Here is a 458,833-nt window from a genome sequence, read left to right on the forward strand (position 1 = left end):
AGATATTCCGCAGCTTCACCTATATGGGCAGCCGTGGCGCCGCGGTCGAATGCGTGAGCGCGATCGATATAGCTCTCTGGGATCTCAGGGGCAAAGTCCTCGGCAAGCCGATCTACGAACTGTTGGGCGGGCCGGTCCGCGATGAAATCGCGCTCTATACCCATCCCAACCAGGCCAAATTCACCAGCAAGGATGCTGTGGTCCGCGAGATCCTGGACATTGTCGAGTCCGGGCACACAGCTCTCAAGTTCGATCCTTTCCCCCACCAGGGTCGCGGTGCCGACGGCGTGTCGCGTGAACAGCGGGACGGCTACCTCGATGGCGGCATGACCCGCAAGGACGAGCGCGAGGCGGCCGAACTCACGGCTCTGATCCGCGAAACGGCAGGCCCCGATGTCGACATCCTTATCGATGCGCATGGCCGCTTCGACGTCCCCACCGCCATTCGCCTCTGTCGCAGCCTCGAGGAAGCCGGCCAGATCGACTGGTTCGAGGAACCTTGCCCGCCCGAGAGCCTTAACGCCCTCAAGCAGGTGCGCGACAAGGTCAGCGCCGCTATCTCGTGGGGCGAGCGCGGCCACACGAAGTGGGATTTCATCCCGGTACTCGAGAACAAGCTCGCCGACTACATCATGCCCGACGTCACCTGGACCGGCGGCATAACCGAACTCAAAAAGATTTCCGCTCTGTGCGAAGCCTACTACATCCCGGTCTCACCCCATGACGCCGCGGGACCGATCAACGTGGTTGCGGGAGCGCAGGTGATGATGACCGTTCCCAATTTCTACAAGCTCGAAACGTCGGAGTGGAATTTGGGCAAGTACGATCATCTTATCGACAGGCCGCTCGACGTTTCGAACGGCAGCCTCAAGCTTTCGTTGAGGCCGGGTCTCGGCATCGAGATGAACCGCGATTACCTGCAAGCCCATGAGATCCAACTGGGCTAGCAACGTCATCGGCAGCATGCGGGGCGACAGGCCCCGCCGACCACAACGAGGATAAGTCATGCCAAAGACGGATGGAGCCGACGAGGCCCTCAACCGGGTCAACACCAACTCGAAGCCGTCCGAGCTTCGCATCACCGACATGCGGGTGGCCGAAATCGTCGGCGCGCCGTTCACCTCGGCGCTGCTCAAGATCTACACCAACCAGGGCATCGTCGGGCTTGGCGAGGTGCGCGATGGCGCAAGCGCCACCTACGCGCTGATGCTGAAGAGCCGGTTGCTTGGCGAGAACCCCTGCGACATCGACCGCTTGTTTCGCCGGATCCAGCAGTTCGGTGGGCATGGCCGGCAGGGTGGCGGCGTCTCGGCGGTCGAAATCGCCCTCTGGGATCTCGCCGGCAAGGCCTATGGCGTCCCCATCTACCAGATGCTTGGGGGACGATTCCGCGACAAGGTGCGTGTCTATTGCGATACCGACGCCGAGAAACCGAGCGGCACCGAAACCGGAAAGCGCCTCAAGCAGCGCATGGACCGGGGCTTCACCTTCCTCAAGATGGACCTGGGCTTGATGCAGATCGCCCATGTCCCGGGCGCCGTGGCCGCGCCTGCCGGCGCGCTCGAAGGGTTTCATGCCAATCCGCGCGGCCGTGGCGGCACGCTCGAGGAGCGCAAGGCCCGCAATCTCGCTTATGACGCGCAGAACGTGCAGCACCCGTTCACGGGCCTGCATTTCACCGAAAAGGGGATCGATCTGCTAGAGCAGTACATCCACGAGGTTCGCGCGGTGATCGGATACGAGATCCCGCTCGCCATCGACCATGTCGGCCACATTTCGCTGCAGGATGGCATACGCCTGTCGCGCCGTATCGAGAAATACGTTCCGGCCTGGCTGGAGGACGTGATCCCCTGGCAATACACCGAGCAGTACCGGCAATTGCAGCAGGCTACCACGGTGCCGATCTGCACGGGCGAGGACATCTACCTCAAGGAAGGCTTCGAGCCGCTGCTCAAGAGCGGCGGCCTCTCGGTCATCCACCCGGATCTGCTCACCAGCGGGGGCATTCTCGAGACCAAGAAGATCGGCGATATGGCGCAGGATCACGGTGTCGCCATGGCGATCCATATGGCCGAAAGTCCGATCGCCGCGATGGCCGCCGCGCATGTCGCCACCGCGACCGAGAACTTCATGGCGCTCGAATACCACTCCGCCGATGTCGACTGGTGGGACGATATCGTCACCGGCCTGCCCAAGCCGCTCGTCAAGGACGGCTTCATCACCGTGCCCGACAAGCCGGGGCTGGGCATAGACGATGTGGTCGACGAGGTGATCAGCCAGCATCTGCAGCCCGGTGTCACGGGGATATGGCAATCCACCGAGCATTGGGACAATGAATATAGCTGGGACCGGACCTGGAGTTAGCCCAGACCCCTTATCCTCATTCCCCCTAGGCTCACAGGGCCAACGACCGACCATTGGTGTCGACCTCTCCCAAGGGAGAGGCGAAGAAAGAAACGGACGAAACCATGATCTACGAACTGCGTATCTATGACTGCCTGCCGGGCAGGCTGCCGGCTTTGCTCAAGCGCTTTTCCGACCAAACGCTGGCCATCTGGGAGAGGCATGGCATCCGCCAAGCCGGGTTTTTCACCACGGCGATCGGCGAAAACAGCAATCGCCTCACCTATTTCCTCGCCTGGGAATCGCTGGCCGAGCGTGAGGCGAAATGGGCGGCTTTCGTCACCGATCCGGCATGGCACAGGGCCCGGGACGAGTCTGAGCGCGACGGGCAGATCGTTGCCAATATCAGCAGCCAGATGCTCACGCCGACAGCTTTCTCGTCTGTGAAATAGGACTGCGCCATGAAGATCACCGACCTTCGCTGTGCCGTTATCGGCAAGCATCCCATCGTTCGCGTCGTAACCGACGAGGGCCTCTATGGACTGGGAGAAGTCGAGTTCACCAAGACCTATCTCAAGCCTTGGGTGCTGCATTTCCGCGAAGCGCTGATCGGTGAGGATCCGACCGACGTCGAGCGGGTCATGTTGAAGATCCGCCAGCGCGGCTCGTTCAAGCCTTATGGCGCGGCGGTCAGTGCTATCGAGCATGCGCTTTGGGACATTGCCGGCAAGGCCGCGGGCGTGCCGGCATACAAACTGCTCGGCGGCAAGGTGCGCGACAAGGTGCGCGTCTATAACGGCTCGATCCGCCAGAAACGCACGGGCGACCGGCCGGAGGACTACGCCGCCGACGTAAAATGGATGATGGAGCAGCCGCAGAACTTCTTCATGGTCAAGCAGGGAATCTCGTTCCATTCCAACATGAAGGACACCGTCGAGGACTTCCATTACGGTGTGACGCAAAAGAAGGCCGGCTATCACGGTGCCATGGATCAGGGCATGATCAGTGAGCGCGGTTTCAACCACATGCTCGACTGCGTGATCGCGATGAAGGAAGTGCTGGGGGACAAGGTCAGCCTGGCACTCGACTGCGGCCCGGGCTGGATGCTGCCCGACGCGATCAAGTTCGCCCGCGCGGTCGAGAAGTACAATTTGATGTGGCTCGAGGACATGCTGACCGGCGATTACGTGCCGTGGGTCAATCCGCAGGCCTATCGGGAACTGACCACCTCGACCTCGACGCCGATTCATACCGGCGAGCAGATTTACCTCAGGCACAATTTCAAGGAACTGATCGAGACCCAGGCCGTGCGCGTCATCGGCCCGGATCCTGCCGACATCGGCGGCATTGCCGAGCTCAAATGGGTCGCCGAGCACGCCTATATGCACTCGATCCTGATGGCGCCGCACGGCACCGCGAACGGCCTGCTGGGCCTCGGCGCGCTGATCAATGTCTGCGCCACCTTGCCCGCCAACTACGTGGCGTTCGAATATCCCAGCGCCTCGGACCCCTGGTGGAACGACATCGTCATCGGACTGCCCAAGCAGATCGTGAAGGACAGCATGGTCGATCTGCTGGAGGCACCGGGGCTCGGCCTCGATATCGATGCCGAAGGGGCCAGGAAGTATTTGCTGGCGGAGGATGCCGGCTTCTTCGATTGATTGGTAGGGCGGCCCTCGATCTCATCGACCGAGGGCTTGCTTCAAAGAAGCATGGATGCACATCTTGCCGCAACGCAAATCGGCGCATTGTTGAAATGCGCCGATCGAGTCTAGGGATGGCGGATCTCGGTCCCGAGAACCTTCAGACACTCGCGAATGAAGGCGGCCAAGGCTGTCCAACCCTTGGCCGACACCATGGTTCCGTCGACATAGGCCTCCGTCGGCGAGAGGTCGATGTAAGTGCCGCCGGCCAACGTCACTTCCGGTTCGCAGGCGGCGAGCGCGCCAACCTTCTTGCCGCGCACGACGCCGTCCACGGCAATCAGGATCTGAACCCCATGGCAGATCGTGAAAATCGGCTTCTGGGTATCGTGGAAGTGGCGCACCATGGCTTGCACCCGTTTGTCGGTGCGGATGTATTCCGGGCCGCGGCCGCCAGCGCAATATACGGCGTGGTATTGATCGAGCTGCTTTTCCGCCTCGGCGAACGTCTTGTTGATCACCTGAAAATGGCCGAGCTTTTCTGTGTAGGTCTGGTCGCCTTCGAAGTCGTGCAGGGAGGTCTTGATGAGGTCTCCGGCCTTCTTGTCCGGGCAGACCACGTGGACGGTGTGGCCGACGGCTTCCATCGCCTGCTGGTATACGAAGATCTCGTACTCCTCGGTGAACTCGCCGGTGAGCATCAATATTTTCTTGCCTGACATGATCATGTCCTCTGTCGCGTTAAAGGAGTGGGCGAGCATGGCTGCGCCCCGCATTGACTGCGTTCGTCTCAGAACGGGGAGTCGGGGAAATAATATTCCTTGGCGTTGTCCTTGGTGATCAGCGGCGCGTCCAGCTTGACGGCGCCGCGAACCGGGGCCTGGCCAACCAGGTTGGCCATGGTCATGTAGATGGCCGTCTTGATCATGGACGGCGGGTAGGGCGTCTCGACGGGGGTCATGGTGTCGCCGTCGATGACCTTCTTGACGATATCCTTCATGCCGTTACCGCCCAGCGCCAGCTTGATGTCCGTACGGCCCGACTGCTTGACCGCCTCGAGCACGCCCAGCAGCATGTCGTCGTCGTTCGCCCACACCGCGTCGATATGGGGATATTTGGCGAGATAGTCCTGCATCAGCTTGAAGGCTTCGTCGCTGTTCCAGTGGGCGTACTGGATGTCGAGAACCTTGAGGCCGGTGCCGGCGATGGCGTCCTGGAAGCCTTTGATGCGCTCGTCGTCGATCACGGTCGGAATGCCGCGCAGGACCACCAGGTCACCCTTGCCGCCAAGCTTGTCGATCATGTATTTCGCCGTGTTGCGGCCGACGGCGATGTTGTCGCCGGCCACATAAAGGCTCTGGACGGTCGGGTCGGTCAGGCCTCGGTCGACGACCGTGATGAAGGTGCCCTTCTCCTTGATGGCCTTGACCGGTTCGGTCAATTCTTCCGACGAGTAGGGCAGGATCACCAGCGCATCGATCTTGCGGGAGGCCGAGAGATCCTCGATCGCCGACACCTGCTCGGCCGCAGAGGGCGATGTCTTCACGATGACCTCGACACCGGGGAAGGCCGCGTTGATTTCCTTGGCCGCCGTCTGCGCGTGATAGACGACGCCGGCGGTCCAGCCATGGTCGGCGGCCGGTATCGAAATGGCGATGACTTTCTTGTCCTCGGCCATGGCATGGCCCGTGAGGAGCAGCGAGCCGAGCGCGGCCGCAGCCATCCATTTTCTACTGAACATTTTCTTCTCCCAGATTGGACCCACAACTACGCACCCGTGTGGTCCGGACACGGGGCTATTTCGAATTCGAAAACCTCTGAATGAGCATCGCGATGATGATGATGACGCCCTGGACCGCTGCGACCAGATACTCGGAGACGAAATCCGACAGCACCATGAGGTTGGCGATCAGCTCCAGAATGACAGCGCCGGCGACGGTTCCCCAGACATGACCCTTGCCGCCGCGCAGCGCCGTGCCGCCGATCACCACGGCGGTGATCACCTGCAGTTCCCAGAGCTGTCCGGTGGTCGGCGTTGCGGCGCCCAGACGCGGCACGTAACAGATCGCGGCGATGGCCACGCAGACGCCCTGGACGATGTAAGCGATGGTGCGCGTCTTGATGATGGAGATTCCGGAATAGCGCGCGACGTCCTCGTTTGCGCCCACCGCGGCGCATTTGCGCCCATACTTCATCTTGTAGAGGACGAACGATGCAATCGCGGCCACGGCGACCGATATCAGGATCGGAATCGGTATACCGCCGACGGTGCCGAAATAGACCGGCCGATAGGCTTCGCGCAGCGACCGGTCGATCGGTATCGTGCCGCCATCGGTCAGATAGGTGATCAACGCGCGGAAAATGCCCATTGTGCCGAGCGTCGCAATGAACGGTTCGATCCGGCCTATGGTGACGATCAGCCCGTTGGCGAGGCCACACAGCAGGCCGACCAGGATCGCCACGAGCATTCCAGCCGGTATCGCCCACAGGCCAGCGTGTGGCGCCACGGCGTTCATGAACATGATGGTGATGCCGGTGACGAAGGCGGCCATCGAGCCGACGGAGAGATCGAGCCCTCCCGACGAGATTACGAACGTCGCACCGACCGCGATGATGGCGATGAAGGCGCTGCGGGTGATGACGTTGGCGAGATTGGTCGCGGAGAGGAAGTCCGGATTGATGAGGAAGCCGGCCACCAGCAGGGCGCCCAATGCCAGGAAGGGCCCCACGTCGGTCCAGGTGATGTTCAAATCGCCGGCGCGATGCGTGGATGGGGATCCGGCTATGACAGCCATTCTGTTCCTCCCTTGGCCATTGGCCTCGGTTTCGGGCCGCTTGTCGCCAGCAGCGCCACATTGCTTTCGGTCATCTCGGCGCCCTGGAGTTCGCCGGTCAGACGGCCCTCACGCATGACGAGGATGCGATTGCAGATGCCGATCAGCTCCTGCATTTCCGACGAGATGACGATGCAGGCTTTGCCGCTGCCAACGATGGCGTGAATGAAGGCGTAGATTTGAGCCTTGTTGGCGATATCGATGCCACGGGTCGGCTCATCGATGATGACCACCGAGGGATTGGTAAGCAGCACCTTGGCGAGCAGCAGTTTCTGCTGGTTGCCGCCGGAAAGTTGCCCCGCCTTGACACCAAGGGTCTTGAGCCGGATGTCGTAGCTCCGGACGGCCTCCGCCAGTGCGGCCGCTTCGCGGCTTCTGCCGAGAAGCAGTGTGGGATGAAACCGCTCCAATGCCGAAAGCGTCAGGTTGGGCGCCAGGCGCTCATCGAGGAGCAGGCCTTTGCTTTTTCGATCCTCGGTCAGATAGCCGATGCCTGCGTCGATCGCTTCGCGTTGCGAGTGGATCCGGACGGGTCGTCCCCGAAGTTCGATCTCCGCATGGGCCGGCCGCAGGCCTACCAGCCCTTCGAACAGTTCCGTGCGGCCCGCGCCGATCATGCCGGCAAAGCCAAGAATTTCGCCCTTGTGGAGGGTGAAAGAGACATCCTCGGCGTAGCCCGGGACGGTGGCGTTTTTTACGCTCAGCATAGGCTCGCTGGACGGTGTGCTCTTCTGCGGATAGAGGGCTGCAAGCTCGCGGCCGACCATCAGCCGCGCCATGTCCATCTGCGTCAGGGCGGTGCCCGGATAGGTACCGACCATCCTGCCGTCGCGCAGCACGGTTACCTTGTCGGCAAGCTGCCGCACTTCGTCCAGGCGATGGCTGATGTAGAGGACGGCTGTGCCGTGGGCTCTCAATTGCAGGACGATTTCGAGGAGCCGATCCACTTCCGCGCCGGTCAGCACGGCGGTCGGCTCGTCGAAGATCACGACCTTGTAATCGTCGAGCAGGGCACGGGCAATTTGGACCAGTTGGCGGTCAGCCAGAGAGATGTCGCGCACCAGCGCGGTCGGCGAGACCGGGCAGCCGATCTGCGCCAGCTTTTCGGCTGCCAGCCCCCGCATGGCGCGGTCGTCCATGACATGGCGGCGCGAAAGCTCGCGGCCGAGAAACAGGTTGTCCGTCACCGTAAGTGCTTCGGCGAGCAGGATCTCTTGGTGGACGAGGGCAATGCCGGCTTCCTGGGCCTGGTCGGGCTTGGCGAACGTCACCGGCCGACCGGCCATGGACAAGGTGCCACGGGTTGGCTCGGCATAGCCGGACAGCAGCCGCATCAGTGTGGATTTTCCGGCGCCGTTCTCGCCGATAATGGCATGGATCTCGCCCGGCAGGATGTCGAGCGTCACGTCGGAGAGCACGGTGACCGGCCCATATTGTTTCGAGAGACCCTGAGCGCGTAGCACCGGCTCCGCGGCCGCGGGCGCGTTGCCGCCAGGCAGCGCACGTCCTCGCTCTGCGGCAATATTGGCGGTAATGGACATTCGTTCAGGCCTCAATCGAAGGCCGGCAGCAGGCGATCGCGCGAGTGCTCGATGTGGGCGCGCATTGCTTTCGCGGCGGCATCGGGATCGGCTGAGCCGAACGCGGCGAGGATCGCCTCATGCTCGTCCAGCGCCTCCTCGGTGACGCGGGAGTGGTACATCAGGCGGAATATGTGGAAGTGGGTGTGTTGATGACCCAGCGTCTCGCGAATGAGCTCGTTTTCGGCATATTCCATGATCTTGTCGTGGAAAATCGCGTCTTGCCGGGCGAAGTTTGAATAACGCAGGCGCTCGTCCTTGCCTTCGCGGCGCGACATCACGCCTGCCGCCTCAAGCAGTGTGCCGAGTTTGGCCTCGTCCATCGCGGCGGCGGCCTTCGCCGCGCCGTGCGGTTCGAGCAGGAGACGCATTTCGTACAATTCGTCGAAACGGCGCCGGGTGATCTGCTGTGCGGCGCGGTATCCGATCAGATGCGTTTTCAGAACCAGGCCTTCGCCTTCCAGACGCCCGAGCGCCTCGCGGATCGGCGTATGGGAAACGTCGAATTCCTTGACCAGATTGTCGACGGTGATGCGTGAACCGGGCGCGATCTTCAGCGACATCAGCTGCGCGAAGATGGCCTCGTAAACGTCCTCGGCCAGGCTGCTCGCGCGCTGGATGCGGCCCGCTCCCGTGGGCGTCTCACCATTATTGCTCAAACTGACAGGTTGCATCTTTCGCCTCTCGACAGGGGAGACTGCTAACACGAGGGTTTGACCGATGCAATACTATATCCTATACGATTTTATCGGCGCCGTTCAGTTCAGGACCCCTTCGGTGCGGATTTTGCAATGCGAGTTTCTCCGACACCCTCAAGGATGCAGCCTGTCATGAGCCTTCTCACAGCCCTCCGGCTCCCACGCGAAATTCTATTCGGAAAGGGGCAACGTCATGCACTGCCAGCCGTGGCCTGTCGCCATGGCCGACGCGCCCTGGTCTGCACCGACGAGCGTTTCGCCGGCACGGCGGTGTTTGCCGAAATCATGGAATCCTTGCAGTCAGCGTCGGTCGACGTGCTGGTTCACGACGGTGTCCTCCCTGACGTGCCGCGCGACTCGGTGGCGGTCTGCGTCGAGGAAGCGAGGGGCGTCCGGCCCGACATGGTGATCGGCATCGGCGGCGGCAGCTGTCTCGATTTCGCCAAATGCGCCGCCTTGCTGATCAGCCACGGTGGCGAGCTGCAGGACTACTATGGCGAGTTCAAAGTCCCGGGACCAACGCTGCCGCTCATCGCCATACCGACCACGGCCGGCACAGGATCGGAGGTGACGCCCGTCGCGGTGATATCCGATCCGGACCGGACGCTCAAAGTAGGCATATCGAGCCCCCATCTCATTGCCGCGGTTGCCATCTGCGACCCCGAACTGACAATGACCTGTCCGCGGGGCCTGACCGCGATCGCCGGTGCCGACGCGCTCACCCATGCGATCGAGGCCTTCACGGCCATGCGTCGGGACGGTGACTTCAGCCTGCCGCAGCGCCACGTTTTCATCGGCAAGACGCCGTTGACCGATCATTTCGCGCTGCTGGCCGTCAAACTGCTCGGCCGCAGTCTGGAGAAGGCGTGCGCCGACGGCGATGACGCCGAGGCGCGCGCCGACGTGATGATGGGAGCGCTGGCTGCGGGTTGCGCCTTCGGCACTGCTGGCACGGCGGCGGCGCACGCGGTGCAATACCCGGCCGGCGCGCTCACGCACACGCCGCATGGGCTGGGGGTGGCGACGATGATGCCTTATGTCATGAGCTACAACAGCCGTGTGGCCGCGGCGGAAATCGCCGAGATAGGGATTGCTCTCGGCCTTGAGGCGAACGGTCGTGGCGCCGACGAAATGGCGGAAGCGACCATCGAGGAGATCAGACGCTTGTTCGCCGCGATCGGTATCACTCCGACGCTGGCCGGTCTGGGGCTTCCGGCCGACAGGCTCGACTGGACCGCCGAGCAGGCGCTTGGCATCGATCGTCTGATCAAGAACAACCCGCGCCCATTCGACCTCGCCGCCATGCGCCGCCTTGTCCAGGCGGCCTATGACGGCGATCTCACCGCCTGCGCCATGTGAACGTCAGGAACAAGACGATGAACCTTCCTTACAATGCCTTCCAGCTCGATCAGGATCCCTACGATGTGCGGGGTTTCCCGCACCGGCTCTATATTGGCGGACAATGGCTGCCGTCTGCCGACGGCAGGCTCATCGAGGTCACCGATCCATCCTCCGGCGCCGTGATCGCGGCGGTTCCCGATGCGACCCTGGAGGACGCCACCGCTGCGGTCGAGGCAGCGGCCAAAGCCGCCAAGGGGTGGCGTGAGACCGCGCCACGCAAACGCTCCGAGATTCTCAGGCGCTGTTTCGAACTGATGGTCGAGCGGTCGGAGACGCTTGCCATGCTGATTTCGCTGGAGAACGGCAAGGCCCTGCGCGACGCGCGCGGCGAGGTGGCTTACGCGGCCGAATTCTTCCGCTGGAACGCCGAAGAAGCTGTTCGCATCACCGGTGAGTTTGGCACCGCTCCGTCCGGGACCAACCGGATCGTGGTCGACTACCAGCCGATCGGCATCTGCGTCCTCATCACACCTTGGAATTTCCCTGCCGCGATGGCGACACGCAAGATCGCACCGGCCCTCGCGGCGGGCTGCACGGTCATTTTGAAGCCGGCCAGCGAGACGCCGCTGACGGCCTATGCGCTGGCCGCGCTCTACAGCGAAGCCGGCGTTCCGGACGGTGTCGTGAACGTGCTGACGACGTCGACCCCAGGCCCCCTGACGTCGGCCATGCTGGCCGATCCGCGCGTCAGGAAGCTCTCCTTCACCGGTTCGACCGGGGTCGGCCGGGCCTTGCTCGCCGAGGCCGCCAAACATGTGATTTCTTGTTCCATGGAACTCGGCGGCAATGCACCCTTCATTGTCTTCGACGATGCTGATCTCGGTGCGGCCCTCGATGGCGCCATGATCGCCAAAATGCGCAATGCCGGCGAAGCCTGTACGGCCGCCAATCGCATCTACGTCCAGTCGGGCATCCACGATGCGTTCGCCGACGGCCTGTCCCGGCGCATGGCCGCGCTCAAGATCGGCGCCGGCACCAAGGCGGACACCGAATGTGGACCCATGATCACCAAGAAAGCGGTCGACAAGATCGACCGGTTGGTCAAGGACGCGGTCAATCGGGGTGCCAAGGTGCTGTGCGGCGGCTCGGTGCTTGAGGGAGATGGTTTTTTCTATCCTCCGACCGTCTTGTCCGAAGTCTCGCCGGACGCTGACATGGCGCATGAAGAAATCTTCGGACCGGTGGCGCCCATCACCCGCTTCGAGAGCGAGGCACAGGCCATCCTCCACGCCAACGACACCGAATACGGCCTTGCCGCTTACCTCTACACCCGCGATGTGGCGCGCGGCATGCGGGTTGCTTCGGAGATCGAGGCCGGCATGATCGGCCTCAACCGCGGCTTGATGTCGGATCCCGCCGCGCCCTTTGGCGGAGTCAAGCAGAGCGGCCTAGGACGGGAAGGGGGCCAGCACCACGGTACCTCCGAGTTCATGGAGGCCAAATACATCGCTGTAACCTTTTGAGCGGACGCCATGTCGAAGGATCCTTTTCGCACCCGCGACCACGTTGCCGATTTCGATGACATCGTGGCCGATATCGTCGCCCGCAGCGCTGCGACGCGGGCTTCGCTGCCTATGCTGGCGGATGTCGCCTATGGTTCGCACGAGGCCGAGCGACTCGACCTGTTCTTTCCGGAGGGACCGCGCAAGGACCTCCCGGTGCACATCTTCATCCATGGCGGCTATTGGCGCATGTTCACCAAAAGCGATTATTCCTACGTTGCCGAAACGGTCACGAGCGCAGGGGCAATCGCGGTCGTGATCGACTATGCGCTGATGCCTGCCGTCAGGATGGCGGCAATCGTCGACCAGGTCCGGCGCGCGAGGCAATGGGTGCAGGATAATATCGCCAGCCATGGCGGCGATCCCGGTCGGCTAAGCGTCAGTGGCCATTCCGCCGGCGCGCATCTGGCGACCTTTTTGTTCAACGAGGATTCGACACATCCCCCCTCGGCGGCACTTCTGCTCGGCGGCCTGTATGATTTGAAGCCTCTTCAGCATTCCTTCCTCGAGCCTTTGATAGGCTTGACCGACGCGGAAGTTGCGGCATTTTCGCCGATAAGCAAATCCCACTCTTCGCGGACAAAAGTCAGGATGTTGGTCGGCGAGCGGGAAACACAGCCGTTTCACCTGCAAGCCAGATTGTTTGCTGATCGTCTGATAGGGCAGGACCTGAGTGTATCGATGGGCGTGCTCACGGCGCGCAACCACATGGACAGCGTACGTGATTTAGGGCTGCGCGGGACAATCGCGGGCGACTGGCTTCACCACGTCGTCGTGGCCGCATAAATTCGACACGCGGCCCGCGAGAACATCACGGGCCTGCCGTCGCGGCAGCCGTTATGTCGTCTGACTTTCACGGATCGGCGAAACGGTTCGTCCGCAAGCCAGGTATGTGCCCGAAATCAGGAAGATCATTAGCGTTGAATCGAGAATGTCGTGGCCGACAAGGATGCCTGTTAGGCCACCAACAAGGTATACGATGACGGCGACCACTATCATGGTCGCCCCGAACCTCTCTAACGGATCGGCACTGAAGCGAAGAACCCTCGTTGCGTTCCAGATCGCGACGATGAAGATCGCCGCCAATGATAACGCGCCAACAAGTCCGGCCTGCACCAAGGCTGTCAGAAAGCCGTTGTGAAAATGGTTGAAGCCCTGGCTCACCCCAAATTGCTTTTTGAAACCCTGCTGTGAAATCGCCCGGCTGGCGGATATGCCGTGGCCGAAAAATGGCGCTTCGCGAAATGCATCCATCCCAATGTCCCAGAGCCCAACGCGTAGCCCGAGCGGAGTGGAATGATCATCCTTGGTGGCGAGGGCGTTCCAGTCATCGAACAGAAAATGAGTGCGACCTACGATGATTGGAGAGGTGATTGCCGCGGTGAGCAGGCAGCAGGCGCCCGCAATCACCAGCAACCGCCTCATATTCGATCGCGTGAATCTCTGGCGATTGATCACAAGGACGGCGACAATGGCGATCAGCAAGGCTACCCAGATCATGCGCGAGCCGGAATAGACGGTCGCTACGGCGCCGGCGAGTACGGCGACGGTGAGTGTCTTCCAGGCTTTCTCTATTCCCGACACAGCGCCCGCAAGGCACATCATCACGGCGAGGCAGGTGACCGTCGCGAACACGATCGGATTTCCAGCCCCTCCTTCGGCTCTCAGCATCCCGATCCAGTAATATTGGACAATGGTCAGCACCAGCGCTCCGGCACATGCTGCCGCGCTGGCCCGCACAGCAATGCGTGCAAGCGTCGCCTTGTCGGTGATGCTCCAGGTCGAATAGGAGATCGGGAACACCAACAAGGTGATCAGCGGCAGGAAGTGCGTGACATCAGCCCGCAGGGTGCCGTTGACGATCGATGCCAGGACCATCGCCGCGCAATAGGCATAGATCGCAAGGGTCATGGCGAGCATCGGCCGGTCGATGTTCAAGCGGCGTCGCCTGGCGACCAGCAACACCACCGACCAGAGCGCTCCACCATGAAATACGAAGCTCACCACCGACCCGAGCACTGGCGGCGAAAAGAAGCAGATGATCGAGAAGCCACGGTTGACCTGTTCTGCCGTCAGGTGGCGCCGCAGCGATGTAAACGAGTTCAATGCCTTGCTTCGCAATGTTCCGGGTCGCGTGCGAATCGTTCGAACGATCCTTGCTCACCCGTGCTTCGCCCCTGTCCTCGAACCCGTATAGCTGCTTGCTCAGGTATCTGATAGTGCGGGACCGTCTCGCTCCCGATCCGGCTGCGCGAGTGAAAAAACCTGGCCCTGATGCCTGTTCAGGCCGCGACCGCCGATGAAGCTCCCTGGGTTCCTTCCTGCCAGGATTGGAACATCAAGACGTCCCAAAGCAGATACTGATTGTTACGGTGTCCGGAGAGGTGTTCAGACCACGCGCGCCGGATTGCATCGGCTCGAAAGAACCCGTCTTCCCGCAATCGGCGCTCGTCGAGCAGCGCCTCCGCCCATTCGCGAAGCGCGCCGCGCAGCCAGGTGTCGATGGGCACGCCGAAGCCCATTTTCGGACGTTCGACGAGCGCTTTCGGAACATGTCGATAAAGCAGTTGCCTGAGCGGCCACTTTGTCTGGTCGCCGGCTCGCAGGATGGAAAGCGGCAGCGAAAGTGCAAAGCCTATCAGCCGGTGGTCAAGCAGCGGCACGCGGGTCTCGAGGCTGACTGCCATTGCCGCGCGATCAACCTTTACCAGGATGTCGTCCGGCAAATAGCTCATCATATCGATGTACATCATCCGCTCGACGTTGCCCGGCAGCGCTGGAAGCGCCTCCAATCCGGTCAGCATGGTGGGCGGCTCGTCCGCATCCGGGATGATTTCGGTCGCTTCCCAGTGCGAGCAGAGGCGGCGGTAGACATCGTCCATTGTTCGCAATGAAAGAACCGATGCCGCCTTGTGGATCTTGTCGCCGACGCGCTCGCGGCGCAGGCGCTGCGGCAGAAGCGGCATGATCCCACCCGCGACATTGTTGTAGAGACCGGGCGAGGGCAGTGTCGCCAGGCTGGCCGACGCGCGGCGCAGCCCCATCGGGATGCGGGAAAGCTTGTTCCATAACGCATCGGCGAGTGCGTAGCGCGTGTAGCCGGAGAACAGCTCGTCGCCGCCATCGCCCGACAACGCCACGGTAACGCTGCCACGCGCCAGTTTGGAGACGAGGAATGTCGGGATTTGCGAGGAGTCGGAGAAGGGCTCACAATAAATGCCGGGCAGATGGGGCACAACCTCTAGCGCGTCCCGCTCGCTGAGATAAAGTTCCGTATGGTCGGTGCCAAGGTGGCGCGCGACTTCCTTGGCATGGCCCGCCTCGTTGTAGCCGACTTCGTCAAATCCGATCGTGAAGGTCCGTACCGGTCGCGAACTGATCGACTGCATGACCGCCACGATGGCGGAAGAATCGATGCCGCCCGAGAGGAAGGCGCCGAGCGGCACGTCAGCGATCATCTGCCCTTCGAGGGCGCGGCGAAGATGACGTTCGAGTTCGTCGACCGCCTCTTCGGGGCTCCCTTGAAAAGGGTCGCGCTGGCCTTGTTCAGCGGCTTCCCTGGCGCTCCAATAGCTCTCGACATGTGGCTCACGCATCGGGTCGGAAAGGACGAGGAGATGGCCGGGTCTTAATTTCCGAATGCCTTGGTAAATGCTGTAAGGCGCGGGGATGTAATTGTGGCGCATCAGCAAAGCCAGCGCATTCCGGTCAATGTCCGGGCGCCAATCCGGCAGCGGTTGAAAGGCCTTGAGTTCCGAGGCAAACGCGAAGGCCTTGCCGATCCGGCCATAATATAACGGCTTTTCCCCCAGGCGATCACGTCCGAGAACGAGCGTTCTCTCCTTGCGGTCCCACAAGCCGAAAGCAAACATGCCGACAGCCAGTCCAAGCGCTTTGTTGGTTCCAAGCTCCTCGATTGCAGCCAGAAAGGTCTCGGTGTCGGAATGACCGCGCCATGCATGAGCGCCGAAGTCCCGATCGAGATGCGTCCGCATCTCGCCGTGATTGTAGATTTCTCCATTGAAGACGATGACATAGCGACCGCTGTGCGAAATCATCGGCTGCGCGCCGGCCGATGACAGGTCGATGATTGCCAGTCGGCGCTGACTGAGCGCGACCCCGGCCTCGGCGTCAGTCCAGATGCCGTCGCCGTCCGGTCCGCGATGCCGGATCATGTCCGCCATGCGGCGCACGCTTGAGGGGCCGCTGCTTGTCGCGGCCACTCCACCCACAATGCCGACGATACCGCACATCCGGCGTTACTCTCCACAATGACCAGGCTCGGTTCTTTCTCTCTCTGCCGCGAAATCAGAGGAGGAAACCAGCGGCTATAAATCCATTCGCTCGAAACACCATTCACCACAGCCGGTGCCGAAGAGGCCAATTCCAGGCACTGCATTGAAGCGCCGCTTCGTGCGAAACCCAAGTTTTTCGACTGACGTCTCCAACTCTTCGGCCGAGGTGGATTGATAGGGATAGCCGCCTAGCCAGTCGTCGACATCCGCCAGGAATTCCATGCCTCGGCGCGCGCGATAGTTCTTTACAAACGAGATCGTGTCCCGATGGCGCAGCGTTCTCGCCGACATGTAGGCCGAGACAAACAGCGCTTTGACCGGAGGCCGCAGCCAGCGATGAGAGGAGTAGAGCCTTTTTTCGACCGTCCACAGTCCGCAAAGTGGCGTTTTCAGGTAGATCGCAATGCCAAATCTTCCGCCGTGACCAACGAGGCCGGCTGCGTTGCTGATCGCCGCCCACATGTCGCCCGTGTGATGCAGGACGCCCCACGAGTAGACGACATCGAACGTCCCGGTCGGAAGCGACGCCCTGTCGAGGATATCGGCACGCTCCACGCTCCATTCGGCTTCCGGCGCGAAGCGAGAAAGCACGGCCTTGGTCGTTTCGACACAACCCGGATCATAGTCAACGGCGTGAACCTTCGCTGCCCCCAGCCGAAGAGCGGCCGCTGAATGCAGGCCCGATCCGCAGCCCATGTCGAGAAATGTCTTCCCCTCCAGATCGCCCACCAGGCGGCGAAGATCCTCGCAAGCCCGATCCAGATGCTCGTCCTCGAAGCGCGCGGCAAGCTCGGACCAGTTGCGGCCGAAATCATAACGCGCGTTCATAAGCTTCCCACCGTCGCCCTTTCCGAATGACCGAAGCCTTAGCTGATGCCAGATAGAAGTCCCGAAACGAATGCGTTCAGCCTGTCGAGCCACGCCCGCCTCTTGTGGAGATGGAATCCTCTAAGACCGGCTGCGTCGGTGGTCAGAATCGGCCTGCTTAACCTCACGGTAGATCCCAGTGTTGAATTCAGGCCGAGCCTTACAGACTCCAATACTTTAAATTGTCAGGGATTTCATTCGGCTTGATGGCAGACTTGATGTCGAACAGCGTCCCGCCCTGCTTGATCATTTGAAAAAGACGCGCTCTCTCACTGGTGAGATAGACGTTGTGCGGTACCGCCAAGACAAGCGCCTGCAAATCGCTTATCTCATCGAGCGGCAGGATCGTTTCGCCGTGATCGCGTCGAGCGGATTCGGCGTCGGCAAGGGGATCGTGAAGCTTGGGCACGATGCCGAACTGTCTCAGTTCCTTGACCATGTCGAACACACGGCTGTTGCGCAAATCCGGAACGTCCTCCTTGAAGGTCAGTCCGAGAATGCCGACGGAAGCTCCTTTGACTGATATGTCCGAGCGGATCAACTGTTTGACGACTTGCTGGGCAACGAAGGCTCCCATGCCGTCGTTGATGCGGCGTCCGGCGAGGATAATCTGCGGATGGTAGCCTTCGGCCTCCGCCTTGGCAGTCAGATAATACGGATCGACGCTGATGCAGTGACCGCCGACGAAGCCCGGCTTGAAGGGGAGGAAGTTCCATTTTGTCGATGCGGCATCAATGACATCCTGCGTGCGGATCTCAAGCCGTTCAAAGATCATTGCCAGTTCATTCATCAGCGCGATGTTGAGGTCGCGCTGTGTGTTCTCGATGACCTTCGCCGCTTCGGCCACCTTGATCGACGGCGCGCGGTAGACGCCGGCATCGATGATGCTCCCATAGACGCTGGCTACGCGCTCCAGCGTCTCTGCGTTCTCACCGGAGACGACTTTGATGATCCGCCGCAGCGAGTGTTCCCGATCGCCTGGGTTCGCCCTTTCAGGCGAATAGCCGAGCGCGAAGTCATGAGGATGCCGCAGGCCGGATATATGCTCGATGATCGGCCCGCAAAATTCCTCGGTCACGCCTGGATAGACCGTCGATTCGAAAACGACGACGGCGCCTTTGCTCACCGCTTCACCGACAAGCTCCGATGCCAGTTTCAAAGGCGAAAGATCGGGAGCACGGTTGATGTCGATAGGCGTTGGCACGGCAACGATGAAGAAAGTCGCGCCTTTCAACATCTCTCGGTCGGTCGTAAGCGCGATCGAGGATTCCTTGATCGCCGCCGTGTCGACCTCTCCGGTGCGATCGACGCCGCGACGCAATTCCTCAATCCGGCTTTCGCTTATATCGAAAGCAATGGTGCCCGGGAAAACCTTCCCAAACGCGACGGCTACCGGCAGGCCGACATATCCCAGACCGATAACGGCGATGCGTTCGGACATCGGCGGAGTTCCTAAGTCACTTATGTCCAGCGCTTGTATGGCAGGCTGCACGCCAATTCAACGATGTGTAGTTGCGAAGTGGGAACTCTCCACTCAAAATAGCGCCTGATCGATGCGCGTGCCGCCATCGTCTCGTGGCGCTCGATGTTGTGGATAAGATGCGGCAGGATTGGGTTTCGAGCCTCAAGACCCTACAAGAGCCGAATGGTCTGGACCAGTCAGCCAAGAACCTGAATGCATGGATCGCATCGTTGTTGTCGTAAGCGAACCAAGATCCCTTGCAACCACGCGGGGACATCTTCTGCTTGCGCTGCGCGCCGCCGGATACGAAGTACATGCCCTGGCGCCAGTCGATGCCATGACCGTTCGTTGGCTGACCGAGAACGGCATCCGTTTTCATCCATTGCCCATGGAGCGTGCGGCTATTGCGCCATTCGGCGATACGCTTTTGGCTTTTCGTCTTTGCAGGAAGCTACGAGAGCTCAAACCCCAGGCCGTGCTGACCTGTGCGATCAAGCCGATCGTCTATGGCATACCCGCGGCGCTGATTGCGGGGGTACCGCGCCGGCACGCGCTTGTCACGGGCCTCGGCTATGCGTTCACGGACCGTCACAAATCTCTACGGTGGAGGATGGTCAATGCGGTGGCCCGGCTTCTTTATGCCGCGAGCCTGCGTGTTGCCACCACGGCCACCTTCCAGAACGACGATGACCGCAATGACTTCGGTCGTCTGGGACTGCTCGGACGTACACCAGCCAATGTAGCCAACGGTTCAGGGGTAGATCTCGATCGATTCAAGGTTGCGCCATTACCAGAGAAGCCGCGATTTCTTATGATCGCACGCCTGCTTCGCGACAAAGGCCTCGGCGAATATCTGGGTGCGGCAAGGCTGGTTAAGGCAATTCGACCTGAAGCCCGTTTCGACCTGGTCGGCGATACGGATCCAAATCCCGCGGGATTTCCGGTATCGGAAGTTGAGGCAGCGGTCGCGGACGGAACCATCCGCTATCACGGGCCTGTGGAAGACGTCCGCGGGGTGATCGCCGATTCGCGTATCTTCGTGCTTCCATCCTACCGCGAGGGTACGTCGCGATCTGTCCTGGAGGCGATGGCAATGGGGCGCCCGGTGATCACGACAGATGCGCCGGGTTGTCGCGCGCCGATCGTTCCCGGCGTGAGCGGCCTGCTGGTGCCGGTCGGCGCCGCGCCCCGCTTGGCGGAAGCCATGATCCGCTTGATCGACAACCCAGGTGAAGCCGAATGCATGGGCAAAAACAGTCGATCGATCGCGGAAGAGCGCTATGATATTCGGAAAGTTACCGCTCATATGATGGAAATCATCGAAGCCCGGCACCGAGCCACAGAATGACGTTCGCGGGAAATCCATCGTCGAACCGATACGAGTTCGGAGCCAATTGGGCGTCGTTCATCGACAAGCACTACTCGGCGGAACGCCGCCGCATGGCGGCGGAGAAGCTCTTGTCCTTCCTCGGCAAGCAGACCCTCGAAGGCTTCGACTTCCTCGATATCGGCAGCGGCAGCGGGCTGCACTCGCTTGCCGCCTTCGATGCAAAAGCGGATAGGATACAGTCCTTCGACTTTGACCCGCTCTCGGTAAGCACAACCGGCAAGTTGCGGCAATTGGCGGGTGAGCCGACGAACTGGATCGTCGAACGCGGCGACGTGCTCGACGCCGACTATATGGAGAAGCTAGGCACCTGGAACCTCGTCTATTCCTGGGGCGTGCTCCACCACACCGGCGCGATGTGGCAGGCGATCGAAAATGCGGCGCGCACGGTTGCCCCCGGCGGTCTATTCTTCATCGCTCTCTATTCGTCGAATGTCGTGAAGCCGTCCGCGCAATTCTGGCTCGACGTGAAACGGCGATACAACGGCGCCAACCCTCGCCAAAGGCGGTGGATGGAGTACTGGTACATCTGGCGCTTCGGGCTCGGTCGCAATCCACTTCAACTGCCCTTGCTCGTGAAGCAGATCTATCAAAAGAAAAAAGGTCGCGGCATGAGCTACATGACCGACATCCGCGACTGGCTGGGCGGCTGGCCTATGGAGTTTGCCGACGACCAGGCGGTGATCGATTTCCTGAAGAAACGGTTCGATTTCGAGCTCGTCAGGATATCTACGGGTGAGGCATGCACGGAGTTCCTTTTCCGGAGCCCGAACAGTCGGCCGCCCAAACGGAGCAAGTCGCTTTAAGCGGTCTGTCCGCCGGCTCTCGTCCAGATATGTGGCCGGCCGTTTTCGAGGGTGACGATCTCGTCGCAATTTTCGACTGTTGTGAGCCGGTGCGCGATGATCAGCACCGTCAGGCCGGCGGGCAGCTCGCGGATCGCCTCCATGACCGCGGCCTCGGTCTCCGTGTCGAGCGCGCTCGTGGCTTCGTCGAAGACGAGCACGGAAGCCTGTCTGTACAACGCCCGGGCGATGCCGATGCGCTGGCGCTGACCACCCGATAGACGGACTCCACGCTCGCCGACCCGCGTCTCATAGCCTTGCGGCAAACTTTCGATGAAATCCGCCAGTGCGGCCTGCTGCGCTGCATTGCGCACGCGGTCGCGGTCGATGTTGGCGGGATCGATGCCGAAGGCGATATTGTCGGCGATCGAGGCGTCCGCCAGGAAGATGCTTTGCGGCACATGGGCAATCTGTCTTTGCCAGGCACGCCGTGTGGTTCCGTCCAGCCGCTGCCCGTCGATCTCGATCACTCCGCCAGTCGGCTCGAGCAGACCCATTATCAGATCGACCGTCGTGCTCTTGCCGCTGCCCGTCTTGCCGATGAACCCGACCTTGCTTCCTTTCGAGATCGTGAGATTGAATCGCTCGAGTATCGGCGCTTGGTCAGAAGCGTAACGGAACGACACATCCTTGAGCATGATCGCTCGATCGAATGGGAGACGCTTAGGTGGCGGCTGGTTCCACTCTGGGCCGAGTGGTGCCTCGAGCGCCTGGAGCACGACTTCGGCGCCGGCAAGATTGCTCAGTATCAGGGCCCAATTGCCGTATACAAGCTGCATGGATGGGAGCAGACGCTGCGCTCCAAGGACAAATGTTCCAAGTATCGGCAGAACCTGGCCGGCATCGTTCGAGCGGGTGATGAGGAAATAAGCAAGCGCCGCGATGATCACCATACCCGCAGCTTCGATCGCGAAACGCGGAGCGCCCGCGGCAAGTGCGTTCATTGCATTCGCGCGCTGCAGGCGTAAATCGAGTTCGGTGTACCGCAACAGAAAATACGGTTGGGTGTCGTTGATGATAACATCGCGGATGCCACCCAGTCCCTCTTGGACAGATCGGATGCCTTCCGCCTGCGCGCTGGCGATAATTTGCGCATTCTTCTTGAGGTGCTTGCGGATGACGAGCGACATGGCGAGGTAGACCGCCCCAAAGCCCGCGAAGATAACGAAGGTGATGAAAGAACTCAGAGCAAAAAGGGCAGCGACGATGAAGACGCCGATGACTATGCCGCTGATCGATTGCAACAGGGGCAGCATTACACCCGCGGTAATGGCTTGAACCTGGCGAAGCGCGGCCAACACCGAACTGGAATTGCGCGAAACGTGGTAGCTGTAGGGTTGGCGGAGTACTTGGTCATAGACCTTCACGCCCACCTCATGTCCCAGCGAGAAGACATAAGAGTTCGTGGCCCAGGCAAGGAATATGCGCACGGCGCCGGCTATGATCGCCACCACCGAAAACAGAATCGTCAAATCGAGAAGGCTGTCTGAAGAGCTGGTCAGCCGAAAGCCGGCAAGCTGGCGAGCGAGGAACGACTGGCCGCCAACCGCCTCGGGATTGGCGATGCGCGCAAGAAACGGCAGCAAGGCACCAAGCGTAGCGGCTTCCGCAAGTGCTCCGAACATCATCAAGACAAGGAGGCCGAAAAACTGCCTTTGTCTAGGCTTCGATACCTGCCGCCACAAGCGTCGCAGTGTGTCGAGAGTGCTGCCCGAGTTTCGGTTTCCGCTCAATGCCAAATCGATGTCCGCATTCAGAGCGCTCAATGCACACGTTCGGCGCTCCACGACAAGTCACAACAGATGCCCGCTGGCAACTTTATCACAGAAGCGCGAAGGTGACCTGTCCACAACTGCGCGTATGGGCCAGAGACCGTGATTGCGGTGAGGTGATATGCTTCAATCATGGGTGACGCTATAAAGATTCGGGATCGAAGGCAGCGGCTGGCCTTAATTGCGGCATTGCTTCGTGCACTCGGCGTGTTCTCGGCAGGGGTGGGGACGGCATTTCTGTTCTTTGTGTCGGCATACCCGCTCGGATTGGTCAGCGCCTACCCGGCACCACCTGCTTCGGCAATTGAGGGGCCACTGGGGTTTGCACAGAGAGTTGCGGACGTTGATGATCTCTATCGCCGCACGGGTGAGCCGATGCAGCCATATCTTGAGCGTCTGACAACGGCGGTCGCGCGTGGAATGGTACACTATTGGACAGAAGGTGACCGCTGGTCGGAGGCCGATGCGTCCTACACCCGGATCGGGGTTTTCGACAATTACTTGCTCTGGATGCTCAGCTTTCTTTCGGAATATCGGGAAAACCTGGGGAACTATGAATTTGTAACTCCCCGAAAGGCACTGGATCGGGGCTATGGGTTCTGTTCCCAGGTTTCGAAGATCGTCTACTCTGTCCTTGCCGATCAGGGCATCGAAGCGACGATCTACAGTGCCCCCGAGCACACTGTAGTTGAGTCAAATGGCAACATTCTCGATTCCGACTATGGTGTCTTCGTTCCTCACTCGCTTGAGGATGTACAACAAGACCCGTCGATCATCGACACGTACTACGCGCAATTCGGGCCGATGCTGCCTTTGCTAAGAAGGGCGTATGGTCAGGACTGGCAACCGCTCGGAACTGCCGAAGACTTCAACGGCGTGCGTGCGTACGAGGCAAAGTTCGAACGCCTGAAATGGGCTCCGCCGCTTGCGTTCCTTGCCATTGGTATTTTACTCGTCACCATCGGCATTCTGCTCCAGTATCTTCTTTTAGGACGCGGCCGGCTTGTGCTGCAGCGGGTTCGCGGAATTGCTCGGTCCTCTTGATTTCGTTTGCTCGTGACCATTTCTATAAGCCATCGCCTCGCAGAGGCTTCCGCTTGCAAGCGGCTGCGCCTAGCGGCAACCGGCGACCAATGAGGAAAGGCGGCGGAGCGGATGACGCTGCGAGAGAAATTTCCGATGACTGATGCTGAAGGCCAACAGTCGGCTGCCGGGCCTTCTGCCGCACTGGCTAGAAAGCCTCGTCGCAAAGTACTCTTTGTCATCGGAACGCTTGACCTGGGCGGCACCGAGAGCCAGCTCGTGCTGCTTGCCAAGGAATTGAAGCAGCGCGGCTGGAAGGTAGAAGTCTTTGCGCTTTCACAAGGAGGTGTTCTCTCGGAGACGCTGAATCGCGCCGGGATCCGGGTATTGTACGGACTTCATCGGCCGAATCCCCTACCTGCGTCGCCGACAGTGGCCAAAGTGGGTGCCAAGTCGGGCGCGGCGCCGACGAGGCGCCCGAGTGTGAAGGCGATGCTGGTTCTCGGCGCAGCCGTCACTTCGCTTGTCCTGCGCATCGTCTTGACCCGGCCGCGCGTGGTCCACGCCTTCCTGCCGCTGACCAATTTCCTGGGCGCCTTGGCGGGGCGGGTTGCGCTGGCGCCATTTGTCATCACGTCGCGACGCGGTCTCGGCAACCATCAGGAACGGTGGCCCAGGCTCAAGCGAATGGACCGGATCGCCAATCGGCTTTCCCATGTGGTGGTCGCGAATTCGCATGCGGTCGCGGCCGATATGGCGGCTCGCGACGCCTATGATATCGACAGAATAAGGGTGATCCCGAACGGTCTCGATCTCAGCCGCTTCGATGACATCGTCCATCGCCGGGACGAAACCCGGCGGCGGCTCGGCCTCAGCCAGGACGAAGTCGGCATCATCATAGTCGCGAATTTAATCCCATACAAAGGGCACAGGGATCTCATTCAAGCATTCGCTCTTGCGAGCGAAAGCCGGCCGAATCTGAAGCTGTTCATGGCGGGACAGGACCGAGGCATCGGGCCGGGCCTGGCGGAAGAGGCACGGCGGCTCGGCGTCGGATCGAAAGTCCATGCATTGGGATCACAGAGCGAGGTGCCGGAATTGCTCGCCGGCATGGATGTTGGCGTGATCGCCTCCCATGAGGAAGGTTTTTGCAATGCCCTGATGGAAAAGCTCGCGGCGGGTCTTCCTGTTGTCGCCACCAATGTCGGCGGAAATCCGGAGGCTATCTCCGGTATGCCGGGTTGTGTATTGGTGAAACCTCGTGACCCTGCCGATCTGGCTCGCGGGCTTCTAGCCGTTCTCGACCGATTGCCGGAGCCGACAGCCGACCGGGAATTTAGGCAACGGATGATGCGCGAGCGGTATTCGACAGGAGCTATGGTCGACGCATATGAACGCCTCTATCTCGTGGGCTGACGAATGAGCGGGATTGCCCACTCGGAACGCTCGGCGAGCTCAACGCATCCGCTGCGGGCGGTCCTGACGAACATTTCGGCCGGACTCTGTGCGTTCCTCATCGTCATCTGCCAGTCCTGGTTCTTGCCATACTTTATGCCGTTCTTCACCGGACGGGACGAGTTCGCCAGGCTGGTGTTCCATGCGCTCTATGGCGGAGTGCTGATTGTTTCGGTGGCCGTTCTTGTGACGCGTCGAGACGTGCGTAGCGCGATCCTTCTGCTTGCTATCACCGCCGCCATGGCAGTCGTCCCGGTTGCGCTTCATCCGATCGGGATCGTCGCCAAGTGTTACCTGATCACACTTTTCCTCGGCGGCGCGGCGATTGTGCTCATGCTTGCCTCAGCTCCCGCAATCGTGTTGCGCCTCTCGGCGTCAGTCACAGCGCTCAATGCGGTGGTTTGCTTGCTCGACCTCCTCTTTGCCAGCGGCTTCACCAACACGCCTGGCCGGGCCGCCGGTTTGGCGGTCAATCCCAATGTCGCAGCGGCCGGACTTCTGCTTGGGGCTGCGGCGAGCTACCGCGCCGTCGCACAAAAGTGGCGTGCAAGCTTCCTCGTGCTCGTAGCCATAACGCTTCTCGCGACGCTTTCTCGCTCGACCCTTCTTGCCGCCCTTGCAACGGTGGCGGTTCCGATTGTCGTCCGCATTTGGCAACAATTTCGCAGCGGCCGTCGTTTTCAGATCGATCTTGGGGGCTTGGGCCGTGCGGTCGTCGTCGCTTTTGCACTGCTGGGGGCGATCGGCATCGCGTTGACCACAAATGCTTCCTTCCGTATTGCCACGGACGAATCCTATGCCGGAATTTTGTCTGTAAGCACGGCGCTCAACGAAGCATCGAAGGCTGTCGATCGATCTCCGCCAGCCGCTACGGTGTCAATTGCGCCACCGCCTGAAGGGGCGTCGGCAAATCAACCGGCTCCGCCTCGGGCAAGTTCTGCTGACACTACCGCGCCCCTCGCCGTCGAACCCCCGAGCGGTTCGGCCGCCGCTAAGGGCGGTGCATCCGCGGACGCCGTAAATTCGTCTCCTCTGCTATCCGGCCCCGCGCCCGCGGCTAACCAATCCACGAACGTCGCCAAGATGCAGGCGCTCGGCGAACGCCTGACCGATGAAGGCAAGAGGAACTCGATTTCGGCAAGGGCTCTCTTTCTCGAGCGCGGCCTGCTCGCCTATCGAGAAGGCGGTTTTTTCGGTCGCGGACTTGAACAGGCGCAAGCCCTTGCGCCTCACAACACCTTCGTCCTGTTTGCAATCGCTTTCGGTCACCTCGGCTGGCTGATTCCGATTGGCTTGGTCTGCTTCGCCTTTTGCTTTGCCCGGAACGCTGGTGATCTTGCCCTTGGTGTCGCGGTCATGGGGGTGGCGCTGACCTCGCATGACCTCTTGCTGACACCAAGCCTCTTTCTTCCAATCGCGCTCGGAATTGGCGGCATGCTCGCCGCACGAAAAGTCGCTGCCATAAAGCCGTCGCCGACAGAGAAAGGCGAGCCTTGGAGCTTTGCTTGCGGAACATTGGCAGGCGTCGCGGCCTTCGGGGCCGGCTGCATCGCGATACTGCTCGTCACACCACCGCTTATTACCGGGCGGCTGCAGAACGAAACCATGTTTGCCGCCCGAGGCGGATACGAAACGCTGCTTCCGCGGCCACCATTTCCCGGCCTTTTCCAGTTAGGCAACCTGTCTGACATTCCGCCTTTGCAAGCATCCAATTTGCGCGAAAACGGAACATCGCTACATCGCGTCGGCTGGTCTTCTCACGCATGGCCTGCCGTCAGGCAGGGCGAGTATACTTTTCGCCGGCCGGATGCTGTGCTGTTCGCGCCCACGGATTCGAGCGACCCTCGCAGCAATGACCGAACCTACGAGGTCGCCGTTCCGCTGTCGGTCAGTGCACTATGCTTCATTCTTCTGGGCACGATCATTGCATGGTCGATTGCAACTGTGGCTGCCGTGACGCCACTAACAAGTCGGTCTAAAGCCTCCGGATGATTTTCGGAACAATAAGTCTCGCGCCGAAGATCGACAGGTGATGATCGTCGACGTAGAGGCTATGTCCGGCGCTGTCGTCGCATGGCACAGAACTGCGGGCTCAATTGCTCATGCTGGTTGTCGAAGGCTGCATGGCGTTCGATACACGAGTTCGCCCGTCGGCTGCGGCTAGGGCCTGGTGGAGACCGATCGTTCGCGCAAGGCCGACGTCGGTCTCCGGTGTCAAGTTTCGGCGCAGGTGAGCTTTGTCGCGGTAAATGAACTCGCCATTGATGTAGGTGGCGCAATGCCTGTCCGGACACATGCCTTTGAGTGGATCGACGAAGAACACCCCATTTTCATCCGCAAGCGACTCTAACGCGGTCACCACCGGCGACCAACGCCGTAGGATTTGCTCGCTATCCATGTCTGTCGAACAACGTCTCAGCATCCCGCTTTCGCGCATTGCCGCGCAGGACGTCAGATCCACGCCTGGCACCGGCACCTGTCCAATGATTCCGATGCGTCGTTGCCGAGCGGTGATTTCTTTTACGAGGCTGAGCAAGCCATCGCGCAACAGCAGGACCCTGTCCGCCTGCCGGCCGTCATCGGCGACGACATTGGTGTCAGCAAGGTTTGTCCAGGCGGAAGACAGGACCACGAGGTCGATATCTTTTCGCTGTCTCAGCATATGGACGACCGCCTTTCGGGAAGACGCGCAGCTTTCCTGGTAGTCGGGGTGCTCTGGAAAATCGCGATGGACACCTTCTCCGAATGCGGCCGGGCACGCGCGATAAAGAAAGAAGGCGGTATTCTCGTGCTGGCCGGCAGCATCGAACAGCGGGGCGAGGTGTTCGGCGTGGCTATCGCCCCACAGGACGGCGTGATGTCTCGCTTTGCCCCAGGGCGCCCCAAACGCGCAAAAGGTGCTGCCCAGTTCAGGAATGACGACCGTCTGTGGACACGGCCAGTCCCACATCACCTCGAGGCTGCGCATTGCCTCGGCTTCTTTCGGAATCCTGCTGGTGAAACCGCCGGCTTCGAAGATCGCATTGCCGCTCAGGCAAACTGTCGCCGCGGCGGCAACACCGGCGGCAAATGCCCTGGATGGAGGCGCCCGCAGACGGCGAACGGGTTCCTCGACGAACCGCCAAGAGAAATACGCCGCCAGCCCTGCCACGGCGACAAGGACAGACGCTTCGGCCGCCGTCGGCATTTCGGTGCCTGCATAGTGGCGGAAGAAGACCAGGATCGGCCAATGCCAGAGATAAAGGCTATAAGAAATCTTGCCCGTCGATCGCAAAGGTGCGCTCGCAAGCAGCGCCGAGATCATTGACTGCGAACGCGGCCAGATGAGCAGGCCAGCGCCGATCACCGGGAAGAGAGCGCTCAGCCCCGGAAACGGTTGGTTCGGCGACAGCCAGATGGTGCTGGCGGCGACCAGGCAAAGGCCGACCAGTCCGAAAGCTTCGGAAGTGCCTCGGTGGCGAACGGGCGCCGCAAAGACCAGCAGGCTGCCGAGAGCCAGTTCCCAGGCTCGGCCGAAGGGAACATAGAACGCTCGCTTTGGATCGATCGCCACCAGATGGAGGGCAATCGAGAAGCTGATCAGTGCAACCATACAGATCAGCGCGATGATCGGCGGACGGCGGCGCCGTGCCAACCGGTTCGCCATCAGAAGCAAAACCGGCCATACCAGGTAAAACTGCTCTTCGACGCCGAGCGACCAGAGATGGAGCAGGGGCAGAAGCGTCGACTCGCGGTCGAAATAGCCCGTGTTCCAGAGAAAGTAGTAGTTCCCCAGCCCGACGGTAGAATATGCCGCGCTGCGCCCTAAGTTGGCATAGTCCCCGGGGGGCAACAGAAACCATCCCGCAATGAGCGAGAAGCAGATCGTTACCAGCATCGCCGGCAGAATGCGGCGCATGCGCCTGGCGTAGAACTCGATCAGGGACAGTTCGCCGCCTTCAGCCACCAAAAGGCGGGTGATCAAGTAGCCAGAAATGACAAAGAAGATATCGACGCCGACGAAGCCCCCCGCAAAACCGGGCACTTCAAAATGGAAAAGAATGACGGCGACCACTGCGATTGCGCGCAATCCGTCGATATCTGGCCGATAGTCGGACTTCACGGCTCCCTCCGGGTTATTTCCCGGCCTCACAGCCCAATTGCGTATCATGAGTCGATGGCCGGACATATGCAACGGCGGCACCCGCGATTCGACTTACAAGTCGCATTTCGAGAAACGTGGGGATACCCTCACAATTTGTTTCGCGCTGGAGCGACGAAAACCTAAACATTGGTGCGCGTGTGCCAGAATCAGTCCTGCTCCTGGATCGGGGCATCGGACCAGTGGCGGCTTTTCGGAGGGAGTATTCATTCGTTAATGATATCGGGGCGATGAAAACTTGCTCGCTTGATAGAAAAACGGGTTGTTCGTCCCGTCCCTGACTGTATAGAAGATTGTCCCGTGCGTTGCGAGGCCCACGGGTCGTTCTGGAGGCTGTCAACGTTGGACAACCATAGCGCGGACATGGTTGAATTCGGCCAGCACGCACATGTGTTGGTTACTGGTGGCGCAGGCTTCGTAGGGTCGGCACTGGTCGATATGTTGCTTGCGCGCAATTGCACCGTGACCGTTGTCGATGATCTTTCGAACGGCCTGCTTCGCAATCTGCCGACTGGTGACCCTCGCCTGACGATCCGTACCTTCAGGGTCGGCGATCCGGCATATAATGGGGCGGTCCAGGATGAGGTTGGCCTTGCCGATGCCGTCTTCCATCTGGCGAGTCCGATCGGCGTTGAGCGTGCTCACAAGGAACGCTTCGCCGTCACCAGCGGCATTCTCGAATCAGGCTGTTCAATCGTCGAAGCATGCCGGCTGCACAGGCGCCCGCTTCTTTATACGTCGAGTTCAGAAGTTTACGGCTCCGGTCGGGACCGGCCAATCACAGAGTCCGATCCAGTTATGACGGATCTCCGACCGCGATGGGGTTATGCCGCTGCCAAGGCAGCCGTTGAGCATCTGGTTGCTGGACTGTTTTTCGATTTGGGCATCCCTAGCTGGATCGTTCGACCATTCAACATGGCCGGACCGCGCCAGCGCTCGGCGACCGGCCTCGTATTGCCAGTGTTTGTCAACGCGGCGTTGCGGGGCGAACCGCTTGTGGTTCACGACGATGGCGAGCAGAGGCGCGCGTTTCTCCACGTAGCCGATGCCGCCGAGGGGTTGCTTCTGGTGATGCAGTGCCGGTCGTTGCGAGGCCGGCCAGTCAACCTGGGCGGCAGCGAGGCGGTTCAGATTGGAAATCTCGCCAAGATGGTCGTAGACGCCACCAGGACGAGTGCGCCCATCGTTATGAAACCTTCCAGTGCGGTCTTTGGTGAGCGGTTTGCCGTGACGCATGACCGCGTGCCTGACACAAGTCTGTTGACCTCCATGACCGGATGGCGACCACTGCGAAGCACCAAACAGACAGTGGTCGACTGCATCGAGCACATGCGTGCCGAACGAGCAATGGCTTGACACCTGGTCCATTGGTCCCGTTCATCGGGGCTCTGCTCATATCGGCCGTTTGTGTGTGGCTGTTTGCGCGTCTGGCGATACGCATCGGAGCGGTCTCAAAGGTTAAGAGCGACCGATGGCACACATCGGGCGAGGTTCCCCGGCTGGCAGGGCCGGCCATGCTGATCGCGATGTCTCCGTGGCTTCCGGTTGAGTATATTCTTCTGCTGGCTGTTTTCTGCCTGATCGGCGCGCTGGATGACGTCCGATCCCTTTCCGCCGGTGTCAAGGCAGCGGCATTGGCCGCTGCCGCGATTTTAGCTGGCATCATTACAGGTCTGTGGTGGGTCCCGATCGTCATTTGGATAGCTTGCAACGCGGTCAACATGCTCGACCATGCGGATGGTCTTGCCGCGAGTGCAATCACGGCCGCCTTCCTGGGGCTCGGCGGCGATATCGGGATGGCCGGCGCGGGTGCGTGTGTCGGGTTCCTCTGCTTCAACTATCCGCCCGCCCGCGTTTTCATGGGCGACAGCGGCAGCCTTCTCCTCGGAGCGGCAATCGTGCTTCTTGCCTCGAAAAGAGGTTTTGACGCCTCGTTGGCGTGGATTGCCGTCCCTCTGATTGATGCAATATTCGTAACGACTCGCCGCTTGCTACAGGGGCGGAGGCCCTGGATGGGCGGCACGGATCACCTTGGTCATAGCTTGCTTCGGATTGGTGTGAACCGTCAGGTTTTGCCGGCTATCTACGCAGTGACGGCACTGGCGATAGGGCTGACATTTTCTGCTTTGGCTAATCCTTAGGCCGCTCTTCGCGATACCGATGGATCAGACTCGGCGGCTCCGCTCATTGTCTGCTACGAACGCCTGCCGGACCCACATCAGCGGCTCGCTGGCTGCCGAGCTCACGCAGATTTGCAGAATCGGCTTGAGGGCGGAGACGCGAGGCCGTCGTGGCACGGGTGGGCCCCGACACTGATCGCAACGGGCAGACGCTGTTGATTTGGCAAGCAAAACGCGCCGTTAAGCTTCATGCAATCTATGCAGCATAGACTGCCCGCCAGATTGCGAGGCACCATGAAGCGCAAACCATTATTGTTTTTCGCCTTCCCGGCCTTTGTCCTGCTGATCCTGGCGGCGGAGCGAATGGCCACGATCCTGCTCGGAACCTATCCCGCAAGCCCCGGTATGTGGAAGGTCTGGCTCACCTTGCACCCATCGTCCGGAATGGTCTGGCAGCAGGTCGATGTCTATCTGGGAGGGTCGATGGCCCTGGATTTCGCCCTGCTGGGCGCGGCGCTGGGGATCTGCTGGATGGCAAGTCAGGCCAGAAGGTCGGCAGCTTTCTTTCTTGCCAACCATGGCAGCTTGATCCTCGCGGCGTCGATGATTTTAATCGGCGGCCGCTCGCAGACCGCCAGCACCATTGCCGGGTTCACGGCGCCGAGCGGCTTTCAGTTCTCACTGACGATGGACTTCACCTGGCTGAACTGCCTGCTGGCGGTCATCGGGGTGACGGCGTGCGCCTATTGCCATTTCGCCTATATCCGCGAACTCGGCATGCGCGTTGAACCGCTGCGTGTCCGGCTCATGGCGTTGCAGAGAGATTTCTAGCGCAGCGCGGCCGAGGCCGAAGCTAGTTTATCTTGTGATAGGTGACCTTGCCTTCCGGGGATACGATCCGCTGGTAGTTGGAGCTTGGCGCGGGAGGCGCTGCCGGAGCCGGCCTCCTTCGCGTTGTGCGCGGCATATCCTCGGTGGCCGGTTCCGCCTCGGTGGCGCTGGCAACCGCCGCCGTATCTTCGGCGGGCGGGGGGAGCTCCACGACGCGCGGCTCGTCGCCACCGTGATTTCCCGACATTTCCGGTGCCTGCTTGGCGATGCTGGCGTTGACCTCGCCGAAGCTCGCCCGCAACCGGTCGTCCAGCGCCTCGAACCGGCTTTGAAATCCGTTGTTGACCGTGTCCAGCCGCGCGCTCATTCGCTGCTCGAACTGGCCGAGGTCTTCCAGCCGCGCCTCGATCGCGCGCAGGTCGTTGATGCCACGGTAGAGATAGACGGCAGCGGTGGCGTTCAGAAGGGCAAACAGCGCCAGGCCGACGCAGACGGCAACGGCCACTCTGAACCGGCTCTTCTCCTTGTCGAGCAACGGCGGCTCGACCGCCGCCACCAGTTCGTCGGGATCGCTGATCGTTGTCATTGGACCACCACCTTGGTGCCGACAGGCACGCGCCTGAAAAGATCGATGACATCGGTATTGGTCAAGCGAAAACAGCCCGACGTGCCGTCGAAACCCACGCCCGAAGGGTCGTTGGTGCCATGGATGCGATAGAGCGTATCGCGACCGTCCCGAAGCAGATAGAGCGCTCTTGCGCCGAGCGGATTGTACGGCCCCGAGGGAACCATCTCAGGCAACTCCGGCCGGCGGGCGCGCATTTCCTTGGGCGGGCGCCAAGCCGGCCATTCCGTCTTTGACCCCACCTGGACCGTACCCGTCCAGCCAAACCCATCGCGTCCGACGCTGATCCGGTAGCGCAGGGCCTCGCCCTTGCCGGTCACCAGGTAGAGCGCTTTTTCCTGCTTGCGGATGATTATGGTTCCAATCTTCTCGGCCGTGGGAAACGCCACCGTCTTGCGCAGGCTGGGACCCATGGCCGGCAAAGGCGGGCGGCTGTCCGCCCACGCGCTCTGTCCGGCTGGAAGCGCCAGCGCCAGGCCGAGGAGGCAGGCGGCCGTCAGTCGAAAGCGATGGCCGCTAGCGGGCCGCATCGTCGAGCCGCTCGCGGAACATCTTCTTCAGATCCTTGTTGAAGCGGGCCCGGCCATCCACTTCGGACGGCAGCATCGCGCGGTTCAGGGCGTCGGCCAGCAGGGCGTTGTCGAGGCTGACCGACTTGATGTTCGGCGCCTTGAAGATCTTCTCCAGCTCGCCGCGCGAGAAGTGGTTGCCGAACCATTTGCGCTTGTGCTTGTTGGCCACCAACGTGATGCTGACGTTATTGCCGCGCAGCTCGCGGATCTTCTTGTAGAGCCGTTTGCCTTGCCGCAGCGAAGCGACATTGAGCTCGAAGACGATGAAGATCTCGTCGCTCGTCGACAGCACGGAATTTTGCCAGGGCGTTTCGATGTTCGGCAGGTCGATGACGATGTCGTCGAAACGGTAGGCGACAAGGTCGAGCAGCCGGAAGACGAAATCGGCGCCCTGCCGCTCGAACGGCAGCTGCGGCCGCTCGAAGGCATAGAGCGTCAGGCCGGAAGGCCGCGACAGCTTGATGACATCCATCAGTTCGACATCGAGCCGTTCCGGCTGGCCGATGATGCCGGCAAGGTCGAACTGGTTGAACAGGTTGAGATAGGCGCCGCAATTGGCACTCTGGAAGTCGAGGTCGACCAGGCAGGTCGAGGCCGCGCGCTCGGTCGATTTCGAGGCCAGGAATTCAGCTGCCGACAACGCCAGCGTCGTGGCGCCGGCGCCGCCGCTGGCGCCGACGAAGGTGATGATGCGGCTTTTGGTGCCCTGGTTGCCGCTGTCGTGGAAGGTGACGGCGTTGAGCAGCTCCTTGCCGTCGAGCGGCTTGTGCAGCCAGTCGGAGGCGTTCATGCGCACCAGCACGCGCGTCTGTTCGGACGTCAGCTCGTCCGAAACCGCGATCAGCGGCACGGTTGCCCACAGTCCACGCGCCTCGACGATGCCTGGATTGCCAAGCAATTCGCCATTGCCGAGATCGAGGATGACGATGCCCGGGCGCGTCTCGGCCGGTGGGCCTTTGAGGAAGTCGCCCGTCTCGGCAACCCGCACGTCATAGATCGCCAGCGCATCGAGCCGGGTCGCCACATCGCGCTTGAAATTCGGATCGGAGGAAAATAGCGCGACCTGCTTTCGCTTGGTGGGCAGGACCTTGGTGTTGATGGCGTTCATGGATAGGTGCTTTTCATGTCTTCGCCCGTGACCGTGCTCAGCATGGAGGGCATGGTGATGGTTCCGAATCCGAGAAACCCGGCCAGAAAGAAGAACTGGAAGGGATGATTGACAATACTGACGGTGATCGTTGGCACCGGCCCGTTGGGGCGCGTCCAGTAGCCGAGGCCTGAAGCCTGATATTGGACCTGGACCTCGGACTTCAGAAGGGTTGGCAGGAATGTCAGCATGCCCGGCCGGGAGCTGCTGCCGCTAAAGATAAAGTCGAAAGCGGCTTGGCTCACATTGAGGTTCTGGCACGTGGCGCCTGTTCCGCAGCTGCAAGATACTGCTCCGGCGGCACTGGCGGTACAGATGTAGCTGTAAGTGTTGGCTGGAACCGCCTTTCCCACGTCCAGTGGGTCGCTGGGGGTTTTTGCCTCGAGCAGAAGTCCGCTGGCGATCGGAGCGGAAATCTGCGCCAGCCTGGCGCCAGCCTGCACCGCCTTGTTGCCGGCATTCCATTGGTAGAAAGCGTAGCCGAAGTCGACGAAACCAAGCAGCAGAGTGAGCAGCACGGGCATTGCGATGGCCGCCTCCACCATTGTCGCGCCGGATTGGTTTCTCCAGAACGTGCCGCCCGACATCACCATCCCAAGACACGCTCCTGATGGAAAACATTGAGCGTAAGGGCACCAAAGCCAAGATAAGACCAGAGGCCCAGGGTGGGATATGGATATGCGGTGCTGACCTGCACGACAACGACAGTGCCGGTGCTGCTGAGATAGAGCTCGGTACCGGTCGTGGGATCGATCGCCTGGAGCGATTGTACTGGCGTGACGGTGACTTGACCCACGGTCCACCCGGTAACCCTCTGGCTGCCGTTCGTGACGGCCCCGTTTACCGCGAGGTTTTTTGCCAACGTTGAACAAGTATTCCAGTCACTGCTGCAGCGCGCCATATAGCGAGCGGCATCCTCGACGCCAGCTGCGAGAAGCAGGCGCGTGTTGAAGATGTTCGAGAATTCGAAGACGCCGGCCGACAGCAGCAACACGAGTGGCATGACGATCGCTATCTCGACCAAGGCAGAGCCTTGTTCGTCATGGTGGAACCGCTGGAGGAACTGCCTTAGTTTGATGAACATGGCGCTACCGGTACAATTGCGCTTCGTTGCGAAACGCCTTGTCGACAAGGGTATTATTGGCAAAGGCGCCATCCACGTCGACGATCTCCAGACTGATGGGTTTCTCGCCTGCGGAAGGATCGTCTGGATCCTTCGTGTTGTCCTGCTTCTGAACCGGCGTGTTAATGAACACGCTGACATAGCCGTCCGGCTTGATCGAGACGTGACCGTTTAGCTTGTCCTCGTTGGCGAGGCAGTTGACGATCGCCATGTTGAGCAGCCGGCGATCTGGATCGAGTGTCGGGTTAGGACCCTTGTAGCAGGATGGATCGCCGCTTTCCTTGGTCGGATTCAGCGACTTGTCACCGACAAGGCTTTTGGCGATCTCGTACTTGTAGACGTCATATCTTGATGCGGGAGCGCTCGTGGAGCCGGTCGGGTTGGTGGTGCTGGGGACGTTCGGATACGCCGTCCCGTGGTTGACCTGCCAGTAGCTTGTCCAGAAGCTCTGCGATCCGATCGCGTCGGACATTCCCTTCGCATCGACGTAGTTGGTGCCCGGAGGCAAAGGCAACGCGGTGTTGTCCGTCACGGGATCGTACTTGCTGCAGCCGGTCTTCTGGCCCTTGCGAACGTTGGTCGCCGGCCTGTAATTGAAGTCCTTGCTGTCGTTGTTCAACGAGCCGCTGTAGAGATCGAATCGGGTGTTGAGGCCAGTGTTGACCTGGCCAAGGGTGACGCCGGTCTTCGTGGTCAGTGCGTTGCGATTGTAACAGGTTCCCGAGGTGCCGATCGCAATGGCATCTCGCAGCGAGCTGAGATTGTTGTCGATCAGGCCGAAATTGCCGGGGCCAGGATTGGAATCGACTTTCAAAATACGGAACTCTCTCCCGTAAGTATCGCCCGAGGCAAAGGCTTGCTGGATCGTCTTGCTGGTCGAAGAATCCGCTGTCTCGAACGGGTTGCACATGAACAGGGGAACGGTTTCGCAGATTGACTGAACGAACCCGGCCACCGCCTGCGGCTGGATATCCATGGTGTCCTTGCTGCCGACCAGACTTGCCGGAAAGATCGTCGCGAAGGCACCTGCGCCAGCCGCAACGCCGGAAGCGTTGATCGTGACTTCAGCGAATGAAACAGCCTTGGGATCGGTGCTTGCCCAGTTTGTGCCATCGGCATCGACGCCGGCAGCACTCAATGCGGTTTCGTCGCTGGCGGGGATGCCGGTCAGATAGGTGACGGTCATATCGGCTAAAACCAGCGGATGATCCCCGGATGTCGAAAACAGGGTGTTGTTGGTGACGAGGGTTGTCACGGCCAAGTTGGCCCGGGTGATGGAATCCGATCTGCCGTCCAGTTCCGCGGCGGCGGCAAGCGCCATCGCGTCGATGCCCTTCTGCAGATCGTTGTGGAGGCTGTTGACGCGGCTCATGTCGATGGCAAGCACCGAGAAGCCGATGAGCACGGGTATCATAATCGCTACGAGGATCATCGCTATGCCGCGTTGATCGTTCCAGAAGGCTCGAATGGTCCCCAACATGACCTTACTCTCTGCTCTCTCGCGCAAGGGCCCCTCGCATGCCCAGCGCCCTCCGCATCCTTCCGTTCAGTTCACGGCGTCGTCACACCCGATCCACCGACATTGACCGTGATGGCCGGCGGTGGCGGGGGTGGCGGCGGAAATTTGTAGTTGTGCGCGATAGCGGCGGCGCGCGTGCCGTCGCCTTCGATATGCGTGTTCCTGGAGGCCGGATTGAGCGGGTCGACCGTCTGAAGCATCGAGTTGAACTTCTGCGTGTCGCCGGCGGCCAAGGTCACCGTGTCGTAGTGGTTCAGATAGTCCGCGGCGCAGCCCGAAAGCGACCCGGCGCACAGAATGAGGATCAAGGCGCTATTTCTTGACATAGAGCATCTTGTCCTTCGATTTGAAATCCAGCATGTGGCCATAGGGGCCGGTGACGCCGTCGCCTGTTTCATATTTGCGGATCATGTCCTTGTTCACTTCGAGCTGCCCGAGCACGAAGAACTCCGGATCGTTCGCGGGCCGCGTCTTGTCGAAAGGCGTCGCCAGCTGTTCGCCGGGCTTCACCGGCCGCACGATGTGCGGCGTGACGACGACGACCAGTTCGGTCTCTTCCTTCTGGCTGTTCGAATTGCGAAACAGCGTGCCGATGACCGGCACCTGGCCGAGCCATGGCACCTGCTCCTGAAGCTTCGCCGTCTTGCTCGACAGGAGCCCGCCGACCGCGAAGCTCTGACCGTCGCGCAGCTCGACGACGGTTTCCAGCTTGCGGTTGGTGAAGATCGGATCGCCGGCTGTGGTGAAGCCGGTCAGGTCGCTGACCTCGGGCGCCAGCTGGATGTGGATCTTGTCGTCGGCGAGCACCACCGGCGTGAACAGGAGATTGACGCCGAATTGCTTGTACTCGATCTGGACCTCGCCATCTTTGTTGACACTGCGGATGGGAACCTGGCCGCCGGCGTTGAAACTGGCGGGTTCGCCGGAGAGCGTGGTCAGGTTTGGCTCGGCCAGTGTGCGCACCACGCCCTTGGCCTCCAGCGCCTCGATGATCAGATCGACCTTGATGTTGCTGTCGATGACGCGCGTGATCAGCGCTGCGAACGGATTGCTGTTCGACAACAGACCACTGACGAGGTCGCCCGCTCCGAGCTCCGCCCCGTCCTTGTCCACGGTGGCAATACCAGTTGCGACCCGAGTCGTGCCGCTGCTGTTCCTGCTCCTGATCGACACGCCAAGGTCGCGGCCGGCATTGCGTTTTGCTTCCAGCACACGCACTTCGAGGTTGACCTGCTGGCTGTCGTCGACCGTGACGGCATTGATGATGGCATCGGGCCCGTATTGCTGGGCAACCTCCATGATGGCCGCCAGCGTGGCGCCGTCCTTGACATGGCCGCCAAGCCGCACCCTGCCATTCACCGAGCCGATTTCGATGCGCGATCTCGGCGAAACCTGGCGGATCGCCGCCGCCATGTCGCTGACATCGACGCCGACCTCGATCTGGATGACGCCAAGCGAGCGCTTGTCCGGCGAGAACAGGTTGACCGTGGTGGTGCCGGCGCCCTTGCCGATGACATAGAGCGTGCGGTCGGTCATTGGCTGCGCATCGGCGATCTTCTCGTCGCCGACGACGATGTCGCCGAGATTGGCATTTACCTGGATTGTCACCGATTGCGACATCGGCAGGAAAACACGATGGACGCTGGGGTTGGACACGTCGATGAAGCGGTCAGCCGCCTCGGCCACGAGGCTCGACAGCAAAAACGCCACCAGACAGGCCAACGCGCCCGCCGCCATCCTCAACCAAGTCCCCTGCATCCCCGTCTCCCAAATGCTGCTTAAGGCAGCCACCGTGTCGCGCGGTATTATGCCGCAATACTATCATGGTTGTCGCGGCACGTCATATGTCTCGAGCTTCACGCCCCGGAACACGCCTACCGACACATTCTTCGGCGGCTCAGGCTGTACATACTTGACCACTTCCTTGACGACTTCCCGCACTTCAGCTGCCGCCGCTGGAGCGGGCTTAGCCTTGCCCAGTTCGTCAAGCCGGCTTCCAACGCGCTCCACGGCCTGGGTGAGCCCGGCAATCTTTTCCTCGGCACGCTTGCGCTCAGCTTCCGCCAATGCGTCCGCGGCAGCTTTCTTCTCGAGTTCGGCCTGTCGCTTGGCGACGTCTTCTGGCATTTCGCCGGTCAGGTCGGAAAGCGTCACCCGCTCGGTGGCCTCGCCCTTGCTGGCCGCCGCCTGGCGCAGCGCCAGAGACAATTGGCCGGCGCCGGCTGCCAGGGTCAGCTTCTGTGCGTCCTTGGTGCTGACCTCGAGCGTCACCGACTTGACGACGGTCGGGCTGTCCTTGCTCACATCTGCAACCTGGTCGATGGCGAGAACCTTCATGCTCTGCAGCAGCACGTCGACAAAACTCTTGTCCGCACCGTCGTCCCCACGCACCGTGCGCGTCAGCAGAATATCGACGCGGTCGCCGGGGAAAACGAATCCAGCCACCCCAAGCACGTCGTTGACCCTGATGGAAACGGCTTTCATGCCTTCGCCAAGCACCGCCGAGAGCGTGGCGCGCTGGCCGGGGCCGGTGATCTTGGTGGCGAGAACGGGCTCGTTGGTGCCGATCGCCTGCAGCGCCTGCTTTACGCCTTCGCCAGCCAGCATTTCTTTCGTTGTCTTGAAAGCGCCGGCCGGAACCGCGCCGGCCGGCCACGCGATTTCGCGCAACTTGTCCTCGGTCAGCGTGTCACCGAATTTCAAAGGTATGGCCGCCACCACCACCGTATCGTGCGGGACGTCATCCGTCCGCGCCATGGCATTGCGCTGGCTGGCAAGCCAGATATTGGCGAGCACCACCGCCAGTACGCCGAACACGCCGGCGAGGACAATCATGATAAGCGTATTAGCGCGCATCTTCCCACCCCACCATCGCCCGCCGGGCGAATGTCAACCCCTTCGAAGCACTATGCTCTGGGCCGAAATCGAACGATTCCGGCCCAGGGCGTTTCTGATCAACTGGACGTGGCGCAAGCGCCAGTGCCAGTGCCTGCGGCGTCGACACCCTTGCCGCTCAGGTTCGCGCAAAGGCCGGTGAATTGACTGCCGACCCAGCTACCGATGGCAATAATCGCAACGATCGATGCCGCTGCAACGATGCCGATCAGGATCGAGTATTCCACCATGGCAGCGCCGTTCTCATCGTCGTGGAACTGCCTAGCTACGTCGATAAGCCACTTCATGATGCCATCTCTCCCTCCCTGGCCGATTCCGACCGAGGGCGTTTCTGATCAACTAGAAGTGGCGCAAGTGCCAGTGCCAGTGCCAGCGGCGTCGAGACCCTTGCCGCTCAGCTTCGCGCAAAGGCCGGTGAACTGGCTGCCGACCCAGCTACCGATAGCGATGACCGCAACAATCGATGCCGCGGCGATGATGCCGATCAGGATAGAATATTCGACCATGGCAGCGCCGTTTTCGTCGTCGCGGAACTGCCGGGTCATCGTCATGAGCTTCTTCATGTCAATTTCTCCCTTTGGAGGTTTGAACCCGACGAGACAGAGCCAAGGATGAACTCCATACCCAAGCATCCCCCGTCATCTCGATCCTAGGTCCCGAGAAATTGCGGAGTCAAACGGGATTAACGGTTCCTTAACTTCCCAATACATGAACTTGCGAGTTGAACGCGGCTTTGGATTTGAGCAAGAGCTTGATTCGTCTAATTTTTCAAGCGTCCTTAACCATTCGTTCACAATTATGCGCTGAGCCTAATTAAGCGACGACTACTTTAGAGATATGGCATACTCCTTTATATCTAAGGGGTTATAGCCAGATATGGATCGGATTCCGATGTCGGGGCACGCAAGGGCACAGGAGGCTCTAAAGCTTAGTCGGTCACTCATGTTTGGCGGCGCGAGGACCATAAATAAAAACGATATTTTTCAGGTGCGCTTCTTAACTATGTTGAAAGTATTGCCCGCGTGTGAGGCGCCCCGGCGCTTGTGCGTCGCTTGGTTAACGTTTAGTTTCCGCTAATATGCGCTGGAGGGGTATAAGGGATTATGCTGGGGCGGTTTATCAAGGGACCAAGCGAGCAGCAGGCCGCGACAAAGGCCGAGCCGCTGACTGTACTGCCCATCGTTCCGGCTGTTTCTCCAGTTGTTGATATAGAACCCCATGGCGACGACTTCCTGACGCTGAAAGTCGAACTGCATCGCCATTTGATTGACAGGTTCAATCTATCCGCGCTCGAAACTGCGTCCAAGGACGAGATTCTGAACGAGATCCGCCCGATCGTGCGCGAGTTCGTGCGCACCCACAGTGTGCCGCTGAACGCTCGCGAGCTTGATCAAATTACCAGCGAGACTGCCGACGAGATGCTGGGACTCGGCCCGATCGAACCGTTGCTCAAGGATGACACGATCACCGATATCCTGATCAACACCCACAAACGCGTCTTCATCGAGCGGCGTGGCCTGGTTGAAGAGACGGCCATCCGGTTTCGTGACGAGGCGCATCTGCTGCGGGTCATCAACAAGATCGTTTCAGCCATCGGCCGGCGCGTCGATGAATCCTCGCCGATGGTGGATGCCCGGTTGGAAGATGGCTCCCGTGTCAACATCGCGGTGCGGCCAATCTCGGTCGACGGCCCGTTGGTGTCGATCCGGAAGTTCTCCAAGAATCCCTATTCGCTCGAACGCCTGGTGGCGCTCAACTCGATCCGTCCGCCAATGGTCGATCTGCTGCGGATCGCCGTGCAGGCGCGCAAGTCGATCCTCGTTTCGGGAGGGACGGGCAGCGGCAAGACGACTTTGCTCAACGCGCTGTCGAGCTACATCCCGTCCAGGGAGCGCCTGATCACCATCGAGGACGCGGCGGAACTGCAGCTGCAGCAGCCTCATGTCGGCCGGCTGGAGACACGCCCGCCCAGTGTGGAAGGAAAGGGAGAGGTTCGCCAGCGCGAGCTGGTCAAGAACGCGCTCCGCATGCGTCCCGACCGTATCATCGTCGGCGAGGTTCGCGGCGAAGAGGCCTTCGACATGCTGCAGGCCATGAACACCGGCCACGAGGGCTCGATGACCACCATCCATGCCAACACGCCGCGCGATGCGATCTCGCGGCTTGAGCAGATGGTCGGCATGGCGGGAATGCCGATGACGCATGAGTCCATCAGGGCGCAGATTGCGTCCGCCATCGACGTCATCGTGCAGACACAGCGCCTGTCCGACGGCGGCCGGCGCGTGACATCGATATCGGAGATTACCGGTATGGAAGGAAATGTCGTCCAGATGCAGGAGATCTACACCTTCGTGCGTCGCGAGGTGACGGTTGACGGTCAGATCGTCGGGGAATTTCGCGCTACCGGCGTTCGCCCACGTTTTGCCCCGGAAGCGGCGACTCTCGGGCACCATTTCGCCAAGGACGCCTTCAATCCCCAGGTTGCGCTCTAATGCCCACCGGCCAGACCTTGCTCTACTTTATTTACACGCTCGCGGCCGCGGCCGTCATTCTCGCCGGCGAGGCGCTTTATCTGTCCCTCGCCGATCGCCGATCCCGTGCCGGCATGATCAACCGGCGGCTGAAGCGATTGTCCGATGAGGTCCCGGCCGAAAGGACCTTGCAGGGATTGCTGCGCGAACGCGGCCTGACGGATACCGGTGATTTTCTTTTCGGAATGGTCGGCTTGAACAGGCTCTACACCCAATCCGGCATTACCGGAAACCCGCTGACTTTCGCCGCGATGTTCCTGGTCTCAGCCCTTGCAATCGCGCTGCTGTTCTCATTCCTTCTGCGTTTTTCCGTATTGCCTTGCGTCCTGATTTTTCTGGTGACGGGGTTTGTCCTGCCACTTCTGCTTCTGCGTCGTGCGCGCAGGAAACGGATCCAGAAATTCGCGAAACAGCTCCCCAATGCACTCGACATGATCGTGCGTTCGCTGCGGGCGGGGCACCCGGCAACGGTGGCCATAGGTCTGGTCGCGCGCGAAATGCCCGATCCGATCGGCACCGAATTCGGCATCGTCTCCGACGAAATCACCTTCGGACTGAGTATCGAACAGGCGGTGCGGAAGCTTTCCCAGCGCGTAGGCTTCGAAGGCCTCCATCTGCTGTCGGTGTCGCTGTCGATCCAATCGAAAACGGGCGGTAACCTGACCGAGATCCTGGCCAATCTTTCGTCGGTTCTGCGCGAACGTCAGAAACTCAGAATGAAGATCAGGGCGCTTTCGTCCGAGGGCCGGGTGTCCGCGTGGATCATCTCGCTCTTTCCCCTCGTAATGTTTCTGATTCTCCAGCTCGCAGCGCCGGCATATTACGGCGAGATATGGCACGACTCTCTGATCACGCCGGTGTTCTTGATCTTCGGAACATGGGCGCTGCTGGGTGACTTCATCATGTATCGCATGGTCAATTTCGATTTCTGACAGGAGCGAGCCATAAACCTGCTATCGAATATTCAGGGACTGAGTTTCCTGGTTTCCACCGCGGTGTTCGTGGCGGCTGCGTCGCTGTTTCTGTTCGGCGCGCTTGTCTTCTTGCCGGCGTTGCAGACACGCAAGCTGGTTGCCCAGAGCCTGACGTCGGAAGGCATCGTCGACCGCCGCTCGCTCGCGGGGCAGGAACAGTTGCTCAAAATCTCGGCACAGCGTCCGGTTGATGCCTACTTTCGATCGATGGAGAAGGAACGCAATGAGCCGAATGCGCTTGAGGCTAAGCTTTTTCGCGCCGGGTTTTATCAACCCATTGCTCCGCTCATCTACACCTTGTCGCGACTGGCCGCGGTCTGTATCGGTTTTTTGGCTGCCTATGCGCTCCTTGTCCGGGTACTCCCGCCCCAACTCCCCGCTTTCATGGCCTTTGCCGGTTCCGCGTTGTTCGGACTGGCCTGCATCGTGATTCCCGCTATCCTGCTCGACCGCTTCGAGAATGCCCAAAAACAGATCTATCGTCGCGGATTCCCCGATTTCATGGACATGATGATCACCTGTGCCGACGCCGGCATGAGCCTGGAGGCGGCGGTCGAGCGTGTCGGCGCCGAGCTGGCCGGCACCCACAAATGGCTGGGTATCCAGCTTGCAATCATGAACCTGCAGTTGCGGGCCGGCAAACCGTTGCGGGAGGCGCTGCGTGAACTAGCGGACCGCATCGGGCTGGAAGAGGCGCGCTCCCTGGCCGTGCTGTTCCGGCAGTCGGAAGAACTCGGCACCAGTCTGACGGATGCGCTGCGCGTCTATAGCGACGAGATGCGCGGACAAAGAATTCTGAGCGCTGAGGAGAAGGCCAACGCCCTGCCTGTCAAAATGATGATCCCGTTGGGATTATGCATCTTCCCGGTGGTCATGATGGTGATCATGTTGCCGGTGATCATCCGCATGAAGGGCATTTTCTTCTAAACGGTTCTATGCTTTGATTCTAAAATAGAGTCGCCGGACTCTGGGGGATAAAATGACAGGGCCAATGCGCCTCGCAACCGTCGTCGCTGCCAGTCTCTTGATGGCAGCCCTTGCCGGCTGCCAGACAAACGGCGCCGACACCACTGGCGGTGTCGTGCGCACCAATGAACCCTCGAAAGGCGATGTGACGTCCTTTGGCGATGCGTTCGACGGATTGAAGACGGTCAGCGACGTCGAATATTACGCATCGGACCAGGCCGTGGCCGAAGCCAAGAACCAGTTCCGCGCGGAAAACTATGGCAACGCCGGCGCGCTGTTCTTCAAGGCGACGCAACTCGCCCCCAATGACGGCGGCGCCTGGATGGGACTGGCCGCTTCGTGCGACCGGATCCACCGCTTCGACCTCGCCGACCGTGCCTATGGCCGCGCCTTCAAGCTGATGGGGCCGTCGCCCGAATACTACAACAATGTCGGCTATTCCGATCTGCTGCGCGGCAAGCTGCAGGACGCGCGCGGCAATTTCCTCAAGGCTTATGAGCTGGCACCAAACGATCCGACCGTAGCCAACAATCTGAAGCTGCTGTCGTCGAGCGTGCAGAACATCGAGCGCTAGCATGCTGCTCGTCGAAGCGCTGCTGTTGAAGGCCCTCGCCATCCCGCTGCTCGCCAGGATTGCGTGGCTCGACTTCACGACGCAGAGGATTGCCAATCGCGATGTGCTGCTGCTGCTCTGCCTGGGAGTGGGGTCCCTGTTGCTGCTTGTGCTCCGATCCGGATCCTGGTTGGACATGGGCTTGAGCGCGGCTGCCGGCCTCGTGCTGTTTGTAGCCTTGTTCCCGTTCTGGGTCTTGCGCAAGATCGGCGCCGGCGACGTCAAGCTGATGGCGGTCGTCCCTTTTCTGACTGGCGGCGAAGACCTCGTCGTTTTTTCCGTGCTGCTCCTGGTTTTCGCCCTCGTCACCGCAGGAGCAATGAAAAATCCATTCCTGCTGCCCGCGGGCGCCTTCCGCATCTACGTCCAGCATCTCGATCGCAAAGGCGTTGTGCCGTTTGGCGTGCCGATCTCGGTCGCGGCGATCTGCACGACAGCCCTCGTGATCTATGAAAGTGTGGTATTGGCGAGCAGTTCCGGAATCCTGAATCAGCTTAACTGAACGGCGACAGTCTGCTCTGCTGTACGAAGCGCGGGCCATCCAGCCGCATTCACGAGCATCAAAAGTTGAGACGGCATAGCCGTTAACTCTTTGGAAACCATCTTCTTGTCGGAGCGCGGAAGTGATGTTTCAATGACTGCTTAGGGAGGGATGAAAATGTTGAACGAGGATTTTCTTGGCCGAATTGCCATCATCTTTGCCATGACGGTTTTGGCGACGTCCAGCGCGACACCTCTGTTCCTCTATTTTCGTCAGGATGTCTCAGTAATTTCGCTCGCAACCGTTACTCAACTGGCTTCAACGGCTTTTCTGTTGTTGCAGCTTGTGATGACAATCGCCCGCCTTCCGCCAAAGGGAACTGCGCAGGGCATTGAACCGAGAGTAACCTCGGTAGCTGGAACATTTATGATCCTGCTCGCATTGAGCCTGACGCCGGCATTGCAAAATGAGGCCGCTCAAGTGACGGCTCTTTGCTTGGTCCTCGTCGGTACGGCCAGTTCGATTTTCTGTCTTTATTGGCTGGGTCGTTCCTTCTCTGTCATGGCGACAGCTCGTCGCCTGGTTACCACTGGCCCGTATTCGATTGTCCGGCATCCGCTTTACATCTGTGAGGGGGTATTCGTTCTCGGGATGATCCTTTCGCATTTTTCGATGCTGATGGTGGCACTTGGTGCGTTTCAGTTCCTTTTGCAGTATAGACGCGCGAGAAACGAAGAGTCTATCCTTCAGAAAACCTTCCCAGAGTACGACGATTACATCAGGCGCGTCCCAATGATCTTGCCGAGGTTCCTTGGTGGGGCGATACCAGACTCTGGCGGCCGATAGTCAGGACTCGCCCTTGATCTGGTCCTTGCAAGTACTTCGCTTCGTCGCCGCGCTGATGGTCGTATATGTCCACGCGGCCCAGACCGCCGTTACTGCCACCGGATCCAATGGCCTGTTACCTCACGATTTGCAGGTGGTCGGCTTCGCGGGCGTAGACATTTTCTTTGTCATATCCGGGGTGATTATTGCCAGGACGGCACCTGGCCTGACCTGGCGATCCTTCGCCTGGAGACGGTTCCGGCGCATCGTTCCGCTCTACCTGCTGATCAGCATCCCCTATGCGATCGTCGCCTACAAAACCGGCTTCGGCTGGCGGGACGCGGTGGCGACACTCCTGCTGTGGCCCGCTACGGATCAAATGACCGCGCCAGCATTGCCCGCGGCCTGGACGCTGTGCTTCGAAATGCTGTTCTACGCCGCCGCAACCATGGTTCTCGTCGACCGGCGGCTGCTTTGGGGTCTCCTCGGTATCTTCGGCCTCGCAATGATGTTTCGCTCGGCGGGTCCGGTGCTGCAGTTTCTTGGCAACCCGCTGATCATCGAGTTCGGCTTTGGCATCGCTCTCGCCTATGCACCCAAGTGGAGACCGGCGGTGTGGTGCCTGCCGATCGGCGCCGCGGCGATGATCGCTGTGGGATTCATCGGGATGGCGCCGCAAGGGGGGACGATGGAGTTTCTTGCCGGCGATAACGGGTTCCAGCGCGTGCTGGTCTACGGTCTCCCGGCGGCGATGATCGTCTTCGGCACGATGCAGATCGACGCACAGCCGAGCGCATGGACGGTTCTCGGTGATGCCTCCTATATGCTTTATCTGATCCACACTCTGCCGATAACGCTGCTTTTGATGGTGTGGACCGTTTTTCCGATTCCTGCCGACCTCATCATCGTGATCGGCACCGCAACATCAGTTCTTTTCGCTTGGCGGATGTACATCCTGTTCGAGTTGCCGCTGCGCAAATTCCTGCGCCGGTATGATCCCCAGCTGAAGACTGGCCGCCATCCAACTGGCCTGGCACTACGGGATTGACGCATGCGCTTCGACAGAAGCTGCCAGCTTCGAGACGGAAATCTTGTTCCCGACGACTCTCCATGATCGGCGGCGGCAGTCACGAAATATTACGTGAGGGAACGCCCGGGCCGCCAGTAGCTTTGACAATCGAGGCGGTTGTCGCCTCGTTCAAAACTCCAAAGGAGATCAAGAATGCCCAATCAAGGTGGAAGCCATGAGCAGCATGTGAAAGCAGGCCAGCAGAGCCATAAGAACATGGACGACAAGAACCGTCAGCAGCAGGCGGCGGGCGGCAGCCAACGCCAGCAAGGTGACGGGTCGGGCACGCGCGGCGGGACCCATGAACAGCATGTGAAGGCTGGCCAGCAAAGTCACAAGAATCGCTAGCCAGAGCTTGATGGCACCGAGCCCGTCCCGAGCAATCGGGATGGGTTCTGCATGTCACACCACTCATCGAAAGCCGCCCGGTTCACTGCCGGCCAGCAAACCGAGAGAAAAGGATTTTGATGTCCCATCCGAGAGAACCCGATCCCAACCGCGATGTGCCCATGCCGGCTCCCAATTGGAAGCCCGAGCCGATCGGCGAACCGGAGCCGGACCGATTGCCCGACGAGGCGCCGCTACCCAATCCCGACGAGAATGAAGAGCCCCCGATGCATGCCGCCGGCTGACCGGATTGCGCACGTCGTTGGGGTCACTCTTCGTCGAAGCGGCCGCCTTCCCTCGAAGGATCGCGTGAAATGACCGCCTCCTCGACATCGTCGGGCAATGCCTCGTCGCTTTCCTGGTAGGGGTTGTCGTCGTCTTCCTCGGGCAAGTCGCCTTCCTCCTCGGCCCCGTCTTCCACCGCCGCATTGTCGGGAAGGATTTTCGCCCCTGCGAGCGCGTCCCAGTCCTGCTGCCCCATGGCGGGACCTTCGGTTTCGCCGGGGTCTTCGGCCTGCACCGCCGGTTGCTCTATTTTGCGGGGGTCCATCGTCGTTCTCCGAAATCCTGAGGAGTTGCCCCGGTCGCCTGGCGCCCGGGGCACAAACTTGCCACCTAGGCGGCCTGTTCCAGGGCACGCTCGTTGACGCCGCCCTCGCCAAGGCTGGAAAGGGCCTCGTCGGTCGCCATCTCCTCCTCGAGGGTCGCGTTGAGGAGGTTGACCACGTCGCCCTTGCCGAGCTGTTCGGCCCAGGCGATCAGCGTGCCGTAGCGCGCGATCTCGTAGTGTTCGACGGCCTGCGCCGCCCCAACCAGCCCGGCGTCCAGCGCGGGGGCGCCCTTATATTCCTCGAGGATTTCCGAACCCTCCTCGAGGATGCCGTCGATGGCGGGGCAGGTCTTGCCCCGGGCCGGCTTGTCGAGAAGCTCGAAGACCTGTTCGAGGCGATCGACCTGGCCCTCGGTCTCCGCCAGATGTTTCTCGAACGCCGCCGCAAGGTCCTCGGATTCGGCGCCCTTTGCCATTTTCGGCAGCGCCTTCAGGATTTTCTTCTCGGCATAGTAAATGTCCTTCAGCCCGTCGAGGAACAAGGCTTCAAGGCCCTTCGTTGCCGCTTTCTTCGCAGTCGCCATAATTGTCATCTCCAATTGTCGTGAAGCCCACCATCGGTGTAGCTGGGACTCAACTTGCTATCGGGACGGTTGTTCCAGCCGTCTCGCAAAGAGGCTGCCTCCGGCTCGGCCCACGCGCCGCCGCGGGGCGAACTCCCTCACTGGATCTGCCGCATGGTGCACTGGCGCGGCGCCTTGTCCGGCCGCCAGCGCAACAATTTGGTGCCATGCCGGAACCTGTCGCCGGTGACGTGATCGAAGCGAACCTCGACCACCAGTTCCGGCCGCAGTGGCTCCCATTCGCCGCTGCGCTGCGTGCTCCAGCGGCTCGGTCCGCCTGGCGCCTTGCCGGTGAAGCCAGGTCCGCCACGCAGCTTTTCCAGCTTTCGGGTGACGCCGGCCCGGTCGTCCCTGCCGATGGTCGAGGTAAAGCCGACATGGTCGAGTTTGCCGCTCTCCTCGTAGAGGCCGAGCAGGAGCGAGCCGACCTCCTTGCTGCCGGCCAGATAGCGAAATCCGCCAACCACGCAGTCGGCCGTACGCAACCGTTTGACCTTGACCATCGCGCGTTCGCCAGGCCGGTAGGGGTCGGCCAGCAATTTGGCGACGACGCCATCGGTGGGGCCGTGGCCGGCCCCTTCCAGCCAGCGCCTGGCGGCCGCCGGATCGGTCGCGCTGGGCGAGAGCCGCAAGCCGGGTTTGGCGCTATCCCGAACGAAGCCTTCGACCGCCCGGCGGCGGCTCGACAACGGTTCGTCAAGCAGGATCGTCCCGTCCGGCGCAACCGGCATGTCGAACAGGATCAGCCGCGCCGGCGTTTGCACGCTCAGCTTGCGGATACGGCTTTCGGCCGGGTGAAGCCGCATCTGCAGTGCGTCGAAAGAAAGCTGGCCTTCGAGTTCGATGACGATTTCGCCATCGACAACGAAGTTGCGGGCCTCGACCTGCTGCAGCATGGCGACGAGCTCCGGGAAGTAACGGCCGAGAGGTTTGCCGGATTTCGCGCGCAGGTCGACATCCCTGTCGCCTTTGAAGGCGAGGCAGCGAAACCCGTCCCATTTGGGCTCGTATTGCCAAAGGCCTTCGCCTTCCGGGAGGGCATCGGCGGCCTTGGCCTCCATGGGAGGCGTGTCCAGGGGGAGGGCAAACCTGTCCTTCATTGAGCCGTTCAGTGGGCGTGGTGTTCGGCATTCCTCTTGCGCGTCGCCGCCGCCTTCTTTGCCGATTCGGACCGGCTCGCGGCCGATCGGGAAGCCGACGCCTTTCCGCCGCTCTTGCCGCCCTTGTGCGCTGCCGGATGGCCCGTGTGCTTGCCACGCCCGGAGCCGCCTTCCTTCTTGCCGCCACCATCGTCCTTGTTGACCGTTGCCCATGCGCGGCGCTCGGCTTCCTTGTCGGAGACGCCACGCTTCTCATAGCCTTCGGCGATATGGTCGGCCTTGCGTTCCTGCTTGTCGGTGTATTTGGATTTCTCGCCTCGTGGCATGATCGCTACTCCTTCTCGCTGGAGGTTGAACGTTAGGCCGGCGCCCGGGTTCCAACGCGGTCGGCGAACCGCCGTTCCCGGCATCGCCCATGACCGCGGCCTGGCTGCTACTCCTCGGGCGCCGTCGCTGGTGCGGTGTAGCGCCGCCGTACGGCATCGAGCACCCGTTTGCGGCTCTCTTCCGCCGAAAGCTTCCTGTCCTTTTCCGCCTCGGCGGTTTCGCGGGCGAGGTCCTTGTCCCTGATCTGGTGGCGGAACCATTTCGAATAGTCGCCCGCGCGCAGATGGAACTCCCAGGTCTTGTCGTCTATGCCTTCGGCCATCTGGGCAAAGATCATCAGATTATGGGCCCTCAGGTTCATTGCATCGTCGGGACCGCGGAAATAGAAGCTGCCGGTCTCATCGAGTTGGCCCTCGGCATATTTGCGGCTGTGGCGCTTGAGAGACTGGCGAGGTTCGATCACCTTGACCGTCGTGAGTTTTTTGCGCACCTGCGGCCGCCAGAAAAGAACCCGGTCGCCCTTGGGCGTGGGAATGTCCTTCGGTGGCTCGATGCCGGTCTCGCGGCAGAAGGCCTTCACCACGTCCTTCGCCGTCGGTCCAAGGGCGATAACGGCCGTAACCAGGCGCAGGGCGTCGGTCGAAATCGCTTCGGGATGGACGGTGATCAGGATTGTTCCCGGCAGTTCCAGGGAGAGCACGGAGCGCGTATCGTCGCGCCGCTTCGGAAGAAGATGGTGCGCTTCGTCGATGACCAGCCAATGCGGTCTCGCGGTGCGGCGGCGGAAGCTGCCAAGGCCAGGCAGCAGGTCGGCAAAGAAATCAGGCCGTTCGTTGACACGCAGCGAAAGCCCGTTGACGACGACATTGCTGTCGGCCTTGGCGATCAGATCCAGCACCTGCGCCTTTGTCGGCGCGCTCGATCCGTCCCCCAGCCGAACCGCACCCTCGAGGCCATCATAGTCGCCCTCGGGGTCGAAGACGCAAAACTGAAATCGGTTCTCGACGAAGCGTTCCGTCAGCGCGGTGGCCAGGGTGGATTTGCCGATGCCCGAACTGCCGGCGATGAGCACGCTGTCGGTCGGCGACAGATAGATGTCGTCGCCACCGGACGATCCCAGAACAATGCCGTCATGACGCCTCGGCACGATCCCATGGTCGCGCTTGATCAGCTTGGCGATCAGTTCCTCGACGCCTTTGCCGCGTGCACCGCGCGTGACCAGGGTTGCGGTGCTCTTGACCGCGGGAATGGCATTGTCGACCGCAACGCTGCAGCCGCAGGCCTGCAGGAAGGCATGATCGTTCTCGGCGTCGCCGATACCCACCACATTGTGCGGCGACAGGCGAAGATCCTCGAGCGCGGCAGCCAGCCCGGTGGCTTTGTTGACCCCGCTCGGCAGGATCATCACCGCACCCTTGTTGAAGATGATTTCGAGCTCGAGCCCCATCTTCTTGATGACTTCGAGCACGGTCGCCTGATGTGGCTCCCAGGTGGCGACGATCGAACGTCCCACCGAAAGTGGCTTCACCCCCTGCTTTTTCAGTCTGGCGACGAATTTGGGCTCCGGCGATAGCGAGATCACCCGCTCCTCCTCGCTCGCCGGGGTATAGATCAGGGCACCGTTCTCGGCGACGACCTTGTCGAACAGGCCGACATCGGGAAACACGCGCTTGAGGTCGGGCAGCTCGCGTCCGGTGACCAGAAGCAGTTTACGGCCACTTTTCTTGAACCGCTCCAACGCGGCGAGCGTCTTCTCGGAGACAGCCCCGTCATGCGCGAGCGTCCCGTCATAATCGGTCGCCAAGGCAATGAAATACATTGCGATGACCTCAGTAGCCGCCGACGATCGGCAGGATCTCGCCGGTGATGTAGCTCGAGCAGTGCGGAGAGGCCATGAACACATAGGCCGGAGCCAGTTCCTCCGGCTGTGCCGGCCGTTTCATCGGCGTGTCCGCGCCGAATTTCGAGACGTCGCCGGCTTGCTTGTCGGACGGATTGAGTGGCGTCCACACCGGGCCAGGCGCGACCGCGTTCACTCTGATGCCCTTGGCGATGAGATTGCCCGAAAGCGCGCGCGTGAAGGCATGGATGCCGCCCTTGGTCATCGAATAGTCGACCAGTTGCTTCGAGCCGTCTATGCCGGTAACCGAACCGGTGTTGACGATCGCCGAGCCCGGCTTCATGTGCGGCACCGCTTCCTGTGCCATATGGAAATAGCCATAGAGATTGGTCTTCAGCGTCGTGTCGAAATGTTCTTCGGTCAGGTCGCTGAAGTCGCTGGAATGGATCTGGAAAGCGGCGTTGTTGACCAGCACGTCGATGCGGCCGAATGTTTTGACCGTGGCCGCCACGGCATCGTGGCAATCCTGCCGTTCGCTGACGTCGGCCTTGATCAGGATGCAGCGTCGACCTTCTTTTTCGACGGCGGATTTCGTCTCTTCGGCGTCCCTGTCCTCGGCCAGGTAGACGATCGCGATATCGGCGCCTTCGCGGGCGAACAATACCGCCACCGCACGACCGATGCCGGAATCGCCGCCGGTGATGAGAGCCACCTTCTCCTCGAGTTTCCTTGATCCGAGATAATAGGGAGCATCGTAGAGTGGGGCAGGTTCGATCGCCGCTTCATGCCCGGGTTTGGCCTGATGTTGCTTGGGGAAGGGCGGCTCGGGATAGGTGCGCGCGCCTGCCTGCATGGCGTGCTCCGCCTTGCCGTTGCGCTTCGATTTGTCCCTGGCATCGATGCCGCGCTGGATATGGCGCTGCTTGGCGGCTTCGCCGGCGGTCCGGGATTTCGTCTCCATGGCTGTCTCCTCGGCTGAAGAAAGTTCGCGCGCCAAACCGAAAGGTCAGCGCGACGCATAAAGCTTGTCGAAAGGTGCCGCCGCCCGTCCGTGTCAGTCCTTGACATAGGCGCCGGGTTGGCGGCCCGCTCTTGGAGACTTCGCGTCCTTCGAACGTTCGGAGATCGCCGGGCCCGCACCGGATGTCTTTTCGGTTGCAGGGCTGGGTGTCGCCTTGCCAGGCGGGTTCTGGCCTTCGGACTGATGTGTTTTCTCATTTGTCTGATCCGCCTGTCGCGTGAGCCCCATCCCGCCTGCCGGCGGCTTGTTGCCCGCCGCATCGGGCGAGAAATCGTCGCTCGGATCCGGGCCGGTCCTGGCGGGATACTTCCGTGCGCCGGTTTCATATTCGGTCCTGTCGCGTGCCATGGCTGCCTCCGTGTTTGCCTGAACGCAAAACAGCCGCGGGCCGATCAGGTTCCGAACAAACGCCTTTGAACCGCCATGCAGGCTGTGCCGCCAGGGCAAGTGTTTCGCATCGGTCGCCAAAAACAGAATGTCGTTCCTTACGGATCGCATAAGTGCGATATAAATATCGGCTACTGGCGATATACGGGGAATTCATGGATCACGATGCCATCCTGAAGGCGTTGGCCCATCCGGTTCGGCGCCAAATGTTGAACTGGTTGAAAGAGCCGGAAATGCATTTCACGAGCCAGGAACATCCACTGGCCATGGGCGTTTGCGCGGGGCAGTTCGAACGTTGCGGTCTGTCGCAATCAACCGTGTCGGCCCATCTCGCCACGCTTTCATCGGCGGATCTGGTGACCACACGCCGCCTTGGTCAATGGGTCTTCTACAAGCGGAACGACGAAACGATCGCCGCTTTCCGCGCTTCGCTCTCCGATATCTGAACCTGCATTTGCTTGAGTATGAAAGGCCTTCCGATGACCACACTTTTCGACCCGATAGCGGCCGGCGACCTCGCCCTCGCCAACCGCATCGTCATGGCGCCGCTGACGCGCAATCGCTCGCCGAATGCGGTTCCAGGGGATCTGTCCGTCACCTATTACCGCCAGCGTGCCACCGCGGGCCTGATCGTGACCGAAGCGACCGCGATCACTCATCAGGGCCAGGGCTATGCGAACGTGCCGGGTCTTTACGCGCCAGAACAGCTCGCCGGGTGGAAGAAGGTCACCGACGCAGTGCACGCCGAAGGCGGCAAGATCGTCGTTCAGCTCTGGCATGTGGGTCGGATTTCCCACACATCGCTGCAGCCGGGAGGCGGCAAGCCAGTGGCGCCGTCGGCGATCCGCGCGAAGTCGAAGACCTTCCTGGTCGCAGCCGACGGCAGCGGCAGCTTTGCCGAGACGTCCGAGCCGCGGGCGCTGGAGGAAGGCGAGATCCAGGGTATCGTGCAAGACTTCCGGCGTGCGGCGAAAGCGGCGATCGAGGTCGCCGGTTTCGACGGCGTCGAGATCCACGCGGCCAATGGCTATCTTCTTGACCAGTTCCTGCGTTCGGGCAGCAATCATCGGACCGATGCTTATGGCGGTTCGATCGAGAACCGTGCCCGCTTCCTGTTGGAGGTGGTGGAGGCGGTCGTCGGGGAAGTCGGCGCCGGCCGGACCGGCATTCGGCTCTCGCCGGTGACGCCGGCCAATGACTCCTCCGATCCCGAACCCCAGCCGTTGTTCGAATACGTGGCCAGGAAACTCGGCCGTCATGGATTGGCCTATGTCCATGTCATTGAAGGCGCGACAGGTGGGGCCCGTGATTTCCAGCAAGGCGAGCGGCCGTTCGACTATGCCGCCTTCAAGGCGGCCTACCGCGATGCGGGCGGCGCCGGCGCCTGGCTGGTCAACAATGGCTATGACAGGGAACTCGCGGAAGCCGCGGTTGAGGCAGGGCGTGTCGATCTGGTCGCTTTCGGAAAATTGTTCATCGCCAATCCCGATCTCGTAGGCAGATTACAACAAGGCATCGCGCTGAACGCCCCCGACAGCAATACATTCTACGGGGGCAGTTCGAAGGGATATACGGACTATCCGACGGCGGCATAGCAGGTCGCCGACTGAACCGAAGTTCCGGCGGATCGCGGTCAATCCCGCCATGCCGGAACTTCGACCGATCACTCAATGCCGCTCGGGATGCCCAGCCCATGACACATGAAAAGCAGCTGCGGCTCGGCGCGTTCATGCGCCCGGTCAGTTTGCACACAGGCGCCTGGCGTTATCCCGGCGCCTATCCGGACGCCAATTTCAACTTTGCCCATCTGAAGCGCTTCGCCCAGACGCTTGAGGCGGCGAAGTTCGATGCCTTCTTCATGGCCGACCATCTGGCAGTGCTCAACATGCCGATCGAAGCGCTGCGGCGCAGCCATACGGTGACGTCGTTCGAGCCGTTCACGCTGCTGTCGGCGCTGGCCGCCGTCACCGATCATATCGGGCTGGTCGCCACGGCATCGACGACCTTCGATGCGCCCTATCATGTCGCGCGCCGCTTCGCCTCGCTCGATCATATCAGTGGCGGCCGCGCCGGCTGGAATATCGTCACCACGTCCAATCCCGACGCGGCGCTGAACTTCGGTCTCGACGAACATGTAGAGCATGATGAGCGCTACCGGCGGGCGCGGGAGTTCCACGATGTCGTGACGGGGCTGTGGGACAGCTTTGCCGACGACGCCTTCATCCGCGATCCTGAAAGCGGGCTCTATTTCGATCCGGCGAGGCTGCATGTGCTGGATCACAAGGGCGAGCATCTTTCGGTGCGGGGCCCCCTCAACATCGCTCGGCCGGTGCAGGGCTGGCCCGTCATTGTCCAGGCCGGCGCGTCGGAAGCCGGACGGCAACTGGCGGCCGAGACGGCGGAGGTCATCTTCGCCGCGCATGCCGACCTCGCCGCCGGGCAGCGTTTCTTTGCCGACGTCAAGGGCCGGGCGCAGAAACTCGGCCGCTCGCGCGACGACATCAAGATCCTGCCCGGCGCCTTCGTCATCGTCGGCGACAGCGCCGAGGAAGCACAGGCCAAGCGAGCCAGGCTCGACAGCCTCGTCTATTACGAAAGCGGCATCGCCTCGCTGTCGATCGCGCTCGGGCATGATGCGTCCGGTTTCGACCCGGACGCGCCCTTGCCGGACATTCCCGAAACCAACGCCAGCAGGAGCGGCCGCGAGCGCGTCATCGAACTGGCGCGCCAGGAGAAGCTCACCGTCAGGCAGCTCGCGCAAAGGCTGGGCGGCTATTCCGGCCTTGCCTTCGTCGGCACGCCAGGGACCATCGTCGACGACATGGAGGAATGGCTCGTCGCCGAGGGCTCCGACGGGTTCAACGTCATGTTTCCCTATCTGCCCGCCGGACTTGATGATTTTGTCGGCAAGGTCGTGCCTGAACTGCAGCGGCGGGGCATATTCAGGCAGCAATATGAAGGATCGACCCTGCGCGAGAACCTCGGCCTGAAGCGGCCTCCCAACAGGTTCTTCGCGTAGAACATCATCCGGGGAGGGCTATGCAATGTCGACGCTGACGAACACCCGCATCGTGCTCGCGGCGCGGCCGCAAGGCCGGCCCAAGCGGAGCGATTTCCGCGTCGAGTCCGTCGCCATCGGCGAGCCGGGGGAGGGCGAACTGCTGTTGCAGATCCTCTATCTGTCACTTGATCCATATATGCGCGGCCGCATGAACGCCGCCAGGTCCTATGCCAAGCCGGTCGAGATCGACGGCGTGATGGAGGGCGGCACGGTGGCTCGTGTCGTCAGATCCCGCCATGCCGGCTTCGCCGAGGGCGATATCGTGCTGTCCCACTCGGGATGGCAGAGCTTTGCCGTGTCCGACGGCGTCGGCCTGCGCAAGCTTGATCCTGCGGCGGCGCCCGTCACCACCGCGCTTGGGGTGCTCGGCATGCCGGGCTTCACCGCCTATGCCGGCCTGCTCACCATAGGACGGCCTAGGGCCGGCGAGACCGTGGTCGTGGCGGCCGCCAGCGGCGCGGTCGGATCGGCCGTCGGCCAGATCGCGCGCATCAAGGGGGCTCGTGCGGTCGGCATTGCCGGCGGCCCCGAAAAATGTGCCTTCGTGCGCCAGGAACTCGGCTTCGACGCGGTTGTCGATCATCGCGCCGATAATTTTGCCGAGCAACTGAAGGTTGCCTGTCCCGGAGGCATCGACGTCTACTTCGAGAATGTCGGCGGTCCGGTCTGGGATGCGGTGTTTCCGCTGCTTAACGAGTTCGCGCGTGTTCCGGTCTGCGGATTGATCGCGCAGTACAACATCCCTGCGGATTCCGGCGCCGACCGGCTTCCGGCGCTGATGCAGCAGGTGCTGCATCGCAGCCTGACGATAAGGGGCTTTATCCAGCGCGAATTTGTCGATCAACGCCCAGCCTTCTATCGCGAGATGGCCGAATGGATAGCGTCCGGGCCTGTGCGGTACCGGGAAGATATCGTGGACGGCATAGGGAATGCGCCACAAGCTTTTCTGGGGCTTCTCGAAGGAAAGAATTTCGGCAAGCTCATTGTGCGGGTCGCGAGATAGTCATCTCCCGGACGGCCAATTTCGGGAGGCAGTCTTTTAGGAATGAGAGCGTGGCGATACACTTCCGTGCCTGCCGGCCCGCTTCATGGCCGGGCTCGCCCCCGCAGGCAATCCCGTCGAGCAGATTGATGCGCGCGCTGCCAGACACCGCCATGCTTCTTCTTCAGCGCGTCCCGGGAAGAAAAATCTTCTCCGATTTCGTCCTACGGCGATCGTCAATTCCTTTCGTTCGATACCAATGTCTATAAAAACTATGGACATTCTGGCACACTGGCTCGAACATACAACAAGGCGTCCATCATGACCAATCCGGCCATTGTCGGCTTCTCCGGCAATTTCACGCGGCCCTCCAAGACCCGTGGCTTCGTGGACCATATCGTGACGGAGATTGCCGGGCGATACGGCCTCTCCGCCAGCACCCATGACATCGTCGATCTCGGTCCCAGTCTTGGCGGTGCCAAAGGGACGCGCGACCTGGATGGACAGGCTCGCGCCATTCTCGAGCGGATCCTGGCCGCCGATGTCCTGGTGGTCGGCTCGCCCACCTACAAGGGCAGCTATACCGGTCTGTTCAAGCATTTCTTCGATCTCGTCGACCCGGCCGCCCTCAGGGGCAAGCCGGTGCTATTGGCGGCGACTGGCGGCGGCGACCGCCATGCGCTGATCGTCGAGCATCAGCTGCGGCCGCTGTTCGGCTTCTTTGAAGCCTTTGCGCTGCCGACGGCCGTCTACGCCTCGGAGAAGGATTTCGTCGACGGCGTGCTGGCATCCGAAGCGATCCGGGCCCGCGTCGGCCTTGCGGTTGACGATGTCGGCCTGGCGCTCTTCGGCAGGCAGCGCGCCAGGATCGCCGCCGAGTAGCGTGCTCCGGAATATATCCCGCGCGCCAACCTCGTCAGGCGCGCGGTGGTGCGACTTCCAGGCGCTGCCTGAACCTCTTGGCCGTCCGGGGTAGCAATCGGACGTAGCCAGCAATCCAAATGTCCAATCCGTCACGGTTGCCGTGGTCCCAGCCGATGCCGTAGACAAGCGGCGGTGAATCACGTTTTCCGTTGGCGGAGAAGAAACACATGTCGGATCGGATGGAGATCATCTCCGCTGCCAGGTCGCATGGCGGCGTGCAGGGCGTCTATTCCCATGTTTCGGAAGTCTGCGCCTGCGACATGACGTTTGCCGTCTTCGTGCCGCCGCAGGCCCGTGAAGGACCTTGCCCTGTCGTATGGTACCTCTCCGGTCTCACCTGCACCCACGCCAATGTCATGGACAAGGGAGAGTACAGGCGCATGGCCGCCGAGCTCGGCCTGATCGTCGTCTGTCCCGACACCAGCCCCCGCGGCGCCGATATTCCCGACGAGAAGGACAATTGGCAATTTGGCAGCGGCGCCGGCTTCTATCTCGATGCCACGCAGGAACCCTATGCCAGGAATTATCGCATGTATTCCTATGTCACCGAGGAATTGCCGGCGCTGATCGCAGCGGAATTTCCGGCCGACATGAAGCGTCAGGCGATCTTCGGCCACTCGATGGGTGGACATGGCGCATTGACCATCGCGCTGAAGAATCCCGAACGCTTCAAGAGCTGTTCGGCCTTCGCGCCGATCGTGCAGCCCAGCACCGCCGGCTGGTCGAAGCCGGCCTTCGAAAAATATCTCGGTTCCGACGAGAAATCATGGCGGCGCCACGATGCCACCTTGCTCATCGAGGATGGCCACCGCTTCCCCGAGTTTTTCGTTGACCAAGGGACATCGGATGGATTTCTCGACGACGGACTGAGGCCCTGGCTCCTGGAAGCGGCCTGCGCCAAGGCCGGTATTGGGCTGACGCTGCGCATGCAGGACGGCTACGATCACTCGTATTTCTTCATTTCGACATTCATGGACGACCATCTGAGATGGCACGCCCAGAGATTGTTGGATGCTGAAGTCTGAAGTCTAGTCCCGCAGCAGGTCGAACATCAGCTTGAAGAAACGGTCGGCGTCGACCTCATAGGCGATACGCGCATTGTCTTTTTCACCGCGCTCGCTCCAGAAATCGGCAACTGTCGCGCCGAACGCATAGGTGCCCGACAGATCGACGCCGATATGGGCCGGGCGCGTGCGCACCAGTGTCGGGTCGATGGCGAGCGCCAGAGCCAACGGGTCGTGCATGGCGCCGCCGACGCCCATCGAGTTGCGATGCAGCTTCTCGTAGAACAGTAGCCAGTCGTTGACGAGCTTGCCGAGCGGCGTGTCGATCGTGGCAAGCTCGGCATATTGCGGCGCCTCGATCAGCACCTGCATGGTGACGTCGAGGCCGACCATCAGGATCGGTACGCCGCTGTCCAGCACGATCTTCAGCGCCTCCGGGTCGCAGAAGGCATTGAATTCCGTCGGCGTGATGATCTCGCTCTTGCGGTAGAAGACACCGCCCATCCAGATCAGTTCCTTGATCTTGGGCAGCACGTCGCGATGCTTGAGGATCATCAGGCCGATATTGGTCAGCGGGCCGGTGGCGACGACCAGGATCGGCTCGGGCGCGGCGCGAAGCTTGTCGGCCAGGAAATCGACGGCGTGCCGGTCGACCGGCTTGATCGTGGCCTGCGGCAGATAGGGCGAGCCTTCGAGGCCGCTCGGGCCGTCGGCGGTGCCGAGCACCAGCGGCCTTGCCAGCGGACGGTGACACCCTTGAGCGACAGGCACGTCGCCGGCGCCGATGTACTCCAGGATGCGCAAGGCGTTGGCGGTCGTCTTCTCGACCTCGGCATTGCCGCATGTCGTGGTGACGCCGACGAGTTCGATGGCCGGCGAGCGATGCGCCATGACCAGCGCAATGGCGTCGTCATGGCCGGGATCGCAGTCGAACAGGATGGGAGTTGCAATGGTCATTTTGTCGGTCCTCACGCCGCTCGTTCGTAGCGCGCGATGGTTTGCTTGAAGATGTTCAGGAAGCGGCGGCCGTCGAGATCGGTGCAGATGCGCGTGGTCTTCGGTCCGCCGCCGGGCAGCAGCTGCCGGCCGCGATGGGCAACCGTCTGTCCGCGCGCGAGGCGCCCGTCCAGTACGACGTCGACGAAGAGCGGTTCGGTCATCGTGGCCAGGGCCGGATCGAAGGCCAGCGCCACGGTGATGACGTCATCCATCGGGAAGCCAACGAGGTCGAAGAACTCGCGCCAGATATCGATGTAGATCGGAAAGCTGTCGGTGATCATCTCCAGGACGGCATTCTTCCGCGCCACGGCCTGCATGTCGGCGATGTCGTCGCGCGTCAGCATCGAGGCCGCGACGCGGTTGTCCTCGCAGATATCGAGCGGCACCAGGATCTTGTCGACGTCGGCGTTGAGCACGATGCGCGAGGCCTCAGGATCTGCCCAGATGTTGTATTCCGACAGCGGCGTGATGTTGCCGGGCGTCTGGAAGTTGCCGCCCAGCACCATGAGTCGCTTCAGCGCGCCTGTCAGGCGCGGCTCCTGCAGCAGCGCCATCGCCGCGTTGGTCAATGGGCCTGTGGTCACCAGCGTGATCTCGCCCGGATTGGCCATTACGGTATTGATGATGAAATCGACGGCGTGTCCCGGCGTCGCCTGGCGCGACGGGGTCGGCGCCGGAGGGTTGAACTTCTTCAGCCGGTCGCCGAAGCGGGCAACGAGCCGCTTCTCGAAATGGACCGGCGCTTCCATGTCGGCCTTGGCATTGCCGACGATCGGCCGCCAGGCGCCGGCATGAACCGGAATGTCGTCGCGCCCGGCAAGCGTCAGCGTGTTGAGCACGACATTGGTGACCTGCTCGATCGGGCCTGCCGCGCCGGTCACGGTGGTCACGCCTTCGAGCCGGACATTCGGGTTCGCCGCGGCAAACAGCACGGCCAGAATGTCGTCGCCGGCAGAATCCACGTCGAGGATTATGCGTTCCATGAGAATTCCTTCATTGCGGATTGTTGTCGAGCGGGGCGCTGTTCCTGTCCGCCGACAAGAGTTTCTGCATCGACGCCAGCGTCTCCTTGATGATCTTTGGCCGTGCCCGGTAGGACAGCGCGAACAGCGCCGTCAGTGCCACGACGTAGGGCACGGTCAGCACCAGATAGGACGGAAATCCAAAGGTCTGCAGGCGCAGCGAAAAGGCGTCGGCGAAGCCGAACAGCAGGCAGCCGGCCAGTACCTTGAGCGGATCGCCGTTGGAGAAGATCAGGATCGCCACCGCCATGAAGCCGCGGCCCGAAGACATGTTCTCGGTGAACATGGTGATGTAGCCGAGCGACAGATGCGCGCCGGCCAGTCCCGCCAGCAATCCGCACAGCAGCGAGGCGATGTAGCGGACACGGGTGATCGAGATGCCGAGCGCCTCGGCCGCCTCGGGCTTCTCGCCGACGACGCGGATATAGAGCCCGAGCCGGGTGCGGTTGTAGAACAGCACCAGCAGCGGCACCGCGATGAACGCGACATAGACGATCGGCGTGAAACCCGAGATCAGCGGCGCCCATGAGCCGAGCAGCGCCTGCGCGCCGGGTATCTGCACCTTGGGCAGGCCGACAATGCCGTGACCGACGATCGATCCGCGCGTGCCGAAAATCGCTTTCATCAGCGAGATCGTCATGCCGCCGGCAAGAATGTTGAGCGCCAGCCCGACGACCACCTCATTGGCCCGCAACGTCACCACCAGAACGGCAAAGGCGAGCGCGAAGGCAAGTGCTGCGGCGACACCGCAGGCGACACCCGCGAAGGCCGACCCCGTCCAGATCGAGCCGATGACGGCGAAGAAGGCGCCGGCCAGCATCTGCCCCTCTAGACCGATGTTGAAGATGCCGGCCTTGGTGGTGAACGACCCACCAAGAGCGACCAGGAGAATGGGCGCGGTGGTGCGCAGCGTCGCCGCGATCAGCGCGACGTTGATGAGTTTATCTAGAATTTCCATCGCCGCTCCCCCGCCTGGCTGTCGCCGCGGCGTTTGATCAGAACCTGCGCCGATACGCTGAGGATGATCAACGCCTGGATCACGGTGATGATTTCGCGTGACGCGCTGGTATCGACCTCGAGCAGCAGCGACCCGCTGCGCAGCGCGCCAAAGAACAGCGCCGTGACGATGGTGGCAACCGGCGAGCCGTTGGCGAGCAGGGCGGCGATCAGCCCGTCGAAGCCGAAGCCAGGCGCAAAGCCTTCCATGAACCGGTGGTGCACGCCGAGCGTCTCGACGCCGCCGGCCAGTCCGCCGACGGCGCCCGAAAGCAGCAGGACCACGAAGCCCTGACGTTTCACGTTGACGCCGCCATATTCGGCGAATTTCGGCGCCGAACCGACCATGGTCACGCCGTAGCCCCAGCTGGTGTAGCGGAAGACCAGCGCGACGCCGACCGCCAGCAGCAGGCCGATCGCCAGTCCCCAGTTCAGCCGCGAGAATGAAAAGATCTCAGGCAGATAGGCCGTCGCCAGGATCGGCGGTGTCTCCGACCAGCCGCCGGGCCGCTTGAACAGGAAGATGGTGAAATAGGAGGTGAGCAGAACGGCGATGTAGTTCGACAGGATCGTCGAGACCACTTCGTTGGTGTTGTAGCGGGTGCGGAAATAGGCGGGGATGGCGACCCAGGCGGCACCCGCGACGATCGCGAGCCCCAGCGCAGCCAGCGTATGGATGCCCGCCGGCAGGGAAAAGCTGAAGCCGACCCAGGCGGCGGCAAATCCGCCCAGGAAAAGCTGGCCCTCGATGCCGACATTGAACATGCCGCCGCGCAGCCCGATGCAGGCGGCGACGCCACAAATCAGGATCGGTGTCGTCTGCAGCAAGGTACCGGCAATTTTCTCCTGGTCGCCGAAGGCGCCGCGCAGCAGCGTCATCAAGACACGGACCGGGCTTTCGCCGACCATGAGGATGATGATGGCTCCCAGCAGCAAGGCAACGCCGATGGCGATGATCTGACCGGAAAAGGCGCGCAAGCGGTCATTCATCATGCGGGCTCCAGCTCAGGCGACACGCCCGCCATCATCATGCCGATACGGTCCTCGTCGGCATCATCACCGGCGACTTCGCCCATGATCCGCCCGTTGAACACCACCAGGATGCGATCAGCAAGCGCCGCCAGCTCATCAAGCTGCACGGAAATCAGCAGGATCGCACGGCCGGCCGCGCGCTGGCGCATGATCTCGTCATGGATGGCCTCCTGGGCGCCGATGTCGACGCCGCGCGTCGGCTGATCGATCAGCAGGAAGTCGGCACCATTGGTGAATTCGCGCGCCAGCACGACCTTCTGGATATTGCCGCCCGACAGCCGCTTGACGGGATCGCCCGACCCTTGCGCGCGAATATCGAAGCTCTTGATCAGCTCTCCGGCATTCCCGGCGATCGCCTTCCAGTCCAGCACGCCGCCGCGGCTCCACGGTGCGCGATGTTGGCGGCCCATCAGCGTGTTTGCCGCGATCGACGCATTGCGATCGACCCCGCGCACCATGCGGTCGCCCGGCACATGGGCAAGGCCCGCCTCGCGTATCGCGGCTGGGGAAAGCATGGTGAGATCCCGGCCTTTCAGCCATGCCTCGCCATGGCTTGCCGGCCGCAGGCCGGAAAGCACCTCCGCCAACTCCGTCTGCCCATTGCCGGCCACGCCGGCGATTCCCACCACTTCGCCAGCGCGAACGGTGAAACTGGCGCCGCGAACAGCCGGCAGCCGGCGGTCGTCACGCGCCCACAGATCCTTGACCTCGAGGACGGCGCCGCCATGCAGCGCCGCGCGCGGCCGGCGGTCGAAACTGACCTCGCGGCCGACCATCATGCGCACCAATTCGTCCTTGCTGAGTTCCGATGCCGGACGGGTCGCCACCTTCCTGCCGTTGCGCAGCACCGTCACCGTGTCGGACACCTCCATCACCTCTTCCAGATGGTGCGAGATGAAGATCACCGTCATGCCTTCGGCCACGAAACTGCGCAGTGTCTGGAACAGCTCACGGCTCTCCTGCGGCGTCAGCACGGCGGTCGGCTCGTCGAGGATGATGGTGCGGGCGCCGCGCACCAGAACCTTGAGGATTTCGATGCGCTGCTCGATGCCGACCGAGAGCAGTCCGACGCGCTCCGTCGGGTCGACATGCAGCCCGAAACGCTTCGACAGGTCGCGTGTGCGTTCGATCTGGGCGGCATGGTCGATCAATCCATGACGGCGGATTTCCATGCCGAGAAAGACGTTGTCGGCGACCGAGAGCGAAGGCACCAGCTTGAAATGCTGGTGCACCATGCCGAGCCCGGCCTTGATCGCGGCGGCCGGATCGGCGACCACGGTCGTCTCGCCATTCAGCCGGATCGAGCCCTCGTCCGGCTGGAGCAGGCCGAACAGGATGTTCATCAGCGTCGTCTTGCCGGCGCCGTTCTCGCCGATGATGGCGTGGATTTCGCCCCGGCGTACGACCAGGTCGATGCCGTCATTGGCGATGAAGGCGCCAAACCGCTTGGTGATGGCAGCCAGTTCGACGGCCATCGCGGAGGTGCTGTGGAGGGGCGGTGACCCCGGCGCGTTCGACACGATGCTCTCCCAGATTGGGGGCTCACATAAACTGGACGCTGATCCGTCGCGGCAAGCCGCGGCGGATCAGCGTAGCGCTTTCTTGGGAGGGATGCGCTGGTGTTGGCCTATTTCGCCTTGGTGATCGCGATCTTGCCGTCGACGATGCCCTTTTTGATGTCGTCCAGCTTGGCGGTCACGTCGGCCGGGATCGTGGGGGCAATATCGTCGCACACCTTGAACTCGACACCGCCCGAAGCGAGGTCGAACGTGCGGGTGCCGGCGGTCACCTTGTGGCCCCCGACTTCGTCCTTGATCAGCGTGTAGACCGCGATGTCGCCCCGCTTCAACATGCTGCCGAGCACATTCCCGGGAGCCGTGCCGCACATGTCGATATCGACGCCGATCGAATATTTGTCGGCGGCGGCACTTGCCTGCATCACGCCTTCACCCGTCGGGCCGGCAACGTTGTAGACGATGTCGGAGCCCTGGCCGTAAAGCGCCTGGGCAAGTTCGCTGCCCTTGGCCGGGTCGTCGAAGGTTCCGGCGAACACGGAATTCACCTTCACATCGGGCGCGGCATATTTTGCGCCCTGCTCGTAGCCGCCGAGGAAGTTGCGGATCACCGGGATATCGCGGCCGCCGACGAAACCGATTGCCTTGCCGTCGCCGATCTTGGGAAATTCACTGCCCTTGGCCTCGACCATGCCGGCCAGCGCGCCGGCGACGAACGAGCCCTGCTCCTCGGCGAAGTTGGCGTAGATCATCTTGGGATTGTCGAGCACGCCGTCGATGAACACGAAGCGCTGGTCGGGATATTCCTTGCTGACCTTCTGCAACGAGTCCACCAACTCCCAGCCCATCACGAAGATGAGGTCGTATTGCTTGCCCTTGGCGAGGTTTTCGAACTGCTCCTCATAGTCGAGGGCACGATTGCCGGTGTCGACCAGCTTGAGGTCGATGCCGAAATCGGTCTTGGCCTTGTTGAGGCCGTTGACGATCGAAACGCCGAAGCCCTGTGCGAAATATCCCGAGATGGCGGCCACGGAAACCTTGGACTGTGCGGCGGCCGATCCCAACGAAACGGCAAGCATCGTGCCGGCCAGAAACAAACTCTTGAGTGCCCTTGTCATGTCATTCCCCTTCAGCTTTTTTCAGCTTTTGAAGCCACGCCTTGACCATCCCCTAAATATCGCCGGGACACTGGCGAGTTCGTTGATGGTCATATGAGTTTATGAGCGGCCAAACAGGCTGTCAATCGTCCTCCGGTGCAGTTTTCTCACCGCTTTGTCCGCATGGTCCTTGTCGACGCTTGACAAATATCGGCGATGCATAATTGTTGGTACTCTAACGAGTTTCATCAGAACGACGGGACGAAGGAAACGCGCCATGCCGGCTGTTGTGGTCAGGAAATTTCTGGTTCAGGTCGAAGAGATCTTCCATGAGGGCGGCCCCCTCGCGGCCCGCCCGCCCAAGCGCGGCGCGATCGTGGCGGTCATCGCCAACCCATTTGCCGGACGCTACGTGGAAGAGATCACCGGATTCATGGAGGACCTGAAGCCGCTCGGCCTCGACATGGCCCGGCGCCTGATCGACGCCATGGGCGAGGGGGTTTCAGCCATCGAAGGCTATGGCAAGGGCGCCGTCGTCGGCGCCGCCGGAGAGCTCGAACACGGTGCGCTCTGGCACAATCCGGGCGGCTACGCGATGCGCGAACTTCTCGGCAACGCCAAGGCTATCGTGCCGTCGACCAAGAAGGTCGGTGGCCCGGGAACGCGCATCGACATTCCGATAACGCACATAAACGCCTCCTATGTGCGCAGCCATTTCGACGCCATCGAGATCGGCGTCGGCGATGCGCCGCGCAGCGACGAGATGGCTGTCATCCTGGCGATGACCACCGGGGCGCGCGTTCACGCTCGGGTCGGCGGCCTGGCGGCAGCCGATATCAAGGGCGAGGACGGCTTGCGATGAGCCCTGAAATCCGCCGCGTCATTACCATCGTCGAGGAAACCCTGATCGAAGGCGGCCGCCCCGTCGATCCGCCAACGCGTCGCGCCGCGGTGATCGCGGTGATCCGCAATCCCTATGCCGGCACTTTTGTCGAGGATCTGTCGGCGCTGAGTGTCGTTGGTGAGGCGTTGGGCGACATCTTGCCCAGGCGGGCCGTCGCGGCCCTCGGCATTGGCGGTGACCAGGTCGAGAGCTTCGGCAAGGCCGCCGCCGTCGGCGCCGATGGCGAGCTTGAACATGCCGCCGCCATCCTTCATCCAACGCTCGGCGCCCCGTTCCGCGATGTGCTCGGCAAGGGGGCCGCGCTCATCCCCTCATCGAAGAAGCGCGGTGGCCTTGGCGTGCCGCTCGACATTCCGCTCGGCCACAAGGACGCGGCGCGGGTGCGCAGCCATTTCGACGGCATGGAGGTTCGCGTTCCCGACGCACCGCGTGCCGACGAGATCGTCGTCGCCATCGCCGTCACCGATTCCGGCAGGCCGCATCCGCGTGTCGGCGGGCTGACCACGGACAAGATCGTCGGCAAGGACGGCGTAAGTTGATGCGTTCGCAGGTGGCTGCCGCTACGCCGCCCTGACTTCCGGCACCCGCATCGCCGGCGGAGTATTGCGGCTGCGGTTGGTGCGCACCTCGCCGTCGATGATCACCATGCCGATACCAGGCAAATTGCCGAGCGCCACGCTGTCGAGCAGTCCGTCACCGGCGCCGCCGATCGCCTGGTCGATGAAGATGAGATCGGCGGCGCGGCCGACCTCGATGATGCCGCGGTCAGCCAGTCCGCGCACGCGCGCCGTGTTGCCGCTGGCAAGGCAGAACGCCACTTCAGGGGCGATACCGCCCAGCGAAGCCAGCATCGTCAGCGTCCTCAGGATGCCGAGCGGCTGCACGCCCGATCCGGCCGGGCTGTCGGTACCGAGGATGACGCGCGAAAGTTCGCCGCGCTGTCTTGCCAGCTCGAGCACGAACAGCCCGGTGCGCAGATTGCCGTTGTGGACGATTTCCAGCGCGCGCGAGCCGTTCTCGCAGATCTGCCGGATCTCGACTCCCGGCAGTGCCGTCGGTCCGCCATTGACGTGAGCCACGATGTCGGCATCGACCTCCAGCACGACATCGGCGCCGATGCGGCCGGAGCCGGGCAGGGATGGGCCGCCCGTATGGGTCATCGAGGTCATGCCGTATTTGCGCGCCCAGCCGATCATCTGGCGGCCGGTCGGACCGTCCTTGACGCCGCCGAGCCCGACCTCGCCGACAAGCGTCACGCCGGCCTCGGCGAGGGCGCGGAAATCCTCCTCGACTAGGCCTGGTTCCAGTATGGGAGCGCCGGCCAGGATCTTCATGCCGTTGGGGCGGAAGTTGGAGAAGGTCCTCTGCGCCGCGATCGCCAGCGCCTTCAGCCCGACCAGGTCGCGCGGGCGGCCCGGTGTGTGGACCTCTCCCGCCGAAATGATCGTGGTGACGCCGCCATGCACGGTCGAATCCATCCAGCCGATCTGGTTCTGCCGCGGCGTCCAATCGCCCGCGACCGGATGGACATGGTTGTCGATGAGCCCCGGCGCCACGGCGCAGCCCATCGCGTCGATGATCGTCGCGGCGTTGCCGCCGTCGACCTCGCTTGCCTTGCCGATGGCGGAAATGCGCCCGTCGGCAACGACAATGGTGTCGGCCTCGAGGATCGGTCGGCCGAGGTCACCGCTCAGCATCAGGCCGATATTGCGGACGACGAGCGTGTTGGCAGACGACTTGGGGTCGGACGACATCGGTTCTCACTTCTGCTGGTATGGAACGTCCCGACGCGGCCTATTTGCCGCTGTCGCCATTCGATGGATCGTCGTCGTTGATGCGCGTGAGCAGGCGGAGCAACGTCGCCTGCTCGGCGGGTGAAAGCGGCGACAGGAAGCGGCGCCCGACTTCGACGCTGCGTTCAAGCCGTTCGAGCGTATACTCGGTCCCCTTCTCGGTCAGAGCGATCATCGACAGGCGCTGGTCGGTGTCGGAGGCGCTGCGCGTGATCAGTCCGTGCTTGAGCAGCTTGCGCATCACGATGCTGATGGTCGACGGGTCCATCGCCGTCAGCCGGCCGAGGTGGTTCTGCGAGACCTCGCCATGCTTGAGGATCGTGGCAAGCGCGGCGAACTGGGTCGGCGAAAGGTCTTCACCCGCCATCACCTGCTGGAACCGCAGCGTCGCGCGCTGATGCGCCTTGCGGATGACGTGAGCCGGATGGAGGTCCAACGCGTATCCGGTCTGCGCGTATTGCTGCAGCACCTGCTCGCGGCTCAGCGGCGGCGCCTTGCCGCGCTGCCGCTTCGGTGTCGCGTCTTTCTCGGATTTCTTTTCGGTCGTCAAACCGGACTCCTGTTGCCTGTCTTGGATGTTGCTCACTCCAGGGCTCAAGCCGCAACTTCAGCCGGTTGCAGTGAGGCTCCGTCGCGAAGAGCCGCGACGACATCAGCCGAACCGCTGACCACGCCGAAATGAGTCGCTATATCGTAGAGCGAGCTTTCCTGCTCGCGCGGTCCCGTCGCCGCGCAGCAATCGCTTGGCACCACCACTTCATAGCCCTGGAAAAAAGCGTCGTGGACGGTCGAGCGCACGCAGATATTGGTGACCACGCCGAATATGACCAGCTGGTCGACCTGCATGTCCTTGAGCGTCAGGTCGAGGTCGGTCTGAAAGAAGGCCGAGTAGCGGCGCTTGATCACGTGGATCTCATCGTCGCGGGCACCCAGGTCCTCGATGATTTCAGGTCCCCAGCTTCCTTCCACGCAATGCGGCGTGCGCTTCACCCATTCGCGCTCGCGGCGCATGCCCGGCCGGTGCGCGTCGTGAACCCAGATCACCGGGACGCCGGCGGCGCGCGCAGCCTCGATGACAGCCAGTTGCGGTGGGACCAGCGTCTCATAGCCAGGCAGGACCATGGCCCCGCCGGGCTTGCAGAATTCATTGACCATATCGATGACCACGATCGCCGCACGGTGCCGATCGAGGCGCATCGCGTCGTCGTGCCGGTGCGAGGAAAAGACGTCCACGGCCATGGCGGTCTCCTTGGGTCGATCGTTGATGCTCATACAAAAAACCCTGGCGAATGCCAAGTCAATCCCGTTCGACGCAAAGCGGTGACCGCCAGCCTTGCGCACGTTGGTCGCACCAGCGTATGCGCTATTTGTCCGGCGCGACATGGCCTTGACAAGAGGTGGCAATCATGTGCTCGATTTGTATGACCATCAATGATATTCAGATCGCCAAGTTTGCCGGCCGAGGGCTGTGATATGAAGACAATCATCACCGGGGCCAGCGGTCTGCTTGGGCGCCATGTGGCCGAGGCCCTGGTTGCGGCCGGCCACGATGTGCTGGGCATCGACGCGGTGGCGCCCGCCGGCGCGGCATGGCGGCACGCCACCGCCGATCTGACGGATCTGCGATCGACCCTGCAGCTGGTACGCGATTGCGATGCCGTGGTGCATGTGGCGGCGATCCCGCGCCCAACCGGGCGGGCCGGCGGCGAGGTGTTCAAGACCAACATCGCGACCGCCTACAATGTCGTCGAGGCCGCTGCCCTGGCCGGCGCCAGGCGCCTCGTCTATGCCTCGTCCTTCAGCGTCTTCGGCTATCCCTTCTTCGAGAAGACGGTCATTCCGCCTTATCTGCCGGTCGATATGAACCATCCGGTCGGTGCGCAGGATCCCTACGGCCTGTCGAAATGGCTGGGTGAGGAGATCGTCGACGCCGCGGTGCGCCGCGGCGCGTTTTCAGCCGTCAGCATCCGCATGCCGTGGATCCAGACCCCGCAGTCCTTCTTCGCCGGCGTCGGTCCGCGCCGCGCCACCGCCGACAGTGCCCGCGACCTGTGGAGCTATCTCGACGCGCGCGATGCCGGTCAAGGCTTTCTGCGGGCGCTCGAGTGGCAAGGCAGTGGCCATCTGCGCGTCCTGCTCAGCGCCGCCGACACCTTCATGGAGGAGGAAAGCGAGCCGCTCGTGCGCCGGGTCTATCCAGCTGTCCCGCTGTCGCGGCCGATTGCAGGCTTCGGTTCGGTGCTCGATACGGCCCATGCGCGCGAAACGATCGGCTTCGAGCCGCGGCACTCATGGCGTTCCTATCCAAAGCCGGAGACCCAGGGATGAAGCGGTTCGACCGGAAGAAAGTCCTCGTCACCGGCGGTGCCGGCGCCATTGGCAGCGCCGCGGTCCGGCGTTTTCTCGACGAAGGCGCGCGGGTCGCGATCGTCGACCGCAACGGCGCGGCGGCGCGGCAACTGGCCAGCTCGCTTGGCAAAAAAATCATCGCCATCGAGGCCGACGTCACCGACGAGAACAGCGTGCGCGGCGCCGTCGAAACGGCCGTCGAGGCCTTCGGCGGGCTGGATGTGGTGTTCAACAATGCCGGGATTTCCGGTGTCGTCGCTCCCGTGCACGAGCTGCCGGTGGAGGATTGGGACGCCGTCATCCGCATCAATTTGCGCGGTATCTTCCTCGTCTTGCAGGCATCGCTCCAGGCCATGATCAAGGCCGGAACCGGCGGCTCGATCGTCAATATGGGATCGTCGATGGCCGGTTGGGACGTCCTGTCAGGCGGCGCCGGCTATGTCGCGTCGAAACATGGCGTGGTCGGACTGACGCGGGTCGCGGCGCTCGATGCCGCGCCTTACGGCATCCGGGTCAACGCCATCTGTCCGGGTGTCATCGAGACGACGCTCGGCGTGCCGGCTTCTGGGGAGGGCGATTTCAAGAGCAGCGTCCAGCATTTCGCCGACCGGATTCCGTTGCGCCGCATCGGCCAACCGGACGATGTCGCCGCGGCGGTGGCTTTCCTCGCCTCGGACGAGGCAAGGCACGTCACCGGCGTCGACTGGCTGATCGACGGCGGCCAGACCTTGCAGAGCTGGGCCAACGCGCCGGCCGGCGACACGTTTCCGAAGGTTCGCTAGGAGATGCCGGGCGGGCTCTTCTCGTCAGAGGCCGAATCGGTCCTTCACCCGGCCCGAAAGGATCGCCGCCTTGACGCCAAGCGGCCAGAAGCGATGGAACCGGATTGGCTTCAGCCCCGATAACGGCATCGGGAAGGGCGTGGTCGCGTCGTCGCGAAGGCGATTTGCCAGCGCATTGCCCATCGCAGAGGCCATGGCGACGCCACGGCCATTGTAACCAAGGCAAATCAGGATGCCGTCCTCCGGCTCGTGAACGTGCAGGAGATGATCCTTGGTGATGGCGATCCGGCCGTTCCAGCCATGTGTCCACGCGGTTCCAGCAAGCACCGGCCAGAGCCGTAGCGCATAGTCGGTAAGGTAGCGGATGGCGGAAGCATCGCCGATGGGTCTCATCGGTCCCCGGCCGCCCATGAGAAGCCGGTTTTGCGCATCGACGCGGTAATAGACGGTGATATTGCCGGCTTCGTAAACGACGGGCCTTTGAGGGAGGATTGCGGCCGCGACCGTTGGTGACAGCGGTTCGGTCGCCGCGATGGCGCTGAACACCGGAACGAGCGACTGCTCCAGGCCCGGCCACAGGTCGCCGGTATAGCCGTTGGTCGCGACAAGGACCTTCTCGGCGCTGACAGAGCCGTCTGCCGTCTTGAGGACCCAGCGTCCGGCCTGCCTGTTCAGCGAGAGGACTTCGCTGCCGCCGAATATCCGCGCGCCGGCCTTCCGCGCGGCGGCAGCCAGGCCGAGCGTGTATTTCAAGGGATGAAGGTCGCCGCCGCGGGCATCGAACATGCCGGATATGTATCTGTCGGTGCCGGTTCGCGCCACCATCGCCTTTGCGTCGAGCAAGCCGACCGGCATCCCCCGCCGCTTGCATTGCGTTGCCGTGGCCCGCACCGCGGCTGCCGGCTTCGGCCGGATGGCCGCGCGTATCGTACCGTTTTGCCGGGCCTCGCAATCGATCGACAGGCGCTTGATGAGGCCGAAGGTGAAATCCGGCGCACCGTAGGAGAAGTCGATCATCCGCTGCCCGAGATCGGGGCCGAACATCGCCTCGATCGTGTCGGGATCGTATTTGAGACCGGGATTGACCTGGCCGCCATTTCTGCCCGACGCCCCCCAGCCCGGCTGATGGGCCTCGAGCACGCAGACGTCGTCGCCGGCTTCCGCCAGGTGCAAGGCGGTGGAAAGGCCTGTGAAGCCACCGCCGACGATGGCGACCCTTGCCCTGTGCGCCCCGGAAAGGGCAGGGTAATTGGCTGTGCCGCCGGCCGTATCGCGATAGAGGCTCCTGGGCGGGCTGCTTGCGGGCATGGACGAGGCTCTTACGTCAAGGCGGCTGGCTTGAGATATCTGGCTTTCAATTGCCCGATATCTTGCGCGCGTGGCAGACCCAGACTTTGGTGTCGGGTGCGCCAGGCAATTCTGCGTGGCGTCGGGAAATCACAACAATTGCGACAGGGCGGCCATGAAGTGGTCATTCTCCGACGGCGAGCCGATGCTGACGCGCACATAAGTGTCGAAGCCTGCCTGTTTCCATGGCTTGACGATGACGCCGTTCCGCAGCAGGCCTTCGACGAAGGTGGAGGCATCTTGCCGGCAGTCGAAGAACAGGAAATTGCCTCGGGACGGGGCGACTTCGAGGCCCTTGCCCGCCAGGAAACGCTCGACGCGTGCCCGCTCCGTCCTGGCCAGCGCGACGACCTTGGCAAGGTGCTCCTCATCGGCGAGCGCCGCAAGCGCCGCCGCCTGCGCGACGCCATTGGCGTTGAAAGGCGTGCGCACCCTGTCGAGCAACGCGCGCAATTGCGGGTCGCCGACAATGCCGAAGCCGATCCGCAGCCCTGCCAGTCCGAACGCCTTGGAAAATGTCCGCAGCACGATCCAGGGTTGATCGCGTTTGCTCAGACAGGGCAGGGACGAAACATAGTCGTCTCCCTCGGCATATTCGGCATAGGCTTCATCCACGACGATCAGCGTCTCGTCGCTGACAGCGTCCAGGAGCCTCGACAGATCGCCGCCGGAGAGCCAACTGCCGGCCGGGTTCATCGGATTCGAGAACAGCAGCATGCGCGGCCGTTCGCGCACTGCCTCGATCAGCGCGTCGAGATTGATGCTAAGATCGCCGTTGACGGTTACACGGTTGACGCTTGCACCCATCAGCGTCGCATAGTCCTCGTGCAGCGGGAACGATGGATAGAGCGTGACGACGACGTCGCCGGGCCGCAGGACGGCACGGCTGATGACGGAGAGGAGGTCTTCCGAGCCGTTGCCGAGGATGACCTGGTCCTCGCCCGCCGCATGTCTGGTGGCGATGGCCTGCCGCAGTTCGCGCCCGGCCGGATCCGGATAGAGCCGGAACATTTCGGAGCCGCCCTGGATCATCTTGGCCAGGGTCGGGCTCGGGCCGATCGGGTTTTCATTCGAGCCCAGTTTGGCGATCCTGGCCGGGGCGTATCGCAGCATGACCTCGGCGATGGTCAGCCCGGAATTGTAAGGCGACAGGCGCGTGACTTCGGTGCGGACCATGTCTGAAGCGTTGGACATGTCTGGTCTCCTCCATCGCCGGCCGATTATTGTCGCCAGACAAACCTCGAACAATCGCTGCCCGTGGCATCTCGTATTAAAGAGCCAACTATGTGGTGGCGCGTGCGGCGGACGACGTCACCACTATCGCACTCGAGGCTGTTTGTATATGCTTGTATATGTAAGTCGATCTGATAGTCTCCGTGCCACGCAACCGGAGCGGCCAAGGAGGATCACATGCGCAACGCTGCTCTTTTCGACCTCTCTGGCAGGAAGGCGCTGGTCACCGGCGCCAGCCGCGGCATTGGCCGCAGCATCGCCGAGGCGCTGAGCGCTGCCGGCGCCGACGTCGCGGTCACGGCGCGTAGCCTGGACTCGCTTGATGAGACGGCGGCGGGCATTCGCGCGGGCGGCGGGGTTGCGCACGCCATTGCTCTTGACGTGACCGACGTCGGCCAGTGCCGCGCGGCTGCTGCCGAGGCAGCCCGTCTGCTTGGCGGCCTCGACATTCTCGTCAACAATGCCGGGGTGGAAGAGGTCCGGCCATCGCTCGATGTCGACGAGGCGCTGTGGGACCGGATCGTCGACACCAATCTCAAGGGGGCGTTCTTCTGTGCCCAGGCGGCGGCGCTGCAGATGCGGGATGCTGGCCGGCCCGGCGCCATCATCAACCTCTGTTCGCTGACGTCAGAAGTCGGCATTCCAACGGCGGTGCCGTATGGCTCTTCCAAGTCGGGCCTGCTCGGCATGACACGGGCTCTCGCGGCGGAGTGGGCGCAGCTTGGCATCAGGGTCAACGCCATTGCCCCAGGCTATTTCAGGACGGCGATGACGGAGGTGTTTTACGGCAATGAGGCATGGCGGCAATCCATGCTCGCCAAGATTCCGCAGCACCGTTTCGGCGATCTGCGCGATCTGCACGGCATCGCCGTGTTCCTTGCCTCCGATGCCGCCGCCTACATAACCGGCCAGTCCATTCCGGTGGACGGCGGGTTCCTTGCCTCGGTCTGACGTAGATCGTCGATGTTTCGAATTGAATGTCGTCTTCCGCAGATGTGACCGGTCGGCACATTGCGCTCTGAACTGAAGGAAAAATCCATGTCCGACATCAGCTTCCACGATCTGTCATCCCTCGATGCCACTCGGCGGGCCGGGCTGCTGAAACGCGCCGAGGGCGATCTGTCGGTCTTCGTCGAAAAGGTCCGCCCGATCATCCAGGCGGTCAGGGACGAGGGTGACGCCGCCTTGATCCGCTTCGCCAGGGATCTCGACAAGGCCAATGTGGCCGAAGGCGGACTGAAGGTGTCGGAAGCGGAATTCGACGCGGCATTCGACAAGGTCGAGAAGGATGTCGTCGAGAGCATCAGGTTCGGCATCGACAACATCCGGCATTTTCATGAAGAGCAGAAGCCGGAAACCATGTGGCTCAAGGAGGTCCGCCCGGGCGCCTATGCCGGCGACAGGTACACGCCGATCGCCTCCGTCGCGCTTTACGTGCCGCGCGGCAAGGGCGCCTTTCCGTCGGTGACGATGATGACGTCGGTTCCAGCCGTCATCGCCGGCGTGCCGCAGATTGCCATCGTGACGCCACCAACCCCGGATGGTTCCGTGGACGCGGCCACACTGGTCGCCGCTCGCCTTGCCGGCGTCGAGACCGTGTACAAATGCGGCGGCGCCCAGGCCGTCGCCGCGGTCGCCTACGGCACCGAAACGGTGAAGCCGGCACTCAAGATCGTCGGCCCGGGCAGCCCCTGGGTGGTGGCGGCCAAGAGCGTTCTGTCCTCGATCATCAACACGGGTCTGCCGGCCGGACCGTCGGAAGCCATCATCTTTGCCGACGACAGCGTCGACGGCGGCCTCGCCGCGCTCGATCTGCTGATCGAGGCCGAGCACGGGCCGGATTCCTCCGCCTATCTTGTAACCCACAGCCGAAAGGTTGCCGAAGCAGCGCTCGCGGCACTTCCCGAACACTGGTCGCGTATGACCGAACAGCGTGTGGAATTCTCGCGCGCGGTGCTGACGGGAGAGCGCGGCGGCATCGTGCTGACCGGGTCGCTGGAAGAGTCTTACCGCTTCATCAACGACTATGCGCCCGAACATCTCGAGATCCTCTCGAAGGAGCCGTTCGCGCATCTCGGCCACATCACCGAGGCGGCGGAAATCCTGATGGGTCCGCACACGCCGGTGACACTTGCCAATTTCGTTCTCGGGCCGAATGCCGTGCTGCCGACCAGCCGCTGGGCGCGGACCTACGGGCCGCTCTCTGTAACGGATTTCGTCAAGCGCTCGTCGGTTGGCTATGTGACCTCGGCCGCCTATCCGGAACTGGCGCGGCATGCCCGCCGGCTCGCCCGCTACGAAGGCTTCAGCTCGCATGAAAACGCGGTTTCGGAGATCCGCGACCGCTATCTCGCCGGCTGAGGGGGACCATCGCGATGAAGGCGGCGCGACTTTATGGACCGGGGGATCTGCGCGTCGAGGATGTCGCCGCACCAGGTATCCCGGATGCCGGCTGGGCAAAGCTCAGGATCGATGCCGCCGGAATCTGCGGTTCGGACCTGCACAATTTCCGCACCGGCCAGTGGATAAGCCGTTCGCCTTCGACGGCTGGCCATGAGCTGACCGGTACGGTGATCGCGCTGGGCGAGGGCGTCGACACAATCGCTGTCGGCGACAGAGTGGTCGCCGATTCCCGTTTCTGGTGCGGGGATTGCGCGCAATGCCGAGCCGGCAAACGGCATCTCTGCGCTGCGCTGGGCTTCGTTGGCGAAATCTGCGATGGCGGCTTTGCTGAACAAGCGGTGTTGCCCGCACGTTTGCTGCATGTCATCGACGCCGGCCTTGACGAACGGGTCGCCGCCATGGCCGAACCCCTCGCGGTCGCGCTGCACGCGGTGCGGCGTCTGCCGAAAACGGTCGGTTCGGTGCTTGTCGTCGGCTGTGGGCCGATCGGTGGTCTTGCCGCGTTGCTGCTCTCCCGAACCTTCGCCGGAACCGTGCTTGTCGCCGACCGCAACCAGGCACGTTGTGCCCGCGTGGCGCGGGTAACGAGCGCCACGATCGTCGATCTCGACCGCGATGCCATCGCCGCAGCCATCGCCAATGCCCCGCTGCTGGCGGCCGTCGAGGCGACGGGCAGCATCGCTGCGTTCAACCAGTTGCTCGGCGTTCTCGATCCCGGTGGCGCGGTGGCGATGGTCGGGATATTTCATGGCCGGCTCGACATCGACCCCAATCTTCTGGTCGAGCGCGAGATTGCATTGCTGGGATGTCACGCCTTCGCCGACGAATTGCCCGACGCTGTCCGCATGCTGGGTGAACTCAGCGAGCCGCTTCTGGCCTTGGTCGACCGCGAGATAGGCCTGGACGATATTCCAGCCGCCTATGAGCGGCTGTTGGCCGGGAAGAGCGATGGCTTGAAAACAATCATCCGCATGCGGCAACCTGCCGGAAAGGATTTTTGAAATGATCGATTTGCCCGATACGGCGAGCCCCCTTTACGAGAAGGTGAAGGACTACATCCTGACCAACATCGGAACGGGCAAATGGGGCAAGGACCGCAAGCTGCCGTCCGAGAACGAGCTGGTGGTTTCGCTGGGTGTGTCACGGATGACGGTTCACCGGGCCTTGCGGGAACTGACCGCCGCGGGATTCCTGATCCGGCTGCAAGGCGTCGGAACATTCATCGCGCCACCCCGGCCGCAATCGACTCTGATCGAGATCAACAACATCGCCGCCGAGATCGTCGAGCGCGGCAACAGGCATCGCTCCGAAGTCCTGGTCCTCGAAACCATCATGCCGACGAAGGAACTCGCGCTGTCGTTCGAGTTTGCGAAGCGCACCTCGATCTATCACTCCGTCGTCGTCAATTTCGAGAACGACCTGCCGGTGCAACTGGAAGAGCGCTTCGTCAATCCGGGCCTGATCCCCGACTATGACAAGCAGGATTTCACCAGGACGGCGACCTATGACTATCTGATGCAGAAGACCCCGGTCACCGAGGTCGAGCATATCATCTCCGCCGTCCCGGCCGACAGGGAGTCGGCGCAGCATCTGGGCATCGATGTCGGCAGTTGCTGCCTTCTCCTGCATCGCCGGACATGGACTGGGGCGGTCGTGGCCACGATCAGCAAGCTGACCTATGCCGGCAGCCGCTACTCGCTAGGCAGCCGCTACTCGCCTTCCAGGGCAAGCTGACGTCGACGAACCAATGCAAGCCGAGGCTTCGTTCAAATGTATATACATGTATCGATAAGAGTGCTTCGGCTGGTGGACGCACGGGCTTGCGGAGTCTGGGGATGACGGCGACACCGAGCCGCACGGCCCGGATACGGGCTCTCGCGCAGCATGATGTCGCCGAAGCGCAACGCGCGCTGACTGCGTTGCTGGGGGACCTGTTCGGGATGAACCCCGGCAACGTCCGCATCAATGTCGACAAATACAGCCTCAACTCCCTGAATGGCTTCTTTGACAGTGACGGCCAACCGTATTTCTTCAAATTCCATCAGGAAGAAGGGGAAGAGGCGATGGCCGGCGAGTATTACCGGGCCGAAATCCTGTCGCGCGCCGGCTTGCCGGTCGACCAGCCCGTGCATATGTCCGCCCAGCCCGGCGAGCAGATCCTTGTCTATAGCCGCCGCGTGGATCCTCGATTTTCGGATGTTCTGTTCGCGCTGGACACCAAGGACGATGCCGGCAGGCGGCGCGAGGCGGTTCTTGCCGAGCGTGACCTGTCCGCCAGGCTGCTCGATGTCTATCTCGAAACGCTGCATCCGGTGACCGTCGCGCAGGTGTCGGCCGAGCCGATCCACCGGCTGTTTCATGAGCGGCTGATCGACGCCGATACGCGTTTGTCGCCAGGTGGCCGCCTGGCCGATTTCTACGTCGGCAAGTCGTTTGTCTTTCCCGGCGCGGAACTGGATTGGGATCGGTTTTCCCGGCTGAAATTCGTCATCAACGGGCAGCGCTACATCAGCAGCATCGGCGAGCTCTTCGACGCCGCCGCGGAGCGCCTGCGGCCGGACCGGCTTGCCGATGCCGGCGGCGTGGTCGCGCATGGCGACGCCCACAATGCCAATGTCTGGTACGTGGAGACGGCGGGACGGGCGGAACTGTCCTTCTTCGATCCGGCCTTTGCCGGCTCGCACATCCCGACGCTGCTGGCCGAGGTGAAGGCGACGTTCCACAACATCTTCGCCCATCCCTTCTGGCTCTACGATCCGGCCATGGCGACCCAGGCTTTTCAAGCGCGGGCGCGGCTGGATGGCGACTTTCTGTATGTCGACACGGACTGGGATTTGAGCCCGATCCGCCGCGACCTTCTGGAGGTGAAGGCGATGGAACTGTGGCGGCCCTTGCTGCTGGAACTCAAGCGTCGCGGCATGCTGCCGGCGGATTGGCGAACGGTGCTGCGCTCTGGGCTGTTCCTGTCGCCGACCCTGGTGATGAACCTGCGGGCCGGCGCGCGCAGCCACACGCCGGTCTCGTCTCTCATCGGGTTTTCGGTCGCGGTCATGGTCGGCAGCGAGCCCGATGGCGGAACCGACCGGATGACCGGTTTTCTCGATCGGATCGATCCTGAAAAGCATGAGTAGTCAGGCAGGGGACGCGCCGGATCAACGCAAAATTTGAGTCACTTCAACTTGTATATGCATGTATGTATTTTAGCCTTGACATCCGCTTCCGCTGACGCTGAAATGTGCCAGCACTTCAACCACGAAGTGGCGGGCAAGACGCCGAGGCACAGTGCCGCAAGAGCAGAACCCGCAGTCTCACCAGACCGGATGCCTGGGTAAAAAAGCGGTCTGATCACCAAGGGGAACGAAAGATGACGCTTAACCTAGCAGGACAATTTCGCGCGTTGGTGATGGCCGTTGCCGTCGGGCTCACCGCCGCCCCGACAGCCCATGCCGCCGATGCGGCCATTCCCACGACGCCCGAGGCCGGATCGTTCAAGATCGGCATCGAGCCCTGGCTTGGCTATGGCCAGTGGCACGTCGCCGAGGCCAAGGGCCTGTTCAAGACGAACGGCCTGTCGGACGTCCAGATCGTCAATTTCGCCGAGGACAAGGATATCAACGCCGCACTCGCCAGCGGCCAGCTTGACGCCGCCAACATCGCCACCCACACGGCGATGGGCATGGTTGCGGCCGGCCTGCCGGTGAAGATCGTGCTGCTGCTCGATGTCTCCATGACGGCAGACGCCATCGTCGCCGGCAAGGACGTCACCTCCATCGCCGGTCTCAAGGGCAAGCAAGTCGCCTTCGAGGAAGGCACGACGAGCGACATCCTGCTCAAATACGCGCTCGCCAGGAACGGCATGTCGGTCGCTGATATCCAGCCGGTTCCCATGCCTGCCGCAGATGCCGGCGGCGCCTTGATCGCGGGCCAGGTGCCGGTCGCGGTTACCTACGAGCCGTACCTCACCGTCGCCATGGCGCAGAACAAGGACGTCAAGCTGTTGTTCACCGCCGGCGAGGATCCCGGCCTGATCAGCGACGTGCTGGTGGTGCGCGACGAAGTGATCAAGTCGCGGCCCGGCCAGGTGCTGGCCATGATCAAGAGCTGGGACGCCGCGCTCAAGGACTACAATGCCGATACATCAGGCGGTCGCGCCATCATCGCCAAGGCGGTCGGTTCCGACGTCAAGGACCTCAACACCGCCTTTGACGGCGTGCGCTACTATTCCCTGGCCGAAAACAAGACGGCGCTCACCGGCGATTTTACCACCAAGACATTCGCCGATGTCGAAGCGGCGGCGAAGAACGCCAAGCTGCTTCAGGCCGATGTGACGCCGGAGCAGATGATCGACCCGTCCTTCGTCAAGGCGGCGGAATGACGAAGGCCGGATCGCGGTGGTAACGCAGATGTCGGGAGAACCCACCGCGAAAACCGATCTGGCCCGTTCCGCAGCGAAGCCAGTCACGAAGAAGGCCACGCGTCGCCGATCCTCCGGGATCGGCGTGCCGATCGCCCGGTCACGTTTCCTGGCGATAGCGGTGGCCGTCTTTGTCGGCCTCGGCCTCGCCTGGTGGGCGGCGACCGGGCTGGAATGGGTAAAACCCATCTTCCTGCCGTCGCCGGGCAGCGTCGCGACCCAGATCGCCAAGCTCGCGGCCGACGGCACCTTGTGGCTGGACCTCCGGGCCTCCATGTACCGCATTTCCATCGGCTTTCTTCTCGCCTCGGCACTGTCCATCCCGATCGGCGTGCTGATCGGCAGTTTCCGCTCCTGGGAGGCTGCGATCGAGCCGCTGGTGGATTTCATCCGCTATATGCCGGTTGTCGCTTTCGTACCGCTCTCCATCCTGTGGGCCGGCACCGGCGATACCCAGAAATTCCTGATCATCTTCATCGGCACCTTCTTCCAGCAGGTGCTGATGATCATGGACAATGTGAAACGGGTCCCCGCCGACTTCATCGGCCTCGGGCGCACGCTCGGCCTGCCGGACCGCAAGATCCTGACGCGCATCGTCGTGCCCAGCGCCTTGCCGGGCATCTGGGACACGCTGCGCATCAGCCTCGGCTGGGCATGGACATGGCTGGTTCTGGCCGAACTCGTCGCGGCGACATCCGGTCTGGGCTATCGCATCACCGTATCGCAGCGCTATTTCCAGACCAACACCATCATCGGCTACATCCTGCTCCTGGGCGTGCTTGGCCTCATCACCGACCAGGTCATGAAGGCATTGGAGAAGGTGCTGTTCCGGCAGGATGGCCACTCGCAATGAGGAACCGCCGATGACTGTTCCCAAATTGCGCATTGCGGGTCTCGACAAGAGCTTCGGCGCCGGCGAGCGGTGCACGGAAGTGCTGCGGGACATCAATCTTGACCTTGCCGACAACGAGTTCGTCTCCCTCGTCGGCACGTCGGGCTGCGGCAAGAGCACGTTGCTGTCGATCGTCGCCGGACTGCAGGATTTTGACGCCGGCGATCTCAGCATCGACGGCGCGCCGATTCTGCAACCGGGTCTCGACCGTGGTGTCGTCTTCCAGTCCTACACGCTGCTTCCCTGGCTGACGGCGCGGCAGAACATCGAGTTTGCCCTCAAGGCCGCCGGCTATGATCGCTCCGCCTGCCGCGAGATCGCGCTCGAGCATCTCGACCTCGTCAAGCTGTCGCAAAGCGCCGATCGCTTCCCGTCCGAACTGTCGGGCGGCATGAAGCAGCGCGTCGCCATCGCGCGCGCGCTCTCCTATCGCCCCAAAATGCTGCTGATGGACGAACCCTTCGGCGCGCTCGATGCCTTGACGCGGCACCAGATGCAGGAACTCCTGACCCAGATCTGGGAAGAGCACAGGCTCACCGTGCTGTTCGTCACGCATGACGTCGAGGAGGCCGTCTATCTGTCGGACCGCATCGTCGTCATGGGGATCGGCCCGGGACGCATCATGCAGACCTTCAACGTCGACATCGAGCGCCCGCGCCGCGAAGAGGTGATGGAAACGCCCGCCTTCATGGATTTGCAACGCGGCGTGCACAAGGCGATCCGCGAGGCGTCAAGACGTCCCGAAATGGCGTAAACCTTCGTTGGTCTCACCGGCGGTCAGGAATTACGGGCCGTGGGGACTGCATATCTCGAGCGTCCATGCGATGGTTCCGCAAAAGTCGCCGGCAAACCCACGGTAACTGCCGTAGCCATTGTAATAGCTGTCCATCCAGTTGCTGTTGTCGGTCGAATTCTCGCCGGTCCAACTGCTACCGACCCAACCATAATGGTGTCTGTGTCCGCGGTTCGCGGCGTGCGTGTTGCCATTATGGGCGGTGGTGACGCGGACATAGTGGTGCCTGACAACGGTGGCATCGGCGCCTGTGGCAAACGGGACAACGCTCGTCGCCAACGTCAACACGATGGAACAGAGGAATACACTTGGCTTTTTCATAAGCATGTCTCCTTTTCATTCGAGACATATGGAAAAGAACGCGCGCCTCGCTGCACATGTTCCTTCACGAAATCGGGCTTCACGGTCCCGGGACGGCGTGCAGTCAGCGGCCACATCAGGGGATCTCGCAAATAAGGTCTTCTCGGCAAGGATATGGAGCAATCCGTCCGGTTCGCGCCATGCCAGCACCGGCTCACGTCGCCTTGCCGGCCGCCGCATCCATTCCCATCTCTTCGTCGGAAATGTCGTCGAAGGAAGCGTAGTTCATGTTGTAGAGGCGGGCGTAGAGACCTTTCGTCTTCATGAGCTGCTCATGGTTGCCGCTTTCGACGATCTCGCCATTCTGCAGGACGATGATGCGGTCTGCGCCGCGGATGGTGGCCAGGCGATGCGCGATGACCAGCCCGGTACGCCCTTCGAGCAGTTTGATCAGCGCCTTCTGGATCAGCATCTCGGTGTAGGAATCGATGCTGGCGGTGGCCTCGTCGAGCACAAGGATTTTGGCATCGGCCACCAGCGCGCGCGCAAAACTGATCAGCTGGCGCTGGCCGAGCGAGAGATTGCCGCCGCGCTGCTCGAGTTCGGTGTCGTAGCCGTCGGGCAGGTCTTCGATGAAGTCGTGCGCGCCGACGGCAACTGCTGCGCGCACCACTTCTTCGCGGCTGGCGCCGGTCTTGTGATAGCGGATGTTCTCCAGCACCGTGCCGGAGAACAGGAACGGCTCCTGCAGCACCATGGCCACCTGGTCGCCCAACGAATCCTGCGTCAGGTCGCGCACGTCATGGCCGCCGACCAGGACCTCGCCCGACCAGACATCGTAGAAGCGGTGCACCAGCGCCATCGAGCTCGACTTGCCCGATCCGGTCGGGCCGACAAGCGCGACCGTCTCGCCCGGATTGACGCGGAAGGAGATGTTCTTCAACACCGGCTGATTTTGACGGTAGCCGAAGGTGACGTTCCTGAACTCGACCGAACCATCCATGTCGCGCGACAGCGCGATGGCGCCGTCCTTGTCGCTGACGTCGACGGGCACGTCGAGCACTTCGGAGATGCGCTGGCCCGAAGCCATGGCCCGCTGCATGACGCTGTACTGCATGGTGAGCGAGCGGATCGGATCGAAGAAGCGCTGGATGTAGAACAGGAACGCCACCATCACGCCGATATCGAGACTGTGCGACAGCACCATCGACCCGCCGACGACGATGACGGTCGCCATGGCGATGCCGGTCAGCGTGTCGACGATCGGCACCATCACCTGTGCATATTTCGCCGACCGCAGATGGGCGTTGAGATTGGCCATCACCTTTTCGTCGTAAAGGTCGAAATTGACATGCTGGCGCTCCAGGCTCTGCACCGTACGCACGCCGTGGATGCCTTCGGCAAGCGCGCCGTTGGCGATCGAGTTGGTTTCGTGCGCGGCCATGAAGGCGACCTTGGCCCGCGGCAGCCAGAACAGGCGCACGATGAACAGCATCGGCATGGTCGACAGCGTCAGCAGGCCAAGCCGGAAATCGAGCCAGAGCAGGACGGTGACGATGCCGAAAAGAAGCACGATATCGCCTACCGACATGACGGATGTTTCGAGGAACTCCTGCATCGAATTGACGTCGCCCTGCAGGCGCGACATCAGCCTGCCGACCTCGGTCTTGTCCATGAAGCTCAGCGAGACACGCTGCAGGTGGCTGAACATGGCGCGGCGCAGGTCGGACAGCACGTTCTCCGCCACCTTGCCGACGACGCTTTCCTGCACATGGCTGGCGGCATAGTTGATGAGGATGATCACGGTGAAGGCGGCGATCGCGGATATCATCACCGAGCGGTCGAGCCTGCCTGGCGCCATGCCGTGATCGATGGCGTAGCGGATGACCAGCGGGATCGCCAGCTGTGTCAGCGTGAACACCAGCACGGCGGCGACCGAGATGAAAATCCGGCCCTGATACGGTCTGACGAAGCTCCAGATGCGCCTGACGATGCGCGGGTCGTAGGCCTTGCCGAAGACCTCTTCCTCATCGCGGTGCGAGCCGACGACCGCCTTCGTCGGGCGTCCGCTTGTGTCTTCCTTCTCGTCGTCGTCCTGCGTCGACATCAGGCGGCTCCCTCGAGCCGATCGTCGTCCGGCCGTAGCTGCAGGTCGTAAAGCGCGCGGTAGCGTCCGCCGAGCGCCAGCAATTCCTCATGCGTGCCGCGTTCCACGATCCGCCCGCCCTCGACGAAAAGGATCTGGTCGGCATGCATCAGCGAACTCAGCCGATGCGAGATGATCAGCGTCACGCGATCCCGGGCGAAGCGCTTCATCGCCGCTCGTATACGCTGCTCGGTGCCGGCGTCGACGGCGGCCGTGGAATCGTCGAAGACCAGCACCGATGGCCGCAACATCAGGCTGCGCGCTATGGTCAGGCGCTGCCGCTGGCCGCCGGAAAGCGACGCGCCACGTTCGCCGACGACCGTGGTGTAGCCGGCTGGAAGGCCGATGATATAGTTGTGCAGCTGGGCATACTCGGCGGCCTGGCCGATGCGGGTCTCGCGCGCCCAGGGATTGCCATAGGCGATGTTGTTCTCGATCGAGGTGGTGAACAGGAACGCGTCCTGCTGGACGACGCCGACCGCCTTGCGCAGCGACTGCAGCGTGACCTTGCGGATGTCCTGTCCGTCTATGGTGATCGCGCCCGACGTCACGTCGTAGAAGCGCGGGATCAGATGCGCGATGGTCGACTTGCCGCTGCCCGGCGGGCCGACGATACCGACGGTCTCGCCCGGCCTGGCTTCGAACGAAACGCCGGAAAGCGTCGGACGCTCGCCCGCGCCCTCATAGCGGAAACCGACATTGTCGAAGCGCAGTACGCCGTCGGTGATGACGAGCTCCCTGGCGTCGGGCGCGTCCTTGATGTCGAGTTCGGCATCGAGTAGTTCGAACAGCCGCGTGCCACAGGTCGAGGCGCGCGCGAAGGAGTTGACCATCAGGCCGAGCTGGCGCACCGGCATCTGCAATATGGTCATGAAGGTGAGAAACTGGGCCAGTGTGCCGACGCTGATCTGCCCCGCGATCACCTTCTGGCCGCCGAACCAGAGAACCAGGCCCATGGCGGCCAAGAAGGAAAAGTTCATGGCGCTGGTGTTCGAGACGCGGATGTCGACGCGCTCATTGGCGAGTTCCAGCGCATCCTGCTTGGCGCGGTCGAATTTTGCCAGCTCATGCCGCTGCGCCGCGAAGGCGCGCACGACACGGATGCCGCCGAGATTCTCATCCATCACCCGGCTCAGCACGGACAGCCGCTCCTGCAGCGTCAGCCAGGTGCTGCGCAGTCGGAGTTGCGTCACCGAAGAGCGCCAGGCGACGAACGGCACGAAGCTGAGGCTCAACAACCCGAGCACGAGATCGGTGCTGATCAACAGATAGGCGCCGACGCCGATCAGCACGCCGAGCAGCACCACGCGCAGGATGCCGGTGGAAAAGAACATGCGCACGCCGTCGAGGTCGAGCAGTCCGAGTGTGATGAGATCGCCGGTATGAACCTTGTCGTGGAAGGAAAAGCTGAGCCGCTGGATCTTCTCGTAGAAGGCGAGCCGCAGCTCATAGCCGGTCTGATGGCCGACGGCCTCGCCATAGTAGTTCTGCGCCATGGTGAAGAGGCCGCGCAGGATGCTGACGGCCAGCAGTGTCAGGGCCGTATTCCAGAGCGCCTGCTCGGCCGCGGTGCCGGCCCCCGCGGCCATCACGCCTTGCGCCTGATCGATGGCGCGCCCAAGGAGGCGCGGAATGAAGAGCTGCAACGTCGCAGCGATAAAGGTCGAGACGAGGGTGATGGCAACCTGCCAGGGATGGCGCAGCGTCATGCGCACGATGCGCAGCAAGGTGCTGAGGCCCTTGCCCCAGGAGGCTTCCGCCACATGGGCAAATGATTTGCCGCGCCTGGCCGCGCTGGTTGCATCCGTGTGCAAGGAAAATACCCAGACCGATCCGGACATTAGCCCGAACGAATGTAGCAGACTCAATCAGATAGCTGGATTTTACGCGCGTCCGACTTGCCCGTACAAGGGGCCAATGGCGACATCGCACTGTACCTGAAAGGGGTGCCGCGTGCCTTCTCGGCCATGGCCATCAGGGCCTGATCGGCGGCGCGGTCACCGGCAAGATCGTGTCGCAACTCGCTGCTGGTCTGCCGCCGGTGATCGATCTCACGCCGTTCCGGGCGGATAGGTTCTGAGTGTTCAGCGCCTGCTCCACCAGCAGGCCTTCCGTCTGCATGAGGGGAACGACGTGACCGCGACCACAGACACACACGCCGTTGAGGCGATCGATCCGCAACGCGCCTACGCCGTCCTGGTCTGCGATCTGATCGGCCTGCGCTTCGACGCTGACGGAAAACCGGACCCTTCGGAGGTGCGGGCCCATATCGAAGCCAAGGGCGGCCGCTTTCATGCGGCCGGACTTGGCGACAAGGCCGCTCTCGAACGCGGGCGCGTTCATTTCTTCTACCAGCCGGATCTCAGCACTCACGAAGAGCTGATCGAAGCCGCCAGCGACGGACGCTATGATGCCGTCATTGCCGCCGCGACCTTCCTGCCCGCCGAAACCGTCTTTCCACTGGCCGGCGTGCGGATCGGCGCCGGCACCGGCAATATGGGCTCGCGCTCCTGGGGTGGCGGCAGTGGCGAGGGCGGCACCGCGGTGCTGATGAACACGCCGGGCATCAACAGCCGCGCCACGGCGCAGATGGTGATGAAGGCGATCCTGAAAGTGCTGCCGGATCTCCCGGTCGACACGCTTCACGGGCGTGTCGCGCGGGGCGCCTTCGACACCGGCAGGGAGCTGCGCGATTTCCCCACCGAAAAGCTCGAAGGCAAGACCATCACGATCATCGGCTACGGCAATATCGGCCGCGAAGTGGCCAAGCTGGCTCGCGCCTTCGGCATGCGCGTGGTGATCCACGCGCGGCCACGGCACCGCGGATGGATAGAAGCCGAGGGCTTTGCCTTTGCCGCGGACCTTGTCGAGGCGGCCGGAGGCGCCGATGTGCTCAGCGTTCACGTTGGCCTGGGCAAGCAGGATGCGCAGACCGGCCGCTACGCCAACGCCGGGCTCATTGGCGCGGACGTCTTGTCCCGCATGAACAAGGGCGCGGTGCTGGTCAACTACGATCGCGGCGAGCTTGTCGATGTCGGGGCTCTTGATGAAGCTCTGAATACAGGCCGGCTACGCCACGCCGCCATCGATGCCGACCTGTTCAGGGATGCCTCGACCGGCCGCCTGTCCGGGCCGATGCTGCCTTATCTCGGCCTCGTCGAGAAGCATGGCGCCAGGCTTGAGCTCCTGCCGCACGCTGCCGCCGATACGGACCACCCGTCGCGCGTCGCAGGCGCCAAGCAGGCTGTCGACCAGATATTCGATGTCATCTGCCGCAAATCGGTAACGAATGCGAAAGGCACGGTGCCGCAAGGCTACCTTTCCCTTGGCGCCACCACGCCTCCAGGCATTGGACCTGTGACGGCGGATCACCTTTTGAAACTGACCTCCAGCGACTGCGCCGAACTGGCGGATCTCTGCGATCGGCAAGGCCGTCTGTGGAAGGCTCTTTCCGATACCCCGCCTGCCGAGCGAGGCGCGATTGTCGTCGAACAGGGCGACGAGCTTGTCCGGTTGATCGACCGCTTCTGCCTTCTGGCCGAGAACCTCAATCTGAGGGGACCTTTTCAGAAATAGTCCGGAGTTCTCAGTCCTGGGGACCGGCCACCATACGGGCGATCCGCGTCATGTCGGCGCTCATCTCACGATCGTCGTCGAGCGGGCTGACGAGCGCACGCACCGCAGCAAAGGTGCGCTGGGGTCCTTCGCCCATGCTGTCGACGACGCCGCGCAACTCCACGCCCGTGGCCGCGAAGATCAGTTCCATCGCAACGAGATAGCGCAGGCGTTCGACAATCTCGGCGGTCTTGGCCACCACGCGCGGCGCCATCGACGACTGGTCCTCGATCCCATCCGAAACGGCCAGCGGGCTGAGTGACATCGGATTAGCGAGATGCCGGATTTCGGCTTCCAGCGCGGCGAGTGGCTTCTGCAGTTCCGCATAGCCCTGGCGGCTACCGCCCCTGGCCGACAGGAAGCGCGGCAGCTCGGCAATTGTCGGCGACATCAGCTTCATGCAGCGGTTGGCGGTGCCCACCGCGCAATGCGCGAGCGCCTGGCCGAGCTGTTCCCAGGCCAGCGTCATGGCAGTGAGGTCGAAATTGCCGTTCGAGACGACGCGTTCGTCTTCGGGCAGGATCACCGGGTTGTCGCCGGAATGGGTGAGTTCGATCTCCGTCGCGAGCTTCGCCTGTTCGAACGCGTTGAGCAGGCCGCCCCAGACTTGCGGCACACAGCGATAGCTGAGCGGATCCTGAAGCCGCCGCGCCGCTCTGTCCTTCCACAGGCCGCTTCCGGCGAGTTCCGCGCGCAGCCGTGCGCCGATCTCGCGCTGGCCGAAGGCCGGCCGCGCGGCCAGGGCATCCTCGTCGATCGCGGTCAGCGAAGAACGGAACGCCTCATAGTTGAGCGCCACCGCGGCCAGCGCCCAATCGATGAGATGGGCGACATCCTCGAGACACAGGCATGCCGTGCCGGTCGACAGGCTGTTGGCGACGATGATGGCGTGGCCGTCCTTCTCGCGCAGGTCAAGCGGTTCGAGCCCGGCCAATGCGAGCGCCTCGGCCGACGGCATGATCCTGCCCTGGTATTCGGTCTCGCCGTCGCCGCGCAGCGCTCGCGCCATGTGGCCAAGATGGGCAAGGTCCGCCGCGCCGATCGATCCCCAGGTGGGGATCACCGGATGGACGCCGGCGTTGAGCGCCGCCACGAGGCCCATGACCACGCGTTCGGAAGTGCCGGTGCCGCCGGCGGCCATGCCCGAAATGCGCGCCGTCATCAGCGCCCGCACCGCCTCGGTCGGCAGAGCAGGGCCGATGCCCATGCTGTGGCTGAGCGGCACGCTGTGCTGGAAGGCGATCAGGTCGGCCTGCGCGAGCGGCGTGTCGACACAGGCGCCGAGGCCTGTCGTGACGCCATACATCGGCTTGCCGAGCTCAGTCAGGTGCTCGATGAGCGCGCGGCTCGCCCGGATGCGGCGCATCGCCTCCTCGCCCAGCATCAGCCGCGCACTGCGCCGCGCGATCTCGGCGACGTCAGCCGCGCCAAGCGGCTTGGCGTCGAGCAGTATCATTCGGGCTGTCATGTCTCGCCTGTATCCCGTGACCAGAGGCCCGGACCAGCGGCGCGGCGGGCGTCACCATTTGTGGCGGCATGCCGGCTGGACTGCAAGCCATTCCCATTATGGCAGCGATGAGAAGGCAGGCGAAGGGACCAGGATTTTGCGATTACGCCGATCGCTCTGCGACAGCGTCCGGCACCACCACCAGCTTGCCGACAAAATCCTTTGCGACGAAATCGGCCTGCGCGTGGTGGAAATCGGAGAGCTTGTAGACGCCACCGACCAACGGTCTGATCTTGCCCCCCTCGATGTAGCGAACGATGCGACGGAAATCGGCACGCGTGCCCTGGCTCGAACCATGCAGTTGCAGCTGCTTGAGATACATGGTCCTGAGGTCAAGCTGGACGACCGGGCCTGCAATCGCGCCGGCCGTGGTATAGCGGCCCTCGGGTCGCAGGATGCGCAGCAGGTCGTTGAAGATCGCGCCGCCGACGAGATCGGCGACCACGTCGATCGGCTGGCCGCCGGTCGCTTCGGTCACGGCTTGCGGCAGGTCCGCGACGCCACGGGTGATGACCGCCTCGGCGCCGATGTCGAGTACGGCCTGTTCCTTGCCCTTGCCGGCGACCGCATAGGGAATGGCGCCACGCGCCCGCGCCAGTTGCACGATGCCGGAACCGACGCCGCCCGAGGCGCCGGTGACCAGCACGCGCTCGCCAGCCTTCAAGCCGGCGCGTTCCAGCATCTGTTCGCCGGTGAGATAAGCGCAGCAGAAGGTGGCGAGTTCGACGTCGCTCATCTCCGTGTCGACGACATGCGCGTTGTCGGCTGGCACAGCCTGATACTCGGCATAACCGCCATCGCGGCCGTGGCCCATATAGTCGATGTCGGCGAGTGAATCGTCGTCGCGGTTGTAGATGGAGAAATCGACGATCACCCGTTCGCCGATACGGTCCGGTGATACACCTTCGCCGACGGCGGCGATGGTGCCGACAGTGTCGGTGCCCTGGATGCGCGGGAAGGTCAGCGTATTGCCCTGCCTTCGCCAGGTCGACACCGCGCCCGCATCTTCCTCCGTGCCATAGGCGCCCTGGCGCACCCAGACATCGGTGTTGTTCATCCCGCAAGCGCTGACCCTTATGAGCACCTCACCTGAAGCGAGGGCAGGCACTTTGACATCGGTGCGGTAGACGAGCTTTTCAGGTCCGCCGTGCCCGGTGAGCAGCACGGCGGCCATGGTGGCGGGGAGGGTTTTGGTCATGGCATTCATGGGTCGGTCTCAGAGATTGGCGAATACGTTGTTCACGGCATCGGCGGTCTTGGCCACCACGATGTCGGCTTCCTCGCGGGTCAGGCACAGCGGCGGCGCGAAGCCGAGAATGTCGCCCTGCGGCATGGCGCGGCCGATGACGCCGCTGGCGGCAAGGGCCGTTGCGACCTGCGGTCCGATCTTGAGCGAAGGATCGAAGAAGACACGGTCGTCGCGATCCCTGACGAATTCCACCGCCGCGAGCATGCCGTCGCCGCGCACCTCGCCGACGTGTTTGTGACCGCCGACGGCCTTGGCCAGTTCGGCACGGAAATAAGCGCCGGTCTCGCCGGCATTCCGCACCAGGTCCATCTCATCGATCAGTTCGAGATTGGCGACGCCGGCTGCGACGCAGATCGGATGCGCCGAATAGGTCCAGCCATGGCCAAGCGAACCGAGCTTGTCCGAACCCTGCACCAGGACCTGCCACATCTTGTCGGCGACGATGACGCCCGACAGCGGCGCATAGGCCGAGGTCAGGCCCTTGGCGATGGTGATCAGGTCAGGCTTGATGCCGTAATGGTCGGAGCCGAACATGGTGCCCAACCGGCCGAAGCCCGTCACCACTTCGTCGGCGACCAGCAGCACGTCGTACTTTTTCAGCACCGCCTGGATTTTCTCCCAATAGCCGGCAGGCGGCGGCACGATGCCGCCAGTGCCGAGGATTGGCTCGCCGATGAAGGCGGCGACGGTTTCAGGCCCTTCGGCGAGGATCATCTCCTCCAGCTTGTCGGCGCAATGCTGCGAGAACTGTTCCTCGCTCATCGAGCGGTCGGCGCGGCGGAAATAATAGGGCGCCTCGGTGTGCAGGATCGGCGCGCGGGGCAGGTCGAAGGCATTGTGGAAGAGGTCCAGCCCCGTCAGCGATCCCGTCATCACGCCCGAGCCGTGATAGCCGCGCCAGCGCGAGATGATCTTCTTCTTCTCCGGCCGGCCCAGCACATTGTTGTAGTACCAGATCAGCTTGATGTTGGTTTCGTTGGCATCCGAACCGGACAGGCCGAAATAGACCCTCGACATGCCCTTCGGCGCGCGGTCGATGATCATCTTCGCCAATGTGATCGAGGCCTCGGTGCCGTGCCCGACATAGGCGTGGTAATAGGCGAGGTTCTTTGCCTGCGTGGCGATGGCGTCAGCGATCTTCTGGCGGCCATAGCCGACATTGACGCAATAGAGGCCGGCGAAGGCATCGATGCTCTTCCTGCCGTTGTTGTCCCAGACGGTGACGCCTTCGCCGCCGGCCATGATCCTTGTCGGCGATTCACCGCGAGCGTGCGTGCCCATATGGGTCGAGGGATGGAAGAAATGGTCGCGATCCCAGGCGGCGAGTTCGTTGGACTGGTCGAGCATTTTTTTTTACTCCTTGAAAATTCCAGTGTGGCCTACGCCACGTCGAGGCATAGATATTTGAGATCAGTGAAGGCCTCCAAGCCGTGGCGCGAGCCTTCGCGGCCGATGCCGGACTGCTTGACGCCGCCGAAGGGGATCGGCGCGCCGGTGATCTTCACACGGTTGATGGCGACCATGCCATAGTCGAGCGCGCGACCCATGCGCTGCTGACGCGCGCCATTCTCGGTCACGACATAGGCGACGAGGCCATATTCGGTCGCATTGGCGCGGGCGATCACCTCGTCCTCGTCGTCGAAGGATGTGACGGCGGCGACCGGACCAAAGGTCTCCTCACGCATGATCAGCGCTTCGTCGGCGACGTCGGCGAGCAGTGTCGGCTGGTAGAACAGCGGCCCGGCCTGATGGCGCTTGCCGCCGGCAAGGCAGCGGGCGCCGTGGGCGAGGGCATCCGCGACCTGCTCCTCGACCTTCTGGACGGCACGTTCATGCATCAGCGGCCCGATGTCGGTTTCCTCGGCAAGGCCGCTGCCGGTCCGCAGCGCGTCAATGCGCTTGGCGAATGCGGTGCAGAAGCGGTCGTAAAGCGGACGCTGGACATAGATTCGGTTGGCGGCGAGGCAATCCTGGCCTGATGTGGCGAATTTGGCGTCGACAGCAATGGTCACCGCCTTGTCGAGATCGGCGTCGGCAAAGACGATCAGCGGCGCGTGGCCGCCGAGTTCCATGACCAGCCGCTTCATCGTCGGCGCACTTTGCGCGGCGATCAGCCGGCCGATCTCGGTCGAGCCCGTAAAACTCATGGCCCGCACGCGCGGATCTTCGCACATGCGTCCAACGATCGTCGCGGCCTTGCCTGTGACGATGTTGAAGACGCCGGCCGGCAGCCCGGCGCGCTCGCCGAGTTCGGCCAGCGCCAGCGCCGAAAGTGGCGTCTCCGAGGAGGGATGCGCGACGATGGTGCAGCCGGCGGCAAGCGCCGCCGCCGCCTTGCGGGTCAACATGGCCGACGGAAAATTCCACGGCGTGACCACGCCGACGACACCGAGCGGTTCGCGCCGCACCATCATTTCCGCGTTCGGCAGATGACTGGTGACGCTCTCGGCGTTGAGGCGCTTCGCTTCCTCCGCATACCATTCGATGAAGGAGGCGGCGTAGTCGATTTCGCCGAGCGACTCTTTGAGCGCCTTGCCCTGCTCAAGCGTCATCAGCAGAGCCAGATCAGCCTTGGCGGCGATGATCAGCTCGAACCATTTTCGCAGGATTTTCGAGCGCTCCTGCGGCAACAGCGCCCGCCAGGCCGGAAAGGCGCGCGCCGCGGCGTCGATGGTTTTTGTAGTCTGCCGGCTGTCGAGTGCTGCGACAAAGGCGACGGTGGTGCCGGTCGCCGGATCGGTGACCTCGAAACTCTCGGCCGCATCGCTCGCCGTCCAATGGCCGTCGACATAGGCGAGTTCGCGCAGCAGCCGGCGGTCGGCGAGCCGGTCGAGCGCTTCGTGGCGATGCGAGCGGGCGAAATGCGCGGACATGGTCGAAGCCTCCCGGTTCGTTTTGATGCGAGGAGACTATCCTTCACCGGCAGACAGAGAGGCTGTTTGAGCGCCTGATCAGAGAGAGAATCTCTCTATTGCGCCGTGAGGGCAGCCCGTTTCTCCGGCGCTATGCCGGTGCCGGCAACAGGTCCGCAATGGGCAGCGCGATATCATCCTTCACCGTCTTGATGACGATGTAGGTGAAGTAGCGGTCGATGCCGATCTCGCGATCGAGCAAGCCGTCGACCAGCCGCTGATAGGCGTCGATGTCGCGCGCCATCACCTTCAGCACATAGTCAACGCCGCCACCCACCGACCAGCAGGCGACGATCTCGGGGATATCGCGGATGACGCGCTCGAAGCGGTCGAAATCGGCCTGACGGTGGCTGGCCAGCGTCACCTCCATCAGCACTGTGGCGACAGGCGCCACGACGCGCATGGCGATGCGGGCGTGATAGCCCGAGACGATGCCGGCTTTTTCCAGCTTGCGCAGCCGCATCCAGCACGGCGTCGGCGACAGCCCGACCTGCTCGGCCAGCGCCAGCTTGGTGATGCGTCCGTCACGCTGGATGGCGTCGAGGATTTTGAGATCGATCGGGTCGAGTTTCGCAGCAGTCATCAGCGCTCACTTTTTCGTCCATCGTACCATGAGGGCGCATTATTTCGATTGTCAATTGCACTGATTTCGATCTCTAATAAGTCATGACATTGTGGCAACCCGATCCCGCGCTTATCCGCCGGCCAGCCTATCAATCATTGGCCGACCAGTTCGCGCGCGCCATCCATGACGGACGCCTGGCCAATGGCGCGAGGCTGCCGACGCATCGCCGGCTGGCGGACAATCTCAAGCTCTCGGTGCAGACGGTCAGCCGGGCCTATGAGGAATTGATCCGGCGCGGCCTGATTTCGGGCGAGATCGGGCGCGGCAGCTTCGTCCAAACGCAGCGCCGCGAGCCGGACCCGCCCTATCTGCCCGAGCGCCTCGGTGAGGTCATCGACCTCTCGATCCTGAAACCGGTCTGCGAGCCGATGCACCTGGAGCGGATGAAGCAGGCGCTGGGCTGGCTTGCCGAAAACCTGCCGTCGAGTTCGGCACTGTCGTTCCGGCCAAACATGGTGTTCCCACGCCACCGCGCCGTGGCGGTCGAATGGCTGAAACTGTGCGGCCTCGATGCCTCCGCGCAGAACATCAGCCTGACCAATGGCGCCACCGCCGGCATGACGGTGGCGCTGATGAGCGTCGCGCCACCGGGCTCCACCGTTGCCACCGAGGCGATAGGCCATCACACGCTGGTGCCGCTCGCCCGCTATCTCGGTTTCAACCTCGAAGGCCTGCCGATCGACGAAAACGGCCTGATTCCGGAAGCGCTGGACGAGGCCTGCCGGCTGTCCGATATCCGCGCCGTATTCGTGCAGCCTTCGGTGATCAACCCGACCGCAACGCTCATGGATGCGGCGCGCCGTGAGCAGATCGCGGCGGTGGCGCGCAAGCATGACATCGCCATCATCGAGAACGATGTGCTCGGTCCCCTGGTCGAGGATCGACCGCCGCCGGTCGCTGCTTTCGCGCCGGAGCGGACGCTCTACGTCACCTCCTTCACTAAGATCACCGTGCCCGGCCTGCGCATAGGTTATCTCGCCGCGCCCGACCGTTACGTTGCGGCCGTCGCCAACCGGCATCTCGTCTCGAACTGGATGGCGACACCAATGGTGGCCGAGATCGCCACCAAATGGGTAACCGACGGCACCGCGATGGAGCTGGTGCGCTGGCAGCGCGCGGCGTTGCGTCGCCGGCAGGATATCGCTGGCGAGGTACTGGCCGGCGTCGACTACCGTGCCCGTCGCGACGGATTGCATATCTGGCTGCAACTGCCGGCCGACCGTTCCGAGGAGAGCTTTGTCGCCCAGGCTCGGTTGCAAGGCGTGGCCATAGCCCCGGGCACCTCGTTCCGCATATCGGATGCGCCCTGGCATCCGGCAGTGCGCATCTCGCTGGGTTCGACCACCGAGGGGGAACTGCGCGCCGGTCTCGGCGTTGTCACCAAGCTCTTGCTTGGCGATCCGGAGCATCTGCTGCTCGCAATCTGAACACGCCACCCACTATCGCCAGGTGGTTCTGGGGCAACGGCATGCCCAAAAAGCCAGCTGCGATTGACCGGAAAATGTGCGCAATCAGAATAATTGTCATGATATTATTTTACCAATTGACATGATTTGGCGTGTTCCCCATCGTTAAGGGCACAGGCTTCTCCAGCACGGGGAAATTCATTTGTCCGCAACCGCGCCCATCATCAAGGTCGACGCCATCTCGAAGAGCTTCGGCGCCTTCAAGGTGCTGGACGGCTTGTCCATGCAGGTCATGCCGCGCGAGAAGCTGGCGCTGATCGGCCCCTCTGGCTCGGGCAAGACCACGATCCTGCGCATCCTGATGACGCTGGAGCGCATCGACGGCGGTCACATCCAGATCGACGGCGAGCAACTCTACCACATGGAGCGTAACGGCCAATTGCTGCCGGCCGACGAGCGGCATCTGGCAAAAATGCGCCAGAAGACCGGCATGGTCTTCCAGCTGTTCAACCTGTTTCCGCACAAGAGCGTCATCGACAATGTGACGCTGGCCCCGATGCTGACCAAGGGCACACCGCGCGCCGCCGCCGAAAAACGCGCGATGGAACTGCTCGACATGGTCGGCATGGCCGACAAGGCCAAGGCGATGCCGGCGCAGCTATCAGGCGGCCAGAAACAGCGCGTGGCGATCGCCCGCGCGCTCGCTTTGCAACCGAAGATCATGCTGTTCGACGAGGTGACATCGGCGCTCGACCCGGAACTGGTCGAGGAAGTGCTCAACGTCTTGTGGCGGCTCTGCGCCGAGACCGACATGACCATGCTGCTGGTCACGCACGAAATGGGTTTCGCCCACGACTTCGCCGACCGGGTGCTGTTCTTCGATCGCGGCCGAATAGTCGAGGAAGGCAAGCCCGACGAGATTTTCCGCAATCCCAAGCAGGAACGCACGCAAGGGTTCCTGAAGAAGATCATCGCGGCCGGACACCGTGTCTGACCGCATGCCAAAGGCGGCGATGCCGTCCTGAAATCACGCAAACCAAGACAAGAACAAGGAGTTGGGAACAATGAAGAAACTTGGCATTCTGGCCGGCGTCGCCGGTCTCGCACTTTCGGCCGTGCTGGCCGCCTCTATCCCGGGGTCGGCCGACGACAGCAAGCTCGAGCAGCTAAAGTCGCAGGGCTTCGCCCGCCTGGCCATCGCCAATGAGCCGCCCTATACGGCGGTCGCCGCCGACGGCAAGGTTTCGGGTGCCGCGCCCGATGTGGCGCGCGAAATCTTCAAGCGGCTTGGCGTCGCCGACGTCGTCGCCTCGATCTCGGAATACGGCGCGATGATCCCCGGCCTGCAGGCCGGCCGCTTCGACGTCGTCGCCGCCGGCCTGTTCATGAAGCCGGAGCGTTGCGCTGCGGTCGCCTATTCCGAACCGGTCCTGTGCGACGCCGAGGCGATGCTGGTGAAGAAGGGCAATCCGAAAGGCTTCAAGAGCTACGAGGATGTCGCCAAGGACACGTCCGCCACCATAGGCGCGCCGGGCGGCGGCACCGAGGAGAAGCTGGCGCTCAACGCCGGCGTGCCGCGTGAACGTGTCATCGTCGTGCCGGACGGCCAGAGCGGCCTGAAGATGGTGCAGGACGGCCGTATCGACGCCTATTCGCTGCCCGTACTGTCGATCAATGATCTGATGAAGAAGGCCGCCGATCCGAACCTCGAAGTCATCGCTCCGGTGCAGGGTGCCCCGGTCTATTGCGACGGCGCCGCCTTCAAGAAGGGCGACGAGGCGATGCGCGACGCCTTCGACGTCGAACTCGCCAAGATGAAGAAGTCGGGCGAGTTCGCCAAGATCATCGAGCCCTACGGTTTCTCCGCGGCGGCGGCGATGTCGACCACGCGCGACAAGCTCTGCGCCGCGAAGTAGCGCTTCCTTTTTCCTTCTCCCCGTGAACGGGGAGAAGGTGGCCCGAAGGGCCGGATGAGGGGCAGCACAAGCTTTGCTTACGCTGGCACTGCCCCTCATCTGCCTGCCGGCATCTTCTCCCCGTTGAACGGGGAGAAGGAAGCTAACCGCCAACGTTGGAACCCAGATGACCCAGTGGTCCGGCTATTTCGGCCTGATATTGCAGGGAGCGCTTGTCACCATCGAGCTGACGCTGATGGGGTCGGTGCTTGCCCTGATCATGGCCTTTCTCGCTGGCATGGGGCGCCTATCGCGCTTCTTCGTGCTGCGGGCCCTGGCAACGGCCTATATCGAATTCTTCCGTGGCACCTCGATCTTCGTGCAGCTGTTCTTCGCCTATTTCGTGTTGCCCTTGGTGGGTTTCGAACTGACCCCGCTGCAGGCCGGCGTCTTGGCGCTGGGCTTGAATGTCGGCGCCTATGCCGCGGAGGTGGTGCGCGGCGCCGTGCAATCGATCGGCCGCGAACAGCATGAGGCCTGCATCGCGCTCAATCTGGGCCGCTGGCAAGGCATGCGCCATGTCATCCTGCCGCAAGCGTTTCTGGTGATGCTGCCGACCTTCGGCAACAATGCGATCGAGCTGCTCAAGGCGACATCGGTCGTCTCGCTGATCTCGCTCGCCGACCTGACCTTCCAGGCGCAGGTGGTGCGCGCCCAGACCGGCAACACCATGGTGCCGTTCACCACGATTCTCGTCATCTATTTCATCCTGGCGCTGCTCATCTCGTGGGGTGTGCGCTCGCTGGAACGCCGCATGGCGCGCGGCCTCGACGGAGTGCGCGTCTGATGGCCAGCGCATTCCTGATGAATTGGGTCCGCTGATGGATTGGGATTGGGATTTTGTCCGGCAGATCCTGCCGACGTTGATCCAGGGGGTGAAGATCACCATCCTGGCGACGCTGCTCGGTTCGGTCCTGGCTGCGATCGTCGGGTTGGGCATCGCGCTGGCGCGCCGCTCGCCCAACAAGGCGGTGTCGCGCAGCGTCGGTTGGGTGGCCGAATTCATCCGCGGCACACCGCTCCTGGTGCAGCTCTATTTCATCTTCTACGTGCTGCCCGACATCGGCATCCTGCTGCCGCCGCTGGTCGCCGGCGTGATCGGGCTCGGGCTGCACTACGGCACCTACACGGCGGAGGTCTACCGCGCCGGCATCGACAATGTGCCGCGTGGCCAGTGGGAGGCCGCTAAGGCGTGCAATCTTAGCGCCCGGCAGACCTGGTCCCACATCATCATCCCACAGGCCATTCCGCCGATGATCCCGGCATTGGCCAACTACTTCATCGCCATGTTCAAGGAGACGCCGCTGCTCTCGGCGATCACCGTGCTGGAACTGATGAACCAGGCAAAAAGCGTCGCCAACACCTATTATCGCTACCTCGAGCCGATCACGCTGGTCGGCGCCTTCTTCCTCGCCATCAGCCTGATTTCGGTCGTGCTGCTGCGCTGGCTGGAACGCCGCTACGGCAAGATCGAAAGATAAAAGATGAAACCCTTGCCCCAGATCAAGCTCGTGCCCAACCGGCCAGCGCTCGATGAGCGTCCGTTGGAGCGGCGCGTCGGCCTCATCATCCTTGCCACCGACCACACGACCGAGCCGGATTTTCGCCGCATGGTGGCGAGCGAACGGATCGGCGTCTATGTCGCGCGCATCCCCTATGCCAATCCGACGACGCCTGAGAACTTGCGCAAGATGCAGCCGGCGCTGACGGCGGGCGCGGCCTTGATCCTGCCTGACGAGCCGCTCGACGCTATCTGCTATTCCTGCACGTCGGCCTCGGTGGTGATTGGCGATGCCGAGATCGAGACGGCGATCCAGGCCGCCAAGCCAGGCGTGCCCGTCGTCACACCAACAATGGCCGGTGTGCGCGGACTGAACGCGTTCGGCGTGCGCCGGATCAGCATCCTCACGCCCTACACAATCGAAACCGCCAGGCCGATGGCGACCTATTTCGCCGAACGCGGCTTCGAAATCCTAGGCTTTACCTGTCTCGGCTTCGAGGACGACCGCGAGATGGCGCGCATTGCCCCAGCGGCCCTTGTCGATCTGGCGCGCCAGGCAATGCATCCGCAGGCCGATGCGCTGTTCGTGTCCTGCACGGCGCTGCGCGGTGCGCTCGCGGTCACCGGCATGGAACAGGCGATCGGCCGGCCGGTGGTGACCAGCAACCAGGCAACCGCATGGAACTGTTTGCGCCTTTGCAGCGATGAGACGGCCCATCCCGAATTCGGCAGTCTGATGACGCTGCCCTTGCCGCGCGGCTGATGACCATGGCGACAGTGACCCTTGGCGATATCCGTGGCGCGCGCGAGCGAATTGCCGGCAAGGTCGAGCGCACATCGATCGTGCTTTCGGCGAGTCTTTCCGAACGGCTGGGCGTGCCGGTTCATCTCAAGCTCGAGCATCGTCAGACCACCGGCAGTTTCAAATTGCGCGGTGCTTCCAACGCCGTTGCATCGCTTGATGCCGAGGAGAAGGCGCGGGGCGTCGTCGCGGCATCGACCGGCAATCATGGCCGTGCGCTCGCCCACGCGGCGAAGCTCGAGGGCATGCGTGCGGTGATCTGCATGTCTCGGTTGGTACCCAAGAACAAGCTGGACGAAATCCGCCGCCTCGGCGCGGAAGTCCGTATTGTCGGCAACAGCCAGGACGATGCCCAGAAGGAGGTCGAGCGGCTGGCGGCGGAGGAAGGGCTTGTCATGCTGCCACCCTTCGACCATCCCGCGATCATCGCCGGGCAAGGCACGCTCGGGCTGGAGATGATCGAGCAGGTCCCGGATGCCGCTCTGGTGCTGGTGCAACTCTCCGGAGGTGGGTTAGCATCGGGTATAGCGGCCGCAATCAAAGGCGTTAGCCCCGGCACAAAAATAATCGGCGTGTCGATGGCGCGCGGCGCGGCAATGAAGGCGAGCCTCGATGCCGGCCACCCCGTGCTGGTCGAGGAGCTGCCGACGCTGGCGGATTCGCTCGGCGGCGGCATCGGCCTCGACAACCGGCTGACCTTCGCCATGTGCCGCGACCTGCTCGACGATGTCGTCCTGCTCAGTGAGGACGAAATCGCCGCCGGCATTCGCCATGCCTATGAACTGGAACGCGAGATCGTCGAAGGAGCAGGTGCGGTAGGCATCGCAGCACTGCTCGCCGGCAAGGCCAAGGCGGAGGGGCCGGTGGTGGCTCTGCTTTCCGGCCGCAACATCGACATGGAACTGCACAGGAAGATCGTCTGCGGGGAAATGCCATCGATTTCGGAGCGCGCCGCATGAGCAGGATGACCATCCTCACCGAAGCTGAACTGCGCACGATCGTGACGCTCGATCTCGACGCCGTCGCCTGTGTCGAGAATGCCTTCCGCGCGCTGGCAACATTGCCGGTGGCCATGCCGCCGATCCTGCGCCTCGACATCGCCGAGCATCGCGGCGAGGTCGACGTGAAGACCGCCTATGTGCCCGGTATCGACGGCTTCGCCGTCAAGATCAGTTCCGGCTTCTTCGACAATCCAAAGCTCGGTCTGCCAAGCGGTGGCGGCATGATGGTGCTGCTTTCGGCAAAGACCGGTGTGGTCGAAGCCTTGCTGCTCGACAATGGCTATCTCACCGACGTCCGCACCGCCGCCGCCGGCGCCGTCGCGGCCAAACACCTGTCGCGAGAGGACTCGTCCGTCGCCGCGATCTTCGGCGCCGGCGTCCAGGCCGGGCTACAGCTCCAAGCCCTGATGCTGGTGCGGCCGATCACGCGGGCCCGCATCTGGGCACGCGATGCCGCCAAGGCGGAGACGGCCGCGGCCGCCTTGCGCGAAAGGCTCGGCATCGACGTGGGCGCTGTATCAGACGCAGCCAACGCTGTCGCCGGCGCCGACATCATCGTCACCACCACGCCGTCGACCGAGCCGCTGATCAAGGCCGGGTTTGTCTCGGCCGGCCAGCACATCACCGCCATGGGGTCCGACGCCGAGCACAAGAACGAGATCGCGCCGGCGATCCTGCGCATGGCCGATCTCTACGTCGCCGACAGCGCGAAGCAGACGCGGCGGCTGGGCGAACTGCACCATGCCATCGCCGCCGGCGTGATGGCAGCCGATGCCGAGGTCACCGAACTTGGCCGGATCATCGCCGGCGAAAAACACGGTAGGCGCTCGGCCAGCGACATCACCATCGCTGACCTGACCGGCACCGGCGTGCAGGACACTGCGATCGCCACGCTCGCCCGCGACCGCGCGCTGGCGGCCAATGCCGGAACCATTTTCGAAAGCTGATCCTGGCCGCGGGAGCATGATCCGGAAAAGTGGCAACCGGCTTTCCGACCAGATCGTGCTCCGACAAAAGAATACCTGGAGACAGATTCAACGAAGTTGAAGCGGGCTCCAGGCCCAACAAACGAGGACCAACAAAATGCAGCCGAACCTGAAATTCTCGCGAAGCGAATACGCGGATCGCCTCGCCAAGACGCGCAAGGCGATGGAAGCCAAAGGCGTCGATCTCCTTGTTATCAGCGATCCATCCAACATGGCCTGGCTGACTGGATATGACGGCTGGTCCTTCTATGTGCATCAGGCGGTCATCGTGCCGCCGTCGGGCGAGCCGGTCTGGTACGGCCGTGGCCAGGACGCCAACGGCGCCAAGCGCACTGCTTATCTCGCGCATGACAACATCGTCGGCTATGCCGACCACTATGTGCAGTCGACAGAACGCCACCCGATGGACTTCCTGTCCAGCGTGCTGAGCGATCGCGGCTGGGGCAAGCTTGTCGTCGGTGTCGAGATGGACAATTACTGGTTCTCCGCCGCCGCCTTCGCCTCCTTGCAGAAGCATCTGCCCAACGCCCGCTTCGTCGATGCCACCGCACTGGTCAACTGGCAGCGCGCCGTGAAGAGCCCGACTGAGATCGACTATATGCGCAAGGCCGCCCGCATCGTCGAGGCGATGCACCAGCGCATCTTCGACAAGATCGAGGTCGGCATGCGCAAATGCGATCTCGTCGCCGAGATCTACGATGCCGGCACGCGCGGCGTCGACGGCATCGGCGGCGATTACCCCGCGATCGTGCCGCTGCTCCCGTCAGGCGCCGACGCCTCGGCGCCGCACCTGACATGGGACGACAAACCGATGAAGCGGGGCGAGGGGACGTTCTTCGAGATCGCCGGCTGCTACAACAGGTACCATTGCCCGCTGTCGCGCACCGTCTTCCTCGGCAAGCCGACGCAGGAATTCCTCGATGCCGAGAAGGCGACGCTGGAAGGCATGGAAGCCGGCCTTGCCGCCGCCAGGCCCGGCAACACATGCGAGGACATCGCCAACGCCTTCTTTGCCGTCCTGAAGAAATACGGCATCGTCAAGGACAACCGCACCGGCTATCCGATCGGAATTTCCTATCCGCCGGACTGGGGCGAACGCACCATGAGCCTGCGTCCCGGCGACCGCACCGAGCTCAAGCCCGGCATGACCTTCCATTTCATGACCGGCCTTTGGCTGGAGACAATGGGACTGGAGATTACCGAGTCCATCCTGATCACCGAAACCGGTGTGGAGTGCTTGGCCAATGTGCCGCGCAAGCTGGTGGTGAAGGATTGAGCCCGATGTCCAGTCATCGCCCGTCGCCGATCGCGCCGACCGTCGATTTCGAGCGCGACGGCGTCCAGCATGGTTTCCTCCGCTTGCCCTATAGCCGCGACGACTCGGCCTGGGGCTCGGTGATGATCCCGATCTGCGTCATCCGCAACGGCAAGGGGCCGGCGGCGCTGCTGACCGGCGGCAACCATGGGGACGAGTATGAGGGGCCGCTGGCGCTCTACGAACTCGCCCGAACGCTCGATCCCAGCCAGGTCAGCGGCACGGTGATCATCGTGCCGGCGATGAACTATCCGGCTTTCCGGGCCGGCACGCGCACCTCGCCGATCGACAAGGGCAACATGAACCGCAGCTTTCCCGGCCGGCCGGACGGCACGGTGACGCAGAAGATCGCAGATTATTTCCAACGCGAGTTGCTTCCCCGCGCCGACCTCGTCTTCGACTTTCATTCCGGTGGCAGGACGCTGGATTTCGTGCCGTTCTGCGCCGCGCACACGCTGCCGGACAAGGCGCAGGAGCAGAAAGCCTTTGCCGCGGTCGAGGCTTTCTCGGCACCGTTCTCGATGCGCATGACCGAGATCGATGCGATCGGCATGTATGACACGGCGGCCGAAGAGATGGGCAAGGTCTTCGTCACCACCGAACTCGGCGGCGGCGGCACATCGCGAGCTGAGACGGTGCGGATCGCCCGGCGCGGCATCCTCAACGTGCTGCGTCATACCGGTATCGTCGCCGGGGCGGTCGAGACGCGCAAAACCCAGTGGCTGGATATGCCCTCGGGAGATTGCTTTTGCTTCGCCGAGGACGACGGCATGATCGAAACCATGATCGATCTTGGTGAGCCCGTCGAAGAAGGCGCGGTACTGGCCCGCATTCATTCCACCGGCCGCACTGGCGTTGCTCCACGGGAAATCCTGGCGAAAATGTCGGGCATGCTGGCGGCACGGCATTTCCCTGGGCTGGTCAAGGCCGGCGACTGCGCAGCGGTGGTCGCCATGAAGGTCGATTGACTGACGTGATTTCTCCGCCCGGACCAAGCTGGGGCGGACCAGCCATCGACAGCTTCTCGTGTCGCTCTTCGGCCAGAAACCAAACCGCTCTCGTACACGGGATACTTATATCGCCGGAGGTTTTCCACTAGGCTAGCGATCGCGTGGCATGGGAGCATCGATTGCGCGGATTTATGGAGGGCCTGATCGAGAGGCCGCAGACGGTGGCGGAACAGGTCGCCAATGTCCTGCGCGAGGCTATAGCCAGCGGATCGCTGAAGGCAGGCACTACGCTGCGCCAGGATGAACTGGCCGACCAGTTCGGCTTCAGCCGCATGCCTATACGGGACGCGCTCCGACAATTGGAGGCGGAAGGCATTGTTTCCATTCATCCCACGAAGGGCGCGCATGTCGCCTGGATGGACGGTGCCGAGATCGCCGAAATCTATGCGGTGCGCGAATTGCTCGAATGCGAGGCGCTCCGGCTGTCCGTGCCGGTCCTGCCCGGCACCAAGCTTGAAGAAGCCGAGCAGGTGCTCGATCAGATCGACGCCGAGCGCAATGCTGGCCGCTGGGGCGCCCTGAACAGGGCCTTTCACCTCTCGCTCTACGATGCCTGCGGCAACCGTCGTTTGCTTGACCTGATCGAGGCGCATCACAACGCGGCCGACCGTTATGTCCGCATCCTGCTGTCGAACCTCGACTACCGCGCCCGCTCGCAGAGCGAGCATCGCGACCTGCTGGCCGCTTGCCGGCGGCGTGACGAGAAGAAGGCCGTGAGCGTTCTGAGGCAGCATCTTCGCGAAGGCAGCGACACACTCGTCAATGCGATAGATGGCGGCGGACGGTGGCGAAAATCCTAAGCCCGAGGGGCAGGGCCGTCCGCGATCGATGCCATGGCGCGCGGTTGCCAGTGGGGCGGTTCGCTGCCACATATTGCAACATCAACGCTCGACATAAGGATCGCCATGTCTCCCGTCAGCCACCTGCCGGCACGTGCCCTTGCCCCGCGCCGCCATGATGAGATCCTGCGGCGGCTGGGCGCCCAGGGCTCCGTCAGCGTCGCCGAACTGGCTGGGTTCTTCGATGTCTCGCGCGAAACCATCCGCCGCGATTTGAAGTTGCTTTCGGACCAGGGCAGGCTCGGCATCGTGCATGGCGGGGCCGCCCGTTTCGAGCCGAGCGAGCCGGCGATGAGCTTGCGCAGCCAGGAAAATGCCGGCGGTAAGGCGGCGGTCGGCAGGGCTGCCGCCAGGCTGGTCAGGGATGGCATGGTGGTCTTTCTCGATTCCGGCACCACCACTTTGGCCGTCGCGCATGCCATATCGGAACTGCGCGACCTCACCATCTGCACGGCCAGCCTGAAGATAGCGCTGCATCTATGCCATGTCCCCGGCATGCGCGTGCATATGCTGGGCGGCGAAGTCGACCCCGGCGAGGAGGCGGCTGTCGGCATCGACACGCTCGATGCGATGGCCCGCTTTCGTGTCGACATCGCCTTTCTTGGCGGCGGCGCGCTGTCGCCGGACGGGGAGGTGACCGACTTCACCCGCGCCGGAGCCGAACAGCGCGGCCGCATGATCGCCCTTGCCGGCAAGGCCTATTTCGTGCTCGACGCCAGCAAGTTCGGCAAGCTGACGCCGCTCAGGATTCCCAACTTCGAACGTGCCGCCGGGGTGATCGTCGACGCCAATCCCGAACTGGCGCTTGCCGAAGCGCTTTCGCAAAAGGGTCCAGAACTCATCGTCGCAGCTTGATGTGATATTTTGTGACTTTATGGGTTGATATTTGGTTTTCTCGTGCTAATGTCCCGGCCATCCTTCAAATGGCGGAACGCTCATGGCTCATGAATTTCCCACCCAGGCTCGAATCGTCATTGTCGGCGGCGGCATCATTGGGTGCTCGGTCGCCTACCATCTGACAAAACTCGGCTGGACCGATGTTGTCGTGCTCGAACAGGGGCAACTCAGCGGCGGCACCACTTGGCACGCGGCTGGTCTTGTCGGCCAGTTGCGCAGCCATTCCAACATGACCAGCCTGATCCGCTATTCCACGCAGCTCTACAGCGAACTGGAGGCCGAGACCGGTCTTGCCACCGGCTGGAAGAATTGCGGCTCGCTGTCAGTTGCGCGCACGGCCGACCGCATGACGGTGCTGAAGCGCACGGCTGCGTCGGCGCGCGCCCAAGGGGTAGAGATCGACGTCATCTCGCCCAGGGAGGCTGGCGATCTGTGGCCTGTCATGGCGACAAACGATCTCGTCGGCGCTGTCTGGCTGCCCGGAGACGGTAAGGCCAATCCCACCGATCTCACGCAATCGCTTGCCAAGGGCGCGCGCAATGGCGGCGCCAAAATCTTCGAGCGGGTCAAGGTCACTGGTATCAGCGTCAGCAACGGCGTCGCTTGCGGCGTCGAGACCGGCCATGGCGACATCGCCGCCGAGATCGTCGTCAATTGCGCCGGCCAATGGGCGCGCAAGGTCGGGCTGATGTGCGGCGTGTCGGTGCCGCTGCATTCGGCCGAGCACATGTACATCGTCACCGGCCGGATAGAAGGCGTGCATCCGGATCTGCCCGTCATGCGCGATCCCGATGGCTTCATCTACTTCAAGGAAGAGGTCGGCGGCCTGGTCATGGGCGGCTTCGAGCCGCATGCCAAGCCGTGGGGCATGAACGGCATTCCCGAAAATTTCGAGTTCGCGCTGCTGCCGGATGATTGGGACCAGTTCGAAATCCTGATGGAAAACGCGCTGGTGCGCGTGCCGCAGCTGGCGCAGGCCGAGGTCAAGAAATTCTACAATGGTCCCGAGAGCTTCACGCCGGACAATAATTTCCTCCTCGGCGAGGCGCCGGAGTTGAAGAATTTCTATGTCGGCGCTGGCTTCAATTCGATGGGCATTGCCAGTGCCGGTGGCGCCGGCAGGGCGCTGGCCGAATGGATCGTCAACGGCGCGCCGACCATGGATCTGTGGCCGGTCGACATCAGGCGCTTCGCCTCGTTCAACAACAATCCGCGCTGGCTGCATGACCGGGTCAAGGAGACGCTCGGCCTGCATTACGCCATGCCATGGCCGAACCGCGAACTGGACACCGCGCGGCCATTCCGCCGTTCGCCGCTTTACGACCGGCTCGCCGCCAAGGGCGCGTGCTTCGGCTCCAAGATGGGTTGGGAGCGCGCCAACTGGTTTGCGGGTCCAGGAGAGACAGCCGGGAACGACTATGCCTTCGACCGCCAGAACTGGCACGCGGCGGTGCAACGCGAGATGAAGGCGACGCGCGAAGCCGTCGCCATCTTCGACCAGACCTCCTTCGCCAAGCTCCTTGTCCAGGGGCGCGACGCCCGTGCCGTGCTGAACCGGATCTGCGCCGGCGACATCGACGTGCCGGTCGGCACTTCGGTCTACACCGGCGTGCTCAATGCGCGTGGCGGCTACGAAAGCGATCTCACCGTGATGCGGCTTGGCGCGGAAAAATTCCTCATCGTCACCGGCTCCGCCCAGGCCGTCCACGATGCAGACTGGATCGTCAAGAATATCCCGGCGGACGCGCATGCGATACTGACCGACGTCACCTCATCCTATGCGGTGCTGGCGTTGATGGGACCGCGTTCGCGCGACCTCCTGGGCAAACTGTCATCGGCGGATCTTTCCAATTCCGGCTTCCCCTTCGCCACTATCCGAGAAATCGATATCGGCTATGCCACAGCCTACGCCAACCGCATGACCTATGTCGGTGAGCTCGGCTGGGAACTGATCGTGCCGACCGAATTCGCGGTCGGCGTCTACGAGGCGCTGCATCAAGCCGGTCGTGAATTCGGCCTTGCCGACGCCGGCTACTACGCGCTCGATGCCTTGCGCATCGAAAAGGGTTTTCGCGCCTGGGGTCGCGAGTTGACGCCTGATATCAACCCGTGGCAGGCCGGCCTTGGCTTTGCCGTCGCGATGGACAAGCCGGGCGGCTTCATCGGCCGTGATGCGCTCGCCGCCGCGAAATCCTCGGCGGCGCCGACCAGGCGCATCGTGCTGTTCACTACAGACGATGCCGAGCCGATGCTGTGGGGCGGCGAGCTGATCCTGCGCGACGGCAAGCCGGTCGGCGAGGTGCGCTCGGCTGCCTACGGCCACACACTCGGCCGTTCGGTGGCGCTCGGGCTGATCGAGCACGAAGCGGGCGTCGATGCTTCATTCCTGGCCAACGGCCGTTTCGAGATCGATCTTGCCGGCGTGCGCCATGCGGTTACCGCGCATTTGCGCAGCCCCTATGATCCGAAGTCGGAGCGGGTGAAGGCCGATGCAGTGGAGATCAAGGTCGCGGCTTAAAGCATGATCCCGAAAAGTGGGAACCGGTTTTCGGAAGAGATCATGCTCAATTAGTCCGCCGACATCGAGCGCGCCATGTCGAGAAAGGCGCGCACCAGTTTGCCGCCGCTGCGCTCGCGCAGGCAGATCAGCGCCTCGTCCATCAAGGTCTCGGGCGCATCGATGGTGATCGGGACGAGCCTCGAATCTTGGCCGAATTCGGCCGCCGAGACAAAGCCGATGCCGGCGCCCGAGGCGACGATCTCGCGCACGGCTTCGCGGCCCTCGGCTTCGATCACCGGCCTGAGCTCGACCTTCGACGTCGCCGCCAGGTCTTCGAGCTTCTGGCGCGTCTTGGAACCGCGCTCGCGCATGACCAGCGATTCCAGCGCGAGCTGCTTGAGCGTCAGCGACTTCTTCCCTGCCAGCGGATGGTCGATGGAGGTGAAGGCGATGATCGGCGTCGAATTCAGTTTCAGCACCTCGAAGTCGCGCCCGGCGGGCACCTCGCCCAGCACGCCGATATCGGCATCGTAGCTGTAGAGGCTGCTGATCACCGTCTCGGTGTTGCCGGCGCGCACCGAGACCTGCACGCCGGGATAGCGGGCCCGGAAGCTGCCGAGGATGTGAAGCAGGTGGTGCGCTGCATCGGCGACGATGCGCAGCGTGCCGGAACGCAAAGCGCGCGACTCGGTCAGGAGCTCGAGCGCCTGTTGCTCGGTATCGAACATGCGGTGGGTTATTTCGAGCAGCTTCTGGCCCGAATGGGTCAGAGTAACCTGCTTCTTGTTCCGATTGAACAGCAGCACGTCATACTCTTCCTCGAGCTTGCGCACCTGGTCCGATATCGCCGGCTGGGTCAGGAACAGTGCTTCGGCGGCCCGCGAAAAGCCGCCGGAGATCGCCACTTGGTGAAAGGCTCGCAGCTGAACATAGCGCATCCTGTGTGCCTTTCGGGTCTCGAAGCCACCTGTACCTTATCATAAGCCTGGCTCGCCAAAAGGACGGAATAAACGATTCCGCTAATGTCTGGGGATGAGCCCTCCCATGTTCACAGCCGTGTCATGAGCGGCATGCAGCCTGTCCAATACAGTTGTGTTCATCGTTCTAATCGATACATCGATACAAAATAACGATTTTACAAATACGTCGTCCGGACCAACAATGGCGCCACATCAAAAAAGCAGCGACCTGTCGGAGGACATCATGCTTGCCGAGACGAAATTTGCCGCGGAGCCGCTGGCCAGGCCGGCCCTGGGCGAGCCTTACCTTTTGACCCCCGGGCCGCTCACCACGGCCTATTCGGTCAAGCAGGCGATGTTGCGCGACTGGGGATCCTGGGACGGCGACTTCCGCGCCATGACATCAGACATGCGCCGCCGCCTGCTGGCGCTGACCGGCGACACGAAAGGCGAGTTCGACTGTGTGCCGATGCAAGGCAGCGGTTCCTTCTGCGTCGAGGCGATGCTGGGCTCGTTCGTGCCCAGTGATGGCAAGGTTCTGGTGCTGGCCAACGGCGCCTATGGCCTGCGCGCCGCGCAGACCATGCAGTATCTCGGCCGCGCCTATACGCTGATCGACAAGGGCGACTACCTGCCGCCGCGCGGCGACGAGGTGGCGGCCGCGCTCGAGGCTGATCCTGCGATCACGCATGTCATCGCCATTCATTGCGAGACCAGCTCCGGCATTTTGAACCCTGTCGCCGAGATCGCCGAAGCAGTCCATGCCAAGGGTCGCAAACTGCTGGTCGATTCCATGAGTGCCTTCGGCGCAGTCGCGCTCGACGTCAACGAGATCCGTTACGAGGCGATGGTGTCGTCGGCCAACAAATGCATCGAGGGCGTGCCCGGCTTCGGCTTCATCATCGCCCGCAAGAGCGAACTCGAAGCAGCCAAGGGGCGCAGCCATTCCCTGTCGCTCGACGTTCACGCGCAATGGGCGCACATGAACAAGACCGGCCAGTGGCGCTACACGCCGCCGACGCATGTCGTCGCCGCCTTCCTGGAGGCGCTGCGCCAGCACGAGGCTGAAGGTGGCGTCGCCGGCCGTGGCGCCCGCTATGTCAAGAACCGCGACGTCATGGTGGCGGGCATGCGCGAACTCGGCTTCGAGACGCTGCTTAGGGACCGCTGGCTGTCGCCGATCATCGTCACCTTCTTCAACCCGGCCCACGCCAACTTCGCCTTCGATCGTTTCTACGAACTGATGAAGGACAAGGGCTTCATCATCTATCCCGGCAAACTGACGGTCGTGGATTCCTTCCGCGTCGGCTGCATCGGCCAGATGGACGAACATGTCATGCGCCGCGTCGTCGAGGCGGCGGCGCAATCGCTTGATGAAATGGGCGTCGACACCGCCGCTCCACCCGCGGCGGCAATCGCCGAGCGCGCCAAACTCGCCGCCTGAAGCGGCCGTTTTCGAGGATTTTTGATGAACCAGATGTCTCCCATCAACGTCGCGGTCAATGGCCGCACCTACGCCTGGCCGCGCGTGCCGGCCATCGCCATCTGCCTTGACGGCTGCGAGCCGGCCTATCTTGACGAGGCGATCAGGGCCGGGCTGATGCCGGCCCTGGTCAGGATCAAGCAGAAGGGCATGGTGCGCTTTGCGCACTCGGTCATTCCGAGCTTCACCAACCCCAACAATTTGTCGATCGCCACCGGTCGCCCGCCCTCGGTGCACGGCATTTGCGGCAACTATCTCTACGAGCGCGAGACCGGCAAGGAAGTGATGATGAACGACCCGCGTTTCCTGCGCGCGCCGACCATTTTTCAGGCCTTCTACGACGCCGGCGCCAAGGTCGCGGTGGTGACCGCCAAGGACAAGCTGCGTGCGCTGCTCGGCAAGGGCCTCGCCTTCGACGAAGGCCGCGCGCTGTGCTTCTCGGCTGAAAAGTCGGACACCACGACAGTGGCCGAGCACGGCATCGACAATGCCTCGAAGCATTTCGGCCTGCCTGTGCCGGAAGTCTATTCGGCCGAACTGTCGGAATTCGTCTTCGCCGCCGGCGTTCAGCTGCTCAGGGAATTCCGCCCCGACATCATGTACCTGACGACGACCGATTATGTGCAGCACAAATATGCGCCCGGCGTGCCGCAGGCCAATGCCTTCTACGAAATGTTCGACAAGTACCTGACCGAGCTCGATGCGCTGGGCGCGGCGATCGTCGTCACCGCCGACCATGGCATGAAGCCCAAGCACAAGGCGGACGGTTCGCCCGACGTCGTCTACGTCCAGGACCTGCTCGACGAATGGCTGGGCAAGGACGCCGCCCGCGTCATCCTGCCGATCACCGACCCCTATGTGGTGCATCACGGCGCTCTCGGCTCTTTCGCCACCGCCTATTTGCCTGATGGCGCTGATCAGGCCGGCATCATGGCGCGGCTGGCCAAGATCGACGGCATCATGCTGGTCGTCGACAGCCCTGATGCCTGCGAGCGCTTCGAACTGCCGGCCGACCGCATCGGCGACATCGTGCTGATCTCGACGGAGAACAAGACGATCGGCACATCAGAACATCGCCACGATCTGGCGGCGCTGAACGAGCCGCTGCGCTCGCATGGCGGGCTGACCGAGCAGGAGGTGCCGTTCATCGTCAACCGCGTGCTGCCGGATCTGCCCAATGAGCCGACCTTGCGCAATTTCGACGCCTTCTACTACGCGACGATGGCGGCGGCGCTGGCGGGCTGAGTGAGTTGGATCGCCAGCAGCGTGTAGCCGTCCATGATGGTGCTGGTCGACCCCCACTCCGGCCCTTCGGGCCACCTCTCCCCCGATCGACGGGGGAGAGGAAGGGCGCTGAGTTCGCCGGCCTTGGCTTTCCTCTCCCTCCGGAGGGGGGAGAGGTGGCGCCGCGAAGCGGCGACGGAGTGGGGGAAGCCGGAGCCGAAACGCGATGACCTAGCCGACAAAAGATCAATGTTGCTCACTGAGCACAGGGAAGACTCACATGACCCAACTTGACCCTGCCATCAAAGTTCGCCACGAGCCGATGCGTATCGCCGGCAAGAAGGTCGATGCCGACGGCATCGTCGAGGTGCGCTACCCCTGGAACGACACTGTTATCGGCACCGTGCCAGCCGGCCGTGCCGAGCATGCGCGAAAAGCTTTCGAGATCGCCGCCGGCTACCGGTCGAAGCTGACCCGCTACGAGCGCCAGCAGATCCTGTTCCGCACGGCGGAAGCACTGGCGTCGCGCCGGGAAGAAATTTCCGATCTCATCACGCTCGAGCTCGGCATCTCCAAGACGGATTCGCTCTACGAAGTCGGCCGCGCCTATGACGTGTTCACGCTGTCGGCGCAGATGTGCATCCAGGACGATGGCCAGATCTTCTCCTGCGACCTCACCCCGCTCGGCAAGGCGCGCAAGATCTTCACCACCCGTGAGCCGCTGAAGGCGATCTCGGCGATCACGCCTTTCAACCACCCGCTCAACATGGTCTCGCACAAGGTGGCGCCGGCCATCGCCACCAACAATTGCGTAGTCGTCAAGCCGACCGAGCTGACGCCGATGACGGCGCTGCTGTTGGCCGACATTCTCTACGAAGCCGGCTTGCCGCCGGAAATGCTGTCGGTGGTGACGGGATGGCCGGTCGACATCGGCAACGAGATGATCACCAACGAGAATATCGATCTGATCACCTTCACCGGCGGCGTGCCGGTCGGCAAGATGATCGCCCGCACCGCCGGCTACAAGCGCCAGGTGCTGGAACTCGGCGGCAACGATCCGCTGATCATCCTCAATGATCTCTCCGACGAGGATCTGGCAAAGGCGGCGGACCTGGCAGTGGCCGGAGCGACGAAAAACTCCGGCCAGCGCTGCACGGCGGTCAAGCGCATCCTGGTCCAGCAAAGCATCGCCGACCGCTTCGTGCCGCTGGTGCTGGAGCGCGCGAAGAAGATCCGCTTCGGCGACCCGATGGACCGCTCCACCCATCTCGGCACCGTCGTCCACGAGAAGGCGGCGGCACTGTTCGAAACCCGCGTTCACATGGCCGCTGAGCAAGGCGCCGACATCCTCTACAATCCCGGCCGTCGTGGTGCATTGCTGCCGCCGATCGTCGTCGACCGCGTGCCGCATAAATCCGAACTGGTGATGGAAGAAACCTTCGGGCCGATCATCCCGATCGTGCGCGCGCCCGATGACGACGAGGCGCTGATCGCGCTCTCCAACTCGACCGCCTTCGGCTTGTCGTCGGGCGTCTGCACCAACTCGTTTCCCCGCATGCAGAAATACATTGCCGGCTTGCAGGTCGGCACCGTCAACATCTGGGAAGTGCCGGGCTACCGCATCGAGATGTCGCCCTTCGGCGGCATCAAGGATTCGGGCAATGGCTACAAGGAAGGCGTCATCGAAGCGATGAAGAGCTACACCAATGTGAAGACATTTTCGCTGCCCTGGTCCTGACCAGGCGCGACCGACGGACAGAAAACAGAGGGAGCGGCCAACGCTCCCTCATTCGCGTTTCGGAGATGATGATGGCCGCGATATCCGAGCTTGTGCATACAGAGGGCGATTCCAACACCACGGCGGCGCGCGGCCGCTGGGATGCCGGCCAGGACGATCCCCGCATTCGCGGCCTGCTCGATCGCGATGCCGCCGCCTTCATGCACCAGAGCCTGTCCAGCCCGTGCCTCTCGACGATCGCCAAGGCAGAAGGCATCTGGATCAAGGATACCGCCGGCCGCCGTTTCATGGATTTCCACGGCAACAGCGTCCACCATCTCGGCTACGGCCACCCGAGATTGGTGGCGGCGATCAAGAGACAGCTCGACGAACTCTGCTTCGCGCCGCGCCGCTTTACCTGCGAGCCCGCCGTCGAACTGGCGGAGAGACTGGCGGCCCTCGCGCCTGGCGACCTCGGCAAGGTGCTGTTCACCACCGGCGGCTCGGATGCCATCGAGGTCGCGCTGAAGATCGCGCGCGCCGCGACCGGCCGTTTCAAGACGGTGTCGTTCTGGGACGCCTTCCACGGCGCCGGCTTTGGCGCGGCAAGCGTCGGCGGCGAGGCGACCTTTCGCTCGCACATATCAGGTCCGATGATGACCGGCACCGAGCATGTCGCGCCCTGGGACGGCTATCGCTGCCCCTATGGCCACGATTCCCTAGAGGCTTCTGGGCTCGCTTGCGCCAACATGATCGCCTATGTGCTCGGCCGCGAGCAGGATGTGGCGGCGGTCGTTGCCGAGCCGATGCGCGCGACGCCCAATCCGCCGCCGCCCGGTTTCTGGAAGCGGGTGCGCGAAGCCTGCGACCGGCATGGCACGCTGCTGATCTTCGACGAAATCCCAACCGGCCTCGGCAAGACCGGAAAATTCTTCGCCCACGAACATGACGGCGTTACGCCCGACATCGTCGTCCTCGGCAAGTCGCTGGGCGGCGGCATCCTGCCGATCGCCGCCGTCATCGCGCGCCGCGACCTCGACGTCACCGGCGGCTTCGCCATCGGTCACTACACCCATGAGAAGAACCCGGTGACGACGCGCGCCGCGCTGACGACCATCGACATCATCCTGGAGGACGGGCTGGTCGAGCGTTCGGCCGAACTTGGCCGGCATATGCTTGGACGGATGCAGGACCTGATGGCGCGTTCGCCCCATGTCGGCGATGTCAGGGGCAGGGGACTGATGGTCGGGGTCGAACTGGTCGAGGATCGCGCCTCGCGCCAGCCGGCACGCGACCTCGCCGAACGCGTCTTCTACGCCTGCCTGGAACAGGGACTGAGCTTCAAGGTCAGCCAAGGCAACGTGCTGACACTCTCGCCGCCATTGGTCATTTCAAAGACCGATCTCGACCGGGCGCTCGACATCGTCGAGGCCGCGGTGCTGGCGGCCTGACATGAAGGCCGTCCGCACAGATCGCGAACTCGAATGTCCTGAAATCGATGCCGGCTTGCGGGCGAGGGGCGTCGACCTGGTGACGTTGCCGGACGGCATTCCCGAAGCCGATCTCATAAAAGCAGTGGCCGACGCCGATCTTCTGCTCATGTGCTACACGCCGATCACCGCGCGGGTGATAGACGCGGCGCCAAGGCTGAAGGGCATCGTGAAATATGGCGTCGGTATCGATGCAATCGACATCGCCGCCGCGATGCGACGTGGTATTCCCGTGGTCAACGTGCCCGAATATGCCGAGGAAACCGTTGCCGAAGGCGCCTTCGCGCTGATGATCGCGCTCGCCAAGCGGCTGCCTGCGATCACGCAGGCAATGTCGCGCGATGGCTGGATCTGGCCCGACCAACGCTGGCTGGGGCGTGATATTTCCGGCGCCACGCTTGGGCTCGTCGGCTGCGGCAAGATCGGCCGCAGCATGGCGCGCATTGCAGGCCAGGGATTCCGCGCACGCGTCCTTGGCTTTGATCCCGCTGTCGATGCAGCGACAATGCGCGCCGCCGGCATCGAGAAGGCCGACGACCTCCATGCCATGCTGGGCGCCTGCGATTTCATTTCCATCCATTGCGTTCTGAACGACCAGACACGCGGCCTGATCGGCAAGCATGAGCTCGCCTGCCTCAAACCCTCGGCCATCATCGTCAATGTCTCGCGCGGTGCGTTGATCGATGAGGCGGCCCTCGTCGAGGCGATCGTCGCCGGTCGCATCGGTGGTGCCGGGCTCGACGTCTATTCGGCGGAGCCGCTGTCGAAGTCAGGCCATCCGATGAGTGTGCTGTTCGGTCGCGACAATGTGATCCTTTTTCCGCATCTCACCTTCTTCACGCATGAGGCGATGCGCCGGCTCGAGGACGACACGCTCGCGCGGTGTTTCGAGATCCTCGAAGGCAGGCCGGTGACCGTCCGCTCGCATGATCCGCGATTGCGGGCGCAGACGGCAGGTATTGCGTTCGGCTGATAAGCGAGATTTTTCAAGCTGATAGCTGCCCCCGGCGCAGTCACATTCATGGCCACGACGTGGATGCGACAGTTCCGTGACAAATATCAGAAGAAGTTTGGCTCTCATAAAATAAATAGATTTTACTTATCGATCGCCGATCCCCAGAGTTGTCACAACGAAGACATCCAACCGGCTCAACGTCCGTCAGAGACCCAAGGCCGGGTGATCCTAGTGCATCGCAGAATGTGCCTTCAATCAAAGGGGAACTGGTCATGAAATCAAGAAACGCAACCATGGTCGCGGCCTTCGCCGCATTGCTTGCATCGGCGGCCCTCGTCGGGCCGGCGCTCGCCGACGGCGTCGTCACCGTCTACTCCGCCGATGGCCTGCATGATGGCAATGGCAGCTGGTACGAGACCGAATTCGCCGCCTTCACCAAGGCCACCGGCGTTACCGTTCAGTATATCGAGGCAGGTTCGGGCGGCGTTGTCGAGCGCGTCGCTAAGGAAAAATCTAACCCGCAGGCCGACGTGCTTGTGACCTTGCCGCCCTTCATCCAGCGCGCCGCCGCCGACGGCCTGTTGCAGGACTACAAGCCGGAGGCCGCATCCCAGATCGACGGTGGCACCGACAAGTATCGGCCGCTGGTCAACAATTACATGAACTTCATCTACAACAGCGCCGTGCTGTCGGAAGCGCCGAAGAGCTACAACGATCTGCTCGATCCGAAGTTCAAGGGCAAGATCCAGTATTCGACCCCCGGCCAGGCCGGTGACGGCACCGCCGTCATGCTGCAGGTCATTCATGCCTTCGGCGGCGAGGACGCCGGCTTCGAGTTCATGAAGAAGCTGCAGGACAACAATGTCGGCCCATCCGCCTCGACTGGCAAGCTGACCGCACTGGTCAACAAGGGCGAGCTGCACGTCGCCAATGGCGACCTTCAGATGAACATGTCGCAGATGGCCGACAATCCCAACATCAAGGTGTTCTGGCCGGCGGGGCCTGACGGCGTGCGCTCCACCTTCGCGCTGCCCTACGAAATCGGGCTGGTCACCGGTGCGCCCAATGCCGACAACGGCAAGAAGCTGATCGATTTCCTGCTGTCCAAGGAAGCCCAGTCGACTGTAAGCTCGATTGCCATCGGCTTGCCCGCCCGCAAGGACGTGACGCCCTCCGACGCCAACTTCGCCAAGCTGCAGGAGGCCATGAAGGGCCTGACCATCTGGTCGCCGAACTGGGACGAGGCGCTGAGCAAGCTGCCCGACTACGTCAAGAAATGGAACGAAGCGACCGGAAGTTGATCCGCCAAGGAAACAGTCCGGAGAACAACGCCATGTCGGCAGCCGCCTTCACGGGTTCCGAAGTCACGGATATCGACGCCGCGAAAGTTCGCGGCGCCGGTTCCAACGTCCACTTCGACAAGGTCGTTGTCGCCTACGGCGCACACGTGGTCCTGCATCCGCTGACCCTCGACATCGCGCCGGGCGAAATCCTGGCGATGATCGGCCCCTCCGGTTCGGGCAAGACCACGGCACTGCGCGCTGTTGCCGGCTTCGTGCGGCCGAGAAGCGGCCGCATCCGTATCGGCGCCACCGACGTGACCGATCTGCCGCCCTACGAACGCGGGCTCGGCATGGTGGTGCAGAACTACGCGCTGTTTCCGCATATGCGGGTCGAGGACAACGTCGCCTTTGGCCTGCGGGCACAAGGCGCCGACAAGGCGCTTATCGGCGAACGGGTGAAGGATGCGCTCGCCACCGTCGGCATGGCGACGTTTGCCCGGCGTTATCCACGCGAACTTTCGGGCGGCCAGCAGCAGCGCGTCGCGATTGCCCGCGCCCTTGCGGTGCGGCCACGCGTGCTCCTGCTCGACGAGCCGCTCTCGGCGCTCGACGCGCAGATCCGCCGCAACATGGTTGAGGAAATCGCCCGGCTGCACCGCAGCCTGCCCGGCCTCACCATCCTCTACGTCACGCATGACCAGACCGAGGCACTGACGCTTGCCGACAAGATCGCCATCATGCGTGACGGCAGGGTCTGTTCGCATGGGCCGACGACCGAACTCTATCGCCGCCCGCCAAACCGTTTTACCGCCGAGTTCCTCGGCCGCGCCAACCTTCTGCCGGTGACGGTTGCCGAAGCTGCCGGCCCGAAAGGCTTTGCCACGGCAAGGCATGGTGATGCCGTGCTCACCAGTGCCGGTCGCGACGAGAAGGCCGGCGACAAGAGCCTGCTTTGCATCAGGCCGCAGCATCTGAGCCTCACGGCAGACAGCGAGCACACCAACCGCATTGTCGGCACGCTCAGGGAAGTGCACTGGCAGGGCGAACTCACCCATCTGGTTCTCGATGTCGATGGCACGCCGGTGCGCGTCTCGGCAACAAAGCTGCCTATGGCCCTGCCGGAACCCGGCACAAAGGTACCGCTGTTCTTTGCGCCAGCCGATACGTCGCTTCTTCCGGAAGACGCCGGTGTCTGAAGCGCTCGCCATTGGTGCTCCGACGGCCAGGAAGCGAGAGCCGGGCCGGCTGTGGATCGTGCCGCCGGCGGCCCTGCTGGCGCTGCTGTTCTTCTACCCGCTGGCGCTGATTGTACGTCAGGCCTTCCTCGACGACAGCGGTGTCGCCAATGTCGCGGAGATCGTCCGCGTCCTGCATTCGCGCTTCTTCCTCAACGCGCTCATCAACACGGTGACGATCTCGGTCACCGCGACGGCCGGATGCCTGATCGTCGGCCTGCTGCTGGCGCTGATCCTCGCCTTCGTGCCGTTTCCCGGCAGCGGCTTCGTAGCCCGGCTGATCGACACCTTCATCGCCCTGCCGACCTTCCTGGTGACGCTTGCCTTCACCTTCCTTTACGGCTCCGCCGGCATGCTCAACTCGGGGCTGATGGAGGCCTTCTCGCTGCCGCTGCCGCCTGTCGATTTCCTCTATTCGACCTGGGGCGTCGTGCTGGCGGAAGTCACGGTGTACACACCCTTCATCCTGCGGCCGCTGCTCGCCGCCTTTTCGCTGGTCGATCGCGGCCAGATCGAAGCGGCAAGCGTGCTTGGCGCCAGGCCGTTCCGCATTGTCCGCCAAGTCATCCTGCCGGCGGCGGTGCCCGCGCTCGTCGCTGGCGGCAGTCTCTGCCTGCTGCTCACCGTCAACGAATTTGGCATCGTGCTGTTCATCGGCGCCAAGGGCGTCATCACCCTGCCGCTGCTGATCTACGGCAAGGCGATCCAGGAATCGGCCTACCAGGTCGCCTGCATCATCGCCGTGGTCAACATCGCGCTGTCGCTCGGCTTGTTCGGTCTCTACCGGTTTGCCGCCGGCCGGTTGGGAGTCTAGCCATGCTGGTCTGGTCGCGCTCCGGCCGCTTGATCATCTGGGTGATCTTCGCGCTGATCTTCGGCGTGCTGTTCCTGGCGCCGCTGGCGGTCATCCTCTTGTCCAGCCTCGCCGACCAATGGAACGGCGTGCTTCCCAATGGCTTGACCACGGAGCACTATGCCGATGTCGCCAAGGGCGCGGCCTGGAACGCGGTCAAGGCGAGCCTCGTCACGGGCTTCGCGGCAAGCGCATTGGCGCTGGTCAGCGGTACCTGGGCGGCGTTGTCGCTTCGCCTGCAAGGGCCGGCCTTGAAGCGGCTGCTCGGCCTCTTGTTCTTCATCCCGAGCGCCGTGCCGTCGGTGTCCGTCGGCCTCGGCCTGCTGGTTGCGTTCAGCCATCCGCCGCTGTTGCTCAACGGCACGATCGCAATCGTCATGATCGCGCATTTCGTGCTGATCTCGGCTTTCACCTTCGGCAACGTCTCGGCGGGACTTGCGCGGCTGTCGCCCGACTTCGAGCAGGTCGCGTCAAGCCTTGGCGCGAGGCCAGCCTACCGGCTCTGGCATGTCACGCTGCCCTTGCTCGCGCCTTACCTGGTTGCAGCCTTCGGACTGAGCTTCGCGCTCTCCATGGGCGAGCTTGGCGCGACCGTGATGGTCTATCCGCCGGGCTGGGTGACGCTGCCGGTGTCGATCTTCTCGCTCACCGATCGTGGTGACATCTTTGCCGGGGCCGCGCTCACCATGATCCTGGTGGCGGCGACGCTGGTCCTGCTGCTTGGGCTGGAGCGCATCACCAAGCGTGCCACCGGTTCGTAGGCGCTGAAGCTCAGCTCTGCGCCGGCTGCCGTTCGACGATGTAGATATGGTCGGCCGCCAGCACCACCTCGCCGCGCTGGTTGATGACCTCGCATCGCTCGATCACGCGTCCCGACCCAGGCCGCTTCGGATCGTCCTCCTTGGCCACGATGGTGGTGCGCGTACGGATCGTGTCGCCGATGAACACCGGCTTGATGAAGCGCAGCCGGTCATAGCCATAGGAAAAGGCGACAGGGTTGATCACGTTCGCCGTCAGCCCGATGCCGACCGAGAACACCAGCGTGCCATGCGCGATGCGCTGGCCGAACGGCGTCGCCTTCATGAATTCGGCGTCCATGTGGTGCGGGAAGAAATCGCCGGTGTGGCCGGCATGAACGATGAAGTCGGTCTCGGTGATGGTGCGGCCGCTGGTGAGGCGTGACGAGCCGATCTCGTAGTCCTCGAAATAGGTGATCTGTTCCATCAGGGCCTTTCCGCGATCGGCGTCGCAGGCGCCGCGCTCGAACGATAGGCCGCTTCCACCAGCGCCATTGTGTTCCAGGCGTCGTCGACCGAGCTGATCAACTCATCGTCTTCGCCTGATGCAAAGCGCTGGACATTGGCCATGCGGCCGACGAAGGCGTCGGGAAACCATTCGCCGGCCAAAGGCACTGATATCCAATCGCTCCCGCCTTTCGGATAGATCTCCAGAATATCCGGCTCGCCCTTGGGATAGTCGAGGTTGAGGCCGAGCTTCAGATAGGCCGCACCCTCGGTGCCGCTGATGCGAAACTCGCAGGCCTGGTGCCGGCGCCCGAACTTGTGGTCGTGGTTGATCGACAGCGCGCAGCGCACCGTGTCGCCATAGTCGAGAATGGCACTGGTGCGCGTCTGCGCCACCTTATGGTTGGGGTGGCCAAGCGTCTTGGCATGCACGCCCTTGGGATCGCCGAGCAATTGCCGGATCAGGTCGAGATAGTGGATCGAGTGCATGGCGATCTCGACGCGCGGCGCCTTGAGCAGGAATTCCCACAACTGCCACGGCGTCGCCAGCGCCAGCCAGGCGTCGAAGTCGACGACCTCGCCGAGCCAACCCTTGGCGATTGCGTCCTTCAGCGCCAGCATCATCGGCGCGAAGCGCAGCTGGAAATTCACCGCCGCCTTGAGCTTCTTGGCGCGGCAGATTTCGAGGATTTCGGTTGCTTCGCCGAGATAGTTGCCCATCGGCTTCTGGATCAGTGCGAACGCACCGTCGGGCAGAGCCTTCAGGATCTCGGCATGCCGCCCCGGTGGCGTTGCCAGATCGAAGATCGCGTCCTTCACTGCAGCGGCTTCTTCCGCCGAACGGAACGCCGTCACACCCCATGTGTCGGCCAGGACCCGCGCCTTGGCCTGGTCCGGATCATAGAGGCCGGCGATCTGAAATCCCGCCTTCCGGTACGCGGGAAAATGCGCATCGCCGACGATGGAGCCGGCGCCGAAGGTGACGATCGGCCGGGACTTTGAGGGTTTGGGCCAGGACTGGACGAGCGAGGCAGGGTCGAAACCGCCCTCAGTCCCTTCAGTCATGGTGAAAAACCTCGTCCATCTCGGCCCACCACTCGCCCTCCTTGCGTGTCGCCAGCGGCTCCTGACAAGGTATGCAGACCGCCCACCACTCCTGCGTCCTGGGATCAGCGCCCATCTTGGCCATGTCGGCGGCATAATCGGTGCCATGGTATTCGAAATTGGAAAACAGCAGGTTCTCCGGCCTTTTCAGGTAGATCGAGTAGTTCTTGATGTTGCAGGCCGAAATCATTGTCAGCACGTCAGGCCAGACAGCGGCGTGCAGGCGGACATATTCCTCGACCTTTTCCGGTTTTAGCCCCAGTACAAATCCCATCCGCTGCATATCAGCTCCCTTATGCCGTGATCGCCTTGGTGAATTCGGCGATGCTCATGCTCTTCACCGCGTCCCAGTCCCAATCGATGCCGATACCCGGTTCGTCGGGCGCCAGCGCGTGCCCATCCTCGATGCGCATGCGCTTGCCGGTCAACTGGTCGAGTTGCGGAATGTACTCGACATACCTGCCGTTCTGAACAGCGCAGGTCAGGCTGACATGCAATTCCATAAGAAAATGCGGGCAGACCGGAATGTCGAAGGCCTCCGCCGCATGGGCGATCTTGAGCCAGGGCGTGATGCCGCCGATGCGGCCGACATCAACCTGCACGATCGAGCAGGCGCCCTTCTGCATGTATTCCCGGAAATGGCGGACGGAATAGAGCGACTCGCCGATCGCGATCGGCGTCGGCGTCGAGTTCGACAGCCTGATATGCCCGTCTATGTCGTCGGCCGGCAGCGGCTCCTCGATCCAGGCGAGGTCGAGTTCGCGCAACCTTGCCGCACGCCGGATCGCCTCGTCGACCGAAAATCCCTGATTGGCGTCGGTCATGATCTCATAGCCGTCGCCCACCGCCTTGCGCACCGCCGACAGGCGCGCAAGATCCTCGGACCCATGCGGCCTGCCGATCTTTACCTTCGAGCCGCGAAATCCCTTGGCCTTGGCAGCGAGCGCATCATCGACCAGCGCCTGCGTTTCGATGTGCAGCCAGCCGCCCTCGGTCGTGTAGAGCGGGCAGCGGTCCTTGGCGCCACCGGCCAGTTTCCACAGCGGCAGGTTCTGCTTCTTCGCCCTGAGATCCCAGAGCGCCGTGTCGATCGCCGCGATGGCGATGGCGGTGATGGCGCCGATCGTGGTCGCATGCGTGGCGAATTCGAGATCGTGCCAGATCGCCTCGATCATGTCGGGGTCGCGGCCGATCAGGCGCGGCGCCAGATGGTCGCACAAGAGCCGCATCACCGAGGAACCGCCAGTGCCGATCGTGTAGCTGTAGCCGGTGCCGACCGCGCCGTCGGAATCGGTGATCGTCACGATTGGCGTTTCCTGGCTGACGAAACTTTGGATAGCGTCGGTGCGCTTGACCTTGGGCACAAGGTCCACCATCCGCAACTCTATCTTTTCGATCTTGGCCATGTCCGTCATGTCCGCAAAGTCTTGCCGGTGTCGGCGGCAAACAGATGCGCCTGTGACAGGTCGAGGCTCATCGCCACTTGTTCGCCCGGCTTCAGCGGTCGCGGGTTCAACATGCGCGAGACCCAGTCGCTGCCGTTGAACTCGACGAACACCAGCGTCTCGTTGCCGAGCGGTTCGGTGACGGTGATCGGCAGTTCGATCTGATGCACGTCGGCGGCACCACCGGAGCTGATGCCATGGCCGGTCGGATAGATGTCGTCGGGCCGCAGCCCGAACACGACCTTGTCGCCGGTGGCGACGTTGGCCTTGAACCGGGCGGGCAAAGGCAGCTTTTCGCCGCTGGCGAAAACCAGTCGGCCATTGTCGACCGTCGCCTCGTGCAGGTTCATCGGCGGCGAGCCGATGAAGCCGGCGACGAAGCGTGTCGCCGGCCGCCGGAATACTTCGTCGGGCGTGCCGACCTGTTCGATGTGGCCGTCGCGCATGATGACGATGCGGTCGGCAAGCGTCATCGCCTCGACCTGGTCGTGGGTGACGTAGATCACCGTCGATTGCACCTTGGCGTGCAGCTTCTTGATCTCGGTGCGCATCTGCGTGCGCAGTTTGGCGTCGAGGTTGGAGAGCGGCTCGTCGAACAGGAAGACATCGGGATCGCGCACGATGGCGCGACCCATGGCGACGCGCTGGCGCTGGCCACCGGAGAGTTGCGACGGGCGGCGGTCTAGGAGTGTGTCGAGGCCGAGGATGGCCGAAGCCTCGGCAACGCGGCGGTCCATGTCTTCCTTGGCTGCCCCGGCGATCTTGAGCGAAAAGCCTAGATTCTCGCGCACCGTCATATGCGGGTAGAGCGCGTAGGACTGGAACACCATGGAGATGTTGCGCGAGCGCGGCGGCAAATCGTTGACGACGCGCCCGCCGATCTCGATCGAGCCGGCGCTGATCTCTTCCAGCCCGGCGATCATGCGCAGCGTCGTCGACTTGCCGCAGCCGGACGGGCCGACCAGCGCGATGAATTCGCGGTCGGTAATATCGAGATCGATGCCATGCACGATCCCGATATTGCCGTAGCGCTTGGTCAGTTTTTTGAGGGAAACCGTTGCCATGGGGTCAGCCTTTCACCGCGCCGGAGGTCAGGCCGCCGACAAGGTGTTTCTGGACAATGTAAGTGAGGGTGAGCGCCGGAATGATCATCACCACGGCGAGCGCGCACATGCCACGCCAGTCGATGGTGAACTCGGCCGTGTAGTCGAGCAGGCCGACCGGCAGCGTCTTGGCGCTGACCGAGCGGGTCAGTTGCGAGGCCAGTGCGAACTCGTTCCAGCAGGTCAGGAAGGCAAAGATTGCCGCCGACGCAATGCCCGGGCCGGCAAGCGGAAACTCGACTTGCCAGAAGGCCTGCCAGCGCGTGCAGCCGTCGATTTGCGCCGCTTCCGCAAGGTCCTTCGGCACCTGGCGGAAGAAGCCGTCGATCAGCCAGATGGTGAAAGGCACGTTGAGCGCGACATAGGCGAGGATCAGGCCGAAATGCGTGTCGATGATGCCGAGCCGCACATAGAGGAAGAACAGCGGCAGCGACAGCGCGATGCCCGGCACCGTGCGCGTCAGCATCAGTCCGAGGAAAACGCCGGATTTGCCGCGGAAGCGGTAACGCGCGAAGGCATAGCCGCCGGCCATGCCGATGGCGACCGCGATCACCGTCGAGGTCACGGAGATGATCAGCGAGTTGCGGAAATATTCGATGACCGGGATGCCGCCCTTGCCGATGCCTGAGAACATCGCGACATAGGCGTCGAACGAGATATCCTGCGGGATCCACACCGGCGGCTTGGCCATGATCTCGACCGTCGGCCGCAGCGACGACAGCACGATCCAGAGGCCGGGCAGGCAGATGGTCAGCATCGCCAGGAACAGGCCGACGCGATAGACGATACCAAAGAGCCGGCGCTTCAGGCGGGCGGAAGAATTCTCGTCCATTTTCACCACTCCGCCCTTCACCACTCAGCGCCGATCTGCGTGCGCGCCGCGGCGAGCTTGTTGAAGAAATAGACGGTGAAGGCGATCGACAGCAGGATCGAGAAATAGGCCATGGCGTTGGCCATGCCCATGCGTCCATCGCTGTAGGCGGTGCGGGCCACCAGCGTCCAGAGCAGTTCAGTGCGGCCCGCTGGCCCGCCGTCGGTCATGATCTTGACGATGTCATAGGCGCGCGCGACGTCGAGCGAGCGGATGGTCATGGCGATGTAGGCGAAGGGCATGACGAAAGGCCACGTCACATAGCGGAATGTCTGCCACGGGGTGCAGCCATCGACGCGCGCCGCCTCGATCGGCTCCTTGGGCATGGCGAGCAGCCCGGCGAGGATCAGGATGGCGAAGATCGCCGTCGAGGACCAGATCTCGGCAATCGAGATGGCGATGAAGGCGAGATGGCCTTCGATCAGCCAGGGGATGGCATCCCTGGTGATGCCAAGCGACTGCAGGGCGTTGTTCACCAGGCCGATATTGTCGTTGAACATGAACTTGAACTGGAAGCCGACGAGGATCGGCGAGAACATCATCGGAAACATCATCAGAGTGCGCAGGATGCGCTGCCCGCGCGTCGCCTTCTCGACCAGCATCGCCAGGCCGAGGCCAAGCAGCATTTCGAGATTGAGCGCGATCGTCAGCAGCAGAACCGTGCGCCCGAACGCCCACCAGAAATCGGTGTTGCCTAGGATCAAAAGATAGTTGCGGAAACCGACGAAGACGAAAAACGTCTCGGGCTTGGTCAGCCGGAACGGCGTGAAGCTGGAATAGAGCGAGAGCAGCAACGGCACCACGACGACCGCCGCCAGCACGATGATAGCCGGAAGCAGCAGCAGGAATGGCGCGGATGGCTTGAAGCCCTTCATCGGGGTCCTTTGGTGTCTGGCATGCAATGTTGGGCCGAGGCCCGATCCGGTGAACAGTACCGGCAAGACGCGATCGCCTCCCCCATTCACGATGGGAGAGGCGGCCTTTGGAGCATTGGTTAGAGTTTGCCGGCGTCCTGCAGGATCTGCGTCGCCTTGGCGGCGGCTTCATCCAGTGCCTGCTTGGAGGTCTTGTCGCCGAGGATCGCGGCCTGCAGCTCGGGATAGACGGCGTTCGAAATCTCGATCCACTCGGGCGTCTGCGGCACGGCAAAGGCGTGCTTGGCTTCTTCCTGGAAAGCCGACAGAACCTCCTTCTTGTAGGGATCGTTGGCCGCCTGCTGCAGGTCCCAGTCCCAGACCGCGCTGCGGGTCGGCAGCGGGCCGGCGGCGGCCTCGAACTTCTGGCTGTCCTCGTTGGTCAGCCACCACACCAGCGATGCGGCAGCCTCCTTGTTCGGGCAGTTCTCGGTCACCGAGAATCCATGGAAGCCCGACCAGCCGGTGCGTACTCCGGCGGAGCCTTTCGGCGCGACCTTGACGCCGACATTGCCGGCGACCTTCGACGACTTCGGATCGTTGAAGAAGCCTGCCCAGCCCGGCCAGTCCAAATTGATGGCGACGGTGCCGGAGGCAAAGCCCTGGCCGAGATCGTCCCAGAGATAGTTGGTGGTGCCGGCCGGAACGGCCTTGGCCTTGTAGAGGTTGACGAACCAGTCGAGTGCCCGGATGCCAGCCTCGGAATTGAAGACGGGCTTGCCGTCCTTGTCGAGATATTCGCCGCCCTCGGCGACAACCATCTCGTAGAAGCGGCCGTTGATCGCCTCTTCCTTGCCGGCGAATTGCGTGCCGTAGAAATTGGGCGGATTGGCGAAGAACTCGGCCTGGTCGGTGACTTCCTTCCAGGTGTCCGGCGGCACCAGGTCATAGCCGTATTTCGCCTTGAACTTGGTCTTGTTGTCGGCGTTCTCGTACAGGCTCTTCTGGTAGTAGAGGGCCGAAACGTCGAACTGCGCGCGCGGCAGCATCTCCAGCTTGCCGTCGATGGTTGCCGCCTTGATGGTCGAGGGTACGAAGGCGTCGATCTCCGACTTCGGCAGCAGTTTGCTGAGGTCGGTGTAGAGGCCCGTATATTGCGGCGCGAACGAGGAGTGGTTCCAGCCGACGCACCAATTGGTGCTGCCCGAGGCGATGTCGGACTTCAATTCCTTGTCGATGTCGAAGCCGTTCTTCTTGGTCAGGATGTTGACCTTGGCGCCCGTCGCCTTCTCCCATTCGGGTATGCGCTCGTAGAGCTTTTCATATTGCTGGCCGCCGATCAGCTTCACGTCGACGGTCACGCCCTCGAACTTGCCGGGCAGGTCGCCGGCAAGGGCTGCGCCTGCGCCTGACGCAAGCACCAATGCGCCGGCGCACACGCCGGAAAGCAGTCTGTTCATCGATATCCTCCCTGGGTGCGCCTCGGTGGCGCCCGCAACTCGTCACGTGACAAAAGATGCTACATTCATATACAAACAAAACATTCATACGTACGTCAAGGCGAAATTTGTTTCCGCCGGCTGCGTTCCTGCGTATATGAAGAGCTGAATTCACTGGAGGGATGAGCCATGGACGACAGCGAAGACGAGCGCTACCGCGCGCCGGCGCTCGACAAGGGGCTCGACATCCTCGAACTGCTGGCCGGCGTCGACGGAGGCCTGACCCAGGCCGAAATCGCCAAGAAGCTCGACCGCAGCCCCAATGAATTCTACCGCATGCTGGACCGGCTGGTGCGGCGCGGCTACGTCACGCGGCTCGATGGCGACCGCTATTCGCTGACACTGAAGCTGTTTGGCCTGGCCCAGTTGCACGCGCCGGTGCGGCGGTTGGTTTCCTATGCGACGCCGCTGATGCGCGAGCTTGCCGAGACCTCGCAGCAGGCCAACCAACTCGTTGTTTTTGATCGCGGTTCCGCCGTGGTGATCGGCCAGCAGGAAGCGCCGAATTACTGGGGCATCTCGATCCGCGTCGGTTCCCACATCAGCCTGTTCGACACCGGTTCGGGCCACGTCCTGCTCGCCTTCCGTTCGCCGGAAGAGCGCCAGATGATGATTTCCGAGCACGTCCGCAGCACTGACAAGACGGCGCAGCCGGCCGAGTTCTTCGCCCGTCTCGACCAGATCCGCGACCGCGGCTACGAGATGATGGCTTCCATGCAGACGGCAGGCGTCTTCAACCTCTCGGCCCCGGTGCGCGGTTCCGACGGCAAGGCCATCGCGGCGCTATCCATCCCCTACATCACGGTGGTCAATGCGCCGTCCGCGCCCGATATCACACGGACCATCGAGCTGTTGCTGGCAACCTGCGAAAAGCTGTCGCATCTGGCCGGGTCGGCTGTCGGCTCAGCGGCGTGAATTCTTATTTGAATGAAGAATTCCTCCGTGAGATGATCTGAAAAAAGCTATCGGAGGAGCCTCGCCATGATCATCGACACCCATCTGCATCTCATCGATCGCTCGGCCCTGCGCTATCCCTGGCTTGCCGGCGTGCCGGCGCTGAACCGCGATTTCTCCTATGAGGAATATGCGGTGGAGGCCCAGCGTGTCGGTGTCGGGCGCGTGCTGCATATGGAGGTCGATGTCGATCCGGCCGACATAGAGGCGGAAACCGCCCGTGTCGAAGGCCTGTCGCGGCAGTCCGGCAGCATGTTGGCCGGGGTGATCGCATCCTGCCGACCGGAAGAGGGTGACTTTCCTGCCTATCTCGAACGCCAGCGTGCGAACCCCTTCGTCAAGGGTTTCCGCCGCGTCCTTCACGTCGTGCCGGATGAGCTTTCGGAAGGGGCATTGTTCCGCGACAACATCAAGCGGCTTGGCGGCACCGGCCTGACCTTCGACCTCGTCGTGCTGCCGCACCAGATCCCCAGGGCGATCGCGCTCGCCGATCTGGCTCCCGATGTCCAGTTCGTGCTCGATCATTGCGGCGTCCCCGACATCAAGGGCAACGCCGAGCATCCCTGGCGCGAACATATGAGCGAGATCGCGCGGCGTCCGAACGTCATGGCCAAGGTTTCAGGCGTGGTCGCCTATGCCGATCCCGGCAGTTGGACCGTTGAGACGCTGCGGCCTTATGTCGAACACACGATCGGTGCGTTTGGCTGGGACCGTGTCGTCTGGGGCAGCGACTGGCCGGTCTGCACGCTTGGCGGGGGTCTGTCGACCTGGGTGGCGGCGACCCATGCGCTGCTTTCGGGCTGCGGCATTTCGGAGCGCGACGGGCTGCTGTCGGGCAATGCCCGCAGGCTATGGCGGTTGAAGTAACGATGCAGTTCAGGTCCCTCAGGTGGGCGCCTGGGTACTGGCCCGGAACAGGCTGATGAGATCGGCGACGACCTGGCCGGCCGGATGGCCGGAGGTCAGCCCGGAATTGATGCGGTCGGACGCCGCCTGCTGGAACGCCATGTAGCCGTCATGGCGCGGCCGCACCCAGGCGCCCTCCAGCGTTGCGCGCGTGTCCCGATAGAAGCTGCCGGTCGCTTCATTGACAGCCTGGTCCTCCCAGGCAGCCGCGTGGCCCGGCTGGCCGCCGGCGGCGGCATAGATGCCGCGCTGGACATCGCAGCTGGCGACCCAATAGGCGAAATCGATCGCCGCCTCTTTAGCCTCAGAGAAATCTGAAACGGCTATGCCCGTGCCGCCGAGTGCCGAGCCGATCGGACCATCGGAACCAATGACCGGGATGTCGGCAAAGGCCAGCCTGTTCGCGCGAAAACCCGACGCCGCATAAGAGACATAGCCGTAGATCAGCGGTGCGCAGACAATGCGGGAGCCGGCCTCCGCCATGCGCTCCGAAACGGCGATCGGGTCCATGTCGAAACAGGCCGGGTCGAGCAGCGCCGCGATCTCGCGCATCCTCTCGAAGACTTCGCTGCCTGTCTCGATAGCGATGAGATCGTGGGACGGGTCGGTCCCGCAAGGACGTCCGAGGTTGCCGGCCAGCGTGTAGAAGGTCATCAGGCAATGCGGTGGCCGCAGCGGCAGCAGCACACGGCCCTGGCGGGCGAGATCGAACACCTCGCCCCACGTCGCTGCCGGCGCATCGAGCGCATCCGGCCGCCAGGCCTGCACCTGCGCCGCCGCGTCGATCGGAAACGCCCATTGCCGGCCTTGCCAGCTGTAGCTCGGATAGGACTGGCCGACGCTGCCGGAGGCGAGCGCCGCGCGCTCGGCCTCGCGGCCGGCGACATCGAGCGGTTCAAGGCAGCGCTCCGCCGTGATCTGGCCGACATGCGGATGGTCGATGACGATCAAATCATAGGCCCGCGCCAATTCCTCGACCGGGAAAGATTCGAAATCCTGCAGCGAGCGCTTGTCCCATTCGACGGCAACGCCGGTTTTCTGCTCCCACCGGGATGAACACGCGACCATCGGATCGTAGCCGCGCGGGTGGCTCCAGGTCATGCCCTTGAGTTTATGCACGCTCACAGATCGAACTCCGCGCGGATTTTCGCACTGTGTTCGCCGATGCGCGGCGCCGCGCGGTCGACCTTGGCTCTGATCCCATCGACCCTGAGCGGCGAACTGGTGGTGAGGATGGAAACATCATCCTCGCGCGTCACCGTCTGCAGCATGTCGAGCGACTGGAAGCCTTCGCTTGCCAGCATCTCGGGCCAGGTCAGCACCTTGGCGCACCAGATGTCGGCTGGTTCGAGGATATCAAGCCATTCGTCGATGGTCTTGGTGGCAATTCTCCGCGCGATGATTGCCTTGATGTCGTCGCGCGCGGTGAACCACGATGCCGGTCTGTCGCGATAGGGGGCCAGTTCTCCGAGCGACAAAAGGTCGGCCAGCTTGGGGATCGGCGTCATGGCGATGGCGAGGTAGCCATCCTTGGCCGGATAGACGCCGTAAGGCGCCGACAGATAGGCATGCGCGCTGCGGAAACTTGAGCGTCTGGGCAGGCGGCGGCCGTCATTGAGATGCGTGGTCAGCACCTCGAACTGGAAGTCGACCAGCGCTTCCAACAAGCTGGTTTCGATATGGCTTCCCTGGCCGGTGATGCCGCGCCGAACCAACGCGGCCAATATGCCTTGCGCGCAGGCCGCGCCCGCCAGCATGTCGCCGATGGCGAGGCCGAACGGCACCGGCCCCTGGTCCTCGTCGCCGTTCAGCCACATCACGCCGGAGCGCGACTGCGCCAGCAGGTCCTGGCCGGGCCGCTTGACCCAGGGACCTTCCTCGCCATAGCCGCTGATCGAGGCATAGACCAGGCGCGGATTGATCTGGCGGACGGCCTCGTAGTCGAGGCCGAGCCGTTCGATGACACCCGGCCGGAAATTCTGAATCAGCACATCGGCCTTGGCCAGCAGCCCGCGCAATGCCTTGAGGTCCGCCTCGTTCTTCAAATCGATGGCCAGGCTTTCCTTGGCCCGGTTGATGGCATGGAAGATGGTGGAATCGCCGCCGATCTCGGTGTCGCTGAGATAGAGCCGGCGCGACAGGTCGCCCCCGTCAGGACGTTCGATCTTGATGACGCGGGCGCCGAGATCGAGCAGCCTGAGCGAGCAGTACGGCCCGGACAGGAACTGGCTCATGTCGACGACGACGAGGCCGGCAAGCGGCAATTCGGCTGCTGCCGGCATCTTCATTTCTCCGTCTTGCCGACGAAATCGGCAGGGTTGCGGTATTTCACCGTCTGCAAATGCTCGCAATACAAAACGAGTTCGCCTTCACCCTTGAAGACCTCGTAGCTGGCGCGGATCAGCCCCATCTCCTTGTAGCGGGGCTTTTTGCCGAGGTTGGAGCGGATCGAATAAATCGTGTCACCAATGAAGACGGGCTTTATGAAGCGCAGCTTGTCGTAGCCATAGGAGAAGGCGTTGACACAGTTGGTGGCGACCAGCCCGAGGCCCGCCGAGAAGACGAACGCGCCGGCAATCAGCCGTTTGCCGAAAATGCCCTCGCTCTCGGCAAACATCTGGTCCTGCACATAGGGGTGGATGTCGAGGACCAGTGTGTTGAAGAGGTGGCTGTCGCCCTCGGCCATGGTGCGGCGCAACGAGCGGATTTTCTGGCCGACCGGCCAGTCCTCGTAGAACCAGTTCTCGGCGTTCCACACCGGCAGGGCGGCATGATCGGCAGGCATGTTCGCAGGGTGCGTCGAGGCAACGCCGACGGTTGGCGCGAAATCGTTCATGGCGCAATCCACCGATCTCGCGAGAACGCCCGGTCTATCATTCGAGCACGCATCAAGGCGCCTGACTGCACGACGTCTCCTCCCGTCAATCTTCTTTTGTAAATACTATTTTCACATATGGGGTTGCGTTGCAAGCGAGGACAGGCGAAATTTTGACCGGTTTTGGCGCGCGGCAGCGCGGGCAGGCTGGAGGAAATCATGCGCGGTGTCTGGAATGCCTGTCTGGTGTTTGTCGGCAGTCTGAACCGCGAGGCGCCGTATTTTCAGGGCGCCCGCGGTGTTGGTCTTGGTGTTTACAGTTTTGATGAAAGGACGCTGGCTGTTCAAAAGCTGGCTGAGACCAACGACATCGACAACCCGAGCTTCCTGTCCGTCACCCCCGATGGTTCGCGCCTCTATGCCAACTCGGAAGTGTCTACCTGGCGGGAGGGAACTGTCTCCGCCTACAGCTTCGATCGGGCCTCGAACAGGCTGAGCTATCTGAACAAGCAGCCCGCCCTTGGCAGCATCACCGCCCACAACAGCATTACCCGTGACGGGACGAAACTCCTGGTTGCCAACTATGGCGCCGGGCAGGGTGGCCCGGATCGGGCGGTGGCGATCTATGCTTTTGACAAGGACGGTGCGCTGTCCGCGCCGCTGGCCAGCGTGTCGCACAAGGGCACCGGAACGAATGCGGCGCGGCAGGAGCGGTCGCATGCGCACAGCGTCAACGAAACCATTGCCGGTGGAACGGCAATCGTCGCCGACCTCGGCATCGACCGGCTGGTCTCCTACCGGATCGGTCAGGACGGGGGTCTGGTGAAGCTCGCCGAATCCGCACTGCCAGCGGGTGCCGGTCCGCGTCACATCGCCCTGCACCCGAACGGCCGCTTCGTCTTTGTCATGAACGAGTTGGATTCGACGATTGTCTCGATGGCACTCGACAATGCGACCGGCAGGTTGTCGATCATCGACATCAAGCCGGCGGTGCCGGACGAGGCGCGTGAGACCAACCACTGCGCCGATATCCAGATCTCGCCGGATGGCCGTTTTGTCTATGGCGGCAACCGCGGCCACGACAGCATCGTCATCATGGCGGTCGATCAGGAGACCGGCGGCTTGCGCCTTGTCGGCTATGTTCCTTGCGGGGGTGCCACGCCGCGCAACCTTGCGCTGACACCGTCGGGCGGTCATCTGTTCTCGGCCAACCAGAACGCCGACCGCATCTCGATCTTTGCCCGCGATGCCAGCACCGGCATGCTGACCGAAACCGGACGCGCCATCGAGATCGGCACGCCGATGTGCGTCAAGATCGTGGGTTGATCGCCAGCAGGCTCGCCGGACTCAAGCCTCTTGTATTGCCGAGAGCTTCCAGGTCGAGCCATTCTGGCGCGTGAACGTCCACAACTCTGTCGCCTCTGTCGGATGATCCTCGTCACCGTCGACGACCTTGCCGCTCGCCCGTTCGCGCGTCACGTCGCGAGACTCGTAGCGCAATGCGGCCGTGGCGTAGTCGCGGTCATCCTCGCGCCAGCTTTCCGCGATGTCGGCCTGCAGCAGGGTGACATCGGACACTTCGTTTCTGAGACCTTTCTGGGCATTGTCGGCCAGTTCTTCCGACAGATAGGACACCATCTCGGGCGTCACCGACCGGCGCAATGCGGCATGGTCTTCGCGGCCGAATGCTTCCTGGACCTCGGTCAACAACTGCTGGAAGGCGTCGAGGTCCGTCTGGGCCAGCGTGATCTCCTCGGATCCGGTGGCCTCATGGCCCCCGCCCGAACCGCCGCCAAAGCCGGGAATCGTGAAGGAACCCCCGGTTCCGGTCTCCTTCTGTGCCGTTGCGCGGTTCTCGAACCGCGAAGCCTGGGCATTGCCCATGCCGGCGAGCGCGGGCGCGGGACCACGCGCAGATTGCGACCGGAAGAACCGGATGGCCAGCATGATGGCGCCACCGATGAGCAGGGCCTGGAGCAGGAATCCGAACATGCCGGCGAGGCCGCCGAAGCCCTGGCCCACGAGCAGTCCGATCAGGCCGCCGAGCAGCAGGCCGCGCATCATCGTTCCGCCGAAGCCGCTCATGAAGCCAGGCCTCTGCGGGCCGGCCTGCGGCTGCCGGGCAGCATTGTTGACCCCGGTGTTGGGTGTCATCGAACGCTCGACCGGCGCGGTCGGCGCCGGCGCAGTCCTGGTCGGCGGTGCCGACTGGAAGGTGCGCGTGCCGCGACTGCCGAAGCTGCTGCCGCGCCGCGCCTCGGCATGATCGATCGCGACCATGGAGAAGGCGAGGAACAGTCCAGCGAAGAGGGCGGCAAATCGGCTTGTGCGGGAAGTCATCGGGGTGACCTTTATCGATGTGGTTTCGGAAATTTCAGCAAAACGTCGGCCGGGTGGCGGGCGTCATGCGATCAGTCGAACAACTCTTCGAAGAACGACTTCTTCCGCTTCGGATAGCGTTGGCCATGCGAGCGGGAATAGTCGTCATCGCGGTCCCGGCCATGGTGCGGCTGGGAGAATGCTGCCGGCTGTGGTTGCGGCGCGGGCGGCGCATCCCTGCCGGAGCGCTCGATGATCTTGTCGAGTTCGCCACGATCGAGCCAGACGCCGCGGCACTGCGGACAATAGTCGATCTCGATCCCCTGGCGTTCGCTCATTACGAGCGCGACGCGGCAGGAGGGGCAAACCATACCAAGCAGAGATGATGTCATCAGGGGCTCCGAACCAATGAAGGAATGAGCCCGCTCGACCGAAAAGAATGGAAAGGGGCCCGTTATAGCGGTCCGACATCACGGTCGCCGAAAAGCGACAGTCAGAGGGGCCCGGCCCGCATTCGGGATTTAGGAATGCGGGGCGGCGCCTTCAAGGGGTAATATTGCCGGTGAGAATGATTGCTGCTCAAACCGTCATGACGATCTTGCCGAACTGCTCGTTCGATTCGAGATAGCAATGCGCCTCGACGATCTGGTCGAAGGGAAACGTTCTGTCGATGATCGGCCTCAGCGTGCCGTCCTCAAGCCCTTGGAGGATGAACGCCTTGGCACCCTCCAACTTCTCCGGATTTCCGGTGATCTCGTGGACGAGATAACCGTGCAACGTCAGTGTCTTTCCTAGCACCGCAGGCAACGGGAACGGCGTCGGCTCGCGGCTGAGGCCACCGTATTCGATCAAAATGCCGCCCGACGACATGGACGCGGTCAACGGCTCGAAGATCGGCCCGGCGATCGGATCGAACACGACGCGTACGCCTTGCGGCCCGGCGATCTGGCCCAGTCTTTCCGCCAGTTCCTCTTCCTCGAGCACCACCACATACGCTGCGCCGGCGTCGAGAAGTGCTTGCCTCTTCGCTGACGTCCGCGTCACCGCGATCGCTGTCGCACCAACCCTGTTGGCGATCTGGATCGCGGCGAGCCCGACGCTGCTGGAGGCGGCGGTGATGACGACGAAGTCTTGTCCACCCAGCTTGGCGATCTCGATCAACGCACCATAGGCGGTGAGGTACGGCATCCAGATCGCCGCCGCCGTCCCCCAGTCGAGGGACGGCGGGTGTTTGACGATGAGCCCGGCGGGAAAGGTGACAAGCTCGCCATAAGCCGGCCAGCGAACCATCGATTGCGGCGGGATGACACTGACGGCATCGCCGGGGCTCAGCCCGGTCACGCCTTCGCCAATTGTCTCGATGACGCCTGCCGCTTCCAGCCCAAGCCCGGAGGGCAGCACGGGTGTCTCGATATAGCTGCCCGCGCGCAGCAGCGCCTCGGCGCGGTTGAGGCCGAGTGCCTTGACGCGGATTTGAACCTCATCCTGGCCCGGCGGGGGAAGATCGACCTCCTCGATGCGCAGGACCTCGGGACCACCATGCTGGTGGAAGCGGACGATACGGGTCATTTTGCTCACTCCAAAATATCTGAACCGAATGAGCTATGAGGCGAAGCCCTTTGGCGATAAATGGCTGTTTATATTGTGCAGTAGAAACCAGGAGTTTCGAAAATGGATAGGCTTGAAAGCATGGCCGTGTTCGTCAGGGCCGTTGATCTCGGTTCGTTCGCGGCGGCGGCCACCGTGCTCGATCTATCCGGACCGATGGTCGGCAAGCATGTCCGGTTTCTTGAGGACAGGCTTGGCGTGCGTCTTATCAACCGGACCACGCGCCGCCAGAGCCTGACCGATTTCGGCCGCGCCTATTATGAGCGGTGCCGGCTGGTGCTGGCCGAGGCCGAAGCCGCCGACGCGCTTGCTGCTGATCAGCTCTCGGAACCGCGGGGAAAATTGCGCGTCACCATGCCGGCGCATTTCGGCCGCCACTGCGTGACCCCTCTATTGCTGCAATTGGCGCGGCGGTATCCGATGCTGGAGCTCGACCTGTCGCTGAGCGACCGCTTCGCCGATCTCGCCGAGGATGGCTACGACCTCGCCATTCGGACCGGTGAACTGGACGACAAGGCCGGCGTGATTGCGCGCCGCGTTGCACGCCAGGACATGGTCGTCTGTGCCGCGCCTTCCTATCTGGAAATTCATGGCGAACCACGGCGGATCGAGGACCTCGCCGGTCATCAGGCGATTGTCTACCGCCGGCTCGGTATGATCGCTCAGCCCTGGCTGTTTCCGCGCGAGGGACAAGCCGCGCTCGAACTCATGCCAAACGGCCGGCTGCGGCTCGACGATCTCGATGCCATCGCCGATGCCGCCGTCGGCGGCATGGGCCTCGCGTGGCTGCCTCATTGGCTGGTTCGCGAACGAATCCAGGCCGACGCGCTGGTGGCACTATTGCCGGACCAGCCGCGCTATCCCTACGACTGTCATGCGCTCTGGCTGCAGACGCCGCATCTGCCGCTCAAGGTCCGGCTGGCCGTCGACGCATTGGCGGCCGGCTTGCCGAAAATGATGGCGTGATCGCCAGCAGACGACTAGCCCTCTTTGAGGCGTCGCGTTCCGGTGCCATATGAAGATGGCTGGCGGAATGCGCGCATCGCAGGAGAGACGGTTGATGACCAAGGGTTCGGATCTGTTCGTGGCTGCCCTCGAGAATGAAGGGGTCGATCGGATTTTCGGCATTCCGGGCGAAGAGAATCTCGACATCGTCGAGTCCATCCGCGGCTCGTCGATCCAGCTCATCCTGACCCGCCACGAGCAGGCGGCCGCTTTCATGGCCGCCACCTATGGCAGGCTCACCGGCAAGCCGGGTGTGTGCATCACCACGCTTGGCCCCGGCGCGCTCAACCTGACGACCGGTGCGGCCTATGCGCTGCTCGGCGCCATGCCGATGATCATGCTCACCGGCCAGAAGGGCATCCTGTCGTCGCGGCAGGCGCGCTTCCAGATCGTCGACATCGTCGCGGCGATGAAGCCGCTGACCAAGCTGTCGCGCCAGATCGTCTCGCCCAGGATGATCCCTTCGCTGGTGCGCGAAGCTTTCCGCGTCGCGCAGGAGGAGCGCCCCGGCCCCGTGCATCTGGAGCTGCCGGAAGACATCGCGGCGGCGCAGTGCGAGCCGGTCGCGCTGGTGCCGACACACCCGGTCGACCTCCCCATAGCCAGCGCGGACGCGCTCGATCGCGCCGCCCGCATGATCATCGAGGCCAAGCGTCCGCTGCTGATGTTCGGCGCGGCGGCGTCGCGCCCGCGCGTCACCCCTGACATCGCCCAATTCGTGCTGCGCACGCAGATCCCCTACTTCACCACTCAGATGGGCAAGGGCACCGTGCCCGGCGGCACCGAACTCTACATGGGAACGGCGGCACTCTCGGAACGCGACTATGTGCACGAAGCCATCGAGCAGGCCGATCTGATCATCACCATCGGCCACGACACGGTCGAGAAACCGCCCTTCATCATGGGCGCCAACGGACCGAAGGTCATCCATGTCGGCTACCACTCAGCCGACGTCGAGCAGGTCTATTTTCCGCAGGCCGAGATCGTCGGCGACCTCGGTCCGTCGCTGGCGCTGCTGGCGGACCGCGTCGAAGGCAAGATCCACAACGCGCAAGCTCTGCTGCCGCTGCGCGAAGGCATTCTGAGCCGCATCGCCGCGCGCGCCACCGAAGACCGCTTCACGCCACAGCGCATCGTGCACGACGTGCGCGCCGTGATGCCGGCCGAGGGGATCCTCGCGCTCGATAACGGCATGTACAAGATCTGGTTCGCGCGCAACTACCGCACGCGCATGGCAAACACGCTGCTGCTCGACAATGCGCTCGCCACCATGGGCGCTGGCCTGCCGTCGGCGATGATGGCGGCTTTGCTCTATCCCCAGCGCCGTGTCATGGCCATTTGCGGCGACGGCGGCTTCATGATGAACAGCCAGGAATTGGAGACCGCCGTCAGGCTCAAGCTCAACCTCGTCGTCCTGCTGCTGGAAGACCATGCTTATGGCATGATCCGCTGGAAGCAGGCGGTCGACGAGTTCCCGGATTTCGGCATGACCTTCGGCAATCCCGACTTCGTCAAATACGCCGAGGCCTATGGCGCCAAGGGGACCAGGGTCGGCGCGATCGCCGACCTGCAACCGACGCTGGAACAGGCCTTCACCGGCGGCGGGGTGCACCTCGTCGTCGTGCCTATCGACTACTCCGAAAACACCAGGGTGCTTGTCAATGAATTGCGCGAGCGCCTGCCAGCGCCAAAGGCGACCTGACGGCAGCGGCAACACCGCCGTCAGGATCGGTTGAGGCCTACAGCTTGCAGTAAGGCGTCACCGGCGCGATGGTGCCGAAATCCTTGGCGATCTCGTAGCCGATGCCGTCCGCCGCCGCCTTGCCGACATAGGAATGGCAAAGCGTGTGGTTGTTCGAGGCATCGACGCGGATCTTGCCTTGCGGTGCGTCGAACTCGATCGTCGGCAGCGCCTTCAGCACATCGTCGTCCTTCAGCGAGCCCGCTCTCTCGGCGGCCAGAGCGTAGAGATGCAGGCCGTTGTAGCCGGCTTCGCCGATGCCGTTGACCATCTTCTCCTGGCCGAACTTTTCGCGGAAGCTCGCGATGAACTTCTTGTTGACCGGATTGTCGAGCGCCATCCAGTAGGGCTGCGGCGCGTAGGTGCCGGCGGCGACACCGGGCGGCAGCGCGTCCTTGTTGAAGACCTCGTCGAGCGGCGCGATCAGCGGCTGCTTGATGTCGAAGCTGCGGTACTGCTTGAGCTGGGTGACGGCGTCGTTGCCGACCACCATCGACCAGACGACATCGGGCTTCAGCGACTTGATCTTCTGGAACGCCGGGCCGAAATCGGTGGTACCGAACGGATAGTAGTCGGCGCCGATGATCTTGCCGCCGGCCTTTTCGTAAGCCAAGGTGATCGCCTCGGTCATCTTCTGCGGCCAGGCATAGTCGGAGGCCATGATGTAAATCGTCTTGCCGAGGTTGTCGGCCACCCATGGCATCATCGGATCGACCTGCTGCATCGGGATCGGGCCGGTGGCGACGAAGTAGCGGTTGCACTCGCCGCCCTCGAAATTCGTCGGGTAGAAGAACAGCTTCTTGGCCTTCGCGGTCACTGACAGCGTGGCGCTGCGCTCGGGCGAAATGATCGTTCCCATGATCACGTCGACCTTGTCCTCGTTGAGGAGCTTGCGCGCCTTGTCGATCGAGCCCTTGGTCGTGGTCTGGTTGTCCTCGATGAACAGCTCGACCTGGCGGCCGCCAATACCGTTGGCGGCGTTGAGTTCGGCGGCGGCGAGCTTGTAGCAATTGAGCAGCGTCTCGCCGAGGATCGCTTGCAACCCGGTGATCGGGATCGACAGCCCGACCTTGACCGTATCGGCGGCGCGCAGGATCGACGGTGCGCCGACCATGGCGAAGGCGGCCGCGGCGCCGCCGGATTTCAGAATAGTTCTTCTGCTTATCATTGTTGTGTTCCCTTCCAGTCCAGGCGCGCCCCATGCACGCCTTACAAAGCCAAGAGGTCCTTCAGCAGGGTCTCGTCGGCGAATGCTTCCGGCGTGCCCTCGTGCACGATCCTGCCTTTCTCCATCACCAGGCAGCGATCGGCGGCCTTGAGAACGAGATCGAGATTTTGTTCGACCAGAACGATGGCGATGCCGCGCTCGCGCGCGATGCGGGGCACCAGCTCGGCGATCGACTGCACGATGTTGGGCTGAATGCCTTCCGAGGGCTCGTCGAGCAGCAGCACCGACGGCAGGCCGCACAGCGCCCGCCCGATCGCCAGCATCTGCTGCTGACCGCCCGAGAGCGTGCCGGCGATTTGCGCCTCGCGTTCGCGCAGGATCGGAAAGTAGCCGAAAATGTCGGCCGGAATGCCGCCGTCGCCGCGGTCCCTGGCGGCGCGGGTGCCGACCTCCAGGTTCTGCCGCACGGTGAGCTGGTTGAAGATGCCACGCCCCTGCGGCACATGCGCGATGCCCGCCCGCGCCCGGCGGAAGGCCGGCGCGTTGGTCAGATCCTGGTCGCCGAGAACCACCGCGCCGCCGCTCGCCTTCAAGGCGCCGGCGATGACGCGCAGCAGCGTCGTCTTGCCGGCGCCGTTGCGGCCAAGCAGGCCGACGACTTCGCCCGGTGCCACGCTCATATCGATGCCGTTCAGCACCGGAAGCAGGCCGTAGCCGGCGGAGACGGCAAGTGTCCGCAGCATCGTCAGCGCCTCCCCAGATAGACGTCGCGGACCATCTCGTCGGCCTCGATGTCGTGGAAGGGACCGCTTCGCAGCCGGCGCCCCTGATGCAGCACCAGCGTCTCGCAGTTCAGCGCCCGCACGAAGCGGATGTCGTGCTCGACGGCGACGATGGAAAACTCACCCTTCAGGCGCAGCAGCATTTCGGCTGTGGCAAGCGTCTCCTGGGGCGTCATGCCGGCCGTCGGCTCGTCGAGCAGCAGCAGCCGCGGCTCGATCGCCAGCGCCATGCCGATTTCCAACCATTGCTTTTGGCCATGCGCGAGTTCGCCGGCCAGCGTGGCGGCACCATTGGTCAGCGCGACCAGCTCCATCAATTCACCGATCGGGCGAGCCGGCGAGGGGGCGCCCCACCGTGCGACCTTGAGATTGTCCTCAACCGAGAGGCTGGGGAAAACCGACGGAATCTGGAACTTGCGGGCGATGCCGAGCCGGGCGATGCGGTGCAGCGGCAGACCGGCAATGTCGTGGCCGAGGAAACGGACGCTGCCGCTGGTCGGGCGAAGCGTGCCGGTCAGCAGGTTGAGGAATGTGCTCTTGCCGGCACCGTTTGGCCCGATGATGCAGCATAGCTCCTTGTCGCGCACCGTCAGGTTCAACCCTTCCAGCGCCTGCAGGCCGCCAAAGCGGATGCCGACATTTTCGGCCTGGAGCAGGACGTCGCTCATCGCGCGTGCCTCCGGCCTTTGGACAGGGTCTTCAGCCGCGCGTAGATCGACAGGATGCCGTCCGGTAGCACAAAGACGATGATGACGAAGACGCAGCCGAGCAGCAGCGGCCACAGGCTCGGATTGAGGCTGCTGATGGTCTGCTGTGCGCGCTGGATGGCAATGGCGCCGAGCACCGGACCAAGCAGCGTGCCGCGCCCGCCGACCGCCACCCAGACGATGACTTCGGTCGACAGCAGCAGGCCGGAGAGATCTGGCGCCACAAGCCCCGCCATGCAGACATAGAGCGCGCCGGCAAGACCGGCGATCGCCGCGGACAGGACGAAAGTGACAAGCAGCCGCAAGGGCGCATTGTGACCAAGTGCTGCCGCCCGGACCTCATTGTCCTGGATTGCGGTCAGCACGGTGCCCCAGCGGCCACGGCTGATCGACCACAGCACCAGCACGGCCACAGCGACGATGGCCGCGACGAAGATATAGCTCGGCAGGTCCTGGCTGAGGTCGACATGCAGGCCGCCGACATCGAACGCGATCGGCGGTATGCCGATCAGGCCGCTGTCGCCGCCGGTGACCGAACTCCAGGAGACCGCGGCCTGCTGACAGATGACACCCATGGCGAGGGTGACGATGGTGAAATAGCTGCCGCGGATGCCGCCGAAGAACAGGAAGTAGCCGATGATGGCGGCGACGAAGGCAGCCCCGGCCACCGCGCCCAGGATGCCGAGCAGGCTGCCGAGGGGAATGGCGTCGTTGAGCGTGATGAGCGCCATGATGTAGCCGCCGATGCCGAAGAAGGCGGCGTGGCCGAAGCACAGAATGCCAGTGCGGCCCCAGAAGAAGTCGAGGCTGGCGGCGAACAGGCCGAAGATCAGCGCATCGCGGATCACTGTCAGCTGGTAGCCGTCGGCAAAGAAGGGATAGATGACGGCGAGTGCGGCGCAGACGGCAAAGACCAGCAGCCAGTTGCGGTCCCGGGCGATCATCGCGACGCTCCGTTGAACAGGCCGTTTGGCCGCAGCCGCACGGCAACGATGGCCGCGAGCAGCACGATCGCCTGCGCCAGCGATGGCGAGATCTGGTAGTTGAGGATGCTGGTCAGCCCGCCGACGAAGACGCTGCCGGCGACGAGGCCGCCGATCGAGCCGACACCGCCGACGATGACGACGAAGAAGGCGTTGGCGAGATAGTTCACCCCCATCTGCGGCAGTACGATCGCCAGCGGCGCGACCAACCCGCCGGCCAGGCCCGCGATTGCCGCGCCGAAGGTGAAGGCGATGGCGTAGGTGCGGCGCGTGTTGATGCCAACGCCCTCGGCCATTTCCCGGTTCTGGATGACGGTGCGGATGTCGAGCCCGAAGGATGTGCGGCTGATCAGCAGGACCACGCCGAGCAAAGTCAGCATGGCGATGCCGATCAGGATCAGCCGGTAGGCCGGATAGACAGTGAAGAACAGGTCCAACGTACCCTCGATCGGCGGCGTCACCGGCTTGGCGCCAAGCCCGAATGTCAGCTCCAGCCCTTGCTGCAGGATCAGGCTGACACCCCAGGTGGCGAGCACGGTCGAGACCGGCCGCGAGTAAAGGTGGCGGATGATGGCGAATTCCAGGATCCAGCCGACCACCGCGCCGGCTATCGGGGCAGCAAGCAGCCCCAGCCAGAAGGAGCCGCCGATGCTCTGGACGAAATAGACCGCGAAGGCACCGACAGTGACGAACTCGCCATGCGCCAGATTGGTCACGTTCATCAGGCCGAAGCTGATCGCCAGCCCGAGCCCGACCAGCATCAGGATGCTGATCAGCGTCAACGCGTTGAGCAGTGTGGTGACGACAAAGTCCATCGCGTCAGGCCGCGCTGGCGAGGCGTTGGCGCAGGCCCGCGAGCAGGCCTTCGGCGGCGTCGATTACCTTGGCTTGGTGTGGCTGCAGATCCTGCCCGGCCCATTCGTCGATATGATCCGACAGGGGATCGACCACTTCGGTGCGATGATTGGCCAGCGTCTCGATGACGGCATGACCGCAGAACGGCACGTAGCCTTCGGAGTAGCCGCCTTCATGCGTCATCATCAGGCGGCCGTTCGAGACTTCGGCGGCCAGTGCCACCATGCGCGCGGCAAGGCGCCGGAAGCATTCGCTGTTGAGCATCATGCGGCCGAGCGGGTCGAAGCCCGACGCGTCGAAGCCGGAAGCGACGATGACGAGGTCCGGTTTGTAGGCGCGCAGCGCCGGGGCGACGACGCGGTCGAAGCTCGCTTCATAGGCGCCGGTGCCGCTGCCGGCCGGCAGCGGGATGTTGATGTTGTAGCCTTCGCCTTCGCCCTTGCCGTTGTCGGCCAGCGCGCCGCGCCCGGTCGGATAGAGATTGTCTTGGTGCAGGGAAATCGTCAGCACCGACGGGTCGGAATAAAACACTGTCTCGGTGCCGTTGCCATGATGCACGTCCCAGTCGACCACCGCGGCGCGGCCGAGCAGGCCTTCATGCTGAAGCCGGCGCACCGACACGCCAATGTTGGAGAACAGGCAGTTGCCCATGGCCTGATCGGGTTCGGCATGGTGCCCTGGGGGACGCGCCAGCGCATAGGAATTGTCGACGCGGCCGGTCAGCACCGCGCGCATCGCCGCATAGGTGGTACCGGCGGACAGCAGGGCAATATCGAAGCTGTTGAGGCCGATCGGCGCTTGCGGTCCGGCGAAACCGGATCCGCGTTCGCTGAGCATTCGGATATCGTCGATATGGCGCTGCGTGTGCACGCGCAGCAGGTCCTCGACCGTCACTGGCTCGGCGATGATCGGCACCAGATGACGTGACAGGCCGCTGACCTGGATGAGGTTGTTGAGCCGGCGCTTCGACCCAGGCGATTCCAGATGCCGGCCAGGCTCCACGAAGCGGCCGGGCGGCATCATGTCGGCGCTGGAGCCGGTGTCATGCCACATCAGCTGTTCGTGAAAGACGTAGCCTGTCGCCATCCGCGGCATCCTCTGAAAACCAGATGACGCTAGCAGGCTAACAATCGCCTGGCCCGACCCTAAAGAGGGGGCCATGTCTGTAATCTATGCCCCTCCTTTCGGAGGGGTGCGGAGGTTTGCGGCGGCCTGCGCGGCGCGCACGGCCTGGACGCGGTTGGATACGGAGAGCTTGCCGAAAATGTTCTTCAAATGCCACTTCACCGTCGTTTCGCTCACCGACAGCGCAACGGCGATATCGCGGTTGGACATGCCTTCCGACAAGCAGTGCAGCAGCTCGGACTCGCGCTGGGTGAGCTGTTCCTTCTCGGCAACCGGCATGGCTGGCTTACGCGCCGCGACGGGCAGTGTCTGCGCGGCATCGATGATGCGCGTTGCATAGGCCGACAATGCCGGGTCGGTCTTTGCCTGTGCCGCGCGCAGCCGCATCAATCCCTCGACGACGGGCCTGCCCTCGTCGACGAAGGAGCGGATGAAGCCGGAGGGCTGGGCAAGGCGCAGTGCTTCGAGCAGATGCCGGTCGGCCTCGCGCTGGTCATGGCCGGCGCTCTTGGCGCGCAGGATCTGCGCCAGTATGTGACGGCGCATGCGCCCGCTGCCTTTCGTTCGCTCCAGCAGCGTGTCGAAAATCGCCGCCGCCCCTGCGTAGGATTTCTCCGCCGTCAGCAGCCGGCCTTCGGCGAAGAACTCGAATTCGTTGGCGACAGTTGGGACGGTCTCGGCGCTTTCGCCGCGATGCTGGCTCAGCAATGCGCGTGCCTCGGCGACGCGGTTCTGGTCGAGCAGCAGCCGGATGCGATCATGCACCAGCACCGAAGCGAGGCGGCGGTAGACGGAGCCGCGCACGCGCTGGTAGACGCGCTCCAGCATGTCCAGGGCCGCGTCGCCCCGGCCGGTCAGCTGCAGCACGCGGGCATAGGTCGGCACGCTGGCCAGGGGATAGACAATGACCGCGGCACCCTCGATCAGCGGCCCGAGATTCTCGACCAGCGCCAGTGCTTCGCCGGACGCGTTGGTCTCGTAGGCGAGTTCGGCAAGCAGCGTTCCGGCGAGCGCCTCGGCATAGGAGTTCGCGCCGATCCGCGTCCTGGCTTCGATGATCGCGTTGCGCAGCAGCCGTTCGGCGGCCGGCAGCCGGCCGGCCGATCGCTCGATGACGGCCATGTAGCAATTGGCGATGGTGACGCCGAGCAGGCTGCCGCTTCGCTCATGCGCCTTGCGTGCAGCGTCCACCGCCGCGCGTGCCCCTTCGAGGTCGCCCAGCGCATGGAGATTATAGCCGATGACGTTCGCGGTCGCGCCTTCCATGAACCAGGCATCGGGCGCGATGATGCGCAGCGCGGCCAGCGCGGTGTCGCGTGCGTCCTCGAACTGTTCCAGCGTGCTGTGGACCGCAGCGGCAAGGACCTCGAGTTCGGCCTCGATCGTGGTGCCGGTCAGCGTGCCCGGGTCATTGCTGTCAGTCGGCCCGGTCTCGACCAGCTTGCGCGCGTTGGCGAGCGTCTGCTGGGCAATCTCGGGCTGGCTCGAGTGCACTGCCAACCACAGCACGACAAGCTGCAGCCGGATGCGCTGGTCGATCAGTTTCCTCGGCAGCAGCGCCAGCAGCTGGCGCACATAGAGCAACTGGCACTGGGCGATGAGTTCGAGCGCGTTGTTCTCGACGAACACCGCCGCGCGGGCCTGGTCGCCGGCGGCGAGCGCATGGCCGATGGCCTCGGTCAGCATCTTGCGTTCGCCGAACCATTCCGAAGCCGCCAGATGCAGCGGGGCGATCATCTCCGGTTCGCGCCGTTCCATCTCGCGGCTGAGAAAGTCATGGAACAGATGATGATAGCGGAACCAGCGCCGCTCCTCGTCGAGCGGCACGAGGAACAGGTTGCGGGTCTCGATCTCGGTGATAGCAGCCTCGGCGTCCGCCGCGCGTATCACCGCCCGGCAGGCCTCGGCGCTGAAACGTTCGAAGATCGAGGAGTAGAGCAGGAACTTCGCCAGCGCCGGCGGCAGTTCCAGGAACACTTCCCCCATCAGGAAGTCGGCGACGTTGCGGTTGGCTCCGGTGAAATTGCCGATGACGGTTTCGGGCGCATGGGCGGCGCTGAGCGACAGCGAGGCGAGCTGCAGGCCTGCGGCCCAGCCTTCGGTGCGCGAGCACAAGGTCTCCACCGTGCCACTGCCGATGGAGAGGCCAAGCTTGTCGTTGAAGAAGGCTTCGGCTTCGGACGAGGCGAAACGCAGATCGTCCGGGCCGATTTCAAAGACATCGCCGAGCACCCTGAGCTTGCCGAGCTGCAGGTCGGGCAGGTTGCGCGAACCGATGACGAAGGCAACGTTGGCGGGGGCCTGCCGCGTCAGGCGCTCCATGAACCGCTTCACCGCCGGTGCTTCGATAGCGTGATAGTCGTCGAAGAACAGAGTGATGTCGGCATGGCGTGCCGCAAGACCCGCCACAAGGGCCGCCAACACCACGTCAAGCTGCGGGATCGGGCTCGACTGGAAGGCGAGATCGAGCTCGGCTGGGTTCTGCACGAGATGGCGCAGCGCCCCAACCAGATGCGACAGGAAGGCGCCTTCGTCATTGTCCGTCGCTTCGCAGGACAGCCATGCCGTCAGCCGGCCGTGGCGCGTGACCTCGGCTGCCCATTGCGCCATCGTCGTCGATTTGCCGAAGCCGGCGGGTGCGGCGAACAGCACGATGCGCGTGTCGACATGCCGCTCCAACCTCGACAGGATGCTCTCACGCCGTACCCAACGGCGGTGGTGGGGCGATGCCTGGCCCGCGGGTTGAGAAGACGGTCTCATCTGGCGCGGGGCACCCATTCCGTTTCGATCAGCGGAATTTGCGGCGCGCAATCGCGCGGCAAGGTTCCCTTGATCCGCGGATCGTCGGTGATCTCGAAGCCGGCCGCGAAGGGTTCAAACCCGCAAGCCCGGTAGAAGCCGATGACGCTGTGATGATCGATGCTGCTGGTGTGCAGCCAGATACGCCCCGGCTTTAGGGGCCATGCCTGATCGAGCGCACCCGCCATCAGCCGCTTGCCAAGGCCTCGGCCGGTCAAGGAAGGGAAGAGACCGAAATAGGTGATTTCGATCTCGTTGCTGTCGGCGAGCGTGAATTCGGCCATGCCGACATGGCTGCCGCGTTCATCGTGACCGTAATAGAGATGCTGGCGCGGGTCGGCGAAATGCTCCGCGATGTCGGCGTCCGACATTTCGGCGGCGCGATCCCACAGCCAGGGAGCGCCAATCTCGAGAAAGACCGAACGGTAGAAGGCGGGCTCGAGGTTGGTGACGCGGGTCATCGCCAGCGGATGCCCGAGACCCTGCACCGGCGCGCGCGCTTCCATCCATGTCACGGCATTGACGATCTTGCCGGCCGGGATACGCCGGTAGCCGGACGCGAGATCGGTGATTTCATCCGGCAATGTGCCTTCGGTGACTTGCATTGTCCTCGATCTTCCGTCGCGCAGCCTACCGGCATGTCAGGAAGCTGATGCCAATTCTGCGGCCGCCTGCCAAGAGGCTGCAGGGGTGGGCCATAATTTTGGCCGGCCTGTCTTCTTGCCTTTTCCAGAGATGGCATATGAGATATGATACACCATTCACAGGAAAGCGGAATATCATGCCTGAGCGAATTGCGGATGAGGCCATTTTGCGGGCGGTCGACGATGGGTTCGACCGTCAGCTCGCCTTTATGGCCGATCTCGTGCGCTTTCCCTCCCAACGCGGCGGGGAGCATGCCGCGCAATCCTTCATGGCGGCGGCTTATGAAGCCGATGGCTATGCGGTCGATATGTGGCGTGTCGATGTCGACGCGATCCGCGACCTGCCCGGATTCTCTCCCGTTGCGGTTTCCTATGACGACGCATTCAACGTCGTCGCCACTCACACGCCGAAAAACGCCACCGGCCGCTCGCTGATCCTCAACGGGCATATCGATGTCGTGCCGACGGGACCGCTCGATCGCTGGGTCCGCGACCCCTACGATCCGGTGATCGAGGATGGCTGGATGCATGGCCGCGGCGCCGGCGACATGAAGGCTGGCCTGTCGGCCTGCCTCTATGCGCTGGCCGCCTTGCGCAGCCTTGGCTATCAGCCGGCCGCGAAAGTGTTCCTGCAGTCGGTCGTCGAGGAGGAGTGCACCGGCAATGGCGCGCTCGCTTGCCTGCAGCGCGGCTACCGCGCCGACGCCGCCTTCATTCCCGAACCGCTGGAGCCAAGGCTGATGCGGGCGCAGGTCGGCCCGATCTGGTTCAGGGTCGAAGTCGATGGCGATCCGCAGCACGCGTCGGGCGCCTTCTCGGCCGGCGCCAATGCCATCGAAAAGGCCTTCCTCATCATCCAGGCGCTGAAGCAACTCGAAATCGTCTGGAATGCGAGGAAGGTCGACGACAGGCATTTCTGCGATCACCCGCACCCGATCCGCTTCAATCTCGGCAAGATCGAAGGCGGCGAGTGGACGTCCAGCGTTCCGGCGCGTTGCGTCTTCGAGATGCGTGTCGCGACCTATCCCGGCCAGAAGCTCGAGGACGCCAGGGCCGAGTTGGAAGCTTGCATCGCGAATGCGGCGCGCGCTGATCCGTTCCTCGCCAATCGTCCGCCAAGGATGACCTATAACGGCTTCATGGCCGAGGGTTACGTACTTGAGGGGGCCGACGAGATGGAAGCCGTGCTGCGGCGCAGCCACACCGCCGTGTGGGGTGAGCCGCTGACGGAACACGTCACCTCGGCCACCACCGATGCGCGCTTCTTCGGCCTTTATGCCGACACGCCCGCAATCGTCTACGGCCCGATCTGCCGCATGCCGCATGGCTATGACGAGGCCGTCGATCTCGACTCCGTGCGCAAGGTCACGCAGACCATTGCGCTCTTCATCGCCGACTGGTGCGGTCTTGAACCCATAAATGCCGAGGTCAGGCCATGAACGCAGCCGTATCGGATGCCTTCGGCGAGACGCTTGCGGAGGATGCGCCTGATGTCTCGATCGCCGAGGCGCTTGCCCTGTTGCGCCGGCACTATGGGCTCACCGGCAGCGCGCGCCCGCTGCCGGGCGAACGCGACCATAATTTCCATATCCAGACCGAAGGCGAGGGCGAGTTCGTCCTGAAGGTCTCGCATCCGGCTGAAGAGGCCGGCTTCACCGATTTCCAGAACAAGGCGCTCGACCACATACTGACGGTCGACCCTTCCTTGCCAGTTCCTTCCGTGCGCAAGAGCGTCGAAGGCGAAGCACAGTTCATGGTAGGCGTCGGCGGATCGCCGCCGCGCATCGTCCGGCTGGTCAGCTATCTGCCCGGCCAGCTGCTTTCGCGCTCGCCCACGTCAGCGGCGCAGGACCGCAATCTTGGCATCTTCCTCGCCCGGCTTGGCCGGGCACTGCGCGGCTTCTTCCATCCGGCCGCCGGCAGCGACCTTTTGTGGGACATTCGCAAGGTCGCCAAGACGCGGCCCATGCTGGCGCACATCGCCGATGCCGGCCATCGCGCCATGGTCGAGCGCGTCATCGACGCCTTCGAGGAACATGCGGCGCCGGTGATCCCCGGCCTGCGCGCCCAGATCGCCCACAACGACATGAACTCCTACAATGTGGTGATGGATGCCGCGCGGCCGGAGGTGGTCAACGGCATCCTCGATTTCGGCGACATGATCCATTCGCCGCTGATCTGCGACCTCGCCATCGGTGCCGTCTACCGCTGGCCGGCTGAAGGTCACCCTCTGGCGCCCGCGGCCCGCTTCGTCGCCGGCTATCAGTCGGTGCAGCCGCTCGAAATCGAAGAGCTTGGCATCCTCTTCCACCTCATTCGTGCGCGGCTTGCGCTCATCGCCAACATTGCCAGCTGGCAGGCCGAACGGTTTCCGGCCAAGCGCGACTATGTGCTTCGCCTCATCACCGAGGTCTGGACCTCGCTTGAACGGCTGGACGGTCTATCGTCCGCTGACGCCCGCCGCTATTTTCTCGACCATTCCAAGCCGGAGTAGATGCCCGTGTCCCAGTCCCCGCCCGCAAGTGCCTCCGCCGATACCGGAGTTTCCGCACAAGAGCACGCGCTGCTCGAACGCCGCGCCAGATTGCTCGGGCCAACCTATCGCGCCTTCTACCGCAACCCAATCCATCTGGTGCGTGGCAGCGGTGTCTGGCTCTACGATGCCCAGGGCCGAAAATACCTCGACGCCTATAACAACGTCGCCTCGGTCGGACACTGCCATCCGCGCGTCGTCGAGGCATTGTCGGGGCAGGCCGCCACGCTCAACACGCACACGCGCTACCTCAGCGAGATCATCCTCGATTACGCCGAAAAGCTGCTCGGCACGCTGCCGCCCCATCTCGGCCATGCCATGTTCACCTGCACCGGCAGCGAGGCCAACGATCTCGCCATCCGCATCGCCCAGCACTCCAGCGGCAACACCGGTGTGATCATCACCGACTTCGCCTATCACGGCGCCACCATCGCCACCGCGCAGCTGTCGCCGGCGGCGGTCGGGGCCAAGGGCGTGCCCGCGCAACACCGGACCGTGGCGGCGCCGGACACCTTCCGTGACGGCGGCCGCGCCGCGCATGATTTCGCCAAAAATGTCGCCGCCGCCATCGAGGATATGCGCGCGCGAAACATCCGTCCGGCGGCGCTGCTTCTCGATTCCGCCTTTTCCAGCGACGGCATCTTCTTCCCTGATGCTGCAGTCATGCGCGAGGCGGCCGATCACGTCAGGAAGGCGGGCGGCATCGTCATTGCCGACGAGGTCCAGTCCGGTTTCGGCCGGCTTGGCCGGGGCATGTGGGGCTTCGCCAATTATGGCCTCGAACCTGACATCGTCACCATGGGCAAGCCGATCGGCGACGGACATCCGATGGGCGCGGTGATCGTGCGGCCGCAGCTTGTGAGCTCGTTCGGTTCGAACACCGGCTACTTCAATACCTTCGGCGGCAATCCGGTCGCGGCCGCTGTCGGCATCGCCGTGCTCGACGTGATCAAGGGCGAGGGGCTGATCGAGAACGCGCGCACGGTCGGCACCTATACCGGAGAATTGCTGGACGCCTTGAAAGGCCGCCACGGCATGGTCGCCGATGTCAGGCACAACGGTCTCTATTTCGGGGTCGAGTTGATGGCGGAGGATGAGGCCACTGCCGCCGCCAAGACCTCATCCGCCGTTGAAGCCATGCGCGAGGATGGCGTGCTGATCTCGTCCTGCGGTCCGCGCGGCAATGTCCTGAAGATCAGGCCGCCACTGCCCTTTGCCAGGGACAATGCCGAGCAGCTGGCCGAGACGCTCGATCGCGCGCTGTCGGCATGGTGAGCTGAGCGGGCGCATGCTGAAGCTCGAGCATCAAACCCTCAACGACCGCGCCTATGGCGCGCTCAAGCAGGAATTGATTTCAGGCGGTTTCAGCCCGGGCCAGACACTGGTCATCCGCAAGCTCGCGGAAACCTTTGGCATTTCGACCACCCCGATCCGCGAGGCGTTGCAAAGGCTGGTCGCCGAGCGGCTTCTGGAAATGCAGAACAACCGCTCGATCATCGTGCCCTTGCTGTCGGAGCCCGCCTTCGCGGAACTGACGCGCATCCGCATCGCGGTCGAGGGGTTGGCGGGCGAGATGGCCGCCACGCGGATGAGCGAGAGCGCGCTGGTGGACATACAGGTCGCGCTCGCCGGGATGCAGCGGGCCATCGAGGCGCAGGACGCCACGACCTATCTTTCCCTGAACGAGGCCTTCCATTTTGCTATTTATGAGCACGCCGGCGCGCCGATCCTCCTGAACATGATCCGCGATCTCTGGGGGCGCGTCGGACCTTATCTGAAGCTCCTGATGCGGGCCGATCGCTACATTCCGCAGTCCAATGACGCACACCACAGGATCGTCGCCGCGCTCGAACGGCGCAACGGCCCGGCCGTTCGTGTATCCCTTGAACAGGACATCGCCGTGGCGGCCGCGGTTCTCTCCGAAAATCTTCGCACGACAAACTGATCGGACGGCAGGCCCGGTCGGCCTATGCTGTTTCGTCCATCCGGTCGCGCAGCATGCTCCAGCCGAGCAACATGTTGGGTGCGTGTCGCAGCAGGGCGTGAAACGGAATCGGCGCCGGGGGCGCGAAAGGCAGTGGCAACTCGCGGGCGTCGGTTCCAGCGGCCCAGTCGGCCAGTACCTTGCCCATCGCCGTCGTCATGGCGATGCCGCGTCCATTGCAGGCGCGGCCGGCGATCAGGCCCGGGCCGAGGTCCAGGAGGTGCGGCAGGAAATCCGGCTCGACGGCGGCCATTCCCGACCAGCCATAGACAAGCGGGGGCAGGTCGGGCAGGTCGAGACGGGCGGCGAGCCGGCGCCAGATCGTTTGCGGTACGCGTCTGTCGGCACCGGCGCTTAGAATATGCATGCCGCCGCTGATCAGCCGGTTATCGGCATCGAAGCGGAAGGTGAAGAGATTGCGCCTGGTGTCGCCGACGCCTTGCCCCCCGGGAAGCAGACGCGTGCGGATTTCGAGCGGTAGCGGCGCCGTGGCGATCTGGAAAACCTTCAGCGGAAAATAAGTCCGCTGAAGCAACGGATCGAGCGACCCGCCATAGGCGTTGGTGGCGATCAGCACCCTGGCGGCGCGCACCGAACCCGATGGCGTTTTCAGCGCCCAGCCGTCGGCCACGCGATCAATCGACGTGACACGTGCCTGTTCGAAAATCCGCGCGCCGGCCTTTTCCGCCGCATCGGCCAATCCGCGTGCATAGGCGACCGGATTGAGTACGCCGCCGGAACGGTCCATCCAGCCGCCGAGATAGCCGCGCGCGCCGGTCAGCGTTGCGACATCCTGCCGATCCAGGGTGACGACAGGCCGTCCACGCTGCGCCCATTGTCCCGCGCGTGATTTGACCTTCTCCAGGGCCGCCGGCGAGTGCGCCGGCTGGATCCATCCGTTCTGCACCGCGTCGCAATCGATGCCGTGCTGCCGGATCAGGCCGAAGACGAGGTCGGCGCTGCCGGCGGCAAAATCGATGAGGCGTTCGCCGCGTTCGGGGCCGAGATGGGCAAGGATGCCGTCCGGGTCCATCTTGGCGAAGTTCGGCACGACGAAACCGGCATTCCGGCCGGTCGCGCCCCAGGCGATAATTTCGGCTTCGAGAACGGCGACGGAAAGTCCTTTTCCGGCGGCGTGCAGTGCGGTTGAAAGCCCGGAAAAACCGCCGCCGACAATGGCGAGGTCGACATCGAGGTCGCCATTCAGCGCAGGCCGCTGGCGACGATCGTGGCTGACGGCGTGCCAGAGCGAAGCGCCATGCGCCTCCTGCCTGACCATGGCATTCATGAGTTGGAACTGCTTTTGGCCGTGGCCAGTTTCGCCCGCTTGCCGAAGCGTGCCCGCCGCGGCCTGTCGCCGAACAGGCCGTTTGGCCTGATCAGAAGGATGACGCAGAGCATGACGCCGATGGCAACGATTTGCAGCGAGGCGGCGCGCGCCTGCTGCTCGGGCGGGAAGAACACGCTGGTCGCCGTGCCCGATCCGGCCCATATTCCCCAGACCAGCACACTGCCGACGACGGCGCCGAGATTGCTGCCGGAGCCGCCGACGATCAGCATGACCCAGACCTGGAAGGTCAGGATCGGCAGGTAATTGTCGGGTGCGATGAAGCCGGTGAAATGCGCCTGCAATGCCCCGGCCAGCGCCATGATGGCGCCGCCGACGGCAAAGGCCTGGACGCGGTAGAAACGCGCGCTCTTGCCGAGCGAGATCGCCGCACGCTCGTCCTCCCGCAGCGCCTTCAGCACGCGGCCCCAGGGACTGCGCGACAGATGCTCCAAGGCGAGATAGGCGATCAGCGTCACCACCGAGACGACGGCAAGGTTTGACAGGTTGAACAGCAGTGGCGTCTCCGCCAGGCCGCCGAAGGGGCGCGGGATGAAACCGATGCCGAATGGGCCACCCGTCAACTTCTGCGCGTTGAGCGCGACCAGTTGCACGACCACGGCGACACCGAATGTGGTGATCGCCAGATAGTCGGATCGCAGACGCAATGTGGCCATGCCGGTAAGTGCCGCGGCGACACCGCCAACCACCATGGCGCCTGCGCAGCCGACAACGATCGGCAGGCCGAAACCGCCCAGCCTCGCGGCGTCGTCCGGTGTCGTCAGCAGCGCCGATGTGTAGGCGCCGATGGCAACGAAGCCGGCGAGCCCGACATTGAACAGGCCTGTCAGCCCCCACTGCAGATTGAGCCCCAGCGTGACCAGCGAGAAGATCAGCGCCGTGGTCAGGAAGAAGGCGCCGTAGCCGACGAGATCGATCATCTTTCCCGAACTCCGAAAAGGCCGATCGGCCGCACGAACAGCACCGCCATCAGGATGATGAAGGAGACGGCGGCGCGCCATTCGGCACCGATCAATTGCACGGCGCCGGCTTCGGCGAGCCCGATGATCAGGCCGCCGAGCACCGCGCCCGGGATGCTGCCGATGCCGCCGAGGATGGCGGCGGCGAACATCGGTAGCAGCATATCGAAGCCCATGAAGGGGCGGATCTGCACCAGAATGCCGATCATCACCCCGGCAACGCAGGCAAGCGCGCCGCCGACGATCCAGGTGACGCGCACCACCTTGGCGACGTCGATGCCGACGATCCGGGCCAGCGCCGCATTCTGGCTCAGCGCCTGCATGGAACGCCCGGTCTGCGTACGTGTCATCAACAGATGCACGCCGAGCACGAGCACGGCGGTCAGCGCCAGCAAGGCGATCTGGTCGGGCGTGATGCGGATGCCGAAGCCGACCGGCATGGCGATCTGGATGGCTCGGCTGAAATAGGTTGGCCGTGAGGTGAAGGTGAACTCCAACAGGCTCCGCAGCGCCATCGAGGCGCCGAAGCTCGCCATCACGACGATGATCGCCTGGCCTTGCGAGCGCAGCCGCGAGAACAACACCTTATCGAGCAGCAGCGCCAGCAGTGCGGTGAACGCCATGCCGACGACCAGGGCAACAAGGAGCGGCCAGCCGAAGGAGAGCGGCCCGATTGGCGCCACCTTGCCGAATGTCGCGCCGATGGCGCTAACCACGGCCAGCGTCGCATAGGTGCCCCAGGCCATGAAGTCGCCATGGGCGAAGTTGGAGAAACGCAGGATCGAATAGGTGAGCGTCACGCCGATGGCACCGAGGCCGATCATCGAGCCGGTCAGCAATCCGTCGACGATGAACTGCAGGCTCATGCAGCGCCTCCCTGCTGGCGCTGGGGACGCTGGCCGAGATAGAGTTCGGCGACGACCGGGTCGTTCCACAATTCCGAGGCGACGCCCTCATGCCGGTCCTTGCCTTCGACCAGAACATAGGCGCGGTCGCCGATGGCAAGCGCTGCCTTGGCGTTCTGCTCGACCAAAAGGATGGTGACTCCGGACTTGCGGATGCCGGCCAGCATCTCGAACACCGCCGAGACGAACTTTGGCGACAGGCCAGCCGACGGTTCGTCCAGCACCAGCACCTTGGGGTGGACGATCAGCGCACGTGCAACGGCGAGCATCTGCCGCTGTCCTCCGGACAGATTGCCGGCCGCGGTGCGGCGCTGGCGGACGAGGTCGGGGAAGGCGGCATACATCTCCTCGATGCGGGCCGGGATGTCGCGCCGCTCGAGGATGCCGCAGGCAACCCTGAGATTGTCCTCGACCGACATCAGCGGAAAGATATTCTCGGTCTGCGGCACGAAGGCGAGGCCAAGCCGCACCATGGTGTGGGCCGGTGCCGTGGTGATATCCTGGCCGTCCAGGAACACTGAACCGCCGGTGATCGGCACGAGGCCTGCGATCGCCTTGATGAAGCTCGACTTGCCGGCGCCGTTGGGACCGAGGACGACGACGATTTCACCTTTTCTGACCGTGATCGAGGCGCCGCGCACGATCGGCACGCCGGGTTCGTAACCGGCTTCGAGATTGTGGACATCGAGGACGGTCTCGCTCATGCGGCGCCCCCGAGATAGGCCTCGATGACGCGCGGGTCGCGAGCGACTTCTTCCGCCGTGCCTTCGCTGAGCAACTGGCCGCTCGCCATCACGAGGACGCGGTGGCAGAGCCGTGTCACCATGTCGATGTTGTGCTCGATGAGCAGGAAGGTGATGCCGCGCGCATTGATGTCGCGGATGCGGTCGATGATGACTTCGAGCAGCGTCGCGTTGACGCCGGCCGCTGGTTCATCGAGCAGGATGATGGCCGGATCGGCCATCATCACCCGGGCAAGTTCGAGCAGCTTGCGCTGGCCGCCGGAAAGCACGCGCGCCGGCTCATGCGCGAGGTGGGTGAGGGTGACCAGTTCCAGCAGTTCGAGCGCCTTTGCCCGGGCGGCTCTTTCCTGCGCCGCCACCCGCCACGGCGTGACGAAGTTGGCGAGCAGCCTTTCGCCCGCCTGGCCCTGTGCCGCCAGCATGATGTTCTCGATCAGCGTCAGGTTGGGGAGCGGGCGCGGGATCTGGAAGGTGCGGCCGAGACCTCGGCCGATGCGCAGGTGAGCGGCTTCGCCGGAGACGCGCACGCCGTTGAGCAGGATGTTGCCACTGGTGGGCAGGATACTGCCGGCCAGCAAGTCGAACATGGTCGTCTTGCCGGCGCCATTGGGTCCGATCAGGCCAAGGATTTCGCCCGCTTTGACGTCGAACGAGACATCGTTGACGGCGACAAGGCCGCCGAACCGCCTGACGACCTGGCTCGCCGTCAGAACCGGCACACGGGTCTCCCGCCCTTGGCGTTCCGCTACCTCGCTCATCGAACCCTCTGGCCGAAGACGATCGTTGCCGCCTCCTGATTATGATTTGTGATCACACTTGCTTTGATCACGCTATTCGGCTTTAATTTCATCCGCAAGCCGAAAACCCGCCGAGAACGGAATTCCATGCAAAAGGCTGCTGTCGGAAAGAACAACGAGGCGATCGCGGCCCAGCTCGCGCCGGTCGGCCGCGAAACGGTGCAGGATCGCGTCTATTCCGAACTGCGGCGCGCGCTGATCGGCGGCCTGTTCGAGCCAAGCCAGGTGCTGACGATCCGCGGTCTGGCCGATGCGCTGGTCACCTCGACGATGCCGGTGCGCGAAGCGCTAGGCCGGCTGATCACGGAGAAGGCGCTGGAGGCGCTGCCCAACCGCTCAGTGCGCGTGCCGCCGATCACGCTGGAACGTCTCGACGATCTCCTGCGTGCCCGCGTCCTGATCGAGGGCGAGGCGATCGCGCTGGCCGCGGCGCGCATGGGGCCCCGCCAGATAGCCGCCATCGAAACCATTCTGGCTGAATGGGACGAGATGCGGGCGCTGAAACACAAGAAGGATGTCGACCGCGAAGTGACGCTCAACCAGAGCTTTCACTTCGAGATCTACCGATCCTGCGGCTCGGCCGTGCTGATTCCGATGATCGAGAGCTTGTGGCTGCAATCGGGGCCATGCATCCGCGTCGCCATCTACGCCTTCTCAGAAGCCGGCGAGGTCGACACCGCCCAGTATCACCGCCGTATCGTCGAGGCGCTGACCACGCAGGACGCGCATGCGGCGCGCGAGGCGCTGGCCGCCGACATCAGCCGGCCCTTCACCTTCCTGCGGAACAAGCTGCAATCCGCCGCCGCGAAAGCCCAGACATGACCTCCATCAGGATCAGTGAGCCTCGTTCGAAGCTTTCCGTCACCGCGCTCCTGTTGCCCGGGAAAGCGCCGGAAAACGCCGCCTTTCTCACGGCGTATCTGGCCACGCCACGCGTCGTCCCCGGCATCCACGCGATGTGGACGGGACCGGAGATTTCCTGTCCGGTTCCCGCCGCCGATCTTGAAGGCCAAACCTATGCCAAGCCCTTGCCGGCGGAGAACGCGACGCTGACGCCGCAGCCGGGCGACATCGTGCTGTCCTACGTGCCGCCACGCATGTGGGGCGGCAATCCCAATGCCATCTTCGACATCGGCCTGTTCTACTGGCAGGGTGCTCGGCTTCTGTTCCCGATCGGCTGGCTGGCCGGCAGCGTGGTGGCGCAGGTGCTTGCCGAGGAGCGCGATCAATTCGCCGCCGCGTGTGGGGTGATCCGGCGTAACGGCGCCTGCGAAATCACCTTTAGCCTGGTGGAGGGTTGAATGGCTGAACGCGACGACAGTTTCGAGCTCTTCGATCTTCGCGTCGAGGCGGTCATCCCCGAGGGCAAACCGATCTACTGCGGCGCCAAGGCCGGCGATTATTTCGAGCTCAAGGGCGAGATGCTGTCGATGCCGGCGGGGCAGGGTTTTTCGATCTATTCGCTTGCCGCGGTGCTGCCGCTGCTGGCGGCGAAACAGCGCCCGACCCACCGGAACGACTGGATGACCTCGGACGCCGAGATCGCTTGTCCCGATCCCAATTGCGCCAGCCGGTTGCGGATCGTCAGGCTGGCCAAGCGGCGGTTCAGCCATGCCGAAACCACGGCCGTACCGCTGCCGAAGGAGAATGACCGGACATGACCGCCAAGGCCTTCGAGCTCAGCCCCGGCTATACCGTCTCACGTGTCATACGAGGCGGCTGGCAACTGGCCGGCGGCCATGGCGCCATTGATCGGAGCCAAGCGGTGACCGACCTGATCGCCACCTTCGATGCTGGGATTTGGACCTATGACTGCGCCGATATCTACACAGGCGTCGAGGAACTGATCGGCGCCGCGCGGTTGCGGCTGGCCAATGAACGCGGCCTCGATGCGGCGGCCAAAATGAAGGTGCACACCAAGCTGGTGCCCGACCTGGAACGGCTGGCCAACATCAGCCGCGATTATATCAGGGGCATCGTCGACCAGTCGCTGCGGCGGCTGAAGACCGAGCGGCTCGATCTCGTCCAGTTCCACTGGTGGGATTATGCGATGGCCGGCTACGTCGAGACGATGGGCTGGCTCGAGGAGCTTCGGCGCGAGGGCAAGGTGCGCAATCTCGGCACCACAAATTTCGACACGCCACGGCTCGCCGAAATCCTGGCCGCCGGCATTCCGCTGGTCAGCCAGCAGCTGCAATATTCGGTGCTCGACCAGCGTCCGGCGAACAGCCTCGCGGCACTTGCCGAGAAAAACGGTGTCAGTTTCCTGTGCTACGGATCTGTAGCCGGCGGCTTCCTTAGCGACAGATGGCTTGGCGTGGCCGAACCTGTCACGCCGCTCGAAAACCGCTCGCTGGTCAAATACAAGCTGATCATCGATGATTTCGGCGGCTGGGACCTGTTCCAGCAACTGCTCCAGGCACTCAAGGTCGTCGGCGACCGCCACGGCGTCGACATCGCCACGATAGCCAGCGCCTGGGTGCTGGAGCAGCCGCAAGTGGCCGCCGTCATCGTCGGCGCCCGCAACCAGGCGCACGCGCTGGCCAATGCGGAGATCATGGATGTCGTGCTCGACGCCGATGACCGGGCACGGATTGCCGCCGCCATCGCGCGGGGCACCGGCCTTGAGGGGGACGTCTACACGCTGGAGCGTGACCGCCACGGCCGCCACGGCTCGATCATGCATTACAATCTGAACGCGGGCCGGGTGTGAAACCATGGACGACGACAGGCTGTTTTCGCAGGCCAGCGCCGAGATCATCGACCTGCACCGCTTTTTCGTCGACTGGTTCGTCGCCGCGCGGGCCGACAAAGTGGATTTCGGCCGCTTCGAAGCCGTCATGGGCGAAGGCTTGACCATGATCGCACCAGGCGGCCAGATCCTCGACCGCGATGCCGTGATCGACCATGTGCACTCCAGCCGCGCCACTTGCGACGACGGCTTCGCCATCTCGATCGAGGACATCAAGCCCGGATGGCAGGATGGCGATACGATCGTCGTCCTCTACGTCGAGGCGCAGTCGCGTGGCGGCAGGCATAGCCGCCGCCAGTCTAGTGCCGTTTTCACCACCAGTTCATCGGCGCCCAATGGCGTTCAATGGCGGCATCTGCATGAAACCTGGCTGCAGGTGCCGGAACACTGAGACTTTCCAGACGTCAAATCAGTTCGTGTAACTCAAGGGGAACAACAATGAGAAAGACGATACTCCAACTCACCACCGCGCTTGCTCTTGTCACGATTGCCGGTGCTGCGCAGGCCGCCGACTGCAAGATCACCGTCGGCCTCGTCATGGAACTGACCGGTCCGGCCGGCGAATATGGCCAGGCCGGCGCCAAGTCGGTCGAAATGGCCTTCCGCGACATCAACGATGCCGGCGGGGTGCGCGGCTGCGATCTCGTCACCGATACCCGTGACAGCCAGAGCCAGGGCAACATCGCGGTCGACGCCGCGACCCAGCTGGTCCAGGTCAAGAAGGTGCCGGTCATCATCGGCGGTATCATTTCCTCGGTGTCGATTCCGATCCTGACCTCGGTCACCGCTCCGGCCAAGATCGTCCAGGTCTCGCCGGCGTCATCCTCGCCGACGCTGACGACACTCGGTCGCGACGGCAAGACCAACGGCATCTTCTTCCGCACCATCACCTCGGATGCGCTGCAGGGCGTGGCCGCCGCCAAATACGCCATCGACAAGGGCTTCAAGAAGCTGGCGATCATCCACGTCAACAACGACTTCGGCGTCAACATGGTGGCAGAATTCTCGCGTGCCTACAAAGCGCTAGGCGGCACCATCGTCTCCGACACGCCCTACAATGAGAAGCAATCGAGCTATGCGTCCGAGGTCACCGCGGCGATGGGAGGCGAGCCGGACGGTCTCTATCTCGTCAGCACGCCGGTCGATGGCGCCACCGTTGCCCGCACCTGGATTTCCCAGGGCGGCGTGCAGAAGTTCCTGCTCAATGACGGCATGAACAGCCCTGACTTCATCGACTCCGTCGGCGCTGATTATCTGAAGGATGCCTATGGCACGTCCTCCGGCACCAGCCCGACCGCCTCGACCGAGTATTTCACAAAGAACTACAAGGCATTCTCCGGCATCGAACCGTCGAACCCGGCGGCCGACCGTTCCTATGATGCCGGCGCCATCGTCGGCCTGGCCATCGCCATTGCCGGCTCCGAGGATCCAGCCAAGATCAAGGATGCCATGTACAAGGCGGTCGACCCTGCCGGCACGCCGATCTATGCCGGCAAGGAGGAGTTCGCCAAGGCGCTCGGCCTGATCAAGGATGGCAAGCCGATCCGTTACGAAGGCGTCATCGGCCCTGTCGCCTTCGACAAGTTCGGCGACATCACCGGCCCGTTCCGGCTGTGGAAGATCGTCGACGGCAAGGTGACCACCGACGGTGAAATGACCACCGACGATGTCAACGCCCTGCAGGCCAAGCTTCGGTGAGCTGGACAGTACTTCCGGCATCAACCGCGTTTCTTCGCGATTGATGCCGGCATCGCCTGGCCAATATCGCTTGCACGGCGCGCCATCACGAATAGGATCGGCCGGCTGCAATTGAAGGATGCGAGCGTGTTGGACAAGGGTACCCATCGGGCCGTCCGGTCGGTGTATGCGGATGACGCGTTTTGCCACACGGGCGCCTGAGCCCGATGTCGCCTGAAACACAACGACTTCTGTCCGCGCTTGGCGATCGGCTGGGCGCGGGCGGCGTGCTCGCCGGCTCTGATGTCGACCAGCGCTACCGTGACGATCCCGACGGCAAGCTTGGCTCGCTGCCCGAAGTGGTGCTGCGTCCGCGCGATACCGTTGGTGTGGCGGCAGCACTCGCTGGCTGCAACGCTCTCGGTCAGTCGGTCGTCATCCAGGGCGGGCGCACCGGACTGGCCGGTGGCACACGTGTGCAGCCGGGCGAGATCGTGCTGTCGCTGGAGCGGATGACCGGGCTTGCCGCCCCGGACATCCAAGCCGCCAGCATTATCGCCGAAGCCGGCGCCACGCTGCAGGCGGTGCAGGAGGCGGCCGACAACGCCGGGCTGATGTTCGGCGTCGATATCGGCGCGCGCGGTTCGGCCACGGTCGGCGGCAACATCGCCACCAATGCCGGCGGCATCCGCGTGCTGCGTTATGGCATGTACCGGGCGCAGGTGCTGGGGCTGGAAGCGGTGCTGGCCGATGGCAGTGTGCTGTCCTCGCTGAAGGGCCTGTCCAAGGACAATTCCGGCTATGATCTAAGCCAGCTCTTCATCGGCGCGGAAGGGACGCTTGGCGTCGTCACCCGCGCCGCGCTCAGGTTGCATCCGAAGCCTGCCTCCGAGGTGAACGCCTTCTGCGCGCTGCCTTCGCTCGATGCAGCGATCGCCTTGCTTGCGCTGCTGCGGCAAAAGCTCGGCCCGCTTTTGTCCGCCTATGAGGTCAACTTCGCGCCGCTCTACGACGTCATGGTTGCCAGCATGGCCATGCCGGCGCCGCTGCCGGCTGGCTCACCCGTCTATGTGCTGGCCGAAATCCAGGGCAGCGAGCCGGATCGCGACAGTGAGCGCTTCGCCGAAGTCTTGATGCAGGCGGTCGAGGACGGCGTCGTTGACGATGTGGTCGTCTCGCAATCGCCGCGCGAATTCCGCACGCTGTGGGATGTGCGCGAAGACGCCAACCGCGTCCTGTTTTCGATCAAGGGCCTGATCGGCGTCGACATCAGCATCCCGCTGGCGCGCATGGGAGCGTTCCTGCAGGAAGCGGATGCCGCCATCCATGCCGTCGATCCCGGCGCCGACATCTATGTCTTCGGCCATCTCGGCGACGGCAACCTGCACTATCAGGTCCTGACGATGGATCCGGCGGCGGCCTATGGAATCATCTATCGCGGCGTGGCGGCGGCCGGAGGCGGCGTGTCGGCCGAGCATGGCATCGGCCTCGACAAGAAGCAGTGGCTGCATCTGGTGCGCAGCGACGCCGAAATCACTGCGATGCGGCGGCTGAAGTCGGCACTTGATCCGAAGAACATCCTCAATCCAGGACGAGTCTTCGATCTCGGCCCGGCTGCTTCTGCCGGATGATCATCCTGGCTTAAACCTCAATTCCGTTCCGTCGCCATCTGCCTGGGAATGAGAAAACGGGCGGCGAGCACGCAGAGCAGGACAGTGAACATCAGGATCAGCGCCACCAGCGCGTTGATGTCGGGCGAGAAGCCAAGCCGCATCATCGCCCACAGCCTGACCGGCAGCGTGCTTTGCGTGCCGGTGACCAGGATGGTGATCATCGTCTCGTCGAACGACAGAGCGAAGGCCAGGATGGCGCCGCCGACCATGGCGCTCGACAGGTTCGGCAGGATGACGCGCCAGAAGGTCTGCCAGCCGCTGGCACCGAGATCGTAGGAGGCCTCGACCAGCGTGCGGCTCATCGACTGCAGCCGCATCAGCACGGTGCGATAGACGATCGCCAGCACGAAGACCGTGTGGCCGATGACGACGGTCAGCAGCGAGCGTTCGAGGCCGATCTCGCGAAAGAAGATCAGCAGCGCCAGGCCGCTGATGATCGGCGGCATCAGGAATGGCAGGAAGATGATGAATTGCAGAACCGAACGGCCTGAGCGGCGGCCGTGATAGTAGAGCGCCAGCAGCGTCCCGCTGACCACCGACAGGATTACGGTGCAGACGCCGACGACCAGCGTGGTGCGCAGGGCGGCCAGGATGTCGTGGTTCCCCGCCAGCGCCACATAGGTCGAAAGGGTCGGCGACGACCAGTCGACATTGCCATGTGAAACGATGAAGAACGACGACACGATCGGCACGAACAGCGGGCTGTAGAGCAGCACCGCGACCAGTGACGTGATCGCGGCCAGGAAGATGGTGGACGGCCGGGGCAGCGCACTCATACCGACGTCCCCCGGCTGCGTCCGAACCGTTCACCGATGAGGATGGCGGCGATCACCACGATCGCAAGCGCCACCGACAGCGCCGCGCCGAACGGCCAGTTATAGGCGGTGCCGAACTGGCTGTAGAGGATGCGGCCGAAGGTGAAGCCGCTGATCCCGCCGACCATCTGCGGCGTCAGGAAATCGCCGATCGCCAGCACGAAGACGAAACTCGCCGCCGAGGCGACGCCGGGCAGGCTGAGCGGCAAGGTGATGCGCAGGAACGTCTGCAGGCTGCTGGCGCCCAGATCGTCCGAGGCACGCAGCAAGGTCTGCGGAATCCGCTCCAGCGAGAGGAAGATCGGCAGGATGGCGAAGGGGATCAAAAGCAGGCTCAGCGTCAAAAGGATAGCGTTCATGTTGAAGACAAAAAGCGTCGACGGCTGATCCAGGATGCCGAGCGCCACGAGCGCCTTGTTGAGGAAGCCGTTGAGGCCGAGGATGCTGCGGATCGCATAGATCTTGATGACGTAGCTCATCAGCAGCGGCACCAGGAGCAGCATCAGCAAGGCGTAGCGCCACCGTCCTTTCAGCGTCGTCAGGAAATAGGCGGCGGGATAGGCGAGCAGGATGCAGATCACCGCCACCGACACGCACAGCACGATGGTGTTCCAGAACACCGGCAGAAAGATCGGGTCGGTGAAGAACCTGACATAGTTGCCGAGCGTCGGTGCATGGACGATCGTGCCCTGGTCGACGCTGAAGAAGCTGTAGACGAGGAAGATCGCCAGCGGCACGAGGACGAAGATCACCGGCAAGGCGAAGGCCAGCACCGTCACCAGCCGCGACAATCGCCGTTCCGCCGCCTGTGTCGACCCGGCTCCGCTCATGCCAGCACCAGATGGCCTTCATGCGGCGCAAAGCAAAGCGAGACCGTCTCGCCTGATTTCAAAATACTGCCGTCGATCCGACTCGGCATGCGCAACCGCAGGCGTTGCGCGTCGTTGTCCGCCCCCGCCACGATCGTGGCGACCGTCGACGAGCCGGCAAAGGCCAGATCGGCGATGATACCGGAAAAGCGGTTGTCGCCATCATTGGCATCAGCAAGACGCAAGGCTTCGGGACGGAACGCCCCGAAGGCGCTGGCGCCGTCGGCGGCGGCCTTGAGATGTGGCTGGCCGCTGATCGAGCAGACCAGGCGGCCAAGCGCGGTCTCGATCGGCCGCTGCTCGCCCTGCACGGGACCGAGCTTTCCGGCCACCAGATTGTTCTCGCCGAAGAAGCGCGCCACGAACTCGCAGTTCGGCTTGTAGTAGAGCTCGTGCGGCGTGCCGAGCTGGCGGATATGGCCGGCCTGCATGACGCAGATCCGATCGGCCATGCCGATCGCTTCTTCCTGGTCGTGGGTGACGAACAGGAAGGTGGTCTTGATCTCGCGCTGGATGGATTTCAGGAACTCCTGCATCTGCCGGCGCAGTTCGAGATCGAGTGCCGCCAACGGCTCGTCGAGCAGGATCAGGCGCGGCTGGCAGATCAGCGCCCGCGCGAGCGCGACACGCTGGCGCTGGCCGCCGGAAAGCTGCGCCGGAAAGCGGTCGGCGAAACGTCCGAGCTGCACCAGTTCGAGGGCTTGCGCTACACGGCTTGCGATCTCCTTGCGCTTGATATGGCGCACCGAAAGCCCGTAGCCGACATTGCCGGAAACCGTCATATGCGGGAACAGCGCATAGTCCTGGAACACGGTGTTGAACGGCCGCTTGTTGATCGGCATGCGGCTGATCTCCTGGCCGTCCAGCCGGATTTCGCCCGCGGTCAGCGGCTCCAGCCCGCCGATCAGCCGCAGGACCGTGGTCTTGCCCGAACCTGACGGCCCAAGAACGGTGAGGAACTCACCGTCCCGGATCGACAGGTCGATGTCGTGCAGCACGGGAACCGTGCCGTAGGATTTCGAGACGGACCGCAGCGTCAAGAGGTCGGTGTTCTGGTTCATGGAATATTCTCGCATACGCTTCGGCGGTCCGGAACGTCCGGACCGCCGGGTCCTTCGAGGTCAGGCGCGGAAAAGATCAGGGCGTCGCCTTGACCTCATTCCACATGTCCGAACGCTTGAGCGGATCCTCGACATTGTTGAGCCAGACCAGCTTGTCGTTGCCGCCGGCGCTGCTCGACTCGACCACGGTGTTGCCGAAGCCGGTACGCTCGGAAAGCTCGCCGCCGATCTTCTTGCTCAGCATGAAGTCGATCCACTTCTCGGCCGCCGCATTGTCGCGGACACCCTTGGAGATCACCCAGTTGTCGAGCCAGGCAAGCGCGCCTTCGCTCGGGTTGACGTAGGCGACATGGGCGCCGATCTTCTGCAACGCCTTGACCTGCTGCTGGCCGTAATTGGCCCAGATCAGGGCGACGTCATTGTTCTGGTATATCTGCTGCGCCTCGTCGGCGGTGGTGTAGAAGCTCAGCACATTGCGCTTGAGTTCGACCAGCTTGGCCTTGACCGCCGCCATCTGCTCCGCATTGAGGTTGAACGGATCCTTGTAGCCGAGCGTCAGCGCGGTGAAGGAGAAATTGTGCTCGCCATTGTCATAGGCGAGGATCTTGCCCTTGTAGGCCGGATCCCACAGCACCGACATCGAGGTCGGCGCCGGCTTGACCTTGTCGGTGTCGTAGATCAGCCCGATGGAATCGAAGCAGAACGGAATGCCGTAGACCTTGCCGTCCTTGGTGTCGCCGCTGACCTGCGACAGATCGCGGAAGCGCGGCAGCACGTCCTTCTGGTTCGGCAGTTTCGTGATGTCGATCGGCGATACCAGATCAGCCTTGATGTAGCGCTGCAACTGGGCGGTGTTGACGGCGAAGACATCAAAGTCCTGCCCTTCGCTGCCTTTGATCTTGGCCCAGATCTCGTCATCGCTGCCGATGAAGACGACGTCGACGCCGATGCCGGTGGCGGCGGTGAAGTCCTTCACCCAGTCCGGGTCGGCATAGCCGTCCCAGGCCAGCACGCGAAGGTTCGCGGCCAGCGCCGCCGATGTCATCAGGCCGATGCCGAGCCCGATCGTCGCTAATCTCAGAAATGCTTTCTTCAGTCCCATTTTTAATCTCCCATTGTCGTTCTGGTGGACCGTAATTTCCGGGGCTTTTGCCGTCACAGCTGGGTGACGGCGACCAGTCCCTCGTCCGGCACCGACACCATCCGGTTGCGCAGCGGCTTGCCGAATGCCTGTGCCTGGATTTCATACTCGTCGCCGGAAGCCGTCTTGATACCGGAGGCGTAGCTCATCACCGCCGCCCCGAAGAAATAGGCGTGCAGGTCGCCCGCCCTGCGGTGCATGGGGTAGCGGAAATGGAAATGTTCGAGATTGGCGATCGAGTGCGACATGTGCGCTTCGCCCGACAGGAATTCCTGTTCCCAGATGACCGCGCCGTCGCGCAGGATGCGGGAATGGCCGCGCACTTCTTCGGGCAGGTCGCCGATCAAAAGCTCCGGGCCGATCGAGCAGGAGCGGAGTTTGGAGTGGGCGAGATAGAGGTAGTTCTCGGCCTCCGTCACATGGTCGGAATATTCATTGCCGAGCGCATAGCCGATGCGATAGGGGCGGCCATCAGGCCCATTGAGGTAGAGCCCGACGATCTCGGCCTCCTCGGCACCGGCGCGTGCGAAAGCCGGCATGGGCAGATCGGCGCCGGGCGGCACGACACAGGTGCCGACACCCTTGAAGAACCATTCGGGCTGGATTCCGATCTTGCCGGCGCCGGGCTTGCCGCCTTCCAGGCCCATGCGGAAGATCTTCAGCGAATCCGATTCCTCGGCGTCCTCGCCATGGGTCAGCACATGCATCTTGTCGCGCGCGGCGGCACTTCCGGTGTGGGTCAGGCCGGTGCCGGTGACCAGGAAGCGTGCCGGCTCCGGGTGGTCGACGGGGGCGAGCACGCGGCCATCGCGCAGCAGTTCGCCATAGTCGACCGTGGCCGCACCCGTCCGCTTCTCGACCAGGGCCGTGATCGATGCACCCTGGGCAATCGCCGCTTCGGCGAGTTCCAGCACGGTGCTGGTTTTGTCGAGCGGATGCAGGCGGTTGCCGTCATCGGAAACCCGGCCGACCCGCCTGCCGCCATCGGGCGTTGTGTACTGTACCAGACGCATGAAATACCCTTCTTCCTTTGAGGCTGTACCGGTCACACCCAGCCAGCATCGACGATGAACTGCTGGCTCGTGCACATGCGGCTGTCGTCGGCGGCGAGGAACAGCGCCATGCGCGCGATGTCGGAAGGCTGCAGCCGGTCGGGCAGGCACTGCCTCTCGTCGATCTGGCGTTCGCCGGCCGGGTTCAGCCACAGGCTCATCTGGCGCTCGGTCATCACCCAGCCAGGCACCATGCAGTTGACGCGGATGCGCTCGGGGCCGAGTTCGCGGGCCAGCGCCCGCGTCATGCCGTACACCGCCGCCTTGGCGGTCACATAGGCGGGGCAATCGGGATCGCCGACCATCCAGGTGATGGAGCCGAAATTGATGATCGAGCCGCCGCCCTGCGCGCACATCTGCGGGCGCACTGCCTGGGCCGCGAAGAACTGGTGGCGCAGATTGACCGCCATGCGGTCGTCCCAATACGCCACCGTCACATCCTTGGTCTGGTGGCGGTCGTCATTGCCGGCATTGTTGCAAAGCGCCTGGATCGGGCCGTTGTGCTGCATCGCCTCCACGGTCGCCGCCTGCAGCTGCTCGACATTGCGCAGGTCGCAGGGAATGAACAGCGGCGCGGCATGCCCCTCGGTCACGATCGCATCGACCAGGCGCCGTGAAGGCTCCTCGGCCAGATCGGCGAAGGCGACGCGGCTGCCTTGCGCGCAGAAATGGCGCACCAGGCTTTCGCCGATGCCGCTGCCGCCACCGGTAATGAACACGCTGCGGCCCTTGAGGCTGGGGTAGGTCGCGTAGCTGCCGATCTGATCCGTCATCGCGCGCCTCTCTAGTGGGAATGCCGGGGGACGCCGGCATCGCGCCGGCCGACGAGAAAGTCGAAGTCGCAGCCCTTGTCGGCCTGCAGCACGCGCTCGACATAGAGGCTCTGGTAGCCGCCCAGCGGTGGCGTCGGGGGCTTCCAGTCGCGGCGGCGGATGGCCAGTTCTTCATCCGACACCAAAAGCTCGAGACGACGGCCGGCAACGTCGAGCTCGATGAGATCGCCGTCACGCACCAGGGCAAGCGTGCCACCTGCCGCGGCTTCGGGCGCCACATGCAGCACCACCGTGCCGTAGGCCGTGCCGCTCATGCGCGCGTCCGAAATGCGCACCATGTCGGAGACGCCTTCTCTAAGCAGCTTGGCCGGCAGCGGCATGTTGCCGACTTCTGCCATTCCGGGATAGCCGCGCGGCCCGCAGTTCTTCAGCACCATCACCGAGGAGGCATCGATATCCAGTTCCGGATCGTCGATGCGGGCGTAGTAGTGCTCGATATTCTCGAAGACGACGGCCCTGCCGCGATGCTGCATCAGCTCGGGCGTTGCCGCCGACGGCTTGATGACCGCTCCGTTGGGCGCCAGATTGCCGCGCAGGATCGAAATGCCGCCCTCCTTGGTCAGCGGCTCGCTCAGCGGCCGGATGACCTCACGGTTGTAATTGGGCGCCCCGTCGATCAATTCACCGATGGTCTTGGCGCTGACGGTCATGGCGTCGCGATGAAGAAGCCCCACTTCATCAAGCGACGCCATGACCGCAGCTAGCCCCCCGGCATAGTAGAAATCTTCCATCAGGAACCGGCCCGACGGCATCAGGTCGACAATGGTCGGAACGTCGCGGCCAAGGCGGTCCCAGTCATCGAGGCTGAGATCGACACCAACCCGGTTGGCGATGGCGATCAGATGCAGCACCGCATTGGTCGAACCGCCGATCGCGCCGTTGACGCGAATGGCGTTCTCGAAGGCCTGCCTGGTGAGGATCTGCGAAATCGTCACGTCGCGGCGGACGAGAGCGACGATCTGGCGTCCGGCCAGCTGGGCGAGCACGCCACGGCGCGAATCCACGGCGGGGATCGCGGCGTTGTCCGGCATGCCGATGCCGAGCGCTTCCACCATGCTTGCCATGGTCGAAGCGGTGCCCATCGTCATGCAGCTGCCCGCCGACCGGCTCTGGCCCTGCTCGGCGGCGAGGAAGTCGGCAACCGGCATGCGCCCGGCCTTGACCTCCTCGGCGAATTTCCAGACATGCGTGCCCGAGCCGATATCCTGTCCACGGAACTTGCCGTTGAGCATCGGCCCGCCGGAGACGGCGATCGTCGGCAGGTTGCACGAGGCAGCTCCCATCAAGAGCGCCGGCGTGGTCTTGTCGCAGCCGACCAGCAGGATGACGCCATCGATCGGATTGCCACGGATGGATTCCTCGACATCCATGCTGGCGAGGTTGCGAAACAGCATGGCGGTCGGGCGCATGTTGCTTTCGCCCAGCGACATGACCGGGAATTCCAGCGGCAGGCCGCCGGCCTCGTAGACGCCACGTTTGACGTGGTCTGCCAGCGCCCGCAAATGCGCATTGCACGGGGTCAGTTCCGACCAGGTGTTGCAGATGCCGATCACCGGGCGGCCGTCGAAAGCGTCTGCGGGAATGCCCTGGTTCTTCATCCAGCTGCGGTGCATGAAGGCATTCTTGCCCTCACCGCCGAACCAGGCTTCGGACCGCAGTTTACGTTTGGTTTCGGTCACGATTGCTGGCCCCGGTCGTTGCGGCGTTTGTTGCGGTTCTCGACGCTGCGGCGCACGTCGTCCTCCGCATTGTCGATGAGCACCAGCAGCGCCTTTTGCGCCCCGGCGGCGTCGCCGGCGGCAATCTTCTCGGCCACTTCCCGGTGCAGCGGCAAGGAATGGCGCTGGCCTTCCGGATTGTCGTTGGAAAGGCGAAAGCTCATTACCAATGCGGTCTCGACCAGCGCCGCCAGCGAGCCGATCAACTCGTTGCCGGTCATGCGCAGGATGGTCTGGTGGAACACCAAATCGGGCTTGGCGAAGCGGTCGCCATCGTCGCTGACTGCTTCCATTTCGGCCAGTGCCGCATGGATCTCGGCGATCTGCGCCTCCGTTGCACGCTGCGCGGCGAGGGCTGCCGACATCGGCTCGATGGCGCGGCGCAATTCGAACAACGCCCGCACATCCTCGGCGCTGACACCGCCGGCATAGCGCCAGGACAGGACGTCGGGGTCGAGGAAATTCCAGTCGGCGCGAGGCCGCACCCGCGTGCCGGTCTTTGGCCGTGATTCGACCAGCCCCTTGCCGGCCAGCACCTTGATCGCCTCGCGCAGCACCGTGCGGCTGACCCCCAGCATCTCGCTGGAATCGTCGGCATTGGGCAGGGCCTCGCCGGGGAGGAAGTCGCCTTGCACGATCCGCAAGCCGATCTGCTCGACAACGGTGGCGTGCAGCGCGGTGGAGCCGCTGGAAACCGCCACGGCAACCCGTGACGTGCGTGCCGTGCTGAACGATTTTCTATTCTTCATACTATTCATATGATATGTCTTATCGCCATGGCGATTGGAGTCAAGGGATTGGGGAGTGCCAATGACAAAGAATTCCGCTGTGGCCGTCGCGCAGCGCACGGAGCTGGTCTCGATCAGTGACGGCATCGCGACGGTCGAGATTGCTCCGGCAGCCGGCGGAGCGCTGGCGTCGTATCGGTGGTGGCAGGATGGTTCGGCCGTGGATTGGCTGCGCCCGGCCGATCCAGTGGCGATCAGCCGTCGCGATGCTGGCGCCATGGCTTGCTTTCCGCTCGTTCCCTACTCCAACCGTATCAGGGGTGGCCGCTTCGAATTCGCGGGGCGTTCGATCCAATTGCCCAGCCTGCCTGACGATCCGCACCACGAGCATGGCCATGGCTGGCGTCACCCGTGGACGGTCGTCAGCCACCAAGCCAGCATGATCGTCCTGCGCTGTCGGCACACCGCCGATACCTGGCCATGGAGCTATGAAGCCGAGCAAGCGATCTCGCTGGCCGACGGCAGGCTTTGCATGACCATTGCGGTGCGCAACCTGTCGGACGCGCCGATGCCGGTGGGCTTCGGCCTCCATCCCTATTTCCCGTCGACACCGTGGACGCATGTCCAGGCCCGGGTATCAGGCATGTGGGAAACCGATGCGGAGGTCCTGCCCATCCGGCATGTCCCGCCGCCTGCTGGGGCCGATCCATCCATCGGCTTTGACGTATCGGAGGTCGACTTCGACACGGTCTTCACGGGATGGACGCGCCGCGCCCGGATCTCCTGGCCCGAACACGAACGGCAGCTGGACATCGAGGCGGAGGCGCCGCTCGATTTCCTCGTCCTCTACACGCCGCCGGGCGAACCGTTCTTTTGCGCCGAGCCGGTCAGCAACATCACCGACGCTTTCAACCGGATGGATGACGAGAAGATCCATACCGGCTGCATCGTACTGGCGCCTGGCCAGAAGCAATCCGCCAGTATTCGCTTCACACCGTCGCTGGCTGTTTGACGGTCAGCCGTCCAAAGCAGTCCGGTCAGAACGGATAATGCTGGCCAGGGTCCTCGATCGTCACCCAGCGCAAATCGGTGAATTCGGCGATCGAGGCCTTGCCGCCGAAACGGCCATAGCCGGAGCCCTTGACGCCGCCGAACGGCATCTGCGCCTCATCGCCGACCGTCGGTCCGTTGATATGGCAGATGCCAGCTTCGATGCGGGCGGCGACGGCAAACGCACGTTTGATGTCGCGGCTGAAGACGGCTGACGACAGGCCATATTCGGTGTCGTTGGCGACCCGCACGGCCTCGTCCTCGCCCTTGACGCGGATCACCGGCTTGACCGGTCCGAAGGATTCTTCCGAATAGACGCGCATCGTCGGCGTCACGTGATCGAGCAGCGTTGCCTCGACCACGGTACCGCTGCGCTTGCCACCGGCGACAAGCTTGGCGCCCTTGGCCACGGCATCGGCGACAAGTTCTTCCATCTTGTCGGCCGCCTGGCTGCTGATCAGCGAGCCCAGCACGACATGGCCGCGCGGATCGCCCGCCGGCAGCTTCGAGGCGCGGGCGGCGAGCTTGGCGACGAACTCGTCGGCGATCTTTTCATCGACGATCAGCCGCTCCGTCGACATGCAGATCTGGCCCTGATGCATGAAGGCGCCGAAGGTGGCCGCGTTCACCGCCGCGTCGATGTCGGCATCATCCAGCACCAAAAGCGGCGCCTTGCCGCCGAGTTCAAGCAGCGCCGGCTTGAGGTGCCGGCCGGCGAGCTCGGCGATGATCCGGCCGACCTTGGTCGAGCCGGTAAAGTTGACGCGTTTCACCGCGGGATGCGCGACTAGCGCTTCAACGATACCGGCAGCGTCTTTAGGATCGTTGGTGACGACGTTAATGACGCCCTTGGGCAGCCCTGCCTCGACCAGCACCTGGCCGATCAGCCGATGCGTGCCCGGGCACATTTCGGAGGCTTTCAGCACCACGGTGTTGCCGCAGGCGATCGGCATGGCCACGGCGCGTGTCCCGAGAATGACCGGCGCATTCCAGGGTGCGATGCCGAGGCATACACCGGCCGGCTGGCGGATCGCCATGGCGAGCGTGCCCGGCTTGTCGGACGGAATGATCTCACCCGAAATCTGCGTCGTCATGGCCGCAGCCTCGCGCAGCATGTTGGCTGCCAGCATGACATTGAAGCCGGCCCAGGGGCCTGTGGCGCCGGTCTCTTCCATCATCAGCCTTGTGAATTCACCGACCTTGGTGGCCATCACATCGGCCGCTCTGGAGAGCAGTGCCCGGCGCTCGCCGGGCCCGGTCTTCGACCAGGCGGGAAAAGCAGCGGCGGCTGCTTCGACGGCGGCGTTGGCATCGGCCACGCTTGCCGCCGCCGCGCGCGTCGCCAATTTGCCGGTGAATGGGTCCATGCGCTCGTAGGAAGCCTTGCCTGTTGCCGCCTTTTCGTCGCCGTCGATCAGAAGTCCGATATCCATTGTTTTTTCCCTCGCTCTCGATGGAGCTTCACAGATTAGAAGCCGAGCACTTCGGCATTGATGGATGCTTCGAGGCCACCGTCAACCGGCACATTGGCGCCGTTGACCCAGCGCGCGCCGTCCGAGCACAGGAACAGCACGACAGGCGCGATGTCACCCGAAGTGCCGGTACGTCCGACCCGGGCGATATCGCTGTCGACGCGGGCATCGCCAAGCACGCTGCGGAACTGTTTCAGGATCGGTGTTTCGACCGGGCCAGGGCTCACCGCATTGACGCGGATGCCACGGTTCCTGAACAGCTCCTGATGTGCCGCGCGCATCGTCCACAGGAGCAGCAGTTCCTTGGACACGGGGTAGCCTTCCTCGTTCTTCATCGCGTGGTCGGCGACCACTTTGGCGACATCGGGGAAACCTTCGATGCCGACCATCGAGGCGGCGCGGTTGAGATTGGCGCGCCAGCCATAACCGGCGATCGAGGCGACGTTGACGATGGCGCCGCCTTCGCGAAGGCTGGGCGCAAGCCCTTCCGAGAGCGCACGCAGACCGAAGAAGTTGACGGCCAGCGTCGAGGCCGCACCGGTGTTGCCGGAGAGGCCGGCGACGTTGCAGAGTGCATCGATGCGCTGCGGCAGGCGCGCGATGAGCTCATCGACGCCCGCCTTCGACGAGATGTCGGCCTTGACGAAACTGCCAACCGCTGCGGCCGGCTCGCGCACATCGGCGCCGATCACGTCGGCGCCGAGCTGGCCGGCAAGCTCCGCCGTGCGTGCGCCGATGCCGGAGGCAGCCCCGGTGATGAGGATGGTCTTGCCGAAAAGCATGCTCATGCCTTCTCCTGATATGTTGTGGCTTGCTGCGACGGGATCATGCCGCCATCGGCGACGTTCGCCGGCAGCTTGACGCGGTAGCCGACCGGCAGCAGGCGCAGCCCAAAGCGCTCCTCGATCGTTCCCCACAGGCCGCGCGGCAGGAAAAGCGAAAACAGCACGGCGGTGGCGCCGAGGCCGATCAGGTACCAGACGCCGGCGCCGCCGAACCAGGTCTCGATGAGGAAGAAGACCAGCGCGCCGAGAATGGCGCCCTCGAACGTGCCGATGCCACCGACCAGAACCATGAAGATCATGTAGGCTGTCCACTGCACGTTGAAGTAGGTTTTCGGCTGGAAGGTGATGGAGGTCGCCAGCCACAATGCGCCGGCAATGCCGATGCCGAAGGCGGCAAGCACGAACAGCAGCCGCTTGGTGCCGGTGACGCGCACGCCGACCGAAGCGGCCGCATCCTCATTGTCGCGAATGGCGCGGATGGCGGCGCCCGTGCTGCCGCGCAGCAGGCCGAAGAGGGCAGCGAGCAGGGCCGTCATCGAGGCTAGCGCCAGCCAGTAGATGGTCACCCGCCTTATCGAGGCATCGTAGACGTTGAGCGAGATCAGCGAGGTGCCGGTTTCGCCCTGCACCAGCCGGTCGAGATTGACCAGCAGATGGGTGAGCGCCGCGATCACCCACATGCCGATGGCGAACTCACCGTTCTTGAGCCGCAGCATGAAGAGCGACAGCGGCCAGGAAACCGCGCCGACGATAATTCCCGATGCAAAGAGCGCCAGGAAAGGATTGAGACCGGCATCGGCAAGACGGATGGCGAAATATGCGCCAAGCCCGAAGAACACCTGCTGGCCGACCGAGACCAGGCCGCCGAAACCGGCCAGCGCGTTCCACATCGCCGCCAGGATCACATAGATGAACAGCGCCGTCATGCGGTCGACCGCGCCGGCCGAGAGGAATTGCGGCGCGATGGCGAGCAGCGCGATGACGATGGCCACGGCGATAGCCGCGATGCGCGAGGTCGCGGTACCACGCTCGATCATGGGCGAAGTCGGAACGACGCTCATGGCGTGCTCCGGGAAGGCAGGTGCAACAGTCCGCGCAGGCCAAGGCCGGATGCCGAAAGCCGCACGAACAGCACGACAAGGAACACGGCATGACCGCCGATCAGAAATCCCTGCGGATGCACTTGCGCGCCGAGCGTCTGGGCCAGCGCCAGCACGATGCCGCCGATCAGCGTTCCCCACAGCGACCCGGCGCCGCCGATCACCGCCGCCTCGAAGGCGAACAGCAATTGCGGCGCGCCGGCATAGGGATCGAAGGTCGCGCGCATGCCAAGGAACGCGCCGGCAAGGCCGACGGTGACCATGGCGATGGCGGCAGCGACCGCGTTGGCACGCCGTGCATCGACGCCGACCAGGCCGGCGGTGTCAGGGTCTTCCGAGGTAGCGCGGATCGAGCGGCCAAGCCGGGTGCGGGTCAGGAACAGCTGCAGCCCGCCAAGCAGGACGACGGCGGTGGCGAACATGATCACCGCAAGCTTGCCGACATAGATGCTGCCCGGCCATTCCCAGGAATCATAGGACAGGCTGCCGATGAAGGGCGCCAGCGAACGGGTGTCGGCGCCGAACTGTTCGAACAGCATGTTGTCGATGACGATGGCCAGCCCAAACGTGGTCAGGATCGGCAGCAGGGCACCGCCGCGCGCGCTGCGCTCGAGCAGGAAGCGCTGCAACGCCCAGCCGATCGCGGCCATCACTGGCAAGACGATGAGCAGGCCGAGAAACGGCGGGATGTGGAACCGCGAGGCCAAAAACCACAGCGCATAGGCGGCGAACACGGCAAGGCTGCCATGGGCGAGGTTGATGATGCGCATCACCGAAAACATGAAGGACAGGCCGCAGGCGATCAGCGCGTAATAGCCGCCGAGCAGGATGCCCTGGATGATCTGGTTGCTCATGCGGGAACGCTCCCGGTGCCCTTCCGGTGCAGGCCGAAATAGGCTTTCGTCACCGCGTCGCGCGAAACGCTCCTGCTCGGCCCTTCGAGCGCGATGCGCCCCTCCAGCATGCAGATGACCTTGTCCGAAACCGACAGCGCCCGATTGAGGTCCTGTTCGACGAGGATGATTGTCGTGCCCGAAGCGATCAGCCCCTGAAGTGCCGCATAGACACGGTCGACGATCAGCGGCGAAAGACCAAGCGAAACCTCGTCGAGCAGCAGCACATCCGGGTTGCTCATCAGTGCCCGGCCGATCGCCGTCGCCTGCTGCTCGCCGCCGGAGAGATGACCGGTCTTGGCGTGTCGGCGCGGCTTCAGATTGGGAAACATGTCCAGCACTCTGTCGACGCTCCAGTCGCCCGGCCGCCCAGTGGTCTTGCCCAGCAGCAGGTTCTCCTCGACCGTCATCCGCACGAACAGTTTTCGCCCTTCCGGCACCAGCGCTATGCCCATGCCGACGCGTCTGTGCGACGGCACGCTGGTGAGATCGGCGCCATCCAGAAGCACACGGCCGGCCGCCGGCTGGTGCGCGCCGGCGATGGCCCTGAGCAGCGTCGTCTTGCCGGCGCCATTGGCGCCGACCAGCGCCAGCGTTTCGCCGCGCTTGACGCCGAAGCTGACGCCGCGCACCGCCTGCAGCAGGCCGTGCCGGACAACCAGGTTCTCGACCGACAGCAGGCTCATTTCGGGCCTCCGCCGAGATAGGCGCGCACGACCTCCGGGTCGGCCATCACCGTTTGCGGCTCGCCATCGGCGATGATCTTGCCCGCATCCATGCAGATCAGCCGCTCGGCCACCTGCAGCAGGATGTGCACGATGTGCTCGATCCAGACGATGCCGATCTTGCGCCGACGCAATTCCTTGATCGTGTCGACAAGCTCGCCGGCTTCGCCATCGGTCAGGCCGCCGCCGATCTCGTCCAGCAAGAGCAGCGTCGGCCGGGCCGCCAGTGCCCTTGCCAGTTCCAGCCGCTTGCGATCGAGCAGCCCTAGCGTCTCGGCGCGCCGGTTGGCGACGTTAAGCATGCCGCAGAGTTTCAGCGAGCCCAGCGCTTCCTCATAGGCCTCGTCGCGGCCGAGGCCGGCGCCATGCGAGGCGGCGACGAAGACATTCTCGAAGGTGGTCATGCCGCTGAATGGTTTAGGCACCTGATGCGTGCGCACCAGGCCCAGGCGGCAACGCGCCGTCGCCGGCAGCGCCGTTACATCGCCGCCCTTGAAGGAGATCGAGCCGGCGCTTGGCGGAAAGGCGCCTGAAAGCACGCTGAGCAGCGTGGTCTTGCCGGCACCGTTCGGGCCGACAATGCCGACCGCCTCGTCGGCGGCCATGGCGAAGTCGACGGCCTCCAGCACCACGAGCGCGCCGAAGCGCTTGTGGATGCCGGCGGCGGCGAGAACAGCCTGTTGTTGCGGATGGGTCACCAGGCGGTCCTCGTCAGCGGTCCATCAGCGGTTGTAAGGCAGAAGCTTGGCTTCGACAGGCACGTTCGGATCGGTGGCGTTCTCGGTCACGACGTAGTCGAGCGGGAACTTGCTGCCTTCCTTGGCGGCAATCCATTGCGTGCCGATGATCGGGCCGGGCGAGACATTGGCCACCGGGCCGCCGGTGAAGTCGACCTTGCCGATCATGGTTTCGGTCTTGAGCGTGCTCAGCGCCTTGGCCACAGCCGCCTTGTCCTTGGCATTGGAGCTCGCTTTCAGCGCCTCGAAGCCGGCGTCGAGCAACGACATCGAGGCGCCGAGCTGCTGCGTCCATTGCTTGCCGCTCGCCGCCTCGTAGCCGTCGGCAAGCTCGGTCCCCGAGACGCCGGTCAGCGGCGACTTGTATGGAAAGGCCTTGTGCCAGTAGGCGGCGCTCGAAATCTTCATGCCGAGGTCGCCCAGTGCCTCGATGTCGGATGGGAACAGGCCGGTCTTGGCCACCTGGCAGATCTTGATCTGCTTGATCAGGCCTTGCTGCGCCGCCTGACGCCAGAAGGCGGCGAAGTCAGGCGGGATCGGGAACGAGTTGAAGATCTCGACGCCTTCCTGCTTGAACAGGGCGATCTGCGAGGAATAGTCGGTGGTGCCGGTCTCATAGGCGCCCGGGTCGACGATGGTAAAACCCTGCTTGGCCAGCAACGGCGCCAGATGAGCGCGGATGGCGTTGCCGTCGGCGTCGTTCGGATACATGACGCCGACCTTCTTGTTGGTCTCGATCAGGTTCCACTGCGAGACGTAGGCCCTGAAGAATTCGTCGACCCCGAAGCCGAAATGATAGGTCCATTTGAAGGGCGAGGGCGCGCCGGGCTTGGCGCCGCGGCCGAAATACCAGGCTTCCCACGGCATGACCGTTGACAGACAAGGCACGCCGGCGGCTTCGCAGGCATCGGCCACCGGGTTGATCACCTCGGGCGTCGACACCGCGAGCATCAGGTCGATGGCCTGGTTGTTGATCAGGTCCTTGGCGAGCTGGCCCGCACGCGAGGGGTCCGATTGCGTGTCCTGGTCGAGGATTTCCACACTGTATTTCTTGCCGCCGAGCTCTATGCCGCCGGCCAGCGCCTTGCGGGCGAGGTCGAGCACATAGCCGTCGGTCTCGCCGAAGCCGCCGAGCGGTCCGGTGCGCGGGCTGACGAAGCCGACCTTCAGCGTGTCGGCTGCTTGGGCGAAGGCCTTGCTGCCACCAAGCGCGAGTGCGGCGCCACCGGCCATTGAGGTGGCAATGAACTGGCGTCGCGAAATGCCGGAAATGCCCGGTCTGCTACCGATAGAATGGGTCATGTGTTCCTCCCTCTGTGGCTCCTCCATCACCACAGTGCACCAGCGTTTTGGTTCGGTAAAATGATATTTTGCCGCGTTTCATTAACCTCTGGGTTAGCAGATTTTCGTTGAGACGACGGAGTGCCGACCGTTCAGCGTCTTAGTCGCCTGGCCTTGCCGCCTCGCGAATGGTTTGCAGCAGGATGGAAAAGGCGGGCGAGGGGGCGGTATCGGTGCGCATCGTCAGGCCGACCGGCCCCTTGGTCTCGTCGGTGTCGACCGGCAAGGCGACGAAAGCGCCGCTCGCGATCTCGTTGGCCACCACGCCGGCCGAAATGATCCACACCGCATTGCTCTGCCGCATGAAGGCGCGGCCGAACGAATCCGAGACCGTCTCGATCTCGGTGGCCGGCGCGGTCATGCCGTTGGTTATGAACAGGCGATCGACAAAGGGCCGGATGACGGATTCCCGGGTCGGCATCAGCACCGGAAATTCGTCGAGGCTGGCGAATATGTCGGCTCCCGGCTGCAGCAGCGGATGTCCGGCCCGCACCACGAACAGCACTTGTTCGGAGTAGAGATGTTCGAAGAAGAAGCCGGTCATGTTCTCGGGCGCCGCCAGCCGTCCGACGACGAGATCGAGCGCGCCGATGCGCAACTGTTCAAGCAGAACGGCGTTTTCGCCGGTGACGATCTTGAGTGCGGCGCCGGTATTTTCCCGCAGGAACAGGCTCATGGCTCGCGGCATGACCTTCGCCGACACCGTCGGCAGCGCGCCGATACGGATCGGATGGCGATTGACGGCGCCGTCCTGGCGAACGGAATCGACACCGCGCTTGAGAGCCGTTATCGCCGAACCGGCATGGCCGAGGAAGATCTCGCCAAGCCGCGTGACGCGGATGCCGCGCCCGTCACGCTCGACGACGGCGACACCGAGCGCTTCTTCCAGTTCACGCAGCGTCTTGGTCACCGCCGGCGCGCTGACATGCAGAAAATCGGCGGCGCGGGCCACGCTGCCTTGTCGCGCGACTTCCAGGAATGCCTGCAGGTGACGGAACCGGATGCGGCTCTCGGACATGAATTTGATAACCCCTGAGTTAATGAAACGGCGCAAAATATCATTTTACCGAACCAAACGCCTTGTGCAATGTGGAGATGGAGGATTGAAATCGTGCCATTCGTCACCCTTGGCGGCATCACACTGCATCACCGATATGTCGAGGCGAACGGCAGGACGCCACCGGTGGTGTTCATCAATTCGCTGGGCACCGACTTTCGCATCTGGGACGAAACTGTCTCGGCGCTTGAGGGGGAAATGCCCTTGCTGGTCTACGACAAGCGCGGCCACGGACTGTCCGACATCGGTGACATCAGGTCGATCGACGATCATGTCGACGATCTCTCGGCGCTCATCGATCATTTCGGGTTGGAGAAGGTCGTGCTGTGCGGCCTGTCGGTCGGTGGCATGATCGCGCAAGGGCTATATGCCAGGCGGCCCGAAATCGTCGAGGCCATGATCCTGTGTGACACGGCCCACAAGATCGGTACGACGGACAGCTGGAACACACGCATTGCGACGGTCGAAAGCAAGGGCATCCAGGCCGTTGCGGATGGCGTGCTCAAAGTGTGGTTCACTCCGACCTTCCATACCGCGCGGATGGCCGAGCTTGACGGCTATTGGAACATGATGACCCGGCAATCGCCTGCCGGCTATATCGGGACTTGCGTGGCGGTTCGCGACGCGGATTTCACCGACGTGGCATGCCGCATCGCCGTGCCGACGCTCTGTATCGCCGGCGACCAGGATGGCTCGACACCTCCCGATCTTGTCCGCTCGCTGGCGGCTCTTATCCCCGGTTCGCGTTTCGAGATCATCCGCGACGCCGGGCACATTCCCTGCGTCGAACAACCCGAGGCGCTCACCGCGCTGATCCGCGATTTCATCGCATCGCTTGCCCCTGGAGCACAAACTCATGGATGAAGTCCCCGGCAACGCGACCAGATATCGCACCGGCCTTGCGGTGCGGCGCGCCGTGCTCGGCGATCCGCATGTCGACCGGGCCGAGGTCGCTGCCACCGATTTCGACCAGCCTTTCCAGGAACTGATCACCGAGGCTGCCTGGGGAACGGTGTGGGCCAGACCAGGCTTCAGCAAGCGCGAACGCTCGATCGTCACGCTGGCGCTGCTGGCCGCACTCGGCCATGATGAAGAGGTCGCCTTGCATGTGCGCGCCACCGCCAACACCGGTGCGACGCGCGAGGATATTTGCGAGGCCTTCCTGCATGTCGCGATCTATGCCGGCGTGCCGGCGGCCAACCGCGCCTTCAGGATTGCCAAGGAGGTGTTTGCGGAAATGGACGCAGACAAGGCTGCCCATGGCTGAGCCCGGCTCCAACCAGACGCCGGAAACCGGCGCCTTCTTCCAGCGCGACCGCCAATGGCACCCGCCGGCGTTCACGCCGAGTTACAAGAGTTCTGTGCTGCGTTCTCCACAGAAGGCATTGCTGTCATTCGACAACACGCTGTCGGAACTGACCGGCCCGGTGTTTGGCCATGCCATGATCCGTGAACGCGACAACGACCTGATCCACAATTTCGCCAGGCCGGGCGAGAGCGCCATCGGCGAGCGCATCATCGTCCATGGGCGGGTGCTCGACGAGCGCGGCGTTGGCGTTCCTGGTGCGCTGCTCGAATTCTGGCAGGCCAATGCCGGCGGCCGCTATCGCCATAAGAAGGACGGCTATCTGGCGCCGCTCGATCCGAATTTCGGCGGATGCGGCCGCACCCTCACCGGCGAGGACGGCGCCTATGCCTTTCGCACTGTCAGGCCCGGTCCTTATCCCTGGCCGAACGGCCCGAACGACTGGCGGCCGGCGCACATCCATTTTTCGGTTTTCGGCCACGGCTTCGCGCAGCGGCTGATCACGCAGATGTATTTCGAGGGCGATCCGCTGATCTGGCGCTGTCCGATCGTCGGCGGCATTCGCGACAAGGCGGCCGTCGAAGCGCTGATTGCCGCGCTCGACATGCAATCGACAATCCCGATGGACGCGCTTGCCTACAAATTCGATATCGTGCTGCGCGGGCGCCGCTCGACGCTGTTCGAAAACAGACCGGAGGGCAATTGATGGCGCAGTCGCTCGACCGGCCGAAAGAGAGCCCTTCGCAGACCGCCGGACCCTATGTCCACATCGGGCTGACGCCGAATTTCTGCGGCATCGGCGGCGTCTATGAGGACGATCTTGGCTCGGCCATGGTCAATGAGCGGACCAAGGGCGAGCGCATCGAGTTGCGCATTCGCGTGCTCGACGGCACCGGCACGCCGTTGAAGGACGCGCTGATCGAGATCTGGCAGGCGGATGCCGACGGGCTCTACAATTCGTCCGCGGAGATGCGCGGTGCCGCCGATCCGAACTTCTTCGGCTGGGGCCGTTGCCCGACCGACATGGAAACCGGGCTCTGCTCGTTCGAGACCATCAAGCCCGGCCGCGTGCCGTTCCGCGACGGTCGCCTGATGGCGCCACACATCACGCTCTGGATCGTCGCGCGCGGCATCAACCTCGGTCTGCATACACGGCTCTATTTTTCCGACGAGGAAGAAGCCAATGGCGAGGATCCGATCCTGGCGCGTATCGAGCACCGCGTTCGCGTGTCGACGCTGATCGCCGAGCGCCAGGGCGACGCCTATATCTTCGATATCCATCTCCAGGGGGACAAGGAAACCGTCTTCTTCGACAGTTGATGGACGGAGCAGGACATGACCGTATCGCCCTTCGACCATCCGCTGCTTTCGGGCCTGCTCGGCGACGAGGAGGCGGCGCGGCATTTTTCGGTGGAAGCCGACATTGCCGCGATGCTGGATTTCGAACGTGCCTTGGCCGAAGCCGAGGCCGACCGCGGCATCATCCCCAGGGAGGCCGCGGCGGCGATCGTCAAGGCGATTGCCTCGTTCCGGCCGGATACCGGCAAGCTGCGCGCTGGGGTCACCAAGGATGGCGTCGTGGTCCCGGAGCTGGTGCGCCAGATCAAACTGGCCGTCGGCGAACCGCATGGCGGTTCGGTCCATTTCGGCGCCACCAGCCAGGACGTCATCGACACCAGCCTTGTGCTCCGGCTGAAATCCGTCGTCGAGCATCTCGGCCTGCTGCTGACCGAGACAATCATAAGGCTCGCGTCCCTGGAGGAGCGCTTCGGGGGTAGGGCGCTGACCGGGGTGACCCGCATGCAGCCGGCGATCCCGATCACCGTGGCGGATCGCGTGACGGCGTGGCGGGCGCCACTGCAGCGGCACCAGGAGAGGCTGTCGCAACAGTCGACGCGCCTGCTCGTCCTCCAGTTCGGCGGCGCCGCCGGCACTCTGGAAAAGCTTGGCGACAAGGGGCTGGCGGTGCGCGCCGCACTTGCCGCCAGGCTCGGCCTCGGCGATGCCTCGCAATGGCAGAGCCAGCGCGATGCGCTCGCTGACTTGGCCGGCCTGATGTCGCTGATAACGGGAAGTCTCGGCAAGTTCGGCCAGGACATCGCGCTGCTGGCGCAAGGCGGCACCGACATCGAGCTATCGGGCGGTGGCGGCTCGTCGGCGATGCCGCACAAGCAGAACCCGGTGAAGGCCGAAGCATTGGTGGCGCTTGCTCGTTTCAACGCCACGCAACTTTCCGGCATGCATCAGGCGCTGGTGCATGAGCAGGAGCGTTCGGGTTCCGCCTGGACGCTGGAATGGCTGCTGCTGCCGCAGATGGTCGTCGCGACGGCCGCATCCCTGCGCCTTGCCGCCGAACTGGCCGCGCAGGTCGAAAGCCTCGGCCACTGATGCGCACCCAGGTCGTCATCGTCGGCTCGGGACCGTCCGGCCTGCTGCTCGGCCAGTTGCTCGCCACCATCGGCGTCGAGACCGTCATCCTCGAGCGGTCGAGCCGCGAGCACGTGCTTGGCCGCGTGCGGGCCGGCGTGCTCGAACAGGGCACGGTCGACCTGCTTGGGGAGGCTGGTGCTGCTGAAAGGCTGCATGCCGAAGGCCTTCCGCACTCCGGCATCTCGCTTGCTTTCGACGGACGGCTGCACCGCATCGATCTCACTGCACTCACCGGTGGCAAGCATGTCACCGTCTATGGCCAGACCGAGGTGACACATGATTTGATGGACAAGCGCGAAGCGGCGGGACTGGTCACCGTCTATGAAGCAGCCGATGTCGCGCTGCACGATTTCGACGGTGCCGCGCCTTTCGTCACCTATGAGAGGGATGGCGTCAGCCATCGCATCGACTGCGACTTTATCGCCGGCTGTGACGGCTATCACGGTGTCTCCCGCAAATCGGCACCAGCGCGGGCGCTGAAAACCTTCGAGCGGCAATATCCGTTCGGCTGGCTGGGCGTGCTGGCGGAAGTGCCGCCGGCCGATCATGAACTGGTCTATGCCAATCATGAGCGAGGCTTCGCGCTGTGCTCGATGCGGTCGACGCACCGCAGCCGCTACTATGTGCAGTGCCCTCAGGACGACAGGGTCGAGGCATGGTCCGACGACCGCTTCTGGGACGAGCTGCGCCGCCGCTTGCCGGAGCGGACGGCAGCAGGCGTCACCACCGGACCGTCCTTCGAAAAGTCGATCGCACCGCTGCGCTCCTTCGTCGCCGAACCCATGCGCTTCGGCCGGCTGTTCCTGGTCGGCGATGCCGCCCACATCGTGCCGCCGACCGGCGCCAAGGGTCTCAACCTCGCCGCCAGCGACGTGCGCTATCTCTTTGCCGGTTTGCGCGACTTCTACCGCGAGAAATCCATGGCCGGCATCGACGCCTATTCGCAAAAGGCATTGGCGCGGGTGTGGAAGGCGGTGCGCTTTTCCTGGTGGATGACGACCATGCTGCATCGCTTTCCCGATACCGGCGACTTCGGCCAGCGCATCCAGGAGGCCGAACTCGACTATCTCGTGCACTCGCGCGCAGCGTCGACGGCGTTGGCGGAAAACTATGTCGGCCTGCCTTATTAGAGCCTGTTCCATCCCGATGGATCGGGATGGGGCTCTATCTCTGTTTGAGCATGATCTTATTCGAAAACCGGCTATCCACTTTTCGGGATCATGCCTTGGCTACCCCTTGATCGCCGAGCCGACGATGGAATCGACGAAGAAGCGCTGCAGGAAGACGAACAGGATGAGAGGCGGCAGCACGGCCAGCGTCGCGCCGGCCATCACCAGTCCGGTGTTGACCGCGCCCCTGTTGTAGCTCAACAGCCGGCTGAGGCTGATGACGATCGGATAGGCGTCGGCGTTGCCCTGCAGCACCGTCAGCGGCCACAGATAGCTGTTCCAGTGATAGACGAAGGCGAACAGCGCCAGTGCGGCGATCGCGGGCGCCACGCTCGGCGCCACGATCTTGAACAGGATCAAAAGTTCCGAGGCACCGTCCATGCGCGCGGCGTCGACCAGGTCGTCGGGCACCCCGGCGATGAACTGGCGCATCAGGAAAATGCCGAAGGCATTGGCGAGGTTGGGCACGATGATGCCGGCAAGGCTGGCATTGAGGCCGATCGAGCCGACAAGACGATAGAGCGGGATCAGCGTCACGATCGGCGGCAGGAACATGGTGGCGATCAGCACGGAAAACAAAAGCGAGCGGCCGGGGAAGTGGTATTTGGCGAAGGCGTAGCCGGCCATCATGCTGGTGACCAGCACGCCGGCCGTTGTGATCGAGGCGATCACCAGCGAGTTCCACATGGAGCGGCCGACATTGACCACACCCGAAACCTTTTCATAGGACTCGAGGCTCGGCGCATGCGGTATCCAGACCGGTGGCACCTGCATGCTCTCGGCCGGCGTTTTCAGGCTCGACAGCACCATCCACACCAGCGGGAAGGCGGATGCGACGGCGGCCAGCAGCATCAGCGTCGCCAGCAGCGCCTTGCGGCCGGAGGGGCGTCCGCGCGGAAGCCAGCTCGACGATCCCGCGCTCATTCCTGGTTCTTCCGGTTGGCGAGTGCGAAGAGCGCACAGACAACGACGATCAGCGACAGCATCAGCATGACAGCCATGGCCGAGCCCAGTCCGCCCTGCGCGCGTTCGATGCCGACACGGCGGATGTGATAGGTCAAGACATTGGTCGAGCCAACCGGCCCGCCCTGTGTGATCAGCGCCACCGGCTCGAACACTTGCACTGCGTTGATGATGGCGATGACGGCGCTGAACAAAAGCGTGCGCCGCATCAGCGGCAAGGTGATGAAGCGGAACTGCTCGAATCGGTTGGCGCCGTCGAGCTTCGCCGCCTCGTAGAGGCTGCCCGGAATCTGCGTTAGCCCTGCGATTGCCAGCACGGTGAAATAGCCGACCTGCTGCCAGACGTTGAGGAAGACGATCGAGATCAGCGCCGAGCGCGGCGACGACAAGAAGGGCTGCGGTCCGACGCCGATCAGGCCGAGCATCTGGTTGAGCGGCCCCTCGCTCGGCGAATAGAGTTTCGACCAGACCAGCGCCACCGCGATCATCGGCACCATATAGGTGGAGAACAGCACCGTCCTCAGCGCCGTGCCGCCGGCGACATCGTGCTGGTAAACCATCAGGCCGAAAGCCACCGACAGCGGCAGGATCAGGACGACGGACAGTGCGGTATAAATGGCGGTGTTGGTCAGCGCGCCCTTGAAGTCGCGCCCGACCGAGGTCGGCCCGAAGATCTCGCGGAAATTGTCAAGGCCGATGAAGCTGGCGCTGGAAAACGGTGTCTGCGTCGACCAGTCCTGGAAGGACAGCCAGACGGTGAGCAGCATCGGCAGCAGGATGAAGATGCCGATCAGCGTCACGGCGGGCATAAGCATGATGCCCGCCGAGGCACGGTACCTCTGGATCATTACGGTCTGATCATTATTTGGCGGCGCGCTCCAGGATCGAGGTGGCGTCGGCCTGCGCCGTCGCCTGCGCATCCTTGGCCGAGACCTGGCCATACTGCAACGCCTCGATCGTCTGCTGCAGGGATTCCGAGAATTCCTGTCCGCCGGGCACCACCGGGAAGGGCTTTGCGCCGGCGAGCACGCTGACATAGCCGGACAGGAATTCCGAGCCGAGCTTGTCCTTGTGCGCCTCGATGTCGGAGGTGCGCGACGGCAGGATGCCCATCGACATCAGGATGTCGGACATGGCCGACGCGCCGTTCTTGCCGGACTTCGGATTGTTGAGCCAGGCCAGGAAATCCCATGCCGCCTTCTGCTCGGCCTGGCCCGCATTGGCGTTGACCACGGTCATCCAGGAATAGGAGATCGCATGCGGCTTGTCGCCGCTCGGGCCGACGGGGATGGGGGCCGTGGCGATGTCGGTGAACCTGTCGCGCATGCCGGTCTTCAGCGCACTCTCCCACCAGTTGGCCATGATGATCATGCCGGTCTTGCCGGAGACGAAATTGTCGAGGAACGGGCCGGTCGTGTTGGCGTCGGCGGTCGCCATGGCCGGCACGCTGGCGCCGGACTTGATGAGGTCTTCATAAAGCTGGAACGTCTCGCCGGCCTGCTTGCTGTCCAGCACCGGCTTGCCCTCCCTAACCAACTCGCCGCCATTGGAAACCAGCAGTGACGCGAAGGGATGGACGACGCCCGCGGCCCATGAATTGATCATGCCAAAACCCTGTTGGCCGGCGTCCTTGTTGGTCAGTTTCCGCGCCGCGTCCTTGAACTCGTCCCACGTCTTTGGCGGAGCGGCGATGCCGGCCTGCTTGAACAGCGCCTTGTTGTAGTTGAGCGCGTAGACGTCGATCTCGTTAGGTATGCCGTAGAGCTTGTCGCCGACCGAAGCGGCGCTGACGACGCCCGCCGGCCAGGCGCCCTTGACCTCGCTCGCCACCGCATCGGGGGCAGGAGCGACGAGCTTGTCGCGGGCGAGTTCCGGCAGCCAGAGATCGTAGATGCCACCGATTGTCGGACCGTCCGCACCGCCGCCTTGGGAGCGAAGCGTGGTCAGGAGATCGCCGAAAGGAACGGCGCGCACGGTGACGCTGATGTCGGGATTGGTCTTGGCGTAATCCTTGGCCGCCGCTTCCAGCAGCGCCACCGTCTCGGGCGACCAGTGCGTCAGGTAGGAGATGTTGACCGATTGCGCCCAGCCGCTGGCGGGCAGGATGGCAAGACCCGCGGCCAGTGCCAGTTTCGACGTCCAGGCAAACGACATCCCTCATCCTCCACTTGAGCATAGCGATCACGATGACGTTATGACAACATGAAGCGATCGCGCAAGGCCCGTTTGCGAAAAAGCTGCATGCAGAAACTGGCACCATCTTTCCATGGCCACCACAGTGAGATATTTAGTTATTCAAAAACAATAAGTTATTAGAATTGATTGAATCAGATCATTCGACGATGCCGTTCTGAGGGAAAATGACACCTCTTGCTAACAACGCTATGTCGTTATAATGACTTAGGCCGAGCGAATGACTCTCGCGCGGCATCGAAGTGTCGCGGGACGCCAAGGACAGAGAAAAACGGGAGAACTGGCAATGAGCATGCTTTCAATTCACCGGCGCGCCGCGCTAGGGCTGATCGGCGGCCTTGCCGCCGCCTGCGCGGGCATCTTCACGACCCTGCCGGCCAGGGCCGACAGCACGGTGACATTGTGGAGCTGGCGCACCGAGGACGAGGCGGCGATGCGCCGCATCTTCGACGCCTTCGAGGCCAAGAACCCCGGCATCAAGGTCAACATCCAGTTCACCCCGGATGCCGACTACCAGAACCGGCTGAGCACGGCGCTGCGCGGCGGCCGCGGGCCTGATATCGCCCAGCTCAAGGCCTATGGCGAGTTGCAGCCCTTCGTCGATGCCGGCTATCTCGACGTGCTCGACGACAGCGTGCCGGAATTGAAGAACATGCCGGACGCAGCCCTTGGTGGCGCGCGCGGCCGCACCGACGGCAAGGTCTACGGCGTGCCTTATTCGGTGCCGATGATGGGGGTGTTCTACAACCAGGATATCTTTGCCGCGCAAGGCATCGAGATCCCCAAGACCTACAAGGATTTCGTCGCCGCCTGCGAGAAGCTGAAGGCGGCCGGCATCACCCCGATCGCCACCGGCGGCGCCAATGGCTCCGCCTGGGAACTGGAGATCGGCGTCGGCGTCATCGGCCCGACCGTCTACGGCCCCGGCTTCTACGACGAGATGATGACCGGCAAGGCGACCTTCGAGGACCCCCGCTATGTCGCGGCACTGAAGCGCTTCGCCGAGCTGAAGCCCTATTTCCCCGACGGCTTCGCCGGCATCGACTACACCACGGCCACGCAGCAGTTCATCGGCGGCAAGGCGGCGATGTTCCTCGGCGGGTCCTTTGAGAACGGCAGTTTCAAGGCGCAGAATCCGAAGCTGAAATTCTCCATCTTCCCATTCCCGGCCGACGATGCCGGGACCAAGCTCTATACCTCGGCCTTCTCGGACGGCTCCTACGGTCTCGTCTCCGAGAGTCAGAACAAGGAGGCCGCCACCAAGGTGCTTGGCTTCATGGCCTCGGCCGAATTCGCCCAGCTGTTCGCAGACGAGCTCGGCTGGCCTCCGGCCCGCACCGATGTGACGGTGAAGGATCCTGTGCTGGCGCAGATGATGGAAATGTCGAAGAACTCGACACCCTATCTGACGCTGGTCGGCTTTCGCTGGCAGTCGCCGACGGCCTCCTCGGTCTTGCAGTCGGAGATCATCGACATGGTCGAAGGCAACATCGCACCCGAGAAGCTGGCCGCCGATATTCAGGCCGCCGTCGCCACCTGGTTCAAGCCGAAGCAGTGAGGAGCCGGGCCGGTCGCATCGCGGCCGGCCTCTCGCCGGACAGAACGTATGGCCAACCTTCACCGTACAAGCAGCCTGAAACGCACGCAGCAGCGCATGGCCGTGCTTTTCATCCTGCCGGCGCTGGCCGTCTATGCGCTCTTCGTCCTCTATCCCCTGGCGATGTCGCTGTGGGGCAGCTTCTTCATCTGGAAGGGGCTGCGCATGGTCGAGTTTGCCGGTTTGTCGAATTTCTCGCGGCTGTTCGTCTTCCCGAGCGGCGCGCGGCTCTACGGCGCGCTCTGGCACAACACCGCCTGGTTCTTCGGCATCATGGTCTTCCAGAACGGCATCGGTCTTTTGTTCGCCTGGCTGCTGTTCCTGCGCGACAGGGGCGCGGCCTTCTTCCAGTCGGTGTTTTTCTTTCCGGCGGTGCTGAGCCCGGTCATCGTCGGTGCGCTGTGGCGGCTGCTCCTGGCGCCCGGCGGCGTAGTCGAATGGGCGCTGAACGGGCTTGGCCTGCATGAGGGCAGCCTCACCGTGCTCGGCAACAGCCACACGGCCCTCGGAATGCTGATCGCCGTCGACGTCTGGAACTGGATGGGCTTGCCGGTGCTGATCTACACGGCCGGCCTGCGGCAGATTTCCGGCCAGATCTTCGAGGCGGCCAAGCTCGACGGCGCCGGCAATGCACGCATGCTGTTTTCGATCGCGCTGCCGCTTTTGATGCCGGCGCTCGGCACGCTGACGACGCTGTCGTTTATCAACACCTTCAACCAGTTCGACATCGTCTATGTCATGCAGGGCGTGCAGGGCAATCCGAGCTACGCGACCGACACGCTGGTGACCTATTTCTACCGGCTGGCCTTTGGCGCCGAGGGCGCTGTCGGCATCACGGATATCGGGCTGGCGCTGGCCTTGGGCACCGTACTGTTCCTGATCCTCAGCATCGGCACGCTTCTGATGCTGCGCTTCTTCGATCGCCGCACGGTGCAGTTGTGAGCGCGCTGGCGATCCCGCACAGGACCTTCTCGCCGAGACTGGCGCGGCTGCCCGGCTGGACGGTGCTGGTCTGCTGGACGGCCGCGGTTCTGCTGCCGCTCTACATCCTCGTCGTCTCCTGCTTCAAGACGACCGCCGAGATCTATGACAATCGGCTCGGCCTGCCGCAAAGCTGGGCCTTCGACAATTTCGTCCGGGCGTGGACGCGCGCCGATCTCGGCCACAATTTCATCAACAGCCTGATCGTCACCGGCGGCGCGGTCATTCTCACCATCGTCGTCTCGGCGATGGCCGCCTATCCGCTCAGCCGCTACCGGCTCGGCTGGAATGCCATCATGCTCGGCCTGTTCCTGTCGGGCATCATGCTGCCGATCAGGCTGGCCTCGGTCGAACTGTTCACCTTGATGCGCAAGCTCGGCCTGCTCGATTCGCTGACCGGGCTGATCCTCGTCTATTCGGCGATCCGCATTCCCTTCGCCGTCTTCATCTTCGCCAACTTCATGCGCGTGTTGCCCTCCGAACTCGACGAGGCGGCGCGCATGGATGGCGCCGGCGAGGTCCGCATCCTGTTCCAGATTATCCTGCCGATGGTGAAGCCGGCGGTGTCGATCGTCGCCATCTTCACGGCGATCGCTGTGTGGAACGACTTCTTCTTCCCGCTGATCTTCATCTTCGACGACCGCTACAAGACCGTGCCGCTGGCGATCAGCGTCTTCGTCGGCCAGTTCCGCACCGACTGGGGCCTGGTCTTCGCCTCGCTGGCGATCTCCATGGCGCCCATCCTGATCATGTATTGTCTGCTCGCCCGCCAGATTCGCGAAGGCGTCGGCGCCGGGGGAGGCATGAAATGATCGAAGACAGGATCTACGCCGCAAGCTCCATCCTGGTCGTCGGCGCGCACGCCTTCGATGCCGAGGTGATCGCTGGGCCGCTGGCCGCCGCCGCCGTTAAACGCGGCGCTTCGGTGACCTTCCTGCACCTGACCATGGGCGAGCAGGGGCATCCCTGCCTCATCCCCGCGCATTATTGCGTGCAGAAGGAAGAGGAAGCGGGCAGGGCCGCCGAGCGGCTTGGTGTCAAGGTGCGCAGCCTCGGCCTGCGCGACGCCTTCCTGCCGTCGGACGACGAGACGGCGCTCGAGGTATGCGACATCATTCGCGAACTCAAACCCGAGATCGTCATCACTCATTGGCACGGCAGCTGGCACAAGGACCATCGCGCCGCCGCGCATCTGACGCAAACCGGCATCTTCTACGCCGCCCTGCCGACGGTAGCCAGCGACAACCCGGCGCACACGCCGCAACTGCTCCTGTTCGGCGAGAACTGGGAGGATGATGACGGTTTTCGGCCCGAACATCTCGTCGATGTCAGCGACGGCTTCGAGGCCTGGAGCGAGGCGGTCAAGGAGTACGAGTTGGCGCGGGGCCTGAGCAGCTTTCCCTATGTCGATTACTACAGCGCGCTCTACCGGTTGCGCGGCTGCCTGCGCGGTACGCGTTACGCACAAGCCTTCGCGGCGGCGTCGCATTCGTGGAATGCCGGCAGCGGCCTGTTCGCGCCGCCGTTCGGCAAGGGGCCCGGCCGATGACGCGGGTTCTGGCCATCGATCTCGGCGGCACCAATCTGCGCGCCGCCGTCTTCACCGGCGATGTCGGCGCGCTGGACATGCCGAGCCGCGAGCCGGCGCCGGCAAGCCTTGATGCGTTCGTCGCCCGCATCCAGGCGCTGCGCGCTGGAGCCGGGGCGGTCGAGGCGCTCGGCATCGCGGTGCCCGGGCTCGTCGAAGGTGTCGTCTGCCGCTGGATCCCGAACCTGCCGTTTCTCGACGGCGTCGACGTCCAGGCCCTGTTTCCAGGCCTGCCCGTGGCGCTCGGCAACGACGCGCAGATCGCGCTGCTGGCGGAAGCCGTCGAGGGTGCGGCAAAAGGCATGTCGGATGCGATCCTGCTCGCCATTGGCACCGGCATCGGCTCGGCGGTGCTGGCCAACGGCCGCATCGTTGCCGGCGCGCATGGCGGCGCCTGCTCGTTCGGCTGGGCTTGCGCCGACATCAAGGATCATGGCGAGGAGCGCAGCGGCTGGCTGGAGCGCGTCGCCTCGGGCCGGGCGCTCGATGCGCTTGCCGGCCAGATCGGCCTCACCGATGGCCGCCAACTGATCGCCGCCGCTCAGGCAGGCGAACTCGCAGCGCAGACCTTGCTGGAAGTGCCGGCGCGGCGGCTCGGCACGGCGCTGGCCGGGGCCGTGGCGCTTCTCGATCCGCAGGCGGTTTTGATTTCGGGGGGACTGGCCGAGGCGCTGGAGGTGATGCGGCCGCCGCTGCTTGCCGCGCTGCGGCGTCAGTTGCCGGCGCATCTGCGTGGCATCGATGTCCGGCCCGGCCGGTTCGGTCCGGGTGCCGGTCTTGTCGGCGCGGCGCTGGCTGGTCGCGCCGGGAAAGAGTGGAGACAGGTGCGATGAGCGAAGCGAGCTTTCAGCAGCCGGACCGCAGACGCCCGGAGCCGCTCTGGTATCAGGTCGAGGAGGCGATCCGCGCCATCGTCAAGAGCGGCGAATGGGCGACCGGCGACCAGATCCCGGCGGAAGACCGGCTGTGCGCTCTGTTTGGCGTCAGCCGCATCACCTTGCGCCATGCTCTGCGCAATCTGGAGGAAGGCGGGCTGCTGCGGCGCGAGCATGGCCGCGGCACCTTCGTGCGCTCGACCACGCTGGTGGCCGGCACGCGCGAGCTGACCAGCTTCACCCAGGAAATGGGCAATATGGGCGTGGTCGCCGGCTCGCGCCTGCTCGATTGCAGCCTGACGACGGCCAATGCTGCGGCGGCCGGCGCGCTGGAGATCGAGGAAGGCGATCCGGTGGTGCGCATCCGGCGTCTCAGGTTGGGCAACAACGAGCCGATCGGCATCCAGACGGCGCAGCTTTCGGCGGCGCGCGTGCCGGGGTTCCTCGACGCCGGCCTGCTGCAAGGCTCGCTCTACGAAGCGCTCGAGCGTCACTACGGCATCGTGCCGGTGGCCGCGCGGGAAAACTACCGCGTCGGTGCCATTGGCGCGGCGGACGCCGAGCTGCTCGACCTGCCCGCCGGCAGCCCCGCCTTCATCGTCGAACGCATCACCACCGACGAGCGCGGGCCTTTCGAATTCACCGTCTCCATCATGCGCGGCGACCGCTACGAAATCCGCTCGACACTGCGCGCCGGGCGCGTCCCTTCGAACCCGCGAAGCTGATCCACCCTCCCAAGCAGACACTTAAACAGGAGTACCCACGTGTCCGATCTCTACATCCACCGTCTCGCCGCTCTCATCGACAAGGCAGCGAAAACCAACGAAGAGGCCTTCGGCGAGGCCTCCACCCGCTTCGCCGATTCGCTTGAAGGCGGCGGTCTGGTCCATCTCTACGGTTCGGGCCATTCGGTGCTGCCGGTGCAGGAAGTGTTCCCGCGCTACGGCAGCTATGTCGGCTTCAATCCGCTGACCGACCCGCGCGTGATGTGGCACAACGTGCTCGGCGCCGGCGGCGTGCGCGAGCTTCTGTGGCTGGAGCGGACCGAAAGATACGCCGAGAAGTTCCTCGATCACCAGCCGCTCAACAAGGGCGATTCCATCATTATCTTCGGCCATAGCGGCCGCAATTCGTCGGGCATCGACACCGCGCTCTACGCGAAAAAACGCGGCATCTTCGTCGTCGCGGTGACCAGCAAGAACAATCTCGACAAGCCTGCCACGCATTCCTCCGGCAAGCGGCTGGCGGATGCGGCCGATCTCGTCATCGACACCTGCTCGCCGATCGAGGACGCCATCGTGCCGGTCGAGGGCTGGAGTCGTCCGGTGTCCGGTTCGTCGACGGTGCTCGCCATGATCCTGGCGCATGAGCTGATTGCCCGCACCGCCGAGCAGCTCGCCAAGCGCGGCATCGAACTGCCGGTCTTTGCCTCGCCGACGATCGCGGGCGTCACGCTGCACGACACCGACGTCATCTACGGTGTCTACCGCGAACGCATGCTGGAAGCGCAGAAGAAGCACCTGCCGACTTTCCAGGCAACGATGCGCGGCGAGTGATACTAGGGGCGGGGGAGGCGCTGCCGCGCCTTCCCGGCGCGATCACCGCCCCAAAAGATTGCGCTCGACGGTTTTCAGATGCGCCAGCATGGCCTGGCTGGCGCTCTCCGGATCGCGGCGCAGCAGCGCGTCGAGAACCGTCTGGTGTTCGCTGCAATAGATGCCGCGGCGCTCCTCGGAAAAGGAGCGCTTCTTCATTTCGAACCACGGTGCCTGATTGCGCAGGATGCGCATCAGATTGTGGATCTCCTTGAGGAATTCGTTGCGCGAGCAGGCGAAGATGCGGTGATGGAACTCCGCGTCCCAGTGTTCGAAGGTCGGCATGTCCTGCGCTTCGCAGGCGATCTTGTGCGCCTCGCGCACCGCGTTGAGCTCCATGGCGCTGGCATTGGTGGCGGCGAACGATGCCGCCGCCGGTTCCAGCAGCTGCCGGATCTCCATCATATCGGCCGGGCTGGTGCCTTCCATCCGGCCGACAACCGCCGCCATCGAGGCTGGATTGGTGGCGGTCAGGAAAGTTCCGCGCCCGACATGGCGCACCACCGTGCCGTCCTCCTCGAGGAAGGAAACGGCGCGCCGCACCGTGTTGCGCGCGACACCGAACTCGCTCGCAAGATCGCGTTCCGGCGGCATGCGGCCATTCTCGATCCACTCGCCCGAGGAGATGCGTTTTTTCAGGACGGTGGCGATATCGTTGGCGACGAGCTTTGGCATGCCTGGCAACTTTTATCTGATCCGATACTGAACCACGCATATCAGCTTCCTGCGCCGCCGTCCATTACGCAGCGCCGGTGCGAGTCCGCTTAAACTGGCCTATCGGGGCCGGATACTTTTGGTACGATCAGCCGAGATTCCACTTGCGGCCTAAACCAATCGGCGATAGCGTGTAGCGAAAGAGCAAAAAATTGGCTCAATATTGGTTCAGGGAGGAACTGGATGCGGGTCGCGACTTTTTCGATATCGGGCGAACGTCGCGTCGGTCTGGTCGACCTCGATGCCCAGACCATCGCGCCTTTCGATTTTTCGGTCGACCAGGCCATGTCCGGCATCTTGGCGCTGGTCGAGCGCAACGGCGCCGGCATCCCGCGTACCTTGTCGCCGATCCCGCTTGCGCAGGTCGAGATCGAGGCGCCGATCCCCCAGCCGCGCCGCAACATTTTCTGTGTTGGCAAGAACTATCACGAGCACGCGCATGAGTTCGCCCGCTCGGGCTTTGATTCCAGTGCCGGCGCCGGCGCGATCCCGAAGCACCCGATCATCTTTTCCAAAGTGCCGGAATCGGTGGTCGCCAACCATGCCAGCGTGCTGATCGATCCCTCCGTCTCGACGGCTATCGACTACGAGGCGGAACTCGCCGTCATCATCGGCAAAGGTGGACGCGGCATTTCCAGGGAGAACGCGCTCGATCACGTCTGGGGCTACACCATCGTCAATGACGTCACCGCGCGCGACCTGCAGGGCAAGTACAGCCAGTGGCTGATCGGCAAGTCGCAGGACACGTTCTGCCCGATGGGCCCCTGGGCGGTGACCAGGGACGAACTCGACCTGGCGACCGCCGGAATAAGGTGTTTCGTCAACGAGGATCTGCGCCAGGATTCCAGGATATCGCTGCTGATCTTCGATATTCCCACCATCATCGCCACCCTGTCGCAGGGCATCACGCTGAAGTCCGGCGACATCATCGCCACCGGCACGCCGGTCGGCGTCGGCATCGGCTTCGATCCACCGAAATACCTGAAGGCTGGCGACGTTGTGCGCATCGAAATCGACGGCATCGGCACGCTGGAAAACCGCTTCGCGGAGCATGCTCAATGACGACGGTGACGGTTGGCCAGGTCGTTGCCGAAACTGTCGGCGAGGGGGCTGCCGTGGCGATGATCCACGGCCTTGGCGGCACCTCGAACATGTTCCAGCCGCAGATGGCGGCATTGTCCGCCTATCGCGTCATCCGGCTCGATTTGCCGGGCTCCGGCCGTTCGCCGCGTCCGATCGAGCCGCTGACCATCGAAGGCATGAGCGAGGCGGTGATCCGCGCCTTGGCCGGCATGGGGGTCACGTCAGCCCATTTCGTCGGCCATTCGATGGGCACCATCGTCTGTCAGCAGATCGCGGCGGCGCAGCCTTCGCTGGTTAGGTCGCTCGCCCTGTTTGGGGCCTTGGCCGAGCCGACCGAAGCGACACGGCAAGGGCTCGGCAAGCGGGCGCAACTGGCGCGCTCGGGCGGCATGGCCGACATAGCCGACCAGATCGTCGCCAACGCGATCTCGGCACACAGCAGGGAAACCTCGCCGGCGGCAGTCGCCTTCGTGCGGGAATCGATCACGAGGCAGGATCCCGAATCCTATGCCCGCACCTGCGAGGCGCTGGCCAAGGCGACCGCCGTCGATGCGCGCCGGATCTCGGCGCCGACACTGCTGGTCACCGGCGATGCCGACACGGTCAATCCGCCCGGCGTCGCCCAGTCGCTTGCTGATAAAATCAAGGGCGCCATATTCTCGTCGCTGGATCGGTGCGGACATTGGGCAACGGTCGAGAGCCCGCGCGAAAGCACCCAAAAGCTCGCTGATTTTTTGAGACGGGTTGATAGGTGAGGAATTCTGATCGGGCGTAAACTTATGCGCTCGGCAAGTTGGGAGGCTTGTGATGGCAGACGACAGCTGGAACGGCAACGGCTCGGGCAGCACGCTGTTCACCAATGTGCGCGTGCTCGACGCAACTGGTGAATATCCCTACACCGGCGAGGTGCTGGTGCAGGGCAACCGCATCAAGCAGATCACCAAGGGTTCGTCGCGCTTCGGCTCGTCCTCGTCGTCTTCCTACAGCGGCGGTGCGGCGGGGGGAGCAACCATCATCGACGGCATGGGCGCGACGCTTATGCCCGGCATGATCGACGCGCATCTGCACCTGTCCTGGAACAACGCGCCCGGCATCGATCCCATCCAGATGATGGAGGTCGAGGAACACATGCTGGTCACCATGGAGATGGCCAAGCTGGTGCTCGACGCCGGCTTCACCGCCGGCCGGGGCGCTGCCGCTGCCAAGCCGCGCCTCGATGTCGTGGCCAAGAAATTCATCAACCAGGGCCGTTTCCCCGGACCACGCTATCTCGCGGCGGGTCCCGAGATCACCACGGTCGGCGGTCTCGGCGATTCAGCGCCCTCGCACATTCCGCATGAGGGGCTGAACCTCGGCCTCGTCGTCTCCGGCCCCGAGGAAATCCGCCGCACCGTCCGCCAGCTGATCAAATACGGCGTCGATTCCATCAAGCTCAATTTGTCCGGCGAGAGCATCACCGGCATGGGCGCCGAGGAAACGCCGATGTCGGAGGAGGAGGTTGCCATGGCCGCCTCCGAGGCGCGCTGCCGCAACAAGGTGCTGTCGGCGCATGCGCGCTCGTCCGGCTCGGTCAAGCAGTGCGTGCGCCACGGCATCCAGAACATCTATCACGCCTCCTTCGCCGACGAGGAAGCGCTCGACATGCTCGAGGCGGTCAAGGACAAGCATTTCGTTGCGCCCGGTATTGCCTGGCTGATCAATACCGCGCGCCATGCCGAGCAATGGGGCATCAAGCCCGGCTCGCCACTCTCGCTCGAATATGAGCGCGAACTCGAAATGTGCGTCGACACGATGAAGAAGATGCATCGGCGCGGCATTCGTGTGTGCATCGGCGGCGACTACGGCTTTGCCTGGACGCCGCAAGGCACCAACGCCAAGGACATTCAGACCTTCGTCGAGATGCTCGGCTTCTCGCCGATGGAAGCGATCCAGGCCGGCACCAAATATGGCGGCCAGATCATGAACATGGGCGACGAGCTCGGTCTGATCAAGGAAGGCTACCTCGCCGATATCCTGCTCATCGACGGCGATCCGATCTCGGATGTGCGCATCCTGCAGGACAAGAACCGCATCCTCGCCATCATGAAGGACGGCAAGTTCCACAAGGCGCCGCGCATGAACGAGCAGCGCCGGCGGCTGACGGCATGAGCCTGCTCGACCAGCCATCCTCGTCGTCCGGGCTGTCCTCGGGCGATGGCATGACGCGCGGGCAAGCGTGGGGCCTTGTTGGCCTGCTCGCCGCCGCTGTCATCGCATGGCTGGTCTTTGCCGTCTGGCCCGATTGGCTGAACGCCATCCTGATCTCGAAGAAGGCTTTCGTCAGCGCCATCCTCAACGGCATTACGCTGGCCGGCCTCTATTTCCTCGTCGCCTCGGGCTTCACTCTGATCTTCGGCCTGATGCGCAACGTCAATCTCGCACATGGCTCGCTCTATCTGCTCGGCGCCTATATCGGCTACGAGGTCACCAACCGCACCGGCTACTGGCTGCTCGGCGTCGCCGCCGGCTTCGCGGTGCTGGCCATCGTCGGCGTCGTCATGCAGGTCTTCGTCTTCCGTCGCCTCGAAGGCGACGACCTGCGGCAGACCCTGGTGTCGATCGGCATTTCGATCGTCGCCGCCGACCTGATGCTGGCGGTGTGGGCCGGCGGCACTTACCAGATCACGACGCCGGAATGGCTCGACGGCGCCTTGACCTTGCCTGTCATCACGGCGGTGCGTTCCAACGGCGCCTCGGTCTTCCTCACCTATCCGCTCTACCGCGTCGTCGTGCTGGCGGCGGCGATCGTCATCGGCGTCGGCCTCTGGCTGATGCTGCACAAGACCCGCGTCGGCATGATGATCCGCGCCGGCGTCGACGACCGCGCCATGCTGCAGGCCTCCGGCGTCAACGTGCACGCGGTGTTCGCCATCGTCTTCGCGGTTGGCGCAGGTCTTGCCGGTTTTGCCGGCGTCGTCGGAGGGTCGGCACTGTCGGTCGCGCCCGGCGAGGACGTGCGCTACCTCCTGGCGTCGCTGGTCGTGGTCATCGTCGGCGGCATGGGCTCGATCACTGGCGCGGCCATCGGCGCGCTGCTGATCGGGCTGGCCGAACAGATCGGCCTCGTTTATTTCCCGACCTATGGCATCGTGCTGACCTTCGTCATCATGGTGGTGACGCTGGCGGTCAGGCCGCAAGGCATCATGGGGAAGGCAAGATGAGCCTCGCCATCGCCACCGACAGCACCACCACACAGCGGAACTGGCTGGAGAAGCTTGGCGCCGGCAACATCATCCTTGCCGTCGCACTGGTACTTTATCCATTGGTCGCGTCCGATTTCTTTCTGACGCAGATCGGCGGCTATTCGCTGATCTTCGGCATGCTCGGCCTGTCGCTGATGCTGCTCGCCGGCTATGGCGGCATGGTCAGCCTGGCGCAGATCACCGTTGCCGGCATATCAGCCTATGCCATCGCCATCCTCGGCAACAACAATTCCAATATCCTCGGTTTCGGCTGGCCGTGGTGGTTGGCGGTGCCATTCGCCGTGCTCGCGGCGGCGCTGGCATCGGCGCTGATCGGCTGGATCTCGGTGCGCACCGAGGGCATCTACACGATCATGATCACGCTGGCGATCGCCACCGCGACCTACTATTTCGCCCAGCAGAACTACGCCATCTTCAACGGCCATTCCGGCTATGCCGGCATCCGCGCGCCGGCCTTCTGGGGCATCGGTTGGCGCGACGCCAAGCCCTTCTATTACCTTTGCCTCGGCCTGGCGGCGCTGTGCTACGCGGCGGTGCTTTATGGCTCGCGCTCGACCTTCGGCATGACCTTGCAGGCGATCCGCGACAACCCGCGCCGCATGCGCGCGCTGGGCTACCATGTCACCGCGCACAAGGTGTTCGCCTGGCTGCTCTCCGGCGTCATCGCCGGTCTGGCGGGCGTGCTGCTGGTCTGGTTCAACGGCCGCGTCTCGCCAGGCACTATCGGCGTCGATGCCGCGATCGATGTCTTGATCATCGCCGTCATCGGCGGGCTGCGCCATCCGATTGGGCCGTTCCTCGGCGCGCTCGTCGTCGTCCTGATGCAGACCTTCGCCATCGACATCGTCGGCGCTGAGCGGTTCAACACGCTGATCGGCCTTGTGTTCCTGGTGATCGTCTTCGTCTCACCGGACGGAATTCTTGGGTTGTGGGGGAGGATCAAGCCACATCTTGCCCAGGAGTCCTTGCGTCCCGGCGCCTAGCGACCGGGATGGAATGAACCACTGCAAAACGAAATCAACGGGAGGAAAAAACATGAGGATGCATAGACGTACCTTACTGGCGCTCGCGGTGTTCACCGGGCTGACCGCGCCGTCGATGGCGCTGGCCGCCGACGACACCGTCAAGATCGGCCTGCTCGCCACCTTCGAGGGACCGTTCACGGTGCTTGGCGAGGACGGCGAACGCGGCGCCATGACCGCGGTCGAAGAGATGAAGGGCATGGTCGCCGGCAAGAAGATCGAGATCGTCAAGGGCTCGTCCGACGCCTCGCCCGACAGCGCGGTGCGCGCGGCGCGCAAGCTGGTCGAGCAGGACGGCGTCAAGGTGCTGGTCGGCCCGCTTTCGGGCGACGAAGGCATCGCCGTCAAGGACTACGCCAAGACGCAGCCGAACGTGACCTTCATAAACGGTACGTCGGCCGCGCAGGACACCACTTTGCGCAATCCGGCGGAAAACTTCTTCCGTTTCTCCACCGACGGCGCGCAGTGGATGGCCGGCCTTGGCACCTATGCCTTCAAGGACAAGGGCTATAAGAAGGTCGCCACCGTCGCCGAGGACTATTCCTTCCCCTACACGCAGGTGTTCGGCTTCATGGCCGAGTTCTGCAAGGCCGGCGGCCATGTGCCGTCGAAGTCGTGGGTGCCGATCGGCAACAAGGATTTTTCGTCGGTCATCGCAGCCATTCCCGAGGACGTCGATGCGATCTATGTCGCGCTCGGCGGCGCCGACGCCGTCAACTTCCTGACCCAGTACCAGCAGGGCGGCGGCACCGCGCCGCTGATCGGCGGTTCGATCACCGTCGACCAGACGGTGCTGACTTCGAAGGGCAAGCTGAAGGACGTGCTCAAGGGCACGCCATCGGCCGGACCGACCGCCGACACCAATGACGCGCCGGCGTGGAAGGCGTTCGTCGAGGCCTACAAGAAGCAGCCTGGCGCCTTTCCGTCGCCCTCGCTCTTCGCCCATGGCTATTATGTCGACATGAAGGCGACATTGCTCGGCCTCGACCAGGTCGGCGGCGATGTCTCCGACGGCGGCAAGAAGCTGCGCGACGCGCTGTCGAAGCTCTCCTTCGACACGCCGACCGGCAAGGTGTCGCTCGACAAGAACCGCAACGCCATCGCCGACATCTTCCTGACCGAGGTCACCGAAGGTGCCGACGGCAATCTCCTCAACAAGCTGGTCAAGGTCGTGCCGCAGGTCAACCAGACGCTCGGCATTCCCGAAGACGAGTTCATGAAGCTCGGCGCGGTCAACCGCGACAATCCGAGCTGCCCGTAACAGCCAATATCGAATGCAGCCGCCAGTGACCGAAAGCCTCGCAGCAAACCGCCTCCAGAGCACCGGTGCCTATGCGCTGGAGCTCGATGGCGTGGCGCGGCATTTCGGGGCGCTGGTGGCGCTCTCGGGCATCACCATGAGGATCGCGGCCGGAGAACGGCGCGCGGTCCTCGGCTCCAACGGCGCCGGCAAGACCACGCTGTTCAACGCCGTGACCGGCGACTTCATGCCGACGTCAGGGCGCATACGCTTCTTCGGCGAGGACATCACCGACCTGCCGCCGCATGAGCGCATCCGGCGCGGCCTGCGGCGCACCTATCAGATATCGCAATTGTTCAAGGGCCTGTCGGTTCTCGATTCCATCTTCCTTGCCTGTCGCGGCGTCTCGAGGCGGCGCTTCTCGCTGCTGCGGCCGGCCGCGTCGGACGTCAACATGGTGCAGGCGGAATCGATCCTCAACGCCGTGCATCTGGAAACCTATCGCGACACGCTGGTGGCGACGCTGAGCCATGGCCAGCAGCGCCAGCTGGAGATCGCCCTGGCGCTGGCTGGTGCGCCGCGCTTCATCCTCTTCGACGAGCCGGCGGCTGGCCTGTCGCCAACCGAGCGCCGCGACCTCGTCGCCATCCTCAACGCACTGCCCAGGCATATCGGCTACATCATCATCGAGCACGATCTCGACGTCGCGCTGCGCGTCTCGGAATATGTCTCGATGATGCACAATGGCCGCCTGTTCAAGGAAGGCACGCCGCAGGAGATCGAAGCCGACCCGGAAGTCCAGGAGATCTATCTCGGGGGCAAGCATGGCTGAGCGTGCCGGGAAGACCGCCAAGGCAATGCTGCGCATAGAAGACCTCCAGGTCTTTTATGGCGAAAGCCATGCCTTGCAGGGCGTTTCGCTGACGCTGGAAAGCGGCGTGCTGTCGGTGGTCGGCCGCAACGGCATGGGCAAGTCGACGCTCTGCAACACCATTGTCGGCCTGAAGCGCGCGAAGTCCGGCTCGATCCGCCTCGACGGCCGCGAAATCACCTCGCTTGAGCCGCACGAGATTCACCGTCTCGGCGTCGGCTATGTGCCGCAAGGCCGCCGCGTCTGGCCGAGCCTGACGGTCGACGAGCATCTGCGCCTCGCGGCCGGCAACAGGCGCGACGCCTCCTGGACGGTCGAACGGGTCTACCAGACCTTTCCGCGTCTGGCCGAACGCCGGACAAATGGCGGCTCGCAGCTTTCGGGCGGCGAGCAGCAGATGCTGGCGATTTCGCGTGCGCTGCTCAGCGATCCCAAGCTGTTGGTGATGGACGAGCCGACCGAAGGGCTGGCGCCGGTCATCGTTGACCAGGTCGAAAAAATGCTGGTCGATCTCGCCGCCGAGGGCGAGATGGCGGTGCTGGTCATCGAGCAGAACATCGGCGTGGCGACCTCGGTGTCGAACCAGGTCGCCATCATGGTCAACGGCCGCATCAACCGGCTGATGGACGCCAAGGCGCTGGCCGCCGACCGCGAACTGCAGCAGCGGCTGCTTGGCGTCGGCCGCCACGCCGAGGAAGCGCCCGTCACGCTGGCCGAAGCCGCGCAGGCCAGGGAGCAACTGGCGAAAGTCTATCGCGTCGACCGTACCGGCACCGCATCGGGCGAGCCGATGCCTCAAGACGGCGTCTACCGACCGGTCGTCGAACTGCCCAACCGCTGGAACGTCCCGGTCACCGAATTGCGCCAGGCGGCGGTCGACAAAACCGCCCCGCAGGACGATCCGAAAAAAATCTTCGCCATCCCCTTTGCCGAGCGCATCGGCAGGACCGTGCTGGTTGTCGGCACCTTCGATACCAAGGGCAAGGAATTGCGCTTCATGGCCGACCGGCTGAAGGCGCTGGGCCTGCCGGCGCGTACGGTCGACCTGTCGACCTCGGGAAAACCGACCAGCGCCGACGTTCCGGCCATGCAGGTCGCCGGCATGCATGTGCGCGGATCCTCCGCCGTCTTCACCAATGACCGCGGCGGTTCGGTCAGCGCCATGGCGGACGCCTTCGCACGCTGGATCGAGCGCGAGCCGCGCATCGGCGGCGTGATTTCCGCCGGCGGCTCCGGCGGCACAACGCTGGCCACCGCAGGCATGCGCGTGCTGCCCGTCGGCATTCCCAAGCTGATGGTGTCGACGGTGGCGGCCGGCGATGTCGCCAAATATGTCGGCGGCGCCGACATCATGATGTTCCATTCCGTGGCCGATGTGCAGGGGCTGAACTCGATTACCGAACAGGTGCTCTCCAATGCCGCGCACGCCATGGCCGGCATGGTCGCGCAACTGCCCGATGCCGAGGCCTGGGAAGCCAAGCGCAAGCTGGCGCGGCCGGCGGTCGGCATCACCATGTTCGGCGTCACCACGCCTGCCGTGCAGGCGGTGACCAGACGACTCGAAGCCGACTATGACTGCCTCGTCTTCCACGCCACCGGCATAGGCGGGCGGGCGATGGAAAACCTCGGCGATTCCCGGCTGCTGTCAGCCTTCATCGATCTCACCACGACCGAAGTGGCCGACATGATTGTCGGGGGCGTCTTCCCGGCGACGCAGGATCGCTTTGGCGCGGCGATCCGCACCGGACTGCCCTATGTCGGCTCGGCCGGCGCGCTCGACATGGTCAATTTCGGCCCGCGCGACAGCGTGCCGGACAAATTCCGCAGCCGCAAATTCGTCATCCACAATCCCAACGTCACACTGATGCGCACGACGCGTGACGAGAACCGCGCCTTCGGCGAATGGATCGGCGCGCGGCTCAACGCCATGAACGGCCCGGTGCGGTTCCTGCTGCCCGAGGGCGGCGTTTCCATGCTCGGTGCGCCCAGCCAGCCCTTTCATGATCCCGAGGCTGACAACGCTTTGTTCGAAGCGATCGAGAGGACCGTTCGCCAGACGCCGCAGCGCAACGTCGAGCGGGTGCCGGCCAACATCAATGACCCGGCCTTTGTCGACGCGGTGATCTCAGCGTTCCACGCCATCACGCCGAAGCTGCAGAGGCGGGCATGAAGAATTGGACTTCGCCGCCCGACGGGTGGATGTTTGAAAATACTGCCGGTCGCCTCGCGCCGACCGCATTGTCTTGGGGAGGATAGATCATGGACGCGCAGACCTTTGGCGCTTTCCTGTTGTGGCTGATCATTGCGGCGATCGTCGTCGTGATCGCCGTCTACATCTTGCGCTGGCTCTATCGCCGCTCGACCAAGGAGACGGCGTTCGTGCGCACCGGCTTCATGGGCGAGAAGGTGGTGGTGAATGGCGGCGCTTTCGTCATTCCGGTGCTGCATGAGATCACCCCGGTCAACATGAACGTGCTGCGCATCGAGGTGCGCCGCGAGGACGCGCTGGCGCTGATCACCCGCAACCGCATGCGCGTCGACCTGATCGCTGAGTTCTTCGTCCGCGTCGGCGCGCATCGCGAACTGGTGGCCGCCGCCGCGCAGACGCTCGGCCGCCGCACGCTGCAGCCCGACAGCCTGCGCGAATTGCTGGAAGGCAAATTCGCCGGCGCGCTGCGCACCGTCGCCGCCCAGATGACGCTGGAAGAAATGCATGAACTGCGCGGCGACTACGCCGCCAAGGTGCGCCGGTTGGCGGAGGAGTCGCTCGCCGCCAACGGGCTCGAGCTCGAAAGCGTCGCCATCGTCGATCTCGACCAGACCAGTCTTGAATATTTCGACCCGTCCAACGCCTTCGACGCCGAGGGCCTGACGCAACTGACCGAATCGATCGAGACCCGGCGCCGCATGCGCAACGAGATCGAGCAACGCACGCTGGTCGATATCCGCAACCAGAACCTCGACACCCAGCGCAAAGTGCTGGAGATTGACCGCGACACCGAATATGCGCGCCTCGAACAGGAGCGCGAGGTCGAGATCCGCCGCGCCGCGCAGCGTTCCGAACTCGCCATAGAGCGCGCATTGCGCGACCAGGAGTCCGAACAGGCGCAGCTTTCCTCGCGCGAGGCGGTCGAGAAATCGCGCCTCAATCAGGAGCGCAACATCACGCAGGAGCGCATCAACAGCGAGGAAGAGACGCAGCGCCGTGAGATCGCCCGCCGCCGCTCGCTCGACGAGACCGAGATGAAGATGCGCGAACTGACCGAGCGCGAGCAGATCGCACTCGAATTGTCGCTGGAGAAAGCCCGCATCGAACGCGAAGGCGCGCAGCGTGAACTCGAAATCCAGCGCAAGAAATTGCTCGAGGTGGCCGAACTGGAGCGGCAGATCGCACTCGCCGAAAAGGCGCTCGAGGTGACGAAGGCGGAAGCTGAGAAGCGCCGCGCCGAAATTTCCGAGAACCAGGCGACCGAGACCGCACGCATCGCGCAGGAGCGTGCGGTTGATGAAGTGCGGATCGCCAGGGAGCGGCATCTCGAAGCGCTTCAGATCGCCAAGCGGCAGGCCTTCGAGGAGGCCGAGATTTCGGCCGGAGAGGAGGTCGAACGGGCCCGCATCACCACCGAGCGCGGCATCGAGGAAGCGCGGCTGATCAAGGAACGCGACATCCGCCAGCTTGGCGTCGACCGCGACCAGAAGATCGAAATCGCCGAAATCCAGAAGGCGATCGACATCGCCAAGAAGACGCAGGAGCGTTCTTCCGCGATCGCGGCGTCCGAAGCCGTGCGCGCCAAGGCCATCCAGGCCGAGGAACAGGCCTTCACTGCCCGCGAACGTGAAATCGCCGAGCGCCGCAAGCTGACCGACCTGATCGGCGCGCAGCGCGAGGCCGAGCGCGAGGCGCTGCGAGTCACATCCGCTGCCGACGCCGAGATGAAGGCGGCCAAGAGTCTGGCGGAAGCGCAGAAGATCGCGGCGCTGGCATCGGCCGAAGCGGAGAAGATCCATGCCCTTGCCGCGGCACAGCGTTACGAAGTCGACGCCGCCGGCAACCGCCAGCTCAATGAGGCCGAGAACCTGTTGTCCAGCGAGGCACGCGCCGGCCGCCTGCGCGGCAAGCTGCTCGACCACATGGAAGGCATCATCCGCGAAAGCGTCAAGCCGATGGAGAAGATCGACGGCATCAAGATCCTGCATGTCGATGGCATCAATGGCGGGCAGGGCGGTAACCGCAACGTCACCGACGAGGTCATCGACTCCGCGCTGCGTTATCGGGTGCAGGCGCCGATGATCGACAATCTGATGAAGGAGATCGGCATCGAGGGCGGCTCGCTCGGCCGCATGACCGACGTGCTGCGCGACGCCAAGGACATTTCCAGCCTGACCCGCGACAAGAAGGGCAAGGGCAAGGGCGCCAAGGACGACGATGACGACCGCGATCATTGAGGTGAACATCTGCGCTGCCCCTCACCTGCCTGCCGGCATCCTCTCCCCGTATAGTGACGGGGAGAGGGGCGCCGTCATCGACGGTTTCGCCAGCAGCCAGCGTTGCAAGGTGGGCGCCGAGGTAGCGGCCAGCCTCTTTCTCCCCGTCACTATACGGGGAGAAATGTCCGGCAGGACAATGAGGGTCGGCGCTGACATCAACAGGGAGGGCACACCCAAGCTCGGCCTCCATCGTTCCACTCTCGGCCAGCAAGCATGACCAAGGTCTATGTCTCTTCGGTCATTCCCGCACCGGCGGCGGAGGTCTGGAAGATCGTGCGCAATTTCAACGGTCTGGCAGGCTGGGCGCCGTTCGTCGCCGAAAGCCGCATCGAACAGAATGCGCAGGCCGACCAGATCGGCTGCATCAGGAATTTCACGCTCAAGGACGGCGGTCGCATCCGTGAAAGGCTGCTGGCGCTGTCGGATTACGACCTGTCCTGCAGCTATGCGATTCTGGAAAGCCCGATGGCGGTGGAGAACTATGTCGCCACGCTATCGTTGACGCCGATCACCGACGGCAATCTGACGCTCGCCGAATGGCAGGCGGAGTTCGACTGCGCTGACGATCGCGAGGCGGCACTCATGCAACAGATCGGCAATGGCGTGTTCCAGACCGCGTTCACCGCGTTAAAGCACCGGTTCGGGCGCTGACGCCGGCCGATGGTCAGGGTTTGCCAGAGCACGATCATCGATGCACCGATCGACGAGGTCTGGGCGATCCTGCGCGATTTCAACGGCCATGATCGCTGGCACCCGGCGATCGCCTTCAGCGAGATCGAAGGCAGCGAGCCGGTCGATGCCGTCGGCTCGGTGCGCCATTTCAGGCTGAACGACGGCGGCGAATTGCGCGAGCAATTGCTGGCGCTGTCCGACAAGGACCGGCGGCTGAGTTACTGCCTGCTCGAAGCGCCGCTGCCGCTGATGGGCTATGTCGCCTCGCTGCGGCTGAAGCCGGTGACCGACGGCGACGCCACCTTCTGGGAATGGCGCTCCGAGTTCAACCCGCCAGCGCATCGCCGCGACGAGCTGGTCAAGCTGGTCACCGAAGGCATTTATCAGGCCGGCTTCGCCGCCGTGCGCGCTCTTCTGCGGCGAAACGCCGGCGCGCCGTTGGAGGCGCGATCATCGCCAGCGATCGTCCCGCCGGCCTCATCCGCAAGCGCGCCGCTCGTCACCTCAAGGGCTGCCGCGAGCCATGCCGAAACGACCCACGCGATCGTCGTCGAGCGCTATGGCGGACCGGAGGAGTTGCAACTCAGGGACTTCGCCTTGCCTCTGCCCGCGCCGGACGAGGTGCGGATCCGTCACACGGTGATCGGTGTCAATTTCATCGACGTCTACTGCCGCACCGGGTTCTTCGACCTGCTGCAACCACCTGGCGTCCCGGGCATGGAAGCCGCCGGCGTCATCGAGGCGGTTGGTCCGGCGGTATCGGGTTTCTCAATCGGCGACCGGGTCGCCTATGCCTGTCCGCCGGTCGGCGCCTACAGCGAGCGGCGCAACATGGCGCCCGAACTGCTGGTTCGTCTTTCCGACGATATTTCGGACGAGACCGCGGCTGCCGGCCTGCTCAAGGGGGTCGCCGCGAGTTTCCTGCTGCACGATGTTCATGCCGTGAAGACGGGGGACATCGTGCTCATCCATGCGGCGGCAGGCGGCATTGGCCAGTTGCTGGTACAGTGGGCGCGCCATCTCGGCGCGACAGTCATCGCCACCGTGTCGAGCGACGACAAGGCGCGCATCGTCGAGCGGCTCGGCGCCCACCATGTAATCGTCTATTCCCGCGACAACTTTGCCGAGGCGGTCATGCGGCTGACTGGTGGCAGGGGCGCGAATGTCGCCTACGACGCGGTCGGCAACGACACGTTTGCCGGCTCGCTGGCGGCGCTTGCCGTGCGCGGCCATCTCGTCAGCTTCGGCCAGGCTTCGGGGCCGGTAGGCAATTGGGACATCGGCCGCTTCGCCTCGAAATCGATCACCGTTTCACGCCCCAACTATGCCCACTACACCGACACGTCGGAAAAGCTCGGCACCCATGTCACCAGGTTTTTTCAGGCGCTGCGCCAGGGTGTGATCAGGGTCGAGACGCCGACGCACTACGATCTTGCCGATGCCGCTCGCGCGCATCGCGATCTGGAGGATCGTCGCACGACGGGTGCCCTCGTTCTGGTGCCACGGGCATGACTGTCGGGATCAGCCGGTTGCGCTGGCGTAGATGTCGAGAACATCCGTCACGGCTGCGATCAGGAGTTCCCTGGCCTTTGGGGCGACGGATCCGCTCGCTACCGCGCCGTCGAGGCGGCCGAGATACTGGCTGATCAGCGGCGAGGGGATGTCGCGCTCGCCCAGCGCCTGCATCAGCGCGTCCACTGCCTGCCGCGCCGCCTGCGCCGGCCAGTAGTAGCGGATACGGTCACTGTAGGAAAAATGCCGCTCGCTCCGCTGCTCGGCTTCGCTGCCGTGATAGTAATTCTTCCAGTTGCCGGGCGCCTCCAGCATGACGCGCTCCATCGCCGCCGGCAGGCTTTCCCGAGCCGGGTCGGGAGCAAGAATGTCGGCGATGTGGCTCAAACCGTAGAGCGCTTCGCGCAGCGCGAAGGTCAGCCAAGGTCCGACTTTCAGGATGGCGAAGCCATCGTCGACAAGTGCCGTCAGGGCCGCGACCGGCTGGTAGTCGGTCGAATGCGCCTCGAAGACGAATTGCGGCAGGTCCCGCAGCGTGCCGGCCAGCGCCCGGGCGCGTTCGGGCCGGTAGGTGATGACCTCGGCATTGCCGAATTCGACGCCGGGCTGGACGACGACGCCAATCGCCCGCGAGAAGGCATGGTCGAGGCCACGCTGGTGGAAGGCCTGCTGGTGGATGCGCACCGTCTCGCCAGCCGCTTCCGGTGTCGTCACAGCCAGATGGTCCATCGCTTCCAGGGCACCGCCCGGCACCGGCACTTCCGTGCCGATCACATAGACAGGCTTGGCGCCGGCTGTTCGTTCAACCGCGGCCTCCGCCACCTCGGCCAGTTCGGCGGCGCGCGCGGCGATCGTCGCGTCGGGTGGTGCGGCACCTTCGCCGGCACAGCCCATGCTGGCGTCCAGGTGGATCTTGGTGAAGCCGGCCTCGGCATAGGCGTCCACCATGCGCGCTGCCTTTTCCATCGCCTCGGGCGCCGGCAGGTGCTTCCAGGGATTGGGGCCGAGATGGTCGCCGCCGAGCACAAGCCTGTCCAGGGGAAACCCGGCCTTGCCGGCGATCGTCTCGACGAAGCGGCGGAAATCGCCCGGCGTCATGCCAGTATAGCCGCCTTCGTGGTTGACCTGGTTGCAGGTGGCCTCGATCAGCACATCGGCGCCGCGCGCCTTGCCGTGGCGCAGCGCCGCTTCGATGACCAACGGATGGGCCGAGCAGATCGAGGCAATGCCGGCGCGCTCGCCGGCCGTACGACGCTTTGCTATGGCGGCCAGCCTGTCGGTCGCCTGGCTCATGCCGGTGCTCCGGTCCTGGCGGTCGCGACGAACGCCTCGACAGTGGCCAGCGAGGCGATGCCTTCCATCGGGCCCTTTTTCGTCACCGCCAGCGCGCCGCAGCCATTGGCGATCTCGAGCGCCCTCCTAGGTGCTTCTCCACGCAGCCAGAAGGCGACGAAAGCCGCCGCAAAACAATCTCCGGCGCCGGTCGGGTCGATTTCCTCGACGACGAAGCCGGGTGAAGCGATGCGCCCCGACCGGTCGTAGTGAACGGCGCCCTGCGCGCCCTTCTTGACGACCACGGCGGAGATGCCGCGGTCCAGCATTTCGCGCGCCGCGCTCTCCTCGTCGGTTGCCTCGGCGAAGGTGAAGAGTTCCGGCCCGCTCGGCAGAAAAACATCGGTCTTGGAGAGCACGAAATGCAAGGCGTCGCGCATGCCCGGCAGATCGAGCATCTCCTTGCGGATGTTGGGGTCAAAGGAAACCGTTCCGGCGCGCGTCTTGACGGCTTCGATCCCGCTGCGGACAACCTCGATCACCTCGGGCGAGAACAGCGATGTGCCCATGACGTGAAAATGGTCGGCGCCGGCCAGCAGCGCGCGCGCTTCCGCACCGATCTCGAGCAGCCCGGCGGCACTTTGCTTGATGTTGTAGACGAAGTGCCGGCTGCCATCGGTCTCATAGGTGACGAAGGCGGTTCCGGTCGCGGCACCCCGATGGACGGTGATGGCCGAGATGTCGGCGCCGTCGGCGCGCAAGCGCTCTATGTTCAAATGGCCGAAATCGTCGTCGCCCACTGCCGCGATCAGCCCCGCCGGCTGACCGAGCCGCGCCGCCTGGTCGATGAAGATGGCGGGAGCGCCTGACGGAAACGGGCCGACCAGCGGGCCGGCGGCGCGAAAACTCTGGCCGATCCGCTCGGCCATGATCTCGACCAGGATCTCGCCGGCGCAAACCAGTTTCTTCATGTCCTCACCATCTGCCGGACTCTGGTTGCCGTACGCTCCCCCCATGTCCGTGCGAGTTCAAAACCTAAGTTGTTGTTTTCAGAGCGTCAATAAATAATTTGGCGTGCGCAATACTTTTGCGTTGTACTGGAAACGTGGAAATTTGACTGAATAAGTTCGGTCAAGCAATGCTGCCTCATCGCGACGGTCGCAAGACTGATTCTGGCAGAGCGCGAAGGCCAGCATTGAGGATTAAAGGGGCTGAAACATAGATGGCGGAGAAGACCCACCGGACGATGGATGATTTCGCCAGGGCGTCCGGCGTGTCGCGGCCGACCCTGTCGAAGTATTTCGATGATCCGGCCAGCGTGAAGCCGGCGACACGGGCGCGCATCGAGGCCGCACTTCGTTCCTCCGACTATCAGCCGAATGTTTTCGCCCGCAATCTCAACCGCAAGCGCACCCGCAATGTCGGCATCGTCGTGCCGACGATCACCGATCCGTTCTACGCCGAGATGGTCAGCCGCATCGAACTGCGCTGCCGCGACGAAGGGTTTTGGCCGATCGTCATTTCATCGCACGGTTCGCCGAAGCTGGAGGCGGAATCGGTCAGGACGCTGATGTCGCTGAAGGTTGCCGGCGCCATCGTCGCTCCTTTGGGACGGGTCTCCGAACCCGGCGTCTTCGAGCGGATGAGCGAGGACATCCCGATCGTCTATTTCGACACTTACATCGAAGGCGACACGCCGTTCGTCGGCAATGACAATCACCAGAGCACCTCGACGATCGTCGATTATCTCTGCCGGTCCGGCGAACCGCCGGTCTATGTCGACATTCCGCATGTCAACCACAATTCGGGCGAACGCCTGCAGAGCTATGTCGACACGATGCACGCCGCAGGCCTGGAGCCCACCGTTCTCAAGGCGGCGGGCGACTACAGCTGGGACTTCGAGCGCATCGGTCACGAATGGATGGACAGGACGCTCGAGAAAGGCGGCCTGCCGGCCCGCACGCTGCTCTGCGCCAATGACCGTCTCGCCTTCGGCGTCATGTCGGCCGCCTTTTCGCGCGGGCTGAAGATCGGCCGCCGCGCCGATTGCGATTTTCGCGTCGCCGCCCACGATGATCATCCGCTGAGCCGCTACACCTGTCCCGCGCTGACCACCATGGCGCAGGACTTTGCCGCCATGGCCGGCCGCAGCGTCGAGATCCTGCTGGCGTTGCTGGACGAGGCCGATCCGCCCGGCCATGATCTGGCGCGCAATGTCAAGCTTGGCGCGACCCTGGTGATGCGTCAGTCGGCCTGAGCACGCGTCTGCAGCTGAAGCCAGGCCGCCGCCTCGCTCACCGCTTGCCGCGCGGCCAGGATGTGGCGGCCCATGGAGACGAAGCCATGGATCTGACCCGGCCAGTGCCGCAACACCAGCGGCACTCCGTCGGCGCGCAGGCGCTCGGCATAGGCCGTGCCTTCGTCGGCAAGGATGTCGTGGCCGGCGACCGCGACGAAGGCCGGCGCCGCGCCGGCAAGGCTGGAGACCAGCAGCGGCGAAACGCGCCAGTCCGCGATATCGTCCGGCGTTCGCACATAGCGGTCGCGGAACCAGGCCATGGTGGCGGCGGTGAGCCCGAAGCCGTCACCGAAACGCCGGTAGCTGTCCGCGATCTGGCGGGCATCGGTGTTGGGATAGATCAGGATCTGGGCGGCAAGCGGCGGCGCCAGTCCGTCGCGGGCAAGCAGCGCCAGAACGGCGGCAAGGTTGCCGCCGGCACTGTCGCCGGCGACGGCAATGCGGATTGGATCGATGCCGAGGTCTCCGGCATTCCCAGCCATGAAGCGCAGCGCTGCCGCGCAGTCCTCGAGCCCGGCGGGAAACTTGTGCTCCGGCGCCAGCCGGTAGTCGGGACAGATGACGACCGCGTTGCCGAGATTGGCCAGCCAACGGCAGATCTCGTCATGTGAATCGAGATTGCCGATGACCCAGCCGCCGCCATGCAGATAGAGCACGGCGCGCGCCCCCATCCGCGCCGCGCCGATACCGCGATGGATGCGGATCGTCACCGGGCCGTTCGGCCCGTCGATCTGCCGTTGCTCGGTTGCCGCGACCGGCTCGCGGTCGCCCTGCTGGGTCGGGAATGAAGCGATATAAGCGGCCCGCGCCGCCGCCACGCTGCCATTCTCGAACGGCTCGCCACCGGCGGCCCGGCCGATTTCGAGGGCACGCTGTGCATCCGGATCAAGTGTCATCGTGATCTCCGCTGGAGGTCAGGCGAGCAGGCCGCGCGCCTCGTCTTCGCTGAGCAGGGCCGGCTGGACGACGTCACCGGCAATGGCGACCGAGCTTTTCGTCTCGCCCGACCGCAGGATCGCTTCCATGATCTCCAGCACATGCAGCGCCAGATTGCCGGACGCGCGCGGCGCTGCTCCCGTCTGCAGCGAACGTGCGAGATCGGCGACGCCGAGCATGCGGTAATTGGCGCGGTCGGGCGCTGCGTAAGGCCAGTTGCGGGCGCCGTAGAGTTCGCCTTCGCTGGCGAAATCCTTCCACTCCGCGCCGCGTTCGGACAGCGAGACGGTGCCGCCGAATGTGTCCGGGTCGGGCAGGCGCAGCGAGCCTTCCGTGCCGTGCAGTTCGATCGGATGGTTGGAATGCCTGAAGACGTCCCACGATGCGCCGAAGGTGACGGTGGCGCCGGAGCGGAATTCGAGCAGCGACAGCACATTGGTCGGGGTGCCGACCTTGAACGTCGTGTTCTTGAACGGCCCTTCGGCCGATATCAGCCGTTCCTCCTGGCCACGCGTCGCCATCGCCATGACGCGCGCGGCCGGACCGAGCAGGTTGACCAGCATCGTCAGATAATAGGGGCCCATGTCGAACACCGGGCCGCCGCCCGGCTGGTAGTAGAATTGCGGGTTGGGGTGCCAATGCTCCATGCCGCGTCCCATCATGAAGGCGGTGCCGGTGACCGGGCGGCCGATGGCGCCCTCATCCATAAAGCGGCGCGCTTTGCGTCCGGCCGCGCCAAGGAAGGTATCGGGAGCCGAGCCGAGCAGCAGGCCGCGTTTTGCCGCTTCCGCCACCAGGCGCCGGCCGTCGCTGGCCGAAGTCGCCAAGGGCTTTTCGGTGAAGACGTGCTTGCCGGCGGAAAGAGCGGAAAGCGAAATGTCGAAATGTGCGGCGGGAATCGTCAGGTTGAGGATGAGGTCTATCTCGGGGTCGGCCAAAATAGCATCGACGCTCAGCGCCCGGATGCCGTATTCCTTGGCCCGCAACGCCGCCATCTCGGCGGAAAGATCGGCGCAGGCGCGCAATTCGATGCCGCCGAAAAGCGCGGCGTTGCGCAGATACGTCATCGAGATGTTGCCGCATCCGATGACGCCGATGCCGAGTTTGGCTTCTGATTTTGCCTGCATTTTTTGTCGTACCTCCCAATGCGTTCACGCCGGCCCGATCCGTCGCCACGGTGGCGGATCGCGTCCGAAATCGCTATACAGCATTTTAAATATTGACGCGCGTAAAATTTTTATAGAACATGCGGAAATGCTGGCGCGATAACGGGAGGCTGCCGGCGCTTGGGAGGAGAAGATGACAGGCAAAAATCGGCCGGGCGCCGACCCGAATCTCGTGCGTCAGCCGCGCATTGAATCCCGGCCACGCGGCCGTGGATCGCGACGGCTTCAGGCATAGATCACCTTGGCCACGGTCCTATCGAGCTGGCTGCGTATCGGGCCGGACAGGCCATCGTCGGTGATCACCACATCGACACCCGACAGCGAAAAAGCCTTGGAGGTTCCGCTGACGCCCCATTTGCTCGAATCCGCGAGCAGAACCACGCGCCGGGCCATGCGCACGAGGTTTCGCTTCGTTCGCGCCATGTCTTCATTCACGTCGACCACATCCAGTGAGGAGTCGATCGCATGCGCTCCGACAAAGACCTGATGCGCCACCAAGCCGCCGAGAGCCGTGTCGGCATCGGTGATCAGCGTGCTCACCGTGTCTGGATAGACCCGGCCACCGATCATGTGAACGTCGAGCCCGGGCCGATGCATCAGATGCTGCACGATATTCATCGCCGTGGCCGCGACCACGACATTGCTGAGCGGCGGTAACTGCATGGCAACCTGCATCAACGTCGAGCCGCCGTCGAAGATGACCGACTGGTTGTCCTCGAACAGTTCCACCGCCGCCCGGGCGATGCGTTTCTTTGCCTCGATGTTGGTTTGCATGCGCCGCGCGAACGCCGCCGAGGTCGAATCGGTGGTCCGGGTCACCGCACCGCCACGGGTCTTGGTCAGCAGTCCCTTGCGGTCCAGTATTTCGAGGTCGGAGCGCACCGTGACTTCCGACACGCCGAAATCGTCGGACAGGTCCTTGATGCGAACCTGTCCGCTGCGTTGCACCTCGCCCAGGATCGCTTGGCGTCTCTGCTCTGACAACATTGCCCCGTCCTTGCCTCCACGCGCCAGGCGATCGCCATGGCCTCGGTTCGTCACACCCAAAATACGCAAATTCGAAAGCTTTCGAAAGATTGATTTTGTGATTTCTTTCGCAAACACTGCGTTTGGGATTTTGAAATCAACCGATTGGAGAATTTTGCAGTCATGAGTCTCGGAACCAAGGTGCGCCTTGCGCGCCTCTTCTCACATCCATCGGGGAACCTTTTTGGCGGCGCGGTCGACCACTTCGTCGGCTATGGCGACGTGCGCAAAGGCGGCCTTGCCGACCTGCCGGGCGCGCTCGCTCGCGTCATGGAAGGTAAGCCCGACTACGTCAGCATCCAGCCCGGCACCGCGCGCCATCTGTGGCCGCAATACGCGGGCAAGGCTTCCCTGGTCATCCAGGCCGGCTGCTTCACCCCGGACGATCGCATCAGCGAACTGATTGCGACGCCCGAGGACGCGGTGCGGGCTGGCGCCGACGCGCTGGCCGTTGCCATTCCGGTGCGCGGCGCGACCGAGGGCAAGTACATTCGCTGGCTGACAGATTCGGTGAACGCGGCGGCCCGTTATGGCATGCCTGTTGTGGCGCATATCTACCCTCGCGATTTCACCGACGGGGCAAAGATCGTCTTCACCCCCGACGAGATCGCCTATGCGGCGCGCATCGGCTACGAGTCCGGCGTCGACGTGATCAAGATCGGTTACACCGGCGATTTCGAGTCGTTCCGCGAGACCGTTCGGACGTGCCCGGTCCCGGTTGTCATCGCCGGCGGCCCGAAGACCGATACGCTGCTCGGCGCCCTTCAGCAGACGGCGGACGCCATCCGTGCCGGCGCGCGCGGCGCCGTGGTCGGCCGCAATCTCTGGGGGCATGGCGATCCTCAGAAGGCGGCGACCGCTTTCCGGGGCGTCATCCATGACGGGCTCTCGGCGCAGGACGCCCTGGCCAAGGCGGGTGCCTGAACCATGCCCACCGTTCCCTCAATCCTCGGCTTCGGAGCGATCTCGATCGACGACATCGTCTATGTCGATCAGCCGTTGTCGGCGGGCAAGGGGAAGGTTCTGCAAAGCGCCCGGACTTTCGGCGGAAATGTCGCGACGGCGCTTGCCGCCGTCGCGCGGCTCGACGGAAGCGCCGGGTTCATCGGATGGCTGGGCAGTGCCGTCGACGACGCCGTGCTGTGCGATCTCGTTGCGAGCGGTGTAGAAACCGCGTTCGCGCCGCGCCACGTCGACGCGCGCCCGGTGCGCTCGCGTATCACCGTCGGTTCGGACGGCGATCGGTTCATCGCCTATGACGACGAAGCGATGCTGGGCACCGCTCCGGATTTTCCGGACGAGGTTCTCAGCCGCGCGACCGTGCTGATCGTCGACAGTTATGCGATCGGGTCGCTGGATGTCGTGGCGCGGGCTCGCGACCTCGGCCTTGCGATCCTCGGCGACGTCGAATGGAGCAGCGGTCCAGCCACCGAAAGGCTGATCGCGCTCTGCGACCATCTCATTCTTCCCCTCGGCTTTGCGCGGACCGCCACGCGCCGCCGATCGCCGGCCGAGATACTCGATGCATTGTGGTTGCCGTCGCGGTCCGCCGTGGTTCTGACGGATGGCGGCAGGGGCGTCTACTATCGCGGACGCGACGAAGCCGGGCTGTGGCACCTGCCTCCGCACCGGGTTGAAGTCGTCGACTCGACCGGCGCCGGCGACTGCTTTCATGGCGCCTACGCCCTTGCATTGACGCGCGGCGCCGACACCGCGGGCCGGGTCGCATTCGCGGCCGCTGCTGCGGCTCTTTCGATAACGGGGCGGGGCGGGCGTGAGGCGCTTCCGACCGACGATCAGGTCAAGGCACTCCTGGCATCGACGAACGCGCCGTCGGCAGTCGAACTGAAGCATGCGCGGCTCCATACCGCAACAGAGCCCGAACTATCCGAGGAAATATCTCGCAGGTGAACACAAGCCGAGGATAATCATAAAAATCAGTGGCTTGGACTTGTGGAGGGAGGAAGATGGCAGAAGTCGTTCTTGAGAATATCTGCAAAACCTACGGGAACAATTTTCACGCAATCGACCAGCTGAATCTGTCGGTCGAGGACGGCGAGTTCCTGATACTCGTCGGGCCGTCCGGTTGCGGCAAATCCACCGCGTTGCGGATGATCGCGGGATTGGAGGACGTCACCAGCGGCAGCCTTCGGATCGGCGGTATCGACGTCGTCGACATGCCGCCCAAGGACCGCGACATCGCGATGGTCTTCCAGAGCTACGCGCTCTACCCGCATATGACGGTGTTCGAAAACATCGCCTTTTCGATGCGGCTGGCCGGCAAGCCAAAGGCCGAGCGCAAGAAGCGCGTCGACGAGATCGCCAAAACCCTTCAGCTGACGTCTCTGCTGGACAGCAAACCCGCGAACCTTTCGGGCGGACAGCGTCAACGGGTTGCGATGGGCCGCGCCATGGTGCGCGAGCCGGCCGCCTTTCTCATGGACGAACCCCTTTCCAATCTGGACGCGAAACTGCGCGTGCAAATGCGCGCCGAAATCACCAGCCTGCAAAAGCAGCTCGGCGTAACGACCATATACGTGACCCACGACCAGACCGAAGCGATGACGATGGGGGACAGGGTCGCGGTGTTGAAAGGCGGCGTGCTGCAGCAGGTTGACACCCCCAAGAGACTCTATGAATCGCCGGTGAACGCTTTCGTTGCCGGGTTCATCGGGTCTCCTTCGATGAACCTTTTCGAGGCAACCCTGAGGGGCGACGAACTGACGTCCGGCGCCTTGGCCATCCGTTTGCAGGATGCGGCCTTCGTCCGCAGGCCGGGCTTGAGGTCCTATGCGGGACGCAAGGTCGTGTTCGGGATCCGACCCGAGGATCTCTATGACAGCAACCTCGAATCGGGCCGCAAATATCAGACGATACCGGCAAAGGTGACCTCGATCGAAGAACTCGGATCCGAACACATCGTCCATCTCAACATCGATGCGGTCCGGGTGGACTCCGGCGACCCGGACGCGGTGCAGGATTTCGGCCTGGCGTCGAACGCGGTGGCGAGATTCGAACCGGCCAGCACGGTCCGCGCCGGCGCGGAAATCCGCTTGGCCCTGGATGACGCCAAGCTCCATTTCTTCGATCCCGAGACGCATCTGGCGATCTGAAGACCCGCGGCAAGGCCCGCAGGCGAGGGTGAGGCGCCTGCGTAAGAAGACTTCTGAATAACCAGACGGTCGTCCGCATTGTGCGGTCGATCCCCAAAGAAGGAGGAGAAAATGACGTTTCGTATTAAACCCGCAATGCTGAAAATAGCCGCGGCCGCATGGTTGCTCGGCGCAACCGGCGCCCTGGCGGACACGACGCTGGAATTCACCCAATGGTGGGAGCCCGAATTGCCGGCTGGCTCGCTCAGGTCAATCATGGATGAGTTCGAGGCCGCGAACCCCGGCATAAAGGTGACGCTGGTCAGCGGCCCCTACGCGACCACGCGAGACCAGATCTCGGTTGGTGCTGCGACCGGAACGCTCAGCGACGTTGTCGGTCTCGACGGTGCCTGGGTGAACAATCTGAATGCGCAGAACGCGCTCGCCGACATGAATCCGATGATGGATGCGAGCAAGTTCGACAAAGGCCAGGTCGCCGATATCATCAAGGTGGACGGCAAGGCGGTGATGTTTCCGGTCGCCTCCTTCGTCTATCCGGTCTTCGTCAATCTGGATCTCGCCGCCAAGGCCGGCGTGACCAAGCTGCCGTCGACCCGCGCGGAATTTCTCGACGCCGCCAAGAAGATGACCGACGCCAACAAGAACCAGTATGGCTGGGTGCTGCCGCTGTCGCTGCAGTCTCCCGGCGGAGTCCAGAACGATCTGATGTCGTGGGTCTGGGCTTCGGGCCAGTCGATGATGGCGGACGGCAAGCCCGCCCTCGAGGGCAAGCCGGTGGTCGATATGCTGTCCTTCGTCAAATCGCTCAATGACGCCGGCACCATCTCGCCCGGCATCGCCACCAAGACCGAGCAGGAAAAGGTCGAGGAATTCGTCAACGACCGCGTCGGGATGATGATCGACTCGCTCGCGCATGTGAACCTCATCCGCAAGCGCAATCCGAAGCTGAACTTCGACCTGATCCCGGTCCCGGTCGTGGAAAACTATACCGGCAAGCGCGGCCTTCCCTATGCGTCCTGGGGCATCGGCATCTCCGCCGCCTCGAAACATCAGGAGGAGGCCTGGAAACTCGTCCAGTATCTGATGAGCGAAAAGGTGAACGCCAAGCTGGTCTCGCTTGCAAACGCCTTCCCGGGCAACGTCAACGCCAAACCCGACTTCGTGACGTCCGACAAGGCTTTCGGCAAGGCCTTCGAGATCTTCAAGACCGGCTATCTCGCCAACGAGTTCACGGGCCTGCCGGTGGCCGAAGACCTGATGACCCAGTTCGACGTGCAAGCCCAGAAGATGCTTGCCGGCGAGCAGACACCGGAAGAGGCGGCCGCTGCCGCGCAAAAGGGCTGGATGGCGAAATTCTGATCGGCCTGTTCCCCTTTGCTATCTTCGACCGGGTGGCCCGGCTTCGGGCAGGCCACCCGGCAACAACGGATCGGCAATTTGAGATGGACCTGTTTTTGAAGCTTACCTTCTCTTGAAGGCGTATCCCAAGGTTGGCACATGACCCGGCAAAAGCGCTCCCACCACAAGCTGAAACGAGCGGTCGCACCCTACCTCTATCTGTCGCCCTCGCTGCTCATCATCGGCCTTCTGATGCTGTTGCCGATGGTGACGGTGATTGCCTATTCGTTCCAGAACAGCGCCGTGCTGCGTCGTGACCCATCCTTTGCCGGACTGAAGCACTACCAGGCGATCTTCGACGACCCGGTGTTCTGGGCGTCGCTTTGGCATACGCTTTACTTCACATGCATGAGCGTCATTTTCCACATGACCATCGGCATGGTCTTCGCGCTCATGCTGAACAGCGACCGCATCAATCCGACGCTGCGCAACATTCTGCGCGTGCTCTATATCTTGCCCTGGCTGTTTACCGCGGTGATCATCGCCGTGATCTGGCGCCTGCTGCTCGAGCCGAATGGCGTGGTGAACAGCATTCTCATGCAGATCGGCATCATCGGTTCCAAGGTCGAGTGGTTTTCCTCGCCGCAGACCGCGCTGCACGCCGTCACCTTCGCCAACATCTGGGCGGGCTATCCGCTGTTCATGGTCAGCCTGCTCGCAGGCCTGCAAGGCATTCCCAAGGATTTCTACGAGGCCGCCGATATCGATGGGGCGAAGGCCTACCAGAAGCTGATCTTCATCACCATCCCGCAGCTGATGCCGATCATCATCAGCATCTCGCTGCTCGATTTCATCTGGACCATGCAGGTCTTCCCGTTGATCTGGATAACCACGGGCGGCGGTCCGATCTACGCGACCGAGGTCCTCAGCACCTACACCTACAAGCTGGCGTTCTCGAGCTACAACCTGTCACAGGCGTCGGCGAGCGCCGTGGTCATCCTGCTGATCTCGCTTGGCCTGACGCTGTTCTATATCCGTTATCAGAAGGCTCGGTAGTCACCATGAGGAAACGAAACTCTGGCAAAGACAAGCTGATCACCGTCGCGCTGCATGTCGCTCTTGCGGCAGGGCTGTTCTTCGCGGCCTTCCCGATCTACTGGATGCTGAGCAGCTCGTTCAAGTCGAACACCGAAATCTTTGCCCTGCCGCCAACCATCCTGCCGAAGGCCTTCACGCTGGAAGCGTACGAGGCCATCCTTGGCGATCCGGTAAAGCTGCGCTTCTTCTTCAACAGCTACTTCGTGGCGGGAGCGGTGACCGTGCTGACTGTGCTGATCGCCTTGCTGGCGGCCTATGGGTTCAGCCGCTTCAACTTCCGCGGCAAGGGCAGCCTGAATACAATCATCATCAGCACGCAGACGATCCCGCCGATCACACTTTTGATCCCTTTCTTCGGGCTTGTCGTCTCGTACGGCATCTTCGACACCTATGTCGCGCTGATCCTGACTTACCTGGTGTTTACGCTGCCCTACGCGATCCTTTTGATGACGGGCTATCTGAACACCTTGCCCCGCGATCTCGATGAAGCAGTGGCTGTCGACGGCGGTAGCAGTTGGACCGCACTCTGGCGGGTGATCGTCCCGATTTCACTGCCTGGTATCGTGGCGACGTCGGTCTACACCTTTCTGTTGTGCTGGAACGAATTTCTCTTTGCCCTGACGCTGACCAAGTCGACGTCCATGCGCACCGTCCCGATCGGCATCCAGCTGTTGATGGGGCAGCACGCCTTCGAATGGAACCAGATGATGGCGATGAGCGTGCTCGGCTCGCTACCGCTCTTGCTCATCTACCTTGTTGCCCAGAGGTACTTCCTCGCCGGCATGACCGCGGGCTCGGTCAAGTAGGATGTCCATCCCCAGGAGAACTGACCCGCGTATTGCAATCGATGATTGGACCTTGTCTGCTGGCAGGCGATATCGCCGCGGCCTCGTCCGTCATCACCGTTCCGCTACTCGTGTTGTTCTTCTAGCGCCACATCATCGCGGGGCGGCATCGAGAGTAAGCGGTATCAAGGAATGAAAGGATGAACGTGAAAGACCTCAAAGTCGGCTGCCAGACCTTCACCTGGGAAATGCTGGGAGACCGGTTTACCGGCGGCCCCGACGATCTCCTGAAGGCGATCGGCGATGGCGGCTATGCCGGCATCGAGATCACCGACACCATGATCGGCCGCTATGCCGGCAAGCCGGCCGAGTTCGCCGCTGCCCTGAAGTCGTCCGGGCTGACGCTCGTCTCCTTCGCCTTCGGCTCACGCAGCGGCTTCACGCTGAAGGATCAGATCGGCACCGATCTCGAAACCGCCAAACGCTGGATCGACTTCGTCGCCGCCTTTCCCGGCGCGCTGGTGTCGATGGGCTCGGCGACCGTGGTGTCCGACGGACCGCGCGCCGACAAATTCGCCATCGCGGCGGAAGTCTACAACAAGGCCGGCGAGCTCGGCCGCAAGGCTGGCGTCCAGGTGGCGGTGCATCCCAGTTCGCACCACAACACGCTGCTGTTCGACCGCGCCGACTACGACGCGATTTTTGCCTTGCTCGATCCCGACCTGGTCGGCTGGGTGCCGGACACCGGTCACATCCTGCGCGGCCACAAGGACATGGCCGACACGCTCACCACCTACCGTGACCGCATCCGCTACATCCACCTCAAGGACGTCGACGCCAGCGGCACCTGGGCGATGCTGGGCGAAGGCGTCTGCGACACACCTCAAGTCATCGAAATCGCCGGTACCGCGCCGCACTTCAACGGCTGGCTGGTGCTGGAAGAAGAATCCGACACGGCCGCCGCCGATCCGGCCGCGGCGGTCAAGACCAACCGCCGGACAATGCGCGGCTACGGGGCCTGAGCGATGATCATGAAACAGGACAGACGCCTCAGGATCGGGGTGCTCGGCTGCGGCCCGATCGCGCAGTTCGCGCATCTGGAATCCTGCGTCAAGGCCGGCAATGCCGACCTCTACGCTATCTGCGACGCGGCGCCCGATCTGCTCGCCCGCATGGGCGCCACCTACGAACCGCAGAAGATGTATGCCGACTATGACGCGATGCTCGCCGATCCGGAGCTGGAAGCGGTGATCGTCGCCACGTCGGATGCCTATCACGTGCCGATGTCGATCAAGGCGCTCGATGCCGGCAAGCATGTTCTCTGCGAAAAACCGATCGGCACCTCGGTGGAGGAAGGCGAGGCGCTCGCGGCGGCGGTCAGGCGCTCCGGCAAGGTGCTGCAGGTCGGCCACATGAAGCGCTTCGACCCGGCGCTGGAGGCCGCGCGCGACTTCGTCCGCGACGAGATGGGCGAGGTGCTGGCGCTGAAGGCCTGGTATTGCGATTCCACCCACCGCTACACCAACACCGATGCCGTGCAGCCGCTGCCCGTCACCAGCAAGCTGGCGAAAAAGCCGGCGGGAAATCCCAAGGCCGATCTCAGGCAATATTTTATGCTGGCGCACGGATCGCATCTGGTCGACACGGCCCGCTTCCTCTGTGGCGACATCGTCGCCGTGCACGCCCGCCTCAACGAGCGCTTCGGCGCCTATTGCTGGTTTGTCGAGACTGAATTCGCCAGCGGCGCGCTCGGCCATCTCGATCTGACCGTCGCCGTGCGCATGGATTGGCACGAGGGCTTCCAGCTCTATGGCGAGAATGGCTCGGTCATCGCCAAGACCTTCAACCCCTGGTACTTCCGCGCCAGCGAGGTGGACATCTTCCATGAGAAGGACGCGACCTCGCGCAAACCGCTCGGCGCCGACGGCCATTTCTTCCGCCGCCAGCTCGAAGGCCTTGCCGACACCGTGCTCACTGGCGCGCCGATGCGCGGCGCCAATGTCGAGGACGGCATCGCCTCGATCCGCGCAATGGTGGCCATTGCCCGCTCTGTTGTATCAGGCGAACGGGTTGAGCTCGCCTCGGTTTCGGGTGCCGTCTGATGCGCCTCGGCATCTTCGCCAAGACTTTTCCCGGCACCGACCCGGCCGTCGTGCTGGCCGCGGTCAAGCAGGCCGGATATGAGACGACGCAGTTCAATCTCGCCTGCGCCGGCCTGCCGTCGATGCCGGATGCGGTGCCGGCGGATGCCGTCGCTGCCATCCGTGTCGCTGCGCGATCGTCTGCCGTTTCGTTGGCGGCGCTCTCGGGCACCTACAACATGGCGCATCCCGACAGGACGGTCCGCGACGAGGGCTTGAGGCGCTTGGGGGTGGTCATCGACACTGCCGCCGCCCTTGCCATCCCGTTGGTCACGCTCTGCACCGGCTCGCGCAATGCAGCCGACCAGTGGGCATATCATCCCGACAACGCCACACCGGCCGCCTGGTCCGACATGGCCGCCGAGATGGAAAAGGCGCTGGCGCTGGCCGAGACCGCAGGCGTGGATCTCGGCATCGAGCCTGAGCAGGCCAACATAGTCACTTCGGCGAGTGATGCGATGCGCCTGATCGCCGAGATGGGCTCGAAGCACCTGAAGATCGTGCTCGACCCGGCAAACCTGTTCGAGCACGCGACGCCGGACGAGGCGCGCACCATCGTCGCCGCCGCGATCGATGAAGCCGCCGGCCACATCGCCATGGCGCATGCCAAGGACCGGCACGGTGACGGCCGCTTTGCCACCGCAGGGCAAGGCGTTGTCGACTTCCCGGATTTCGTCGCGCGGCTGAAGGGCGTGGGTTTCGATGGCGCGCTCGTCACGCACGGCTTGTCCGCCGACGAGGCTGCCGGCGTCGCCGCCTTCCTGCGAGGGTTGCTCTGATGGGCGCGGCGCCGACGATCATGCTGTGCGACGATGCAGCGCTCCGTGTCTTCGATACGGGGCAGGGCCTTCCCATCGTCTTCCAGCACGGTCTCGGCGGCGATGCCGCGCAGGTGGCTTTGAACTTTCCCGACAGCCCTTCGCGCCGGCGGCTGACCGTCGAATGCCGCGCGCAAGGCGGCGCCAGTGCCGGCAGCAAGCGTCCGTTCTCGATCGCGATGTTCGCCGATGATGTAATGAACGCGGCCGACGCAGCCGGAATGGAGCGTTTCGTCGCGGGCGGCATCTCGATGGGAGCGGCGATTGCGTTGCACCTGGCGGCCCGCCACCCGGATCGCGTCTCTGGTCTCGTGCTGGTGCGCCCCGCCTGGACCTTCGACGTGGCCCCCCAGAATATGCAGCCTTACGTCGAAGTGGCGGAACTCATCCGGCGGCTTCCGTTGGCTGAGGCGCGCGCGGCCTTCGCCTCCTCCGCGACCGCTGCCCACTTTCGCGACGAGGCGCCGGACAATCTCGCCTCGCTGCTCAGCTTCTTCGCGCGCGAAAACGCAACCGTTTTTGCCGAGGTGATGCAGGCGATCGCCAATGATGGACCCGGCGTGACGCGGGCCGAAGCTGCCGGCCTTGCGATGCCCACGCTCGTCATCGGCAGCGGCATCGATCTCGTCCATCCCTTGGCGACCGCCCGCGAACTCGCCAAAACCATCCCGAACGCAGCCTTCGCCGAGGTGAGCTCGAAAGCCACCGACAAGGATCGCCATTTCGCCGAAATCCGCGCCGCCATCGGCGGCTTCCTCGACAGAAATTTTAGCAACCAGGACCAGTCATGATCTCGAAACCTTTGTCAGGCCCGGCCGCCATCGCCGCATTGCCGCGCGATCGTCTGATCGCCGAATTCTCGCTCTGGTCGGCCAATCTCGCCAATTTCGAAAGCGATTTGAAACGCATCGAACCGCATGTCGATCTCCATCACATCGACGTGGCGGACGGCCATTTCGCGCCGTCCTTCCTGTTTTTCCCCGATCTCGTCGCCCGCATTGCCAAGCTGACGGCCAAGCCCATCCATGTCCATCTGATGGTCGATGGGGCAATCGTCGAAGAACAGACGCGTCAGTTCATCGAGGCCGGCGCCGACATGATCAGCGTCCATGCCGAGAATGGCGAGGCGGGCCTGCGCGCCGTGCGGCTGGCGCGCGAACTCGGCGCCGAGGCCGGCGTCGTGCTGAGGCTGGAGACCCCGGTCGAGGCGGTGACGCCTTTCGTCTCCGAGGTCGCTTTCGTCACGCTTCTCGGCACCGCGATCGGCGTCAAGGGCCAGGGCCTGTCGGAGAAAGCCTGCGACAGGCTGGGCGAGGCCCGCGCCATCCTGCGAAAGGCCGGCCGCGAGACGGCGGTGGTGCTCGCCGCCGACGGCGGCATCCGCCACGAAACCGTGCCGCTGCTGCGCGCCGCCGGCGCCGAGACGGTGGTGCTGGGTTCGCTCGCTTTCGGCGACAAGGATCTCGCCGGCCGCATCGGCTGGCTGTATGGGCTGAAGGTCGCGGCATGAGCATTGAAGCCGCCCTTGCGATCGATCTTGGCGGCACGGAGCTTCGTGCCGCCCTGGTCGACCGTGACGGCAAGATCCTGGCCTTCGCGGCGGTGCCGACGCAGGCGCAGGCCGGCCCCGACGTGGTGATCGGCCAGATCGAGGCGCTGGCCGCGACCATCCATGCCGAGGCGCCGGCACTGTCGATCCTCGGCGTCGGCGTCGGCGCGCCGGGTCCGCTCGATCCGCTGGCCGGCATCGCGGTCGGACCGCCGACGCTGGCCGGCTGGCAGGACGTGCCGCTGGCCGACATACTCGAGCGCCGGCTCGGCCTGCCGGTACGGCTGGAGAACGACGCCAATGCGGCAGCGCTCGGCGAATGGCGTTTCGGCGCCGGCCACGGCGCTCGCTCGCTGGTCTTCGTCACCGTCTCGACCGGGATCGGCGGCGGTGTCGTTGCCGACGGCCGCATCCTGCACGGCCGCCGCGGCCTTGCCGCCGAGATCGGCCACATGACCATTACCAACGAGGGCGAGCGCTGCGTGTGCGGCGTCATCGGCTGCTTCGAGGCCATCGCCTCGGGCACGGCGCTCGGCCGCCGCGCCAACGCTGCGACGTCGCCCCTGGACGGCTCGACGCTGCGCCGCCTCTCGGCAAACGCCGAGGTCACCGGTCGTCACGTGGTCGAAGCGGCACGGCTGCAGGACGACCTCGCCGTGGCCTTGCTCGAGGAGGAGGCCCGCTGGCTGGGCGTCGGCTTCACCAATCTCTTGCATCTCTATTCGCCCGATGTGCTGGTCGTCGGCGGCGGAATCGCCAATGGCCTCGACCTGATGGCGCCCGTCATCGGGGCGACCATCCGCCAGCGCGCCATGCGCGCCTATCGCGACGTGCCGGTGGTCCAGGCCCAGCTCGGCCGCCACGCCGGACTGGTCGGCGCGGCCAGCCTCGTCCTGTTCGACGATGGCGGCACATTGGCGGCTCCCATGCCTGCCGGCCCAAGCACATATCCGAAGAGGAGGAGGGACTTCAATGGCTGAGGTCAAGCTGCCCGGCCCTGTCTCGCGGCAAGTCGATCCGTCGCGCTGCCATCTTTTCGCTGCCGATGGCAAGGCCCTGGCGCCGCTGGGCAAAGCCGCCTGGCAGCGATGACACATGACAATGGCCGCAAGCGGTGTGCTTGCGGCCATGCTCCTTGGCATGAAACCGTGGATCACTCGGCGGGAACGATGTCCGCCGGCAGGCTGTCGTCGGCCGTGCCAGCCAGTGCCCGGGCCAGCTTGGCTTCGTCGAGCTCGCCTTCCCAGCGCGCCACGACCAGCGTGGCCACCGCATTGCCGACGAAGTTGGTCAGCGCCCGGCATTCCGACATGAAGCGGTCGACGCCGAGGATCAGCGCCATGCCGGCGACCGGCACGGAGGGAACCACCGAAAGCGTGGCGGCAAGGGTAATGAAGCCGGCCCCGGTGATGCCGGCGGCACCCTTCGAGGATAGCATCGCCACCAGCAGCAGCAGGATCTGATCCGATATCGACAGATGGATGTTCGTCGCCTGGGCGATGAACAGCGCCGCCAGCGTCATGTAGATGTTGGTGCCGTCGAGGTTGAAGGAATAGCCGGTCGGGATGACCAGCCCGACCACCGAGCGCTTGGCGCCGGCCTTTTCCATCTTCTCCATCAGCGAGGGCAGGGCGGCTTCCGAGGACGATGTTCCGAGCACCAGCAGCAGCTCTTCCTTGATGTAGCGGATGAGCGACAGGATCGAGAAGCCGTTGTAGCGGCAGACCGCACCCAGCACGACGAAGACGAACAGGAACGAGGTCGCGTAGAAAGTGCCGACCAGCATGGCGAGGTTGATGACCGAGCCGATGCCGTATTTGCCGATGGTGAAGGCCATGGCGCCGAACGCGCCGATCGGGGCTGCCCTCATCAGCACGCTGACCAGCTTGAACATCGGCGCCATCAGTGCCTGCAGGAAGTTGAGCACCGGCGCACCCCGGTCGCCGACCAGCGCCAGCGCGATGCCGAACAGCACCGAGAAGAACAGCACCTGCAGGATGTCGCCATCGGCGAAGGCGCCGACGATGGTGCCGGGGATGATGTTCATCAGGAAGCCGGTGACAGACTGGTCATGTGCCTTGGCGGCGTAGGTGTTGACGGTCGACGCGTCGAGCGTCGCCGGGTCGATGTTGAAGCCGGCGCCCGGCTGCACGACATTGGCCACGACAAGGCCGATGATCAGCGCCAGCGTCGAGAAGGTGAGGAAGTAAAGCATCGCCTTGCCGGCGACGCGGCCGACCTTCTGCAGGTCGCTCATGCCGGCGATGCCGGTTGCGACCGTCAGGAAGATGACCGGCGCGATGATCATCTTGACCAGCTTGATGAAGGCGTCGCCGAGCGGCTTCATGCTCTCCCCGATCGACGGATAGTAGTGGCCAAGCAGGATGCCGACGGTGATCGCCACCAGCACCTGGACGTAAAGCTGGGCATAGAGGGGCTTGCGCTGCGCGGCGGGCGCGGCGGATTGGTCTGCGATATGCATCGAACTCTCCCTGGCCGGAAGGGACGGACATGCGCCGTCCTGCGTGACTTCTCCCATCGCGGCGCTCCGGTTGCCCGCCGCTGGAAGAACTTTTGCAAGCGCCGTGCCAAATCGGAGGAAGGCCGGAATCCCCGGGTTTCGGCCGTTCCTGCCCCCGCTTTCGACGGAGACGTGTGCGGATTTCCGCACACGTCTTGTTTGCCCTGGCGGAATTTCGCATTAGACTGGGGGCCAAAGCCGTGCAGGGAAGGGAGAGGGCCGACGCCGCGACAGCGCATCGATAGCGAAACCCCTGGGTTTGCCGGCCGCGACCTGTTGCGCGAAGCGGTAGCGCGCCTGCGTGATGGGCGTTGGCTGCTTGCGGCAATCGCGCTCGCGGTGCTGGCCGGCGCGGTTGCCATTGCCGGCCGCATCGCCGCGGGCCAGGCGGCCGGCGAGCTGCGCGATGGGGCACTGGCCGCCTTGCCCCTGGCGGCGGGAACCTTGACCGGCGAAATCGAAAAGCAGCGTCTCGTGCCGCTGGTGCTGGCGCGCGACGATGCGGTGCGCGATGCGCTGCGCCGCGCCGGGAAGGTCGAGGAAACGGCTCTCGACGCCAAGCTGAAGGCGATAGCCGGCGATGCATTGGCCTCGGCCATCTATGTCATCGACACTGCGGGCATCGCGATATCGGCCAGCAATGCCGGCCAGCCGGACAGCTTTGTCGGCATCGACTATAATTTTCGCCACTATTTCACCGATGCGATGGCCAAGGGCGCTGCCAGTCAGTACGGCCTCGGCACGATCAGCGGCAAGCCGGGACTCTACCTCGCCGGCCGTGTCGACGATGCCGGCAAACCGCTTGGCGTCGCGGTCCTGAAGGTCGAACTCGGCGGTGTCGAAGCCAATTGGCGCGCAAGCGGCTTTCGCGTTTTCGTCACCGACGAACGCGGAGTCGTTCTGGCCACCAGCCAGCCCGACTGGCGGTTCCATGCGCTGGCGCCGCTCTCCGCCGCGGATGCAGCCGCCGCGCATGCCCAGCTTCAGTTGGACGCAGCCTTCGAACCGCTGCCGATACGGCGTGGCGCCGGTGATGGCCTGGCGACAATCGAGGAGGCTGGAAAATCGCGCCGGTTCGTCGAGGTGGTGCAGGACTTGCCTGGTGCCGTCCCCGGTTGGCGCCTATGGTTGCTGACGCCCGCCGATGCCGCCCTGACCGCCGCCGCCAACACGGCGCGCCTGACGACGCTGCTCGGGCTGTTGTTGACGGGCTTGCTTGCCTATGTGCTCACCCGGCGCCGCCGCACAAGCCGGCTGCGGCAGGAGGCGCTGGCCCGCATGAACATCGAGCTGGAGAGCCGGGTCAGCACAAGGACGGCCGAATTGACGCGATCGAATACGGCGCTTGCCGGCGAAATCGCCGAGCGCGAAAACGCCGAGGCCAAGGTCCGCCGGCTCCGCGACGATCTCGCCCAGGCCAACAGGCTCTCCATCCTCGGCCAGATCGCCGCCGGCGTCGCGCATGAAATCAACCAGCCGGTCGCCGCCATCCGTACCTATGCCGAGAATGCCGGCCGCTTTCTCGACGCCGGCAAGACCGAACCGGCGAGCGGCAATCTGACGTCGATCGTCTCGATGACCGAACGCATCGGCGCCATCACCAGCACCTTGCGCAGTTTCGCCCGCCGGCCCGGCGTTGCGGCATCGCCACTGCCGGTGCGCGAGGCGATCGAAGGTGCGCTGTCGCTTCTGTCCGGCCGCATCCGCGATTCCGGCGTCACCATCGTCAAGCCGCACGGCACCGCCTCGCCATTGGTGATGGCGAGCCGCATCCGGCTGGAGCAGATCCTCGTCAACCTGTTGCAGAACGCGCTGGACGCCATGAAGGACCGGCCCGATCCCCGCATCGAGATCGACCTCGCCGAACGTGACGACCGGGTGCTGATTTCGGTGCGCGACAATGGTCCCGGCCTCGGGCCGGAAGCCGCCGGAAATCTGTTCATGCCGTTCCAGACCACCAAGGAGAAGGGGCTTGGCCTCGGCCTGGTGATCTCGCAAGAGATCGCCCAGGAATTGGGCGGCACGCTGCGGCTCGACCCCGACACCGCCGGCGGCGCATCCTTCACCATCGACTTGAGGCGGATCGAATGACCGAGGGATCAGGGCTGGTGGCGCTCGTCGATGACGATGCGGACCTGCTGCATGCCACCACGCAACTGCTCGAACTTGCCGGTTTCACAGTAATTGCGCTGAAGGCCGCCGAAGCGGCGCTCGGCGTTGTCGACGAGAGTTTCGAAGGCGTGGTGGTCAGCGACATCCGCATGCCCGGCATGAACGGTCTGCAGCTCTTCGACCGCGTCAAGGCAGTTGACGCCGACTTGCCGGTGATCCTGGTTACCGGGCATGGCGATGTCGATCTTGCGGTCGCCGCGCTCAAGGATGGCGTCTACGATTTCATCCCGAAACCCTATGCGGCGGAGCGCTTGGTCGAGGCGCTGAAACGGGCATCGGAGAAGCGGCGGCTGGTGATGGAAAACCGGCGGCTGCGCGAAGCCGCGGCACTTGCCGCCGACGGTATGCCGTTGATCGGCGAGGCGCCCGCCATCCGCCGATTGCGCGAGACCTTGCGCCAGATCGCCGACATGGATGTCGACGTGCTGGTGGAAGGCGAGACGGGAACCGGCAAGGAAGTGGTGGCCGACCTCCTGCACAGATGGGGCAGGCGCCGTGCAAAGCCCTTCGTGGCGCTGAACTGCGGCGCCCTGCCGGAGACCGTCATCGAGAGCGAACTGTTCGGTCACGAGGCCGGCGCGTTCACCGGCGCGCAGCGGCGACGCATCGGCCGCGTCGAGCACTCCAGCGGCGGCACGCTGTTTCTCGACGAGATCGAATCCATGCCGCCGGCCCTGCAGGTCAAGCTCTTGCGGGTGCTGGAAACGCGCAGCCTCACCCCCCTCGGCTCGAACGAGACACGGCGCCTCGATCTCAGGGTCGTCGCGGCGACCAAGGTCGATCTCGGCCGGCCGGATCAACGCGGCGATTTCCGCGAGGACCTCTATTTCCGCCTCAACGTGGTGACGCTGCGCATCCCGCCCCTGCGCGAGCGGCGCGGCGATATCCCGATGCTGTTCGGGCATTTCCTCGGCAAGGCCGCGGAACGCTTCGGCCGGCCTGTCGGCAAGGTGAATGCCGCCGTGAGCGATTATCTCCAGTCGCACGACTGGCCGGGCAATGTGCGTGAACTGGCGCATTTCGCCGATCGTGTCGCGCTCGGCCTTGGGCCCGATGACGAGGCCGGCGCGAGCCCCGCGCGGCCGGGGCCTGCCGCCGCGCTGCCCGAAAGGGTTGGGCAGTACGAGGCGCAGCTCATCCGCGACGCGCTACGCGACCATGGCGGCGACGTGCGCGGCGCCATCGACGCGCTCGGCGTGCCGCGCAAGACGTTCTACGACAAGCTCAAGCGCTATGGCATCGCCGCATCCGACTTCCGCCCCTCTTGATGCTTCCAACCCCGCAATCCGGAAAAGCCATGAACACCACGCTCGAAACGACCGCCAATCCCCGCCCGGAAGAACTCGCCTTTCTCGGTGAACGGCTGACGGCGTTCAACGATAGCGATGTCGGCGCTTCCCAGAGGAAGGCACTGGCCGTTTTCGTCCGCGACGAGGCCGGTGCGATCGTCGCCGGGATCTCCGGCTATACCGCCTGGGGCTGGCTCTATGTGCAATGGCTGTGGGTCGATGAAAGGCTGCGCGGCCGGCACATGGCTGGCCAGATGCTCGAGGCGGCCGAACAGGAAGCCGTGGCGCGCGGCTGCCACGGCGCGTTGATCGACACCTTCAACCCGAACGCCGACAAGGTCTACCAGCGCCAGGGCTATCAGCCGTTCGGCACCCTTGCCGATTTCCCCGTCGGCCGCAGCCGTATCTTCCTGCAGAAAAGGCTGGTTGCGTGATCAGCCTGCCAGTTTGCCGCCGCGCATCGGCTGCGGCGCACCCGTCGTGCTCGGGAAACTGATCGGCAGGCCACGCAGGACGCGGACCGCGAGGAAGGCGAAACACTCCGCCTCCACTGCGTCGCCACTCCAGCCGAGGCTTTCGGCCAGCACCACCTCGACGCCAGCGCGGCTGGCCAGCATGGCCATCATCGTCGGGTTGTGGCGGCCGCCGCCACTGACCACCAGCTTCTTCGGCCGGCTGGGCAGGAGGTCGAGCGCCTTGCCTACGGCGCCGGCCGTGAAGGCGGTGAGCAGGGCGGCGCCATCCTCGGCATCGAGGCCGTCGGCCATGGCGGCGCCGAAATCGAAACGGTCGAGCGATTTCGGATAGGGCTTGCTCAGATAGGGATGCTGCAACAGCTTGGCGAGCCGGGCTTCATCCACCTTGCCCGCGCCGCCCAGCGCGCCGTCGCGGTCCATTTCGCCGAGCCCTTTCGACTTGATGAAATCGTTGAGCGGCGCGTTGGCGGGGCCGGTGTCGAAGGCGATGACATTGTCGGCGCCGTCCCACCAGGTGATGTTGGCGACGCCGCCGAGATTGAGCACGGCCACTTCGCCACTGGCGCCGGCGCTGCGCATCAGCGCGGTGTGATACGCGGCTGCCAAGGGCGCGCCCTGTCCGCCGGCGCGCATGTCGGCCGAGCGGAAATCATAGGCAACCTTGGTGCCCAATATCTCATGCATCAGCTCACCATCGCCGAGCTGCCGGGTCTGGCCGAGCCGTCCGACCTGCGGCGCCCGATGCAGCACGGTCTGGCCGTGGAAGCCGACGACGCCAATCTCGGCCATCGTCATGCCGTGGCCCTCGACCAGTTCCTTGACCGCCGCCGACTGGGCGCGCGTCAGCGCCTCTTCGGCCTTGCGGAAGATCGCCGGTTCTGGCCCGGTGAAATTCCAGGCCCTGGCCGCCGTCAGCGTCTCTTCCAGCAAGGAGCGGATCGATTGGGGATAGGGCATCAGCCGGTAGGTACCGAAATCGTCGATCCGCTCGCCGTCGGTCTTGATCAGCGCCACGTCGATATTGCCGTCAAGTACGGTGCCGGTCATCAGGCCGACGGCCCAGATTGGTTCCATGGTCCTAGTCCCTGTTGATGAGATCGCCGACCGCCTGCCGCAGCGAAACGATGCCGCTGTCGAAATGACGTGTCGGATGAATGCGGTTGGTGAGCAAGGTCCATGCCTTGCCTCTGTCGAAGTCGATCCACAGCCCGGTGCCGGTAAAGCCGGTATGGCCGATCGTTCCCGGACCGCACAGCGCACCGCCGGACCACCCTTCATAAGGGCATTCCCAGCCATGGGTGCGGGTGGCCGACAAGGGCGTACGCATCAACGCGATCGAACGCTCAGATGCGCCGGTGCCGTCCAGCAGCGCTTGCGCGAAATCGAGCACCGAAGCGGCCGTGCCGAACAGGCCGGCATGACCCGCACCTTGCAGGGCCGAGCAATTGTCGTCGTGCACCTCGCCCGACAGCACGCGATGGCGCCAGGTGCAGTCCTCGGTCGCGGCGGTGGCATCGGGTTCAGCGAACCAGGCAAAACCCGGCCCGGGCTCCATGTCGCGGATGCTCTTGCCCGACAGCCGCTCCAGCGCGAAGCCGAGCAGGATGAAGTTGATGTCGGAATAGACGGGATCACGGGCGCGCCATTCGCGCTGCAGGATGAAGGCGCGCAGCAGTTCGGGATCGCGTCCATAGGTGTAAATCGGCTCGACGGCAGGGAAGGGCGTCTGGTGGCCGAGGCACTGGCGGAAGGTCACCTTCCGCTCCCAGGCGTTCGCGTCATACTGGCGAAGGTCGGGAAGCAGGGTGATCAGCGGCGCGTCGAGATCGATGGTGCCGTCCTGCGCCAGCGCCAGGATGCGTGGCGTGGTGAAGATCACCTTGGTCAGGGACGCCAGGTCGAACCAGGTGTTTTCCCGCATCGGCCTGACCTTGGGCACGAGCTGTGCCGAGCCAATTGCGCGGACGATGCGTTCGCCACTTTTGTCGACAATGCCGAGCACGCCGCCGGGGATACACTTGGCCGAGACGGCCGTTGCCAAGGGCGCGAATGCGCGATTGAAGATCTGGGCGAGGTCGCTCAATGCCGGCCTCCTTCGGAGAAGTAGCGCTCTACGGCGCCCCCCTCTGTCCTGCCGGACATCTCCCCCTCTAGGGGGGAGATTGGCAGTTCGTGCGCGGCGCCAGCCCTCAGACGTTGGAGATTGGCGAAAGCCGTGACGGCATCCGATCTCCCCCCTAGAGGGGGAGATGCCCGGCAGGGCAGAGGGGGGCGCTGTCCCGCTGACATGTCTAGGTTTCCATCCTCACTTTGTGATCCGCCCCAAACTTCTCCCATTTCGCCGGCGCCGGTTCATACCCCTGCGGCCTGACCAGCGAAGGGACCTGACGCGTGTCGATCTCGAAATGCTCGTGCCGACGATCGATCGCCGGAACGGCTGATATCAGCTTCTTCGTATAGGAATGCCTCGGCTTCGACAGCACGGACTGCGCGTCGCCGATCTCGACGATCTGGCCGGCATAAATGACGGCGATGCGGTGCGCGATCCGTTCGACCACCGCCATATCGTGCGAGATGAACAGATAAGCCAACCCAAACTCGCGCTGCAGGTCGACCAGCAGCTCCAGCACCTTCGCCTGCACCGAGACATCGAGCGCCGAAACCGCTTCATCGAGAACGACCACGGACGGGTTGAGCATCAGTGCGCGGGCAATACATAGCCTTTGCCGCTGGCCGCCGGAGAATTCATGCGGATAGCGCTCGAGGCTGTTCTTGGGCAGGCCGACGCGTTCGAGCAGGCTCGCCATCCTGGCCCGTGTTTGGGCATCCACCCGCCCACCGGTGGCGATGACCGGCTCGGCGAGGATGCTCTCGATGGTGAGCCTCGGGTTGAGCGACGCGTAGGGGTTCTGGAACACCATCTGCACGGGCTTGGCACTGCGCTCCGCCGACGCCATTCGGCTGGCGACGGAGAAATTGCCACGCGTCGACCGCACCAGCCCCAACACCGCCTTGGCGGTGGTGGATTTGCCCGAGCCGCTCTCGCCGACGATGGCCAGCGTCTCGCCTTGCATCAGGTCGAAGTCGACGCCGTCGACGGCATGCACCGCGCCGGTCGCGCGACTGAAGAAACTGCTCTTGAGCGGAAACCGCACCACGAGCCCATCGACCTTCAAGGCCGGCTGCGTGTTCGCGCCCTTGTCGCGCAGCCCGTCCGCGCGCGTGGCCCGACCGCTGGCGAAATGCGGCACGTCCTGCAGCAGATGCTGCGTGTAGGGATGCTGGGGGCTATCGAGGATCTGGTTCAGTTCGCCGTGTTCCACGGCCTCTCCGTTCTGCATCACCATCACCTTGTCGGCGATGCCGGCGACCAGGCCGATATCGTGCGTGATGAAGATCATCGACATGCCGCTTTCGCGCTTCAGCTCGGCCAGCAGCGCCATGATCTGTGCCTGCACCGTCACGTCGAGCGCCGTCGTCGGCTCGTCGGCGATCAGCAGGCGCGGATTGCAGGCGAGCGCAATGGCAATCATCACCCTTTGCAGCATGCCGCCGGACAGCTGGTTGGGCGTGTATTTCAGCCGTCGCGCGGCATCGGGAATGCGCACGCGGTCGAGCGCGTCCCTGGCTGCCGCCGTCGCTTGCCGGCCCGTCAGCCCGCGATGCAGCCGGAACGATTCCTCGATCTGCGTGCCGATGGTCAGCACCGGGTTGAGCGACGTCATCGGTTCCTGGAAGATCATGCCGATTTCGGCGCCGCGAATGCCGGTCAGTTGTGGCTCGGTTGCGGTCGCCAACTCGAAGATGGTCCCATCGGCCCGCTTGAGCTTCATCGAGCCGCCGGTGATGCGGCCGCCGCCGAAGTCGACGAGCCGGTTGATCGACAGCGCGGTGACGGATTTGCCCGAGCCGCTCTCGCCGACAATGGCCAGCGTCTCGCCGTCGGCGACATCGAAACTGACGCCGCGCACCACTTCGTTGGCCTGGGGATTGCGGCCGAAGCCGACGCGCAGGTCTAAAACCGAGAGGAGCGGGGTCATGCCAACGCCCTTCGCATCTTCGGGTCGAGAATGTCGCGCAAGGCGTCGCCCAGCAGGTTGAAGCCGAGGATGCTGATCATGATCGCCAGGCCGGGGAAGATCATCAGCCAGGGCGCCGTCTCCATCAAATTGCGGCTGTCGCTCAGCATCAGGCCGAGCGAGGCGGCGGGCGGCTGCGTTCCGAGGCCAAGGAAACTCAAGCCGGCTTCCGTCAGCAGCGCCCAGGCGAGCGCCAGCGTCACCTGCACGGTCAAGGGCGCCACAAGGTTGAGCAGCAGATGCCGCGTCACGATGTAGGACGAACTGCTGCCGAAGGTACGCGCCGCATCGACGAACTCGCGTGTCTTGAGCGACAGCGCGGGGCCGCGAACCACCCGCGTGAAGATCGGCGTGTAGACGATGCCGATGGCCACCACGCTGGTCCAGGTGCCCGGCCCGGCAACGGTAACGATGAGCAGCGCCAGCAGGATCGCCGGGAAGGCCAGCAGCACATCCATGACCCGCATCACCACGCCGTCCCAGCGGCGGCCGAGCCAGGCGGCGGCAAGCCCCAGCACCGTGCCGGCAAGGGTGGCGAAGGCAACCGAGAAGAAGGCGACCGTGAAGGACTGGCCGATGCCCGCCATCAGCCGGCTGGCGACGTCGCGGCCGAACAGGTCCGTGCCCATCCAGTAGCCGGCGCTCGGCGCGTGCAGACGGTCGATGCGGTATTGCGTGATCGGATTGTGCGGCGTCAGCCCGAGCAGGCCAAGGATGGCGAGCAGCAGATAGACGCAGACGATGCCGCCGCCGATGCGGCCGCTGCCATGCCGGAAGACGGCGCGCAGGATGCGCATCACTGTTCCCCAAGCCGGATGCGCGGATCGAGCGCGACATAGGCGAGGTCGACCAGGAGATTGACGATCATGAAGTTGAAGGCGATGAACAGCACGCTTCCCTGCACCAGCGCGTAGTCGCGCTGCAGGATGGCGTCGAGCACCATGCGCCCGAGGCCGGGCAGGGCGTAGATCTGCTCGACGATGACCGCGCCTCCCAGCAGATAGCCGAACTCGATGCCGCTCAGTGTCACGACCGGGATCAGCGCGTTGGGCAAGGCATGCCGCCAGATGACGCTGCGCGCCGAGGCGCCCTTGCTGCGCGCGGTTCGCACATAATCGTCGCTCAGCACGTCGAGCATGGCGGAACGGGCTATGCGGGTGACGGACGCCGCGAAGGCGAAGCCGAGCGTGATGGCGGGCAGGATCAACTGGCTGAGATTGCGCAAGGGATCCTGCCAGAGCGGCGCGAATTCCCCCATCGCCGGCAGTACGCCGAAGCCTGCCGAAAGCGTGTAGATGATCAGCAGTCCAAGCACGAAGCTCGGCGTCGACTGGCCGATCATGGCGACGATACGCACGCCGAGATCGGACGGCTTCTCATTGTGGGTGGCCGCGTAGATGCCCGCGGGCATGCCGACGGCGAGCGCGATGACCATCGACAGCAGAGCCAGTTCGAGCGTCAGCGGGAAGCGCTCGAGGATAACGTCGAGAACCGGCCTGCCATAGGTGACGGAGATGCCGAAATTACCGTGCAGGATGCCACCGACCCAGCGCCAGTACTGGATGAACCAAGGCTGGTCGATGCCGAAATAGGCGGCGAGCGAATCCCGCTGTGCCGGCGTCAGCAGGCCGGCTTCGGTGCCCAGCATCGCCGTGATCGAATCGCCGGGCACCATCCTGATCGCGACGAAGACCAGGATGGACACGCCAAGCAGGACGAGAGGAAACGTCGCCAGCCGTCGCAAGAGATAGTCCACGCGAAGAAGTCCTCTCGTCCAATGCCTCCGGCGGCTACTGCTGGATGGTAACCTTGCTCAGGCTGAACAGCGTGCCGGTCGGCGTCGGCACGAATCCGGCGATGTTCTTCTGCTGCGCCGTGTAGCTGTAGGACGTGTAGAGCCAGATCCAGGGCGACATCTCGGCGAGATGCTTCTCGAACGCGGCGAAGATCGCCTTGCGTTTGGCCGGGTCGGTCTCGGCGCGGCCCTGCTGCATCTGGCTGTCGAGCGTGTCGTCGATGTAGTTCGACACCTTTTGCAGATTGCCAGCCTTGGTCCAGTAGCGGTTGTACATGGTGTAGGGGTCGGCACGGCCGCCATTGAGCGCGATCGCCATGTCGAAATCGCCCTTCAGCCAGGCGTCGACATAGACGTTGAGCTCCATCATCTTGATGTCGAGCTTGACGCCGATTTCAGCGAGCTGCGACTGGATGACCTGGGCTTCCGCCGCCGCCGTCGGCGGCTCGCCGGTGGCCCCGATCACGGTCGCCGAAAAGCCGTCGGCAAAGCCGGCCTCGGCCATCAGCTTCTTGGCCTTCTCGACATCGCGCTTGTAGCAGAACAACTGGGTCGGATCGGTGGCGAGCGCCGGGATGGTCAGCGGCCCGGTGACTTTGCCTTCGCCGAGCGAAGCGGTGTCCAGCACCTCCTGCCGGTCGATGGCGCATGAGATCGCCTGGCGCACCTTGAGCTCCGTCATCGGCTTGCGCGACGGATTGAGCTGCAGAACGTGATAGGCCAGCACCGGCACGCGGTTGAGCTGCAGGGTGGGTTCTTTCGGCACCAGCGTGGCGACGAGCGGATCATTGAGCAGGGCAAAATCGATTTGCTTGGTACGCATGGCGGCGAGGATCGCCGCTTCGTCCGGCAGTACGCTGATCTCGATGCCGTCGACGCCGGTAGCACCCCCGGCCCAGTCCTTGTTGGCGCTCAGAACTTCCTTGGCGTTGGGGTCCCATTTGTCGAGCTTGAATGGACCGGAACCGACCGCCTTGGTGCCGATCGAACCGGCCTTGATCTCGGTCGCCGGAACGATGGCCGCGTTGACGTCGCTCATCGCCGTCAGGATCGGCACGTCGGGCTGCGAGAGATGGAACACTACGGTCGCCGCATCCGGCGTGTCGATGCTCGCGATAGACAGGAAGTTGGCGCGGGCGGCGGCACCCGTCTTCTCGTCGAGGATGCGCTCGAAGGAGGCCTTCACGTCGGCGGAGGTCACGGCCGTGCCGTCCTGGAATTTCGCCTTGGGATCGAGCTTGAAGGTCAGCTCCTTGCCGTCCTTGGAGAACTCCCAGGAGCTGGCGATGGCGGGGATGATCTGCAGGCTGGCATCGACCCGCACCAGCGGCTCGTAGATCAGCTCCAAAAGCCGCAGCGACGAGAACGCCGTCTGCTTGTGCGGGTCAAGCCCGGTGGCGTCCTGCGACCATGCCATGTGCAGCGTCGCCGCCTGCGTCGAAACCGTCGCGATGCCCAGCATCGCGCCAAGGGTAATGCCCGAAAGCAGCCTTCTTGTAAGATGAACCATTCTCGTCTCCCACTATTGAACTCGATGCCTTGCAGTTTCCGTCGGCCGCTTCCATGGCACACATGCTTTGGAATATCGGCCCAGTCTATGCGGCTTGACGCCGTCTTGTCCCATGCGGCTTCTTGCCGTCATGTCTAAAGCGGCTTTCAGCCGTCATGTCCCGGGCGGCCTCAGGCCGCTTCGTCGCCGATCGCCTTTCGCAGGAACCCTCCGGCCTTGAACAGCGCGGCCCGCGCCGCTTCGACGTCGAGGCCGGTAATGGTCACCAGGATCGCCAGCTTGACGTCATTGCCGGTCCGGTCGAGCGCCTGTCGCGCCTGCGGCGCGGTGCAGCCGGTCGTCTGCATGACGATCCTGATCGCCCGGGCGACCAGCTTACGGTTCGACGGGTTAAGGTCGACCATCAGATTCTGGTAGCTTTTGCCGATGCGGATCATCGAAGCCGTGGTCAGCATGTTGAGCACCAGCTTCTGCGCGGTTCCCGATTTCAGCCGCGTCGAGCCGGTGAGCACTTCGGGGCCGACGACGGGCGAGATGGCGATGTCGGCGATGCCGGCAATGGTCGATGCCGGATTGCAGGACAGCGCGACCGTCGCCGCGCCCAACTGCTTGGCATAGGTCAGGCCGCCGATCACATAGGGCGTGCGCCCGCTGACCGCGATGCCGACCACCACGTCATCGGGTGTGAGCCCGATGTCCTGCAAGGCCTTGGCGCCCATCTTCGGGTCATCTTCGGCGCCTTCCAGCGAGCGCACCAGCGCGTCGGATCCACCGGCGATCAGGCCGACGACCATGCCTTCGGGTACGCCGAAGGTCGGCGGGCATTCCGAAGCGTCGAGCACGCCAAGCCGGCCGCTGGTGCCGGCGCCGATGTAGATCAGCCGCGCGCCTTTCTGGAAGGCGAGCACGATGCGATCCACCGCGGCGGCGATTTCCGGCATGACCTTTTCGACGGCCGCCGGGACAAGCCTGTCCTCGTCATTGATCCTGCGCAGGACGTCGATGGTCGGCAACAGGTCGATATCGACGGTCCTTGGGTTCCGGCCTTCGGAAACCAGCCGGTCCAGCTCAGACATCAACCCTTGCTCGGTCATTCCAGCGCTTTCAAAATCATGCTGCACGGCGTCCGGCACCGCTCGACGGGCGGAGCGCGTCCGGATCCTGGGTCCGTCATCGCAGTTTTCTTTGTTAACTTTTTAGAATTCAATATTCACATCGTCAATCGAATTTTGGAATATTTTATTCCTATCTTGTCGACCTATCCTCCGCCAACCGACCTCTTGGCAAGAATGATCGCGCCGGACACGGCGTCGCCGTCGGCGGGCTTCAGGCGGCGGCGCACGTCAGGGGAGAGCCAGGGTTCGAGGGGGCTGGCGAGGCCGCCGAGCAAGGTCACGCGCGGCGCGCCTTTTTCGAACAGCACCCGCACCAGTGTGTCGATCTGTTCGGCGGCGCTTTGCACGATGCGGCGTCCGACAGGGTCGCCCTGGTCGGCATGGCGCATCACCATGGGTGCAAGCGCGGCATAGTCCGTCGCGCTGGCGCGGTCCATCCAGGCGACGGCCTCCATCGGGTCGCCGGCGAAGCGCTGCATGACCTCCGCCAGCAACGCGGTCCGTTCGTGCCGGCCGTCATGGGCGCGCAATGCCAATTGCACGGCTTTCAGTCCGAGGTCGGCGCCGCTGCCCTCGTCGGAGATCGGAAATCCATAGCCGCCGGCGCGCAGGTCGCGGCCCTCGACAAAGCCAAGGCCGATCGAGCCTGTCCCGGCAATGACGATGGCGCCGTCCTTGCCGGAGTGCGCGCCAAGGCAGGCGCCGACGCCGTCGCTGACGAAATCGGTGCTGGCAAAGGGATGCGCGATTGCCCGCAGCGCCTCCAGCGCGCCCTTGCGGCCGATACCGGCAAGGCCGATGCCGGCATGGATCCGGGCGGTCTCGGCTGGCGCGAAACCTGCTTCCTCGACCGCTGCGCCGAAGGCTTTCGCGATCGAGGCCCAGGCTGCCTCGATACCGAGCCGCGTCGTCGCCGGGCCGGACAGGCCCTGTCCCAGCACCACGCCTTGCGCGTCCTCGAGGCGGGCGCGGCAACCGCTGCCGCCACCATCGACGCCGAGGAAATAATGCGCCTCGGTATTCATGCGCCCAGCCGCTCGATGTCGGCGCCGCAAAGGCGCAGCTTGCGATCCAGTTGCTCATAGCCGCGGTCGAGGTGATAGACGCGGTTGATTGTTGTCTCGCCTTCACTGACCAGCGCCGCCAGCACCAGCGACACCGAAGCGCGCAGGTCGGTGGCCATCACCTGCGCGCCATGGAGCTTCGCGCCGCCGCGCACCAGCGCCATGGTGCCTTGCAGCTTGATGTTGGCGCCGAGCCGCATCAGTTCGGGCACATGCATGAAACGATTCTCGAAGATGGTCTCGCGCAGCAGCGACGCACCCTCCGCACAGCACATCAGCGCCATGAACTGCGCCTGCAGGTCGGTCGGAAAACCGGGATAGGGTTCGGTCGTCAGGTCGGCGGCCTTGAGCGGCCGGTCGCGCGACACGATCAGGCCGCGATCGCCCGGCCAGACACTCACCCCCGTCGCCTCCAGCAATTGCACCACCGAGGCCATGTGTTCGAGCCGGGCATGGGTGAGTTCGAGCTGGCCGCCGGTGATCGCCGCGGCGATCGCATAGGTGCCGGCCTCGATGCGGTCGGGGATGATGTCGTGCCTGGCGGCGTGCCAGCTGGTGTCGCCCGCAATCAGGATGCGGTGCGTGCCGGCGCCCTCGATGCGCGCCCCCATGGCGTTGAGGCAAGCCGCGAGATCGGCCACTTCGGGTTCGCGCGCGGCGTTGAGGATTTCGGTTTCGCCCTTGGCCGTGGTCGCCGCCATCATGGCGGTTTCCGTCGCTCCGACCGATGGCGAGGGGAGCACGATGCGGGTGCCGGTCAATCCGTTCGGCGCTGAGGCAACGATCAGGCCGTTCTCGATGGCGATCCTGGCGCCGAGTGCGGCGAGTGCGGCGACATGCATGTCGACCGGCCGCGCGCCGATCGCGCAGCCGCCCGGCAGCGAAACCCGCGCATGGCCGAACCGCGCCAGCAACGGCGCCAGGACGAGCACCGTCGCCCGCATCTTCCGCACCGTGTCGTAGGACGTCTCCTTGGAGACGGCGGCACTGGTGTCGATGGTCGCGGCATGGGCGGACCGCGTCACGTCGGCGCCGTGAAGCCGTACCACACCGAGCATGTTTTCGACGTCGGTCACATCGGGCAGGTTGGTCAGTTCGAGCGGGTAGGGGCTGAGCAGCGAAGCCGCGATCTGCGGCAAAGCGGCATTCTTGGCGCCCGATATGGTGACCGCGCCTTGCAGTCTCTGTCCGCCGACGATCCGCAATCTGTCCATGACTGAAACCTTGATGATGAGGGCCACGCCCGGGATCTGCCTGGGAAAGCCTGCTCCGAATCCCGGATATTGATCCGGGTCGAGTTGAGAATTAATTCTGCGTTCTTGGCTGTCAATCGAAATTGGAATAATTTATTCCTCGTCTTGCAAGTCTGAACAGCGAGGAATTCCCGTGTCCGTCCTAAGCAGGATCAATGCGAAGCTCGACGGCATGGCGCCCGGCGATCGCGAGATCGGCCGGTACATCGTCGACAATCCCGACCAGATGCTGCGCCTGTCGACGGCGGCGCTCGCGGCCGAGATCGGCCGCAGCCAGTCGAGTGTCGTCAAGTTCAGCCAGAAGCTCGGCTATGCCAGCTACCAGGAGCTCAAGCTCGCCGTCAGCGAGGCCAAGGCGCAGGACTGGCAGGTGCCGGCCGGTGTCATCCATGGTTCGATCGAGGTCGGCGACAACTTTCCGGTCATCCTGAAGAAGCTGATCGGCAGCAAGCTGCTGTCGATGCAGCAGACCGTCGCCGCCAACAGCGAGCGCGTCATCTCGCGGACGCTGGAACTGCTGGATGGCGCGCGCCGCATCCATCTGGTCGGCGTCGGCGCCTCCTCGCTGGTGGCGCGCGACTTCTCCTACAAGCTGATGAAGCTCGGCCGCAATGTGCTGCACGACAGCGACAGCCACATCCAGATGGCCAATGCCGCGACGCTCGGGCCTGGCGACGTGCTGTTCGCGATCTCCTATTCCGGCGCCAGCATCGAAACCTTGCGCATCGCCGAACTTGCAGCCAAGCGCGGAACAATGGTGATCGCCGTCACCGGCCTGCACGACAATCCGCTGAGCCGGGTCGCCGACATCCGCCTCTACACCATCGCCGACGAGGAGCGAGCGCGCTCCTCCTCCATCACCGCGCGCGACGCGCAGCTCACACTAACCGACCTGTTGTTCATCCTGTTGGTGCAGAGGCAGCCCGACGCCAACGACTATGTCCACAACAGCGAGGCGGCGGTCTCGGTGCTGAAGGCCGGATGATCGCCGTAAACACTCAGACGCTTTCGAGATAGGTCTCGATCTCGAAGTCGCTGACGTTGAGGGCAAAGGTGTTCAACTCCTGGCGTTTGCAGGCGACAAAAGAGTCGCGCAGGATCGCCGGGAAGATCTCCGCCACATGCGTTCCACCTTCGAAAGTGGCGATCGCGGAGGCCCAGTCCGGCGGTAGCTTGGCTGGCGCCGCGCCTTGGCCATCGCTCCCGGTAGGCTCGCCCGGCGACATCTGTCTTTCGATGCCGATCAGGGCTGCTCCCAATATGGCGGCAAGCACCAGATAGGGATTGGCATCCGCCCCCGACACGCGATGCTCGATGCGGCGCGCCCCGGTCGGGCCGCCGGGAATGCGGATCGCGACCATGCGGTTCTCGTAACCCCAGGCGACCGCGGTCGGTGCATAGGAGCGCGGGCGAAGGCGGCGATACGAATTGAAGTGCGGTGCGAAGACCAGCGTGCTCTCGGCCATCGCCGCCAGCAGCCCGCCAACCGCGTTGCGCATGGTTTCGGAGCCCTGATCAGTGCCGTCGTCGAACACGTTGCGACCGTCGGCGTCGACCAGGCTGAAATGGACGTGAAAGCCGTTGCCGGCCCGGTCGCCATAGGGCTTGGCCATGAAGCAGGCGGCAAAGCCATGCTTGCGGGCAATGCCCTTCACCGTGCGTTTGAACAACACCGCATCGTCGGCCGCCCGCAGGGCGTCCGCGACATGGTTGAGGTTGATCTCGAACTGGCCGACGCCGTTTTCGGCAATCGCCGTGTCGACGGGAATGCCTTGCGCCCGGCAGGCCTCGTAGACGTCGTGGATGAAGGCCTCGAAATCGTCGATCTCGTCGATCGACAATGCCGCGTCGGAATCGAGACGCCGCCCGGTGACCGGCGAGACAGGTCCGACCGGCCGCTGCGACTGCGGATCAACCAGATAGAATTCAAGTTCTGTCGCCGCGACCGGGGTCAGGCCGAGCGCCTTGTAACGGTCGAGGATACGGGCCAGCGCGCGCCGGGGATCGCCGAGATAGGGCGCTCCGCTCTCGTCGGCGAGCCAGAGCGGGACGAGCGCCGTCGGATGCGCCGTCCATTCCACCGGCAGAATGCCGCGTCCCGTCCATTGGCAAAGGCCATCGGCATCGCCGGTCGAGAAGACCAGGCTATTGCCTTCGATGTCCTCGCCCCAGACATCGAGCCCGATCAGCGAATAGGGCATGCGCAGCTTGCCCTCCAGCGCCTTGCGGGCCTGCTCGACCGGGATGCGCTTTCCCCGCATGATGCCGTTGAGGTCGCACACTGCGGCCCTCAGGCTCTGGATGTCGTTTCGGCTCTCGAGCCAGCTCAGAACGTCCGCAATTGCATCGCTCAATTTCCGTTACCTCTGGTTCCCTGCGGTGCCGCGCCTGAGGCGGCCACCCTATTTCACGACAAGACGGCTGATGAGTTCATGAAGACATCTCCGACATCAGTCGGAAGAATTTCCCTCATTTTTTCAGATCATTAGCCGGGATATCGGGAGGCATTTCAGGAACCAATTGCGCGATCTGCGATCGCAACATAGCGGCAAGGCAAGGGAAAGCCAAGTGGCATCTGGTGACGGGTCCAGGAGACACCGGTCTAGCTCCTCGCTTCCGGAAACCTGGCCTGCCGCAGGATATGCGCGGCGCCCTCGTCGATGTCGCGAACGATGGCCACGCGCGCCCGCGCGCCGTCCTGTGCCTCGATCGCCGCGACGACTTCCTCGTGATAGTCGATGTCCAGAATGGAGGAGAGGTCGTCCTCGAACCCCATGGCGAGGTTTCGGAGAAACGGGCCGACCTGCATCCACACCGTCTCGATCAGGAAGATCATCTGCTCGTTGCCGCAATGACGATAGATCGAGAATTTGAAATCGTGGTTCTTCCTGAGATAGTCGCCGATGTCGCCCTTGCGGGCGGCCAGGGTCAATTCCGCGCAATGGCGTCGGATCGCCCGCAGATTGTTGCCGTTGATCAGTTTTGTCGCAAGCTCGGTCGCCGGGCCTTCGAGGATCGTGCGCACGGCGGTCAACTGCGAGAACCTTTCGGCCGAGATCACCGGCACCTCGACGCTGCCGTTCGGCATCGGGGTCAGCGCCCGCAAGGCCTGCAACCGCATGAAGGCACTGCGCACCGGCATGTCGCTGGTGCCCAGTTCCCTGGCGAGCTTGCGCGAGGTCAGCTTCTGGCCGGGCAGGAATTGCCCTGACATCAAAGCCCGCACGAGCTCCAGATAGACCTTCTCGTGCAAGGGCACGGTGTCGACGGCGGTCAAACCGAAATGTGTTCTGTCGGCCATTGGCGGGGGCGTTGCTTCATGCGTTCTGAAATTGACCTGACGACACGCGCCGCGGACAAACCTTGAGCCGGGCACGGCGGGAACACCCAAGCCGCCGATTGATCATGCATGATAGACGCTTCGGTCGTTGCGCGGCAAGCCAACTGCCCCAACCGGCGCGGTGCGGTGGGTTGCCTTCCTTTCCGGGCTATCGATCCGCGGCCTGCCGGCTCTTTTCCGCCGCCAGATGCGTCAGCAAATTCTTGGTGATCCGGCCGACGTCGTTCATGGCATCGCCCGCCGGCAAGGCGCCGCACCAGGCGACCGAACTCGCGCAGAAGATCAGGCCGCCCGAAGACAGATGGCGCAGCGTCATCTCCGCGCAGCGGCGGCCGTCGCGCTCGCTTTCACCTCCCTCGTACCAACGGGTGGCATCATGGACGAAGCTGTCCGGGAAGCCGGTCGCGCGGGCAATGACCATGGTGTCGGGGGACGTGCCCAGATGCGGATCGGTGGCATCGACTTCGTAGCCGGCGGCGCCGCCAAGCACGATGCCCTCGTCGCCGAAGGTCTCGCTGGTGACGCCGTCGAACAACCACGCGGCCGAGGGTTGATGGCTTTCCGGCGTGCGTGTGAAGGGTCGCGCGCCGTCAAAACCCATCAGCGAGATCGCGACGCCGGTCAGCGAGAATTCACCGCGCCCACTGGCGCGCAGATCGCCGCCCGGCTGGTTGGTGATCGACAGTGACTGTTCGGCGATGGGGCCGTCCCAGGTCCGACCCGCCTCGAGCGGCGAGCGGCGCAGTTCCATCAGATCGTCCTTGAATGCGACCTTGCCGGCAAAGCCATTGCCGCCGAGATAGGCGATGCCGCCGCCCGCCGCCGCGAACTGGCGCAGCGCATGCTCCATCTCGACCGACATATATTCGGGATGGCTGCCGGTGATGACAGCCTGATAATCCTGCAGGCCGGCAAGGCCCCGCTCATGCAGATCGCGGTCGGTGATGAGATCGAAGGCAATGCCGTTGCTGTGGCAGAAGCGCAGAAAGTGCAGGTCGACCGGCAGATTGTGCGGGCAGCCGCACAGCGGATAATTGTAGTCGTCGCGCAGCGTCGCCTTCGGCTTCCTGGTGGAACAGATAGACACGCCGCTGAGATCGCTGTGGTAGTCGTAGAGCGACTTCAGATTGTTGTCGATCGCGAAGCGATGGCCGCGATCCTCGCACATCCATTCGTAGAGATGCGCTGGCAGGAATTCATCGGCATAGGCGAGATAGGTGGCCGTCGGCACCAGGAACAACAGCGGCGCCCGGCGCACCGACGAAGTGATGAAGAAGACGACGCGCTCCGATCCTTCATCGTGACCGACCTCGAAGGCATAGACTCCGGCCGGCGCCTCGGCGGGAACCTGTAACTGGTAGGAGGCGGGCCACTGCAACGCGCCCATGTCGTCGTCGTGGCAATGCACGGCGTCGTAATGCGCCGGCACCAGGCGGGGGTCGAAACTCGACCCGTCCCAGCGCCGCGAGGTCATGCAGAAAGCGGGCTGGTTGATCGTTTCCAGCAAGAGGACGCGATCGGCGCCTGTCGAAGAGAGCGGGCCGCTCGGCAGCAGGGTGGGAAACGCCCAGGCGATGCGACCGGCCGCGGTTCGCAGCGCGATTGCCGAGAACTTGGCGTTGAGCGACCTCAGGTCGTTTGCCGCGCTGGTCCCGAAGACCATGTCTCCGGACAGGGGCCGCCAGGGCAGGTCGAATTGACGATGCAGGCGAAACGGCGACAGGAGATCGTCCGAGCCGATGCGCAACACGGTCACGCCGTCGTTTGACGAAATCTCGACCATGAGCCAGGTGTTTGCCGGCAAGGCCACGTCGGTTTCGAGCGGCTTGCCGTCGTGGCCTGACGTCAGCCGCCCGTCCTGCAAGCCCAGGCGCAGGTTTCCGCTCTCGAACAGCACGCGGGCGCCATCGTTGCGCGTCAAATACACTTCGAAGGCGACGCCTTCGATCTCGGTGGCCTTGCCCAGTTCCGCCGCCGCGATCTTCAGGAAGGATCCGTGATCGAAATCGCGGTGGGACACGGCATTTCCCGTCGGCTCGACGCGCCAGCCCATCGGCTCGGCCGCGGGAGTATCGAGCCGCACGACGTGCACGTCGCGTAGCTGCCGCGACGACGAGACATGAAGGGCGACCGGTGTTCCGGCCGCTGTATGCCAGGGAACGGTGTAGCCTGAGACGGCCATGGCGCCGTGATCGACGGGGCGTTTCATCGCCGCGAAAGTCCGCGCCGCCATCCCGGCTGACGCAATCTCATGGCTGGCAAACTGGACAACTCTTTCATGCCTTTTTGGGTTCTGGAAGGGAGATATACCCCTCCAGCTTTGATTGATGTCGAACTCCGCAGAGATCTCGTCCTGGCCATTGAGACGATCGGCAAAGGCGGGCTCCGCCCGGCCATCGCCAGGCATCCGTCGTGGCGCCTGATCCGCGACGACAGTATCGCGATCACCCGGGACCGGACAATCGCGTTCTCGCAGGTCGGCCTCTTCATCACAAAACTTGACCCTCACACACTTGCACGTGCGGCCGCTCTCTGGCTCTTTGGGGTACCCATCCGAACGGACTGATTCGCGTCATGCCGCTCGATTGCAATGTCCTACGGGCAGTCTGCTTGTGGGTCGTGAAGCGCACGCAATTGGCGAAGGAGAAGCAGGCATGGCCGAGTTCAAGAAGCCGGAAATCTCCGAGATGAGACCCAAGATCACCGTTATCGGCGTCGGCGGCGGTGGCGGCAACGCGATCAACAACATGATCGTGGAACAGCTTCAGGGAACCGAGTTCATTGCCGCCAACACCGATGCCCAGGCGCTGACCATGTCGAAGGCGACACGGCTGATCCAGCTTGGCGCGCACGTCACGGAAGGCCTCGGCGCCGGCTCGTTGCCCGAGATTGGGCGTGCCGCGGCCGAGGAATCGCTTGACGAGATCATGGATCATCTGGCCGGCACCCATATGTGTTTCGTCACCGCCGGCATGGGCGGCGGCACCGGAACCGGTGCTGCTCCTATCATCGCCCAGGCGGCGCGCAAGGCCGGCATCCTCACGGTCGGCGTCGTCACCAAGCCGTTCACCTTCGAGGGCAGGCGCCGCATGCAGATGGCCGAAGAGGGCATCGAGCGGCTGCGCGAGGCCGCCGACACGGTGATCGTGATTCCCAACCAGAACCTGTTCCGCATCGCCGATGCCAAGACCACCTTCGCCGACGCTTTCGTGATCGCCGACCGGGTGCTTTATTCCGGCGTCAGCTGCATCACCGACCTCATCGTCAAGGAAGGCCTGATCAACCTCGACTTCGCCGACGTCAAATCGGTGATGCGCGGCATGGGCCGCGCCATGATGGGAACCGGCGAGGCGTCCGGCGACGGCCGTGCGATGAAGGCGGCGGAAGCCGCGATCGCCAACCCGCTGCTCGACGAAATGTCCATGAAGGGCGCCAAGGGCGTCCTGGTGTCGATATCGGGCGGCAGGGACATGACCCTGTTCGAGGTCGACGAGGCGGCCACCCGCATTCGCGAGGAAGTCTACGAGGACGCCGACATCATCGTCGGCGCCATCTTCGACAAGAGCATGGAAGGCCGCTTCAGGGTCTCGGTGGTGGCGACGGGGCTCGATCGTTCGCTGGCCGAGGCGGAGGTCCATGCCGATATGGCGCGTGACCATCCAGGCCACGCGCCGACACGAATCCTCCAATAGAATTTATTGGCGGGTCTCGCCAATATCGCCTTTTTGCGTGCGCAGCGGGCTGGTAGAGACAATCGGCACGCAGCGCCTGTATTGATCTCCAGTCCGCCGCTGCTACAAGAATCCGTCACAGACGGCCATCTATACTGGCAACTGGCATTCGTTCTGGCGACCAGAGGCGCGGCTTGGAATTTGACTTGAAAACGATCGAGGCGCTTGCCCCTGACCAGGCATCGCTGAGCGCCGCTTCCAAGCTGACCAAACGATCGAACTGGCCACGCCTCGAAAAGAACGAAGCGCTGGCCCTTATGTGGGGCGAGTGTCAGGGATCCGGCTCCAATCCCTATCGTGTGGTCGTCGACACCGGCGATCATGGCTATAAATGCACGTGCCCGTCTCGGAAATTCCCCTGCAAGCACAGCCTGGCCTTGATGTGGATCGCCGCCACGGTGCCGACCAGTTTTACCCCGGCCGATTCGACGCCGGAGTGGGTGAATGATTGGCTTGGCCGCCGCAGGAAGACCACGCCGCCGCCCACGCAACAGGCCTCGGGTGCCAGCGGCAAGAGCATCGGTGAAGCCGCGCGGACCGACGAGAGCACCGAGGTGGAAGACACGGCGGCCGTGGAACGCCGCGAAGCGGCACAGCGCAAGCGGGCCGAGGAGACACGATCTTCGGTGTCGGCGGCGCTGGACGAGATGGACCAGTGGATATCGGATCAGTTGCGGCTTGGTCTTGCCGGATTTGTCGACAACAGCAGCGACCGTTGCCGCCGGATTGCCGCGCGGCTGGTCGACATGAAGGCGACGGCCCTTGCCGGCCGTCTCGATGAGATTCCGTCGCGGTTGATGTCGCTGCGCAGCGAAGAACGGCCCGATGCGGCGATCCGCGAACTTGGCAAGCTGGTGCTGCTGGCCAAGGCCTGGCGTGCCGCGCCCGACGATCCCGAAATAAAGCGGCTGGTGTCGATTTCCGAAACGCGCGAGCAGGTTCTGGCAAGCCCCCACGCGGTCCAGGTCGAAAGTGCATGGGAGGTTCTCGGCGAGAAGATCGAGACCCGCCGCGATGGCCTCGTCAGCCATTCGACCTGGCTGCTCGATCTCAGGAGTGCCGCTCCGCAATTCGCGCTTCTGCTCGATTATTTCCCGGCTTCGGCCGGCCGCCGGTCCAACGCCTTCACACCAGGCGACCGCTTCGACGCGCGGCTGATCTTCTATCCGTCACGCCAGCCGCTGCGTGCCCTGGTGATGGACCGCAAGGGTAAGGTTTCGTCGGGCGAGTGGCCTGCTGTTGCGTCGAGCGAACCGGATCCGCTCGCCACGCATCTTTTCTGTCAGGACGCGGCGCCGTGGCTCACCGATTGTCCTGTCATGCTGCCGCCAGGCGCGATCCTGCTCGACGACCGGGGCGCGCCCTGGTGGCAGGCGGCTGGCGACCCGAACGGCATCGCTCTGCCGATCAACGAGGCTGTCAGTCCAACCCTGCTCGGCATCGATCTCGCGGCCACGGTCGCGCTTTGGAACGGCAGCCGGCTCGACCTCCTGGCGGCGCGGAGCAGTTTCGGGAGGCTCGACCTGTCGTGAACGAGCTTGAGCAGATCGGCCTGGCGGCGATGCGTGACTGCTGGATCACCGGCGGAACGAGCTTCGATCTGGCCCCGGTGGCGTGGCGGCAAATCGCCGGCGGTTCGGACCCCGACGAGAAGGAGCGCCGGCTGCTGGCGATCGCCGCGCAGGCGCTTGAAATCGCTTTGCGGCCCGCCGCGCCATCGACGCTGAAACGCCGCCCTCAGTTACCAGAACTCGCTTTGCCGATGTTGCCCGACCGGCTGCGGCCGCTTGTCAGAGCCGCACTCAAACAGGCGGCCGACACAAGGGGCAAGGCACGGGTGGTGACGCTTGTCGCCAGCCATGGCCTGGTGCTGCATCCAATGGACTGGATGCCGGCCGCGTCGGATCAGGACAGTCCTGATGTCTATGCCCCCTGGGTCGACTGGCAGGCGGGCGTCGAAGGGCAAAGCCATATCAGCCAAGACAGGCTGACGGCGCAAAACTGGGATGATTTCTACCCCGCGGCGCGGCGTACGGCACTGGCCGAGATGCGCCGCCGCGAACCGGCTTCGGCCAGGCTGCTGATCGAGACCAAGGGATCCGGCGAGCCTGCGGAGATCAGGCTTGCCCTTATCCAACTCATGCATTTCGGGCTGGGGCCGGATGACGTGCCGTTTCTGAAGGGGCTCTCCGCCGATCGCTCAGGCAAAGTGCGCGAACTCGCTGGCCGGCTGTTGGCAAGGTTGGGTCAGCACGGCCTTCCAGGTGAGGGCGGAGGCGAAGATCCGGTCACCGAACTTGCTGCCTTCGTCAGCGCGGGCAAATCCGGGTTCATCCGCCGTCGCGCGACCTACACGCCGGTGAAACCAAAATCCCCGGCGCAGGACCAGCGCCGCGCCGAATTGTTCGGCACCTGCAATCTCGTTGATCTCGCCACACGCTTTGGCGTTGGCGAAACCGAATTCATCGCCGGTTGGCAGTTCGGCGCCGACAACAATGCCGATATCTTTTTCGCGCGAATGGTGGCCGCCTCGGGCAGCGATGGCGCGGTGGCGCACATGGCCGACACGCTTGTCGCGGAAGGCGGCAAGCCGGCGCTTTTCGTGCTCCAGTTGATGCCGCGCCTGGATACCGGAAGAAAACAGGCCCTCATCCGGCTGATCTTGAAAGACGCGGCATATCTCGCCTCGCTCAGCCTGCTCGAAGCCGCCGAGGCGGGCTGGGTGGAGTGGGGCGACCTTGGGCAGGTCCTGCAGGCGCTGCGTCCGGCCGTTGGCGGAAGCGATGACGCCGCCAGGCGGACCGCCGACAACGTCCTCGAAATGCTTGGCTTTCTTGCCACGTCAGCCACGGCAAAGCGGCTGATCGACGAGATGGTAACAGCCGGCATGCCGCCGGCAGCCCCTTCGCTCGGCTTGCTGCGCCTCAACGCGGCGCTGGCCGAATATCAGTCCGAATCTCGAAAATGATCAAATCCGGAGAACAGCAAATGAACGCAGTCATCCGTCTTCCGGTCGAGCAGGCCTATGCCGGCGAGTTGCAGGCGCTGGCGCGTAACGACGATCGGCAAAAGCCCGCCGGCTGGAGCCTGTCGCCAAAGGCGGTGCTGACCTATCTCCTCGGCGGGAAAGCCGACGACGGCACGCCGATTACGCCGAAATATGTCGGCCGTCGCCGATTGATGGAAACCGCGGTGGCGACGCTCGCAACCGACCGCGCCCTGCTGCTGCTTGGTGTTCCCGGGACAGCCAAATCCTGGGTGTCGGAGCATCTCGCCGCCGCCATCATGGGCGACTCGACGCTGATCGTGCAGTGCACCGCCGGCACCGACGAAAACCAGATCCGCTATGGCTGGAACTACGCACAGCTCCTGGCCAAGGGCCCGAGCGAGGAGGCGCTGGTGCCGACACCGCTTTATCGCGCCATGCAAGGCGGCAAGCTCTGCCGCCTCGAGGAACTGACGCGCATGGGTTCGGACGTGCAGGATACGCTGATCACCGTGCTGTCCGAAAAGATGATGCCGATCCCCGAGCTCAACACCTCGATCTACGCACAACGCGGCTTCAACATCATCGCCACCGCCAACAACCGTGACAAAGGCGTCAACGAATTGTCCTCGGCGCTGAAGCGCCGCTTCAACGTCGTCGTGCTGCCCTTGCCCGAAGATATGGCGGAGGAAGTGGCGATCGTCTCCAAGCGCGTCGGCGAGATGGCCGGCGGTCTCGACCTGCCGGTACCGAAGAATGTCGGCGACGAGATCGCTCGCGTGCTGACCATTTTCCGCGAGCTTCGCTCGGGCGCGACATCGGACGGCAAGGTGACGTTGAAGACGCCATCCGGGTCGCTGTCCACGGCCGAGGCGATCGCGACCATGGTCGGCGGGCTCAGCCAGGCGGCATGGTTCGATGGCGGCAATCTCGGCGCCGAAGGCCTGGCCGCCAGCCTCGTCGGCGCGATCGTGAAAGATCCGGTGCAGGACAAGCTCGTGCTGGAGGAATATCTGGAGACGGTGCTGAAGAAGCGGCCCGACTATGCCGGTTATTACGCGGCCTTGAACGCAGCGATCTGACGCCATGGCGCAGGGCGAGGTTTCCTATTTCGGCATACGCCATCACGGGCCCGGCTCCGCCGACAGCCTGGTGCAGGCGTTGCATGATTTGAAACCGGTCGCCGTGCTGATCGAGGGGCCCGCGGATGCTTCCGCGCTGCTGCCGTTGCTCGCCCGCCCCGAAATGCAGCCGCCGGTGGCGCTGCTGTGCTATCCCGAAGACGATCCAGCTTCGACAAGCTTCTGGCCGTTCGCCGAGTTCTCGCCGGAATACCAGGCGGCCCTGTGGGCCGCTGGCAACAGCGCTGCATTGCGCTTCATAGACCTGCCGTCATCAGCCCGGGTAGCACCGCTTGACGATGCGCAGGAAGCTGCCGCCGACGAAACGGAAGCCAAGGTCGAGAGCGAAACGGCGCCGCATCTGCGTGACCCGATCGGCGCGCTGGCACAAGCCGCCGGCTACGAGGATGGCGAAAGCTGGTGGGCAGACATCATCGAGCAGAACCCGGAGCCGGGGCCGATCTTCGCGGCCATAGCCGATGCGATGACGACACTGCGCGAAGGCGAAGGTCCGCTTGCCGAATTCGAGGCCAAACGCGAAGCGCATATGCGGCTTGAGATCGCCGCCGCGCGCAAGGAATTCGACGGGCCGATCGCTGTCGTCTGCGGCGCCTTCCATGTGCCGGCACTGCAGGCGACACGTCCGCAAAAAGAGGATCAGGCTCTCCTGAAAGGGCCAGCCCGGCGCAAGAGCACGATGACCTGGGCGCCATGGACCGGACCGCGCCTGGCGCTTGGCTTCGGCTATGGCGCCGGCGTTGTCGCACCGGGCTGGTGCAAGCATCTGTGGCGCACCCGCGGCCGGCATGACGCGGCGACCTTGTGGCTAGCCATGATCGCCGCCGTGCTGAGGGCGAAGGGGCATATGGTCTCGACCGCCTCGCTGATCGAAGCCGAAAGGCTGGCCCGCGCGCTGGCTGTGATCCGCGAACGGCCAAAGCCCGGCTTCGAGGAATTGCGCGACGCCGCGATCGCCGCCTTGTTCAACGGCGAAGCCATCCTGTGGGCGCTGGTCGAGGCCGAACTGCTGTTGGGTGCGGATGTCGGCGAAATTCCGCCCGATACCCCGTTGGCGCCGCTGATCGAGGACCTGCAGCGCAACCAGAAGGCAGCGCGGCTGAAGCCCGAGGCGCTGGAGCGCGAATTGTCGGTCGACCTGCGCAGTGAAAGCGGGCTGTTTCGGTCGACCTTGCTGCACCGGCTGAATGTGCTTGGCGTGCATTGGGGCAAGCTGACCGACGCAGGCCGCAGCCGCGGCACCTTCCGCGAGCGCTGGACCCTGTCATGGGAGCCGGAATATGCCGTTCGCCTGGTCGAGAACCTGGTCCATGGCCCGACCATCGAAAAAGCTGCCAACGGCCGGCTGATCCAGATGATTTCCGCGGCGTCATCCCTCGACGCCTTGGCGGCACTCGTTCAAGGCGCCATCACGGCGAACCTGTCGGAAGCCTCGACCGTCGGTCTCGCGACGCTGGAGGAACGCGCGGCGCACAGCAGCGAATGCCTCGAAATCCTGGCATCGGTTCCGCCGCTCGCTGACATCATCCGCTATGGCGAAGCCCGCAAGACCGAAACCGCCCGCCTGTCCGGTCTCCTGGCGCGACTGATTGTCGAAGGCGGGATCGCACTCCCTTATGCCGCCCGTGATCTCGATGCGCAGGCTTCCTCCGCATTGGTCGGCGTCATGCGCAAGGCCGACGAGGCAATCAAGCTGGTCGAACCGGAACAGGACGTTCTGGATGCCTGGCGCAATGGGCTGGCGGCCGTGCTCGACGGATTGCGCTCGACGGCGCTGGTGGCGGGATGTGCCGCGCATCTGCTCTACGAGGCCGGCCATCTATCGGCTGCAGCAGCGGCGGGCTTGATCGCGCGGCGCCTGTCGCCGGGCACGGCGGTCACCGAGGCCGCGGGGTTCTTCGAGGGCTTCTTCAGCACCGCCGGCCAGCGGCTCATTTACGACGAAGGTTTGCGCGGTGCGGTGGACGCCTGGCTCAAATCGCTCGACGAGGAGGCATTCGTCGCGCATTTGCCGCTGTTGCGCCGGGTCTTTTCGCACCTCGACTCGATGGAGCGGCGGCGGCTGATCGAAGCGGTGCTCGGCCGCGCCAGACGCCTGCCGGCCGGGCTGACACCAACACCTGACGGCGGCGAGGCGTGGCGCCGGCATCTCGATCGGCTCGCGCCGTTGCTCAGGGGCGAGAATGACCATGGATGACGGGATCGACATGAGCGAATCCGGCCAGGCGGGCGACGAGCGCGAGCGCCGCTGGCGCCTGGCGATCGGCGCCGATGATCCGTCATCGGCAGCGCTTTCCGAGACCGACAAGCGGCTTTCGGCGGCACTCGATGCGCTCTATGGCGACGGCGCCGGCGATGCTGGTGCCGATCCGCGCAAGCGGCGCGGCGGGCTGGGGCGATCGGCGCCGAAAGTCGCGCAATGGATGGGCGATATCAGGTCGTTCTTTCCAGCGCAGGTGGTGCAGATCGTCCAGAAGGATGCCTTCGAACGGCTCAATTTGAAGCAGATGCTGATGGAGCCGGAATTCCTCAAGGCGATCGAGGCGGATGTCAATCTGGTCGCCGATCTGATCTCGCTGCGTTCGGTCATGCCGGCCAAGACCAAGGACGTCGCCCGCACGATCATCGCCGACATCGTCGCCAAGCTGATGCAACGGCTGGAGCAGAAGACCGCCGAGGCGATACGCGGTGCGCTCGACCGCTCGCGCCGCACCAACCGCCCGCGCCAGCGCGACATAGATTGGCCGCGCACCATTTCGGCCAACCTTCGCCACTATCAGCCCGAGCACAAGACCATCGTGCCGGAAAGATTGATCGGCTTCATGCGCCAGCAACGTCGGATGGTCGACCTCGACGAGGTTGTGCTGTGCGTCGACCAGTCCGGGTCGATGGCCAGTTCGGTGATCTATGCCTCGATATTCGCCGCCGTGATGGCCTCCTTGCCGGTGGTGCGGACCAAGCTGGTCTGCTTCGACACGGCGATCGTCGACCTGACCGAGGAGCTCAGCGATCCGGTCGAGGTGCTGTTCGGCGTGCAACTTGGTGGCGGCACCGACATCAACCAGGCGGTCGCCTATTGCGCCGACCGCATCGAACGGCCGACCAAGTCGCATATGGTGCTGATCACCGACCTCTATGAAGGCGGCAATGGCCAGGAATTGCTGCAGCGGCTGGCGGCACTCGTTCGCTCGGGCGTCAATGTGGTCGTGCTCCTGGCGCTGACCGATCAGGGCAGGCCGGGTTATGACCCCAAAATGGCCGGGTCGGTTGCGGCACTCGGCATTCCCGTCTTTGCCTGCACGCCGGATCTGTTTCCCGACATGATGGCCGCGGCACTGCGTCGCGAGGATATCGGCGCCTGGGCTGCCGGGGCCGATATCAAGCTGGTCCGCGCCGAGGCCGATGACACCATGGCTGACGCCTGAGGCGCGACTATCTTCGCCGCCAGAAGCCCGCTTGGCATCGCCAGAGCGGCAACCAAAAGCAACGTTGAAACGCCCGCGGTGCTGACAGGCACGGCGCAAGGGCCGCTTCGCATCACCACGCGCTGACATCGCCAAATGGCCGGCCGACGTCTGCCTTGGTCATCATGTCGTGAATTGCGCGCAGCGGTCGCTTGACTCTGATCGAGCCATGTGAAAAATTTTGCAGCAACTGATAAAAATATCACCGGGACGGAAACGTGGTTGGTTTTGGAAACGGCCTCTTGCGCGACGATGACGCCAGCATGGCGGCGCGCGCCGCATGGCTTCACTACGCCGGCGGCCTGACCCAGTCAGAGGTTGCCAAGCGGCTGGGGCTGACCAGCCTCAAGGCCCACCGCCTCATCACCAAGGCCAACCAGGAAGGGCTGGTGAAGGTCTATATCGACGGTGAAGTGTCGGAATGCGTCGAGCTCGAGGACGAATTGTCCCGCCGTTACGGCCTCGACTATTGCGAGGTGGTTCCGGATTTCGATTCCGAGGACCTGCCGCTCAAGGCGCTCGGCATTGCCGGCGCGCAGTTCCTCAAGCGCGAGATCGAGCGCGGCGAGCAGGCGCTGATCGGCGTCGGCCACGGCCGCACGCTCGCCGCCTGCGTCGAATATCTGCCGCGCACCACCACCGACCGGATCCGCTTCGTTTCGCTGCTCGGCGGCCTGACGCGGAAATTCTCGGCCAATCCGCATGACGTCATCCATCGTCTCGCCGAACGCACCGGCGCCGAAGCCTATGTGATGCCGGTTCCGATGTTCGCCAACACGGCGGAGGACCGCATCGTGCTGCTGGGCCAGAAGGGCATCAACGAGGTCTTCGATCTCGCGCGGTCCGCCGATCTGTTGTTCGCCGGCATCGGTACCGCCGAACGCGAGGCGTCGCTGGTCGCCACCGGCATGATCGAGAAGGGCGAGATGGAAGAGATCCGCCGCAATGGCGGCGTCGGCGAATTGCTTGGCCATTTCTTCGACGAGGCCGGCAAGGCGGTGGCGGCGACCGTCTCCAACCGGGCGCTGGCGCTGGCGCGCGAGGATATCGCCAGCCGCCGGATCGTCGCCGTCGCCGGCGGCAGGATCAAGGTTCGTGCCATCAAGTCGGTGCTGGAGGGGCGCTATCTCAAGGGCCTGATAACGGACGAGCGGACGGCGCGATCGCTCGTGGAAGAGACGCCGGTCGGGTAGCCGGCAACAGTTCAGTTGAAACTACCCTGTGGAGGAGAAGACGAAATGCATGAGAAAGAGAAAGACCTCATAGACGCCTTCCTGCGCGGACAAGTCGACCGTCGCGGACTGATCAAGGGCCTGGGTGCGATGGGCCTCGCCGCCGGCACCGCCGGCACGCTGCTCAACCTGGGCCAGACCCGCGCGCTTGCCGCGGACTTTGACTGGCAGGCGCACAAGGGCAAGACCATCAAGCTCCTGCTCAACAAGCATCCCTATGCCGACGCCATGATCGCAGACCTCGAGAACTTCAAGAAGCTGACCGGCATGAACGTCGTCTATGACGTCTTCCCCGAAGACGTCTATTTCGACAAGGTGACGGCGGCACTGTCGGCGAGCTCGCCCGAATACGACGCCTTCATGACCGGCGCCTACATGACCTGGACCTACGGCCCAGCCGGCTGGATCACCGACCTCAACGAATGGATCAAGGATCCGGCCAAGACCAACCCGAACTATGCCTGGGACGACTTCCTGCCCGGCGTCAAGAATTCCTGCGCCTGGAATGGCAAGCCGGGCGGCGCGTTGGGTTCGGATGATGCCAAGCAGTGGTGCATTCCGTGGGGGTTCGAGCAGAACAACATCACATACAACAAGGCCATGTTCGACAAGGCGGGCGTCAAGATCCCCGGCAACATGGACGAGATGGTGGCCGCGGCCGCCAAGCTCACCAAGGATGTCGGTGGTGGCGTCTATGGTATCGGCGTACGCGGTTCGCGCTCCTGGGCGACCATCCATCCCGGCTTCCTGTCGGCCTACGCCAATTTCGATCAGAAGGACCTGAACGTCTCGGCCGATGGCAAATTGTCGGCCGCGATGAACACCGCCCAGTCCAAGGCTTTCCACAAGCAATGGGTTCAGATGATCCAGGAGAGCGGCCCCAAGGACTGGTCGACCTATACCTGGTATCAGGTCGGCACCGATCTCGGCGCCGGCGCCTCGGCCATGATCTTCGACGCCGACATCCTCGGTTACTTCATGAATGGCGGCGACAACAAGATGGCCGGCAAGCTCGCTTTTGCTAGCTTCAAGGCCAACCCGGCAGCCAAGGCGGCGACACCGAACATCTGGATCTGGTCGCTGGCGATGTCCAACTTCTCGAAGGACAAGGACGCCACCTGGTACTTCATGCAATGGGCCTCCGGGCCGGAGCATGGGCTGTTCGGCGCTACCAAGATGGACTTCGTCAATCCGGTCCGCCAATCGGTGTGGAAGGACGAGATGTTCCGTGAGAAGCTGAACAAGAGCTATCCCGGCTATGTCGAGATGTTCGACGCCTCGGCGCCGGGCGCCTCGATCAAGTTCACCGCGCAGCCGCTGTTCTTCGACCTCACCACCGAATGGGCGGCGACGCTGCAGAAGATGGTGGCCAAGGAAGTGCCGGTCGACGAGGGCCTCGACAAGCTCGCCGAAAGCATCAACGGCCAGCTCAAGGAAGCCGGTCTCGGTTAAGTCGCAATGAGGGCCGGCCTGCTTGGCGGGTCGGCCCTCGTCAAACCTTTTCATGTTTGCGATGCGGTGCCGAAAGGTGACCGCCATTTCGCCCGACCGGCCGCCTTGCTCCCTTGGGCGGCCGGCAGGGCGAAGCGACAGCAACAACGGAGCAGCTCGATGACCGCGGTGGTATCGCAAAGGCTCAAGCCATCCGGCTTCAGGATCAGCAAGCGGGTGCTGCCCTATGTGCTCAGCCTGCCGGCTCTGCTGGTCTGCATCGGCATCCTCATCCCGTTCCTGACCTCGGTGGTCTATTCGTTCCAACGCTACCGGCTGAGCCAGCCTTGGGCGCGGCAGTTCAACTGGGGCGACAACTACATCTCCTTCTTCACCGATCCGAAGTTCTGGAACACGTTGAAGATCTCGCTGCTCTATGCCGGCACCACGGTCGTGCTGGAACTGCTTTTGGGTCTTGCTATCGCGCTGCTGCTGCAGAAGCGCTCGACGCTCAACAACTTCATCTCGATCATGCTGTTGATGCCGCTGATGACGGCGCCCGCACTGGCGGCGCTGATGTGGAAGCTGATGACCAATCCCGGCTTCGGCGTGCTGAGCTATCTCGCCAGCCTCATCGGGCTGCAGGATTTCCGCTGGGCCTCGTCGCCGTCGACGGCGCTGTTCACCGTGGTGCTGGTCGATATCTGGGTCTACACGCCCTTCATCATGATCCTGCTGCTTGCCGGCCTGCGCAGCCTGCCGACGCAGCCCTTCGAGGCGGCGGCCCTCGACGGCGTGCCGAGGAGCTTCGTCTTCTTCCGCATCACGCTGCCGATGCTGACGCCCTACATCCTGACGGCGACTTTGTTCCGCCTGCTCGATTCCATCCAGCAGTTCGACATCATCTACGCGATGACCCAGGGCGGGCCGGGCGACACGCTGACCGTCTTCCAGGTCGAGGCCTATCTCAACTTCTTCCAGTCGACCAATGTCGGCCGCTCGGCGGCGCTGATGATCATCCTGTGGGCGATCACGTATTTCCTCTCCAACATCTTCATCAAGAACTGGCTCCGGCTGCGCGAACGCGCCCGTGGCCAGGCATAGGAGGCGGCCATGGAACACACCTCCTTGCTCGAACGCATCCTGCGCGGCGCGGCGCTGACGCTGGTCGTGATCTTCTTCATGTTTCCGATCGTCTGGATCTTCATGATGTCGTTCCAGACCAACGAGACCATCCTGCGCATCCCGCCGCAGCTCATCTTCGAGCCGACGCTCGCCAATTACACGGCGCTGATCACCGGCAAGCTGATGACCGCAGCGGGCACGCTCGACATCGCCTTCATGCGCAACCTCTGGAATTCGGTGTTCCTGTCGGTGACCTCGGTTGCGGTGTCGCTGCTGCTCGGCGTGCCGGCCGCCTACGCCTTCGCGCGCCACAAGTTCCGTGGCTCGGAGGACATCGCCTTCACGTTGCTGTCGTTCAAGTTCGCGCCGGCGCTGCTGGTGCTGTTGCCGCTGACGCTCTATTTCCAGAAACTCGGCCTCGCCAACACCTATATCGGGCTGATCTGGGTCTACCAGCTGATCTGCCTGCCGCTGATCCTGTGGATCGTGCGCGGCTATTTCGAGGACATTCCAGCCGACATCGAATACGCCTATCGCATCGGCGGCCATTCCTGGTTCGCCACCTTCCGCAAGATCGCGCTGCCGCTCGCCGGTCCGGGCATCGCGGCGGCCGGCCTGCTCGCCTTCATTTTCGCCTGGAACAATTTCGTCTTCGCGCTGGTGCTGGCTTCGGCCGACAAGCAGCCGGTGACTGTTGGTGCGCTCGCCTTCATCACCTCGTCAGGCATCCAGTACGGCCAGATCTCGGCGGCCATCGTGCTCTCGATCACGCCGACGCTGGCGCTCGCCCTCTACGCACAGCGCTATCTGGTCGAAGGCCTGTCGCTCGGCGCGGTGAAAGGATAGACATGGCCAGCCTCGAACTCAGAAATATCGTCAAGCGCTACAAGAGTCAGACCGTCCTCGACAATCTGTCGCTGACCGTCGCCGACGGCGAGACGCTGGTGCTGTTCGGGCCTTCCGGCGCCGGCAAGACGGTGCTGCTGCGCCTCGTCGCCGGCGTCATCGACCCCGAGGAAGGCAAAATATTCATCGGCGGCGAGGACATGACCGATGTCGACGCGGAATTCCGTGGCGTCGGCATGGCGTTCCAGAATTTCGCGCTGTTTCCGCATATGAGCGCGTTCGACAACATCGCCACGCCGCTGGAGGCCAAGCGTTCCTCGCAAGGCGCGATCAAGGCCGGCGTCGAGAGCGTCGCCAAGCTGTTGAAAATCGGCCATGTGCTCTCCCACAAGCCGCGCGCGCTCTCCAACGGCCAGAAGCAACGCACGGCCCTTGCCCGTGCCCTTGTCGGTTCGCCGCCGCTTTTGCTGCTCGATGATCCCTTGCGCAATGTCGATGCCAAGCTACGTTTCGAGATGCGGCTCGAACTGCCGCGGCTGCTCGCCGATCGCGGGGCCACCGTCGTCTACGTCACCCAGGACTACAAGGAAGCCATGGCGCTCGGCGACCGCATCGCGGTCATGTCGCAAGGCGTCATCCGGCAGCTCGGCACGCCCGAGCAGATCTATCGCGAGCCGGCCAACATCGAGATCGCGCGGCTGTTCGGCGACCCGACCATCAACCTGCTCGACGTCAAGCCCGCGCGGGATGCCAGGGGGGTCTATGTCGGCCTGTCCAATGTCCAGGTCCATCTCACCGATGCTCCCGAGACCGCCATCGGCCGCGACTGCATCATCGGGCTGCGGCCCGAGGCACTGCATTTCGTTGGCGACAACGAGCCCGGCGCCATTCCGGTGACAGTCGAGGCCGAGACGCCGCTCAACGAGAAGATCGTCACCTTGGTGCGCACCGTGCGCGGCCGTGAAATCCTGGTCTCGCGTCCGGCCGGAACGCCGGGCCGCAGCGAGGGCAAGGCCCATATCGCCGTCGACGGCAAGAGCGCCTTGCTGTTCGATCACGCCAGTGGCGAGCGCATCGGCGCCAAGAACATCGTCAATCTGCGCAGCGGAGAAGCGGCATGAGCGCCAGCGCACTCACCATTTCAGGCGTCGACAAATTCTATGGTCCGATCGACAGGGGCGTTCACGCCGTCAAGAGCCTGACTATGGAGATCGGCAAGGGCGAGATCGTGGCACTGCTCGGCTCGTCCGGCTGCGGCAAGACCTCGACCTTGCGCATGATCGCCGGCTTCGAGGAGGTCTCGCGCGGCGCGATCGCGGTCGCCGGTCGCCAGGTCCACACCTTGCCGCCGGTCAAACGCAATGTGGCGATGGCCTTCGAGGGCTACTCTCTCTATCCGCCGCTGACGGTGCGCGAGAACATGGCCTTTGCCCTCAAGGCCGCAAGGTTGCCCAGGAGCGAGGTCGACGCCAAGGTCGCCAGCATCGCCAAGCTGCTGGAGATCGAGGACATATTGGAGCGCTATCCCAGCTCTATTTCCGGCGGCCAGCAGCAGCGTGCCAGTCTTGGGCGGGCGTTGATCCGGGAAGCCGACCTGCATCTGCTCGACGAGCCGATGGGGCAACTCGAGCCGCAGCTTCGCGCCGTGCTGCGCGGCCGTATCAAGCACTTCATCAAGGAGCGCGGCCTGACCGCGATCCTGGTCACCCACGACCAGACCGAGGCCAATGCGCTCGCCGACCGCATCGCGGTGATGGAGGGCGGCGTGCTGCAGCAGTTCGACACGCCGGACCGGATCAAGGAGCGTCCGGCGAACCTGTTCACCGGCACCTTCGTCGGCGAGCCGCCGATGAACGTCTTCGAGGCCTTTGTCGGGACCGGCGCCGGCCGCATCAACCTGCGGCTGCCCGACGGGCTGTCGCTCGACTATGACAAGGACGCCTTCAGCGCTCCGGTGCGCGACCAGTTGCTCAGCCGCGAACGGGTGGTCATCGGCATCAGGCCCTACGCGGTTCGGCGCTCGAAGGAAGGTGTCCCGGCCACGGTCTCGGCCAACCAGTGGCTCGGCGACCAGACCCACATCGCAGCCGATTTCGCCGGCGGCTCGCTGGTCCTGGTCGAGCATGACCGCACCCGGCTCGACCTCGGCGCGCCCATCAATGTCAGCATCGATCCGAAAAACCTGCACGTCTTCGACCAGGCGAGCGGCAAGGCCATCTCGCACGGCATGGAGCTCGCGTGATGCGCGACATATTCATCGGCATCGACGCCGGCACCTCCGTCATCAAGTCCATCGCCTTCGACACGAAGGGCCGCCAGATCGCGGCGGCGGCGACGCCGAACCATTATGAGACGCTGCCGGGCGGCGGCGCCGAACAGGATCTGGCGCGCACCTGGGCCGATGCCGCCACGACCCTGCGCCAGCTCGCCGACAAGGTGCCCGATCTCGCCAGCCGGACCGTCGCCATTGCGGTCACCGGGCAGGGCGACGGCACTTGGCTGATCGACGGCAAGGGCGAGCCGGTGGCGAAGGGCTGGCTCTGGCTCGACGCGCGCGCCGCCGGCGTCGTCGAGGAAATCCGCGCGCGGCCCGATGACCGGCTCCGTTTCGAAAAGACCGGCAGCGGGCTCGCCGCCTGCCAGCAGGGCTCGCAGTTCGTCTTCATGAAGCGCACCATGCCTGAAATGCTCGGCAAGGCGGCCACCGCCTTTCACTGCAAGGACTGGCTCTATTTCAAGCTGACCGGCGAGCGCGCCACCGATCCGTCCGAAGGGACTTTCACCTTCGGCGACTTCCGCACCCGCGATTATAGCGACGATGTGCTCGACGTCCTCGGCGTCGCCGATCTCAGGCACCTGCTGCCGCCGATCGTCGACGGCACCAGGCACAGCACCGGACTGTCGCCGGCCGCCGCGGCCGTCACCGGCATGCTCGCCGGGACACCTGTCGTGCTCGGTTATGTCGACGTCGTCTGCACCGCGCTCGGCGCCGGCCTTCTCGACCGCGAGCGCAAGCCTGGCTGCTCGATCATCGGTTCCACCGGCATGCATATGCGGCTGGCCGAGACGCCCGACGATGTGCAGCTCAACGAGGCGGCGACCGGCTACACCATGGCGATGCCGGCGCCCGGCGTGTTCGCACAGATGCAGTCCAACATGGCGGCGACGCTCAACATCGACTGGGTGCTCGGGCTTGCCTCGGGCATTCTCGCCTCGCAAGGCATAACCCGCAGCAATGGCGAGATGATCGCGCTGGTCGACGCCTGGATCGCGGCCTCGCGGCCGGCTTCGCTGCTCTACCAGCCTTACGTGTCGGAAGCCGGCGAGCGGGGACCGTTCGTCGATGCCAATGCCAGGGCCGGTTTCGTCGGCATTTCCTCGCGGCACGGCTACGCCGATCTGGTGCGCGCCGTTTTCGAAGGCTTGGCCTTCGCGGCGCGCGACTGCTACGCCGCCATGGGGCCGCTGCCACGCGAAATCCGCCTGACCGGCGGCGCCGCCAGAAGCCCGGCGCTCCGCAAGATACTGGGCGCGGCCATCGGCGCCGACACGCGCACCAGCGCGCGTGAGGAGGCCGGTGCGGCCGGTGCGGCAATGATCGCCGCGGTCTGCGTCGGCCAATACGCCTCCATGGACGAATGCGTCGGCGAATGGGTGACGCCGTTGCTCGGCGAGGCCGAGCCGAGCGACCCGGCCCTCGCAGCGATCTACGACAGGATGACTCCGTCCTACATGCTGGCGCACCAGGCCCTGCGGCCGGTCTGGCGTGCCATGGCCACATCGCAGGAAAATTGAGAAGTCGAGTATGCGTAAAAAGATAGCGATCATTGGCGACAACTTCATGCTGCCGGAGGTGTTTCGCGCCAAAATCGAGAAGGTCGCCAGCGGCGACCTCGATATCAGGACATTGCAGACGGCTTGGCCCGACGAGCCCATGGAGTTCGGCAATCCGGCACTCGGCCTCGACAAGGTCAAGGAGTACTTCGGCCATCCCGACGAGGTCGTCGATTTCATCGGCGATGCCGAAGTCCTCGTCACCCAGCTCGCGCCCTTGTCGGAAAGCATGATGCGGCGCCTGCCTGATCTCAAGTTGGTGGCGGTGTCGCGCGGCGGGCCGATCAACATCGACATGGAAGCGGCCAGGGCGCAGGACATCACCGTGGTCAACGTGCCTGGCCGCAATGCCACCGCCGTGGCTGAGTTCACCATCGGCGCCATCCTGGCCGAAACGCGGCTGATCCGTGTCGGCCACGAAGCCCTGCGCAAGGGGGAATGGCGCGGCGATCTCTACCGTGCCGACCGCACCGGTCGCGAACTCGGCGAAATGACGGTCGGCGTCGTCGGCTACGGCAATATCGGCACGAAAGTGGTGCGCCTGCTGCGCGCCTTCGGCTGCCATGTTCTGGTCAGCGATCCCTATGTGCAGTTGAGCGCCGAGGACCGCAACGCCGGCGTCGAACTGGTTGCGCTCGACGATCTCCTGTCGCGCTCCGACGTGGTGACGCTGCATTCGCGGGTGACGCAGGAGACACGCGGCCTGATCGGCAAGGACACAATCGGGCGGATGAAGCCTGGCGTGATCTTCGTCAACACCGCGCGCGGTCCGCTGGTCGACTATGACGCGCTCTACGAGGCGCTTGTTTCGGGGCAGATCGCCAGCGCCATGCTGGAAACCTTCGCGGTCGAGCCGGTGCCATCGGACTGGCCATTGCTGCAGCTGCCCAACGTGACGCTGACGCCGCATATCGCCGGCGCTTCGGTGCGCACGGTGACCTATGCCGCCGAGCAGGCCGCCGAGGAGGTGCGCCGCTACCTGGCCGGCCTGCCTCCGGTCAATCCGTGCTGAGAGCGACGGCGATGGAGCGCAAACCCGGCATGGACACGAGATGAGCGGCGGCCCTGACATCGTCGACCTTTTCGTCATCGGCGGCGGCGTCAACGGCGCCGGCATCGCGCGCGATGCCGCCGGCCGCGGGCTTTCGGTCATCCTGTGCGAAAAGGACGATCTCGCCCAAGGCACCAGTTCGAGATCAGGCAAGCTCGTCCATGGTGGCCTGCGCTATCTCGAATATTACGAATTCCGCCTGGTGCGCGAGGCGCTGATCGAGCGCGAGGTCCTGCTGGAATCGGCGCCGCACATCATCTGGCCGATGCGCTTCGTGCTGCCGCACAGCCCGGACGACCGGCCGGCATGGCTGGTGCGGCTCGGCCTGTTCCTCTACGACCATCTCGGCGGCCGCAAGCGGCTGCCCGCCACCCGCACGCTTGACCTGCGCACCGCGCCCGAGGGCGCGCCGATCAGGGACAGTTTCAAGCGCGGCTTCGAATATTCCGACTGCTGGGTCGACGATGCCCGCCTCGTCGTCATCAACGCGCTCGACGCGGCCGAACGGGGAGCGAAGGTCTTCACCCGCACCGCCTGCACCGCCGCCCGCCGCGAGGGCGGCCTCTGGGTCGTCGAAATGCGCGACGTCAGGACCGGTATCAAGACCAGTGTGCGGGCGCGCGCGCTGATCAATGCCGCCGGTCCCTGGGTCAACGACATCGTCAACCGCGTTGCCGGCCAGAACTCGAGGCGCAATGTCCGCCTGGTCAAGGGCAGCCATATCGTCGTGCCCAAGTTCTGGGAGGGCCGGCAGGCCTATCTCGTCCAGAACAGCGACAAGCGCGTCATCTTCATCAATCCCTACCAGAACGATCTCGCGCTGATCGGAACCACCGACATTCCCTACGAAGGCCGGCCCGAGGACGTGACCGCGGATGAGAGCGAGATCGATTACCTCATCAGAGTGGTCAACCGCTATTTCAAGCGCGGCCTTGCGCGCAACGACGTGGTCTATTCCTTCTCCGGCGTCAGGCCGCTCTATGACGACAACGCCGACAATCCGAGTGCGGTGACCCGCGACTATATTTTCGAGCTCGACGCGCCGGAGGCGCAGGCGCCGCTGCTCTCCGTCTTCGGCGGCAAGATCACCACCTTCCGCAAACTGGCCGAGCATGCGCTGGACAGGATCGCACCGTTCTTTCCGAAGATGGGCAAGCCCTGGACAGCGAAGGCGCATTTGCCCGGCGGCGACATCGCCAATGCCGACTTCGAGCAGTTTCTCGGCGACCTCGCAAATGAGTATCCATGGATGCCGGCATCGCTGCTCAAGCATTACGGCCGGCTCTACGGCACCAGAACGCCGTCCGTAGTTGGCGGCGCCCGTTCGCTCGCCGCCCTGGGCCGGTGCTTCGGCAAGGATTTCTTTGAGCGCGAGGCGAACTACCTCTTCGAACAGGAATGGGCGCAAGACGCGGCCGATATTCTCGAACGGCGCACCAAGCACGGCCTGCATCTGTCCGCCGAGGAGAAGTCGGCCTTCGAGCATTGGTGCGCGAGCCGGCAGGCGAGGGCAGGCTGATGGCGCTCATGGCCCCTGTTCGGCGACGGCGTTGAAGGGATAGCGACCTTGGCCTTCACGCTCTCCCTCAACACCAATCCGCTGGTCAACCGCTTCGCGGAGCCGGACGATCTGATCGAGACTATTGCCTACGGCATCGGTATCAGGGACATTCAGCTCACGCATGAATTCGTCAATCCAGGCTGGCCGGCGGCGACGATCGTCAAATTCGTCCGCCTGTTCCGCAACGCCTTGAACCGCACCGGCGTGCGCGTCACCTCAGGCATGACGGGCCCCTATGGCCGACTCAACCATTTCGGCCATCCCGATGCTGACGTGCGCCGCTACTATGTCGAGTGGTTCAAGACCTTCGCCGATGTCTCGGCCGAGCTTGGCGCCGGCGGCATGGGCACGCAGTTCGCCATCTTCACGCATCGCGACTTCGACGATCCCGACCGTCGCGCGCGCCTGTTCGACATCGCGCTGGACTGCTGGCGCGAGGTCGCCGACCACGCCCGGGCGGCGGGCCTGACCTACCTGTTCTGGGAGCCGATGTCGGTCGGCCGCGAGTTCGGCCACACCATCGAAAACTGCCGCATGCTGCAGGATGCCATCGATGCGGCCGGAATGGCCATTCCGCTTGAGATGATGGTCGACATCGACCATGGCGACGTCACCTCCTCCAACCCGGCCGACATCGATCCCTATGCCTGGGCCGAAGCCTTCCCCCTGAAGTCGCCGATCATTCACATCAAGCAATCGTCGATGAACAAAGGCGGCCACTGGCCGTTCACGGCAGCCCACAACCAGGACGGCCGCATCACGCCTGAAAAGCTGCTGGAAACGGTGCGGCGCGGCGGCGGCATCGACAACGAAATCTGCCTCGAACTGTCGTTCCGCGAGCGCGAGCCGGTCGACCATCAGGTGGTCGCCATGATCCGCGAGTCGGTCGACTATTGGGCGCCCTTCATCGAGACCGGCAGGGCTGACCTGCTGCCGAACGCTGGATAGAAATGGACAGGAGCCGGTAGAGCTCCTGCCCGTAAAATGCAGATGGATCGAACTTAGCCAAATTTCGGGTCGAGGCTGCCCGACTTGTAGCGCTTGGCCATTTCCGAGACCGGCAGCGGCTTGATCTTAGGCGCATTGCCGGCGGTGCCGAACTGTTCGAAGCGCTCCTTGCAGAGCTTCCTCATCGCCGCCATCGCCGGTGTCAGGTATTTGCGCGGGTCGAACTCGCTCGGGTTCTCGGTCAGCACCTTGCGGATCGCGCCGGTCAGCGCCATGCGGTTATCGGTGTCGATGTTGATCTTGCGCACGCCATGCTTGATGCCGCGCTGGATCTCTTCCACCGGCACGCCCCAGGTCGGCTTCATCTGGCCGCCATATTTGTTGATGATCTCCTGCAGGTCCTCCGGCACGGAGGACGATCCGTGCATGACCAGATGCATGTTCGGCAGGCGGCGGTGGATCTCCTCGATGACGTTCATCGCCAGCACCGCGCCGTCGGGCTTGCGCGAGAATTTATAGGCGCCGTGGCTGGTGCCCATGGCCACCGCCAGCGCATCGACATGGGTGTCGCGCACGAACTGTTCGGCCTGCACCGGATCGGTCAAGAGCTGGTCGTGGCTGATCGCGCCTTCGACGCCGTGGCCGTCTTCCTGCTCGCCGCCGCCGCTCTCCAGCGAACCCAGAACGCCGATCTCGCCTTCCACGGAGACGCCGCCCCAATGCGCCATGTCGACGACGCGCTTGGTGATGCCGGAATTATAGGCATAGTCGGCCGGCGACTTGCCGTCTTCCTTGAGCGAACCGTCCATCATCACCGAGGTGAAGCCGTATTGGATGGCTGTGACGCAGGTGGCTTCGTTGTTGCCATGGTCGAGATGCATGCAGACCGGGATGTCCGGGTGGATTTCCACCAGCGCGTCGATCAGCTTGGCCAGCACCACGTCATTGGCATAGGCGCGCGCGCCGCGGCTTGCCTGCAGGATGACCGGCGACTTGGTCTCCTCCGCGGCCTCCATGATGGCGAGGCCTTGTTCCATGTTGTTCATGTTGAAGGCCGGCACGCCATAGCCGTATTCGGCGGCGTGATCGAGCAATTGTCTCAGTGTGATGCGAGCCAACGATTAGTCTCCCGTATCTGGTTTCAAACCTGTGGTTGCGGGCTGTCCGCGCATCGTTCAGCCCACCGATGCTTCTGGCCGGAATTCCGCGCAACCGCAACCGTGACAGACCGTCCCGGCCGCAATTCTTGTTACAGCGGCGCGATAAAAGCCGGCGAAATATCCCATGGAAATATCTCATTATAACAAAAATTGTGATACATGCGCGACGATGTCTGTTATATCTGGGCTCGATCAAGCAGCCGGAGTTCTGCGTTGGCGAGTCGGCGAGAATGAAGAGCGACAACAGACGGCAAGGCATCATGGATTTCCTGGTGGACGCCGGCGCGGCGAGCGTCGACGACCTCGCTTCGCGTTTTGGCGTCTCCAGGATGACCGTGCATCGCGACCTGGACGAGCTCGAGGAGAGCGGCTTCCTGCGCAAGGTGCGCGGCGGCGCCTCGATCCAGCCGAGCAGCCTGTTTGAAAGCGATTTTCGCTACCGGCAGAAGCAGGCGATCGGGGAAAAGCAGCGCCTTGCGGCGGCCGCCGTGGCCGTGATCGAACCCGGCCAGACGGTCATCATCGACGACGGCTCGACGGCGGGCGGCATCGCGCGGCATCTCGCCGATCTCAGGCCGCTGACGGTGATCACCAACAACTTCGCCGTCATCCAGGATCTGGCCGGTGCCGGAGGCATCAACCTGATCGCGCTCGGCGGCCAGTACTCGAAGAAATTCCATGGCTTCTTCGGCCTGCTCGCAGAGGCGTCGCTGCGGTCGCTGCGCGCCGACGTCGCCTTCCTGTCCTCATCCGCCATCCATGGCGCCTCCGCCTTCCATCAAGATCAGGAAGTGGTGCAGGCCAAGCGGCTGATGATGGCCGCGGCGACCCGCAAATACCTGCTGGTCGATCACGGCAAGTTTGGCCGCAGCGCACTGCATTTCCTGACCGATCTCAGCGCATTCGACGCCGTCTTCACCGGGCGCGAGCCAGAGCCCGGGATGCGCGCGACGCTGGATGCGGCGGGGGTTTCGCTGACGGTCGTCGCCGACAAGGATTGAGGGTCAAGGAGAGTACGCGTGGTTTACTGGGTCGGTACAAGCTGGAAGATGAACAAGACGCTGGCCGAGGCGCTTGATTTTGCCGGGGCACTGGCCGGCTTCGTGCCGGGTTTCGACGATCGCATCCAGCCTTTCGTCATCCCGCCCTTCACGGCGGTGCGCGAGGTCAAGCGGGCGCTGTCGGCAACGCGCATCAAGGTCGGCGCGCAGAACATGCATTGGGTCGATGCCGGCGCCTGGACCGGCGAGATCTCGCCGGTAATGCTGAACGATTGCGGCCTCGACCTGGTCGAACTCGGCCACAGCGAGCGGCGCGAACATTTCGGCGAGACCGACCGCACGGTCGGGCTGAAGACGGCGGCGGCGGTCAGGCATGGACTGATACCGCTGATCTGTGTCGGCGAAACGCTGGCCGAGCGCGAAAGCGGCAAGGCCGATGCGGTGCTGACCGCTCAGGTCGAGGGTGCATTGCAATTCCTCGACGACGAGGCGAGGGGAGCAGAAATCCTGTTCGCCTACGAGCCGGTCTGGGCGATCGGCGACAAGGGCATCCCGGCCAGTTCCGACTATGCCGACAAGCAGCAGGCGCTGATCAAGCAGGTCGCCGCCGGCGTGCTGCCGTCCGTGCCGCCGGTGCTCTATGGCGGCAGCGTCAATCCCGGCAATGCCGCCGAGCTGATCGGCCAGCCCAACATTGACGGCCTGTTCATCGGCCGCTCCGCCTGGCAGGCGGAAGGCTATATCGACATCCTGCGCAGCGCCTCGGCCGCGATCTGAACCAATCGAAAACGCATTCAGTCAGAAAGGACATCACCATGAAAATAGCCATCGGAGCCGACAGCGCCGGCAAGCCGCTGCTCGACGTCATCGCCGCGCATCTGGCGACCAAGCCCGGCCTCACCGTCAGCGATCTCAGCCAGGCCGGCTTCTATGCCGACCTGTCGCAGAAACTCGCCCAGACGATCGTCGAAGGCGAGAACGACCGTGGCATCCTGTTCTGCGGCACCGGCATCGGCGTCTCGATCTCGGCCAACAAGGTGCCGGGCATCCGCGCCGCGCTTACCCACGACACCTACTCGGCCGAGCGCGCGGCGAAATCCAACAATGCCCAGATCATCACCATGGGCGCGCGCGTCATCGGGCCGGAACTGGCCAAGGCCATTGTCGATACGTGGCTGGCCTCGGAGTTCGACGAGAAGGGGCCGTCGGCCGGCAACGTCCAGGCGATCAACAAGCTCGACGCGGCGAAGGCCTAAGCCAGGCTCCGCGTCATCGCGCCGATGACGGTGACGGCTGAGGCCGCGCCCGGGTCCATGTGCCCGAGCGACCGTTCGCCGAGCCGCGACGAGCGGCCCTTGGCGGCGATCATGTCCTTGGTCGATTCAGCACCGCGCTCGGCAGCGGCAAGGGCTGCCTGCAGACTGTCGGCAAGGCTCTTTCCCCCTGCATTGCTGGCGCCAGCCGCTTCCGCCGCCGGTTGCCAGGCATCGACCATGGTCTTTTCGCCGATCTCGGCCTTGCCGCGATCCTTGATGCCTTGCGCCATGGCCTGCAGCAGGGCGATGAATTCGGCATCCGCCAGCGTCGCCTTGCCCTTGACTGCGACGGCTGCACGCATGAAGGCCGTGGCATAGAGCGGGCCGCAGGACGCGCCGACGGCATTGAGGAACGATTTCGCCGCCGTGTTGAGGAGCGCGGTCGGCTCGGTCGCCGCAAGGTCGAGCGATGCCAGCGCATCGCGCACGGCGTTGAACCCGAGCGCCATGGCAATACCGTGGTCGGCGTCGCCGATGACGCCGTCGAGCTGGCAAAGCCGGTCCCTGTCGGCCTCGATCGCCACCGCGATCGCGTCGAACATTCTTTTCAGGTCGGAGGCACCGATGGTCATGGGCGCTCCTCAGCCGGCACGGAACATGGCGCAGTCGCAGGGGTGGTCGAGCACCGCCTGCAATTCTTCGTCGAGATGGAAAAGCGTCACCGAAGCACCGGCCATTTCCAGGGACGTGCAGTAATTGCCGACCCAGGTCGCATGGATGGAAACGCCGATTGCGTCCAATCTCTGCTTGACCCGTCGGTTCATGATGTAGAGTTCCATCAGCGGCGTCGAGCCCAGTGAATTGACCAGCACCGCGACCTTGTCGCCGCGCTTCGGCGCCATCTCGGCGAAAATCTTGTCGAGCATCTCGTCGGTAATTTCGTCGGCGGTCCCGAGCTTGCCGCGCGCGATGCCGGGTTCGCCATGGATGCCCATGCCGATCTCCATCTCGTCCGCGCCGATCTCGAAATTCGGCCGCCGTGTCTGCGGCAGCGAGCAGGGCGACAGCGCCACGCCCATGGTGAAGGTGTGGTCGTTGGCCTTGCGCGCGATGCGCTCGACCTCGTCCAGGGACAGCATCCGGTCGCAGGCGGCTCCGGCAGCCTTGAAGATAAAGAAATTGCCGGCGACACCACGGCGCTTGTGCCGCTGGTCGCGCGGCGCCGAGGCGACGTCGTCGGTGGTGAGCACCGTGCGCACATCGATGTCGTCCATCCCGGCCATCTCGGCCGCCATGTCGAAATTCATCACGTCACCGGCATAGTTGCCGTACATGAACAAGACGCCAGTGCCGCCGCTGACCGCCTTGGCGCATTCCAGGATCGGATCCGGTGGAGGCGAGGCAAAGACGTTGCCGATTGCCGCCGCGTCCGCCAGCCCCTTGCCGACAAAGCCGAGAAAGGTCGGCTCGTGGCCGGAACCGCCGCCGATCACCAGCCCGACCTTGCCGGGCCGTGGCCCGTCGCGGGCGATGATCGAGCGCGGGCTGCCGTCCACGCTTGCGAGATGGCGAGGATGCGCGGCCAGGATCCCTTCGAGCATTTCGTCGACGGCGCGGTTGCCGTCATTGATGATCTTCTTGGTCTGCACCGGCATCCTCCCGAACTCGGTATTTTCGCAAATACTACCGGGTGTTATCGCGATTTCCACCCGGCCGGGAAGATTTCATGCCGCGATCTTTTCCCGCGCCGCGAGAATCTGCACGCAGGCGTTGGCCGCTTCCTTGCCCTTGACCGAGAAGTGCTCGAAGAAGAAGCGGTGATGCTCGGCGCTGTCGTGAAAATTGTGCGGCGTGAGCACCGCCGAAAGCACCGGCACCCCGGTCGAAAGTTGCACGTTCATCATGCCGTCTATGACGGCGCTGGCGACGAAGTCGTGCCGGTAGATGCCGCCATTGACGACGAACGCAGTGCCGAGGATCGCGGCGTAGCGGCCGGTGCCGGCGAGCGTCTTGGCATGCAGCGGGATTTCATAGGCGCCGGGCACGTCGAAGATGTCGACGGCAAAGCGCCCGCTGCCGATCTCGGCCAGTTCGGCCTCGAACGCCTTCACGCACTGGTCGACAATGTCGGCGTGCCAGCGCGCCCTGATGACGGCGATGCGGATTGTTTCATAGTCTTTGTGGGAATGCTGATTCATGGGTCCATCCTTCCGTTTCGAACCAGAATCAGGACGCACGATACGAAATCCGACCCGCCGGGGCGGTTCGTTTTCCGTTTCGTTCTCTTCCATCCGGACTTTAACCGTCGGCTCCGGAATCACACCGGATCTGCTGACCCTTCCAACTGCTGGAAGGCGCTCGCGGGCTTGGGTCCCGCGCATGACCCCGAAAACCGGAAACGGTTTTCGGAAAGGCCTCATGCGCGACTGGGAGTCCTTACCGCCGGTGGGGACTTTCACCCCGCCCTGAGAACATTAACGGCTTTGTATGGAAGGGCAGGGGTGCCGCTGTCAACGCGCCAAGGGCTGGTGGCCGATCACGTTCTGTCGACTGGAGCAATGCGATGAGACGCTGGCTCTACCGGCTGCCACGCTGCGGCCGAGGCGGCAATCAGCATGAGCACCGCCGCGACCATCGCGCAGGCGGCAAAGCCGAAGTCGGAATAGAGCGGCCCGAAGCCGGTGGTGCCGACAAACACCGCGAGGTAGGTCACCGCGCTGTTCAGGCCCATGATCGTGCCCCGCCGTGACGGATCGAGCGCCGACAGGCGCATCACCAGCACGTTCAGCCCGAAATGATTGGCGAGCCCCCAGGCCGCGACCATGGCGAGCGTCAGGCCATAGCTGCCGCTGGTTGCGGCGATCGCCACGTAGACCATGGCGACGAGCAGATAGGCGAAAGGCATGACACGCCTTGCGCCAAGGCGATCGATGATGCCGTCGAAGAGCGCCGCCGTGCCGAAGCCCGCCCCGTATGCGAGGGCGGCCAGGCCGTTGGCGCTGACCGGCTGCCCAAGTCCGCTGTGAAGGTGATCGCCAAGATAGCCATAGACACCGTAGAAGGCGGTCATGAAGGCGCCGCAGGCAATCAGAAGCGGCACAATGCCGGGAATGTTCAGCGCTGCGAGCGGGGCGGGCGCCGGTCCGGCCTTCCTGACATCCGGCAGCGACGATGCGGTGAGGCCGCCGAGCGCCAGCGCGGCCAGCACGGCGACAGCGGCGAAGACGGCACGCCAGTGAACGAGATCGGCAAGCACCGCCGACAGGGAAACGCCGGCCACCATGCTGAGCGTCCATCCGGTCAGCACCACGCCGATCGTGCCGCTTTCGCGGCCGGGCGGAGCGATGGCCGCGGCACTGGCGTAGATTGCCGGCATGGCGACGCCGGCGGCAATGCCGGCGACAAGCTGTGCCGCAACCAGCGCTGTCACGGTAGGCGCGGCGGCGCTGGCGACCAAGGCCAATGCCAGCAGCAGCAGGGCCGCCTGCAGCATCCGGCGCGCGCCGACCCGGTCGATATGGCGTGCCAGGAACACGGCGCTCGCCGACGTGCCGAGGCCGAAGGCAGCCGCTGCCATCATCACCATGGGAACGCTGGTCGAGAACGATACGGACACCGCCGGAGCGATCGGGCCCAGCACCAGCGAATTCGAGCCGATCACGGCGATGCATCCGGTCAGCAGATAGGCGAGGGCCGGGATGGGCGGTCTGGTGTCCGCGCCCAAGGCTGCGGCTTGATCGTTGTTCGACATATCATCATAATGGCCGCATCAGATTCCGTGGCAATCGGGAATATCGATATGGATGAAGAAACAGATGGCATTCCGCGGAACAGGCCGGCGGCCCGGGATGTCGACGCGACCGACCGAAAAATATTAGGCGTTCTGGCCGACGACGCGACGGTCACCTATGCCGAGCTTGGCGATCGCGTCGGCCTGTCGCCGCCGGCAGCGCATGAGCGGGTCAAGCGGCTCCGGCGCAGCGGCGCCATCCGCAACACGGCCGCCATCATCGATCCCAACGCGGTGCGGAAGCCGCTGCTCACCTTTGTCCACATCGACACCAGTGGCTGGGGCAAGACCCCGGAACTGATGGCGATCTCGGAATATCCCGAGGTCGAGGAGATCCATACCGTCGCCGGCGATACCTGCGTATTGCTCAAGGTGCGTACCGAGGACACCAAGGCACTCGAAGGCCTGCTGTTGCGTCTCTACGAGACACCCGGAGTCACTTCGACGCGCAGCTACGTGGTTCTGGCGACTTACCTCGAACGGCCGGTGCAGCCCGGCATCACGGCGCAGTGGCCGACGCCGAAACACCTGGGCAAGCCGCTGTATTAGCTCCCCAGCCGGATGGTCTCGAAATAGGCGTCGGTGCCGACCTGGCCGCCCTTCAGCGCGATCTCAAGGCCGTCTATCGCGCCGCCGCCATGGGCGACGCAGAGCGGCGACCCCGGTGACTGCGGCAACGGCATGCGCACGGTCAGCGCGTCGATGGCCAATTGTCCGAGCGCGTGGCTGGAGGTGTCGCCGCCGGCAATCACGGCGCGCTTGAGTTTCTGCTCGGCAATCAGCCTGCGCAGGATGGTTCCCAGCGCCCGTCCGAGTGTGTTCCGGGCGCCCTCGATCCGGTCGATCTCAGCACCGCGATCGGCCTGTGGACCAAGCGCGGAGTAGAGGATGACGCTGCGGCCCTTGGCCAGGCTCGCCAACCCGGCCGCGACCGCCTGCTCGGTCGCTTCGCCGGCGCCTTCGCAGACCAGTCGCATCGCATCCATCTCGACGCCGTCGAACCCGTGAGCAAGCGCGTGGCGGATCTGTTTTTCCGTGGTAGGGGAGACGCTACCCGACACCACGGCGAGCCGATCCACGGGGCCGGGCGGTGCGAATGCGGCATGCCCCGATACGATGCCCTTGGCCGCCCATTCGGCCAGCAAGGCATATTCGGCGCCCGAGGATCCGACGACGAAACCATGGCCCTTCCCGTGGATACGCCAGAGTTGTTCGCCGACGCGTTTCTGCGTCTGGTGGCTGTCGACGTCGAACAGGACGATATCCTTGTCTTGCAGGACTTGGTCGACCGTCTGCGCGAGATCGTCCGCCTGCAACGTTGCCAGGTCGACTAGGCCGGAACTAAGGCTGGTCTGGCGCGAAAGGTGGACGAGCAAGTCGGCCTCGTCCATCGGCGTCACCGGATGCCTGCTCATCACCGGATGCCGGTCGATGCGGAAATATGCGCCGCGGAACGCCGCGAAGAGGTTGCCGAAGGCAGTGTAGCGCTTGAGCTGTGGCGCGCCGACCACCATCGGCACGCTTGCCGCCTCGAAAATGCGCCTGCCGATCTCGGTGGCGCGGCCGATGCTGCCGACCGCCGGGCTGGAATCGAAGGTCGAACAGATCTTGTAATGGCAGACCGCCGCCCCGAGGCCTTTCAGCCATTCGAAGGCCGGCGTCAGGTTTTCCTCCATCCATTGCGGCGTTTCGCTTCGGCTGATGCCCGCCAGGCCAACCGCGCGGCAATGCGAAAATCGCGCCAGCAGGGACTGGTCGGGCTGGCGCATGAACAGCACGGTCGGCACGCCGCCGAGTTCGAGCGCCTCCATGACGTCGGTCGACCCGGTGAGGTCGTCGCCGTAATAACTGAGGAGCAGGTTTTGCACGGCCATGCTCATGCCGCCCTGCCGTCGCCGAATTTCTCGATCGATCGGGCCAGTTCGACGTGATCGCGGGCATAGTCCGTCAGCGCGATGCCCTCGACCGCCGCCTGCCAGGCCTGCAGCACGGCCCGTACGCCGGCGCCGGGCCCGTCCGGATGGCTGACGATGCCGCCGCCGCAGAGGTAGAGGAGATCGAGCGTGCGGCCAGTGCGCCGATAGGTTTCGGGCGCCTGGCCGCCCCACTGGCCGGAGCAGGCCACGGGCAGCGCGCAATCGTCTGATGAGAACAGCGGCGTCGTCACCGCCTTGAAGGAGCGGATGAAAGAATCGTCCGGCTCCCAATATTTCGAGCCGATGCCGTTGATCTGGAACTGGTCGACGCCGAGCAGCCGCCAGAATTGCTGCCAGACGCTGAAATCCATGCCGAGGCCGGGATGGCGTGTGAGGATATCCCAGCCATTGCGGTGGGCATGCAGCACCAGCCCGGAACGCTTTCTCAGATATGCCATGCCGCCGAAGCCGATGGAATTGATGTTGACGACGGCGCAATTGCCGCCGGCTTCGAGCACGAGATCGTGGTTGCGCATCATCTCGTCGGGATCGGCATGCGAGATGCCGAAGGCGTACATCACCTTCTTGCCGGTCTTCTGCTCTTGGTCGAGGATCAGCGGCATAATCGCCTTCACCCGCTCGCCCAGCGGCGAATAGGCCGGGCTCATCAACTTCTCGTCGTCCTTGATGAAATCGACGCCGGCCTCGATCAGTTCGCCCACCATTTCGGCCGTCTCATGCGGCCTGAGCCCCAGCGCCGGCTTGACGATGGTGCCGATGATCGGTCGGCCCTCGACCCCGGTCAGCCTGCGGCTGCCGGTCAAGCCGAACTGCGGGCCCGGATGGGCGCCCCGGTATTGTTCCGGCAGCTTCATGTCGATGACGCGGATGCCGGACAGGCCCCTGATCGAATAGGTGCCGCCGATGGCGATGGTCATCAGCGCCGACAGGTCGGTGCCGATCGCGTCGAATGGGAAGCCGATGTCAACATCGGCGCGCCGGAATGGCCCGCTGCCGGACCCGGGCAGCGATGGTTGCTCAGCATCGGGCAGATGCCGGATCGCCAGCACGCGCGCCGCCACGCGCGCCTTCAACTCCTCGGTCTCGCCCGGCAGCGCGACGAAGGTGCCGGTCGACTGGTCGCTGGCGATCTTGGCCGCCAGCGCCTCGATGCTGCCAGGGGTTTCGATGCGATAGGTAAGTGTGATCATGTTCGACCGGCCGCTCGAAAAGGGTTCGAAAAAAGTTTTGTCGCGCAGGAAATCTGGTATAATGAGTACATAAGTATTGCAAGAAATATCCGAGTCTCGGCAAGAGCGGGCGGGCTAGGGCAATTCCAGGAAAACCGTGCAACGGTTTTCTGTCCGGAATTGCGTAAAAGCTGGAGCGTCCCCGCTCCAGGTGCGGGCATTCCGGTAATCCTGCCGGGAATGCTAAACAAGAACCGAGCCAGGGAGTGATTCGTCACGATGAACCGTTCGGAGCCGATCGTCCGGCGCAAACTTTCCGACGAAGTCTTTGCAAGGCTGAAGCGGCTGATCACCAGCGGCGAACTGCAGCCCGGCGACGACATGCCGTCCGAGCGCGAGTTGATGGAGCGCTTCGAGGTCGGCCGGCCGGCGATCCGTGAAGCCATGCAGGCGCTGAGCAATATGGGGCTGGTCGCCATCTCGCATGGCGAGCGCGCCAAGGTGCTGCAACTGACCGCCAAGTCGATCATCAAGCAGGTCGACGGCGCGGCCAAGATCATCCTGTCCTCGTCCAGGGACACGCTGGAGCACTTGAAGACCGCGCGCATCTTCTTCGAGCGCGGCATGGTCAGGGAAGCCGCGGAAAAAGCCACATCGCAGGATGTGCAACTGCTGAAGGCAACCGTGGCCGAGCAGCGCGCCGCGCGCGGCGATTCCGAAGCTTTCATCTCCGCCGATATGAAGTTCCACACCCAGATCGCGTCCATTTCAGGCAATCCGATCTATGTCGCCGTCAGCGAAGCCACGCTGGGCTGGCTGAAGGAATACCACACCGAAATGCTGATCTGGACCGGCAAGGAAAAATACACGCTAACGGAGCATGAAGAGATCATCGACCGCATAGAGCACAGGGATGCCGACGGTGCCGAGAAGGCGATGATCAAACACCTCGAACGCTCGCGTGCTCTCTATGTGATGAATTCCGAGAAGTGACGCTCTAGCCGACACGCATAATGGCGTAGGGCGACATCACGAGATGGTCCTGGCCAAGCGTCGAAACATCGATCGGGACATTATTCGCCGTCAGGTTCGCCAGCCAGACGATGGTTTCCCTGGAGGCAGCGCGGCCGGCCAGCGCCAGAACTCGCGTCTCGTCACTGGTCGTAGCGGAAACATGCGTCAGTCCAGCCAACTCACAAAGCCCTTCGATGGCCCGGAGGATCGGCCGCTGCGTTCCTTGCGCGACGGGTTCGCCTGATCCGGCAACCACGCCGAACGGTCCGGCGAAGCTGGACAGTGTCAGCATCTCCAGTCCCGCAGGCGCGACGCGCGCGGCATAGCCGATCGTCCACGCGGCGGCGAACTGGCCGTTGTGGCGCGGATCGCTGTTGGCCATCGCGACGCGCTGGCCCCGCGGATTGTCCTTGGTCGCGCCGCCATAGGGGTTTTGGCGCATGGCGATCGTCGACGGGCCGATCCGGTATGGTTTTGCGCCGAAGATCGCCCGGGTGGACCGCGTGATGAAGGGCAGCGCCTCCAGCGATTGCATGACGCTGAGATCGTCGGCGGCATGCACGAGCGGGCAGGTGCAGTGCGTGACGAAATCGAGCAGCCCGGCCGGAACGCGCTTGCGGTTGAGTTCGGTGAAATAACTGAACATGCCGCCGCCGAGGCGAATATCGGGAAAGGCGCGGCGCGCCGCGGCATAGACGTCCTCCAGCGGCGGACATGCCGGCCAGGGGCTGCCCGGCGGCGTCGACTGGCGGTCGACCGCGGGCGATACCGCGATGGCGTCGACCCGCAGGCCTACCTGGCGCACCATATTGGCGACGTCGGAAAGTTCGGCGTCGAGGTCGCCGGTGCAGGCGGCCACGCATTCCAGCGTCGTCGAAGCGGGATAGGCGGCGGCGAGTCGGGCATGGGCGCGCAGCGCGTCGAGACCGTGGCCGCGCGTCGGATCGAAATGGAAAATCAGCTGCCGGGGACCGAGCCTTCCCAGCAGCGGTAAATCGGCAAGTGCCGCCTCCACATCCTCGGGATAGATGACGACGCCGATGTCAGGCAGCTTCGCGCCGGCTTGCCCAAGCTCGACGCGGACCGGCTCGGCCGGCACGGCCGAGGCGGGCAGATTGGCGTCGCCTGCGATGCTCAGGCTGATGGTCTGACGAAGGGATTGCCTGGCCGGCAGCACATAGGGCCATGGCAGCGCCAGCGGCCGCACATAGGTCTTGTAGGAGGCATCAGACCAGTTGCGCTGGTCTTCCATCTCGAATGTGTCGCCTTCCATCCGGCATTGCGCGACGACGCCGGGCCGCACCTGATGCGTGATGGCGCGCAAATCCTTGAACGGCTGCCACGGGTCGATCAGATCGGGCAGTTCCGTCTCTTCCACGCTGCCGTCGGTGTGCTCCACCGTCACCGCGCTGCCGGCGAGGCCGGCGATCGGATGCAGGATGCAGAAGCCGCATCGGTTGGTCTCGAAATCGCTCTCCGGCAATGCGGTCACATCGAAGACCAGCCTGCCGTCGGCGGTGCCTTCGATCGTGGCGTGGAAGCCGAGCCGGCCGCCGCCCGGGGCGAGGCAGCTTGCCGCGTAGCTGACGGAGAAACGGTCATCCGTCTGGTCGATGGTCAGGTCCTCCAGGACAGGCTCATAGGTGCCCCAGTCACGGTCGCGCACCACATAGGCGATGGCGCGCAGCACTTCGGTGCCGCCATGGCGGATGGTGCGCAGGTTGCCGTTGACCAGCTCCGCGCTGAGCGCGCCGGCCTGCAGCAGGATAGGCGCCGCTTCGGCCGTCCCGGTGCCGTAGAGATGGAAAGCGTCGGCCGTCATTTCAGCAGGTCGTCGATCTGCACCGGCGCGCGGCTTTCGGCGCCGGCATAGGCTGCTTCGACGAGGGCGAACGTCCTCAGATTGTCGGCTCCCGAGGTTGCCGGCTCCTTGCCGGATACGAGGCTGTCGACCCAGTGCTTCTGGATCGCCAGCACGCTTTCCTGGATGTTGTGCCATGGCCGCGAGGCCCAGGGCAGCAGCGGCGGCGAGACGTCCTTGACCGTGGTGCCGTTCTTGCCGGTGACGGTAAGCTGGTAGCCCTGCGCCAGCCGGATCGTGCCGTCGCTGCCGTCGAGTTCGACCAGTGTTTCCGGGAACGGCTCGGTGGCAAGCCTGGTGGCATAGCTGCAATCGACCACGGACGTCGCGCCGCCGGCGTGGTCCATGAGCATCGTCGCGACATCCTCGCCGGCGATCTTGGGATTGATGCGTGTGGTCCGCGCGGTCAGGCTCGTCACGTCGCCGAGCAGGAAACGGGCGATGTCGAGGATGTGGATGCCGAGATCCTCAATGATGAAGCGTTTGCCCGTCGCCAGATAAGGCTGGCCGGAAAACACGTCATAGCCGGAGCGGAAGGAGATGCGTCCGAAGAACGGCGTGCCGATCTCGCCGCTGTCGAGCACGGCGCGCACCGCCTGGATCGGCGACTGCCAGCGAAAATTCTCATGCACCATCAGCGGCACGCCGGCGTCCGTGCAGGCCTTCACCATCGCCTTGGCATCAGCGAGCGTCGGCGCGAAGGGTTTCTGGCAGATGACAGGGACGCGGTTCTCGGCCGCCATCTCGACCAGCGGCCGATGGCTGCCCACGGTGGTGGCGATGTCTACGAAGTCGAGCTTTTCGGCCGCGAACATCGCCGCCGCGTCCGCATAGCGCCGCGCTACGCCGAACTGATCGCCGACGATGCGCAGCCGTTCCGGATCGCGGTCGCAGATGGCGACGATCGAGGCGCCCTCGATGTCGCGCCAGGCATGCATCTGGTTGACGGCGAAGAAGCCGCAGCCGATCAGCGCTCCTCGCAACTCCGCCATGATCAGCCCGCCTTTGCCATCTGCATCAGGGTAACACGCTGCTGAAGCCGGCGCTGCGCCTGGTCGACGACGACGGCGACGATGATGACGAGGCCCTTGATCACCATTTGCCAAAACGAGCTCACCCCCATCATCACCAGCCCGTCCGACAGGATGCCGATGACGAAGGCGCCGACGATGGTGCCGCCGATCGTGCCGCGGCCGCCAGACATGGAGGTGCCGCCGAGCACCGCTGCCGCGATCGCGTTCAGTTCGAAGCTCTCGCCCGTCGCCGGGTGCGAAGCCATCAGCTCCGACGAGATGATCAGGCCGACGATCGCGGCGCAGAAGCCGGAAAACATGTAGACGAACATCTTGACCATGTTGACGCGCACGCCCGAGATCCGGGCTGCGCGCTCATTGCCGCCGACGGCGAAGATGTGGCGACCGAGCGGGGTGTAGCGGGCGAGGTAGGCGGCCCCCAGCGCCGCCACGACCAGGATCCAGATCGACACCGGCAGGCCGAGGAGCCGGCCAGCGCCGAGGAAGCCGAAGCCGGTGGTGCCCAATTCCGGCTTGCCGACCAGGTTGGGAAAGGTGCGGCCGTCGGAGGACAGCAGCGCGAAACCGCGCGCCACATAGAGCACGCCCAGCGTGGCGATGAAGGGCGCGACGTTGAGCCTGGTGATCAGCAGGCCGTTGACGGCGCCGATCGTTATGCCGACCAGAAGCGTGATCAGGATGATCTCGAAGACGTTGAAATAGACGGTGTAGCCGATCTGCAGGTCGATGCCGTTCAGCACGAGATAGCCGGCCACCATGCCGCACAGGCCGACGATCGAGCCGACCGAAAGGTCGATGCCGCCGGTGATGATGACGAAGGTCATGCCCATGGCGAGGAAGGCGTTGAGCGCGACATGCTTGGCCATTAGGATCAGGTTCGCCGCCGACAGGAAGTTCGGCGCGGCGATCGAGAAGAACACCAGCACCGCGATCAGCGCGATGAAGGTCCGAAGCTTCATCAGCGTCAGCAACGCGGAGCCGCTGGAGGCGGAAGGAGCGGCCGCCTTGGCCGGAATGTCAGTCATCAGCGTTGCTCTCCATGTGCGGGGGCAAGTTGTGCGGTGGGTCCGTGGCCCAGCGCCGATGCCGCGACGATCGCTGCTTCCGTCGCCTCGGCGCGGTCGAACATGCCGGTCAGTCTGCCATTGCTCATCACCGCGATGCGGTCGGACAGCGCCATCACCTCGTCGAGATCGGAGGTGGCGAACAGGATGCCGAGACCATCGCGCGACAGCTTGCGCATGGTGCGGAAGACGTCGGCCTTGGCGCCGACATCGATGCCGCGGCTGGGTTCGTCCATCAAAAGCACCTTCGGTCCGGTGAGCAGCGCCTTGCCAATCACCACCTTCTGCTGGTTGCCGCCCGACAGCGACGAGACTTCCTGCGCCGGATCGGCGACCTTGATCGCCAGTTCCCGCACCATCTGCACAACGGCCTGCCGCTCGGCGCCGCCCCGGATATGGAACAGGCGTACGAAGCGCGACAGGCTCGCCAGCGTCAGATTGCTGGCGACCGAGAGGATCGACACCAGCCCCTCGCGCTGACGGTCCTCCGGTATCAATGCCAGCCCGCGCTGGATGCGGCGCGTCGTGTCGCGCTCCTTCACTTGCTTGCCGGCGATGAAGATCTTGCCGCTGGCATGGCCGTGACGGCCCATGATGCAGTCGAACAACTCGCTGCGCCCGGCGCCCATCAACCCATATATGCCAAGGATCTCGCCGGCGCGCAGCGCCAGCGAGACATGGTCGACCGCCAGCCCGCCAGTCACGCGCGGCAGGCAGATCTCCTCGGCGCGGAAGATTTCCGCGCCGGGCTGATGGCCGTCGGCTTTGGCGAAATCCTTGGCGTCCGAGCCGATCATCTGCCGCACGATCCACTGCGTGTCGACGTTCCTCATCTCCTCCTGGCCGGTGATACGGCCGTCGCGCAGCACGGTAACGGTGTCGCCGATGCGGACAAGTTCTTCCAGGCGGTGCGAGATGTAGACGATGGCGACGCCGCGCGCCTTGAGGTCGGCGATCACTTTGAACAGGATTTCGACTTCAGCCGCGCTCAGCGCCGAGGTCGGCTCGTCCATGATCAGGATCTTGGCGTCGAGCGAAACCGCCTTGGCGATCTCGACCAGCTGCTGCTGGCCGATGCGCAAATCCTCGACCAGCATGTCGGGCCGGATGCCGGCCTCGAGCCGGTCGAGGAGTTCGCCCGCCCGCTTTTCCTGCGCCTTGCTGTCGATCTTGCCCAGCCGGTTGCTGATCTCGCGGGTGGCGAAGATATTCTCTGCGACGGTCATGTTGCCGAACAGGTTCAGCTCCTGGAACACCATGCCGATGCCGCGCGCCACCGCATCTCCCGACGAGGAGAAGGAAACCTCTTCGCCTTCGAGCAGGATGCGGCCGGCGGTCGGCTGCTCGACGCCGGCGATGATCTTCATCAGCGTCGACTTGCCGGCGCCGTTTTCACCGACCAGCACGTTGACGGCACCCTTGCGCACCTCGAAGTTCGCCTGCTTGACCGCGACAGTGCCGGCATAGACCTTCGAGACGTCCTCCAGCTTCAGGATGACGTCGTGAGCGGGGCTCATGGCCTCGGCCCGATCTCGGCCTCCGCCGGCGTCACAAGGGGCAGGTCCTGGCCGCCTTCGATCGTATAGGCGCCGAGCACCTTGGCGGTCCGGCCCTCAAGTGCCTCGCGCGGCAGTTTGGACAGCACGGTCTTGTCGGCATAGGCGTTGAAGGCCTTCCCGAACTGGGCGAAGTCGATCTGGTTGGTGAAGTCGTTGAACTGGACGAAATCGAGGCTGTCCCGCAACGCCGTGCCGCGCATGGCCGGCCCGATCTGGACGCGCGCATCGGCCTTGCCGTCGCCGTCCACGTCGATATCCATCGTGCCCGCCCGCGACTGCGTGTTGGCAGCGATGATCTTGCCCTCGACTCGGACCGCGAAGGTCCATGGCGAATTCGTCTGCTTCCTGGGATTGCCGTATTTGGCGCCGGCCGCCGCCGGATCGGTTTTCGCCAGCGCCTGGACTTCGGCCAACGGTCCGGCCTTCTGGACGAGATAGGGGATGACCTTCGAGGCCCAGATGTCCTCGACCATCTTGTCTGGGTTGAAGGCAGGCGCACTATTTTCGCTCCGCGCCATTGGCGTCGGCAGGATCTTGCAGCCGCTCAGGCCAAGGCCAGCGAGCGCGGCGAGAGTTAGCCAGGTCAATGTCTTCGGCATGGCGATCAAAAGCACCCGGAACGTGAATGGAGGCGAGGGGCGAACCTGGGTCCGCCCCTCGCAATTATAGCGCGCCGGCTCAGTTCTTCAGCGCGAAGGTTTCGAGCTTGGCGGCATTGTCGCCGTTGATGAGCACGCAGTCCATCAACTGCTTTTCCTTCTCGGGCGACTTCTTGTTCTTGATGAAGTCGCTGGCCTGTTCGACCGCCATCTGCGCCTGGGCGTAGGCCGGCTGCAGCACGGTCGCCTTGATGCCGCCGGAGGTGATGGAATCGCGCACGTCGTTCGAACCGTCGAAGCCGACGACGATGACATCCTTGCGGTTCGCGGCCGCGAGCGCCGCATAGGCGCCCATCGCCATCGTGTCGTTGCCGGAGATGACGCCCTTGATGTCGGGATTGGCCTGGAGGATCGATTCCATCTTGGAATAGGCCTCGGTCTGGCTCCAGTTGGCCGACTGCTGCGCGACCATCTTCAGGTCCGGATAGTCGTCGATGACATCATGATAGCCCTTGGAGCGGATGCCGGCATTGGTGTCGGATTCCTTGCCGACCAGCTCGACGAAATTGCCCTTCTCGCCCATTAGCTTGACGAACTCCTGCGCGCCGAGCTGCGCGCCCTGGTAATTGTTAGAGACGATCTGCGCCACGGCGACGCCGGTGGCGTTGATCTCGCGGTCGATCAGGAAGGAGGGAATGCCGGCGTCCTTGGCCTTCTGCACAGCGGCGACGGTCGCGTCGGCACCGGCATTGTCGAGGATGATCGCCTTGGCGCCGCGGCCGATCGCGGTGTCGATCAGTTGGGACTGCTTGTTGGCGTCGTCGTCATGCACCAGCACCAGCGCCTCGTAGCCGAGTTCCTTGGCCTTGGCTTCGGCGCCGACGGCTTCCGCCTTGAAGAACGGATTGTCGTGCGATGGGGTGATGATGGCGATGAGGGCGGCCGCGTAGGCGGGCATCGCCGTGCCGATTGCCAGCACACCTGCGAAGGCGGCAAGCGTCATTCTGCGTGTCAGTTTCATGAAGTCCTCCCTTTGAAAAATCTGTGCCTCGGTCGTCGAGGCGACTGCATCTGAATTCGTCAGGCCGCGGAGAATGCGGACCACTTCGGCTCAAGCCGTCGATCGGCTTCTTCAGAGCCGATCCGCGCTCCCGTTCCCCGCCATCCTCCACTCGTCCCGGCTCGAACTCCCAGCGAAGCGTGCCCGATCCGAGCCAGCAACAATTTAGCCAACTGGTATGATGAGTCAACCACAAATTCAGGTGATATGTACCTGATGACTCGTTCAGGTAATCCGCTGGATGCTGGCCGCGATCTCTTCCGGCTCGAAGACGCGCTTCCAGTCGTCGCGCATCAGCACCGGCTTGCCGAACTCGATCGCCTTATTGCATGCATCGGAGAACACGCCCTGGGTCTCACCGAAGATGACGGCGCCGAGCACGTTCATGTGGCCAAGCAGGAAATCGAGCGCCGCCTGCTGGTCGACGCCGCGCGCCACGACCTCGTCGACCGCTTCCTTCATGACGACCAGCAGCGAGGCGCACACGGTTTCCGAAAGGCCTGGCTCGAGCAGCGCCATCTGTTCGACGGAAACGCGGTGCGAGCGCATCACCGGCGCCCAGATGATCTTGGCGATGGCCTCGCCCTTGGAATAGTCGGCTTCCGGTCCCTGCATCAGCGCGCTGACCATGTGCTGCTTTGCCTTGACGCCGCCGAAATAGTCCTTCTTGGCCGCCATGTCGGTCTCGTCGTTGAAGATCGGCGGATGGCAGGGATGGGTGACGAAGTAGGTCAGGTCGGGACGATCGGGCAAATGGCCGGCGAAGGGTGCTGCGGCATCGAGCACGATCACCATCGTGCCCGGCGCAAGCTTGCTCTCGATGCCGGCCGCGACCTTGCCGATATGAGTGTCCGGCACGGCCAGGATCACCACGTCGGCGCCTTTCAGCGCCTCGTCGGCGCTGACCGTATCGAAGCCCAGTTCGGTCTTCAGCCGCTCACGCCCAGCCTCGCTGACCTCGACATGGCGGATCGTGTAGGGCGAGCCGCGGAAATTGGTCGAAAGGCGGTATCCCATTTTGCCGCCGGCACCGAACAGCGCGATCGTCGTCATCTAGCCCTTGCTCCCTGGTCTTGAACGATGGCTTAGCCGATCGTTGCCTTATATACTGGTATGATCACTCTACCACGTTTTGGCAAGAGGAAATCATCATCCGTCTGTCATTCCGGGCGGACCGCCTCGGGCGTCCGGATCGGATTTCACCGCGTCGCCGTCGCGTGCTGTAGAAGGCGGCCCGTCGCGACGGCACTTTCCAGCCCGGCATCGCCAGATCGAGGAGAGCAACGATATCCTGGACGATGTCCCGCGCGCCCGACGGCAGACCGCCGGTCTGTATGTGTGGTGATGATGGGGACGTGCAGGCTGGCGAACAGGTGGCGACGGCGCTTGTCGATCCGCTGAAGATCAACGTGCCTTATTAGCCTGCCCGCGATTGGAGTGCCTGCGTCATGGTCCCCGGCCGCCAAAACACGCCCATGGATGCCATTATTCGCGGCGGCCCGCGGTGCTCACCGCACTTTGTCAGCGTGCTGGAGATCGCCAGGCGGCACGGCCCGGACCGTGAACGTTTGGTTCTGAACGCGCGCCTTCGCGCAACCGATTATCCCCGCTCGGGGAACATCGCCCTCAGCCCTTCGCGCGAGGCCTTGGCGATGCCGCGCTCGGTGATCAGTCCGGTCACCAGTCGTGCCGGCGTCACGTCGAAGGCGGGGTTCCTTGCCGGCGTCGCTTCGGGCGACACACGCACCTGGGCGATCTCGCCCTTGGCGGTTTTGCCCCAGACCAGCGACACCTCGTCGCCCGAGCGCTCCTCGATCGGGATTTCAGCGAGGCCGTCGCCCACTGTCCAATCGATGGTGGGAGAGGGCAGCGCGACGTAGAACGGCACGTCATTGTCGGCGGCGGCGAGCGCCTTCAGATAGGTGCCGATCTTGTTGCAGACATCGCCATCGGCAGTCGTGCGGTCGGTGCCGACGATGACCATGTCGATCGCGCCGCGCTGCATCAGATGGCCGCCGGCATTGTCGACGATCAGCGTGTGCGGCACGCCGTGGCCGGCCATCTCCCAGGCGGTCAGTTGGGCACCCTGGTTGCGTGGGCGTGTTTCATCGACATAGACATGGACTGGAATGCCGGCCTCGACGGCGAGATAGATGGGTGAAGTGGCTGTGCCGTAGTCGACGGTCGCCAGCCAGCCGGCATTGCAGTGGGTGAGGATATTGACCGTCTCGCCCGGCTGTTTGCGCGCCGCGATCGCCTTGATGATTTCAAGGCCGTTCTTGCCAATGGCGCGGTTCAGCCCAACGTCCTCGTCGGCGATTTCACTGGCGCGCCGGTAGGCGGCCGTGGCGCGTTTTTCTGGCGGCAACGGCCGCAGGAAACGCCGCATCTCGTCCAGCGCCCAGCGCAGGTTGATCGCCGTCGGTCGTGTCTCGTGCAGTGTTTCCCAGACGGCATCGAGCGCTTCGTCGGATGCGTCATCCGTCATCTGCATGGCGACGCCATAGGCCGCGGTGACTCCGATCAGCGGTGCGCCGCGCACCCACATGTCGCGGATCGCGGTGGCGACGCCGGCGACCGTGCCGAGCTTCTCGATGCGGAATTCATGCGGCAGCCAGCGCTGGTCGATGATCTCCACCGAGCGGCCGTCGCCGCTGAGCCAGATGGTCCGATAGTGGCGGTCGCCGACGTTCAAATGCTGTTCTCCTGTTCGATCAGCGCGGCCAGGTTGTTGACCTCGTCAATGCTGTGAATCTGGTGCCGGTTGACGGCGATGTGGCGGCCGAATTTCAGCGCCTTCGCCTCACAACTGGCGCGTAGGTCTTCATCGGCAATGGTCTCGAAGTCGGCATTGTGGGCGAGGCCGAGGATGCGTCTGTGCACCTCGATGCCGGCAAAACCGAGCAAATCGGTCCAGATCTGGTGCAGCACATGGTCGAGCGCCTGCTCGGCGGCGAGTATGTCGCCCTGATCCTCGAACAGGGTCTTCTGGTAGAGCATGCCGGTGCGCTCGGTGCGCCACAGATGCGAGAACTCGGCGCGAAACACCGCCCAGGTCTCGACGACGACATCGAGCAGATAGGCGCGCATGGCATCGCGCTTGCCTTTCTGCTCATGTCCGCGTTGCGAGAAGAAGGACATCCAGAAATTGGCGAGCAGCATGCCGACATCGAAGGCCATCGGACCGTAGAAGGCGAACTCCGGATCGATCATCCGCGTTTCCTGGTCGGTGACCATGATCGAGCCGGAATGCAGGTCGCCATGTAGAAGCGTCTCGGCATTGGCGGCAAAGATATGCTTCAGCCGCTGTGCCTCGACCTTGAGGTCGCGGTCGGCCCGCAACTCGGCAACCAACGCGTCGAGCTGCGGGCTGGTGTGGCGGTTCATCTTGGCGTCGAAATAGGGGTCTGAGAATACGAGATTCTCGGTGATGTCGCAGAGTTCGACATTGTCCGCGAACAGCGCCAGGTCGGCCTTGCGCTCTTTGGTCGCCATCGACAGGTCGGAACCGCGGAACAGGGTGCGGGCCATGAACAGGCCGATATCCCGGGCAATGTTCGGCAACTGCCGGCCCTCGATCAGCGCCCGCCGCAGGATGATGTGCGGCGACAGATATTCCATGATGATCAGCGCCTGGGTCTCGTCGAAGTAATAGATCGCCGGCACCGAGCCCGGCGCACGCGCCTCTTGCCGGGTCAACGCGTGATACTCGAAGAAGGAGCGCTTCAGGGGCAGCGGCCAGCTGTCACCGACGAGGCGGACATAGGGCAGGGCCTGCTTGACGATGGCGCCGCCACTGGCGCCTTCGACGATGAACACCAGGTTCAGATTGCCGTCCCCGACTTCGCGGACTTTCCAGGCGCTGGCGTCCCCGCCGATCTTCGCGCACAGCGCTTCGTTCGTGCCGAGACGTGTTGCGAGCGTCTCCACCGACAATGCTTCGAACGGCAATTTCCCAGTCATCCTCGTCCCTCCCGCCTGTGTGCTCCGATCATAAAGGAGCCTTGGCGGCGGGGCCAAGCTAGGAAGCTGTCTGGCAATTGTCAATCGTGTTGACAATTGCCGATATTGACCATAGCGTCGTCGTCAGGGAGGAACGCATGGTCGGCAATGCCGTGTTCCGCGTAGAGGGACTGAGGAAATCCTTTGGCCGCAACGAGGTGCTTGGCGGCATCGCGCTGGACCTTCATGCCGGTGAAGTGACCGTGCTGATGGGCGCCAACGGCGCCGGCAAATCCACCCTCGTCAAGATCGTCAGCGGCGTCTACGAGCGTGGCGGCGGCACCATGACGCTCGCCGGCCAGGACTTCGCACCGAACACGCCGGCGGAAGCGATCCGCGCCGGCGTCGTCACCGTGCACCAGAACATCAATGACGGTGTTGTCGCCGACCTCGATGTCGCCACCAATCTCACGCTCGACAGGCTGAGCGGCAAAGGCGTGCCGACCCTGTTCAACCCCGTCCGCGTGCGCCGCGAAGCCAAGGCGGTCGCCGATCGCATGGGGTTGGCCATCGATCTCAAGGCACGCGTCAGCGATCTGTCGCTGGCCGACCGCCAGATGGTGGCGATTGCCCGAGCGCTGGCGCACCAGCCGAAAGTGCTGATCCTCGATGAGCCGACCTCATCGCTCTCCAGTGCCGAAGCCGACAGGCTGTTCGCGCTAGTCGACCGGCTGCGCGAGCAAGGCGTGGCGATCCTCTATATCTCGCACCGCATGTCGGATATCAGGCGGCTCGCCGACCGCATCGTCTCGATGCGCGATGGTGTCGTCTCGGGCGCCTTCGACACCAAGCCGCTCGACTATGAAGGCGCGGTCAACGCCATGCTCGGCCGCAAGATCCATCTCGACCAGATCGTCGCCAGGAGTTCGGCCAGGGCGGTCCTGGCCATCGAGGGGCTGCGCATCGCGCAGGGTGCCCGGCCGATCTCGCTGACGCTTGGCGATGGCGAGGTCGTCGCCATCACCGGCCTCGTTGGCGTCGGCAAGACCGCTCTTGCCGAAACGTTGTTCGGTGTGCGCCGGCCGCTCGCCGGCACCATGACGATGAACGGCAAGCCTTACGCGCCGCGCTCGGCGGGCGACGCGATCGCCGCCGGCGTGTTTCTCGTCGCCAAGGATCGCGCCAGCAGCGGCATCATCGGTGGCTTCAACATCGAGCGCAATGTCAGCCTGCCTTTCCTGAAGCGTATGTCGAATTTCAGCGTGCTCAAACGCCGCCTCGAACGCGCCACCGCGCGCCGGCAGATCGAGCAACTCGGCATCGTCTGCCGCTCGGAGAAGGACGAGATGTCGGCGCTGTCCGGCGGCAACCAGCAAAAGGTGATGGTCGCCCGCTGGATGGCGCAGAATGCCGCGCTGTTCATCCTCGATGAGCCGTTCCAAGGCGTCGACATTTCGGCAAGGCGCGACATCGCCGCCAAGCTGAGGGCAAGCACCAATGGCCGTGCCACGCTCTTGTTCGTCACCGAACTCGACGAAGCGCTGGAGACGGCCGATCGCATCCTGGTGATGTCGGAGCATACGATCGTCGGCGAACACCGCAATGCCGATGTCGACCTCGACCGCCTTTTGGCCGAGGTCGCCGGCGGACCGCTGCACAGCGCTGCCTGAGGGTGGCGGTGAATGGATTGGAATGGAGAGACCATGGGTTGGAGTTGGGTAAAAACGGCAGCGGCGCTGGGGTGCGCCGAATGACGCTGCGCGACTATGCCATCCGCTATGGGTTCATCGTGCTGCTGTTCGGATTGGTCGCCTATTTCGCGATCGCCGCCGACGGGTTCGTCTCGCCGCAAAGTGCCGTCTTCATCTTCCAGTCGGTCGCCATCACCGGCGTGCTGGCGCTCGGCGTTACCGCCACCCTGGTGGTCGGCGGCTTCGACCTGTCGATCGGCTCGGTCGCGACCTCGGCCATGATGGCGGCGGCCTATGTCATGGTGGTACTGGAACAGAACGCCGTCGTGGCGGTCATCGTCTGCCTGTTGATCGGCGCCCTTGTCGGCCTGATCAATGGCTGGCTGATCGTCTACATGCGCGTGCCGGACCTCTTGGCGACGCTCGGCATGATGTTCCTGCTGGTCGGCCTGCAGCGCATCCCGACCGAGGGCCGCTCGATCGCCACGGGCATGACCATGCCCGACGGCTCGGTCGCCAACGGCAAATTCTCCGATGCCTTCCTGGCGCTCGGCCGCCACCGCTTCGATTTCTTCATCCCAAACCTCATTCCGGTGTCGGTCGTCGTGCTTCTGGTGCTGGCGGTGTTGATCTGGTTCTTCCTCGAATACACCCGCTTCGGTCGTATGATGTATGCGGTCGGCTCCAATGAGCGCGCCGCCGAACTCGCCGGCGCGCCTGTCAAGGCATACAAGATCTGGGCCTACGTTATTTCAGGAGTTTTTGCCTCGATCGGGGGCATTTTGCTCGCCGCCCGGCTTGGACGCGGCGACATCGCCTCGGGTAATAATCTGCTGCTCGATGCGGTTGCCGCGGCGCTGATCGGCTACGCGGTGCTCGGCGCCGCCAAGCCGAACGCCTTCGGCACCGCCATCGGCGCGCTGTTCGTCGGCATCTTGCTGCAAGGCCTGACGATGATGAACGCGCCCTACTACACGCAGGATTTCGTCAAGGGCGTGGTTCTGGTCGTCGCCCTTGTCTTCACCTTTGCCCTTTCGGGCAGGGGCAGGGGCTAGCATTCGGCCGGACAGGATTTTGGGTTCAACAGAAGTGGAGGAAAACAAGGTGAACATCACAAGAAGAGTTCTGGGGAAAGTGGCGCTCGGGCTGGCCGGCGCAACCATGCTGATGCAGGGGGCATTTGCCGCGGACAAGCCGGCGCCGTTCGACAAGCCCGGCGTCAAGATCGCGCTGGTGCGTTATCTCTCGACCGGCGACTTCTTCCAGGCCTATCTCTCGGGCGTCGAGGCGCAGTCGAAGGCGCTTGGCATCGACCTTCGCGTGCTCGACAGCCGCCAGGACGCCGCGCTTCAGTCCGACATGGTTGATCAGGCCATCGCGCTCGGCGTGCAGGGCATCATCATCCAGCACGGCCTGACGGAATCGATGAAGGACGCCGCCCAGCGTGCCGTCGACGCCGGCATCAAGGTGGTGGCTTTCGACGTCAATGTCGAAAACCCCAAGATCCCGCAAGTCGAACAGTCGGACAAGGACCTGGCGCGGCTGGCGCTCGAGCAGGCGGTCAAGGACAATGGCGAAAGCTGGAATGCCGGCTATGTCTATGTCGCCGGCATTGCGCCGCTCGACCGCCGTAACGAAACCTGGGTCGACGTGAAGAAGAAATATGCCGGCATCAAGGAGGCCGCCATGTTCGGCACGCTCGACAACCCGATCGCCAACTCCGTCGCCAACCAGGCGCGCTCGGTGCTGTCGGCGCACCCCGACATCAACGTGATGTTCGCCCCCTATGACGAATTCGCCAAGGGCGTGAAGATCGCCGTCGACGAAGCGGGCCTGAACAAGAAGATCAAGATCTATTCGGCCGACATTTCGACGTCCGACATCGCTGCGATGCGTGAGCCCGACAGTGCCTGGGCCGCGACCGCGGCGACCAACCCGGCCGTCGTCGGCCAGGTCTCGGTGCGCGCGCTGGCGCAACTGCTCGCCGGCGAAGATCCCGGCCACAACGTCATCGTGCCGCCGACGCTGATCACGCAGAAGGAGCTGATCGACAAGGACATCAAGAACATGGAAGACCTGTCGGCCAAGCTGCCACAGTTCGCCCATGCCGACGTCGCCATGCCCGCCTGGATGCCGAACCCGAACGCGAAGTAAGGCTCGCCAGTACAGGACGGAAAAGGGCGGCCCGTGAGCCGCCCTTTTTGTTGCCTGTCGGGAGATGCCTAGCGCAGCGCCGCGGCGATATTGCCGCCGTCGACCGTCGTCACATCGGCGGTCGTGCGGTCGGCCAGAGCGTGGTGCAGGAAGGCTTGGGCCACGTCCTGCGCCGTCACCTCCTGGCCGAGCAGATTGCCGGACATGTATTCCTTCTCGGACACGCCGCGCGCGCCCGAGCGGCTGGCGATCATGGCGTCGGTCAAAAGGCCGGAGCGGATGCGGTCGGCATTGACGGCATTAGAACGGATGCCATGGGCGCCGTAGTCGAGCGCGTATTGCCTGGACAGGAACAGCGTCGCCGCTTTCGGCACGCCATAAGCGCCGAATTTCGGGCCCGGATTGACCGCCTGCTTGGAGGTGTTGAACAACAGCGCGCCGCCGGTGCCCTGTTCCAGCATGATGCGCACGGCGTTCTGCGCCGCCGACTGGTGGGCGAAGAAATTGAGCTCGAAGCTCTTGCGCAGCAGCGCATCGTCAAGCTCGCCGATGCGGCCTTCCCAAGCGGCACCCGCATTGGACACCAATATGTCGACGCCGCCGAAGACGGCGACCGCCTTGTCGAAGGCGGCACGCATCTGGGCCGGGTCGGTGATGTCGGCGCCAACACCGATCGAATTGTTGCCGGCTTTTTTGGCGGCATTGGTGGCCTTTTCGGCGTCGAGATCGACGACGACGGCATGAGCGCCATTGTCGGCGAACAGCTTGGCGGTCGCCGCACCAATCGCGCCGGCGCCGCCGGTGATCAGCACCACCTGTCCGGTCAACGGCTTCGGCTTGTTGGAGGCGAGCTTGGCCTGTTCCAGCGACCAGTATTCGAGCGGGAACAGGTCCGCCTTGGACAACGGGTGGAAACGCCCGACCGCCTCGGCGCCGCGCACGGCCTCGATCCACATCTCGCCGACGTCCGATGCGATCCTGGCATCCTTCAGCGTGCGGCCATGACCGAACATGCCGAGCCCCGGCACCAGCGTCAGTCGCGGCATGGGATCGAGCATGGTGCGCTTGACGTCGTCGAGCGCGTCATTGGTCTCGAAATAGGCGCGGTAATCGCTGACGAAGGCGTCGACATGGCTCTTGATGACGGCCTTGTAGTCGTCGGCCTTGTCGGCATCGGGCGCCGGCACGGCCATCGGTCCGGTCTTGATGCGGATCGACAGATCCGGCGTCGACACGCCACGCCCGGCATAGTCGGCAATGTCAGCCGAATTGATGAAGTCGACGATCGCGTCGGAGGTGCGGAAGTCGCTGATCATGCGGTCGAAGCGGCCTTCGCCGCGTGGCGCCGCGACCGCGCCGCGCAGCATGGGCGCGATGGAAGCCGGCGTCGCCAGCCTTGCCGGCAATGCTGCCTTTGCCACCTTGGGCTTGGCATGCTTGGCCACATAGTCTTCGGCGACGTTCACATAGTGGATCATCCGGTCGTAGGCCTGCCTGGCATCGTCGCCGAAGGTGAAGATGCCGTGCTTGTCGAGGATCAGGCCTTCTACCGTTGGGTCGGCGTCGAAGACATCGGCCGCCGCTTTGGCGAGATCGAAGCCCGGCATGATGTAGGGCACGTAGCCCATTTTTGCTCCGAACACCTTTGCCACCAGCGGCTTGCTGTCTTCCTGGTCGACAATGGCCAGGATGGCGGTCGAGTGGGTGTGATCGACGAACTTGTGCGGCAGGAAGGCATGCAGCAGCGTCTCGACCGAGGGGTTGGGCGAGGCGGGGTCGATCAGGTTTGCCCGCTGCAGCGCGACCATGTCCTCGTCGGAAAGCCTGTCCAGCTTGCGCGCCTTGAGCAGCGCGCCCATCTTGACGGCGGGCAGGCCCTGCGGCTCGATGACGGCCATGTCCCAGCCGCTGCCCTTGACGCACAGCACGTCCCACTCGTCGCCGACGAGGTCGGTCGCCTTGATCTTGCAGGAGGTGTTGCCGCCGCCATGCAGGACCAGCTGTGGCACGCCGCCTAGAAGCCGCGTCGTGTAGACACGCAAGGCGAGATCGCGGCCGACGCCCTTCTTCGCATAGTCGGCAACGAGTTTTTCGGCCGCGTCGTCGTTCCACAGGTTCTTCATGTTCGCTTCGTCCAGTTGCTGTCTTTAGGTGGTGAAACAGGAATGCCGCGACGCCTTGATGACAATGCGTCGGCAAAGGGTTTATTTTCAGGATGCCTTTTCTGCTGACGTTCCGGCATGATCGAGCAGCCGCTGCGCCATATGCGCGCCGACAACCAGATGCGTGCAGAGGCCGCCGGCGATGGCCGCGAGCAGCGGCTCGAACTTGCTGTCCTCCTGCACGACCATGAGCCGTTTCCCGATGACGCGCAGCGAAGCAAGCCCCGCCGAGATGACCCGCCGGTTGTAGCTGCAGTCGAGCAACTCGCCACCGGCATCGATGATCTGCCCGGCGATGACACCGGCCGCACCTTCCTTGCGCAGTGCCGCCATCTCGGCTGCCGTCAGCGCGCCACACTTCACCAGATGGCTGTCGGCATCGACCGCGCCGATGGAGTAGAGCGCAAGATCGCAGTCGCTGATCCCAGCAAGCTGGTCGCGGATCACCGGCTCGGCGCGCAGGCCTTGCGCCAGTGCCTCGGTCGACAGCACCAGGGGTGCGTAGAAGTTGAGGCCCTTGGCGTTGAGCCGGCGCGCGATTTCCATCGTGCACTGGTCGGGCCGGTAGGAGTAGGGCGCGCCGAGATTGCCGCAGAGCTGCACCACGGTGACGTCCTGCAGGTCGGCATAGGACATGATGTCGGCGATGGTGTAGACGGTGCGGCCCCAGGCAACGCCGATGCGGTCGCCTTTCCTGACGAGTTCCAGGAACACGCTTGCCGCCAGCACCGCGATATCGGTCGACGGGTCGGCGAGATAGGCGTTTTCAGGCGCGATCCAGACGGCGTCGAGCTTCAGGGCGTCTTCCAGCCTGCGCGCCATGACGTCGTCGGTGAAGAGCTGCGTCGAGGTCGAGATGTTGACGATGCCAGTCTCGCGCGCCTTGCGCAGATACATGGCGACGGAGGCGCGCGAAATGTTGAGCTGATTGGCCACTTCGTCCTGCCGAAGCCCATGGGCATAGTAAAGCCAGGCCGCCTTGTGAATGAGCTGTTCTGCCGGTCGGATCGCCATGCCACCTCCTTGGCTGACAATAGTCACGGCTCTCGACAAAAGTCAAATTTGGATCGACAGGAAGCGATCTTCTGCCGCCGCGGCTCGATGGAGATCACCATTCCAGCAAGTCGCCGCAGCATAGCATTTTCAGCCATCCAGGGGGATAGCGTGACGACGAACCTGGGGTTAGAAAGCTCGAAAAGACTTTGGGGAGGATGGGATGGCCAATCCCTACGAACAGGATCTCGACAGGAACGCCGCCAACCACCAGCCGTTGACGCCGCTCACCTATCTGGAGCGCGCGGCTAAAACCTATCCCGACCATATTGCCATCATTCACGGCAGGCAGCGCATCAGCTACCGCGCCTTCTGGCGCCGCTCCCTGAAGCTCGCCTCGGCGCTGCACAGGCACGGCATCGGCAAGGGCGATACGGTGACGGTCATGCTGTCGAACACGCCGCCGATGCTGGAGGCGCATTTCGGCGTGCCAATGACCAAGGCCGTGCTGCATTCGCTCAACACGCGCCTCGATGCCGCGGTCATCGCCTTCCAGCTCGACCACGCCGAGACCAAGGTGCTGATCGTCGACCGCGAGTTTTCCGGGGTCGTGCGAGAAGCGCTCGGTCTGGCCAAGGTCAAGCCGCTGGTCATCGACTACGACGATCCCGATTACGCCGCTGATGCGCCCCACCCGAAAGGCGAGCGGGTCGGCACGGTGGACTACGAGGCCTTTGTCGCCAATGGCGACGAGGAGTTCGCCTGGTCGATGCCCGACGACGAATGGGATGCCATCTCGCTCAACTACACGTCGGGCACGACAGGCAATCCCAAGGGCGTCGTCTATCACCACCGTGGTGCTGCCCTGATGGCCTACACCAACACCATCCATGCCGGCATGGCGAAGCACGCCGTCTATCTCTGGACCTTGCCGATGTTCCACTGCAATGGCTGGTGTTTTCCCTGGACGCTGGCCGTCCAGGCCGGCACGCATGTCTGCCTGCGCTGGGTGCGGCCGAAGCCGATCTACGACGCCATTGCCGACCATGGCGTCACGCATCTGTGCGGGGCGCCGGTCGTCATGTCGGTGCTGATCAACGCCAGGGATGAGGACAAGCGCGCGTTTGCGCAGACGGTCACCTTCAACACGGCTGCCGCGCCGCCGCCCGAAGCCGTGCTGTCGGGCATGGCCGATGCCGGCTTCGCCGTCACCCATCTCTACGGGTTGACCGAGACCTACGGTCCGGCTGTCGTCAACGAATGGCATAATGGCTGGGACGCACTCGACAAAGGGGCGAGGGCGGGCAAGAAGGCACGGCAGGGCGTGCGCTATGCCGCGCTCGAAGGCCTGACGGTGATGGATCCCGAAACCATGGCCGAAACGCCCGCCGACGGCGAAACCATCGGCGAGGTCATGTTCCGCGGCAACATCGTCATGAAGGGTTACCTGAAGAACCGCAAGGCAACGGACGAGGCTTTCGCCGGCGGCTGGTTCCACTCGGGCGATCTCGGGGTCATGCACCCAGACGGCTACATCCAGCTCAAGGACCGCTCCAAGGACATCATCATCTCCGGTGGCGAGAACATTTCCTCGATCGAGGTCGAGGACGCGCTCTACAAGCATCCCGCCGTCGCCTCCTGCGGCGTCGTCGCACGCCATGACGACAAGTGGGGCGAGGTGCCTGTCGCCTATGTCGAGCTGAAGCCGGGCAAGGAGGCGAGCGAGGCCGAGATGATAGAGCACTGCCGGGTGTTGCTCGCCCGCTTCAAGGTGCCAAAGGCGGTGATCTTCGCCGAAATACCGAAGACCTCGACCGGCAAGATCCAGAAATTCCGGCTGCGGGAAATGGCCAAGGTCGCCTGAAGCCCTCCGTGGGCCTTTTCGAGAGAATTATTTTCAGAGGCCCGCATCCTGGGGGCGTCTTGTGACGTCTATGGGATGTCACCATTTGTCACCTATCGTACGCGTACGTCGAATCCGTGTTGACAGAGTGCCCCTTTCGATTTACGAGTGATGAAAATCGAAATTCGTCACTCGTTATTTGACAGAGAGCTATGTCCGAAGCCGCCAACATCGTCGCCGACGTCGCCCGCCAGGAAAATGTGACGCGCATTCTCGATTGCGCCGAGCGCCTGTTCCGGCACTATGGCTACGGCAAGACCAATGTCGCCGACATTGCCCGCGAACTCGGCATGTCGCCGGCCAACATCTATCGTTTCTTTGCCTCCAAGGTCGAAATCCACCAGGCCGTCTGTGGCCGGATGCTCGGCGCCAGCTACAAGATGGCCTACGAGATCATGCACCTGCCGATCAGCGCCGAGGAGCGGCTGCGGCGTTACGTGCATGCGCAGTACAAGATGACGATGGAGGTCATGCTCGACGACCAGAAGGTCCACGAGATGGTCATCGTCGCCCTCGAGCGCGACTGGGGCGTCATCGACAAGCATGTCGACAGCATCCACGATCTCTTCGCCGAGGTAATCCGCGAGGGCATCGAGGCCGGCGAGTTCAGGAAACAGGACCCGGTGACCGCATCGCGCTGTTTCGGTGCCGCCACCGTCATCCTGTGCCATCCGCAGATGGTGGCGCAGTGCCTCGCCAAGACCAATCGGGCGATGCCCGACGAGCTCATCGATTACGCCATCAGAGCCTTGAAATAGCCGCCGCCAGCCGGTGCCGGTGTCGACAGTCCGCCTCCAGTCGGGAGTATCAAGATGTTTTTGCCCAGTTCCATCCTTCGCAAGCTGCCAGCCGCCGGCCTGATCATCGCATCGCTTGGGCTTGCCGGCTGCTCGCAGGAAAAGGCGGAGGTGAAGGACATCATCCGCCCGGTCAAGGTCGTCGAGATCGCGAAGGCGCATGACACCCGCACGCTGTCCTATTCCGGATCGGTGCGCGCCCGCACCGAGAGCACACTGGGGTTCCGGGTCAACGGCAAGATCACCGAGCGTCTCGTCGACATCGGCCAGCACGTGGCGCCTGGCGATGTGCTCGCCCGCATCGATCCCTCAGACTATGACCTGTCGGTCAAGAGCGCGCAGGCCGCGCTGGATGCCTCAGAACGTCAGGTCGAGACCGTCGAACTCGCCCGCAAGCGCGCCGAGCAGCTTTTCGCCAAGAACTTCGCGCCGAAATCGCAGCTCGAACAGGCGACGCTGACCTTTGACCAGGCCGTCGCCACGCGCGACTCCGCCCGCTCGACGCTTGCCCAGGCCAGGAACCAGGTCGGCTATACCGACCTCAAGGCCGACAGGGACGGCATCGTCACGGCGGTCAACGCCGATGTCGGCCAGGTGGTTGGCTCGGGCACGCCGGTGATCACCGTCGCGGTCGATGGCGAAAAGGAAGTGCTGATCGCGGTTCCGGAAATGGAGATCGCGCAGTTCAAGCCGGGCAAGGACGTCAAGGCGGGCTTCTGGTCCGATGCCGCTCTGGCGCTCGACGGCAAGGTCCGCGAGGTCGCCGGCAGCGCCGATCCGCAGTCGCGCACCTTTGCCGTCCGCGTCAGCCTGCCCAACGACCCGCGCGTGCTGCTCGGCATGACCGCCAATATCGAGGCGTCGGCAGCCAACGAAAAGCAGCTCGTCTCTATCCCGCTGAGCGCGCTCGCCGAGAAAGACAGCCAGTCGATCGTCTGGACGGTCGATCGCGGCGCCGACACGGTTCATGCCCGTCCAGTCAAGGTCGCCGAGTTCGCCGCCGACGGCGTGCGCGTGGCGGAGGGATTGAAACCGGGCGATATCGTGGTCGCCGCCGGTACGCAGTTCATGACCGAGGACCTGAAGGTGAAACTCGCCGGCGGCGTCACACAGCAGTCCGCCTCGGCCGAAGGCGAGGACGCCAGCAAGCTGCGCTGACGACAGACAGATCGGCCGCGCGTTCCCGCGGCCGCAGGTTTCCGGGCGGCGTGCCCGAAGGTCGAGACGTCAAGGCCGATGTACCCCCGCATCGATCCTCGCGTCCCACCGCGATGAGTGTCTCTCCGCTCGAAGAGCGACGCCGCCCGGAAACCAGTATCGAACGCAGATGATTTCGTTTCGCGCGCCGCGCTTCTTCGAAGCACCTTCCTCGAAGCACAAGGGCGCCGGCAACCAAGCAAAGTGGACCAGCACCGATGACGACCTCCACTGAAGAAAAGCGGCCCTTCAATCTCTCTCGTTGGGCAATTGGCCATCCCTCCATTGCGCGCTTCCTGTTCGGGCTGATCATCATCGCCGGCGCGCTCGGCCTGATGCGCATGGGCCAGAAGGAGGATCCCGATTTCACCTTCCGCGTCATGGTCGTGCAGGCGATCTGGCCGGGCTCCTCGATCCAGGAGATGGAAGACCAGGTCGTCAACAAGATCGAGCGCAAATTGCAGGAGACGCCGCATCTCGACTTCGTGCGCTCCTTCACCCGCGCCGGCAGCGCCATCATCACCGTCCAGATCAAGGGCGACACCAACGCCGCTGAAGTGACGGATGCCTTCTATCAGGTGCGCAAGAAGGTCGGCGATATCCAGGGCGACCTGCCGCAGGGCCTGCTCGGCCCCTATTTCAACGACGAGTTCGGCGACACCTTCATCACGCTGCATTCGATCAGCGGCGACGGCTTCTCCTATCCGGAGCTGAAGAAGTTCGCCATCCAGGCGCGCGACATGCTGTTGACGACATCAGGCGTCGAAAAGGCCGTCATCATCGGCGACCAGCCGGAAAAACTCTATATCGACGTCTCGTCCAAGGCGCTGGCCGAACGCGGCCTGACGCTGACCGACCTGCAGAACGCGATCAAGGGCCAGAACAACGTCGATCCAGCCGGCTCCGTCGATACCGGCGTCAATTCGGTGCGCATCTCCGTCGAAGGCGACGTCGCCAAGGCCGCCGACATCAGGGAATTGCGCCTGCGCGCCGGCGGCCAGGTGACCCGACTGGGCGACATCGCCACCGTCACTTCGGGGCTGGAAGATCCCTTCCAGCGCAAATACCGCTTCAATGGTCACGACAGCGTGCAGCTTGGCGTCGTCATGGCCAAGGGTTTTAAAGTCACCGATGTCGGCAAGGATGTCGAGGCGACCTACAAGCACTTCGAGGAAGCGCTGCCCTATGGCGTTTCGGTCGACCAGATTTCCGACCAGCCGGGCGTCGTCACGGACGCGGTCGCCGAATTCATGCATGCGCTCGGCGAGGCGCTGCTGATCGTGCTCGTCGTCTCGTTCCTGTCGATCGGCTGGCGCTCGGGCCTGGTGATCGCCATCGCCATACCGCTGGTGCTCGCCGCCACATTCGCCATCATGTATGAAATCGGCATCGACCTGCAGCGCATTTCGCTGGGCGCGCTGATCATCGCGCTCGGCTTGCTCGTCGACGACGCCATGATCGTCGTCGAGATGATGGAGCGGAAGCTCGAGGAGGGGTTGGTCAAGATCGAGGCGGCGAGCTTTGCCTATTCCTCGACCGCCTTCCCGATGCTGACCGGCACGCTGATCACCACCGCCGGCTTCATCCCGGTCGGCTTCGCCGCCTCGACGGCTGGCGAATATGTGCGCACCCTGTTCTATGTCGTCGGCATCGCGCTGATCGTGTCGTGGTTCGTGGCGGTCTATTTCACGCCGTGGCTGGGGCATATGATCCTCAAGCAGCGCAAGCATGCCGGCACCCACCACGACGCCTTCGACACGCGTTTCTATCGCCGGCTTCGCTCGACCGTCGGCTGGGCGGTGCGTCACCGCATCATCGTGCTGGTGATGACGCTGGTGACTTTCGGCACCAGCTTGTGGGCCTTCCAGTTCATTCCGCAGAACTTCTTCCCGCAATCGTCGCGGCCCGAAATCCTCGTCGACCTCTGGCTGCCGGAAGGCACCTCGATCAAGGAAGTCGAGACGCAGGCCAAGGCCCTGGAAGCCAAGATGATGGACGACAAGGACAAGCGTTTCATCGCCACCTATATCGGCGAGGGCGCCCCGCGCTTCTTCCTGCCGCTCGACCAGCAACTGCGCAACCCGAATTTCGCCCAGATGCTTGTCATGGCCAATGACGAGCCGGCCCGCGAGCGGCTGATCGTCAAGCTGCGCACGGTTCTGGCGCAGGATTTCCCGTCGATCCGTGCCAAGGTCGACCGCCTGTTCCTCGGACCGCCGACCGGCTGGCCCGTGCAGATGCGCGTCATGGGTCCGGATCGTCAGGAGGTGCGCCGCATCGCCGACCAGGTGAAGGCGAAGTTCCGCGAGGATCCGCTGCTTGGCGCCGTCCATGACGACTGGCTGGAGCCGGTGCCGGCGATGAAGCTGGTCATCGATCAGGATCGCGCCCGTGCGCTCGGCGTCACCTCGCAGCGCATCCGCCAGATGCTGCAGGCCGCGATGTCCGGCGCGCCGCTCGACGATTTCCGTGACGGCGAGGAGACGGTGTCCATCGTCGCCCGCGAGCCGGATGCCAGCCGCAGCCTGCTGTCCTCGGTCGACTCGGTCTATATCCCGACCGATTTCGGCGGCTTCGTTCCGCTGTCGCAGGTCGCCAAGGTCATGCCTGTGCTGGAGCAAGGCATAGAGTGGCGCCGCGACCGCCTGCCGACCATCTCGGTGCGCGCCACATTGCCCGACGGCGTGCAGTCCAACGACGTCGTCACCAAGATGTACAAGGACATGCAGGGTCTGCGCGACGGCCTGGCGCCCGGTTACAAGATCGAGATTCAGGGCGGGGCCGAGGATTCGGCTGAAAGCCAGGCTTCGATTGCCGCCAAGGCGCCGATCATGCTGGCCGTCATCGTCGTGCTGCTGATGATCCAGCTGCAGAACTTCGGCAAGGCGATGCTGGTGCTGGCGACGGGCCCGCTCGGCATCATCGGTGCTGCCGCCGCTCTGCTGATCAGCGGCGCGCCATTCGGCTTCGTCGCCATCCTCGGCGTTATCGCGCTGCTCGGCATCATCATGCGCAACTCGATCATCCTGGTCGACCAGATCGACCAGGACATCGCCAGGGGCATGGACCGTTCCGAAGCGATCATCGGCTCGGCGGTGCGCCGCTTCAGGCCGATCGTACTGACGGCGATGACCGCGGTGCTGGCACTGATCCCGATCTCGCGCGCCGTGTTCTGGGGGCCGCTCGCCTATGCCATGATGGGCGGCATTCTGGTCGCGACCGTGCTCACCATCCTGGTGCTGCCGGCGGGCTATGCGCTCTTCTTCGGCCGCGAGCCGAAGAAGGTGAAGACCGACGAGCAGGCCCCTGAGCCAGGAGAGATCGAAGGCATCGAACGGCCGCAATTGGCTTTGGCGGCGGAATAAGAAAAAAACCGGCCGGTCGATTTGCGACCGGCCGGTTTTCCTTGATGCAGTGGCTTGGGCCGCGGTCAGATCATCAGATGACGAATACCCAATTGGCGATGAGCATGACCGCCACGCCGGCGACCAGCGTCAGATAGGGCAGCATGCCCGCCTTCTTGACCGAGAGGTCGGCTCCCGCCATGCCGAGGTCGGCCAGCATGTGGTCCGGGAATTTGCCCTTGTCCTGGATGTAGTGGCGGAAGCAGAACACCGGGATGATCAGCGCCGCGGTGATCAGGCCGGCCCACAGGGCCATCGGGTTCCACACCTTGGCGCCTGCGCCCATGAAGATGGCGTTGACATAGGCGAAGATCGCCCCGATCCCCAAGAGCCAGCTAGGCGCCTTCCACGGCCGTACGATATGGCCGTTGTCGATGCGGTGGATCCAGCCGGCATTGAGGTTGAGGAAGTTGAAGATGATGTAGCCGCAGTTCGACACGGCGAGGATGAAGAAGAAGCTCGTCGCGTCGGCCGAGGCGATCGCCAGAACCGCCAGGTTGAAGCAGAGGTCAGTCCACATGGCCCGCGTCGGCGCGCCGTGTTCGTTGACGTGGCTGAGATAGCGCGGCAGCCAGCCGTCGACCGAGCCCTGGTAGAGCGTGCGCGAGGAGCCGGCCATCGCCGTCATGATGCACAGCACCAGCGCCAGGATCATCAGCATGACAAGCAGGCTGTGGATAATCTTGCCGCCGCCGACCATGCCGGCCAGCGCGTCGGCCACGCCTGAGCCGTCGACGATCGGCGTTGCCAGCATGCCGTTCAGGCCCAGCACGCCCTGGAAGGTGAAGGGCACCAGGATGAACAAAAGCATGCAGAGCAGGCCGGAATAGAAGATGGCCTTGAACGTATCGGTGCCGGGGTTCTTGAACTCCGACGTGTAGCAGACGGCCGTCTCAAACCCATAGGTCGACCAGGCGGCGATGAACATGCCGCCGAGCGCCAACGTCCAGCCGGCGATGTTCCAGGAGCCGGGCTCGGGTGCGTAGGCAGCCGCCAGCGGCACCAGCGGCGAGAAGTTCGCCCAGTCGATCTGACCGGTGAAGATCGGCACGACGCCGACAATCAGCATCGGGATGATGACCAGCAGGCCGATATATTTCTGCACGCTGGCGGTGCCCAGGATGCCGCGATGCTGGATCGAGAAAATGATCAGCATCAGCACCGCGCCGATGAAAAAAGTGGCGTTGAGCGTGAACGAGACCGGGCCCAGCGTGTGGCTCCACAGCGTCCAGTTACGGATGGCCGGCGTCGCGGCGGCGGTCACCGCGGTGATGGCGTCTGCGGGAACCGTTCCGGCATGCGCGGCGATGTAGGCCACCACCTCGGGCGAGGTGTCGGTGAAGATCGGCACCGGCGCCAGCGCGTTGAGGATATAGGCGGCGGCGATCGAGCAGCCGAGCGACAGCACCGGCGACCAGGCGAACCAGTTGCACCACACCGACAGCGGCGCGATGAACTTGGAATAGCGCAGCCACGCCGTGGCGCCGTAGATCGAGGCGCCGCCGGACTTGTTCGGAAACAGGCCGGCGATCTCGGCATAGGTGAAGGACTGCAGGAAGCCCATGATCATGGACACCGTCCAGATCAGGAAGGCCAGCTTTCCCGTCGTGCCGGCAATGCCGCCGATCGAGAACAGGACCAGCGCCGGAACGCCGCTCGCCACCCAGAAGGCGCCGCGCCAGTCGATATGCCTGAGCAGCTTGCTTTCGGCAGGCTGGTCCAGGACCGTACTTATCGTGCTCATGTCGATGAGTTCCCCTTTTTCGATGTTCCCCGCCAGCGATGCCTCGGCTACGCGAAGCTTGCTCCCCGGCTAATGACCGTTCCGGCCGCAGTGTTTCCACTCAGTCGTATTTTTTTCTTAAGAGTGAAGATTGATCCGGCGCGCCGTCACGTCAAGCGATTTGTGAAACCGTGCACATCACGCTTGCGCGCGCTGATGACAAAGCGTCCGGCGGGGTGGCCGGCGGGCGCTTTGCGAACCCAAAAAGGGCAGGTCAGGAGCGTGGTTTGGTCTTTTGCGGATCGTAGTGGGCAAAGGCGACGACCCGGGCCGGCAGCCGCTTGGCATGGCCGTCGAGTTTGCCGATCTCGACCTCCGTGCCGATGGCGGCATGAGTGACGTCGAGACGCGCCAGCGCGAGGTTCTTGTTCAGCACCGGCGAGCGCATGCCCGAGGTGACGACGCCGATCTGGGCGCGGCCGACATGGACGCAGTCGCCATGGCCGACGGCGACATTGGCGTCGATCTCGAGGCCGACCAGCTTGGTCTGCGCATGGTCCTTGCGCCGGATCAGCGCCTCGCGGCCGATGAAATCGTCGGTCTTGCTCTTCAGCGGCACGGTAAAGCCGATACCGGCCTCGAACGGATCGGTCTGGTCGGAAAATTCGTAACCGGCGAAGATCAGCCCGGCCTCGATGCGCACCATGTCGAGTGCCTGCAGGCCCATCGGCTTCAGACCGTGCGGCTGGCCGGCTTCCCAGATGGCGTCGAACACCTTTTCGGCGTCGCGCGGATGGCACCAGACCTCGTAGCCGAGTTCGCCGGTATAGCCGGTGCGCGAGACGACGATGGGAATGCCATTGCCGCCACCGATCCTGGCGACGGCGAAGCGGAACCATTCGAGTTCCTCGATCGAGGGCTGCAGCGGCGAGGTCCAGATCACCTGTTTCAGGATGTCGCGGCTCTTTGGCCCTTGCACAGCGATGTTGTGCATCTGGTCGGTGGACGAGCGCACCAGCACGTTGAGGCCGAGCTTTGTCACCGTCTCGCGCAGCCATTCGCCGGACAGGTCGTCGCCGCCGACCCAGCGGAAATTGTCCTTGCCGAGCCTGAGCAGCGTGCCGTCGTCGATCATGCCGCCATGCTCGTAGCACATGGCGGAGTAGACGACCTGGCCGACGCCGAGTTTCTTGACGTCGCGCGTCAGCGTGTATTGCAGCAGCGCTTCGGCATCCGGGCCCGTGACCTCGAATTTGCGCAGCGGCGACAGGTCCATGATTACCGCGTCCTGCCGGCAGGCCCAGTATTCGGCGATGGCCCCTTCTTTGGCGAAGGAATTGGCCAGCCAATAGCCCCTGTACTCGACGAAGTCGCGCGTGTGCTTGGCAAAGCTCTGGTGAAAGGCTGTCTCGCGGGTCATTTTCGGTTCCGAATCGGGCGTCATGCGTCTGGCGATCGCTCGCGAGAATTTGTGCTGGCCGGAATAGGTCCGCACGTGGATGTCGGTCAGGTCCCAGCCATTGGCCGGTGTCGTGTCGTCGGGACAGGCTGAGGAAACGCAGACGATGTCGGTCAGCGCCCTGAGAAGGACATAGTCGCCGGCGCGCGACCATGGCTCGTCCGACACCATGACGCCATGGGCGTCAATCGCCGTGTTGAAGAAGAAGTTGATCGCCATCCAGCCGGCGCGGGGATTGACGCCCTTGCCGGTGAGCGCGCGGTTGAAATTCTCCGAGCAGTTGGTGTGGCCGGGATAGCCGATGTCGTCGTAATACTTCGCCGCACAGGCGAGCGCGAAGGCGTCGTGCCGGCCGCACATGTCCTGCACCACCTCGACCAGCGGCTCCATGTCCTGGTCGTAATATTTCGAATGCAGGCCGGGCATCGGATAGCTCGCGCCCATCAGCGTGCGCGTCGTCGTGACGTCGAGCGGATGGTCGAGGCCCTTGTCGAGCTTGCGCGCCGAGAAGCATTGGAAGTCGGTGCACTGGCGGCCGTCGACATCGATGATCTGCAGATAGTCGCCGGCCTTGACGAAATAGGATTCGGCGGTTGCCGAATGCACCCTGAGATCGAGCACCGGATCGGCGAGCGGATCGGCAAGCTGCCCTCTCGTCTTCAGCCGGATGGTGGCGCGGCGCACGATCACGGTCAGCGTCGTCGCCGTGTTGTGGCCGTCGACCAGCATAGGCCCGCCAGGCGCCGCGATCAGCAGCGCGCCGTCGCGCTGGACCGAAAAGCTCTGCTCGGTGCCGGCCGGCGTGGCGCCGCCGAACACGCGCACCGCTCTGGGCTGATCGAGTTGTACCTGCCGGCGCTCAAGGCCGCGGCGCAGCGATGCGATGCTGTCATCGCCCTCTGCGAGCAACGCCTTGATGCCGGCGGCATTGCTGTTGGATTTCTCGCCGAGAATGCCGGGGTCGGTGACGCCCGACTTATCCCAGGCCAGCAACTCGCAGGCCTGACCACCCTCGACGTTGCGCACCGTGACCGTATCGCCCGCCTCGACCTCGATCAGCACCGCGCCATTGCCCTGGATCGTGTAGCGTTCCATCCCCGCCGGCAGCGCGATCTGGCCGGGCCTCAGGATGAGACTTGGCCTTGGCGGTCCGGCAGTGACAGCGGGGTAGGGCGACTGGCTCATCTCAGCTTGTGGTTCGAGAAACTAGTTTGCCTGTGTGTAAAATTATTTTCGCTGAGAGAATAGCAGGGTGGTCGCTTTTGGCAAGGCGCCGCCTGATCTTCCCTTCTCCCCTTGTGGGAGAAGGTGGCCTCGCGAAGCGAGGTCGGATGAGGGGTGTTCCAGGGAACGCAAACGTCTCACTCCGCTGGAACACCCCTCATCCGTCTCGGCGCTATCGCGCCGATCCACCTTCCCCCACAAGGGGGGAAGGAAGGGGGCGTCGCCGCTACGCCAATTCCTCGGAATGCCCGATCTCGACGCCATACTCCGCGGCCGAGTCCAGAATGGTGTGCCACAGGCTCTCGGCAAAGGTCGCGAACACCAGCAGATTGAACACCGCCTGTCCGTCGCGATCCGCGCCGCGCCACAGTGTGACGCTGGTGTGGTCCATCGACGTGGCTGCCGCCGCGCCTACGCCAAAAACATCGGGGTGCAGGTCGATCGACGACAGCTTGGCCAGCATGGTCCGCGCCTTGGCGCCGGAGATGCTGATCAACACCCGCGCATGCGACTGGTCGGAAAGCGAGGCCGAGCCGGTAAAGCCGGGCTCAAGGGCCTCGATCGAATGCTTGCCGCCTGTCGACAGGGCAAGGAACTGATCCGGCCCCGACCAGATCAACGTGGCATCCGCCGCGCCGAGCGCGTTCGGCGTTTCCGGAGCAGCAACGCCAAAGCGAGCCTTGGCCGCCTCGGCCATCTCAGCCGCCTTGCCACGCCGCGCCATTACCTGGACGAGGTCGAGATTGCGGATCTCGGTCAGCGACACGCCGGCATCGCCGCTCGCACCATGAGGCCCGGCAACGAGTGCGCGATCAAGCGGGCTGCGGGTCTCCCAGGAAAACTCAGCCACGCTGGCGCCCTCCATCCGGATCGTAGAAGACGGGATTGCAAATCTCGACGTCATAGTCTTCGCCGCGCAACGGATCGTGCGCATGCACGATCTCGCCGATACGCTCACGGCCGCGCTCGACAAGGGCAAGCCCGATCCAGTGGTCTGATGTCGGCGAGAAGCAGATCGAGGTGACATAGCCCTGGTCGTTATCAGGCCCGGGCGTCTGCCCCTTCGGAATGATGTGCGCGCCGGAGCGTAGCCGTCGCGCCTTGTCGGTCGGCTTGATGCCAACGACCACCTGCCGGTCCGCTGCAATCAGCGCCTCGCGTCCGGCCATGACGCGGCCAATGAAATCCTTTTTGGTCGACATCATCTTGCCGAGGCCAAGATCGGCCGCGGTTGTCGTGCCGGAGAGCTCCGGTCCGGCGACATGGCCCTTTTCGATGCGCATGACGCCGAGCGCCTCGGTGCCGTAAGGCGTCACACCGAACGGATGGCCCGCAATCATCAGATTGCGGGCCATCGCCTCGCCGTAGCGTGCCGGCACCGAAATCTCGAACGCCATTTCGCCGGAGAAGGAGATGCGGAACAGCCGCGCCTTGACGCCGCCGCGCAACGCGACTTCGCGCGCGCCCATGAAAGGGAAACCTTCGTTGGAGAGGTCTTCCGAAGGATCGACGATCTCTTTCAACAGATCGCGGGTCTTGGGTCCGGCAATGGAGAACTGCGCCCACTGGTCGGAGACCGAAGTAAGCTGGACATCGAGTTCCGGAAACAGCACCTGCCGGCAGAACTCGAGATGCTGCATCACCAGCCCGGCCTTGGCCGTCGTGGTGGTCAGGAAATAGTGGTCCTCGGCCAGCCGCGACGTCGTGCCGTCATCATAGACGATGCCGTCCTCGCGCAGCATCAGCCCATAGCGCGCCTTGCCGACGGCAAGATTGGAGAAGGTGTTGATGTAGACGCGGTCGAGGAAGGCGCCGGCGTCCGCGCCATGCACGTCGATCTTGCCCAGCGTCGAGACATCGCAGAAGCCGACGCCGCCGCGCACCGCCTTGACCTCGCGGGTCACCGATTCCAGCCAGTCCTTCTCGCCGGCGCGCGGATACCACTGTGCCCGTTTCCATAAACCGGTGTCGACGAAGATCGCACCCTGCTCGGCGGCCCAGTGATGCGACGGCGTCAGCCGTGTCGCGTGAAAAGTCTCGTCGCGGTGATGGCCGGCGAAGGCGCCGATGGCCACCGGCACGTAAGGCGGCCGGTAGATCGTGGTGCCCGTCTCGGGAATGGATCTGCCCGTGACCGCCGCCATGATGGCGAGGCCGGCGACATTCGAGGTCTTGCCCTGGTCGGTCGCCATGCCAAGCGTGGTGTAGCGCTTCAGGTGCTCGACCGATTCAAAACCCTCACGCTGCGCCAACTCGATGTCGGATGCGGTGACGTCATGCTGCTGGTCGACAAAGGCCTTGCCCTTGCCGGCGACATGCCACAGCGGCGTCAGCGAAAAGGCCTCGTCATCGGCCACCGGCGTGGAGCCTGAACCATTGCCACGTCCGGCATCGCGTGCCGCCGTCACGCCCGCCGCAAAACCTTCGCGCAGGCAGGCGCCAAGTCCGAAGGCACCGTTTGCGGCGCCCGCTGCGACCATGCCGGGCGGTGCGCCGTCAGGCACGAAGGCGGCGATGTCGTCGCGCCATTTCGGCCGGCCGCGATGGTAGGAGGTGAGCCCCACGGTCGGGTTCCATCCGCCGGAAACGGCAAGCCCGTCGGCTTCCACTTCGGCACGCGCGCCGCCGGGGAGCGAGACCGAAATCTTGCGCACGCCACTCTTGCCGCCATCGATGCCTCTAACCGAGCCATGCAGAACGGGAAAGCCGCCCTTGCTGGCAAGCGAACGATGCGCCGGCGAAATCTCCGCGCGCGCGTCGATCACGGCCGCCACTTGCAAGCCGGCACCGAGTGCGGTCTCGACCGTGCGCCAGCCATCCTCGTTGTTGGTGAACAGCGCCATGCGCTTGGCCGGGGCCGCCGCGTAACGTGTGATATAGCTGCGCATGGCGGACGCCATCATCACGCCTGGCGCGTCGTTGCCGGCAAAGACGATCGGCCGTTCGAGCGCGCCTGCGGCGACGACGCAGCGCTTGGCCACGATCCGCCACAGACGCTGCCGCACCTGATGCTCGGGCGGCGAGGGCACGTGGTCGTTGACGCGCTCGATCGCGCCATAGGTGCCGCCGTCATAGACGCCGAACAGCGTCGTGCGCGTCATTATGCGCACGTCGGGCAGGGATCCAAGTTCAGCCAGCGTCCGTGAAAGCCATTCGGCCGCCGGCATGCCGTCGATCGTGCCGCCATCGGCAAGCAGGCGGCCGCCGGGGGTAAAATCCTCCTCGCACAGGATGACGCGCGCACCCGTGCGGCCTGCGGCCAATGCGGCCGCGAGGCCGGTCGGGCCCGAGCCGGCGATCAGCACATCGCAATGCGCCCACGCCTTGTCGTAGTGGTCGGGATCGGCGATGCCCGCCGCGCGGCCAAGGCCGGCGGCGCGTCGGATTGCCGGCTCGTAGATCGCTTCCCAGAACTTCGCCGGCCACATGAAGGTCTTGTAGTAGAAGCCGGCGACGAAGATCGGCGCGAACAGCTGGTTGACCGACATGACGTCGAAATTGAGCGACGGCCAGCGGTTCTGGCTGGCGGCCTCAAGACCTTCATAGAGTTCGGCCGTCGTCGCCTTGGTGTTCGGCTCGCGCCGCGCGCCGCTGCGCAGTTCGACCAACGCGTTGGGCTCTTCCGACCCCGCTGTCAGGATGCCGCGCGGCCGGTGATACTTGAACGAGCGGCCGACCAGCTTGACGCCGTTGGCAACCAGTGCCGAGGCAAGCGTGTCGCCTTTGAAGCCGGAGTAGCTCTTGCCGTCGAAACTGAAATTCAGCGGCGCCGAACGGTCGACGAGACCGCCGGAAGAGAGGCGATGAGAGGTCATGGTGTCCGGCCTCTCATTTCATGGCGAAGGGCGGCGACGTTAGCAAAATTGCTCATTTCGCAACCTGCCTCGCCCCGGCGCCCGCTGCCGGCTCAACGGCCGAAATCTCGTGCGTCAGCGTGTTGCGGGTGACCTTCAGCCAGGCCCGGCAGCCGCCGCCGTGATACCAGTTCTCGTCCATCACGCCGGCGATATTGTCGCGCAGATAGACATAGTCATAGACGGCGTCCTCGCCGGCGTCGGCCGCCGGCCGCACCGGCTTGGCGTCGCCGAGATAGGTGAATTCGCCGAGGTCGCGTTCGCCGCAGAAGGGACAGGTAATGCGCATGGTTCCAGCCGCCTTCAGTGCAGGTTCGGTTGGGCGCCCTGGCCCTTTTCGTCGATCACCGCACCGGTCCGGAACCGGTCGAGGCGGAAGCGCGCGGCCTCCTTGTGCGATTCATCGCGCGCGATCAGATGGGCGAAGACAAGGCCCGAGCCGGGTGTCGCCTTGAAGCCGCCATAGCACCAGCCGGCATTGAGATAGAGCCCGTCGACCGGTGTCTTGTCGATGATCGGCGAGCCGTCCATCGACATGTCCATGATGCCGCCCCACTGGCGCAACAGCCGCACGCGGCCGATCATCGGGATGATCGCCATGCCGCCCTCGCAGACATCCTCCATCACAGGCAGATTGCCGCGCTGGGCGTAGGAATTGTAGCCGTCGATGTCGCCGCCGAAGACGAGGCCGCCCTTGTCGGACTGGCTGACATAGAAATGTCCGGCGCCAAACGTCATGACGCCGGGGATGAGCGGCTTGATCGCCTCGGAGACGAAGGCCTGCAGCACATGGCTTTCGATAGGCAGGCGTAGGCCCGCCATATCAGCGACGCGCGAGGAAGAGCCGGCAACCGCCATGCCGACCTTGCCGGCGCCGATCCTGCCGCGCGAGGTCTCGACGCCGGTCACCTTGCCGTTCGCGTCCCTGACAAAGCCGGTGACTTCGCAATTCTGGATGATGTCGACGCCAAGTTCACTGGCAGCGTGGGCGTAGCCCCAGGCCACCGCATCGTGGCGCGCCGTGCCGCCGCGCCGTTGCAGCAGCCCGCCTTGCACCGGGAAGCGCGCATGGTCGAAATTCAGGAACGGCAGCATCTTCTTCAGCGCCGGCTGGTCGAGCAGTTCGGCATCGATGCCGTTGATGCGCATGGTGTTGCCGCGCCGCGCATAGGCATCGCGCTGCGCGTCGGAATGATAGAGGTTGAGAACGCCGCGCTGGCTGACCATCGCGTTGTAGTTGAGGTCCTGCTCCATCCGCTCCCACAGCTTCATCGACAATTCGTAGAAGCCGGTGTTGCCGGGCAGGCCGTAATTGGAGCGGATGATGGTCGTGTTGCGGCCGGCATTGCCGGAGCCGATCCAGCCCTTTTCCAGCACCGCGACATTCTTGATGCCGAACTCGCTGGCCAGGAACCAGGCGGTGGCGAGCCCATGGCCGCCGCCGCCGATGATCACCACGTCGTAGCGGTCCTTCGGCGCAGCGTCGCGCCAGGTGCGTTGCCAGTTTTTGTGGCCGGAAAGAGCGGCGCGCGCGAGCGAGAAGATCGAGTATTTCATACGTTCATTCCGAGGTCGCTCGCACCGCCAGGACGATCAAATGTCCAGCGTGTGGTCGCGCTCCCATTGCGTGAAGTGCGAGGCATAGGAATTCCATTCCTGGTGCTTCAGCTTTAGATATGCCGACGAGAATTCCTCACCCAGCGCCGCCTTGAGCGATTTGTCCTTGTCGAACTCGCGCAAGGCGTCGAGCAGGTTGAGCGGCAGTTTCGGCGCGCCCTTCACCGTGTGGCCGTGCTGGTACATGTCGATGTCGTAGCGCTTGCCCGGATCGGCCTTCGAACGGATGCCGTCGAGGCCGGCGGCGATGATGACCGCCTGCAGGAGATAGGGGTTGGCCGCGCCATCCGGCAGGCGCAATTCGAAACGTCCAGGGCCGGGCACGCGCACCATGTGGGTGCGGTTGTTGCCGGTCCAGGTCACCGTGTTCGGCGCCCAGGTCGCACCCGAAATGGTGCGCGGCGCGTTGATGCGCTTATAGGAATTGACCGTCGGGTTGGTGATCGCGGCGAGTGCGGAGGCGTGCTTCATGATGCCGCCGAGGAAGTTCTTGCCCTTGGCCGACAGGCCAAGCTCCATTGAATTGTCGGCGAAGACATTGGTCTTGCCTGATTTGTCCCAGACAGAGATGTGGGCATGGCAGCCATTGCCGGTCAGGCCCTGGAAGGGCTTGGGCATGAAGGTGGCGCGCAGGCCGTGCTTTTCCGCGATCGACTTGACCATGAACTTGAAGAACGAATGCTTGTCGGCGGTCGGCAGCGCGTCGTCGAAGGCCCAGTTCATCTCGAACTGGCCGTTGGCGTCCTCGTGGTCGTTCTGGTAGGCGCCCCAGCCGAGCGCCAGCATGTGGTCGCAGATCTCGGCGATGACATCGTAACGGCGCATCACGGCTTGCTGGTCGTAGCAAGGCTTCGATGCCGTGTCGTATTCGTCGGAGATCGCCTTGCCGTCAGGCGAGATCAGGAAAAACTCGGCTTCGACGCCGGTCTTGACATGCATGCCGTCGGCGGCTGCCTCGGCGATCAGCCGCTTCAGCGTGTTGCGCGGCGCCTGGTCGACCTCCTTGTCGTCCATGATGCAGTTGGCCGCGACCCAGGCGACTTCCGGTTTCCACGGCAACTGGATGACGGAGTCCGGATCCGGCACCGCCAGCATGTCGGGATGCGCCGGCGTCAGATCGAGCCAGGTGGCGAACCCGGCAAAGCCCGCACCATCCTTCTGCATATCGGCGATCGCCTGCGCCGGCACCAGCTTGGCACGCTGGCCACTGAACAGGTCAGTGTAGGAAATCATGAAATATTTGACGCCGTTCTTTTTGGCGAAAGCGGCGAGATCGTTCCCCATTATAGTTCCTCGCTTATGGTATTTCGGGTGTGTGTTAGAAGCCGTTCTTCCCCGGTATCCAGTTGGTGCCGGCCAGCGGCACGCCGGCCATGGCGGCTGCCTCGATCGTCAATGCGACGAGGTCCTCGGGTTCGAGATTGTGCAGGCTGTTCTTACCGCAGGCGCGGGCGATGGTCTGCGCCTCCAGCGTCATCACCTTGAGATAGTTCGCCAACCGGCGGCCGGCGGCCACGGGGTCGACCCGCTTCATCAGTTCCGGGTCCTGCGTGGTGATGCCGGCAGGGTCCTTGCCCTCGTGCCAGTCGTCATAGGCGCCTGATGTGGTGCCGAGTTCGTTGTACTCCGCCTCCCAGCGGGGATCATTGTCGCCGAGCGCGACGAGCGCCGCGGTGCCGATCGACACCGCGTCGACGCCGAGCGCCAGCGCCTTGGCGACATCGGCGCCGTTGCGGATGCCGCCGGAGACGATCAGCTGCACCTTGCGGTGCATGCCGAGGTCCTGCAGCGCCTGCACCGCCGGCCTGATGCAGGCGAGCGTCGGCTGCCCAACATTTTCGATGAACACTTCCTGCGTCGCCGCCGTGCCGCCCTGCATGCCGTCGACCACGACGACGTCGGCGCCGGCCTTCACCGCGAGCGCTGTGTCATAGTAGGGGCGGGCGCCGCCGACCTTGACGTAGATCGGTTTTTCCCAGTCGGTGATTTCGCGCAGTTCGAGGATCTTGATCTCGAGATCGTCCGGGCCGGTCCAGTCGGGGTGGCGCGAGGCCGAGCGCTGGTCGATGCCTTTCGGCAGCGTGCGCATTTCGGCGACACGGTCGGAAATCTTCTGGCCGAGCAGCATGCCGCCGCCACCCGGCTTGGCGCCCTGGCCGACGACCACCTCGATGGCATCGGCGCGGCGCAGGTCGCGCAGGTTCATGCCGTAGCGCGACGGCAGGTATTGATAGACCAGTTGCTTGGAATGGCCGCGCTCTTCCTCGGTCATGCCGCCATCGCCGGTCGTGGTCGAGGTGCCGGACAGCGTCGCGCCGCGCCCGAGCGCTTCCTTCGCCGGGCCGGACAGCGAGCCGAAGCTCATGCCGGCGATGGTGATCGGAATTTTCAGTTCGATCGGCTTCTTCGCATGCCGCGACCCCAGCACCACGGATGTGTCGCAACGCTCGCGATAGCCTTCCAGCGGATAGCGCGAGATCGAGGCGCCGAGGAACAGGAGGTCATCGAAATGCGGCAGCTTGCGTTTGGCGCCGGCACCTCTGATATCGTAGATGCCGGTCGCCGCGGCGCGGCGGATTTCGGAAAGCGTGTAGTCGTCGAAGGTCGCGGATTTGCGCGGTGTCGTCGGCGGGTTGCGGTACGTCATCTTGCCTCAATACGCGTCGGCGTTGTCGATATTGAAATTGTAGAGCGTGCGCGCCGAACCGTAGCGCTTGAACTCCGACGGCTTTACCCCAGTCACGCCGGCGCGGTCGAGCAGGCCCTGCAGCAATTCCAGATGTTCGGGCCGCATCTCCTTGGCGATGCAGTCGGCGCCCAGACTATCGACCTTGCCGCGCACGAAAAGCCGTGCCTCGTAGATGGAATCGCCCAGCGCATCACCGGCATCGCCCAAAACCACGAGATTGCCGGACTGCGCCATGAAGGCCGACATGTGGCCGATATTGCCGTGCACGACGATGTCGATGCCCTTCATCGAGATGCCGCAGCGCGACGAGGCATTGCCCTCGATGACCAGCAGCCCGCCCCTGCCGGTGGCGCCGGCATACTGGCTGGCGTCGCCTTTCACCGTTATCGAGCCCGCCATCATGTTTTCACCGACGCCGGGGCCCGCAGAGCCGTGCACGGTGATGGCGCTGCCCGAATTCATGCCGCCGCAATAATAGCCGACGCTGCCGCGCACATCGATGCTGACGGGCTGGTCGACACCGACGGCGACCGAGTGGTTGCCTTTCGGGTTGAGCACTTCCCATGCCGTCTCATTCGAGCCGGCGGTCAGCTTATGGAGCGCCTGGTTGAGTTCCCGCAACGACTGGACGTCGAGGTCGAAGACGCGCGCATGGCTTTCGCGCGTTGCCTTGGAGGTTGCCGGCATGAACTCAATGCTCCCAGAAATAAACGGTTGCGGGCTCCGGTTCCCAGACCCTCGCATTGTCGATGCCGGGCAGTTTGGTCAGTGCCCGATATTCCGAGCCGAAGGCGACATACTGGTCGGTCTCGGCCATCACGGCGGGCTTGCAGGCGATCGGATCGCGCACCACGCCAAAACCATTCTTGGTGCCGACGACGAAGGTGAAGAAGCCGTCGAGGTCGGAGAGCGTGCCTTCCAGCGCCTCGCCGAGATTCTTGCCGTGCGCCATCTGCGAGGAAAGGTAGGCAGCGGCGACCTCGGTATCGTTCTCGGTCTCGAATTTCATGCCTTCGCGCACCAGCTCGCGGCGGACATTGTTGTGGTTGGACAGCGAACCATTGTGCACCAGGCACTGGTCGGCGCCGGTCGAGAAGGGATGCGCGCCCATCGTCGTCACGGCCGATTCCGTCGCCATGCGGGTGTGGCCGATGCCATGCGTGCCGGTCATCTTGCGGACATCGAAGCGATCGACGACGGCCTCCGGCAGGCCGACTTCCTTGTAGATTTCAACCGCTTCGCCGGCGCCCATGATGCGGACATCGGGCCTGAGCGACTGAAGGGCTTCACGCGCCGCGTCGACCTTGTCGGGCGTGGTCCTGACCACCGCGTGTGTCGATTTCACCGCAATGCTCACCGGCGCTCCGAGAGCCTTGGCGAGTTCGGCGTCCAGCCCGCGGAAATCGCGGTCAGGCTTCGGCGACTGGATGGTGATCTTGGCCTCGTTGCCCGATGTCGCGCCATAGATGGCGATGCCGGCGCTGTCGGGGCCACGATCGCTGAGCGATACCAGCATCTCCGACAGCATCGCGCCGAGCTTCGGCTCCAGCGCCTTGTCCTTCAGGAAAAGTCCAACGATTCCGCACATGTCAGCCTCCCGACGTTTGTGACTAGAGATGATGTACCGAATGAAATCCTTGAATTCAATGGGATGAAAAAAATTTTCCTCTGGTTACGTATGCGGCTCAATGCCACTCTGCGTAACATCGCCCTCGCGCTGGGCATTATGAGCCCATTTGGCGGCGCGGATACGGGCGATCTTATAGGCGTCGAGGATCGACAGCGCATAGATCAGGAAGCCGCCGGCGTGACGGCCGACGAAGTTGGCATCCGGCGGCGAAATCTTGGCGGTCACCCAGGCCAGAATGACCATGAAGAAAAGGAACTGCAGTCCGCGCACCGGTACGCCAAGAATGACATGCCCGCTTGCCGGCAGCACGATTGCGGCGCCCAGGACGAGATAAGGGCTCACTGGCGCCGGCGAAGTGTTTGAAGTGCTCATGCGGCCTGCCGTTCGCTTCGGTTGATGGCGTCGCGCAGCTTCGAGAGAGATACGAGCAGCCGTTCGATCAGCGTCGCATCGATACGCGTGTCACCGAACGCGGCCTGCCTGAAGACCCCGTAGCGTGCCCGCTCGGCCTCGGCCAGCAACCACACGATGCGCACTCCGTTTGGCGTGATCAGCAGCTCCTTGGCGCGGCCATCCGCAAAGGGTTCGAGATGGCCGGCGATGATGCCTTGCGGAAAACGCGTGCCTCTGCGGTCCGTCCGCAGCACCGCTTCGGCCGGAAATCCCGGAGCTTTCGGCAGCGTATGGTCCAGATGGTCGAAATTGGAGAATGTCGTCGGCGAGCCCGGCCGCATCATCATGTCGAACACCGCCGGCACCGCGACCTTTTCGGTAAGGGACACCGACAGCCAGCGCGCCGGCAGCTTTCGTGTCGCAAGCGTGTCGACGATGGTGCGCAACAGGACATGATGGCCGTTCCACGATCCTTCCCAGGTGATGACGCCGGCCGTGCCCTCCGAGACATTGGCCACGTCCGCGACGACGGTGCGAATGCTGGCCTCGTCGGCGGCGAGCGCGGCCGAGGCCCTGTCGCGGCTGCGGCGTGCCAGCCACGCAAAGTGAAGGACGAGAGCCAGGACAATTGCCCCGGCAAGCAGTGCTGATGTCACCTCGGACATTTTATCGTGCAAGGCCCGTCCAGATCCTGGGCGGGCCTACTCCCATCAATAGCCCTGCGGTTTCGGCCACGGCATGGTGAACTGGTCGCCACGCCGCACGAATTTGTAGCGGTAGAAGTGGAACCACAGCGAGATCAGGAAATAGAAAGCGACCATGGCGATCAACTGCGAGCCGAAGCCGAGGAAGATGGCGAAGAAGGTCACCACGCACAGGCAGAACAGCACGATTGCCGGCAGCGGATGGAAGGGGTGCGTGTAGCCGCGGCGGATCGACCCCAGCGGCCACTTCTTGCGGAACATCATGATGTTGATGCTCATGAAAGTGTACTGCAGGACCCCCGACAGGATCGAGAAGGTGATCGCCTGGTTGAGATCGGCGATGAAGGCGAAGGCCAGCGCGATCGGCAGCAGGAACAGGATCGAGCGGTAGGGCGTGCGGTATTTCGGATGCACCGCCGAGAACCAGCTCGGCAGATAGCGGTCGCGGCCGAGCGAGAACCAGGCGCGCGCCGCGTCGTTGATGCAGCCGTTTGCCGAGGCAAGCGCGGCGAGCAGCGTCGCTATGAACAGAAGGTTCTCGAGCAGCGGGCTTCCGGTCAGCTTGCCGGCATCCCACAGCGGATAATAGGTGATGCCGAGATATTCCCAGGGCATCAGCGAGGCGCAGACATACCAGGTCATGGCGGCGGCGATCAGAAGCGTGATCATGCCGGCCATCGTGCCGTAGGGCAGCGAGCGTGCGGGCGAGCGCACCTCTTCGGCCGCCTGCGTGGTGCCTTCGATGCCGAGATAATACCAGATGCCGAACTGGAAGGCGGCAATGACCCCGATCCAGCCATAGGGCAGCGCGTTGCCTGGAGTGACCAGTTCGTTGAGCTTCAGCACCGCGCCTTGCGTCCACGGGCTGACCGAGAAGAACAGGACGACGATCGAGACATAGGCGATTGCCGTGATGACGAAATTGACGTTGAGCGTCATCAGCACGCCGCGATAGTTGAGCCAGGCCAGCACCACGATGGTCGCGGCGATGAAGGAATTGTGGGTTAGCCCTTCGACTCCGGCCTTGGCGACGATCGTGTCGCCGAGCAGGATGGCGTCAGACACTTCCAGCATCGTGTAGGCAAAGACCAGGAACAGCGCGACGTTGAACGCCATCAGCGGGCCCACGATGTGCTTGGCCTGGGCGTACTGGCCGCCGGCGGCGGCGACAGTCGACGTCACCTCGGAATCGATCATGGCCACCGAGGTGTAGAGCAGTCCGACGACCCAGCACACGATCAGGGCCGCCAGCGCGCCGCCCTTGTCGGCCGAGAAATTCCAGCCGGTGAACTCGCCGACCAGAACGATGCCGACACCGAGCGCCCAGACATGGGCCGGGCCGAGCACCCGAAGCAGCGATACCCGGTCGCCGTGAATTGTGGTGGTGATGTTGTTTTCAAGCGCGACCGTCATCGATCAATCCCCACTCAGATCCGGTGTTTTTCGGAAGCGGCTTCAAGCTCGCCTTCACGCGACGAGGTCAGAACGTCCTCGGAGTAGTTTGTATCGATCTTGAACCAGTCGTAGAGCATCCACAGCGCGAGCACGATCGAGATGCCCCAGCATGCGTAAGAGAGTGCCACCCACATGATCGTGTCCCCAAATTCTTCGTCGCCAAACTCTATTTGTCGTCGAACTTCTCGTTGATGACATCGCGATATTCGCGGTCGGATGCCCGGAACAGGAACACGAAATAACCGATCAGGACGGCCGCCATGATGATCAGTGTCGGCCAGTCGATGATGTAGTGGAACCGGTTCTGGATGATGTCGTGCGCGGTCTCCGGCGTATAGCCGAGCTTTTCCCAGATCGAGGCCATGGTCGGATTCTGCCCGAGCGCTTCCCAGGTCTTGGCATCGAGTGCATCGATGGATTTTGCGGCCCCGGCAAGACCAAGCTTCAGCGGTAGCCACAGCGCCACGAAGATGGCGACCACGACAACGGCGATGTCGAAGACTTGCGCGGCCTTGCTCTGCTCCGGCGGCGTGTAGCGGGACATTGTTTCTCCCCTCAGGACTTGCGGTTGCGGGACGCGTCGGCGTTCTTGATGTCGAGCCCGTAGATGAACTCCTTGTCTTCCTTGTAGTGTTTGACCATCGCCAGGATGGCCGCCGTGTTGAAGATGAGCACCGCGGCGGCGGCCATGGCTACGACGGCCTTGATGCCGCCCTGCGGAATGTATGGCCAAGTCATGAGGAGGACGAAGAGGATCGTCGCCCACAGGCAGACGATCAGAAGCGCGGATCCGCGCAAATCGGAGCGGTACAGCGCTTCGATGCGCTGCTGCAGGTCTGACATCGGTTTTCCCCTTCTTTGCCGACGCCCGGTTCCGAATCCACCGCCCGCCGCCCTCTTTCAAGAGAGTGAAATTTTTTTCATAAGTTCCGCTCGAATCCCCGACTTGTCAAGACGAATTTACGTAGAGTTAACCGCTCGCTTCGAGTGAACAATTTTGCCTGACAATGAAATTATTTGCTTCAAGGGGATTGCAGGCTTCCCGCGTTTGCGGTCAATATTCCATCCAAAGCTCCGGCCTCGGGCAAAGGAGCAGGGAACAGCATGATTTTCGAACGGAGGACGAGCGGATGACGGCATCCTGGAGATTTTCAACCCTGGCGGATCGCCATCGCGCTCTGGGGTCGAAACTCGAAGACTGGAGCGGAATGGGCACCGCCTGGACCTATGACAAGGATGCCGATGAGGAATATGTCGCCATCCGCACCAAGGCCGGACTTATGGATGTTTCCGGCCTGAAGAAGGTTCACATCACAGGGCCGCACGCCTCGCACCTGATCGACCTCGCCACCACGCGCGACGTGGAGAAAATCTATCCCGGCAAGTCGGCTTACGCCTGCATGCTGAACGAAGCGGGAAAATTCACCGACGATTGTATCCTCTACCGTACCGGGCCGAATTCCTGGATGGTGGTGCACGGCTCGGGCACCGGCCATGAGGAATTGCAGCGAGCGGCCATGGGCCGGGACGTGTCGCTGCGCTTTGACGACAATCTGCATGATCTGTCGCTGCAGGGGCCGACGGCGGTCGACTATCTGGCCAAGCACGTGCCGGGCATTCGCGACCTCAACTACTTCCATCACATGCAGACGCAGCTCTTCGGCTTCCCTGTCATGATCTCGCGCACCGGCTACACCGGCGAGCGCGGCTACGAGATTTTCTGCCGCGGCCAGGATGCCGGCACGATCTGGGACAGGATCCTCGAAGAGGGCAAGGGGGCCGGCATCATTCCATGCCGCTTCACCACGCTCGACATGCTGCGCGTCGAGAGCTACCTGCTGTTCTACCCCTACGACAATTCGCAAAAATATCCGTTCGACAACGAAGGCCCCGGCGACACGCTGTGGGAACTCGGCCTCGAATTCACCGTCAGCCCCGGCAAGACCGGTTTCCGTGGTGCCGAGGAGCACTATCGCCTGAAAGGCAAGGAGCGCTTCAAGATCTACGGCGTCCTGCTCGACGGCAAGGAGCCAGCCGATGAAGGCGCGCCGGTCTATCGCGACGGCAAAAAGGTCGGCGTGGTGACCTGCGCCATGTATTCGCCGCTGGTCGAGAAATCGATGGGCATCGCCCGGCTCGACGTCGACTGCGCGGTCAAGGACGCCAAGCTCGAAATCCGCAACAAGAGCGGATCGATCAAGGCGACGGCGCAACCCTTGCCATTCGACGATCCCAAGAAGACCAAGCGCACGGCGAAAGGCTGAGGCATAATCGACAGCGAGGGGTTTCGAGGCACAAAGACAGAATGGCAGCCAAGACCATCATCAGCCGACCCATTTACGGGACCCTGTCTCCGCAGCCGGGCAAGCATCATCTTTTCGTGGCGGATGCCGAAGGCGCGCTCGCGATAAAAGACATGGCCGCCAGGGCTCCGGCCGGATTCTTCGACGGAGCCGAAATCGTCTTCATTGCCGGTCCCGACGGCAAATACGTTGCCGCTCTCGAAGCTTTGAAGCCGGCGCAACTGCACATTGCGCCGTCCTTCGCTAGCCTGCTGCCGCGTCTGAAGCAGACCCTGACCAACGCGCATATGGGCTTGCGCCTTTATCTTGCCGGCACCGAAGGGCTGATCGGCCAGGCCATGCAGGTGGCGCTCGAAGCCGGCATCGATCACACCTCGATGCAGACCGAGCAACGCGGCTCGCTGGCGCGGCGCATGCAGTGCGTGCACTGCAAGGGCATTACCGAAAATGTGACGACGCAGCCCGCGACCTGTTCGCATTGCGGCCTGCTGCTTCTGGTGCGCGACCACTATTCCCGGCGCCTTGCCGCGTTCCAGGGCGTCTGCATCAATGCCGAAGACCGCAGTGAAATTCCTCCAATGGAGGAGATCTTCCGATGAGCACCGGCACCACCAAGCTCGATGTCGTGGTCAGCGACGTTGTCCCGGTCAATGACCTGGTCACCCGCTTCCATTTCCGCCGGCGTGACGGCGGGTTGTTGCCCACCTTTTCCGGCGGCGCCCATGTCGTGGTCGAGATGCGCGATGGCGAGCGCACAAGGCTCAATCCCTATTCGCTGATGGGCTCGCCGCTCGACACGCGCGAATACACCATCTCGGTGCGCCGCGACGATGTCGGTCGTGGCGGCTCGCTGTTCATGCACAACCAGGTCCGGCCGGGGCTGGAGATGGTGGTAAGCTATCCGGTCAACCTGTTCTCGCTTGATCTCAGGGCGAAAAAACACCTGATGCTGGCCGGCGGCATCGGCATCACGCCGTTCATGGCGCAGACCGCGCAACTGGCTGGCGAAGGCGGCAATTTCGAACTGCACTACACCTGCCGCACCGCCTCGCTTGGTACCTATGCCGACCTGCTCCGGGAACGCTACGGCCGTCGGGTCCGGCTCTACCACGATGACCTTGAGGAGCGTATCGATCTCGACCGGCTGTTGTCCTCGCAACCGCTCGGCACGCATCTCTATGTCTGTGGCCCTGCCGGCATGATCAACTGGGTGCGCGACCGCGCCGCCGCGCTCGGCTGGCCGCAGGAGACCGTGCACTACGAGCATTTCGCGGCGCCCCAGCCCGGCCTGCCATTCGACGTGAGGCTCGCTGTCAGCGGCAAGACCATCCGCGTCGGCTCACAGCAGAGCCTGCTCGAAGCCATCGAGGCGGCCGGCGTCGATCCACCCTATCTCTGCCGTGGCGGCGTCTGCGGCCAATGCGAGACCAACGTCATCTCGTGCGACGGCAAGTTCATCCACAACGACCATTGGCTGAGCGAGGAAGAGCACCGTTCCGGCAGGAAGATCATGCCGTGCGTGTCGCGCTTCGAAGGCAGGTCGCTGGTGCTGGAACGGTAGAGCATTTTGCAGCCAAGTGGATACTTGGCGTCGCAGAAATGCGGCTAAAACAAAGAGATAGAGCGGGCATCCCGCTCTAGGAGGAATTGATGGGCATCACCTTTCGCAAGGAAACGTTCCGCGACGACTTCACCTTCAGGAACAGCCCTGAGCACATCAGGCGGTTTCCGTTCCCGTTCCACGAAGACAGCTACATGTATGCCGTCAATATCGAGCCGCATGTCGTCGGCCCGAAGGGCTCGGTGCTGGAGAACCTGATCGACGTCGACGAACACTATGTCGCCGAGATGCAGGACCGCGCTTTGGTGCTGGCAGAGGATCCGCTGCGCTGCCAGTCGCTGCCGCACATGACGCTCGCCGGCTGGGATCTGCTGGAACTTTTGATGGAGCAGCAGGCGCTGGGTTACCCCGAGCATTTCACGCTGAAGCGCGACGGCGATCGCTGGCGCTGGATCAACCGGCCGCTCGGCATCGATGACACCTTCACCTTCGGCGACACCTCGACTTTGCCTTACGGGCCGATGGAATACATCACCCGCCAGAGCCAGGGCGATTTCTGCATCCTCGACCAGCGGGACGGCAATCTGTGGATGGATGCCGGCATGGTCACCACCCAGGCCGACTGGTCGCTCGATTTCGATATCGGCATGAATTTCTTCGAGTGGCACGCGCCGGTGCCGCTGGCGCATGAGAAGGGGATTTTCGTCAGGGCGCTAAAATTCCTCACCAATATCCAGCAGGGCAAGCCGGCCAGGCGCCTGAACTGGACGATGACCATCAATCCGCGCCTCGATACCAGCCCCGAAAACTACCACAAATGGGGCCCGGACCGGGCAACGGTGACGCCCGAGAACGTCGGCGACAAGGTGCACCTGCGGGTCGAGTTGCAGAGCTTCTGGCGGCTGCCGCGCTCCAACGGCATCGTCTTCCCGATCCGCTGCTACCTGATCAAGATGGACGAACTGGTGACGCAGCCGAAATGGGCGCGGCGCCTGCATCGCGTCATACGCGACCTGCCGGAGGAACTCGCCACCTACAAGGGCTTGACGCGCTATCGTTCGACGCTGGTCGAGTGGCTGTCGAAGCTGGATGATGGGAGCGCGACATCACAGGGGTTTGGGCCGGATTGACCTCCAAAGACTTGGGTTCCTCGCCCCCGCCAGAGGCGGGGAAGAGGTGTCCGCGAAGCGGACGGAGAGGGGCCTTCGTAGGGCGCTCCCCTCTCCGTCTCGGCTTCGCCGAGCCACCTCTCCCCACTACAGGGGCGAGGAACCAAGTGCCTAACCCGCGCTATTCTGCGGATAGCAGATAATCGAAAGGTACCGCATCGGCAGCCGCGTGAGCTCTTCCGGCCCGTGCGGCGCGTCGGCGTCGAAGAACAGGCTGTCGCCGGGCTTCATCGGATAGAGGTTGCTGCCATGCCGGTAAACGACCTCGCCCTCGAGCATGTAGAGGAACTCCATGCCCTCGTGCTGGAAGGTCGGGAACACGTCGGAATCCTCGGTCAGCGTGATCAGATAGGGTTCGACCACGACACCGCTGGTGTTGGAACCGATATGGCCGAGCAGATTGTACTGGTGGCCGGCGCGCGTGCCGCGGCGTTCGACGTCAAGGCCTTGGCCGGCCTTGACGAAGACAGCGCTGCGTTCTTCCTCGAAACGGCGGAAGAAGGCGGTGACGGGAACGCCGAGCGCCCGCGACAGCGCCTGCAGCGTGGTCAGCGATGGTGAGGTGATGCCGTTCTCGATCTTGGACAGCATGCCCAGCGAAATGTCGGTGGCGACGGCGAGATCGGCGACGGTGATGCCGAGCTTCTTGCGGAAGGCCCGCACCTCGCGGCCAATCGCCACCTCGAGCACTTTTTCGCGGGTATCGCGGATGGCGTGCGGGTTCTGCGTCAGCGGCGCCCGGATGGTCTTGCCGTCCGCCGAGACCTTTGGCTGCGGCTTTGGTTTGGCGCCGGCAAGCCCGGCCTTGGTACTGTCTTTCGCCATGTCGCCCCCCGGACTTCGCGGATTTATTTCACTCTAGGTGAACATGTCAGGTGGCGATACAACAGCGCAACCGCAACGGCAAGCCGTCTTGTGGCGCATGCGCCGGTCCTTTGAGTGCGGCCGTGGCCGGTTATTCGCCAGGAATCGATTGTGCGCAAATGCCGTTTCCGCAGATCGCTGTTGACAGCACGGAAGGGCCAATTACTGTCCTGTCAGTGAAATTTGTTTCGCTGGGGAAATCAAAAAAGAGGAGGCCCTGGAATGAAAACTCGTGTTGCCGTCATTGGAGCCGGGCCGTCCGGTCTGGCTCAGCTCAGGGCCTTCAAGTCGGCTGCCGACAAGGGCGCCGAGATTCCCGAGATCGTCTGCTTCGAAAAGCAGTCCGACTGGGGCGGCCTGTGGAACTACACCTGGCGCACCGGGCTCGACGAACATGGCGATCCCGTGCACGGCTCGATGTACCGCTACCTCTGGTCGAACGGGCCGAAGGAATGCCTGGAATTCGCCGACTACACGTTCGAGGAGCATTTCGGCCGGCCGATCGGCTCCTACCCGCCACGCGCCGTGCTGTGGGACTACATCAAGGGCCGCGTCGAGAAGTCGGGCCTGCGCAAATGGGTGCGCTTCAACAGCCCGGTGCGCATGGTCACTTTCTCGGACGAGACCAAGAAATTCACTGTCACCGCGCATGACCGGACCAACGACGTGACGTACTCCGAAGAGTTCGACAATGTCGTTGTTGCCTCCGGGCACTTCTCCGTGCCCAACGTGCCTTATTTCGAGGGCTTCTCGACCTTCAACGGCCGCATCCTGCACAGCCATGATTTCCGCGACGCGATGGAGTTCAAGGGCAAGGATATCCTGATCATCGGCCGCTCCTATTCGGCCGAGGACATCGGTTCGCAATGCTACAAATACGGCGCCAAATCGATCACCTCCAGCTATCGCTCCAAGCCGATGGGTTTCAAATGGCCGGAGAATTGGAAAGAGGTGCCGCTGCTGCAGAAGGTCGTCGGCAAGACGGCGCATTTCAAGGACGGCACGACCAAGGATGTCGATGCCATCATCCTGTGCACCGGCTATCTCCATTCCTTCCCCTTCCTGACCGATGACCTCAAGCTCAAGACAGCCAATCGCATGTGGCCGCTCGACCTCTACGAGGGCGTGGTCTGGGAGAAGAACCCGAAGCTGTCCTATATCGGCATGCAGGACCAGTTCTACACCTTCAACATGTTCGACGCGCAGGCCTGGTTCGCCCGCGACGTCATCATGGGCCGCATCAAGCTGCCCTCGGCCGAGGCGATGGCGGCGCATGGCGCCAAATGGCGCGCCCGCGAGGAGACGCTTGAGGACGCCGAGCAGATGATCTGGTTCCAGGGCGACTACACCAAGGAATTGATGGACCAGACCGACTATCCCGGCTTCGACGTCGAGGCGGTCAACCAGACCTTCATGGAATGGGAGCATCACAAGGCGGATGACATCATGGGCTTCCGCGATCATTCCTATCGCTCGCTGATGACCGGCACCATGGCGCCGCTGCACCATACGCCGTGGCTGCAGGCGCTGGACGATTCGATGGAGAGCTATCTCGAGGTGAAAGGCGTCGCGGCCGAGTAGTGGCCCAGGAGGCGGGCTTTGGCGTCAGTCTGGCACCACGACCCAGCCGTGGCGGCGCTTGTCGTAGACTGACTTTGTCGGCGCCGGGAAGGACGGATCGGCGAAACAGCCGACGGCCACGGCGACCGCCTCCGGTTTTCGTGACGGATACCAGAACACGGTCGACCCGCACGCTCCGCAGAAATGGAAGCTGATCGGGAAGCCGCTGTCGGAATCGCGTTGGAATGTCTTCGATAGGCCCCGGATATTGGTCGCGGCGGCGTCGAAGAAGGCCGCGATGCCAAACGGACTGCCGGTCCGCCGCTGACAGTCGAGGCAATGGCAAAGCGACACCATGGTCGGCTCTTGCGGGCAATGTATCTGCAATTGTCCGCAGGTGCAGCTGGCTACCCTGCTGGTCATTCTCTTCTCTCCTTTTTGGTGGTATCGGCGGTTGAGTTTTACCCCAGTCTCGCCCGTGCCTTCGCCGTCCACGCATTGAACAGCCTGTCGGCGACGATGCCGATGAAGGCGATGGCGAGGCCGGCGACAATGCCGCGGCCGGAATCGGCCTTCGACAGCGCGATGAACACTTCCTGGCCGAGGTCGCGGGTGCCGACCATGGCGCAGATGATGATCATCGCCAGCGCCATCAGGATCGTCTGGTTGACGCCGAGCATGATTTCGGGAAGCGCCAGCGGCAATTGCACACGGAAAAAAGTCTGGCGCGGCGTGCAGCCGGAAACCTTCGCCGCCTCGATCAGTGCCGGCGGCACCTGCCTGATGCCATGACTGGTGTAGCGGATCGCCGGCACCACGGCGAAGGCTATCGTCGCGATCATTGCGGTGACATCGCCGACACGAAACAGCATCACCACCGGAATGATGAAGCAGAACGACGGCAACACCTGCAGCGTGTCGATGACGGGCGTGACGATCTTTTCGAAGCGGTCGCTTCGCGCCGCCGCAAGCCCGATCGGAATGCCGATCAGGCAGGCTATGAAGGCCGAGATGCCGCAGAGATAGACCGTCGCCATGGTCTTTTCCCAAAGGCCTGTGATGGCGCAGAAGGCGGTGAGTGCCGCGACAAGTGCGGCCAGCCGCAAGCCTGAGAGCTGGTAGCCGGCAAGGCCGAGCAGGAACACCGCGCCCAGCCACGGAAATCCTTCGCAGAAGGCGCGCACCGGATTGAGCACGTTGAGGATAAGCGCCACCCGAAACGCTTCGATGATGTCGAAGAAGTTGATCGTCACCCAGTTCACCGCCGCTTTCCACAATGGCGCGGTGGTGAAGGTGATCGCCTTCGGCACGGCCGCGAAAGCCGGCACGAACAGGCCGAGCAGCGTGGTGACGGCAAGAATCGCAATGGCCAGCGTCAGATTGGGGTAGCGCCGCCAGAAACGCGGGCTGGCGGACGACCGGTGGACATTGCCTGTTGCCTGTTTGTGGGCGATGGCCTGGCTCAGCCGGTCGAGCGCGATGGCGAGCGCGACGATGGCCAGCCCGGCTTCCATCGCCTCGCCGACCTTCAGCGCGCGCAGGGCGAGCAGCACGTCGTAGCCGAGCCCGCCGGCGCCGATCATCGAGGCGATGATCACCATATTCAGCGCCAGCATGATCACCTGGTTGACGCCAACCATCAGCGTCGGCCGTGCCGAGGGCAACAGCACCCGCCACAATTTCTGCCGCGCGGTGCAGCCGGCCATGTCGCTGAACTCGCCGATCTCCAAGGGCACCCGCGTGAGGCCGAGCATGGTTGCCCGCACCATCGGCGGCGTGGCGAAGATGGCGGTGGCGATCATCGCCGAGACCGGGCTGTTGCCGAACAGGAGCAGCATCGGGATCAGGTAGGCAAAGGTCGGGATCGTCTGCATGAGGTCGAGGGCAGGGGAGACGATGAGCCTCTCCGCCCACGGCTTGCGCCACGCCCAGATGCCGGCGAATAGCCCGGTGAGAATGCAGAACGGCACCGCGATCGAGATCAGCGCCAGGGTCAGCATGGCGCTGGTCCACTGGCCGAACAGCGCGATGTAGAGGAAACAGCCGCCAACCAGCATGCCAAGTTTTCTGCCGCCGGCTGCATATCCTGCAATGAAGGCGGTCGCACAGACGCCAACCCAGGACAAACGCGGCAGCACGAAAGCGTCCGCGCCGTGACCGATCTTGAAATTCTTGGCCAAGAGGTTGAGCGCGAAGTCGAGCGGCACGCCGAGCATCGCGGTGACCGAGCGGGTCAGCCAGGACAGGTTCGACTTGATCCAGCCCATCAGCGCGCTGACCCAGTCGGCGACGGGCACGACGGCGCTCGCCGGATAGTCGACAGCCCAAGGGACGACGTCCTGCAGCAGGAACACCACCAGCACGGCGGCAAGCGCCAGCACCCAGATCACCAGCCACCGTTGAATCGGCGGCCTTGCCTGGCTGCTGCTTGCCGTTACAGTCATGCGCCGGCTCGCTCGATGCCGGCCAGAAGATCGATCACCGCTTGCGGCGTCACCTCGCCGATCGGCTTGCCGGTGCCGTTGACCACGGCGAACGGTTTACCGGCGGCAACGATGCTGGCCGAGAAGCTGGCGATCTTGGCCTCCGGCGCCACCGTGCCGCCATGTTCGGCGCCATCGCAAGGGCGCATCAGGCTGCGTGCCGAAATCACCTTGGCGCGGTCGACGTCACGGGTGAACTCGGCGACGTAGTCGGTCGCCGGATTGACCACCAGTTGCTCCGGCGTGCCGATCTGGATGACTTCGCCGTCCTTCATGATGGCGATGCGGTCGGCCAGCCCTATCGCCTCGTCGAAATCATGGGTGATGAAGACGATGGTCTTGTGCAGCATGGTCTGCAGCCGCATCAGCTCATCCTGCATCTCGCGGCGGATCAATGGATCGAGCGCCGAGAACGGCTCGTCGAGAAACCAGATTTCCGGCTTGGTGGCGAGACTGCGGGCGATGCCGACACGCTGCTGCTGGCCGCCCGACAATTCGCGCGGATAGAAATGCTCGCGCCCGCGCAGGCCGACGAGTTCGATGACTTCTCGGGCGCGAGCCTCGCGTGTCGAACGATCCTGTCCCTGGATGCTGAGCGGGAAGGCGATGTTGTCGAGCACGTTCAGATGCGGCAGCAGCGCAAAATTCTGGAACACCATGCCCATGCGGTGGCGCCTGAGTTCGATCAGCGCGGCATCGGAAATCTCGAGCAGGTCCTTGCCTTCGAATTCGACCTTGCCATGTGTCGGTTCGACCAGCCGCGACATGCAGCGCACCAGCGTCGACTTGCCGGACCCTGACAGGCCCATGATGATGAAGATCTCGCCCTGTCGGATTTCGAGGTCGACGGCGCGCACCGCGCCGACCAGCCCCGCTCCGGCTATGTCGGCTGCGCTGGCCTTGCCGTCGCGCTCGCGGATGAAATTGGCGGCGTTCGTCCCAAACAGTTTCCAGACATTGCGGCAGGCAAGTTTTATCGGCCGGGGATCTTTCCCCGTCGCGTTCGATGCCTGTTCAATAGCTTTCGTCATTCAGTCGTCCTTCTGGAACACCAGGAATTGAGACCCGGCTGGTACCAGCCGGGTCTCCCTTTCCAGTCGGAGCGATCACTGCGCCCAGGCTTTCCAGTCGGCTTCGTGGGCGGCGATCCAGGCAGCGGCGACATCCTCCGGCGTCTTGCCGTCGAGATCGATCTCGCCGCTCATCTTGTTCAACTCGTCGGTGTCGATCGTGTAGGCTTTGGCCACCTTGTAGGCGACCGGCCATTTGTCCTTCATGCCGTTCCAGGAATATTTCCAGATCTCGCCATGCGGCTTGCCGCAGTCGTATTTGGCGTCCGGGTTCACGCCCCATTTCGGGTCGTTGTAGCACTCGGGTGTGTATTCGGGGAATTGCACCCATTCGCCCTTGTATTTTGCAGGCGCCCAATGCGGTGAGTAGATCCACAGCATGATCGGCGCCTTGCGCTGATAGGCGGAATCGAGTTCGGCGAACATCGCCGCATCGGTGCCGGCATGGATGACGGTGAAGGGCAGTTTCAGCGCCGCGACACGTTCGTCGTCAAAACCTTCCCAGGTCACAGGGCCACCGAGATAGCGCCCTTTCGGTGCCGTCTCGGCGGTCGAGAACGATGCCGCGCAGGTGGCGTCGAGCAGCGCGTGCCAGTCCGGCAAGGTCGGGCACTTTTCCTTCATGTATTCGGGAAACCACCACTCTTCCTTGGCTTTTGGGCCGAGCTTGCCGAGCCGTTCGGTCTGGCCAGTGGCGTCGGAGGCCTTCATGGCCTCGCCGGCGGTGGTGTCCCAGAACTCCAGGCCGACATCGATGTCGCCATTGGTGAGGCCGGTGGTCAGGCTGGAAAGATAGTCGGCGGTCGGATATTCGACGGTATAGCCGAGCTTTTCCAGGATGCCGCCGAGGATCTTGGCGTTGAGGTTGACGCTGGTCCAGTCGAACAAGGCAATCTTGATCGGGTCGTTGGACTCCGGTGCCGCTGCCTGCGCTGTCGGCGTCATGACACTTGCCGCGGCAAGTGCAAAAGCTCCCATTGAGAATTTCGAAATCACACTGCGAACTGGCATTGCTTGGTTCTCCTTCAAGCTGTGACGTTTATTGGTCGTTCCCTTCTTGCGTCTTTTCTTGATTGTGTTGGAAAGGCTGGCTGTTGCGCAAGGCTGTTGTCGCCAGCGGCGCAAGGCCGGCGCGGCGATGCTCGATTTCGATGATGACGGATGCTGCCGGGGCGGCCCAGTCTCATGGCCGATCGATCGCCGCGATAGCAATCCGCGGATCACTTGCCAGTCCTGCGGCGCCCTGCAAGGTGCGAGCCATCAAGGTCATGATCTCGGCTGTTGGCCGGCAAGCCCCGTCTCGCCAGCGCGTTTCATAGGATGAAATTATATATACCAACGTTCATGCCGCGCAACGACTAACGCCGGGCCGGCTGCGAATTTCATACTGCAGGCGAAGTGCCGCAATCGCGGCCGGATGTGCCGCCTACCAGCAGACGTAGCCACCATCGACGATCAGGTCGAGGCCGGTAACGAAGCTCGACGCCCGGCTGGCCAGGAACACCGTCGGCCCGACCATTTCCTCGGGCGCCGCCATTCGTCCCATCGGCGTGTCGCGTTTGAAGATCTTCACCTCTTCCGCAACCTCCGGCCGCTTGTTCATCGGCGTCAGCGTGTAGCCCGGGCTGACGACGTTGACGCGCAGCCCGCGATCGGCCCACTCCATGGCGAGGCTCTTCGACATATGGATGACGGCGGCCTTCGACGAGTTGTAGTGCGCCTGCGTCAGCCCGCGATTGACGATGGTGCCCGACATCGAGGCGATGTTGATGATCGAGCCCTTGCCGCGCGCCAGCATCTTGCGCGCTTCGGCCTGGCAGGACAGGAACACGCCGGCGACATTGACTTCGTGCACCCTCCGCCATTTGTCCAGCGACAGCGCCTCGGCTGGTTCCGAGCCGGCAATGCCGGCATTGTTGACGGCGACCGTCAACGCACCGAGTTCGGCTTCGATGCGATCGATGGCCGTGGCGAGGTCACCCTCCGACGTCACCGTGCCGGCCAGCACCAGCGCCTTGCGCCCGAGTGCCGTGATCCGGTGGGCGGTTTCGTCCAGCCCGCCCTTCGACGTATGGCCGAAACAGGCGACATCGGCGCCTGCTTCGGCCAGCCCGATCGCGATTGCCTGGCCGATGCCGCTGCCGGCACCGGTGACCAGTGCGACGTCACCATTCAGTTTGAAAAGATCCATTGCTAGCCCTCCCTGTGCGGTGAGGGTATTCGCTATGCCGTCTCTCGATCAACCTCTTCAGAAATCACAGGCCCTCGGGCGCATTTCAGAGGACCAGTCCTTCAGCGGTACCGGTTTGAACTTGCCCTTGATGGGTTTGCCCGCCTCCAAATCCTTGGAGACGGTACCCTTGCCGGTGAGATAGTTGATGTCGCATTCGCCAAGCGTCGTCTCGACGCCGCTCGACGTCTGCTGGTTCCAGTCCCAATTGCGGCTATAGCCGCCGACCAGGAACTTGCCCTGGCGATGCACGATCGTCAGCGTCTCTTCCGTCGATTTGCTGGCGCCGCAGCCGAAGCAGGACGTAACCGACAGCGATCCCTTGTCCTTGCTTTCGAGATCGATGACCCGGTCTTCCGTCAGCCCTTTCCTGACGAAATCCGCTTGGCGTGAGGGACCGGGCTTTTCCGAGTCCAGATAGATGTAGAGATCGGCGGGGCCGCCGGCCTCTTGCTGGACGACCGCCCGGTCGCTCTTGCCGTCCCGATCGATGTCGAGCTTCAACTCGAAGGCGGGAGCGTTCTTGGCAAGCACCGGCATCGGCGTCGCCGCCAGGGCGACAAGCCAGGGCCAAATCGCATGATGGAGTGCTTTCCTCATAAGCAGGTGTCCGCCGCGGCACAAAAATAGCACCGCTGCCGACGGACGCAAATGCGAAACGCAAGGCTGAACCAGGTCCTGACCAGTCGAGCGTGAAGGCTCAGAAATATCCGTCGGACGCGGCCGTGGCCTCCTTAGGGATTTCGACGCCGTCGACCAGGATCTTGTCGACCAGTTCGTGGTGGAAACAGACCAGTCCCTTGATGCGTTCTGCTTCATGCACCGGCTCTGGATAGTACCAGACCAGGTTCTCGTGGCGCTTCTTGGCTGTCGTCACGTGATAGTAGTTGGAGATGCCCTTATAGGGGCAGCGTGAGATGTAGCGGCTGGGCGCAAACATATCGAGCCGTGTGTCCGAAATGGGCAGATAATGGCGCACTGGATGCCCGGTCTCGAACAGGAACACGCCGCGCCGTGAATCTGCGACCTGCTCGCCATCGAGGATAACCTGTACGCGCCGCGAGGAGGGCAGGCAGTCGACGCGGCGGAACGGATCGCGGGCATGGACGAAGATCTCCTCGTCCTCCTCGAACCAGTGGCCCATCTTGCTCCACACGAACGACATGTAGCCTGAGATCGGCGGGCAACCCTTGACGGGATCGAGATAGCGCCATGCGCCATCCTCGACCAGGGTGATGCCTGTATTGAGCGAGTAGTGCGTGGCGACGCCCTTATATGGGTCTTCCGTCGTCGTCTTCGAGGGCAGCAGGAATTCCTCGCGCACGTCCTCGATCGGAAAATAGTAGACCGGCAGATGGTCGGATTCGTACAGAACCAGTGCCCTGGTGGTGTCGGCAACGGTCATCGAACCGACCTGGACCCGCAACCGCTTCAGCGAGGGCATGGTGAAGGCGACATAGCCGGGCTCGAAATCGTACTGCACGATAGTGTCGAGCACGGGGAAATGCGGTCCGCGACCGCGCAGATGAGGCTTGCGAATGGTAGTCTCCCGTTTCTTGTCTGTCGTGGCCGGACGAGGGCGCATGGCTAGGGCGATATGAGGCTGAGCCGATGGCCGGCGAGGGCTTCCGGGCGGCGGGCGTTGCCGGTGTCGAATCGCTGGAACGATGGCCCCCCATCGTTCGTCGCGGCCCTGCTGCCGGATAGCCCCACCGCCCGAAACCCGGAGCGGTCCGATCTGGCCTCTGCCTGTTCGAGCATGATCTCGGCAGCCTCTACCCCAGCGACACACGATCGAGCAGCAACCCGGCGGCGATCGGCGGCAGGCCGCTGACATTCTTGCGCACCGGCACCAGAAGGTCCGGGAAATAGCTGAAGATCACAGGCGTCTCGTCGAGCAGCAGTTTCTGGATGTCGGATGCAGCCGCGCGCTGCGCGCCGATGTCGAGCGCCTTGAGGTAGCTGGCGACCATGCCGTCATAGGCAGGGCTCTTGAAATGCGCGGCGTTCCACGGGCCGTCGCTGACCAGCGGGCTCTTCAAAAAGACATTCGGCACGCTGCGGTGAGCGTAGTCGGTGATGCCGAGCTGGCTGTCCAGCCAGTCCGACTGGCCAAACACCGCCTTGCCGTAATATTTGTCCTGATCCTCGATGTTGAGCGAAATGCGGGCGCCGATCTCCTTGGCGAAATTCTGGAACAGTTGCGCATAGCCCGGAATGTCGGAATAGCGCAGCGTCGTCAGCGTGATGTCGAAGCCGCTGGCGAGGCCCGCCGCATCCATGAGCTGCTTGGCCTTGGCGATATCCTGGGTGCGCTGCGGCACCGACTTGTCGGTGGCGGGGAAGGCCGGCGCGAACGGGCTGTCATTGCCGGTGGCCGCCATGCCGCGGCACAAGCCGTCGACCAGCTTGGACCGATCGATGCTGAGCGCAAGCGCCTGGCGCACGCGCTTGTCGGTGAAAGGCGCCATGTCGCAGCGCATGTGAAGCTGGCGGTGCGCCGTCGAGGCGACGCGCAGCACCGTGATGTCGGGGCTGTTCAGCACCACCTGGCTGACATCGAGCGGAACCGCGTCGAGAATGTCGACCTCGCCGGCCTGCAGCGCCAGGATGCGCGGCTGCACGTCGCCGTAGAACTTGAATTCGAGACGGTCGGGCAGCGCCTTCTCGCCCCAATAGTCGGGGTTGCGCACGAAGGTCGCACCGACCTTGGGCGTGTAGGTCTCCATCCGGAACGGCCCGGTGCCCTCGAAGGTCTTTTCGTAGTCGCCCTTGTAGCTCGCCGGCAGGATGACAGCGTTGTAATTGTCGATCGATACCGAGTAGGGAAAACTGCCGTTCGGCGCGTCGAGATGGAAGGCGACGGTGTGGTCGTCGACCTTCTGGGTGCCGCCTTTCGAAAGCAGGCCCTTGAACACCGACAGCGCGTTGGAAGCGCCATTGGGATCGGCCAGCCGATCGAATGTCGCCACCACGTCCTCGGCCTTGAAGTCCTCGCCATTGTGGAATTTCACGCCCTTGCGCAGCTTGAAGGTCCACACGCTGCCGTCTTCGTTGGGCGACCAGCTTTCCGCCAGCACCGGTTTCAGGGTCAGATCCGGCTGGGTGATGCAGAGGAATTCGGCGGTCTGGAAAACCAGCTGGTAGCTGCCGCTGTCATAGAAGGTGACGGGGTCGATGGCGCCGCCCGGCGTCGCCACACCGGCGCGCACCGTACCGCCCTGCTTGCCCTCGGCGCGGGCCTTTTGCGTCCCGAAACCCGCCGCTCCCAGAATGCCACCAAGCAACGGCAGCGACAGGCCAAGCACGCTGCCGTGGCGCAGAAAATCGCGCCGGTCGAGCCTGCCGGCCAGCAATTCGTCGACAGCGGAATTTTCGATTGCGGTCAGGTTTTTGCGGGCGGCGTCAATCGTCATGAAATGCCTTGGCATGGCTGCATTCCTCGCTTGCCCTTGGGAGATCGGCCATTTAGGGCATTGTTGACCGCGACCGGAAAGCGATATTTTTTGATAGGGTCCATCGAAATTTTCGATGGAGGAGTGATGGCATGGATACCGAAAACCTGCGCAGCTTCCTCGAAGTCGCCGAACATGGCAGCTTCACTGTCGCCGCCAACCGGCTCAATCTCGCGCAATCCACCGTCAGTGCGCGGATAAGGGGGCTTGAGGAGCAGTTGGGGCGCCGGCTCTTTGTCCGTGACCGCGACGGCGTCACGTTGACGCCAGCCGGCCGGCAGTTCCTGCCGCATGCCTCCTCCATCACTCGCACCTGGGAGCAATCCAGGCAGGATATCGCCGTTCCCGATGGCTACGAGACGCTGTTGCGCTTCACCGCGCCAGCCTATCTGTGGGAGCGCATCACCTCGCCATGGGTCGAGTGGATGCGCGCCAGAAGGCCGAACGTGGCGCTACGGCTGGAAGGAAGCTTTCCCGACCAGGCAATCGACCAGTTGGCCGAAGGCCTGCTCGACATCTGCATCCTCTATCTGCCGCGACCGCATCCCGGCATCGTCTACGAGACGCTCGCCGTCGACCAGGTGGTGCTCGTCCAGCATGCCGCCCAGACGCAGCCGTGGACCGAAAACTACATACTGATGGACTGGGGGCTCGAATTCCGCATCGAGCATGACCGGGCGTTCGCCGGCATGGTCAAACCGGCTATCTCGGCGGGGCTGGTCTTCATCGGGCTCCAGCATGTCCTGTCGCAGCACGCCGCCGCCTATCTGCCGCTCAGCGCCGTCAGCGGCCATATCGAGCGCGGCGAAATGCGCCGCATCGACAACACGCCGGTATTTCAACGGCCGATCTATCTCGCCTATCCCTCGAACCCGGTTTCGTCGGACACGCTCGACGTCGCGTTGACCGGGCTGCGCACGCTGGCCAGGGATTGGACGGAAGGTCAGGGGTTTTCGGAAAGCGACCGTTCCCTGGGCATCGCCGGCCAGGTGTAACCGGCCAGGCAAATGCCCGATACGATGTCTCGCTATGCCGGTTCGGCCACCGTTGTCTTCTGCAGCCGCCTCAGTTCCGCATAGGGGATGTGGCAGCGGATCGAGTGTCCCGGCTGCGCCTCGGCCAATGGCGGCTCCTGCTGTTCGCAGATGGGGCCGATCTTGCGCGGACAGCGCGTGTGGAAGACGCAGCCCGAGGGCGGGTTGGTGGCGCTGGGGATTTCGCCGTCGAGCCGAATGCGCGCCGTCTCGGTCTGGTCGAGCTTGGGCACCGCCGAGAGCAGCGCCTCGGTATAGGGATGGTGCGGCCCGGAGAAAACGTCCTCCGATGGCCCGAGTTCCATGATGCGGCCGAGATAGAGCACGGCGATCTTGTCGGAGAGGTACCGCACCACGCCGAGGTCGTGCGAGATGAAGATGTAGCTGACGTCTTCCTTCGACTGCAAATCGGCCAGCAGATTGAGGATCGCCGCCTGGACGGAGACATCGAGTGCCGAGGTCGGCTCGTCGCAGACGACGATGCGCGGATCGCCGGCGAAGGCGCGAGCAATGGCGACGCGCTGCTTCAGCCCGCCGGAGAGTTGGCGCGGTTTGGCGGCCAGATGCCGATCGGTAAGCCGCACCGAGCGGACGAGATCGTTGAGGCGCGCCTCGAGGGCGGCACCCCTGAGCCCCGCCAGCCGCTTCAGCGCCCGGCCAATGAGATGGCGGATTGAATGCGAACGGTTGAGCGCCGAATCCGGGTTCTGGAAGACGATCTGCATCGCCTTGACCTGGTCGTCGCCGCGGTTCTCCAACTTAGGCGCCAGCGCCTTGCCCTCGAGTTCGATGGTGCCGCCCTCATCGGGCGGCACGAGCCCGAGCAGCAGCCTGGCGAAGGTGGTCTTGCCCGAGCCGGATTCGCCAACCAGCCCGAGCGTCTCGCCGGGCCTGAGGTCAAGCGACACGTCCTTGACGGCGCGCAAGGGTTGGCCATGGCTGGCATAGGTCTTGTTCAGCCCGGCGACCCGCAGCACCGGGACGGCTGCGGGTTTTGGTGCCGGCGCCACATCGGCGGGCGTCGCGCGGGGCAGGGCCTGCGCCTTGTCGTGATGGAAGCAGCGCGACAGCCGGGTTCCGCGCTCGTCGCTCAACTCATAGAGCGGCGGCAGTTCGGTGCGGCAGCGGTCGTCGGCGAGCGCGCAGCGGTCGGCGAAAGCGCAGCCCTTGATGGTGGCGCCGATGCCAGGCAGGAAGCCGGGGATGGTGTCGAGCCGGCCCTGGTCCTTGCGCTGGCCGCCGCGCGGCAGGCAGCGCAGCAGCGCGACAGTGTAAGGATGGCGCGGATCGTTGAAGACGACCTCCGTTGGTCCTTCCTCGACCAGCATGCCGGCATAGAGCACGCCGACCCGGTCGCACATGTTGGAGACGACGGCGAGGTTGTGGCTGATGAACAGGATCGAGGCTGAGAGTTCCCGCCTGAGCTGCGCGATGAGGTCGAGCACCTCGGCCTCGACTGTGGCATCCAGCCCAGTCGTCGGCTCGTCGAGGATCAGCATCGAGGGGTCGTTGGCCAGCGCCATGGCGATCGCCACGCGCTGCTGCATGCCACCCGACAGCTGGTGCGGATAGCGCTGCATGACGCTTGGCGGATCGGAGATGCGCACCCGGTTCAGCATGGCGATGGCGCGATCGGTGGCCGCCTGGCCGGTTATGCCGCCAAGCTCGAAAATCTCGGTCAGTTGCCGGCCGATGCGGATCGACGGGTTCAGCGCCTTGCCCGGATCCTGATAGACCATGGAGACGCTTTCGGCCCGTGCGCGCCGCAGTGCCTCGGCGTCGAGCTTCATGACATCCTGGCCGTCGAGCGAGATGGCGCCGCCCGATATCGAGCCGTTGCGCGGGAGGTAGCGCACCACGGTGAGCGCCACCGTCGACTTGCCGCAGCCGGATTCTCCGACCAGCCCGTAGGCCTCGCCCTGGGCGATGGTGAGGCTGAGATTGCGCAGCACCGCGCGATTGCGGCCGCCGACCCGGTAGGCAACCGACAGGTCTCTGAGTTCGAGCGCGTTTTTTGCCACGGCGGGTTCAGTCATTGAAGGCCCCATGCACACCGTCGGCGGCCAGGTTGACGCCGATCACCAGCGAGGCGATGGCGAGCGCGTCGAACAGCACCGTCCACCAGAAGCCGCCGCCGATCATGCCGTAATTGCTGGAGATCGAGAGGCCCCAGTCGGGTGATGGCGGCTGGATGCCGAAGCCCATGAAGGAGAGCGTGGCGACAGCGAAGATGGCATAGCCCAGTCGCACCGTGGTCTCGACCAGGATCGGCGGGATGACGTTGGGCAGGATCTCGACGAACATCGTATGCAGCGCGCTCTCATGCCTGAGCTGTGCGGCCGCGACATAGTCGAGTTCACGCTCGGCCAGCACCGCCGAGCGCACGGTGCGCGCGATGATCGGCGCGAAGCTCAGGCCGATGACGATGATGACGGTGGTCTTGGAGGTGCCGAGCGCGACGATGGCGAGCAGTGCCACGATCACCACGGGGATCGCCATGAAGGCTTCCAGGATGCGGCTGACGATATCGTCGACGATGCCTCGGAAATAGCCGGTGAGCAGGCCGAGCGCGGTGCCGGCGACCGTCGCCAGCAAGGTCGCCAGCGGCGCGACCGTCAGGATGTCTCGCGAGCCGACGATGACGCGCGAGAACACATCGCGGCCAATCTGGTCGGTGCCGAACCAGTGTTCGCGCGAAGGCGGCGCCAGCGCGTTGATGATGTCGTCGGCGAGCGGGTCGTAGGGCGCGAAGTGTTCGCCAAACAGTGCGCAGGCAACCCAGAACAGCACGATGGCGAGACCGACAAGGAAGGTTCGCGAGCGCAGCAGGGAGAAAAAGACTTCGGCCAGCGGGCCGCACTTGCGCGTGTCGTCCTGTGAGGTGGTCTGGACGGCGCTCATTGGTCTGACCCCAGGCGGATGCGCGGATTGAGCACGGAATAGAGGAAGTCGGCGGCCAGGGTCGCCACGGCATAGACGATGCCGATGGTGAGGATCCCGGATTCCAGCATCGGAAAATCCTTGCCGCGCGCCGCGGTGAAGATCAGCGAGCCGATGCCCTGGTAGCGGAACAGCGTCTCGATCACGACCAGCCCGCCGATGAGGTAGCCGGTCTGGGTGGCGATGACGGTGATGGTCGGCAACAGCGCATTGCGCAGCACATGGCGCCAGATCACCGTGCGCCACGGCAGGCCCTTGAGCACGGCCGTCCGCGTATAGTCGGAATCGAGCGCCTCGATCATGCCCGATCGCGCCATGCGCGCGATATAGCCGAACAGCACCAGGAACAGCGGCAGCGATGGCAGGATCAGGTAATAGAGCTGGGTGAAGAAGCCGGCATTCCTGGGCCAAGCGGCCGAGATCGGCAGCCAGCGCAGCCATACGCCGAAGATCAGGATCAGGATGATGCCGGTGACGAACTCGGGCAGCACCGTCACCGACAGGCCGCCGAGGCTGATGATGCGGTCGAGCGGACGGTTGAGGTTGAGCGCCGCAATGACGCCGCCCAGAATGCCGATCGGCACCACCAGCACGAAGGCGACGGCCGCCAGCTTCATCGAATTGCCGAGCGCATCGATGACGAACGGCGCCACAGGCGAGCGGAAGATGTAGGAGGTGCCCATGTCGCCCTGGACGAAGTTGGAGATCCAGCTCCAGTACTGGACAAGCAGCGGGCGATCGACGCCGAGTGTGTGATTGAGCGCGTCCACCGCGCGCTGGTCGGCGAACGGGCCGAGGATCGCGCGCCCGACATTGCCTGGCAGAACCTGGCCGCCCAGGAACACCATGATGCTGAGCAGGAACAGCGTGATCAGCGACAGGGACACACGCCGCGCAAAGAAGGAGAGAATGGCTAAGACTCCTTGCAAAGCCAGCTCCCCGGAGGAGCTGGCTATTAGAGGACTGGCTTTCCCTTTTCGCTTACGCCTTCGACGCCTTATCGAGGAACAGCTGCGACATTGCTGTCGGCTGCACGCCGGCCACGCCCTTCGCCGTTGCCGTCAGGTAGTCGTAGAAATAGCCGAAGATGACCGGGGTTTCCTCGAGCAGAAGCTTCTGGATCTTGCCGGCGTCGGCCTTCTGGGCTTCGAGATCGAGTGCCGCGATATAGCTGGTCGCCAGCGCGTCGTAGTCCGTGTTCTTGAAGTGCGCTGCATTCCAGGTGCCGTCGCTCTTCAAGGGAGCGGCAAGATAGACATTCGGCACGCCGCGATGGCCATAGTCGGTGATGCCCATCACCGAATCCAGCCAGTTCGATTTGCCGAACACCGCATCGCCGTAATAGGCCCCCTGGTCGAGGATGTTGAGTTCGAGCTCGATGCCGATCTCCTTGACCCAGTTCTGGATGAGCTGGGCGTATTCGGGGATTTCGAGGTAGCGCTCGGTGGTCAGCGTGACTTTGAAGCCCTTGCCGGCACCGGCTGCTTCCATGAGCTGCTTGGCCTGCGCGATGTCCTGCTTGCGCTGCGGTATGCTCGTATCGGTCGAGGGGTAGACCGCGGCGAACGGGCTGTCGTTGCCGGCCACGGCACGCCCCTTCATCAGGCCTGCGACCAATTTGTCGCGATCCATGCTGAGCGCGATGGCGCGGCGCACGCGTGCGTCCTTCAGCGGGCCGTCGTCGCAGCGCAGATGCAGTTGCTGATGCGCTGAAGACTTCAGGCTGATGATGTCGACGCTTGGATCATTGAGCAGGGCCACGCCGGCCAGCACCGGCATCTGGTTGATGATGTCGACCTGGCCGCCCTGCAGCGCCAGGATCATCGGCTGTACATCGGTGAAGAAGGTGAATTCGGTGCGTTCCGGCAGCGCCTTCTCGCCCCAATAGTCCTCGTTGCGGACGAAGGAGGCGCCGACCTTCGGCGTGTATTTCTCGATCTTGAACGGCCCGGTGCCGTCGAAGCTCTTTTCGTAGTCGCCCTTGTAGCTCGCCGGGACGATGACGGCGTTGTAATTGTCCGACGACAGCATGTAGGGAAAGTTGCCGTTCGGCGCGTCGAGGTGGAATTCCACCGTGTAGTCGTCGACCTTCTTGCTGGCGCCCTTCGACAGGATGCCGGTGAACACCGACAGCGCGTTGGACGAGTTTGCCGGATCGGCGAGGCGGTCGATGCTCGCCACCACGTCCTCCGCCTTCATCTCGCCGCCGCTGTGGAACTTCACGCCCTTGCGCAGTTTGAAGGTCCACACCGAGCCGTTGTCGTTCGGCTTCCAGCTTTCGGCCAGTGCCGGCTTGAGCACGAGGTCGGGGCCGTCGACGCAGAGGAATTCGGCTACCTGCTGCATGACCAGGAGGCCGCCGGCGTCGGCAATGGTGACCGGATCGATGGCGGCTGCCGGCACGCTGCTGGCGACACGGATGGTGGCGCCGGGTGCGCCCTGGGCGCGGGCCAGCGACGGCATGCCGCCAAAGCCGGCGGCCGTGGTGATGCCTCCAAGCAGCGGCAGCGACAGGCCGAGCAGGCTGCCATGGCGGATGAAGTCGCGGCGGCTGACACGGCCATCGACGAGCCCGTCGATCAAGTGATTTTCGAGCGGCGAGCGATTACGCCGGATCAGGTCGAGAATGCGGTAGTTCTTGATCATGGGTTTAACCCTTTCCCCTGTTTCTTATGGTTGATGAATGTGTTTTCAGTTGACGAAAGTCCGTGGAGTTCTCCTGTCCCGGCCATCAACGATGTCAGTCGACCGGGACTGTAGCATGCGGTTTTTCTGGGTCCATCCGATCCTTCCGGCGTGCGGCTCAGATTTTCTTGAGGCAATGCTTCCATCCGTCCGGTCCTGCCGTCGCCATCGGCGCGCGGCGGACTCTTATTCCGTCTCCTTTCCCGTCTCGTACTCCTAGTTCAGCGGCAAACGGCGATATGTCCCGGGCTTGGCCGGGTCGTGATATTTGTTGCACGGGCCGTTCTCGGCGAAGTCGCGATGGCAGGCCGCGAGATTTTTCCGCGACAATGTGACACCGAGACCCGGGCCTTCCGGGACACGCACCGTATTGTTCTCGGGCGAAAACGGCCCTTGCTCGGTGATGTCAATCGGTTGCATGCGAAACAGCGACTGGTTCGGCTCCCGGATCCAGCCGAGCGCCGCGCACAGGTGCAGGTAGGCCGCGCTGCCGATGCCGCTGTCGCCGCTGTAGCACCAGAAATCGATGCCCGCGTGCTCGCAGGCACCGACGAACCGCAGCATCCGGCCGATGCCGCCATGCGCCGTCGGGTTGCCGACGAAAGCATCCGGCACCTTGAGGTCCATGGCGCGCGCAATGTCGATATTGTGGGTCGAGAACGGGATCGAACAATGGCGGCGAAGCTCGCGCATCTCCTCGATCGTCGCCACCGGATCCTCCCAGTTGCGCACGCCGAGATCTTCCAGCGGCCGCGCCAGCCGCCGGGCGGTGGCCAGCGAATAAGCCTGGTTGGAATCGATGCGGATCATCGCATCGTCGCCGAGCTTCTTGCGGATCAGCTCGACCATTCTCAGCGAGACTTTCGGGTCGTCGGTCGAGAACTTGCCTTCGAAGAACGTCGTTCCATGCGTCTCGTGCAGTTCGACGCAATAGTCGGCGACGGCTTCCGGGGTCGTCTCGCCCTTTACACCAGCCCCATTGCCGCGCAGCGAGAAGTAGTCGGTGAACGGGATGTCCTTGCGCACGGCGCCGCCAAGCAATTGGTAGAGCGGCTGGTTCCATGCCTTGCCGCGTAAGTCCCAAAGCGCCAACTCGATGGCGCCGAAGGCCATGATGCGGGCGCGGTCGTTGATCGACTGCACGCCGGTCCAGAAGGGCAGGCTGACATGCTCGGCGCCGGCGATGTCGAAGGCGTCGCGGCCGACCAGCCGTTGGGCGAGACCATCGTTGATGATGGCGGCCGCCGCCGGCGTCGGCGCTTCGCCCAGCCCGACAAGGCCGTCCTCGGTCTCGACTTCGACGATGGTCGGCGAAAAACCGTCGAGTTCGCCGAACACCCAGGCATAGGGCGCTTCGAGGCGAAGATTGATCGGCGTCGCCTTGATGCTGCGGATCTTCACCGGCCGACCTCGAAGAACGGCTTGCCGAGCAGGTCGGGAACGACGTCGATGCCGAGGCCCGGCCCGTCGGGAATGCCCATGCGGCTGCCGGTGACCGGCGGCGCGTTCGACGCGGTGCGCACCGTCACCCATTCATGGAAGGCGATCGCATGCAGCCGCCGCTCCTCCGGCGTCGACAGCGACAGATGCGCCATGGCGGATGTGTCGACCTCGGCGCCGCCGGTGTCCTCGACCGTGATCATGAAGCCGAGATCGACGGCGACGTCACGGATCAGCCGGGTCTTGGTGACGCCGCCGAGCCGCGAAATCTTCAGCGTCAGGCCGTCGGCCGCGCCGAGGCGATGGATTTCCAGCATCGCCTCGAGCGAGGTGACGGATTCGTCGAGCACCATCGGCTTGTCGAGCATGCGGCGCACCGACATGTTCTCGTCGATCGTCGTGCACGGCTGCTCGAACGTGTAGTCGATCGCCCGCGTGGCATCGGCGAACTGCCGCGCCTGGTAGGGTGTCCAGCCGGCATTGGCGTCGCAGAAGATGACCGTGCCTTTCGGTACCGAGGCGGCGACCGCCGTGACGCGCTCGATGTCGTCATGGACATTGCCGCCGACCTTGACCTGCAGCCGGTGGAAACCGTCCTTGACGATGCGCCTGGCAAGTGCGGCCATTTGATCGACCGTGCCATGGGTGACGACCTTGTAGAGTTCCGCCGTGTCGCTTTCCTTGCCGCCGAGCAGCGTCACCAGCGGCACGCCGGCCGCGCGCGCCGCCAGATCCCAGCAGGCCATGTCGAACGCCGATTTGATGTAGGGATGGCCCTTGAACACGGTGTCCATCAGCCGGCCGATGCTGGCCAGCCCGCACGGGTCCTGGCCGATGAGGTGCGGTGCGATCTCCGGCACGCCGGCTCTCGTGCCGGCCGGGAAGGCGGCCGAGTAGAAATTGCCGAGCGGCGCCATCTCGCCCCAGCCGGTCAACCCGCTGTCGGAGGTGATGGACACGATCACGGCGTCGAAGCAGTCGGCCACGCGCCCCTTGGACATGCGGTAGGGGCCGTCCACGAAGGGCTGCACGACGTGATAGGCTTTGATGGTTTCGATCTGCACGTGGGTATCCATTGTCCGCGATGATGGGAGGGATCAGGCGCCTTTCGACGGGCGCCGTTCAAGGCCGCGCGCATAGGCAAGAAGCTCTTCGAAATCGAGGTCGATATGCTCGCGGGCATGGCGCTGGGCGGCACGCATGTCGTCGCCCTTGAGCAGCGCCACATAGGTCTCATGGACATTTTCGGCCGGCACGGCTTCCTTGCGCGCCTGCTGGTGCAGGGCGAAGTACATCTGCAAACGGCTGGTCAGCCTTTGCCAGGTTTCCAGGAGCACCGAATTGTCGGCCCATTCATGGATCAGGCCATGCAATTGCAGGGCGGTTTCGATCTGCCTTGTGGTGTCGCGGTCGCGCGTCGCCTGTTTCACCGCCTCGTGGCGCCGGTCAAGCTCGTCCAGGAAACGCTGGTCGCGCTGCTTCCACATCCGCTCGATGGCGAACTCGTCCAGCACCTTGTTGAGTGAATAGGCATCGTCGATGTCCTTGGCGGTGACATTGATGACGAAGGTGCCGGCATAGGGGATGCTGGTCAGGATGCCTTCCTGCACCAGCTCGCGCATCGCCTCGCGCAGCGGCGCGCGGCTGACCCGCATCTGTTCGGAAATCCGGAGCTCGTTGAGCTTCTGGCCGGGTTCGAGCTGACCGGTCAGGATCGCGCGCCGCAGCAGTGCCACGATTTCGGCACGGCGCGTCGTGTCGGCAATCGGGCTGAACTCCGTCTTCACCATCCGGCCACTCCAGCGAGAACAGAAGGCAAGACAATCAGATTGTCGACAATCTAACAAGAGGCCATGCTCGAATTTCTGAGCTTTGCTTGGCAGCCCGGCCGGCTGGGCTGAATCAAGCCGCGCGGCCATAAAAACCGACACGCTCCTCATCGCTGAACATCACGCCCGGCTTCTCATAGTAGGAGAACACCGCGATCATCCGTTCGCGGTCGCCTTCGACCGTGGTGACGCGATGCGCGGTGTTCTTGCCGCGAAACACGTTCAGCGTACCGGGCTTCATGCGCAGGACCCTGGCTTCGGGATCGCGCCCTTCGAGCAGTCTGGCAACGCCGTCATAGTTTGGATCCTCATCCGATCTGAGATCGGTGCGATACTCCAGGTCGCCGCCGTGCTCCGCCTGTTGCAGGAGCAGCGTGGTGGTGAATTCCGAACGGTCGAAGTGCCAGTTCAGCGCTTCGCCGGCGCGATAGGCCATCACATTCGTGCGTGCCAGCGGATCCTGCATGACATGCAGCCTGGCCTTGCCCATCGTCGCGGCGAGGAAACGCACCAGCGGTTCGTATTCGTAGATCGCCATCACCGTGCTGCCGGGAATCTGGTCGGCGCAGACGGTGTGGCTGATGGTTTCCACCTTGCGCAGCGCCGGGTGGTCGGGTGCCAATTCCGGAATGCTGGGCTTGAAGTAGATGTTGTGCAAACGCTTGTGGACATGGGACCGCGCGTCCATGACCGGCTTGATTTCCCGCACCGCTTGTTCGGCGATACCGGGCCGCAGAAAGCCCTCGAGATTGAACATGCCGTCGGCTGCGAGCGCGGCGAGCGACTGCTCGACGAGGCGATCCCATTCGGGGCTGCCTTCGCGATCGAGCGGATAGCGGTCGAGGTCGAGAATGTCTTCCATGTCGTATGCTCCAATCGGGAAGCTCCAAGGTTGGGCACAGAAGACGGCAAAAAATTCTTTCTCTCAACGTGGAAAATTATTAGGATTGGCCAAGAAAAACTTCTGGAGGCTGATGTGGACCGGCTGCCGCCGTTGAATGCGATCAAGGCCTTCGAGGTCGCCGCCCGCGCCGGCAGCTTCACACTGGCCGCGAGCGAGCTTGGCGTCTCCTCGGCGGCGGTCAGCCAGCAGATCCGCAATCTCGAAACCTGGTTCGGCAAGCAACTGTTCGTGCGCACCGGCAATCGCATCGCGCTGACCGACGCCGGCCACGCCATCTATCCGCAGACGGCGCGTGCGCTCGGTGACATTGCCGCCATCGGCCAGCGCATGCTCGAAGGCGGCCTGAGGACACGGCTTGTCGTCAGCGTGCCATTCTCGCTGGCCGAACTGTGGCTGGCGCCGAGGCTGGCCGTGCTCCTCGAGGCCTTCCCGCACATGGCGATCGACGTGCGTGCCGAGGATGATCCGATCGATCTGATGCGCCAGAACGTCGACCTGCGCATCAGCTATGGCGACTATCACTATCCCGGCCTGCGGATGGTCCGCCTGGTCCATGACGATGTGCTGCCGGTCTGCGCGCCGGACTTCTGGCAGCGGCACGGCAATGGCGATACGGGCCTCACCGATCTGCATGAGAGCCTGTTCATCCACACCAATTGGGGGCCGAACTATGCCTCGCACCCGAGCTGGGCCGATTGGTTCGCGGCATGCGGCGGCAACCGGTCGCCCGACCCGTCGCAGGGGCGCCGCGTCGGCCTCTCAAGCCTGGCGATAGCCTCGGCTCGGTTGGGCCTCGGCATTGCCCTTGGACAGCGGGTGATGGCCCAGGCCGATCTGGATGCGGGCCGGCTGATTGCGCTTTCTTCCGTCTCGGTGCGCCTGGGGCACCCCTATTGCGCCTTCATGCCGCCGGCAAAGGCCGATCGCGCCGACGTCGCCGCTCTGGTCGGTCTGCTCGTGAAAACGGCGCCCGCGACCTGAGAAAGGGTCGAGGGCGCCGCGCGGAAACCGGGCCTGCGGGGGAGTCAGGTAGCCGGTTTCTGTGGGAGGGGCGAAATCGGCATTCCGGGGCCGATCTTCTGCAGATTGCCTGTGATCACCTGGTCGCCTTCGGCGACGCCGCTGAGGATGGCGACCATGTCGCCGCTGGTCGGCCCAAGCGAAACCAGCCGCTGGTCGACCGTATTGCCCTTGCCGACGACGTAGAGATATTTGCCGAGCTGGCTTGATCCCAGCGCGACCTGCGGCACCATCAGCGCGTCGGGCTGTTGTTTGACGTGCAGCCGCACGCGAACATACTGGCCTGGCAAGAGCGTGAACTTGGCGTTGCCGATGGTGGCGCGTGTGGTGATCGTGCCGGTCGAGTGATCGATCGTATTGTCGATGAAGGTGAGCTCGCCCTTCTGGTGGGCTTCGGTCTCACCCGGAAGCAGGACCTCGACCTCGATTGGGCCGGCAGCACGCGCTTCCTCGATCTGCGCCAGATCCGTCTCGCTTGGATTGAAGGTGACGTAGATCGGATCAAGCTGCACCAGCGTGTTGAGCACGGTGCCGGCAACGCTGACCAGCGTTCCCACGGAGGCCTGGTTGCGGCCCAGGCGTCCGGGGAATGGCGCATGGATTTCAGCGTAGCTCAAATTGAGCTCGGCCGTGCGCACGGCGGCCTGGTTGAGCGCCAGCGACGCCTGCGCCTCGCGCAAGGTGCTGGTGCGCTGGTCGAAGCTGTCCTTGTCCAGGTAACCGCTCTTGGCAAGCTCGGTACCGCGGCCGAGATTGGAACGCGCATAGTCGAGCGTCGCCGTATCGCGCTGCACCTGGGCCTTCGCCTGATCGAGCGCGGCCTGGAAGTCGTCGGGCGAGATCTTGTAGAGCGTGTCGCCCTGCCGCACATCGGCGCCGTCTTGCGCCGTCTGTTCCTGCAGGTAGCCAGGGACGCGCGCCTGCAGCGTGATGCTGCGGATCGGCTCGGTCCGCGCGGCATAGTCGAGGTAGATCGGGATCGTCTTCTTGACGACGCTCGCCACCGGCACCGGCATGACGAACGCGGCTGGAGCGGGCGCGGCCCCGGCCGTGCCGGCATTCAGGCTGAGATTGCCCATGTCCAGCAGGTGGACGCTGGCCACCGAGATCGCACCCAGCGCGACAGCCGTTCCCAACGCGATTTTCCATTTACGCATGATGATTCTCCAATCTTATTCGGCCGCTTCCGCCAGGGGAGGGAAGGCGGGTTTGGCCGTTGGTTCAGTGTGTTGAGAGGCGGGCTCGTCGCCGCCGCGCCGTTCGCGCAGCTGTTCGATGACCGCGTAGAAGACAGGCACGAACACCAGCGACAGGATGGTCGCCGCGACCATGCCGCCAAACACGGTGGTGCCGATCGACTGACGGCTTGCGGCACCCGCGCCGGTGGCGATCATCAGCGGCACCACGCCGAGGATGAAGGCAAACGCGGTCATCAGGATCGGCCGCAGTCTCAGCCGGGCGGCCTCCATCGATGCCTCGACGATGGTGAGGCCTTCCTCGCGCCGCCGTCTTGCGAACTCGACGATCAGAATGGCGTTCTTGGCCGCCAGGCCGATCAGCATGACGAAGCCGATCTGCGAATAGACGTCGATCTGCATGCCACGCACCCAAAGTGCGGCGAACGCGCCGAACAGGGCGAGAGGCACGGCCAGCAGCACCATGAACGGCATCGCCCAGCTCTCGTACTGCGCCGCCAGGATCAGGAAGACGAAGACGATGGCGAGGGCAAACACAACCGACGCGATCGATCCAGCCTTGAGTTCCTGGAAGGTGATGCCGGTCCATTCGAAACCGAAATCCCTGGGCAGCGCGGTCGCCGCTGCCCGCTCCATGGCGGCGACCGCCTGGCCCGACGAATAACCGGGCGCGGCGCCGCCATTGATGGTGGCCGAGGCGTTGTTGTTGTAGTGCGGCACGGTTTCCGGGCCGACGAACGGCACGAGCTTGCCCAGCGTGCTGAGCGGCACCATGCCGCCGGAGGCATTGCGCACATAGAGCCGTGAAATATCGGCGGCACCCGCACGAGAATCCTTGTCGGCCTGGATGGTCACCCGGAAGGTGCGGCCGAACAGGTTGAAGTCGTTCACGTAGAGCGAGCCGAGATAGATCTGCAGCGTGTTGAAGACGTCGGGCAGGTTGAGGCCGAGCAGTTTCGCCTTGGCGCGGTCGAGATTGTAGTTGAACTGCGGCGTCGAGGTCGAGAACGGCGAGAACAGCTGCTGCGGATTGATTTCCGGTTGCTTGCGCGCCTCGGCGATCACCGCTTGCGTGGCGTCGTTGAGGGCCGTGCTGCCGCGGCCGGTGAGATCCTCGACGACGAATTCGAAGCCGCCTGTCGTACCGATGCCGGGGATGGACGGCGGATCGAAGGAGAGCGCGAAGGCCTCCGGGATCTGCAGCAGCTTCATGCGCACGTCGGCGACCAACTTGGAGGCGCTCTGGTCGGGACCACGCTGTTCCCACGGCTTGAGGATGGCGAACTCGACGGCCGAATTCGACTGCGCCGCGCTGGTCAGGAAGTTCAGGCCGCTGATCGAGCCGACGATGTCGACGCCGGGAGTCGCCTGCAGGATGTCGCGCGCCTTCTGTGCCACCGCATCGGTGCGCTCCAGCGAAGCGCCGTCGGGCAGCTGGATGACGACGAAGAAATAGCCCTGGTCCTCGACCGGAAGGAAGGTCGAGGGCAGCTTCTGCCAGACGAAATAGGTGGCGACCAGGCCGGCCGCGAACAGGCCAAGCATGATCCAGCGCAGCCGGATAAGGATGCGCACGCCATGGGCATAGGCATGCGACAGCCTGTCGAAGCCTGTGTTGAACCAGCGGAACAGGAAGAATTGCGTCTCCCCGCGATGGCGCAGGAAGGCAGCGCTGAGCGCGGGACTGAGCGTCAGCGAGTTGAATGCGGAGATACCGACGGAGATCGCCACCGTCAGCGCGAACTGGTTGTAGAGCTTTCCGGAGACACCGGGAATGAAGGCGACCGGCACGAACACGGCCATGAGCACGGCGGTGGTCGCAATGATCGGACCTGTCACCTCGGCCATGGCGGCTTTTGTCGCCGCCAGTGGTTTCAGCCCGGCTTCCAACTGTCGCTCCACATTCTCGACCACTACGATGGCGTCGTCGACGACCAGACCGATCGCCAGCACCATGCCGAGCAGCGAGAGCATGTTGAGCGAGAAACCCATCATCTCCATGATGACGAGCGTCGCCACCAGCGACACTGGAATGGCGATGGTCGGAATGATGGTCGTGCGCCAGCTCTGCAGGAAGATGAACACCACCGCCACGACGAGCACCAGGGCTTCGCCGAGCGTGATCAGCACGTCATGCATCGAGGCCGAGACGAAGCGCGTCGTGTCGTAATGCATCGCATAGTCGACGCCCTTGGGAAAACGGGCCGACAGTTCCTGCATCTTGTCCTTGACGCGCTGCTGCAGATCGAGCGCGTTGGAGCCGGGCATCTGATAGACGGCGAGCACCACTGTCGGGTCCTTGCCGAAGAAGGCAGAGGACGAATATTGCAGGGCGCCAAGCTCGATACGGGCGACGTCGCGCAGCCGCACCAGCGAACCCGTATCCGTGTTGGCACGCACGACGATGTCGCCGAATTCCTTCGGATCGCTCAACCGGCCGACGGCGTTGACCTGCATCTCGAAGGCGGTGCCGGCGGGCGCCGGCGATTGGCCGATCTTGCCGGCCGCCACCTGCACGTTTTGTTCGGCGATGGCGTTCTGGACGTCGACCGCGGTGATGCCGAGATTGGCGAGCTTGTCCGGGTCGAGCCAGACGCGCATCGAATAGCGCCGTTCGCCGAAGATCTGCACGTCGCCGACGCCAGGCAGCCGCTTCAGCGGATCCACCACCTGCAGATAGGCCAGGTTGGAGAGCGCCACCGGGTCGACGGAATGGTCGGGCGAGGTCAGGTTGACGATCAGCACGAAGTTCGGGTTCTGCTTCTTGATCGTCACGCCGCCCTGGTTGACGATCGCCGGCAGCGAGGATGCCGCCTGCGAGACGCGGTTCTGGACGTCGACAGCGGCAGTGCTCAAGGAATAGCCGACATCGAAGGTGATGGTGATGGTCGACGAGCCGTCATTGGAACTCGTCGACGACATGTAGGTCATGCCTTGCACGCCGTTGATCTGCTGCTCCAGCGGCGTCGTCACGGTGTCTGCCACCACTTGCGCGCTGGCGCCCGGATAGTGGGCACTGACCACGACCTGCGGCGGCGTGATGTCGGGAAACTGCGAGACGGGCAGCAGGAAATAACAAATCGTCCCGGCGAGCACCATGATGATGGCGATCGCAGAGGCGAAGATCGGACGATGGATGAAGAAGTTTACCACGACACGCACGCCTCTCCAGCCGCTCTTACCCGCCCGAAGGCGTTGGCGACCCTGGACAACTGGCCATGCCCGTCACGGGACATTTCCCGTGAACGCAGCAACGGCACCCCCCGACGCTGCCCATCGGCAAGCGAGCGCAACATGTTCTCGAAGGCGCGGGGGTCGACCCCATCTGCTTTCATGACCAGCCGGATCATCGGATCCCGGACGGCCTCATCTATGGTAAGATCGCGGCGCTGTGGCATTGGCCGGCTCCTTGTCTGTCGATTCGCAGCCCATGCTCACGAACCGTTTTTCATCTCTTCACCGGCCGAAGCCGCATGATTGGCAATCTTTTCGTCCATCTCGATCTGGTAGGACCAGTTCACGACCTTGTTATTGACGACGGACGCTATAGGTGTTACCAGTAAGTAACATGCTGGAAGTTACAGACCGGTAACACCCTAGTCAAGAGGTGGCCGAGGGTTTTTTGGAAACGAAAGGAGATCATGATGACAGACGGCGTCGTGGAGCGCTCTCGTCCCCGGGATCGGATTCTGGAGACGGCGCGTGACATGTTCCATAAGCACGGCATCAAGGGCGTCGGCGTCGACGCCATCACCGAGGCTGCCGGCACGAACAAGATGACGCTCTATCGTCACTTCGAGTCCAAGGACGAACTGATCGTCGAATGCCTGCGCGCCAACGCCTTGAAAGCCGGCGCGATGTGGGAAACGTTCGAGGCCGAGCATCCGGGCGACAAACTCGCCCAGCTTCATGCCTGGGTTCGCAAGGCCGCCGCCATGCTCAACACCGATGGCCGCGGCTGCGACATGGCCAATGCCGCCGCCGAACTGACCGAACCTGATCATCCGGCAAGGCGCGTGATCAAGGAGCTCAAGGAAGCCCAGCGCGAACGCCTGGTCGGGCTCTGCCGGGATGCCGGTATCGGCCAGGCCGAACTTCTCGCCGATACGCTGTCGCTGCTGTTTGAAGGCGCGCGTGTCAGCGTGCAGACCGTCGGCGCCGAAGGCCCCAGCACGCAGTTCGTGCGTATGGCGGAAGGGCTGATCGTTTCCTTCAGGGGAACTGCAGCAAACTGACACCTGCCGGACTGCCAACGATCCATGCGATTCCGTGACCGGGAAGGAGGTGGCGTGGCGGCGTCGCGATTGCTGCCGATCGGAACGAAAAAAGCCCGCTGCCGGGAGGAGGTGGCAGCGGGCTCGATTTCGAATGTGGCGCGGGAGGAGGTGCGCCCCATTCAGCGTCGGCATCGCATCTGGGAGGAGTAGATGGCCGACAACCAGAAACTACGAATTGCCCAATGATTCGGCAACAATGAATTGTGCATAGCTGCTGTGCAGATTCGCCGTGGCGCCGCGCGAATTCGGGAAAGTGGGCCTCACTGCACCGGCACGTTTTCCCGGAAAATCAGTCGCGGCTCGATGAATTTGCGTGTGAGATAGGGCGCCGATGAGGCGATCGAGCCGAGCAGTTGGATGACCGACTGCTCCGCGATCAACCTGGCGTTCTGGTCGATGACGACGTCGGTGAGGTCGTCGACGAGATAGCCGCGCGTCTCCCTCGTCAGGTCGTGGCAGATGAACACCGGCTTGCGGTTGGGCCTGGCTTCCCGGATCGCCTTGGCAATGCCGGAGCGCCCGGCGCCGACGCAATAGATGCCGAGCAGTTCCGGTTCGTTGCGCAACGCCTTCATGGTTTCCGCATAGCTGGCATCGGGTTCGTCATTGATCTCGACGGCGCTGCTGACGGTGAGATTGGGAAATTCCTCGCCGAGCACCGAGCGGAATCCCATCTCGCGCTCTTCATGGCCGCGATAGGAGCGCGAGCCGACGACCATCGCCAGCCGCCCCTCGCGTCCGCCGAGGAAGCGTCCCATCAAAAGGGCCGCCGTCCGTCCCGCCATGCGGTTGTCGATGCCGACATAAGCCGAGCGCGGTGCGGCCGGAATATCGGATACCAGCGTCACCAGGCGGATGCCGGCCTCGACGATGTCGCGCAGGATGTTGCGTGTCCTGGGATGATCGACCGCGATGACACCGACGCCATTGGCCCGCAGCGACAATTTTTCGACCGCTGTCTGCAGGGCATTGGGCGAGATGCCGGCGAGATTGTGGATCCGGCAGGATGCCACCAGCGGCAGGCGTGAGGCATAGTCCTCGATATGCTTTGCCAGATCCTGCATGAAGGCGTTGCTGCCGATCGGCAGGAAGAATTCGAGGTTTGCGGGCTTCGAGGGAAGCGTCACCTGGTCGGCGATAGGCAGATAGCCGAGCTGCTTGGCGGCCTCCATGACGCGTTGCCGGTTGGCGGCACTCGCTCCGGGCCGATTGTTGAGCACCCTGTCGACCGTGGCGGTCGACAGCCCGCAGGTCCTGGCGATGTCGGAGACGGTGGCCTTCATGCCGCGACCCTATATGCCGATGCTCCCTCAGTGCCCCGGCTTGCCATCGGCGAGGGCGTCGCGGATGTCCTTTTCCGACATGCCGGTGATGATGCGCTCGACTTCCGTCACGGTCGTCGTCTTCGGATCGATGTCGTCGGCGACCACCTTGCCCCTGCGCATGACGACGATGCGGTCGACCACCTGGAAGACATGGTGGATGTTGTGCGCGATGAAGATGCAGGAGTGGCCAGAATCACGCGCGTTGCGCACGAAGCTCAGCACGCCTTGTGTTTCGGCGACGCCGAGATTGTTGGTCGGCTCGTCGAGGATGATCAGGTCGCTGTCGAAATGCATGGCGCGCGCGATCGCGACCGCCTGGCGCTCGCCGCCGGAGAGCGAGCCGATCGGCGTCGTCGGCGGGATGTTCTTGGAGATGCCGACCTGTTTGAGCAGATCGCGGGCGACCGTGTTCATCGCCTCCTGGTCCATGCGGTTGAGGAAGCGCGGCGGCTTGATCGGCTCACGTCCCAGGAACAGGTTGCGCGCGATCGACAGTTGCGTGACCAGGGCGGAGTCCTGATAAATGGTCTCGATGCCGTGGGCGATGGCATCGCTGGTGCTGCGCAAGGTGACCTTCTTGCCGCGGATGAAGATGTCGCCGCTGGTCAGCGGCACCGCGCCGGAGAGAACCTTGATCAGCGTCGATTTGCCGGCGCCATTGTCGCCCAGCAGGCCGACGATCTCACGCTCGTTGACATGGAAATTGGCGTCCACCAGCGCCTGCACGCGGCCATAGGACTTGCGGATGTTCTGCATGCGGATCAATGGCTCGGCCATGGTTCAAGTCCCCGCCTGGTGCCGGCGTTCCAGCCACGAATGCAACGCCATCATGCCAAGGATGATCGCGCCGATGAAGATGTTGTAGGCAAGCCCGGGCACGCCGATCAGCACGATGCCGTTGCGCATGACGCGCAGGATCAGGATGCCGAGCACGGTGCCGATGATGGTGCCGCGCCCGCCGGTCAGCGCCGTGCCGCCGATCACCACCATGGCGATCACCTCCAGTTCGTAGCCGCTGCCGCTGTTGGGGTTGGCGGCGGATGTGCGCAGTGAGGAAATGACGCCGGCAAGCGACGCCATCAGCGAAGACAGCACGAACAGGCCGACCTTGACGCGGTTGACATTGACGCCACGGGCGCGCGCCGCGTTGGGATTGCCGCCGGCCGCCTGGATCCAGTTGCCGGTCCGGCTTTGCGTCAGGACATAGCCGAGGGCGATCGCGGCGGCGATGAACCAGAACAGCGACATGTAGATGCGGAACGGGCCGATGAAGAAATCGCCGACCAGCGCCTCCGCCAGCCAGCTGCCCTCGGCGCTCCAGGTGCGCTGCGGAAACCCGTCGGTGATGAAAAGCGCGCTGCCGCGCACCACCAGCAGCATGCCGAGCGTCACCAGGAAGGACGGGATCTTGAGCCGCGTGACGAACCAGCCATTGACCAGGCCGATCAAAGCGGCAACCACCAGCGCGACGACGAAGCCCATCTCCAGCGAGGTGACGCCGGCATTGAACAGCGTCCACATCAGCACCGGCGAGAAACCGAACAGGGACCCGACGGAAAGGTCGAATTCGCCCGACGTCATCAACAGCGTCATCGCCAGCGCGATCAGGCCGAGCTCGACGGTGAAGGCCAGCGTGTTGGAGATGTTCTGCGGCGACAGGAAGTCGTGGTTGAAACCCCAGAAAACGGCGATCTCGGCGATGAGCAGAACGAAGGGTCCGAATTCCGGCCGCGCGATCAGGCGTTGGATGAGCGAATGATTTTCCACTGGGAACCCGCGACATGGTTGGAACGGGCCGCGACCTCCACCGCATCGGGTGGACATGCCGCGGCGCAGGAAGATAGCTGGCGCCGCGCGAGATGCGCGGCGCCAGGGATCGCGGATTATTTGCCGGACAGGATCTTGTCGTAGACCGCCGCGGTGTCCTTCTCGTAGAGCGCGCCGGTGATGACGTTGAAGCCCGGGGGAATGCCGCTGGCCGCCATGTTGGCGAGCGACAGCGCGACGTAGCTGGTCGCCTGCGGGTCCTGCCACTGGCCGGCATTGACGTAGCCGTTCAGCACTTCCTGGGTGGTGTCGAGCGAGTTGCCCCAGCCGACGACCGGGATTTCGCCCGGCTTGACGCCGACCTGGTCGAACACGCGCTTGATCGAGCCGGTGACGAGGTCGCCCAGGCCGATGATGGCGTTGACCTTGCCCTTGTGGGCGGTGAGGTAGTCGACCATGCGGTTGATCACCTCGGCCTGGTCAAGCGTCGCTTCGGTCACCTCATAGGTGATGCCGAGCGGGCCGAAGACGCTCTTGATGCCTTCCTCTTCCTGCACGCCATAGGTGGCGCCGGGGATCTCGACCGGCATCCAGACGAAGTCGCCCTTCTTCACAAGACCCTTGTCGACCAGATATTGGGCCCAATGCTTGCCGAAGGTGACGTTGTCGCCGCCGACATAGGCGTTGAAATTGGCCTTGGGATCGGGCGTGTTGAAGTTGATGATCGGGACGTTGGCCGCGCGCGCTTCCTTGACGATCTCGACAAGGCTGCCCGGATCGGGGCTGGTGGTGACGATGCCGTCGGCCTTGGCGGAGAGGGCGGCGCGGACCGCTTCCTGCTGCGAGGCGACGTCGCCATTGTGGAAAGAGGTGTTGACGGTGTTGCCGGTGTCCTTGGCCCATTGCTTGGCGCCGGCGAGGAAGTAGGTCCAGACCGGGTCGGCCGGCCCGCCATGTGAGATCCAGTAGAACGTCTTGGCCTGCGCGGCTGCCGGAATGACCGTCAGCGCGACCAGCAGGCCGTAGAGCACAAGTCTTAGTCTCGTCAGCATGTGATTTCCTCCCGGTTGAAGATGATCCGTCCCTTGTTCCGGCTTCGGCCGGATTGCGTCTTTTGCCAGCGCCGCTCGGATGCCTAAGAGCATTCCCTTTTTCGGCGGATGGCAAGCCTCCATCTGCAGATGTAGTTGGCGCCTGACACGGCGCCATCAACGACCCCATCAGATCGCATCAGTTGGGATGATTTTTTCCAGGCAGTCGGATGATTGTCGCCGAGGCGCAGCCCGGCGGACTGTCCCGATCATGTTTGGGCGGTCACTTGGGGCGAAAGCCCCTGAAGAACCACTTAGAGCAGGCCGGCTTTGGCGAGGTCGCGCATCAAATGGCTGGCGCCGTAGGTCCAGTGCGGGCAATCAGGCGACAGCCGCACGCGGTTGACCAGCGCGCCGAATTTTTCCGACGAGATGGTGACGATGTCGCCGACCTTGTGCGTGAACCCCTTGCCCTTTTCGCCGCGATCCTTCGATGGCACGAACATCGTGCCGAGATACAGCGCCAGCCCGTCCGGATACTGGTGGTGCGGCCCCATGGCCGCGGCAACCAGTTCCTCCGGCGAGCGGCTGATCTCGGCCATCGAACTCGCCCCCTCCAGCGAAAATCCGTCCTCGCCCTCGACCTTCAGGCGCACGACGGCCTGCTTCACCTCGGCGATGGAGAACGTGTCGTCGAACAGCCGGATGAAGGGGCCAAGCGAAGCCGAGGCGTTGTTGTCCTTGGCCTTGCCGAGCAGCAGCGCCGAGCGCCCTTCGACGTCGCGCAGATTGACGTCGTTGCCGATGGTGGCGCCGACGATCCTGCTGCTCGAGGCGGCGATCATGGCGATCTCCGGCTCCGGATTGTTCCAGGTCGACACCGGGTGGAGGCCGACATCGGCGCCGAAGCCGACCGAGGCCATGGGCTGGCACTTGGTGAAGATCTCGGCATCCGGGCCGATGCCCACTTCCAGATATTGCGACCACGCGCCGCGCGAAATCAGCTTGGCTTTGATCTCCATCGCCTCGGGCGAACCGGGCTTGAGCTTGGAAAGGTCGTGGCCGATCAGGCCGGCAATGTCGGCGCGTATGGCGTCGGCCTTTTCCGCCGAGCCGCGGGCCTGTTCCTCGATCACCCGTTCGAGCAGGCTGACTACGAAAGTGACGCCGGATGCCTTGATCGCCTGCAGGTCGACCGGGGACAGCAGAAAGGGTTTTGCCGGATCGCGCGTGGCTTCGAAACTGTTGGCCGCGATGTCGCTGACAGAACCGATGGGAGTGCCCTTGGCCGAGCCCACATGGCCGGCCGGATCCGCCAACTCGCAGACGTCACGGACGGTAGGCGCCGCGCTCGAGGTGATGTCGAAGACGGTGCCGTCACGCACGGTGACCACCATGGGATGGGAGACATCGCCGCTCCTGGCGCGCCCGACAAACAGGCCTTCGGAGGGCAGATGTGTCGGATTGGTCATGAGTTGGGTTCCTCGAATGGATCGAAAATTCTGGCCGGATCGGCGCGGCACTTTCACCGGATTCCACTCAAAGGTCTATCCCGTCCGGGGGCAAATTCGAGCTGCCATAACCGGTTCTTCATTGAAGCCGTCCCTTCAGAAATGTGAAATCCGCGTCGGGTTTTATTGCCGACGGCAACTGTACCTCAAATGCGAGATCGCCGTTCACAGCAGCGCAGTACTCTGAATCCGCTTGACAGTTTCACAAATATGAAAAATCCTTAGTCAATTTCAAAATCCTGGGACGGGCAGGTCGATGTCGACCCTAGTTGCAGCACATGTGCCAGAGACCCGGGCTTCATCGGGCTTCCGGTTCGCCATGTTGCTGCCCGGCGCGCTGGTCACTTTCCTGCTGATCCTGTTTGCGCTTGGCCTGGTGCTTTTCCTCGCCTTCCGCGGCAATGACGGGTCGCTGCTTGGCGCCGGCTTCAGCCTGGCCAACTTCATCACCGTGGTTTCCGATCCGCTGTACTGGATGGTCACGCTGCGCTCGCTGATCATCGCCGCGCTGGTCACGCTGGCCACGGTCGTCACCGCCTACCCCGTCGCTTACTATCTTGCCTTTCACGCCGGCCGGCGGCGCGGCCTGCTGCTGTTCCTGGTCACGCTGCCGTTCTGGACCAGCTATCTCCTGCGTGTCTTCGCCTGGAAGATCGTGCTGGCCTACAATGGGGTGTTGAATTCGGCGCTGATCGAAAGTGGCATCTGGTCCGAGCCGACACTGACCTTCCTCAACACGCCCGCCGCTGTCGTCGTCACGCTCGCGCACGCCTATGCGCCGTTCGCCATCCTGCCGATCTATGTGGCGCTGGACACGATCCCGAAATCGTTGATCGAGGCCGCTTCCGATCTGGGCGCGAGGCCGTTCACTTCCTTCCGTCGGGTCGTGTTGCCCAATTCGATGCCGGGCGTGCTGGCCGCCGCGCTTGTCGTCTTCGTGCCGACGGTCGGCGACTATGTCACGCCGGCCATGGTGGGCGGTCCGGCCAGCACCATGATCGGCTCGCTGATCCAGTCGCAGTTTGGCAAGGCCAATGACTGGCCGTTCGGCGCAGCCCTTTCGGTCTGCGTCATGCTGGTCATCCTGCTCGTGGTACTGGTCGCGCGCGGCGCGGACCGCCGGTTTGGCAGCCGCACATGAAAACAGGGCGCGCCAGCATGAAACGGGATGGCCGCTGGCTCGGCCTCTATGTGCTTGCCTATCTGATCTTCCTTTATCTGCCGGTCCTGCTGATCCCGCTGTTTTCCTTCAACGATTCCATCCAGGCCGCGTTTCCGCTGCAGGGCTTCACGCTGCAATGGTATGCCACGCTCTACGGCAATCCGGCACTGTCGGGTGCGCTCGTCAACAGTCTCGTCATCGGCGCCATCGCGGCCTCGGGCGCCACGCTGTGCGGCATCACCGTGTCCTATATGGATCTCTATGGCCGCTCTCCTTTGGCCGCCACCATCAGCGCCATCGCACGGCTTCCGATCCTCATCCCCGGCGTCATCGTCGGCATATCGTTGCTGATCCTTGTCAACCTGATCGGCCTCGGGCCATCGCGCATCGCCATCGTTCTCGGCCATATCCTGGTCGCGTTGCCGACCACCGTGGTCATCATGCGCAGCCGGTTCGCCGCCATCCCCAGGACCGTTCGCGAGGCAGCCCTCGACCTTGGCGCTTCCGACTGGACGACGTTCCGGCGCGTCATGCTGCCGCTCAGCCTGCCGGCCGTGCTGTCGGCCTTCATGCTTGCTTTCCTGATCTCCTTCGACGAATTCATCGTCGTCTTCTTCCTGGCCGGCACCGAGCCGACATTGCCGCTCTACATCTGGAGCCAGCTGCGCTTCCCCCGATCGCTGCCGACCGTCATGGCGCTCGGGACGGTGATCCTGGCCATATCGTTCATCATCGCCGGCACCGCCGAGATCCTGCGCCATCGCGGGCTCGGCGCCGCGCGCCGCAATCCAGCCTGACCATAACAACGAAGAGGAGAACGAAAATGGCATTCCACCTGAGATCTATAACCGGACACAAGGCCCGGGCCGGCCTCGCGGCATTGGCGCTCGCACTGTCTTCGACCGTGACGCTGGCCGCCGAAAAGCTGCAATACTTCACCTGGTCGGGCTATGAGTTGCCCGATTTCAACAAGAGCTTCCTTGCCGCGCACCCCGATGGCGTCGAGGCCTCGATCTTCGGCGACGACGATGATGCCTTCACCAAGGTCAAGGCCGGCTTCCGGCCCGACATCGCGCACCCCTGCTATGACAAGGTGGCGCGCTGGAACAAGGAAGGCCTGCTGCAGCCGATCGACACCAAGCGCATCAAGAACTGGGATTCGATCTTCCCGGTGTTCAAGAACCTGCCCGACCTGCAGGCTGGCGACGGCAAGGTCTGGATGGTGCCATGGGACTGGGGTAACACCTCGATCCTCTACCGCACCGATCTGGTGAAGAACCCCGAAGCGAGCTGGAACCTTCTGTGGGACAAGCAATATGCCGGCCGTATGGCGACCATCGACGCCGTGCATGACACCCCGATTGTCGCGGCTCTTCTGGCAGGCGTGAACCCCTTCGACATGACACCGGAGCAGATGGACAAGGTCGCGGCAAAGCTGCGCGAACAGCGCCCGCTGCTGTCGAGCTACACCACCGACATGACCTCGGTCGAGCAGGCCCTGGCCAGTGGCCAGTTGGTCGCCGCCATGACCTGGAATGCATCGGCCACGTCGCTCAAGAAGCAAGGCGTGCCGGTCGAGTTCATGAAGCCGAAGGAGGGTATGCTGACCTGGGCCTGCGGTTTCGTCATGCTGAAGGACGCCAAGAACGTCGATCTCGCCTATGACTTCATCAACAGCCGGCTCGACGCTGACTCCGGCAAATTCCTGATCCAGTCCTACGGCTATGGCAGCTCGCTCGGCACCGCTTTCGCCGGCGTGCCGAAGGACGAATTGGAGAAGCTGCAACTGCCGTCCGACCCCGAGGTGATGCTGAAGAGCACGATCTTCACCGGGCCGATGAAACAGAACGACGATATGGCGAAGATGTTCGAGAAGGTGAAGGCTGGCGGGTAAGCTACGGCCTTCCCTTCTCCCCTTGTGGGAGAAGGTGTCGCCGAAGGCGACGGATGAGGGGTGCTCCAGCTTGGCGCCGGCGGCGATCTGTCACTCACCCCTCAACCGTCTCGGCGCTACGCGCCGATCCACCTTCTCCCACAAGGGGAGAAGGAAGAAGCAAACGAGGACTTGCACATGGACATGCTTGACGAGGCCGCCGAAAAACCGAAGGACGATGCCGACGTTCGCGTCGGCCGGCGCGTGCGGGCGCTCAGGCTCGAGCGCCGCCTGTCATTGGCCGATCTCTCGGCAAAAGCCGGCATGTCGATCGGCGCGCTGAGCCAGATCGAGCGCGGCATGTCCTCGCTGCGCGTCAAGGTGATCTGGCCGCTCGCCGCGGCGCTCGACATCGAGCCGTCGGCGCTGATCGCCGACGGCAACGATGCGGTCAATGATCTCTATTGCGTGCGCGCCGACAAAAGGCGTCAGATCCCGGTGAAATCCGAAGGCATCGCCAAGGCGCTGCTGTCGCCGCCCGGCGCGACGCTGACCGGCATGCTGGTGACGGTGGAAGCCGGTGGCGGCACGGCGGAAGCCTACGCCCATGCCGGCCATGAATTCGGCTTCGTGCTTTCGGGCGAGGTCGAACTGGTGGTGGATTCGACAAAATACGGGCTGAAGACCGGCGACAGTTTTGCCTTCAAGAGTACGCTTTTGCACGCCTTCCGCAATCCCGGCGCGGAGCAGTGCCAGATCCTCTGGGTCAACACCACGAAGCCGTCCGAGGTTCGCGATGGCGCCTGATCCACTCGTCCGGCTGCAGGCGGTTTCCAAGGTTTTTCCAGGTGCCATCGTCGGACTCGATACCGTCGATCTCGACATTGTCAGCGGCGAATTCATCACGCTCCTCGGGCCGTCCGGCTGTGGCAAGACCACCAGCCTGCGTGTGATTGCCGGCTTCGAAAGCCCGTCGAGCGGCGAGGTCTTGCTCGACGGTCATGACATCACGACCCTTCGGCCGTTCGAGCGGCCGGTCAACACCGTGTTTCAGGACTACGCGCTGTTTCCGCACATGAACGTCGCCGAAAATGTCGGCTTCGGCTTGTCCCTGCGAAAACTCACCAGTGCCGAGCAGGCAAAGCGCGTCGGCGAAGCCCTGGAGATGGTCGGTCTCGCCGACAAGCTTCGCGCTCGCGTCCTGGAACTGTCGGGCGGCCAGCGCCAGCGCGTCGCGCTTGCCCGCGCCATTGTCTGCGAGCCGCGCGTGCTCTTGCTCGACGAGCCGCTGTCGGCGCTCGACGCGCATCTGCGCGAACAGATGCAGGTCGAATTGAAGCGGCTGCAATCGCGGCTTGGCACCACCTTCGTCATGGTCACTCACGACCAGACCGAGGCGCTGTCGATCTCCGATCGTATCGTCGTCATGAACAACGGCCGCATCGAGCAGATCGCGCCGCCGGCGACCCTCTATGACCGGCCGGCCACGAAGTTCGTGGCGAGCTTCATCGGCACCATGAATCTCCTGCAATCACGTTTTGTCGGCCGGGATGGCCACCGCCTGCGTTTCACCGCCGGCACCTTGCCGCTGGAGGCCATTTCCGAAACCGGCCAGTGGCCCGGCGAAGGCGAGGTCCGCACCATCGGCGTGCGCCCGGAGGATTTGCTGGCGGCGGCCGAGGCTGCGCCCGGCACGGCGCCGGCGCGGGTCAACAGCATCGTCTTCCATGGCCGCACGTTGCGCCTGCATGCCGAACTGGGGCAAGGCATGCCCGTTGTCATCGACGCGCCCCGCCAGGCCGAGGGGTTTCAATTCAGCGCCGGCGACGTGGCGCACGTCAGCCTGCGCCGTGGCGCCAACTGCCCCATGCTGCCCAGCTAGCCTCATTCAACTGCGCAAGGTCGCCCGCACGGCCGTGGGGTTGGCCTGATCGACATGTGGACGAACGACCAAGGAAACTAAGTAGGAATTGACTAATGTAGGAAGACATTCCTAAATTAGTTGATGCCGGAATTGAGCACCCGACCGCGCCGAAATGTGCAAACCCTATGCCTCGCGCACGAAGTCGGGCAACTCATTCGTGTCCGATGCCGGCACTGCAACATCACCCGGCATTATCTGCCTGGCGATCTCGCGAAGCTTGTCGGTGACATTCCCTTTTGGGATGTCGAACGGCATATGCGGTGCGAGCGCTGCAAGCTTCGCGAACTTGATGCCGACATAATTTTGCCGAGTGCTGCGGAGCGCTTGAAAATTCGTGTGAGACGCCTTGTCGAAATCCGCATGGTTCGCCGTGTGATATGGCGAGACGAGGAATGAGGAACGCGGCTATCCCTTCAGTCTAGAACAGAGACCCTTGGGCCGGTGCCTGCTGTGGAAACTTGATTTGTGTGGCTGGCTTCTCGACGATGACCAACGCGTTGTCTGGTGCTGTTCGCTGCAAATGCCGTGCTTCTGCCCAAGGTGCTGTAAGCCAGGCCTCGGTCTCCTCCGACGTGGTCAGGATTACTGGCATAGCCTTCTCATGGATCGGCGCGATCAGGGCGTTTGGCTTGGTTGTCATGAAGGCGAATAACTCGAAGTCGCCGGGTCCGTCCTTGACCTTTCGAATACCCTGCCAACGGGTCCAGAATCCGGCGAAGAAGAACAGCGGTCGGCTATCGTCACGGGCAAACCAGTAGTTGCGTTGGATGCCGGTTTCTGGGTCCTTGTCACTCGGTGTCGGGCTGGGTTCGGCAAAACTGGTGACCGGCACGACGCATCTATGCTCGACCCCGACAAACTGTTGCCAGTGCGAATATTGTGGATTGCGAACGTTGGTCGTGCCGTAGTCGGCCTTTCCCTTCATGCGCTCAGGTGGCGTTGGCAACCCCCAAAGCAGTCTGGCCAGCTCACGCTTCCCGTCTGCCGTGTTGCGGACGACGGGGCCGGGCTGATTGGGATAGATGTCGACGGATGGTTCAAGGTTGCCGCTGATATCGCGCAGTGCGCGCGTCCATTGGCGGACCGCCTCTTGTGTCGTGGTGATGTTGTAGAGGTTACACATGCACCCAGCATCGCGGAATTGGCGTGCCTCTGCAACCAAGGCTGCTGTCCGCGCTCCTGCAATCGCCGTCACACAACCGCGCTATATCGATCGTCCTGACACAGCTTGTCAGCTGTCATGCGGGCAAAGGTGGCGGGCCGGCGATCACCCCCCTACTTCGAGTGCGTCTGAACAGGAGGAACATCAAATGACCATCGCGGAAATTGCCAAGGATTTCGCCGAACTGCTCAAGCAGGGTAACAACCAAGGTGCCGCCGAAAAGTACAATGCCGATGACATCGCCAGCTACGAGGCCATGGAGGGACCGATGGCGGTCAGCCATGGCAAGGAGGCCCTCAGGCAGAAGAGCCAATGGTGGCAAGAGAACCACGAAGTCCATGGCGGGTCCGTCGAGGGGCCTTATGTCAACGGCGACCAGTTCGCGTTGCGCTTCACGTTCGACATTACGCCGAAGGCCACCGGCCAGCGCGTCACCATGGATGAGGTTGGCCTGTACACGGTCAAGAACGGCAAGATCGCCGAAGAGCGTTTTTACTACTGAGGTCGGAAACACAGCTGGCTTTCCGGAGTCCGCGCTCTTCGCCGCGAAGGCGGAGATCAACATGGCGGCCAGCGATGCCCTGGCCGCCACCCAGGAAGCTCAAATCGTCTTCACATATTGCGCAAGCTGATCGGCTACCGCGCCTCAGCCGTCGAAGAAACCCATCTCTTCATGGTTGTCGCGGGTCGCCTCGTCGCGGTGGATGGCGGTGGCGGTGTAGCGCGTGCCGCCGCCATCCGGCTGCAGCGAAATCACAGCAGTGATGAACGGTTCACCTGACGGCCGGTAACCCGGCAGCAGCGCATCCGTCCACACCAGCCGCTCGTTCGGCACGATTTCCAGATAGCAGCAATGGCGGTCGCTGACCTCGTTGCCGTCGCGCGACTGCATGCGTGTCCGGAACAACCCGCCTGGCCTGAGGTCGATCTCGCAGTCGGTGATCACCCATGGTTTTGGTGTGAACCATTGCCTGACATGCTCCGGCGTCGTCATGGCGCGCCACAACAGTTGGCGCGGCGCGTCGAGCACGCGCTCCAGCACGAGGTCCAGCCTGGGATCCGGCTTGAAGGGATAGCTCATGTTTCCTGCTCCTTGAGTGTCATCACATAGGCGTCGAACTGGTCGAGGCGGCGCTCCCAGAGCGTGCGCTGCTCAGCCAGCCAGCTTTCGGCGAGCTTCAATGGCTCGGGCGCAAGCTCGTAAGTCCTGACCCGGCCGGTCTTCTGCGACCGAACCAGCCCGCAGCCTTCGAGAATCTTGAGATGGTCGATGAAGGAAGGCAGGGCCATCTCGAAAGGCTGTGCCAGTTCGCTGACCGAAGCGGGGCTCCTGTTGAGTCGCTCGACCACGAGCCGCCGTGTCGGGTCGGCAAGCGCGCGGAAGATGCTGTCGATCGGCGGCACACTTTGGCTGGCTGTCTGCTGGTTGACCATTGGCCATTGCTCCCGAGTTCGAATAATACTTAGGAAAAAACCTTAATGTTGGCAAGAGCAAAAACCGCGACCGAGCAAAGCGCTGGCAAAGCGGGCAGGGCAGGCCTAGGCTTTTGCCGGATTCGCAACCCCATCCGACCGAGGCCTGAGTTGACCATTACCATGTACGGCATCACCAATTGCGACACGATCAAGAAGGCCCGCGTCTGGCTGGAGAGCCATGACGTTCCGTATCGCTTCCACGATTACCGGGCCGAAGGCATCGAGGCTGACAGACTGAATGGCTGGGTTGGCAAGGTCGGTTGGGAAAAGCTGCTCAACAAGGGCAGCACGACCTTCCGCGAACTGCCGGACAAGGACAAGGAAGGGCTGGATGAGAAGAAGGCGAAGAAGCTGATGTTGGCCAAGCCGACCATGATCAAGCGGCCGGTACTTGAAGTGGGGGATCGGGTGCTGGTTGGGTTCAAGGCGGATGTTTATGAGGAGGCTGTAAAGTAAAGTTCGTTAAGCGCGGCACCCTATGCCGTCGTCATCCTAGGGCGGAGCAAGGAGCGAAGCGACGCGGCGCAGACCCTAGGATCCATGCCGTGACGCTAACGTGCTGCAGCGGTTGAGAATTCTGCCCCGTCGCGTCCTTCGATGAAAGTCACGGCATGGATCCTCGGGTCAAGCCCGAGGATGACGAAGCAGGTATTTCGCCAGCGCCACGGCATTGTTGTGCGCCTCGTCATGGGCGCCGTAAAGCAGCGTTACCTTGCCGTCGCGAAGCAGGGCGCGCAAACTCGCCAACGCCTCCTCGTTGCGGTCCAGCTCGCCACCATACCGCTTCTGAAATTCCGCCCAGCGCTCCGGCTCATGCCCGAACCATTTGCGCAGTTCGTCGCTCGGCGCGATCTCCTTCAGCCACAGCGTCAACGCGGCATCCTTCTTGGCGACGCCGCGCGGCCATATCCGATCCACCAGCACCCGCTGGCCATCGGCCTTCTCGGGTGCTTCGTAGACGCGCCTGACTGCAATATCGAAGGCCATCACATCTCAGCCGGCTAGAGCCCCTGGGCCCACTCGCCCTTGCGCATCACCGGCACGCGGCTGCCATCCTTGGCGATGCCGTCGATGTCGATCTTGTCCGAGCCGATCATCCAGTCGATGTGGATGAAGCTCTTGTTGCCGCCGCGCGCCCCGATTTCGTCCTGGCTGAGCGAGGCGCCGTCGACGAAGCACTTCGAATAGCATTGGCCGAGCGCGATATGGCAGGCGGCGTTCTCGTCGAACAGCGTGTTGAAGAACAACAGGCCGCTGGCCGAGATCGGCGAGGAATGCGGCACCAGCGCCACTTCGCCGAGGCGGCGCGCGCCTTCGTCGGTGTCGAGCACTTTCTTCAGCACGTCCTCGCCCTTCGAGGCCTTGGCCTCGACGATCCGCCCGCCCTCGAAGCGCACCGAGATGTCGTCGATCAGCGTGCCCTGGTAGGACAACGGCTTGGTCGAGGAAACATGGCCCTCGACCCGCCTCGCATGCGGCGTGGTGAAGACTTCCTCGGTCGGGATGTTGGGATTGCAGGTGACGCCGTTCTTGGCGGTCGAGGCGCCGCCCATCCACTCATGGCCGTCCGCCAGCCCGACAGTCAGGTCGGTGCCGGGTCCAGTGAAATGCAGCGAATGGAAATCGTGGCCGTTCAGCCATTCAGTGCGGCCGCGCAAGGCCGCATTGTGCGCCTTCCAGTTGGCGATCGGGTCCTCGACATCCACACGCGAGGCGGCGAAGATGGCGTCGGCGAGTTTCGCCACCGCCACGTCGTCGGCGTCGCCGGGGAAAACCTGCCTGGCCCAGGCCAGATCCGGATAGGCGACGATGTTCCAGTTGATGTCGAAGCCGGTGATCTTCTCCAGCGCCGGCTGGTAGGCCATCGAATTGGCCTTGTTGGCGCGCGCCACCTTGGCCGGATCCTGCGCCGACAGCAGCGACGGATCCTCGCCGCGTACGGCGAGCCGGGCGGCATTGTTGGAAAAGGCCTTCGCCATGCCTTCATAGAGCCAGCCGGCGGCGCGATCGAAGCCGGCATCGGCGCCGAAGCGGTAGCGCGCCAGCGTCATCTCGTCATCGTTGAAGATCGGCGTCACCAGCCCGGCGCCGGCCTTGTAGGCGTGCTCGACGATGCGCCTGGTCAGCGGCAGCGCCGCGATCGACGATGTCAGCACCAGGTCCTGTCCGGGCTGCAATTGCAGCCCGACCTTGATGGCGACTTCCGCCAGCCTGTCGAGCTTCACCGGGTCGATCGTTGCGGAAACGCCGCGCGAATGTGTGGTCATGATCCTGCCTGTCGTCGTGGGATTTATGATTGAACATAGACCGGTACCGCGGCGCTTTCCACCGCGATCGCGCCACTGGGCCCCGCGACCGACGATCCGAACTGCGCCATGGTCGCCGCGATCTCTTCCTTGATCCAGATTTTGAAGTCCCGGACCTTGCGGCTTTCAGGCTTGGTGGCGGAGGTCACCAGCCAGTAGCCGAGGCCGCTCTGGGCGCGGATTCCGAACGGCGCCACCAGCCGCCCATCGGCCAGCGCATCGGCCGTCAGCAATTGCCAGCCCAGCATCACGCCATGGCCGGCGATCGCCGATTCCAGGCACAGCATCGGGTCGGTGAAGCGCGCGCCTTTCTGGAAGTTGACGGGTGGAACGCCGGCAGCGGCGAACCAGCTTTCCCAGTTGATCATCGCCCGCTCGTCGGTGATGGCGCAGGTCCGCGCAAGGTCGCCGATCGACTTCAGTTTTCTTGCAATGCCCGGTGCGCAGACCGGGAAGACTTCCTGCGCCAAAATGAGCTCCGCCTTCCCGCCCGGCCATTTGCCGTCGCCAAGCCGGATGGCAATGTCGATGTCGGAATGATCGAGATTGGCCAGCCGCACCGAGGCGTCGATGCGCAACAGCACGTTGGGATGCCGGTCGAAGTGCCGCGACAGCCGTGGCAGAAGCCATTTGGAGGCAAACGCAGGTGCCGCCGAAACAACCAATGTGCATTGGGTTGCCTCGTCGGCCAGTGCCACGGCCTGCGCAAGCTCGCGAAATCCGGCGCCAAGGCGGGCCGCGAAGACGGCGCCGAATTCGGTCAGGACGAGACCGCTCGTCGTCCGCTCGAACAGGGCCTGGCCGAGCTGCTTTTCGGTGCGGCTGATCTGCTGGCTGACGGCGCTGACGGAAACGTTGAGTTCGCTGGCGGCGGTCGCGAGCGAGCCGAGACGGGCGACGGTTTCCACGGCGCGAAGGCCGTTGAGATGAACGCGGTTGAGCATGGCCATTTGAGATTTTCTAAACCGATCCGGCCGAAATCTCAATTGAAAGAGATACCGAAACGGCTGACTTTTGGACGGAGACAGGCCCATGGAACCGGAAATGCTGAGGATGTTGTCGTCGCTGAAGGTCCTGTTCGCCGCCACTTCGTCGGATGACACGCGCTGCGACGTCGACACGCTGAGCTGGCTGACCGATCCGCTTGCGCATCCCGCGCTTGACGCGATGTCGGAGCGCGAACTCGGCGATGTGCCGTTCCGCTTGACGGCGCGCCGGACCGTGCATGAGACCGTTTCGCTGAACGCCGGTTTCGGCGGGCGCTGCTGAGCGCGCGGTCCGGCACTGGCCCAACACAAGGCGGATTGTTTCACCCGTGCGCAGATTTATTGTGCACTGCAATGACATCGGCCCCATCGACAGCGCTTCGCTACGCCTTCGCCGGCATGATCGCCATGGCCGTCGCCATGGGCATCGGCCGCTTCGTCTACACGCCGATCCTGCCCGGCATGATGGAGGAACTGCATCTGTCGCCGGCCGATGCCGGCTGGATCGCCTCGGCCAACTATCTCGGATACCTCGTCGGCGCGTTGGTGGCGGCGGGCAACTGGGCGCACGGACGCGAGCGTTCGCTGATGCTGGCAGCCCTCGGTGCCAGCGCCGTGCTGGCCGCCCTTATGGGGCTGACCGATGCCATGGCCGCCTTTCTCGCCATCCGTTTTCTGGCCGGTCTGGCCAGCGCCTTCGTCATGGTGTTCATGGCCAGCATCGTTTTCAGCCATATCGCGGAGGCCGGGCGGGGCGACCTGCAGGCATGGCATTTCGGCGGCGTTGGCCTCGGCATCGCGATGTCGGCGGCGATGATGGCCGTGCTGGTCACAGAACATGCCGGCTGGGCGCAGGGCTGGCTGTGGTCGGGCGCGATTTCGGCTTGCGGCTTCGTCGCCGTGGCGCTGCTGGCGAACCAGGGTCCGCTCACCAATGGCGAAGCCGTCCACGAGCCGGCGCTGCCGAAAGACCTGTCGCTGATGAAGGCGATCGTCGCCTATGGCCTGTTCGGTTTCGGCTATGTGGTGACGGCGACCTTCCTCGTCGCCATCGTCCGCCAAGGCGGCGGCAGCCGCGTCTTCGAGGCCGAAGTGTGGATGGTTGCCGGCCTTGCCGGTTTCCCTTCGGTCTGGCTTTGGCAGAAGATATCGGCGCGGATCGGGCTCTATGCCGCCTATGCGTTGGGGTGCTTCGTCGAAGTTGTCGGCGTTACCGCGAGCGTCGCCGCAGGCGGGCGCACGGGGCCGCTGCTTGGCGGCGTGCTGCTCGGCGGCACCTTCATTGCCATCACGGCGCTTGGCCTGCAGGCCGCACGGCAGCAGGCGCCGAAGTCACCCCGGCGCATCTTTGCCTTGATGACCGCCTCCTTCGGTCTTGGCCAGATCATCGGCCCGATCGCGGCCGGGCTTCTGGCCCAGGCGTCGGGCGATTTCTTCCTCGCCTCCATCGTCGCCGCGGCCGTCCTGGTCGTCTCCGGCGCCGTCACATGGTCGGCCGCGCCAAAATCGCCATGATTTGTGGTCTTGCTCTGCGCCTGAACTCGGGCAGGCATTTTCTTTCCCCCTAATGTGTGACCTTATGCCCGCCGAACCCACCTGATTTGCGCATAGATCGAGGAATTCGCCACAGTGTTCGTATCCTTCTTCCCGCAGCCGAAGCTTTTCTTCTCTTCGGCCGCCATCTGGAGCCTTGCGGCGATCCTGTTCTGGTTTTTCGGCGGGGAGCAATTGGGGGGCCTTGTGGGCCTTCCGCCGGCAGCCGCCGATGCGGCGCCCATCATCGGCATCGCCGTGCTGGTGTCGAAACCGTTCCTCTGGTTTTACATCTATTTCGCGCTTTGCGTGGCCATCTTCTACGCATTCTGGAGCTGGTATTCGCCGCATCCTTGGCAGCGCTGGTCGATCTTGATGACGGCGGTCATCCTATTTTTCATCTATTTCAACGTGCAGGTCAGCGTCGCCGTCAACGCCTGGTACGGCCCCTTCTTCGACTATGTGCAAGGGTTGATGTCGGGGACCGGAAAATCGACCAACGGCGAATTCTACACCGGGCTGGCCGACTTTTCGTGGCTCGCGCTGGTCGGCATGAACGTGCAGGTGGTCAATGCCTTCATCGTCAGCCACTGGATCTTCCGCTGGCGGACGGCGATGAACAACTACTTTATCGAGAACTGGAGCAGGCTGCGCCATATCGAGGGCGCCTCGCAGCGTATCCAGGAGGACACGATGCGGTTCTCGCAGATCATGGAGGATCTCGGTTCCAGTTTCGTCCAGTCGATCATGACCTTGATCGCCTTCCTGCCGGTGATGATCCAGTTGCAGGCCCATATCAGCGAACTGCCGATCATCGGCGCGATCCCGCAGCCATTGGTGGTCGCGGCACTTGCCTGGTGCCTGTTTGGCACGATCTCGGTGATGATTGCCGGCATGAAGCTTCCGGGACTGCAGTTCCGCAACCAGCGCGTCGAAGCCGCCTACCGCAAGGAGCTGGTCTATGGCGAGGATCATGCGCATAGAGCGCAACCCGCCACCACCGCTGAGCTGTTCGCCAATGTCCGGCACAATTATTTCCGGCTCTATTTCCACTACATCTATTTCAACGTCGTTCGGTACACCTACCTGCAGGCCGACAACATTTTCTCGCTGTTGATCCTGGGTCCGTCGCTCGTCGCGCACAAGATAACGTTCGGCGCGCTGAACCAGATCTCCAACGCCTTCGGCAAGGTTACCGGCTCGCTGCAGTTCCTGCTTACCTCCTGGTCGACCATCGTCGAACTGCAGTCGGTCCATAAACGCTTGCGCGCCTTCGAGGCGACGCTGCTGGGCGAGCCGTTGCCGGACATCGATCAGCGCTATCTGGCAAGGCAGGGTGCAGAAGACCCGGCTTAGGAAGTCTGGGATTTATGCGAAACGGGTTGGCAGCTCAGCCGCCAACCGTCGCCTGCTTCTGGCTGCCGTCCCGCCGCGAAACATAATCGCGAAAACTGATGCACTCGACATCTGATTTGACGCAGACCTCGCCGGCAAAGCGTTCCAGTGCGTTCCAGTAGGCGCCGTCATTCATCAGTGTGAAGTGGAAGCCGAGTTCCAGCGGAATGCGCTTGCCCTGATATTGCGTGTTGAAGGCGGCGCGGAAGGCCTGGTAGGTGCGGTCGGCGAATTCGCCGGCCTTGCTTGGCCGCTCGAAGCCGCCGGAATGCCGGACATAGAGATTGTAATCCATGGCGATCACCGGCCGTGATTTCGGCCCTTCCGGAATCAGCGGCAGGGAAAAGCGGGTGATGCCGCCGATGGTCGGCGGCAGGGCAGGGCCCTTTGAAACGCCGCTGGCGTCGAACTGATAGCCGGCTGCCGGCAGCGCCTCGTAAAGCGCCTTGCTTGCCGACAGGTAGGGCGCCCGGAAACCCGCCACCGCATGCGCGAAATCGCGCCAGCCCTCGGGTTCGGGCGCAATGCCGTTGATGGCATAGGCGTTTTCTAGAATGTGCTCGAACGAGGCGAATTCCGTCAGCCAGTCGGCCTTGCTCCAGTCCTTGCCGTCGAAATGGCCGCAGGCGTGGCTGGCGATGTCGTGGCCCTCATGGGCGGCGAGACCGATCTGTTCCAGCCGCTCGGCCACGTCCTGCCTGGAGGCGGCAAAGCCGATGTTGGATTTGCCCGCGGTCTTGCCAGGTGCCGCGTATTGGCCGCGTGTCTCGGGCGACAGCAGGAAGACACAGGACAGAAAATAGGTGAAATGCGCCCCGGTGCGCTGGGCCAGCGCCCGGCTACGCTTCCACTGCGAGATGTCGCGGGCACTGTCGAACGAGATGATGACGACCTGCTTCGGCCTCGCTGGTTCTGCTGGCGCGGGCGGGTCGGCCAGGGCCGCGCCGGCGGCGGCGAGCGAGGCAAGCGAAAACGCAATAACACGGGACAGACTGGGCATCGGCAATTTTACAGGCTCCGGGTGGTCAGCAAGCCGGCTATCCCCGAAATGTGGCGCCGGTGCGATTGGGTTTTCGTGGGTTTGCCCCGGGGCAAACATCCGTTTGCCCCCGGGAATAGCCGATTTTCCGGTCGAACCCCTTCCATGCCGACAAAATTTCGCTAAAACGCGGGCTCACGAACGGCCCCGGCCCGGGGCCAAGAATGGTTTTGATCGATGTCCGACGACAGTTTTATCCGTGAAGTCAATGACGAGATGCGCCGCGAGCAGGCGCAGAAGCTGTGGGACCGTTTCGGCCCGGCCTTGCTTGTGATTGCCATCCTGGTGGTGCTCGGTACCGCCGCCTTCGTCGGCTATCGCTATTGGGACGAGACGCGCGCCAACCGCTCCGGCGATGCTTTCTCGCAGGCGTTGAAGCTTGCCAATGACGGCAAGAACGACGACGCGCTGGCCGCGCTCGATCAGCTGGAGAAGGATGGCTACGGCGCCTATCCGCTGCTCGCCCGCATGCGCGCAGCGACCGTCAAGGCCAACAAGGGCGACGTCGACGCAGCCGTCAAGGATTTCGACGACGTCGCCGCCGACACCGCCATTCCCCAGGGCCTGCGCGACATGGCGCGGCTGAGGGCAGCACTCCTGCTCGTCGACCATGGCTCCTTCGCCGACGTGTCCAGCCGTGTCGAGGCGCTGACCTCGGACACCAACACGCTGCGCCACAGCGCGCGCGAGGCGCTCGGGCTTGCGGCCTGGAAGGAAGGCAAGACGCAGGACGCGCTGAAACTGTTCGACCAGATCGCCTCCGATGACGGCGCCCCGCGCAACACGCGCGAGCGGGCGACCTTGATGTCCGAACTGATCCGCGGGTCGGGCAGTGCATCGTGACCTTCAAAGTCGCCATCATAGGCAGACCTAACGTCGGCAAATCGACTCTTTTCAATCGGCTGGTGGGAAGGAAGCTGGCGCTTGTCGACGACACGCCGGGCGTCACCCGTGACCGCCGTGTCCATGCCGCCAAGCTTTACGATCTGCATTTCGACGTCATCGACACAGCGGGCTTTGAGGATGCCGGCGCCTCGACCTTGCCGGGCCGCATGCGCGCGCAGACCGAAATCGCCATCCGCGAGGCGGATCTGATCTTCTTCACCATCGACGCCAAGTCCGGCCTGCTGCCCGATGACAGGACCTTTGCCGAGATCGTGCGCAAATCCGGCAAACCGGTCGTCCTCGTTGCCAACAAGGCCGAGGCGAAGGGCGCGCAAGGCGGCATGCTGGAGGCCTGGGAACTCGGGCTTGGCGAGCCGATCCCGGTTTCGGCCGAGCACGGCCAGGGCATGCCCGACCTGCGCGACGCCGTGATCGAAGCGCTTGGAGAGGCGCGCGCCTTCGGTGAAGACGAGGACAGCGAAGACGAAGAAGCCGCCATCAACGAAGTGCTGATCGGCGAGGACATCGCCGATCCGGATGCCGAGCCGGCCTATGACGATACCAAGCCGATGCGCATCGCCGTCGTCGGCCGTCCTAACGCCGGCAAGTCGACGCTGATCAATGCGCTGATCGGCGAGGAACGGCTGCTGACCGGACCGGAGGCGGGCATCACCCGCGATTCCATCTCCGTCGACTGGGACTGGCGCGGCCGCCGCATAAAACTGTTCGACACGGCCGGCATGCGCCGCAAGGCCAGGATCCACGAAAAGCTGGAAGTGATGTCGGTGCAGGATGGCCTGCGCGCCATCCGTTTCGCCGAGATCGTCATCATCGTGCTCGACGCCACCATTCCCTTCGAGAAGCAGGATCTGCAGATCGCCGACCTGATCATCCGCGAGGGGCGGGCACCGGTAATCGCCTTCAACAAATGGGACCTGATCGATAACCCGCAGGAGCTGTTGGCCGAACTGCGCGAGAAGACCGAGCGGCTGCTGCCGCAGGCGCGCGGCATCCAGGCCGTGCCGGTCTCGGCCGAGACCGGACGCGGCCTCGACAAGCTGATGGATGCGGTGCTGAGGACGCACAGGGTCTGGAACAGCCGTGTTTCCACCGGCAAGCTCAACCGCTGGCTCGAGGCCATACTGGCGCATCACCCGCCGCCCGCCGTTGCCGGGCGCCGGTTGAAGGTCAAATACGTCACCCAGGCCAAGACGCGGCCGCCGGGTTTCGTGGTCCAGTGCTCGCGGCCGGACGCGATGCCGCAGAGCTATGTCCGCTATCTCTCCAACAGCCTGCGCGAAGCCTTCGACATGCCGGGCGTGCCGATCCGCATCGCGTTGCGCACCTCGGACAATCCGTTCGCCGGCCGGGCCAAGAAGCGCGGCTGAGCCTCGGCGCTCGTGCTGATCAGGCCGCGGCACGCAAGCCGGCGGTCCGCGTATTTTCCGGCAGGGCCTGCCGCGCCGCCTCCAGTAATATGTCGGCAAGGCGGGCCGCCACGGGCTCGGCTTCGGCATCCCGACGATGCAGGGACAGCGCCATCTTGGGCAACGCCGGCAGGCCGGCGATCTCGGGCTTCATCGCACTGACGCTGGCCGGCAAGCCGATGTCGGTGCGGATCGTCAGCCCCAGCCCCGCGGCGACAGCCGCCCAGATGCCACCCAGACTGGGGCTCGAGAAGGCCATGCGCCAGGGCAGCCCGGCGCGGTCGAGCGTTTCAGTCGCGACCGTGCGCAGCAGACATGGCGCTTCGAGCGCCACCAGCGGCAGTGGCTCGCCGTCGCGCAGGCTCGTCTCGATGCGCTTGGCCGGACCGATCCAGCGCATCGGAACATCGGCGACATGCTCGCTATAGGGCAGCGTCTGGCCACAGTGCCAGGCAAGCGCGATGTCGAGGCTGCCTGACATCACCCTTTCGGCGAGGTCGTGGCTGCGCGCGATCCTGGCCTCGATCTTGACCTTGGGATGGGCTCGGGCAAATCGGCCCAGCACGTCCGGCAGCACGGCTTCGCCGAAATCCTCCTGCAGACCGAGCCGCACCCAGCCTTCCAGTTCGACGTCATGGATGGCCGCCGCCGCTTCGTCGTTCAAATCGAGCAGCCGGCGCGCATAGCCGAGCATGGTCTCGCCGGCCTCGGTCAGCGCCAGGCCGCGCCCCACTTTGCGGAAGATCGGCGTCGCTGCCTGTTCTTCCAGTTTCTTCAATTGCGCGCTGACCGCCGAGGTCGACCGGCCAAGCCGGTCGGCGGCCTTGGCGAAGCTGCCCAGCTCCATGCCGGTGACGAAACTTCTGAGGACGTCGAGGTCGAATGTCACCCGTTGCATCGTAATGTCCTGTTTTTCAGGATTGATCGTCAAAAACTTCCTTATTTTAAGGACGGATTTATGGCGATAGAGAGATGCCGTCAAGGCCTGAGACACCGGCCCGCAACGGGAATGAAATCATGTCCGCCATCGACTGTGCAGATCAACAGCCACCACAAATCCTGCAAGGCAGCGCTGCCAGCCCTGCCGGCAGAGTGTTCGGCCCCAACCACCGCTGGAAGGTCCTGGGCATCGGGGTTGCCGCGAATGCCGGTTTTTCGGCCACTTTCTCGGGCATACCGGCAACGGCGGTCGTGCTTCGCCAGAGCTATCACCTGAGCAATGCCGAACTCGGCCTGGCGCTTGGCCTGCTTGGGCTGGGGGTTGCGCTCAGCGAATTGCCATGGGGCCTGCTCACCGACCGCTGGGGGGATCGCCGCGTGCTTCTGCTCGGGCTTGGCGCGACGGCGGCCTGGCTCCTGGTCATGGCGATGCTGGTCGTGCCGACAAGATCAGGCATTCCCGATGTCATGCTGCTGGCGGCAAGCCTGCTCATCACGGGGCTGCTCGGCGGCAGTGTCAATGGTTCGAGCGGCCGCGCTATCATGGCCTGGTTCAGGGAGAATGAGCGCGGTTTTGCCATGAGCATCAGGCAGACGGCGGTGCCGCTCGGCGGCGGCCTCGGCGCGCTCGTCCTGCCATCGCTTGCCCTGGCTTTCGGGTTTGCCGCGGTGTTCGGGCTTCTGGCAGCGGCATCCGCTCTCTCTGCACTGTTTGCCTGGCGTTGGCTGCACGAACCGCCGCCGGCGGGTGAAGCCCACGCCGTCTTATCGGATGGACCGGCGCCGTTGCGCAACATCGAGGTCTGGCGCATCTCGACGGCGATCGGCCTGCTCTGCTTTCCGCAGGTGGCGGTCCTCACTTTCGCGTCGGTGTTCCTGCACGACTTCGCCGGGCTTGGCACGACAGCGATCAGCGCGAGCCTCACCGCTGTACAGGTCGGCGCCATGGTCATGCGCGTCTGGAGCGGCCGCTTTACCGACCGCCACGGCAACCGCCGTCAGTTTCTTCGCTTGTGCAGTGCGCTCAGCGCGCTGGCCTTCGTGGTGCTCTGGTTGCTGGTTCTGGCCGTTCCCGCAATGCCTGCCAGCCAATCCTTCCTGATCGCCGTCCTGCCCTTGGTGCTTGTCGTCGCCGGCATCTCGGTCTCCGCCTGGCACGGCGTTGCCTATACCGAACTTGCCACGCTGGCCGGTGCCGGCCATGTCGGAACGGCACTCAGCCTTGCCAACAGCTTTGTCTTCGTCGGCTTCTTCCTCGTCCCGGTGGCCATTCCAGGGCTGCTGCACCTCTGGTCATGGCCCGGCGTCTGGCTGTCGGCCGCCGCCTGCGCCCTGGTTGCCTGGCCGATCTTCCTGAAGCGGGCCTGAGCGCTCCCGCCGCAAAACCGCCGGACTTCGAAGCCACGACCTCCAGCCGGCTCAGAAAACCCGACCGATCCCGTTAACGTCCCATCAAGGTTAATGCATCATTTTGCTCTCCAGTGGGGTCAGTAGCGTTCCTGGAGAGAGTTCCGTGCATCGACGTGTCTTGACGCGGCTGGCCGCCGCCGCCGGTGAGAAGAAACGCGGCCTTGTGTCTCCGTTCATCATCGGCCTCGGCATCTGGATCGGCTTTCCGACCGTCGCCGCCTACCAGGACATGACAAGCCTTGTATCCGGCCTCGAAGCGCCGACCGCCCGCTGGAACTCCTATGTCGAGAAATCCGTCGCCGGCTCGGTCCACGCCGCCGAGATGCCGTTCGTCGATTCCGACGTCACCGGCTCGATCTCGGGTTCCGGCGTTCGCCTTCCCGGTATCGGCTCCGTCTCGTTCCGCGGCAAGGGCGGCAAGGTCAGCGGGTCGCCCGACGAGGATCGGGTCGTGCGCGCCGACAAGAAGGGCCGCATCGTCCAGGTCTCTCCGGTAGCGCCGCCGAAGAACTTCAATGCAGGCTCGATCTTCCAGCGGACCTCTTCGCTGATGCGGCCGAGCATGGACAGCGACCTGAAAATGGCCTTCGCCAAGCCTCAGATCAAAGGCAAGGAAATCCTGATCGCCGCCGCATTCCACGCGCGTGAAGACAAGAAGCCGGATCCCGGCGTGCCGGCCATGCTCGCCGCCCTCGTCAACAACGACCACCCCGATGTGCTGGCGACCGCCTACGCACAATCCGAGCCGGACTACGCCAAGGCTTCACCCTTTGAAGCCCTGCTTCAGGACGAGCAGCCCAACAGCGGCCGCTTCATTCCGCCGATGGCCAAGGGCGACCACGCCTGGATCCAGAATCCGCTTCCGGCCAGCGTCTTCTCCAAGCCGGAGCAGAAATGCCTGGCCAACGGCATCTATTTCGAGGCACGCGGCGAAACCGTGCGCGGTCAGGCCGCCGTCGCCCAGGTTATCCTCAACCGGGTCCGCAATCCCGCCTATCCCAATTCGATCTGCGGCGTCGTCTACCAGAACGACAGCTGGTTCAACCGCTGTCAGTTTTCATTCGCTTGCGACGGCAGAAAGAAGCGCATCGACAACCCCGTCGCCTACAAGACCGCGCAAGACATCGGCATGGCCGTCACCGCTGGCAAGATCTTCATTCCGGAGGTGGGATCGTCAACACATTACTACGCCAACTATGTCCATCCCGGCTGGGCGCGCACGATGCAGAAGATGACCAAGATCGGCCTGCATATCTTTTACCGGACCTATGGTGGCGGCTGGAGCTGAGCCGACCGCCGGGCGCCTCTCTTTTCGGGCGGTCGCACGGTCGATCGGAGAGCCATTGCCCGGGGGATTCGCGCAACGCATCCCTCCGATCGCCGCGGGCACGATGTCGCACCTTTCTAATCCTTTGATTTTACTATTTAAAATACACAGCGCGGAACTTCCCTCCGTGGCTTGACGGGCGCAAACCCTCTAACTATGTTGCCGGCGACTTTAGAAGCGGACGGACGGTGACGGTCTGCCCGGGCAGGGGGGTTGCGATGGCCGAGAAAAAAGGGCCAGACGGAACCGGAGAAACCGGCCGCGGCAAAGAGCATGACGCCGAAATCCGCGACGACGATCTTGAGCGACGTCGGCGTGAACTTGGAGCATCGCTTGCGACAAGGCTGCCGAACCGGCTCGAGGGGAAAGACGACGCGAAACCAGTGACCGGATACGGTCAGGCGATCAAACTATCCAGCGAGTTTATCGCCGGGGTGGTCGTGGGCGCCGGCATCGGCTGGATCATCGACCGTATGGCGGGGACATCGCCGTGGGGTCTGATCGTTTTCCTGCTGCTTGGTTTTGGCGCCGGCGTGCTCAATGTCATGCGTTCGGCTGGCGTTGTGGCGGAATTCGGACAAGGCGCGAAGCCGCGCCGTGACCGGGACGACGGCAAATGACCGCCCTTCAGGCGGCATTTGGAAATAGCCGCTTCCATGCGGCAAGGTAATTTTGGCCGTACGCGGCATTGACGGGGTTTGAACGTGGCAGCTGACAAGGTCGATCCGATCCACCAGTTCCATATCAACAAGCTGATACCGATCGAGATCGGCGGCTATGACCTGTCTTTCACCAATTCCGCCCTGTTCATGGTCGCCACCGTGGTTGTCGCCGCGGCGTTCCTGTTCCTGACGACGTCGAGCCGCAGCCTGGTTCCAGGCCGGCTGCAGTCGGTCTCCGAAATGGCTTATGAATTCGTCGGCAACATGCTGCGTGACGCCGCCGGCACGCAGGGCATGAAGTTCTTCCCCTTCGTGTTCTCGCTGTTCATGTTCGTGCTGGTCGCCAATCTGCTCGGCCTGTTTCCCTATTTCTTCACGGTCACCAGCCACATCATCGTCACCTTCGGCCTCGCCGCCCTGGTGATTGGAACCGTGGTGGTCTACGGCTTCATGAAGCATGGTCTTGGTTTCCTCAAGCTGTTCGTGCCGCATGGCGTGCCGGTGTTCCTGCTGCCGCTGGTGGTGCTGATCGAGGTCATTTCCTTCGTGTCGCGCCCGGTCAGCCTCTCGGTTCGTCTGTTCGCCAACATGCTTGCCGGCCACATCACGCTCAAGGTTTTCTCCGGGTTCGTCGTCAGCCTCTCCGCGCTGGGCGCGGTCGGCGTGGCGGGTTCGATCCTGCCGTTGGCTATGGCGGTGGCGCTGACGGCGCTTGAACTGCTGGTCGCCTTCCTGCAGGCCTACGTCTTTGCCGTATTGACCTGCATGTATCTCAACGACGCCCTGCATCCCGGGCACTGAGGCAAGAGTTCCGGCCAAGAGTTTTCAACATTGGTGCCGGATGAAATCGCAACGGAATTTTCAGATCCAAAGGAGTTGAACAAATGGACGCAGAAGCAGCAAAGTACATCGGCGCCGGCATCGCTTGCCTGGGCATGGGTGGCGCGGGCATCGGCCTGGGCAACATCTTCGGCAGCTACCTCTCGGGCGCGCTGCGCAACCCTTCGGCTGCCGACGGCCAGTTCGGCCGCCTGATTTTCGGCTTCGCCGTGACCGAAGCTTTGGGCATCTTCTCGCTTCTCATCGCGCTGCTGGCCCTGTTCGGCTGAGTACTGAGAAGATTGGACAGGCCGGCCGCGCAAGCGGCGGGCCTGATATCTGGGGATAGTCCATGTTCGTGACATCTGCCTTCGCGCAAGAGTCCGCGCCATCAGCCGACACCAGCCACGCTGCGACCGGAGGCGACACGCATTCCGGCACCAGCGTGCCTGCCGAAGCGCACGGCACGTTTCCGCCATTCAATCCGGAGACGTTTCCGTCGCAGCTTCTGTGGCTGGCGATCACGTTCGGGCTGTTCTACCTCTTCCTGAAGCGGGTCGTGATGCCGCGCGTCGGGGGCATCATCGATGTCCGCAACGACCGCATCAGCCAGGATCTCGACCAGGCTGCCAAGTTGAAGGGCGAGGCAGACGCCGCCGTTGCCGCTTACGAGCAGGAACTGGCGGAAGCCAAGAAGAACGCGAACTCGATCGGCCAGCAAGCCAACGATGCGGCCAAGGCGGAAGCCGATACCGCGCGCAAGAAGATCGAGGCTGCGCTCGACGGGAAGCTTGGCGAGGCCGAGGCACGCATTGCTTCCATCAAGGCCAATGCCATGAAGGAAGTCGGCAGCATTGCCGAGGATACCGCTTCGGCGATCGTCGAGGCACTCGTTGGCGGCAAGGCCAGCAAGGCCGAGATCGCGGCCGCGGTCAAATCCGTGGCCCGGTGAGGAGCGCATCATGGACGCTACATCTCTCGCAACGCTCTGGGCCACGATTGCCCTGATCATCTTCCTGGCGATCGCCGTCTACATCAAGGTGCCCGGCATGATCGCCAAGGCGCTCGACGCCCGCGCCGCCAGGATCAGCAGTGAGCTCGACGAGGCACGCAAGCTGCGCGACGAGGCCCAGCAATTGCTTGGCCAGTACAAGAAGAAGCGCAAGGAAGCCGAGCAGGAGGCTGCCGACATTGTCGCGGCCGCCAAGCGCGAGGCCGAACTGCTGGCCGCCGAGGCCCACAAGAAGACCGAGGACTATGTCGCCCGGCGCACCGCGCTTGCCGAACAGAAGATCGGCCAGGCCGAGCGCGAAGCGATCGGCGAAGTGCGCGCCAGCGCCGTCGACATCGCTGTCGAGGCGGCACGCGCATTGCTCGCCGCCAAGGTTGACGCCAAGGCCGGAGCCGACCTGTTCAAGTCCGCGCTGCAGGACGTGAAGGCGAAGCTGAACTGAGCTGACAACATCAAGCAAATCAAAAGCCGCCCGGGGAACCTGGCGGCTTTTTTGTTGTGCGGTGTGTTGACGCCGCCAATCTCCCCCCTCGTGGGGGAGATGCCCGGCAGGGCAGAGGGGGGCGCGAAGGATCGCCGGCGTTCGATTCTTTATCCGTCGCACCGGCTGAGAAGTATCGGGCGAATCTGATCGCAATGAACTGACAGGTCGGCGGGACAGCGCCCCTCTGTCCTGCCGGACATTTCCCCCACGAGGGGGAGATCGGCTGTAGTTCGGCGCCGCTTTCGCCTCACTCCAGCCCGGCCAAGCTCTCTTCCTCAACCACCTCGACACCCCCAAGCCTGAACGGCGCAAACGAGGTGCGGTGCAGCCGCGCTACCGGCCCGTGCGCCTCGATCGCCGTGCGATGCCGGGCCGTGGCGTAACCCATATGGACTTCGAAGCCGTAACGATCGTGATGATTGCCGCAGCCACACATCATGCGGTCGCGCATGACCTTGGCGACGATCGAGGCGGCGGCGATCGACTGCGAGCGCTGGTCGCCCTTGATCAGCGCGCGCCCTTCGCAGGGCAGTCCCGGGGGCACGTCGCGCCCGTCGGCGAGCGCGAGTTTTGCCTGAACCGGCAGCCCGACCAGCGCGCGGCGCATCGCTTCGAGGCTCGCCTTGAGGATGTTGCTGCCATCGATACCCTCCGCGCTGATCGACGCCATCGAGACGCCGAGCGCGGAACCGAGGATGCGCAGGAACAGCGCTTCGCGCTGCAAGTGGCTAAGCCGCTTTGAATCGTCGAGTCCTTCGGGAATGTTGGCGGGGTCGAGCACCACTGCTGCCGCGACGACCGGACCCGCCAGCGGGCCACGACCGGCTTCGTCCATCCCCGCGACCGGCCATAACCCATCGGCCATCGCCTTCGTCTCGAAGGAGAAATCGGGTTTCTCGACGATTTCGAAGAGAAGCGGAGAATCAGAACGCGCGCGAGCCATGTTGCGGCGAGGTTCGCATCGGCTCCGATTCTCCGCAAGTCCCTCCGGGTCGGGTGGGGCGCCGGACCGGGAGGGCACCGTCTGCTGGCCGGGGCAGGCCGGACGGGATTCTTGGCCGCGGCGGTCATGAACAGCCCGCGGCGATTTTCAATTTTCAGAGCAGCATCAACTGCTCCTGGTCCTTGCCGGCGGCGACGAACTGGTCAGTCCGCAGCGTGCGTCGCTCCGCATTGAGGCCGAGCCGCTTGGCGGTGATTTCGAAGCGCCGGCCGATCTGCCAGGCATAGGGACCGGCGCCCTTCATGCGCTTGCCCCATTCCGAATCGTAGTCCTTGCCGTCGCGCATCGAACGGATCAACGACATGACGTGGCGATAGCGGTCGGGATAGTGACGCAGCAGCCAGTCCTTGAAGATCGGGCTGACCTCCAGCGGCAGGCGCAGCACCACATAGCCAGCTTCGCGCGCTCCGGCATGGTGTGCCGAGTCGAGGATGCGTTCCATCTCCTGGTCGGTCAGGCCCGGAATGATCGGCGCCACCATCACCGAAGCAGGGATACCGGCATCCGAAAGCTGCCTGATCGCTTCCAGCCGCTTGGTCGGCGTCGAGGCGCGGGGTTCCATCGTCCTGGCCAGCATGCGGTCGAGCGTCGTCACCGACAGCGCCACCTTGGCGAGCCCGCGCTCGGCCATGCGCGACAGAATGTCGATGTCGCGCACCACCAGGGCCGATTTGGTGACGATGCCGACCGGATGACCGCGTGCCTCCAGCACTTCGAGGATTTCGCGCATGATCCGGTACTGCTTCTCGATCGGCTGGTAGGGATCGGTGTTGGTGCCGATGGCGATGGTGCGGGGCTGGTAGCCGTCCTTCGACAACTCCTTGTCGAGCAGGCGTGCCGCGTCCGGCTTGGCGAACAGCTTGGATTCGAAATCCAGGCCCGGCGACAGGCCCATGAACGAGTGTGTCGGCCGCGCGAAGCAATAGACGCAGCCGTGCTCGCAGCCGCGATAGGGATTGATCGACCGGTCGAAGGAGATGTCCGGCGATTCGTTGCGCGTGATGATGGAGCGCGGCTTCTCCACCTGCACCTCGGTCTTGAACGGGGGCAGTTCCTCCAGCGAACTCCAGCCGTCGTCGAAGACATGTCGGCTCACGGGTTCGAACCGGCCGGACGGATTGATGCCTGCCGACCGGCCACGGTTGCGGTCCGGACGGACCCGCATGCCGCTCTGCTCGATCATCGCGTTGGCCATTTCGGCTCGTCCTGCTCCGAAGGCTGCAATGTCGGCGCGCATGATCGGTTCCATCTTCGCCCGCTCCCAGGGACTGTCCATGTTCTGTCGAATCGCTCTGCTCATGAAATTATTCCTATTTTGTTGATGAGAACAAAGCAAGAACTTTTTGTGGTGCGGCGCAAAAACTGGCGTCGGTCGGCGCTTTCCGCTATTCGGCTCATGATGCTCAGTGTTCTCATCGAAACGCATAATGACGAGGAGGGTCTCGCCCGCACGCTGGCGACGCTGATCGGCGGCGCGGTCGAGGGCGTGGTGCGCGATGTCGTCGTCTGCGACACCGGCTCCACCGACCACACGCATCGCGTGGCCGAGCATGCTGGCTGCCACTATGTGGGGAGCGGCGGCATCGCCGCCGGCATTCGCCAGGCCAAGGGTGATTGGCTGCTGTTTCTCGAACCGGGTGCGAGGCTGGTGGAGGGCTGGATCGACGCGGTTGTCGCCCATACCGCCAGGCAGACAATGGCCGCCCGGTTCTCGCGGGCGCGGGGCAGCCGTCCGCCGTTCCTGGCCCGGGTCTTTTCGGCAAACCGTGCGCTCGCCGACGGCCTGGTGATCAGCAAGCGGCAGGCGGCATCTCTGTCCAAGAATGCCGGCAGCGCCGAGGCGTTGGCGCGCGGTCTGGCGACAAAGAAGCTCGACGCCGAGATCTGGGCGGCGCCGCCGAGGCAGAGGTGATTTTTTGCGGCTGCTCTGTCCATTGTGCGTTGCACAAAAACTGACGCGCGGGTAACTTTCCGACAAGGCGGGTGAATTGGGTTTGGGTCATGCCGGAACGGCAGGCTCCGACATTGCGTCGGCGCTGCATCATACCCTTGAGGATCCCCATGAACCTTTCGACCACTGACAAGTCCGGCACTGCCAGTCTCGAGGCCATTGCACGCAATGGCAGCCTGCTGCGCCGCATCGCCGTGGGCATCCCGACCTATCTGAAGGACCTGCGCGAAAACCCTGCCTGGCTGCCGATGTTCGTTCTGGCGCGTACCATCCCCGGCCGCCGGATGCATTGGCTGGGCGCGAAGCGCACTCGTCCGGCTGACAATGTCCGGGATACGATGTTCAGGGGCGTTCAGCGCGAGGCCGTCGTCGACGCGTTGCGGTCGGACGGGTTGTTCTCAGGGCTGATCCTGCCGCCTGATATCCACGAGGAGATTGCCAGCTTCGCCCGGCGCACGCCCTGCTACGGCAATTTCGACCGCCGGAATTCGTGCCCGGCGAACATGCCGAAGCCGAAAAGCGCCTTGGCCGCTCATTGCTGAGCGGCCATTATTTCGAACGCATCCTCGACTGCCCGGCGGCACTCGCCATACAGCGCGACCCGCTGCTTCTCGACATCGCCGCGCACTATCTCGGCGGCCAGGCGAAACTGATCACGACACGCGTCTGGTGGAGTTTTCCTACCGGCGAGGCGTCCGACGCCGACAAGAACCTTGCCTCGCTCGGCAAGTATCATTTCGATCTCGATGACTGGCGGATGTTGAAATTCTTTTTCTACCTCAAGCCCGTCGACGCCGAGACCGGTCCGCATGTCTATGTCAGGGGAAGCCACAGGCGCCGCGCCATAAGGCATCAGCTCACCCTTCTCGTCGGCCATCCCGCCAAGGATGTGCTGGACGTGTATGGCGAGCAGAGCCCGGTGACCCTGACCGGAGAGGCTGGCCTCGGCTTCGTCGAAGACCCCTTCGGTTTCCACATGGGCACGGTGCCGGCACGCACGCCACGGCTGATGATGGAAGTTGGCTTCGGCGTCTCCAAGCCGTCGCGCCGTCGTTTCCATGGCGAGCCGGTCATCCGCTGAAGGCAGGTCAGGCGAAGCTCATCTCGACCGGCATCCAGCGAAGGCGACGCCTGGCTTGCCGCTCAGCTCTGTTTTCCCAGTCGAAGTCGACCAGGACCGATTCTCCGGTGAACGCCCTGTGATCGTCCAGGGCGTTGACGATCAGGATGGCCCTGGCCTCGTCATTTTCCCCGGCGATCGCGGCGGCATAGACGCCGCATTCTCGGCAAATCAGATAGTCGGCGGTCTCCAGTCCGAACCGGTATTTGCGCAATCGCCTTGCGTCCTTGACCGAGATGATCAGCCTGCCGTCAGGATCGGCGACGGCGCGCGCGCCATGCTTTGTGCAGAACGAGCATTGGCAGGCGCGGACTTCGATTTGCGATGGATCCAGCTCGGTCGAAAATCGCAGGCGTATATTGCCGCAATGGCACCCACCAGTGTGCATGGTTCCAGTTTGCACGGCCATATCTGCCTTCTCGTGAACGGTAGGGATCGCCCACGAAGATACTGTCTCCGGCATCCGGTTTGGAATGGCCGTTCGAAGGCGCCCTGCGCTGTTCTGCCTGGCGAACACGGCGTGAAGTCAGCACTTTGCCTAGGCTTTTTAAGGGGCTGATTTGCCGCGCCGCAGATGTTCGTCCAGGCGCGGCAAGATCTCGACGAAGTTGCAAGGCATGTGCCGGTAGTCGAGCTGTGCCTCGATGATGCCGTCCCAGGCGTCCTTGCAGGCACCGGGCGAGCCCGGCAGCACGAAGACGAAGGTGGCGTTGACGACGCCGCCGGTCGCCCGGCTCTGGATCGTCGAGGTGCCGATTTTGTCGTAGGAGATGCGGTGGAACACTTCCGAAAAGCCGTCCATGCGCTTTTCGAAAATCGGCTCCAGCGCCTCGGGCGTCACATCGCGGCCAGTGAAGCCGGTTCCGCCGGTGGTGATCACGACGTCGATGGCCTTGTCCCGCGACCACGCCAGGACGGTGTCGCGGATCTTTTCGCGGTCGTCGGTGACGATGTCGCGGCCGGCCAGGATGTGGCCGGCCGCGGTGATGCGATCGGCCAGCGTCTGGCCGGACTTGTCCTCGGCGAGGCTGCGTGTGTCAGAAACCGTCAGCACCGCGATGCGCACCGGAATGAAGGCACGGCTCTCGTCAATCCTGGCCATCTCACTCAGCCTCCGACGCCATGCTACGCGTTGCCGCGACGAACCAATCGGGCTGGCGGCCGCGGATCTCGGCCGCCGCGCGCTTGGCGACATTGCCGGTCTCGAACAGGCCGAAGCACGTCGCGCCCGATCCGGACATTCGTGAAAAACCCGATCCAGCCTTATCAAGCCATGAAAGCGCCCTGCCTATGGCGGGCTGCATCGCAAGGGCTGGCTGCTCGAGATCGTTGCGGGTCTCCTCCAGCCAGTTGCGCAGGCTGTGAAACTCGATGCTGCGCGGCAGCGGCGGCAGTGGCTCATTGTCGCGACGGGACAGTGAAGCGAAGATTTCCGCTGTCGAGACGGGCGTTCCCGGATTGACCAGCACCAGACCCAGCGCCGAAAAATCCGGCACCATCGACAGCTCCTCACCGATGCCGCGCGCCACCAGCGGCTTTGCCGCCAGGCACATCGGCACGTCGGCGCCTAGCGAAAGACCGATCCGCGCCAGCTCGGTGCTGTCGATGTCCAGGCCCCAGCTCTCCGCCAGCCCGCGCAGCACGGCCGCCGCGTCGCTCGACCCTCCGCCCACGCCGGACGCGACCGGAAGGTTCTTTTCGAGCCTGATGGTCACGGGCGGCGTGCTCCGAATGCCGGCGGCCTGCCGCAACGCATCGCGTGCCTTCAGCACCAGATTGCCGCCATCGAGCGGGACGTCCGCCGCATAGCGGCCGGACACGCTGAAATCGTCGGCTTCAGCCGGCGCGATCTCGATCCTGTCGCCAAAGCGCGTGAACACAGCCAGGCTTTCGATGAGATGGTAACCGTCGGGGCGCCTGCCGGTGACGTGCAAAGCAAGATTTATCTTGGCGGGTGCCGCCCAGGTCCGGACACGCGGACCGGATTCCACAGTCTCTATTGCGAGTGAAATGAGGGTCAGTCCTTGGCCAGCCGGTATTCGCCGGTCTTCGGATCCTTGACCAGCGTTCCCATCGCGCCGTTGGCCGCCTGTTTTTCGGTCCGCCGCACCTTGGCCGTCACGCGCTCGGCCTCGCGCAGGAAGGTGCGGTAGCCGAAATAGGCGGCGACGCCGACGACGGCGAAGAAAATGAGCTGCGGCATGTCAAAACTCCTACCACGCTGGGCCGGTAAGGGCGGCCGGTCGGGTCTTTCGGGCAACCATGCTAGACGCTTTCATGGCTTTTTCAAAGCCCGAAGCGCGCCCACAATGCGCGCTCTTCCGCCGCATCGATGACGCCGCTGGCGGCAGCCGCGGCGATATCGGGCGCTGAAAAGCCCTTGTTCGAGCCGAACAGGCCGAAGCGGCCGAGGAAACCGCGCGGCGCCGAGACCAGCCTGAGCTGGGTCTTCGGCCCGAAGCGGGTCTTCAGCACCGTGCGCATGTCGCCGAGTGCATCCACGAGGCCGAGTTCCAGGCCTCGCTTGCCGGTCCAGAACAGCCCGGTGAACAGATCCGGATCGTCCTTGAGCTTCGTGCCGCGCCGCTCCTTGACCAGATCGATGAAAGTCTCGTGCACTTCGAGCTGCAGCGCTTTCAGCCGCTCGACGTCTTCCTTCTTCTCCGGCTTGAACGGGTCGAGCACCGCCTTGTTCTGGCCGGCGGTGTGGACGCGCCGCTCGATGCCGATCTTCTTCATCAGCTCCGGAAAACCGAACGAGGCCGACACCACGCCGATCGAGCCTACGATGGACGATGGGTCGGCGAAGATCTCGTCGCCGGCGACAGCGATCATGTAGCCGCCGGAGGCCGCGACATCCTCGACGAAGACCAGCACTTTTTTATTCTTCTCGACCGCAAGGTCATGAATGCGCTTGAAGATCAGTCGCGACTGCACCGGCGAGCCGCCGGGGGAGTTGATCGAGATCGCGACCGCCGGCGCGTCGAAGGAAAACGCTTTTTCGATCAGTCCGGCGGTGGAAGCAAGCGACAGGCTCGGCCGGAACTGGCCGCCGCCGGCCATGATGGTGCCGTGCAGCCGGATGACCGGAACGGTGACGACGGTGGAGCGCCAGGACTTCGGCAGCAGGCGGTTGAAAAGACGTTTCACGATGACGTGGTCTCCGGCGGTGGTTGCAGGCATGTAGGGATTTCCCGGCCAACGGCAATGTGCAGGGCCGCGAACAGCTCAATCTCCGAACAGCGAGGCGAGCCCGTTGGTGATCATTTCGCTGCGCTCGTCGGGGCCGTTGCCCGATCGCGCGTGAAGCATCAGGGGCGGACGGATGGCGAGCTTTCCCCGTGCCCCAAGTGCTGCCCGCACGACAATGCGGATTGCCGCTGCGTCCGGGCGAGGGTGCACGGCGAGCATCTCGGCTTCGCCGAAGCGGCCTGAAATCGCGTCGAGAATGGAGCCGAGCTGTTCGGGCCGGGCGATGACGGCAAGTCCGCCGCGCGGCCTGACAACCGCCGCCGCGCTGCGGATCCAGTTTTCGAACAGCCCGTCCTCCATGACATGGGCTTCCTTTCTTAGCTGCTCGGGAGTGGCGCGGTCCCGTGCGGCGTTGAAAGGCGGGTTCATGATGACGAAGTCGAAATCATTGTCGGCAAGGCCGGCGGCGGCCCGGGCCCGACCCGACACGGTGACATCGGCCACAAGCACGGCCGCGCGATCGCTGAGATGTGCATTGCCGGGATGGGCAAGCGTGGCCGCCGCGAAGGCCGCCATCTCGGGCGCGCGTTCGACCAGCACAGCCTGGGCGCCCGGACAGCGCGACAGCACCGCCAGACCGGCAGCACCGGCGCCGGCTCCGAAATCGGCGAGCCGTCCGCCAAAGGAGGATGGCACGGACGCGGCCAGCATCATCGCATCCATCCCGGCGCGATGGCCGCCATGCTTGGGCTGCACCAGCCAGAACCGGCCGCGGTGGAAGGCATCGACCGTATGGGCCGGCGCATCCGTGGCAAGGGCGGCTGGCGCGGCCGACATTATTTCCCCCGGATCTCGTTTGCGATGCCGGCATCGGTCAGGATGCGGCGCGCGGCGTCGGCCTGGTCGGCATCGACCATGACGCGCCGCGGCAGGATACCGAGCGAGCCGTCGAGCACGCTCATGTTCTGGTCGGCGACGAAGCAGCCGATGCCGGCATCGCGCATCAGCGATTCGACAAAGGAGATGATGACGGCGTCGTTGGTGCGGATGAGTTCTATCATCGCAAGAAACTCGCAGGTTGCAGCGTGCATGTAAACGTGCGGCCGCATTCCCGCATTTCCCGGCGTTGACACGCTGTCGCCGCCGCCGCGCCAATTCGCCACTTGCCGTGCCCGTGTCCGCCGCCCTAGAGTCCATGCCGGGACTAAGGGTGCCGTCGCACGCGTTATACCAAGACGGGAGTGATTGTCGTGGGTGTCGTTCTCAACATTGAAAACGGGAAGCGGGAGCCCGCCTCCATCAAGGATCTGATCGATCTGACGGCGACCGATATGGGGCGCGTCAACGAGCTGATCCTGTCCAAGGCCGGCTCCGACGTCGAGATGATTCCCGAGGTTGCCAACCACCTGATCTCGTCCGGCGGCAAGCGGCTGAGACCAATGCTGACGCTGGCCGCGGCGCAGATGTTCGGCTATGCCGGCGAAGGCCATGTCAAGCTCGCCACTTCGGTCGAGTTCATGCACACGGCCACGCTCCTGCACGACGACGTCGTCGATGAAAGCGGCATGCGGCGCGGCAAGAAGACCGCCCGCATGATCTGGGGCAACCAGGCCAGCGTGCTGGTCGGCGATTTCCTGCTCGGCCAGGCCTTCCGCATGATGGTCGATGTCGGCTCGCTCGAAGCGCTCGACATCCTGTCGAGCGCCGCTTCGATCATCGCCGAGGGCGAGGTGATGCAGCTTGCCGCCGCCAAGAACCTCGAAACCACGGAGGACGAGCACTTCGCCGTCATCAAGGCCAAGACCGCCGCGCTGTTTTCGGCCGCCGCCGAGGTTGGCCCGGTCATCGCCCAGGCGACCCGCAACGATCGCGCGGCGCTGCGCTCCTACGGCATGAATCTCGGTCTTGCCTTCCAGCTCATCGACGACGCGCTGGACTATGGCGGCACCAGCAAGGATCTCGGCAAGAATGTCGGCGACGATTTCCGCGAGGGCAAGGTCACCTTGCCGGTCATCCTCGCCTACCGGCGCGGCAGCAAGGCCGAACGCACCTTCTGGAAGCGCGCCATCGAGGACAATGTCACCGATGACGCCGGACTGGAAAAGGCGATCGGCCTGATGACCCGCCACGGCGCCATTGCCGACACCATCGGGCGCGCCCGCCATTTCGGCGAGATCGCCCGCGACGCGCTGGCGCCGCTGGAAGAGACGCCGCAGAAATCGGCGCTGGTCGACGTCATCGACTTCTGCATCAGCCGGGTGAACTGAGAAGACCGGCTTTCACGGGGCACCTGCCGGCTGCGCTAGAGGAAAGACGCCTGTGAATTCGCCCCCGCCGTCTCGACAAGCGGCCTTGCCGCAAATTATCTATAAATCATGGCAAAGGGCACGGACGACACCATAGCGGTGCGCATCAGCAAGGTACTGGCGGACCGCATCATCTCCGGCGCGATCGAGCCGGGGGCGAGGCTGCGGCAGGATCATGTCGCCGAGGAATTCAACACCAGCCATGTCCCCGTGCGCGAGGCGTTCCGCCGCCTCGAGGCGCAGGGCCTGGCCGTCAGTGAGCCGCGCCGTGGCGTGCGCGTCGCTGCCTTCGATCTGGGCGAGGTCAAGGAAGTCGCCGAAATGCGGGCCGCACTCGAAGTGCTGGCACTGCGCCACGCCGCGCCGCACCTGACTTCGGCCATTCTCGACCAGGCCGAGGAGGCGACCAAGGCCGGCGACAAATCCCGCGACGTCAGGTCGTGGGAGGAGGCCAATCGTGCCTTTCACCGGCTGATCCTCGCACCATGCGGCATGCCGCGCCTGCTTGCCACCATCGACGACCTCCACGCGGCAAGCGCCCGCTTCCTGTTCGCGGCATGGCGCTCGGAATGGGAGACGCGCACCGATCAGGACCACCGGGCGATCCTCGCCGCCTTGCGGCAGGGCAACGCCGAATCGGCCGCGGCAACACTGGGACGGCATGTCCAATGGATTGGTCGCAAGCCGATCAGGACAGCGTCCGGCGCCACGCGCGAAGCTTTCGCGATCGTGGGTTAAGCGACCTTTTCCGAGCTCAGGCTTGCTAAAGATCCAAAAATGTGGATTCGATAATAGATCGAATGCAGAAATTATCTATAATTTTGGATCGATTGAAGGGAAGCCTATGACCAACCTCGCATTCTCGTCCGCAAGACCGTCCTTCAGCCCGCTGCGCCTCCAGCAGCGATCGGTCGGCTGGCAGGCCGGCGCCGTCGTGCTTGGCACGCTCTTCCTGGCGCTATCCTCCTACATCGAGGTGCCGATGGTGCCGGTTCCGGTGACCATGCAGACCTTCGCCGTGACGTTGATCGGCGCACTCTATGGCTGGCGGCTTGGCGCGGTGACGATCGCCGCTTGGTTGGTCGAAGGCGCTGTCGGCTTTCCTGTCCTGGCCGGGGGAGCTGCCGGCATGCAGCACTTCGTCGGCCCTACGGGCGGCTATCTCTTTGCCTTCCCGGTTGTCGGCGCACTTGTCGGCTGGCTGGCCGAACGCGGCTGGAACGGTAACAGGGTGGTGCTCGCCTTTATTGCCATGCTGCTCGGCAACCTTGCCTGCCTGGTGCTCGGAACGGCCTGGCTTGCCGTCATGATCGGCGCCGAGAAGGCCATCACCCTCGGCTTCGTGCCGTTCATCGTCGGCGGATTGCTGAAGTCGGCGCTTGGCGCCGCGACGCTGATGGCGCTTCCGCGCGGCAAGATGAACCTGCCGACGCCGTGACGATCAGGCTTCGCGCCCATCATCTCCTTTGCCTGCTCACCTATGTGGGCAAGGGATACAGTCCCGCTTTCACCGCCATTTATGACGGGATCGCGGAGCGCCTGAGCCGGGGCGAGGACATCCTCCTCGTTTCCGGACCGGACGACATCTGCGCCCCGTTGCTTGGCGAGCCGGATCCGCACTGCTTGCGCGACAGCGCGGCCGGGCGAGACCGGCAGGCAAGGGATGACGTGGAAGCGCTGCTGGCTCGGCCGATCCGTGACGGCGTCCGCCTCGATCTCGATGCCACGATCCTGATGCGGCTACGGCAGGCGTTTTCGGCCGGCCACGTGCGCAAGGCTTGCGTGGGCTGCGAATGGAACGGGCTGTGCGGCGCGGTGGCAAGCGGTGGTTATCGCGATACGCGGCTGCAACGGCCTGTTGACGCGCAAAACTGTCCCATTTAGCCATGGTTTGTTAATCGGGTGACCCGATTGTGAATTTCGGGTAGATTGAAGCGCGACCCCAAAAAGGCCATGCTTTGCCCGGAAAGATCGAGCCTGGGTCGATCCCGCTGATGCGGAGATGGCGCCTGGCTGAAAGGGATATGATGCAGCAAGGACGTGCGCGCTGGCTGACAAGGCTGGCAATTGTGACGGGCATGGCGATCTCGGCTTTGCCGGCCTATGCCAAGCAATCAACCGAACCGGTCAAGATCTCGTCGTTCTCGGGCGCCTACCTGGCTGCCCGGATCGCGGAAGGCGACAACGACCTCGACAGCGCCATCGCGTACTACAAGCAGGCCTTGGCTTTCAATCCGAGCGACACCGCGCTGCAGCAGAGCCTGATGCTGTCGCTGATCGCGCAAGGCCGCTTCGACGAGTCGCTGGTCTATGCCGACAAGCTCAAGGAAGTGCCCGATGTCGAGCGCTTCTCGCGCCTGGCGCTGGCGGTCGATTCCTTCCACAAGAAGGATTTCACCAAGGCGCAGTACTGGCTCAAGCTGTCGCTGGAATCCGATCTTGACCGGCTGATCTCCGGCGTCATGTCCGGCTGGGCCGAACAAGGTGCCGGCCAGGCCAGCGAAGCGATGGCTTCGATCGACAAGCTGCAGGGGCCGGACTGGTTCGGCCTGTTCAAATCCTTCCACCGCGCCCTGGTCGCCGATGCCGCCAACATGCCTGAAAAGGCGGAGGCGATCTACGCCGCGACGATGCAGGATACCGCCGCCGGCGGTGCGGCGCCTGAAACCTGGATGCGCAACGCGCAGGCCTATGCCTCATTCCTGGCCCGCAAGGGCGACAAGGCCAAGGCGATCTCGGTGCTCGACCAGGCCGAGGCGTTTTCGCCGGGCAAGCTGGAAATCGTCGCCTTGCGCGCCAGGATAAGCAAGGGCGACAAGATCGCGCCCTTCGTGTCCGGTCCGTCCGACGGTGCTTCCGAAATCCTGCTCGATCTTGCCACCGCGCTCAACCGTGGCGGCGGCGAGCCATTCGTGCGCCTCTATTTGCAATATGCCTTGGCCCTGAAGCCGGACAGCGACGCGGCCCTCGTGCAGCTCGCCGCCGTCGCCGAACAGTTGAAGGACGGCGAAGGCGCCATCGCGCTCTATCGGCGTATCCCCGACTCTTCGCCGCTGAAGGAGATTTCGGACCTGCAGCTTGGCCTCAACCTTGCCGATCTCGACCGCCATGACGAGGCGATCACGCATCTCAAGGCCTTCGTCGAAGCCCATCCCGACGACATGCGCGCCTATCTGGCGCTCGGCGGTGTCTACTCCTCGAAGGATGATTTCCGTTCCGCCGCCAATCTCTACGACAAGGCCGTCGAGGTGCTGAAGACGCCGACCGCTGCCAACTGGAACATCTTCTACCAGCGCGGCATCGCCTATGAGCGGCTGAAGGAATGGCCGAAAGCCGAGCCGAATTTCCGCAAGGCGCTGGAGTTGCAGCCAGACCAGCCGCAGGTGCTGAACTATCTCGGCTATTCCTGGGTCGACATGAACACCAACCTGAAGGAAGGCCTGGAGATGATCCAGAAGGCCGTCGATCTCAGGCCGAGCGACGGCTACATCGTCGATTCCCTGGGTTGGGCCTATTTCCGCCTCGGCCGCTTCGATGACGCGGTGCGCGAGATGGAACGCGCGGTCTCGCTGAAGCCGGAAGATCCGGTTCTGAACGACCATCTGGGCGACGCCTATTGGCGCGTCGGCCGCAAGCTGGAAGCGACTTTCCAGTGGAACCAGGCCCGCGACCTGAAGCCCGATCCCGATGTGCTGGCCACCTTGCAGCAGAAGCTGATGAAGGGCCTGCCGCCGATCGAGTCCAACACGGCGCAGGAAACCCCGAAGGTCAAGCCAGAGCCGGTTCCCGCCCCGAAGGGGTGAAAATCGCCTTTTTGAAATGCGAACGGGGCTCTTCGGAGCCCCGTTTTCGTTGGAAAGGCGCATGGCGTTCCCAGTAGACGCGGCGACGCGCTGGAGCGTCCTCAGAACATCTTTCGATAGACGACGAAGCCCGAGCGTTCGCCGACCTTGTCATAGAGCTTCATCGCCGTGTGATTGGTTTCATGCGTCAGCCAGTACACTCGGCCGGAACCGGCCGCCCGGGCGCGCTCATAGACGCCTTCGATCAGCGCCCGGCCGATGCCTTTGCCGCGCGAGGCCTCGTTGGTGAAAAGGTCCTGCAGATAGCAGTTCGGTGCGATCGCCGTCGTGCTGCGGTGGAACAGGTAGTGGACGAGGCCAAGCAACTGGCTCCCGCTTTCGGCGACCAGCGCATGGACCGGCTCGTAGGCGTCGAAGAAGCGCGACCACGTCATTGCGGTGATGTCGCTCGCCAGCGCCATCTCGCCCGAACGGCCATAGAACGCGTTGTAGCCGTCCCACAGCGGCAGCCACTGCTCGAAATCGTGGCGCGTGACGGGGCGGATGATGATCGGGTTGGACATGGCTCGACCTGCTGTGCTTGACGCGGATGCTTTGTCGAATTGGATCGCGGACCGTGGCGGCGGGCAATGGGCCAGTCGCCGGGCAACGTTTCAACATAGTCCGGCATGCTCACCGCGGCTCGCATCGGACGCGCCTTGCTTGACGCTTCGCCGCCGTGTCTCTAGGACGTGGCCGCAAGCTAGCCTGTGTCGCCGAGGCCATCGTGACGATTGAAATCCCAGCCCATATGCACCCCAGCCGCTCGTTCCAGGGGCTGATCCTGACCTTGCACAATTATTGGGCCGCCTATGGCTGCGTCATCCTGCAGCCCTATGACATGGAGGTTGGCGCCGGCACGTTTCATCCGGCAACGACGCTGCGCGCACTCGGGCCAAAGCGCTGGAACGCGGCCTACGTCCAGCCTTCGCGCCGTCCCAAGGACGGCCGCTATGGCGAGAACCCCAACCGGCTGCAGCATTACTATCAGTACCAGGTGATCCTGAAGCCCAATCCGCCAAACCTGCAGGAGCTCTATCTCGGCTCGCTGGCGGCGATCGGCGTCGACCCTCTGCTGCACGACATACGCTTCGTCGAGGACGACTGGGAAAGCCCGACGCTGGGCGCCTGGGGCCTTGGCTGGGAATGCTGGTGCGACGGCATGGAAGTGTCGCAGTTCACCTATTTCCAGCAGGTCTGCGGCATCGAATGCGCGCCGGTGGCGGGCGAACTCACTTACGGCCTGGAGCGCCTGGCCATGTATGTGCAGGGCGTCGACAATGTCTACGACCTCAACTTCAACGGCCGCGAAGGCGCCGACAAGGTCACCTATGGCGACGTGTTCCTGCAGGCCGAGCAGGAATATTCGCGCCACAATTTCGAATACGCCAACACGGCGATGCTGCTGCGGCACTTCGAGGACGCCGAAGCCGAGTGCAAGGCGTTGCTCGAGGCCGGCGCGCCGGCATCGAACGACAATCTGCCGATGCACAAAATGGTCTTTCCAGCCTACGACCAGTGCATCAAGGCGAGCCACGTCTTCAACCTGCTCGATGCGCGTGGCGTGATCTCGGTCACCGAGCGGCAGAGTTATATCCTGCGGGTGCGTAATCTGGCGAAAGCCTGCGGCGAGGCGTTCCTGAAAACGCAGGCCGGTGGATTGGCGGCGGCCTGAGTCTCAAGCGCCGTTGATCATTTCGAGGGAAGCGCTGATCGGCGGCAGGATCTGGCCGCTCGGACCAGACATCGTCCGCAGCGCCTGCCGCACGCCCGGCATGGAGAAGGCGCCGTGGGCCTGCGCGGTGAAGCAGGCGCTGAGCGCGAGGATTTGAAGAAGTCTGGATGCCGTTTTCATCGTCGTTCAGCCAATAGTTCTCTGCCTGAGCGTGGGTCGCTTCAGCGCTGCGTTAGGTTCATGGAAATCTTTGATCCAAGGACGGGCCGGATCGCCTCATCCCGACAGGAGGGTCAAAATTTCTGGAAAGGGTGACAGCGGCCAGCCGAGTTGCTATGCCCCGCGCGGACCACTCTCCCGCATGAGCTGACCCTATGCCTGACCTGCTTCTAGAACTTCGCTCCGAGGAAATCCCCGCTCGCATGCAACGCAAGGCGGCGGGCGATCTGAGAAAGATGCTGACCGACGGTCTGGTCGAGGCGGGACTGACCTATGAGGCGGCGCGTGAGTATTGGACGCCGCGGCGCCTTACCCTCGATATCCGTGGCCTCAACGCTCGCTCGAAGGACATTCACGAGGACATCAAGGGGCCGTCGACATCAGCGCCTGAACAGGCCGTCCAGGGCTTCCTGCGCAAGGCCGGGCTGTCATCGATCGCCGAAGCGCATGTCCATTCCGACCCGAAGAAGGGCGACTTCTACGTCGCCCATATTTCGAAGCCGGGCAGGGCGGCCGAAGAGATCATCGCCGGACTGGTGCCTGATATCATCCGCAATTTCCCCTGGCCGAAGTCGATGCGCTGGGGACCGGCCTCGGCCAAGCCGGGATCGCTGCGCTGGGTGCGGCCGCTGCAATCGATCCTGTGCACCTTCGGCCCCGAGACCGAGGAGCCGGTCGTGGTCGATTTCGAGATCGACGGCATCCGTTCCGGCAACATCACCTACGGCCACCGTTTCCTTGCACCAGGCGAAATCACGGTGCGCCGCTTCGACGATTACGTGAGCAAGCTGGAAGCGGGCAAGGTCGTGCTCGATGCCGACCGGCGCAAGGAGATCATCCTTGCCGATGCCCGCAACCTCGCCTTCGCCAACGGGCTCGACCTGGTCGAGGACGAGGGCTTGCTCGAAGAAGTGTCCGGGCTGGTCGAGTGGCCTGTCGTGTTGATGGGCGAGTTCGAAGAGGCTTTCCTGGCCATTCCGGCCGAGGTGATCCGGCTGACCATCCGCGCCAACCAGAAGTGCTTTGTCACGCGGCCGCAGGGTGAAAGCGAGGCGCTCTCCAACCGCTTTATCCTCACCGCCAACATCGAGGCGAAGGACGGCGGCAAGGAGATCGCCCACGGCAACGGCAAGGTGGTGCGCGCCCGCCTGTCCGACGCGCTCTATTTCTGGACGACCGACCAGGGCGATCTGCCCGATCTCGTCGAACTGGAAGCATCGGCGAAAAAATTTGGGCTCGATCTGAAGAAGCCGCTCGACCAGCGCATGGCCCGGCTCGACCATCTCAATGTCACGTTCCATGCCAAGCTCGGCACGCAGGGCGAGCGGGTGGAGCGGATTGCCCGGCTGGCGGAAGAACTGGCGCCGATCGTCGGTGCGGATCCAGTGCTGGCGCGCCGTGCTGCTGTCCTGGCCAAGGCCGATCTCACCACCGAAGTGGTCGGCGAATTTCCGGAATTGCAAGGCGCCATGGGCCGCAAATATGCGCTGCTGCAAGGCGATCATTCTTCTGTCGCGGCGGCGGCGGAAGAGCACTACAAGCCGCAGGGCCCGTCCGATTATGTGCCGAGCGATCCGGTGTCGGTCGCCGTGGCGCTCGCGGACAAGCTGGATACGCTGGTCGGGTTCTGGGCCATCGACGAAAAGCCGACTGGATCGAAGGATCCCTACGCGCTGCGTCGCGCTGCGCTCGGCGTCGTGAGGGTCATACTGGAAAACAAGCTCAAGCTTTCGCTGGGCATCGCCATCGCGACCGCGGTCTCCTCGGCACTCGCCGCGTACGAACAAAAAGGCGAAGGCGCCGAGAGCAGTGGCGTCGTTGCGATGCTCGACTTGCGCATTCGCGACTACAAGGGTGCAAGCCGATTGTTGTCGGAAGCAGGCGTGATTTCCAACTTGTTGAAAGGCGGGCTGGCCAAGGCGAACTCAGAAACCTTTGGCTCCGCCGATCAGGAGCGAGAGTTCTTTGACGGTCAGCGTCTGATGGAGCTTGAGGCATCGCTGTCGCCATTGATCGCTGACCTCTTGTCGTTCTTCCACGACCGCCTCAAAGTCTATCTCCGCGACCAGGGCGCACGGCATGATCTGATCGACGCCGTCATCACGCCGCAGTCCGACGACTTGCTTCAGATCGTTCGGCGCGTCGAAGCGCTCGGCTCCTTCCTCGACACCGAGGACGGCAGGAATTTGCTCGCCGGCACCAAGCGTGCGGCGAACATCCTGGCCGCCGAGGAGAAGAAGAAAACGCTGGTCGCCGAAACCGTTGAGCCGGCGTTGTTCCGGCAGGGTGCGGAGAAGTCGCTGTTTGCGGCGGTGAATCAGGCCGAGAAGCAAGCCGGCGAAGCGATTCAAAACCAAGACTTTTCCGCTGCCATGCTGGCGCTTAGCGTGTTGCGTGAACCCGTTGATTCATTCTTTGAGCATGTTCTCGTGAATGATGAGGACCTGTCCGTGCGCGCCAACCGCCTTGCGCTGCTCACGCGCATTCGCACGGCTACCGGTCAGGTCGCGGATTTCTCGAAAATCGCTGGTTGAGAGGCGAGGAAAATATCGTCCAGCCGGCCGTTCGAGCCGGCTCACAGTCATATGACGATGATCTCTCCGTGGCAAAAGGGACATGTTCCCCAACCCCACGGAGGCTTCCATGAATTCCGATCACGAAATCGAAGTGACAGAAGAAACCTCGGCCCCTGCCGAGGCGATTGAATCCGCTTCCGAAACCGCTCTCTGTCATGCCGCTACCGCAGTAGAAGCCGCCGATCTGTCTGACGAAGACGAGGATGGCGATGACGAAGAAGGCGACGACGAAGACGGCGAAGACTCCGACGAAGACGACGCCGTGAAGGCCGAAGGCGACGACGCCGAGGGCGAAGAAGAATCCGAAGACGGCGAGGCCGAAGAAGACGACGACGACAAGGAAGAAGCGGCCTGATTTTTCAGGCGGATTTCGCGAAAAAGGGCGGCGCTCTCGCGTCGCCCTTTTTCGATTTGATTAGTTTTCCCGAACGCCGACTTTTCAGTTCTCCAGAATGCTGACGCGCACGCTGTTCTCGTAGACGTCGACCTGGATCAGCGGTTCGCCATTGACGATGGCGCGCTTGGTTGAGGAACTCATAGCGCCGGGGCGCTCCAGCATGCGCTGCAGGTCGGCCCGCTGGTCATTGGTCCTGAACCAGGCGTCGCCCTCGTCGTCGCTGTCGCGGCGATGGAATTTGTGCCAGTTGGCGCGGTCCTGCCGCACCATCTGCGCGGCGCTGTCCAGCGCATAGCCGTCACTTGCCTGGTGATCGCGATCGGAAATGCGCGCGACATAGGATCCCAGCATGTCGTCCGCATGGGCCACGCCGCCAAGCAATGACGCCAGCAAAAGCCCAGCCACTGTAACGGTCTTCGATTTTTTCATGAGCAACCCCCTTGCCTTGAACGATGCAATCCCATCTGCCGGAGCCGCTTGGCGAAAGGCCGACCGCAGGGCCGCCAGCGAGATACGTCTGGAAGAAATTCGCCTGACAATGGTGCACGGGGCGCCGGACTGCCGTCAAGCCGTTGAGCATTCTGATCGGTCAGTTGGCAGGTCGCTATTTGACCTTGCCGGCTCCTGAAGCCGGCTGTTTGGCTGGCGGTGGCGCGGCTGCCGCCGCTTTTCCGTGCGCTGGCGCGGGGGCTGCCGAGGCGGTCGCTGTCGCGGGTGCGGTCGCTGCCGCGGGTGCGGTTGCCGTAGCGGGGGCGGTTGCCGCAGCCGGCGCCTTGGCTTGCACGGGTGTCTGGAAGGCGCCGCCGACGACGCCGCCACGAATGATCGTCGGGCTCTGCGGGAAGGGGTGCCTCGCCTCGGCCTTGTCCGGGATTGCCGCCACCTTTTCATAGGTGACGTCGGGCTCGCCGAGCGCAACGACCGACACCACGTCGCTCGCCTTGCCGTCGGTCGCCTTCAGCACAACGACGGAGGGCGTCGAGGCCGGCGCGCCGGGAAAGACCAGCGACGAGGCCTGAGCCTCGCCAACCATGGCAGCCAGAGTGATGACAAGCGTTCCCCAGATACGCACAGACACTGACATAGCTCCCCATTGCCCAGAAGCGGCACGATAGTGCTCGGCGATTGATGCCGGCTTTCATGGAAAGATAGCATTTTAGGAATTGATGAATTGCCTATGCCCGCTTGCCCCGGCGGCGCTGTCGTACTACGCAGCCGGCATCCGCGAGGTGACGAGAGTGGCTGAAATACTTGCCGTCGGCGAAGCGATGGAACCGGCGTTGGCGCTGCTTGAGGGCGGCGATGTCGTCGCCATTCCGACAGAGACCGTCTATGGACTGGCCGGCGACGCCACCAACGGCATCGGCGTGGCGCGCATTTTCGAAGCCAAGGGTCGGCCGCGTTTCAATCCGCTGATCGCCCATGTCGCCGACATGGCGATGGCCGAGCGCATCGCGCTGTTCGATCCGCTGTCGAGGAAACTCGCGCTTGCCTTCTGGCCGGGTCCGCTGACGCTGGTGCTGCCGCAGCGCCCCGGCAACGGCATTCATCCGCTGGTCACCGCCGGGCTCGACACGATCGCCTTGCGTATGCCGAGGGGGTTTGGTGGCGACCTGATCGCCAGGCTTGGCCGACCGCTTGCCGCGCCCAGCGCCAATTCATCCGGCAGGATCAGCGCGACGACGGCGCAGGCCGTTGCGGTGGACCTCGGCGCCCGCATCAAGCTGGTGGTCGATGGCGGCGCCACACCGGTCGGGCTGGAATCGACCATCGTCAAGGCCGAAGGCGAAAGACTGCGCCTGCTTCGGCCAGGCGGCATCGCCGCCGCGGACATCGAGGCGGCCATCGGCATGGAGTTGCTGCGCGGCGGCGCCGCCGGGGTCGAGGCGCCGGGCATGCTTGCCTCGCACTACGCGCCGGGCGCGGCGGTGCGGCTCAATGCCGGCACGGTTGGCGAAGACGAAGCGTTGCTTGCCTTCGGCGACCAGCGCGCGGAAGGCTGGCATCATGCGGCCGCATTCTTGAACCTGTCCGAAACAGGTGACCTGCGTGAGGCGGCAAGCAATCTCTTCGCCTACATGCAGGATCTCGACCGTAGCGGCGCGCGCACCATCGCGGTTGAGAAGATTCCCTTTGACGGGCTCGGCGAGGCGATCAACGACCGGCTCTCCCGTGCCGCCGCTCCTCGTGACAACGCACAGCCCACAACGTAGTTTTCCCGGATGACCGAAACCGCCAAGACACTCGATCCCGCTCTCATCGATCGTTTCGTGGCCATCGTCGGCGACAAATATGCGCTGCGCGACCAGCAGGACATCGCGCCTTATCTCATCGAGCGACGCGGCCTCTGGCATGGCGCGACGTCCCTGGTGCTGCGGCCGGGCAGCGTCGACGAGGTCAGCCGGATCATGCGGCTGGCGACAGAGACCGGAACGCCAATCGTGCCGCAAAGCGGCAACACCGGGCTGGTCGGTGCGCAGGTGCCTGACAAATCCGGCCATGAGATCGTCCTGTCGCTGTCGCGGCTGAACCGCATCCGCGAGATCGATGTCCTGTCCAACACGGTCACGGTCGAGGCCGGCGTCATCCTGCAGACCTTGCAGGAAGCGGCCGACGCCGCCGACCGGCTGTTCCCGCTGTCGCTCGCCGCGCAAGGCTCCTGCCAGATCGGCGGCAATCTTTCGTCCAATGCCGGCGGCACCGGCGTGCTTGCCTATGGCAATGCGCGCGAGCTCTGCCTCGGCGTCGAGGTGGTGCTGCCGACCGGCGAGGTCTTCGACGATTTGCGCAAGCTGAAGAAGGACAACACCGGCTACGACCTGAAGAACCTGTTCGTCGGCGCCGAAGGCACGCTAGGCGTGATCACCGCCGCCGTGCTCAAACTGTTTCCGAAGCCCAAGGGAAGGGACGTCGCCTTCGTCGGCCTGTCGTCGCCCGAGGCCGCCCTTTCCCTGTTCAGCCTGGCCATGGACCGCGCCGGGGCCGCGCTCACCGCGTTCGAACTGATCGGCAAGCGGCCATACGATTTCACGCTGGCGCATGCCCCGGGCGTGACACGGCCGCTGATCGAGGATTGGCCCTGGTATGTGCTGATGCAGATTTCATCCGGCCGTTCGTCGGAGGATTCGCGGGCGCTGATCGAGGATGTGCTTTCGGCGGGTCTCGAGCAGGAATTCGTCGGCGATGCCGTCATCGCCGCCAGCCTCGGGCAGGGCGATGCCTTCTGGAACTTCCGCGAGCTGTTGCCCGAGGCGCAGAAGCCGGAAGGCGCTTCGATCAAGCACGACATATCGGTGCCGATCGCATCGATACCGCGCTTCATCGCGGAGGCCGCCGGCGCGGTGGCCTCGGTCAGTGCCGGCGCCCGGGTGGTCTGCTTCGGCCATATGGGCGATGGCAATCTTCATTATAACATTTCACGGCCCGTCGACGGCGACGACGAGGCGTTTCTGGCGCTCTACCATGCCATGAACAGGGCCGTGCATGACGTGGTGCGCAGCCTGCACGGTTCGATCTCGGCAGAGCACGGCATCGGCCAGTTGAAGCGCGACGAACTGATCGCCACCGCGCCGCCGATGGCCATCGATCTGATGCGCAGGGTGAAGACCGCCTTCGACCCGGCCGGCATCATGAATCCCGGTAAGGTTATCTGATCCTTTCAACATCTTGTGGCTGGTGGCATTCCGATAACCATCCCTGAGATCAGCAAAATTTAACCGACTTTCTTAAGCGCGGCGGTAAGGAGCCGGCGCTACTGTTTCCCCATAACGAGGCCGGGAAAACTGGCCCGGAGAGAACCGGACACCGGCTCTCAGGAGACAGACAGGAAGGCGCTCTATGAACGTGAACACCGGACTCAAGCCAGTCTGGGCGGGACGCAACATGCGTCTCGACCCATTCCGCCTGCCGCAGGTGGTGAGCTACGCGACGCGCGACGATTATGGCGACGTAACCTTCACCATCGACCAGCGCGGCGCCGTGATCCGCCGCCTGCTCGAGATGAGCGGCCTGCCGGCGATCATCGTACTGCCCGCCAATGCATTTCGCGGTGTCGCCGCCCGTGCGATGGAGGATCCGGAGGGCAATGTCACTGTGACCCTGGAACTCCTGCACAACGATCCGATGCTGTCGGTGCCGCTGCTGGTGGCCGACGATCTCGAAGACGTCGCCGCCGATTGGCGCGCCTGGGCCGATGCCTACCGTCTGCCGATGCTGCTGATCGAATCGGACGGCGTCGCCCGTACCCTGGAAGAATCGCTCGGCGCCGCCATCAAGACACTGCCGCCGCAGGACCGTCGCAAGGGCCGCGTTTCCAACACGCGCCGCCCGCGCTTCCTTGCCCGTCGCAGAACCGGGGACCTCGGCCTCAGGCTGGTCATCGACGGCCAGGAAATCATTTCCCGCGATTAGCTTTCTTCTCCCCGTCTCTATACGGGGAGAAGTGCCCGGCAGGGCGATGAGGGGCAGCGCCGACCTCCGCTGATTTGGCCATTTCAAACTTTGGTAGAATGCAAGCGGCCTGTCGCCGCCGTGCATTTCGCCTCGCCTTCAAGGTCGGCGCTGCCCCTCATCCGGCTGCCGCCACCTTCTCCCCGTATAGTGACGGGGAGAAGGAAAAAGCCGCTAAACCAGCGGCTTCAGCGCCACCCACAGCGCACCACCGATCAGGCCGAGGAAGATCAGCCAGCCGACCTGGTTGTTCGACCGGAACAGCCGCAGGCACTGGTCCGGATCGCCGATATCCAGCACCGCGATCTGCCGGGCAAGATGCGCACCGGCGGCGATCAGTCCCGCCAGCGCCACCACCGGGGCCTGCGCCGAGGCGAAGGCGACGGCGAAGCAGATCAGCATGCCGCCATAAAGCCCCGCGAGCCACGCCTTGGTGTTGTCGCCGAACAGCCGTGCCGTCGAACGCACGCCGACAATGGCGTCGTCTTCCTTGTCCTGGTGCGCGTAGATCGTGTCGTAGCCGATCACCCACAGGATCGAACCGATATACAGCATGATGGCGGGGCCATCGAGATCACCGAACTCGACCGCCCATCCCATCAGCGCGCCCCAGGAAAAGGCAAAGCCGAGAAACAGTTGCGGCCAGTTGGTTATCCGCTTCATGAATGGATAGACGGCGACGATCACCAGCGAGCAGACGCCGAGCAGGACGGCAAAGCTGTTGAACTGCAGGAGAACCACCAGGCCGACCAGGGCCTGCAGCACAAGAAACAGCCAGGCTCGCCGGCGCGTGGTCTGGCCGGACGGCAGCGGGCGCGAGCGTGTGCGTTCGACCTGGTTGTCGATGTCCTCGTCGACAATGTCGTTATAGGTGCAGCCGGCGCCACGCATGGCGATGGCGCCAATCAGGAACAGTACGAGATACAAGGGCGCCGGCAGCAGCGAAAGCAGCGGGTCGCCAGGCCGGGGATAGGCGCTCGCCGCCAGCGCGGCCGACCACCAGCATGGCCACAACAGCAACTGCCAGCCGATCGGCCTGTCCCATCGCGCAAGCTGGGCATAGGGCCAGATCGCGCGCGGCAGCACGCGGTAGACCCAATGGCCGTTCGGCGCATCGGCGACGCGGCCCTGGGACGCTTTCGACTGGACAGGTTCCATTGGCATGGAGTGGCAGCAGCGGCGGAACCCGTCAAGCGGCAAGCAGGCAGGAAGCGCCCAACCATCCGTCAGGAGGTGAAGATATCGCGTGTGGAAAACCAGACTTTCGCCACCTCGATGAAAGCCAGCGCCGCGTTCGACACGCGCTGCTGCGTATCGTGGGTGAGAATGATGCGCTGCATGGGCAGCGGATCCGACAGCGGTTTGCACACCAGACGCAAGCCGTCATAGCTGTGGTCGCCATGCGGGCGGGTATAGCTGACCGCGACGCCGAAGCCGTTGGCCACCATGCTGCGCTGGAGTTCGAACGAGCTTGTGCGCATGTCGGCGACGGGCGACAGGCCACGGCCGCGGAACAGGTCGAGCATATGCTGCCAGCTATGTGGCTGGTCGGTTGTGATCAGCGGGTAGGCGGCCAGATCCGCAAGGCTGACCTCGGAACGCTCGGCCAGCGCATGGCCCGCCGGCAACAGCGCATGCGGCCGCAGCTCGTGCATCAGGATGCGGGCGAAATGCGACGGCAGGCCGAGATCATAGCTGAGGCCGAGATCGACGGCCGCGTCCGCCAGGCGCCGCCCGAGCGTCTCGAACGTCTCGTCGCGGACGATGACGGTGACCGCTGGATGGCGTTCGGAGAAGGCGCGGATGAGGCCCGGCGCGAAAAAGGGCGCCAGATCCTCGAAGCAGCCGAGCACCAGTTCGCCGCCGACCGCCGAGTTGGCCTTCCCCAGGCCCAGGAGTTCGTCTGTCTCGGCAAGAACCTGCCTGGCCTTCGCCACCACGACACGGCCGAAGGAGGTCAGCGAAACACCGCTTCCCCGCTGGCGCACGAACAGTTTCTGGCCGAAATCCTTTTCGATGGCGTCGATGGCCACCGAAATAGACGGCTGCGAAACGTTGAGCGCCCGGGCAGCGCCGGTGACACTGCCATGGCGGGCGACGGCGATGAGATAGCGGAGTTGGGTGAGGGTGAGACTAATAGTCAAAACCTATGTGTCAGATGAGAAGTTATTATTTTACTGAATGAGCGGCCATTGCGATAGTCGCCTCCATCCTGAAAGGAGGACATTATGGCTTCCCAAACCGCTACACGGGCAACGGACACCGAAATCATCGATGCCCGGACAATCGCCGACTACCAGCGTGACGGCGCGGTCTGCATCCGCGGCGCCTTCAAGGGCTGGGTCGACACGATCGCCGCCGGCATCGAGCGCAACATGCAGAACCGCAGCGCCACCGCGTCCGACATCGCCAATGGCCGCGGCAGTTTCTTCGACGATTACTGCAACTGGGAACGCATCCCCGAATTCGTCAAGGTGGTGCGCGAATCGCCGGCGGCGCGACTAGCAGCCGCGGTGATGCAGTCGCGTACGGCGCAGTTCTTCCACGACCATGTCCTGGTCAAGGAACCCGGTACGCAGAAACCGACGCCGTGGCACCAGGACATTCCTTATTATTTTGTCGATGGCCAGCAGACCGTGAGCTTCTGGATCCCCATCGATCCGGTGAAGGAGGCGACGCTGCGCCTGATCGCCGGCTCGCACAAATGGGACAAGATGATCCTGCCGGTACGTTGGTTGGACGACGGCAATTTCTATGCCGCCGAGGGCGATTATCGTCCGGTGCCGGATCCCGACCAGGATCCATCGATGAAAGTTATCGAATGGGAGATGGAGCCCGGCGACGCCATCCTGTTCGACTTCAGGACGGCGCACGGCGCGCGCGGCAATATGACAGCGGCACGGCGCCGGGCGCTGTCGCTGCGCTGGGTCGGCGACGATGCCCATTATGTCGAGCGGCCCGGCCGCACCTCGCCACCCTATCATGGCCATGGCATGCAGCCGGGGCAGAAGCTGCGCGAGGACTGGTTCCCGGTGGTCCACCAGGGCTGAGCGAGTGCCGGAATAGAGGCGCCGGTGGCGGGCGCCCCTATTGCGCAGGGGGATAACGTTCCCGTGCGCAATTCCGATCAATCCACCCTGATGCCTTGACCCGTCGTCCAGAGAGCAATAGCGGGTTGTTCTCTCTATGGGATAGTTGGCATCAAGAGGTGGCCATGAACGTTCTTCTTCTCGGCTCCGGCGGCCGCGAACATGCACTGGCCTGGAAGATCGCCGCCTCGCCGCTGCTGACCAAGCTCTATGCCGCTCCAGGCAATCCGGGCATCGGCGCAGAGGCCGAGCTGGTGAAGTTGGATATTGCCGACCACGCCGCCGTCGCCGCCTTCTGCCGGGAGAAAAAAATCGACCTCGTCGTGGTTGGCCCGGAAGGGCCGCTCGTCGCCGGCATCGCCGATGATCTGCGCGCCGAAAACATCCGCGTCTTCGGGCCTTCGAAGGCCGCCGCGCGGTTGGAAGGCTCGAAGGGCTTCACCAAGGATCTCTGCGCCCGGTACAACATCCCGACCGCCGCCTATGGCCGTTTCGGCGATCTGGCCTCCGCCAAGGCCTACGTCGAAAAGACAGGCGCGCCGATCGTCATCAAGGCCGATGGGCTCGCCGCCGGCAAAGGCGTCACCGTCGCCATGACAATGGATGAGGCGCAGGCGGCACTCGCTTCCTGCTTCGACGGCTCCTTCGGCGCCGCCGGCGCGGAGGTGGTGATCGAGGAATTCATGACCGGCGAGGAGGCGAGTTTCTTCTGCCTCTGCGACGGCACCACGGCACTTCCTTTCGGCACGGCCCAGGACCACAAGCGCGTCGGTGATGGCGATGTCGGGCCCAACACCGGCGGCATGGGCGCCTATTCGCCGGCCCCTGTAATGACGCCTGACATGATCGAGCGCACCATGCGCGAAATCATCGAGCCGACCATGCGCGGCATGGCCGAGCTTGGCGCGCCTTTCGCCGGCATTCTGTTCGCCGGGCTGATGATCACGCAAAACGGGCCGAAGCTGATCGAATACAACACCCGCTTCGGCGATCCGGAATGCCAGGTGCTGATGATGCGGCTCAGGGACGACCTGCTGGTCCTGCTCAATGCCGCCGTCGACGGCCAGCTCGCGCATACCTCGGTGCGTTGGCGCGACGAGGCGGCGCTGACCGTGGTGATGGCGGCGAGGGGTTATCCCGGCACGCCGGAAAAAGGCTCCGTCATTCGCGGCGTCGAGGACGCCGCGGGCGAAGGCGTTCAGGTTTTCCATGCCGGCACCGCCATCAATGGCGGTGCGCTGGTCGCCAATGGCGGCCGCGTGCTCAACGTCACGGCGACCGGAGCCACGGTTGGCGAGGCGCAGGCGCGAGCCTATGCCGCGCTCGACCGCATCGATTGGCCGGACGGATTCTGTCGCCGCGACATCGGCTGGCAGGCCGTGGCGCGCGAGAAGGCGGGCTGAAGCTCCGACCGGTGGGCGACGGCTACCGCTGGCTGCGATCGAGTTCGGTCGAAGCGGTGCTGAGCGGATCGGCCGCAGCGAAGGCGGCGTCGAGTTGTGCGGGCGAGCGCTGCCCGGCCCGCTTCCAGGCGACATACTGGACGATGCCGAAGCCCGGCCGTGGCGGCACCGTCTTCACGACAGGCATGCGAAACCCGTCGCGGAATTTCGACCAGCGCGAACCGAGCACCGCGACTATTTCCTCGACGGTCGGCGGCGTCGCCACATCGGCGTAGATGATAGTGGCCTTGCCGGTCAGGGCGGCTTCCCGCGAGAGTGGCACCGGCACGCTGGCAAGATAATCGGAAGGCACGTCGAGCAGTCCGCCGAATGGCCATTGCTGGCGCAGCGCGGCGGCATTCGTCGGCACCACGTTGACGTCGATATCGTTCGGCGTGCCGGCGACCCGATAAGGGCAGCGGAAGCGGCCGCAATTGGCCTGCGCCGAGAACTGCCAGAGCGCATAGCCCTGCCAGTTGCCCATCGGAAAATGCACTTCGATGTCAGGTTTGTAGCGCGCGTACCAAAGCGGCAGCCGCGACAAGAGCCGGTATTTGTAGCGGTTGTCGGCGATGTACTGGGCGGTCTTGCCGTTGGTGTAGAGCACTGGGAAGCGGCCGATGCGCCGGTGCACCTGGCGCACGAACTCCTCGGCGTCGTCGAGCGACATCCATTGCGTGGGATCGATGCCCTCGATGTCGAGGGCCATGAGATCATCCGGCGCGGGGTCGGCGAAATCGAGGAAATTGTTGGCCTGCTCGACTGGATTGCCGGGGCGGGCGAGGTGATAGGCGCCCCACTTCATGCCGAGCGCCTTGGCCACGACCCTGCGTGTCTGGAACAGCTCGCGCGTCACCGCGTGGCGCTTCCATAGCGTCTTGCAGAGCTTCACCTCAGTGTCGCCGCCGGAACAGAAATAGGGTGGCGGCATGCCGTCGGACGCCTTGTTGATGAAGGCGACGATGCGCTTGTCGGTGGCAAGCTGGGCCCAGTCGATGGAATTGTATTCGTAGGCGTCGATGACCAGGGCGCGGTCGGCGTTCTTCCACGGCTCGGAGAAATCCGAAGCCTTTGCCGCGGGCGACAGCGCCATTGCTGCCGCGAAAGCGAGAAGCGCCGTGCGGCGAAGGAAGCGCGCCGTCCTTTTCAAAACAGGGAATCCCCGTTGATTAAGGGCGAATGCTGAACCGCTATGGTTAAGGAATACTTTTCGAGCCGATGCGGTGCGTCAGGCGAACAGCTTCAACGCCGTCGCTACCAAGCTGTGGTCACCGTCGGATAAGGGGCTGAAATTCAAACGGGTCGGGCGCGGGCTCTTGTCGCAATGTGCCTTCCGCGACGCGCTTGCCGTGGTGGGCAAGCGAGCATCGCGGCGAGCACAATATGCCGCGATCCGACCAGTAGGCGGCGCCGTTTGCCAGCTCGCCGTGATAGTAGGAAAACCCGGCTGCCCGGTAGGGCAAGCCGCATTCGATACAGCGATAGGCGTCAGGTCTGGCAAGCATGGAATGTTCCGGTCGGCTGGTTTTTTCGCCGGTCGATTTGATCCGGCATCGGTCGAATTTAGTACAGGCCGGCCCGATTGCAAAATCCGCGTGACAAAATTTGACGTTTACGTAAAAAGAAGATGGGAGACCGCCCAAATGCGGATGGTTTTGCTGCGGCACTGGCTCTAGGGTCGGCGAGGCCGATGCATCAGGAGGATCGAGCGGCATGTATCGGGCACCGGTCGAGGATATCGCGTTCACCGTGAAGCATGTGGCCGGCATGAAATCGGCCATCGATGCCGGAGCGTTCGGCGATCTCGGCGAGGATCTGGTCGATGCCGTCCTTGGCGAGGCCGGCCGTTTCGCCACCGAGGAGGTGGCCCCGCTTTACAAGATCGGCGACGAACAAGGTGCCGTGCTGAAGGATGCGGTCGTCACCACCCCGACGGGCTGGAAAGAACTCTATCGCCGCTGGATCGACGGCGGCTGGAACGCGCTCTCCGGGCCGGAAGAGTATGGCGGGCAGGCGCTGCCGACGATGCTCGGCGTCGCCGCGCTCGAAATGTGGAATTCGGCCGCCATGGCGTTCGGCATCGGCCCGACGCTGACCATGGGCGCGGTCGAAGCGCTGGACAAGCACGCTTCCGAGGAGCTCAAGGCGAAATACCTCGCAAAGCTCGTCTCCGGCGAGTGGATGGGCACGATGAACCTGACCGAGCCGCAGGCGGGCTCCGACCTCGCCGCGCTACGCGCCCGCGCCGAGCCGGCCGGCGACGGCACCTACCGCATCTTCGGCCAGAAGATTTTCATCACCTATGGCGAGCACGATTTCACCGACAACATCGTCCATCTGGTGCTGGCGCGGCTGCCCGATGCGCCCGCCGGAACACGCGGCATCTCGCTGTTCCTGGTGCCGAAATTCCTGGTCGGCGACGATGGGTCGATCGGAGCGCGCAACGACGTCTTCTGTTCCGGCCTCGAGCACAAGCTCGGCATCCACGCCTCGCCGACCTGCACCATGATCTATGGCGACGGCTTTCAAGGCGCCAAGCCAGGCGCCATCGGCTGGCTGATCGGCGAGGAGAACAAGGGCCTCGCCTGCATGTTCACCATGATGAACAATGCCCGTCTGGCCGTCGGCATGCAGGGTGTCGCGGTCGCGGAAGCCGCGACCCAGAAAGCGATCGCCTACGCCAATGAACGGCGTCAGGGTAAGGCGGCGGATTACGCTGGTGCCGGCATGGCGCCGATCGTTCACCACCCGGACGTGCAACGCAATCTCCTGACGATGAAGGCGCTGACGCAGATCGCCCGCGCCATCAGCTACAGTTGCGCCCACGCCATCGATCTCGCGCGCGTATCGTCGGGTGACGAGGCGGGGCATTGGCGCGACCGCGCCAATCTCTTGACGCCGCTGGCCAAGGCTTTTTCCACCGATATCGGCGTCGAGGTTGCCTCGCTCGGCGTCCAGGTGCATGGCGGCATGGGCTTCATCGAGGAAACGGGTGCGGCGGCTCTCTACCGCGACGCCCGCATCGCGCCGATCTATGAGGGCACCAACGGCATCCAGGCGATCGATCTGGTGATGCGCAAGCTGCCGCTCGGCGGCGGCGAGCACGTGCATCGCTTTATCGACGAACTGGCTGGTATCGCCAATGCAGTGCGCACCTCCAACCTGCAAGGCTTCGGCCGAACCGCCGATCTTCTGGGTGCGGCCCTTGGCGATCTGACGCAAGCGACCCGCTTCCTGCAAAAACTGGCGGCCGATGGTCAGACGGACAAGGCGCTGGCTGGCGCCACGCCGTATCTGCGGCTGATCTCGCTCGCCGCCGGCGGCGCCTATCTGGCGCGCGGCGCTCTTGCCGATCAGGGCCGCATCGCGCTGTGCCGCTTCTTCGCCGAGAATCTTATCGGCGAGGCCGGCGCGTTGAAAGACCGCGTCATCGACGGCGGCGACAGCCTTGCCGCTGCCGGCAAGGCGCTGATTTCCGCCTGACATTCACTGAGGATACAATCGTGACAGACCACATTCTCGTCGAGCGCCAGGGCGCGATCCAGATCATCCGCATGAACCGCCCCGACAAGAAGAACGCGCTGACGCGCGCCATGTATGCGGCGATGTCGGCGGCCCTTGCCGAAGGCGACGCCGATCCGGCGATCCGCGTCCATGTCTTTCTCGGCGTGCCCGGCGCCTTCTCCTCCGGCAACGACCTCGGCGACTTCATGGTGGTGGCCACTGGCGGCGATGGTGGCACGGAGGTCTGGGATTTCCTGATGGCGCTGGCGCGGGTCGAGAAACCGATGGTCTCGGGCGTCGACGGCATCGCGGTCGGCATCGGCACCACGATCAACCTGCATTGCGACCTGACCTTCGCCACGCCACGCACCGTGTTCCGCACGCCCTTCGTCGATCTCGGCCTCGTGCCCGAGGCCGGATCGAGCCTTTTGGCGCCGCGCGTCCTCGGCCAGCAAGCTGCGTTTGCGCTGCTCGGCCTCGGCGAGGGCTTTTCGGCCGAGCGGGCGAAGGCCGCCGGGCTGATCTACGAGGTCGTCGAGGAAGGCGGGCTGGAGGCTTCGGTGCTGGCGGCGGCTGGCCAGATCGCGGCCAAGCCGCCGCAGGCGCTGAGGATCGCGCGCGACCTGATGCGTGGCTCACGCGACGACCTCGTCGCCCGCATCGGGGTAGAGAGCGAGCATTTCCGTGAGCGGCTGAAATCCGACGAGGCGCGCGCCGCCCTCACGGCATTCATGACCAGGAAAAAGGGCTGAACCTTACCCTTTCAGGGATACAGCCTTGTCTTGCTCCAGCCACCATCGGCGTCGCGCGAGAAGACCACTCGGTCATGCAGCCGGAACGGCCTGTCGTGCCAGAATTCGATGGTCTTCGGGACGATGCGGAAGCCCGACCAATGTTTCGGTCGCGGGATATCGCCGATGGCATAACGCGCTGTGTATTCGGCGACCGCCTTTTCCAGCGCGAAGCGGCTTTCCAGCGGTCGCGATTGCTTCGAGGCCCAGGCGCCGATGCGGCTGCCGCGCGGGCGCGTCGCATAATAGGCGTCGGCCTCGGCATTGTTGACGATCTCGACCGGACCGCGCACGCGCACTTGCCGGCGCAGCGATTTCCAATGGAAACACATCGCCGCCTTCATACTGCCTAGAATCTCCTGGCCCTTGGCACTCTCGAAATTCGTGTAGAACACAAAGCCGCTTTCATCGAACCCCTTGAGCAGCACCATCCGTACGTCCGGCATGCCCTCGGCATCGACGGTCGCCAGCGCCACGCCGTTGGCGTCGTTGATTTCGCTCTTGGTGGCGTCGTCCAGCCATGCGGCAAAAAGGCGAAACGGCTCGGCGGCCTCGGTAAAGTCACCGCTTGTTAACTCTGCATCACTCATAGTTTTTCTCAAATTGTCACGAAATCAGGGAGGTTGCCGATTGTCGCGTATCGCGCAAGCTTTTGACAGCAGGCAATGGGGCGTTATCGCTTCTGCCAGCGCGAAAGTTGCGATCGTGTCAATCGTCCTGCCGCTTGCTGGCTGCGGCGCGGGAGGCTTCAGCCTTGAGAAAGCCGAAGTCGACCGCTCGATCCTGACCTCAAGCACATCGGCTTCGGCCAAGCCCGCTGATACGGATCGCGACTCCGACCAGACGACGATCGGCAATGCGGTATCGTCCGCCGACATCGAGCAACTCGGTGGCCAGGCAGTGCCCTGGGCGAATGCCGGCACCGGCTCGCGCGGCTCCATCACGGAGCTGGCGGAATTGAAGGACAGCGGCATGACGTGCCGCCGCTTCAAGGCTTCGCGCGAGAGCTTTGACGGCGTTGCCATGTTCGAGGGCGAACTCTGTCTCGCCAGTGCCGGCGGCTGGCGCATGCAGGGCTTCAAGGCGCTCTGATTTTCCACCTTTGATATGACGCACCGCTACTGGAATTTCTTCCTATGCGAGCGCATATAGGGGGCAAGTATGGACTCAACTCCTTTTCCAGGGCAGGAAGCATGCGCGACCCCTATGAGGTCCTGGGCGTTGCAAAGAACGCATCGGCCAAGGACATAAAATCGGCGTATCGGAAACTCGCCAAGAAGCATCATCCGGACCAAAATCCGAATGATCCCAAGGCGAAGGACCGTTTTGCCGCGGCCAATCAGGCCTACGAGGTCATCGGCGACGAGAAGAACCGCGCCGCTTTCGATCGTGGCGAGATCGACGCCGATGGCAAGCCGCGTTTCCAGGGTTTTGAAGGCGCGGCCGGTGGCGGCGACCCCTTTGCCGGGTTTCGCCGCCAGCAACAGGGCGCCGGCGGCTCGCGATTCGAGTTCCGCTCGGGCCGTCCGGGTGGCGATCCGTTCGACGGCAACAGCGACATCTTCAGCCAGATTTTCGGCGATGCCTTTTCTGGCGCGCGCGGGCCAAGCGCTGGCGACCGCCGCCAGCCGGCGACATCGGCCGATTTGAACGTCACGCTCGACATTACCATCGAGGAAGCCGCGAACGCCGAAAAGGTGACGGCGGTGTTTCCGGACGGCCGCAAGGTCGCGGTCAAGCTGCCGGCCTATGTCGAGGATGGCCAAACCATCCGTTTGAAGGGCCAGGGTGAGCAGGGGCCGGGCCAGCCCGGCGACGCGCTGGTCAAGATTCACATCCGTCGCCACCCGCGCTACCGCATCGAGGGCCGCGACCTCCATGCTGATCTGCCGGTGACGTTGGCCGATGCGGTGCTGGGCGCCAAGGTGCCGGTCGAGACGCCGACCGGCAGACTGGCGGTCAATGTTCCCGCCTGGTCGAGCTCGGACAAGGTCCTGCGGCTCAAGGGCAGGGGCCTGCCCGAGAAAGCCGGCGGCCATGGCGATCTCTATGTCCATGTGCGCATCATGCTGCCGGAAGGCGGCGACAGCGCGCTCGAATCGCTGTTGCGCGGCCAAAAGGGCTGATCGAGAGCTTTTGTCCCCCGAACTGTCTGGTTTGAACGCTTGAAGGGGCTGTGTGCCTGTGCGATAGGCACTCCACAAAGCAGAAACCTTGCGGAGAGCGCTGACATGGCGGGTGGACAGGGCCTAATGGCCGGCAAGCGCGGCCTTATTCTTGGCGTCGCCAACAACAGGTCGATCGCCTATGGCATTGCCAAGGCCTGCGTCGATCACGGCGCTGAGATCGCACTGACCTATCAGGGCGAAGCCTTCAAGAAACGAGTCGAGCCGCTGGCGGCGGAGTTGGGCGCCTTTGTCGCCGGTCATTGCGACGTCACCGATCCCGCGAGTTTGGACGAGGTTTTCGCCAATGTCGCCAAGCATTGGGGCAAGCTCGACTTCCTCGTCCACGCCATCGCTTTTTCCGACAAGGACGAACTGACCGGCCGCTATGTCGAGACGACGCGCGACAATTTCCTGCGCACCATGGACATTTCGGTCTATTCCTTCACCACCATCGCCAAGCGCGCCGAAGCGCTGATGACCGAGGGCGGTTCGCTGCTGACGCTGACCTATTACGGCGCCGAGAAGGTGATGCCGCACTATAACGTCATGGGCGTCGCCAAGGCGGCGCTCGAGGCCAGCGTGCGTTACCTCGCCGTTGATCTTGGCGCCAAGAAAATCCGCGTCAACGCGATTTCCGCCGGCCCGATCAAGACGCTTGCCGCCTCCGGCATCGGCGATTTCCGCTACATCCTGAAGTGGAACGAATACAATTCGCCACTGAAACAGACGGTCACGCAGGAAGAAGTCGGCGATTCCGGCGTCTATTTCCTGTCCGACCTGTCGCGTGGCGTCACCGGCGAGGTGCACCATGTCGATTCCGGCTATCACGTCGTCGGCATGAAGGCGGTCGACGCGCCGGATATTTCGACGGTCAAGGACTAGTTCTCTCCGCCTGTCCTGCGTCCAGGCCCTGGCCCGATCTCCGGAAGAGCTGATGTACCCGCTGGTTTATATCGTGCGCCACGGCCAGACCGCGTGGAACGCCGAGTTCCGGCTTCAGGGCCAGGCCGACACCGATCTCAATGCTCTCGGCCGCGAACAGGCGACCGGAAACGGCCATCGGCTGGCCGAACTCGTCGGTGATCCCCAGGAATTCGACTTCGTCGCCAGTCCGATGAGACGCACGCGCGAGACGATGGAACGCATCCGCGCCGCCATGAAGCTCGATCCGCTCGCCTACCGAACCGATATCAGGCTCATTGAAGTCAATTTCGGCGATTGGCAGAGTTTTACTTTTGCCGAGCTCGAGACGCGGTCTCCCGGGGCAAGCATGACGCGTGCTCGCGACAAATGGAATTTTCAGCCGCCGGGCGAAGGTGCCGAGAGCTACCAGATGCTGCTCGAGCGGGTGAAGCCATGGTTCGACGAGATCGACCGCGAGACGATTTGTGTCACGCATGGCGGCGTCATGCGCACCCTGTTTCGCTTCGTGCTTGATATGCCCGAGGACGAAGCCGCGAACCTGGAGATACCGCAGGATCGCGTGCTCAAACTTGAAGGCCGGAGCCTGGAATGGCTTTAGGGCGCCTGATGACGGCCTATTGCTAATGCATGTCGCCCAAAAGTGACCTCGGTTTTGGGGAAGACGACATGCATAAAAACAAAGAATTAAAGCGCGTCGCGACGCGCTTTAGTTCGTGTCGCCGTCTCCCGGCAACTGCATGTCGGTGACGACGTTTTCGCCGTCGGTCACATCGAAAGCGATGACGATGTCCATGCCCGGCTTCAGCGCGTCGAGATCGGTCTCGGCATTCAGCTTGTAGGATTTGCCGTCGTCCAGCGTCAGGGTCAGCGCATCCTTGTCGACCTTCTTGATCAGGCCTTCGGTCTGGCCGGCAAAGGCGGCGGTGGAAAGCAACAGCGTGGCGGCAACAGCGCCAATCAGGGTACGCATTATCGTCCTCTTTGGTCATTGCGCCGGCCTGGGTGGCGGCGGGTCCTCAACGGCGAATGGAAGAAAGCAGAAACCAGCCGAATGTGTCAAAACTTAAACGGCGGGGATGACAGTTTGACCACTGTGGAAAACGCCAATAGAAGGCTGGCTTCAGCCGGTTTTGATGCCGGGCAGGGCGCTTTTCCATGTCTCACAACACGTTTGGCCATCTTTTCCGCGTCACCACCTGGGGCGAGAGCCATGGCGCGGCGCTCGGCTGCGTGGTCGATGGCTGTCCGCCGGGTATCCGTTTCACGCGCGATGAAATCCAGGCCGAGCTCGACAAGCGCCGCCCGGGCCAGTCGCGCTTCGTCACCCAGCGCCGCGAACCGGACGAGGTGAAGATCCTCTCAGGCTTCGTCCTCGACGAGGACGGCACGACGATGATCACCACCGGCACGCCGGTGTCGATGCTGATCGAGAATGTCGACCAGCGCTCGAAGGACTATGGCGAGATCGCCCGCCAGTTCCGGCCGGGCCATGCCGACTACACCTATGACGTCAAATACGGCATACGCGACTATCGCGGCGGCGGCCGCTCCTCGGCGCGCGAGACGGCGGCCAGGGTCGCCGCCGGCGCGCTCGCCCGCAAGGTGGTGCCGGGCATGGTGGTGCGCGGCGCGCTGGTGTCGATGGGCGAAAAGTCGATCGATCGCGGCAACTGGAACTGGAATTTCATCGGCGATGCGGAGAACCCGTTCTTCACCCCTGATCCGGCTTCCGTTCCTGTCTTCACGCAGTATCTCGACGGCATCCGCAAGGCCGGCTCCTCGGTCGGCGCGGTGATCGAGATCGTCGCTGACGGTGTGCCTGCCGGCCTCGGCGCGCCGATCTACGCCAAGCTCGACCAGGATATCGCCTCCGGCCTGATGTCGATCAACGCCGTCAAGGGCGTCGAGATCGGCAATGGTTTCGAGGCCTCGCGTATCACTGGGGAACAGAATGCGGACGAGATGCGCATGGGCAATGACGGCAAGCCGGTCTTCCTCTCCAACAATGCCGGCGGCATCCTCGGCGGCATCTCCACCGGGCAGGCGATCGTCGCGCGCTTTGCCGTCAAGCCGACCTCGTCGATCCTGACGCCGCGCAAATCCATCGACAAGGACGGCAACGACGTGGAGGTGATGACCAAGGGTCGCCACGACCCCTGCGTCGGCATCCGAGCCGTGCCGATCGGCGAGGCCATGGTTGCCTGCGCCATCGCCGACCACTATCTGCGGCACCGAGGACAGACAGGAAAGGGAATAGGCAGTAGGGATTAGGCATTAGGCCAGTCTGCCCGCCCGAAAGAGCCAAAGTTTCCTTTCCCTACTGCCTATTTCCTCCGAGCGAAGCGAGCATTTCCATGCCTTACGACCAGAAGAAGATCGTCGAAGCCATCCGGGCTTTCGAACGCGGCGAGATCGTCGTCGTCATGGACGATGACGGGCGTGAGAACGAGGGCGACCTGATCGTCGCCGCCGTCCACTGCACGTCGGAGAAGATGGCCTTCATCGTGCGCAACACGTCGGGCATCGTCTGCACGCCGATGCCGCGCGAAGAAGCCAAGCGGCTGAACCTCGCGCCGATGGTCGCCGACAATGATTCGGCCCACACCACCGCCTTCACCGTCAGCGTTGACTTCAAGCACGGCACGACGACAGGCATTTCAGCCGACGACCGCACGCTGACCGTGCGCAATCTTGCCAACGGCAACGTCGGCGCTTCGGATTTCGTCCGCCCCGGCCACATCTTCCCGCTCATCGCGCGTGAAGGCGGCGTCTTGATGCGCTCGGGCCATACCGAGGCGGCCGTGGATCTGTGCAAGCTCGCTGGCCTGCCGCCAATCGGCGTCATCTCGGAACTGGTCAACGACGATGGCACCGTCAAGCGCGGCCCGCAGGTACAGGCTTTCGCGGAGGAACACGGCCTGAAGCAGGTTTCGGTCGCCGATCTGATCGCTTACCGGCAACGCAAGGAAACGCTGGTCGAGCGCGTCGCCTGCTCCGACATCGAAACGCTGGGCGGCAAGGCGCAGGTCTTCACCTACACGCTGCCCTGGGACACGATGCATCACGTCGCCATCGTCTTCGGCGACATCCGCGACGGGGAGGACGTGCCGGTGCGGCTGCATTCGGAGGACGTGGTGACCGATGTGTTCGGCACCAGCCACCGGCTCGACGCCATCATGAAGGCGATGGGCGAACGCAAGCGCGGCGTCATCGTCTATCTCAGAGAGGGCTCGGTCGGCGTCGCCCACCAGGAGCGCAATCGGCCGATGTCGGGCGACCGCGAGGACCATGAAGAGGCGCGCCGGCGCGAGAGCGAATGGCGCGAGATCGGGCTTGGCGCCCAGATCCTGAAGGATCTCGGCATTTCCTCGATCAACCTGATCGCCTCACGCGAGCGCCACTATGTCGGCCTCGAAGGCTTTGGCATTCATATCGCCAAAACCGAGATTATCTGAGCTCAACAAACCCTGGCGGTCATTCGGCAGGGATTGCCGCCTCGCATCCTTCCAACTCGCATTCGTGGGTGGCGAGGCTGCGCTGGCCGAGCAGCACCGTAACCAATGCGATAACGCCTGATGCAACCGAAACCCAGAACCCGTTCTGGGCGCCGAACGCATCCACCACCGCGCCGGCGGCGAAGGAACCGAGCGCCATACCGATGCCGATGCCGGTCATCACCCAGGTGATGCCTTCGGTCAGCATCGCTTCCGGCACATGCCGTTCGATCAGGCCGAAGGCGGTGATGAAGGTCGGCGAGATCGCCACGCCGCTGATGAACACGGTCAGCGCCAGCAGCGGCACCGTACCGGCGGTGAGCGGCAAAAGCGTGCCAAGCGCGACAAGGGCGACCGCGATTGCCAACTGGCGTTGCAGCGGTGCTTGCAGGTTGAGGGCGCCGACGATGATGCCGAGCACGAACGATCCCAGCGCATAGACGCCGATGACAAGGCTGGCGGCGCCCGGCTGGCCGAATTCCCCAGTGATGGCCACCGTGCTCACTTCCGTCGTCGCGAAGGTCGCGCCGATGAAAATCAAGGCAAGGGTGATGATCTGCACCGGCCGCAGCCTTATTGCCGAGCCGCTCGTGGCACGGTCCACCGGCCGCACCTGCGGTTCGGTCGAGCGCTGCAGGATGAAAGCCGTTGAACCGATGGCCAGCAGCACGGTGCTGACCAGGACGCCGGCTTCAGGAAAGAGGCCCGCACTCAGTCCCACCGACAGCGAGGCGCCGGCAATATAGACCAGCTCGTCCGCCGCCGATTCGAAGGCGAAGGCGGTATTCATCTGCGGCCGTCCTCTGAAAATCTCGGTCCAGCGGGCGCGCACCATTGCCGGCATGCTCGGCATGGCCGCGGCCGCCAGTGCCGAGACGAACAGCGTCCAGACCGGCCAATCCTGATTGGCTGCCACGATGAGAACCGCGAAGGCGATCACGGTGATGATGGTGGTGGGGACCACGATGCGTGTCTGGCCCAGACGGTCCACCAGCCTTGATATTTGCGGCGCCACGAAAGCGTTGCCCAGCGCAAAAGTCGCCGAGACCGCGCCGGCCAGCCAGTATTCGCCACGCGTCTGAGACAGCATCGCCACGATGCCGATCGGTGCCATGGCGATCGGCAGGCGCGCCAGGAAGCCGGCGGCCGCAAAGCCTTTGGCTCCGGGGGCGCGAAAGATTTCCGAATAGGGGTTTTGCATGGCGGGTTCCTCGACAAAGGATGAAGCGACAATTACATACGATGCGTATGAATGTCAGATAGTTCATACGTAGCGTATGTCAATTGGCATACGAGGCGTATGTGAATAGGTCCAGAACCATGCACAAACCCCGCAAGGAGATGATTGCCGAGACGCGAGCCAAGCTGATCACGGCGGCCCGCCAGGCTTTCGGCACCATTGGCTACGCCGAAGCGTCGATGGACGATTTCACCGCGTCGGCCGGGCTGACACGCGGTGCCCTCTATCATCATTTCGGCGACAAGAAGGGGCTGCTGCAGGCGGTTATCGCCGAGATCGACGCGGAAATGGCCGCCCGGGTGAATGAGGTCGCGTCGAGGGCGCCGACCCGCTGGCAGCATTTCGTCGACGAATGCACGACCTACATCGAAATGGCGCTGGAGCCGGAAATCCAGCGCATCATGTTCCGGGATGGCCCGGCCGTGCTGGGCGATCCGGCGCAATGGTCGAATGCCAATGCCTGCGTCGGTTCAATGACCGATCATCTGACGGCGCTGCAACAGGAGGGGATGGTGGTGCCGGGCGTCGATCCCGAAACGGCGGCGCGGTTGATCAACGGTGCGAGCAGTCAGGCCGCACAGCGGATCGCCAACTCGAACGATCCCGAAGCGACGTCGAGGAAGGTTGTGGCCGCGTTCAAGCAATTGCTCGAAGGCCTGCTCGAGAAACCGGAAGCACGGCCAAACTGAGCCGCCGTGGCGCTTCCGCCACCGCCCGCAATTGACAATAGCCGGTTTGGGCGCATCCTCCACAGCCACCTCTGGGGGATTCGGGGCATGTGGGATTTCGATATCGGCAGGTCGGTGTCCATCATGATGCGGACCTGGCCTTTCATTGTCTTTCGCATGATCGTCTATTTCGGCATCACACTGGCCTACATCATGGCCACCGGCACCGGTGCCTCGGTCGGCTATGGCGTCGGCCATATCTCCACCGATCCCGACGGACCGTTGTCCTTTGCCCTTTGGGGCGGCGTGGTCGGATTCGGCGTCGTCTCGATCGCTGTCTATTGGCTGCGCGAATACATCCTCTACGTCGTCAAGGCAGGCCATATCGCCGTCATGGTGCATCTGATCGACGGACATGACGTTCCCGACGGCCAGAACCAGATCGCCTACGCGAAAGAGGTTGTGACCGAGCGCTTTGCGAGGCGAACATCCTTTTCGTCGTCGACCAGTTGGTCAAGGGCGCCATCCGCGCCATCACCGGCCTGCTGGGCGGCATCGCGGCCTTCCTGCCCATTCCGGGCCTGAGCGGCCTGGTCTCGTTCCTCAACACGGTGATCCGCCTGTCGCTGACCTATGTCGACGAGATCATTCTCGGTTACAATATCCGCATCAATTCGTCCTCGCCCTTCGAGACGGCGCGGCAAGGCGTGGTGCTCTACGCCCAGAACGGCAAGACCATGGTCAAGAACGCCGTCTGGCTGGCGGTCATCATGTGGGGCGTGTCTTTCGTGATTTTCCTGCTGATGCTGGCTCCGGCAGCCGCCATTCTTTATGTCATGCCCGGGCAACTCGCCGGCTGGGCTTTCGTGCTCGCCATCGTCTTTGCCTGGGCTTTCAAGGCGGCCTTCATCGAGCCATTCGCCATTGCCTGCCTGATGCAGGTCTATTTCAAGACCATCGAGGGCCAGGTGCCCGATGCCGCCTGGGACGCCAGGCTGGCCGAAGCCTCGTCGAAGTTCCGGGAACTCAAGGACAAGGCGCTCTCCACCTTCGGCGGCTCGCGCTGGGACATGGCCGGCGCGACGCGCTGATCGGCGGGGCTGGCGGGCGCACCTGCGACGGTGTCGAGGCGCGCCACCGCCGATTTGAGCGGTGCCTCACCCTGGCCGCAAAACGTCTCGCTCATGATCAGGTCGGGCAGCGGCAGGCGTCGGCCCCAGCCATGCGTTTCGAGGTCCGGTTTCGGCGCGAACTCCGAGACACGACCGACGCAGAGATAGGCGATCGGCGTCACGTGATCGGGGATAGACAGCAGGCTGTTCAGCGCTTGCGCCTCGATGATGCTGACCCAGCCGACGCCAATGCCTTCAGCGCGCGCGGCCAGCCAGAAATTCTGCACCGCGCAGACCGTGCTGTAGAGATCCATTTCCGGGTTGTGCCAGCGCCCCAGCGGCGAGCCTTTCGAGCGCTCGCGGTCGCAGGTGATACAGATGTTGAATGCGCTTTCGCAAATGCCTTCGAGCTTGAGGTTGCGGTAGAGCGCCTGCCGGTCTGCCTCGATTGCCGGCAGTTCTTGCTCGCGCGCGGCAAGGAACAGGTCGCGCACCTTCGCCCGTCGCGCGGCATCGCGGATGACGATGAAATTCCAGGGTTGCATGAAGCCGACCGATGGCGCGTGGTGGGCGGCAAGCAGCAGCCGCGCCAGCACTGCATCGTCGATCGCCTCCGATGTAAAATGGCTGCGGACATCGCGCCGCGTGAACATGGCGCGATAAACCGCGTCACGCGCTATCTGATCAAATCCATCGCCCATTGGAGCGGTCATGGCTTCCGGCATCGCTTGTCCCCTTGCGATTGCAGCAGTTCAAATTCTCAGAGCGAACTTTGCGCGTCCAAGAGGACCCACATCGCTCTGATGTCATCCGCCTGACCATGCGGATGACGATGCCTGCCAGGCCGGTCTTCTGGCTCGGGATCAACCCGCGTCCGGTGCCTTCCCGTCATCGACAGTGGCATTTACCGGCGCGGTCCCCCTTACAGCGTTGGGCACGCCACGGAATTCAACCGTGTTCCCGATTCTCCCGCCGGAGCATTTGCAGCCAAGTGAAATCATTTGGCGTCGCAGAATGCGGCTAAAACAAACAGACCGGCAGGCACCAGGCAGTGGCGGCAACCTTACGCCGAAGCCCCAGCGCCGCCAATCCCCGCAGCGACGCCAATGGACGCAGGCGTGATTTTCCCCAGCGATCAAGCCGCTGCGCATGGCCATTACGGCGCCGGGGCACTAGATAGGGGAGATGGCTACCCGTCTCTACACGCACCCCATCTTTCTCGAACACATCACCCCGCCGGGTCACCCCGAGCGGCCCGACCGCCTGCGCGCCATCGAGCGCGTGCTCGACGACGAAGCTTTTGCCGCGCTCGACCGCGTCGAGGCACCGCAAGGCGACGAGGCGACGATCCTCTATGCGCATCCCGCCGATTTCGTCGCGCGTGTCCGCGCCGCCATCCCCCACGAAGGCATTGCCCACATCGACGCCGACACCACCGCCAGCCCGAAGAGCTGGCAGGCCGCGATCACGGCGATCGGCGCCGCCAACGCCGCCGTCGACGACGTCTTTGCGGGCCGCGCCGACAATGTCTTCGTCGCCGCCCGTCCGCCTGGCCACCATGCCGAAAAGACCACGGCAATGGGCTTCTGCTTCTTCAACACGGCCGCGATCGCTGCCCGCTACGCGCAGAAGAGGCACGGCGCCGAGCGTGTCGCCGTCGTCGACTGGGACGTGCATCACGGCAACGGCACGCAGGATATTTTCTGGGACGATCCGTCGGTGCTCTATTGCTCGACGCACCAGATGCCGTTGTACCCGGGCACCGGGGCGAAGAACGAGACCGGTGCCGGCAACATCGTCAACGCGCCGCTGGCGCCACAGACCGGCAGCGAGGTGTTTCGCGATGCCTTCCTGTCGCGCGTGCTGCCATCGCTCGACAATTTCGCCCCCGACCTGATCATCATTTCGGCCGGCTTCGACGCGCACCACCGCGACCCGCTGGCCGAGATCAATCTGACCGAGGACGATTTCGACTGGGCGACCGGCCAACTGATGCAGCGCGCCGCACGCCACGGCGGCAACCGGCTCGTCAGCCTGCTCGAGGGTGGCTACGATCTGCAAGGATTGGCATTTTCGGTCGCCGCCCATGTCGGGCGACTGATGAAAGGATGAATGATGAGCGGTGAGATCAACGAAGACGTCAAGGCGATGAGCTTCGAACAGGCACTCGACGCGCTGGAGAAGATCGTCGATGATCTGGAGCGCGGCGACGTGCCGCTCGACCAGTCGATCCGGATCTACGAGCGCGGCGAGGCGCTGAAGGCGCATTGCGACCGCTTGCTGAAGGCAGCCGAGGACAAGGTCGAGAAGATCAGGCTGTCGCGCGATGGCAAGCCGGTTGGAACCGAGCCGCTCGACGCGGACTAAGGCGCCCTCGCAGTCTTACCGATTTTTGGACACGATCATGATTGAGGATACAGTTCGTCCCGATTGAAACGGACAAGAGGAGGTTTGGAAACGATGTGCAGAAACATCAAGACCCTGTTCAATTTTGATCCGCCGGCAACCAACGACGAAGTCCGCGACGCGGCACTCCAGTTTGTTCGCAAGCTGAGTGGAACGACGCGGCCGTCGAAACAGAACCAGCATGCGTTCGATCATGCTGTCGAAGCCATCGCGGCATCGGCACGCGAATTGCTTGATTCCCTCGAAACCCACCAGCATCCGCGCAATCGCGAAGAGGTGGCGGCCAAACTAAGAGCAAAGGCCGCGATCCGCTTTGCCTGATGCGGCTGAGGCAGCCACCGAGCGCTGACCAGGAGAGTTCATGAGCTTCTTCCCGGGGAAAGACCCTGAGGCCGGCGATGCCTTCGCCAGCGACCAGATCGAGTTGATGGTCATCCCCAACGCCAAGGATATTGGCGGCTTCGAAGTGCGCCGCGCGTTGCCGACCGCCAAGAGGCGGCTGGTCGGGCCGTTCATCTTCTTCGACCGCATGGGCCCGGCCATCCTGCGCGCCGGCCAGGCGCTCGATGTCCGTCCGCACCCGCATATCGGCCTGTCGACCGTGACCTATCTGTTCGACGGCAAGATCCGGCATCGCGATTCGCTCGGCACCGAAATGGTGATCCAGCCCGGCGACGTGAACCTGATGACCGCGGGCCGTGGCATCGTCCATTCCGAGCGCACGCCACAGGAATTGCGCGGCGCGCCGATGTCCATCTCCGGCTTGCAGACTTGGCTGGCACTGCCCGATGGCAAGGAAGAGGTTGCGCCGGTGTTCGAGAACACAGCGGCGCTTCGGCTTCCCGAGATCGATGCCGACGGCGTCAGCGGGCGCGTCGTCATCGGTGATTTCCAGGGATTGCGGTCTCCGGTGCGGGCGGACTCCGAAACGCTCTACGCTGATTTGCGGCTGGCGCCCGGTGCCAGTGTCAAAATCCCGGCCGATGCGGAAGAGCGCGCCATCTATACGCTGGAAGGCGAGGTCTCGATTTCGGGCGACGTCTTTCCGGCGGAACGGCTGCTGGTGTTCCGCCCCGGCGACGAGATCGTCATATCATCGCTGACCGGGGCGCATTTCATGCTGTTCGGCGGCGCCTCGCTCGGTTCGAAGCGCTACATCTGGTGGAATTTCGTCTCCTCGTCCAAGGAGCGCATCGAGCAGGCCAAGCAGGAATGGAAGACCGGCCGCTTCGATATCGTTCCTGGCGATGAGAAGGAATTCATTCCGCTGCCGGAAGGCTGAGCGGATCGAGAGGCTGGCCGTCCGCGTCACCGACACGCATTTACTTTCGCCGGCCGGCGGCCTATCCCGCCGATGAACAGAAAGTCTGGGCCCACCGTGAACGCAACGCCGCATACGCCGCTTCTCGACAGGATTCGCATCCCGGCCGACCTGCGCACGCTGGCCGAGAGCGAATTGCCGCAATTGGCATCCGAGCTGCGCGCCGAACTGGTCGATGCCGTGTCCCGCACCGGCGGCCATCTTGGCGCCGGCCTGGGCGTGGTCGAACTGACAGTGGCGCTGCACTATGTTTTCAACACACCCGATGACCGGCTGATCTGGGATGTCGGCCACCAGGCCTATCCGCACAAGATCCTGACCGGACGCCGGGACCGCATCCGCACCTTGCGCCAGGAAGGCGGCTTGTCGGGCTTCACCCGCCGGGCCGAGAGCGAATACGACCCGTTCGGCGCCGCCCATTCCTCGACGTCGATATCGGCCGGCTTGGGCATGGCCGCCGCCCGCGACCTCTCAGGCGGCCGCAACAATGTCATTTCCGTCATCGGCGACGGCGCAATGTCGGCCGGCATGGCTTATGAGGCGATGAACAATGCCGGCGCGCTCGATGCCCGGCTCATCGTCATCCTCAACGACAACGACATGTCGATCGCGCCGCCGACCGGCGCCATGAGCGCCTATCTGGCGCGACTGGCTTCCGGCAAGACCTATGTCGGCCTGCGCGACTTCGGCAAGAAGCTGACCTCCTATCTCGGCAAGCGGGCCGATCGCGCCATCACGCGGGCGGTCGAGCATGCGCGCGGCTACGTCACCGGCGGCACTTTGTTTGAGGAACTCGGCTTCTATCACATCGGCCCTATCGACGGTCACAATCTGGAACATCTGATTCCGGTCCTGAAAAATGTCCGCGACAACGGCAAGGGCCCGGTGCTGATCCATGTCGTCACCCAGAAGGGCAAGGGCTATGCGCCGGCGGAAGCCGCCGCGGACAAGTATCACGGCGTCAACAAATTCGACGTCATCACCGGCGCGCAGGCCAAGGCGCCGGCCAACGCGCCGGCCTACACCAAGGTGTTCGCCGAAAGCCTGATCCAGGAGGGCCGCGAGGACGACCGCATCGTTGCCGTCACTGCCGCCATGCCGAGCGGCACCGGCCTTGACCTGTTCGGCGAGGTGTTCCCGTCAAGGACCTTCGATGTCGGCATCGCCGAGCAGCATGCGGTGACCTTTGCCGCCGGCCTGGCATCGGAAGGCTACAAGCCGTTCGCGGCGATCTATTCGACCTTCCTGCAGCGCGCCTACGATCAGGTCGTCCATGACGTCGCGATCCAGAAACTGCCCGTGCGTTTCCCCATCGATCGCGCCGGCTTCGTCGGCGCCGACGGCGCCACCCATTGTGGAGCGTTCGACACCACCTTCCTGGCAAGCCTGCCGGGCTTTGTGGTGATGGCGGCGGCCGACGAGGCGGAACTGCGCCACATGGTGCGCACCGCCGCCGGCTATGACGACGGGCCGATAGCCTTCCGCTATCCGCGCGGTAACGGCGTCGGCGTCGACATGCCGGAGCGCGGCTCGGTTCTCGACATCGGCAAAGGCCGCATCGTCCGGGAAGGCAGCAAGGTCGCCCTGCTGTCCTTCGGCACAAGGCTGCAGGATTGCCTTGCCGCCGCCGAGGAACTCGGCGCGGCCGGGCTTTCCACCACGGTTGCCGATGCCCGCTTCGCCAAGCCGCTCGACCAGGATCTGATCCGGAGGCTGGCTCGCTCGCACGAGGTTCTGGTCACCGTGGAGGAGGGCGCCATCGGCGGCTTCGCCAGCCATGTGCTGCAGCTCCTTGCCCAAGAAGGATTGCTGGAGAGCGGCCTGAAGGTACGCCCGCTGGTTCTGCCCGACGTGTTCGCCGATCACGCCAAGCCGGAAAAGATGTATGCCGACGCCGGACTCGACGCCGCCGGGATCGTGCGCACCGTTTTCACCGCCCTCGGCCACACGGTCCGCGCCCAGCGCGCCTGAATCAAAATCTGAACAGTCTGACTCAGTTTGCCGGCTTGATTTCATAACGCATTGTTAACGCTGCCGTTTGGCCTTTCGCTTACCGTGTCCCTTGGCCGTTTTTCAACGGCGCCCTGCTAGACAGCAGCCAGGCAGGGAGACAACGAAAATGAAGACGCTTCTGTGCGGCACGGCCCTCTTGGCCGTGATAGTGGTACCGGCTGCCGCCGAGACGCCCTACGACCGCAATCTTGAAAAGGCGGCGACAGGGATTGTCGCCGGCAAGATGGGCGGTATCCGCGGCGGCTTTTCCTACAAGCAGATGCCGCAGCTTGTGGTCGTGCCCAACGCCGCACCTCAGCCCGCTGTTACGACCGAGCATCCACGTGAACAGGCGTCGGGCAACCGGAACGATGGTCTGTCTCCGGCTATCGAGCGCCAGGTTCCGCGAACCATCTTCTAAAACCACATATCGCGCACGCAGCGACCATCGCGTGGCAAATCGTCGAAAGAGTCGAGGCCATCGAAATGGTCGATCGGCAGGTCGGCAACGGCTTCGGGTGGCGCCAGCCGCACATTGACGGCGATGCGTATTCGGCCAGAATCGCTGGCGCGCAAGCCGCGCCAGGCCAGCACACAGGCGCAGGTCGGGCAGAACAGGACTTCGAGCGACGGCGTGTCCTTTCCGGCGCGCCTATAGCTGGCCGTCGGCCCCGAAACGCGAATGCGCTCGTCGACATAATCATAGGCCCAGAGCGCGCCATAGCGGCGGCAAAGCGTGCAGTTGCAGGCGGTCACCGGGCCGGGATCGCCCTCCAGGGTCCAGTGGGTCGCGCCGCAGTGGCAGGTTCCCGTCAGCATTCGTTCTCCCCGGATTCCCCGATGGAGGCTGTCCCCGACGGCCATTTTGCCGGACCCGACGCGATGCGCGCAAGCCGCGGCTTGGCCCGCTGCTCCAGCCGTTCACGCACGACGTCACCCTGTTCCGTGTAATGTCCTTGCCTTCATCGCGGGCTTTCGCCAGAGAAGGCCGATGAATTCGCCTCTGCCAGCCAGCACACGCCAGCGGCTCGACGACCTGCTCGTCCAGCGTGGGCTGTTTGCCAGCCGTTCGCGCGCCCGTGACGCGGTCGAGCGTGGCACGGTGACGGTTGACGGCGCAATTGCCCGCAAGCCCGGCCAGAACGTTTCGCCGCAATGCCTCGTTGTCATCGACGATCCGGCGCAAGGCTATGTTTCGCGCGCGGCGCTCAAACTGATCGGCGGGCTAGACCATTTCGGCCTCGACCCCGCCGGCCGCGAGGCCCTCGACATCGGCGCCTCGACAGGCGGTTTCACCCAGGTATTGCTCGAACGCGGCGCGTCCCATGTCACGGCCATCGATGTCGGCCACGGCCAGATGCATCCTGATGTCGGCGGTGATCCGCGCGTAACCGTGATCGAAGGCCTGAACGCACGCGATCTCACCGCCGCCGATCTTGCCGGCCACAGTCCGGATTTCATCGTTTCCGACGTCAGTTTCATCTCGCTGAAACTTGCGCTGCCGCCGGCGCTTGCTCTTGCGAGGCCCGGCGCCGGCGCGGTCTTTCTGGTCAAACCGCAATTCGAGGCGGGTCGCGAGGCGATCGGCAAGGGCGGTCTGTTGAAGGACCCCTTCGATGCCGCCCGTGTCGCGGGCCTGCTGCAGGATTGGCTGGATGCCGTTCCCGGCTGGCGCTCGCTCGGCCTGCATCTGTCGCCGATCGAAGGTGGCGACGGCAATCGCGAATTCCTGCTCGGTGGGATCAAGGACCGATGAGCGCACGCTTCACAATACGAAAGCTCGGATCGCAGGGCGACGGCATCGCCGAAACCGAAAGCGGCGATCTGTTCATTCCCTTCACGCTGCCGGGCGAGACCGTCACCGCCGCGCGCGAAAGGGATCGCGCCACGCTGATGGCGGTGCTGGAGGCCTCGCCGCTGCGCGTCGACCCTGCCTGCCGCCATTTCACCGAATGCGGCGGTTGTGCCCTCCAGCATTTCGAGACCGAAGCCTATCGCGGGTGGAAACGCGAAAAGGTGGTGCACGCATTGAAGGGCATCGATTGCGAGATTGGCGAACTGGTCGCCTGCGCGCCGCGATCGCGCCGCCGTGTCGTGCTTGCCGCCCGGCGCACTGAAACAGGCATGTTGCTCGGCTTCAATCGCCATCTGTCGCCGGAAATCATCTCGATATCCGAATGTCCGATCTCGCTGCCGGAGATCGTCGCCGCGCTCGGCCCGTTGAAGGCGCTGGCCGGATTGATATGTGCCACCACCAAATCATTCCGGATGGCGGTCACCGTGACGGCTTCGGGCCTCGACGTCGCGGCGCACGACCCCGGCAAGCTCGGCGAACACCAGCGCCGTATCGCTTCCAATTTTGTCATTGCGCAGGGCTTTGCCAGATTGTCCATCGACGACGAGATCGTCATCGAGCCGAGGAAGCCTGTCGTCATGTTCGGCAGCGTCGCGGTCGCCGTGCCGCCGGGCGCCTTCCTGCAGGCGACCGAGGCAGCCGAACAGACAATGGCCGAGATCGTCGGCGGACATCTGAAGCGTGCGAAAAAGGTCGCCGACCTTTTTGCCGGTTGCGGCAGCTTCGCCTTGCGGCTGGCCGCGAAGTCGGAGGTGCACGCGGTCGAAGGCGATGCGGCCGCACTCTCGGCGCTCGACCGGGGTTCCCGCTTCGCGACCGGCATCAAGCGGGTGACGGGCGAACGCCGCGACCTGTTTCGCCGGCCACTGACGTTCAAGGAGTTGAACGCCTTCGACGGCCTTGTCTTCGATCCGCCGCGCGCCGGCGCCGAGGATCAGTCGAAGCAGATCGCCCGCTCGGATGTCCCGTTCGTTGCCGCGGTGTCCTGCAATCCGGTGACGCTGGCTCGCGACCTGCGCATCCTCATCGATGGCGGCTACAGCTTGAAAAGCGTGACGCCCATCGACCAGTTCCTGTGGTCTCCTCACGTCGAAGCGGTCGCCTTGCTGGAAAGGCCGAAGAGGCGGCGGTAGTTCACGACCGCCGGTTCGCAGGAAATTTCTGAAGCCTCTGTTCTTTCGACCAAATTGTGCCCTAAAGCCGCCTTTGTGCGGGTTCCTAATTTCGCATCTTTGGGAAACATTTCGGCCCATTCGCCGTTACTAATATGAACCGATGGCGATAACGGACATGCAGACCCTTCAGAAATTCACCGGCCTCATCATCGTTCTTATCTTTTTCGCGGTCAGCTCCTCGACCGGAGCCCTCGCGCAAGGTGAAAAGCGCTTGGCGTTCGTCATCGGCAATGGCGCGTATCAGGCCGGCGAGCTCGCGACCGCCGCCAATGATGCGGGCCTGATCGCGCAGACCTTGCAGGCGGCCGGGTTCGATGTGGTCGGGGCGCGCGATGTCGATCAGGAATCGCTGCGCGGCGCATTGCGCGATTTCCTCGGCAAGGTCTCCGCCGCCGGTCCCGACGCGATTGTCTTCGTCTATCTCGCCGGCCACGGCGTGCAGTTCGAAGGCGAGAATTACTACTTGCCGATCGATGCCCAGATTGCCAGTCCAGCCGACGTGCCGCTTCAGGCGATGCGGCTCTCCGATGTCACCAAATCGCTGGCCGGATTGCCGACGAAGGTCAACATCGTCGTGCTTGACGCGGCGCGGCCAAATCCCTTCCCGAAGTGGAAAGAGCCGCTGGCCGGCGGCCTTGCGTTGGTCGATCCCGACCCGAACATGCTGATTGCCTTCAACGCCGCTCCCGGAACGGTCGCGCCCGAAGGCAAAGGCCCCTACGGTGCCTATGCCCAGGCGCTGGCCGAGATGATACGCCAAGGCGGATTGTCGCTTGACGACGTGTTCGACCGCACACGATTGCGTGTCAACGAGGTGACGCAAGGTGCGGAAGTGCCGTGGAACGCCTCGAAAATCGTCACGCCTTTCGTCTTCTTCGACCGCGCTGCGGACGCGCCCGCGCCCAAGGTCTCGGAGGCCGACTCCCGGTCCAATCGAACCAGGGCGATCCGCGATTTCAATGCTCATGACGCCTATGTCGCGGCTCTCGATCGCGACACGATGCGCGGCTACGAGGATTTCCTCGTCACTTATCCACACGATCCGATGGCCAAGCGCGTGCGCGCCATCATCGCCGCGCGGCGCGAGGCGATCACGTGGCGTGAGACCTGGCTGCAGGACACCCCGGAAGCCTATTGGTCTTATCTGCGACGCTATCGGCATGGTCCGCATGCCTGGGACGCGCGCTGGCGGCTCGAGCATTTCGACGCTGCGCTGGAACCGCCGGAGGAATTCACCGTCTATGACTATGATTTGCCGCCGCCGCCGGAGGAGGAAATCGTCTACGTCGACAGGCCGGTGCTCTATTTCGACGATCCCGATTTCGACTTCGAGCCGCCACCGCCGATCGCGGTGATCTTCCTGCCGCCGCCGCCGCCGGAATTCGTCGTGTTGGAAGCGCCTCCGCCGCCGGTTGACGTCTTCGTCCTGCCGACACCGGTATTCGTGCCGATACCTGTGTTTATCAATCCGCCGCGTCACATCGTGCCGCCGCCGAACGACATCATCTTCAACAACATCCACAACACGACCGTCATCAACAACATCAACACGACGATCAAAAACGAGACCATCAATCACAATGCTCAGGGTGGCCTCACGACAGGCCAGAAGACGGCCGGAGGCACGGTTGGGGCCGGCCCGGCTGCACTGGCGGCCAGGGTCGCGCTGCCGCCGCTGCGGAAAAAGAGAGTGGCCATGTCCGGTCAGGCCCCGTCCAATCAGCAACAGGGCGGCTTGCCGCCGAAGCCTGGCCAACGTGTGATACAGGGCCAGCAACCTGATGCAGCGACTCCGCTGTCGAAGACCTTGTCGACCGGTAAGCTTGAAACCGATCACGCCCTGCCAGGAGCCAACGGTAGAAAGCTGCCGCTCATCAACGGTAGGCCGGCGCTGAACGACGAGAATTTGCCCAGCAACAAGTCCAGGAAGCAGCTTGGCAAGCAAGGCATCGTTGGCCGCAACCAAGAGGCGACTGGAAATGCCGGTGCAGCTGTTACCGGAGAGCAGGGCACAGCTCGGCAGAACGGCAAGAAGTTCCGCAAGCTGCCGACCGTCAACGGTGCTCCGGCCGAAAATCGGCCTGGCGTGCAGGAGCGGCTCAGGAAGAACAATCCGGAGCTGTTCTCCAACCAAGGTCAAGGCCCGGCCAGCGGAAACGACAGGAGCAGGAAGCTCCGCAGACTGCCGACCGTCAACGGTGAGCCAACCGACAACGGACCGGGCGTGCAGAAACGGTTCAGCAGGAACAATCCGGCGGTGTTCTCCGACGAGAATCAGGGCTCCGCCAGCAGGAACGACAGGGGCAGGACGTTGCGCCGGCTGCAGAACAGCGAACAGGGGGCCGCCGGCCCGCAGGTTAACGTCCAGCGCAACCTCAAGATCAGGCCGAACGAGAATGCGCAGCGTCAGTTGAGACAGGAAAGGCCTAACGAGCAGGTGCTCCGGCCGCAGAGATCGGAGCCGAAGCCGGAATTCCGGGCGCAGCCGAGACAGCAGATGCAAGAGCGGCGTCTCCCGCAGGAGCAGCCGCCACAGCAGCTCAAGAAAAAGCCGTCTTGCGGAAAGCAGGGCGAACCGGCCTGCAACCAGTAGGCTGCCGCGGCCGGGAGTCGCCCTTTCCGTTCGCGGGGCGAACATCCTTGCTCGTTGCCAGACAGGGGGCCTCTGGTGTGGCGCATCAGCCCGTCAAAGGCGATCGCTCCGGCCGCTCAGATTACGCGCTTGGCGGCATCCGTCAGGTTTTCGGCGTGCCGCCTCGCTGGTTGACTGACTGCCAGACATTCGGATTCTGCTGCGACTGACGTTTCAGAAAGTAGTAGCCGGTCGCGTTCCAGGGCCTGATTTCGTCGACCATATTGTCCAGGACGAGATCGCCTTTGTCGGTTTTCACCGTCAGGATGGTGTGGCCTTCATTGCTGAGGTCGCGCACGACCGTCATCAGCAGCGCCTGTCTGGGAAATCCAGCCTCCTGAAGGAGCTTGCGTTTGTAGAGTGCGTAGATCTTGCAATCGCCCTTGCCGTCAACCGGGTAATCCCAATGGTCCGCCATCGTGCCCCAGTGATCGAAATTGCTGACGGGTTTGATGGCGCTGTTCGCCTTCTGATTTATCCGCTTGAGGATGCGGAGGTTCCGTGCTGTCAGCTTGACATTCGCGGCCGGCAGAGCGGGCACCTTGCACTCTTTTGGCCGGCGATGACAGAAGTCGATCCAACCGTAGGGGACGCCGGTGCTTCCACCCACGGCGGCGGCAGAAGATTGCGTCGATCGCGCCTTGAACCACGTCGACTGTGCTGCCGCCGGACTGGCTTGCAGTGCTGTCGCGCCAATCAACGAAACGAAGCCAAGCAGGAAAGACGAAGTCAGGACAGGCCGCATTGCCAAACCACCACCGCAACGAGGAACTGGTGCTGCGTTCGTGCGCAAAAGGCAGCCCAAGCAGTCAAAGACCTAATAATGTCTTAATGTGGATTGTGTTCGCTTCAAGGTCGCGGCCGGGATTCAGGTTGGGAACGCCGGCATCAGCCTGTCGCTGAGAGAATACGCTCGACGAAGGCAGGCACCATCCGTGTCGCCGGCCGCTCGATCTGTTCGTCGAAGTTCTATCGCCACGAACAGGTCGAAACGCGTCAGCGCTTCGTCGATCTCTTCCGAACGGCGCCGAGCCTCAAACCCGGGTGCCGCCGACCGTCATCTGGTTCATCCTCAGATGCGGCTGGCCGACGCCGACCGGCACGCCCTGGCCGGCCTTGCCGCACATGCCGATGCCATTGTCGAGCTTCATGTCGTTGCCGACCATCGAGACGCGGTGCATGGCGTCAGGTCCGTTGCCGATCAGCATCGCGCCCTTGATCGGCTGCGTCACCTTGCCGTTCTCGATCATGTAAGCCTCGGTGCAGCCGAACACGAATTTGCCCGACGTGATGTCGACCTGGCCGCCGCCGAAGGACACGGCATAGATGCCGTTCTTGACCGAGGCGATGATCTCGTCCGGCTCCATGTCGCCCGAGGTCATGTAGGTGTTGGTCATGCGCGGCATCGGCTGGTGCGCATAGCCTTCGCGCCGGCCATTGCCGGTGGCTTTCATGCCCATCAGACGCGCGTTCTGCCGGTCCTGCATGTAGCCGACCAGCTTGCCGTCCTCGATCAAAACGTTGCGGGCCGAAGGCGTGCCTTCATCGTCGACAGTGAGCGACCCGCGCCGCTCGGCGATGGTGCCGTCGTCGACGACGGTGACGCCCTTGGCGGCCACCTGCTGCCCCATCAGGCCGGCGAAGGCCGAGGTCTTCTTGCGATTGAAATCGCCTTCCAGCCCGTGCCCAACGGCTTCGTGCAGCATCACGCCCGGCCAGCCGCTGGACAGCACGATGTCGAAAGTGCCCGCCGGGGCCGGGATCGCCTCGAGGTTGACCAGCGCCTGCCTGAGCGCCTCCCTGGCGGCGTGCTTCCAGCTGTCCTCGACCAGGAAGTCGCCGAACGCCTTTCGCCCGCCCATGCCATAGGAGCCGCTCTCCTGGCGGTCGCCATCGCCGACGACGACCGAGACGTTGACGCGGACCAGCGGCCTGATATCGCGCACCACCTGGCCGTCGGCGCGCACGATCTCGATATGCTGCCAGGATGCGGCGATCGAGGCCGTCACCTGGCGCACGCGTGGATCCTCGGCGCGCAGCCAGGCGTCGATTTCCTGCAGCAGCTTCCCCTTGGCCTCGAAGGAAGGCGAGGGGATCGGGTTCTCGTCGCCGTAGAGATGGCGGTTGGTGCGGGCGGGGGCCGCGGCAAGCGTGCCGGAATACCCACCCTTGACGGTCGACACGGCATTGGCCGCGCGCAGCAGCGACGCCTCGGACAGGTCGCTGGAATGAGCGTAGCCGCTGGCTTCGCCGGCGACCGCACGCAGGCCAAAGCCCTGGTCGGTGTTGAAATTGGCGGTCTTTAGCCGGCCGTTGTCGAACATCAGCGCCTCGCTCTCGCTGTATTCGAGGAAAAGCTCGCCGTCGTCGGCGCCCTTGATGGTGTCGGCGACGATCTGCTTGATGCGGTCGTCTGAAATGTCGAATTGGCCGATCAGGCTGTTCATGGCGCGTCCGTCCGTGGGATGATTGCTTTCCCCCGATGTAGGCGTGAAGCCGCGCCCGCACAATCGGCAATGAAGATCAGCGCCGACGAATGACATCGTCCGCTCGATGGCAAGGCATGCATCCGGGGTCGGCAAAAGCCGCGTCCAGGTCTGGTTCAGCGCGAGGCCGCGATCAGGGCAGGGCGGCGAAACCCTCGGCGAAACCCTTGAGGTCGACCGGGATGCCGATGCCTTCCTCAGGCGTCTGGAAGACGATGAACGTTGCCGACGTGCCGGTCTTCAGCGTGTCGAGCAGGGGCTTTTCGAGAATGACCTCGGCATAACACCCGTCCTGGAAGCAGCGCACGAAATAGGCGCGGCCGATGTCCTTGCCGTCGACGTTGAGACCGAGGCCGTTCGGCAACAGCACGCCGAGCGGCGCCAGCACGCGCAGGATCTCGGCCTTGTTGTCGGCGGTGCGCAGCACGACGACCGAAAGCCCCATCTCCGGACGGTCCTCGGCGACGACGTTCTGCATCATCACGCATTGTTCCGAGGTCGCGCCGGCCGGCGTGTCGCAGATGATCGACCATGCGCCATGCGTCGACTTGACCGTGCCGCTCGGCTGGGCCGCATTGGCCTGCCCGGCGACGAACAGACCGGCCGCCGACAGGACGGCGAGAAACATGGCGTTTGCCAGGGTTCTCGAAAGTCTCAGTCGCGTATGCCTCAGTCTCGAAAGCCAAGAGTTCATGACGGCTCCATTGCGAATCACGGCACTTTAAGCTGCGCCAATGCCAAGTAAAGGACGAGACCGCGGCCGGACTGTCCCGAAACAGGCAATACAGCGCTTTTCCCTGTCAAATTCGCCTGAATTACGACGCTCTGCGGGCTCCGCCAGCGTAGGGCGGACAGCCCGCCGAACATACGCGATTCGCCACCATCGCCATTGCCTTCGAAGAGCCATGTCAGCTTGCGCGCAAAAATGCCGCACGGTTTCGACCGCTCCTTTCTTGCGGAGGGAAAAAGAGTATGGTTTGAACCACCTTGAGACTGTCGGGATTCCCGTCCCGGCATTGTTCGTTATTCTCGTTGGCGCAGCCGCGAGGAACTGGGAGACGAAGAGGGCGATGAGAAATTTCCTAGCTGGCGCCAGGTTTCTAGCAAGTGCCAAGTTTCTGAGTGCTTGTGCCGCCGCCACGATTTTTGCCGGCACATCCGCCCAAGCCGACCAGCCCGTGGAGTGGGAGACCACCTTCCAGGCGCCGGCGACCGACATGATGCGGCAGATCGAGTGGTTCGGAAACTACACGATGTGGTTCATCGTTCCGATCACCATCCTGGTGCTCCTTCTCCTCGCCTACTGCATCGTGAGGTTTCGCGCGAGCGCCAACCCGGTTCCCTCCAAGACCAGCCACAACACGCTGATCGAGGTGATCTGGACCGTCGGTCCGGTCGTCATCCTGCTTTGCCTGGCCATTCCCTCGTTCCAGCTCTTGACCGCGCAATATACGCCGCCGGAAGAGGCCAAGCTGACAGTCAAGGCGACCGGCAACCAGTGGAACTGGGACTACGAATACCAGACCGACAACACGCTCGCCTTCAACTCCGCGATCCTCCAGGACGGCGACCGCGCCAAGGCCGGCAAGGAAGACCGCAAGGTCTATCCGCGCCTGCTCGCCGTCGACAACGAACTGGTGGTGCCGGTCAACACCATGACCCGCGTGCTCGTCACCGCGACCGACGTGATCCACTCCTTCGCCATGCCGTCCTTCGGCATCAAGATCGACGCCATTCCAGGCCGTACCAACGAGACCTGGTTCAAGGCGGAAAAGGAAGGTCTCTACTATGGCCAGTGCTCGCAGCTCTGCGGCAAGGACCATGCCTTCATGCCGATCGCCATCCGTGTCGTCTCGGATGCGCAGTTCAAGACGTGGCTGGCGGCAGCCAAGACCGATCTGCCGGGCGCCAACAAGACGCTCATGGCCGAGGTCGATGGCCAGAACAAGGTAGCGGCCGCCGGCAATTGATGCCGCGGTTTAGCAAGATTTAGGGAACGGAGCGGAACATGGCAGACGCTGCAGCTCACGACGGGCACGACCACAAGCCGTATCATGGCTGGGTGCGGTGGGTTTATTCGACCAACCACAAGGACATCGGTACGCTCTACCTGATCTTCGCGATCATGGCCGGTATCATCGGCGGCGCGCTGTCGGTCGCCATCCGCATGGAGCTGCAGGAGCCTGGCATCCAGATCTTCAGCGGCCTGGCGCAGATGGTCTACGGCATGAACGGTGACGCCGCGGTCGACGGCGGCAAAAGCATGTACAATGCCTTCGCCACCGCGCACGCCCTGATCATGATCTTCTTCATGGTCATGCCGGCGCTGATCGGCGGTTTTGCCAACTGGATGGTGCCGATCATGATCGGTGCGCCGGACATGGCGTTCCCGCGCATGAACAACATTTCGTTCTGGCTGCTGCCGCCGGCCTTCATCCTGCTGCTCACCTCGATGTTCGTGCCGAGTGCGCCGGGCGCCTACGGCGTTGGTGGCGGCTGGACGCTCTACCCACCCCTCTCGACCTCGGGTCAGCCCGGTCCGGCCATGGATCTGGCGATCCTGTCGATCCACATCGCCGGCGCCTCCTCGATCCTCGGTGCCATCAATTTCATCACCACGATCTTCAACATGCGCGCCCCTGGCATGACGCTGCACAAGATGCCGCTGTTTGCCTGGTCGGTGCTGGTCACTGCGTTCCTGTTGCTGCTGTCCCTGCCGGTTCTGGCCGGCGGCATCACCATGCTGCTCACCGACCGCAATTTCGGCACCACCTTCTTCGCTCCCGATGGCGGCGGCGATCCGCTGCTGTTCCAGCACCTGTTCTGGTTCTTCGGCCATCCGGAAGTCTACATCCTGATCCTGCCGGGTTTCGGCATCATCAGCCATATCGTCTCGACCTTCTCGAGGAAGCCAGTGTTCGGTTACCTCGGCATGGCTTACGCCATGGTCGCGATCGGCGCCGTCGGCTTCATCGTCTGGGCGCACCACATGTACACGACCGGCCTGTCGCTCGACACGCAGCGTTATTTCGTCTTCGCCACCATGGTCATCGCCGTGCCGACGGGCGTGAAGATCTTCTCCTGGATCGCAACGATGTGGGGCGGGTCGATCTCGTTCAAGACGCCGATGCTGTGGGCGCTGGGCTTCATCTTCCTGTTCACCATCGGCGGCGTCACCGGCGTCCAGCTGGCCAATGCCGGCCTCGACCGGTCGCTGCATGACACCTATTTCGTCATTGCCCACTTCCACTACGTGCTGTCGCTGGGCGCGGTGTTCGCCATCTTCGCCGGCTGGTACTACTGGTTCCCGAAGATGACCGGCTACATGTACTCGCCCGTCATCGCCAACACCCACTTCTGGGTCACCTTCGTCGGCGTCAACCTGATCTTCTTCCCGCAGCATTTCCTCGGCCTCGCCGGCATGCCGCGCCGCACCATCGACTATCCCGATGCGTTTGCGGGCTGGAACTATGTGTCGTCCATCGGTTCTTATATCTCGGCCGTCGGCGTCCTGATCTTCCTCTACTGCGTGTTCGAAGCCTTCCAGAAGAAGCGGGTGGCCGGCGCCAATCCGTGGGGCGAGGGTGCAACGACGCTCGAATGGCAGCTGCCTTCGCCGCCGCCCTTCCACCAGTGGGAGCAGTTGCCGAAGATCAAGTAAGGCGGCTTCCCCTCGAATGCGAAACCGCCGGTCCGCCGGCGGTTTTGGCCAACGGAATAATGGACTTCAGTACGCATGGCCCTAGTCGACGAAACCAGCATTGACGAAGCGGGCTTCCGCATGTCGGAAGCGACGGCGGGCGATTTCTTCGCACTCCTGAAGCCGCGCGTCATGTCGCTGGTGGTGTTCACCGCCTTTGTCGGGCTGGTCGCCGCACCGGTGACCATCAATCCGCTGCTGGCGGTGATAGCCATCCTGGCAATTGCGATCGGGGCTGGCGCCTCCGGTGCCCTCAACATGTGGTACGACGCCGACATCGACGCGGTAATGACCAGGACCGCCAGCCGCCCGGTCCCGTCGGGCCGTATCCAGCCGCACGAGGCGCTCAGCTTCGGCCTGGTGCTTTCGGTCCTGTCGGTGATGACGCTCGGCGTGCTGGTCAACTGGCTGGCCGCCACGCTGCTGGCCTTCACCATCTTCTTCTATGCCGTCGTGTACACGATATGGCTGAAACGCTCGACGCCGCAGAACATCGTCATCGGCGGTGCCGCGGGCGCCATTCCTCCGGTGATCGGCTGGGCTGCGGTGACCGGGTCGGTCAGTTTCGAAAGCATCATCCTGTTCCTAATCATTTTCCTTTGGACGCCGCCGCATTTCTGGGCGCTTGCGCTGTTCAAGTCCGAGGACTATGGCCGCGCCGGCATCCCGATGATGCCGAACGTCGCAGGTCATGCATCGACCCGTCGTCAGATTTTCGCCTATGCATTGGTGCTGGCCCCAGTTGGCGTGCTGCCCTGGCTGCTCGGCTACACGACGCCATTCTATGGCGTGGCCGCTCTGCTGCTGGGCGCTGGTTTCGTCTGGTATGCCTGGAAAGTGCTTGGCATGGCCGACGATGACCGCGCCATGAAGCCGGCCAAGGCCCTGTTCGCCTATTCGCTGCTCTATCTCTTCGCCATCTTCGCCGCCTATCTGGCCGACAGTGTCGTCGAACGCGCGCTTGCCATGGGTGGGGCATGACCATGGTCGAGAAAGAACTCGAGACGGTCACCCTGACCGAGCGCCAGAAGAAGGCCCAGCGCAGCCGTTCCATTGCGATTGGCGTGGCGCTGGCTCTGCTGGTCGTGATTTTCTACATCGCGACGATCGTGAAGTTCGGCCACAATTTGTCGGGCAAGATGTGATGAGCGCCGAGACGCCCAGAAAGACGGCGGGCAAGACCAGCAACCGCGTCGTCGCGGCTGTCTGCCTCGCCTTCTTCACCGGCATGATCGGCATGGCCTATGCAGCCGTGCCGCTGTACAAGATGTTCTGCCAGGCGACTGGTTATGGCGGCACGACGCAGCGTGTCGAGAAGCAGTATGCCGGCCGCGTGCTTGACCGCGAGATCACCGTCCGCTTCGATGCCAACATTGCCGGCGTGCCGTGGGAGTTCCAGCCGGTCCAGCGCTCGATGACCATGAAGATCGGCGAGACCGTGCAGGCACATTATCAGGCCACCAACAAGTTCGATCGCCCCGTCACCGGCCGCGCCACGTTCAACGTGCAGCCGGAACTGGCGGGCCCTTACTTCAACAAGGTCGAATGCTTCTGCTTCACCGATACGACGCTGAAGCCCGGCGAGACGCTGGACATGCCGGTCCTGTTCTATGTGGATCCCGACATCGTGAACGTGCCGGAACTGAAGGACATCAAGACGATCACGCTGTCCTATACGATGTTCCCGGTCGAGAAGAACAAGCCGGTCGCCTCCTCGGAGCCGGCCAAGGGCAATAGCAAGACAGTTTCAGATACCGAAGGAAATCTCGGGGGTTGATATGGCAGACGCGCACGCAAAACCACACCATGACTACCATCTCGTCGACCCGAGCCCGTGGCCTTTCCTGGGATCGGTCGGGGCGCTTGTCACCGCTTTTGGCGGTGTCTGCCTCATGGAATACCTGAAGGGCGGTTCCTTCCCGATCTTCGGCTTCAACATTGCCAATCCTTGGCTGTTCTTCATCGGCATCGTGATCGTGCTGTACACCATGTTCGCCTGGTGGTCGGACACGATCAAGGAAGCGCATGAGGGCCACCACACGCGCGTCGTGTCGCTGCACCTGCGCTACGGCATGATCATGTTCATCGCCTCGGAGGTGATGTTTTTCGTCGCCTGGTTCTGGGCCTATTTCGATGCCAGTCTTTTTGCCGGTGAGGTGCAGAACTACGCGCGCCACACGTTTACCGGTGGTGTCTGGCCGCCGAAGGGCATGGAGGTTCTCGATCCCTTCCACCTGCCGCTTTACAACACCGTCATCCTGCTGCTGTCGGGCACCACGGTCACCTGGGCGCATCACTCGCTCATCCATGGCGACCGCAAGGGGCTGGTCAACGGCCTCGTGCTGACCGTCGGCCTCGGCATGCTGTTCACCATGGTGCAGGCCTACGAGTACATGCACGCGCCGTTCGGCTTCAAGGATTCCATCTACGGCGCCACCTTCTTCATGGCGACCGGCTTCCATGGCTTCCATGTCATCATCGGCACCATCTTCCTGCTGGTCTGCCTGATCCGCGCGATGAAGGGCGACTTCACCCCCAAGCAGCATTTCGGCTTCGAGGCGGCCGCCTGGTACTGGCACTTCGTCGACGTGGTCTGGCTGTTCCTGTTCGCCTCGATCTACGTCTGGGGATCGGTCGGCGCGGTGATCGAGGGCCACTGATCCAGCCTTTGGGATTTCGATTTGGGGAAGGCGGTCGCGGCAACGTGGCCGCCTTCTTCTTTTCGGCGCTATGATTGTCGTGGTGGGGCTGGCTGCTTCAATTGGTCGACTGGACCGACGGCTGCATTGCGGTTACGGACTCCGACATGGACGAAATCTGGGCAATGGTGGCCGATGGGACGCCGATCGATGTCGAGCAATGACCATGAATGAAGACAACCATGAGTGAAGATAGGGCGATCTGGCCTCCGATCGATCCGATTTCGGCCGGCCTGCACGGCCGTTGCCCGCGCTGCGGCGAGGGGCGGCTGTTTTCCGGCTTCCTCACCGTCGGCAAGCGCTGCGTCAATTGCGGCCTCGACTATTCCTACGCCGATGCCGGCGACGGGCCGGCGGTGTTCGTCATCCTGATCATCGGCTTCATCATCGTCGGGCTGGCGCTCTGGGTTGAAGTGACGCTGAGCCCGCCGCTCTGGCTGCATCTGCTGATATGGATCCCGCTCGCCCTGGTGCTGTGCCTGACGGCGCTTCGCTTGATCAAGGGCGTGCTGCTCACCCTGCAATACCGCAACAAAGCGGCCGAGGGTCGGCTGGATCGCGGCGAATGAGCGAAGCTTCCGCCAAGGCCGGCGGCCGTTCGCGGCCGAGATCGGCGCTGTTGATCGCCCTTGGCCTTGTGCTGTTCTTCATCCTGCTGGCGCTCGGCACCTGGCAGGTCCAGCGCCTGCACTGGAAGGAAGGCCTGCTGCAGACCATCGACCAGCGCACCCATTCGGCGCCGTTGCCGCTGGCAGAGGTCGAGAAGGAATTCGCCTCGACCGGCGACGTCGACTACACGCCGGTCACGGTCACCGGCACTTTCCTGCATCCCGGCGAACGGCACTTCTACGCGACCTGGGAAGGGGATGCCGGCTTCAACGTCTACACGCCGCTGGCCCTCGACGATGGCCGTTTCGTTCTGATCAACCGTGGCTTTGTGCCCTACGACCTCAAGGATGCCGCCAAGCGTGCCAAGGGACAGCCAACGGGCAAGGTCACGGTCACCGGGCTTGCTCGCAACCCGCTGTCGGCAAAGCCCTCGATGATGCTTCCCGACAATGACGTGGCCAAGAACATCTTCTACTGGAAGGACCGCGACGTCATGGCCGCGAGCGCCGGCCTGCCGGCTGGGTTCAAGCTGGTGCCGATCTTCATCGATGCCGACAAGACGCCTAACCCCGGCGGCCTGCCGGTCGGAGGCGTCACCATCATCGACCTGCCGAACAGCCATCTGCAATATGCTGTCACCTGGTACGGGCTCGCCGCCGCGCTTGCCGCCATACTCGTCCTGCGGCTTCGCCGGCCCGCGAAAGAGGACTGAACGCGAGCGACGCCCCCTTTCTACACAGACCCTTGACAGGGCGGGGGTGGGCACCTCATTTCGGCGCTGACGAACCGGCAGGATTTAATGCTTCACACAACCGCCAAGCCTCCTCTGACGATCCGGCTCTGCCAGCCGCGCGGTTTTTGCGCGGGCGTCGACCGTGCCATCCAGATTGTCGTGCTGGCACTGAAGAAATATGGCGCGCCGGTCTATGTCCGCCACGAGATCGTGCACAACCGCTACGTCGTCGAGGGGTTGCAAAGCCTTGGCGCCGTGTTCATCGAGGAACTTTCCGAAATCCCGGCCGAACATCGGCAGTCGCCCGTCGTCTTTTCGGCGCACGGCGTGCCCAAGTCGGTGCCGGCGGACGCGCAGGCGCGCAACCTGTTCTATCTCGATGCAACCTGTCCGCTGGTCTCCAAGGTCCACAAACAGGCGATGCGGCATCAGCGGCTTGGCCGCCACGTTCTGCTGATCGGCCATGCCGGGCACCCCGAGGTGATCGGCACCATGGGACAGTTGCCGGAAGGCGCGGTAACGCTGATCGAGACCGAGGCCGATGCCGCCCGGCTTGTGCCGGCCGATCCCGAGGCACTCGGTTTCGTCACCCAGACAACGCTCTCGGTCGAGGATACTGCCGGTATCATCCGCGCGCTGCAGGAACGCTTTCCGGACCTGCAGGCGCCGGCGGCGGAATCGATCTGCTATGCCACCACCAACCGCCAGGAAGCGGTAAAGGACACGGCCCCCGGTGCTGACCTCTATCTGATCGTCGGCGCTCCCAATTCCTCGAATTCGCGCCGCCTCGTCGAAGTTGCCGAACGCGCCGGCGCCGCCATGTCGCTTCTCGTGCAGCGCGCCGCCGAAATTCCGTGGAATGACATCGGCAGCATTTCGACGCTTGGCCTGTCGGCGGGAGCATCGGCGCCGGAGATCATCGTCGACGAGATCATCGACGCGTTCCGTCAGCGTTTCGATGTGACCATCGACCTGGCCATCACGGCCACCGAAACAGAGGATTTTCCGGTCATGCGGGTATTGCGCGATGTCGAACTGACGCCGGCCGACATGGCCTTCGTCAACGGGGCCGCGTGAACGGCCATGGCGGTGTACACCGACGTTGCGGAGGGCGAACTCGGCGCTTTCCTGAAGCACTATCCGGTCGGCGACCTCCTGTCCTATAAGGGCATCGCCGAAGGTACCGAGAATTCGAACTTCCTGCTGCACACCTCCAGCGGTTCCTACATCCTGACGCTCTATGAAAAGCGGGTCGAGAAGGCGGACCTGCCGTTTTTCCTTGGGCTGATGGGCCACCTCGCCAACAAGGGGGTGTCCTGCCCGTTGCCGGTTACCGCGCATGACGGCAGCGTCATCGGCACGCTGGCCGGCCGGCCGGCGGTCATCATCACCTTCCTCGAAGGGCTTTCGCTGCGGCGACCGGCCGCGACCCATTGCGCCGAGGTTGGCAAGGCGCTGGCCGCGCTGCATCTGGCCGGCGCCGATTTCTCTATGACCCGCCCCAACGCGCTCGCCATCGACGGCTGGCGCAAGCTTTGGGACGCGGCCCGCGCCCGCGCCGACGAAGTCGAGCCGGGACTGGCGGCCGAGGTCGATGCCGACTTCGCCGATTTCGAACAGAACTGGCCCAAGGGGCTCCCCAAGGGCATAATCCACGCCGATCTTTTCCCGGACAATGTCTTTTTCCTGGGCGAAAAGCTTTCGGGTCTGATCGATTTCTATTTCGCTTGTGACGATCTCTACGCCTACGATGTCGCCACCTGTCTCAATGCCTGGTGCTTCGAGAAGGATTTTTCCTTCAACCTTACCAAGGGCAAGGCATTGCTTGCCGGTTATCAGAGCGTGCGCCCGCTGAGCGCGGAGGAGAAGGCGGCGCTACCGATGCTGGCGCGCGGCTCGGCGCTGCGCTTCATGCTGACCCGGCTTTACGACTGGCTGACCGTCCCCGATGGCGGGCTCGTCATGAAACGCGACCCGACCGAATACATCAGAAGGATGCGGTTCCATCGGGCGATCAGATCTCCTTCGGAATATGGATTGGCCGAATATGGGGCATCATGAGCAAGCAGGTTGAAATCTTTACCGATGGCGCCTGTTCCGGCAATCCCGGCCCCGGCGGCTGGGGCGCCATCCTGCGCTTCAACGGCGCCACCAAGGAACTCTCCGGCGGCGAGGCCGAGACGACCAACAACCGCATGGAATTGCTGGCGGCCATTTCGGCGCTGAACGCGTTGAAGGAGCCTTGCACGGTCGAGCTTCATACCGACAGCAAATACGTCATGGACGGCATTTCCAAATGGATCCATGGCTGGAAGAAGAACGGCTGGAAGACCGCCGACAAGAAGCCGGTCAAGAACGGCGAGTTGTGGCAGGCGCTGGACGAGGCCAACCGACGCCACAAGGTCACCTGGAACTGGGTGAAGGGCCATGCCGGCCACACCGAGAACGAGCGTGCCGACGAACTGGCACGGGAAGGCATGGCGCCGTTCAAGAAGGGGCCTTTCAGGCCGGCAGTGCTGGCGCCAAAGCCTGATGGCCAGGCAGAGCAGCCGCTGGCTTCGAAGCCGCGTCGTTCTACGCAGAGCTATTGAGCTTCTGTTCGAGGGGGCTGACCGGCCGGAGAGTTTCTGTCATGTCGATCGCCTACTACATCACCCATCCTCAGGTTCAGATCGACGCCACCATTCCGGTACCGGATTGGGGTCTGTCCGACATCGGCCGCGCCAGGGCGCATGCAATGCTGGACCAGCCGTGGATCGCATCGATCGCGCGTGTGGTGTCATCGGGCGAACGCAAGGCCGTTGAAACCGCCGAGGTGCTCGGGCGGCACCTCGACCTTGCGGTGCAGGTGAGGGAGCGGATGCATGAGAACGACCGGTCGGCGACGGGTTTCCTGCCGCCTCCTGAGTTCGAGGCGGTCGCCGACCGTTTCTTCGCCAATCCGCACGAAAGCATTCGTGGCTGGGAGCGAGCCATCGACGCGCAGCAGCGCATTGTGAGCGAGGTCGAGGCCGTGCTTGATGCCGGCGGCGCCGGAGATATCGCCTTTGTCGGACATGGCGGTGTCGGCACGCTCCTGCTGGTGTCGCTGAGCGACAGCCGGATCAGCCGCGACGCGGATCAGCCGGCGGGCGGCGGCAACTATTTCGCCTACGATATCGGCGCCCGCCGCCTCATCCATGGATGGCGGCCGATCGACAGGGTAGAACAGCCCCTGAATCCTTAGCGGATCAGCAGCGCCGTTCCCCAAAGACCGAGTGCGAACACGGTGTGCGAGACCAGGTTGAGGGCGCGGATTAGCATCGGATTAGGCCGCTTTGACGCCGCCCAGCCGGCGCCCATGCCTGGCGCCAGCAGGAACCAGCCGGCGCCGATGGTGACGATGCCGAGGATGAAGGCCGGCAGGAAGGTCGGGGCCGCCAACCAGCCCGCGCCCGCCAGCACCACCAGGATGATGCCGTAGACAATGCCGACGAAGTAATGGAAAGCCCAGCCCAGCGCCTTCTCATGGGCGTAGGGCGTGGCATCGCCAATATCGTCGTGAAACACCTTGTGACGCAGATGCCAGACCCAGCGCCCGACCGGCCCCCAGTTTGGCCGTGGTTGGCCGAACGCCTTGTGCAGGAAGAAGGCCCAGATATCCATCAGGACAGTGGCGCCGACGCCGATCGCGATAGCGCGCCAGATGATGTCAAACATCGTTGGAATTCCCCCCGAAAGCCGGCAGTTCTGGAGCGCAGCCGCTTGTTAGGCGAGGCCAGCCGTTGCGACCCCCGCCTGACCGGCCGTCGAAGCTCAGAGCTGGCCGAGAATATGAGCCGCGCCGGACTCGTCGACGCCGGGTTTGGTCTCGACATTGAGCGCGGTGACCTTGCCGTCGTCGATAATCATCGAAAACCGCTTCGAGCGCAGGCCCATGCCGCCACCGGAGTAGTCCGCGTCAAGACCGACCGCCTTGGCGAAATCGCCATTGCCGTCGGCGAGGAACAGGATCTTGCCTTCGCCGCCGGTGAAGCGCGCCCAGGCGCCCATGACATGGACGTCGTTGACCGAAACGACCGCGATGGTGTCGACGCCGCGCGCCAGGATCGCGTCATGGTTCTCGAGATAGCCGGGCAGATGGTTGTTGCTGCAGGTCGGCGTGAAGGCGCCGGGAACGCCGAACAGCACCACTTTCTTGCCCGGGAAAATCTCGGCCGACGTGATCGCCTTGGCGCCGTCGGCGGTCATGGTCTTGAAGGTCGCCTCGGGCAGCTTGTCGCCAACGGAGATGGTCATGAGTTCCTCGCTTGGGGATTGGGGAAGGACGGTGCTTGGGTAGCGAACTCGGCGGCTTCCTGCAACCGTTCGGGCAAGCTGGATCAAGGGAAAGGCAGCAGCCCTTCGACCGCGCCCGCCGAACTCGTCAGCGTGTAATGAAGCCCGCCGTCCGTCGGCGTCGTCGAGGGGCGATCGAGGATCGGCACGGTGAAGATCAACTTGCCGTCCTTTTCCGCACGGGAAGGGGTGCCGAACATATAGTCGCGCTCGCCGGCGACGAAGAAATCCGCCGCCTGCGGATCGCCAGGAAAACTCGCCTCGACAACCAGCGTCTCGTGATTGCCCGGCAGCACGTTGATGCCAAAGTCGGGTTTTGCAGCCGCCGGCAATGCCGTGAAACTCGCCTTTACCAATGCCGTGTCGTCGGCATTGTCGGGATCGGCAGCGGGGTCGACGCTCAGCCGTGTCTGCACGGGGATGCAGATGGTTTCGCAAATGCCGAGAAAGACGTCGGCATCGATGACGGCCGGCTGGTTCGGCGTCGACAGCGTGAACGTCACCGGCAGCGAAACCGGATAGTTGTAGCCGGCCCATTTGCCATAGCCATCGTCGTGACGCTGCGGCGCGGGAAACGACAGTGTCGCATCGCCGATATTGGTGCTGGCCGAAATGTCGAGCTGCGGCGGCACGCCGGCGTCACCCGGGTCGCGCCAATAGGTCTTCCAGCCGGGTTTGAGGGCTATGTCGAGGACACCTCGGATGCGGCCGGCGTCGTCCGGCTTGCCTGATGTCACCAGCCGTACCTTGCCGCCTTCGCTGTTGTACCAGGCGGATGAGGAGGCGGTGGCGGGAAGGGCGGTTGCCAATCCGATGGCGGCGCCGAGCAACAGGATTTTCAAGCTTTGCATGGCGGTGATTTGATCGTCCGTTCGTGGCCGCGCAATGATTTCATGGCCGTACTGATATCATATTTGCGTGACCTTTGCGGGCAAGCCAAGACCGGCCCCGCAATATGGGCTTTGGTCGAATCCGGTACGGCGCATCTTTTCGGCGCCCGGGAAACGCGTTACCCTCCCTGGAATGGATTTGTTGCGCCACAAGAAGACAGCCGCCCGCCGTGGCTTTCTCGACGATCAGTTCCTGATTGCCATGCCTGGCATGAAGGACGACCGTTTCACGCGCTCGGTCATCTACATCTGCGCGCACAGCGATGAAGGCGCGATGGGCCTGATCATCAATCAGACGCAGCAGATGCTGTTTCCGGACCTTCTGGTGCAGCTCGGCATCATGAACGAGCAGGAGGCGATCCGCCTGCCGGCGCAGGCGCGCGATTTCGTCGTGCGCAATGGCGGGCCTGTCGACCGCAGCCGGGGCTTCGTCCTGCATTCGGGTGACTACCGCGTGGAATCCTCGCTCACCGTTTCCGACGA

General features: G+C 63.7%; 431 protein-coding genes, 5 pseudogenes and 2 riboswitches (2 of these 438 only partly in view). Of the genes and pseudogenes, 227 read left to right on the forward strand and 209 right to left on the reverse strand.

Features of this window, described 5'->3' with window-relative positions; genetic code table 11:
* The 4 genes from EN824_RS16120 to EN824_RS16135 form a co-directional block, all read left to right on the forward strand.
* Nucleotides 1-947: the 3' portion of a mandelate racemase/muconate lactonizing enzyme family protein gene (locus EN824_RS16120; RefSeq protein WP_127870437.1), read on the forward strand. 220 nt of this gene lie to the left of the window's left edge; only the last 947 of its 1,167 coding nucleotides appear in the window; its start codon lies beyond the left edge, outside the window; it ends in the stop codon at nt 945-947.
* A gap of 58 nt (nt 948-1,005) precedes the next feature.
* Nucleotides 1,006-2,364 carry a mandelate racemase/muconate lactonizing enzyme family protein gene (locus EN824_RS16125; protein ID WP_127275485.1) on the forward strand — a complete coding sequence of 453 codons (1,359 nt, stop codon included), beginning with the start codon at nt 1,006-1,008 and terminating at the stop codon, nt 2,362-2,364.
* Nucleotides 2,365-2,468: 104 nt separating this feature from the next.
* Nucleotides 2,469-2,795, forward strand: a complete 327-nt coding sequence (locus EN824_RS16130; protein ID WP_127275484.1) for an NIPSNAP family protein — start codon at nt 2,469-2,471, stop codon at nt 2,793-2,795.
* A 9-nt stretch (nt 2,796-2,804) separates the two neighbouring features.
* Complete coding sequence (locus EN824_RS16135) at nt 2,805-4,004, forward strand: mandelate racemase/muconate lactonizing enzyme family protein (RefSeq protein ID WP_135864935.1); 1,200 nt, start codon at nt 2,805-2,807, stop codon at nt 4,002-4,004.
* A gap of 110 nt (nt 4,005-4,114) precedes the next feature.
* Here the strand turns inward: EN824_RS16135 and EN824_RS16140 are convergent, their stop codons facing one another.
* The 5 genes from EN824_RS16140 to EN824_RS16160 form a co-directional block, all read right to left on the reverse strand.
* Entirely contained in the window at nt 4,115-4,708 is a 594-nt protein-coding gene (locus tag EN824_RS16140; protein WP_127275508.1) for a DJ-1/PfpI family protein, read from the reverse strand.
* A 68-nt stretch (nt 4,709-4,776) separates the two neighbouring features.
* Nucleotides 4,777-5,727, reverse strand: a complete 951-nt coding sequence (locus EN824_RS16145) for a substrate-binding domain-containing protein (protein WP_135932494.1) — start codon at nt 5,725-5,727, stop codon at nt 4,777-4,779.
* A 55-nt stretch (nt 5,728-5,782) separates the two neighbouring features.
* Nucleotides 5,783-6,781 (reverse strand): ABC transporter permease, encoded by a 999-nt coding sequence (locus EN824_RS16150; protein WP_135932495.1) that lies wholly within the window; start codon nt 6,779-6,781, stop codon nt 5,783-5,785.
* Nucleotides 6,769-8,361: a sugar ABC transporter ATP-binding protein gene (locus tag EN824_RS16155; RefSeq protein ID WP_135932496.1), complete on the reverse strand. Its 1,593-nt coding sequence runs from the start codon at nt 8,359-8,361 to the stop codon at nt 6,769-6,771. Before EN824_RS16155 ends, EN824_RS16150 begins: the two co-directional genes overlap by 13 nt.
* Before the next feature lie 11 nt (nt 8,362-8,372).
* Complete coding sequence (locus EN824_RS16160) at nt 8,373-9,074, reverse strand: GntR family transcriptional regulator (RefSeq protein ID WP_127275482.1); 702 nt, start codon at nt 9,072-9,074, stop codon at nt 8,373-8,375.
* Nucleotides 9,075-9,230: 156 nt separating this feature from the next.
* Between EN824_RS16160 and EN824_RS16165 the strand changes: the two genes are divergently transcribed.
* Genes EN824_RS16165 through EN824_RS16175 form a run of 3 tightly spaced genes read left to right on the forward strand, consistent with a single transcriptional unit; the run spans nt 9,231 to nt 12,787 of the window.
* The gene (locus EN824_RS16165) at nt 9,231-10,457 is read left to right on the forward strand and encodes an iron-containing alcohol dehydrogenase (RefSeq protein WP_127870442.1); all 1,227 of its coding nucleotides are present in this window, start codon (nt 9,231-9,233) and stop codon (nt 10,455-10,457) included.
* A 17-nt stretch (nt 10,458-10,474) separates the two neighbouring features.
* Complete coding sequence (locus tag EN824_RS16170; RefSeq protein WP_135864947.1) at nt 10,475-11,962, forward strand: NAD-dependent succinate-semialdehyde dehydrogenase; 1,488 nt, start codon at nt 10,475-10,477, stop codon at nt 11,960-11,962.
* 9 nt (nt 11,963-11,971) lie between these two features.
* On the forward strand, nt 11,972-12,787 hold the full coding sequence (locus EN824_RS16175; RefSeq protein WP_127275379.1) for an alpha/beta hydrolase: 816 nt from the start codon (nt 11,972-11,974) through the stop codon (nt 12,785-12,787).
* A 51-nt stretch (nt 12,788-12,838) separates the two neighbouring features.
* On the opposite strand, the gene EN824_RS16180 is transcribed toward EN824_RS16175, so the two are convergent.
* The 4 genes from EN824_RS16180 to EN824_RS16195 all read right to left on the reverse strand — a co-directional run bounded on the left by EN824_RS16180 (nt 12,839) and on the right by EN824_RS16195 (nt 18,604).
* Nucleotides 12,839-14,107: an O-antigen ligase gene (locus EN824_RS16180; protein WP_127275380.1), complete on the reverse strand. Its 1,269-nt coding sequence runs from the start codon at nt 14,105-14,107 to the stop codon at nt 12,839-12,841.
* Nucleotides 14,108-14,283: 176 nt separating this feature from the next.
* Nucleotides 14,284-16,254: an asparagine synthase (glutamine-hydrolyzing) gene (gene asnB / locus EN824_RS16185; RefSeq protein ID WP_135864949.1), complete on the reverse strand. Its 1,971-nt coding sequence runs from the start codon at nt 16,252-16,254 to the stop codon at nt 14,284-14,286.
* 75 nt (nt 16,255-16,329) lie between these two features.
* Complete coding sequence (locus EN824_RS16190; RefSeq protein ID WP_127275382.1) at nt 16,330-17,124, reverse strand: class I SAM-dependent methyltransferase; 795 nt, start codon at nt 17,122-17,124, stop codon at nt 16,330-16,332.
* A 199-nt stretch (nt 17,125-17,323) separates the two neighbouring features.
* Nucleotides 17,324-18,604, reverse strand: a complete 1,281-nt coding sequence (locus EN824_RS16195) for a nucleotide sugar dehydrogenase (protein WP_127275383.1) — start codon at nt 18,602-18,604, stop codon at nt 17,324-17,326.
* Between the two features lie 238 nt (nt 18,605-18,842).
* On the opposite strand from EN824_RS16195, the gene EN824_RS16200 reads away from it, so the two are divergent.
* Both EN824_RS16200 and EN824_RS16205 read left to right on the forward strand, forming a co-directional pair.
* On the forward strand, nt 18,843-19,973 hold the full coding sequence (locus tag EN824_RS16200; protein ID WP_127870447.1) for a glycosyltransferase family 4 protein: 1,131 nt from the start codon (nt 18,843-18,845) through the stop codon (nt 19,971-19,973).
* Complete coding sequence (locus tag EN824_RS16205; protein ID WP_135864954.1) at nt 19,970-20,818, forward strand: class I SAM-dependent methyltransferase; 849 nt, start codon at nt 19,970-19,972, stop codon at nt 20,816-20,818. The genes EN824_RS16200 and EN824_RS16205 overlap by 4 nt, the downstream gene beginning before the upstream one ends.
* Here EN824_RS16205 and EN824_RS16210 read toward each other — a convergent pair.
* The gene (locus EN824_RS16210; protein WP_245464227.1) at nt 20,815-22,623 is read right to left on the reverse strand and encodes an ABC transporter ATP-binding protein; all 1,809 of its coding nucleotides are present in this window, start codon (nt 22,621-22,623) and stop codon (nt 20,815-20,817) included. The genes EN824_RS16205 and EN824_RS16210 overlap by 4 nt on opposite strands.
* Nucleotides 22,624-22,761: 138 nt before the next feature.
* Between EN824_RS16210 and EN824_RS16215 the strand changes: the two genes are divergently transcribed.
* The 3 genes from EN824_RS16215 (at nt 22,762) to EN824_RS16225 (ending at nt 27,099) form a co-directional block, all read left to right on the forward strand.
* Nucleotides 22,762-23,673, forward strand: coding sequence for a hypothetical protein (locus tag EN824_RS16215; RefSeq protein WP_127275386.1), 912 nt, complete (start codon nt 22,762-22,764; stop codon nt 23,671-23,673).
* Between the two features lie 135 nt (nt 23,674-23,808).
* Entirely contained in the window at nt 23,809-25,068 is a 1,260-nt protein-coding gene (locus tag EN824_RS16220) for a glycosyltransferase (protein WP_167531362.1), read from the forward strand.
* A 3-nt stretch (nt 25,069-25,071) separates the two neighbouring features.
* Nucleotides 25,072-27,099 carry an O-antigen ligase family protein gene (locus tag EN824_RS16225; protein WP_135932497.1) on the forward strand — a complete coding sequence of 676 codons (2,028 nt, stop codon included), beginning with the start codon at nt 25,072-25,074 and terminating at the stop codon, nt 27,097-27,099.
* 100 nt (nt 27,100-27,199) lie between these two features.
* Here the strand turns inward: EN824_RS16225 and EN824_RS16230 are convergent, their stop codons facing one another.
* Nucleotides 27,200-29,209 (reverse strand): acyltransferase family protein, encoded by a 2,010-nt coding sequence (locus EN824_RS16230; protein ID WP_189522184.1) that lies wholly within the window; start codon nt 29,207-29,209, stop codon nt 27,200-27,202.
* Nucleotides 29,210-29,590: 381 nt separating this feature from the next.
* Here EN824_RS16230 and EN824_RS16235 point away from each other — a divergent pair, with 381 nt between their 5' ends.
* The 3 genes from EN824_RS16235 to EN824_RS16245 all read left to right on the forward strand — a co-directional run bounded on the left by EN824_RS16235 (nt 29,591) and on the right by EN824_RS16245 (nt 32,199).
* A complete protein-coding gene (locus EN824_RS16235) occupies nt 29,591-30,604 on the forward strand; it encodes an NAD-dependent epimerase/dehydratase family protein (protein ID WP_127870453.1) in 1,014 nt (337 codons plus the stop codon).
* 158 nt (nt 30,605-30,762) lie between these two features.
* Complete coding sequence (locus tag EN824_RS16240) at nt 30,763-31,389, forward strand: MraY family glycosyltransferase (RefSeq protein ID WP_245464228.1); 627 nt, start codon at nt 30,763-30,765, stop codon at nt 31,387-31,389.
* 273 nt (nt 31,390-31,662) lie between these two features.
* Entirely contained in the window at nt 31,663-32,199 is a 537-nt protein-coding gene (locus EN824_RS16245; protein WP_135932499.1) for a hypothetical protein, read from the forward strand.
* A gap of 22 nt (nt 32,200-32,221) precedes the next feature.
* Here the strand turns inward: EN824_RS16245 and EN824_RS16250 are convergent, their stop codons facing one another.
* From EN824_RS16250 to EN824_RS16300, 11 genes are all read right to left on the reverse strand, one after another.
* On the reverse strand, nt 32,222-32,785 hold the full coding sequence (locus EN824_RS16250) for a hypothetical protein (RefSeq protein ID WP_135932500.1): 564 nt from the start codon (nt 32,783-32,785) through the stop codon (nt 32,222-32,224).
* A complete protein-coding gene (locus EN824_RS16255; RefSeq protein ID WP_127275394.1) occupies nt 32,782-33,354 on the reverse strand; it encodes a L,D-transpeptidase in 573 nt (190 codons plus the stop codon). The genes EN824_RS16250 and EN824_RS16255 overlap by 4 nt, the downstream gene beginning before the upstream one ends.
* The gene (locus EN824_RS16260) at nt 33,341-34,504 is read right to left on the reverse strand and encodes an AAA family ATPase (protein WP_127275395.1); all 1,164 of its coding nucleotides are present in this window, start codon (nt 34,502-34,504) and stop codon (nt 33,341-33,343) included. Before EN824_RS16260 ends, EN824_RS16255 begins: the two co-directional genes overlap by 14 nt.
* On the reverse strand, nt 34,501-35,136 hold the full coding sequence (locus EN824_RS16265; RefSeq protein WP_135932501.1) for a TadE/TadG family type IV pilus assembly protein: 636 nt from the start codon (nt 35,134-35,136) through the stop codon (nt 34,501-34,503). Before EN824_RS16265 ends, EN824_RS16260 begins: the two co-directional genes overlap by 4 nt.
* On the reverse strand, nt 35,130-35,627 hold the full coding sequence (locus tag EN824_RS16270; RefSeq protein WP_189521875.1) for a TadE/TadG family type IV pilus assembly protein: 498 nt from the start codon (nt 35,625-35,627) through the stop codon (nt 35,130-35,132). Before EN824_RS16270 ends, EN824_RS16265 begins: the two co-directional genes overlap by 7 nt.
* Before the next feature lie 4 nt (nt 35,628-35,631).
* Nucleotides 35,632-37,146: a pilus assembly protein TadG-related protein gene (locus tag EN824_RS16275; protein WP_135907110.1), complete on the reverse strand. Its 1,515-nt coding sequence runs from the start codon at nt 37,144-37,146 to the stop codon at nt 35,632-35,634.
* Nucleotides 37,147-37,217: 71 nt separating this feature from the next.
* The gene (locus EN824_RS16280; protein ID WP_245511741.1) at nt 37,218-37,493 is read right to left on the reverse strand and encodes a hypothetical protein; all 276 of its coding nucleotides are present in this window, start codon (nt 37,491-37,493) and stop codon (nt 37,218-37,220) included.
* A gap of 4 nt (nt 37,494-37,497) precedes the next feature.
* On the reverse strand, nt 37,498-38,943 hold the full coding sequence (locus EN824_RS16285) for a type II and III secretion system protein family protein (protein WP_127870461.1): 1,446 nt from the start codon (nt 38,941-38,943) through the stop codon (nt 37,498-37,500).
* A 63-nt stretch (nt 38,944-39,006) separates the two neighbouring features.
* Nucleotides 39,007-40,041, reverse strand: a complete 1,035-nt coding sequence (gene cpaB, locus EN824_RS16290) for a Flp pilus assembly protein CpaB (protein ID WP_135881759.1) — start codon at nt 40,039-40,041, stop codon at nt 39,007-39,009.
* A 98-nt stretch (nt 40,042-40,139) separates the two neighbouring features.
* Complete coding sequence (locus EN824_RS16295) at nt 40,140-40,367, reverse strand: Flp family type IVb pilin (protein ID WP_135932502.1); 228 nt, start codon at nt 40,365-40,367, stop codon at nt 40,140-40,142.
* A 48-nt stretch (nt 40,368-40,415) separates the two neighbouring features.
* The gene (locus tag EN824_RS16300) at nt 40,416-40,643 is read right to left on the reverse strand and encodes a Flp family type IVb pilin (RefSeq protein WP_135932503.1); all 228 of its coding nucleotides are present in this window, start codon (nt 40,641-40,643) and stop codon (nt 40,416-40,418) included.
* Between the two features lie 540 nt (nt 40,644-41,183).
* Between EN824_RS16300 and EN824_RS16305 the strand changes: the two genes are divergently transcribed.
* The 9 genes from EN824_RS16305 to EN824_RS16345 all read left to right on the forward strand — a co-directional run bounded on the left by EN824_RS16305 (nt 41,184) and on the right by EN824_RS16345 (nt 48,171).
* Nucleotides 41,184-42,572, forward strand: a complete 1,389-nt coding sequence (locus tag EN824_RS16305; protein ID WP_135932504.1) for a CpaF family protein — start codon at nt 41,184-41,186, stop codon at nt 42,570-42,572.
* A 167-nt stretch (nt 42,573-42,739) separates the two neighbouring features.
* Nucleotides 42,740-43,543: a type II secretion system F family protein gene (locus EN824_RS16310; protein ID WP_245520995.1), complete on the forward strand. Its 804-nt coding sequence runs from the start codon at nt 42,740-42,742 to the stop codon at nt 43,541-43,543.
* Nucleotides 43,544-43,561: 18 nt separating this feature from the next.
* Nucleotides 43,562-44,512, forward strand: coding sequence for a type II secretion system F family protein (locus EN824_RS16315; protein WP_135932506.1), 951 nt, complete (start codon nt 43,562-43,564; stop codon nt 44,510-44,512).
* Nucleotides 44,513-44,564: 52 nt separating this feature from the next.
* Nucleotides 44,565-45,125, forward strand: coding sequence for a tetratricopeptide repeat protein (locus EN824_RS16320; RefSeq protein ID WP_167531359.1), 561 nt, complete (start codon nt 44,565-44,567; stop codon nt 45,123-45,125).
* Nucleotide 45,126: 1 nt separating this feature from the next.
* Nucleotides 45,127-45,666: a prepilin peptidase gene (locus EN824_RS16325; RefSeq protein ID WP_135932507.1), complete on the forward strand. Its 540-nt coding sequence runs from the start codon at nt 45,127-45,129 to the stop codon at nt 45,664-45,666.
* A 156-nt stretch (nt 45,667-45,822) separates the two neighbouring features.
* Nucleotides 45,823-46,491 (forward strand): isoprenylcysteine carboxylmethyltransferase family protein, encoded by a 669-nt coding sequence (locus EN824_RS16330; RefSeq protein ID WP_135932508.1) that lies wholly within the window; start codon nt 45,823-45,825, stop codon nt 46,489-46,491.
* A gap of 13 nt (nt 46,492-46,504) precedes the next feature.
* Nucleotides 46,505-47,518, forward strand: a complete 1,014-nt coding sequence (locus EN824_RS16335; protein WP_135932509.1) for an acyltransferase — start codon at nt 46,505-46,507, stop codon at nt 47,516-47,518.
* Nucleotides 47,519-47,692: 174 nt separating this feature from the next.
* On the forward strand, nt 47,693-47,887 hold the full coding sequence (locus EN824_RS16340; RefSeq protein WP_127870469.1) for a hypothetical protein: 195 nt from the start codon (nt 47,693-47,695) through the stop codon (nt 47,885-47,887).
* A gap of 119 nt (nt 47,888-48,006) precedes the next feature.
* A complete protein-coding gene (locus tag EN824_RS16345; protein ID WP_135932510.1) occupies nt 48,007-48,171 on the forward strand; it encodes a hypothetical protein in 165 nt (54 codons plus the stop codon).
* A gap of 23 nt (nt 48,172-48,194) precedes the next feature.
* Here EN824_RS16345 and EN824_RS16350 read toward each other — a convergent pair whose 3' ends face one another.
* From EN824_RS16350 to EN824_RS16380, 7 genes are all read right to left on the reverse strand, one after another.
* Nucleotides 48,195-48,476, reverse strand: a complete 282-nt coding sequence (locus EN824_RS16350) for a hypothetical protein (RefSeq protein WP_135932511.1) — start codon at nt 48,474-48,476, stop codon at nt 48,195-48,197.
* Between the two features lie 65 nt (nt 48,477-48,541).
* Nucleotides 48,542-49,060: a ferritin-like domain-containing protein gene (locus EN824_RS16355; RefSeq protein ID WP_127281179.1), complete on the reverse strand. Its 519-nt coding sequence runs from the start codon at nt 49,058-49,060 to the stop codon at nt 48,542-48,544.
* Between the two features lie 137 nt (nt 49,061-49,197).
* Nucleotides 49,198-50,199 (reverse strand): ATP-dependent DNA ligase, encoded by a 1,002-nt coding sequence (locus tag EN824_RS16360; protein ID WP_135932512.1) that lies wholly within the window; start codon nt 50,197-50,199, stop codon nt 49,198-49,200.
* 8 nt (nt 50,200-50,207) lie between these two features.
* Entirely contained in the window at nt 50,208-50,525 is a 318-nt protein-coding gene (locus EN824_RS16365) for a hypothetical protein (protein WP_023771230.1), read from the reverse strand.
* 107 nt (nt 50,526-50,632) lie between these two features.
* A complete protein-coding gene (locus EN824_RS16370; protein WP_135932513.1) occupies nt 50,633-52,345 on the reverse strand; it encodes an HAD family hydrolase in 1,713 nt (570 codons plus the stop codon).
* Between the two features lie 10 nt (nt 52,346-52,355).
* Nucleotides 52,356-53,327, reverse strand: coding sequence for an SDR family oxidoreductase (locus EN824_RS16375; protein WP_135932514.1), 972 nt, complete (start codon nt 53,325-53,327; stop codon nt 52,356-52,358).
* Nucleotides 53,328-53,420: 93 nt separating this feature from the next.
* A complete protein-coding gene (locus EN824_RS16380) occupies nt 53,421-53,855 on the reverse strand; it encodes a hypothetical protein (protein WP_245520996.1) in 435 nt (144 codons plus the stop codon).
* Nucleotides 53,856-53,929: 74 nt separating this feature from the next.
* Between EN824_RS16380 and EN824_RS16385 the strand changes: the two genes are divergently transcribed.
* The 6 genes from EN824_RS16385 (at nt 53,930) to fghA (ending at nt 59,766) form a co-directional block, all read left to right on the forward strand.
* Complete coding sequence (locus tag EN824_RS16385) at nt 53,930-54,220, forward strand: metalloregulator ArsR/SmtB family transcription factor (RefSeq protein WP_135932515.1); 291 nt, start codon at nt 53,930-53,932, stop codon at nt 54,218-54,220.
* A gap of 33 nt (nt 54,221-54,253) precedes the next feature.
* Complete coding sequence (locus EN824_RS16390) at nt 54,254-55,369, forward strand: alkene reductase (RefSeq protein WP_135932516.1); 1,116 nt, start codon at nt 54,254-54,256, stop codon at nt 55,367-55,369.
* A gap of 98 nt (nt 55,370-55,467) precedes the next feature.
* Entirely contained in the window at nt 55,468-56,793 is a 1,326-nt protein-coding gene (locus EN824_RS16395; protein ID WP_135932517.1) for an LLM class flavin-dependent oxidoreductase, read from the forward strand.
* Between the two features lie 25 nt (nt 56,794-56,818).
* Nucleotides 56,819-57,838 (forward strand): NADP-dependent oxidoreductase, encoded by a 1,020-nt coding sequence (locus tag EN824_RS16400; protein ID WP_135932518.1) that lies wholly within the window; start codon nt 56,819-56,821, stop codon nt 57,836-57,838.
* A 300-nt stretch (nt 57,839-58,138) separates the two neighbouring features.
* On the forward strand, nt 58,139-58,699 hold the full coding sequence (gene msuE / locus EN824_RS16405; protein WP_135864998.1) for an FMN reductase: 561 nt from the start codon (nt 58,139-58,141) through the stop codon (nt 58,697-58,699).
* Nucleotides 58,700-58,908: 209 nt separating this feature from the next.
* Nucleotides 58,909-59,766, forward strand: a complete 858-nt coding sequence (gene fghA / locus EN824_RS16410; RefSeq protein WP_189522185.1) for an S-formylglutathione hydrolase — start codon at nt 58,909-58,911, stop codon at nt 59,764-59,766.
* Between the two features lie 3 nt (nt 59,767-59,769).
* Here fghA and EN824_RS16415 read toward each other — a convergent pair whose 3' ends face one another.
* From EN824_RS16415 to EN824_RS16440, 6 genes are all read right to left on the reverse strand, one after another.
* Entirely contained in the window at nt 59,770-60,702 is a 933-nt protein-coding gene (locus tag EN824_RS16415; RefSeq protein ID WP_135932519.1) for a nucleoside hydrolase, read from the reverse strand.
* 11 nt (nt 60,703-60,713) lie between these two features.
* Nucleotides 60,714-61,727 carry a nucleoside hydrolase gene (locus tag EN824_RS16420; protein WP_135881743.1) on the reverse strand — a complete coding sequence of 338 codons (1,014 nt, stop codon included), beginning with the start codon at nt 61,725-61,727 and terminating at the stop codon, nt 60,714-60,716.
* A gap of 10 nt (nt 61,728-61,737) precedes the next feature.
* Nucleotides 61,738-62,724 (reverse strand): ABC transporter permease, encoded by a 987-nt coding sequence (locus tag EN824_RS16425; protein ID WP_135932520.1) that lies wholly within the window; start codon nt 62,722-62,724, stop codon nt 61,738-61,740.
* Nucleotides 62,712-63,755 (reverse strand): ABC transporter permease, encoded by a 1,044-nt coding sequence (locus tag EN824_RS16430; protein ID WP_245520997.1) that lies wholly within the window; start codon nt 63,753-63,755, stop codon nt 62,712-62,714. The genes EN824_RS16425 and EN824_RS16430 overlap by 13 nt, the downstream gene beginning before the upstream one ends.
* Nucleotides 63,752-65,317: an ABC transporter ATP-binding protein gene (locus EN824_RS16435; protein WP_135932521.1), complete on the reverse strand. Its 1,566-nt coding sequence runs from the start codon at nt 65,315-65,317 to the stop codon at nt 63,752-63,754. The genes EN824_RS16430 and EN824_RS16435 overlap by 4 nt, the downstream gene beginning before the upstream one ends.
* A 104-nt stretch (nt 65,318-65,421) precedes the next feature.
* On the reverse strand, nt 65,422-66,426 hold the full coding sequence (locus EN824_RS16440) for a BMP family ABC transporter substrate-binding protein (RefSeq protein WP_127870480.1): 1,005 nt from the start codon (nt 66,424-66,426) through the stop codon (nt 65,422-65,424).
* A 256-nt stretch (nt 66,427-66,682) separates the two neighbouring features.
* On the opposite strand from EN824_RS16440, the gene EN824_RS16445 reads away from it, so the two are divergent.
* Both EN824_RS16445 and EN824_RS16450 read left to right on the forward strand, forming a co-directional pair.
* Nucleotides 66,683-67,267 carry an amino acid synthesis family protein gene (locus tag EN824_RS16445; RefSeq protein ID WP_127870481.1) on the forward strand — a complete coding sequence of 195 codons (585 nt, stop codon included), beginning with the start codon at nt 66,683-66,685 and terminating at the stop codon, nt 67,265-67,267.
* Nucleotides 67,264-67,848, forward strand: a complete 585-nt coding sequence (locus EN824_RS16450) for an amino acid synthesis family protein (RefSeq protein WP_127870482.1) — start codon at nt 67,264-67,266, stop codon at nt 67,846-67,848. The genes EN824_RS16445 and EN824_RS16450 overlap by 4 nt, the downstream gene beginning before the upstream one ends.
* 21 nt (nt 67,849-67,869) lie before the next feature.
* Here the strand turns inward: EN824_RS16450 and EN824_RS16455 are convergent, their stop codons facing one another.
* The 3 genes from EN824_RS16455 to EN824_RS16465 are packed head-to-tail and all read right to left on the reverse strand — an operon-like array spanning nt 67,870 to nt 70,341.
* Entirely contained in the window at nt 67,870-69,063 is a 1,194-nt protein-coding gene (locus EN824_RS16455; protein ID WP_135932522.1) for an amidohydrolase family protein, read from the reverse strand.
* Between the two features lie 40 nt (nt 69,064-69,103).
* Nucleotides 69,104-69,652: a MarR family winged helix-turn-helix transcriptional regulator gene (locus tag EN824_RS16460; RefSeq protein ID WP_127276136.1), complete on the reverse strand. Its 549-nt coding sequence runs from the start codon at nt 69,650-69,652 to the stop codon at nt 69,104-69,106.
* A gap of 44 nt (nt 69,653-69,696) precedes the next feature.
* Complete coding sequence (locus tag EN824_RS16465; protein ID WP_127276138.1) at nt 69,697-70,341, reverse strand: isochorismatase family cysteine hydrolase; 645 nt, start codon at nt 70,339-70,341, stop codon at nt 69,697-69,699.
* 234 nt (nt 70,342-70,575) lie between these two features.
* Here EN824_RS16465 and EN824_RS16470 point away from each other — a divergent pair, with 234 nt between their 5' ends.
* A complete protein-coding gene (locus EN824_RS16470; RefSeq protein WP_135932523.1) occupies nt 70,576-71,430 on the forward strand; it encodes an NAD(P)-dependent oxidoreductase in 855 nt (284 codons plus the stop codon).
* The gene (locus EN824_RS16475; RefSeq protein WP_127870485.1) at nt 71,427-72,233 is read left to right on the forward strand and encodes an SDR family NAD(P)-dependent oxidoreductase; all 807 of its coding nucleotides are present in this window, start codon (nt 71,427-71,429) and stop codon (nt 72,231-72,233) included. The genes EN824_RS16470 and EN824_RS16475 overlap by 4 nt, the downstream gene beginning before the upstream one ends.
* Nucleotides 72,234-72,257: 24 nt before the next feature.
* Here EN824_RS16475 and EN824_RS16480 read toward each other — a convergent pair whose 3' ends face one another.
* Nucleotides 72,258-73,541, reverse strand: coding sequence for an FAD-binding oxidoreductase (locus tag EN824_RS16480; protein WP_135929671.1), 1,284 nt, complete (start codon nt 73,539-73,541; stop codon nt 72,258-72,260).
* Nucleotides 73,542-73,670: 129 nt separating this feature from the next.
* Nucleotides 73,671-74,774, reverse strand: a complete 1,104-nt coding sequence (locus EN824_RS16485) for a histidinol-phosphate transaminase (protein WP_127276147.1) — start codon at nt 74,772-74,774, stop codon at nt 73,671-73,673.
* A gap of 216 nt (nt 74,775-74,990) precedes the next feature.
* Between EN824_RS16485 and EN824_RS16490 the strand changes: the two genes are divergently transcribed.
* From EN824_RS16490 to EN824_RS16525, 8 genes are all read left to right on the forward strand, one after another.
* Complete coding sequence (locus tag EN824_RS16490; protein WP_135932524.1) at nt 74,991-75,764, forward strand: glucose 1-dehydrogenase; 774 nt, start codon at nt 74,991-74,993, stop codon at nt 75,762-75,764.
* An 87-nt stretch (nt 75,765-75,851) separates the two neighbouring features.
* Nucleotides 75,852-77,174 (forward strand): histidinol dehydrogenase, encoded by a 1,323-nt coding sequence (gene hisD / locus EN824_RS16495; protein ID WP_127276151.1) that lies wholly within the window; start codon nt 75,852-75,854, stop codon nt 77,172-77,174.
* Between the two features lie 14 nt (nt 77,175-77,188).
* A complete protein-coding gene (locus tag EN824_RS16500; protein ID WP_135932525.1) occupies nt 77,189-78,217 on the forward strand; it encodes a zinc-binding dehydrogenase in 1,029 nt (342 codons plus the stop codon).
* A gap of 1 nt (nt 78,218) precedes the next feature.
* Nucleotides 78,219-78,950, forward strand: a complete 732-nt coding sequence (gene hutC / locus EN824_RS16505) for a histidine utilization repressor (RefSeq protein ID WP_135916074.1) — start codon at nt 78,219-78,221, stop codon at nt 78,948-78,950.
* Between the two features lie 101 nt (nt 78,951-79,051).
* A complete protein-coding gene (locus EN824_RS16510; RefSeq protein ID WP_189522186.1) occupies nt 79,052-80,347 on the forward strand; it encodes a hypothetical protein in 1,296 nt (431 codons plus the stop codon).
* A gap of 233 nt (nt 80,348-80,580) precedes the next feature.
* Complete coding sequence (locus EN824_RS16515) at nt 80,581-81,591, forward strand: ABC transporter substrate-binding protein (RefSeq protein WP_127870493.1); 1,011 nt, start codon at nt 80,581-80,583, stop codon at nt 81,589-81,591.
* A 28-nt stretch (nt 81,592-81,619) separates the two neighbouring features.
* Nucleotides 81,620-82,483, forward strand: coding sequence for an ABC transporter permease (locus tag EN824_RS16520; protein ID WP_127276161.1), 864 nt, complete (start codon nt 81,620-81,622; stop codon nt 82,481-82,483).
* A 10-nt stretch (nt 82,484-82,493) separates the two neighbouring features.
* Complete coding sequence (locus EN824_RS16525; RefSeq protein ID WP_135865011.1) at nt 82,494-83,276, forward strand: ABC transporter ATP-binding protein; 783 nt, start codon at nt 82,494-82,496, stop codon at nt 83,274-83,276.
* A gap of 30 nt (nt 83,277-83,306) precedes the next feature.
* On the opposite strand, the gene EN824_RS16530 is transcribed toward EN824_RS16525, so the two are convergent.
* The 3 genes from EN824_RS16530 to EN824_RS16540 form a co-directional block, all read right to left on the reverse strand.
* Nucleotides 83,307-83,636 (reverse strand): hypothetical protein, encoded by a 330-nt coding sequence (locus EN824_RS16530; protein WP_135865013.1) that lies wholly within the window; start codon nt 83,634-83,636, stop codon nt 83,307-83,309.
* Nucleotides 83,637-83,829: 193 nt separating this feature from the next.
* Nucleotides 83,830-85,722: an ABC transporter ATP-binding protein gene (locus EN824_RS16535; protein WP_135865015.1), complete on the reverse strand. Its 1,893-nt coding sequence runs from the start codon at nt 85,720-85,722 to the stop codon at nt 83,830-83,832.
* A complete protein-coding gene (locus EN824_RS16540; RefSeq protein ID WP_135865017.1) occupies nt 85,722-87,575 on the reverse strand; it encodes an ABC transporter ATP-binding protein in 1,854 nt (617 codons plus the stop codon). The genes EN824_RS16535 and EN824_RS16540 overlap by 1 nt, the downstream gene beginning before the upstream one ends.
* Nucleotides 87,576-87,933: 358 nt before the next feature.
* Here EN824_RS16540 and EN824_RS16545 point away from each other — a divergent pair.
* A pseudogene (locus tag EN824_RS16545) lies at nt 87,934-89,337 on the forward strand (2-hydroxyacid dehydrogenase); the annotation flags it as partial.
* A gap of 10 nt (nt 89,338-89,347) precedes the next feature.
* Here EN824_RS16545 and hutH read toward each other — a convergent pair.
* The 5 genes from hutH to EN824_RS16570 form a co-directional block, all read right to left on the reverse strand.
* On the reverse strand, nt 89,348-90,844 hold the full coding sequence (gene hutH, locus EN824_RS16550; RefSeq protein ID WP_135865021.1) for a histidine ammonia-lyase: 1,497 nt from the start codon (nt 90,842-90,844) through the stop codon (nt 89,348-89,350).
* Between the two features lie 142 nt (nt 90,845-90,986).
* Nucleotides 90,987-92,090, reverse strand: coding sequence for an alcohol dehydrogenase family protein (locus EN824_RS16555; protein ID WP_135865023.1), 1,104 nt, complete (start codon nt 92,088-92,090; stop codon nt 90,987-90,989).
* A 9-nt stretch (nt 92,091-92,099) separates the two neighbouring features.
* On the reverse strand, nt 92,100-93,479 hold the full coding sequence (locus EN824_RS16560) for an aspartate aminotransferase family protein (RefSeq protein ID WP_135865025.1): 1,380 nt from the start codon (nt 93,477-93,479) through the stop codon (nt 92,100-92,102).
* Nucleotides 93,480-93,511: 32 nt separating this feature from the next.
* Nucleotides 93,512-95,005 (reverse strand): NAD-dependent succinate-semialdehyde dehydrogenase, encoded by a 1,494-nt coding sequence (locus tag EN824_RS16565; RefSeq protein WP_127279507.1) that lies wholly within the window; start codon nt 95,003-95,005, stop codon nt 93,512-93,514.
* A 130-nt stretch (nt 95,006-95,135) separates the two neighbouring features.
* Nucleotides 95,136-95,627: an Lrp/AsnC family transcriptional regulator gene (locus tag EN824_RS16570; RefSeq protein ID WP_127279508.1), complete on the reverse strand. Its 492-nt coding sequence runs from the start codon at nt 95,625-95,627 to the stop codon at nt 95,136-95,138.
* Nucleotides 95,628-95,710: 83 nt separating this feature from the next.
* On the opposite strand from EN824_RS16570, the gene EN824_RS16575 reads away from it, so the two are divergent.
* The 13 genes from EN824_RS16575 to EN824_RS16635 all read left to right on the forward strand — a co-directional run bounded on the left by EN824_RS16575 (nt 95,711) and on the right by EN824_RS16635 (nt 109,899).
* Nucleotides 95,711-97,096 (forward strand): PLP-dependent aminotransferase family protein, encoded by a 1,386-nt coding sequence (locus tag EN824_RS16575; RefSeq protein ID WP_127279509.1) that lies wholly within the window; start codon nt 95,711-95,713, stop codon nt 97,094-97,096.
* Nucleotides 97,097-97,277: 181 nt separating this feature from the next.
* The gene (gene ehuA, locus EN824_RS16580; RefSeq protein WP_127279510.1) at nt 97,278-98,069 is read left to right on the forward strand and encodes an ectoine/hydroxyectoine ABC transporter ATP-binding protein EhuA; all 792 of its coding nucleotides are present in this window, start codon (nt 97,278-97,280) and stop codon (nt 98,067-98,069) included.
* Between the two features lie 70 nt (nt 98,070-98,139).
* On the forward strand, nt 98,140-98,991 hold the full coding sequence (gene ehuB, locus EN824_RS16585) for an ectoine/hydroxyectoine ABC transporter substrate-binding protein EhuB (RefSeq protein ID WP_135932527.1): 852 nt from the start codon (nt 98,140-98,142) through the stop codon (nt 98,989-98,991).
* Between the two features lie 166 nt (nt 98,992-99,157).
* Complete coding sequence (gene ehuC, locus EN824_RS16590) at nt 99,158-99,817, forward strand: ectoine/hydroxyectoine ABC transporter permease subunit EhuC (protein WP_127275884.1); 660 nt, start codon at nt 99,158-99,160, stop codon at nt 99,815-99,817.
* Nucleotides 99,818-99,851: 34 nt separating this feature from the next.
* Complete coding sequence (ehuD, locus tag EN824_RS16595; RefSeq protein ID WP_127275883.1) at nt 99,852-100,511, forward strand: ectoine/hydroxyectoine ABC transporter permease subunit EhuD; 660 nt, start codon at nt 99,852-99,854, stop codon at nt 100,509-100,511.
* Between the two features lie 3 nt (nt 100,512-100,514).
* The gene (gene eutA / locus EN824_RS16600) at nt 100,515-101,294 is read left to right on the forward strand and encodes an ectoine utilization protein EutA (RefSeq protein ID WP_127275882.1); all 780 of its coding nucleotides are present in this window, start codon (nt 100,515-100,517) and stop codon (nt 101,292-101,294) included.
* A 5-nt stretch (nt 101,295-101,299) separates the two neighbouring features.
* Nucleotides 101,300-102,292, forward strand: coding sequence for a hydroxyectoine utilization dehydratase EutB (eutB, locus tag EN824_RS16605; protein ID WP_189343678.1), 993 nt, complete (start codon nt 101,300-101,302; stop codon nt 102,290-102,292).
* A complete protein-coding gene (eutC, locus tag EN824_RS16610; protein ID WP_127275880.1) occupies nt 102,289-103,281 on the forward strand; it encodes an ectoine utilization protein EutC in 993 nt (330 codons plus the stop codon). The genes eutB and eutC overlap by 4 nt, the downstream gene beginning before the upstream one ends.
* 136 nt (nt 103,282-103,417) lie before the next feature.
* On the forward strand, nt 103,418-104,596 hold the full coding sequence (gene doeA / locus EN824_RS16615) for an ectoine hydrolase DoeA (protein ID WP_127275879.1): 1,179 nt from the start codon (nt 103,418-103,420) through the stop codon (nt 104,594-104,596).
* Nucleotides 104,597-104,601: 5 nt separating this feature from the next.
* Entirely contained in the window at nt 104,602-105,603 is a 1,002-nt protein-coding gene (gene doeB / locus EN824_RS16620) for a N(2)-acetyl-L-2,4-diaminobutanoate deacetylase DoeB (protein WP_127275878.1), read from the forward strand.
* Nucleotides 105,604-105,776: 173 nt separating this feature from the next.
* Complete coding sequence (locus EN824_RS16625; protein WP_189343694.1) at nt 105,777-106,445, forward strand: GntR family transcriptional regulator; 669 nt, start codon at nt 105,777-105,779, stop codon at nt 106,443-106,445.
* Nucleotides 106,446-106,550: 105 nt separating this feature from the next.
* Nucleotides 106,551-107,339 carry a DeoR/GlpR family DNA-binding transcription regulator gene (locus EN824_RS16630; protein WP_127275877.1) on the forward strand — a complete coding sequence of 263 codons (789 nt, stop codon included), beginning with the start codon at nt 106,551-106,553 and terminating at the stop codon, nt 107,337-107,339.
* Between the two features lie 82 nt (nt 107,340-107,421).
* Nucleotides 107,422-109,899 carry an FAD-dependent oxidoreductase gene (locus EN824_RS16635; protein ID WP_127275876.1) on the forward strand — a complete coding sequence of 826 codons (2,478 nt, stop codon included), beginning with the start codon at nt 107,422-107,424 and terminating at the stop codon, nt 109,897-109,899.
* 50 nt (nt 109,900-109,949) lie between these two features.
* Here EN824_RS16635 and EN824_RS16640 read toward each other — a convergent pair whose 3' ends face one another.
* Nucleotides 109,950-110,819, reverse strand: a complete 870-nt coding sequence (locus tag EN824_RS16640) for a LysR substrate-binding domain-containing protein (protein WP_127275875.1) — start codon at nt 110,817-110,819, stop codon at nt 109,950-109,952.
* A 265-nt stretch (nt 110,820-111,084) separates the two neighbouring features.
* Here EN824_RS16640 and EN824_RS16645 point away from each other — a divergent pair, with 265 nt between their 5' ends.
* The 9 genes from EN824_RS16645 to EN824_RS16690 all read left to right on the forward strand — a co-directional run bounded on the left by EN824_RS16645 (nt 111,085) and on the right by EN824_RS16690 (nt 121,841).
* On the forward strand, nt 111,085-112,284 hold the full coding sequence (locus EN824_RS16645; protein WP_135865400.1) for a 2-aminoethylphosphonate--pyruvate transaminase: 1,200 nt from the start codon (nt 111,085-111,087) through the stop codon (nt 112,282-112,284).
* Nucleotides 112,285-112,308: 24 nt separating this feature from the next.
* Complete coding sequence (phnA, locus tag EN824_RS16650) at nt 112,309-113,568, forward strand: phosphonoacetate hydrolase (RefSeq protein WP_135932528.1); 1,260 nt, start codon at nt 112,309-112,311, stop codon at nt 113,566-113,568.
* Nucleotides 113,569-113,827: 259 nt separating this feature from the next.
* A complete protein-coding gene (phnY, locus tag EN824_RS16660; protein ID WP_135932529.1) occupies nt 113,828-115,285 on the forward strand; it encodes a phosphonoacetaldehyde dehydrogenase in 1,458 nt (485 codons plus the stop codon).
* 71 nt (nt 115,286-115,356) lie between these two features.
* A complete protein-coding gene (locus EN824_RS16665) occupies nt 115,357-116,715 on the forward strand; it encodes an aspartate aminotransferase family protein (RefSeq protein ID WP_135932530.1) in 1,359 nt (452 codons plus the stop codon).
* Nucleotide 116,716: 1 nt separating this feature from the next.
* Nucleotides 116,717-117,727, forward strand: coding sequence for an NAD(P)-dependent oxidoreductase (locus EN824_RS16670; protein ID WP_135932531.1), 1,011 nt, complete (start codon nt 116,717-116,719; stop codon nt 117,725-117,727).
* A gap of 254 nt (nt 117,728-117,981) precedes the next feature.
* Nucleotides 117,982-119,010 carry a 2-aminoethylphosphonate ABC transporter substrate-binding protein gene (locus EN824_RS16675; RefSeq protein WP_135932532.1) on the forward strand — a complete coding sequence of 343 codons (1,029 nt, stop codon included), beginning with the start codon at nt 117,982-117,984 and terminating at the stop codon, nt 119,008-119,010.
* 32 nt (nt 119,011-119,042) lie between these two features.
* Complete coding sequence (locus tag EN824_RS16680) at nt 119,043-120,188, forward strand: ATP-binding cassette domain-containing protein (RefSeq protein ID WP_127870519.1); 1,146 nt, start codon at nt 119,043-119,045, stop codon at nt 120,186-120,188.
* Complete coding sequence (locus EN824_RS16685; RefSeq protein WP_135932533.1) at nt 120,181-121,041, forward strand: 2-aminoethylphosphonate ABC transporter permease subunit; 861 nt, start codon at nt 120,181-120,183, stop codon at nt 121,039-121,041. The genes EN824_RS16680 and EN824_RS16685 overlap by 8 nt, the downstream gene beginning before the upstream one ends.
* Before the next feature lie 2 nt (nt 121,042-121,043).
* Nucleotides 121,044-121,841: an ABC transporter permease subunit gene (locus EN824_RS16690; RefSeq protein WP_135932534.1), complete on the forward strand. Its 798-nt coding sequence runs from the start codon at nt 121,044-121,046 to the stop codon at nt 121,839-121,841.
* A 10-nt stretch (nt 121,842-121,851) separates the two neighbouring features.
* On the opposite strand, the gene EN824_RS16695 is transcribed toward EN824_RS16690, so the two are convergent.
* From EN824_RS16695 to EN824_RS16730, 8 genes are all read right to left on the reverse strand, one after another.
* Nucleotides 121,852-122,307 (reverse strand): MaoC/PaaZ C-terminal domain-containing protein, encoded by a 456-nt coding sequence (locus tag EN824_RS16695; RefSeq protein ID WP_189522199.1) that lies wholly within the window; start codon nt 122,305-122,307, stop codon nt 121,852-121,854.
* On the reverse strand, nt 122,304-123,389 hold the full coding sequence (locus EN824_RS16700) for a Gfo/Idh/MocA family oxidoreductase (RefSeq protein WP_127870522.1): 1,086 nt from the start codon (nt 123,387-123,389) through the stop codon (nt 122,304-122,306). Before EN824_RS16700 ends, EN824_RS16695 begins: the two co-directional genes overlap by 4 nt.
* Complete coding sequence (locus EN824_RS16705; RefSeq protein WP_135932536.1) at nt 123,382-123,711, reverse strand: L-rhamnose mutarotase; 330 nt, start codon at nt 123,709-123,711, stop codon at nt 123,382-123,384. Before EN824_RS16705 ends, EN824_RS16700 begins: the two co-directional genes overlap by 8 nt.
* Before the next feature lie 10 nt (nt 123,712-123,721).
* The gene (locus EN824_RS16710) at nt 123,722-124,834 is read right to left on the reverse strand and encodes a mandelate racemase/muconate lactonizing enzyme family protein (protein WP_135932537.1); all 1,113 of its coding nucleotides are present in this window, start codon (nt 124,832-124,834) and stop codon (nt 123,722-123,724) included.
* Between the two features lie 5 nt (nt 124,835-124,839).
* A complete protein-coding gene (ugpC, locus tag EN824_RS16715) occupies nt 124,840-125,937 on the reverse strand; it encodes a sn-glycerol-3-phosphate ABC transporter ATP-binding protein UgpC (RefSeq protein ID WP_135932538.1) in 1,098 nt (365 codons plus the stop codon).
* 4 nt (nt 125,938-125,941) lie between these two features.
* Nucleotides 125,942-126,808, reverse strand: coding sequence for a carbohydrate ABC transporter permease (locus tag EN824_RS16720; protein WP_127279176.1), 867 nt, complete (start codon nt 126,806-126,808; stop codon nt 125,942-125,944).
* A gap of 17 nt (nt 126,809-126,825) precedes the next feature.
* Complete coding sequence (locus EN824_RS16725) at nt 126,826-127,722, reverse strand: sugar ABC transporter permease (RefSeq protein WP_127279177.1); 897 nt, start codon at nt 127,720-127,722, stop codon at nt 126,826-126,828.
* Nucleotides 127,723-127,841: 119 nt separating this feature from the next.
* Nucleotides 127,842-129,161 (reverse strand): sugar ABC transporter substrate-binding protein, encoded by a 1,320-nt coding sequence (locus EN824_RS16730; RefSeq protein WP_127870526.1) that lies wholly within the window; start codon nt 129,159-129,161, stop codon nt 127,842-127,844.
* 168 nt (nt 129,162-129,329) lie between these two features.
* On the opposite strand from EN824_RS16730, the gene EN824_RS16735 reads away from it, so the two are divergent.
* Nucleotides 129,330-130,115, forward strand: a complete 786-nt coding sequence (locus EN824_RS16735) for an IclR family transcriptional regulator (protein WP_127870527.1) — start codon at nt 129,330-129,332, stop codon at nt 130,113-130,115.
* A gap of 66 nt (nt 130,116-130,181) precedes the next feature.
* Entirely contained in the window at nt 130,182-131,021 is an 840-nt protein-coding gene (locus EN824_RS16740; RefSeq protein ID WP_135865047.1) for an amidohydrolase, read from the forward strand.
* Between the two features lie 18 nt (nt 131,022-131,039).
* On the opposite strand, the gene EN824_RS16745 is transcribed toward EN824_RS16740, so the two are convergent.
* From EN824_RS16745 to EN824_RS16755, 3 genes are read right to left on the reverse strand one after another with little or no spacing between them, the layout of a single operon-like run.
* Complete coding sequence (locus EN824_RS16745) at nt 131,040-132,185, reverse strand: extracellular solute-binding protein (RefSeq protein ID WP_127278597.1); 1,146 nt, start codon at nt 132,183-132,185, stop codon at nt 131,040-131,042.
* Nucleotides 132,182-133,342 carry a CaiB/BaiF CoA-transferase family protein gene (locus EN824_RS16750; RefSeq protein ID WP_127278598.1) on the reverse strand — a complete coding sequence of 387 codons (1,161 nt, stop codon included), beginning with the start codon at nt 133,340-133,342 and terminating at the stop codon, nt 132,182-132,184. The genes EN824_RS16745 and EN824_RS16750 overlap by 4 nt, the downstream gene beginning before the upstream one ends.
* A gap of 2 nt (nt 133,343-133,344) precedes the next feature.
* The gene (locus EN824_RS16755) at nt 133,345-133,896 is read right to left on the reverse strand and encodes a MaoC family dehydratase (RefSeq protein WP_135932539.1); all 552 of its coding nucleotides are present in this window, start codon (nt 133,894-133,896) and stop codon (nt 133,345-133,347) included.
* 198 nt (nt 133,897-134,094) lie between these two features.
* Here EN824_RS16755 and EN824_RS16760 point away from each other — a divergent pair, with 198 nt between their 5' ends.
* A complete protein-coding gene (locus tag EN824_RS16760; protein ID WP_135865049.1) occupies nt 134,095-135,201 on the forward strand; it encodes a lactonase family protein in 1,107 nt (368 codons plus the stop codon).
* 21 nt (nt 135,202-135,222) lie between these two features.
* Here the strand turns inward: EN824_RS16760 and EN824_RS16765 are convergent, their stop codons facing one another.
* From EN824_RS16765 to EN824_RS16775, 3 genes are all read right to left on the reverse strand, one after another.
* Entirely contained in the window at nt 135,223-136,215 is a 993-nt protein-coding gene (locus EN824_RS16765; RefSeq protein WP_135932540.1) for a Tim44 domain-containing protein, read from the reverse strand.
* Nucleotides 136,216-136,286: 71 nt separating this feature from the next.
* The gene (locus EN824_RS16770; RefSeq protein WP_167531354.1) at nt 136,287-136,586 is read right to left on the reverse strand and encodes a zf-TFIIB domain-containing protein; all 300 of its coding nucleotides are present in this window, start codon (nt 136,584-136,586) and stop codon (nt 136,287-136,289) included.
* A gap of 187 nt (nt 136,587-136,773) precedes the next feature.
* On the reverse strand, nt 136,774-137,763 hold the full coding sequence (locus tag EN824_RS16775) for a zinc-dependent alcohol dehydrogenase family protein (protein ID WP_127278603.1): 990 nt from the start codon (nt 137,761-137,763) through the stop codon (nt 136,774-136,776).
* A 102-nt stretch (nt 137,764-137,865) separates the two neighbouring features.
* Between EN824_RS16775 and EN824_RS16780 the strand changes: the two genes are divergently transcribed.
* Nucleotides 137,866-138,768 (forward strand): LysR family transcriptional regulator, encoded by a 903-nt coding sequence (locus EN824_RS16780; RefSeq protein ID WP_127278604.1) that lies wholly within the window; start codon nt 137,866-137,868, stop codon nt 138,766-138,768.
* Nucleotides 138,769-138,862: 94 nt separating this feature from the next.
* Complete coding sequence (locus EN824_RS16785; protein WP_135932541.1) at nt 138,863-140,509, forward strand: acetolactate synthase large subunit; 1,647 nt, start codon at nt 138,863-138,865, stop codon at nt 140,507-140,509.
* Between the two features lie 37 nt (nt 140,510-140,546).
* On the opposite strand, the gene EN824_RS16790 is transcribed toward EN824_RS16785, so the two are convergent.
* The 8 genes from EN824_RS16790 to EN824_RS16825 all read right to left on the reverse strand — a co-directional run bounded on the left by EN824_RS16790 (nt 140,547) and on the right by EN824_RS16825 (nt 149,572).
* A complete protein-coding gene (locus EN824_RS16790) occupies nt 140,547-141,716 on the reverse strand; it encodes a substrate-binding protein (protein ID WP_127281227.1) in 1,170 nt (389 codons plus the stop codon).
* A 41-nt stretch (nt 141,717-141,757) separates the two neighbouring features.
* The gene (locus EN824_RS16795; protein ID WP_135921358.1) at nt 141,758-142,459 is read right to left on the reverse strand and encodes an ABC transporter ATP-binding protein; all 702 of its coding nucleotides are present in this window, start codon (nt 142,457-142,459) and stop codon (nt 141,758-141,760) included.
* A 2-nt stretch (nt 142,460-142,461) separates the two neighbouring features.
* The gene (locus tag EN824_RS16800) at nt 142,462-143,166 is read right to left on the reverse strand and encodes an ATP-binding cassette domain-containing protein (RefSeq protein WP_127277731.1); all 705 of its coding nucleotides are present in this window, start codon (nt 143,164-143,166) and stop codon (nt 142,462-142,464) included.
* Complete coding sequence (locus EN824_RS16805; protein ID WP_127277730.1) at nt 143,163-144,149, reverse strand: branched-chain amino acid ABC transporter permease; 987 nt, start codon at nt 144,147-144,149, stop codon at nt 143,163-143,165. The genes EN824_RS16800 and EN824_RS16805 overlap by 4 nt, the downstream gene beginning before the upstream one ends.
* Nucleotides 144,146-145,003, reverse strand: a complete 858-nt coding sequence (urtB, locus tag EN824_RS16810; protein WP_127277729.1) for an urea ABC transporter permease subunit UrtB — start codon at nt 145,001-145,003, stop codon at nt 144,146-144,148. Before urtB ends, EN824_RS16805 begins: the two co-directional genes overlap by 4 nt.
* A 4-nt stretch (nt 145,004-145,007) precedes the next feature.
* Nucleotides 145,008-146,129, reverse strand: a complete 1,122-nt coding sequence (locus tag EN824_RS16815) for a class II histone deacetylase (protein ID WP_127277728.1) — start codon at nt 146,127-146,129, stop codon at nt 145,008-145,010.
* Nucleotides 146,130-146,213: 84 nt separating this feature from the next.
* A complete protein-coding gene (locus EN824_RS16820) occupies nt 146,214-148,928 on the reverse strand; it encodes a LuxR C-terminal-related transcriptional regulator (protein WP_135932542.1) in 2,715 nt (904 codons plus the stop codon).
* Entirely contained in the window at nt 148,925-149,572 is a 648-nt protein-coding gene (locus EN824_RS16825; protein ID WP_135932543.1) for a GNAT family N-acetyltransferase, read from the reverse strand. The genes EN824_RS16820 and EN824_RS16825 overlap by 4 nt, the downstream gene beginning before the upstream one ends.
* Before the next feature lie 176 nt (nt 149,573-149,748).
* Here EN824_RS16825 and EN824_RS16830 point away from each other — a divergent pair, with 176 nt between their 5' ends.
* From EN824_RS16830 to EN824_RS16845, 4 genes are read left to right on the forward strand one after another with little or no spacing between them, the layout of a single operon-like run.
* Nucleotides 149,749-151,050: an ArgE/DapE family deacylase gene (locus tag EN824_RS16830; RefSeq protein ID WP_189522187.1), complete on the forward strand. Its 1,302-nt coding sequence runs from the start codon at nt 149,749-149,751 to the stop codon at nt 151,048-151,050.
* The gene (locus EN824_RS16835) at nt 151,047-152,105 is read left to right on the forward strand and encodes a phosphotransferase (protein WP_135932544.1); all 1,059 of its coding nucleotides are present in this window, start codon (nt 151,047-151,049) and stop codon (nt 152,103-152,105) included. The genes EN824_RS16830 and EN824_RS16835 overlap by 4 nt, the downstream gene beginning before the upstream one ends.
* A complete protein-coding gene (locus tag EN824_RS16840; protein WP_189343679.1) occupies nt 152,106-153,419 on the forward strand; it encodes an aspartate aminotransferase family protein in 1,314 nt (437 codons plus the stop codon).
* A 13-nt stretch (nt 153,420-153,432) separates the two neighbouring features.
* A complete protein-coding gene (locus EN824_RS16845) occupies nt 153,433-154,089 on the forward strand; it encodes a GntR family transcriptional regulator (protein ID WP_135865080.1) in 657 nt (218 codons plus the stop codon).
* A 22-nt stretch (nt 154,090-154,111) separates the two neighbouring features.
* On the opposite strand, the gene EN824_RS16850 is transcribed toward EN824_RS16845, so the two are convergent.
* The 5 genes from EN824_RS16850 to EN824_RS16870 are packed head-to-tail and all read right to left on the reverse strand — an operon-like array spanning nt 154,112 to nt 158,841.
* On the reverse strand, nt 154,112-155,416 hold the full coding sequence (locus EN824_RS16850) for an FAD-dependent oxidoreductase (RefSeq protein WP_135865082.1): 1,305 nt from the start codon (nt 155,414-155,416) through the stop codon (nt 154,112-154,114).
* Nucleotides 155,413-156,396 (reverse strand): branched-chain amino acid ABC transporter permease, encoded by a 984-nt coding sequence (locus EN824_RS16855; RefSeq protein ID WP_189343680.1) that lies wholly within the window; start codon nt 156,394-156,396, stop codon nt 155,413-155,415. The genes EN824_RS16850 and EN824_RS16855 overlap by 4 nt, the downstream gene beginning before the upstream one ends.
* Nucleotides 156,393-157,301 (reverse strand): branched-chain amino acid ABC transporter permease, encoded by a 909-nt coding sequence (locus EN824_RS16860; RefSeq protein ID WP_127280491.1) that lies wholly within the window; start codon nt 157,299-157,301, stop codon nt 156,393-156,395. The genes EN824_RS16855 and EN824_RS16860 overlap by 4 nt, the downstream gene beginning before the upstream one ends.
* Nucleotides 157,298-158,044, reverse strand: a complete 747-nt coding sequence (locus EN824_RS16865) for an ABC transporter ATP-binding protein (RefSeq protein ID WP_127870546.1) — start codon at nt 158,042-158,044, stop codon at nt 157,298-157,300. Before EN824_RS16865 ends, EN824_RS16860 begins: the two co-directional genes overlap by 4 nt.
* On the reverse strand, nt 158,041-158,841 hold the full coding sequence (locus EN824_RS16870; protein WP_127280493.1) for an ABC transporter ATP-binding protein: 801 nt from the start codon (nt 158,839-158,841) through the stop codon (nt 158,041-158,043). Before EN824_RS16870 ends, EN824_RS16865 begins: the two co-directional genes overlap by 4 nt.
* A gap of 126 nt (nt 158,842-158,967) precedes the next feature.
* Here EN824_RS16870 and EN824_RS16875 point away from each other — a divergent pair, with 126 nt between their 5' ends.
* From EN824_RS16875 to EN824_RS16905, 7 genes are all read left to right on the forward strand, one after another.
* Complete coding sequence (locus EN824_RS16875) at nt 158,968-159,702, forward strand: GntR family transcriptional regulator (protein WP_127870547.1); 735 nt, start codon at nt 158,968-158,970, stop codon at nt 159,700-159,702.
* A complete protein-coding gene (locus EN824_RS16880) occupies nt 159,699-160,181 on the forward strand; it encodes a DUF3830 family protein (RefSeq protein ID WP_127870548.1) in 483 nt (160 codons plus the stop codon). Before EN824_RS16875 ends, EN824_RS16880 begins: the two co-directional genes overlap by 4 nt.
* Entirely contained in the window at nt 160,182-160,541 is a 360-nt protein-coding gene (locus tag EN824_RS16885; protein ID WP_127280858.1) for a TIGR04076 family protein, read from the forward strand. It begins immediately after the preceding gene.
* Nucleotides 160,538-161,593, forward strand: a complete 1,056-nt coding sequence (locus tag EN824_RS16890) for an aldo/keto reductase (RefSeq protein WP_127280859.1) — start codon at nt 160,538-160,540, stop codon at nt 161,591-161,593. The genes EN824_RS16885 and EN824_RS16890 overlap by 4 nt, the downstream gene beginning before the upstream one ends.
* A gap of 4 nt (nt 161,594-161,597) precedes the next feature.
* A complete protein-coding gene (locus EN824_RS16895) occupies nt 161,598-162,023 on the forward strand; it encodes a DUF4440 domain-containing protein (RefSeq protein ID WP_127280860.1) in 426 nt (141 codons plus the stop codon).
* Between the two features lie 47 nt (nt 162,024-162,070).
* A complete protein-coding gene (locus EN824_RS16900; protein ID WP_127870549.1) occupies nt 162,071-163,330 on the forward strand; it encodes an ABC transporter substrate-binding protein in 1,260 nt (419 codons plus the stop codon).
* 206 nt (nt 163,331-163,536) lie between these two features.
* Nucleotides 163,537-164,940, forward strand: coding sequence for an FAD-binding oxidoreductase (locus tag EN824_RS16905; protein WP_127870550.1), 1,404 nt, complete (start codon nt 163,537-163,539; stop codon nt 164,938-164,940).
* A 17-nt stretch (nt 164,941-164,957) separates the two neighbouring features.
* On the opposite strand, the gene EN824_RS16910 is transcribed toward EN824_RS16905, so the two are convergent.
* From EN824_RS16910 to EN824_RS16945, 8 genes are all read right to left on the reverse strand, one after another.
* Nucleotides 164,958-165,758 (reverse strand): ABC transporter permease, encoded by an 801-nt coding sequence (locus EN824_RS16910; RefSeq protein WP_127279050.1) that lies wholly within the window; start codon nt 165,756-165,758, stop codon nt 164,958-164,960.
* Nucleotides 165,755-166,627: an ABC transporter permease gene (locus tag EN824_RS16915; protein WP_127279051.1), complete on the reverse strand. Its 873-nt coding sequence runs from the start codon at nt 166,625-166,627 to the stop codon at nt 165,755-165,757. The genes EN824_RS16910 and EN824_RS16915 overlap by 4 nt, the downstream gene beginning before the upstream one ends.
* The gene (locus EN824_RS16920) at nt 166,624-167,727 is read right to left on the reverse strand and encodes an ABC transporter ATP-binding protein (protein ID WP_135881680.1); all 1,104 of its coding nucleotides are present in this window, start codon (nt 167,725-167,727) and stop codon (nt 166,624-166,626) included. The genes EN824_RS16915 and EN824_RS16920 overlap by 4 nt, the downstream gene beginning before the upstream one ends.
* Before the next feature lie 76 nt (nt 167,728-167,803).
* On the reverse strand, nt 167,804-168,829 hold the full coding sequence (locus EN824_RS16925) for an ABC transporter substrate-binding protein (protein ID WP_127279053.1): 1,026 nt from the start codon (nt 168,827-168,829) through the stop codon (nt 167,804-167,806).
* 53 nt (nt 168,830-168,882) lie between these two features.
* Nucleotides 168,883-169,881, reverse strand: coding sequence for an AraD1 family protein (araD1, locus tag EN824_RS16930; RefSeq protein ID WP_127870555.1), 999 nt, complete (start codon nt 169,879-169,881; stop codon nt 168,883-168,885).
* 32 nt (nt 169,882-169,913) lie between these two features.
* Nucleotides 169,914-170,693 (reverse strand): SDR family oxidoreductase, encoded by a 780-nt coding sequence (locus EN824_RS16935; protein WP_135932545.1) that lies wholly within the window; start codon nt 170,691-170,693, stop codon nt 169,914-169,916.
* An 11-nt stretch (nt 170,694-170,704) separates the two neighbouring features.
* On the reverse strand, nt 170,705-172,432 hold the full coding sequence (locus EN824_RS16940) for an IlvD/Edd family dehydratase (protein WP_135932546.1): 1,728 nt from the start codon (nt 172,430-172,432) through the stop codon (nt 170,705-170,707).
* Nucleotides 172,429-173,220: a FadR/GntR family transcriptional regulator gene (locus EN824_RS16945; RefSeq protein WP_167531350.1), complete on the reverse strand. Its 792-nt coding sequence runs from the start codon at nt 173,218-173,220 to the stop codon at nt 172,429-172,431. The genes EN824_RS16940 and EN824_RS16945 overlap by 4 nt, the downstream gene beginning before the upstream one ends.
* Nucleotides 173,221-173,281: 61 nt before the next feature.
* On the opposite strand from EN824_RS16945, the gene EN824_RS16950 reads away from it, so the two are divergent.
* Nucleotides 173,282-174,211, forward strand: coding sequence for an aldose 1-epimerase (locus EN824_RS16950; RefSeq protein ID WP_135932547.1), 930 nt, complete (start codon nt 173,282-173,284; stop codon nt 174,209-174,211).
* A 25-nt stretch (nt 174,212-174,236) separates the two neighbouring features.
* Here EN824_RS16950 and EN824_RS16955 read toward each other — a convergent pair whose 3' ends face one another.
* The 8 genes from EN824_RS16955 to pcaQ form a co-directional block, all read right to left on the reverse strand.
* Complete coding sequence (locus EN824_RS16955) at nt 174,237-175,682, reverse strand: aldehyde dehydrogenase (protein ID WP_135932548.1); 1,446 nt, start codon at nt 175,680-175,682, stop codon at nt 174,237-174,239.
* 35 nt (nt 175,683-175,717) lie between these two features.
* Nucleotides 175,718-176,503 carry a coniferyl-alcohol dehydrogenase gene (locus EN824_RS16960; RefSeq protein ID WP_135921411.1) on the reverse strand — a complete coding sequence of 262 codons (786 nt, stop codon included), beginning with the start codon at nt 176,501-176,503 and terminating at the stop codon, nt 175,718-175,720.
* 2 nt (nt 176,504-176,505) lie between these two features.
* Nucleotides 176,506-177,567 (reverse strand): branched-chain amino acid ABC transporter permease, encoded by a 1,062-nt coding sequence (locus EN824_RS16965; RefSeq protein WP_127279933.1) that lies wholly within the window; start codon nt 177,565-177,567, stop codon nt 176,506-176,508.
* On the reverse strand, nt 177,564-178,460 hold the full coding sequence (locus EN824_RS16970; RefSeq protein ID WP_135932549.1) for a branched-chain amino acid ABC transporter permease: 897 nt from the start codon (nt 178,458-178,460) through the stop codon (nt 177,564-177,566). The genes EN824_RS16965 and EN824_RS16970 overlap by 4 nt, the downstream gene beginning before the upstream one ends.
* Nucleotides 178,457-179,185: an ABC transporter ATP-binding protein gene (locus tag EN824_RS16975; RefSeq protein ID WP_127870562.1), complete on the reverse strand. Its 729-nt coding sequence runs from the start codon at nt 179,183-179,185 to the stop codon at nt 178,457-178,459. The genes EN824_RS16970 and EN824_RS16975 overlap by 4 nt, the downstream gene beginning before the upstream one ends.
* A complete protein-coding gene (locus tag EN824_RS16980; protein WP_135932550.1) occupies nt 179,182-179,925 on the reverse strand; it encodes an ABC transporter ATP-binding protein in 744 nt (247 codons plus the stop codon). The genes EN824_RS16975 and EN824_RS16980 overlap by 4 nt, the downstream gene beginning before the upstream one ends.
* A 21-nt stretch (nt 179,926-179,946) precedes the next feature.
* Entirely contained in the window at nt 179,947-181,263 is a 1,317-nt protein-coding gene (locus EN824_RS16985) for an ABC transporter substrate-binding protein (RefSeq protein WP_135932551.1), read from the reverse strand.
* A 139-nt stretch (nt 181,264-181,402) separates the two neighbouring features.
* Nucleotides 181,403-182,320 carry a pca operon transcription factor PcaQ gene (pcaQ, locus tag EN824_RS16990; RefSeq protein WP_135932552.1) on the reverse strand — a complete coding sequence of 306 codons (918 nt, stop codon included), beginning with the start codon at nt 182,318-182,320 and terminating at the stop codon, nt 181,403-181,405.
* A 93-nt stretch (nt 182,321-182,413) separates the two neighbouring features.
* On the opposite strand from pcaQ, the gene pcaD reads away from it, so the two are divergent.
* From pcaD to pobA, 6 genes are read left to right on the forward strand one after another with little or no spacing between them, the layout of a single operon-like run.
* The gene (pcaD, locus tag EN824_RS16995) at nt 182,414-183,223 is read left to right on the forward strand and encodes a 3-oxoadipate enol-lactonase (protein ID WP_127277754.1); all 810 of its coding nucleotides are present in this window, start codon (nt 182,414-182,416) and stop codon (nt 183,221-183,223) included.
* A complete protein-coding gene (pcaC, locus tag EN824_RS17000; RefSeq protein ID WP_127277755.1) occupies nt 183,216-183,626 on the forward strand; it encodes a 4-carboxymuconolactone decarboxylase in 411 nt (136 codons plus the stop codon). Before pcaD ends, pcaC begins: the two co-directional genes overlap by 8 nt.
* Nucleotides 183,619-184,371 carry a protocatechuate 3,4-dioxygenase subunit beta gene (gene pcaH, locus EN824_RS17005; protein WP_127277756.1) on the forward strand — a complete coding sequence of 251 codons (753 nt, stop codon included), beginning with the start codon at nt 183,619-183,621 and terminating at the stop codon, nt 184,369-184,371. Before pcaC ends, pcaH begins: the two co-directional genes overlap by 8 nt.
* Nucleotides 184,371-184,985: a protocatechuate 3,4-dioxygenase subunit alpha gene (pcaG, locus tag EN824_RS17010; RefSeq protein ID WP_127277757.1), complete on the forward strand. Its 615-nt coding sequence runs from the start codon at nt 184,371-184,373 to the stop codon at nt 184,983-184,985. The genes pcaH and pcaG overlap by 1 nt, the downstream gene beginning before the upstream one ends.
* A gap of 15 nt (nt 184,986-185,000) precedes the next feature.
* Entirely contained in the window at nt 185,001-186,053 is a 1,053-nt protein-coding gene (locus EN824_RS17015) for a 3-carboxy-cis,cis-muconate cycloisomerase (RefSeq protein WP_127277758.1), read from the forward strand.
* Nucleotides 186,053-187,225: a 4-hydroxybenzoate 3-monooxygenase gene (gene pobA / locus EN824_RS17020; protein WP_135865127.1), complete on the forward strand. Its 1,173-nt coding sequence runs from the start codon at nt 186,053-186,055 to the stop codon at nt 187,223-187,225. Before EN824_RS17015 ends, pobA begins: the two co-directional genes overlap by 1 nt.
* A 99-nt stretch (nt 187,226-187,324) precedes the next feature.
* Here the strand turns inward: pobA and EN824_RS17025 are convergent, their stop codons facing one another.
* From EN824_RS17025 to EN824_RS17035, 3 genes are read right to left on the reverse strand one after another with little or no spacing between them, the layout of a single operon-like run.
* Entirely contained in the window at nt 187,325-188,188 is an 864-nt protein-coding gene (locus EN824_RS17025) for a carbohydrate ABC transporter permease (RefSeq protein ID WP_127277760.1), read from the reverse strand.
* Nucleotides 188,185-189,075 carry a sugar ABC transporter permease gene (locus EN824_RS17030; RefSeq protein ID WP_127277761.1) on the reverse strand — a complete coding sequence of 297 codons (891 nt, stop codon included), beginning with the start codon at nt 189,073-189,075 and terminating at the stop codon, nt 188,185-188,187. Before EN824_RS17030 ends, EN824_RS17025 begins: the two co-directional genes overlap by 4 nt.
* Nucleotides 189,076-189,088: 13 nt before the next feature.
* Entirely contained in the window at nt 189,089-190,381 is a 1,293-nt protein-coding gene (locus EN824_RS17035; protein WP_127277762.1) for an extracellular solute-binding protein, read from the reverse strand.
* Between the two features lie 325 nt (nt 190,382-190,706).
* Between EN824_RS17035 and EN824_RS17040 the strand changes: the two genes are divergently transcribed.
* From EN824_RS17040 to EN824_RS17070, 7 genes are read left to right on the forward strand one after another with little or no spacing between them, the layout of a single operon-like run.
* Complete coding sequence (locus EN824_RS17040) at nt 190,707-191,978, forward strand: extracellular solute-binding protein (RefSeq protein WP_127277763.1); 1,272 nt, start codon at nt 190,707-190,709, stop codon at nt 191,976-191,978.
* A gap of 48 nt (nt 191,979-192,026) precedes the next feature.
* Complete coding sequence (locus EN824_RS17045) at nt 192,027-192,959, forward strand: sugar ABC transporter permease (RefSeq protein ID WP_127277764.1); 933 nt, start codon at nt 192,027-192,029, stop codon at nt 192,957-192,959.
* Nucleotides 192,956-193,810, forward strand: a complete 855-nt coding sequence (locus EN824_RS17050) for a carbohydrate ABC transporter permease (RefSeq protein ID WP_127277765.1) — start codon at nt 192,956-192,958, stop codon at nt 193,808-193,810. Before EN824_RS17045 ends, EN824_RS17050 begins: the two co-directional genes overlap by 4 nt.
* Complete coding sequence (locus EN824_RS17055) at nt 193,807-194,547, forward strand: PIG-L family deacetylase (protein ID WP_127277766.1); 741 nt, start codon at nt 193,807-193,809, stop codon at nt 194,545-194,547. The genes EN824_RS17050 and EN824_RS17055 overlap by 4 nt, the downstream gene beginning before the upstream one ends.
* On the forward strand, nt 194,544-195,419 hold the full coding sequence (locus EN824_RS17060; protein ID WP_135916177.1) for an ROK family protein: 876 nt from the start codon (nt 194,544-194,546) through the stop codon (nt 195,417-195,419). Before EN824_RS17055 ends, EN824_RS17060 begins: the two co-directional genes overlap by 4 nt.
* Nucleotides 195,416-196,186, forward strand: coding sequence for a GntR family transcriptional regulator (locus EN824_RS17065; protein WP_127870578.1), 771 nt, complete (start codon nt 195,416-195,418; stop codon nt 196,184-196,186). Before EN824_RS17060 ends, EN824_RS17065 begins: the two co-directional genes overlap by 4 nt.
* 39 nt (nt 196,187-196,225) lie before the next feature.
* Entirely contained in the window at nt 196,226-197,017 is a 792-nt protein-coding gene (locus EN824_RS17070; RefSeq protein WP_127277802.1) for an SIS domain-containing protein, read from the forward strand.
* A 42-nt stretch (nt 197,018-197,059) separates the two neighbouring features.
* Here EN824_RS17070 and EN824_RS17075 read toward each other — a convergent pair whose 3' ends face one another.
* Complete coding sequence (locus tag EN824_RS17075; RefSeq protein WP_127277803.1) at nt 197,060-197,731, reverse strand: FCD domain-containing protein; 672 nt, start codon at nt 197,729-197,731, stop codon at nt 197,060-197,062.
* Nucleotides 197,732-197,953: 222 nt separating this feature from the next.
* On the opposite strand from EN824_RS17075, the gene EN824_RS17080 reads away from it, so the two are divergent.
* The 11 genes from EN824_RS17080 to EN824_RS17135 all read left to right on the forward strand — a co-directional run bounded on the left by EN824_RS17080 (nt 197,954) and on the right by EN824_RS17135 (nt 211,900).
* Entirely contained in the window at nt 197,954-198,832 is an 879-nt protein-coding gene (locus EN824_RS17080; protein WP_127277804.1) for a fumarylacetoacetate hydrolase family protein, read from the forward strand.
* Nucleotides 198,829-199,608 carry an alpha/beta fold hydrolase gene (locus EN824_RS17085; protein WP_127277805.1) on the forward strand — a complete coding sequence of 260 codons (780 nt, stop codon included), beginning with the start codon at nt 198,829-198,831 and terminating at the stop codon, nt 199,606-199,608. The genes EN824_RS17080 and EN824_RS17085 overlap by 4 nt, the downstream gene beginning before the upstream one ends.
* A 52-nt stretch (nt 199,609-199,660) precedes the next feature.
* Nucleotides 199,661-201,001, forward strand: coding sequence for an amidohydrolase family protein (locus EN824_RS17090; RefSeq protein ID WP_127277806.1), 1,341 nt, complete (start codon nt 199,661-199,663; stop codon nt 200,999-201,001).
* A 50-nt stretch (nt 201,002-201,051) separates the two neighbouring features.
* Nucleotides 201,052-202,053, forward strand: a complete 1,002-nt coding sequence (locus tag EN824_RS17095; protein WP_167531366.1) for a branched-chain amino acid ABC transporter permease — start codon at nt 201,052-201,054, stop codon at nt 202,051-202,053.
* Entirely contained in the window at nt 202,050-203,078 is a 1,029-nt protein-coding gene (locus EN824_RS17100; protein WP_127277808.1) for a branched-chain amino acid ABC transporter permease, read from the forward strand. The genes EN824_RS17095 and EN824_RS17100 overlap by 4 nt, the downstream gene beginning before the upstream one ends.
* A gap of 58 nt (nt 203,079-203,136) precedes the next feature.
* Entirely contained in the window at nt 203,137-204,378 is a 1,242-nt protein-coding gene (locus EN824_RS17105) for an ABC transporter substrate-binding protein (RefSeq protein WP_245511736.1), read from the forward strand.
* A 13-nt stretch (nt 204,379-204,391) separates the two neighbouring features.
* Nucleotides 204,392-205,189 carry an ABC transporter ATP-binding protein gene (locus tag EN824_RS17110; protein ID WP_127870585.1) on the forward strand — a complete coding sequence of 266 codons (798 nt, stop codon included), beginning with the start codon at nt 204,392-204,394 and terminating at the stop codon, nt 205,187-205,189.
* Nucleotides 205,182-207,398 carry an ABC transporter permease gene (locus tag EN824_RS17115; RefSeq protein ID WP_127277811.1) on the forward strand — a complete coding sequence of 739 codons (2,217 nt, stop codon included), beginning with the start codon at nt 205,182-205,184 and terminating at the stop codon, nt 207,396-207,398. Before EN824_RS17110 ends, EN824_RS17115 begins: the two co-directional genes overlap by 8 nt.
* Nucleotides 207,399-207,487: 89 nt before the next feature.
* Nucleotides 207,488-209,674: a flotillin family protein gene (locus tag EN824_RS17120; protein ID WP_127870586.1), complete on the forward strand. Its 2,187-nt coding sequence runs from the start codon at nt 207,488-207,490 to the stop codon at nt 209,672-209,674.
* Nucleotides 209,675-209,929: 255 nt separating this feature from the next.
* Nucleotides 209,930-210,367 carry an SRPBCC family protein gene (locus EN824_RS17130; protein WP_127275949.1) on the forward strand — a complete coding sequence of 146 codons (438 nt, stop codon included), beginning with the start codon at nt 209,930-209,932 and terminating at the stop codon, nt 210,365-210,367.
* Between the two features lie 9 nt (nt 210,368-210,376).
* Nucleotides 210,377-211,900 (forward strand): zinc-binding dehydrogenase, encoded by a 1,524-nt coding sequence (locus EN824_RS17135; RefSeq protein WP_135865144.1) that lies wholly within the window; start codon nt 210,377-210,379, stop codon nt 211,898-211,900.
* A 9-nt stretch (nt 211,901-211,909) separates the two neighbouring features.
* Here the strand turns inward: EN824_RS17135 and EN824_RS17140 are convergent, their stop codons facing one another.
* Both EN824_RS17140 and EN824_RS17145 read right to left on the reverse strand, forming a co-directional pair.
* Complete coding sequence (locus EN824_RS17140; RefSeq protein WP_127870588.1) at nt 211,910-213,193, reverse strand: D-tagatose-bisphosphate aldolase, class II, non-catalytic subunit; 1,284 nt, start codon at nt 213,191-213,193, stop codon at nt 211,910-211,912.
* Nucleotides 213,190-214,143, reverse strand: a complete 954-nt coding sequence (locus EN824_RS17145) for a sugar kinase (RefSeq protein WP_135932553.1) — start codon at nt 214,141-214,143, stop codon at nt 213,190-213,192. Before EN824_RS17145 ends, EN824_RS17140 begins: the two co-directional genes overlap by 4 nt.
* A 251-nt stretch (nt 214,144-214,394) precedes the next feature.
* Here EN824_RS17145 and EN824_RS17150 point away from each other — a divergent pair, with 251 nt between their 5' ends.
* Complete coding sequence (locus tag EN824_RS17150; RefSeq protein ID WP_127275945.1) at nt 214,395-215,429, forward strand: LacI family DNA-binding transcriptional regulator; 1,035 nt, start codon at nt 214,395-214,397, stop codon at nt 215,427-215,429.
* Here the strand turns inward: EN824_RS17150 and EN824_RS17155 are convergent.
* The 3 genes from EN824_RS17155 to EN824_RS17165 form a co-directional block, all read right to left on the reverse strand.
* Nucleotides 215,417-216,367 carry an alpha/beta hydrolase gene (locus EN824_RS17155; RefSeq protein WP_135929743.1) on the reverse strand — a complete coding sequence of 317 codons (951 nt, stop codon included), beginning with the start codon at nt 216,365-216,367 and terminating at the stop codon, nt 215,417-215,419. The genes EN824_RS17150 and EN824_RS17155 overlap by 13 nt on opposite strands.
* A gap of 18 nt (nt 216,368-216,385) precedes the next feature.
* Nucleotides 216,386-217,534 (reverse strand): Gfo/Idh/MocA family oxidoreductase, encoded by a 1,149-nt coding sequence (locus EN824_RS17160; RefSeq protein ID WP_135932554.1) that lies wholly within the window; start codon nt 217,532-217,534, stop codon nt 216,386-216,388.
* 264 nt (nt 217,535-217,798) lie between these two features.
* Nucleotides 217,799-218,560 carry a DeoR/GlpR family DNA-binding transcription regulator gene (locus EN824_RS17165; RefSeq protein WP_135932555.1) on the reverse strand — a complete coding sequence of 254 codons (762 nt, stop codon included), beginning with the start codon at nt 218,558-218,560 and terminating at the stop codon, nt 217,799-217,801.
* 162 nt (nt 218,561-218,722) lie between these two features.
* Here EN824_RS17165 and EN824_RS17170 point away from each other — a divergent pair, with 162 nt between their 5' ends.
* From EN824_RS17170 to EN824_RS17225, 12 genes are all read left to right on the forward strand, one after another.
* The gene (locus EN824_RS17170) at nt 218,723-219,523 is read left to right on the forward strand and encodes a class I fructose-bisphosphate aldolase (RefSeq protein WP_127870593.1); all 801 of its coding nucleotides are present in this window, start codon (nt 218,723-218,725) and stop codon (nt 219,521-219,523) included.
* A 3-nt stretch (nt 219,524-219,526) separates the two neighbouring features.
* On the forward strand, nt 219,527-220,510 hold the full coding sequence (locus EN824_RS17175) for a PfkB family carbohydrate kinase (protein WP_135932556.1): 984 nt from the start codon (nt 219,527-219,529) through the stop codon (nt 220,508-220,510).
* A gap of 56 nt (nt 220,511-220,566) precedes the next feature.
* Complete coding sequence (locus EN824_RS17180) at nt 220,567-221,712, forward strand: ABC transporter ATP-binding protein (RefSeq protein ID WP_135932557.1); 1,146 nt, start codon at nt 220,567-220,569, stop codon at nt 221,710-221,712.
* Between the two features lie 111 nt (nt 221,713-221,823).
* Nucleotides 221,824-223,071, forward strand: a complete 1,248-nt coding sequence (locus EN824_RS17185) for a sugar ABC transporter substrate-binding protein (protein WP_135932558.1) — start codon at nt 221,824-221,826, stop codon at nt 223,069-223,071.
* Between the two features lie 138 nt (nt 223,072-223,209).
* The gene (locus tag EN824_RS17190) at nt 223,210-224,106 is read left to right on the forward strand and encodes a sugar ABC transporter permease (protein ID WP_127275938.1); all 897 of its coding nucleotides are present in this window, start codon (nt 223,210-223,212) and stop codon (nt 224,104-224,106) included.
* A 5-nt stretch (nt 224,107-224,111) separates the two neighbouring features.
* Nucleotides 224,112-224,954: a carbohydrate ABC transporter permease gene (locus tag EN824_RS17195; RefSeq protein ID WP_127275937.1), complete on the forward strand. Its 843-nt coding sequence runs from the start codon at nt 224,112-224,114 to the stop codon at nt 224,952-224,954.
* 179 nt (nt 224,955-225,133) lie between these two features.
* Nucleotides 225,134-225,955, forward strand: a complete 822-nt coding sequence (locus EN824_RS17200; RefSeq protein ID WP_127275936.1) for a sugar phosphate isomerase/epimerase — start codon at nt 225,134-225,136, stop codon at nt 225,953-225,955.
* Between the two features lie 3 nt (nt 225,956-225,958).
* Complete coding sequence (locus tag EN824_RS17205; RefSeq protein ID WP_127275935.1) at nt 225,959-227,035, forward strand: Gfo/Idh/MocA family oxidoreductase; 1,077 nt, start codon at nt 225,959-225,961, stop codon at nt 227,033-227,035.
* On the forward strand, nt 227,035-227,853 hold the full coding sequence (locus EN824_RS17210) for a sugar phosphate isomerase/epimerase (RefSeq protein ID WP_127275934.1): 819 nt from the start codon (nt 227,035-227,037) through the stop codon (nt 227,851-227,853). The genes EN824_RS17205 and EN824_RS17210 overlap by 1 nt, the downstream gene beginning before the upstream one ends.
* A complete protein-coding gene (locus EN824_RS17215; RefSeq protein ID WP_135932559.1) occupies nt 227,853-228,683 on the forward strand; it encodes an alpha/beta hydrolase in 831 nt (276 codons plus the stop codon). Before EN824_RS17210 ends, EN824_RS17215 begins: the two co-directional genes overlap by 1 nt.
* Nucleotides 228,680-229,402 carry a ribulose-phosphate 3-epimerase gene (locus EN824_RS17220; protein WP_135932560.1) on the forward strand — a complete coding sequence of 241 codons (723 nt, stop codon included), beginning with the start codon at nt 228,680-228,682 and terminating at the stop codon, nt 229,400-229,402. Before EN824_RS17215 ends, EN824_RS17220 begins: the two co-directional genes overlap by 4 nt.
* Nucleotides 229,399-230,421: an ROK family protein gene (locus EN824_RS17225; RefSeq protein ID WP_135932561.1), complete on the forward strand. Its 1,023-nt coding sequence runs from the start codon at nt 229,399-229,401 to the stop codon at nt 230,419-230,421. Before EN824_RS17220 ends, EN824_RS17225 begins: the two co-directional genes overlap by 4 nt.
* A 173-nt stretch (nt 230,422-230,594) precedes the next feature.
* On the opposite strand, the gene EN824_RS17230 is transcribed toward EN824_RS17225, so the two are convergent.
* The gene (locus EN824_RS17230) at nt 230,595-231,923 is read right to left on the reverse strand and encodes a dicarboxylate/amino acid:cation symporter (protein ID WP_135932562.1); all 1,329 of its coding nucleotides are present in this window, start codon (nt 231,921-231,923) and stop codon (nt 230,595-230,597) included.
* 312 nt (nt 231,924-232,235) lie between these two features.
* Here EN824_RS17230 and EN824_RS17235 point away from each other — a divergent pair, with 312 nt between their 5' ends.
* The 3 genes from EN824_RS17235 to EN824_RS17245 are packed head-to-tail and all read left to right on the forward strand — an operon-like array spanning nt 232,236 to nt 235,857.
* Nucleotides 232,236-234,053: a sensor histidine kinase gene (locus tag EN824_RS17235; RefSeq protein ID WP_127870669.1), complete on the forward strand. Its 1,818-nt coding sequence runs from the start codon at nt 232,236-232,238 to the stop codon at nt 234,051-234,053.
* The gene (locus EN824_RS17240; RefSeq protein WP_127278728.1) at nt 234,050-235,402 is read left to right on the forward strand and encodes a sigma-54 dependent transcriptional regulator; all 1,353 of its coding nucleotides are present in this window, start codon (nt 234,050-234,052) and stop codon (nt 235,400-235,402) included. The genes EN824_RS17235 and EN824_RS17240 overlap by 4 nt, the downstream gene beginning before the upstream one ends.
* A 29-nt stretch (nt 235,403-235,431) precedes the next feature.
* Nucleotides 235,432-235,857, forward strand: coding sequence for a GNAT family N-acetyltransferase (locus EN824_RS17245; RefSeq protein ID WP_127278729.1), 426 nt, complete (start codon nt 235,432-235,434; stop codon nt 235,855-235,857).
* Here EN824_RS17245 and EN824_RS17250 read toward each other — a convergent pair whose 3' ends face one another.
* The 9 genes from EN824_RS17250 to murA form a co-directional block, all read right to left on the reverse strand.
* The gene (locus EN824_RS17250) at nt 235,858-236,973 is read right to left on the reverse strand and encodes an anhydro-N-acetylmuramic acid kinase (RefSeq protein ID WP_127278730.1); all 1,116 of its coding nucleotides are present in this window, start codon (nt 236,971-236,973) and stop codon (nt 235,858-235,860) included. It abuts the gene before it with no gap.
* A gap of 4 nt (nt 236,974-236,977) precedes the next feature.
* The gene (locus EN824_RS17255; RefSeq protein ID WP_127278731.1) at nt 236,978-237,982 is read right to left on the reverse strand and encodes a serine hydrolase; all 1,005 of its coding nucleotides are present in this window, start codon (nt 237,980-237,982) and stop codon (nt 236,978-236,980) included.
* Nucleotides 237,983-238,190: 208 nt separating this feature from the next.
* Nucleotides 238,191-239,939 (reverse strand): ABC transporter ATP-binding protein, encoded by a 1,749-nt coding sequence (locus EN824_RS17265; RefSeq protein ID WP_127278732.1) that lies wholly within the window; start codon nt 239,937-239,939, stop codon nt 238,191-238,193.
* Entirely contained in the window at nt 239,936-240,775 is an 840-nt protein-coding gene (locus EN824_RS17270) for an ABC transporter permease (RefSeq protein WP_127870608.1), read from the reverse strand. Before EN824_RS17270 ends, EN824_RS17265 begins: the two co-directional genes overlap by 4 nt.
* Nucleotides 240,775-241,734 (reverse strand): ABC transporter permease, encoded by a 960-nt coding sequence (locus EN824_RS17275; protein ID WP_127278733.1) that lies wholly within the window; start codon nt 241,732-241,734, stop codon nt 240,775-240,777. The genes EN824_RS17270 and EN824_RS17275 overlap by 1 nt, the downstream gene beginning before the upstream one ends.
* Before the next feature lie 34 nt (nt 241,735-241,768).
* A complete protein-coding gene (locus EN824_RS17280) occupies nt 241,769-243,283 on the reverse strand; it encodes an ABC transporter substrate-binding protein (protein WP_127870610.1) in 1,515 nt (504 codons plus the stop codon).
* Between the two features lie 170 nt (nt 243,284-243,453).
* Nucleotides 243,454-244,377, reverse strand: a complete 924-nt coding sequence (gene murQ / locus EN824_RS17285; protein WP_127278084.1) for an N-acetylmuramic acid 6-phosphate etherase — start codon at nt 244,375-244,377, stop codon at nt 243,454-243,456.
* Nucleotides 244,378-244,541: 164 nt separating this feature from the next.
* Nucleotides 244,542-245,423, reverse strand: coding sequence for an N-acetylglucosamine kinase (locus tag EN824_RS17290; RefSeq protein ID WP_127278083.1), 882 nt, complete (start codon nt 245,421-245,423; stop codon nt 244,542-244,544).
* Nucleotides 245,420-246,676: a UDP-N-acetylglucosamine 1-carboxyvinyltransferase gene (gene murA / locus EN824_RS17295; RefSeq protein WP_127278082.1), complete on the reverse strand. Its 1,257-nt coding sequence runs from the start codon at nt 246,674-246,676 to the stop codon at nt 245,420-245,422. Before murA ends, EN824_RS17290 begins: the two co-directional genes overlap by 4 nt.
* Nucleotides 246,677-246,848: 172 nt before the next feature.
* Between murA and EN824_RS17300 the strand changes: the two genes are divergently transcribed.
* Complete coding sequence (locus EN824_RS17300) at nt 246,849-247,700, forward strand: MurR/RpiR family transcriptional regulator (protein WP_127278081.1); 852 nt, start codon at nt 246,849-246,851, stop codon at nt 247,698-247,700.
* Between the two features lie 13 nt (nt 247,701-247,713).
* Here the strand turns inward: EN824_RS17300 and EN824_RS17305 are convergent, their stop codons facing one another.
* From EN824_RS17305 to EN824_RS17315, 3 genes are all read right to left on the reverse strand, one after another.
* A complete protein-coding gene (locus tag EN824_RS17305) occupies nt 247,714-249,069 on the reverse strand; it encodes a glutamine synthetase family protein (RefSeq protein WP_127278080.1) in 1,356 nt (451 codons plus the stop codon).
* 248 nt (nt 249,070-249,317) lie between these two features.
* A complete protein-coding gene (locus EN824_RS17310; RefSeq protein ID WP_127278079.1) occupies nt 249,318-250,016 on the reverse strand; it encodes a GntR family transcriptional regulator in 699 nt (232 codons plus the stop codon).
* Nucleotides 250,017-250,203: 187 nt separating this feature from the next.
* Nucleotides 250,204-252,264, reverse strand: a complete 2,061-nt coding sequence (locus EN824_RS17315) for a N,N-dimethylformamidase beta subunit family domain-containing protein (protein ID WP_127278078.1) — start codon at nt 252,262-252,264, stop codon at nt 250,204-250,206.
* Nucleotides 252,265-252,306: 42 nt separating this feature from the next.
* Here EN824_RS17315 and EN824_RS17320 point away from each other — a divergent pair, with 42 nt between their 5' ends.
* From EN824_RS17320 to EN824_RS17400, 17 genes are all read left to right on the forward strand, one after another.
* Nucleotides 252,307-252,621 carry a hypothetical protein gene (locus EN824_RS17320; RefSeq protein WP_127278077.1) on the forward strand — a complete coding sequence of 105 codons (315 nt, stop codon included), beginning with the start codon at nt 252,307-252,309 and terminating at the stop codon, nt 252,619-252,621.
* An 88-nt stretch (nt 252,622-252,709) separates the two neighbouring features.
* Complete coding sequence (ftsZ, locus tag EN824_RS17325) at nt 252,710-253,747, forward strand: cell division protein FtsZ (protein WP_127278076.1); 1,038 nt, start codon at nt 252,710-252,712, stop codon at nt 253,745-253,747.
* 185 nt (nt 253,748-253,932) lie between these two features.
* Nucleotides 253,933-255,318, forward strand: a complete 1,386-nt coding sequence (locus EN824_RS17330) for an SWIM zinc finger family protein (protein ID WP_245520998.1) — start codon at nt 253,933-253,935, stop codon at nt 255,316-255,318.
* Nucleotides 255,315-256,754 (forward strand): DUF5691 domain-containing protein, encoded by a 1,440-nt coding sequence (locus tag EN824_RS17335; protein WP_127279926.1) that lies wholly within the window; start codon nt 255,315-255,317, stop codon nt 256,752-256,754. The genes EN824_RS17330 and EN824_RS17335 overlap by 4 nt, the downstream gene beginning before the upstream one ends.
* A 20-nt stretch (nt 256,755-256,774) precedes the next feature.
* Nucleotides 256,775-257,854 carry an AAA family ATPase gene (locus tag EN824_RS17340; RefSeq protein ID WP_127279927.1) on the forward strand — a complete coding sequence of 360 codons (1,080 nt, stop codon included), beginning with the start codon at nt 256,775-256,777 and terminating at the stop codon, nt 257,852-257,854.
* 4 nt (nt 257,855-257,858) lie between these two features.
* Nucleotides 257,859-260,108 (forward strand): DUF5682 family protein, encoded by a 2,250-nt coding sequence (locus EN824_RS17345; protein WP_135932564.1) that lies wholly within the window; start codon nt 257,859-257,861, stop codon nt 260,106-260,108.
* A complete protein-coding gene (locus tag EN824_RS17350; RefSeq protein ID WP_127870622.1) occupies nt 260,101-261,336 on the forward strand; it encodes a VWA domain-containing protein in 1,236 nt (411 codons plus the stop codon). Before EN824_RS17345 ends, EN824_RS17350 begins: the two co-directional genes overlap by 8 nt.
* A 257-nt stretch (nt 261,337-261,593) precedes the next feature.
* Entirely contained in the window at nt 261,594-262,568 is a 975-nt protein-coding gene (locus EN824_RS17355; RefSeq protein WP_189522188.1) for a sugar-binding transcriptional regulator, read from the forward strand.
* A 45-nt stretch (nt 262,569-262,613) separates the two neighbouring features.
* Entirely contained in the window at nt 262,614-264,059 is a 1,446-nt protein-coding gene (locus tag EN824_RS17360; protein WP_127276374.1) for an extracellular solute-binding protein, read from the forward strand.
* A gap of 159 nt (nt 264,060-264,218) precedes the next feature.
* Nucleotides 264,219-265,142 carry a sugar ABC transporter permease gene (locus EN824_RS17365; RefSeq protein WP_127870623.1) on the forward strand — a complete coding sequence of 308 codons (924 nt, stop codon included), beginning with the start codon at nt 264,219-264,221 and terminating at the stop codon, nt 265,140-265,142.
* A gap of 9 nt (nt 265,143-265,151) precedes the next feature.
* Nucleotides 265,152-266,009 (forward strand): carbohydrate ABC transporter permease, encoded by an 858-nt coding sequence (locus tag EN824_RS17370; protein ID WP_127276378.1) that lies wholly within the window; start codon nt 265,152-265,154, stop codon nt 266,007-266,009.
* A gap of 2 nt (nt 266,010-266,011) precedes the next feature.
* Nucleotides 266,012-267,130 (forward strand): ABC transporter ATP-binding protein, encoded by a 1,119-nt coding sequence (locus EN824_RS17375; protein ID WP_127276379.1) that lies wholly within the window; start codon nt 266,012-266,014, stop codon nt 267,128-267,130.
* Nucleotides 267,127-268,251 (forward strand): ABC transporter ATP-binding protein, encoded by a 1,125-nt coding sequence (locus EN824_RS17380; RefSeq protein WP_127276381.1) that lies wholly within the window; start codon nt 267,127-267,129, stop codon nt 268,249-268,251. Before EN824_RS17375 ends, EN824_RS17380 begins: the two co-directional genes overlap by 4 nt.
* Nucleotides 268,251-269,804 carry an FGGY-family carbohydrate kinase gene (locus tag EN824_RS17385; RefSeq protein WP_127276383.1) on the forward strand — a complete coding sequence of 518 codons (1,554 nt, stop codon included), beginning with the start codon at nt 268,251-268,253 and terminating at the stop codon, nt 269,802-269,804. The genes EN824_RS17380 and EN824_RS17385 overlap by 1 nt, the downstream gene beginning before the upstream one ends.
* Before the next feature lie 10 nt (nt 269,805-269,814).
* Entirely contained in the window at nt 269,815-270,855 is a 1,041-nt protein-coding gene (locus EN824_RS17390) for a 2-hydroxyacid dehydrogenase (RefSeq protein ID WP_127276385.1), read from the forward strand.
* Between the two features lie 40 nt (nt 270,856-270,895).
* Nucleotides 270,896-272,413 carry a glycerol-3-phosphate dehydrogenase gene (locus tag EN824_RS17395; protein ID WP_127276387.1) on the forward strand — a complete coding sequence of 506 codons (1,518 nt, stop codon included), beginning with the start codon at nt 270,896-270,898 and terminating at the stop codon, nt 272,411-272,413.
* Nucleotides 272,414-272,461: 48 nt separating this feature from the next.
* A complete protein-coding gene (locus EN824_RS17400; protein ID WP_135865200.1) occupies nt 272,462-273,403 on the forward strand; it encodes a TIM barrel protein in 942 nt (313 codons plus the stop codon).
* A 53-nt stretch (nt 273,404-273,456) separates the two neighbouring features.
* On the opposite strand, the gene fba is transcribed toward EN824_RS17400, so the two are convergent.
* Nucleotides 273,457-274,521 carry a class II fructose-bisphosphate aldolase gene (gene fba, locus EN824_RS17405; protein ID WP_095771163.1) on the reverse strand — a complete coding sequence of 355 codons (1,065 nt, stop codon included), beginning with the start codon at nt 274,519-274,521 and terminating at the stop codon, nt 273,457-273,459.
* A 272-nt stretch (nt 274,522-274,793) separates the two neighbouring features.
* On the opposite strand from fba, the gene EN824_RS17410 reads away from it, so the two are divergent.
* Genes EN824_RS17410 through EN824_RS17420 form a run of 3 tightly spaced genes read left to right on the forward strand, consistent with a single transcriptional unit; the run spans nt 274,794 to nt 276,820 of the window.
* Complete coding sequence (locus EN824_RS17410) at nt 274,794-275,564, forward strand: DeoR/GlpR family DNA-binding transcription regulator (protein ID WP_127870625.1); 771 nt, start codon at nt 274,794-274,796, stop codon at nt 275,562-275,564.
* Nucleotides 275,565-275,582: 18 nt separating this feature from the next.
* On the forward strand, nt 275,583-276,341 hold the full coding sequence (locus EN824_RS17415; protein ID WP_135865203.1) for a triose-phosphate isomerase: 759 nt from the start codon (nt 275,583-275,585) through the stop codon (nt 276,339-276,341).
* A gap of 38 nt (nt 276,342-276,379) precedes the next feature.
* Nucleotides 276,380-276,820 carry an RpiB/LacA/LacB family sugar-phosphate isomerase gene (locus EN824_RS17420; RefSeq protein ID WP_127276395.1) on the forward strand — a complete coding sequence of 147 codons (441 nt, stop codon included), beginning with the start codon at nt 276,380-276,382 and terminating at the stop codon, nt 276,818-276,820.
* On the opposite strand, the gene dhaL is transcribed toward EN824_RS17420, so the two are convergent.
* The 4 genes from dhaL to EN824_RS17440 all read right to left on the reverse strand — a co-directional run bounded on the left by dhaL (nt 276,817) and on the right by EN824_RS17440 (nt 280,571).
* Nucleotides 276,817-277,452, reverse strand: a complete 636-nt coding sequence (dhaL, locus tag EN824_RS17425; RefSeq protein WP_127276397.1) for a dihydroxyacetone kinase subunit DhaL — start codon at nt 277,450-277,452, stop codon at nt 276,817-276,819. The genes EN824_RS17420 and dhaL overlap by 4 nt on opposite strands.
* 9 nt (nt 277,453-277,461) lie before the next feature.
* Nucleotides 277,462-278,469 carry a dihydroxyacetone kinase subunit DhaK gene (locus tag EN824_RS17430; protein ID WP_135865205.1) on the reverse strand — a complete coding sequence of 336 codons (1,008 nt, stop codon included), beginning with the start codon at nt 278,467-278,469 and terminating at the stop codon, nt 277,462-277,464.
* Nucleotides 278,470-278,544: 75 nt separating this feature from the next.
* Nucleotides 278,545-279,018: a 6,7-dimethyl-8-ribityllumazine synthase gene (locus EN824_RS17435; protein WP_135865208.1), complete on the reverse strand. Its 474-nt coding sequence runs from the start codon at nt 279,016-279,018 to the stop codon at nt 278,545-278,547.
* Between the two features lie 77 nt (nt 279,019-279,095).
* Nucleotides 279,096-279,297, reverse strand: a riboswitch (FMN riboswitch).
* Between the two features lie 59 nt (nt 279,298-279,356).
* Nucleotides 279,357-280,571, reverse strand: a complete 1,215-nt coding sequence (locus EN824_RS17440) for an MFS transporter (RefSeq protein ID WP_135865210.1) — start codon at nt 280,569-280,571, stop codon at nt 279,357-279,359.
* Between the two features lie 48 nt (nt 280,572-280,619).
* Between EN824_RS17440 and EN824_RS17445 the strand changes: the two genes are divergently transcribed.
* On the forward strand, nt 280,620-281,159 hold the full coding sequence (locus tag EN824_RS17445) for an Lrp/AsnC family transcriptional regulator (RefSeq protein ID WP_135865212.1): 540 nt from the start codon (nt 280,620-280,622) through the stop codon (nt 281,157-281,159).
* Here EN824_RS17445 and EN824_RS17450 read toward each other — a convergent pair.
* Both EN824_RS17450 and oiaX read right to left on the reverse strand, forming a co-directional pair.
* Entirely contained in the window at nt 281,156-282,478 is a 1,323-nt protein-coding gene (locus EN824_RS17450) for a four-carbon acid sugar kinase family protein (protein WP_135865413.1), read from the reverse strand. The two genes, EN824_RS17445 and EN824_RS17450, sit on opposite strands and share 4 nt — an antisense overlap.
* Nucleotides 282,479-282,486: 8 nt before the next feature.
* On the reverse strand, nt 282,487-283,737 hold the full coding sequence (gene oiaX / locus EN824_RS17455) for a 3-oxo-isoapionate-4-phosphate decarboxylase OiaX (RefSeq protein WP_135865214.1): 1,251 nt from the start codon (nt 283,735-283,737) through the stop codon (nt 282,487-282,489).
* Between the two features lie 258 nt (nt 283,738-283,995).
* Here oiaX and EN824_RS17460 point away from each other — a divergent pair, with 258 nt between their 5' ends.
* Nucleotides 283,996-284,709 carry a transcriptional regulator NanR gene (locus EN824_RS17460; RefSeq protein WP_127277231.1) on the forward strand — a complete coding sequence of 238 codons (714 nt, stop codon included), beginning with the start codon at nt 283,996-283,998 and terminating at the stop codon, nt 284,707-284,709.
* 4 nt (nt 284,710-284,713) lie between these two features.
* On the opposite strand, the gene EN824_RS17465 is transcribed toward EN824_RS17460, so the two are convergent.
* The 9 genes from EN824_RS17465 to mtnK all read right to left on the reverse strand — a co-directional run bounded on the left by EN824_RS17465 (nt 284,714) and on the right by mtnK (nt 295,870).
* Nucleotides 284,714-286,552, reverse strand: coding sequence for a hypothetical protein (locus EN824_RS17465; RefSeq protein WP_135932565.1), 1,839 nt, complete (start codon nt 286,550-286,552; stop codon nt 284,714-284,716).
* Complete coding sequence (locus tag EN824_RS17470; RefSeq protein WP_127870633.1) at nt 286,549-287,583, reverse strand: Gfo/Idh/MocA family oxidoreductase; 1,035 nt, start codon at nt 287,581-287,583, stop codon at nt 286,549-286,551. The genes EN824_RS17465 and EN824_RS17470 overlap by 4 nt, the downstream gene beginning before the upstream one ends.
* 2 nt (nt 287,584-287,585) lie before the next feature.
* Entirely contained in the window at nt 287,586-288,650 is a 1,065-nt protein-coding gene (locus EN824_RS17475) for an ABC transporter permease (protein ID WP_127277225.1), read from the reverse strand.
* Nucleotides 288,650-290,206 carry a sugar ABC transporter ATP-binding protein gene (locus tag EN824_RS17480; protein ID WP_135921223.1) on the reverse strand — a complete coding sequence of 519 codons (1,557 nt, stop codon included), beginning with the start codon at nt 290,204-290,206 and terminating at the stop codon, nt 288,650-288,652. Before EN824_RS17480 ends, EN824_RS17475 begins: the two co-directional genes overlap by 1 nt.
* Nucleotides 290,203-290,847 carry a DUF2291 family protein gene (locus EN824_RS17485; protein WP_135921221.1) on the reverse strand — a complete coding sequence of 215 codons (645 nt, stop codon included), beginning with the start codon at nt 290,845-290,847 and terminating at the stop codon, nt 290,203-290,205. The genes EN824_RS17480 and EN824_RS17485 overlap by 4 nt, the downstream gene beginning before the upstream one ends.
* 79 nt (nt 290,848-290,926) lie before the next feature.
* A complete protein-coding gene (locus tag EN824_RS17490) occupies nt 290,927-291,868 on the reverse strand; it encodes a D-ribose ABC transporter substrate-binding protein (RefSeq protein WP_135932566.1) in 942 nt (313 codons plus the stop codon).
* Between the two features lie 264 nt (nt 291,869-292,132).
* Nucleotides 292,133-292,960 carry a phosphogluconate dehydrogenase C-terminal domain-containing protein gene (locus EN824_RS17495; RefSeq protein ID WP_135932567.1) on the reverse strand — a complete coding sequence of 276 codons (828 nt, stop codon included), beginning with the start codon at nt 292,958-292,960 and terminating at the stop codon, nt 292,133-292,135.
* A gap of 547 nt (nt 292,961-293,507) precedes the next feature.
* Complete coding sequence (mtnA, locus tag EN824_RS17500; protein WP_127277213.1) at nt 293,508-294,602, reverse strand: S-methyl-5-thioribose-1-phosphate isomerase; 1,095 nt, start codon at nt 294,600-294,602, stop codon at nt 293,508-293,510.
* A complete protein-coding gene (gene mtnK / locus EN824_RS17505) occupies nt 294,599-295,870 on the reverse strand; it encodes an S-methyl-5-thioribose kinase (RefSeq protein WP_127870636.1) in 1,272 nt (423 codons plus the stop codon). The genes mtnA and mtnK overlap by 4 nt, the downstream gene beginning before the upstream one ends.
* Nucleotides 295,871-296,007: 137 nt before the next feature.
* Between mtnK and EN824_RS17510 the strand changes: the two genes are divergently transcribed.
* From EN824_RS17510 to EN824_RS17520, 3 genes are all read left to right on the forward strand, one after another.
* A complete protein-coding gene (locus EN824_RS17510; RefSeq protein WP_127870671.1) occupies nt 296,008-297,519 on the forward strand; it encodes a sugar ABC transporter ATP-binding protein in 1,512 nt (503 codons plus the stop codon).
* A gap of 80 nt (nt 297,520-297,599) precedes the next feature.
* Complete coding sequence (locus tag EN824_RS17515) at nt 297,600-298,595, forward strand: ABC transporter permease (protein WP_127277593.1); 996 nt, start codon at nt 297,600-297,602, stop codon at nt 298,593-298,595.
* Between the two features lie 49 nt (nt 298,596-298,644).
* Nucleotides 298,645-299,694 (forward strand): substrate-binding domain-containing protein, encoded by a 1,050-nt coding sequence (locus EN824_RS17520; protein WP_127277596.1) that lies wholly within the window; start codon nt 298,645-298,647, stop codon nt 299,692-299,694.
* A 68-nt stretch (nt 299,695-299,762) separates the two neighbouring features.
* Here EN824_RS17520 and EN824_RS17525 read toward each other — a convergent pair whose 3' ends face one another.
* Nucleotides 299,763-301,817 carry a bifunctional aldolase/short-chain dehydrogenase gene (locus EN824_RS17525; protein ID WP_127870637.1) on the reverse strand — a complete coding sequence of 685 codons (2,055 nt, stop codon included), beginning with the start codon at nt 301,815-301,817 and terminating at the stop codon, nt 299,763-299,765.
* 87 nt (nt 301,818-301,904) lie between these two features.
* The gene (locus EN824_RS17530) at nt 301,905-302,870 is read right to left on the reverse strand and encodes a sugar-binding transcriptional regulator (RefSeq protein ID WP_127870638.1); all 966 of its coding nucleotides are present in this window, start codon (nt 302,868-302,870) and stop codon (nt 301,905-301,907) included.
* A gap of 202 nt (nt 302,871-303,072) precedes the next feature.
* Here EN824_RS17530 and EN824_RS17535 point away from each other — a divergent pair, with 202 nt between their 5' ends.
* From EN824_RS17535 to EN824_RS17550, 4 genes are all read left to right on the forward strand, one after another.
* Nucleotides 303,073-304,713, forward strand: coding sequence for an acyl-CoA synthetase (locus EN824_RS17535; protein ID WP_127870639.1), 1,641 nt, complete (start codon nt 303,073-303,075; stop codon nt 304,711-304,713).
* Nucleotides 304,714-304,904: 191 nt separating this feature from the next.
* Nucleotides 304,905-305,510, forward strand: a complete 606-nt coding sequence (locus EN824_RS17540; protein ID WP_127277604.1) for a TetR family transcriptional regulator — start codon at nt 304,905-304,907, stop codon at nt 305,508-305,510.
* A gap of 54 nt (nt 305,511-305,564) precedes the next feature.
* Entirely contained in the window at nt 305,565-306,707 is a 1,143-nt protein-coding gene (locus EN824_RS17545) for an efflux RND transporter periplasmic adaptor subunit (RefSeq protein ID WP_127870640.1), read from the forward strand.
* Nucleotides 306,708-306,964: 257 nt separating this feature from the next.
* Nucleotides 306,965-310,111 carry an efflux RND transporter permease subunit gene (locus tag EN824_RS17550; RefSeq protein ID WP_127870641.1) on the forward strand — a complete coding sequence of 1,049 codons (3,147 nt, stop codon included), beginning with the start codon at nt 306,965-306,967 and terminating at the stop codon, nt 310,109-310,111.
* A gap of 73 nt (nt 310,112-310,184) precedes the next feature.
* On the opposite strand, the gene EN824_RS17555 is transcribed toward EN824_RS17550, so the two are convergent.
* From EN824_RS17555 to EN824_RS17630, 16 genes are all read right to left on the reverse strand, one after another.
* A complete protein-coding gene (locus tag EN824_RS17555) occupies nt 310,185-311,894 on the reverse strand; it encodes an APC family permease (RefSeq protein ID WP_127277896.1) in 1,710 nt (569 codons plus the stop codon).
* 253 nt (nt 311,895-312,147) lie between these two features.
* Complete coding sequence (locus EN824_RS17560) at nt 312,148-314,517, reverse strand: aminomethyltransferase family protein (RefSeq protein WP_127870642.1); 2,370 nt, start codon at nt 314,515-314,517, stop codon at nt 312,148-312,150.
* Between the two features lie 265 nt (nt 314,518-314,782).
* Nucleotides 314,783-315,406, reverse strand: a complete 624-nt coding sequence (locus EN824_RS17565) for a sarcosine oxidase subunit gamma family protein (RefSeq protein WP_127277898.1) — start codon at nt 315,404-315,406, stop codon at nt 314,783-314,785.
* Nucleotides 315,399-318,371 (reverse strand): sarcosine oxidase subunit alpha, encoded by a 2,973-nt coding sequence (locus EN824_RS17570; protein ID WP_127870643.1) that lies wholly within the window; start codon nt 318,369-318,371, stop codon nt 315,399-315,401. Before EN824_RS17570 ends, EN824_RS17565 begins: the two co-directional genes overlap by 8 nt.
* Before the next feature lie 52 nt (nt 318,372-318,423).
* Nucleotides 318,424-318,699, reverse strand: coding sequence for a sarcosine oxidase subunit delta (locus tag EN824_RS17575; RefSeq protein ID WP_127870644.1), 276 nt, complete (start codon nt 318,697-318,699; stop codon nt 318,424-318,426).
* A gap of 14 nt (nt 318,700-318,713) precedes the next feature.
* On the reverse strand, nt 318,714-319,967 hold the full coding sequence (locus tag EN824_RS17580) for a sarcosine oxidase subunit beta family protein (protein ID WP_127870645.1): 1,254 nt from the start codon (nt 319,965-319,967) through the stop codon (nt 318,714-318,716).
* A 36-nt stretch (nt 319,968-320,003) separates the two neighbouring features.
* Nucleotides 320,004-321,311 carry a type III glutamate--ammonia ligase gene (gene glnT, locus EN824_RS17585; RefSeq protein ID WP_135916234.1) on the reverse strand — a complete coding sequence of 436 codons (1,308 nt, stop codon included), beginning with the start codon at nt 321,309-321,311 and terminating at the stop codon, nt 320,004-320,006.
* Nucleotides 321,312-321,345: 34 nt separating this feature from the next.
* Entirely contained in the window at nt 321,346-322,674 is a 1,329-nt protein-coding gene (locus EN824_RS17590; protein ID WP_015318914.1) for an FMN-binding glutamate synthase family protein, read from the reverse strand.
* A 6-nt stretch (nt 322,675-322,680) separates the two neighbouring features.
* Entirely contained in the window at nt 322,681-323,403 is a 723-nt protein-coding gene (locus EN824_RS17595) for a GXGXG domain-containing protein (protein WP_135916235.1), read from the reverse strand.
* A 4-nt stretch (nt 323,404-323,407) separates the two neighbouring features.
* The gene (locus tag EN824_RS17600) at nt 323,408-324,304 is read right to left on the reverse strand and encodes a glutamine amidotransferase family protein (RefSeq protein ID WP_127870649.1); all 897 of its coding nucleotides are present in this window, start codon (nt 324,302-324,304) and stop codon (nt 323,408-323,410) included.
* Nucleotides 324,305-324,388: 84 nt separating this feature from the next.
* The gene (locus EN824_RS17605) at nt 324,389-324,718 is read right to left on the reverse strand and encodes a hypothetical protein (protein ID WP_127870650.1); all 330 of its coding nucleotides are present in this window, start codon (nt 324,716-324,718) and stop codon (nt 324,389-324,391) included.
* Nucleotides 324,715-325,404 carry a hypothetical protein gene (locus EN824_RS17610; protein ID WP_189522189.1) on the reverse strand — a complete coding sequence of 230 codons (690 nt, stop codon included), beginning with the start codon at nt 325,402-325,404 and terminating at the stop codon, nt 324,715-324,717. Before EN824_RS17610 ends, EN824_RS17605 begins: the two co-directional genes overlap by 4 nt.
* Before the next feature lie 45 nt (nt 325,405-325,449).
* Nucleotides 325,450-326,856 carry an APC family permease gene (locus EN824_RS17615; protein ID WP_127280936.1) on the reverse strand — a complete coding sequence of 469 codons (1,407 nt, stop codon included), beginning with the start codon at nt 326,854-326,856 and terminating at the stop codon, nt 325,450-325,452.
* A 14-nt stretch (nt 326,857-326,870) separates the two neighbouring features.
* A complete protein-coding gene (locus tag EN824_RS17620) occupies nt 326,871-327,032 on the reverse strand; it encodes a hypothetical protein (RefSeq protein ID WP_127280937.1) in 162 nt (53 codons plus the stop codon).
* Nucleotides 327,033-327,064: 32 nt separating this feature from the next.
* Nucleotides 327,065-327,442 carry a hypothetical protein gene (locus tag EN824_RS17625; RefSeq protein WP_127870651.1) on the reverse strand — a complete coding sequence of 126 codons (378 nt, stop codon included), beginning with the start codon at nt 327,440-327,442 and terminating at the stop codon, nt 327,065-327,067.
* Nucleotides 327,443-327,453: 11 nt separating this feature from the next.
* On the reverse strand, nt 327,454-327,741 hold the full coding sequence (locus EN824_RS17630) for a hypothetical protein (RefSeq protein ID WP_127870652.1): 288 nt from the start codon (nt 327,739-327,741) through the stop codon (nt 327,454-327,456).
* A gap of 287 nt (nt 327,742-328,028) precedes the next feature.
* On the opposite strand from EN824_RS17630, the gene EN824_RS17635 reads away from it, so the two are divergent.
* From EN824_RS17635 to EN824_RS17650, 4 genes are all read left to right on the forward strand, one after another.
* On the forward strand, nt 328,029-329,162 hold the full coding sequence (locus tag EN824_RS17635) for an aminomethyltransferase family protein (RefSeq protein ID WP_135932568.1): 1,134 nt from the start codon (nt 328,029-328,031) through the stop codon (nt 329,160-329,162).
* 41 nt (nt 329,163-329,203) lie between these two features.
* The gene (locus EN824_RS17640; RefSeq protein WP_135932569.1) at nt 329,204-329,800 is read left to right on the forward strand and encodes a dimethylamine monooxygenase subunit DmmA family protein; all 597 of its coding nucleotides are present in this window, start codon (nt 329,204-329,206) and stop codon (nt 329,798-329,800) included.
* Nucleotides 329,797-330,762 (forward strand): PDR/VanB family oxidoreductase, encoded by a 966-nt coding sequence (locus EN824_RS17645; protein ID WP_135932570.1) that lies wholly within the window; start codon nt 329,797-329,799, stop codon nt 330,760-330,762. The genes EN824_RS17640 and EN824_RS17645 overlap by 4 nt, the downstream gene beginning before the upstream one ends.
* An 89-nt stretch (nt 330,763-330,851) precedes the next feature.
* A complete protein-coding gene (locus EN824_RS17650; protein ID WP_135865244.1) occupies nt 330,852-331,892 on the forward strand; it encodes a DUF3445 domain-containing protein in 1,041 nt (346 codons plus the stop codon).
* Between the two features lie 150 nt (nt 331,893-332,042).
* On the opposite strand, the gene EN824_RS17655 is transcribed toward EN824_RS17650, so the two are convergent.
* Complete coding sequence (locus EN824_RS17655) at nt 332,043-332,756, reverse strand: XRE family transcriptional regulator (RefSeq protein ID WP_127278422.1); 714 nt, start codon at nt 332,754-332,756, stop codon at nt 332,043-332,045.
* Nucleotides 332,757-333,017: 261 nt separating this feature from the next.
* On the opposite strand from EN824_RS17655, the gene EN824_RS17660 reads away from it, so the two are divergent.
* Nucleotides 333,018-334,376: an NAD(P)/FAD-dependent oxidoreductase gene (locus tag EN824_RS17660; RefSeq protein WP_127278421.1), complete on the forward strand. Its 1,359-nt coding sequence runs from the start codon at nt 333,018-333,020 to the stop codon at nt 334,374-334,376.
* A 24-nt stretch (nt 334,377-334,400) separates the two neighbouring features.
* Here EN824_RS17660 and EN824_RS17665 read toward each other — a convergent pair whose 3' ends face one another.
* The 8 genes from EN824_RS17665 to EN824_RS17700 all read right to left on the reverse strand — a co-directional run bounded on the left by EN824_RS17665 (nt 334,401) and on the right by EN824_RS17700 (nt 343,569).
* The gene (locus EN824_RS17665) at nt 334,401-334,778 is read right to left on the reverse strand and encodes a GFA family protein (protein ID WP_127278420.1); all 378 of its coding nucleotides are present in this window, start codon (nt 334,776-334,778) and stop codon (nt 334,401-334,403) included.
* A gap of 38 nt (nt 334,779-334,816) precedes the next feature.
* Entirely contained in the window at nt 334,817-336,799 is a 1,983-nt protein-coding gene (locus EN824_RS17670) for an ABC transporter permease subunit (RefSeq protein ID WP_135932571.1), read from the reverse strand.
* Entirely contained in the window at nt 336,796-337,869 is a 1,074-nt protein-coding gene (locus tag EN824_RS17675; RefSeq protein WP_135932572.1) for a glycine betaine/L-proline ABC transporter ATP-binding protein, read from the reverse strand. Before EN824_RS17675 ends, EN824_RS17670 begins: the two co-directional genes overlap by 4 nt.
* Before the next feature lie 75 nt (nt 337,870-337,944).
* A complete protein-coding gene (locus EN824_RS17680; protein ID WP_127278417.1) occupies nt 337,945-338,919 on the reverse strand; it encodes an ABC transporter substrate-binding protein in 975 nt (324 codons plus the stop codon).
* Between the two features lie 415 nt (nt 338,920-339,334).
* Nucleotides 339,335-340,099: an SDR family oxidoreductase gene (locus tag EN824_RS17685; RefSeq protein WP_127278416.1), complete on the reverse strand. Its 765-nt coding sequence runs from the start codon at nt 340,097-340,099 to the stop codon at nt 339,335-339,337.
* A 57-nt stretch (nt 340,100-340,156) separates the two neighbouring features.
* Nucleotides 340,157-340,738: a hypothetical protein gene (locus EN824_RS17690; RefSeq protein ID WP_127278415.1), complete on the reverse strand. Its 582-nt coding sequence runs from the start codon at nt 340,736-340,738 to the stop codon at nt 340,157-340,159.
* A gap of 100 nt (nt 340,739-340,838) precedes the next feature.
* Nucleotides 340,839-341,636 (reverse strand): DUF427 domain-containing protein, encoded by a 798-nt coding sequence (locus EN824_RS17695; RefSeq protein ID WP_245464367.1) that lies wholly within the window; start codon nt 341,634-341,636, stop codon nt 340,839-340,841.
* 277 nt (nt 341,637-341,913) lie between these two features.
* Complete coding sequence (locus tag EN824_RS17700) at nt 341,914-343,569, reverse strand: ABC transporter substrate-binding protein (protein WP_135932573.1); 1,656 nt, start codon at nt 343,567-343,569, stop codon at nt 341,914-341,916.
* A 116-nt stretch (nt 343,570-343,685) separates the two neighbouring features.
* Here EN824_RS17700 and EN824_RS17705 point away from each other — a divergent pair, with 116 nt between their 5' ends.
* Nucleotides 343,686-344,588, forward strand: a complete 903-nt coding sequence (locus EN824_RS17705) for a LysR family transcriptional regulator (protein ID WP_135881573.1) — start codon at nt 343,686-343,688, stop codon at nt 344,586-344,588.
* A 32-nt stretch (nt 344,589-344,620) separates the two neighbouring features.
* On the opposite strand, the gene EN824_RS17710 is transcribed toward EN824_RS17705, so the two are convergent.
* The 8 genes from EN824_RS17710 to EN824_RS17745 form a co-directional block, all read right to left on the reverse strand.
* Nucleotides 344,621-346,663 (reverse strand): ABC transporter ATP-binding protein, encoded by a 2,043-nt coding sequence (locus EN824_RS17710; RefSeq protein WP_135932574.1) that lies wholly within the window; start codon nt 346,661-346,663, stop codon nt 344,621-344,623.
* Entirely contained in the window at nt 346,656-347,528 is an 873-nt protein-coding gene (locus EN824_RS17715) for an ABC transporter permease (protein ID WP_135932575.1), read from the reverse strand. The genes EN824_RS17710 and EN824_RS17715 overlap by 8 nt, the downstream gene beginning before the upstream one ends.
* Nucleotides 347,525-348,478: an ABC transporter permease gene (locus EN824_RS17720; RefSeq protein ID WP_127279106.1), complete on the reverse strand. Its 954-nt coding sequence runs from the start codon at nt 348,476-348,478 to the stop codon at nt 347,525-347,527. The genes EN824_RS17715 and EN824_RS17720 overlap by 4 nt, the downstream gene beginning before the upstream one ends.
* A gap of 70 nt (nt 348,479-348,548) precedes the next feature.
* The gene (locus EN824_RS17725; RefSeq protein WP_135932576.1) at nt 348,549-350,213 is read right to left on the reverse strand and encodes an ABC transporter substrate-binding protein; all 1,665 of its coding nucleotides are present in this window, start codon (nt 350,211-350,213) and stop codon (nt 348,549-348,551) included.
* Nucleotides 350,214-350,468: 255 nt separating this feature from the next.
* Nucleotides 350,469-351,653: a mandelate racemase/muconate lactonizing enzyme family protein gene (locus EN824_RS17730; RefSeq protein ID WP_127873049.1), complete on the reverse strand. Its 1,185-nt coding sequence runs from the start codon at nt 351,651-351,653 to the stop codon at nt 350,469-350,471.
* Nucleotides 351,650-352,756 (reverse strand): mandelate racemase/muconate lactonizing enzyme family protein, encoded by a 1,107-nt coding sequence (locus EN824_RS17735; protein WP_127873050.1) that lies wholly within the window; start codon nt 352,754-352,756, stop codon nt 351,650-351,652. Before EN824_RS17735 ends, EN824_RS17730 begins: the two co-directional genes overlap by 4 nt.
* Nucleotides 352,757-352,789: 33 nt before the next feature.
* A complete protein-coding gene (locus EN824_RS17740; RefSeq protein WP_127873051.1) occupies nt 352,790-353,482 on the reverse strand; it encodes a GntR family transcriptional regulator in 693 nt (230 codons plus the stop codon).
* A 112-nt stretch (nt 353,483-353,594) separates the two neighbouring features.
* Nucleotides 353,595-354,383, reverse strand: coding sequence for a 2OG-Fe(II) oxygenase (locus EN824_RS17745; protein ID WP_127873052.1), 789 nt, complete (start codon nt 354,381-354,383; stop codon nt 353,595-353,597).
* 114 nt (nt 354,384-354,497) lie between these two features.
* Here EN824_RS17745 and EN824_RS17750 point away from each other — a divergent pair, with 114 nt between their 5' ends.
* Nucleotides 354,498-355,406 carry a LysR substrate-binding domain-containing protein gene (locus tag EN824_RS17750; RefSeq protein ID WP_127873053.1) on the forward strand — a complete coding sequence of 303 codons (909 nt, stop codon included), beginning with the start codon at nt 354,498-354,500 and terminating at the stop codon, nt 355,404-355,406.
* 44 nt (nt 355,407-355,450) lie between these two features.
* Here the strand turns inward: EN824_RS17750 and EN824_RS17755 are convergent, their stop codons facing one another.
* A complete protein-coding gene (locus EN824_RS17755; protein WP_127279204.1) occupies nt 355,451-356,602 on the reverse strand; it encodes an efflux RND transporter periplasmic adaptor subunit in 1,152 nt (383 codons plus the stop codon).
* Between the two features lie 15 nt (nt 356,603-356,617).
* Nucleotides 356,618-359,794, reverse strand: coding sequence for a multidrug efflux RND transporter permease subunit (locus EN824_RS17760; protein ID WP_135865418.1), 3,177 nt, complete (start codon nt 359,792-359,794; stop codon nt 356,618-356,620).
* Between the two features lie 491 nt (nt 359,795-360,285).
* On the opposite strand from EN824_RS17760, the gene EN824_RS17770 reads away from it, so the two are divergent.
* Nucleotides 360,286-360,876, forward strand: coding sequence for a TetR/AcrR family transcriptional regulator (locus EN824_RS17770; RefSeq protein WP_127278974.1), 591 nt, complete (start codon nt 360,286-360,288; stop codon nt 360,874-360,876).
* Between the two features lie 302 nt (nt 360,877-361,178).
* On the opposite strand, the gene EN824_RS17775 is transcribed toward EN824_RS17770, so the two are convergent.
* From EN824_RS17775 to EN824_RS17795, 5 genes are all read right to left on the reverse strand, one after another.
* The gene (locus tag EN824_RS17775) at nt 361,179-362,201 is read right to left on the reverse strand and encodes a LacI family DNA-binding transcriptional regulator (RefSeq protein WP_127278975.1); all 1,023 of its coding nucleotides are present in this window, start codon (nt 362,199-362,201) and stop codon (nt 361,179-361,181) included.
* Between the two features lie 27 nt (nt 362,202-362,228).
* Nucleotides 362,229-363,020, reverse strand: coding sequence for an ATP-binding cassette domain-containing protein (locus EN824_RS17780; protein WP_127278976.1), 792 nt, complete (start codon nt 363,018-363,020; stop codon nt 362,229-362,231).
* Nucleotides 363,021-363,023: 3 nt separating this feature from the next.
* Nucleotides 363,024-364,010, reverse strand: a complete 987-nt coding sequence (locus EN824_RS17785) for an ABC transporter permease (RefSeq protein WP_127278977.1) — start codon at nt 364,008-364,010, stop codon at nt 363,024-363,026.
* Nucleotides 364,011-364,126: 116 nt separating this feature from the next.
* Nucleotides 364,127-365,062, reverse strand: coding sequence for a substrate-binding domain-containing protein (locus EN824_RS17790; RefSeq protein ID WP_127278978.1), 936 nt, complete (start codon nt 365,060-365,062; stop codon nt 364,127-364,129).
* Between the two features lie 293 nt (nt 365,063-365,355).
* The gene (locus tag EN824_RS17795) at nt 365,356-366,513 is read right to left on the reverse strand and encodes a fumarylacetoacetate hydrolase family protein (RefSeq protein WP_135865253.1); all 1,158 of its coding nucleotides are present in this window, start codon (nt 366,511-366,513) and stop codon (nt 365,356-365,358) included.
* A gap of 295 nt (nt 366,514-366,808) precedes the next feature.
* Here EN824_RS17795 and EN824_RS17800 point away from each other — a divergent pair, with 295 nt between their 5' ends.
* The 5 genes from EN824_RS17800 to EN824_RS17820 all read left to right on the forward strand — a co-directional run bounded on the left by EN824_RS17800 (nt 366,809) and on the right by EN824_RS17820 (nt 371,469).
* Nucleotides 366,809-367,693: an ABC transporter permease gene (locus EN824_RS17800; protein WP_127281071.1), complete on the forward strand. Its 885-nt coding sequence runs from the start codon at nt 366,809-366,811 to the stop codon at nt 367,691-367,693.
* Nucleotides 367,690-368,511 (forward strand): ABC transporter permease, encoded by an 822-nt coding sequence (locus EN824_RS17805; protein ID WP_167531504.1) that lies wholly within the window; start codon nt 367,690-367,692, stop codon nt 368,509-368,511. Before EN824_RS17800 ends, EN824_RS17805 begins: the two co-directional genes overlap by 4 nt.
* Nucleotides 368,512-368,537: 26 nt before the next feature.
* Complete coding sequence (locus EN824_RS17810; protein WP_127278570.1) at nt 368,538-369,608, forward strand: ABC transporter substrate-binding protein; 1,071 nt, start codon at nt 368,538-368,540, stop codon at nt 369,606-369,608.
* A 177-nt stretch (nt 369,609-369,785) separates the two neighbouring features.
* On the forward strand, nt 369,786-370,394 hold the full coding sequence (locus EN824_RS17815; protein WP_127278569.1) for a cupin domain-containing protein: 609 nt from the start codon (nt 369,786-369,788) through the stop codon (nt 370,392-370,394).
* Nucleotides 370,384-371,469, forward strand: coding sequence for an ABC transporter ATP-binding protein (locus EN824_RS17820; RefSeq protein ID WP_135932577.1), 1,086 nt, complete (start codon nt 370,384-370,386; stop codon nt 371,467-371,469). Before EN824_RS17815 ends, EN824_RS17820 begins: the two co-directional genes overlap by 11 nt.
* A gap of 165 nt (nt 371,470-371,634) precedes the next feature.
* On the opposite strand, the gene EN824_RS36555 is transcribed toward EN824_RS17820, so the two are convergent.
* Nucleotides 371,635-371,766 (reverse strand): hypothetical protein, encoded by a 132-nt coding sequence (locus EN824_RS36555; protein WP_272483024.1) that lies wholly within the window; start codon nt 371,764-371,766, stop codon nt 371,635-371,637.
* A gap of 163 nt (nt 371,767-371,929) precedes the next feature.
* A complete protein-coding gene (locus EN824_RS17830) occupies nt 371,930-372,634 on the reverse strand; it encodes an SOS response-associated peptidase (RefSeq protein ID WP_135865420.1) in 705 nt (234 codons plus the stop codon).
* A gap of 187 nt (nt 372,635-372,821) precedes the next feature.
* Between EN824_RS17830 and EN824_RS17835 the strand changes: the two genes are divergently transcribed.
* Nucleotides 372,822-373,175 (forward strand): SnoaL-like domain-containing protein, encoded by a 354-nt coding sequence (locus EN824_RS17835; protein ID WP_135932578.1) that lies wholly within the window; start codon nt 372,822-372,824, stop codon nt 373,173-373,175.
* Between the two features lie 144 nt (nt 373,176-373,319).
* On the opposite strand, the gene EN824_RS17840 is transcribed toward EN824_RS17835, so the two are convergent.
* Nucleotides 373,320-373,754, reverse strand: coding sequence for an SRPBCC family protein (locus EN824_RS17840; protein ID WP_135932579.1), 435 nt, complete (start codon nt 373,752-373,754; stop codon nt 373,320-373,322).
* The gene (locus tag EN824_RS17845; protein WP_135932580.1) at nt 373,751-374,107 is read right to left on the reverse strand and encodes a metalloregulator ArsR/SmtB family transcription factor; all 357 of its coding nucleotides are present in this window, start codon (nt 374,105-374,107) and stop codon (nt 373,751-373,753) included. Before EN824_RS17845 ends, EN824_RS17840 begins: the two co-directional genes overlap by 4 nt.
* A 150-nt stretch (nt 374,108-374,257) precedes the next feature.
* On the opposite strand from EN824_RS17845, the gene EN824_RS17850 reads away from it, so the two are divergent.
* Nucleotides 374,258-374,605 (forward strand): ArsC family reductase, encoded by a 348-nt coding sequence (locus tag EN824_RS17850; RefSeq protein WP_127873067.1) that lies wholly within the window; start codon nt 374,258-374,260, stop codon nt 374,603-374,605.
* Between the two features lie 168 nt (nt 374,606-374,773).
* On the opposite strand, the gene EN824_RS17855 is transcribed toward EN824_RS17850, so the two are convergent.
* From EN824_RS17855 to EN824_RS17865, 3 genes are read right to left on the reverse strand one after another with little or no spacing between them, the layout of a single operon-like run.
* Nucleotides 374,774-375,136, reverse strand: coding sequence for a DUF488 domain-containing protein (locus EN824_RS17855; RefSeq protein WP_135932581.1), 363 nt, complete (start codon nt 375,134-375,136; stop codon nt 374,774-374,776).
* 14 nt (nt 375,137-375,150) lie between these two features.
* A complete protein-coding gene (locus EN824_RS17860; protein WP_127278561.1) occupies nt 375,151-376,416 on the reverse strand; it encodes an aminopeptidase in 1,266 nt (421 codons plus the stop codon).
* A 23-nt stretch (nt 376,417-376,439) separates the two neighbouring features.
* A complete protein-coding gene (locus EN824_RS17865) occupies nt 376,440-377,405 on the reverse strand; it encodes a LysR substrate-binding domain-containing protein (RefSeq protein WP_127873070.1) in 966 nt (321 codons plus the stop codon).
* 94 nt (nt 377,406-377,499) lie between these two features.
* On the opposite strand from EN824_RS17865, the gene EN824_RS17870 reads away from it, so the two are divergent.
* The 3 genes from EN824_RS17870 to sbmA all read left to right on the forward strand — a co-directional run bounded on the left by EN824_RS17870 (nt 377,500) and on the right by sbmA (nt 380,330).
* Complete coding sequence (locus tag EN824_RS17870) at nt 377,500-377,724, forward strand: hypothetical protein (RefSeq protein WP_127278571.1); 225 nt, start codon at nt 377,500-377,502, stop codon at nt 377,722-377,724.
* Nucleotides 377,725-377,795: 71 nt separating this feature from the next.
* Nucleotides 377,796-378,956, forward strand: coding sequence for a YbfB/YjiJ family MFS transporter (locus EN824_RS17875; RefSeq protein WP_135881556.1), 1,161 nt, complete (start codon nt 377,796-377,798; stop codon nt 378,954-378,956).
* Nucleotides 378,957-379,070: 114 nt separating this feature from the next.
* Entirely contained in the window at nt 379,071-380,330 is a 1,260-nt protein-coding gene (gene sbmA, locus EN824_RS17880; protein WP_135932582.1) for a peptide antibiotic transporter SbmA, read from the forward strand.
* Between the two features lie 34 nt (nt 380,331-380,364).
* On the opposite strand, the gene EN824_RS17885 is transcribed toward sbmA, so the two are convergent.
* Nucleotides 380,365-381,369, reverse strand: a complete 1,005-nt coding sequence (locus EN824_RS17885; RefSeq protein ID WP_127281116.1) for a polysaccharide deacetylase — start codon at nt 381,367-381,369, stop codon at nt 380,365-380,367.
* A gap of 216 nt (nt 381,370-381,585) precedes the next feature.
* Between EN824_RS17885 and EN824_RS17890 the strand changes: the two genes are divergently transcribed.
* Both EN824_RS17890 and der read left to right on the forward strand, forming a co-directional pair.
* Nucleotides 381,586-382,251: a tetratricopeptide repeat protein gene (locus EN824_RS17890; RefSeq protein WP_127281117.1), complete on the forward strand. Its 666-nt coding sequence runs from the start codon at nt 381,586-381,588 to the stop codon at nt 382,249-382,251.
* A complete protein-coding gene (gene der / locus EN824_RS17895; protein WP_135881555.1) occupies nt 382,248-383,681 on the forward strand; it encodes a ribosome biogenesis GTPase Der in 1,434 nt (477 codons plus the stop codon). The genes EN824_RS17890 and der overlap by 4 nt, the downstream gene beginning before the upstream one ends.
* Before the next feature lie 19 nt (nt 383,682-383,700).
* On the opposite strand, the gene EN824_RS17900 is transcribed toward der, so the two are convergent.
* Complete coding sequence (locus EN824_RS17900; protein WP_135932583.1) at nt 383,701-384,618, reverse strand: LysR substrate-binding domain-containing protein; 918 nt, start codon at nt 384,616-384,618, stop codon at nt 383,701-383,703.
* 119 nt (nt 384,619-384,737) lie between these two features.
* On the opposite strand from EN824_RS17900, the gene EN824_RS17905 reads away from it, so the two are divergent.
* The 7 genes from EN824_RS17905 (at nt 384,738) to EN824_RS17935 (ending at nt 390,331) form a co-directional block, all read left to right on the forward strand.
* A complete protein-coding gene (locus EN824_RS17905) occupies nt 384,738-386,027 on the forward strand; it encodes an MFS transporter (RefSeq protein WP_135932584.1) in 1,290 nt (429 codons plus the stop codon).
* Between the two features lie 145 nt (nt 386,028-386,172).
* Nucleotides 386,173-387,357 carry a cell wall hydrolase gene (locus EN824_RS17910; protein ID WP_135916261.1) on the forward strand — a complete coding sequence of 395 codons (1,185 nt, stop codon included), beginning with the start codon at nt 386,173-386,175 and terminating at the stop codon, nt 387,355-387,357.
* 257 nt (nt 387,358-387,614) lie between these two features.
* Entirely contained in the window at nt 387,615-388,016 is a 402-nt protein-coding gene (locus tag EN824_RS17915) for an AtpZ/AtpI family protein (RefSeq protein ID WP_127281075.1), read from the forward strand.
* Between the two features lie 84 nt (nt 388,017-388,100).
* Nucleotides 388,101-388,859: a F0F1 ATP synthase subunit A gene (locus tag EN824_RS17920; protein ID WP_027142301.1), complete on the forward strand. Its 759-nt coding sequence runs from the start codon at nt 388,101-388,103 to the stop codon at nt 388,857-388,859.
* 83 nt (nt 388,860-388,942) lie between these two features.
* Nucleotides 388,943-389,167 carry a F0F1 ATP synthase subunit C gene (locus tag EN824_RS17925; RefSeq protein WP_013896722.1) on the forward strand — a complete coding sequence of 75 codons (225 nt, stop codon included), beginning with the start codon at nt 388,943-388,945 and terminating at the stop codon, nt 389,165-389,167.
* 62 nt (nt 389,168-389,229) lie between these two features.
* Entirely contained in the window at nt 389,230-389,829 is a 600-nt protein-coding gene (locus EN824_RS17930; protein ID WP_127280807.1) for a F0F1 ATP synthase subunit B, read from the forward strand.
* 10 nt (nt 389,830-389,839) lie between these two features.
* Nucleotides 389,840-390,331 carry a F0F1 ATP synthase subunit B gene (locus tag EN824_RS17935; RefSeq protein WP_127280808.1) on the forward strand — a complete coding sequence of 164 codons (492 nt, stop codon included), beginning with the start codon at nt 389,840-389,842 and terminating at the stop codon, nt 390,329-390,331.
* Nucleotides 390,332-390,620: 289 nt separating this feature from the next.
* Here EN824_RS17935 and EN824_RS17940 read toward each other — a convergent pair whose 3' ends face one another.
* Both EN824_RS17940 and EN824_RS17945 read right to left on the reverse strand, forming a co-directional pair.
* Nucleotides 390,621-391,316, reverse strand: coding sequence for a ribonuclease HII (locus tag EN824_RS17940; RefSeq protein WP_127280809.1), 696 nt, complete (start codon nt 391,314-391,316; stop codon nt 390,621-390,623).
* Nucleotides 391,317-391,470: 154 nt separating this feature from the next.
* The gene (locus EN824_RS17945; RefSeq protein WP_127873078.1) at nt 391,471-392,625 is read right to left on the reverse strand and encodes a PA0069 family radical SAM protein; all 1,155 of its coding nucleotides are present in this window, start codon (nt 392,623-392,625) and stop codon (nt 391,471-391,473) included.
* A gap of 150 nt (nt 392,626-392,775) precedes the next feature.
* On the opposite strand from EN824_RS17945, the gene EN824_RS17950 reads away from it, so the two are divergent.
* Both EN824_RS17950 and EN824_RS17955 read left to right on the forward strand, forming a co-directional pair.
* Entirely contained in the window at nt 392,776-393,288 is a 513-nt protein-coding gene (locus EN824_RS17950) for a glycosyltransferase (RefSeq protein ID WP_127873156.1), read from the forward strand.
* A gap of 149 nt (nt 393,289-393,437) precedes the next feature.
* Nucleotides 393,438-394,408, forward strand: a pseudogene (locus EN824_RS17955) (hypothetical protein).
* A 7-nt stretch (nt 394,409-394,415) separates the two neighbouring features.
* Here the strand turns inward: EN824_RS17955 and EN824_RS17960 are convergent.
* The 7 genes from EN824_RS17960 to EN824_RS17990 form a co-directional block, all read right to left on the reverse strand.
* On the reverse strand, nt 394,416-394,856 hold the full coding sequence (locus tag EN824_RS17960) for a hypothetical protein (RefSeq protein ID WP_127277524.1): 441 nt from the start codon (nt 394,854-394,856) through the stop codon (nt 394,416-394,418).
* A 138-nt stretch (nt 394,857-394,994) separates the two neighbouring features.
* Nucleotides 394,995-395,549 carry a molybdenum cofactor biosynthesis protein B gene (gene moaB / locus EN824_RS17965; RefSeq protein ID WP_127277522.1) on the reverse strand — a complete coding sequence of 185 codons (555 nt, stop codon included), beginning with the start codon at nt 395,547-395,549 and terminating at the stop codon, nt 394,995-394,997.
* A 1-nt stretch (nt 395,550) separates the two neighbouring features.
* Nucleotides 395,551-396,438 (reverse strand): 4-(cytidine 5'-diphospho)-2-C-methyl-D-erythritol kinase, encoded by an 888-nt coding sequence (locus EN824_RS17970; protein ID WP_135932585.1) that lies wholly within the window; start codon nt 396,436-396,438, stop codon nt 395,551-395,553.
* A gap of 26 nt (nt 396,439-396,464) precedes the next feature.
* Complete coding sequence (locus EN824_RS17975; protein ID WP_127277518.1) at nt 396,465-396,650, reverse strand: hypothetical protein; 186 nt, start codon at nt 396,648-396,650, stop codon at nt 396,465-396,467.
* Nucleotides 396,651-396,733: 83 nt separating this feature from the next.
* The gene (locus EN824_RS17980) at nt 396,734-397,597 is read right to left on the reverse strand and encodes a S49 family peptidase (protein ID WP_127277532.1); all 864 of its coding nucleotides are present in this window, start codon (nt 397,595-397,597) and stop codon (nt 396,734-396,736) included.
* Nucleotides 397,598-397,675: 78 nt separating this feature from the next.
* Nucleotides 397,676-398,476, reverse strand: coding sequence for a methyltransferase (locus EN824_RS17985; RefSeq protein ID WP_127873083.1), 801 nt, complete (start codon nt 398,474-398,476; stop codon nt 397,676-397,678).
* On the reverse strand, nt 398,476-398,700 hold the full coding sequence (locus EN824_RS17990) for a DUF2007 domain-containing protein (protein WP_015318845.1): 225 nt from the start codon (nt 398,698-398,700) through the stop codon (nt 398,476-398,478). Before EN824_RS17990 ends, EN824_RS17985 begins: the two co-directional genes overlap by 1 nt.
* Nucleotides 398,701-398,889: 189 nt before the next feature.
* On the opposite strand from EN824_RS17990, the gene EN824_RS17995 reads away from it, so the two are divergent.
* From EN824_RS17995 to EN824_RS18015, 5 genes are all read left to right on the forward strand, one after another.
* On the forward strand, nt 398,890-399,906 hold the full coding sequence (locus EN824_RS17995) for a polyprenyl synthetase family protein (RefSeq protein WP_127277514.1): 1,017 nt from the start codon (nt 398,890-398,892) through the stop codon (nt 399,904-399,906).
* 108 nt (nt 399,907-400,014) lie between these two features.
* On the forward strand, nt 400,015-400,683 hold the full coding sequence (locus EN824_RS18000) for a GntR family transcriptional regulator (RefSeq protein ID WP_127277512.1): 669 nt from the start codon (nt 400,015-400,017) through the stop codon (nt 400,681-400,683).
* Nucleotides 400,684-400,789: 106 nt separating this feature from the next.
* Nucleotides 400,790-401,383, forward strand: coding sequence for a biotin transporter BioY (locus tag EN824_RS18005; protein WP_127277510.1), 594 nt, complete (start codon nt 400,790-400,792; stop codon nt 401,381-401,383).
* Nucleotides 401,380-401,829 carry a DUF1284 domain-containing protein gene (locus tag EN824_RS18010; RefSeq protein ID WP_135932586.1) on the forward strand — a complete coding sequence of 150 codons (450 nt, stop codon included), beginning with the start codon at nt 401,380-401,382 and terminating at the stop codon, nt 401,827-401,829. The genes EN824_RS18005 and EN824_RS18010 overlap by 4 nt, the downstream gene beginning before the upstream one ends.
* A 143-nt stretch (nt 401,830-401,972) precedes the next feature.
* On the forward strand, nt 401,973-403,748 hold the full coding sequence (locus EN824_RS18015) for a tetratricopeptide repeat protein (RefSeq protein WP_127873085.1): 1,776 nt from the start codon (nt 401,973-401,975) through the stop codon (nt 403,746-403,748).
* Between the two features lie 101 nt (nt 403,749-403,849).
* Here EN824_RS18015 and EN824_RS18020 read toward each other — a convergent pair whose 3' ends face one another.
* Nucleotides 403,850-404,311 carry a GNAT family N-acetyltransferase gene (locus tag EN824_RS18020; RefSeq protein ID WP_127873086.1) on the reverse strand — a complete coding sequence of 154 codons (462 nt, stop codon included), beginning with the start codon at nt 404,309-404,311 and terminating at the stop codon, nt 403,850-403,852.
* Between the two features lie 203 nt (nt 404,312-404,514).
* Here EN824_RS18020 and EN824_RS18025 point away from each other — a divergent pair, with 203 nt between their 5' ends.
* Complete coding sequence (locus EN824_RS18025; protein WP_127873087.1) at nt 404,515-405,462, forward strand: glycine--tRNA ligase subunit alpha; 948 nt, start codon at nt 404,515-404,517, stop codon at nt 405,460-405,462.
* A gap of 3 nt (nt 405,463-405,465) precedes the next feature.
* On the opposite strand, the gene EN824_RS35255 is transcribed toward EN824_RS18025, so the two are convergent.
* Entirely contained in the window at nt 405,466-405,642 is a 177-nt protein-coding gene (locus EN824_RS35255) for a hypothetical protein (protein ID WP_189521882.1), read from the reverse strand.
* 194 nt (nt 405,643-405,836) lie between these two features.
* Between EN824_RS35255 and glyS the strand changes: the two genes are divergently transcribed.
* On the forward strand, nt 405,837-408,215 hold the full coding sequence (gene glyS, locus EN824_RS18030) for a glycine--tRNA ligase subunit beta (RefSeq protein ID WP_135881545.1): 2,379 nt from the start codon (nt 405,837-405,839) through the stop codon (nt 408,213-408,215).
* A 109-nt stretch (nt 408,216-408,324) separates the two neighbouring features.
* Complete coding sequence (locus EN824_RS18035; RefSeq protein WP_135881544.1) at nt 408,325-408,612, forward strand: ATPase; 288 nt, start codon at nt 408,325-408,327, stop codon at nt 408,610-408,612.
* An 84-nt stretch (nt 408,613-408,696) separates the two neighbouring features.
* Here the strand turns inward: EN824_RS18035 and EN824_RS18040 are convergent, their stop codons facing one another.
* Nucleotides 408,697-409,083 (reverse strand): hypothetical protein, encoded by a 387-nt coding sequence (locus tag EN824_RS18040; RefSeq protein WP_135932587.1) that lies wholly within the window; start codon nt 409,081-409,083, stop codon nt 408,697-408,699.
* A gap of 175 nt (nt 409,084-409,258) precedes the next feature.
* Nucleotides 409,259-409,732 carry a hypothetical protein gene (locus tag EN824_RS35260; RefSeq protein WP_189522190.1) on the reverse strand — a complete coding sequence of 158 codons (474 nt, stop codon included), beginning with the start codon at nt 409,730-409,732 and terminating at the stop codon, nt 409,259-409,261.
* Nucleotides 409,733-409,892: 160 nt separating this feature from the next.
* Between EN824_RS35260 and EN824_RS18050 the strand changes: the two genes are divergently transcribed.
* The 3 genes from EN824_RS18050 (at nt 409,893) to EN824_RS18060 (ending at nt 413,064) form a co-directional block, all read left to right on the forward strand.
* Nucleotides 409,893-410,867 carry an L-threonylcarbamoyladenylate synthase gene (locus EN824_RS18050; protein WP_189522191.1) on the forward strand — a complete coding sequence of 325 codons (975 nt, stop codon included), beginning with the start codon at nt 409,893-409,895 and terminating at the stop codon, nt 410,865-410,867.
* 9 nt (nt 410,868-410,876) lie between these two features.
* Nucleotides 410,877-412,307, forward strand: coding sequence for an FAD-binding oxidoreductase (locus EN824_RS18055; RefSeq protein WP_135932589.1), 1,431 nt, complete (start codon nt 410,877-410,879; stop codon nt 412,305-412,307).
* A gap of 190 nt (nt 412,308-412,497) precedes the next feature.
* Nucleotides 412,498-413,064: a DUF6101 family protein gene (locus EN824_RS18060; RefSeq protein WP_127278163.1), complete on the forward strand. Its 567-nt coding sequence runs from the start codon at nt 412,498-412,500 to the stop codon at nt 413,062-413,064.
* Nucleotides 413,065-413,277: 213 nt separating this feature from the next.
* Here the strand turns inward: EN824_RS18060 and ubiA are convergent, their stop codons facing one another.
* On the reverse strand, nt 413,278-414,261 hold the full coding sequence (gene ubiA, locus EN824_RS18065; protein ID WP_189522200.1) for a 4-hydroxybenzoate octaprenyltransferase: 984 nt from the start codon (nt 414,259-414,261) through the stop codon (nt 413,278-413,280).
* 68 nt (nt 414,262-414,329) lie between these two features.
* Complete coding sequence (locus EN824_RS18070) at nt 414,330-415,241, reverse strand: LysR family transcriptional regulator (RefSeq protein WP_127278162.1); 912 nt, start codon at nt 415,239-415,241, stop codon at nt 414,330-414,332.
* A gap of 90 nt (nt 415,242-415,331) precedes the next feature.
* On the opposite strand from EN824_RS18070, the gene EN824_RS18075 reads away from it, so the two are divergent.
* Both EN824_RS18075 and purD read left to right on the forward strand, forming a co-directional pair.
* On the forward strand, nt 415,332-416,153 hold the full coding sequence (locus EN824_RS18075) for a phytanoyl-CoA dioxygenase family protein (RefSeq protein ID WP_127278157.1): 822 nt from the start codon (nt 415,332-415,334) through the stop codon (nt 416,151-416,153).
* A gap of 164 nt (nt 416,154-416,317) precedes the next feature.
* Complete coding sequence (gene purD, locus EN824_RS18080; RefSeq protein ID WP_135865305.1) at nt 416,318-417,595, forward strand: phosphoribosylamine--glycine ligase; 1,278 nt, start codon at nt 416,318-416,320, stop codon at nt 417,593-417,595.
* A gap of 22 nt (nt 417,596-417,617) precedes the next feature.
* On the opposite strand, the gene EN824_RS18085 is transcribed toward purD, so the two are convergent.
* Together EN824_RS18085 and EN824_RS18090 are read right to left on the reverse strand one after the other, a co-directional pair.
* Nucleotides 417,618-418,727: a glycoside hydrolase family 25 protein gene (locus EN824_RS18085; RefSeq protein WP_135865426.1), complete on the reverse strand. Its 1,110-nt coding sequence runs from the start codon at nt 418,725-418,727 to the stop codon at nt 417,618-417,620.
* Between the two features lie 175 nt (nt 418,728-418,902).
* Nucleotides 418,903-419,139: a hypothetical protein gene (locus tag EN824_RS18090; RefSeq protein WP_135865428.1), complete on the reverse strand. Its 237-nt coding sequence runs from the start codon at nt 419,137-419,139 to the stop codon at nt 418,903-418,905.
* 208 nt (nt 419,140-419,347) lie between these two features.
* Between EN824_RS18090 and EN824_RS18095 the strand changes: the two genes are divergently transcribed.
* Nucleotides 419,348-421,117, forward strand: a complete 1,770-nt coding sequence (locus EN824_RS18095) for an acyl-CoA dehydrogenase (protein WP_135865307.1) — start codon at nt 419,348-419,350, stop codon at nt 421,115-421,117.
* A gap of 20 nt (nt 421,118-421,137) precedes the next feature.
* Complete coding sequence (locus EN824_RS18100; protein ID WP_135932591.1) at nt 421,138-421,890, forward strand: crotonase/enoyl-CoA hydratase family protein; 753 nt, start codon at nt 421,138-421,140, stop codon at nt 421,888-421,890.
* An 11-nt stretch (nt 421,891-421,901) separates the two neighbouring features.
* Here EN824_RS18100 and pdxH read toward each other — a convergent pair whose 3' ends face one another.
* Nucleotides 421,902-422,519, reverse strand: coding sequence for a pyridoxamine 5'-phosphate oxidase (gene pdxH, locus EN824_RS18105; RefSeq protein ID WP_127280934.1), 618 nt, complete (start codon nt 422,517-422,519; stop codon nt 421,902-421,904).
* A gap of 40 nt (nt 422,520-422,559) precedes the next feature.
* Between pdxH and EN824_RS18110 the strand changes: the two genes are divergently transcribed.
* From EN824_RS18110 to EN824_RS18125, 4 genes are all read left to right on the forward strand, one after another.
* A complete protein-coding gene (locus EN824_RS18110) occupies nt 422,560-423,021 on the forward strand; it encodes an RT0821/Lpp0805 family surface protein (protein ID WP_135932592.1) in 462 nt (153 codons plus the stop codon).
* A gap of 101 nt (nt 423,022-423,122) precedes the next feature.
* A complete protein-coding gene (locus tag EN824_RS18115) occupies nt 423,123-424,055 on the forward strand; it encodes a J domain-containing protein (RefSeq protein WP_135881535.1) in 933 nt (310 codons plus the stop codon).
* A 105-nt stretch (nt 424,056-424,160) separates the two neighbouring features.
* On the forward strand, nt 424,161-424,979 hold the full coding sequence (gene fabI, locus EN824_RS18120) for an enoyl-ACP reductase FabI (protein WP_015318818.1): 819 nt from the start codon (nt 424,161-424,163) through the stop codon (nt 424,977-424,979).
* 52 nt (nt 424,980-425,031) lie between these two features.
* Complete coding sequence (locus tag EN824_RS18125) at nt 425,032-425,619, forward strand: histidine phosphatase family protein (protein ID WP_135932593.1); 588 nt, start codon at nt 425,032-425,034, stop codon at nt 425,617-425,619.
* 108 nt (nt 425,620-425,727) lie between these two features.
* On the opposite strand, the gene EN824_RS18130 is transcribed toward EN824_RS18125, so the two are convergent.
* Entirely contained in the window at nt 425,728-425,991 is a 264-nt protein-coding gene (locus tag EN824_RS18130; RefSeq protein ID WP_135881533.1) for a DUF1344 domain-containing protein, read from the reverse strand.
* A gap of 185 nt (nt 425,992-426,176) precedes the next feature.
* Between EN824_RS18130 and aroC the strand changes: the two genes are divergently transcribed.
* Both aroC and ribB read left to right on the forward strand, forming a co-directional pair.
* Nucleotides 426,177-427,292 (forward strand): chorismate synthase, encoded by a 1,116-nt coding sequence (gene aroC / locus EN824_RS18135; protein ID WP_135932594.1) that lies wholly within the window; start codon nt 426,177-426,179, stop codon nt 427,290-427,292.
* An 83-nt stretch (nt 427,293-427,375) separates the two neighbouring features.
* On the forward strand, nt 427,376-428,476 hold the full coding sequence (gene ribB, locus EN824_RS18140) for a 3,4-dihydroxy-2-butanone-4-phosphate synthase (protein WP_135932595.1): 1,101 nt from the start codon (nt 427,376-427,378) through the stop codon (nt 428,474-428,476).
* 19 nt (nt 428,477-428,495) lie between these two features.
* Here the strand turns inward: ribB and EN824_RS18145 are convergent, their stop codons facing one another.
* Complete coding sequence (locus EN824_RS18145) at nt 428,496-429,716, reverse strand: MFS transporter (protein ID WP_135929837.1); 1,221 nt, start codon at nt 429,714-429,716, stop codon at nt 428,496-428,498.
* A 119-nt stretch (nt 429,717-429,835) separates the two neighbouring features.
* Here EN824_RS18145 and EN824_RS18150 point away from each other — a divergent pair, with 119 nt between their 5' ends.
* A complete protein-coding gene (locus EN824_RS18150) occupies nt 429,836-430,444 on the forward strand; it encodes a TetR/AcrR family transcriptional regulator (RefSeq protein ID WP_135929838.1) in 609 nt (202 codons plus the stop codon).
* A gap of 87 nt (nt 430,445-430,531) precedes the next feature.
* Nucleotides 430,532-431,514 (forward strand): annotated as a pseudogene (locus EN824_RS18155) (hypothetical protein).
* Nucleotides 431,515-431,681: 167 nt separating this feature from the next.
* On the opposite strand, the pseudogene bluB reads toward EN824_RS18155, so the two are convergent.
* Nucleotides 431,682-432,260, reverse strand: a pseudogene (gene bluB, locus EN824_RS35980) (5,6-dimethylbenzimidazole synthase); the annotation flags it as partial.
* A 99-nt stretch (nt 432,261-432,359) separates the two neighbouring features.
* Nucleotides 432,360-432,542, reverse strand: a riboswitch (cobalamin riboswitch).
* A gap of 178 nt (nt 432,543-432,720) precedes the next feature.
* Here bluB and EN824_RS18165 point away from each other — a divergent pair.
* The 6 genes from EN824_RS18165 (at nt 432,721) to EN824_RS18190 (ending at nt 437,675) form a co-directional block, all read left to right on the forward strand.
* The gene (locus EN824_RS18165; RefSeq protein ID WP_127873110.1) at nt 432,721-433,647 is read left to right on the forward strand and encodes a histone deacetylase family protein; all 927 of its coding nucleotides are present in this window, start codon (nt 432,721-432,723) and stop codon (nt 433,645-433,647) included.
* Nucleotides 433,648-433,650: 3 nt separating this feature from the next.
* Nucleotides 433,651-433,902: an exodeoxyribonuclease VII small subunit gene (locus EN824_RS18170; RefSeq protein ID WP_127280686.1), complete on the forward strand. Its 252-nt coding sequence runs from the start codon at nt 433,651-433,653 to the stop codon at nt 433,900-433,902.
* Nucleotides 433,903-433,995: 93 nt separating this feature from the next.
* Complete coding sequence (locus EN824_RS18175) at nt 433,996-434,262, forward strand: DUF2277 domain-containing protein (RefSeq protein ID WP_027035955.1); 267 nt, start codon at nt 433,996-433,998, stop codon at nt 434,260-434,262.
* A 40-nt stretch (nt 434,263-434,302) separates the two neighbouring features.
* Nucleotides 434,303-435,223 carry a pirin family protein gene (locus EN824_RS18180; RefSeq protein WP_127280684.1) on the forward strand — a complete coding sequence of 307 codons (921 nt, stop codon included), beginning with the start codon at nt 434,303-434,305 and terminating at the stop codon, nt 435,221-435,223.
* Nucleotides 435,224-435,295: 72 nt separating this feature from the next.
* The gene (gene dxs / locus EN824_RS18185) at nt 435,296-437,233 is read left to right on the forward strand and encodes a 1-deoxy-D-xylulose-5-phosphate synthase (protein ID WP_189522192.1); all 1,938 of its coding nucleotides are present in this window, start codon (nt 435,296-435,298) and stop codon (nt 437,231-437,233) included.
* A 148-nt stretch (nt 437,234-437,381) separates the two neighbouring features.
* A complete protein-coding gene (locus EN824_RS18190; protein ID WP_127873112.1) occupies nt 437,382-437,675 on the forward strand; it encodes a hypothetical protein in 294 nt (97 codons plus the stop codon).
* Here the strand turns inward: EN824_RS18190 and EN824_RS18195 are convergent.
* Entirely contained in the window at nt 437,672-438,073 is a 402-nt protein-coding gene (locus EN824_RS18195; protein ID WP_127873113.1) for a GFA family protein, read from the reverse strand. The genes EN824_RS18190 and EN824_RS18195 overlap by 4 nt on opposite strands.
* A 172-nt stretch (nt 438,074-438,245) precedes the next feature.
* Here EN824_RS18195 and EN824_RS18200 point away from each other — a divergent pair, with 172 nt between their 5' ends.
* The 3 genes from EN824_RS18200 to EN824_RS18210 all read left to right on the forward strand — a co-directional run bounded on the left by EN824_RS18200 (nt 438,246) and on the right by EN824_RS18210 (nt 442,877).
* On the forward strand, nt 438,246-439,010 hold the full coding sequence (locus tag EN824_RS18200; protein WP_127873114.1) for a TlyA family RNA methyltransferase: 765 nt from the start codon (nt 438,246-438,248) through the stop codon (nt 439,008-439,010).
* Nucleotides 439,007-440,242, forward strand: a complete 1,236-nt coding sequence (locus tag EN824_RS18205; RefSeq protein WP_127279342.1) for a class I SAM-dependent RNA methyltransferase — start codon at nt 439,007-439,009, stop codon at nt 440,240-440,242. Before EN824_RS18200 ends, EN824_RS18205 begins: the two co-directional genes overlap by 4 nt.
* A 157-nt stretch (nt 440,243-440,399) precedes the next feature.
* Nucleotides 440,400-442,877 carry a caspase domain-containing protein gene (locus tag EN824_RS18210; protein WP_135932596.1) on the forward strand — a complete coding sequence of 826 codons (2,478 nt, stop codon included), beginning with the start codon at nt 440,400-440,402 and terminating at the stop codon, nt 442,875-442,877.
* Nucleotides 442,878-443,019: 142 nt separating this feature from the next.
* Here the strand turns inward: EN824_RS18210 and EN824_RS18215 are convergent, their stop codons facing one another.
* From EN824_RS18215 to EN824_RS18225, 3 genes are all read right to left on the reverse strand, one after another.
* Nucleotides 443,020-443,661: a transglutaminase-like cysteine peptidase gene (locus EN824_RS18215; RefSeq protein WP_189522193.1), complete on the reverse strand. Its 642-nt coding sequence runs from the start codon at nt 443,659-443,661 to the stop codon at nt 443,020-443,022.
* A 289-nt stretch (nt 443,662-443,950) separates the two neighbouring features.
* Nucleotides 443,951-445,363, reverse strand: a complete 1,413-nt coding sequence (gene tldD / locus EN824_RS18220; RefSeq protein WP_135916283.1) for a metalloprotease TldD — start codon at nt 445,361-445,363, stop codon at nt 443,951-443,953.
* Between the two features lie 172 nt (nt 445,364-445,535).
* A complete protein-coding gene (locus tag EN824_RS18225; RefSeq protein ID WP_127281239.1) occupies nt 445,536-446,096 on the reverse strand; it encodes an invasion associated locus B family protein in 561 nt (186 codons plus the stop codon).
* A gap of 259 nt (nt 446,097-446,355) precedes the next feature.
* On the opposite strand from EN824_RS18225, the gene coxB reads away from it, so the two are divergent.
* The 13 genes and pseudogenes from coxB to EN824_RS18285 all read left to right on the forward strand — a co-directional run bounded on the left by coxB (nt 446,356) and on the right by EN824_RS18285 (nt 456,369).
* Nucleotides 446,356-447,372 carry a cytochrome c oxidase subunit II gene (gene coxB, locus EN824_RS18230; protein WP_167531500.1) on the forward strand — a complete coding sequence of 339 codons (1,017 nt, stop codon included), beginning with the start codon at nt 446,356-446,358 and terminating at the stop codon, nt 447,370-447,372.
* 38 nt (nt 447,373-447,410) lie between these two features.
* Entirely contained in the window at nt 447,411-449,063 is a 1,653-nt protein-coding gene (ctaD, locus tag EN824_RS18235) for a cytochrome c oxidase subunit I (protein WP_127279327.1), read from the forward strand.
* Nucleotides 449,064-449,138: 75 nt separating this feature from the next.
* Nucleotides 449,139-450,083, forward strand: a complete 945-nt coding sequence (locus EN824_RS18240) for a heme o synthase (protein WP_127279328.1) — start codon at nt 449,139-449,141, stop codon at nt 450,081-450,083.
* Nucleotides 450,080-450,247, forward strand: a complete 168-nt coding sequence (locus tag EN824_RS18245) for a hypothetical protein (RefSeq protein WP_189522194.1) — start codon at nt 450,080-450,082, stop codon at nt 450,245-450,247. The genes EN824_RS18240 and EN824_RS18245 overlap by 4 nt, the downstream gene beginning before the upstream one ends.
* Nucleotides 450,247-450,879 carry a cytochrome c oxidase assembly protein gene (locus tag EN824_RS18250; protein ID WP_127279329.1) on the forward strand — a complete coding sequence of 211 codons (633 nt, stop codon included), beginning with the start codon at nt 450,247-450,249 and terminating at the stop codon, nt 450,877-450,879. The genes EN824_RS18245 and EN824_RS18250 overlap by 1 nt, the downstream gene beginning before the upstream one ends.
* A gap of 1 nt (nt 450,880) precedes the next feature.
* A complete protein-coding gene (locus EN824_RS18255) occupies nt 450,881-451,762 on the forward strand; it encodes a cytochrome c oxidase subunit 3 (RefSeq protein ID WP_127279330.1) in 882 nt (293 codons plus the stop codon).
* An 80-nt stretch (nt 451,763-451,842) separates the two neighbouring features.
* Nucleotides 451,843-451,965, forward strand: a pseudogene (locus EN824_RS36660) (L,D-transpeptidase family protein); the annotation flags it as partial.
* Nucleotides 451,966-451,983: 18 nt separating this feature from the next.
* Nucleotides 451,984-452,370, forward strand: a complete 387-nt coding sequence (locus EN824_RS18260; RefSeq protein ID WP_027142361.1) for a DUF983 domain-containing protein — start codon at nt 451,984-451,986, stop codon at nt 452,368-452,370.
* Complete coding sequence (locus EN824_RS18265) at nt 452,367-453,122, forward strand: SURF1 family protein (protein WP_167531498.1); 756 nt, start codon at nt 452,367-452,369, stop codon at nt 453,120-453,122. The genes EN824_RS18260 and EN824_RS18265 overlap by 4 nt, the downstream gene beginning before the upstream one ends.
* 87 nt (nt 453,123-453,209) lie before the next feature.
* Nucleotides 453,210-454,220, forward strand: coding sequence for a 4-hydroxy-3-methylbut-2-enyl diphosphate reductase (gene ispH, locus EN824_RS18270; protein WP_127873120.1), 1,011 nt, complete (start codon nt 453,210-453,212; stop codon nt 454,218-454,220).
* Nucleotides 454,221-454,226: 6 nt separating this feature from the next.
* The gene (locus EN824_RS18275) at nt 454,227-455,204 is read left to right on the forward strand and encodes a homoserine kinase (protein ID WP_127280539.1); all 978 of its coding nucleotides are present in this window, start codon (nt 454,227-454,229) and stop codon (nt 455,202-455,204) included.
* Nucleotides 455,201-455,734, forward strand: a complete 534-nt coding sequence (rnhA, locus tag EN824_RS18280; RefSeq protein ID WP_127280540.1) for a ribonuclease HI — start codon at nt 455,201-455,203, stop codon at nt 455,732-455,734. The genes EN824_RS18275 and rnhA overlap by 4 nt, the downstream gene beginning before the upstream one ends.
* Nucleotides 455,735-455,775: 41 nt before the next feature.
* Nucleotides 455,776-456,369, forward strand: coding sequence for a histidine phosphatase family protein (locus EN824_RS18285; protein ID WP_127280541.1), 594 nt, complete (start codon nt 455,776-455,778; stop codon nt 456,367-456,369).
* Here the strand turns inward: EN824_RS18285 and EN824_RS18290 are convergent.
* From EN824_RS18290 to EN824_RS18300, 3 genes are all read right to left on the reverse strand, one after another.
* A complete protein-coding gene (locus EN824_RS18290; RefSeq protein ID WP_127280542.1) occupies nt 456,366-456,842 on the reverse strand; it encodes a DUF2938 domain-containing protein in 477 nt (158 codons plus the stop codon). The two genes, EN824_RS18285 and EN824_RS18290, sit on opposite strands and share 4 nt — an antisense overlap.
* A 96-nt stretch (nt 456,843-456,938) precedes the next feature.
* A complete protein-coding gene (locus tag EN824_RS18295; RefSeq protein WP_135881522.1) occupies nt 456,939-457,421 on the reverse strand; it encodes a peroxiredoxin in 483 nt (160 codons plus the stop codon).
* Between the two features lie 83 nt (nt 457,422-457,504).
* Complete coding sequence (locus EN824_RS18300; protein ID WP_127873123.1) at nt 457,505-458,311, reverse strand: protein-disulfide reductase DsbD domain-containing protein; 807 nt, start codon at nt 458,309-458,311, stop codon at nt 457,505-457,507.
* 172 nt (nt 458,312-458,483) lie between these two features.
* Here EN824_RS18300 and EN824_RS18305 point away from each other — a divergent pair, with 172 nt between their 5' ends.
* Nucleotides 458,484-458,833 carry the 5' portion of a YqgE/AlgH family protein gene (locus EN824_RS18305; RefSeq protein WP_127281136.1) on the forward strand. Its footprint extends 259 nt past the window's final position, so 350 of the gene's 609 nt are visible here — the first part of the coding sequence; its start codon is at nt 458,484-458,486; its stop codon lies off the right edge, out of view.

It is taken from the genome of Mesorhizobium sp. M8A.F.Ca.ET.181.01.1.1 (assembly GCF_004792025.1).
Taxonomy (GTDB): domain Bacteria; phylum Pseudomonadota; class Alphaproteobacteria; order Rhizobiales; family Rhizobiaceae; genus Mesorhizobium.

Coding starts and splice junctions, on each gene's coding strand:
- EN824_RS17280 (WP_127870610.1), bottom strand. CDS start 243,283: ATGGTTCATCTTACAAGAAGGCTGCTTTCGGGCATTACCCTTGGCGCG.
- EN824_RS16200 (WP_127870447.1), top strand. CDS start 18,843: ATGGATCGCATCGTTGTTGTCGTAAGCGAACCAAGATCCCTTGCAACC.
- EN824_RS17675 (WP_135932572.1), bottom strand. CDS start 337,869: ATGACGAAAGCTATTGAACAGGCATCGAACGCGACGGGGAAAGATCCC.
- EN824_RS18130 (WP_135881533.1), bottom strand. CDS start 425,991: ATGCGTACCCTGATTGGCGCTGTTGCCGCCACGCTGTTGCTTTCCACC.
- EN824_RS17905 (WP_135932584.1), top strand. CDS start 384,738: ATGTCCGCCATCGACTGTGCAGATCAACAGCCACCACAAATCCTGCAA.
- EN824_RS17075 (WP_127277803.1), bottom strand. CDS start 197,731: ATGCCAAAGCTCGTCGCCAACGATATCGCCACCGTCCTGAAAAAACGC.
- hutH (WP_135865021.1), bottom strand. CDS start 90,844: ATGACAGCCCGAATGATACTGCTCGACGCCAAGCCGCTTGGCGCGGCT.
- EN824_RS17755 (WP_127279204.1), bottom strand. CDS start 356,602: ATGCGTAAATGGAAAATCGCGTTGGGAACGGCTGTCGCGCTGGGTGCG.
- eutA (WP_127275882.1), top strand. CDS start 100,515: ATGAAACCCTTGCCCCAGATCAAGCTCGTGCCCAACCGGCCAGCGCTC.
- fghA (WP_189522185.1), top strand. CDS start 58,909: ATGTCGGATCGGATGGAGATCATCTCCGCTGCCAGGTCGCATGGCGGC.
- EN824_RS17175 (WP_135932556.1), top strand. CDS start 219,527: ATGCCCACCGTTCCCTCAATCCTCGGCTTCGGAGCGATCTCGATCGAC.
- EN824_RS17440 (WP_135865210.1), bottom strand. CDS start 280,571: ATGTCGAACAACGATCAAGCCGCAGCCTTGGGCGCGGACACCAGACCG.
- EN824_RS16845 (WP_135865080.1), top strand. CDS start 153,433: ATGCTGAAGCTCGAGCATCAAACCCTCAACGACCGCGCCTATGGCGCG.
- EN824_RS18165 (WP_127873110.1), top strand. CDS start 432,721: ATGGCTACCCGTCTCTACACGCACCCCATCTTTCTCGAACACATCACC.
- EN824_RS16430 (WP_245520997.1), bottom strand. CDS start 63,755: ATGATGAATGACCGCTTGCGCGCCTTTTCCGGTCAGATCATCGCCATC.
- EN824_RS16565 (WP_127279507.1), bottom strand. CDS start 95,005: ATGTCCGCGCATTTCGCCCGCTCGCATCGCCACGAAGCGCTCGACCGG.
- EN824_RS17820 (WP_135932577.1), top strand. CDS start 370,384: ATGGCGCCTGATCCACTCGTCCGGCTGCAGGCGGTTTCCAAGGTTTTT.
- EN824_RS18200 (WP_127873114.1), top strand. CDS start 438,246: ATGAATTCGCCTCTGCCAGCCAGCACACGCCAGCGGCTCGACGACCTG.
- EN824_RS16270 (WP_189521875.1), bottom strand. CDS start 35,627: ATGTTCATCAAACTAAGGCAGTTCCTCCAGCGGTTCCACCATGACGAA.
- EN824_RS16625 (WP_189343694.1), top strand. CDS start 105,777: ATGGAGGGCCTGATCGAGAGGCCGCAGACGGTGGCGGAACAGGTCGCC.
- EN824_RS16850 (WP_135865082.1), bottom strand. CDS start 155,416: ATGAATGCCATGGTCAGGCAGGAGGCGCATGGCGCTTCGCTCTGGCAC.
- EN824_RS17870 (WP_127278571.1), top strand. CDS start 377,500: ATGCTGAGGATGTTGTCGTCGCTGAAGGTCCTGTTCGCCGCCACTTCG.
- ispH (WP_127873120.1), top strand. CDS start 453,210: ATGCTTCACACAACCGCCAAGCCTCCTCTGACGATCCGGCTCTGCCAG.
- EN824_RS17725 (WP_135932576.1), bottom strand. CDS start 350,213: ATGATCAAGAACTACCGCATTCTCGACCTGATCCGGCGTAATCGCTCG.
- EN824_RS18125 (WP_135932593.1), top strand. CDS start 425,032: ATGTACCCGCTGGTTTATATCGTGCGCCACGGCCAGACCGCGTGGAAC.
- EN824_RS16575 (WP_127279509.1), top strand. CDS start 95,711: ATGACATTGTGGCAACCCGATCCCGCGCTTATCCGCCGGCCAGCCTAT.
- EN824_RS16795 (WP_135921358.1), bottom strand. CDS start 142,459: ATGCTGCGGACACTTGCCGTCTCCGCCGGCTACGGCCTGCTTCCGGTG.
- EN824_RS16765 (WP_135932540.1), bottom strand. CDS start 136,215: ATGACTTCCCGCACAAGCCGATTTGCCGCCCTCTTCGCTGGACTGTTC.
- EN824_RS16630 (WP_127275877.1), top strand. CDS start 106,551: ATGTCTCCCGTCAGCCACCTGCCGGCACGTGCCCTTGCCCCGCGCCGC.
- tldD (WP_135916283.1), bottom strand. CDS start 445,363: ATGAACAGCCTGATCGGCCAATTCGACATTTCAGACGACCGCATCAAG.
- asnB (WP_135864949.1), bottom strand. CDS start 16,254: ATGTGCGGTATCGTCGGCATTGTGGGTGGAGTGGCCGCGACAAGCAGC.
- EN824_RS16480 (WP_135929671.1), bottom strand. CDS start 73,541: ATGCCCGCAAGCAGCCCGCCCAGGAGCCTCTATCGCGATACGGCCGGC.
- EN824_RS16700 (WP_127870522.1), bottom strand. CDS start 123,389: ATGACTGAAGGGACTGAGGGCGGTTTCGACCCTGCCTCGCTCGTCCAG.
- EN824_RS16665 (WP_135932530.1), top strand. CDS start 115,357: ATGGCCGCGATATCCGAGCTTGTGCATACAGAGGGCGATTCCAACACC.
- EN824_RS16750 (WP_127278598.1), bottom strand. CDS start 133,342: ATGCCGGCAGCAGCCGAATTGCCGCTTGCCGGCCTCGTCGTCGTCGAC.
- EN824_RS16890 (WP_127280859.1), top strand. CDS start 160,538: ATGACCGCCAAGGCCTTCGAGCTCAGCCCCGGCTATACCGTCTCACGT.
- EN824_RS16870 (WP_127280493.1), bottom strand. CDS start 158,841: ATGAGCGAGGTAGCGGAACGCCAAGGGCGGGAGACCCGTGTGCCGGTT.
- EN824_RS16470 (WP_135932523.1), top strand. CDS start 70,576: ATGAAGACAATCATCACCGGGGCCAGCGGTCTGCTTGGGCGCCATGTG.
- EN824_RS16950 (WP_135932547.1), top strand. CDS start 173,282: ATGACAAAGAATTCCGCTGTGGCCGTCGCGCAGCGCACGGAGCTGGTC.
- EN824_RS16420 (WP_135881743.1), bottom strand. CDS start 61,727: ATGGAACGCATAATCCTCGACGTGGATTCTGCCGGCGACGACATTCTG.
- EN824_RS17375 (WP_127276379.1), top strand. CDS start 266,012: ATGGCCAGCCTCGAACTCAGAAATATCGTCAAGCGCTACAAGAGTCAG.
- EN824_RS17380 (WP_127276381.1), top strand. CDS start 267,127: ATGAGCGCCAGCGCACTCACCATTTCAGGCGTCGACAAATTCTATGGT.
- EN824_RS17930 (WP_127280807.1), top strand. CDS start 389,230: ATGTTCGTGACATCTGCCTTCGCGCAAGAGTCCGCGCCATCAGCCGAC.
- EN824_RS16705 (WP_135932536.1), bottom strand. CDS start 123,711: ATGCAGCGGATGGGATTTGTACTGGGGCTAAAACCGGAAAAGGTCGAG.
- EN824_RS17485 (WP_135921221.1), bottom strand. CDS start 290,847: ATGCCGAAGACATTGACCTGGCTAACTCTCGCCGCGCTCGCTGGCCTT.
- EN824_RS17395 (WP_127276387.1), top strand. CDS start 270,896: ATGAGCGGCGGCCCTGACATCGTCGACCTTTTCGTCATCGGCGGCGGC.
- EN824_RS17015 (WP_127277758.1), top strand. CDS start 185,001: ATGACCGTATCGCCCTTCGACCATCCGCTGCTTTCGGGCCTGCTCGGC.
- EN824_RS17535 (WP_127870639.1), top strand. CDS start 303,073: ATGGCCAATCCCTACGAACAGGATCTCGACAGGAACGCCGCCAACCAC.
- EN824_RS16800 (WP_127277731.1), bottom strand. CDS start 143,166: ATGAGCGACGTCCTGCTCCAGGCCGAAAATGTCGGCATCCGCTTTGGC.
- EN824_RS17845 (WP_135932580.1), bottom strand. CDS start 374,107: ATGGTCAACCAGCAGACAGCCAGCCAAAGTGTGCCGCCGATCGACAGC.
- EN824_RS35255 (WP_189521882.1), bottom strand. CDS start 405,642: ATGAAAACGGCATCCAGACTTCTTCAAATCCTCGCGCTCAGCGCCTGC.
- EN824_RS16710 (WP_135932537.1), bottom strand. CDS start 124,834: ATGGCCAAGATCGAAAAGATAGAGTTGCGGATGGTGGACCTTGTGCCC.
- EN824_RS16875 (WP_127870547.1), top strand. CDS start 158,968: ATGCAAAAGGCTGCTGTCGGAAAGAACAACGAGGCGATCGCGGCCCAG.
- EN824_RS16880 (WP_127870548.1), top strand. CDS start 159,699: ATGACCTCCATCAGGATCAGTGAGCCTCGTTCGAAGCTTTCCGTCACC.
- EN824_RS17195 (WP_127275937.1), top strand. CDS start 224,112: ATGAGGAAACGAAACTCTGGCAAAGACAAGCTGATCACCGTCGCGCTG.
- EN824_RS16345 (WP_135932510.1), top strand. CDS start 48,007: ATGTCCCATCCGAGAGAACCCGATCCCAACCGCGATGTGCCCATGCCG.
- EN824_RS16865 (WP_127870546.1), bottom strand. CDS start 158,044: ATGAGCGAGACCGTCCTCGATGTCCACAATCTCGAAGCCGGTTACGAA.
- EN824_RS16455 (WP_135932522.1), bottom strand. CDS start 69,063: ATGTCGTCCGACCCCAAGTCGTCTGCCAACACGCTCGTCGTCCGCAAT.
- oiaX (WP_135865214.1), bottom strand. CDS start 283,737: ATGATCACACTTACCTATCGCATCGAAACCCCTGGCAGCATCGAGGCG.
- EN824_RS16360 (WP_135932512.1), bottom strand. CDS start 50,199: ATGAAGGACAGGTTTGCCCTCCCCCTGGACACGCCTCCCATGGAGGCC.
- EN824_RS17780 (WP_127278976.1), bottom strand. CDS start 363,020: ATGGCCGAGCCATTGATCCGCATGCAGAACATCCGCAAGTCCTATGGC.
- EN824_RS17700 (WP_135932573.1), bottom strand. CDS start 343,569: ATGCCAAGGCATTTCATGACGATTGACGCCGCCCGCAAAAACCTGACC.
- EN824_RS17320 (WP_127278077.1), top strand. CDS start 252,307: ATGGCTGGCAAACTGGACAACTCTTTCATGCCTTTTTGGGTTCTGGAA.
- EN824_RS17045 (WP_127277764.1), top strand. CDS start 192,027: ATGGCCAACCTTCACCGTACAAGCAGCCTGAAACGCACGCAGCAGCGC.
- EN824_RS17100 (WP_127277808.1), top strand. CDS start 202,050: ATGAGCCTCGCCATCGCCACCGACAGCACCACCACACAGCGGAACTGG.
- EN824_RS18005 (WP_127277510.1), top strand. CDS start 400,790: ATGACCAACCTCGCATTCTCGTCCGCAAGACCGTCCTTCAGCCCGCTG.
- EN824_RS17220 (WP_135932560.1), top strand. CDS start 228,680: ATGATCTCGAAACCTTTGTCAGGCCCGGCCGCCATCGCCGCATTGCCG.
- EN824_RS17900 (WP_135932583.1), bottom strand. CDS start 384,618: ATGCAACGGGTGACATTCGACCTCGACGTCCTCAGAAGTTTCGTCACC.
- EN824_RS16160 (WP_127275482.1), bottom strand. CDS start 9,074: ATGCAACCTGTCAGTTTGAGCAATAATGGTGAGACGCCCACGGGAGCG.
- EN824_RS17185 (WP_135932558.1), top strand. CDS start 221,824: ATGACGTTTCGTATTAAACCCGCAATGCTGAAAATAGCCGCGGCCGCA.
- EN824_RS17580 (WP_127870645.1), bottom strand. CDS start 319,967: ATGAAATACTCGATCTTCTCGCTCGCGCGCGCCGCTCTTTCCGGCCAC.
- EN824_RS16245 (WP_135932499.1), top strand. CDS start 31,663: ATGAAGCGCAAACCATTATTGTTTTTCGCCTTCCCGGCCTTTGTCCTG.
- eutC (WP_127275880.1), top strand. CDS start 102,289: ATGAGCAGGATGACCATCCTCACCGAAGCTGAACTGCGCACGATCGTG.
- EN824_RS17445 (WP_135865212.1), top strand. CDS start 280,620: ATGGATGAAGAAACAGATGGCATTCCGCGGAACAGGCCGGCGGCCCGG.
- EN824_RS16415 (WP_135932519.1), bottom strand. CDS start 60,702: ATGACCATTGCAACTCCCATCCTGTTCGACTGCGATCCCGGCCATGAC.
- EN824_RS18015 (WP_127873085.1), top strand. CDS start 401,973: ATGCAGCAAGGACGTGCGCGCTGGCTGACAAGGCTGGCAATTGTGACG.
- EN824_RS17885 (WP_127281116.1), bottom strand. CDS start 381,369: ATGCCCAGTCTGTCCCGTGTTATTGCGTTTTCGCTTGCCTCGCTCGCC.
- EN824_RS16790 (WP_127281227.1), bottom strand. CDS start 141,716: ATGATAAGCAGAAGAACTATTCTGAAATCCGGCGGCGCCGCGGCCGCC.
- EN824_RS17625 (WP_127870651.1), bottom strand. CDS start 327,442: ATGTCCCGCTACACGCCGCCGGAGCAGAGCAAGGCCGCGCAAGTCTTC.
- EN824_RS17855 (WP_135932581.1), bottom strand. CDS start 375,136: ATGGCCTTCGATATTGCAGTCAGGCGCGTCTACGAAGCACCCGAGAAG.
- EN824_RS16855 (WP_189343680.1), bottom strand. CDS start 156,396: ATGATCGATCTCGTCGGCTACGGCGCCTTCTTCCTGACCACGGCGCTG.
- EN824_RS17775 (WP_127278975.1), bottom strand. CDS start 362,201: ATGAAGGCCACCGTCTCCGACATCGCCAGGACCTGCGGGCTGTCGACC.
- EN824_RS16955 (WP_135932548.1), bottom strand. CDS start 175,682: ATGGATATCGGACTTCTGATCGACGGCGACGAAAAGGCGGCAACAGGC.
- ehuC (WP_127275884.1), top strand. CDS start 99,158: ATGACCCAGTGGTCCGGCTATTTCGGCCTGATATTGCAGGGAGCGCTT.
- EN824_RS16815 (WP_127277728.1), bottom strand. CDS start 146,129: ATGGCGACAGGCTACGTCTTTCACGAACAGCTGATGTGGCATGACACC.
- EN824_RS16150 (WP_135932495.1), bottom strand. CDS start 6,781: ATGGCTGTCATAGCCGGATCCCCATCCACGCATCGCGCCGGCGATTTG.
- EN824_RS17035 (WP_127277762.1), bottom strand. CDS start 190,381: ATGTCGTTTGCCTGGACGTCGAAACTGGCACTGGCCGCGGGTCTTGCC.
- EN824_RS16640 (WP_127275875.1), bottom strand. CDS start 110,819: ATGCGCTATGTTCAGCTGCGAGCCTTTCACCAAGTGGCGATCTCCGGC.
- EN824_RS16960 (WP_135921411.1), bottom strand. CDS start 176,503: ATGCTTTTCGGCAAGACCATCCTCATCACCGGGGCTGCCTCCGGCATC.
- EN824_RS18095 (WP_135865307.1), top strand. CDS start 419,348: ATGTATCGGGCACCGGTCGAGGATATCGCGTTCACCGTGAAGCATGTG.
- EN824_RS16340 (WP_127870469.1), top strand. CDS start 47,693: ATGCCCAATCAAGGTGGAAGCCATGAGCAGCATGTGAAAGCAGGCCAG.
- EN824_RS16130 (WP_127275484.1), top strand. CDS start 2,469: ATGATCTACGAACTGCGTATCTATGACTGCCTGCCGGGCAGGCTGCCG.
- EN824_RS16530 (WP_135865013.1), bottom strand. CDS start 83,636: ATGAAAAAGCCAAGTGTATTCCTCTGTTCCATCGTGTTGACGTTGGCG.
- EN824_RS17620 (WP_127280937.1), bottom strand. CDS start 327,032: ATGTGGGTGGCACTCTCTTACGCATGCTGGGGCATCTCGATCGTGCTC.
- EN824_RS17465 (WP_135932565.1), bottom strand. CDS start 286,552: ATGACGGCCGACGCTTTCCATCTCTACGGCACCGGGACGGCCGAAGCG.
- EN824_RS16555 (WP_135865023.1), bottom strand. CDS start 92,090: ATGAATGCCATGACCAAAACCCTCCCCGCCACCATGGCCGCCGTGCTG.
- EN824_RS17350 (WP_127870622.1), top strand. CDS start 260,101: ATGGATGACGGGATCGACATGAGCGAATCCGGCCAGGCGGGCGACGAG.
- EN824_RS18180 (WP_127280684.1), top strand. CDS start 434,303: ATGAGCTTCTTCCCGGGGAAAGACCCTGAGGCCGGCGATGCCTTCGCC.
- EN824_RS16400 (WP_135932518.1), top strand. CDS start 56,819: ATGTCGACGCTGACGAACACCCGCATCGTGCTCGCGGCGCGGCCGCAA.
- EN824_RS16775 (WP_127278603.1), bottom strand. CDS start 137,763: ATGACCCGTATCGTCCGCTTCCACCAGCATGGTGGTCCCGAGGTCCTG.
- EN824_RS17095 (WP_167531366.1), top strand. CDS start 201,052: ATGACGCGCGGGCAAGCGTGGGGCCTTGTTGGCCTGCTCGCCGCCGCT.
- EN824_RS18245 (WP_189522194.1), top strand. CDS start 450,080: ATGACCATGGTCGAGAAAGAACTCGAGACGGTCACCCTGACCGAGCGC.
- EN824_RS17510 (WP_127870671.1), top strand. CDS start 296,008: ATGGTCGGCAATGCCGTGTTCCGCGTAGAGGGACTGAGGAAATCCTTT.
- doeA (WP_127275879.1), top strand. CDS start 103,418: ATGCAGCCGAACCTGAAATTCTCGCGAAGCGAATACGCGGATCGCCTC.
- EN824_RS17630 (WP_127870652.1), bottom strand. CDS start 327,741: ATGTCAGACCTGCAGCAGCGCATCGAAGCGCTGTACCGCTCCGATTTG.
- EN824_RS18285 (WP_127280541.1), top strand. CDS start 455,776: ATGTCGATCGCCTACTACATCACCCATCCTCAGGTTCAGATCGACGCC.
- EN824_RS17525 (WP_127870637.1), bottom strand. CDS start 301,817: ATGAAGAACCTGTGGAACGACGACGCGGCCGAAAAACTCGTTGCCGAC.
- EN824_RS16305 (WP_135932504.1), top strand. CDS start 41,184: ATGCTGGGGCGGTTTATCAAGGGACCAAGCGAGCAGCAGGCCGCGACA.
- EN824_RS17080 (WP_127277804.1), top strand. CDS start 197,954: ATGCGGGTCGCGACTTTTTCGATATCGGGCGAACGTCGCGTCGGTCTG.
- EN824_RS17055 (WP_127277766.1), top strand. CDS start 193,807: ATGATCGAAGACAGGATCTACGCCGCAAGCTCCATCCTGGTCGTCGGC.
- EN824_RS17645 (WP_135932570.1), top strand. CDS start 329,797: ATGAGCACCGGCACCACCAAGCTCGATGTCGTGGTCAGCGACGTTGTC.
- EN824_RS16915 (WP_127279051.1), bottom strand. CDS start 166,627: ATGAGCGGAGCCGGGTCGACACAGGCGGCGGAACGGCGATTGTCGCGG.
- EN824_RS18170 (WP_127280686.1), top strand. CDS start 433,651: ATGAGCGGTGAGATCAACGAAGACGTCAAGGCGATGAGCTTCGAACAG.
- EN824_RS16425 (WP_135932520.1), bottom strand. CDS start 62,724: ATGGAAATTCTAGATAAACTCATCAACGTCGCGCTGATCGCGGCGACG.
- EN824_RS17770 (WP_127278974.1), top strand. CDS start 360,286: ATGACAGACGGCGTCGTGGAGCGCTCTCGTCCCCGGGATCGGATTCTG.
- EN824_RS17840 (WP_135932579.1), bottom strand. CDS start 373,754: ATGAGCTATCCCTTCAAGCCGGATCCCAGGCTGGACCTCGTGCTGGAG.
- EN824_RS17555 (WP_127277896.1), bottom strand. CDS start 311,894: ATGAGCACGATAAGTACGGTCCTGGACCAGCCTGCCGAAAGCAAGCTG.
- EN824_RS18075 (WP_127278157.1), top strand. CDS start 415,332: ATGGCTTCCCAAACCGCTACACGGGCAACGGACACCGAAATCATCGAT.
- EN824_RS16490 (WP_135932524.1), top strand. CDS start 74,991: ATGCGCAACGCTGCTCTTTTCGACCTCTCTGGCAGGAAGGCGCTGGTC.
- fabI (WP_015318818.1), top strand. CDS start 424,161: ATGGCGGGTGGACAGGGCCTAATGGCCGGCAAGCGCGGCCTTATTCTT.
- EN824_RS16735 (WP_127870527.1), top strand. CDS start 129,330: ATGGACGACAGCGAAGACGAGCGCTACCGCGCGCCGGCGCTCGACAAG.
- EN824_RS18085 (WP_135865426.1), bottom strand. CDS start 418,727: ATGGCGCTGTCGCCCGCGGCAAAGGCTTCGGATTTCTCCGAGCCGTGG.
- EN824_RS17835 (WP_135932578.1), top strand. CDS start 372,822: ATGACCATCGCGGAAATTGCCAAGGATTTCGCCGAACTGCTCAAGCAG.
- EN824_RS16215 (WP_127275386.1), top strand. CDS start 22,762: ATGGGTGACGCTATAAAGATTCGGGATCGAAGGCAGCGGCTGGCCTTA.
- EN824_RS16760 (WP_135865049.1), top strand. CDS start 134,095: ATGCGCGGTGTCTGGAATGCCTGTCTGGTGTTTGTCGGCAGTCTGAAC.
- EN824_RS18260 (WP_027142361.1), top strand. CDS start 451,984: ATGAGTGAAGATAGGGCGATCTGGCCTCCGATCGATCCGATTTCGGCC.
- EN824_RS16720 (WP_127279176.1), bottom strand. CDS start 126,808: ATGGACGAGAATTCTTCCGCCCGCCTGAAGCGCCGGCTCTTTGGTATC.
- araD1 (WP_127870555.1), bottom strand. CDS start 169,881: ATGCGTCTGGTACAGTACACAACGCCCGATGGCGGCAGGCGGGTCGGC.
- EN824_RS17345 (WP_135932564.1), top strand. CDS start 257,859: ATGGCGCAGGGCGAGGTTTCCTATTTCGGCATACGCCATCACGGGCCC.
- EN824_RS17810 (WP_127278570.1), top strand. CDS start 368,538: ATGGCATTCCACCTGAGATCTATAACCGGACACAAGGCCCGGGCCGGC.
- EN824_RS17060 (WP_135916177.1), top strand. CDS start 194,544: ATGACGCGGGTTCTGGCCATCGATCTCGGCGGCACCAATCTGCGCGCC.
- EN824_RS16475 (WP_127870485.1), top strand. CDS start 71,427: ATGAAGCGGTTCGACCGGAAGAAAGTCCTCGTCACCGGCGGTGCCGGC.
- EN824_RS17590 (WP_015318914.1), bottom strand. CDS start 322,674: ATGACGTACCGCAACCCGCCGACGACACCGCGCAAATCCGCGACCTTC.
- pcaG (WP_127277757.1), top strand. CDS start 184,371: ATGGCGCAGTCGCTCGACCGGCCGAAAGAGAGCCCTTCGCAGACCGCC.
- EN824_RS17365 (WP_127870623.1), top strand. CDS start 264,219: ATGACCGCGGTGGTATCGCAAAGGCTCAAGCCATCCGGCTTCAGGATC.
- EN824_RS17030 (WP_127277761.1), bottom strand. CDS start 189,075: ATGATCCAGAGGTACCGTGCCTCGGCGGGCATCATGCTTATGCCCGCC.
- EN824_RS16370 (WP_135932513.1), bottom strand. CDS start 52,345: ATGTATTTCATTGCCTTGGCGACCGATTATGACGGGACGCTCGCGCAT.
- EN824_RS16670 (WP_135932531.1), top strand. CDS start 116,717: ATGAAGGCCGTCCGCACAGATCGCGAACTCGAATGTCCTGAAATCGAT.
- EN824_RS17575 (WP_127870644.1), bottom strand. CDS start 318,699: ATGCGCATTACCTGTCCCTTCTGCGGCGAACGCGACCTCGGCGAATTC.
- EN824_RS17150 (WP_127275945.1), top strand. CDS start 214,395: ATGGCGGAGAAGACCCACCGGACGATGGATGATTTCGCCAGGGCGTCC.
- EN824_RS16860 (WP_127280491.1), bottom strand. CDS start 157,301: ATGAGCCTGCAGTTCATCGTCGACGGATTGCTGACCGGCTCGATGATC.
- EN824_RS16905 (WP_127870550.1), top strand. CDS start 163,537: ATGTCGCCTGAAACACAACGACTTCTGTCCGCGCTTGGCGATCGGCTG.
- EN824_RS16135 (WP_135864935.1), top strand. CDS start 2,805: ATGAAGATCACCGACCTTCGCTGTGCCGTTATCGGCAAGCATCCCATC.
- EN824_RS16645 (WP_135865400.1), top strand. CDS start 111,085: ATGCTTGCCGAGACGAAATTTGCCGCGGAGCCGCTGGCCAGGCCGGCC.
- pobA (WP_135865127.1), top strand. CDS start 186,053: ATGCGCACCCAGGTCGTCATCGTCGGCTCGGGACCGTCCGGCCTGCTG.
- EN824_RS17800 (WP_127281071.1), top strand. CDS start 366,809: ATGTCGACCCTAGTTGCAGCACATGTGCCAGAGACCCGGGCTTCATCG.
- EN824_RS17605 (WP_127870650.1), bottom strand. CDS start 324,718: ATGAGCACTTCAAACACTTCGCCGGCGCCAGTGAGCCCTTATCTCGTC.
- EN824_RS17550 (WP_127870641.1), top strand. CDS start 306,965: ATGACGACCTCCACTGAAGAAAAGCGGCCCTTCAATCTCTCTCGTTGG.
- EN824_RS18190 (WP_127873112.1), top strand. CDS start 437,382: ATGAAGACGCTTCTGTGCGGCACGGCCCTCTTGGCCGTGATAGTGGTA.
- EN824_RS17115 (WP_127277811.1), top strand. CDS start 205,182: ATGGCTGAGCGTGCCGGGAAGACCGCCAAGGCAATGCTGCGCATAGAA.
- EN824_RS18040 (WP_135932587.1), bottom strand. CDS start 409,083: ATGAAAAAATCGAAGACCGTTACAGTGGCTGGGCTTTTGCTGGCGTCA.
- EN824_RS16780 (WP_127278604.1), top strand. CDS start 137,866: ATGGATAGGCTTGAAAGCATGGCCGTGTTCGTCAGGGCCGTTGATCTC.
- EN824_RS17990 (WP_015318845.1), bottom strand. CDS start 398,700: ATGATAGAACTCATCCGCACCAACGACGCCGTCATCATCTCCTTTGTC.
- EN824_RS16755 (WP_135932539.1), bottom strand. CDS start 133,896: ATGAACGATTTCGCGCCAACCGTCGGCGTTGCCTCGACGCACCCTGCG.
- EN824_RS17795 (WP_135865253.1), bottom strand. CDS start 366,513: ATGACCAATCCGACACATCTGCCCTCCGAAGGCCTGTTTGTCGGGCGC.
- hutC (WP_135916074.1), top strand. CDS start 78,219: ATGATCGATTTGCCCGATACGGCGAGCCCCCTTTACGAGAAGGTGAAG.
- EN824_RS17310 (WP_127278079.1), bottom strand. CDS start 250,016: ATGGCCGACAGAACACATTTCGGTTTGACCGCCGTCGACACCGTGCCC.
- EN824_RS16165 (WP_127870442.1), top strand. CDS start 9,231: ATGAGCCTTCTCACAGCCCTCCGGCTCCCACGCGAAATTCTATTCGGA.
- EN824_RS17200 (WP_127275936.1), top strand. CDS start 225,134: ATGAACGTGAAAGACCTCAAAGTCGGCTGCCAGACCTTCACCTGGGAA.
- EN824_RS16895 (WP_127280860.1), top strand. CDS start 161,598: ATGGACGACGACAGGCTGTTTTCGCAGGCCAGCGCCGAGATCATCGAC.
- EN824_RS18215 (WP_189522193.1), bottom strand. CDS start 443,661: ATGCGGCCTGTCCTGACTTCGTCTTTCCTGCTTGGCTTCGTTTCGTTG.
- EN824_RS18035 (WP_135881544.1), top strand. CDS start 408,325: ATGAATTCCGATCACGAAATCGAAGTGACAGAAGAAACCTCGGCCCCT.
- EN824_RS16450 (WP_127870482.1), top strand. CDS start 67,264: ATGAGCCCTGAAATCCGCCGCGTCATTACCATCGTCGAGGAAACCCTG.
- EN824_RS16785 (WP_135932541.1), top strand. CDS start 138,863: ATGACCAAGGGTTCGGATCTGTTCGTGGCTGCCCTCGAGAATGAAGGG.
- ctaD (WP_127279327.1), top strand. CDS start 447,411: ATGGCAGACGCTGCAGCTCACGACGGGCACGACCACAAGCCGTATCAT.
- EN824_RS16675 (WP_135932532.1), top strand. CDS start 117,982: ATGAAATCAAGAAACGCAACCATGGTCGCGGCCTTCGCCGCATTGCTT.
- EN824_RS17250 (WP_127278730.1), bottom strand. CDS start 236,973: ATGGAACCAATCTGGGCCGTCGGCCTGATGACCGGCACCGTACTTGAC.
- EN824_RS16935 (WP_135932545.1), bottom strand. CDS start 170,693: ATGACGGATCAGATCGGCAGCTACGCGACCTACCCCAGCCTCAAGGGC.
- EN824_RS16835 (WP_135932544.1), top strand. CDS start 151,047: ATGAACGCAGCCGTATCGGATGCCTTCGGCGAGACGCTTGCGGAGGAT.
- EN824_RS17830 (WP_135865420.1), bottom strand. CDS start 372,634: ATGTGTAACCTCTACAACATCACCACGACACAAGAGGCGGTCCGCCAA.
- EN824_RS17915 (WP_127281075.1), top strand. CDS start 387,615: ATGGCCGAGAAAAAAGGGCCAGACGGAACCGGAGAAACCGGCCGCGGC.
- EN824_RS16330 (WP_135932508.1), top strand. CDS start 45,823: ATGTTGAACGAGGATTTTCTTGGCCGAATTGCCATCATCTTTGCCATG.
- EN824_RS16320 (WP_167531359.1), top strand. CDS start 44,565: ATGACAGGGCCAATGCGCCTCGCAACCGTCGTCGCTGCCAGTCTCTTG.
- ehuD (WP_127275883.1), top strand. CDS start 99,852: ATGGATTGGGATTGGGATTTTGTCCGGCAGATCCTGCCGACGTTGATC.
- EN824_RS16240 (WP_245464228.1), top strand. CDS start 30,763: ATGCTGATCGCGATGTCTCCGTGGCTTCCGGTTGAGTATATTCTTCTG.
- EN824_RS16840 (WP_189343679.1), top strand. CDS start 152,106: ATGCCCGTGTCCCAGTCCCCGCCCGCAAGTGCCTCCGCCGATACCGGA.
- EN824_RS16250 (WP_135932500.1), bottom strand. CDS start 32,785: ATGACAACGATCAGCGATCCCGACGAACTGGTGGCGGCGGTCGAGCCG.
- EN824_RS16295 (WP_135932502.1), bottom strand. CDS start 40,367: ATGAAGTGGCTTATCGACGTAGCTAGGCAGTTCCACGACGATGAGAAC.
- doeB (WP_127275878.1), top strand. CDS start 104,602: ATGTCCAGTCATCGCCCGTCGCCGATCGCGCCGACCGTCGATTTCGAG.
- EN824_RS17715 (WP_135932575.1), bottom strand. CDS start 347,528: ATGAGCGCCGTCCAGACCACCTCACAGGACGACACGCGCAAGTGCGGC.
- EN824_RS17865 (WP_127873070.1), bottom strand. CDS start 377,405: ATGGCCATGCTCAACCGCGTTCATCTCAACGGCCTTCGCGCCGTGGAA.
- EN824_RS16220 (WP_167531362.1), top strand. CDS start 23,809: ATGACTGATGCTGAAGGCCAACAGTCGGCTGCCGGGCCTTCTGCCGCA.
- EN824_RS18210 (WP_135932596.1), top strand. CDS start 440,400: ATGCAGACCCTTCAGAAATTCACCGGCCTCATCATCGTTCTTATCTTT.
- EN824_RS17245 (WP_127278729.1), top strand. CDS start 235,432: ATGAACACCACGCTCGAAACGACCGCCAATCCCCGCCCGGAAGAACTC.
- EN824_RS16925 (WP_127279053.1), bottom strand. CDS start 168,829: ATGGGACTGAAGAAAGCATTTCTGAGATTAGCGACGATCGGGCTCGGC.
- EN824_RS17470 (WP_127870633.1), bottom strand. CDS start 287,583: ATGGCGGAGTTGCGAGGAGCGCTGATCGGCTGCGGCTTCTTCGCCGTC.
- EN824_RS17960 (WP_127277524.1), bottom strand. CDS start 394,856: ATGGCCGTGCAAACTGGAACCATGCACACTGGTGGGTGCCATTGCGGC.
- EN824_RS18275 (WP_127280539.1), top strand. CDS start 454,227: ATGGCGGTGTACACCGACGTTGCGGAGGGCGAACTCGGCGCTTTCCTG.
- EN824_RS16385 (WP_135932515.1), top strand. CDS start 53,930: ATGGATCACGATGCCATCCTGAAGGCGTTGGCCCATCCGGTTCGGCGC.
- EN824_RS16285 (WP_127870461.1), bottom strand. CDS start 38,943: ATGCAGGGGACTTGGTTGAGGATGGCGGCGGGCGCGTTGGCCTGTCTG.
- EN824_RS18150 (WP_135929838.1), top strand. CDS start 429,836: ATGCACAAACCCCGCAAGGAGATGATTGCCGAGACGCGAGCCAAGCTG.
- ugpC (WP_135932538.1), bottom strand. CDS start 125,937: ATGGCAACGGTTTCCCTCAAAAAACTGACCAAGCGCTACGGCAATATC.
- EN824_RS17155 (WP_135929743.1), bottom strand. CDS start 216,367: ATGACACTTGATCCGGATGCACAGCGTGCCCTCGAAATCGGCCGGGCC.
- EN824_RS17105 (WP_245511736.1), top strand. CDS start 203,137: ATGCATAGACGTACCTTACTGGCGCTCGCGGTGTTCACCGGGCTGACC.
- EN824_RS17665 (WP_127278420.1), bottom strand. CDS start 334,778: ATGACCAGCAGGGTAGCCAGCTGCACCTGCGGACAATTGCAGATACAT.
- EN824_RS17540 (WP_127277604.1), top strand. CDS start 304,905: ATGTCCGAAGCCGCCAACATCGTCGCCGACGTCGCCCGCCAGGAAAAT.
- eutB (WP_189343678.1), top strand. CDS start 101,300: ATGGCGACAGTGACCCTTGGCGATATCCGTGGCGCGCGCGAGCGAATT.
- EN824_RS17705 (WP_135881573.1), top strand. CDS start 343,686: ATGGATACCGAAAACCTGCGCAGCTTCCTCGAAGTCGCCGAACATGGC.
- EN824_RS17290 (WP_127278083.1), bottom strand. CDS start 245,423: ATGAATACCGAGGCGCATTATTTCCTCGGCGTCGATGGTGGCGGCAGC.
- EN824_RS17160 (WP_135932554.1), bottom strand. CDS start 217,534: ATGCAGGCAAAATCAGAAGCCAAACTCGGCATCGGCGTCATCGGATGC.
- EN824_RS17140 (WP_127870588.1), bottom strand. CDS start 213,193: ATGAGCCAGGCGACCGACAGGCTGGCCGCCATAGCAAAGCGTCGTACG.
- EN824_RS17490 (WP_135932566.1), bottom strand. CDS start 291,868: ATGAAACTGACACGCAGAATGACGCTTGCCGCCTTCGCAGGTGTGCTG.
- pdxH (WP_127280934.1), bottom strand. CDS start 422,519: ATGAGTGATGCAGAGTTAACAAGCGGTGACTTTACCGAGGCCGCCGAG.
- ehuB (WP_135932527.1), top strand. CDS start 98,140: ATGAAGAAACTTGGCATTCTGGCCGGCGTCGCCGGTCTCGCACTTTCG.
- EN824_RS16770 (WP_167531354.1), bottom strand. CDS start 136,586: ATGACATCATCTCTGCTTGGTATGGTTTGCCCCTCCTGCCGCGTCGCG.
- EN824_RS17230 (WP_135932562.1), bottom strand. CDS start 231,923: ATGCATATCGCAGACCAATCCGCCGCGCCCGCCGCGCAGCGCAAGCCC.
- EN824_RS17945 (WP_127873078.1), bottom strand. CDS start 392,625: ATGGAACCGATCATGCGCGCCGACATTGCAGCCTTCGGAGCAGGACGA.
- EN824_RS16820 (WP_135932542.1), bottom strand. CDS start 148,928: ATGAGACCGTCTTCTCAACCCGCGGGCCAGGCATCGCCCCACCACCGC.
- EN824_RS17090 (WP_127277806.1), top strand. CDS start 199,661: ATGGCAGACGACAGCTGGAACGGCAACGGCTCGGGCAGCACGCTGTTC.
- EN824_RS16275 (WP_135907110.1), bottom strand. CDS start 37,146: ATGTTGGGGACCATTCGAGCCTTCTGGAACGATCAACGCGGCATAGCG.
- EN824_RS16225 (WP_135932497.1), top strand. CDS start 25,072: ATGAGCGGGATTGCCCACTCGGAACGCTCGGCGAGCTCAACGCATCCG.
- EN824_RS17640 (WP_135932569.1), top strand. CDS start 329,204: ATGGCAGCCAAGACCATCATCAGCCGACCCATTTACGGGACCCTGTCT.
- EN824_RS17165 (WP_135932555.1), bottom strand. CDS start 218,560: ATGTTGTCAGAGCAGAGACGCCAAGCGATCCTGGGCGAGGTGCAACGC.
- EN824_RS17660 (WP_127278421.1), top strand. CDS start 333,018: ATGAAAACTCGTGTTGCCGTCATTGGAGCCGGGCCGTCCGGTCTGGCT.
- EN824_RS17110 (WP_127870585.1), top strand. CDS start 204,392: ATGCAGCCGCCAGTGACCGAAAGCCTCGCAGCAAACCGCCTCCAGAGC.
- EN824_RS17480 (WP_135921223.1), bottom strand. CDS start 290,206: ATGAGCCCCGCTCACGACGTCATCCTGAAGCTGGAGGACGTCTCGAAG.
- EN824_RS17315 (WP_127278078.1), bottom strand. CDS start 252,264: ATGAAACGCCCCGTCGATCACGGCGCCATGGCCGTCTCAGGCTACACC.
- EN824_RS17860 (WP_127278561.1), bottom strand. CDS start 376,416: ATGACCACACATTCGCGCGGCGTTTCCGCAACGATCGACCCGGTGAAG.
- EN824_RS17215 (WP_135932559.1), top strand. CDS start 227,853: ATGGGCGCGGCGCCGACGATCATGCTGTGCGACGATGCAGCGCTCCGT.
- EN824_RS18300 (WP_127873123.1), bottom strand. CDS start 458,311: ATGCAAAGCTTGAAAATCCTGTTGCTCGGCGCCGCCATCGGATTGGCA.
- EN824_RS16125 (WP_127275485.1), top strand. CDS start 1,006: ATGCCAAAGACGGATGGAGCCGACGAGGCCCTCAACCGGGTCAACACC.
- EN824_RS17710 (WP_135932574.1), bottom strand. CDS start 346,663: ATGACTGAACCCGCCGTGGCAAAAAACGCGCTCGAACTCAGAGACCTG.
- EN824_RS16500 (WP_135932525.1), top strand. CDS start 77,189: ATGAAGGCGGCGCGACTTTATGGACCGGGGGATCTGCGCGTCGAGGAT.
- EN824_RS17975 (WP_127277518.1), bottom strand. CDS start 396,650: ATGCCGCAGCTCATTTTCTTCGCCGTCGTCGGCGTCGCCGCCTATTTC.
- EN824_RS16570 (WP_127279508.1), bottom strand. CDS start 95,627: ATGACTGCTGCGAAACTCGACCCGATCGATCTCAAAATCCTCGACGCC.
- EN824_RS17190 (WP_127275938.1), top strand. CDS start 223,210: ATGACCCGGCAAAAGCGCTCCCACCACAAGCTGAAACGAGCGGTCGCA.
- EN824_RS18175 (WP_027035955.1), top strand. CDS start 433,996: ATGTGCAGAAACATCAAGACCCTGTTCAATTTTGATCCGCCGGCAACC.
- purD (WP_135865305.1), top strand. CDS start 416,318: ATGAACGTTCTTCTTCTCGGCTCCGGCGGCCGCGAACATGCACTGGCC.
- ftsZ (WP_127278076.1), top strand. CDS start 252,710: ATGGCCGAGTTCAAGAAGCCGGAAATCTCCGAGATGAGACCCAAGATC.
- EN824_RS17420 (WP_127276395.1), top strand. CDS start 276,380: ATGAAAATAGCCATCGGAGCCGACAGCGCCGGCAAGCCGCTGCTCGAC.
- EN824_RS16520 (WP_127276161.1), top strand. CDS start 81,620: ATGTCGGGAGAACCCACCGCGAAAACCGATCTGGCCCGTTCCGCAGCG.
- EN824_RS18000 (WP_127277512.1), top strand. CDS start 400,015: ATGGCAAAGGGCACGGACGACACCATAGCGGTGCGCATCAGCAAGGTA.
- EN824_RS17435 (WP_135865208.1), bottom strand. CDS start 279,018: ATGAATCAGCATTCCCACAAAGACTATGAAACAATCCGCATCGCCGTC.
- EN824_RS17690 (WP_127278415.1), bottom strand. CDS start 340,738: ATGAGGAAAGCACTCCATCATGCGATTTGGCCCTGGCTTGTCGCCCTG.
- EN824_RS18265 (WP_167531498.1), top strand. CDS start 452,367: ATGAGCGAAGCTTCCGCCAAGGCCGGCGGCCGTTCGCGGCCGAGATCG.
- EN824_RS17460 (WP_127277231.1), top strand. CDS start 283,996: ATGAACCGTTCGGAGCCGATCGTCCGGCGCAAACTTTCCGACGAAGTC.
- EN824_RS16265 (WP_135932501.1), bottom strand. CDS start 35,136: ATGGTGATGTCGGGCGGCACGTTCTGGAGAAACCAATCCGGCGCGACA.
- EN824_RS17950 (WP_127873156.1), top strand. CDS start 392,776: ATGCTCAGTGTTCTCATCGAAACGCATAATGACGAGGAGGGTCTCGCC.
- EN824_RS16170 (WP_135864947.1), top strand. CDS start 10,475: ATGAACCTTCCTTACAATGCCTTCCAGCTCGATCAGGATCCCTACGAT.
- EN824_RS17545 (WP_127870640.1), top strand. CDS start 305,565: ATGTTTTTGCCCAGTTCCATCCTTCGCAAGCTGCCAGCCGCCGGCCTG.
- EN824_RS16830 (WP_189522187.1), top strand. CDS start 149,749: ATGCCTGAGCGAATTGCGGATGAGGCCATTTTGCGGGCGGTCGACGAT.
- EN824_RS17410 (WP_127870625.1), top strand. CDS start 274,794: ATGAAGAGCGACAACAGACGGCAAGGCATCATGGATTTCCTGGTGGAC.
- EN824_RS16395 (WP_135932517.1), top strand. CDS start 55,468: ATGACACATGAAAAGCAGCTGCGGCTCGGCGCGTTCATGCGCCCGGTC.
- ribB (WP_135932595.1), top strand. CDS start 427,376: ATGCCTTACGACCAGAAGAAGATCGTCGAAGCCATCCGGGCTTTCGAA.
- glnT (WP_135916234.1), bottom strand. CDS start 321,311: ATGGGGAACGATCTCGCCGCTTTCGCCAAAAAGAACGGCGTCAAATAT.
- EN824_RS16255 (WP_127275394.1), bottom strand. CDS start 33,354: ATGCGGCCCGCTAGCGGCCATCGCTTTCGACTGACGGCCGCCTGCCTC.
- EN824_RS17890 (WP_127281117.1), top strand. CDS start 381,586: ATGTCCGACGACAGTTTTATCCGTGAAGTCAATGACGAGATGCGCCGC.
- EN824_RS16740 (WP_135865047.1), top strand. CDS start 130,182: ATGATCATCGACACCCATCTGCATCTCATCGATCGCTCGGCCCTGCGC.
- hisD (WP_127276151.1), top strand. CDS start 75,852: ATGTCCGACATCAGCTTCCACGATCTGTCATCCCTCGATGCCACTCGG.
- EN824_RS16390 (WP_135932516.1), top strand. CDS start 54,254: ATGACCACACTTTTCGACCCGATAGCGGCCGGCGACCTCGCCCTCGCC.
- EN824_RS16945 (WP_167531350.1), bottom strand. CDS start 173,220: ATGAAGAATAGAAAATCGTTCAGCACGGCACGCACGTCACGGGTTGCC.
- EN824_RS18195 (WP_127873113.1), bottom strand. CDS start 438,073: ATGCTGACGGGAACCTGCCACTGCGGCGCGACCCACTGGACCCTGGAG.
- phnY (WP_135932529.1), top strand. CDS start 113,828: ATGACCCAACTTGACCCTGCCATCAAAGTTCGCCACGAGCCGATGCGT.
- EN824_RS16145 (WP_135932494.1), bottom strand. CDS start 5,727: ATGTTCAGTAGAAAATGGATGGCTGCGGCCGCGCTCGGCTCGCTGCTC.
- mtnK (WP_127870636.1), bottom strand. CDS start 295,870: ATGACTGGGAAATTGCCGTTCGAAGCATTGTCGGTGGAGACGCTCGCA.
- murA (WP_127278082.1), bottom strand. CDS start 246,676: ATGGACAGATTGCGGATCGTCGGCGGACAGAGACTGCAAGGCGCGGTC.
- EN824_RS16920 (WP_135881680.1), bottom strand. CDS start 167,727: ATGAACCAGAACACCGACCTCTTGACGCTGCGGTCCGTCTCGAAATCC.
- EN824_RS16725 (WP_127279177.1), bottom strand. CDS start 127,722: ATGAAGGGCTTCAAGCCATCCGCGCCATTCCTGCTGCTGCTTCCGGCT.
- EN824_RS36555 (WP_272483024.1), bottom strand. CDS start 371,766: ATGCCGTTCGACATCCCAAAAGGGAATGTCACCGACAAGCTTCGCGAG.
- EN824_RS18205 (WP_127279342.1), top strand. CDS start 439,007: ATGAGCGCACGCTTCACAATACGAAAGCTCGGATCGCAGGGCGACGGC.
- pcaC (WP_127277755.1), top strand. CDS start 183,216: ATGGATGAAGTCCCCGGCAACGCGACCAGATATCGCACCGGCCTTGCG.
- EN824_RS17145 (WP_135932553.1), bottom strand. CDS start 214,143: ATGAAGAAACTGGTTTGCGCCGGCGAGATCCTGGTCGAGATCATGGCC.
- EN824_RS18290 (WP_127280542.1), bottom strand. CDS start 456,842: ATGTTTGACATCATCTGGCGCGCTATCGCGATCGGCGTCGGCGCCACT.
- EN824_RS17120 (WP_127870586.1), top strand. CDS start 207,488: ATGGACGCGCAGACCTTTGGCGCTTTCCTGTTGTGGCTGATCATTGCG.
- EN824_RS17685 (WP_127278416.1), bottom strand. CDS start 340,099: ATGGATCTTTTCAAACTGAATGGTGACGTCGCACTGGTCACCGGTGCC.
- EN824_RS17875 (WP_135881556.1), top strand. CDS start 377,796: ATGACATCGGCCCCATCGACAGCGCTTCGCTACGCCTTCGCCGGCATG.
- EN824_RS17265 (WP_127278732.1), bottom strand. CDS start 239,939: ATGACCCCGCTCCTCTCGGTTTTAGACCTGCGCGTCGGCTTCGGCCGC.
- EN824_RS16190 (WP_127275382.1), bottom strand. CDS start 17,124: ATGAACGCGCGTTATGATTTCGGCCGCAACTGGTCCGAGCTTGCCGCG.
- EN824_RS17670 (WP_135932571.1), bottom strand. CDS start 336,799: ATGACTGTAACGGCAAGCAGCAGCCAGGCAAGGCCGCCGATTCAACGG.
- EN824_RS18225 (WP_127281239.1), bottom strand. CDS start 446,096: ATGAACTCTTGGCTTTCGAGACTGAGGCATACGCGACTGAGACTTTCG.
- EN824_RS17270 (WP_127870608.1), bottom strand. CDS start 240,775: ATGCGCATCCTGCGCGCCGTCTTCCGGCATGGCAGCGGCCGCATCGGC.
- EN824_RS16975 (WP_127870562.1), bottom strand. CDS start 179,185: ATGAGCCTGCTGTCGGTCGAGAACCTGGTTGTCCGGCACGGCCTGCTG.
- EN824_RS17170 (WP_127870593.1), top strand. CDS start 218,723: ATGAGTCTCGGAACCAAGGTGCGCCTTGCGCGCCTCTTCTCACATCCA.
- EN824_RS16350 (WP_135932511.1), bottom strand. CDS start 48,476: ATGGACCCCCGCAAAATAGAGCAACCGGCGGTGCAGGCCGAAGACCCC.
- EN824_RS16195 (WP_127275383.1), bottom strand. CDS start 18,604: ATGTCCGAACGCATCGCCGTTATCGGTCTGGGATATGTCGGCCTGCCG.
- EN824_RS16325 (WP_135932507.1), top strand. CDS start 45,127: ATGCTGCTCGTCGAAGCGCTGCTGTTGAAGGCCCTCGCCATCCCGCTG.
- EN824_RS16805 (WP_127277730.1), bottom strand. CDS start 144,149: ATGATCGCCCGGGACCGCAACTGGCTGCTGGTCTTTGCCGTCTGCGCC.
- EN824_RS16730 (WP_127870526.1), bottom strand. CDS start 129,161: ATGAACAGACTGCTTTCCGGCGTGTGCGCCGGCGCATTGGTGCTTGCG.
- EN824_RS17130 (WP_127275949.1), top strand. CDS start 209,930: ATGACCAAGGTCTATGTCTCTTCGGTCATTCCCGCACCGGCGGCGGAG.
- EN824_RS17180 (WP_135932557.1), top strand. CDS start 220,567: ATGGCAGAAGTCGTTCTTGAGAATATCTGCAAAACCTACGGGAACAAT.
- EN824_RS16300 (WP_135932503.1), bottom strand. CDS start 40,643: ATGAAGAAGCTCATGACGATGACCCGGCAGTTCCGCGACGACGAAAAC.
- EN824_RS16635 (WP_127275876.1), top strand. CDS start 107,422: ATGGCTCATGAATTTCCCACCCAGGCTCGAATCGTCATTGTCGGCGGC.
- EN824_RS17040 (WP_127277763.1), top strand. CDS start 190,707: ATGAGCATGCTTTCAATTCACCGGCGCGCCGCGCTAGGGCTGATCGGC.
- EN824_RS17205 (WP_127275935.1), top strand. CDS start 225,959: ATGATCATGAAACAGGACAGACGCCTCAGGATCGGGGTGCTCGGCTGC.
- EN824_RS16465 (WP_127276138.1), bottom strand. CDS start 70,341: ATGGCCGTGGACGTCTTTTCCTCGCACCGGCACGACGACGCGATGCGC.
- EN824_RS16900 (WP_127870549.1), top strand. CDS start 162,071: ATGAGAAAGACGATACTCCAACTCACCACCGCGCTTGCTCTTGTCACG.
- EN824_RS16375 (WP_135932514.1), bottom strand. CDS start 53,327: ATGGAGACGAAATCCCGGACCGCCGGCGAAGCCGCCAAGCAGCGCCAT.
- pcaH (WP_127277756.1), top strand. CDS start 183,619: ATGGCTGAGCCCGGCTCCAACCAGACGCCGGAAACCGGCGCCTTCTTC.
- EN824_RS17655 (WP_127278422.1), bottom strand. CDS start 332,756: ATGGCGAAAGACAGTACCAAGGCCGGGCTTGCCGGCGCCAAACCAAAG.
- EN824_RS17615 (WP_127280936.1), bottom strand. CDS start 326,856: ATGACGGTCGCGCTTGAAAACAACATCACCACCACAATTCACGGCGAC.
- EN824_RS16680 (WP_127870519.1), top strand. CDS start 119,043: ATGTCGGCAGCCGCCTTCACGGGTTCCGAAGTCACGGATATCGACGCC.
- EN824_RS16445 (WP_127870481.1), top strand. CDS start 66,683: ATGCCGGCTGTTGTGGTCAGGAAATTTCTGGTTCAGGTCGAAGAGATC.
- EN824_RS16910 (WP_127279050.1), bottom strand. CDS start 165,758: ATGAGTGCGCTGCCCCGGCCGTCCACCATCTTCCTGGCCGCGATCACG.
- EN824_RS17385 (WP_127276383.1), top strand. CDS start 268,251: ATGCGCGACATATTCATCGGCATCGACGCCGGCACCTCCGTCATCAAG.
- EN824_RS16515 (WP_127870493.1), top strand. CDS start 80,581: ATGACGCTTAACCTAGCAGGACAATTTCGCGCGTTGGTGATGGCCGTT.
- EN824_RS18090 (WP_135865428.1), bottom strand. CDS start 419,139: ATGCTTGCCAGACCTGACGCCTATCGCTGTATCGAATGCGGCTTGCCC.
- phnA (WP_135932528.1), top strand. CDS start 112,309: ATGAACCAGATGTCTCCCATCAACGTCGCGGTCAATGGCCGCACCTAC.
- EN824_RS17515 (WP_127277593.1), top strand. CDS start 297,600: ATGACGCTGCGCGACTATGCCATCCGCTATGGGTTCATCGTGCTGCTG.
- msuE (WP_135864998.1), top strand. CDS start 58,139: ATGACCAATCCGGCCATTGTCGGCTTCTCCGGCAATTTCACGCGGCCC.
- EN824_RS18250 (WP_127279329.1), top strand. CDS start 450,247: ATGAGCGCCGAGACGCCCAGAAAGACGGCGGGCAAGACCAGCAACCGC.
- ubiA (WP_189522200.1), bottom strand. CDS start 414,261: ATGGAACCTGTCCAGTCGAAAGCGTCCCAGGGCCGCGTCGCCGATGCG.
- EN824_RS17595 (WP_135916235.1), bottom strand. CDS start 323,403: ATGCCGGCAACCTCCAAGGCAACGCGCGAAAGCCATGCGCGCGTCTTC.
- EN824_RS18020 (WP_127873086.1), bottom strand. CDS start 404,311: ATGTCCAACCCGATCATCATCCGCCCCGTCACGCGCCACGATTTCGAG.
- EN824_RS18115 (WP_135881535.1), top strand. CDS start 423,123: ATGCGCGACCCCTATGAGGTCCTGGGCGTTGCAAAGAACGCATCGGCC.
- EN824_RS16365 (WP_023771230.1), bottom strand. CDS start 50,525: ATGCCACGAGGCGAGAAATCCAAATACACCGACAAGCAGGAACGCAAG.
- EN824_RS16175 (WP_127275379.1), top strand. CDS start 11,972: ATGTCGAAGGATCCTTTTCGCACCCGCGACCACGTTGCCGATTTCGAT.
- EN824_RS16825 (WP_135932543.1), bottom strand. CDS start 149,572: ATGCAAGTCACCGAAGGCACATTGCCGGATGAAATCACCGATCTCGCG.
- EN824_RS17790 (WP_127278978.1), bottom strand. CDS start 365,062: ATGCTGACGAGACTAAGACTTGTGCTCTACGGCCTGCTGGTCGCGCTG.
- EN824_RS17025 (WP_127277760.1), bottom strand. CDS start 188,188: ATGAGCGCGGGATCGTCGAGCTGGCTTCCGCGCGGACGCCCCTCCGGC.
- EN824_RS17650 (WP_135865244.1), top strand. CDS start 330,852: ATGGGCATCACCTTTCGCAAGGAAACGTTCCGCGACGACTTCACCTTC.
- moaB (WP_127277522.1), bottom strand. CDS start 395,549: ATGGCCAGGATTGACGAGAGCCGTGCCTTCATTCCGGTGCGCATCGCG.
- EN824_RS17635 (WP_135932568.1), top strand. CDS start 328,029: ATGACGGCATCCTGGAGATTTTCAACCCTGGCGGATCGCCATCGCGCT.
- EN824_RS17370 (WP_127276378.1), top strand. CDS start 265,152: ATGGAACACACCTCCTTGCTCGAACGCATCCTGCGCGGCGCGGCGCTG.
- EN824_RS17475 (WP_127277225.1), bottom strand. CDS start 288,650: ATGACTGACATTCCGGCCAAGGCGGCCGCTCCTTCCGCCTCCAGCGGC.
- EN824_RS18295 (WP_135881522.1), bottom strand. CDS start 457,421: ATGACCATCTCCGTTGGCGACAAGCTGCCCGAGGCGACCTTCAAGACC.
- EN824_RS17240 (WP_127278728.1), top strand. CDS start 234,050: ATGACCGAGGGATCAGGGCTGGTGGCGCTCGTCGATGACGATGCGGAC.
- aroC (WP_135932594.1), top strand. CDS start 426,177: ATGTCTCACAACACGTTTGGCCATCTTTTCCGCGTCACCACCTGGGGC.
- glyS (WP_135881545.1), top strand. CDS start 405,837: ATGCCTGACCTGCTTCTAGAACTTCGCTCCGAGGAAATCCCCGCTCGC.
- EN824_RS17985 (WP_127873083.1), bottom strand. CDS start 398,476: ATGTCGGCCGCGCCAGCCGCCCTTGCCACGGATGCGCCGGCCCATACG.
- EN824_RS17225 (WP_135932561.1), top strand. CDS start 229,399: ATGAGCATTGAAGCCGCCCTTGCGATCGATCTTGGCGGCACGGAGCTT.
- EN824_RS17135 (WP_135865144.1), top strand. CDS start 210,377: ATGGTCAGGGTTTGCCAGAGCACGATCATCGATGCACCGATCGACGAG.
- dxs (WP_189522192.1), top strand. CDS start 435,296: ATGAACAGAAAGTCTGGGCCCACCGTGAACGCAACGCCGCATACGCCG.
- EN824_RS17600 (WP_127870649.1), bottom strand. CDS start 324,304: ATGTGCGGAATCGTTGGACTTTTCCTGAAGGACAAGGCGCTGGAGCCG.
- EN824_RS16440 (WP_127870480.1), bottom strand. CDS start 66,426: ATGACAAGGGCACTCAAGAGTTTGTTTCTGGCCGGCACGATGCTTGCC.
- EN824_RS17925 (WP_013896722.1), top strand. CDS start 388,943: ATGGACGCAGAAGCAGCAAAGTACATCGGCGCCGGCATCGCTTGCCTG.
- EN824_RS17815 (WP_127278569.1), top strand. CDS start 369,786: ATGGACATGCTTGACGAGGCCGCCGAAAAACCGAAGGACGATGCCGAC.
- EN824_RS16355 (WP_127281179.1), bottom strand. CDS start 49,060: ATGGCGACTGCGAAGAAAGCGGCAACGAAGGGCCTTGAAGCCTTGTTC.
- EN824_RS16140 (WP_127275508.1), bottom strand. CDS start 4,708: ATGTCAGGCAAGAAAATATTGATGCTCACCGGCGAGTTCACCGAGGAG.
- EN824_RS16510 (WP_189522186.1), top strand. CDS start 79,052: ATGACGGCGACACCGAGCCGCACGGCCCGGATACGGGCTCTCGCGCAG.
- EN824_RS17210 (WP_127275934.1), top strand. CDS start 227,035: ATGCGCCTCGGCATCTTCGCCAAGACTTTTCCCGGCACCGACCCGGCC.
- EN824_RS17360 (WP_127276374.1), top strand. CDS start 262,614: ATGCATGAGAAAGAGAAAGACCTCATAGACGCCTTCCTGCGCGGACAA.
- EN824_RS16560 (WP_135865025.1), bottom strand. CDS start 93,479: ATGCTCGACCAGTCCAACGAACTCGCCGCCTGGGATCGCGACCATTTC.
- EN824_RS17940 (WP_127280809.1), bottom strand. CDS start 391,316: ATGGCTCGCGCGCGTTCTGATTCTCCGCTTCTCTTCGAAATCGTCGAG.
- EN824_RS17340 (WP_127279927.1), top strand. CDS start 256,775: ATGAACGCAGTCATCCGTCTTCCGGTCGAGCAGGCCTATGCCGGCGAG.
- EN824_RS18055 (WP_135932589.1), top strand. CDS start 410,877: ATGACCGAAACCGCCAAGACACTCGATCCCGCTCTCATCGATCGTTTC.
- EN824_RS17935 (WP_127280808.1), top strand. CDS start 389,840: ATGGACGCTACATCTCTCGCAACGCTCTGGGCCACGATTGCCCTGATC.
- EN824_RS17495 (WP_135932567.1), bottom strand. CDS start 292,960: ATGACGACGATCGCGCTGTTCGGTGCCGGCGGCAAAATGGGATACCGC.
- EN824_RS16965 (WP_127279933.1), bottom strand. CDS start 177,567: ATGAGCGTCGTTCCGACTTCGCCCATGATCGAGCGTGGTACCGCGACC.
- EN824_RS16970 (WP_135932549.1), bottom strand. CDS start 178,460: ATGAGCAACCAGATCATCCAGGGCATCCTGCTCGGCGGCTATTACGCG.
- EN824_RS16485 (WP_127276147.1), bottom strand. CDS start 74,774: ATGTCCAACGCTTCAGACATGGTCCGCACCGAAGTCACGCGCCTGTCG.
- EN824_RS17560 (WP_127870642.1), bottom strand. CDS start 314,517: ATGAGCCAGTCGCCCTACCCCGCTGTCACTGCCGGACCGCCAAGGCCA.
- EN824_RS17570 (WP_127870643.1), bottom strand. CDS start 318,371: ATGACCTCTCATCGCCTCTCTTCCGGCGGTCTCGTCGACCGTTCGGCG.
- EN824_RS17680 (WP_127278417.1), bottom strand. CDS start 338,919: ATGCCAGTTCGCAGTGTGATTTCGAAATTCTCAATGGGAGCTTTTGCA.
- EN824_RS17610 (WP_189522189.1), bottom strand. CDS start 325,404: ATGTCCGAGGTGACATCAGCACTGCTTGCCGGGGCAATTGTCCTGGCT.
- EN824_RS17740 (WP_127873051.1), bottom strand. CDS start 353,482: ATGGTGAAGACGGAGTTCAGCCCGATTGCCGACACGACGCGCCGTGCC.
- EN824_RS17390 (WP_127276385.1), top strand. CDS start 269,815: ATGCGTAAAAAGATAGCGATCATTGGCGACAACTTCATGCTGCCGGAG.
- murQ (WP_127278084.1), bottom strand. CDS start 244,377: ATGACCGAGCAAGGGTTGATGTCTGAGCTGGACCGGCTGGTTTCCGAA.
- EN824_RS18255 (WP_127279330.1), top strand. CDS start 450,881: ATGGCAGACGCGCACGCAAAACCACACCATGACTACCATCTCGTCGAC.
- EN824_RS16525 (WP_135865011.1), top strand. CDS start 82,494: ATGACTGTTCCCAAATTGCGCATTGCGGGTCTCGACAAGAGCTTCGGC.
- EN824_RS17745 (WP_127873052.1), bottom strand. CDS start 354,383: ATGGAAGACATTCTCGACCTCGACCGCTATCCGCTCGATCGCGAAGGC.
- EN824_RS17805 (WP_167531504.1), top strand. CDS start 367,690: ATGAAAACAGGGCGCGCCAGCATGAAACGGGATGGCCGCTGGCTCGGC.
- EN824_RS16155 (WP_135932496.1), bottom strand. CDS start 8,361: ATGTCCATTACCGCCAATATTGCCGCAGAGCGAGGACGTGCGCTGCCT.
- rnhA (WP_127280540.1), top strand. CDS start 455,201: ATGAGCAAGCAGGTTGAAATCTTTACCGATGGCGCCTGTTCCGGCAAT.
- dhaL (WP_127276397.1), bottom strand. CDS start 277,452: ATGACCATCGGTGCCTCCGACCTGAAAAGAATGTTCGACGCGATCGCG.
- EN824_RS17065 (WP_127870578.1), top strand. CDS start 195,416: ATGAGCGAAGCGAGCTTTCAGCAGCCGGACCGCAGACGCCCGGAGCCG.
- pcaQ (WP_135932552.1), bottom strand. CDS start 182,320: ATGTCCGAGAGCCGCATCCGGTTCCGTCACCTGCAGGCATTCCTGGAA.
- EN824_RS16985 (WP_135932551.1), bottom strand. CDS start 181,263: ATGACCCATTCTATCGGTAGCAGACCGGGCATTTCCGGCATTTCGCGA.
- EN824_RS18240 (WP_127279328.1), top strand. CDS start 449,139: ATGGCCCTAGTCGACGAAACCAGCATTGACGAAGCGGGCTTCCGCATG.
- EN824_RS16690 (WP_135932534.1), top strand. CDS start 121,044: ATGCTGGTCTGGTCGCGCTCCGGCCGCTTGATCATCTGGGTGATCTTC.
- EN824_RS17530 (WP_127870638.1), bottom strand. CDS start 302,870: ATGGCGATCCGACCGGCAGAACAGCTCATTCACAAGGCGGCCTGGCTT.
- EN824_RS16260 (WP_127275395.1), bottom strand. CDS start 34,504: ATGAACGCCATCAACACCAAGGTCCTGCCCACCAAGCGAAAGCAGGTC.
- EN824_RS16535 (WP_135865015.1), bottom strand. CDS start 85,722: ATGTCGACGCAGGACGACGACGAGAAGGAAGACACAAGCGGACGCCCG.
- EN824_RS16885 (WP_127280858.1), top strand. CDS start 160,182: ATGGCTGAACGCGACGACAGTTTCGAGCTCTTCGATCTTCGCGTCGAG.
- EN824_RS16205 (WP_135864954.1), top strand. CDS start 19,970: ATGACGTTCGCGGGAAATCCATCGTCGAACCGATACGAGTTCGGAGCC.
- urtB (WP_127277729.1), bottom strand. CDS start 145,003: ATGGACTTTGTCGTCACCACACTGCTCAACGCGTTGACGCTGATCAGC.
- cpaB (WP_135881759.1), bottom strand. CDS start 40,041: ATGCGCGCTAATACGCTTATCATGATTGTCCTCGCCGGCGTGTTCGGC.
- EN824_RS17085 (WP_127277805.1), top strand. CDS start 198,829: ATGACGACGGTGACGGTTGGCCAGGTCGTTGCCGAAACTGTCGGCGAG.
- EN824_RS18145 (WP_135929837.1), bottom strand. CDS start 429,716: ATGCAAAACCCCTATTCGGAAATCTTTCGCGCCCCCGGAGCCAAAGGC.